This window comes from Acidobacteriota bacterium (genome assembly GCA_016715115.1).
Lineage (GTDB): Bacteria > Acidobacteriota > Blastocatellia > Pyrinomonadales > Pyrinomonadaceae > JAFDVJ01.
The window spans coordinates 1-461,373 of sequence record JADKBM010000011.1 but is presented as its reverse complement, the minus strand read 5'-3'; the positions used below and the strand labels follow the sequence as shown (position 1 = coordinate 461,373).

Sequence of the window (461,373 nt, the reverse complement as noted above, 5' to 3'; positions counted from 1 at the left end):
ATAGCTTTTTGCGAGGCAGATCGCGCGGTCATCGTCGAGAATCAGTTCCTCGAGCGTCGATTCACCGTCGCCGACGACGAACGGAAAGCGCTTCTCGGTGATCGCAAAGATCTCGCCGCGGTCGGTCGCCGGGAACCGATAATAGAAAACGCTGACTTCTTCGCCGGGCGCGAATTCCTGTATGACTTGATCGTCGGCAGTATCAGCAAGCAGTTCTTCAAGTTCGCCCTCGGTTCGGACGATGCGCACTCCGAATCCGCGTTCACCGGCGTCGGGTTTGAGGACGATCGGAAAGCCGAGCCGCGAAGCCGACATAAAAGCTTTGGCGTCCTGGAACTTCGCTTCCCCGCTCAAAAGGGCGTGCCGGAGCGAAAACGGCTCCGCGGCGGGCGAAGCGTTCACCATTCTCAGGATTCCGTCCTTCGATTCGCCGACGAATCCGCCGGCGGGGATCCCGGGGTTGGCGCAGGTGAAAACCGTCAGACTCCGGTACCGGACCGCGAGCGTCAGGATCTTTGCGACGACAGGGATGTAGAAGACGCGAATCGACCAAAATTCCCAAATGAACCTGCGTTTGATCTTCCCGAGCAGGATTCGGCGTCCTTTATGTGTCGCGGCTTGCTGAACGAGGTGAACGCCGAAGTACAGAACCAACGCGGCCGCGGCAAGGCTCAACAGCAGGTTCTGATTCAGAAGCGTGTTCGTGACGACCTGCGCGCCGAGCAAAAAACTCGCACCGACGAGGACCGGCGTCCAGATGATGACGGCTACCGAAAAAAAGAACGTGAACTTCCAGAACGAAGTCTTCAGCACGCCTGCCGCAAAATACAGCGGCAAACGTAGTCCGAAGATGAAGCGACTGACAAAAACCGCCGCCATACCCCGTTTCTCCAGCCAATGCGAGCTTCGCTCGACCGCCGATTCCGAGACGAAGAATCTCACCGGCCGAAACCGCAATGCGCGCCTGCCAAACAAACGTCCTGCCAGAAACAGCAGAATGTCGCCGACCAAAATTCCGAATGCCGCGCTCGTCACCGCGAGCGGGAAGCTGATCGCGCCCTGACTCGCCAGAACACCGGCAGAGATCGCGGCAAGGTCCTCACTGACGAGCGTCGCCGCGGCGATCAGAAAAAAGATCGCGAGCGGCGGCAGGCCGGCGACATCGGCGCCGAACATTTCGATCCGCTCGGCCGCAGAGGTATCAAGCGCCGCCGAAAGCACCGCGAAAATCAAGCCGCCGGCGACAAAAACAATGCGCCGGCGATCGAGTCGGTTTGAAAGCTTGAGTTGCATTCAGATTCAGGTTCGTTCACCGTCGTTCCCGGCGAGGATCGCGCCGATGAACGGGATTGCCGAACGGTGTATGAAAAGCGTCACCGCGCTCAGCAAGAACACGATGATCGCGAGGATGAAAAGAAATCCGCCGTCGTCCTTGACCACGATCCCGAGTTTCGTCAGATGACTGAAGATCGCGCCGCTGATCGTCCCAAGCGCGATCAGGGCCCCGAGCCAGACGGTTCCGGGGTAAATGATCAATATCGCCGCGATCAGTTCGACGACGCCCGAGCCGATCCGCCCGGCGGCCTCATTTTCACCCAAAAGCGTCGTGAAGATGTATTTCGATTCCTCGGCGCCTGTAAATTTGAAAAACAGGGTTTGAAGCAAGATAATCGCGACGACAATCCTGCAGATCCAACTGACAATGTTCATTGTATTTTTCCCGCGTTCGGTTTCCGATCGTTCCAAAATTCGATGGTTGAAGGCGCAACGCCGAAGTTCTCGGCAACCGTGATCCCGCGCGCCGCGAGCTTCAGCGCGATCAGAGCGTAATGATGGATCGTATGGCTCATCACGAAATCGAGTTCCCGCAAGCCGCTCGATTCGCACCAAAGGGACGAATTCGCTTCGCTCCGGACCTCGATTCTCTGATCGAACCGTTCGGCGCCGATCCGTTTGAGGCGCGACACAGCATCGAGCATCATCTTGCTTGCCGGCAGGCGTTCACGTGCGACCGTTTCGTCCCGGACGCGCGCACCGTAGTCGATGCGTCCCGTTTCGAGTCCGGCCAGCAACGCCGACACGAAATCGAAATTGTGCCGAAAATGGACGCCGACCGCCGAGACGCCACCGCCGTCCGTGTAATCATCGTCGTCGAGCGTCTCGATCAGCCGAATTCCCTGTTCGAGCGCGTCGATCAGGCCTTTGACCGGATCCGTCCCGGGCGATTTCGATTTTGCCGCAACCATTTGCATATTTGATTCAATCTCTTCGATCCGCGATTCTATTCCGACTTTTTCCAGAGTTCTCCGAGAATCGACCGAACCGCAGCGATATGGGGATACATCAGCGTGTCTGACTCGATGAACGGCACAGATTCCCTGATCCTTTCATAGACCGCCGCGGTTCCGGCGCCGAGTTTCCTGTCCCTGCCAAGCACTTCGCGCCTGAAATCGATGCCTTGCGCGGCGCAGAAAAATTCGAGCGACAAGATCTCTTCAAGATTCTCTGCGACGTCGCGAAGTTTCAGCGCGGATGTGACGCCCATCGAGACGTGATCCTCGACGTTCGCCGACGAAGGGATCGTGTCGGCGCTCGCCGGATGCGCGAGAACCTTGTTTTCGCTGGCGAGCGCCGCGGCGGTGTATTGAACCAGCATAAATCCCGAATTCAGTCCGCTGTTGCGCGTCAGGAACGGCGGCAGAACGTGCCCGTTCGAATCGGAATCGACGAGGCGCATTATCCGGCGCTCGCACATATTGCCGATCTCGGTCAGCGCGAGCGCGAGATAATCCATCGAGAGCGCAAGCGGCTCGCCGTGGAAGTTGCCGCCGGAGACGATCTCCGGTTCGCCCGCGTCGTCGAAAAAGATCAGAGGATTGTCGGTGACGGCGTTAAGTTCGTTGCTCATCACCCATTCGACATAGTCGATCGCGTCGCGGACCGCGCCGTAAACCTGCGGCATACATCGCAGCGTGTAGGCGTCCTGAATATTTTTCGGGTCTTTGGCGCGGACGAACTCGCTTCCGGCAAGAATCCGGCGCAAATTTTCCGCGCAACGGATCTGGCGCGGATGCGGCCGGAGGTTGTGAATTCGGGCATCGAACGCGGCGTCGGTCCCATTGAGCGCCTCGAGCGAAAGGCAACCGGCGACTTCTGCGAGATCGGCCAGCCGTTGGGCGCGATGCGTCTGAACGACGCCGACGGCGGTCATCACCGTCGTGCCGTTCGTCAACGCGAGTCCTTCCTTTGCCTTGAGCACGACCGGTTTGAGTTCGGCAGACTCGAGCGCCTCTCGTGCGGAAACAACATTTCCGCCGAACTCCGCTTCGCCCTCGCCGATCAGAACGGCTGCGAAATGCGCCAGCGGCGCGAGATCGCCCGAGGCGCCGAGCGATCCTTTCTCCGGAATCACAGGGTGGACACCCATATTTAGAAGGGCGAGCACGAGTTCGAGCGTTTCGAGCCTGATTCCCGAAAAACCGCGCGCCAGCGTGTTTGCGCGAATGAGCATTATCGCGCGCGTCGTCGGCGTATCGAACGCGTCACCGACTCCGACGGCGTGGCTGAGCACGATGTTGCGCTGAAGGGTTTCGACCTGATCGAGCGGAATGATCTTGTCCTTGAGGGCGCCGAAGCCCGTCGTGATCCCGTACGCGACCTCGCCGCGCGCGAGAAGTTTGTCGACCGCCGAGGACGCGCGGTCGACCTTCTCTTTCGCCGAATCCGCGAGTTCGATGCGCGGCGCCCCGGGAATGCCGTAGGCGACGGCGACGACCTGTTCGAATGTCAGGCTTTCGCCATCAAGAGTTATCGAAGTCATTGACTGAAAATTTATCATATGAAGGGTTTGCGGTCGACTTTGTCGTTTAAGTAGACTCGGTTTATGAACAAGCAGGGTTTAATGATCGTTTTCGCATTGTTTTTGATCGTCGCCCCTTCAGTCGCTCAGGAAACCCGGCCGGATGCGGTTCGCGACGTGACGATTCTTGTGCTCGCCGAAGGAAGGCCGGTCGCCGGCGCAAACGTGACCGTTCGCGGCACCGGCATTGCCGCGACAACCGATGCCGCGGGCCGCGCGACGCTCAAGGATCTCGCCGACGGGCCACAGGTCTTAGAGATCGTCGCCGAGAACTTCAAGATCTACGAACTCGCACTGAGTTTTCCGTTGAGCGACACGGCCGAGCGACGGGTCGAACTCGAGCCCAACGAAGTCGAGGTTATCGTCACAACCACGCGGACCGGCCGTGAGATCGAAAGCACGCCGACCCGTGTTGAAGCGATCGACGCGGAAGAGATCGACGAAAAGAGTTCGATGCGTTCGGCGAATGTTTCAATGATCCTCAACGAGAGCACCGGGATCAAGGTGCAGCAAACCTCCGCGACGACGTTTACGCAAAGCATTCGGATTCAGGGTCTCGATGGGCGCTACACACAGCTCCTGAAGGATGGATTTCCGGCTTTCGGAGGATTTTCCGGCAGTCTGAGCATCCTCGACATCGTTCCGCTCGACCTCAAGCAAGTTGAGATTATCAAGGGCGCCTCATCGACGTTCTACGGCGGCGGCGCGATCGCCGGCGTCGTCAATTTCGTGAGCAAAGAACCCACCGATGATCCGGTTACAAACCTCATTCTCAATCAGACCTCGGCGCTCGGAACCGATGTCTCGGCCTTTCACACGCGCCGCACCGCAAAACTTGGAATGACGCTTCTTGGATCGTTCAACTATCAGCGTGAATACGACGCGGACGGCGACGATTTCACGGAACTTCCGCGAACCAATTCGTTCTCGGTCAACCCACGGCTTTTCGTCTACGCCGACAATCGGACGCGTTTGACGATGGGCAACTCGACGACCATCCAGTCCCGCAAGGGCGGCGATCTCCGCGCGGTGCAGGGTCAAACGGCTGGAAGATATCTTGAAAGCCACCGTTCGCTGCGGAACATCACGACCTTTCAGTTCGACCGGGAGCTCTCGAACGGCGGGCGCGTCGTCGCGAAACAAAGTCTGGCGATCTTCGACCGCGAGATCGACACGCCCGCCAGCCGATTTGCCGGGCGCCAGCTGAATTCGTTCACCGAGGTGTCCTATGCCCGGCCGTTCGGCGGACATCTTCTCGCCTTCGGCTTCAACGCCGTCTATGATGATTTTCGCGAAGACCGGCCGGAGTCCTTCAAACGCAACGAAACGCGTACGACTTTCGGTGGATTCGTCCAGGATACGTTCGACGTGACGGATCGTTTTTCGATCGAGGCCGGATTCAGGCTCGATGCCGTCCGCGATTACGGAGTATTCGCGCTGCCGCGCGTTTCGCTCCTCTATCACCTCTCCGATCAATTCGCGGTCCGTGCGACAGTCGGTTTCGGCTACAAAACGCCGAGCGTATTCACCGAGGACGCTGAAACGCGACTGTTTATAAATGTCTTGCCGGTCGGAAACGGCCTTAAGGCGGAATCGAGCAGGGGCGGAACGTTCGATCTGAATTATCGCGATTCGATCGGCGAGAAATTCACGTTCTCGCTCAATCAGATGTTCTTCTACACCGAGATCGAGGATCCGCTCGTGCTGTCGCCGGCCGCGAACGGTGTGTTTCGTTTTTCGAACTCGGCCGGGCGGGTCACGACGTCGGGCTTTGAAACGAATCTTCGCGCTTCGTACGGAATCGCAAAATTGTTCGCCGGTTACACTTACACAAACGCGAAGGCGGACTATCTTGCCGGCGACCGCGTTTTGCCGCTGACGCCGAAAAACAAGCTCAACTCCGCGCTGCTGTTTGAAAAGGAAGAAGATTTCAAGGCCGGTCTTGAGGCCTATTTCACCGGCCGTCAGACGTTGGGCGACCGTTCGCGAACGCCGTCGTATTGGGTCGTCGGGATCTTCGGCGAAAAATCGTTCGGGAAATTCAGCTTGTTTGTAAACGCCGAGAACATCACCGACACCCGCCAGAGCCGCTTCGGCCAGGTGGTTTTTCCGCCGTTTGAGAATCCGACATTCGCCGAGATCTACACGCATACCGAAGGAAGAATCTTCAACGGCGGGATAAAATTACGATTCTGAGGTGCCGCGAAACGAAGGGTCCGAAACAACGATTCTCAACGCACGCGTTTTCCGCGTTTGTATACGCTCGCGATCAGATTTCCGCCGAATTCGTATGCGACCTCGCGATAGTCCTTTGTTTCGAAGATCAGGAGATCGGCCCATTTCCCGGGTTCGAGCGAGCCGGTCCTATCGCCCAATCCGACGGCAAATGCGGCGTTGACCGTCGCCGCCGTGAACGCCTCGGCCGGCAGGATCTTTTGATATCGGCAGCCGATCGCCATCGCGTTCGCCAAACTCGGGCACGGCGCGCTGCCGGGGTTGTAATCGGTCGAAAGCGCGATCGCGCAACCGCCGTCGATGAGTTTGCGCGCCGGCGCGAATTCGTGCGAGCCGAAGTTGAAATTCACCGTCGGCGTGACGACGCCGATCGTCCCGGATGCCGCAAGAAGAGCGATCTCAGGGTCCGAGATCGCATCGAGATGGTCGATCGAGGTCGCGCCGAGTTCGATGCACAAACGGCTGCCGCCGAGATTGGTAAACTCGTCGACGTGCGCCTTGATGCCGAAATGGCTCGCCTTGGCGGTTTCGAGGATACGTTTTGTCTGTTCCCGGTCAAACGCGTTTCGCTCACAGAAAACATCGACGAAAAAAGGTTTGGCAAGTTTTTCGATCGATCCGCCGGCGTATTGGTCGCGCCATTCGACCAGTTTCGGGATCATCTCAAGGCAGATCAGCGACGTGTAACGTTCTCCGATCTCGGCATCGGACAGGTCCGGATCGCCGATCCTGAAATCCGCCTTCGGTATCGCGTGCGCGGCGAGAAATGTCGGAACAAGGTAGATCGCGTGCGTCGAATCAAGTTCCGCCCAGACTTCCATCATCTTGAACTCGGTTTCGGTATCGAGCCCGTAGCCGGTCTTGATCTCGCAGGTCGTCACGCCGAGCGCGAGCATCTTATCGAGTCGTCGCCGCGTCGCGTCGACCAGATCCGGTTTCTCTGCCGCGCGGGTCTGTCTGACAGTCGAAAGAATGCCGCCGCCGGCCTCGAGGATCTCGAGATAATCGGCGCCTTTGATCTTCAGCTCAAACTCGTTCAGGCGGTCGCCGGCGAAAATGATGTGCGTGTGGCATTCGACAAAGCCCGGCGAAACGACATTGCCGCCGGCGTCGATTTCGTTTTCCGTCTCAAATCGCGAAAGGATATCAGCTGACCGTCCGACCGCGACGATCAGCCCGTTCTCCACCGCCACGGCGCCGTCGGCGATCACCCCGGCGTCACCCATCGCGCCGCCCTTGAGGGGTTTTCCGTTCGAGGCGCAGGTCACAAGCTGCGCATTGCGAATGATGCGATCCACTATCATTATCGAAAAATTCTATTCTTTCCAATCAATTCCGACAAGCCACGCCACCGAACTAGGAAGCTTCCAAGCTTGTGTAGTATGATTCCTTCACAACGCACAAAACTTGGCAGTCGAAGCGTTTCTCCCGAACGAACTGATGAACCAGAATTCACTTCAGATAACTGAACTTCTGATGAGTTGGAGCAATGGCGAAGAAATGGCGCTGGAGCAGTTGATGCCGGTGGTCTATGACGAACTTCGACGTATTGCCCGGCGGTTGATGCGCGGCCAAAATTCGGAACACACCTATCAAACGACCGACCTGATCCACGAGGCATATCTCAAACTCGTCGACAACAACGAAAAACAGTGGCAGAACCGTGCGCATTTCTTCGGCGTCGCGTCGCGCGCGATGCGGCACATACTTGTCGATTACGCGCGCGCCAAGCAAAGCCAGAAACGCGGCGGCAAAGCCCGCGCCGTGACGCTTGACGAAACCGCCGTCATCTCGAACGACGTATCGGGCGAGATCGTCGCGCTCAACGCGGCGCTCGAGAATCTCGGCAAGCTTGACGGACGCAAGGTCCAGGTCGTTGAGATGAAGTTCTTCGGCGGACTGACGACCGAAGAGATTGCCGAAGTCCTGAAGATGTCGCCCGAAACGGTCAAGCGCGACTGGCGTTTTGCCCGCACTTGGCTGCGGCGCGAACTCGCGGGCTAACCTTGGTTCAAAATTTCCTTCAAACTATTTCGATTAATGTTCTATAATGTCGGAAATCGATACGAATTCCGGAACTTAACTTGGTCAGTTGGAAGCGTTTAACGCCCCGAATGGACGTCGAGAGACTGCAAAACATCGAAGAGATCTTTCACGCCGCGGCCGATCTCGAGCCCGACGAGCGCGAAGCGTTTCTGGACGCACGCTGCGGCGGCGACGCGGATTTGCGGCGGGAAGTCGTTTCCCTGCTTGCCGCCGATTCAGGTGTGGACAGCCTCATCGACAGTTCGCCCAAGTCCCTTGTCCGCGACGCTTTTTCGGCGCAGGCCGCCGAGTCGGACGACGCGGAAAGCGTTATCGGCTCCGAGATCGACCAATACCGGATAGTTTCGCTGATCGGAGAAGGCGGAATGGGCAAGGTCTATCTTGCCCGCGACGGGCAACTTGAGCGCAATGTCGCGGTGAAGTTTCTTTCCGAGCGATTCGCGAGCGACCGTCTGCGTCGCGAACGTTTCTTTCGCGAGGCAAAATCGGCTTCGGCGCTCAATCATCCGAACATTCTGACGGTCCACGAGATCGGGGAGTTTCGGAACACATTCTTCATCGTCACCGAATTCGTCCGCGGAGAGACGTTGAAGGACCGTCTGAAAAGCGAAACTCCTCCAATCGGAACCGCGATCGACATCGCGACCCAGATCGCATCGGCTCTAGCCGCCGCGCACGAGGCGGGAATCGTCCATCGCGACATCAAGCCCGACAACGTGATGATTCGCGAGGATCGGCTCGTCAAGGTACTCGATTTCGGAATCGCGAAACTCGACCCGGCAATCGCCGGAGCGACCGACAGCGAGGCCGAGACGCGCGTTGAGGCGGCGACGACTCCGGGAATGATCATCGGCACGCCGCAGTATATGTCGCCGGAACAGGCGCGGGGACAGAGAGTCGACGCCCGAAGCGACATTTTCAGTTTTGGGGTCGTGCTCTTTGAGATGCTCACCGGCAAGGCGCCGTTCAAAGGAACGACGAACATCGACACCATCGGTTCGATCCTCAAAGACGAGCCCGAAGCAATTTCGACTCTTGTGCCCGAAGTGTCGCGGGATCTTGAGCGGATCGTCGAGAAAGCCTTGCGCAAGGACCGTGACCAACGCTACCAACATATCAAGGATGTAATGATCGACCTCGGCGACGTGCGCAAGACGCTCGAGACCGAAGGTTCCGTGCGTCCGGGAACGCTCGTCGAAGTTCCCCGCGTGACGAGCGACGAATTGCGCGCGCCGGCGTCCCGCAAGCTGATGTTCGCCCTGCTTGCGGCGATCGTGATCGCCTCTGTCGCATTCGGCGTCTACTGGTTCCGCCCGCGAAATTCGGTTGCCGTCTCGGATCTGAGAACGGTCGAGGTCGCGAACTGGTCGAGCACGCCGGGCGAGATCTACAGCGTCGGATCTTTGTCTCCGGACGCGAAGACGCTTGCCTTCTCGTCGAGCCGCAACGGTTCGATGAACATCTGGGTCAAACAGACCGCGACCGGAGAAGCTGTTCAGATCACAAAGGACGATGCCAATAACAAAAGCCCGGTCTGGTCGCCGAACGGCGAGGAACTGGCGTTCTTTGCGACCAAAGACGGTCAGCCGGCGATCTGGCGGATTCCGAAACTTGGCGGGTCGCCGAAGCAGATCGCGGAATTGACTGACCGCGCGACGCAAATTCGCCTCTGGTCGGATTCCGAAGTGATCTACTTCGAAGCGTCGGGCGAACTTTTTTCGGCACGGGCCGATTCCGGAGTGATCGAAAAGCTGACTGATTTTGCCTCGCGCGGAATCAAACCGCGTTCGGTTCACATCGCGCGCGACGGGAAAACCATCGCCTACACGACAAGCGAAGATAAAAAGAGCGTCATCTGGTCGACCAACGTGAGCGGTCGTTCGCCGACCAGGATCTTCGAGTCCGAAAACCAGATCAAAAACCTCGCGTGGCACGCCGACAGCGATCGCTTGTTCTTCAGTTCGACGGTGGACGGGACGTTTCAGATCTTTGTGACCGATACTTCCGGTGCCAAGCCGACGCAATTGACCAACGCCGAAAACGATTGTCTCGTGCTCGACGCCTCCGGCGATGGGACGAAGGTCCTCTTCGGAACGGCGAAGGAAGAATCCGACGTTTGGAGCGTCAGCCTCAACGACAAGAAAGAATCCGGAATCGCGAACAACATCGATTCAGAGCTCTGGCCGGATGTTTCGCCGGACGGAAGGTCGGTTGCCTACCAGTCGATCAAGAACCTCAGCCAGGGCAACAAGATCTTTGACGGGAGCCTCTTCGTCCGCGCGATCGATGGACCGCAGGCCGAAACCCGGATCGTCGAGAAGGGCTTTTTGCCCAAGTTCTCACCCGACGGAAAACTGATCGCCTTCCTCGTGCTTGACGGAGACAAGATCAGTCTCGAGACGATCAAGGCGTCGGGCGGCGAGCGAAAACGGATCGCGACCGGCGTGACGACCATCAGCTATTCGGTTTTGCCCTACAACCGCGTTCAGGCTTCCGATTTCAGCTGGTCTCCCGACGGGCGTTGGCTCGCGTACATATCGGATGAAGGCGGTGGCAGTCTGCGGATCGCAAGCGCCGACGGTTCGCAGCAGAAGGTGATCGCGCCGGCGGGCGAAGGCATATTTCTCTTCTCGCCCATTTGGTCGTCGGACGGCAAACGTATCGCGTACACGTCGAGGACCAGCAATATGGAAGGCCGGCCGACCCTCGGTCTCTTGATCGCGAACGTCGAAGACGTATCGGCGGAACCTAAAGTGACTGACCCGATCTGGACCGGAAATTCGTTTATCAGGTTGGTGGGATGGACGGCCGGGGACAAGGAATTGATCATCGCCTCGGTCGCGCGCGGCGCGCTAAACGCTTCAGCGACAGGAGTTGCGCTTTCACAGATCGAATCGTCAACCGGAAATCTCACCGAGACCGTCAATCTGGAGGAGACATATTTGCACAATATCCATCTTTCGAACGACCGCAAAACGATCGCGTTCAGCGCTCACCGTGACGGCCGCGACAATATTTGGACAATGGCGGCGACCGGTGGCGAGGCGAAACAAGTGACCGGGAACAATGACTCGCGGCTCTATTTTTCGAGCCTCGCGTGGGCGCCCGACGGAACAAGAATCTACTTCGGAAGACAATCGCGATTCAGCCTGCTTTCGATGTTGACCAATTTCAAGTAAGAGGAGAACGAACAACAATGACAGGAATCATCCGATATTCAATAGTGCTTTGCATTTTGCTGATGGCCGGAAGCCTCGGCGTCGCCGCGCAGAAGATCGACTGTACGACCCAGTCCGACACCGACGTCGTGATGGCCGTTTACACGAAGATCAAAGCAAAGTACCCCGAAGCGACGATCAACATCAACGTCACGGCCAGCGCGGGCGCGGTCAAGCTCGATGGTTGGGTCGCGTCAAAGAAAACGCTCGACAAGATCGTCGCGCTCGTCAAGAAGATCAAATGCGTCAAATCCGTCGAAAACCTTCTGACGGTCGGCAAGACCGGCGGCTGCGGTCCGGGACAAAAGGAATGCGGCGGAACCTGCATCAGCGAAAAAGAACCCTGCAACATCTGTCTGATCGAATCCGGGGCACCGGGATGCCTGACCAGTTCACCGACAAAGAAGCAAGACTGACGGCCTGACCGTCAATTCCACGATGAAGTACTTGGCGAAATATATCCTGATCGGTCTGATCGGCGTCTCAGCATTCGGGCTCGCCGCCTTGGCGCAGACGCCCGAAAGTTCGCCGGCGCCGTTGAACACGTTCCAGGCCGATCAGGAGAAATTATGTACGATCCAGCCGATGACGGTCGAACGGACGTACGCGTTTCGCCCGTTGCCCCGCGCCGACCGAAATGCCGGTTGGTACGCGCGCAAATCGTGGATTCAGAAGATCTTCCCTTTTCTAAAAAAGACCGAGACCCGTTTCCAGCTTGACGACATCAGGTATATGGAAAAGAAGATCGGCAGACCGATCCCGATCGACGAGACAAAGCAGACAAAAAAGATCAATTCGCGGATCGAGCAGACGCTGATCGATGAACAAACAGTCGCCGAATCCGCGTGGAACGAGTGGCTGGCGAAAAATCCGAACGCGACCGCTGAAGAACGCGGACGTCAGGAGCAGACGATCCGTTTCAAAGGAATGGCGACCGTCAGGCGGAGCCGGTTCGATTGGCGCGAGAGCGGGCTCGAACTTGGCGATGTCGGGTTCCAGGGTTTCGACTGCAACACCTGCTGGGCCTTTGCGTCGGTTGACGCGCTGCTGATCAGCCGGCGGTTGGCTTTGATGAGGGGACAGGTCAAAGCGCTCGACGACGAGTTTCAGCCAAGCGCCCGTCAGCTCATAAGTTGTATGGTGCCGAAGGATCGGTACTGCCAGTCAAACTGGCACGGCGCGGCCTTCACTTTTATGATCGAGTCGGGACTTCCGCTCGGCGGTTCCGACCGCTACGATCCATCGCCCGCGGCACATCTTTGCGATGCCGAAAGGACGCTTCGTCCGTTGACCTGGGGGTATGTCAGCGACACGCCGCAAAAGGTTTCCGCTCCCGATGAGATCAAGAAGGCCGTTGTGATGTACGGATCGGTCGTGACGATGATGACGTTCGACCGATGTTTGTGGCTTTACGGCTCGGGCGTCTTCAACGAACAGCAGAATCGCGACGGCAGCCACATCCTGACGATCGTCGGCTGGGACGACACCAAAGGCAAAAACGGAGCCTGGCTCGTAAAGAACTCTTACGGCGAGGAGTGGGGCGAAGCCGGATTCGGTTGGTTCGAATACGGCGCGAACAACATCGGCCAGTTCAGTGCGGTCGTTGTCGCCGACCCGAACGAGAAGATAGAATCCGCCGAAAGTCTGAAGAAACCGGCTAAATGAGGCGAACAATGCAGTTTATCAAGAATCTTCGAATCCGAGCTCTGGCGGCGTTGCTGCTGTTCACATCGATGCCGACTCCGGCGCAGACCTCCATTGCCTCGCTCGATTTCGATCCGCAGCGCGATGGGCTGGGATTCAAGAACTACCGCAACGAGGGCGACCGTTGGAAGGACGATCTTCAGCCCGACGATCTGGTGCGGATGTTCGGACCGCGGACATCATGCGCCTCGTTGGACGGCGGACGCTGCAACTTGCTGAATCCGGCCGCCGATCAATGGAAACAGGAGATGCTCGACGCGATGGACACGGGCCACTGCGAGGGAATCGCCGCGGCCTGTCTGCGCCTCAGGGCCGGAATGCCGTTCAAAGGCAAGGCATCGCCGACCGCTTTTCAACCAAATGTTCAAAAAGTCTTCGGCCTTTCGCGCACGAACGATCTCGAGAATTACATCGCCTCGTTCTGGGTCACGCAGACGTTTGACGAAGTCAAAAAACTAACCGCGCAAACGGCCGCCGCCGGGCCGGTAAAGATCGCGCAGACGCTGTTTTCCGCGTTTCGCGACAAAACCGAAACCTACGTCCTGAGATTTGCCAAATTCGAGCCAAAAACAAACCGCATCACCGAACCGCACGCCGTTCTTCCGTTTGCGGTCGAGGAACGCTCCGACAGCTTCGTAATCACCGTTTACGACAACAATTTCCCGGGGCAGACGAGGTATGTGACCGTTTCGAAGGCTGCCCCGCAGCGCTGGCAATACAATTCGAAGCCCGATCCGAAAGGAAAGGCGGATTATGTCGGTGACCTTTCGACCCGCACGCTTGAGATCACGGCGACGTCTTGGCGCGAGGGCAGATGTTTCGCCTCAAAATGGCGCAAGGGCGTCGAGCGCGCCGGTTGCGGTTTCGCGGGGAATTTCGGCCGCGGAGCTTCGTTCGTCAATGCTTCGTTCCAGCAAACGGCCGAGACGGCTGAGTTTTTCCTGACCGACGAAGGCGATATGCTCGTCACCGACCCGAACGGCGACAGCCTCGGATACGACCCGAACGAAGATTACTTTTACCGGGATATCGACGGCGCGCTTGTAAGTTCGATGATCGGCGGATTCTTTGAGGATGTTCCGCATTACACCGTTCCGTTCATCGAAAGCGACACATATGTTTACAGCGTTCTCTTTTCCGGCAAGCATCTCGACCAAGAGAGCGATCTCGATTTCGTTTACGCCGCGCCCTATTTCACGGTCGGCCTCTCCGGCATAAGGCTCGATCCGGGCGAAACGCTCGAGGCCAACATCTCTACGAACGGCGAACAGATCACATTCATCTCGAGCGCCGACGGCGAAACGCCCGAGGTCTTCTATGCTTTCGACTCTGAAGATGATGACAAAGCCAGTTACTTCGCATATGTCGGCGGCGTCCAGATCAGCCGCGGGAAAAGTCTTACCCTCGATTTCGATTTCGATAACGGCAAGCTGCTTTTCAGCGACGACGACGGCAACGAAGACTCATACGACATCACGCTCATCCGCGTCAATTCCGACGGCACGGTTCAGGAATATAAAAACGACAATTTGAACATCGGTACGGCCGACAAATATGAAATGGATTTCGGCGACTGGGACGGCGAAGGCGATATGTGTTTTAAGGATGATGACGATGCCGACGGTTTCGCCGACGAAGAATGCGAAGAAGAACCCAGCGACGGAAACGGCGGAAACTAAAAAGGCGCGCGTTCGTGAATGAACGCGCGCCTGTTCTTTGTCCTTAGTTTGCGACCGGATTAACAATGGTGTCCTGATCGACGTTCAGCACCTGCGGATTGAACTCATAGCCCTTTCCGACGACTGTCAAGACATAACCGCCGCCGACCGGCACGCCCGAAAACTCATAGTTGCCAAAAGCGTTCGAGATTGCTCTGCGCCTCTGCCCGTTGGCGTCGGTCAACGTAACGGAAATTCTCGGGATTGGTGCGCCGTTCGAATCAGATACACGGCCGCGCACGGAGACCGACGCAGCGGTCGGTGCGAGACTTCCGCCTGACCAGTCAGAAAACGTCGTCACGCCGGTGACACTCAGCGTATTGGCCGTCGTGTCAAGCGTGAACGGGGTCACCGCCGAAGCCGTGCCGCCGGTAATTCGGTAAAGCTGGTAGCCCGATTCGACTCCGACGACGTCCGACTGCAGATAGTTGAAGACGAGATCGACGGTTACGTCACCCGATTCGGTCAGTGTCCAGTAGCGAGCCAACGAGTTCGACGACGCCAACTGCGGGTGCGCGCCCTGTGTCGTCGAGATCGTCAGGCTCGACGGATTCGCACCAAGCGCGGTGACCGTCGCGTTGACCGGCGAATAGCCGTTGGCCGAGCCGACCGAATAGGCGAATGAACCCGTGGCACAATACTCTTTGCGAAGATTGCCGCGAACATAGCCCGTCGCCGACGCGTTCGAGATCGAACCACCGCATCCGATCGTGATCGTGGCTGAGCCGGAATCCAGAATTCCGCCCGCCAGGTTCAATGTACCGTTGACGAGCAAGTTGCTGCTCAAGGTCCGATTTCCGGAAACCGCCAAAGTGCCGCCCGAATTGACGACGATCGTCGCCGCCGAAGGATCGACGTTAAGCGTTACAGTTTGGTTCTTCGCGACGACGGCATCATCGCTCGCCGTCGGCACCGAACCGCACCCCCAGGTCGCCGCCGCGTTCCAGTTGCCGCTCGTGACGACCGACGAACATGGCGGAATTACCTTCGCCCACCAAACCGCCCAGCGACCGGTGTTGTCGGCCGAGCAGTCGCCGCCGACGGCGGCCTCAGCGTACTCCTGAAGCGTCCAGAAAGTCATATCGTCGGTCGGATCGACCACCGTGTTGCTATAGTCGCCCCATCGATTCGTTCCTCCGCCGAACGTTTTGCGGTAGCACGCGATGCCGTTCTTGTAGCGAACAGGATCACGCGTCGTGGCGGTAGTGTCGGTGATCCCGCGATAAGAATACGCGGCGCTCGCAAACGTGGTCGATGAGAATGCCGAGTATCCCACCAACGCCTGGCCGGCAGCGTTGACGGCGATGCTCGGAAAGGCATAAAAATTGGAGCCGGACGCATCGTCGATTCGTCCCATTTGCTGAACCGTCCCGTCGGTCGGTTTGAACTGCCACCATTGCGCCGAAGTTCGGCTTGGGCTTGTCAGGAAGATGGTGTGCGCCGCCCAGACCGAACCGTTTCGATAAACGGCTCGCTGCAAACGAGAATCGTTGTTCGTGATCGTCACCGCTCCACCGTTTTGCGGCGCGCTGACGGCGGTCGTGCTCCAACCGGTCGAGGTTGGGAAAAGTCCCGTCGCGGTCAGTGTCGGCGAGGCGGCGGTTCCCGTGATCTCGTAGATTCGAAGACTTCCGCCTGCCGAATTCCAACGTTGAATTACATAAAGCGAATTGATCGAATTGTCGAATGTCTCGACAGGTTGATGCACGTTGCCGAGTGATGTGCCGAGATCGGCCTTGGAAACCGTTGGTGTCGGCGCCGCCGCGTAGAGGGTGCTCTTGTCGAAGATGTAACAATTGGCGCCGCTGAACGCATTTCCGGCGACGGTAAAATCGTTTATCGATACGGCGATCCAATTTTTGTTGAACCCGACCATCGGATAATCGGCCCACTCAACATTGGCGCCGTCGTGATCGTATCCCCAGAAATTCCAGGTTCCCGTCGGATCGTTGGTTTGCGAAACCGCGATCAGAATCTTTGACGTCGCGACCGCCGCATCGTCGACGGCGACGCAGATCCAGCGATCCTGGTACGGATCAAACAACACTCGCGGGTCGAACGTTCCGCCGCCTCCGCCGACGCTCGCGAAGAAACTGTTGAGGGTCACGGTGCTGACGGTCGCGCCGGTTTTGGACTGAATCCGTACCTGCGTGTTGAGCGCCGTCATTATGTGATTCGGCCCGACGGCCCCGTTCGTATCCGGCGGGATCGACGTGTTGGTATCGCCGATTCCCTGAAAATCAAGATTCGGACTCGGCGAAGCAACCTGGGGAACCAAAGGGTTTTCGGCAGTGATCTTCGAATGATCGAAAAACATCCTCGGATTTCGTTCGAAAAGCGATTCCGGCACCGGAGGCATTTCTTCAGCAGGCGGATTGCGCGGGCGCTTCCCCTTGCTCTTAAGGATGTACTCCATATCGGGCTTCGGCGCGAGCGCGTCTCTGCGGAGCATTTCGTCCAAGGTATCGACGGCAACGACATCCGGAAAGACCCTTTTGGAAGGAAGTTTCTGTTCGGCGAAGATCCCCGGTTCGCTTTGCTTTTCGTTCTGGGCAACAACAGCCGTTCCGGGCAGATACAAAAACCCGATGACCGCGCAAACGAGTGCGAGTCCCAACGCGTAAATACCGTGCTTCATCAATAACTCCTCTTTCTGTTCGACGATTGGTCGCCGGATCGACGACGGTGGCAAAAAAACGGGGGGACGAATGATGCTTGAATCAACGTCGATTTCAAGCCCAACAGATTTCAAACCTGTTTATGGAGTTTCGCAAAATTCAAAACCGATTGCAAGTGTTTTTCTGCCTGACGCGTTGGCCTTGACCCGAACGAATCTCTTCTGTGGAGAATGAACGCAATGCTGATCGCGTCGACATTCTACTTCTACCTTTCGCTCATCGTTCTGAGCACAGGATCTCGGACTTAAGAAACTTACTCCCGACCGATCCCCAGCGAGTCCGCGACCCGATTGATGTAGTTGAACCACGAGGCGATCAGAGTGATCTGGAGGATCGCGGTGTCGTCGAACCCGGCGGCGCGGAGGCTGTCGTGGTACTTCGGATGGATCTTTGTCGCGTCCTTCGTCAATTGCACGACGTAGTCGCACATCACCCGTTCGGCATCCGTGATCGGTGCCGTTTTGTAGTCGGCGCGAAGCGCGTCGACCATTCCGTCATCAAGTGTTACGCGACGCAGAAACTCTGCGTGAGACTCCAGTCAGTAATGGCAGTCGTTGGTGACTGAAACCATCGTCGCGATCATTTCGTGCTGGCGGCGTTCGAGCGGAAGTTCGGGCGACATCAGCGCCGCGAACGTCATAAATGCGTGATAAAGCGCATCCGGGATGAGCGTGTGCGAGTCGATGATCGATTCGTCGATCAGGCTCGCCTTCGGCGCCGGCGCCGCGTATTCCTGCGGATAACTCATCCGCGTTTTCATCAGAACCTCGCGCAACCGTTCGTCCGCGTTTTCGAAGCCGATCGTTTTTATCCAAGCCATAATAATTTCGGATTTGTGATTGGGGATTTCGGATTTTGTTTCCGGCCATCACTCGGTTCCGATTCAGCTATTCTATTCACTCTTAGCGGAAAACGGAAGGTCGTACCAACGAATGAATGCCTTGACCTTATCTAGTCGTCTCCGGTAATCCGCAATCAGAAATCACAAATCCGAATTCCTTAACATTCGGTACACCGGTATCCCGAGCAGGACGACCGCGGTTCCGATGATCGTCTGGAGCGGATTTTTCATTGCGATCATCAGCAGTACGACCGATGTGATCAACAGGAAAAAGACCGGCGTGACCGGGTAGAAAAGCGTCTTGTAACCGTCGAATTCCCTTTTGCGGATCCGAAACAGTCCGGCGACCGAAAGCGCGATGAACAGCACAACGATAAAAAAGAAATAACCGATGATCTCGTTGAAGGTTCCGCTCAGGATCAGGAGCGAAGCGAGCGCGATCTGGATCAGTGTCGCGCGGTGCGGCGTCTGAAACCGCGGATGAAGTTCGCCGAACGATTTGAAGAACAATCCGTCCTGAGCCATCGCATAATAGACGCGCGGCGAGACCATCAAATAGGCGAAAAGCGTCCCGAGAACTGAAACAATGACGACCGCGGCGAAAACCGCGCCTCCGACCGGGCCGAACATCGCCACGCCCGCCTGGGCCGCGAACGTCTCGTCGCTCGTGACGCTTCCGAGCGGAACGAGGTAGTAGAAGACCGCGCTCGTCAGAATGTAAAGAACCGTGATCACGACGACGCCGATCGTCAGCGCGCGCGGCACGTTCTTTTCGGGATCTTCGATCTCACCCGACAGACGCGTTACTTCCCACCAACCTGCAAAAGCGAAAAAGGCGCCGACGATGCCGCCGGCGAAGGCTCCGAAGGTGTCTTTTGGAACCTCAAAGAACGGCCGGAAATTGTTCCAGTCGCCAAACCCGCCGAGGAAACCGAAAAAGATAATGAAGAGCAGCGTTCCGATCTTCAGCACCGTCAGCGCTTTAAGAAAATTGGCGCCGATGCCCGCGCCGACGATGTTGATCAGTCCGACGATGACGACGACCGAAACGGCGAGCAACTTTTGGCCGAGAGGCGACAACTCGACCAAAAAACCAGCGTACGCCGCGAGCCCGACTCCGAAAACGGCCGTCAATCCCGGATCGAGCACGAGCAGAACCATCCAACCGTAAAGAAAAGCCGTACCCTTGCCGTATGCCTCGCGAAGATAGACGTAACTGCCTCCGGCCTCCGGGTAGCGCGAAGCCAATTCGCCGTAGCAAAGCGCGCCGCTGAGCGTCATCAAACCGATGAAGATCCAGATCGCAAATAGCCAAAATGGCGACCCGACCGACTTTGCCATTCCCGCCGGTGTCAGGAAAATGCCGACCGCGATAACTTGTCCGACGATCAGCGCGACGGCAGTTGTAAGTCCGAGATTTCGCTTTAGTTGCATTGGTTTGGTCACTGGAGCGCAAGCCGACTGGAGCGCAAGCGTCCCCGCACTGGAGCGCAAGCGTCCCCGCACTGGAGCGCAAGCGTCCCCGCTTGCAATGAGCGCGGAGCGCGAACGGCGCCGGGGAAAAGTGCGCGCTGAATCCCCAAGGCTTTACGGCGTTTCACGCCGTTGCAAGCGGGGACGCTTGCGCTCCAGTGCGGGGACGCTTGCGCTCCAGCGGGGACGCTTCAGCCCTAGAACGTGAATCGCGCCGCGAACTGGAAGGCGCGCGGGCCGCCGGAACCGAACACGCCGCCGGCGGTCGTCACCGGCTGACCGAATCCGGCCGTTCCGAGGACGTTGCCGAACCCCGAGTAATTCGTGTTCGAAACGCCGAGAATGTTCGTCGTGTTGAAGACGTTGAAGACCTCGACGATCGGCTCAAGCCGGAATCGCTCCTTAAACTTGAAGACCTTCGAGAAGCGCAGGTCGAGCGAACTGAAATTATCGTTGAATCGCGCGTTTGCCGGAGCAAGCGGAAGGCGATTCGCGACCGCTTGTCCGGCGTTGTACGCCGTCAGAAAAGCGTTCAACTCAGACGCGTTCCCGAACAGACGCCCGCCGGCGTTGCGCTGAATCGCAGGAACGCGGTTGGCGCCGCCCGGCACGAGAATGTCCATCGGAACGCCCGACGCCAGCGTCAGGATCGGCGACAAACGAAAGCCGTACGGCATCTCGATTGTTCCCGCGAGCGTAAAACGGTGCCGTTGATCGTTCGGCGTCGGTCCGAAATCGAGCTGCAAATTGTTCGGATCGAGCGGTCCGTTCGAAAACGGGATCTGATCGTCGTTCGAGTAATTGAAAGCTTTCGAGAGCGTGTACGCGGCGCGGAAACCGAAACGGTCCGCGAAGCGTTTTTCGAAACTGAGCAGAAGGCCGTCGTAAAAGAACTTGACGCTCGATTCGAGGTTGACAACGCGGTCCGGGCCACCGACCACAGGGTTGTTGACCGTACCGATGGTGCGTCCAATGATGAAATTCGTCCCGAAATTGCGAAGATAGTCCGCACGAAGTACGAAGTTTCGGTAGAACTCCCACTGAATCCCCAGATTCGACTGTTGGATCATCGGATTCTCAAGATCGTTGTCGATGATATTGATACCCGAGGCGCCCGCGCCCGGCAAAACAAAACCGATGTACGGATTCTGGATGGTCGGAGCGAACGGCAAAAAACGGCCGTTTTGGTCGAGAAAGATCGGCACGCCGTTCGGATCCGTCAAAGCGTTTCCGGCGCGAACCTGAACCGGCAGCGCGCGTCCGTCGAGCCCGCGTTCGAGCGTGATCAGTTCGAGCGTGACGCGGTCGTAATAGATCCCGTAACCGCCGTGAATGCTCAACTTGTCGTCGAGCAACGCGAGATTGAAACCGACCCGCGGGGCAAAATTATCCGTGTCGACGCTGCGGTTTCCGCGATAGAACGACGCGACGAGCGGATTGATCCCTCCGTACCCGGAATTGTTCTTGACGTTCGTGTCGACCTCGTAACGCAATCCGAGGTTGAGCGTCAGATTCGGGAGGACGCGCCAATCGTCCTGCACGAAAAAGGCGAAATAGTTGTTGTCGATATCCTGGAGATTCAGATCCTGATTCGGCAATCCGCTGCGAAGCGTGACTGCGAACAGCAGATCGCCGTCATCGATCCGGCCGTCGTTGTTGCGGTCGAAGTTGGCGAAGTCCTGAACGAACTCGATCCGGCCCTGCCGGAAAACACCGAGATTCAGGGTTCCGTCGATTCTTTGGTATTCACCGCCGAACTTGAGCGTATGCTCGCCGAGCACCGCCGTCATCGCGTTCGTGAACTGCAGGCGATTTTGTTTCGTCGCCTGCGGCACGCGAAAACTCGCACCGTCCAGAATGCTCGGGAAGGTGAACTGGATGCCGTCGACGGTTGGCGCCGTGTCGTTGTCAAAGTTATTGACGCTGAAGCTGAAATTATTAACGAACTTGGGCGAAATGACGCTCGTCCAGTTCGTCATAAACGAATGGAAACGGTTCTTCAGGATCTGCCGGTACGACGCCGAACCGATCGGGCGGTCGAGTTTGCTGGCGTCGGTGGCGTCGATGTCCTCAAACGAATAACGAAAATTCACGTTGTTCTTCGCGTTCGCCTGATAATCCAAACGGCTGTTCAGAAGAAGATTCTTGAGCGGCGCGGTCGCGAACCCGCGCGTGATCGTGCGCGTCGCGACATTGCGGATTCCGACCAGCGTCGCGCCGTCCTGATCGCGGTATTCGGCGGCTCCGAACGCCCAGAGTCTGTCCTTGATGATCGGCCCGCCGAGCGTGAACGAATACTGCTGGCGGTCGAAAGGGGGCGTCGGTTGTGACCGGTCAAAGGTCGCGGGCAGTTCCTGCAAACGCCGGTCGCGTTCATAGAAAGACAGCGACCCGCGCAGACGGTTCGTACCGCTTTTGGTGACGATGTTGATGATCGACGACGCCGAACGGCCGAACTCGGCGGAAAAGCGGTTCGTCGCGACCTGGAATTCCTGGACAGCGTCCTGCGAAATATTGATCAGCGCACCGCCGACGAGGTCGTCGTTGTTGTCGGTTCCGTCGACCATCACGTTGCCGCCGCGGCCGAGCTGGCCGGCGGACGAGATGACGACGGTGTTCGTTTTCGTCGGATCAAAATTGGGCGCGATCGAGTTTCCAGGGGTAAGCAGCGCCAGTTCGAGAAAATTGCGGCCATTGAGCGGCAGATTTTCGATCTCGCGGGCACCGATCACTTCGTCGACCTTTGAAGTCTGAGTTTCGACTAGCGGAGCGGCGTTCGTGTCGTCGATCGTGATCGTCGTGTCGAGCGTGATCACCTCGAGTCGTTGGTTTCTGGTTTCGGTCTGTCCGACCGCGAGAACTACATTGACTATCTTGACGGGCGTGAATCCAGTCGCCGAAAACCGAATCTCATACTCGCCTGCGGGAAGGCTCGAAACGACGAAAATGCCCTCGGCGTTGCTGGCTACAGTTCGCACAAGGTTCGTCGACGTATTTCTGACTGTTACCGATGCATTCGGAATCGACGCGCCATTCGGATCGCTGACGACGCCGGTAAGCGTTGCGCTTGGCTGTTGAGCAACGACGTGGGCGCAAAAAGCCAGGCCGGAAAGAAAAAGAAGTGCGACAAAAAAGGGGGATTTCATAAACAAACAATCTCCAAATAAACTTTACGAAAGTGTAAAGTTTAGAGCCGACGATTGTCTAGTTAGGATCCGATTTTTTCGAGCCCGTCGGAGAAATCGATGTGGCGGAGCACAGGCACGGACGACAGCGCAACGCGACGCGCCAGCCCGCAAACGCTACGTCCGAGCGGACGCAGTCACCCTCGCATTTGACGACTGGAGCGCAAGCGTCCCCGCTTGCGCTCCGGTCGCTTTCGCGTTCCAAACAAGCGATTTTGGTGTCCGGCTAATGCCCGGTCGCCGATTTCACTGCGTCCGTAACCGCGTGGTGCGGATCGGGCAAAAAGAAGAACAGGATCCCGAGAATGGTGTAAACCGCGAGGAGTTGGAGTCCTTCGACCCAGTTGCTTTCGCCGTCCGACGAAATCTGCTGCGCGATCAGGACCGAGGCAATGACCGCGACGACTTCGGGAATCGTGAACTCGAGATTCATCGGCTTGCCGAAAAGATAAGACGCGAAAATCAAAATGGGCGCGACGAATAGCGCGATCTGCAAACTCGATCCGAGCGCGATACCCAAACTGAGATCCATTTTGTTGCGCATCGCCATCAGAATCGCCGACGAATGCTCGGCCGCGTTGCCGATGATCGCGACGACGATCACGCCGACGAACACTTCGGTAAATCCAAGCGCACCGCGCGCCGCCTCGACAGCGCCGACGAGGAACTCCGAAATCAAGGCGACGAATCCGGTCGCCACCAGCAAAACCGTGATCGCTTTCCCTTTTGACCAGTGATCGCCGGACGCTTCTTCTTCCTCACCGACCTCCTGCGCCGAACCCTGCATCGCCTCTCCGACAAAATAGCTTTTATGAGTGACGAGCGAAAAATAAAGCGTTCCCAAATAAGTAAGAAACAAGACGATCGCGATCGCCAGACTCAGGTTCTGCTCTTTCTCCGGCGTCCAGCCGCCGTTCGCAACGGGGACCTGCGCCGCAACCTGATGGAAAATAGTCGGCACGAGCAGCGCGATGGCCGCCAGCGTCAGCGCCGTCGCGGTGGTACTCGCGGCGGTGCGGTCGAACTTCTGAATCTTGTACTTCGCTCCGCCCGCAACAACCGATAGTCCGAGTACAAGCAGCATATTGCCGATGATCGAACCCGTGATCGATGCCTTGACGACGCCTTCGAGTCCTTTTGACAGCGCGAAAAGAGCGATGATCAGTTCGGCCGCGTTTCCGAATGTCGCGTTCAAGAGCCCGCCGATCCCTTGCCCCATATGTTCGGCAAGATGCTCGGTCGCTTTTCCCATCCACCCGGCGAGCGGAATGATCGCGAGGCACGAAACGATAAAAAGCGCCGTCGGATTCTCGAACGACGGGACAAAACGCAGAGCGACCGCGACCGGAATGAAGATCAACAACCAATCGAGCGACGGTCTGAGCCAAGATGAAGTTTGGGTTTGTGTCATTGGAGTTTAGTGGTGCGGTGCGAGCGTCTCGACCGCGGTTTGAACCTCTGGCAAGAAATAAAAAAAGAATTCCGAGCACGGCATCGACCGACAGTAATTGGACTCCCTCGAGCCAGTTGTTTTCGCCGGCGAGACCCTTTGTCCGGCACAAATATCAAAACACCGATCAAGCGACGGCTTGAGCCAGGATGAAACGGGTCTTGTCATACTTTGCTTTCGATTAGTTTGAACCGACGAGTAGTTTAACCGAATTCCGTGTCCGCGCAAAAAACCGAAACCGATGCAGGATTCCCGCACGGATCGGGAGGGACAACGCAACCCGCTTGCTCCGGCTGTTTGACCAGCACTGTTGCCCTTGGTTACTCTTGGTTCAGCACTTTTTTTTCAAACACTATGAGATCAATCAACTTTCTTGCGACTGCGGCGATTTTGTCGTTTTCATTCTTCGGCTCACTTTCTTGTTCATCGCCGGCGGCTAACAACCAGGCCAATTCGCCAGCAAACTCCGCCGCGCCGGCCGCGAACAACAAGGCGACTGACAATTCTTCAAGTACGACCGCGAAATCCAATGTAACCGAGTCCAAACCGGCGGCCGCCGACAAGTCGGCCTGTCTGACCGCAAAGATGGACGGCAAGAAACTGATCGCGTCGCAGACCTTCGTCTTTGACAACGAACCGTTCAAGGGTTCGTGTTTCGTGACATTTGCGAACAGGGAGGATATGGTCGATGAAAAAGACGTCCCGCGCGGATCGACATTTCACATTTTCAAAGACGGCAAGAAGGTCTTCGACTTTCCGGACGCGTTCGCCGGAACACAGGCCTGTTGGGTCGAAGCGGTCGGCTTCGAGGACCTCAACGACGACAAGAAAACCGATGTGATCATCGCCGGCAGTTGCCTCTCGGCGAGGGATTCGTATCCGCAAAACGCGGTTTACAGCAACGAGGGCAACGGCTTCACCACCCGCGACGAATCAAACGAACTTCTCAACGAGTTCAAGACCGTCAAGGCGATCGGCGACTTCGTGAAAAAGAACGCGGGCAAATTCTTCTAGGCGGGTTCCGCAACCCGAAATCGCTGCCGTTCAAAACAGGCCTTTCAGCGCTTTCGCGATCGTGACGTAACCCCCGAATTCCTGAGGGCGAGCCGGATATCGGGACCGGAAAACGATCAGCCGGGGGCCGGCGGCATATGCCGACAGCACGGAGTTCTGCTCGAAAAACCTTGCAAATTCGGGCTTGATGATCGCCCTGATCGCGGCCTCATCGTCGCCGTACAGGTAGAACGCGTTCGAGAACGTCGGAAACTCGGGAAAGTCGATATCATTCCGTCCGGCAAACTGAAGCGCCTTTTCCAGAATCCCTTCCGGTCTTACATAGAATCTGGGAAGGTTCAGGCCGGTCGATTCAATGACGCACATCGTTTGGCGTGACGTTTGCGAACCGCCGTTCGGTCCGGTGTTGACATACGCGAGGTCGAAGACTCCGATCCGTTCGCCGCCGCGGGATCCTGTCATCAGATTCTCGATCCGGCTCGGCGAGCCTTCGAAGATCTCAAAATCCGCAAGAAACGGGAGCGATGAAAGTTCCGAAGCCTCCGTAAATTCGAAACCAAGGCGGTCGGCAACCGCTCGAAGTTCGACGCTCCGCTTCTTATGGTTCTCCTTTCGTTTCAATCCGACGCGGACCAACAGAAAAACCAGTCCCGCAAAGACAAGCAGAAGAAACAGCGCGCCGAGCGCGAAGATCGCAAGAAGAACATAGCTTGTGTCGATCTGGCCGTTGTTCATCGCGGTCTAGCCGATCGGTTCGCCTGCGGGAGTCGCGAGCGCGGGAGTGCGTTGGCGCGGGGCGTCCGGTCGGGTCAGAAAACGCTCGATGTTCTGCTCGATCAATCGCCGCTGCGCGTCCGGTTTGAGTTTCAGCTCAACCTTCAGGGGATTCGTTGATCTGATGAAGTGCCTCATTCGCCACCGCCCGGACGGCAAGTGAGGCGTCCGGGTTAGCGGCCAGATCCATCAGTCGGTCGATCAAAACCGCCTGCTCGGTCGCCAAGATCGCGGCCGTGTAATTGGTCTTTGGTTTCGGCGATTTCCAGACTCTGGAAACCAAAACATCGACCGTTTCCCTGAAATGCGGATACTTGGCATCTTCGGCGTTGAACTCGATCATCCGAGCGGCACGCGTCGGTTCGAGCAGCGCCGAGATCGCCAGGTCGGCGGCGATCGCGGCCGCCCCGAGCGAATCAAAGACCGGCCCCGTGCGCTTTTCAAAATACTCGCCGGTGCCGTTTTCGAAACCGTCAGCTCGCGGCGGAAGAAGTTTGCGGACGTTTTCGGGAATCGCGAGTTCTTCCGGTTTCAACGTGTCGAGGACGGCATTCATCGCCTCGCGCTGGCGTTCGGGCGCGACGATCTCGCGGAAACGCGCCGGCACGACGCCGTTCTCGCCCTTGACCGCGTAGGTAAAGTACATTCCGCCGACCGATTTGACTGCCGAGACCAGTTGATAACGATGATGAAGATAGAGCGGGATCAACTTCGCTTCGAGTTCGGAGATGGGCGTCCCAGCCGGTACGCTTCGGAGCCCGAAGTCGTTCAAACCGATTCGCCGAACCTCCATTTCGTGGCGAAGCATCGCGACGACATCGTTGCCGTTGTCCCAGATGCTCGCCAAAGGATGCGCCGTTCCAATCCCGCGGCCGTCGTCGTCGGCGATGTAGAGCATTCCGTCCTTTTCGCCCTGCGCGATGATCTTCGCGAGTTCGGCGCTTTCATTTGCTCCGTTAGCGAACTGCGAATACGCATACCTGACGGCGAACTTATCGAAAGTGCCGATGCCGACCGCGTAGGCATTCGAAAGATCGATCTTGCCGTTCCTGAGCTCGACGAGCGGCGCCGGATAATCCATCACCGATCCGCGATCATATGAACTTGCCGCGAAGTTATGGCTGAATCCGAGCGTGTGGCCGACCTCGTGTGCGGAAAGCTGGCGGATACGCGCGAGCGACATTTTTGCAGAGACCTCTTCGTTGTCGCTCAGGTACGACAGATCCGGCGAATCGCCGAACGCGCAAAACCCGTCGGTCGAGGCATATGCCGGAATCATTCCGGTCGCGAGCAGAAAATCCTGCCTGATGCGCAGCGACCCGAGCGAAACGTTGCCTTTGATGATCTCGCCCGTGCGCGGATCCGCAACGGTCGCACCGTACGACCAACCGCGCGTCGAACGATGCACCCAATTGATCATGTTGTAGCGAATGTCCATCGGATCGGCGTCTTTCGGCAGGATCCTGACCTCAAACGCGTTCCGGAATCCGGCCGCCTCGAACGCCTGTGCCCACCACGAAGCGCCTTCGACGAGCGCCGAACGGATCGGCTCCGGCGCGCCGTTGTCGACGTAGTAAACGATCGGCTCGACCACTTCGCTTACCGCCGCGTTCGGGTCTTTTTTCTCCAGACGGTGCCGGGAGATCCAGCGTTTTTCGAGCGCGACGGTGATCGGCGAGGCGTAATCGTAAAACGTGATGCCGAACGATCCGGTGCGCGGATCGAACTTGCGCGGCGTGTAATTGTTGTCGGGCAATTCGACGAACGAATGATGTTCGCGCAAAGTCACGGAATTCGCGGTCGGCGTCACGGACGCGACGAGCCGTCCCGGTTCCTCGCCGGCGAACGTGAGCGTCGTTTCGACCTCGGTATTCTTCGGAAAGCCTTTGGTCCGTTCAAGATAGAAGGCGCTCCGCGATTCGTCGACACGATAGCTTCCCTGCCGCGACTGCCTCAAGCGATCGGCAACGCCGTGCGCATCGCGCAACAAAAACGCAGTCGCGTCGACGAGCACGCGACCGTCCTTCTCGGCCTCGACCTTGAACCCGAAAATGATCGATCTCGCGAACGAATCGGCGACCGCCTTGCGTTCGGCGTCGTCAACGCTCAGCGCCCGATAGCGGTAATTCGGCTGGACGAGCATGATCTTCTGCCCGACGCGTTCGAAATAAACGACGAACGTCCGTCCCATCTGCCCGCGATCGAGCCCGATCGGATTCGACCCCAATCCCGCCGGCAACGAGACTTGATAGAGAAACTCCTGATTGAACCGCGAGATCTCGAGAAACATCTTCCCGCCCTTCGCGTCCCAGTAGAGCGGCATAAAGCCGTCGATCCTCTGGAGCTTTTCGATCTTCTTGTCGAACGATTCTTCGGGTTTTTCCTGTGCGAAGGCGGGGAATACGGTAATCAGCGAGATCAGGATGATGGCGGCGATTCTAGACATATTTTGGGTTCCTCGTTTGTGGGATAAAGGTAAGCCGAAATCGGATTTTGGGCAAGTTCACTTGCACCGGATCGGCAAAGATCACAAATGGGCGCGACGTTGGCTTTTGCGGAAGTCGCTTTTCTTTCGCCCATTGGTTGTTGTAACGCAACCGGGAAACCTAAGAATCGATGTACCCGTCCTCCAGATTCAGGCGTTCCTCACGCGAACGGCCGTCGGCAATGTCGAACCATCTTTGATACTTATGCTTGGCGAGCCCCCAGGCGAATCTTTTTCCTGATCAGTTTCCGATCGACAAGCCCTTGACGGCTCAGCAGAAAGATCGCGTCTTCCTGATCCTTGAATCGTCCGGCGATAAACTTGAGGATAACAAGCCATTCGGGCGTGAGGACCGGAACACCGTCGATCTCGGTGGCGTCCGCGAGCGCCGCCCCAAACAGGTTCTTGAATTCATCTTTCCGTAAGATCCAATCGACCGCGACATCGTTCTTTCTGGTCTTGATCAAATATCGCTCGCCGCCCTGACGAAGATGACCGACGCTCTCGAGCGGCAACAGTTCGCTTGCTATGACGTCGATATCTTTTGTGTTCCGGTCCGAGCCGTACAACGCCATCGCGAGACCGCCGACAACGGCCCAATTGATATTTCTCCGGCCGGCCTCGGCCGCGACAGTTTGAATTGCCTCCGTCGCGGATTCATTATCGAGAAGTTCGAGATTGATCGTCATAATTTATTCCGCTTTCTTAAAATCCGCATCCATCAGAATCCACATATTGGGATCGAGTATCACATTTTCCGGTTCGGCTTTGACATTTATTGAAAACACGTTCGATTTTGCGTTCGCCTGAACCGTCTCGATCTGCGGCTTGTTTTGGCCGGGGTAAAAGACCGCGATCTCGACCGGGATCCTAAAGAAGCTGCCGTCGGTCTGCACTTGATCGAGATTGACGGTGATCTGCTTTTTGCTCACGTCATACCGCCAATTTCCTTTGTATTTGAGCGTTCCGGGCTTGAAGAGCCACTGATCGAAAAAGCCCGCAAGGTCCTTGCCCGAGGCTTCTCCCATCTCCCGCCGAAAGTCATCGACGGTCGCGTTCGAATCGCGATACTTTCGGTAATAGCTTCTGATTCCCTTCCAGAAGTTATCGGTTCCGACGACGCCGCGCAGCATATGCAGCGTCCAGCTTCCTTTCTGATAGATCTGGCTCGTCGTAACGTCTTCCATATTCTTCAGATTATCGTGAATGATCCGGTAATCGGGACGTTTATTGTAAAACGCGTCGACCGAGTTCTTGCTTGATTTGAGGCCTTCGACAAAGGCGTCGCGGCCGTATTGATGCTCGATGAAAAGCAATGTGAAATAGGTCGCGAAGCCCTCGCTGAGCCAAACTTCGTCCCAGTCTTTTTCCGTTACGGCGTTGCCGAACCATTGATGGGCGATCTCGTGGATGATGACGTTGCGCCAACGCACGTTGCGGTCGCCGACGACCGAATTCTCACTGTAGAGGATCGCCGATGCGGCTTCCATTCCGCCGCTGACGCTGTTCGACTGGATGTTTGCGAGCTTTTCATATGAGAAAGAACCGATTGAATCGCTGTAAAACGCGAGCGCCTTTTTCGTGACGTCGCCGTAATCATAGAATCCTGCATCGCGGTCCTGTCGATAGACCCAGCTTTGGATCGATTTTCCATCAAATTCGTCGACATACTGCACCGCGAATCGCGCGACGCCGAGCACGTAAAGCCAAGAAGAGATCGGCACGGATTGCTTCCAGTGCGTGAGGCGCTTATTGCCCGGAAGATCGGTCTCTTCGATCTTGAGGCCGTTCGAGACGACCTGATAATGGCTCGGCGCGGTGACGATGAATTCGCACATTGCCTTGTCAGACGGATGATCGACGGTCGGCAGCCAGTTGCGGCCCTTGTCCGGCCAGTTGTCGCTGAAAAACGTACGGTCGCCGTACTTGTTGTTCGCGATCTTCAACCCTGTCGCCGGAATCCCTTTATAAAAGATCGTGAAATTGATTCGCTGCCCCGCCTTCGCAGGCGCGGCCAGACGGATCGACAGGACGTTTTCGGCGTGCGTGAATTCGACCGGATTTCCGTCGGAAGCGACCTTGCTGACGGCCATTCCCTTTCCGCCGGACGAATTGGTCAGGTCAAGTCGGAGTCCGGACAGTCCGTCGGCCAGAAACCGGACATCGACCGTCGCCTCGCCGACGATCTCGTCCGTCGTGTCCGACAACTCCAATTTGAAGATGTAATTGATGACGTCGATCTTCGAGTTCTTCGGGTAGGTATCGGCAAATGCAAGAGCCGGCAGAGCGGCGGCCAGCAACAAAACGGCAAGCAAGGTTGTCTTCAGTTTTTTCATGTCGTCAGGATCCGATTCATTGAAATGAGGCAGTTGGCCCAATTTGCAATTTTCAATTAATTTTCAAATCTTAGACTTCAGTTAACGCCTCAGTCGATTTCACTCCCTTGAGGGCAACGGCACCGCCGGACGAAATTGGATCAGCCCCTTTTCCGCCATCGTCCGTTCGATCTCTTCGACAGTTGACGGAACGAAGGCGCACAGATTCTCGGCGCCGGTTTCGGTAACGACGACGACGTCCTCCATTCGAATATAGAGTTTCTCTTCGTGGATCCAGATCATCGGATCGATCGTGAAAACCATTCCCGGCTCGAGTTTTACGCCTCGGACCAATCCGACGTCGTGGACGGCCATCCCGACCGGATGCTGAAAATGACCGCGAAATTTCAGTCCCTCTCTGACCGCTTTCAAATGAGCGGCGTTTTCAAACGTTTTCCCGACCAAGTATTGCTCCATTTCCTTCGCGGCCGAATCAAGCACGAAATCCGAAGTCACTCCCGGTCGAATAGCCTTAAACAGCGCATCGCGGTAAGCCAATATAAAATCCGATAGTTTGCGCTGTCCTTCAGTATACTTGCCGTTGACCGGCCACATTCGCGTGACGTCGCTGGTGTAATAACGATAATCTGGAGCGTAATCCATCAGAACCATATCGCCGTCTTTCAGCTTGTCGGTTTTGCGGAAATAATGGCCGAAATAAGCGTTGGTCCCGCCGCCGATGATCGATGCGTACCCGTCGCCTTGCGCCCCGTGCAAATAAAATACGTATTTTGCCGCGGCGTCGAGCTGAAATTCGTAAACGCCCGGTTCGGTGGAACGCATCGCTTCAATGATCGCCAAACCGGCGATCTGCGTCGCCTTTCGGATCACCTCGACCTCTTGCTGAGACTTGATGTTCCGAAGCGAGTCGAGAATCGGCGAAAGATCGCGAACTTCGAATTGGGGAGCGCGCAAATTCAACAGTACCCTGAAACGCGCCTCTCGCGAAGGCTGTCCGTCCCACGGATTGGATGAGACGCGAGCTTGTTCGTTCAGCAACTCATCACGGCTGTCGGTCCCGGTTTCCGCCGGGCTCAAGGGCGTGTAGAGAAGCGGCGGCGGCGGACGAAGCAATCCCTTCCCGACCATATCGGCCGCCAAGAACTCGACTCCGCGCACCTGGTCAATGCCGGTCAACCCGTTGATCAGTTCTTCGTCTTCGGCCGAAAACATCTTGCCCTCGTTGCGTTCGCGGGCCGCGTCCCGATGCGGAAGATAAAGCGTCGTTTTCCGGTTGCGCCCGTCGAGCAGAAGATAAGCGTGGGGAGTTTCGATGCCCGTCAGGTAATAGAACTCGTTCGACTGGCGAAAGACGTTGAAATCGGCCGTGCCGCGAGCGCCCTGAATGATCGCGATCGCATTTTTGCCGATCTTCTCAAAGATGCGCGTCCGCCGCGCGGCAAATTCTTCTTTGGTGAAATCCGGCTGATAGTAATGCTTTTCCTGGCCAAGGCCAAAAATCGGAACAAGCGTGAGCAATAAAACCAGACAAAGCGCCGCTGACATTTGTTTCATATCTGACTCCCTGAACGGGAAGAACCAACGATCATTCGAGGATTACGGCCGATCCGAATCGAAATCCAAGAACCGGACAAAATGTTTACAAATCGATTCCGGGCATAAAGTCATTGCCTTCAGTTGAACCGAGCCAATCTCGTTTTCGATGGCATCCAAAATCAGCCGTTCGATCTTACACTCGAACCCTCGTGCGATCTTGCCTGTCGCCGAAGACGGCGGGCAATGAAGCTTGAACGGCCAGGCTGTGTTCTTTCACCCGTTTCGCCCCGGATATTGCCGTCATCGCGTTTTGATCATCGATCGTCAGTCCCGTTCTCGTTCAACAAAGAATATGGGACAGATGCCGATGCGTCAATTCCGAGCCCTCAAACGTCCGTCGATCTGCTTCGCCGTTCGAGAAGCGTCCGCAATGCGTATTCGCGCGGATTCGCGGAAAATCGCGGACAAACTTTCCACGGCGTAATATTGCAGCGTGAGCGGAAGATGTTCGGATTCGGGCCGACAGGTTGCAATCGACGGCTTGCCTGACGTCATCCAAGCTTGTAAACTACCTAAATGCGGAGTGGTCACCTGCTCCGAAGGTAAACAAATATGACATTGGACTTCAGCGAACGCGAACGCGAATTATTGGAAGAGGTTTTGGGACGTGAATGCAATTCGTTGGTTGACGAAGTGCACCACACGGATTCGTTTGACTATCGCCAAGGACTCAAAGAGAAGCTCGAAATACTCAAACATCTGAGAACCAAGGTTGAGGCGTTGGCTTCCGACAACTAGACCGAACGGTCTGAATCCACACATCTAAAGCATCGCCCGCGGGAAGTCGAACTTCCCGCGGTTCGGTGTGTCGTCTGCGTTTTTGCCCGGACCGGACAATGGCGGACCTGATTGATGATCCGCGAAAATTCGCGGGCAAAACCAGCTGATCTATGGTATGAACGCGCTGGGAACGGGACGATCGGTCGAGATTCCGAAGCCGACGGCAAGTTGTCCGGCGGTCGAGCGGTTACTGTACCAGGTTGCCGTCGACGGCCGGAAAACCGTCGGGTCAAACTTGCCGTCGCCGTCGAAATCGCCCGGCGCCGGAATATCTCCGTTCAAGCCAAACGGGAATGAGAAAAATGATTCGTCCTCGCTTCTGAGAATGTACCAAAATCCGTCTGCCGCCCGCCAGAAAGCAATGTCGGCGCGGCCGTCGCCGGTAAAATCACCCGGAACGGGTTTATCATTCGCGTTTCCGAACTGAAACGCGCGGTTCGCTCCGTCCGAACTGCGGAGATACCACCATTCGCCGACTGACGGCCGGAAGATGGCAAGGTCAGCTTTTCCGTCGCCGTCATAATCCGCGACGACAGGCTTGTCCCCAGCTGCACCGAATTGAAGAATCAGCGTGCCGTCGGTTGATTGTTGAATGTACCAGGTCTGATTCGACGGTCGAAACACGGCCGGGTCGGCGCGCCCGTCGCCATCGAAATCCGCGGGAACGGGGATGTCGCCCGTCGCCCCGAACGGAAAGCTGAAGAATGAAGAATTTTCCGAACGCAGGATAAACCATTCGCCGTTTGACGGTCGGAAGAAGGCAATGTCGGTCTTGCCGTCGCCCGTGAAATCGGCGGGAACGATCTTATCGGAGCTCTGACCAAATTGAAAAGCGCGATTCGCGCCGTCGAAGCTGCGCAGATACCACCATTCGCCGTTTGAAGGGCGAAAAATGGAAACTTCAGTGCGTCCGTCGCCGTCGAAATCGGCCGTCAGATTATTGAGCCTCGAAGTCGTCGTCGTAACCTCGAGTGTAAAAGTCGAGAGAAATCCCGTGTCTCCCAATTCATCGTCAACGACGTAGAGATTCCAGATGCCGTTCGGGTCGGTGCCGTTGAAGACATCCAGATTCGCCGCGCCATAGTTGTTTGAGCCCGGCCCGGGTGTTGGAAAAACGTCGATCGCGCCGGGTTCGATATTGGCGGGCCCGTCGCCGTTGAAAGGCTTGTAAATTCCGCTCGGCGCGCTGGTCGTCGGAAAATTCGCGGCGGCGGATTGGTCAAAGATATAGGTCCTTCCGGTTACACCCGGATTACCGCCGCCCGCATCGGACATCAGAATCGTCCGTTGACCGTTTGGACCGACGAGCAAAATATCCAAATCGCCGGGGAAAGTGTGCGTAAAATTTGTCAATGTCACGCGAACCTTCGTCACCGTGCCGCTCAGGCTGTTGATGTCGGCGATGGACGGATAATTGGACGGTACGCCGGGCGGATTTGTGTTGGCGGTGCGGTCGGCAGGAAAGATGCCGTTGAAATTGGTAAAGCTCTGTCGCGGATCGCCTAACAATCGGGACAGGAAGATGTTCGGCCCCTGCGGCCCTGAAATTATGATTTTGCCGTCCGGCTGAACTGCGATTGCTCTTGCCCAGGTGTTTGTGTAGTTGGACGCGGGAAACTTAAATATCCCGTCGCCGTGAAAAGAAGTATCCAATGAACCGTTGGGATTAAAGCGGATCAGCGCGGAAGTATTAAAGTCTCGCCTTTCAGCAACGATTATCTTACCGTCGGGCTGGAGTGCGGCGGCAGTGGTTTCCTCAAACGGGGCATCATTCGTCGTCGCTATTCCGTCAACATCAAAACTGGTATCGAGCGCGCCCGTCGGGTCGTACCGAACGACTGCGACATCGAAATTTTGACCGGGGCTTCGGGTATAGCCAGTGGCGATGATCTTCCCGTTCGGCTGGATCAGCACTTTATTGAGGAAGTCTTCTTGCCGGACCGAAGTTGTCAGCTTACCGTCTGTGTCAAATGTCGTATCGAGGGATCCGGTTGCGGTGATACGAAGCAAGGCGAAATCAATACCGGTTCCAAATGTGTATCCGCCGGCGACGATCTTACCATCGGTTTGAAGCGCAATGGAGCCAAGACTATCCCCGGCATTAAACGAAGTCTGGATAACGCCGGTGCCGGTCGGACCAAAAGATGCGTCCGGCGTTCCGTTCGCGTTAAAGCGGACAACCAGAAAATCCTGATCCAAATCATTAGTTCCCGTATTGCCTCCCACGACTATTTTACCGTCCGGCTGAATGGCAATATCAAAAAGATCTTGATTGTTAGGTAACACCAAAATGGCGATTCCGTCGCCGTCGAAGGTCGTGTCGAGCGAGCCGTTGCTATTGAAACGGGCCAATGCAAGATTCGTGTCTCCTGTCAACGAAAAACCGGCAACGACAATTTTGCCGTCCGTTTGAATTGCAAGCGCGTTTGCTTGTCTGAGGCTCGGAACTTGCGCGAGGCCGTCGCCGTCGAAGGTGTTGTCGGGCGCACCGTTGACGTTGAAACGCGCAACCTCGAAACCGTTCATCCCGACAACAACCGCCTTGCCGTCGGGCTGAATCTCGATGTCGCCGTTGCCGCCGGTTCCGCTGACCGTCGAATAAAAAACCTTGCCGCCGCTGCCGAAAGTCTGGTCAAGCTGGCTCGCCGCCGCTTCCGCTTTTGCGGGGGTGAATATCAAAATCCCCGTCGCCAAACTGAGCATAATCGCCAAACTGACGGCCCGTTTCAAAACACGGGAGCTTCGGTTGTCACTCATTTTATTCGTTTTCATAGTTTTTCTCTTCTTCGTTCAGAGTTACCGCTTTTGGCGTTTGAAAAACAAATCCGAGAATCATTAAACATCGCGTAGCGATTATCTGAGTTTCGCTGTGTTTTTAAGGCGCGGGAAATAGCGGAACTAGTTGCGCGTCACGTCAGCGACGACTGAACATTGCATAACAAGATCAGTTGTCGCTGACGCGACAAGGTTGCTTGATTATCGCGTTCCGCGCCTTAAAAGACACGGTTAAATTCAATCTGTCGCTGACGCGGCCAAAACAAATTCTTTTTTCTCGGATCTATATTTCAAACAACATCAGTCTTCGAACATCGCTTCAAGTTCAAAGAGATTGTCTTTCAACACGAAACGGCTTGCGCCCGCGGCCAATGCTTCGGCGCGAATTTCCGCATCGTCAAACGCCGTAACCATACAGACATTGGCAGCCGGAAATGCGGCGATGATCTTGCGGATTGCCTTGATGCCGTTCATTTCAGGCATTTCCCAATCCATCAAAACCCAATCAGGCAGGTGTTCTTGCTAAAGCGCAAACGCTTCAAAACCGTCGGCGAATTCGTAGACCTCCCTGACCGAAGCCGGAAGATAATCGCGCACGACCTGACGGACTCTTTCGTTATCATCAACAATCAAAAAATTTTATCAACGCATTATCAAGTTAGACCGTAAACGCGGCGACGGGAATTAGAGTCTCTGCGTATTTTGTATAAGTAGAAGTGCGTATTTTTGAGCGCAAGCAGCGAGTTTCGCCCGCGAATCTCCGCCAATCGGCGCGAATGGAAATCCGGTCCGGATCGCGGCGAGACTGGCCAAAGTCTTGAAAATCGGATGAACGTGCGGGTTCGGAGAGAATACTATCCCGGATCACCAATATGGGAGCTCTGAAAAACTGACATGATGGAAACAAATGGCGTTTCCTCCAGAACACAGAATGGCGGGATGGAGCGGATTTGTTTCACTCAATGGAGACAAAAGAGGATTTCAAGCAACGCTCAGTACCAAATATCCTTCTGTATCCGGTCTATCTGTGGTCATCCGTGTTAGAAACGGCTCGAAACCGCAGTTAAGTAGGTTTTTCAAAACTCCCCAACAGAAAACATCTCCCGCGAAAAACGCAAAATACGCGAAACAAATTTCACGATCGAGAGGTTTCGCTGAAGTTTCGCGTCTTTTCGCGGTCAAAAACTCCCATCGCGTAACTTGGGATTGTTCGCGCCGATTCGCGGAAGTTCGCGGGCAGACTTTCCAAGGACTGTAACAAGCGGATTTTAGAAAGAGGCTCTGCGCCGCGCTCAGAGGAATTCGGAACCGCACGCCGTCGATCTTGCCAAACCGTCAAACGTCGAAAGCCACAGATAACCGTCACGTGATTGCGCCAAGCCCGTGACAGTGTTTTGCGGCAGAGCGTTGGCCGTGGTCCAAACCTCGAAGCCGTATTCCTGCGCGGTCGCATTCAGAATGGACGAGAAGACGATACTCGCGGACAAATTATGAATGACCGTTTTCCGGAGTATGCCGTGACGCACACGATTCTCACGGATGATGATAGTCATATACCGGATCTGCGGTTTTTGCGGCTGGGCGACGATCACTGGCGGGCGCAGAGTGAATCGTCGATGCTGAATTTGTTTTTTCAGTCAATTCAGGAATCGATATAGCCTTCTTAAACGTTTGCTGCTTTACCGTCGGCAAGGTTATACCAACGCTCCAAACCTGATTTGAAAGCCGCCCAAGTTTCAACGCTTCCAACATCAATGATCATTTCTTTTATCTTTCGGCGATCAACCAAACCTTTTTTGCTCAAGAGGAAAACTCCGTCCTCCTGATCCTTAAAGCGTCCGACGATGTACTTTAGAATCACCAACCATTCGGGCGTAAGTATCGGAGTCTGCTGAATCGTTACAGCATCTTTCAATGCTTGTTGATAAAATCGCTTGGCCTCGTCGTTTCGCGTAATCCAATCAACGGCAACGACCTTTTTTTCAGTTTTCACGCTATAACGTTCACCGCCCTGAACTAAAATCCCTTCACTCTGCAATGGCAGTTTATTGGATGCAATAATATCGACGTCTTTCGTCAACCTGTCGCTTCCATAGAGAATTACAGCCAGACCGCCAGCCAATGCCCAATCAATTTTGTTGTCATCTGCCAGTTTGCCTAATGTTTCAATGGTTTGCATCGCAGATTCATCATCAAGCAGATCAAAATTCAGTTTTGTCATATTTTTGTTTCATCATCGGCACCTTGACGCCATTCTGCCTCGCAAACTCGATCGCTTCCTCATACCCCGCATCAACGTGCCTGACGACGCCCATTCCGGGATCCGTCGTCAAAACCCGTTCGATTCGTTTGGCGGCTTCGGGCGTGCCGTCGGCGACGATTACCTGGCCGGCGTGGAGAGAATAACCGATGCCGACTCCGCCGCCGTGGTGGAGCGAGACCCACGTCGCGCCGCCGGCGACGTTGATCATCGCGTTCAGATAGACCCAGTCGGCGATCGCGTCCGAACCGTCCTTCATTGCTTCGGTCTCGCGGTTAGGCGAGGCGACCGAGCCGCAGTCGAGATGGTCCCGGCCGATGACGATCGGCGCTTTCAGTTCGCCGCTCGCGACCATTTCGTTGAGTTTCAGCCCCGCCTTCGCGCGATCCCCATAGCCGAGCCAGCAGATCCGCGCGGGAAGCCCCTGGAATTCGACCTCCGATTGGGCCATCGTCAGCCAGCGCGCGAGATGGTCGTTTTCCGGGAAGAGATTCATAATCGCCTCGTCGGTCTTGTAAATGTCTTCTTTTTCTCCACTTAGCGCGACCCAACGGAACGGGCCCTTGCCCTCGCAGAAAAGCGGACGGATGTAGGCCGGGACGAAACCGGGATAATCGAAGGCGTTCGCGACGCCGTTGTCGAGCGCCCGCTGGCGAAGATTATTGCCGTAATCGAAAACGACCGCCCCGCGCCGCTGATATTCGAGCATCGCTTCGACGTGGCGCGCCATCGAGTCCATCGCGCGTTTCTCATATTCCGGTTGGTTCGATTTTCTGAGTTCCGCCGCCTGATCGATTGAAAGTCCCTGCGGAATGTATCCGTAAAGAACGTCGTGCGCCGAGGTTTGGTCGGTGACGGCGTCGGGCAGAATTCCTTTCTCGAGAATCTGCCAGTGAACGTCTGCCGCGTTTCCGAGAAGTGCGATCGATTTTGCCTCGCCATTTGCGGTAAATTCCCCGACCCATTGCAATGCTTCCTCGAGGCTTTTCGTCGCGAGATCGACCTGTTTCAATTGCAGACGCCGCTCGATCCGCCACGGATCGACCTCGACCAGCAAACCGACGCCGCCGTTGAAAGTGATCGCCTGCGCCTGCGCACCGCCCATTTCGCCGAGGCCCGCGGTCAAAATGAATTTCCCTTTCAGATCGCCCCAGCCGTTTTGCCGCGCGAGCGATCCGAACGTCTCGTAAGTTCCCTGCAAAATCCCCTGCGTGCCGATGTAGATCCACGAACCGGCCGTCATTTGGCCGTACATCATCAGCCCGTCCCGTTCGTATTTGTCGAACTGCTCTTGCGTCGCCCAGTGCGGGACGATGTTCGAATTCGCGATCAAGACGCGCGGTGCGTCCGTGTGCGAGCGGAAAACGGCAACCGGCTTGCCCGATTGGACGAGCAGCGTTTCGTCTTCATCAAGATTGCGCAACGATTCGAGGATCGCGTCGAAGCTCTCCCAATTTCGCGCCGCCCGCCCGCGTCCGCCGTAAACTATCAGGTTGTCGGGATCGAACGCGACGTCCGGGTCGAGATTGTTCTGGATCATTCGGTAGGCGGCTTCGATCAGCCAGTTCTTGCAATGCAGTTCGGTGCCCGTCGGCGCTTTGATGACTCGTTTCATAATCGTGTTGATGCGAGTTTATCAACCTTCGCGGGACGATTCAAAATTCGGGGTGCGGAACCCCGCACGAAGTAACGGGTTAGGCGAGATGGTCCGATTCTGCGCGACCGTCTCCAAGCGACCGATATCGAAGCGCCCCGACCGCTCTGCGGCCGTACCCCCTTACTTCGTGCGGGGTTCTGCATTGACTATTTGTCGTCCTTGTCCGGTTTTCCCCGATCGTCGTCATCGTCGTCGCGGCTTCGCGAGTTATTTGAAGAGTTCGACGGTTTCTTTTGGTCGTCGGCATCGACCTTCTTGACGTTGGTCGCCGAATTAGTGTTCGCGGCCGGCGTAGTCTGAACGGAAGGCGCGACACTCGCTGTCGGTGTCGGTGTCTTCTGTTCCGTCTCGGTCTTCTTGGTCTCGGTTCCGCCGCATGCCCCGAGCAAAACGGCCAACGCAATGATAAGCACTGTATTTTTCATTAATTTCTCCTTTGGTTTAGTCATCATCATCGGACTTTTTCGAAGTCCGAACTTCCGTCGGCGCGTTCTGCGAGGCGACCATCGCCTTTACGCCAAATTCGTGAACGAGCCGTCCGCCCTCGTGCGCGGCGTTCATCAGAACCACCGCACCGCCCGCGTAAAACACCAGAAACGCAAGTGTTACCGGCAAAGTTATCTTGCGTGCGAAGTCCTTTTTGAGGATCATCGGCACGAAGACGATCGCTCCGAAGATCACGGTCAGAGCCAGAAAGATGTTTCGCGTCGTCTCGGCGAGTTCCTCGTGGTTTTCAAGCACCGATTCGACGTTCGCGACGCGTTCCGCGAGTTCGCCGGCAGCGCTGCCGGTCGCAACGGCGACGACCGCGGCGATTGTACCAAGCAGCATCAGCACAAAGGCCGAGATCATAAAAGCGCGATTTTGACCGTAGAAAACGAGTCCGAATACGATCAGCAGAGGCGCGATCAGCAACAGCGCGATTGGAAAATGGACGATGATCGGATGCATGGCATCCCAGGCTGGAATTGGCGGTAACATAATTTTCTCCTCTTTTAGTAGGCGTTGGGCGCCGGGAATTCACCCTCGAAATCCGGCGCCCAACGCGATTCCCCCGATGTTTGGGCGGAGGAATTCTAGCTGACGCTCTCGAATTTGTCCTTTTCGGTAAAATCGACCGGACATTTCGGAAGTGCCGCGTCAGGCGTCGTGAAGCCGCAAACGGGACATACATAGAATGTCTGTTTGTCGCCCTTCCATTTTTCAAGGTTTGCCAGCGCGTCCGCGTAAAGCTTTGCGTGTTCGCCCTCCGCGATCTTTGCGAAGTTGAAGCTTCGCAGCGCATCGCGATTGCCGATTCGGCGGGCCTCGATCATAAAGTCGGTGTACATCGTGTCGCGCTCATATGTCTCGCCGTCGATCGAAGCTTTCAGGTTCTCCTGGGTCGACTTGATCTCGGGAAGCTTGATGTCGTTCTTTGGCGTTCCGCCCATTTTCGTTATCACGTCCGCGTGATTCTTCATATGGATCGCCTCGGCGCGAGACGCGGCGCGAAACAGACTGGCGACCTTGCCGTAGCCTTCGGCGTCGGCCTTTTTCGCATATTCGAGATACTTCGCGCTGGCGTTGCTTTCGCCGTTGTAGGCTTCAAGCAAATTCGCCAGCGTCTTGCCTTCCTGGTTCGGAACCGGAGACGTGTATGCGCCCGTGTTCGTCGTTGTCGGCGCGTTGCCGCAACCTGTCTGGATTGAGACCGCCAAAACGGCGATCGCGCAGACTGATAGAACTTTGATAAATCTCATAACGGTAATTCTCCTCGTACGATTCCCTTTTCGGGTTGACGCCGATTACCGTTACAACTTTCGTTCCATCAACTAAGTTATTGTTTTACGGGGACTTTTCGGGGTTTCTTGCGGCACGCCGGCAACGGCTGTCAAAATTTTTGAACATTGACTGAAGACGTGTTCAAAAATTTCGACAAAACTAGAGCCGGTGTTTCTTTATCTTGTATGCGAGATCACTGCGCGAGATCCCGAGCCTTCGCGCGGCTTCCGCCTGGACGCCTTTGGCCGATTCGAGCGCGTTCACGATCAGCGCGCGCTCAAACGCTTCGACCGATCTCGGAAGATCGACCGCGCCATTTTCGGGTGCGGGTTCGCCGGCAGCCTGCAGATAGAAGTCGGCAGCCGAGATCTCGGCCCCAGTTGCGAGTATGTTTGCCCGTTCGATGAGGTTTCTGAGTTCGCGAACATTGCCCGGGAAATCGTAGCGACACAGTTTATCTAGCGCGGCCCTGCTGATCTCGCGCTCCGGGACCTTGAGTTCGCGCGAAGTCGTCCCCAGAAGATACCGGACCAGTGTGGGGATATCCTCGCGCCGGTCGCGGAGCGGCGGAACGACGAGCGGAACTACAGCGAGGCGATAATACAGATCCTCGCGAAACTCCCCGCGCTTGACGCGTTCCAGAAGGTCCCGATGAGTCGCGACGATGATCCGAACATCAACGGATCGCGGCGTCGTCGCGCCGACGCGGGTCAATTGGCCTTCGGTCAGGACACGCAGCAGTTTTGCCTGCAAATTCAAAGACATCTCGCCGGCTTCGTCGAGAAAGAGCGTCCCGCGATGGGCGGCTTCGAACAATCCCTGTTTTGTGCGGTCGGCGCCGGTGAATGATCCCTTTTCGTGCCCGAAAAGCTCGGATTCGAGAAGCTGTTCCGCAACCGCCGCGCAGTTTACGGCCAAGAAATTCTCGTCCTTTCGCAGACTCCCGCGATGGATCGCCCGCGCGACGAGCTCTTTGCCCGTTCCGGTCTCGCCGGTGATCAAAACCGTCGCGTTGGTCGGCGCGACGCGCGCAATGCGTTCCTTTAGTTCACGAATGACATCGCTGTCACCGAGAATCTCGTCGGCAAAAGCGAAGCGGCGCGCCTCTTCGCGCAGGATCTCGTTGTCGCGGAAGAGTTTCACCCGTTCCGTGGCGCGTCGCACGACAGCCTTTACGACCTCGGCGACGAATGGCTTGGAGACAAAATCGAACGCGCCGGACTGCATCGCTTCGACCGCGAGTTCGATCGTGCCGAAGGCCGTCAGCATCACGACGGGAAGTGAAGGATCGGCCTCGCGACACGCTGCGAGAACCCCAAAACCGTCGCCGTCTACGAGTTTCTTGTCGGTGATGACGAGATCGAACGAGCCTTCTCCGAGACGCGCGAGCGCGGTCGTCAACCCTTCGGCATCGACCACCTCGTGGCCTTCTTCCTGAAGGATCAGCGACAAGATTCGCCGCATGCTTGCTTCGTCGTCAACAATCAGAATCTTTGCCATTTTTCTCAATTCCGGGATTCAAGCGGATCTCAAAGCGGACGCATCCGGTTTCGTTATGAGCGAGCATTGCGTCGCCGCCGTGCGCGCGGGCAATGCTCTTGACGATCGAAAGACCAAGTCCGGTACCTTTCGGTTTCGTCGTGTAGAACGGCTCGAAAATACTATCAGCTGTCTTCGGATCGATCGCGGGCCCCGTGTTCTCAACGTAAAAGGTCGCGGTTGGCGCGAACCCAACGATCACTTTTCCGCCGGACGGCGTGGCGTCGGCGGCGTTTAGCACCAGATTCAGAAGCGCCTGCCTGATCTGCGAAGCATCGCACCTCAGCACACACGGAGACGAATTCTCGATCAACAGTTCGATGCCGTGTTCGGCAAGCCGCGCGCGAGCCAAACCCCCGATATACTCGACGGTCTCCTGCGAATCGCAATCCGCGGTCTCCGGCGGCTTCGTCCTTGCAAAGGCGAGAAAGTCGCCGGTCAACACCTCGAGCCGTTTTGATTCCTGTGTCGCGATCTCGAACATCTCTGCCCGGAGCGGCGAGTCGGCGGGCTGTTTGAGCGCCAGATCGAGACTGCTCGCGATCATCGCCACCGGATTACGGATCTCGTGTGCGATCGCACCCGAAAGCTGGCCGATCGCCGAGAGTTTTTCTTCGGACACGAGTTTCGCCTGCGTCCGTTCAAGCGTCAACAGACTATCGCCGAGCTTCGCCTGTTCGCCGCGGAGAGTCCCGACCAACAGCCAGACGACGATCCCGACGACGTAGAAGATCAATCCGACCGTCGCGGCTTCGAAAAACTCCCCAAAGTCGATCGGCGGTTTCCGTTGAAAGTAGATCCAAACCTCGAGAATCGTCAGGATCACCGCAACGGAAACAACCCCGAGCGTCTTCGGCAGACTGAAATTGTACGCCGCCTGAATGATTGGAATGATCATCAAGACCGAATAATGGCTGTCCGCTGTGCCGCCGAAACTCGAAGCCGTGAACGCGAAAACGATGTTCAGCCAGATCGAAAACACAGTGTATCTACCGAGCTTTGCCGTCGGCGAAGCGTCATCGATTCGTTGTACCCAAGCGAGTTCCAGGATCAAAACGACGAAGCGCGCCGCAAGTGTCGCCAGCAGCAGTTTTGAGGGCGTGCCGATCTCGAAAAGAAAGACAATGTGGACTACGAACAGCGCGGCGAGGACCGCGACATTGATCACGATCAGAACGGTTTGCTGATTTTTATACGATTCGATGTCCAATGCCTTGATCAACGCTTTTCCGGAACCCGGTGAATTGAATATAATTCTCGCAAGTTCCGTGCCCTGAAATCTATGAGAACAATCACAATCTTAGCAGTCATTTTGCTTTTTTCCGCGCTTTCTGCGGCTCAAACGTCGGAAACGGTCATTGGGCCGAATATCACCGGCAAGATCGAGCGCTACAAGAACTTTCCGTCCGACAAGGTCGCTCCGCGCAACGTCGATGTCTGGCTGCCGCCGGGCTTCTCGCCGAAAAAGAAGTACGCTGTCCTTTATATGCACGACGGCCAGATGCTTTTTGACGAATCGACAACGTGGAACAAGCAGGAATGGCATGCGGACGAAGTGCTCGCGAAGCTGATCGCCGAAAAGAAGGTCCGGGAGACGATCATCGTCGGCGTCTGGAACACCCCGAAACGGCGCGAGGAGTATATGCCGCAGAAGGCGTTCGAGATGGCGTCGGCCGATCAAAAGGAAGAAGCGGCGACGTTCGGGATCACCGGCGTGGTTTCCGACAATTATCTGAAATTCCTTGTTGACGAATTGAAACCGTTCATCGACAGGAACTTTCCGACGAAACGCGACCGCGGCAACACGTTCGTGATGGGCTCGAGTATGGGCGGGCTGATATCGCTTTATGCGATTAGCGAATATCCGAACATATTCGGCGGCGCCGGTTGTCTTTCGACTCACTTCCCGGCCGGAAACGGAGTGATGATCGACTATATCCGGTCGAATCTCCCGTCGCCGAAGAATCATCGGATCTATTTCGATTACGGAACGGCGACTCTTGACTCGTCGTACGAACCGTTCCAGCTTAGGGCCGACGACTTGATGCGTGCAAAGGGGTTTACCGCGGAATCGTGGATCACGAAGAAGTTCGAGGGCGACGATCACAGCGAAAAAAGCTGGGCGAAACGGTTGGACGTTCCGCTCGAATTCCTGCTCGGAAAGCGAAAGTAAAGCACCGGAGCGCAAGCGTCCCGCACTGGAGCGCAAGCGTCTCCGGACTGGAGCGCAAGCGTCCCCGCTTGCAACGGCGTGAAACGCCGTAAAGCCTAGGGATTTAGCGCGCTCATTTCTCCGGCGCCGTTCGCGCTCCGCGCTCATTGCAAGCGGGGACGCTTGCGCTCCAGTCAACTTCTTTACGTATTCGGCCATTCGGTGTAAAGTGATGTGAGAAAAGCATTTAGTTACCGAATTCCGAGATTGGGGGAAGGGCCGATGCAGGAGACCGAACAACGACTCGCCGAGCTTCGAAAACGGGTCGAGGATCTCGCCAAGTATCAGGATTATTTCGCGCGTGAGATGGTCGAGATCCGGCGGTTGATGGCATCCCTCGAGACGCGCTCCGCAACACCGGCCGAGCCAACCGCGGCGACCGCCGCCGATCAGCGTTCGGTCTATTTTCCGCCGCCGACGCGCCCGCGCCCCGTTTCCCCGATCGATGAATCGGCTCCGCCGCTATTCCAAACCGTTCCGGATCCCGAAACACGATCCGATTCCTCGAATCTCGAAAAATTCATCGGCGAGAATCTGATCGCGATGGTCGGCGCCGTGATCACCGTCATCGGCGTCGCTATCGGCGCGAAATACGCGATCGACAAGGGCTGGATCACTCCGGTGATGCGCATCGTCTTCGGTTATCTGATCGGCATCGGGCTTTTGATCCCGGCATTTCGTCTTCGCGAGAAGATGTCGAGGTTCAGTGCTGTCACACTCAGCGGATCGATGGCGATCTTCTATTTCGTGACCTACGCCGCCTATTCGTTTTACGATCTCATCCCGCAACCCTTCGCGTTCGCTTTAATGGTTCTGTTTACGGCGTTTACGGTCTTTGCAGCGATCCGTTACGAACGCGTGGTCATAGCCCATATCGGAATGGTCGGAGCCTACGCGGTTCCGTTTCTGTTGAGTCAGAACGAAGGCCGCATCGCGTTTCTGTTCACATATATTTGCGTCATCAACGCCGGGATCCTCGCGGTATCGATCAAGCGTTACTGGCGTTCGATCTTTTACTCTTCTTTTGTGATCACGTGGATGATCTTTTTCGCTTGGTTCAACGGTGGCTACAGTCCGCAAAACGATCTTGGCCTTTCGCTCGGGTTCTCGGCGGCATTCTTCGCCATTTTTTATGCGACCTTCCTCGCCTGGAAACTTATTGCGCACGAGCCATTCGGCCCGGAGAACGTCGCGCTCGTTCTGGCAAATTCATTTATCTTTTTCGGCGTGGGTTATTCGACCCTGTCGGACCAAGAGCAGTACCGGAACTATCTCGGACTCTTTACCCTGGCGAACGCAGCGATCCATTTCGCGGTCGCGGTCTTTATCTTCCGTTTCGCGGCAACCGCGCCGTCGGTCATCACTCTCATCATCGGTCTCGTCATCACCTTTTTGACGATCGCCGTTCCGGTCCAGCTCAAGGGACACTGGATCACGCTCGTATGGATCGCGGAAGCGATCGTGCTTTTTTCGATCGGGCGAATCAAACGGATTTCGCTTTACGAATGGTTCTCGTATCCCCTGATGCTTATCGGCACGCTCGCCCTGTTCGTCGATTGGGCGGAAGCGAGTAGTTTTTTCGGACTCAATGCGGTCGAACCGATCTATCCGATGTTGAACGTCGGTTTCCTGACGAGTTTGTTTTACGTCGCCGGCGGCGCGCTGATCTTGTGGCTCGACGGAAAGCATCGCGAAGGCTCGGTGCTGCCCGTATCGCTGGTCGCCGTATTTCGTTTCGCCGGCGCTGCCGCGGCGACGTTCGCGCTGTACAACGCTCTCAGGATGGAGATCGGAAATTTCTGGGGCCTTCGCCAAGCGGCGACGATGCTCGACGCGGCTCCGACCGGACCCTATTCCCGCGGCGGGAACATCTCGGATCCGTCGATTCCCTACTGGAACGCTATCACGCAGATCGACTACTCGTTGCTATTCGTCGCCGTCGCCCTCGTCGTCAACGGGAAGTACTTTCGGAGCCGGGCGACGGCCTTTGCCGGCGTGGTCTGTTCCGGACTTTTCTTCCTGGTGTTCGTGACCGCCGGTTTTGCCGTCCTGACGGAGCTGCGCGAACTTTATCTGAGGCCCGCGGAAGCGGCGTTTGCAGGCGATGCAGGCAGCATCGCCGTGCGCTACGTGTCATACGCGATCGTCGGATTATTGCTGTTCGCGCTCGCTGCTTTGGCGCGCGACGAGGAACTCTCGACGCTTCCGGGCGCGGTTCGCAAAATCGGCTTCGACGCGCTTCTGCACCTCGTCGCGCTTGCTTGTCTGAGCAGCGAGATTCTGAACCTGACGGACATCTTCGGAATTCCGGAAAGCGAGAAACTCGGACTCAGCATTCTCTGGGGAATTTATGCGCTGTTCTTGATTCTGATTGGAATCGGACGTTCGAAGAAACATCTTCGAATCGGCGCCCTCGCGCTGTTCGCGATCACGCTTGCAAAATTGTTCTTCTACGATCTGGCCGATCTCGGGACGATCTCGAAAACGATCGTCTTCGTTTCGCTCGGCATTTTGCTTTTGATCGTCGCCTATCTCTACAATAGGTTCCGCGACGTTATTTTCAAGTCCGATGAATCGTAAACTACTCATATTGCTGATGCTGCTCGGCGCCGTCGGAGGCTTCGCCCAGATCGACAACTTCGCGCTCAGGCGCGAGATCAACGGCGCGCGGATCGGTTGGGCGCGGATCGTCCTGCCGGATCAGATATACGCCAAGATCTCAGGATTGATGACCGACGTCCGAATCGTCGGCATCCGCCCAAACGGCGAACGATTCGAAGTTCCATACGTATTGCGACAGGTCGCCGAATCAAAAGAAAAGACGGTCGAGTTCAAGGTTGTAAATCAGGTCGCGGGCAAGGGCGGCCGTTTCGTGACATTCGAAGTTCCGACCGCCGAACCCTTAAATTTGATCGATCTGACATTCTCGAAGGAGAACTTCGATTGGAGGGTCAGATTGGAAGGCAGCAGCGACCAGAAAGAGTGGATGAAGATCCTCGACGACTATCGGATCGTTGGCTTCAAAAACACTTTCACGAGCTATTCGTTTACTACTCTTCGATTTCCGGACGCGAAGTTCAAGTATTTTCGGCTGTTCATCCCGACGAATGAAGATCCCGGTTTCGTTCGGGCGTCGCTGATCGAACGCGTATCCGACAAAACGGTGGTTCGGAGCTATCCCGTCAAGTCGTTCAAGGTCTCGGAAGACAAGCCTTTCAGACTCTCTGTGATCGACCTCGAACTTGCCGACCGCGTGCCTTTGAACTCGCTCAGGGTGCGTGTCAAGGACAAGATCGACTTCTACCGGCCGATATCGATCGAATATGTCGCCGGCACGAACGCGAACAACGAACCGGTCTACAAGCGCGGCGCGGCCGACGTTTTCTCTTCGTTCGACAATGAGGGTTTTCGGTTCCCCGTTTTTGCCGCCGATAAACTTCGCATTACGGTCAGCAATCAAGACAGTCCGCCGCTCAGTTTCGAAGCCTTCGAGATCTCCGGAACGCCATACGAACTCGTTGCGCAATTCCCGGAAGACGCCCGGTATTTTCTCGTCTATTCAAAGCCTGAGACCCCGAAACCCGAATACGACATCGCGAAGTTCGCCGACAAGATCCCGGCGACGGTTACCGAGTTGAAACTCGGCGACGAAGAAACGAGCGGCGACTCGGCGCCGGCTTCAAAGCCCTGGATGTCGAGTCCGCTCTGGCTTTGGCCCGTGATGATCGCCGCGATCGTGTTGATGGGATTTTTCGCCTTTCGAATGTTGCGGCGTTGAGCAGTGAGCGGTGAGCAGTGGTTCAGTTTTGGGGGCGCAGTGTCGAAACAAACTCGCCGATCTTCTCGACCGCATCCTCGCCGGAATCCGCCGCAATTTCGGCAACGATCGCCGACCCGACGACGGCAGCGTCCGCGTATCTCCACGTTTCTTCAACCTGTTTCGCGGTCGAGATCCCGAATCCGACGGCGATCGGAAGATCGGTGAATTTTCGCAATCGCCCGACGAGAACCTCGGCGTCAACGCTGAGCGCGTCGCGTGTTCCGGTAACGCCGGCGCGCGAGACGGCGTAAATGAAGCCGCTCGCGGCTGCGCAGATCTTCCTCAGCCGCTCGTCGCTCGAAGTTGGCGCCGCGAGCATTATCAACGAAAGGCCGCGAACGTCGAGGATCGACTTGAATTCGGCGGCCTCTTCGGGCACGAGATCGGTGATCAAAACGCCATCGACGCCCGACTTCAACGCCTCGTCCGCGAAACGTTCTAGTCCGAACTGCAGAATCGGATTGAAATAACTGAAAAGGATCAACGGCGTTTCAAGTCCTTCCGCGCGCGCTTCTGCAACTATATTGAGAATTGCTTCGATCGAGATCGGATTCTTGAGCGCTCGCTCCGACGCCGCCTGAATCGTCGGACCATCTGCGACCGGATCCGAAAAAGGAACGCCGAGTTCGATGACATTCGCCCCGCGTTTTCCGATTTCAACGATCAAACGCTTCGATGTTTCAAGATCCGGATCGCCGGCGACAATGAACGGAATAAAACCGCCGCGTCCCGCAGCCTTCAGATTTTCGAACTCCGATTTGATTCGATTTTGCATACTTTTTCGAGCTGTGAGCTGCGAGCTTTGGGCTTCGAGTTTCGTTCCTCGAAGCTCGCGGACCGAAACCAAGCTGTATGCTCGAGTTTCGTTGCTCAAAGCCCGAAGCTCAAAGCTCGCGGCTCGAATCCAAACTCAGCCGATCATTTCCCGCACCTGACTGACATCCTTGTCACCCCGACCCGATAGATTAACGATCAGGTTTCGTGCCGGTGACATCTGCGGCGCAATTTTGATGACGTGCGCGATCGCGTGCGAGCTTTCGAGCGCGGGAATGATGCCTTCGGTCCGCGAAAGCGTCTGAAATGCCGCGAGCGCCTCGTTGTCGGACGCCGAGACGTATTCGACACGGCCGAGATCGTGCAGAAACGCGTGTTCCGGGCCGATCGAAGCGTAATCGAGGCCGGCCGAAACCGAATGCGTCAGCGCGATCTGACCGTTCGGATCCTGCAGCAAATAGCTTTTCGTTCCCTGCAGAACACCCACCCGGCCGCCGTCCATAAAGCGTGCCGCGTGGTCGCCGAGGCCCGATCCGCGCCCGCCGGCTTCGACGCCGATCATTTTCACGGATTCGTCGTTAAGAAACGGATGAAAAAGGCCGATCGAGTTCGATCCGCCGCCGACGCAGGCGATCAGAAGATCCGGCAAACTTCCCGTCTGTTCAAGGATCTGCTCGCGCGCTTCGCGACCGATCACGGATTGAAAATCCCGCACCATCAGTGGATACGGATGGGGTCCGAGCGCCGAGCCGAGCAAGTAATAGGTCGTCTCGACATTCGTCACCCAATCGCGCAACGCCTCGTTGATCGCGTCCTTGAGCGTCCTCGAACCGGAATCGACGCCGCGAACTTCGGCGCCGAGGAGTTGCATCCGAAAGACGTTCAACTCCTGCCGGCGCATATCTTCCGTGCCCATATAAACGACGCAATCGAGCCCGAAGAGCGCGCAAACGGTGGCCGTCGCAACACCGTGCTGGCCGGCGCCCGTCTCGGCGATGACGCGCTTCTTGCCCATCCGGCGAGCCAGCAAAACCTGGCCGATGGCGTTGTTTATCTTGTGCGATCCGGTGTGTCCGAGATCCTCACGCTTGAGAAACACCTGCGCGCCGCCGAGAATTTCCGAAAGCCTTCGGGCGTGGAAAAGCGGCGTCGGACGGCCCGAAAAATCTTTCAGCAAATGCAAGAATTCTGCTTGGAATCCGGCATCGTCACGAACCGAGAAATATGCGTCGGTCAATTCCTCAAGCGGCGACATCAGTGTTTCGGGGACAAAACGCCCGCCGAATTCGCCCCAATAACCACGCTCATTTGGCTCAAAATCCATGGCTTGATTCTTTCAGATTGGCTTCGGTCTTGTCCAACATCTCAAAGATTTCCCGTGATCTGCGATTAGGCGGAACATTCGCCCGGTAAAAAGCGGCCGTCGCGCGAAGAAAAGGCAAGGCTTCCGAAAAGCGATTCTGATGATACAAACCTTCGCCGAGGCTGCTTTGGTATTTAGCGCCATCCGCACCCGGAATCGTTTCATACATCGAAAGCGCCTTCTGCAACACCGCGCGTCCTTCCACCTCGCGGCCGGCCCGGAGAAGGTCATTCGCAAGGTCCGCGTACAGAATGCCCATTCCGGGATCATTGGCCGCGATTGATCGAAGAGCGATGGCGATCTGCTTCCTTGTAACTTCACTCCTCGCCGCGAAATCCTGCTTGTCTTCAAGAATCGTCTTCAGAATCAGAATCGTCTTACCGACCGATGCCGTAGATCCCGCATTCTGAGGGATCGAATCGATCCGGCCTTTGAGAATACCGATCGCGACGGACAGATTTCCTTTCGCGGCTTCGAAACGAACGCGATACTCAGTAATTGCATCTCGCAGATTCTCGTCCGGAAGTTCGGCTATCAACGACTCGCCGCGCTTAAAGAACTCTTCGGCCGGCCCCGTGTCACGTGTTTCGGCGAGTACGACCGCGAGATTGAAATACTGGCGAATCGTGTTGTAGTGTTTTTCACCGTCGTGGCGGCGAAACAACTCCAATGCCTGCCGGAAAAATGCGATCGCCGCCGCCGGATCCCTGTAATCGTCACTTAGCACTTCACCGTGATTCTCCAGCAGGTAAGGCAGATTTCGATTGTCCGGGTCCACTTCGCGAAACATTGCGATCGCCTCTTCGCTGAGCTTGAAGGACGTTGTAACCCGACCCAACCGTTGATTTGCAGCCGATAAATAATAGAGATCTTTCGCAACTTCGGCGTGGCGTTCCCCGAAATACCGCCGTCGGACCGTCAGCGCACGTTCGGCGTGAAACAGCCCTTTCTCATTTAGGTTGCGTGACAGATAGATCTCCGCGTATTTATGATGAAGCTCGGCCTGCACGTCCGGATCGTCCGGAAACTCGGTCTCTATCTTCTCCGCGAGTTCGTCCAAAACCTCGCTGAGCTTCGCCTCACCGCCCGTACTTCGTCCTTCGGCATACCACGCCGGATTGGCAAAGTTGAGGATCTTCTCCATAAACGCCGTGATTTTTTTTGATTTTGCCGATTCCCTTTCGGCCAGCGCACGGGTTTCGTTGGCGATTCTTGTCTGGTACAGCGAAACCGCCAAACCGCCAACGAGTGCGGCAAACACCAGAAAGCCGGCAGTTACGGCAACGCGGTTTCGACGGACGAACTTCGCCGTTCGATAAGAAAGCGTGTTCGGTCGCGCCGAAACCGGGCGACCGTCGAGACAATTCTCGATATCCCGCGCAAAATCCTCGACCGACGCATAACGCCGTTCCGGTTCTTTGCGCAACGCCAACAGAATCACGTTGTCGATGTCGCCCTTCAGCAACTGACTGCGGCGCGCGGATGCCGACGGGATCGACGAAGGCGTCCGCGGCTCCGAATTAACGACCGTTCCGATCACTTCATCGAGGCTCCTATTGTCGGTCGCAAAGGGCCGCGAATCCGTCAGCATTTCGTAGAGCACAACGCCGAGACTGTAAATATCCGATGCGGTCGTGATCGATCTGCCAAGCAATTGTTCGGGCGATGCGTAAGCCGGCGTTAGCGCACGGAAGATCGTTTTCGTCCGATCCGTTTCCGCGCCCGCATCGGTCAGCCGTGCGAGGCCGAAATCGAGCAGTTTCGGTTCGCCGTCGCCGCTGACGAGAATGTTCGACGGTTTAATGTCGCGGTGGACGATCAGATTTCGATGGGCATATGCGACCGCTCGGCAGACTTTCAGAAACAGCTTGAGCCGTTCGCGGACCGAAAGTTCATTTTGCCGGCAAAAATCGGTGATCGAAACGCCGTCGATAAATTCCATCGCGAGAAACGGCTGGCCGTCTTCGGTCAGGCCGCCGTCGATCAGAGTCGCGATGTTGGGATGCTGAAGTTTGGCGAGAATCTGCCGTTCGGCGAGAAAACGCCTGATCGATTCGCCGTCGGCGATGGTCTGGCGGCTGAGTTTGACGGCGACGTTCTTCTCGAACTCGCCGTCGTCGCGCGCGGCAAGATAAACTGCGCCCATCCCGCCTTGACCGATTTCACGAATGATCCGGTAATTACCGACGACTTTTTCAAGGCTGTTTCCATGCGGAAGAACGCCCTCGATCCGCGCCGCCGGTTTTTCGATAAAATCTTCGCTTTTTTCAAATGCCGCAAGCAGCGATTCGATTTCGCGGCGAAGCTCGGGCGCATCGCCGCAGAGTTCGTCCAAAAAACCCGCGCGTTCACCCGGCGAGAGTTCGAGCGCTTCCGAGAATAGTTCCTTGATGTTTTCGTGCGAATGCTTATCCGTCATTTTCGAGGCGGCGAAACAGCCAGGCTTTCGCAAAATTCCAGTCGCGCGAAACGGTCATCGTCGAGACACTGAGCGCGTGCGCCGTTTCCTCAATGGTCAAACCGGCGAAAAAACGAAGTTCGACGATTCTCGATTGGCGTTGGTCGAGCTTTTCCAACTCCTTCAGCGCGTCGTCGAGATCGACAAGATCTATTTCGCGGTTTTTCGAGAAGCTGATCGCTTCTTCGAGCGCGAGTTTTTGCAAGCGTCCGCCGTGTATGTCGGCCTTTTTGCGCCGCGCGTGGTCGACCAGAATATGTCGCATGACCTGCGCCGCGACGGCGAAGAAATGGGCGCGGTTCTGCCAGCTGACGTTCTCCCAATCGACGAGCCGGATATATGCCTCGTGAACGAGCGCCGTCGCCTGCAAAGTATGGTCGGAGCGTTCCTTTTTGAGGTAACTGTTCGCCAGTTTCCGCAGTTCGTCATAAACCAACGGAAGAAGAATCTCGGGCGCGGAAACATCGCCGTCGTTGATCTTATCGAGCAGTAAGGTCACGTCCTGTGGCATTTTCTTCAAAATCTAAACGGTTGATTTAGCTGAGATTATACATAGTTTCGAGGCGCTTGAAAATTTTTCTGACAAGAAATGATGCAATCCGCCGTGCGATTTCGCCTTGCACTATGAAAGACATTATACCTGCGGCAAAAAAGCGGACGGCCGATGCGGTTTGTCGGCGTGAATCGGTCAAATACGAAAATGTCTTTCACGGTTTTCATTTTCAAAAGGAAGAGGTGCTTATGCGATCGTTTCGATTGGTTTTTTTGGTCTTGACGGCGGCGGCTTTTGGTTTGGCTCAGATTTTCGGTTCATTTTCGGTGGCCGGACAGGAAGGCGATTCGGAGAATAGGCCCTCCGAAAAGGCTCCGACGATAAAGTCGGCACCGAACGGTTTCCCGCTCGTCAGTCTGAGAGACGGCTTTGAACTCAACGCATCGCCCGGCGACCGCAAAACGGCCGATGCCACAAAGTCCACAAGCGCTGATTTCGATTCGGACGGTGTCGCCGACCTCGTCATTGCCGACCAGAGCGGCGGGATGCGTTTCCTTAAAGGCAACTCTCGATTCCTAACCAATTCGCAAGTTGATCCTTTTTCCGAAACTGACTTGATGGCGACTGTCGGCGTAATTCCCGAGTTTTTCGAGCACGGCGATTTCAACGCTGATGGCCAGCGGGACATTCTAGCCGCGCGACGGGGCGATAGATCGATCGTCCTGCACGCCGGACTCGGGAACGGACAATTTGCGCCGCCGTTGAGGATCGAACTCGACGGCCCGCTTACAGCTCTCGCTGTTGGAGAGATCGGCCGCGTCGACGGTCAAACCGACGTCGCCGTTGCAATAACGGGCAAAGACGGCGCACAGCTGCGTGTTTTCGAACATCCTGCCGGGGCATTCAAGCACAAGCCTGAAATCATCGCGCTTCCGTCTGCGGCGCAATACATCGCGACCGGATTTCTCGGCGCTGACGGTTATTCCGACATCGCCGTCGCGTGCGGAAGCAAGATCGTGCTCGTCCAGGGCCGCGGCCAGGTCACGCCGTGGGACATTCTCCGGCCAAAGGAAATTCAGCGTCCGAAAGCCGTCGTTTTGACGAAAACGTTATCGGGAAACATCAACGGACTCGCTATCGGTCAATTCACAAACGACAGCAGATTGTCGCTCTCGGTTCTCACAAGCGACGGAACCGTCCAGACATTCGCTCCGGCGCGCGCCGAAAAGTCGACGAATTTCGCCAACGCCGCGTTGCCAAATGTTGCACGAAAACCGGTCGCATTCGTCCCGACCGACGTTGACGCCGCGAGCTTTTCGGGAATTCAGGATATGCCGCAGACGGCAAACACGGACGAAACGCCTGCAATTGACGGGATCGATCCGAACCTGAGCGGCGCCGAGCAGCGTGCCGCGCGAGAAGCGATAATGAAGCTCGATGCCGCGGAGTTTGCCAAACTTACGCCGGAGGAACAATCGGCAATGATCGCAAACGCGAAACAAGAAGCTTTCGTAAACAACGAAAAATCGCGCGAGAACTTCCTCAAAACGGTCGCCGCCGTTCCGGTCGATTTCGCCGCCTGGGAAGCGAAATCGATCATTCGCGACGCGCGGCTCGCAACGGGCAGCGTCGCCGGCCTGACCAAGGCCCGAATCGGCTTTAGCGGAAAAGACGACCTGGTGCTGATCGACGCCGCATCGAATAGCCTGAACGTGATCGCGGAAACGACGGACGGGAACGGCCTGACGACGACCCAGGTTTTCTCTTTCGAATCTGAGTCGACACCCGTCGCGGTCCTGCCTGTGCGCCTCAACCTCGACGCCAAAAGCGATCTCGTCGTCCTTCGAAAAGGTTCATCTCAGCCGACGCTTCTGCTCTCTGCCGCGACGCTCAATTTAACCGTCAACACGAACCTTGACGGCCCTTCGAGCTGCGAAGACGCGGGGCCGTGCACGCTTCGCGGGGCGATCATCAAGGCAAACGGCAGCCCCGGGACGCAAATCGGATTCGACATTGCGTCTAATCCGACGATCGCCGCGACGAGCGAACTACCGGTTGTTCGCGGCAATGGGACAATTATCAACGGGCTCGCGGTAAATCTACCGGGCGTCGAAATCGACGGCACAAACGCCGGTGCCGCTGACGGCATCAAGATCCGCACGAGCGACGCCATCGTCGCCGGACTTGCGATCAACTCGTTTAAGGGGATCGATGACGGGAACGGCAGTCTTGTCGGCGGCAACGCTCTGACGATCGAATCGACTCAGCTTTCTCCGAACAACGGGAACAACTGGGTTTTCGCGAACTATCTCGGCACGGACCTTAACGGTTCGACCGACAAGGGCAACAATGCCGGACTCAATATCTTTGACTCGCACGACAACCAGATCGGCTTCACCGATCCGACGTATCGTCAGCTAATCTCGGGCAACGGCGACGCCGTCGCGAACGAGCCGGGGATCGGCATCACGACAACCGACAGCGTTCGCGGAAATTTTTGGGGCAACATCATCGGCCTCAACATCACGGGCGCCGTCGCAATGCCGAATTCGGCCGGCGTTTTTCTGACGGGTTCGCAAAATGCGATCGGCGGCGACAATTTCGGCGAAGGCAATACGATTTCCGGCAATACGAAGGCGATTCTCAATGGTTTCGGTACTTGTTCTGGCGAGGGACTTGTTGTTTTTCCGCTGACTACGCTCGACGAAAACGGAAATCCGACCGGCGATTTATTGACATTCGAAAACAGAATTCAGGGAACGCGGATCGGTACCGATGTAAATGGCACGATCGCGGTCGGAAACTGCCGCGAGGGCATTCTCGCGTCGCCGGTCACCGCGACGGCTATCGGTTCGATCACCGAACGCGGCCGGAACACGGTTTCGGGCAATGGCTGGGGCGGCATAAGCTGCCTCGGAGACGTCGACTCTTCGGTCTCGTCCGATTTCGGATTCTGCTCGATCGCGGGCAACAATGTCGGCACCGACGTCACGGGAACGGTTGGCATTCCCAATACTCTGGTCAGCGGTGTCGGAGGCCTGGGCCTCGTTACATTGAACGGCATCAACGTTATTCACAACCGGAATTTCGGGACGGTCGGGTTCCCGCTTGGCTTCACAATGGGCGAAAGCTGTACCGGATTCTGCAATCTCGTCAATGGGGTGATTTACAGGAGCGGCAGATTCGGCGAAGTCGGAATCTTCAGCAACTATACCGGTGTCAACAAGACCGGGACGGCAAGCTTAACGAATTTTCCGACGAACTACGCGGAACTGTCCGGCGTGAGGGCGTCGCGCGGGAATACGATCGTCGGCGACTGGGCGATCGCAGAATCGACTCCGGTTTCCTTCGGCAACCTGATCTCCGGAGGCTACTGCGGCGGCCTTATCCTCGGGTCGTCGGTCCGCAACAACGCGTTCGGAAGAGTTCGTGCAAAAGCCAATTTGATCGGCACCGACGCGACCGGAACCTTTGCGATTCCGAACAACGTCGCAGGCTCCGAAAACTGCGGCGAGGGCGGCGTTAGCCTCAGCAACTTCTTCGGCGATCTGGAACTCGGCGGAACGCTGGACCAGGAGAAAAACGTCGTCGCCGGAAATTTCGGCAACGGACTCACGGTAACCAACGAGGCCGGTGAACTTCGGATCATCAACACTTTCATCGGCGTCAACAAATTCGAGCAGCCGCTCGGCAATTCGCTCAACGGGGTTCAGGTATTCGGCGGCGGTCAAACGACAATCGGCGGAGCCGGCGGCAACGAGCGAAACATAATAAGCAACAACACGAAAGCCGGTATCGCGGCGATTGCAGGTAACGATTTCACGGTCAGAAGTCTGGAAATAATCGGAAATTCGATCTTCGCCAACGGCGAACTCGGCATCGATCTGATGCGCGTGGACACTCCGATTCCCTACCCGAACGACGGCGTCAACACAAACGATTGCTACGACGGCGACGACGGCGCCAATTCCTTGCAAAACTATCCGACACTGATCGCGCCGATCTTTACCGCCGCCAATGTGACGGTCCAGGGCGTTTTGCGCAGCACTCCGCGTGGGACATTCAGGGTCGATTTTTACTCCAATAACCAAACGGACTCGAGCAATTACGGCGAGGGCGAGATTTTTCTCGGCTCCGAGACTGTAACGACCGACGGCAACGGTTTCGTATCGTTGTTCTTCATCTCCGACGGACCTGTCCCGTCAAGTCATTTGATTACCGCGACCGCCACGAACAGCGACGGCGAAACGTCCGAGTTCTCCTGCGCCGCCGGTGTTTGCACGGCTGCCGCGAACCTTGAGGAGCTGATCGATTCTCTTGGCGTAGTCTGCGCCGTACCGCTCGTTGTAACGACCACCAGCGACCTCCCGGACGGCAACGCAAACGACGATCTGTGCGACATTGACACATCGAATACCAATCCGAACGAGTGCTCGCTGCGCGCCGCAATCGAATTCGCCATCACGCGGGAGACGTCGGTGGTTCTCATTGAGTTTGACATACCCGGCGAGGGAGTTAAGGTAATCCGTCCCGCGTCCGCACTTCCGACAGTAACGAAAAAACTCCGCCTTGACGGGCAAAGCCAACCCGGATACGCCGGCGGCCCGCTGATCGAGATTCGCGGCGACCTTGTCGATGGGAATGCAAACGGACTGACGTTTAGCGGCGCGGGCAGCGGATCGGTCGTGGACGCCCTCGCGATCAACAGTTTTCTCGGGGCAGGCATCGAGTTCAACGGCGATAACGGCTTGGTTAAGAACAGTTTCATCGGACTTTATGCCGACGGTCTTACGTTCGACCCGGCCCGAAGGCAGGCGATCGGTATCAGCTTGAGGAACTCAAAAATCGTCACAATCGGCGACGAGGACGAACCGAATGTCATTTCCGGCAATCAGGAGGGAATCAGGATTTCTGGCGGCTCCAGCAATCGGGCTGTAAGCAACTTTATCGGCGTCGACAAAGACATTGACAAGATTTTTGTCGGGGAAGACTTTCAGTACGGAAACTTTACCGGCATCCGGATCATCGGGTCGAATTCCAACATCATCGGAAGAAGGCTCGTACCCAACTATGTTTCATCCAATCGCGACACGGGAATTGAGATAGCCGGGAATTCCAATGCGGTCGAGGGCGTCAATCTTGGCATCGACGAAACAAGCCTGCGGCTTCCGAACGGCCAGTTCGGCATCGACGTGATTTCCGGCAATACGAATGTAATCGGGGGAACGCGCGAAGGAGCTGGAAACGTTATCTCAGCGCATGATGTGACGGGCGACTCGACGGGGATCCAGATTCGCAACACCGCCGGCATCGGGACCCTAATCGTCGGCAATCAGATAGGTCTTAACCGAAGCGGAAACTCAGCGCGGCCGAACAATTTTGGAATTCGAAACTACGCGCGGGGAACGCTGATCGGAAATGTCGCTGCGGTCAATAATATCGTCTCGAAGATCGCCGGCATTCTGCTCTCCGGCGAGAACTCGTCTATTAGCGGCACTGAGCTGCGGTACAACCTCATCGGTACCAACACAACCCGGGAACCCTTTGACCTCGGCGAAGCGACGCCGACCGGAATTGACCTCCGCGGCAACGGCACCGGTGTCACGATCGTCAACAACCTCGTCGCCTACAACAGGTACGGTATCTATCTCAAAGGCAACGGATTCACCATCGGTGAGGATACCGGAAGACGCGAATTCCCCGCGATCTCGAAAAACGATATCTTCGGCCAGCGCGAAAGTGGTATCTGGGTTGATGCGACGTCTTCCGGCAACACGATTGCAAACAACCTGATCGGAACGCTCGACAACCTTAGGGAACGGTATCGAAACAGATACGGAATTCGTCTTCAGGGAAGCAATAACAACGTTGTCCAGAACATTATTTCGGGGAACACCGATGTAGGTATCTTCATCGAAAAGGGCGAGGCGGATCCCGTCGAACAGAATAATCGGATCGAAAACAACCGCATCGGAACCGACGAAGCCGGAACGGGCGGGGCTCCAAATAATATCGGCGTCTTTTTGGCCAACGGCGCTCGTGCAAACGAGGTCTTCAAGAATCTGATCTCGGGCAACGACACCGGCATCAGGCTATCCCTGACTGAACCGGGATTGCAGGCCGTCTCCGGCAATTTCATTTATTCAAACAAAATCGGTACCAACAAAGACGCCACCGCCGGAATCGGAAACCGAATCGGTATTGTTATCGCCGACGGCTCGGTAGGCAACACGATCGGCGGCAGCCCAGGGATTCAGGTCGGTTTCGGCAGCGGCAACGTAATCTCCGGCAACACCGAAATCGGCGTTAAAATCGCGAAGCTTTCTAATCTGGATATTCCGGCGCCGACGCAGAACGTCCTCGTGCGCAACCGGATCGGTGTCGGTCCGCGCCCGGATGCGTCGGCAACTTCGCAGCAAATTCTTCTGATCCCGAATGGAATCGGAATTCACGTTGGTAACGGTGCGAACAACAATACCATCGGCGGCGCTCTGGGAAACTTCACATCATCAAATCACGACGGCAATATCGTCTCCGCGAATCTCAACTTGGGAATCGCCGTTTGCCCGATTTTAACGGGCGTCGTCTGCCCGCCGGCTCCCGGCGCGACGGTTCCTATCCGCAACAAGATCACCGGCAATCTCGTCGGACTCTCGGATTGGGGGGAAATTCTTGATCGGATTCTTCTCGCACCGAACCGGACCGGCGGCATCCTCGTTCAGGACAGTTCCGAAAACTTCGTCGGGCAGCAAGATTCCGGCGGTGAGCGTTTCGGGAACGTCGTCGTCGCGAATAATGGCAACGGCATCGGCATCGAGGGCACGATACCCGTTCCGACCCAGAGCACGACGCGGCGGAACCAGGTCGTTCGAAATTTCGTCGGCGTAACGCCAACGGGACAAAGCCTCGGCAACACCGGAAACGGGATCTATGTTTTCAATACGATTTCCACACGGATCATTTCAAATGATCTGCTGAATAACGTCAACTCCGGGATCTTTTTCAGGAATAACTTCACGGCGAGTTTCGCCGGAAACTCAACCGCACCGGGAGGAAACCAGAACGACCCCGCGATCATTGTCGGCAACAATATCGGCGTTATGCGCGACGATAGCGGGGCGCTCGTTGTGGGAGGAAATCAACAAAACGGAATCCGGCTTGAAGATATCTCCGACGTTTCCGTTGGCCTTGCAGACGTCAACGAACCGCGGAACGTGATCGCTGCAAACGGCGGAGACGGGATCGTCGTGAAGGGAGCGGGTTCAAACAACATTGCGATCAAGAACAATTCGGTCGGCACCGACGCGGACGGCACGCCCGGCATCGGCAACGGTTCCAACGGCATTTTCGTAACCGACGGTGCCGGGACAATTTTGATCGGCGGCCCTGAAGAAAACTCTGGAAACGTGATCACGGCAAGCGTCGGCGCGGGGGTCCGAATCGATGAAACAGCAGGGACAGGCATTCTTGTCGATCCGAATGTAATCAGTGGAAACGGCGGACTCGGCATCGATTTGAACCTTCTGGGATTGTCTCTGAACGATGCTGGCGACTCGGACGGCGGTGCGAACAAGGGACAAAACTACCCGGAAATTTCGGGTTTGTCGATTAATGGGAGCGGCGATCTGGTGATCCAGTACGAGGTTGATTCTTCGCCGGCGAATTCGAATTATGGGGCGAACGGTCTTTATGTCGAGTTCTTCATCGCCGACGGCAGCGGCGAGGGCGCTGAGTTTATCGGTTCGGATCGATACACGACTGCCGATCACAATGGTTCGTTGGCCGGCACAAAGACCGTGAATCTCGGCAACGCGCTACTGCTCGGTTTCGAGACCGGCGACCACGTCACATCGACCGCGACCGACGCGGACAACAACACGTCCGAATTCACTCCGGTGCTCGCACCGACCGCAGCCGGCGTCGAAGTCTCGGGCAAGGTTATGACGAATGACGGGCGCCCGATATCGAGCTCGCTCATAACTTTGACGGATGACCGGGGAAACACGGTTTCGACACGGTCCAATCAATTCGGCCGCTACGGATTTGACGATGTCGAGGTGGGCCGCACGTATGTTCTGGCGATTACCAGCAGAAGATTCGTGTTTGAAAACCCGTCGCGGATAATTCAGGTTGACGACAACCTGACCGACGCGGATTTCACGGGGATACCTCAGTAGTCCGACCTGGAATCATACAGGCCGCGGGAGTTCCAGCTTACCGCGGCCCGTATCGCTATCGATTTGCTGATGCGGCCGCGCGGGTTTGCCCGCGAATCTCCGCCAATCGGCGCGAATTAGATTCTGTCCGAACCCGCACGAACAAACCGCCTCTAAGAGGTCCGTCCGGTGGCCCAATTTCAAAAGACCGGCATTTTTCGGCGCGCTTCGGACTGGATTTCTATTCGCATTGGCGAAGGTTCGAGGGCAAAGCTCGCTACTGTGCGTTTTGGGTTCAATCAAGGGGTTCCCGCTCCCTTTTTTATGACTGAAACAAATCTGAGTAGTTTCTCTCTGTCTTTCCTTCCCTTTTCGGATTCCAGCAAACTGCAGGAATCGACGGCAAACGGTTGAACTTTGCGGATCGCGGAGTCGACGTTTTCGCCGCTCAACCCACCGGCAAGATAGAGCGCCGGAACAAGCCGCTTTACTCTGCGAGCAATTTCCCAATCAAAAATCGCGCCGGTTCCGCCGTGCTCGTGCGGATTGTATGCGTCGAGCAGAATCGCGTCGACGTCATATTTCAAAACAACTTCGGGCCGAAAATCGGGCGAAACGCGAAACGCTTTGATCACTTCAAGTCCGGTCCGCACTTTGACTTCCGCCGCGAACCCGGGCGATTCGCCGCCGTGCAACTGGATCGCGTCGAGTTTCGCGATCCGGGCCGTTTCGAGGATCGACTCAATTGGCTCATCGACAAAAACGCCCACCTTTACAACAACGGTTTTCAACCGATCGACGATCGCGCCGACCGCTTCCGGTGTAACAAATCGCGGGCTCTTCGGATAGAAATTGAATCCGAGCGCATCGGCGCCGCACCGCACCGAGAGTTCCGCATCCTCGAAATTCGTGATCCCGCAAATCTTAACGAGCGTCATTGAGTTCCGCCTTTTCGTCCTTTAGCCGCGTCGCCAAATACCACACGATGAATAAGTTAACGACAAGCGCCGCGACCCGCAAGAACGTGAACTTCTCGATTATCTCGTAGATCTCGACCGGGATCAGCAAGGACGTCGCGATCACCGTCAGCATTTCCGCCCAGCGTTTTTCAAGCCACAATCCGACGCCTTCCGTGATCTGGAGCGCCGAGTACAGAAAGGAACCGACACTGAACGCGATCAGGTTGTTGCGGTTGATCCCGGCGATCTTTTCGATCAATCCGTGAACGATCTTGTTTTCGGGATCGATCCGGTGCCGCGCAATGAAATCCGCGAACCACTCGCCGACATCGCGATTGAGCAGCGTCAGTAACTTGATCGCCACGACAAACAGTAAAATTCCCTTCAGAAGCTTGACGCCGGCAAGCAAATGAATCGTCCAGTGCCGCTCTTTCGGGGTCTGATTCCGGTATCGGATATGCGGTTTGTTCATCGCCAGGATTTTAGCATTTCGCGGGCGTCAGCGCCGCGCATAAGCGTTTCGCCGATCAGAAATCCGGAGAATCCGAGCCCACGAAGTTCCTCGATCTCGGCGCGCGTCGAAAGCCCGCTTTCGGTGACCATCAGCGATCCGTCGGGCGCGTATCTTATGAGTTCACGAGAAACATCGAGCGACACTTCAAAACTCCTGAGATCGCGATTGTTGATGCCAATCAGCCGCGGATTGATCTTTTTGACGCGTTCGAGTTCCTCGCGCGTATGAACCTCCACGAGCGCGTCGAGCCCGAGGTCCGCATCCGCCAATCGATAAAGCCCCGCGAGCGTCGCGTCGTCGAGCATCGCCGCGATCAGCAGGATCGCGTCCGCACCGGCGGCGGCGGCTTCGTAGATCTGAAACTCGTCATAGACGAAATCCTTGCGTAGAAGCGGGAGCGCGACCGCGGTGCGAGCGGCGCGCAGATCCTCGAGACTGCCTTGAAAAAGATCTTCTTCGGTCAAAACCGAGATCGCCGCCGCGCCGCCTTCATCGTACATTCGCGAGGTTTCCGCGACATCGATTTCGGCATTGATCACGCCTTTCGAGGGCGAAGCGCGTTTGATCTCGGCGATGACATTGATCGAATCGCGCGAGAGCGCTTCGGATAGCCGGTGACGTGGCCGTGTCCCGCGCGCCGATCCTACAAGGGACCGCAAATTCTCGAGATCGCAGTTCGCCTTCGCCGCCTCGACGCGGACGCGTTTCAATTCCAGAATCTGTTCAAGAAATTGCATCCTATCCGCTATCACCAGTCAGTTTCATCTACTCCGAAACTTCCCACAATCGGGCAGCTCAAGCGTTAGTCCTGACCTTTAGCTCCTCCAATTTCCGGATCGCCCGCCCGCTCGAGATGCTCTCACGCGCGAGCGCGGCCGCCTCGTCAAAGCCCGCCGCTTCACCGCCGACAAACAGTGCGGCGGCGGCGTTCAAAAGGACGAGGGACATCGCCGGGCCGGTTTCGGTTCCGTCCAGGACACTTCTGACAATTTCCGCGTTTCGTTCCGCGTCCCCGCCCCGGAGCCCGGCCATCTCTTTGTCCGAAACGCTCTCGATACCGAAATCTTCGGGACTGACCTCGAAAACATCGACACCGCGAGGCGTCACCTCGGCGATGCGCGTCGTTCCGTTAAGGGTGAGTTCGTCCAAACCGTCGAGCCCGTGAACGACCCACGCCTTTTGCGTCCCGAGAGTGTTCAGCGTCTCGGCGACTTTGGCGACAAGATTCTCGTGCCAGACACCCAACACCTGAAACGGCGCGCCCGCCGGATTAGTCAGCGGCCCGAGAAGATTGAAGGTCGTATGCACGCCCAACTCACGGCGGACCGCGGCGACCCGCGCCGTCGAAGCGTGATAGAGCGGCGCGAACATAAAGCACATTCCGATCTCGTTCAAGCACGCTTCCGAGACTTCGCGGCCTGCCGAGACATTTACGCCGAGAGCCGCAAGCACATCCGCGCTTCCCGACTTCGACGTTGCCGCGCGGCTGCCGTGTTTCGCGACCGGCAAGCCCGCGCCGGCAATAACGAACGCGGCGGCGGTCGACACGTTGAACGTCTTGACGCGGCTCGATCCCGTTCCGGCGGTATCGATGAACCGTTCGTGGACCGGATCGATCCGCGCCGCGTGTTCGCGCATCGCCAGTGCCATCCCGGCAAGTTCTTCGGACGTGTCGCCCTTGATCGCGAGCGCCACCAGGGCCGCGGCGATCTGCGAATTGTTGGACGATTCCGAAAGCAATGCATTGAGCAGTCCGCGCGCTTCGTCACGAGCGAGGTCGATTCCCCCCATCAATTTGAGAAGAATCGACTTCAAAGCGTCTGGAGGAGCCTCGTCGGTGCGCGCGGGCAATTTCAACAAAAATGAAGAGTCGCTGTGCATAAATACAAAAAACCCGCGACCAGATCGTTTTCGGGCCACGGATTCCTAATTTCTCGAGCAAAAAGAAGTTAGCGGGAAACCGTCGGCAAACGCCATCCGCGCGACCATCTAAGTTCGGCAATAATGCGGCTTCCGACGATGTTCATAATCCTCGACTTCATCTCTCTGTGCTATCATACTTATATTCAAACGAACCGGAAATTGCAAACTATGCAAGAGATCTTCGAAGTCACAAACCGTCCGTCGGACGCACTTTTCTTCCGGAATCACGACCGTCAGGACGTGCGTCTCGGCGAGTTGGTTTCATCGGAGATCGACCACTATGGGAATTCGGATGTCGTCATTGTCGGATGTCCCGACGATGGCGGCATCGTCCGCGCCGGCGGACCGGCCGGGGCATCTTCCGCGCCGGACGCGATCCGGGAACATTTTTACAGGCTCTCGAACTTCGGTATTCATCGGAAGATCTTCGATCTCGGGAACATCGTGACCGACGGCGATCCTGAGCGAACCCACGAGCGTCTGCGAATCGTTTCCGATGCCGTCCTGCGCGACGGGAAACGACTCATTGTGCTCGGCGGGGGCGGCGACATCGCTTATCCGAACGGCGTCGCAATGTCCGAGATCTTCGGCCGTGACAGATGGCTCGCGATCAACGTCGATGCGCGTCTGGATATTGCCGAGAAATCCGAGATCACGAGCGAGACGCCTTTTCGCAAACTGCTCGAAGCCGACCTAATCCTTCCGTCTTACCTTTACGAGATCGCCTTTCAGACGCAGGACGTTTCACCGGTCCACTACCGTCATTTGGTCGAGATCGGATCGAAACTAATAAGCCTCGAGATGCTTCGATCGCGAAACGCCGCGGATACGGAACTTCGCGAGACGATCCGGCAGGAGTTCATCCATCACAGCCGGACGATGAACGTTTTTTTCTGTTTTGACCTTCAGGCCGTCCGCGCTTCGGAGGCGCCGGGAGTTACGAGGCCGAGTCCGTTCGGGCTTCGTGCCGGAGAGTTTTTGAAACTCGTCGAATTCGCCGCCGACCTCGTCAACACAAAACTGATCGCGTTCGCCGAGGTCAATCCCGGATCCGACCAAAACGGTCAAACCGCAAAGCTCGTCGCGATCGCGATGCACCGCATCTGCAGCGCAAAACTCTGAATTCGGATTTGCGATTTGCGATTTGCGATTGCAGAATTCCAGAGATTCCAGATTCCAGATATTCCAGATTCCGGAGATTCCAGATTCCGGAGATTCCAGATTCCGGAGATTCCAGATTCCAGAGATTCCAGAGATTCCAGATTCCAGATTCCAGATTCCAGACCTGGAACTTGGAATCTGGAATTTGTGGAATCGCAAATGCCAAATCCCAAATCCCAAATCGCAAATCGCAAATCGCAAATCGCAAATCCCAAATCCGTTCATTCTCCGCGCATCGCGTTGACCGGATCGAGGTTCGCAGCGCGGGCGGCGGGATAAATTCCGGCGACGAGACCGATCGCGACCGACGTTATGAATCCGGAGAGGACCGCCCAAAGCGGCACGACCGTCGGGAAACTGACCAGCAAGCGAATCAAAAAGGCGAAAGCGAGCCCGATGAAGATTCCGGCCAGCCCGCCGATTCCGGTGAGCGTCATCGCCTCGATCAAAAATTGCAGCAAAATGTCATTTTTCCGAGCGCCGAGCGCGCGCCTGATGCCGATCTCCGCCGAACGTTCGGTTACCGAAACGAGCATTATGTTCATCACGCCGAGTCCGCCGACGAGCAGGCTCGCGAGGGCGATCGGAACGACGATCAGCGCGAGCCCGGCGATGGCCTGATTGACGATCGTAAAAACCTGTTCCGCGCGGTTGACGCCGAAATTGTTCGGCGCGCCTGCCGCGACTCCGCGGCGCTGGCGAAGAAGCGCGGAAACTTCGTCGGTCGTTTCGTCCGTTTTGCCCTGAGCGGCGCGCACGACGATCGCCGTGCCCTCGATCTCGGGGTAGTTCTTGAGCGCAGTGTCAAATGGGATGTAAACCGTTCGCAGGTCTATCTCGTCACTCCCGATGACTCCCTGCCCGGCGGGGTCGGCGAGCACGCCGACAACGCGAAACAGTTTTCCATCGATCTTTATCTCTTTTTCGAGCGGATCCTCTTCCTCGAATATCTGGCGCGCGATGCCATTCCCGATGACCGCGACCGGCGCCCTGGCGCGGCGTTCGGATTCGACGAAGAACCTGCCGCTTTCAAGCGGCACAGAAACGATCTCGGGGAAATTTTCCCACACGCCGAGAATCAGCGGATTGTAACCGTCCCGGCTCTTGTAGTTGATCTTCGGCGGATTCGCGGTCGGCCCGTAGCTGCCGCGAATCTTTTGCGGCGAGACGCCGAGCGGCGTCGGAAGCCCGGAAACCGCGAGCGCGTCCTCATAAGTCAAATCCTTGCGCTGGCGCTCCTCGGCGGTCGGGCGATCGAAGGACGGCCCGATCCGTTCTTCTTTGGTGAACCAGATCGTGTTCGGCGCGGAGTTCTCGGTGACCTCGGCGACGCGCTGTGAAAGTCCTGTGAGAATCGCGCCGACCATCGAAACAACCGCCGTCCCGATGATAACGCCGGTAAGCGTCAGCGCCGCCCGCAACTTATGCGATCGCAACGAGCCGAAAACGGTCCCGATCGTATCCCTGAAAAGTTGGCGGTTGATGTTCATACCCACATTTCATTGCCGCGGATATCGCCGGAGTCCGGTCCGCCGTCACGGCACGCAAAAAAACCGTCATTCGCTGCGCAAAGCCTCGATCGGATCGAGCCGCGACGCCCGCCGCGCCGGGAGAACGCCAAAGACGATTCCGATCAAACACGACAAAAGGATCGCCGCACCGACCGCCCGCAGCGGCAGCGCGATCGGAAAACCCGTCAGGATCGCTGCCGTTTTGACCACCACGTAAGCCAACGCAAGTCCGATCAATCCGCCGATCAGCGTCAGGAGCGTCGCCTCGAACAGAAACTGGGTCAAGATATCGCGCCGCCGCGCTCCGATGGCGATTCTGATCCCGATCTCGCGCGTTCTTTCAGTTACCGAGGCGAGCATCATATTCATCACGACTACGCCGCCGACGACGAGCGCGATCATCGTCAGCGGATACGTGATCGTCGCGACCAGACCCGTCAGCGTCTCGGTAAACGCCTGGACGCTCTTTGCCGTCGTCAGACTGAAATCGTCGGCAACACCGGATTCGAGCTTTCGCATAATTCGAAGTGCGACGCGAACCGTGTCCTCCGTTTCGGTGACTGACATCCCGGTCTCCGGTTTCGCGCGCGCAAGCAGAGAAAGCGAACGCGAGCGACCGCCGAATATCTTGGCGAACGTGCCGAGCGGAATCAGCGCAAAACCGTCCTGCGACGCGCCGAACAACGATCCGCGGGGTTCGGCGACACCGACGACCGTGTATGGAAGTTGCCCGATCCGGATCTCACTGCCAAGCGGATCGGTCGTCGGAAAAAGTTCGTCGACAAGGTCGGTGCCGATTATCACGACATTCGATCGGTAGAAATCGTCGGTCGGAGTAAACTCACGGCCACGCGCGACCTTGATCGTCGTCAGCGCGGTAATATTTGAGGTCACGCCTTGAACAACAACCCCCTCCAACGTCCTCTCACCTCGCCGGACCGGGAGTCCGGCATCGGCCTGCGCCCCGACTTCGATCGTTTCCGAAAGCCGGTCTCGAAGCCTCTGAAGTTCGTCGTTGTAGATGTCGGGACGCCGCGACAGAGCGGTGACGAACTCCTGGCCGTCGCCGGAAAAGTCCTGAAAAGCCGCCTTATCGACGCGAACGACGTCCGGTGCGAAGTTCGCCGTTTGCGAAACGATAAAATTGCTTGCCCCATCGAGAAGCGCTGAAACGAGCGCGACGACCGCGACGCCGATGACGATCCCGATGATCGTCAAGAACGAACGCAACCGATGCGCGCGGACCGAATCCCAGGCAACCTTGAGAAACTCCGCCCAACGTTCAAAAATGCTGCGAATCTTCGCTGACAAACCCTTCTCTCGCCCCCTGACCACAAGCCGACTGCTCTTTTCAATGATAGTTGCCGTTGCCCCGAAAGAGAAACGCGAGACGCTCTTCTTCCGGACCATCTACCGCGAATTTATGCCCATCGCCGGAGCTCGGTGGCCGGCTTCTGGCGGGCTCAGCGCATTCCGACCGTTCGCGCTGCGAGTAGCCGGATCTTTCAATTCGTTAAGTAAATCGCACGGAATCAGGCGCGTAACTTGACACTTGGCGACCTTTTTTGGCATTCTATCAATTCGCTTTTTGCAGCGAATTTTAGTCAGTTAGCTCAGTGGTAGAGCACTACCTTGACACGGTAGGGGTCAGCAGTTCAAATCTGCTACTGACTACCATTTTTATTTTTCGGTAAGATGCTTTCAAAGAACTTTGCCATTTTCGGACGAACTACTACGACGCGTTTCTAATGACGCGTAATTGGCATTTGAATTAACGAATGCCCGGCAAAGTCGCTCTTATCGGATCAAATCTTTTTTCGTAGTAGGAAAATTGTTAATCGTTAGTAGTTATACGATTTCGTGATTCGGACCCGGCTTTGTCAGGTTTTTGGGCGGTGGACGTTGAAATCAGTTAACAATTAGCTATCAACCATTAACAAAGCGATGCACATAAAATTCGGTGAAATAGTCAAGGAATTTTCCGAACCGGTTTCCGTTTTGGACGCGATCAAGGCGTTCGACCGCGACGTTTTGAAAACGACGATCGCGGCCAAGGTCAACGGCGAAGAAGTCGATCTGTCGAGACAACTGGTTCCGGCGGAAGAACTGCTCGCGCTCGAACCGATCGTGACCGGCTCACGCGACGGACTCGAAGTGCTTCGACATTCGACCGCGCATTTGCTTGCTGCGGCAGTCCTTGAACTTTTCCCGGGAACGAAACTCGGCATCGGCCCCGCGCTGATGGACGACGCGCGCTACGGGTTTTATTACGATGTCATCGCGCCACGCCCGCTGACCGAAGCGGATCTCGCCGTGATCGAGAAGAAGATGAAGGAGATGGCGAAACGAAACCTCGTTTACCGCCGCGACGAGATCTCGAAATCGGAGATCCTGAACATCTTCGGAGAGCGCGAAGAACCGCTCAAATGCGAGTTGATCGCCGACAAGGTTTCCGACAGCGCGAGCGTTTACTACATAGACGGTTCTCCATTTATTGATTTTTGTCTCGGACCGCACGTCGGCCATACCGGCAAACTCAAGGCTTTCAAGCTTTTGGCGCTTTCCGGCGCCTATTGGAAGGGCGATTCGGAGCGCGAACAGATGCAACGCATTTACGGCACCGCGTTCGCTTCGCAGGACGAACTCGACGCCTGGCTGAAGCAGCGCGAAGAGGCCGAAAAGCGCGATCACCGCAAACTCGGAAAGGAACTCGATCTTTTTTCGATCCAGGACGAGTACGGTCAGGGATTCATTTTCTGGCACCCGAAGGGCGGCGCGATACGCACCGATATGGAGAACTATCTCCGCGAAGAACTGCAGAAACGTGGTTACGGAATGGTTTTCACGCCGCATATCGCGAAGCGGCAGTTGTGGCAGACCTCGGGGCACGAAGAAAACTACGCCGACGGCCTGTTCGAACCGGTCGGGATGCCGCCGAAGTTCGGTGAAGACATCGAGTTTCGTTTGAAACCGATGAACTGCCCGTTCCATATCGGCATCTACAAGTCGCATCCGCGCTCGTATCGCGAACTTCCCTTGCGCTACGCCGAACTCGGAACCGTTTACCGGGCCGAACTCTCGGGGACGCTGCACGGGCTGATGCGCGTCCGCGGATTCACGCAGGACGACGCGCATATTTTCTGCCGCCCGGATCAGGTGACCGACGAGGTCGGGGCGTGCGTCGATTTCGCATACGACGTCTTCAAGACTTTCGGATTCGAGAACTTCAAGGTCGAGCTTTCGGTCCGCGGCGGGGCGGATAACAAAGGATATCTCGGTTCGGACGCCGACTGGGAACGCGCCGAGATGGCCCTCGTCGCGGCGCTCAAGAAACGCGAGATCGGCTACGAACGTATCGAGGGCGAGGCCGCGTTTTATGGCCCGAAGATCGACATCAAGGTCGAAGATTCGATCGGTCGTTTGTGGCAACTCTCGACCGTGCAGTTCGACTTCAATCTGCCGGAACGGTTTCAGCTTGAGTTCATAGGCGACGACAACAAGCCGCATCGGCCGGTAATGGTCCATCGCGCGCTGTTCGGCTCGGTCGAGCGCTTTTTCGGAGTTTTGATCGAGCATTACGCGGGAGCTTTCCCGTTCTGGCTCGCGCCGGTTCAGGTCACCGTGCTTCCGATCACTGACCGCATCAACGAATATGCGGAAAAGATCGGCAAAGACCTCAAAGACGCCGGATTTCGCGTCGAAGTAAACTTGAAAAGCGACAAGATCGGTGCAAAAATTCGTGACGCGCAACTGCAGAAGGTTCCGTTTATGCTTGTCTTGGGCGACAAAGAACTCGAAGACAACAAAATTGCGGTACGCGAAAAGGTTAAGGGCGACATCGGACAGATGACGCTCGAGGAATTCAAGGAGTTGGCGATGAGACTCAAGTTGTCTCGAGCGCTGACAAACGACTGATGAAGATTTCGGATCTGTGATTTGGGAATTCGGATTTGTGTTAATCAATCCGCAATCGCAAATCGCAAATCCAAAATCGAGAGGGGGTAATTTTATCGCAATACACAGAGGCCGCGGACGTTTTGACAACAGACGCCAGCCGATCCATCGCACGAATGAACGAATCCGCGTTCCCGCGGTTCGGGTGATCGGCCCTGAGGGCGAGCAGATTGGAGTGATGGATACGCGCGATGCCGTGCAGCGCGCCCGCGAGGCCGGGCTCGATTTGGTCGAGATCGCCTCGAACGCGCAGCCGCCCGTCTGCCGGATCATTGACTACGGAAAGTTTCTTTACGAACAGAAGAAGAAACAGCACGAAGCCAAGAAGAAGCAGACGACGGTTCAGGTCAAGGAGATCAAGTTCCGGCCGGCGACCGACGATCACGACTACGGTTATCGAATGGAACGTGCCCGCGGCTGGCTGACTGAAGGCGATAAGGTGCGCGCGACGATCGCGTTTCGCGGTCGCGAAATGACGCACCGAGAGCTCGGGGCGGCGATCCTCGGAAAGCTCAGACAGGATCTTGCGGACATCGCTGACATCGAGGTGGCCCCGAAAATGGAAGGCTATCAGATGTTTACGATCTTTGTCCCCAAAAAGAAATAATTCGGATTTGGGATTTCTGATTTCGGATTTGTCCAGAGGACAAAATCGCAAATCGCAAATCGCAAATCACAAATGGAGTAAATTATGCCAAAACTTAAAACACACAAGGGCGCTGCCAAGCGATTCCGTTCGACGGCGAGCGGCAAGTTCAAACGTGGACACAGCCACGCGCGACATATTTTGACGAAGAAGACGAGCAAGCGTAAACGCAATCTCGACATCGACGCGCTAGTTTCGGAAGGCGATCAGAAACGCGTCGAAAAGATGTTGCCGTACGGAAGAGACTAGGCGATTTGGGATTTCGGATTTGGGATTTTGGATTGCCCGAATTCAATAAGATTCGTCTTTATTCAATAGGTTTAATGATACTAGGAGGATAATCCGATGCCTCGTGCAAAACGTGGAAATAAGCGCACCGAGAAGCGCAAAAAGATATTAGCTTTAGCCAAGGGCTATCGCGGAACCAAATCGAAACTTTATCGCTCGGCCAAAGAATCGGTCGAACGCGCGCTGAATTTCGCCTACACCGGCCGCAAACTGAAGAAACGCGATTTTCGCAAACTTTGGATCGTCCGCATCAACGCGGCTTGCCGTTTGAACGAAATGAAGTATTCGCAGTTTATGCATGGCTTGAAGCTTGCCGGAGTCGAACTCGACCGCAAAGTACTCGCGGATCTCGCGGTGAAACAGCCGGAATCGTTCGCCGCGCTCGCCGGCCAGGCGCGTGACGCCATCAGCAAACAGCCGGCCGCTGTTGCATAGTTCGGGAACGGATCGCGGAAGTTCTTGCGATCCCTCCAATCGAAAATGGCAAGGAAGAATTCGATAGATTTTTTCTTTTTCCGTTTGCGTTTTGCTTCGGCGAAACGGCGACGCGGAATAGCCTTGAGTAAAACTTGATGTCTGAAGAAAAGAAACAAGTTGAGAGGATCCGCGAAGCGTTCGAGCAAGAATTCGGACGCTTTGTTGATTTGCGGAACAAGATCAGCGATGCCGGGCTTGCGGCGGCCGAAGGCCTGCAGCGGGAGATCGGCGAGTTCAAGACGCGCCATACCGGCAAGAAAAGCGAGATCGCGAACGCCAAGAAGCTGATCGGCCGCGTCGCGCCCGAAGATCGCGGCGCTTTCGGCCAGCTCGTGCAATCGGTCGAAAAGCGCATCGTTTCGGCGATCGACGAAGCCGAAGCCGCGCTCACCGAATACGTCGCCAAGGCAAAGACCGAGCGCGAACGAGTCGACGTCACGCTTCCCGGCAGACGTCCGCGCGTCGGGCATCTCCACTTGATCACCATTTTGCGGCAGCAGATCGAGGATATCTTCGTCGCGATGGGTTACACGATCGAGGACGACCGCGAGATCGAGACCGACTATTACAATTTCGACGCGCTCAACATTCCCGAAGGGCATCCGACGCGCGAGTCGCAGGACACGTTTTATACGACGAGCGGCTTCGCGCTCCGTTCGCAGACCTCGACCGTGCAGATCCGCGCGATGGAACGCCGCGGCGTGCCGATCAGAATCATCGCGCCTGGCCGCGTCTTCCGCCGCGACACGCCGGACCCGACGCACGTCCCGATGTTCCATCAGATCGAAGGCCTGTGCGTCGACAAAGGAATCACGATGGCGCATCTCAAAGGCACCGTCGCCGAATGGCTGCGTCGTCTGTTTGGTGAGGGCACGAAGGTCCGGATGCGTCCGAGTTACTTCCCTTTCACCGAACCGAGCGCGGAATTCGATTTTTCATGTTTCAAATGCGCGGGCACGGGCCAATCCGAAGGCGCGCGCTGCCGGCCTTGCAAGGGCTCGGGCTGGATCGAACTCGGCGGCTGCGGAATGGTCCATCCGAACGTTCTCAAGAATTGCGGCGTCGATCCGCAGGTGTATTCGGGCTTCGCGTTCGGCTTCGGCCTCGAACGTATGTGCGCCCTGATGTACGCGCTCGACGACATTCGTTTGATGTTCGAAAATGATGTTCGATTTTTGGAGCAGTTCAGATAATTGTTCAGGGCTTGGCTCCTGCTCTGCCGTTTCGTGTCGTCTTTAATGTAAGGGCTGCGCCCGAGATGTACTTGCTATGCTTATCAGCTACAATTGGCTAAAAGACCTTATTGACATCGACCTGTCGCCGCGCGAGGTGGCAGACAGACTGACGTCCGTTGGCAATGCCGTCGAAGGCATCGAGGAACATGGCGATGATTTCGTGTTCGACATCGATCTCACCTCGAACCGCGGTGATTGCCTTTCCCACTGGGGCATCGCGAGAGAACTCAGCGTAAATTCGGATTTGGGATTTGGGATTTCGGATTTTGACGAAGTTCCGAATTCCGAAATCCCAAATCCGAATTTGGTCAGCATCGTCGACGCTGATCTTTGTTACCGCTTCACCGGCCGCATTATCCGAAACGTCAAGATCGGGCCGTCGCCGGAATGGCTCGTAAAACGGCTCGAAGCGGTCGGCGAGCGCTCGATCAACAACGTCGCCGACATCACCAACTTCGTGATGCACGAACTCGGCAATCCGATGCATTCGTTCGATCTTGCAAAGCTCAGAGAGAATCGCATCGTCGTCCGCCGCGCGCGCGCCGGCGAAACCATCAAGACCCTCGACGAGGTCGAACGCAAACTCGATGAGTCGATGCTGATGATCTGCGACGCCGAAAAGCCGGTCGCGGTCGGCGGCGTGATGGGCGGATTCGACTCCGGCATCACCGAAGGAACCAACGAAGTCCTGCTTGAGGTCGCCTATTTCAACCGCGATTCGATCCGGCAGACATCGCGCAAGTTAAAGCTCTCGACCGAAGCGAGCCATCGGTTCGAACGCGGCGTCGATATCGAAAATCTGAAACGCGCTTCGGACCGCGCGACACAGTTGATCTGCGAACTCGCCGGAGGAATCGCCGGCGAGTTCGTCGACGTCTTTCCGACAAAACCGGAACCGAAGACTATCGAATCAAACGACATCGAAACGGCCGTCAAACGTCTCACCGGACTTGATGTTTCTGAAGATCAGATCATCAAGATCCTCGATTCGCTCGGCTTTCAATCGCAAATCGCAAATCGCAAATCGCAAATCTTCCACGTTCCTTCCTGGCGGCACGACGTCAGCATCGAGGAAGACCTGGTCGAAGAGGTCGCGCGAATCGTCGGATACGACAAGATCGGCGAGGAACTCGCCCCGGCATTCGGCGCCGGCGAGTATCAACCGAACGAGATGCGCAAGTTTCATTTGCGCCAGACGCTCGCGAATCTAAGCTTCGACGAGGCGATCTCGTACAGCTTCATTGACACGAAGTACGACGGTCGCTTCCAGTTGATCGACCGACTGGTCGACGAGAATCTTGACGAGAAGTTCATTACCCTGCGGGATTCGATCATCGAGGGCGCGACGCGAATGCGTGCGACGTTGATTCCCGGATTGCTCGAGGCAGTGCGTACGAACCTTAATCAACAACAGCGCAATCTGGCTCTGTTCGAACTTGGAAAGGTGTTCGCCGCATCGTCGGAAGAAAACGGATTGCCGGTCGAGCGCGAACTTTTCGCGCTCGCGATCAGCGGCGGCAAAGTACTGGAAAACAAGGCGTTGCCGGTAAGCGAGGTCGATTTTTACGACGCCAAAGGCGCGCTCGAAAGTGCGTTGGATGCCATCGGCGCGCCGGCATTGGAGTATTCGGCCGCGGATGTTTCGCATCTTCGGAGCGGACAATCCGCCACTGTTTGGCTCAACAGAAAGCAAGTCGGGACGATCGGACGCCTCTCGGACGAGGCCGCTGGTCTTTTCAAGTTTCGGCAACCCGTTTACGTCGCCGAGATCGATCTCGACGCGGTACTTGCCGCCGAAACGGATACGGTTTTGTACAGGCCGCTCTCGGTTTATCCGTCGATCCAGCGCGATGTGTCTTTTCTCGTTAAGCGCGGTCTGACCTTTGCGTCCGTCCGGGACGCGATCGAGCGCGAGCGGTTTGAATTGCTCAGAAAAGTGAGTTTTTCCGACGTATTCGAGGGCAAAGGAGTGGCCGGCGACGAACGCTCGCTGACGGTCCGGCTCGAATATCGAAGCGACGAGCGCACATTGCTCGAGGAAGAGGTCGAAAAGGTCCACGGCGCGATCCTCGAATCGATCGAACGCGAACTCGGAATCAAACCTAGGCAGTGAGCGGTGAGCGGTGAGCGGTAAGCGGTGAGCGGTAAGCGGTGAGCGGTAAGCGGTGAGCGGTAAGCGGTGAGCGGTCAGCGGTGAGCGGTAAGCGGTGAGCGGTAAGCGGTGAGCGGTCAGCAGTGGCCACTGACCACTGACCACTGACCACCGGCCACCGGCCACTGCTCACGGCTCACTGCTTACCGCTCACCGCTCACCGCTCACTGCTCACCGTGTCCCGCGATGTCCCTTGTTTTTTTGTGATGAAACCTTTTTTTTTTTTCCGTTTACGCGTTGGGGGGGCTCCGTTCCGGGGGGCGGCGCCGGGGGGGGGGGCCCCCGGGGGGCCGCCCCGGGGGGGCGGGGGGGGGGGGGGGGGGGGCCGTGGGGGGGGGGCGCCGGTTTGCGCCCCTTTTTTTAAAACCCCCGGCCCCCCCGGCCCCGGGGAACCCCGCCCCCCGCCCCCCCGGGCGGGGGGGGGGGGGGGGGGGGTCCGCGCGTTGGGGGGGGGGGGGGGTTGTGCCCCCCCGCCCCCCCCTTGGGCTTTCCCCGCGGGGGTAGGGCCTCCGCCGCCGGCGGGGGGGGGCGGTTTTTTTTTTTCGGGTCCCGCTGGCGGGCGGGCGCTCGGGCCCCCCCGGCCCCCCCCCCCCGGTGTTTTGCGCCCTGGGGCGGGCCCGGGCGTTCCCCAATTCCCCCCCGGGCCGCCCCCCCCCCCCCCCCGCCGGGGGACGGGCCCCCCCCCCCCCCGCCCCCCCCCCCCGCCCGCCCGCCGGCCGGCCCCCCCCGGGGCGGGGGCGCCCGGGGGCCGGGGCCCCCCCCCCCCCCCCCGGGCGGGCGGGGGGGGGGGGGGGGGGGCGGGGGGCGGGGCCGTGGCCCCCGGCCGGGGGGGGGGGTGAGCCGCCCGGCCCGGCCCCGGTTGCCCCCCCCCCCCCGGCCGGGACACGCCACACCACCCGCCGCCCCCCCCCGCCCCGCCGGCCCCCCGGGCCGGCCCCCCCCCCCCCCCCCGGCCCCCCGCGGCGCGCCGGCCCGGCCCCCCCCGCCCCCCCCCGCCGCACGGCCCCGCCCCTCTCCCCCCCCACGTGCCGCGCGGCGGCATTTGCGGTGCTCCGGTCGCCTCTCGGCGATCACCGGCAGCTGCTCCTGCTCTTCCAACATCTGGACGTTCGCTGGTGAAACGCCTGCCTTGCCCCCCCCCTGCTTCTGCCCGACAGCCTGCTCCAGCTCTTTCACCTTTCCTTCAACGCCTTGACTTTCTCGTGTCGCTCAGCTCTCCGCACAGCCGCTCCTGTTTCTCATACGTGAATACTGACGCATCCATGCATATAGCAACCGGGAAACCTGATATCGCGGCTCACCTCACTGACCGACGTGACGCAACGCTCGATCTCACCCACTTTCTTCGCCTGAACCTTCACTGGTGACTCAAAACCGCCGTCCACCTTTTCAGGCACCGCTCACTGCTCACTGCTCACCGCTCACCGCTCACTGCTTACCGCTCACTGCTCACCGCTCACTGACTTGAAGTTTTCGCAAAAACTGAACATAATCAAAACGCATTACAACTCAACCCAACTTTGGAGAATTCAATGAACGGTCTTGCAGGAATGGAAAAGTTCTCGCATCTCGAAGACAAAATCTATCTCACGATCGAGAACGTCAAAAAGATGCGTGACGAAAAGGATCGGCTCGAAAATGAGCTTCGCTCGCTACGCCACGAGGTGAGCAGCCTCTTGTCGGAGAAAAACCGGCTCGAGGTCAAGATCGAGGACCTGCTTTCGGAACGCGACGCGATCCAACTCAAGGTCGAGGCAATGCTCGATGCGATCACGATCATCGAACCCGACGTCGCCGAGGCGCTCGGAAGGTAAGCCCGATGATTGGAACAACGAGAGGACGAACCGAAGTGACCGAACAATCAATCCGAGTTGAAATCTACAATCAGACGTACAACATTCGTTCGGACGGCGACAACGAGTACATTATGCGTCTCGCGGAGTACGTCGACGGCAAAATGCGCGAGATATCGTCGGGCACGCTGACCGTTGATTCACTCAAGGTCGCAATTCTCGCCGCGCTTCACATTGCCGACGAGTTTCACCAGCTGAAGAATATCCAGGAACAGACCGACGCCCAGATAGCCTCGCGCAGCGCCGAAATGACCGAGATGCTCGATCACGTTTTCAAGCAAAAAGACGTCACGCCGCAGGAACTTGAGACGGAGCAGTAGGGGAAGGCAAAGGGCAAAAGTAAAAAGGCAAAAGTAAAAAGGCAAAAGTAAAAAGGCAAAAGGCAAAAGTAAAAAGGGCAAAAGACAAGGGGCAAAAGGCAAAGGTGGAAAAGGAAGGACTGTACCTTTTTACTTTTGCCCTTTTTACTTTTGCCCTTTTTACTTTTGCCTTTTTACTTTTGCCTTTTTACTTTTGCCTTTTACTTTGCCTTTCACTTTTGCCTTTTACTTTTGCCCTTTTACTTTTGCCTTTTACTTTTGCCTTTTTACTTTTGCCTTTTTACTTTTGCCTTTTTACTTTTTCCTTTTTACTTTGCCTTTTTACTTTTGCCTTTTTACTTTTGCCTTTTTACTTTTGCCTTTTTACTTTTGCCTTTTTACTTTTGCCTTTTTACTTTTGCCTTTTTACTTTTGCCTTTTTACTTTTGCCTTTTTACTTTTTCCTTTTTACTTTTGCCTTTTTACTTTTGCCTTTTTACTTTTGCCTTTTTACTTTTGCCTTTTTACTTTTGCCTTTTGCCTTCCCCGGCGTGATATAATCACCTCCAGCAGAAGAACTCCACTGCGGGGTTCGTCACCGAACGACATAATAATTGAGCCAACACTAATTGATCGGGAGGCCAATGCCGCGTTCAGTGCAGTCTTTCAAAGCAAAAGGTCTGCCGGAGAACGGGGCTCGGATGCGGCGAAGAAATTCGACGCAGAAGGCCGCCCACCTGTCTATACAGGTTCAATTTTTCCGTTTGAACGGCCATCGCGGTCCTCTTCTGCTAACTATTCAGTCTCTCGTCTCAGGTTTCAATGCATCGGTCGCAACACTCCGGCAGATGTATGAACGCTTGGGACTTTTCAGTTTATGAATGTGCTTATGATCGGCGATGTCGTCGCGCGCCCGGGAAGGCGGATCGTCCTCGACAACCTCGCCGAGATCCGCAAAACATACAGGATCGACATCGCAACGATGAACGCCGAGAACGTTGCGGGCGGTTTTTCGATCACCCCGCCGATCGCCGACGAACTGTTCGCCGCCGGCATCGATTTGATGACTTCGGGCAATCATATCTTCGACAAACCTGAGGTAATTCCGTATATCGAGAAAAATCCGAAACTCCTCCGTCCCGCGAATTACCCACCTGCAACACCCGGAAAAGGGCTTTTCGTCGGCGAGATAAATGGCTTTCGGATTGCGGCGCTCAATCTTATGGGGCGCGTTTTTATGCCGACCGTCGACGATCCGTTCCGCGCCGCGAACGACTGCGTCCGGGCGATTCCGGATGACGTCAAGATCCGGCTCGTCGATATGCATTGCGAGGCGACGAGCGAGAAATACGCGATGGGCTGGTTTCTTAACGGGCGTGTTTCGGCGGTCGTCGGTACGCATACCCACGTCCAGACGGCCGACGAGCGGATTCTCGATAAGGGCACGGCATACATCACCGATCTCGGAATGACGGGAAGCTACTCGGGCGTGATCGGAATGGAAAAATCCCACGTTATCGAACGCTTCACCAAATTCCCCGCTCCGCGTGCCGAACACTCAAAAGGCGACGTTTGGCTCTGCGCCGTCATCATCGAGATCGACGAAACAAGCGGAAAAGCAACGAAGATCGAACGGATTAGAATTTCGGACTGAGGGATTTCTGAATTCGAATTTCGCGATTTGGGATTTGGGATTTCCTATTTCGGATCGGCCGTTATCAAAGTCAATCAATCCGAAATCAGAAATCCCAAGTCCCAAAATGCGTTAGCTTTGCATCGATGCGAGGAACTCGGCGTTCGTCTTGGTCTTTCCGAGACGTTCGAGGACGACTTCCATCTGCTCGACCGGCGAGAGCGGGTTGAGTACGCGGCGCATAACCCAAACGCGGGCGAGGTCTTCCTTGCTGATGAGCAGTTCTTCCTTGCGTGTTCCCGAACGCTGCAGATCGATCGACGGGAAAAGGCGCTTGTCCGAAAGCCGGCGATCGAGATGGATCTCGGAGTTGCCGGTTCCCTTGAACTCTTCGAAGATGACGTCGTCCATACGCGAGCCGGTATCGATCAGCGCGGTCGCGATGATCGTCAGGCTGCCGCCTTCCTCGATGTTGCGCGCGGCGCCGAAAAAGCGCTTCGGGCGCTGCAACGCGTTCGAATCGATACCGCCCGACAGGATCTTGCCCGACGGCGGAACGACGGCGTTGTGGGCGCGTGCGAGACGCGTGATGGAGTCAAGCAGAATGACGACATCGCGCTTGTGCTCGACCAGCCTTTTCGCCTTCTCGATCACCATATCGGCGACCTGCACGTGACGCGTCGGCGGTTCGTCGAACGTTGAACTGATGACTTCGCCCTTGACCGAACGCTGCATATCCGTCACTTCCTCCGGACGTTCGTCGATCAGCAGAACGATGAGCGTTACTTCCGGATGATTTTCGGTGATCGAATTCGCGATCGTTTGGAGCAGAACGGTCTTACCGGTGCGCGGCGGCGCGACAATCAGCGCGCGCTGACCTTTCCCGATCGGTGTCACGAGATCGATGACGCGCGCCGAAATGTTGTCGATCGTCGTCTCCATCTTCAACTGATCGTCCGGATAAAGCGGCGTCAGATTGTCGAAGAAGACCTTCTCGCGCGACTGTTCCGGCGCTTCAAAATTGATCGCCTCGACCTTGATCAGCGCAAAGTAACGCTCGCCTTCTTTCGGCGGGCGGATCTGTCCTGAAACCGTATCGCCGGTCCGGAGATCGAATTTGCGGATCTGCGACGGACTGACGTAAATGTCGTCCGGTCCGGGAAGATAGTTGTACTCCGGTGCGCGCAGGAACCCGAAACCGTCGGGCAGAGTTTCGAGCACGCCTTCGGAAAAGATGAAGCCGCTCTTTTCGGTCTGCGCCGCAAGAACCTTGAATATCAATTCCTGCTTGCGCATACCCGAAGCGCCTTCGACGCCCATTTCCTTGGCTATGTGCGTCAGTTCCGAGATCGACATGTCTTTGAGGTCGGTCAGATCGAGGTTCACACCCGACGGAAGCGGATTCTCCTTTCGCCGCACGGGTTCGGGCGCCGGTTGTTCTTCCGGCATCATCTCTTGTGGTTCTTCAGGTGCAGCCGTCGTTTCTTCGACGCGACTCTTCTTTGTCACCTTCGGTTTTGCTATTTTGGTTGCCATTTTGTGTCCGTTGTCTGGGTAGTTAGTTTGCAGTAACGCAGAGATTTGGGATTCCGCACAGAATCTCTAAATCCTACTTAGTTGAAAAGCTAAACTCGTGGAGAAAATTGTCCGGAAAGTTCAGAAATTGTGCGTTAAGCTCTCGAGCTTTCTCAAAACCCTTGAGTTTTTTCTGGAATGCATAATTATTACAGAGTCCAAGAGGAAAAATCAACCCATTTCTTTACTTTTCGCGAAAGATTTTTCAATATGCGACCAAACCACGTCGCGGCCCTTTCCGGTCGTCGCCGAATATGGCACGACGGTCGAGTCCGGCATCGCTTGCTCGATGTCCCGAATGTTCTTGATCAAATGGTTGCTCGAGAGCTTGTCGGATTTCGTCGCGACCACGATCGAGTTCTTGCCGTGAAATCTAAGCCATTCGCAGAGATTGAGATCAAGTTCCGTCGGCTTATGGCGAGAATCTACTAATTGTATGAATAGCATAAGCTCGCGGCGGTTGACAAGATATTCTTCCGCCATCTTGCCCCAGTCCTTGCGCATCATCTTTGAGACCTTCGCATAGCCGTAACCGGGAAGGTCCGCAAAATAAAAGGAATTGTTGATCAGAAAGAAGTTTATCGACTGCGTCCGGCCCGGAGTGTTGGACGTCCGTGCGAGGCCCTTGCGTTGGATGAGCGAATTGATCAGGCTCGATTTCCCGACATTCGATCGCCCGAGAAACGCGATCTCCGGAAGTCCGTCTGGGACCCAGTGAGCGCGCTCGAAGGCGCTCTTGATAAACTCCGCCGATGTTATTTTCACTGTTCAATTGTTTTCGCGAACGCGGCCGATGTCAATCCAAGAGAACGCAATTCGTTGACGGCAAACGATTTCTTGGGTCGATGAGGAACTCGTGATTTCGCTTCGAGCAACTGCAACGGGTTCTCAAGAGCCGACCGCCGACGGTCGATAACAATGATTGTTACGATCGCCAACGAATGTTATTATCAAAGTTCGTAAGGAGGATTTTCAATGAACGTCTCTTTAACACCGGAACTAGAGCAAATTGTTAATTTCAAAGTCAAAAGCGGGTTGTACAATTCAGCCAGCGAGGTTGTCCGTGAGGGACTGCGACTCCTTCAACAGCGCGACGAACTCCGCGAACTGAAACTCGAGGCGCTGCGGACCGAGATTCAAAAAGGCGTCGATGACCTTGAGGCCGGAAGATTCTCAGATGGCCGTTTGGCGATGCACGAAAAGCGCGACCTCTTGCTGAAATTGAAGGAGAACAGTGGCTAATTACATCATCACGTCGAGCGCGGAGCGGGACATTGATGAGATTTTGCGCTTCATCGCCGTTGATGATCTCGACGCGGCAATCGCATTTTTTGATCGGCTCATCGACCGTTTTGAAATGCTGGCGGAAAACCCGAGGGCCGGTCGCGATCGTACGGAACTAAAGCAAGATTTGCGAAGCTTTCCCGAAGGCAATTATCCGGTGTTTTACAGAGAATGGGCCGGGATTGTCGCGATCGTCAGAGTATTGCACGGCGCACGGGACCTGGACGAGCTTTTCGGCTGATCGAAGCGGCTGCCTTATTCAAATTGGACGATCCAAAACTGAAGATTCAATCGGGCCCGCGACTTCGGCGCCTGATGTGCGGCGATGCTCGGCGTCGCCGTCCGCTTCCCAAACAACCAAGCGGCTCCGCCGCCTCCGACGTTCACGCGTTACTCCCGAACGGTCCAGAATGCGGAAACGCGCACGGAGTAAGCGTGCCGAGGCTGTCTGAAAAGTCCCCTCGGGTTCGGCGATTTTCGGTCTCGGGAGTGTTGTTTGAATTTCGTCGAGTTGCATACGTGGGTTATAATACTAAGTATGATACACGAGAAAAGGAAGAAGGTGGTCTTCAAGCATTACGATCAGAACCAACCGATGTTGTTGCCGCCGAGCCTGGATGATCTGGTGCCCCGAACCATCCGGTGCGCGTTGTGAACGAAGTGATCGAGCGGATCGACATCGGCGTGCTTGAGCTTGGGTACAAAGGCGGCGGAGCGTCGAGCTACCATCCGCGGCTGCTTTTGAAGGTGCTGGTTTACGCGTATCTTCGGAATATCTATTCGTCCCGGAAGATCGAGCAGGCGTTGCAGGAAAACGTGCATTTCATGTGGCTCGCCGGCAACGCGAGGCCGGACCACAACACGCTGGCGGACTTTCGGTCGAAGCGGCTGAAAGATCATCTTGAGAAGATCTTTTCGCAGGTCGTGCTGCTGCTTGTCAAAGAGGGGCGGTATCGTTGCGGGAAGTGATACTGACGGGACGAAGATCGAGGCGAACGCGAACCGGTACACGTTCGTCTGGGCAAAGACGGTGGAGCGGAACAAGCAGCGGATAAGGGAACAGTTGCGTGACGTGTGGAAGTACGTCGAGCGGGCGAGCGCGGAGGAAGAGCAGGCGCCGAACGAGCCGGATTTTGAGGCGGTGGACCCGAAGCGGTGACGCGCGCGAGAGCGATCGACGAGGAGTTGCTGAAAGCCGAGCCCGATGCGAAGACACACGTCGGAAATTGAGGCGGAGTTGCCGGGCCGGGCGGCGAAGGTCGAGGCGCAGGAGCGATGCTGGACGGGCGACGAAGCAGTTCGAAGACCGATCATGACGCGACGTTCTGAGGATGAAGGAAGACCATCTGGAACGGGCAGTTGAGACCGGCGTACAAGCCAGCTGGCGACCGAGGGCATTTTCTGACCGGGTACACGCTGACACAATCGCGGGGACACGACCGCGCGCCGAGCATGTCGGCAAGATGATCGAAACGTACGGAACGGAACCCGAAAGCGGACCGATGCGGGTTACGGCAGTGAAGAGAACTACGCCTATCTGGAGAAACGGGCGATCAAGGCATTTGTGAAGTTTCCGGGTTCGATTCCGGAGCCCAAGGGAAGTTCGCGGCAGACAACTTCAATACGACGCGGACCGATACTTACCGGTGTCCGCGGGGCACGTGATGGAGTTCTCGGAGGATCCGTGAAGACGACGCAGAACGGCCGGAAGCAAAACGTCAAAATCTACCGGACCGAGGCCTGCGGCGGATGTCCGATGCGGGCCAATGTTCGAAGGGCGAGGGGGACGGTCGATCGAGCGCAACGAAGAAGTTCTGAGGCACCGGCGCAAGGCGCGCGAGATGCTCGAAAGCGAGAAAGGCGTCGAACGGAGGAAACAACGGTACGAGGTCGAGGCGGTGATCGGAAACATAAAGGAAAACAAGAAATTCAGAAGGTTCTTACTGAGGGGTTGGCAAAAGTACAGATTGAGATCGGATTGATCGCGATCGCACACAACCTGCAAAGGCTGGCAACCGTCTGAAAAGCGGAAATGCGCTCGGCGACCGGCCAACTGATGACGGCCAAGCGGACTCTCCCAAAACAGACAACAGAAAAACGGCAATCCCGGAGACTTTCTGAGTGACTTTCCAGACAGCCTCATCCGTCATCATACGTTACCGTCGTCATCCCGAGCGCGTCGAATGACCACGCCTCGACCGCTCCGCGGCCGTGCACGCTCACTCCGTGCGCGTTTCCGCAATGATTCAGGGATCCGCGCAGGGTCCAGTCGATCGTCACGTCCCGGCGCGATCAGGTTGAGTTTTCGTTACTCAAAACTCCTTGTTCCAAGCCGGCAGCTGACCGTATCGCTCAAAATGTTCCTGCATCAAAAGGCCTTCGACGTAGCCGGGCAAATGATGGTTGCGTCCGTCGATCGTGACGAACCAGTAAATGTCCAACCCGTCGATATTCTCCTCGGTCATCTTCCGATCAAAGAACTTCTGTCGCGGAATACCGTCCTGCTTATCGTTGATTTCGTCGCGGAGCGTTATAAGGCGGACCTTGCCGTTTCGCGAGACGGCGCGGGATTTGCCGATATAGACCAAGTCGATTCGCCCCTTCGCCAGCCGCACGACATAGAAGACCCCGGGCAGTGCAGGAATCTCGTGACTCAATCGCTTGAGATTTCCGCCTTCAATGAAAAAGAAGTGTCCGTTATTTTTGTAAATTTTCGTTTCGTCAAACATCGCCACCTGAATCCGGAAAGCCGCGAACTCAGTTCACAAAGCTCCCGGCTGAATTACGAGCGGGGCGTGCCGACGATTTTGAAGCGGTCAGCGGTTTGCCCCGACTGAACTGCCTATTCAACGATCGCCGTCGGGACGGCGATCGCGGGCTTTTCGGACCAAACCTGAGGCGCTTCGATCGCGGTTTCCGGGTCCGCCTTCGGCTCAAGCGCGAACTTCAAAACCTCGTCGATCATATCGACCGCGTGGATCGTCAGGTCCTCGCGCACTTCTTCCGGAATGTCTGCGAGGTCCTTTTCATTGTCCTTCGGCAAGATGATTGTCTTGAGTCCGAAGCGGTGCGCGGCAAGGAGTTTTTCCTTGACGCCGCCGATCGGCAGGACCTTTCCGCGCAGCGTGATCTCGCCCGTCATCGCCAGATCGTGGCGTGCGCGCTGACCGGTCAGGATCGAAACGATCGCCGTCGCCAGCGTGATTCCCGCACTCGGACCGTCTTTCGGGATCGCGCCCTCGGGCACGTGTACGTGCAGGTCCTTTTCGTTGAATTCGTCATTGCTGATGCCGAGCGATTCGGCGCGCGTTTTGACGCAGGTCAGCGCCGCCCGCGCCGATTCCTGCATCACCTCGCCCAGTTTCCCGGTCAGCGTGACATTTCCCTTTCCTTTGACAAGCGTCGCCTCAACCTGCAGAACGTCGCCGCCGACCTCAGTCCAGGCGAGTCCGTTCACGAGTCCGACTTCGCTCTTGCGCGCGATGTCCTGTTTGCGGAAGCGGATCGTCCCGAGAAGTTCCCGAACCTTTTCCGCATCAATGACGGCGCGAAAGTCTTCTTTGGCGGTCGAAACGACATACTGTTTCGCGATCTTTCGCAAACAGGAAGAAACTTCGCGTTCGAGATTGCGGACTCCCGCCTCGCGTGTGTAGTGGCGGATCACCTCAAGGATCCCGTCATCCGAGAACCTGACCGCTTCGCCGTCGAGACCGTTCCCGTCGGCCTGCTTCGGGATCAAATGGCGTTTCGCGATCTCGCATTTTTCGCGTTCGGTGTAGCCCGAAAGATGGAGTATCTCGAGGCGGTCCTGGAGCGCCGGCGGAATTGTATGGAGAACGTTCGCGGTGGCGATGAAAAAGACCTGCGACAGGTCGTAGTCGACGTCGAGATAATGGTCGCGGAACGTATTGTTCTGCTCCGGATCGAGAACTTCGAGAAGAGCCGCCGACGGATCGCCGCGGAAATCGCGGCCGAGTTTGTCGACTTCGTCCAACAAAATAACCGGATTTACCGTACCGGCGCGCTTCATCAGCTGGACGATCTGTCCCGGAAGCGCTCCGATGTATGTTCGCCGATGGCCGCGGATCTCGGCCTCGTCGTGGACGCCGCCGAGCGCAAGACGAACGAACTTTCGCCCGGTCGCGCGCGCGATCGACTTGCCCAGGGACGTTTTGCCGACGCCCGGCGCACCGACGAAACACAGGATCGTGCCCTTCGGATTTTTGACGAGTTGCCGGACGGCGAGATACTCGAGGATTCGCTCCTTGATCTTCTCGAGCCCGTAATGATCTTCATTCAGAACCCGTTCGGCTTCTCCGAGATCTTCGATCTCTTCGGTCCGCTCTTTCCACGGCACGTTCAGCAGCCAGTCGATATAGGTACGTGATACGGTCGATTCGGCGGACATCGGCGACATCGCTTCGAGGCGCCCGAATTCGACCATCGCCTTGTCGCGGGCCTCGTCGGACATTCCGGCCTCTTCGATCTTTTTCTTGAGTTCTTCGAGTTCGACCTTCTCATCCTTGCGCCCGAGTTCCTTGTGGATCGCCTTGATCTGCTCGTTCAGATAATACTCGCGCTGATGCTTGTCCATCTGCTTCTTGGTGCGAGCGTGGATGTTGCGGTCGAGTTGTTTCTTTTCGATTTCGGCTTCGAGAATGTCGATAAGTTTCTGCAATCGCTCCTGAACCGACGAGGTTTCTAGCAATTTCTGCTTTTCATCGACGGAGATCCGCAGATGCGAGGACATCGCGTCCGAGATCTGCGCCGCCGAGATTCCACGCAGCGAAGCGTGCAACGCGTCCGAATATGCATCCGGCGAGACGCGAAGCAGTTGTTCGACAAGATTATGGATCTTTTGCAAAAGCCCGTCGGTGCGGTAACCGGATTCGTCGACCGAATCGACCTTGCGGACGTAGGCGTAGAACATTCCGTTCGCATCCTGTTCGACGCGGACGGCGACGCCGCGGTCGCGTCCTTCGACGACGACCTTGATCTGTCCGTTATCCTGTTTCTGCGCCTGCAAAATGCGGCCGAGCGTGCCGATGGTATAAACCTGGTCGGCGTTCGGTTCGTCGACCGACGCGTCGTGCTGGGTCGCGAGAAAGATGTTGCGCTCGCCGAGCATAGCCTTCTCAAGCGCCATCACGGAACTCGATCGGCCGATCTTGAAAGCAACCTTGGTGTACGGAAAAATGACGACGTCGCGGATCGGAACCATCGGAAACCGAACGATATCCTTCGGCATTTGGTCTGAAAACTCTTGCATAATTTTTCTATCGAACTGGGACTGATTTGCTTTCGATAAAGTTCTATTAACCGTTGATTTCTGATTTTAAATGATTGAACGGCGGAAATCCAAGCGATTTTCAATTTTCAGCCAGAAAGCCTGCTGAGAGGAAGACAGGCCGACGTCGCGGAAATCGCCGTCGGCGATCGCCGATAGAGGTCAAAGGGCAATGATCAGACCGATGCTGTTGGCGTTGTTTTTGCGGTTACAAATCAATCGGTAAGGTTCCAACTGCGAATCCACGCGAAACTGCGCGAAGGAATTCCGAAATCAAAGGCCCGCGACATACTGCCCCGGGCCAATCCAAAATCAAAAATCTAAAATCCCAAATCGAACTATGCCGCTTCGTCGAGTTCGGCGATGACTTCGAAGACCGGAGCCTTTCGTTCGATCATCTCTTTCGTGATCAAAAGTTCCTTGACTTTTTTCTGCGACGGCAGGACGTACATCGACTCAAGGAGTATCTCCTCGAGAATCATCATCAGTCCGCGCGCGCCGACCTTGCGTTTGATCGCTTTGCGGGCGATCGTCTTGAGCGCGTCATCGGTGAACTTGAGCCGGATGTTGTCAAACTCGAATTTGCGCTGATACTGCTTGATGAGCGCGTTCTTCGGTTCGGTCAGGATCTGCAGGAGCGCTTTTTCATCGAGTTCCTGAAGCGTCCCGAGCACCGGGAGCCGTCCGACGAATTCAGGAATCAGCCCGTAATGGATCAGATCCTCGGGTTCGAGTTTCTCGATCGCCTCGTTCTGGCGCTGCTTGCTGGTCTTGACGTCCGCCGAAAATCCGAGAGACTTGTTGCGAAAACGTTTTTCGACGACCTTTTCAAGTCCGATGAACGCGCCGCCGCAGACAAAAAGGATGTTCGTCGTATCGACCGGCGTGAATTCCTGTTGCGGATGTTTCCGCCCGCCCTGCGTCGGAACGTTCGCGACCGTCCCCCTCGAGGATCTTGAGCAGCGCCTGCTGGACGCCTTCGCCCGAGACATCGCGCGTGATCGACGGATTGTCGTCCTTGCGGCAGATCTTGTCGATCTCGTCGATGTAGATGATTCCGTTCTGTGCGCGTTCGACGTCGCCGCCGGCGGACTGGAGGAGACGGAGCAGTATCGTCTCGACGTCCTCGCCGACATAGCCGGCTTCCGTCAAACTCGTGGCATCGACGATGCAGAACGGGACGCTCAGCACGCGGGCGAGCGTCTGCGCCAGAAGGGTCTTGCCCGTCCCGGTCGGCCCGATCAGGAGAATGTTCGATTTCTGAAGCTCGACATCGGTTCTCCGTTTGGCGAGTTCGATGCGTTTGTAATGCTGATAGACGGCGACCGAGAGACGCTTCTTGGTCTCATCCTGCCCGATCACGTATTCGTCGAGGAATGATTTCAGTTCCTGAGGTTTCGGAAGCGCCGTTCGAAGTCCCGCGGTTTCAGCCTGCTCGTCATCGTTGATGATCTCGTTGCAGATGTCGATGCATTCGTTGCAGATGTAAACGCTCGGACCGGCGATCAATTTCTTGACCTCGTTCTGAGATTTGCCGCAGAAGGAGCAGCGCAGGATTTCTTCAGGTCGACGTATCATTTGATTTGCGATTTTCGATTTTCGATTTTCGATTTGCGATTGCGCCGGTTCTTTTTCGATTTGCGATCACGCCGGGGCGTTTTCGATTTGCGGCTGTGCAGAGAGACCAATCGCAAATCGCAAATCCCAAATCGCAAATCCTACTTCTCTCTATGTTCGATCACTTCGTCGATGAGCCCGTATTCCTTCGCCTGCATCGGCGACAGGATCCGGTCTCGCTCAACGTCCTTTTCGACTTGATCGAACGGTTGTCCGGAATGATCCGAAAGGATTCTCGATGTCATTTCGCGCATCCGGAGGATCTCTTCGGCCATAATTCTGACGTCCGTCGCCTGTCCGGACGCGCCGCCCGACGGCTGATGGATCAGGATTCGCGAGTGCGGAAGGGCGAAACGCTTGCCTTTGGCTCCGGCCGTCAGAAGCAGAGCACCCATCGACGCACACTGTCCGACGCAGATCGTCGTGACGTCGTTCTTGATGAACTGCATCGTGTCGTAGATCGCCATTCCGGCCGTGATCGAACCGCCCGGCGAATTGATATAGAGGTTGATGTCGCGTTCGGGATCTTCCGCTTCAAGAAACAGGAGTTGGGCGACGATCAGATTCGCAACCATATCGTCGATCGGCGTACCGATGAAAATGATGCTGTCTTTAAGGAGGCGCGAATAAATGTCGAAGGCACGCTCGCCACGCGAAGTTTGCTCGACAACCATTGGAACTAACATATCTTTTTCTTTTGTCCTTATCTATGAATTTCGGGCAGTTTGTTCAAGAGTTGCTTTAAGCCAATGAAGATAAGTTATTGAAATAACAGGCTGATGCCGTCAAAAGCATTCTACAACTTATCTTCAAAAATGCAAAACCGGATACAGATCCCGCCCGCCCCTGACTTTCAAAGAGATCCTACTTCTCTTTCTTTGCCGCTTTTTTCTTTGGCTTTTCGCCTTCCGAAGCAGCTTTTTTCGTCTTCTTCGCTTCGACTTCCGGCTCCGGTTCGACAACCGGTTGATTCGGATCCCGCCACTCGCCGTCGGTGATCTTCGCGTTTTCGAACACGGCTTCGACCGCCTTTCGGGTGCGCAGTGTGTTCGAAATACTCGACTCGACGCCTTCCTGTTTGCGGATCTCATCGGCCGTTACGCCGTAATACTCGGCCATCTTGCCGATCTCGTCGCTGACCTCATCATCGGAAACGACGATGTTCTCAAGTTCGGCGATCTTCTCAAGCAGCATCGCCCCGCGGACGTCAAACTCCGCTTGCTGACGCATCTGCTGATACGCCATTTTGATGAAATCTTCCTCGACGTTCTTGAGATCGAAACCGCGGCTCTGCATATCGCGGGCGAAATTGTCGAGCAGATTGCGCGCCTGGCTTTCAATGAGCGCGTTCGGAATCGGGAAACCGTGTTTTTGGATGAGCGCGTTGATCAAATCGTTGCGCACGCGTATGTCGGCTTCTGATTTCGCCACCGCTTCCAGGTCCTTGGCCAATTTCTTGCGCAGATCCGCAAGCGATTTGTAGCCTTCGTCGAGGCTCTTCGCCCAGTCGTTATCAACTTCGGGCAGCTCGATCGTCCCGACGGATTTGATCGTCGCAGCGTACGATACTGTCTTTCCGGAAAGGCTCGGAGCCGAAAACCCTTCGGGATACGTGACCGTAAACTCCTTCTCGTCGTCCGCTTCGACGCCCTGGAGATTGTCGGTAAACGACTTCTCGATCGAATCGTCGCCGAGTTTGATCTCGAGATCGGACAAAACTATCGGTTCCTGTTCCTCGCCGCCGACAAAGGTCCCGGTCAGATCGACGATCACCGTGTCGCCGTCTTTCGATTTCCGTCCCTCGACAGGGATCAGGCTGGCGAAATCCTGTCGGCGCGCCTCGATCAGTTTATCGATCTCGTCATCGGCGGTCGGCTTGACACGGCGAACCGCTTCCGCGCCCTTGTATTCGGGAGTCGGGATCACAGGCATCACTTCGAAATGAATATGAAGCGAGAGCGCTTCCGTTCCGTTGACCTTCATCGTCTCCCAATTCTCGAAATGAAGGTCGGGTTCGGTCAAAGGCATCTGGCCGTGTTCCTGGATCGCCTCGGTGACGCGATTCGGGAGCAGTTCGCGAATGACCTCGTTCTTGATGTCTTCTTTGTACCGGAGACGCACGACGTCAAGCGGCGCAAAGCCCTTTCGGAAACCCGGGACGTTCGCGATCTTCGTGTATTTCTGGCTGACCTTGTTGTAAACGTCGCGGACCGCTTCAGCGTCGATTTCGATCTTGATCTCGCGCTCGATCTCGGATACTTCGATAAGTTCTGTTTTCATCTGGTTGATTTGAATAATCTTGTGTAAATGTCTGCGTTCAAAAAGTCGTGATGATTTCGATTCAATCTGGTGCCGAGAGCGAGACTCGAACTCGCACGCCTTTCGGCACAGGCTCCTAAGACCTGCGTGGCTACCAATTACACCATCTCGGCAATAATGCGGAAACCGTCTTTTCCAGACGACTTCCGCAAACTTGAATTTAGCGTTTTTGAAAGGGAAAGTCTAGCGGTCCATTTTCGCGTCTCGCGCTTTAGGCCCCGGCTCGGGAACAAGGGGGAATACTACTTCGGAAGATACTTCTGACGGTATTCTTCGAGCGCGCGGTCCGAGCCTTCGAATTCCGCGATCGTGATCGGCGACTTTTCTTCGAGCGAACGGCCGGATGAACTGTTCCCGAACAGAAGCTTGTATCCGCCGTAACCGACGAGTCCGATGACGCCGGCGTAGACCAACAGCCAGAACAGTCCGAAGATGATCCCGACCAACCAGTAACCGACGACCAAGACGGCCAAAATTCCGATCACCAGCAGGATAAGTTTGATAATGTCCATTTCGCCCTCCTTCGCAAACTCGATCTCAAGCCATTGTCGCAAATCATTCCTGAAATCGCTATAATTCTTCCTGATTTTGGAAACGTTTTTTTCGAGGATAAAGTTTTGACTTTTATTTCAGCTGACCTGAAGACGATAGCGGACGGACTCGGCGCGAAACTCACGGGCGACGGAAGCCTCGTCGTTTCGAACGTCACCCACGATTCGCGACAGGCGAACAACGGAGCGCTGTTTGCGGCCATTCGCGGTCTGACGATGGACGGCCACCGGTTTGTCGAGGATGTGATGCGGCGCGGAGCCGTCGGGATCATCTCCGAACTCGAATGCCCGGAAGGCTTCAGCGGTGCCTGGCTTCAGGTCCCGGATGCTAGAGAGTCTCTCGCGAAAGCGGCATCGATCATCTACGGAGATCCGTCGCACGATCTGAAACTCGTCGGGATCACCGGGACGAACGGCAAGACGACAACGACCTATCTGTGTTTTGCGCTCGCCGAGGCGGCCGGCGACAAGGCGGCAATGCTGACCACGGTCGAATATCGGATCGGCGACAAGAGCGAACCGGCCGTTCGCACCACTCCCGAAGCGTCCGATACGAACAAATTCCTTCGGGAAGCGCTCGACGACGATTGCGGGATCGCGGTGATGGAAACGTCATCGCAGGCGATCGATCTTCACCGCTGCGACTGGCTGCGGTTCGAGGTCGCGATCTTCACGAACCTGACGCGCGACCACCTCGACTACCATCTGACGATGGAGAACTATTTCGACGCCAAGCGAAAACTGTTTGACGGCCGATTGGGTGAACGGCCGAAGGCGTCGATCATCAACATCGACGATGAATGGGGCCGCAAACTCGCCGAAGGGCTTCGCGCGGAAGGCGCGAGCGTGACAACGTTCTCGCAGCTTTCCGAGGCCGATCTGTCGGCGACTGAAATTGACGTCTCGCTGCTCAAGGGCACGTCGTTCCTGCTTCGCTCGCCGGGCGGTGAGCGCCGGATAACTTCCCCGTTGGTAGGACGCCCCCACGTTTACAATATGCTTTCGGCAACCGGCGCGGCGCTTGCGCTCGGCTACGATCTCGACGCCGTCGCGCGCGGACTCGAAACCTGCGTCGGCGCGCCCGGGCGCTTCGAACGCGTACCGCACGACGGAGATTTTGCGATCGTCGTCGACTACGCACACTCCGACGACGCGCTCCTCAACACGCTGAAGACTGCCCGTGACCTGACAAAGGGCCGGATCATAACGGTCTTCGGCTGCGGCGGGGACCGCGACAAAACAAAGCGCGGGCCGATGGGCGAAGTCGCCGGTCAGAACAGCGATCTGGTGATCATCACATCGGACAATCCGCGTACCGAGGATCCGCTCAAAATCATCGAACAGATCGAAACGGGAACAAAAACGACCTCGACGCCATATCTGGTCGTTCCGGACCGCCGCGACGCCATCTTTCAGGCGATTTCCAAGGCAAAACCGGAGGATGTGGTGCTGATCTGCGGAAAGGGACACGAAACGTATCAGATCGTCGGGAACGAAAAGTATCATTTCGACGACCGTGAGGTCGCCGTCGAAGCGCTCGCCAAACTGGCCGAGATCAGAGATGACAGGTAGAAAAGGGGAAAAGGCAAAGGGCAAAGGGCAAAGGGGAAAAGGCAAAGGGCAAAGGGCAAAGGGGAAAAGGCAAAAGGGGAAATGAAAAAAGGCAAAACGATCCATGATCTGCGGTTTGCCTTTAGCCTTTTGCCTTTTGCCTTTTGCCTTTAGCCTTTAGCCTTTAGCCTTTAGCCTTTTGCCTTTTGCCTTTAGCCTTTAGCCTTTAGCCTTTAGCCTTTAGCCTTTAGCCTTTTGCCTTTTGCCTTTTGCCTTTTGCCTTTTGCCTTTAGCCTTTTGCCTTTTGCCTTTTGCCTTTAGCCTTTAGCCTTTTGCCTTTAGCCTTTTGCCTTTAGCCTTTTGCCTTTTGCCTTTAGCCTTTTGCCTTTGCCTTTTGCCTTTTGCCTTTAGCCTTTTGCCTTTTGCCTTTTGCCTTTAGCCTTTTGCCTTTTGCCTTTTGCCTTTTGCCTTTTGCCTTTTGCCTTTTGCCTTTTGCCTTTTGCCTTTTGCCTTTTGCCTTTAGCCTTTTGCCTTTTGCCTTTTGCCTTTTGCCTTTTTCAGGACCTGAGCGTCGCCAGGTAATTCTCCAGAAAATTCTTCTGGGCCGGTCCGAGGTCTATGAAGCGGACGGCAAAGCCGATTTCGTAAAAATGATTGACGACCTCGCCCGCGAACTGGACCTTCATCCCGTCGCTGACCGGCAAAAAGACTCGCACACGATCGCCGTTTTCGACCTCGCCCGAACATAGGACGAAACATCCCTCAAGCGAAAGATCGCTCAACGTTCCGTTCTTGCGGCCGGCGGCAACTTCCCACTCGACCTCGATGTTCACCGAATATCTCGGGAACTTTCTCCTGTCATCACCCGCGCGTCTGTCGATCATTCCGTCTTACCGTCCGTATTCCCGGTTTTTCCGGCCGTCAAATAATAATAAACGGGCAATCCGGCCAAAATCAGAAAAATTCCGATAAATGACTGCGTCGGACTCGTCATCAGCGTGTTGATCAGCAACCATCCGGCGACGAGCAGGAACAGGACCGGAACGACCGGATATCCCCACGCCTTATAGGGACGCTCCATATCCGGGTACTTTTGGCGGAAAACGAAGACCGACGCGGTCGCCAAAGCGTAAAAGATCCAGGAACCGAAAATAACGTAGTCGGTCAATGCATCGAACGATCCGGAAAGCGCCAGCAAACAGGCCCAGAGGCCCTGCGCGACCAGCGCAAGGACCGGCACGCGCGTCGCCGAGAGTCGTCCGAGCGACTTGAACATCACGCCGTCCTGCGCCATCGCGTATGGAACCCGGGAACCGGCGAGGATCGACGTATGAAGGGTTCCGAGCGAAGAAAGCATCAGTCCCGTCGTCATCAAGACCAGCGCGCCGGCGCCGAAGAACTTGACGGCGACCTCGCGTGCGACCGACGAATCCTTTGAAACGCTCGCGATCTCGGTCGGAGTCAAAACATAAAAATATGCGAAGTTTATGAATACATAGAGAAAAATGATCAGAATCGTTCCGCCGATCAAAGCCAACGGGATGTTTCGCTTCGGGTTATCGACCTCGCCGGCAACGAGCGAGAGGTTGTTCCAACCGTCATACCCCCACAGCGCGCCGAGCATCGCCGCGCCGAATCCGGCAAGAAACGCCTTCACGACGGTCATCGTTTCCAAGAATCCCAAGCCTGCCCGAAACGTGTTGCCGTCGATGCCGTATCGCGCGGACTCCGCAACCGCCTCGCAAGCGCCGCCGTCGTTGACCATCGAGTAGTTGCCCCAATTCCCGTCGGCCAGAAAAAAGGCGCCGAATCCGACGAGCAGTATCAGCCCGATCTTCACGAATGTGAGCACCGTCGCGATCTGCCCGCCGATCGCCACCGACGCGCAGTTGATCGTTGTCACGATGACGATCATCATCACCGCTATGATCTGCAGTGATGTCAACTCGTATACGTAGCCGAGAATATCGGTCTTGAACAATGTCTGCTTGAGCCCGCCGCCGAGAAAGTCGTTGAGAAAAACCGCGAATGCCACGGCGACCGCCGCCTGCGAACCTGTTTTGGCGATGAAGATCTGCATCCAGCCGAACAGGAAACTCGATACCTTCCCGTACGCGTCACGCAAAAAGACGTATTCGCCGCCCGCTTCAGGCTTCATCGCCGAAAGCTCGGCGTAAGTCAGAGCGCCGGCGAGTGACAAGATTCCGGCCGCGATCCACGCAAGCAGCACCCACTCAGGCGAGCCGACGTTGCACGTCATTACGCGCGCTTTCAGGAACACGCCAGTGCCGATGACGTTGCCGACGATCATTGAGATTGCGGCCATCAGTCCGAGCCCCCGAACCAATGACATTGTGTCTTTTTGCATACCGATCCTTTGAGTTAAACGCTGTTAAAAAATGATTGTCATTTTCCAACGCAGCAAATATAATTTTCTGAGCGAGTAGCGGCTGTCAGGTCCGCTCAATGAGCCTCCCGACCCACTCTCACCTACAAAACGTATGGAATACACAGTCGTCTTGCTTGACGGAAAGGAACAACGCGATCTCTCGTTGGAACAGGTCAAGCAACTGTTCTTCGGCAGACAGATCAATCAGAATTCCCTCGTCCGGTCGAGAACCGATCCGAACTGGCGTATGCTGAAGCGCGAATTCGACCTGTCCCAGTGGCTTCCGGAGGCGGTCCGGAAGGCAACCTATGTCGCATCTGCGCCGCAACCCGCCAATCCACAACCGTCGGCGGGACAAGATTTCGAGGCGGCTTCTGCCAATACCGTGAACTCGCTTGTAAATGAACCGGCGCCGAACGGTCACAGACAAAATAATCAAAGCCAAACCTTTTATCAAGCTGAGAGTCTTCCGGCCGCCGGCAAACTCCAAAATATTCAGTCGAGCTATGCTCCGACGAGCGTCCGCTATCTTCCGGGCCAAACCGAAGGCGATCCCGCGATTCGTCCCGGTTTACGGCCGGCTGCCGTTTTTCTCATCATCAACGCTTTCTTATATGTTGCCGTCGTGATCATCAACGGACTCGCCACGAAAGGCGATTCGGCGGAAAGCACCGGACGAATGGTCGGGCAAACGATAATTCCGGTCGCGATCGATCTGCTGCTCGCGTCAAAGCTCTGGATGAACAAGGATCCCGAATCAACACGAAAATGGGTGCTCGCCCGATGCTACGTAGGGTTCGCGATCGGTTTGGCACTCCCGTTCGTCTCCAAGGATACGGTGGGCATTGTCATCGGCATCGTTTTCGCGATCCTCGGTTTGTTCTATCTTCTGGCGATGGCGCTCGTCCTTCACGGTCGTTCGAATCCCTCCGCCGGAAGAATCTACGCCGGTATCGGTTCGTTCAGCGTTTTCGCCCTCCTCGCTTTCGGCGTCCTCGGCGTCGCCGGACTCGGATTGGCGCTTCCGTCGCTCGCCAAACTCGATCTGGCAAATTCGCAGATCGAAAAATACAAGCTCGAAGGCAGAGATTTCAAGGACAAGACCACCGGTGCGTCCGTCTCACTTCCCGATGGCTGGGTGATGATCGCGCCGTCAAACCCGATCGTCTCGACGCCGATGGCGCGAATGATCGCGATGGACGACCGCGGCGAGCGGTTGGCAATGCTCGAGGTCGTGCCGGTTCCGGCGCAGCTCGATATGAAGCGTCAGACGCCGTCGGCGATCCTCGACAAGCTCTGCGACGGCGTCGTGGCCTCAATGCAGGAGCAGACCGACAAGGGATCGATCTTCGGCAAGCCCACGGTCACGGAGGTCTCGCGCGTCGGGACGTTTGTCGGCAAACATCCCGGCAAACTCCTGATCGTGGAAAAGACCGAAATGGGTCAGCGCGTCAAAGGCCACGTGACAATCACGTACGATGAATTGACGTTCTACGTTCTCCATTCGTGGTGTCCGACCGCCGAATATTCAAACTCGCAGAACGACTTTCAGGTCTTCGAGCGATCGTTTTACATCCCCGACGAGATCAATTCGGTCTTCACGCAGACAGCCGAAAACGACCGCCGCAAGTAACTCGCTGTGGTATATTCTGCAAAGCAGCAAGAGTGAACCAGCGGAAGTTAAACATCAAATCGGCGAACGACCTCGTCGGACGTCTTTTGCGTCTCGCGGCGAGTGAGGAGCTCTGTCTGCTCGACAGCGCCGGCGCAAAGTATGCCGGCTCGCGATTCCTGATCTGCGGACTCCGCGCCGCCGAACGGATTGAAATCTGTTCGCCGAACGCTTCTGATACTGTTCGTTTGGTTGACGAAAAGATCTCGTCGCATCCCTTCTCGATCTTCACCTTCTCCTACGACTTCGGCCTCAAATTGCAAAACATCGAATCGCGCCACCGCAACGTCGCCGAGCCGGACGTTTTTCTCGCGCTTTTCGATTGTTTGTTGATCCACGATTATGACTGCTCCGAAACCCGTCTGATCGGCGATTCAAGCCGTTTTGACGAGATCGAAGAACTGCTTTCCTCAAACGACCCGCTCGCCGAATCGCCGATTTTCGCCGATGACGTCAAAATGGACGTTTCGCGCGCGGATTATCTCGCCGATATCGCGTCGATCCACGAACTGATCCGCTCGGGAAGCACGTATCAAACGAATCTGACCCATCCGGTCCGCGCCGATCTGCCCGCGGGACTGACACCGGCAGACATCTTTTCCCGTTTGCGGCGCACCAATCCGGCGCCGTTCTCGGCGTACATTCAACGGACCGAATCGACCGTCGTTTCGACCTCGCCGGAACGCTTCTTCTCGATCGACGGGTCGATCATCGAGGCTTCTCCGATCAAAGGGACACGACCGCGCGGTACCGACGCCGCCGAAGACAAACGCCTGCGGGTCGAACTCGAGGCATCGGAAAAGGACCGTGCCGAAAACGTGATGATCGTCGATCTGCTCCGCAACGATCTCGGACGGGTCTGTGAGTTCGGGTCGGTCGCGGTTCTGGAACTTTGCGCGATCGAAGAGCATCCGACGATTTTTCATCTCGTTTCAACGATCCGCGGCTCCCTTCGCCAGGATCTGGAATTCTCGGATATCTTGAGGGCGCTTTTCCCCTGCGGATCGATCACCGGCGCGCCGAAGATCAGTACGATGAATATTATCGATTCGATCGAACGTTCGTCCCGCGGCCTCTCGATGGGTGCCATCGGCTATTACGCCCGTGACGGATTCGGCGGCGATCTCGGCACGGCAACGCGCGCCGATCTGTCGGTCGCCATCCGCACGATGGTCGTCCGCGCGCGTGAAGCCGTTTTCAATGTCGGCGGCGGGATCGTCATCGACAGCGAGGGCGACGACGAGTATCGCGAATCGCTCGCCAAAGCCCGGGCGCTGATTGGAGCGCTGTGCGGCGACATCCGACGCTTGTTTCCAGATTACGCATTGAACGGTACTCGCCCGCCGGATTCGTGAAAAAGCGCGATCGCTCATTTCGATCGGCCTATTCACAAATTTCGGAGTGCCGCGCGAAGTAACTTCCGTGATTCAGGTTCCACGGAATCGTTCTACCGGCGCGAGCGCGCGTCGGATCGATTCGGTTCGTGGAAATCGAAGCGACCGCTCCTTCCGCCCCACAAGTCGTTTGATCACTTTGAGATTTCAGATATTTGAGATGTGTTCATCTGTATCAGAAACGGCGCCCGGACCGCCGTTAACTAGGTATTTAGCGGCTCTCGATCATAGTTCAATGCGTAATTTGGGCTCAAGAAATACCGTTCCCGGATCGGCCGTCGAGTGCGCGAATCGAGAATCCGCGCACTCCAAAGCCGGCTCTTCGCGCGAAGTCAGCCAAGATCGCAAAGAACGGGATTTCTAAATCTGCCTCTATGACGTAATTCGGGTTTCCTCCGGGAACAAATCGCAGCCGTCGGCGTCTAAGTCCGCGAAAGGTCGGATCGAATGGCTGAGCTCCTGAAAAACCTGCCTTAAGTTTGGCCTTTGATCCCGGCCTTTCAAAATTACCGGCCCCGGAGGAGATCAATGAAACCAAACATCAACGTTACGCCGCTGATCGACGTCCTGCTCGTGCTGCTCATCATTTTTATGGTCATTTCGCCGGCAAAACCGACGCACTTCGAAACGAACGTCCCGTCGCCGCCAAAAACCGACGCCGGAATGAACCAGAATCCGAATACCCTGATCGTAACGGTTCAGGCGAACGGATCTTTCCGTTTGAACCTCGATAGCGAGGCCGGGGCAGTCGACGACCCGCGCCTGTTGAGTGAGAAACTCGCAGACGTCTTCCGATTTCGAGAGCAAAACGGCATCTTTCGCGAGAACACGAACGAAATCGAGAAGACGGTTTTCATAAGCGCGCCGACTTCGCTCGATTACGGCACGGTTGTTCGCGCCGTCGACGCGGTCAAGGGCGCCGGCGCGGATCCTGTCGGCCTCAAGATCGACAAACCGAATTGAACCTCGCTTTGTTTTACGGCGCTGCGGCTGTGATATAATCGGCGTAGTCGCGCGTGCCGACCGATCCCTCTCCGACACAGAATGAACTATTACGAGGTTCTCAAAGTATCGCCAAAAGCGTCGAATGCCGAGGTCAAGTCGGCGTACCGCAAACTTGCGCGCAAACTTCATCCGGACAAGACCGACGGCGACGAGCAGAAGGCGGTTGAATTCGCGCGGGTCGCGAAGGCTTACGAGGTTCTAGGCAATCCGAAGCAGCGGGCCGAGTATGACCGTTTCAGGCTCGACGAACAGTATCGGTCGGGCAAAGACGACTCGGTCTTCGGTCCCGACAACCCGCACGTCCGGCGCTGGCGCCAGATGGTTTACGAGCGGCGCTACAACGAGATCATCGACCGGATGATCGCCGATGAACGTCGGGAATCGGTCGCGCTTCAGAAGATCGTTTTTCCGATGGTCGCATTGTTTGTTTCGACATTCGCGGCGGCGGTCTTCCGGCCAAGTTTCTTTTCGGATTCGACGATGATCGGAAAGATCATTCTCGTTTCCCTTTCTGCCGCGGGTTTGATACATCTTTTCGGGCGGCTTCGCGAGGCGTTTCAAAAATACACTTACACGGAGAATATTCACGACACGATCCTCGAGGAGAATGCTCCCGAAACCCGGCCTTACTCACGCTTGACGGCGGTCGCGTTTGTGGTCTCGGGATTTTTGCTGAGCCTTGCCGCGGGTTGGCTGACGGGCAACTACTTCTCGTTCATCATCCATTCGTCGATGCCGACGCTCTATTCGGCGGAACTCAAGCCCGAGATCTTCTTTTACCCGCCGATCGTCGTGCTGTTCGTCGATCTGATGCATTTGATCGTCTCGAAATACGAGTAATCCGGCGTGATCGCCGGACAGCAAGCGGCGCACCGGCTGCGAATGCGCTTGACAATCGCCGACCCGGACGCTAGAATCTGGAGTTTCTCTTAAAGGAGAAAGATTTCACTTTTTTGAATAAATTATGCCTAATCATAAGTCAGCTGAGAAACGCGTAAGACAGACCGCGAAAAGAAATTTAGTCAACCGCAACAACAAGAGCCGTCTTCGTACGCAGATCAAGAAGCTCCGCACCGCGCTTGCGGCGGGCGACCAGACACAGAGCAACGAGCTTTTGGTGCCGACCATCTCGGCGATCGACAAGGCCGTGAACAAGGGTATTCTGCATCGCAACACAGCTGCGCGTTACAAGTCGCGGCTGACGGTTCACGTCAACAAGCTGGCGCAGTAAGACTGCTCGATCGTTTCTCCTTTGAAAAACGGAGGCAACCGGTAACACGGTGTGCCTCCGATTTTTTGTGTCTGAAAGTGGGCCCGCGAATTTCCGCGAATCCGCGCGAAGAAGATTCTGTCCGAACCCGCACGAACAAACCGCTCTTCAAAACTTCGGCCCGTCCGGCGGCCCAATTTTATGATACCGGCTTCTATTGCCGCGCTTTGGACCAGTTTCTATTCGTGTGGATTCGCGAAGATTCGCGGGCAAAATCCGCTAGTGCGCGATTTGGGATAAGCCCCAAATTACGCTTTTGGATCTTCATCGTGGATTCTTGACGATCTCGCGGATCACTCGGACATTGCGCTCTTTGCGTTCTCCGCGCGGGAAAATTCCTGATCGGCGAAAGGCAAGCCGGACGTTCACGAAAGTCCGCCAAGATCGTAAAGAACGGGAATTCTCTTAATTCGAGTCTATTGCGTGACCTCGGATAATGCTCCCGACTTCATCCGGGAGCCCAACCAAGACCGTCATTCTGCACTATCCAACCTGCACTATCTCTCTCCATCGATGAGTTCCGCCACCAGGATCTCGATCTGAAGCCGGGCCCCATTGTTCCCGCCGCCGCCGCGCGACGTTTTGATGGCAAGGTCGGTCTCCGCAATGCGTTTCAGCGCACGCGTCAACGTTCGCTCATCCGCGCGGCGCGCAAAAGTCAGGAAGTCCTCCTGCTTGCGATAGGGCAAATCCAGGTTTCGCGCCACGTCGCGCCGTTCCTCGCCGTTGAGCATCATCGCCTTCGCCTTGAACAGCTTGTGAAAGTTGCTTGCGATCAGACCGAGCAGCATCAGCGGTTCGGCGCCGTCATCAAGGATCTTCCTGAGCGTTTCAAATGTCCGCGCCTTGTCGCGGGCGAACATATGATCCGTCAGATCGAAATTCGAAATGATCCGCGAGCTCGGAACGAGCGAATCGACCAGATCGAAGGTGATCAATTTTCCGGGCAGCGCGGCTGTCGAGATCTTCTTGATCTCGGTCTCGAGGCGGCGCAGATCGTTGCCGACCAGACCGACAAAGTAGTTCAGCGCGCGGGCATCGATGTCGAAGCCGAGGTTGGTGATCTCGCGTCGCGCCCAATTCGCGAGATCGGCCTCTTCAAGCCGTTTGAATTCGACTGCGACCGAATTCTCGAGAAGTAGTTTCGACATCCGGCGGCGTTTGTCGAGTTCGTCGGCGATCAATATCAGGACGGAGGTCTCCGCCGGGCGGCCGAGGTATGCGGCGAGTACACCCTCGCTTTCTTCCTTGAGCGTATCGCGGGTTCCGGACGCGAAAATCCGAACGTCCTCAATCCGGATCACGCGCCGTGGCGACATCATCGGCAATTGCTCGGCCGCGGCGAGGGCTTTCGCGATATTCTCCGAATTGTTGAGCGAGAACTCCGTTTCGTTGAACTCACGAAGTCCGCTTTCGGCAAGCGCCCGGTCGGCGATAAAGGTCGCCGCTTTGTTCCGCAGATAAGGTTCCGCGCCAAAGAGAACGTAAACCGGGGCGATCTCGTTGTTCTTAAGCTGCGTCCAAAGTTGTTCGCGGGTCAAAACCGGCATTTGAATCTATTTCTTCTCGTCTCTGACACCCATTCCGTTAACGATCGTCGAAACGACCGATTCCGCAAATGCCCTCGACATACGTTCAACGGCCGGGTCTTCTTCGTTGAAGAATGTTCGCGGATCTTCGCTGAACTCAAACGAGTCACGGAAAATGAAATTCTGATTGTCGTAGAGAATCCGGTTCGAGCGCAGATCGCGGATCGTCACCGCCGAGGTGATCGTCACTTCGTACACACGTGCCCGGCCCTCGCGGTCGAGCAGCACGCCCGAGAAGTTGAAATCGCGGATGTTTCCCTCGACGACTGCATCGGCCCCATCGCGCGTCCCCTGAACCTTCAACCCCCGGCCGCGGCGGATGATCTCGCGCGAGACCGCTTCCGTAAAGCGGGTTTCGACACGATAACGCAGTCCCTTGGCTTCGAACTGAAAAGCCGGAACGGCGATGATCTTGATGTCTTTCGGCAATCCGGTATTCGTGACAGGCTTGTAGCATTCGGTGAAACCGGAGGCAAACGCCAAGACTGCAGAAGCCAGAAGGATCTTCACTAATTTCATAACTGCTCTTTGATCGCTTCGACGACCCGCACCGCGTGCGCGGTTTCGGCGACGTCGTGAACACGCACGATCCGCGCACCGTTCCATACCGCAAGCGCTGCTCCCGAAAGGCTCCCGGCAAGACGTTCGCCGACGGGAACGCCGCCGAGGATCGTTCCGAGAAAAGACTTCCTCGACAGGCCGACGAGGACCGCAAGGTCATTGAATTCCCGGACAAGTTTATCAAGTTTGGCGATAATTTCTAAGTTCTGTTCGACGCTTTTGCCGAATCCGATGCCGATGTCGAGCGCGATCCGATCACGTTCGACCCCGTAACGGCCGGCGATCGTCAGACTCGCGCGCCACCCGTCCGCGACGTCCGCAACGATGTCCGGCACAGGCGTTTGCGAATGCATCGTTTCGAAGTTCCCGCGGAGATGCATCAGGATCAATCCAGACCCCGAATTCGCTGCGATTTCGCCGATCCGTTCGTCAAACCTCAGTCCGGAAACGTCGTTGATGATCTCCGCTCCGGCATCGACCGCGGCGCGCGCGACCTCGTTTTTCGAAGTATCGATCGAAACGGCGACGTCGAAGCGTTTGGCGATTCCCTCAATTACAGGGACGACGCGCCGGATCTCCTCGTGAAACGCGACGCGCGTGCTGTTCGGTCGCGTCGATTCCCCGCCGATGTCGATGATATCCGCGCCCTCGGCGATCAACTCTTCGGCGCGACGCAACGCGGCATCGAGATCGCCGAACGATCCGCCGTCAAAAAAGCTGTCGGGCGTGACGTTAAGGATTCCCATTACCAGCGTCCGGTCGAAACGGAATTCACGTCGCGATGTTTTCCAGATCATAGCTTTCAGTCAACCCAAAAAAGAAAAGGGACGAAAAACTTTCATCCCTCATCCCTCACCGTTCGTCCGTCGGTTACGCCGTCGCCGGATTGTTCGGCGCGATCGGCGGAATCAGCGAATCCTTGAGACTCTTCTTCGGCTTATCGTCAGATTGTGCCGGTCCGCTGTCGCCGCCCGTCGACACCGAACTGTCCCCGCCATCGAGCGGAAGACCGGCCACAACGCGGCGAATCTGAACGCTGTCGAGCGTTTCGAGTTCGAGCAGCGCCGCGCTGAGTCGAACCATTGCCTCGGAATTGTTCTCCAGAACCCGCCGCGCGACTTCGTACTGGTCGGCGATGATCTTCTTGACCTCTTTGTCGATCTTGATCGCTGTGTCTTCGGAATAATCCCGATGCTGCGAGATCTCGCGTCCGAGAAAGATCTGCTCTTCCTTCTTACCGAAAGTTAGCGGTCCGAGTTCGGACATACCGTATTCGCAGACCATCGATCGCGCCAACTCGGTGGCACGCTCAATGTCGTTGGATGCTCCCGTCGTCACCTGGTCGGCGCCGAAATAGATCTCTTCGGCAAGCCGTCCACCCATCAAGATCGCGATCTGGCTGAGGATGTATTCCTTCGTATAGCTGTGACGATCGGCTTCCGGAAGCTGCTGCGTGACGCCGAGCGCCATACCACGCGGAATGATCGAGACCTTGTGCACGGGATCGGCCGACGGCACCTTCAGCCCGACAAGAGTGTGTCCGGCCTCGTGATAGGCCGTAAGCTTTTTCTCGTGGTCTGAAAGAACCATACTGCGGCGTTCCGCGCCCATCATCACTTTGTCCTTGGCGATCTCGAAATCCGTCATCGTCACAACCTTCTTGTTGTAACGCGCCGCATTCAAAGCCGCTTCGTTGACGATGTTCGCCAGATCCGCGCCGGTGAATCCCGGCGTTCCGCGCGCGATGACCGTGATATCGACATTCTCGTCAAGCGGAATCTTGCGCGTGTGGACCTTCAGGATGCCCTCTCGGCCGCGAACGTCCGGACGACCGACGACCACGCGACGGTCGAAACGGCCGGGTCGAAGAAGCGCCGGATCGAGCACGTCCGGGCGGTTCGTGGAGGCCATCAGGATAACGCCGTCGTTTGACTCGAATCCATCCATTTCGACAAGAAGCTGATTCAACGTCTGTTCGCGCTCATCGTGACCGCCGCCAAGTCCGGCGCCGCGATGGCGTCCGACCGCATCGATCTCGTCGATGAAGATGATGCACGGAGCGTTCTTCTTGCCCTGGTCAAAGAGGTCGCGGACGCGCGAGGCGCCGACGCCGACGAACATTTCGACAAAATCGGAACCGGAGATCGAAAAGAACGGGACGTTCGCTTCACCGGCGACGGCCTTCGCCAAAAGAGTCTTGCCCGTTCCGGGCGCCCCGACCATCAAGACACCCTTCGGAATTCGTCCGCCGAGTTTTTGAAATTTCTGCGGATCCTTCAGGAATTCGATTATCTCCTGAAGTTCCTCTTTCGCTTCCTCGACCCCGGCGACGTCTTTGAACGTGACGCGTTTCTGCTGATTATTCAGCAACTTCGCGCGCGACTTCCCAAAACTCAGAGCCTTGTTTCCCCCGGCCTGCATTTGCCTGAGGGTAAAGGCCAGGAAACCGATGAGGAGCAGAAACGGGAGCGCGTTTATCAGGAGGATCCAACCGTAACCGCTAGATGATTGTTCGAGCGTGGTCTTGATCGTTCCCTGCTGGGCCTCGTTGATCTTGTCGATCGCGCCCAATAGATTCGTCCGCGTGGCGTCGCTCGCGTCGAGTTTGGTGATGAACTTTTCGCGATCCTTGTTCGTCAGTTCAAGCGAATCCTGCTTGATCAGAACCTCGGCGATGTCTTTATTGCGAATCCGATTCAACGCTTCGTCGTAGCTCAATTCCAACGGATTCTTGCCTTGTTTGGACTGAAGCGCCCAAACCAGAACCATCGCGCCGGCGAGGATCATCAACCACAACAAGACTTGTTTTGCTTTAGAACTCAATTTATAGCCTCCAAAATCACATTTATCCCACTTTCAAAAACAACGTTGTTTCGATGAGCATTCACGCCCGACCGTTGTGTCGAAAGCGCGGGCAAATGATTACAACTTAGATTCTAGTTTGCGGAAATTCATTTTTCAACCTTTGTTTCGAGATAAGCTTCCGCGCGGACTGGTGTTGAAAGAGTCCGAATGGCTTCGAATTCCCGATTTGCAATCTATCGGCCATCGCCCTCAGGCCCTCGAAACGATCGTCTGAACACAAGTTTCCCGCCGCCTTTTACGACGGAATCGCCGTTCGGCAACTCAGCGGTCTTGCCGCTTTTTGAACCCGAGATTAAACGTTCGATCGCGTCGATGTGTTTCAAACCGATGCCGCGAAGATTTCCGCGCTCGCGATTTACCCACTGCCGCAGGTATTCGAGGAGTTGCGCCCGGGGAAGACCTTTGAGATCAGCGATCAACGGTTCATCCACGTTCAAAGGCGCCGGCTCCGCCGTGTTGCGAAGCAGTTCGGAATTGCGGGCGAGCGTTTCGACGATCCTCGGATTGAAGGTCTCAAGCAACGGAATCAACTCCTTCCGCACCCGTACCCGGCTGAACGCGAGATCGTCGTTCATCGCATCGTTGACGAATTCTTCGCCGGTTTCTCCGCAAAAAGCCTCGGTGTCGCGCCGCATCGCCCAAGTCAATAGTGGGCGAATGAGACGGACGCCACGGTCGGAATTCTCGTCGATCCGGAACTCGTCGATCACCGGCCTCATCGCCGAAAGTCCGGCGGTCCCGCTGCCGCGAATCAGATTAAGAAGAAATGTTTCGGCTTGATCGTTCAGAGTGTGCGCGGTGCAGACCGCGAATGCCCCGAGCGATTCGGCGATCTCAGCAAGGAATCGATAACGGGCGCGGCGCGCGTTCTGTTCGAGGTTTCCGGACTTTGCGACCTCGAATCGTCCGACGGCCCGCGACACGACGAATCTCAACCCGAGTTTCGTCGACAGCGCCTCAACGAACCGTGCGTCGGACGGGCCTTGATCGCCGCGCAAACCGTGTTCGAAATGCGCGACGACGATCTCGTTCGCGATCTTCGTTCGATTCGTGAGGTCGCTCAACGCAAGCAAGAGACTGACCGAGTCCGCGCCCCCGGAAACACCGACGACGATCCTCTCGTCCGCGAACGGCAAACCCAGTTTCCGCCATTCGGTGAGGAGTTTTCTTGGGAATGAATCCATTGAAGTCGAAAGTCGCCTACTGCCTGCCGATCTCTTCCCGCGCCGCCGCGAGCGCCTCGGCGACGCGTTCCGGGGAAGTTCCGCCGATCTGGTTTTTCGTTTCGAGAGTGCTTTCAAGACTCAGAGCTTCGAAGACGTCACCGTCGATCGCGTCGGTAACGTCGCGCAGTTCTCCGAGACTCAGTTCCTGAAGTTCCTTTCCCTTTCCGATCGCATCGAGCACGATCCGGCCGACCGTGTCGTGCGCGATCCTGAACGGCACGCCTTTCCGGACAAGGTAGTCGGCAAGTTCGGTCGCGTTGAGGCATCCGCGGTTCGCCGCGACCGCCGAACGTTCGCCGTTGATCCCGATATTGCGAAGGACGATCGCCGTTACCCGCAGGGTTCCCGAGACCGTATCGACGGTATCGAAGACGGCTTCCTTATCTTCCTGCATATCTTTGTTGTAAGCCAGTGGCAAGCCCTTCATCATCGTCAGGAGCGCCGAATGATGTCCGAAGACGCGCGCTGCCTTTCCGCGGATCAATTCCAGCGCGTCGGGATTCTTCTTTTGCGGCATCAGGCTCGAACCGGTCGAGATCGCGTCGCCGAGTTCGATAAACCCGAATTCGGTCGTCGAGTAAACGATCAGATCCTCGGCGAGGCGCGAAAGATGCATCATTAGAATCGAAGAAGCACCGGCGAATTCGATCGCGAAATCGCGGTCGCTGACCGCGTCGAGGCTATTCGCCGTGATCCCGTCGAAACCGAGTTCGCGCGCGACGGTTTCACGGTCGATCTCATAACTGGTGCCGGCAAGCGCCGCCGACCCGAGCGGCATCACGTTGATGCGGCGCCAGACCTCATCGATTCGTTCACGATCGCGCGCGATCATCTCGTAATAGGCGAGACACCAATGCGCCCAAAGAACGGGCTGGGCGCGCTGCAAATGCGTGTAGCCGGGAAGAACGGAGTTCGCGTTCGCCTCGGCCAGCTCGACAAGTGCGCGTTGAACCCCAAGCGCGAGTTCGGAGATTTCGGTCACTTTCTCGCGAAGCCAGAGCCTGAAAGCGGTCGCGACCTGATCGTTGCGGCTCCGGCCGGTATGAAGCTTGCGACCGGTGTCGCCGATGAGTTGGACCAGTTTCGATTCGATGAACGAGTGAACGTCCTCAGCGGGATCGTCGAAATAGTTCTTGTCGAAATCGGCGCGCTTGAGCATTGTCCCGAGTCCGGTCTTGATCTTCTCCGCTTCGAGCCGGGTCAGAACGCCGGCGTGGAAAAGGCCATTGCAATGTGCCGCCGACGCCCGCACATCGGCTTCGAACAGTCGTCGGTCGAACCGAAACGAGTTGTTGTAGTCGGCAAAAACGGCGTCGGCGCTTTCGGTGAAGCGCCCGCCCCAAAGTTTATCTGATCCGGACATACGACTATCGTAATTCGTTCTCTCAAAATCGTAAATTCGCAATTGAAGTTTTCAAACCATTTTGCTACTTTATGCACCTATGAGTATTTTATGCGCGATAAGTGCATAAACCGACCTTTTTATGCAGAAAGAACAGCGGCAATCGGCGATCCTGGATTTGATCAACAAAGAACGTGTCGAACGCCAGGACGAGCTTGCCGAGCTGCTTGAAAGAAAAGGCTTTTCAGTGACTCAGTCGAGTGTTTCTCGCGATCTGGTCGAACTCGGCGTCGTTAAAGTTGGCGGGTTCTACGCGCTGCCGTTGAAGCCGAAGAACGAGACGATCTTCGGACTGAAGAGTCTGGCAACCGCCGGCGAGAATCTGGTGGTCGCGAAATGCGAATCGGGCCTGGCTTCGGCCTGTGCCGTCCGGATCGATTCGGAGAACTTCGAAGAGGTGGTCGGAACGATCGCCGGCGACGACACGATCTTTATCGCGGTCCGTGACTCGAACGGACAAAAAGCGGTTTTGAAAAAGATCTGGGAGATCTTTGGGATCGGGACATAGGTTTTTTGGCACCCTGGCGTTTCTTTTTCGAGCTTTGAGCCTTGGGCTGCGAACTTCGAGTGCCGGATTGACTTCGAAACCTGCGGCTCGAAGCTCGAAGCTCGAAGCTCGAAGCTCGAAGCTCGAAGCTCGAAGCTCGAAGCTCGAAGCTCGAAGCTCGAAGCTCGAAGCTCGAAAAGAAATGGAAACCGTCACACTCGTAGAGTCAAGTTCAAAAGAATTTATGCAAAACAAAATCAACAAAATAGTCCTCGCCTATTCCGGCGGGCTCGACACTTCGGCGATGCTTCTCTGGCTAAAGGAAACCTATGATTGCGAGGTCGTCTGCTACACGGCCGACATCGGACAGGGCGAGGAACTCGACGGTTTGGAAGAAAAGGCGCTCAAAACCGGGGCCTCGAAGCTTTACACCGAGGACCTGCGCGAGGAATTCGTCAAGGATTTCGTCTGGACGGCGGTCAAGGCAAATGCGCTGTACGAAGGGGTCTATCTTCTCGGCACGTCCCTGGCGCGGCCGGTGATCGCGAAGAGACAGATCGAGATCGCGCAGCTCGAAGGCGCCGACGCGGTCGCGCATGGAGCGACGGGCAAAGGCAACGACCAAGTGCGTTTCGAATTGACTTACTATGCGCTGCAGCCCGATATCAAGGTCGTCGCGCCTTGGCGCCACTGGGATTTCAAGGGCCGCGCCGATCTCATCGCATACTGCGCGAAACACGACATCAACGTCACTGCGACAGCCGAAAAACCGTATTCGATGGACCGCAATCTGATGCACGTTTCATACGAGGGCGGTATTCTTGAAGATCCTTGGACCGCCCCGCCCGAAGACATTTTCCTGCTCACGAAATCGCCGGAAAACGCTTCCGACAAGGCCGAAGAAATCGTGTTGACGTTTGAAAAGGGTGAGCCGGTGGCGATCGACGGCGAGCGGTACGGCGCAGTCGATATGCTTTCAAAACTCAACTTCATCGGCGGCGAGCACGGAATCGGCCGCGTCGATCTTGTCGAGAATCGCTTTGTCGGTATGAAATCGCGCGGCGTTTACGAAACTCCGGGCGTGACGATCCTGCAGACGGCGCACCGTGCGCTTGAATCGATCACGATGGATCGCGAAGTTATGCGCTTGCGCGACTCGCTCGGCGTCAAGTTCGCCGAATCGGTTTATTACGGATTCTGGTTCGCGCCGGAGTTCGAGATCCTCAAATCGATGATCGAACAGACGCAGGAAACGGTTTCCGGCGACGTTCGTCTGAAACTTTACAAAGGCAATGTTACGGTCAACGGGCGCAAATCGCCGTTCTCGCTTTACAAGGAAAGGATCGTGACGTTCGAAGACGATGCCGGCGCCTACAATCAATACGACGCCGAGGGCTTCATCAAGCTTCAAGCCCTGCGCCTACGGCTCCGGAAGATGGACTGAGATAGTGCAGAGTGCAAGTCAGTGCATAGTGCATAGTGCATAGTGCACAGTAGTGCATCTGCACTCTGCACTCAGCACTCTGCACTCTGCACTATGCACTGACTTGCACTCTGCACTCAGCACTCTGCACTCTGCACTCTGCACTTTGCACTCTGCACTTTGCACTCTGCACTCTGCACTTTGCACTATTTACTTATGATTGAAACAGACAAACTCGGCTCGGCGACTTCGCCGCTTGATCTATCGAAATTCGTCGCCGTTGTCGATCGGAATCCGGCACCGAAGGCGGGCGACGTGGTTGTCGTGCGCGCGCTGAGCGAATCCGTGACATACGGAAACCTGGAACTCCCGACCGGTCGACTTGCGAAGATCTATCGCAACGACGTCATCGTCGGCGTGCTCGGGCGCCGACGCGCGTTGAAGGGCTTTTTCGGCGACGTCCCGGAATCGGCGAAGGCCGGCGACCGTCTCCATCTCCTCAATATGGGGGGCGTCATCGGTATTTGCAGCGGCCATCATTCGTCATTGTCCGACGCGATCGAGGTCGAGGTCATCGGGTTTGTTTGCGATGGCGGCGCTGGTTCGACGAATCCGCCCCCGACCGCTTCGCGTATTCTGAACATTGCCGACAACGCACTCGTTCCGGCGGCCCGACTAAATACAGTTGCTCCGGTAGTGATCGTCGCCGGAACCTGTATGAATTCCGGCAAAACGGTCGCCGCGACCGAGATCATCAAACAGGCGCATCACGCCGGAATGCGCGTCGCCGGCGCGAAAATGTCGGGCGTCGCGTGTCTGCGCGATACGCTCAATATGCTCGACTGCGGCGCCGAGGCGACGGCGAGCTTTCTTGATTGCGGACTTCCGTCAACGGTCGGAGTCGAAGATCTGGCGCCGGTTGCAAAGGCGATTCTCAACAAGCTCAATCAATGCGAACCGGATCTGATCGTCGTCGAACTCGGCGACGGAATCGTCGGCGGATATTCGGTCGATTCGATCCTGATCGATGCCGAGATCAAGGCGGCGACCGCGGCTTTCGTCTTCTGCGCGTCCGATTACGTCGGCGTCATCGGCGGAGTCGAGGTCTTGAAACGCTTCGGAGTCCAAATCGACGTCGTCGCGGGTTCGGTGACCGATTCACCGGCCGGCCAGGCATTTGTCGAAAACAGCTTCGGCCTGCAAGCCGGAAATGCCAGACGCGATGGCGGGAGACTCTTTGGGCTGATCCGATCGCTTATCGTCACGAACTGTCATTCGAACGTCCGCCTTGCGGCATAATCAGGGATCCGGAAAGACTCTGGATCCGGAAAGACTCTTGCCCAAAAGACGGTCAGGATGATATAAACAACTCGTGGTCGAATCATTCAAAACCTTGCCCGGATCGATGCTCACGGCACTCGTTATCGCGCCGAAAGAGCCCTGTCGAAACTAAATATCAATCAATCAGCTTCTGTATCAGAACTTTCGGGGTGAAACTCCGAACGTTTGTCGTTTAAGGGCTTTTCGACTAGGATTCAATTTTTATGCTTCGATTTCATAACACGCTAACCAACCAACTCGAGGAATTCCGGCCGCTCGTCGATAATGACGTGAAGCTTTACATCTGCGGCCCGACGGTCTGGAACTTCGCCCATATCGGCAATTTCCGGACGTTCACTTTCGGCGACGTCCTGGCGCGCTACCTGCGTTTCAAAGGCTACAACCTGACGCACGTAATGAACCTTACGGATGTCGATGACCGGATCATCAACGAGTCAAACAAGGCGAATAAGTCGATCGACGAATTCGTTCAGCCGTATATTGCCGCGTTCTGGGAAGATATGGCCGCGATCGGAAACAATCGGCCCGACATCGCGCCGCGCGCGACCGAGCACATCAAGGAGATGGTCGAGATCATTTCGACACTGCTTGCCAACGGCAAAGCCTACGAGTCCGACGGCTCGATCTATTTTAGGATCTCGGCGTTCCCCGAATACGGCAAGCTCTCGAAGATCAACTTTTCAGGTAATGAGACGGGCGGGTCGGGACGCGTCGACACCGACAAGTACGAAAAAGAGGACGCGCGCGATTTTGCTCTCTGGAAACTCGTTGACAAAAGCGACCCGGCCGGTTGGGACGCGCCCTTCGGGTATGGACGCCCGGGTTGGCACATCGAATGCTCGGCGATGTCAATGAAATATCTCGGCGAGACGTTCGATATTCACGCCGGAGGTGTCGATCTACAGTTTCCGCATCACGAGAACGAGATCGCTCAATCGGAAGGCGCGACGGGCAAACTCTTCGCGAAATACTGGCTGCACGGCGAGTTCCTTAAGATCGACAACGAGAAAATGGCGAAATCGCTCGGCAATGATTTTACGCTGCGGGAGATCTTTTCCCGCGGTTTTTCGCCGCTCGCGATCCGTTATTTGCTGATCTCAGTGCCTTACGGGAAACAGTTGAACTTCACCTTCGAAGGGCTCAAGGGCGCCGAAACGACGACCGAGCGGTTGCGCCAGTTCCGCCGATTGGTCGGCGAGGCCAAGACCGAACCGGGATCCGAAGACAAGGTCTCGAAAGCCGTCGAGAAGGCTTTGAAGGACTTCGAAGAAGCGATGGATGACGATCTGAACACTTCGGTCGCGCTTGCGGCGATCCATAATCTTGTTCGTGAGGTCAATTCCGCGCTCGCGAAGGAAACTCTGCGGGCGGACGACCAGAAGGCCGTGCTGAGCGCCGTCGAGAAATTCGACTCGGTGCTCGGGATCTTCGGCAAGGCTGAGTCGGAAATGCTCGACGACGAGATAGAAGCGATGATCGAGGAACGCCAGGAAGCAAGACGGAGCCGCAACTTCGCACGTTCGGACGAGATTCGTGACCTGCTTCTGGAAAAAGGTATCATCCTCGAAGACACGAAAGACGGGGTCCGTTGGAAGCGTAAGTAAGCAATCGCTCGCGACCGAGGGTTTGATCGCCGATTCACCTTCCCGGCTGATTGACCTCGACCAGAAACGCCTTGATTCCCTGCGCCTCAAACACCTTAGGTTCGCCGATCGAATAGCCGGCCGACCTGAGGTTTCGCAAGGGAGCGTGCTTCTCGTTCCAGGCCGAATCGCGAAACGCGACATAGAATCGTTCGCCGGTGATTCCCTGCTCGTCCGTCACCCCGATCGCCGAAAACCCGCGCGGAATGAAATACGCCTTGTCCTCGACCAGGCCTTCGACTCCGTTGACTTTGAATATTTCGACCGCGGGTGAGTTTCGCAGTGCGAACCAAAGGTCGTACGCGACGACATCCTCGAATGCGTAGATCTTCGCCGGCCGTGACATATCGACCTCGCGCGCGAGGTTCTCCCAACCGCACCAGATAAAGGATTGCGGCGGTCTAAGAGCATACGACAGGAGGGCGAACCCGATCGCCGTCGAGAGCAACGTGATGGCGCTGAGCCTAAACACCCGCGAACCGATCTCCGTCAGCGCGATCGAACCGGCGACCGCCAGGGGCGCAAAGACGAAGATCAGATGACGCGTTCCCCAAATCGAATACGGAAATAGCCAACTCGCGATAAACGCCGCCAGGATCGGAAAAACGGCGATGATCAGCAGCAAAACGACATTTGACCGCTGGCGTTCGTCGCGCGTTTTCCAATCAGCGAAATACACGATCCCGGAAGCAAAAACGATCAGCAGAATCGGCAAGGAAAACACGTACATCGAGGCCGGGTCGATACTGCTCGCCTGCGAATAGAAAGGATCCACAAGGTCGAACCCGAAGTTGAAGGCGTCGACCGCGCCGGGCGCGTTGATCCAGCCGATGTTTTGCGCAAGCCCGGTCGAATTGGCCGCTGCAACGTAAACCGCGATCAACCACGGCGCGAATGCCGCCGAAACGATGCCGGTCATTATCAGCGTCTGCCGGATCTTGATCCGCTGCTGAACGACGATCACGAGGATCTCGGCCAGAATCAAAAGCCCACCAAAATAATGCGTGTAAACGAGCAAGACGTTGACGATCGTCAGAAGCCAGATGTTTTTACCGAGATAAAGAAAGCGCACGAAGAGCCAGACCGAGAAAAGCGCGAGCATAAGAACAACGCTGTACATCCGGACTTCCTGCGCGTATTTGATGAGCCCGCCGTTAACCGCCAGAAACAGGAGCGCGAGCAGCGTTTGCGACGAACGGAGCTTTAGATCGCGGGCGAGAAAACAGAACGGGACCAGCGAGGCGATCGAGAATAGAAAAGGAAACAGCCGGACCCAACGGAGCGATTCCCCGCCGACCGACGTCCAGAGTTTCAGCAGAACGTAGAAGAGCGGCGGATGGATCAGATCCTGCGCAACAAAACCGAGGATGCCGGACCAAGGCATCGAAGCCGCGTGAACGCTGAAGATCTCGTCAAACCAGAGGCAGGAATCTTCGAGCCGCCAAAACCGTAAAACGACATACGCGGCGAGGAGAAAGATGATTCCAGCCGTCCCGATTTTTCCGCGGTCGTTCATTTACTAGAGCGAAATCCCGTTCATCAGTTTGCCTTCGACGCTTGTATAACAAAGATTCACTTCCCTGAATGTGTTCGTCTCGAGGCAATAAGACAGGCAGCTATCGAATGGTTTTGAATACACGTGGATGCTGATCGCGCGCTCGCCGAAGTCCGCGAGATTCAAAATCTGATGGATCGGCTCCTCAAGTTCGACCTTGGCGGCGAGACACTCGGAAAGGTCGAAGCGGTCGGTTTCCCTCAGCTTGCAGTGGCCGCGCTTTTCGTCGATCTCGTCGATCGCGAAATTCTGCCCGCGCAACTTTCCGCTTACGACCGACATCCAGCATTTCTGGTCGGCGTGATTATGAACGCGCGAAACCTGGCCTTTTTCCCAGCAAAGCGCCATAACTTCGAATCGCGCGTCTTTGTAGATCAGGTTGCGCGTGTAGAACTTATCGCTCCAGAAGAGATAACGCGCCAGCGAGCCGAGATCGACAGGGTTGGCGCCAAGAAACTCGTATATCCCGTCACACGTAAAATCCTCGTCGCGCACACCGCGCAGTCCATCGACCAATTGTGCAATCGTGATCATCTAGAATAGCCCCCGATAATAGACTCTTTTCCGTTCCGTCGTCAGGCATTTCGCATCCGTCAGCGGATCGCCCGTCTCACGACAGCACGGCGCCGTCTTGCTGCAGCTCAAACCTTCTTTCGCAAATCGCGCGAGCGTGTCCTGACCAAGCGCCGACGGATGAAAACAATCGCAACAGGAGATCTGATCGGCATTGAATCTGTAAAACCAGGGCGCGTCCGAGTAAACGAAATGCGTTCCGACCGCCTTCGTCGCTCCTCCGACCATCTCGCCGCCGATCATCACGACCGGCGAAGTGCCGCCGTCGGGAATCGCGGAATAATCGGCTGTGACCCGTTTTAGTATTTCCCGATAGCCCTTCATCGTGTTGTATGCGTCCAAGACCTGGGCATCGGAACATCCGCGCGTCAACGAACCGCAGATATTGGCGCTTCCCCAAAGGAACGTGCAGTTGCCGATCAGCTGGCAGTTCGACTTGTTTCCGAAATTGCACAACTGTGAAACGCGCACCGGCGACGCGATGCCGATCCTCGTGTTCGCGACGGTGATCAGCACGTCCAACCCTTTTCGGAATTCGCGCTCGAACGAATCGTTCCGCGTCCGGCAATAATTGTTCGGGTCCTGATCGGCAGTCGGACAACTCGCGTTGGTTTTAGTCAGAGTCGTGCTGCAACCATCGTTGTGGCCGAGGAAGACGGCCGCGAGCCGCGGTATCGGCTGGGCGTTCAGATAGGTTCGTATCCCGTTTGACTGGTTGACGAAATCGGACAACATCCGCGCGCCGGACGCGGCACGGTTCGGATTGGCGGCAAGAATGTTCGTCCCGAATTCGCATTCGAGGCGTTCGACGAAACTGAACACATTCTCGCTTCCGCGGCCGCAGAGACCCGTGCCGTGCGTGTCCGAGGTCATCCAGTTGTACTGCTCCTGGTCGCCGTTGGAGCAAGGAAACTGGCTCGCTGCGTTGAAACCTTTTGAAATGCTGTCACCGGCGACGTCGATCGCCTGAATGTTCAATTGCGCGAAGGCCGATACCGAGGCAAGAAGGACCAATGCGATGTGGCGAATGAATAAGAAGAGATTTTTTTTCATCAGCGGCGAATTGAGTTCGAATCCACGAGGGTACGGACCGCTGCGTGCGTCACCGTTCTCCGATTCGAATAGTTTTTCCAATTTGGTTTCAGGTCCGAAGCGTCAAGAGATTTATAAACTCGTTTGTACCAACCGTCAAGCCTCCGAATCGAGAGAGTTTCTTCAACACCCGCGCGTTTTGCACATTTCGCCCCGCGTCCATTATACTTGTCGATTGTCGAATTATTTGAGATCGAGTTTTTGTTGATTCGACGATCATTCGGAGGGAAAGATTTTGCCAAAAACAGCAATTCGCCCGAAGGCGGAAACAAAAGCCGACGGAATTTCAAAGAACGGTTCAAAGGTTAACGCATCGGTGGACACGGTATCCGATGTCGTCGATGTCGAGCAGGCTCAGGCCGAGTATGTGAAACGTAAGAAATCACAGCTTGCGGCGATCCAAAAGCTCGACAAAGAACTGTTGCGCGAGATGCTCTATCAGATGGTCCTCGGCCGCATCTTCGAACAGAAATGCGCCGAAGTTTACCGTTTGGGCAAGATCGGCGGCTTTTGCCATCTTTACATCGGTCAGGAAGCGATCGGAGTCGGCACGATGATGGCGCTCAAGGAAGGCGACTACGTAATCACCTCTTATCGCGATCACGTCCAGGCGATGATCGCCGGCATCACGCCCGACGCGGTGATGGCGGAATTGTACGGTCGGGCGACCGGCAACGTCGGCGGCAAAGGCGGTTCGATGCATATGTTCTCGAAGGAAAAAGGATTCTTCGGCGGACACGGGATCGTCGGCGGGCAGATCGGGGTAGCGACCGGAATGGCATACGCGCAGAAATACAAAGGCACGGACAACGCGACGCTCTGCTTTTTCGGCGAGGCGGCGGTCAATCAGGGTATTTTCCACGAATCGCTCAACATGGCCCAGCTCTGGAAGATACCGTGCGTCTACATCTGTGAAAACAACCGTTACGGAATGGGAACATCGCAGGCGCGCGCGATGAGCATCGCGAACATTGCGAAGAAGGCGGAAGGATTCGGAATGGCCGGAGAATTCGTCGACGGGATGGACGTGATGGCGGTCCGCGACGCGACACTGCGTGCACTCGAGCGCGCCCGAAAGGACGGTTCGCCGACGCTGCTCGAGATCCGCGCCTATCGCTATATGGGCCACTCGATGTCCGACCCCGGCAAGTATCGCACTACGGAAGAGATCAAGAAATATCAGCAGCGCGATCCGATCGTCCTTTTCCAGGATTCATTGAAAGAAGCGAAGATCTTTAGCGACAAGGACTTCGAAGCGATCACCGAAAAGGCGAAAGCAGTCGTCGAAGCAGCGGTCAAATTCGCCGACGAAAGCCCGTTTCCGGACGAAAGCGAATTGATGACGGATGTCTTTGCGTCGTGAGCGGTGAGCGGTGAGCGGTGAGCAGTGAGCGGTGAGCCGTGAGCGGTGGGCGGTGGGAAGTAATTGCAACGTGGATCATTGTTTGAGTTAGCGCGCCTATGATCGAGCAAAAAGGAAAAAGGGGAAGAGGAGACGGAGACTCACACAGATGGAAAAACCTCATACGAAGTTGATTGCATGGCGAAAATGCATGGATTTGGTCGAACTCGTTTATGACATCACCAAGTCGTTTCCGCGAGAAGAGATTTATGGATTGAGTTTGCAGATGAGACGAGCTGCCGTATCGGCTCCGTCGAATATTGCCGAGTGCGCTGCGGATCGATCGACTGAGCAATTTAGGAATTTCTTGAGCGTATCCTTGGGATCGTTGAACGAACTTAGCACCCAGCTTGAGATTGCATTACGCGTCGGACACGTTGATGAACACAAATTTTCAGCTGTCGCTAAACTGCTTGATGAATGTATGGCCGTGACCTACGGTCTGAAGCGGAGTCTAGCACGTCCGAAATCAAACGGGCGTTCGGCACCGGCAGCTTGACGATTTTCAGAACGCTTTGATTGTCGGCGATTTAGCCGGTCGGCTCACCGAATCAAGCGATCTGCGCTCTTTGGTTTGAATAGGCGGCGATTGTGGGACGGAGCGCTTTTCGGCTTACCGCTCACCGCTCACCGCTCACTGAACTTATGTCACAAATGACCATCCGCGACGCGTTGAATGCGGCGCTTCGCGAAGAATTAGCGAGGGACGAGAACGTCTTCATCATGGGTGAAGAGGTTGCCGAATACGACGGCGCGTACAAGGTTACGCGCGGCCTGTGGAAAGAATTCGGCGACAAGCGCGTCGTTGACACGCCGATCACCGAACTCGGGTTCGCGGCGCTCGGCGTCGGCGCGGCGATGGCCGGACTGCGGCCGGTGATCGAGTTTATGACGTTCAACTTCTCGATCCTCGCCTCCGACCAGATAATCAATCACGCGGCGAAGATGTTCTATATGTCGGGCGGCCAGTTCAACGTCCCGATCGTCTTCCGCGGCCCGAACGGCTCCGCCTACCAGGTTTCGTCGCAGCATTCGCAGGCACTCGAAGCGTTTTACGCAAATTTCCCCGGTTTGAAGGTCGTGATGCCGTCAACTCCGGCCGACGCGAAAGGCTTGCTCAAGTCGGCGATCCGCGACAACAATCCGGTCGTGTTTCTCGAACAGGAAACGATGTACGGAATGAAGGGCGAAGTCCCCGACGATCCGGATTTCACGGTCCCGCTCGGCGTCGCAGACGTCAAGCGCGAAGGCTCGGACTGTACGATCGTCGCGCGATCGTTCACGGTTCCGCTGGCAATCAAGGCGGCTGAGATAATGCAAGCGGATTACGATGTTTCGGTCGAGGTCGTCGATCCGCGGACGATCAAACCGCTCGACATCGACACCATCGTCGCTTCGGTGAAGAAGACGAACCGGCTCGTGGTTGCCGAAGAATCGCACGCGTTCGCGTCGGTCGGCGCCGAGATCTCGCATCAGGTGATGGAAAACGCGTTCGATTATTTGGACGCTCCGATCAAGCGCATTTCGACTGTCGAAGCGCCGATGCCCTATGCACGCAACCTCGAAGTCGCGGCGCTTCCGAGCGTCGAGAAGATCGTCGCGGCAATTAAGGAAGTTTGCTACATCTGATTTCGGATTTTAGATTTTGGATTTTAGATTTAGATTGGATTTAGGGTTGACGCCCGACCCAATGCTGACGGGGAACCTTTGATCGCCGGTCCGGAATATCTGGAATCCGGAATATCCGGAATCCGGAAGATCTGGAATCCGGAATATCTGGAATCTGGAATCCGGAATATCTGGAATCCGGAATATCTGGAATCCGGAATATCTGGAATCTGGAATATCTGGAATCTGGAATCCGGAATATCTGGAATCCGGAATATCTGGAATATCTGGAATCTGGAATATCTGGAATCTGGAATATCTGGAATCTGGAATATCTGGAATCTGGAATCTGGAATATCCGGAATCCGGAATATCTGGAATCTGGAATATCTGGAATCCTGAATCCTGAATCTGAAATCTCTGGAATCTGGAATCTTGATTCCCTTTCTGAATTCCCGAATGTTGAATATTATATGGCCAACAAAATTTTGATGCCCAAGCTTTCTCCGACGATGGAGGAAGGACAGATCTCGAGATGGATCAAAGCCGAGGGCGATGCCATCGAGCCGAATGAGACGATCGCCGAGGTCGACACCGACAAGGCGACAATGGAAATGACGTCGCTCGAAGGCGGAACGTTGCTGAAAATCCTCGTTCCTGCGGGCAACAACGCCAAACTCGGACAGACGATCGGCGTCATCGGAAATCCCGGTGAAGACATCTCGGCACTGCTGGCGGAAGTCTCCACGAACGGCTCAGCCGCCGCGGCGCCGGCACCCGCTCCAAAGGCGGAAATTCCCGCCGTGATGCCCGAGGCCATTACGCCTGCCGAAGATCCAAAATCCAAAATCCAAAATCCAAAATCAGACGGCTCGCGTCTCCTCGTGTCTCCGATCGCCGCGCGGATGGCGACCGAAAACGGCATCGATCTGCGCTCGATCAATGGCTCCGGCCCGCAAGGGCGCATCATCAAGCGCGATATCGAAGCCGCAATCACCGGCGGATCAAAGGCGCATCCGCAAACAGCGATCAGCGTCCCCAAATCGATCGCCGGTTTCCGCGACGAGAATACATCGAAGATGCGGCAGGTCATCGCGCAGCGGCTTGGCGAATCGATCGGGCCGATCCCGACGTTTTATCTGACGGTCGAGATCGAGATGGACAATGCGCTCGAACTGCGCAAACAGGTTAACGCGACGTTGACGGAAGACGAAAAGATCTCGGTCAATGACATCATCGTCAAGGTCGCGGCGGCGAGCCTGATGAAACATCCGTTCGTCAACGCCTCGTATCGCGACACGTCGATACGTTTCTATGACCAGGCCGACATCGGCGTCGCCGTCGCGGTCGACGAGGGACTGATCACGCCGGTCGTCCGCGGCGCGAACCACAAAGGACTTGCCGAGATCGCCCGCGAGGTCAGGGAACTTGCCGGACGTGCCCGCGAACGAAAGCTTCTCCCTGAAGAATACACGGGAGCGACCTTCTCGATCTCGAATCTTGGAATGTTTGGAATCAAAGAGTTTACGGCGATCATCAATCCGCCCGAAGCGGCGATTCTTGCGGTCGGCGGCGCGAGCCCGACCCCGGTCGTCCGCAACGGAGAGGTAGTCGTCCGGAACATTATGAACGTCACGATGAGCTGCGACCACCGCGTCATCGACGGCGCGACAGGCGCAAAATTTCTCCAGACGTTCAAGCAGTTGCTCGAGAACCCGGTGCTGATGCTCGTATGAAGTAGTGGAGAGTGGTGCAGAGTGAGTGCAGAGTGGATAGTGCATAGTGCATAGTGCACAGTGCACAGTGCAGTGCATAGTGCACAGTGCATAGTGCATAAACTTCTTAACCCTATCCACTCTGCACTGTCCACTCTGAACTGTGCACTCTGCACCGTGCACTCTGCACCGTGCACTCTGCACCGTGCACTCTGCACTGTGCACTCTGCACTGTGCACTATTCAATCTGCACAGTGCACTGTGCACTATTCAATCTGCACTCTGCACTCTGCACTGTGCACTATTCAATCTGCACTCTGCACTCTGCACTGTGCACTGTGCACTCTGCACTATCCACTACTCTCTCTCCAGTTCTCTTCTGATCTCCTCTTCCATCTTCGCCGATTCCAGCGCGAGCGGAAGGTCGGACGTTCGTACCGAGAGTTTCTTGAGCGCCAGTTCGGTTTCCGAGAAATTAGTCCCGTGGCGGGCGGCGGTTTCGATCTGATGCATACGCTTCTCGGCCTCGATCTTCATCTGTTCCGCCTCGCCTTGAATCCCCGAGAGCTTAGCGTAGTCCCGAGCGAGTTCGTCTTGAAACGTCTTCGTATTCTCGGCCTTCGAGTATTTCAGTTTGTTCTGCTGTCGTTTGTTAAGTTGGAGTTCCTTCTTCGCCGAATTGATGATCCGCGTCGCCGTCAAACGCGCGGCGAGCGAATCGCGAAACGCGTCGGCCATCAGTAGATTCTTCGCTTCAAGCTGCTTGAGAGACTGGCGTTCCGTCCCGGTCAGTTCGTGCATAAACCATTCGACTTCTTCGGCGCGGATGCCGTCGACCGCGAGACGCTCGCGAACCTTTGCGTGCCAGCGTGAGCGGTAGAACATAAGTCCGCCCGAAGCCGCGAGGCCGACCAGAAACCCGCCGATAAGCGATACCAACGTAAGGAACAGCCACACGGCGGCGGCCGGAGTCGCCGACGAAACGAGGAACAAAAAGAAGAAGATCGCCGTCGGTATCAGCGGCAGCGCGACCGGCAGACTCCAGGCGCCGAGTTTCAGAAACTTGTCCTTTCGAAGGTCCGCACGCGTGATCTCGTAAACCGGCTCTAATTCATTCATCTCTCTTGATTTACCTTAGTTGGAAACTTAATTCAACTGACGCGCATCGTAAAATTTAGCTTTTGGGTAGATTTCGTATTATTATTGCTTACGAACTTTGGCATCGATTTTTTTGAGCAAGAATCTATGAATTTCATTCGATTTGCCGGCGCGGCCGCGATTGCCGTATTTCTATCGGTTTCGCTGGTCGCCCAGCCGGAAAAGAAAAAGGACAAGAAAGACGAACGGGTGCGAACGGTGACGATCCCGATCTCGATCTTTACCGATCAGGAGCTTAAGGACAATCAAGCCGAAGAGTTTATTCAAGCGGGCGAGATCCAGGTCTGGGAGAGCAACGACGAACAGACCGTCCTTTCAATCCGCAGCGTCACGAATACGCCGCTCAATCTCGCCGTCCTGATCCAGGATAATCTTACCTCGACCATCAATCTTCAGCTTGAAGATATCAAGAAGTTCATCCGCAAGCTTCCGCCGGATTCGCGCGTCTTTGTTGGTTATCTCCGCTCAGGGACGACGCAGGTCCGGCAAAAGTTCACGACGGATCTGGAAAAAGCGGCGAAATCGATAAGGATCGTATCGGGCAGCGCAGCACTTGCGCCAAACAGTCCGTACGAGGGAGTCGAGGAGGTTTTGAACCGGTTCGATGCCCTTCCGACCGGTCGGCGAGCGATCATTCTCGTTTCGGACGGCTACGACTCGTTTGACAATTTATCGCCGGCGCAAAGCCTCGATCTTGAAAAGGCGATCCTGAAAGCGCAACGCCGAAGCGTCGCGGTCTATTCGATCTATTCTGAAGGAACGGCGACGCAAAGCGGCGGTCAGACGCGCATTTTGAATTCCCAGGGTTCGCTCCAAAGACTTTCCGTCGAAACGGGCGGGCGGGCATTCTTCCAGGGCACGATCTCACCGATCAGCTTCGAACCGTTTTTCAAGGACCTGAACATAATGCTCAACCGCCAGTTCGCGTTGACATATCTTTCGACTCACCCGAAAAAAGGCTATTACAAGATCTCGGTCACGAGCACGAATCCCAAGGTCAGGATCGAACATCCGAAAGGATACTACTACCGTGGGAAGCCGTGAGCGGTGAGCCGTTGGCAGTGAGCGGTGAGCAGGGAGCAGCGGCGCTACCCGCTGGCGAATTTGTGATTGCAGACCGGACAGACGCTGACGTCCTCGCGAATCAGAAGGCCGACCCAAAACAGCGGGAAAAACGCGATCATCAGAACGCCGAAAACGATCCAGCCGCCGGTCGAGATCCGTCGCTCGCGGCGCGGCATCAACTGGCTGTGGCATTGCGGGCAATGATAACCGCCGACAACGGCACGCTGCTGGTAAGGCTGCAAATGCAGGTCCGGCTGCGTGCTCATATTGCCGCCCGCAAACTGCGCGACGGGGCGTTGGCCGAGCATTTTCGTGGGGTCAGTCGTAAACTCGTCCGTTTTCCAGGAGTACGGTCGGGGCGGCGATTCCTCGTAATTCTGTGGTTGCGGAAAAGCCTGCGGACTCGGCGGCGGAACAGCAAAATGAAGTCCGCAAAAGCGACAGAAGTTGCTCACGCTATCGTTGACCTGACCGCATTTCGGGCATTGGATCATCTGAATCTTCCCTCAAACCAAAAAACTGAATACTCCCGAATAGGACTACGCGTTCACCCGAAAAAAGTTCTGCTTCAGAACCGGACCTTCTCTCCGGTTCGGATCGCTTCGTAAACCGACTCAACCAGTTCGACCGACTTGAATCCGTCGAGCGCCGTCACCGGCGGCGGGGTTCCGCCGAGAATGGAATCGATAAACGCCCGGTCTTCCTGAAGATAGCCCCATTTCTCGAATTTCTCGAGCATATGACACGAGTAGCTTGCGATATCCTGCGTCCGATGATCGAAGCCGCGCGAATCGAACAGACGTTCCATTTCCTCCGTCAGAATCGTCCGGTAATGGCAAAATACCTCGATGCGTTCGAACGGGAAATGCCAACTCGCGTCGGAACTCGACGCGAACGTGCAATGAAACCCGTTCTTGAACTTGAAAATGATCGAGAACTCGTCCAACTCGGGATACTCGTGCTGTGATCCGTAGGCGACCAATTCCTCGATCTCACCGAACTGAAAGCGCATCATATCGAAAAGATGGATTGTCGTTTCATACAAAAACCCGCCGGTAACATCGGTGTCCCCGGTCCAGACGGGATTCTTGAGTTCGCCGCGGTTCATCTTGATATGCGCAGAGTGCGGAACGTCGCCGCCGACCAATTCACTGAGCCGAACGTAAACGGGCGCGAAGCGGCGATTATGTCCGACCTGAAAGACTCGGTCGGAAGACTGCGCCGTCTCGAGAAGTTTCCGCGCCTCGTCGATCCCGATCGCAAAGGGCTTTTCACAAAACACGTGCTTCCCTTGAGCAACCGCGTGTGAGGCGATCTCCGGATGAGTCTTGTTTGGCGCGCAAACGAGCACTGCATCGCAGTTTTCCATCAATTCGTCCCGTGATGAACAAACCCTGCCGCCGATCGCGCGTGCCGTCCGTTCGGCCCGTTCAGGCACAATGTCATACAACGCCGAAACAACGGCCCGGCTATCCTGCGAGTAGATCTGGCCGTGAAGATTTCCGACGTATCCGGTTCCGACGATTCCAATTCTTACTTTGTCCATAATAATGTTTTCCGCAGTTTGTCCCGGCGGGTCACCAACTCCGTCATTGTTCAAAAGCTTCCGCCGGCGGCCAAGTTCTCGAGACCGAGAACGTCGATCGTCGCCCGGCGCGCGCGGCGCGCGACCTCGAACGGATCCTGATCCCAGTACTCGGGCCGGAAGATCTCGATCGAAACCATCCGGTCATAACCGATCTTGTCAAAACGCGCCTTGATCTCTTTGATCGGAAGAATCCCTTCTCCCGGATATAGGCGTTCGGCGTCGGTCAGGACATCCTTCGGAAGATCCTCGGCGTCGTTGATATGAAAAATGAAGAGTTTTTCCGGCCGGAGCGTGTCGATCGCCTCAAACGACGAGTTTCCGGCGTAAAAATGAAACGTGTCGAGCACGTTGCCGATGCTTTTGCGGTCGATCTTCTCGACGATCTCGTTGCAGAGATCAAGCGTTTGAACCGAGCAATCCGTCTGTCCGAGAAACTCGAAGGCCAGCGAGACGCCGTGCGGCTCCGAAATGTCGGCCAGTTCGTTCAGGACACGCACCGATTCGTCGATGATCTCTTCTTTCGTCGCGTTTTCGGGGAGTTTCCCCGGAACGACGACGATGTACGGACAGCCGAGTTTTCCGGCAATCGCCGAAAGCTCTTCGCATTCCGCCTTGATCTTCGCGTAGTCGACTTCGTTACGAAACGTGATGTGCTCTATCGAGTTGATCGACCACGGCTCGAGATTGTGCTCGGCGAGCAAGCGCCCGAGATCTTCGACCGTCTTCGTTTTCAAGAACACGCGAAGCTTCGCGGCCCAGATCTCGATCAGTTCAAATCCGGCGTCGGCGGCGGCCCGTATGTCGGTTTGGAGGTCGGCCTTCATCGTCGTCGCGCCATTAAGTGCTATTTTCATCGGATGCTCCAAAAGTTGAATTTCCCGTAGTTTAACACGAAGAAAAGGCACAAAAAAATGCGGCGGACAACGGCGAATGATCCGGCAGGGAGCGCCGCGGTGACTGTATCCCGAAAAAAAAACAAAATTTCTTCAAAAAGCGTGAAAGATTTCGAACGGAGAACTCAATACATATTAAGAGGCCTCAATCGTCAAAAGTCGGTACGTTTAGCGAAGTCAACGTTCACGAGAGGGGAAAAAAACTCAGGTCCTGCCAAAAAATAGAGAAGACGGTTGCTCAATTCGCCGTCTTCTTTCCTTCTTCTGACGCCGCGAATGCCTTGACCTTGTCGCCGACACGGAACGCCAGATCGAACTTTTTTCCGCCGAATCGTGCGACAACGAGATTGGACTGCTCTTCAAAGTAGTCGAAGAAGATCGTGTTCTGCAGCCTCAACTCGAGCGGATCCCCTTCGAACGGAGCCTCGACAAAGACGAAGAGAACATCGTTCTCAAACTCCTTTCCGACCCACTTCAACTGGAGATTGCTCTCGTCCGATTTTCGGAAGACGAAATTCTCGGCGATGTATTTCGCCAACTCGGTATCGACCTCCGGCGTTTTTGCGGGATCGACCTGTTTCTTGAGACGCCGCTCGAGCATCGGCGTCAGATCGTGAACGAAAAGCCGGATGCTGACCTCGAGGTTCTTTTCGGCGGCGTTATAGTCGATCCGAGTCAGGCTCGTATGGTATTTATGAGCGAACGCATGGAGCGCTGCCGCAACCATAAATGTCAGTATTAACAGTGACTTGCGCATCAGTTTGATTTTGAACCGCTGAACGTCGTCGATCCTTGCGGCGCCGTAAGACTGCCGCTAACGCCGGATCCCGTGACGTTTCCGACAAACGTCAATTCGATCGGCGTCGATGTTTTGATCGTCAGCACGCCGTTTTCGAATTTCCCGCTTGAGATCGGAATCGAGCCCTGTGCCGATTCGACCGTCCCCGATACCTCGGTGCCGTTCTGCGTCAGATTCAGCGTAAACGGAATTATCTGCCCGCCGGCGTCTATCCCGACCGACCAGCGCCCGGCGACAGACATCGTCACGGCTGACGAAACCGCCGGCCGCGGCTGCGTTGCAACCGGCTGCAGATTAGATCGTTGCCCGGCCTTGAACGTCTGGAAGCGAGTCGGGATAAATCTCCGCGGAAAGAAATTATTGTTCAGATCGGCGTCGGCGGTCTCGAGGTTCGGGTCGAGCACGATCGCCTTGGCCTCCTTTTTGGTGATAATGAGTTTTGAGACGTTGAAGTTGTTGTAACGCCAGATCTCTGCGGGGATCCTTATTTCCTCGGCGGTCCCGTCGACGTATTCGACCTTGAAGATCAGCGGCATCACGAGTCCGCCGACGTTCTTGAGATCGGCGACGTAGAAGTAATAGTCGCCGTTCAACAAAGACTTTTCCTTGTCGTCTAGATTTGCGACGAAGGACTCGTAATCCTTGCGGTCCTTGTCGGTCACCTTGAACTGGTCAAAATCGTTGTAGAAATCGCGCAGAGACGGGTATTGGTCGAGGCGTTTCGGCAATTCTTCGTTGCGTTTCTCGGTTAGCGTTTTCGGCTGGCTGTTCGCCTGCTTTCGCTGGATCTCTTTTTCGACGTCGGGATTTCGCGTATTCATCTGATAAAGCCGAACGTTCTCGATCGAAATGTCGACGTGATCGGTCGAATAGAACCAGCCGCGCCAGAACCAGTCGAGATCGGTACCGCTGGCGTCCTCCATCGTCCGGAAAAAGTCCGCCGGTTCGGGCCGCTTGAACTGCCAACGGCGCGCGTATTCCTTGAACGCGAAGTCGAAGAGTTCGCGACCGAGGATCGTTTCGCGCAGGATGTTCAGCGCGGTCGCGGGTTTCGCGTAAGCATTGTTGCCGAACTGCAGGAGCGAGTCGCTTTGGACCATTATCGGCACCTGATTATCGCTCGTCATATAATCGGTGATGAATTGCGGTTCGCCGCGCCGCGAAGGGTAATTCTTCTCCCATTCCTGTTCGGCGAGAAACTGCGTGAAGGTGTTCAGGCCTTCATCCATCCAGGTCCAATCGCGTTCGTCCGAATTGATGACCATCGGAAAATAGTTGTGCCCGACTTCGTGTATAACTACCGAGATCAGCCCGTATTTGGTCTGCGCCGAGTAAGTCCCGTCGGGCAGCGGACGCGGTCCGTTGAAACAGATCATCGGATATTCCATTCCGCCGACCGGGCCGTTGACCGAGATCGCGATCGGATACGGATATTTGAACGTGTAGCGTGAATAAACGTTGAGCGTATGGATGATGGCGTGGGTCGAATACTTCTCCCAGAGCGGATTCCCCTCGTTCGGATAATAGGACATCGCCGTCACTTTGTTGCCTTCGACATTGTGGCCCTGCGCGTCCCAGACGAATTTGCGCGACGATGCAAACGCGAAATCACGAACGTTGTCGGCTTTGAAGACCCAGGTCTTTCTTGCCCGTCGGCTTGCTCGATTCGTTCGATTTCGCCTCTTCGTTGGTGACGATCTTGATCGGTTCCTTGGCCGTTTCGGCTTGTTTCAAACGCGCCGCCCATTCCGGTTTGAGCGTCTGCGCACCGTTCTGAAGGACGCCCGTCGCGGCGACGACGTGATCATTCGGCGCGGTGACACGAACGAGATAATCGCCGAATTCGAGCGTGAATTCGCCGGCGCCGAGATATTGATGATGCTGCCAACCCTGATAATCGGTGTAAGCCGCCATCCGCGGGAACCATTGCGCGATCTCGTAAATGTAATTGCCGTCGCGCGGAAAATACTCGAAACCGGTGCGGCCGCCAAAGATGCGCTGGTTGTTGATGTTGTAATTCCAGGCGACGTTGAAAACGAACGTCCCGCCGGAAACGAGCGGAACCGGCAGATCGATGCGCATCATCGTCCGGTTGAGCGTGTGTTTGAGCGCTTTCCCGGTCGAATCGGAGACCTCCGTGATGTTGACGCGTCCGTCGTACTCGCGAGCGGCAAGCTGTTCAACAACGCTCAGAGGCAATCCGCCGCCCTCGAAATTCGGCGCGTTTTGTGTCTTTTGAGTGTCGGAGTCCTTGGCAAAGAGATTCTGATCGATCTGCAACCAGATATAGTTTAGCGTGTCGGGCGAGACGTTCTTGTAAGTCACCGTCTCACGTCCGGTGATGCGCTGTTTGGCGTCGTCAAGTTCGACGTCGATCACATAATCCGCACGGTTCTGCCAGTATCTGTGACCCGGAGCGCCGGACGCCGTGCGATATTCGTTGGGCGTGGGCAAATCCTCGTCGAGTTGCTTGAACTTGTCGGACGGTTTCGATTTCGATTGACCGAAGGCGAATGCGGATATCAATAAGATTGAAAGAACTGCGTTAAAACGTCTAAAACTCACGGTAGGATCTCCTGGATGATTTTGGATCGGAATCTGATTGAACGATTTTCGACCTAAACCCTCTGATTTGCAAGCCGATCGCAATTGTTTCAACGGCCGTCGAAAGAACGGCAACCAACGGCGTTTACGCGGCGTCAAAAATCGGTTAAGCTTGAGTTTTGCCGCTTCCCGCAATTTCGAAGTATGAAAAAGACAATTATTCCGATAGCATTCGTTATTTTCTTTCAGATTGCCGTGTTCGCGCAGTCGGACGCGTCGCTCAGGCTCGTCACAGAGAAAGACGCAGCGAGCCGCGACGCTCAGGGCAAACTGATCTCGCTGGCCGCCGAGGAGCATCTCTACCGCGGCGATGTTTATATGGCGAACCGGCTTTTCCCGCAGGCGCGGGAACATTTTCAGAAGTTTATGGAGAATTTCCCGACCGACCCGGGAATGTCTCGCGCGATCTTCGGAATGGCGCGTTCGCTGATGTGGGAAAGAAAATATCAGGAAGCGATCAACTGGTTCGACAAGTTGTCGCCCGATTACCTCGGAACCAAGGAAGGACGCGAGGGAACCGCTTTCAAGGGCGCCTGTTACGTTCGCCTGAGCAAGCCGAACGAGGCGGTCAAGGTTTACGAGCAATACACGATAATGTTCCCGACCGGTGAGAAGATCGATTCGGCCCATCTCAATATCATCGATGCGCTCCGCGAGGCGGGACGTTACGCCGAGGCCAACGTTTGGGTCGAAAAAACGCGGGTGCGATTCTCAGGGATGCCCGTCGAAACGAACGCGCTCCACGCGCGCCTGAGAATGGAACTTTTCCGGCAGAACTGGAACGAAGTCGTCAAGGCCGCGGACGACCTGCTGTTGCTCAACCGATTCAGCGGCTCGATGGTCGGACTCGACGAGACGCGCTTCCTTCGCGCGTACGGACTTGAAAAGGCCGGCCGCCGCGCCGAAGCCGTAACGGCGTACCGGACGATTCCCGACAGCATTTCATCATATTACGGCGGACTTTCGACCGAGCGCCTGGCGAAACTCGATCCGGGCAGCCAGGTAAAGAAGACGGTCAGCGTCTCGGCAAAGAATTTCACGGACTTTCCGGTTCTCTATCGCACGGAACTTCTGCGAAATGCGAAGCTCCGAAATGTCGATCCGCGTTTCGTCCTCGCGATAATGAAACAGGAAAGCAGCTTCCGTCCCGGCGCAAAGTCGCCGGCTGCGGCGCGCGGACTGCTCCAGCTCGTTTTCGATACGGCCATCAAATACAGCAAATTGACGGGCTATCCGGCCCTCAAACCGGACGATCTTTACGATCCGGCAACGAACATCGCGATCGGAAGCTACTATATCGGCGAACTGAAGAATGAATTCGGCGGGATGTACGAAGCCATCGCCGCGAGCTACAACGGTGGTGAGGACAACGCGCTTCGCTGGCTGGGACGCACAAAGCCCAAAGAGGCCGCGATCTTCGCTTCCGAGGTCGGATTCGCCGAAACGAAGAACTACGTTTTCAAGGTAATGAGCAACTACCGAGTGTATCGGGAACTCTACAAGGAAGATTTGACCAGGCGGCAGTAGACGGTAGACGGTAGACGGTAGACCGGAAGACGGTAGACGTAGACGGTAGACGTAGACGGTAGACGGTAGACGGCTGTGAGTCGTGAGCAATGAGCAGTCAGCGGTCAGCAGGAAGTGGTGAGCCGTGAGCTGTTGGCTGAGGTCGGACGTCACGACTGCCGACTACCGTCTACCGTCTACCGTCTCCCGTCTACCGTCTCCCGTCTACCGTCTCCCGTCTCCCGTCTCCCGTCTACCGTCTACCGCCGGGCTCTGCCCGCTGATGTGCGGAAATGCGGATAACGCTTCAGCTTCCAAAATGAACTGAATTAATCGGGATCTAATTTGAGGCACTTTGTTCGACGCTACCGGCGACAGACTCTAACTTTCCACGATCCAATTGACAGAATCGGATCGCGGTATTACTTTTCAGACTGGACCGTTCGGGGCCTGTTGAACCACCCAAGCGTCAATGCTGCCGGTCGTAGCAAGTTTCGAACGGGCCACTTTCAAGACTTCTTACCGCTTAGATTTGGATCAAAAAAGGAGTAACTTCCCCCACCGCCGCTGACGCCTGACATCTGACGTCTGCTATCTGACGTCTGCCTTGTTGCTTCAAAGTCGCGTTTGCCCCATAATCGTAGTCGTTCGCGAAACGCGGATTCATGTAAACGAATTAGTGATAGGTGCGCTTCCAGAATAAGTGTGCCTGAAATCACGGAATCGTTTTTTCTTATTTTGGAGGAATTTCAATGAGAACATTACCTGAATCCTGTGACATTCAAGAACCTGAAGTTGAATACTGGCCGACCGAATATGATTGGATCGGCTTTCGCATTACGGTCGGCGACCAAACGTTTAAGGATCGCTTCTGGTCCTTTTACGATCCGTTGCCGGACTTGCGTCGATGGCTTGAAGCGGCGGCGATTGGCGTCAATCGTTGCTCTTTCTGGTTCGACGACGAGGGCACGGAATTTGAATTCGAGTTAGAGCATTATGATCGCAGCAAGAGTCTGTTCCGCGTCTCGCATTATTACAGGGAGCCAGACGAGGCGCCGCTGATTTGCGCATTCGTAGATCGCCGAACGTTGGTCGAAGCGTTCTACCGACCATTCTTTGCCCTCGACGGCGACCCGCAGATCAAGGCGAACTGGGAGGTGCGGCATTTGTCGGACGAGGTTTGTACGGAATTGGGGATGACGTTTGACGAAACCGTTGAGTACGCGATCGGGCTTTCATCGACGCAATTGTGCTATCTCCTGTACAAAACCGATTCGTTTGATACTGAAGAGCGCCCGGACGATTACGAACTGGTCGGCGAACTAGTTGAACCCAGGAACCCCATTATTCCGAAGGATTATGATTCCTGGCCACCCGAAACACGACGTCCGTTCATTGTCGAAAGGCTGAACGCCAAGTTCGAGAATTACGGCACGAATATCCGTGACTTTCGATCACCGATCGTCGAGGCCTTCCTCGGCGACTAAGTACCGCTCGTCTCCGAGTCGAAATCGGCTGATCATGACGCGGCGAATATCGCCCAAAGCGCCGTTCGCCGCTTCGCTTTTCAAACTTGCCGGCACACCAAACGGCGCGATTAGCCGGCCGTGTCCGCGTTGTCACTCTCCAAACGCGGAACCCCGGTTGCAACTTGATGTAATTGCGTAATTGGCCCAACCTCGGCTAGAGCTTCAACATCGGATACTCCGCAACCGTCAGTTCGTGGAGATATTCCTCTGCCGCAGTTCCCTTTGGTTCGGGATTGGGATAAAAGGCCGCAATACCGATGTTCGCCGCAAGTTCCTCAAACGAGTCGAGCAAACGCGAAAGTTCTTCGCGCAGAAATGTAATCCACAGATCGTTGATCCACTCAGACTCATCGCTTTTGTCCTGCTTTGGATCGAACAAACTCGATTCCATACAAAACCGAAAGCGGAACCGCGCCGCCAAAGCATCATGAAACCGCTGAAGCGTCCGGTGATCGAATAGCGCCAAATCGAACCGCCGGCCAAGCTCGGTCCGCGTTTGGACAATCCGTTCAGCCGACACAAATCGAAATCGCGCCGCGTTCAAAATGATCCACAACGCATTGTGATACGACCCATGTTGGATCGCCGCCACACGCATCGAATCGTCCTGAAATTTCGGGCCAACCAACATAATATAACGTCAAAACAACAAGTTCAGACTCTGATCGTGTCGTAATCCAAATCCGAAATCCAAAATACTATCAATGCCGCGCCACAACGTAAAACTGTTCTTTGAAATTATTGTAAATAAGAACTTACCGCCATTTCTAGAGTTAAACGATTTGCAAATTGGTAACTCCAAACAGTTTGCGTGGATTCCTTACTACTCAGGGCAAAATCGATAGTGAAACAAGGCAATTTTACGTTTTCGTCAGGTCATGGCGTTTGTCGTCGATAAAACGAGCTGTCCGTTAGATTGAACTCGACCGGCACGACGGAACCCGTCGTCAGGCACTTCAGCTGTTGGAAGCAGTTTCTGTGCATGGCGTTCGGACAAATGACACACCGCGAGAGTTTGAGCGACACGGTGGTATGTCTGAACCACAACGATGCCAAACTCTATCATTTGGGCATCGGGAGAAGTGTCACAAAGACCACGTTGTCCCGAGCCAATGAGACGCGGGACTGGCGCGTATTCCTTCGGGATAATAGCATCTTGCTAACGCGCCAACCTGGAATCCACCGTCCGCAAGAGCGGCGAGAAATGTATCTTCTACCCTCTGATTAACGTAGGCAGATTTGCCTGTATAGAAAAGTTTTGTGGGGCACTCAAGCGCGAGCTTAAACTTCGATTTAGTGAAATATCGCGGCATAAGAAAATTTTATCTAACGGATTGGATTGATGTTTGTGGGATCCATCCAGTCGTTATGATGAATCGCCGTCGAGGTCGCCGGGTGATCAGTCATTCAATGTCCGGGATGAACGGGGCGATTCGGTTATGTTGAGCCTGGCCGCTTTGCGTTGCGGACCTGGGAGATCGTGTTCGGTTATGACTGACACCGGAGTTATAGCACGATTATTTTTTTTGATGCAAGAAAAAAGTGCAGACAAAAGTGCATTCAAGTGCAGAGTGCATGGTGCAAAGCGGAAATCAGTGCATAGTGCAAAGTGCAGAGTGCGAAGTTCCGGTTGAGGAGTTCACAGTTTAGAAGTCAGAGTTCAGAGTTTGGAGTGATGGGTTTTGAGTTTGGAGTGATGGGTTTTGAGTTTGGAGTGATGGGTTTTGAGTTTGGAGTGATGGGTTTTGAGTATGGAGTTTTGCGAACAAAGTTCGGTTTGAACTTGAGTTTGTTTGATGGTGACTCGATTAGGTTGGGTTACGTGTCAACTTGATTGGGTCGAAAGCAATCTTGATTCGGGATGAATCGAACTAAGTTTTCCCTCGATCAAACAAAGAACGGCGTTGTTCGATCTTATAATCTTCCGAATCGGGATAAGATTTTCATCAGATCAGGTAACGACGCGATCAAACAAAGATCAGGTTCGAATCAACAAAGATTGATCTTTGTCGATTCAAGATTCAAAGGGATGCAAGATTCAAGAGGTCCGTTTTGATTCAAGATTCAAACTGAGATCTGATTCAAGAGGCCTTCTAAATTCAAGATTCAAACTGAGATCTGATTCAAGATTCAAGATATTCAAGATTCAAGCGGTTCAAGAATCAAGAGGTAAGTTCCCGAAGCCAGGCCGAGGATCGTCTCGGATAACGGATCACAGTTCCTGTCGCGCGAGTTCGGCGGTTTTCTGAGGGAAAGCGGGCTCGGTCACGTGCGGACGTCGGTCAATACCGCAGGTGAACGGAAAGATCGAAAGACGGCATCGATCACTGTCCGAAGAATGTCTCAGGCAAACGGCGCTGATCGATCTTGACGACGTCCGCGTACAGTTCGTCGCGCATGTCAGGCGATACAACGAGACGCGTCCGCATTCGGCGCTCGTCCACCTGACCCCGCCGACTTTCTTTTAGGCCGGGTCGAGGATAAACTCAAGGTCTGCGAAGAACGGCTCAACCAAGCCCGTTCCGCCAGGATCAAGTCAAGAAATCAGGCGTCTGGTTTCACCTTAACGGCAAATTGAAAATTCCGGTTTCCGCTGAACCAAAACCTGTCTGCGTTCGCTTCCGGACCCGGCCTGACGCGTTTCTTGGTGTTCTCAGGAACAAAACCGGACATTAACAACCATATTGAAGGAGATTTCCGATGATTTTCGATTCAAAGGCGTTCTTGTACTCAAACACCCTAACGCATGAGGGAAAATTGATCGTTTTCGGCATTGAAGACGGCGGCGATGGGCAGGCGAATATCTGGTACACGGTCAAACAGGACGGTTTCGAGAAAAGCTATCTCGACGCGAACCCGAGTCAGATCAGCGGTTGGGAAGAATGGAAACTCCTCGGCTTTCCGAATGAGGACGACGACACTTCGGTCACTGCAAAGGAAGAGAAGGATCGCAAAGCCCAGAGCGATCCGAACAGATTTCTTATCGGCTCCTCATATCAGAGTTCCAGCCGAACCGAAATCGCTCCGATTCAGGTGGTTTCAGGACTCGGTCACCTTTACGTTTTCCGACAGTCCAGAGACAATACGCTGCTCGCGGATCGCTTCGTACTCGATGGAATGGCCAATAGGCTGACGCGGAAATTTGAAGTGCGGTACAGAAGGAGCAAAAAGCGGTTCAAGTCGGCCGGAAACGAGATCGGCTCCGAGACCGGCCTTTTGCAGAAGATCGACTCGCTCGATTTCAAGGATATCGAAGGCAAACCGTTTTATGAGCCGACGACCGAGCTTTCAGTAATCTGTAACCTGACCGCGGGCGAGTTTTCGGTCGTGCTTTTGCCGACCAGCCAGCAAGATAAGTATCGCTGGCACATATTTGCTTACAACAACGAAACAAAACTCGTTGAGATTACAAGCATTCAAGCTTCCGACGAAGGGCTGTTCGACATTCAGGACCAGGCCGTTCAGGATCCGACGATGCGGTCGGTACCCGGAATCATCAGACACAAGCTTGATTTCAAGGACGCCGCCTTCTCAAGAGGGTTGACGGCGACGAGGTACGAGGTTCAGCGGGCGACCCAGACCGATACCGGTACGCAGCTGATCCGCGATTCGATCCGCGTCATGGCGGCCTTTGTCACGACCGCCGGCAATACCGTCGCCGTGAGCTTTTCTGTCGCCACCGACGGAACCTTGTCGCAGATCGCGGAGACCCCTTCCGAGACCGAACAACTCCGCGTTACCCCAAAGGCGGTTCTGCCGCCGTTCAACGATCTGGACGATATCGTGGCGCGTGTCGACGAACCTCTGCCGAAGGGCGCGATTCAGGCGATCAGACAGGGCGACGACGAAAAAGAATTGCTTACCATCGGGACCGCGGACGCCCCGGGCGTAAAGCCGGCGGATTCCGTTAAACTTTCCTCGATCGCCGATTTCAACAAGGTGTTTCAAACGGTGATGACGATCGATGAGAATACGTTTGAAGTCTCGCCGCCGTCTGCCGCAATCGGCAATTGGGAACTTGTTCCCGAGGATCCGAAGACGCTTTATGAGGGAATGATAACCGGCTATCGGACGGTTGACGGGCGTTTGCGGATAACGGCGGTCAATCATGGCCTCGAGACCGGAGACAGGGTCCGGATTACGGGTACGAGGGACTATTCGGGCGTGTATTCCGTCAAATCGGTCGGCAACCGCGAGATAACATTCGAAAGCACTTCATGGGAGACCGGATCCGCGATCAACGTCGGAAAGATCCGGGACAACCGACGGCACTCATTGGTGTTCGACGGCGTTGACGATTATGTCCAGCTCCCGGCCATGACATTCGATTTCGCGAAAGGGGTTACGCTCGAAGCCTGGGTTCGCTATTACAGCTTGCGCAATTGGTCGCGTATTCTCGACTTCGGAAACGGACAAGGCAATCTCAACATCGTTCTCGCGAACACCGACGTGTCGGGCGAGCTCAGATTCTTCATCGACAATGAGGAATCAGTGGCCTACGTCAGTGTTTCGGCTCCCGATGCACTGCCGCTCGATAGCTGGATTCACGTTGCGGCAACGGTCGAGCCGTCGGGAAAGGCGACGCTCTACACGGACGGAGTCGAATTGGCATCGGGCATGCTGGAAGGAACTCCCGAGCCGGTCAGCCGAACCCAAAATTACATCGGAAAAAGCAATTGGGAAGGGGACGAATTTTTCGAAGGACAAATCGCCGACGTTCGGATCTGGAGTCGGGCACTGAGCGGCGATGAGATCCGGAACAACATGTACCGTCCGCTGACCGGTCAGGAGAAGGATCTTCGCGGTTTTTGGCGTCTGAACGGAATCGCGGATGCGCAAACTCCGGACTTCTCGGGATTCGGGAACGACGGCGTTGTTTTCGGAGGTGCATACATCAGCGGCAGCCGCATCGGCCGCGACGTTTCGGTACCGTTCGGTTCCGGCGCCACCCCGAAATCACAACCGGCGACGCGCTTTGATAACGACAACCTGATCGCCGTCACCTCGGGCGCCGTCTATACCGAGGAATTCGAGTTTCGCGTGTGGGGCACGAGGGGCGATCCGGTCGAACCGCCGGTGAACCCGTTTGAAATCATCTGGCGCGGCAAACAGACACGCGCTTCGCTTGAATGGAGCGAAATCAAGTCGCTCGATTCGACGGCGATCGAGAACATCGGCGGGAATTGGTACAAGGCAAGCGCCCGCTTCCGGGTTCCGGACGGGATCAGATTCGTCCGCCAGTTCGGAATCGCAAAAGTGACTGGCAAATGGTCTGAGATCGAGATCAGAAAGCACGCGATCGTGATGATTTCGGATACTGTCACAATGGTCACTTATTCCGATTCCGCGAATCTTGAGACATTGACCGATCCGTCCAACGAAAATCGCGATACGTGTCGGCTGATCGCCCGATATGAATTGCGGCAGGCGCGTCTCGAGATTCAACGCCGGTCATTGGCGGCCGCCGCCGCCGACAGCAGCCCTGCCGCTTTGCAACGCAAGATTGACGAAAAGACAAAGTTCCTCGAAGTTCTCCAACTTGAAATCGACCGCTGGTCCGAACGCCTGGGATGGGCACGTCAGAACCTCGAGGACATCAAGAAAAAAGTCACCGTGTTCTGGAGGGAAAATTACACCGCCGAATCATTGGTGCTCGACGTTGGATCGTATCGTGATCTCGGCGCCTACTACAATGAGGTTCGCGGCAGAGATTGGGGAAAAGAAATCTGTTCCGTGAAGGTTCCCGACGGTCTCTGTTTGACTCTTTATGAAAACATGGACTTCGATGGTGAGAGTCTTCCGTTGACTTCCGATACCCCGCGGCTTCGTCCGTATCGTCTGTCCCGACGAGATACAAGCTGGCACGATGAAGCGTTGTCTCTAGCGGTGCATGTCAGAAATGGCTCATCCGATGCCGAGGAAGTAGAGCGTGACATCAACCTGCGTCAGGTCGCGTTGGAGGTTCGTGAGAGGGCGAAGCAGGACGCACGGGAGGCGATTGAGCAATTAAAGGTAGCGCTGGATGACCCGGGCAATCCGTCGCGGCGACTGGAACAGGTCAACGATGATCTCGGAAAGATACAGATCCCGGCGCTCTCGGAATTTCCGGGGACGCAGGCGCAGTCGATGCCGACTATCAAAAGATTCAAGGGACTCGGAACACAGGCCGCGGTGCTTGATTTCGTGAAGCCGACAGGCAGACTGCATGCTCTCGAAACCTGCGAAGGCAACGTACAGCTGGCATATTTCGATGAAAACGGCCGGATGCGCCAGACCAATTTTGACGCAACCGTGGATTCGGCCAACGCCTTTTCCGAGCAGTGGATCGTGGATCCGATCGTCCGCTCGTGCCTCGATTTTTCGGGTGGACAGTCTTTGACTCTCGATGAATCGGTTGAGCTCGGAGACGAATGGACGGCCGAAGCCTGGTTTTTCTATCCTTTGCCCGACAACGGCGGCCAGTGGAGGCTGTTTTCGGCCAAGAGTAAAGACGATCCGGTGATCGTAGTGAAATCCGGCGATGAAGAAAGGCTCGGCTTGAAGGTCGACGGCAGATTCTTCGACAGCGCCTTCGATATGAAGGAGCTTTCAATCGGTTGGCATCATTTGGCGGCGGTTGCCAACGAGGACGGGACTACATTTTACATCGACGGGCAAAACGTCGGCACGGCAGTTGCCAAATCAAGCGAAGAGATTTACGGCATTGGCAGCAATCTCGACGGGCCCGGACAATCGTTCGGAAAGGTGGCCGAAGTGCGAATCTGGGAAAACGCGCTGAGCTCCGAAGAGATTCTCGCGAACAGCGTGACGACGCTTACCGGCAACGAAGCGGGTCTCGTCGCCTATCTTCCGATGACCGATGGCTTGGGCCAATCAGTAACGGATAAAAGCGGAAACCGTCATGACGGAACCGTCGTCGGAATCCCCGCTTGGGTGGCTTGCACGGCTCCGATCGGGCATTTCGGGCACCAGGTAGTTCGGTTTGACATGGCTTCCGACAGCATCAACCTTCCACACTTTGGAGCCGGTGCTTTCAATCAGAATCAGATCACTTATGAAGCGTGGGTTCGCTACGACGATCAGCATAGCCGGATTCGAGTCGTTACTTTTGAGAATTCAACCACGTCCGATCGCATCGCCCTGATCGTTGACGGGAATACCGACAATTTGACGATTGAGGTCGCCAACGCCGAATCGCAAAAGCAGATTTCGGCCGACAACGCGCTGAAATGCGGCGAATGGCAGCATCTTGCCGTGACCCTCGACCCGTCAGGGAACGCAGAACTATTCGTCAACGGAATCATGGTGAAATCCGGAATAGTCCACGCACCGCCCGACGTCGATTTTGATTCGAACTTCATTGGGAAGGGATTCGCGGAATCAGGCGAGACGTGCAGTGTTTTGATCGCCGAGATTCGCATTTGGAACATTATCAGAACCGTGGATGAGATTCGCAACGGTATGTCGCGGCGCTTGTCGGATGATGTCGACGGACTGGTTAGTTATTGGCCGCTTGACCAGCATTCGCTCAAGAAGTCATCCGCGTCCGGGGATCCGATAACGGTTAAGGACAAAGTTGAAACGTGGGACGACGGAACGTTGGCCGGCGAATCGTTCCTGATGATCAGCAACACGCTTCCGATAAGCGGTAACACGCTCGCATGTGCGGAATACGCGACAATCGGCGTAGATCTTCGGACTCAAAAAGACATCGGTCATGCGGCGCGGTTTTCTCTCGACGTCTCCGGGCCGTATCGATCTGATTTCCGGAAAACGTGTCGAATCGCTGGAGTTGGTCTGGATCGGGAACGGACAATTCGAACCGACTTTGCTGGGCTATATCGAAGGCCCGCCGCCGGTGCCGAGCGAGAATCTGACGATCGAAGAGAATTACAATGGCGCGGCGTCGGTCGAATTGTCGCTGTCTGAGGACATGGAATACACCTGGCAGCGCTCCGACGACCTTGGATTCGGTGTCAAGCTTGATGCGTTTCTGGGCGTCGACACCGAGGTTGAAGCCGTCACTACCGCGCTTGGAGTCGGAACGGCGGAAAAACTGTTGGAAATACGGGGCGGATACGCCGGAAACTTAGAAACCGGCTACCAGTTTCAGAATGAGAGCACCATAACTGCCGGGTCCGGAAGAAAGATGGCGGATCGGCTTGAACTTTGCGGCACCCGCGAGACTGAAGCGAAATTTCCGCAACTCGGCAAGCGCTTTATTCCGAAAAACGTCGGTTATGCGCTCGTCGTTTCGTCTCCCGCCGACGTTTTCGTATCGCGTCTCGCGCGAACCAAGAAGATGATCAGTTACCTCGTCTTACCGATCGAGGGAATTCCTATCGACGTCAACACCGTGACCTTCATGATCAATCCGGCATACACGATGAGCGGCAGTCTCGACGGCATGACGGGAAGCGTCGCCACCAGTCAGCGATTTTTCCGGCACGTCCCCGAAATGCGGGCGCAGGTCGGCTCGCTTTATCCCGCAAGCTATTTCAGATTGCAGGAAGCATATGATCTGAAGAGTCAGATCGAAAAGCAGGACAAACAGCGCGAATCATATTTCGCCCAGTTCAATTCGGGCCTGCTCGACGCGCCGTCCCTAAATCGTGAGATCGAGAAAGGGCCGGCGCCGGTTACCGCCGAACTTGATCGCGATGGTGACAAGAAAGTGGAGGCGGCCGACGGTGCGACGGTGGCCGCCTCCGCACAGCCATTGAATGAAACGCAGGACAAGGCCAAAGCGGACCTCGGATCGCAAAAAACAAAGGCGGTCGAAAAGCAGAACGAGATCAAGGACAAGATCAAGGATATTCAGGTGCAGGCGCACGCTTCGGCCGCGTTTTCGAGTTGGCAGCGAAAAATGGAGAATATTCAGATCCGCGCGGGAAAGCGGAACATCGTCAACAATTACGTCTGGGACGCCGACGGCGGGTTGCGATCGGAGGCACAAACTTTTGCGAGTACGGCCGAGCATACGATCGGCGGGTCTTTCAGCATGAACGCGGCACTCGGCCATCAGAGTTCGCTCAATGTAATATCGGCCGCCGTCGATCTTTCGCTCCAGGGCACCGTCTCGCTTGCGCTGACAATGAGCAAGACTCAGAAAATCAGTCGCGGCGTGGAACTGAACATCGACATGAGCGAGATCGAATCGCGCGGAGTCACGAACTACAATGATTCACCGATTCAGCCCGGCGAAAAGGTCGATCGTTTCCGATTTATGAGTTATTACCTTGAAGGGAGCACGAAGAATTTCGATGATTTCTTCGAATATGTCGTCGACCCGGAATGGCTGGCGAGCAACGATGAAGAAGCGCGTGCGTTGCGCCAGGCGCAGAAGTTCGCCAACAAGGCCTGGCGCGTGCTTCACCGCGTGACGTACGTCGAGCGTCCTGCGCTGGCCGATTTTGGCCGTGACGTGCGGTCGGTGACGGCATCGCAGGGCGGCGCGCTCGAGACCGATTTGAGTAGCCTTCGTGACAAGATCCGGCAGTTGCAAAAGGAAAATACGGAAATCAAAGACTTGCTGAACCAGATTCTTCAGAAGGTTTCGAGGCAGTGAATCGAACTGTCCGCGCAGCGGCGCAGAGCTGAAAAAAGTGACGCGGCGCGAATCGGGGTGTCACAATCCGAATTCATTTCAACATGCGTTTTAATCGTCACGGATCGTCACATCGCGTATTTCACACGCTCTGGAATCGGTTTACGTTGAAACACCAGGCTTGGCTTCGCCGGCGCCTGGTGCTATCGATACGGCGCGTGCTTCGCGCGCTTCGGTGGCGTGTGCGAATACGCGTTCACGCCTGAAGGCGTAACTCTGACGGGTACGTGTTCACGCCTGAAGGCGTAACTCTGACGAAATCCCAAATCCCAAATCCCCAATCCGAAATCGGATCATTCTTCCCACGTATCGACGCCTTCGCGTTCGACGTGATAGCCGACCTTTTGCAGATGCCTGACGACGTCGTTTCCGTGGCCGTCGTCGCGGACCTCGAGGAGCGCTTCGATCCCGACATAGCCGAGCGGCGCGAGCCACATCGCGCGTCGGTGATAGACCTCGATCACGTTGGCGCGCGTTTCGGCGATGCATTTCGTCAGCGTCGCGAGCATTCCCGGTCGGTCCGCGACGAGCACTTTGAGCATTATGTAACGGCCCTGGCGCACCAGAACCTGCTCGAGAACGCGCGTCAGCAAGTTCGCGTCAATGTTGCCGCCGCACAACACGGTGCAGACAACGTCGTCCGGCTTGACCTTGATCTTTCCGGCGAGCAATGCCGCTACTCCGGCAGCACCGGCCCCCTCGACGACCAGCCGGTTGTTCGTCACCGAATGATGGATCGCGCGCGCGATCTCTTCTTCCGAAACTTCAACGACCTCGTCGACATACTCCTTGATGATCGGCAACGTCAGCTCGCCCGGACGCTTGACCGCGATGCCGTCGGCGATCGTCGGCAAGGCCTTGAATTCAATGGGTTTTCCCGCCTTGAGCGATTGATTGACCGAGCCGCAGTGCGCGGCCTGCACGCCGACGACGCGCACGTTCGGCAACAGATTCTTGACCGCGATCGCGATTCCGGAAATGATCCCGCCACCGCCGATCGGGACAACGACGAGCGTCGCTTGCGGAAGGTCCTCGACGATCTCCCAGCCAATAGTTCCCTGTCCGGCGATGATGCTGTAGTCCTCGAACGCGTGCACATATGTCGAGCCTTGTTCCTTTTGTAGTTCCTTTGAGTAGGCGACCGCCTCGTCAAAACTTCCGCCCTTCAGGATCACTTCCGCGCCCTGCGCTTTGGTCGCCGTGACCTTTGTGAGCGGTGCCGCTTCCGGCAACACGATCGTCGCCTTGATTCCCTGCAGGCGCGCCGCCATCGCCACGCCCTGCGCGTGGTTCCCCGCCGAAGCGGCGATCACGCCGCGCTCCTTTTCTTCCGCCGAAAGGCGCGAGATCTTGTTGTACGCGCCGCGCATCTTGAACGAACCGCTGCGCTGCAGGCATTCGGCCTTGAGAAACGCTTTCGCGCCGATCTCGATCGAAAGCTTTTCATCCGAGAGGATCGGTGTCGGGATGATAATGCCATTCAGTATCTTTCGGGCTTCCTGGATGTCGGTAAGTTTCACGCTCATAAGTTCCGAAGATTATACGCCGAAAAAGGGTTTTCGATGAAGAGCGTTGAATTCAAAAAAGAAGTCCGGTGACAGAACGTCGGTAAACGTCTGATGTTTTGACTCGTTGCGGAAGATCTGCGGCATCGGGGAAGGGATTCGTTCTTCGGGCGATGACTTCCATTCTTTTGGGCTGCCGCGGCCGATCGAGATTTCGCCGAAAACAAATGCAATTCGTTTCGAATCTGCGATATATTTAATACATAACTTTAGAAAAGGGAGGAAATTATGGAAATCGGTATCGGCCTTGGGTTTATTTTCCTGGCATTCATCGGACTCGCACTGCTCGTCGTCGCGGCGAAGACGATCAAGATCGTTCCGCAATCGAGCGTTTTGCTCATTGAGCGCCTCGGCAAGTTTCATCGGCTTGCGACCAGCGGACTGAACATCATCGTTCCGTTTTTTGAGTCGCCGCGCGCGGTTTACTGGACCAACGTTCGGCCCGGATTGACGTCGATCGATCTTCGCGAACAGTACATCGACCTTCCTCCGCAACCGGTCATCACGCGCGACAACGTGACGATCAACGTCGACTCGGTCGTCTACTGGCAGATCACGGATCCGATCAAGGGCGTCTACGAGGTCACCGACCTTATCGGAGGTCTCGTCCAGCTGACGATCACCGGAATGCGTTCCGTGATGGGCGAGATGGACCTCGACCACACGCTCTCGTCGCGCGATCAGATCAACAACAAACTTCGTTTGATCCTCGACGAAGCGACCGACAAATGGGGCGTCAAAGTCACGCGCTCGATGTCAAGAACATCAACCCGCCGGAAGACGTGAGGATCACGATGGAAAAACAGATGACCGCCGAACGCAACCGTCGCGCGCTCATTCTGACGGCCGAGGGCGACAGGCAGGCGGCGATCACGCGTGCCGAAGGCGAAAAGCAGGCGGCGATCACGCGCTCGGAAGGTTTGAAGGAATCGGCGATCCTCGAAGCCGAGGGCGCGGCGCAGGCGCGGCTTCGAAACGCGACGGCGGAAGCACAATCCATCGCGCAGATAGCGCAAACGATCGGAAGCGCCGCGGAAACGGCGCAATACCTGATCACCGCGCGTTACATTGAATCGCTGCGCGATATGTCGCGGTCGCAGAATTCGAAGGTCATCTTTATGCCGGTCGAAACTTCGAGTATGCTCTCGAGCATCGGCGCCTTCAAGGAAGTTTTCGCCGAAACCGGCGAGAAGAAGGAACAGCTTCCGAGTCCGCCGAAGTCGCCGCGCGAATTGAACCGGTAGGAGTATTGAATATGTCGAACAAAGGGTTCTTAGGGTTGGCCGTCGTATTGATCGGCGGCATATGCGCGGTTTTTGCCTTCGGCTTGAGGACGGTTCCGACCGTTCCTCCGGTCGAAACGTCGGTCCACGACTTCACGATGAAGAATATCGACGGCCGTGAGGTCAAGCTGGATGAGTACAAAGACAAGGTCGTGTTGATCGTCAACACCGCGAGCAAATGCGGATTGACGCCTCAGTACGAAGGGCTGCAAAACCTTTACGACAAATACAAGGACAAGGGCTTTTTCGTTCTCGGTTTTCCTGCCAACAATTTTATGGGCCAGGAACCCGGAACGGAACAGGAGATCAAGGAATTCTGCACTCTGAAGTATAAGGTGACGTTTCCGATGTTCTCCAAGATCTCGGTCAAGGGCGACGACCAGCACGCGCTTTACCGGTATTTGACCGGTCAGAAGGACTTCGGTGGCGACATCACTTGGAACTTCGAGAAATTCCTGGTCGACGGCAACGGGCGCGTCATTGCCCGCTTCAGCCCGTCGACCAAACCGGACGACCCGGCCCTCGTCGCGGCTGTTGAAAAAGCCCTGAAATAGAAACTGTCAGGCGGTTCTGAAACCGAATCGCTCGACGATCTTGTAAGTTGAACCGTTCGAATCGACGAGACTCTCGTAAACCGTTACACCGGAAACACCGAACTCGTCCGATTCGAACTTTTTTTCAATATGCCGCGACGCCAACGCGGACGCCGTTCGAGGATCACGTACCCGACCGATCGTCAGGTGCGACGTGAAACGCCGCGTTTCCCTTCGAAACCCTAGTTTTTCGCACTCCGTTTCGAATCGCCCGTGCAGTCGGGCGAGCGTTGAAACGTCACCGTTTACTCGAGCCAGAGAATTCTTGGATTTCTCGCATCGGGAAACGCGCCGGTTCCGCAGATCGACAGTTTGAACGGCGGGAATTCCGCAGCGATCTTTTGCGCGGCGTCACAGACCGAATCCAATTGCCGCTTGGCGGTGTCGCCGAGGAATTTCAGCGTCAAATGCAGCTTTTCCGGCCGTTCCCAACCGACCCGCAAGCCCGGAAACTCCGAACGCAGTTCGCGCGCGTAGACGGCCGCTGCCGAGCGCGCGTCGTCAGAGATATCGATCGCCAGAAATATGCGTTTCATACGAACGTTTCAAATTTACCATTAACAATTTGCGATTAACGATTAGGAAAGCGTTTCTGCTAAAATCTTCTCCGAAATGAGTCTCATCAAAGTTCTTCTGTCCATATTGATCGTTGCAGTCATCGCCGTCGGCGGAATTTCTTGGTGGCTTTACAGTTCGCTCAATCAGCCGGTGCAGCATTCGAGATCGAACGAGTTCATCAATATCCCGAAGGGCTCGACGCCGAACGAGATCGTCAACAAACTCGCCGCCGAGGGCGTCATCGCAAGTCCGACGGCGACGAAGATCTATTTGCGAGCCTTCGGCGACGCTTCGAAGCTCAAGGCCGGAGATTATCAGTTCACCTCGCCGATCACCCCGCTGCAGGTGCTCAAGGAACTTGAAAAGGGCGAGGAGCGAACGATCAAGCTGACGATTCCCGAGGGCTGGACGCGTTTTGATATTGCCAAACGCGTCGCGGAAAAGTTCCCGGTCGACCCGCCAATGGACGAAAAATCGGTGCTCCTCTTGATGGACGACGTCTCGCTGATCAAGGACATCGATCCGACCGCGAAGAATCTCGAAGGCTATATGTATCCGAGCACCTACAGCTTTCCGATCGGGACGGAGCCGAAAGACGTCATCAAGAAGATGGTCGATCAGTTCCGCAAGACCTGGAAACCGGAATGGAACGACCGAGCGAAGGCTCTCGGACGTACGCCGCATGAGGTCGTTACGATCGCATCGCTGATCGAGACCGAGTCGAAATTCGACGCCGAGCGCCAGATCGTCGCCTCCGTGATCTACAATCGCCTGGGCAAAGGAATGGCGCTCGGAATCGATCAAACGGCGGTTTACATTGCGAAAATGGAAAATCGCTGGGACGGCACGATCCACAAGAGCGATCTTGAGTCGAACTCGCCGTACAATACGCGGAAGTTTTCTGGAATCCCGCCCGGTCCGATCTCGAGCGTCAGCGAATCGGCGCTCGAAGCGGCGCTCAACCCGAAGCAGACGGACTATATTTTTTATGTCCTCAACGTCGAGAAAAACGATGGCTCGCATCATTTTTATGCCTCGGCCGCAGAATTCGAGCGCGGCAAAGCGGCGTATCAGATCTGGCTCGAAGAACAGCGAAAGAAGAAACGCGCGCAGCGGTGAGCAGTGAGCGGGACTCGGTGCATAGTGCTAAGTGCACAGTTCATAGTGGACCACGGACTTGAAACATCTTGAACTCTCGACTTTGCACTACGCACTTTCGCCGTTATGCACTATCCTAACTACTGATGATCAAACTTCTCGCACTCGATCTCGACGGAACCTTGCTTGACTCGCGCGGGGCGATCCCGATTGCCAACAAACGGGCAATCCGGCGCGCCGAGGAGAAAGGCGTGCTCGTGACGATCGCTACCGGAAGACGCTTTCGCGATGCACGTCCGGTGGCGCTCGAGATCGGCTTCAACGCCCCGATCGTGACGCACAACGGCGCGATGCTCAAATTCGCCGAATCGCTCGAAACCGTCGATGTTTCGCTGATCGCGACCGAAACCGTTCGCGAGATTCTTCGCGTCGGACGCGATTTCGGCGGCGATGCATTGATTTCGGCCGATCCGAATGGGAAAGGCACGATGCTCTACGACGTCATTTCGGCCGAGAACATCCCGCTCCAGAAGTACGTCGCCTGGTCGCGGCTGCTGCACGGCGACGAAGCCGAGGAGGCGATCCATCACGTCGAACGCCTCGAGGACGCGCTCGACGCGGCCGAGGTCATCCACGTATCCTTTTCCGGACACTGCAGCGCGATGTTCGATCTCGAGCGTGTGCTCGAGGACGAACTCGGCGAGACGGTCAATATTTTGGCGACCATTTATCCGCATCTCGACTTCACGCTGCTCGACATCCTTCCGCCGAATGCGTCGAAAGCCACCGGCGTTCACAAGTTGGCGATGGCGCACGGATTCTCGCACGAAGAGGTGATGGTCTGCGGCGACAATTTCAACGATCTGGAAATGCTCGAATACGCCGGAACGTCGGTCGTGATGGGCAACGCGTCACCCGAGTTGAAGGATCGCGAAGAGTTTTTCGTGACCGCGAACAATGACGAAAACGGCGTCGCCGCGGCAATTGAGCGGTTCATTCTGAGGGAAACCGGAAGCCCCTGACTCACAGCTTGAAGCCCGCAGCCCGAGGCTGGAATCTATCCGTCAACGGAACGAAGTTCCGCCGTTTCAAATCGAACAATTTGTTACTATAATCAAACCTTAATCATTTTGACTTCATAAATTACAGGAGACTATCAATGGCGAACAGAACGGCAGTTATCGAAACGAACAAGGGAACGATCAAATTCGAACTTCTTGAAGAGGACGCGCCGAAGACGACCGAGAATTTTCGGCTCTTGGCGGAAAAGAACTATTATGACGGGGGTCATTTTCACCGCGTTATCAAGAATTTTATGATTCAGGGCGGCGACCCGCTCGGCGAGGGTTACGGCGGTGAATCTGCCTGGGGCGGAAAGTTTGACGACGAGATCAACAAATCATCGTCGCTTTACGGCGGCTCGTACGAACGCGGCACGGTCGCGATGGCCAATTCCGGACCGAACACCAACGGATCGCAGTTTTTCATTATGCACATCGATTATCCGTTGCCCCCGAGCTACACGAAATTCGGCAAGGTCATCGAAGGCCAGGACGTCGTCAACGCGATCGCCGAGGTCGAAACCGGCTACGGAGACAAACCGGTCGAGCCGGTCGTGATGGAACGCGTTTACATCGAAGGCTAAAACGTTTGGATTTTGGATTTTGGATTTTGGATTCTGGGTTTCGAAAAGTGAAATTTCGAATTTGGAATATGGAATTTGGAATAGCCAAAATCCAAAATCCAAAATCGAATGCGGTGTGTTGTTCAGCGCGTTTCGCGCGCGAGGGTCACGGTTGACGGCGAGGTAACGGGAGAGATCGGTCGCGGTCTCCTCGTCCTGCTTGGCGTTTCGCGCGACGATTCCGAGGCTGAAGCGCTGTTTCTCGTCGACAAGACGCTGAATCTGCGGATATTTGAGGACGACGAGGACCGGATGAACCTCTCCCTGCTCGAAGTTGGGGGCGAACTTCTCGTCGTTTCGCAGTTCACGCTTTACGGCGACGCGCGCAAGGGACGCCGGCCATCGTTCATCGCCGCCGCGGCCCCGGACGATGCCAACCGGCTCTATGAGTTCTTCGTCGCTGAGGCAAGAAAACAGGTCATAAAAGTGGAGACCGGCCGCTTTCAGGCAATGATGGATGTCGAACTGGTCAACGACGGCCCGGTTACGATCCTGCTTGACAGCGACCGTCAATTTTAGGAAGAATTTGAAATTTATGTTTAAGAAATCATTGGTCTTAACCGTCATTTGCGCGATCGCCCTGACAGCGGCGTGCGCTGACAAATCGACAAACACGGCGACGAACAAGAAGCCGTCAAACACGAATACGGCTTCCCCGGATTATAAGAAGGGCGTCACCCCCGTTGCCGACAACGAGATCGCGGTCTTCGAAATGGAGGAACCTGCCTACGGCACGATCAAGATGGAGCTTTACTCGAATGTTGCGCCGCTGATGGTCGCGCGGTTCAAGGAACTCATCAAGGAAGGCTATTACAACGGCATCGCCTTCCACCGCGTCAACGCGAGCGTCATTCAGGCGGGAAACGCCGATACCAAGGTCGGTGCGAAACCGCAGCCCGGAAAGGAAGGCGATTCGGGCAAGCCGAACGTCACGGCGGAGTTTTCCGACATCCCGTACGACACGGGCATTCTTGGCGCGGCGCGCCTCGGAAACGACGTCAATTCGGCGAATTCCCAATTTTTCATCACGCTCAAACGCGAACCCGCGTTCGACAAGAATTACACGATCTTCGGCAAGGTCATCGACGGTATGAACAATGTCCGGACCATCGCGGGCGTCCCGAAAAACGGTGAGAAGCCGACCGACGCAGTCAGGATCAAGTCGGCGACGATCCAAGCGAAGTGATTGAAAAAGGGCAAAAGGAAAAAGGGCAAAAGGAAAAAGGCAAAAGGCAAAAGGAAAAGGAGTTGGACCCTCTCGTGTTTGCCTTTTGCCTTTTGCCTTTTGCCTTTTGCCTTTTGCCTTTTTCCTTTTCCCTTTCCCCTTTCCCCTTTTGCCTTTTCCCCTTTCCCCTTTTGCCTTTTCCCCTTTCCCCTTTTGCCTTCTGCCTTTTTCCCCTTTTCCCCTTTCCCGGCTTTTGGTATCATCAAATTCTCGTGCTCGCGTAGCTCAGTGGATAGAGCGTTCGCCTCCGGAGCGAAAGGTCGCAGGTTCGATCCCCGCCGCGAGTATTTTCCATTTTGACCAAGCTTTCGCAAAAGCGGCGAATTCCAACGAATTCCGTTCTTTTCGCGAACAGCCGGCTTCCGAAAGCTGCGTTTGTTGCCTGGTGCGCGGGCAAACCTGTCGAGTAATTAGGATCAATGCCTTCCGTTTCCGATGATCGAGATAACCAGCCGAGACAATCCGAAACTCAAGCATATCCGAGACATCCGCGACGGCCGCGAAACTGACTTTGTTTTTATCGAAGGATTGAGGCTCGCGCGCGAGGCGATGCGTTCGCCGATAGAGATCGCTTTTGCGGTTTTCGCGAAGGGTTTTGAAAATTCCTTTGAGTTCGACGAGATCCAAGAATCGATCGTCGTTCCCGACAGGATCTTCGATTCGCTCGCCGATACCAAAAATTCACAAGGGATTGTTTTAATCGCAAAGCGGCCGAGCACTTCAAAAGATAATTTCACCGAACGGTTCTCGGGCAGCACCGCGGTTTTCCTGCACCGCGTAAACAACCCATCGAATCTAGGCGCGATTCTCCGAACCTGCGAAGCCGCCGGGACGACCGACGTCGTCATCTCGTGCAATTCCGCCAACGCTTTCTCGCCGAAGGCGCTGCGTGCTTCAATGGGCGCGGCACTGCGTTTGAATATTTGGACCGATGCGGAATTTGAAGATGCGGTCGGTTGGTCGAGGAGCGTTGGACTGACGACAACCGCGGCGGATGTCTCAGGCAAGCTGGCTTTTCGCGAGGTCGACTGGAGGATTCCGCGACTCATCGTCTTCGGTTCCGAAGCGCACGGCCTTGGCCCCGCCGAACTCGCGGCAATGGATGAACTTATTGTGATTCCAATGGAAAACGATGTCGAGAGCCTGAATCTGGCTGTTTCGGCCGGAATCATCTTGTTTGAAAAAACAAGAAGCGAGAACTGATCCGTTCGGTCGCAAGACCTCGCTTCTCAACTCCCGTTTTTCACAATTCCAAGAACTCAGCTCTCGGTTTCAAGGTTGCAAATTCCAAAATTCCTAAGTCGGAATTCCAATTTCGGAATTCCAATTTCGGAATTCCGAATACCAGTTCTCACTTCCCAGTTCTCACTTCCCAGTTCTCACTTCCCAGTTCTCACTTCCCAGTTCTCACTTCCCAGTTCTAATTCCCCCGCCGCTTACGGTTCGCGCGAACTGTTTGCGGCCGAGTTGGAGGCCGGAGCCACATCCATCACCTTCAGTTCCTTTTCAAACGCTGCCTGAATGTCCTTGTTTTGCGCGATTATCAAGCCTTGCGTGATGTCGGCGGCGAGCGCCGCTTTGTTTTCGGCGCTCGAAACGTCCTTCAAACGATTTCGCGCCTCGATGAAGGCCTTTTTCGCTTCCTCGTAGTTCTTGTTGTAGAGATGCGCTTTTCCGAGAACGAAGAAGTCGGAGGCATCCTTCGGCGGCGCGGTCGCATATTGCTTGATGACCTCCGCCGGTTTGGTGACCGCGTCCTGTCGCAACGTGTCGACCGAACTTTGCGCGATGTTGTTCGTTTTCGGAGTCAGCGCAGGTACGTCCGGAACCGGAGCGAAGTAAGTCAGGTATGCAAAATAACCGCCGGCACCGATGGCCGCGCCGACTATCAGCCACAAGAGCGCTCCAAGAAGCTTGCCGAAAAATCCGCCGCCGCTCTTTGCCTCCTCATCCGCATACATCGAAAACGGAGAGTCGACTTCGACCGACATCGCCGGCTCCGGTTCGGACACCGGGGATTCGGCCTGAAACGACAGCATCTCGGGCGTCGGGTCAGTTTCAATTGGCACCGTCTGCTCGAATTCCACGAACTCCTCGGTCTCGCTATGAATAAGATACTGTTCGTCGGTGTCTTCGAACGTCGATTCGGCGACGGCCGGCATTTCGAGGCTTGCCGTCGGCGGCAATTCCGATTCCGCCGGCGTTTCGATTTCCTGGCGGACCGCGGCGACAGTCTCTTCTTCAAAATCCGCTAACGGAGCCGTTGCCCGGGCATCATCCGAAATGGCCGGCACGGCCGCTTCGGCAACGCGAACGATCACCGCGGTCAGATTGTCTTCCGCGCCGCGGTCAAAACAGATGGCCTTGATTCGATCACAAATCAACGCCGGATTCGGACTCGAAAGCAGCAGTTCGCGGATCTCAAAATCAGTGATGTGGCGCGTCACGCCATCCGAACAGATCAGAAACACCGTCCCCGATTCGAACATGATCGTCTTGAGATCGACCTCCACCGTTCCTTCGGCGCCGAGGGCGCGAGAAATTACATTCCGGCTCGGATGGTTCGCGGCCTGCGCGGCGGTCATTCGCCCGGCTCTGACCTCTTCCTCGACAACCGAATGATCCTGCGTTTCGCGGTAGAGACTGCCGCGGTTGTCGAGACGGTAGAGCCTCGAATCGCCGACGTGTCCGATGGTCGCGACGTTGCCGCTGATATGCAGCGCTACGATAGTCGTCGCCATCATCGAAAGCTGCGCAAGATCGCCCGACATCTGAAAGATCGCAGCGTTTGCGCGTTCGATGGCGACCCGCATCACTTCTTCGGCGTCCGCGCCGGGATTAATGTTCACAAACGCCTCGCCGAGGATCTCCATCGCCATTTGCGAGGCGACCTCGCCGGCTTGGGCGCCGCCGACGCCGTCCGCGACGGCATACAATCCGACTTCCGGAATCTCAAGGAACGAGTCTTCATTCTGCGGCCGCTTTTCACTGAGGCCGCGGTCGGTAACCGACGCCGAGCTGATCTGATAATTGGATTCCATTGTAATTTCTCCGCGAAAGACTTTTGCTTCCGAACTAAGTCCGAACGGCCGTTGCCTCGTTTCGGTCGACCGCGTTCCGATGCGAAAACGCGAGCAGCATTCCGAGCATCACGAAGCTCGTGATCAAACTGAAGCCGCCGTAGCTGACAAATGGCAAGGTGATTCCGGTCATCGGCAGCGCGCGGGTGATTCCGCCCATATTGACCAGCGCCTGAAAACCGATAAACGCCGTCAATCCGACAGCGCAAAGCTTGCTGAACATATCGCGCGAATCGAGTGCCGTTCTCACACCGGCGCTGACAAGTACAATCAGCGCAAAGATTACCAGTAAACCGCCGAAAAGTCCAAGTTCTTCCGAGAGCGCGGCATAGACATAATCCGAGTCCGAAACGGGAATCAGTTCGACGAATCCGAGGCCGAGGCCGCGGCCCGTTGTTCCGCCCGAAGCCAGACCGAACGTCGCCTGTGCGGGCTGAAATGCGAGCGCGTCAAACCAGGCGTCGACGTTGATCGAGCGAAGCATATTCTCATCTTCGGCGAGCACCTGCGGAAGCGCCGGATTCTTTTTGATCAGGTCTTCGTAATAGTCGTCGTAGTCTTCTTTCCACCAGGACGTCTCCGGCGACGGCGGATTGAAACCGTCGAGCCACAAATGGAAACGCTGCTGAATGCGATTCGGAAGGATCGCTTTGACGGGCTTGGCGAGCGTCGGCAAAAACGGGATGTTTTCCTGGGTCTTTTCGGGCAAGGCGCCGACGACCAATATGCTGACAAACAGGAGGACGCTGCCGACAAGAACGAACCGCTGCGAAAAGCGTCGGACGGCAATCAGGAAAAGCGTCGCGTAAACGCCGCTGAAAACCATCATTTGCCCAAAGTCCTTGAGCACGAAGAACGGCACGAACGGCATCATCGCCATCACGACGAGCGGAACAACGTCCTTCGCCCGCGGAATCCCCCAATACGTCCGTGCGAGGTTTTTGTAAAGAACAGCCAGGATCGCGGCGAAACCGATCAAAAACGGTATCTTCGAAGGCTCCCAGGGCGTCATATTGCCGATCGACTTGCCGGCCCTCGAAGTGATCGCCGCCAGCATCAGCGGCACGAGCGTCAGGAGCACAAGAAGGAATCCGTTGTTTTGAAGAAGACCAAGAAATCGCTCGTCTCGGAAAAGAAGAATCGCCCCGATGCAGCAGAGTATCGAAAAGATCGGTATCAGAGTCTTTCCGGAAGTTGCCGTCGCGATCAGCGAATCGCCCGCCGGACGCGGCGTCTCTTCGGAAAGATCGACCGGCGCCGGCGGCGTTTGCGGAAGTCCCATCATCTTCTTCTTTTCCGGGGTGTAGTTCTCCTGAATATAGTGAAGCTGGGCCGTTTTGATCTTCGCGTCACGCTCGGCGATCATCGCCCGCAATTTGGCCCGGGTCAGTTCGCGCGCTTTTTCCTTGTCCGTAAGGCTTGAGTTCTGGATGCGATCACGTTCCTCGCGCGGTACATCGACCGCATATTCGCCGTCATTGAAGAGCCTGTATTGGATCGTGAGTCCGATCGAGAACAGGAGTATGGCCGACGTGTAGAGTGTCCAGTTTCCCTTGAACTTCAGAACCACCGAAACAAAGATCGGAAGAACCGCAAGAAACGAGAGCAAAGCCAGATTTCGAAAGGCGCTGTAGGACGACGTCTCGTAGCCGCGGATCAGCGCGCCGTAGTGGATCGAATAGTGAGAGATCGCCGTCAGGATGACGATCAACAGCAAGATAAGTACGTGTGTCGATGCGCGGCTTTTCATTTCTTGCCCTTCTTTTGCGTCACGGTCTTCGGTTTGTACTTCTCACCAAGAAGACCGAGTTCCCTTGCTTTCAGAATGATATCCGCGGCGATCGGCGCGGCGGTCGTCCCGCCGTATGCCGAGCCGCCGATGTCTTCGACGACGACCGCGATCGCGACCTGCGGATTCTCAAGCGGTGCGATGGACAGAAACCAACCGTCCCAACGCGTGTAGGTTTCCGGGACTTCGACCTCGACCCACTCGCCCTGGTCGTTCTTGCGTTTAACCTTACGCATCTTCTTCGTGCCGTCCTTGTTGTAAACGATCACGCCGTCCTTATCCGCCGTTCCGGTTTTCCCGCCGCTGACTATCCCCGTCCCCGCGAGTTTCGAACGAACTACGCCGCCCGTTCCGCCGGCCTCTTCGGTCACCGTCGACATTATTTCGCGTATCTGTTCCGCTTGTTCCGCCGTCAGGACCTGAGTGAACATCTGCGGCTGGATGTCGGCCTCGATCTTCGGCTTCATCAGTTTGCCCTGAAGATTCGCGGCCGCCGATGCGATCAACGCCATCTGGAACGGAGTCATCTGTCCGGCGAGTCCCTGTCCCATTCCCTCGACGCCAAAGTCGTAGAGCGTAAGCTTTTCACCGGTCACGATCGTTGACTTGGCCGGCGCCAGCGAGTTGGCGATGCGCTTGCTGCTGGTGTTCCAAATATCGGAGAAAAATCCCTGGGCCAACGCTTCTTTCGGTGTCTCGACCGGCTCGATCCCGAGCGCTTTGGCGGTTTGCCCCATCTGATCGCGGCCGAGAAAGTTCGCCATCTGCGAAAAATACTGGTTGCTCGAAACCTTGAATGCCTCGCGGATCTCGATATCGCCGCAGGCGTGGCAACTTCCGCCGGCGTCGCAGATGGGTTTAGATCCGCGGAACGGCGTGTAGCAATCGGGAGCCGGCAATCCCGGAAGGATCGTATCCTCTTTTCCCGCACGAAATGCGGAAATCATCGTGAATGTCTTGAACGTCGATCCCGGAATATAAAACTCACGCGTCGCGCGGTTGAGCAGCGGTTGGTCTCTTTTGTCGGCCTCGAGTTTCAGAAATCCATCGAGCGATTCGGCTTCGTTCAAACTGTACGACGGATTCGAGTACATCGCGAGGACGTCGCCGGTCTGCGGATTGAGGACAACGATGCCGCCGCGCTTGCCCTCGAGCCGTTTCGCGGCGTAAGCCTGAAGTTCGCGGTGAATCGTGATCCGGACATCGCGATTCTCGGGTTCGGGTTTCTTGTACTTCGTCAGAATCTCCCAGCTCTCGGGGAGCGGCTCGGCATCGCGGCGGAAAAGAGTGCGTTCAAGTCCGGGCGTCCCGCGCTCGGTCCCGAGAATATGGGCCATTTCCCTTTCAAGCGGATAGCTGCGATCTATCTTTTTATCCGAATCGACCTTGTAGTACGCAAGCGCGTTGTCGAGGTTGCCCGTCCGGTCGAGCATCCAACCGCGAAGCGCGGACGCGTTCGTTCGACGCATCCGTAGATCCTTGTAGCTCAAGGCCTGAAACTGTTCGTTGTAGGCATCGGCGTAATTTGTCCAGTAAATATGAAACCCGAAGACCGACAGTGCCAACAGGATGAAGACGATCTGCCAAACTCGAAGGCTGCGATTCGCGAGGGTCGTCGTCAAACGGCGTTTGACGTCCTTGTCGAGGTTCAGTTCGAACGGAAGCTTCGGAATCCGAAAATTGCCCCAAAACGACAGGATCAGGAACAAGATGAGGACCGAGACGCCGATCAGGTAGACGATGCTGAGTCCGGCCGGCGTACGCTCCAAAACCTGGCCGCCGAACAATTTCTCCGGCCGGAGCTTGTCGAGTTGAAGAAGGATCAAATACAGCGTCATTTTTTAGTCCTTTTGATCGAAATCCAAGATTATCCGGTCGACGGTCGGCTCAGCCGGCTCGGCCTCAGACACGGGACGCGGCGGCTCGGACGCGGGGCGCGGAGGCTCTGGCGCGGTTCGCGGCGGCTCGGACGCGGGACGCGGAGGCTCTGGCGCGGTTCGCGGCGGCTCAGGCGCGGTTCGCGGCGGCTCAGGCACCGGGCGCGGTATCTCAGGCGCGGTTCGCGGCGGGTCGGGCACCAGGCGCGGCGGCTCGGGCGCGGGCCGCGGTATTTCAGGCGTTGGACGCAGCGGCTCAAGTACAGCCTGCGTTGCCCCGGGCTCCGGCCGAGGCGGTTCGATCTTCTTGAGAATCTCGATGCGCGTCGGCGTTTCAGAGACCGCTGTGACCGGTCCGTTTTCGGTGAATGAAATTTCGAACTCCTCGGTCGGCGCGTCCATCATCATTTCACGCTCGGGATTCGGCAAATGCTCGAGCCGCACCGGAATCGTTCCGAACTTGAGATTTCCCTCTTCACCGACAGGTATCGCTTTTCCGTAAGCAATACGATTGCCCCCGACGAATGTTCCGTTCGTCGACCCGGTGTCGGCGACCGCCAAATGACCTTCGCTGTTGACGACGAGCGACGCATGGATCTTCGAAACGCTCGCATCGTCGATCACCAGATCATTCTCGCCGCCGCGCCCGACGCTCAGGCGCTGGTTGCCCCTGAATTCAAGTTCGACCGACTTGGTTTTGCCGGCGGCCGAGAAATGGGCGATGAATCTCTCGGTCAAAGGTGCGGGTACCGGCGTTTCGGGCAACTCCGGAATGTAGTCGCCGACGCGGACCTGCGGAACCGTGACGTTGACCGCGACTTCGCTCTCGTCCTCGGTGAACTTGTCGAAACTGACCAGAAGTTTGATGCCTTCGGTGAAATAATCGGGTTTGATCTGGAGGTTTATCGGCGCGTAGGTGTGATATCGAAAATCATTGATGTGATCGATCACCGCGACCTTTAACTCATTCTCGAGTATCCGGAGCGTTTCGTCCGAATCGGTCGAGAATTTGTCCCACTGCATCTTGAGTTTGATGTTATGCGGGACGAACTTCCCGTTCCGGACCTCGTGATCCAGGAGTTTCTTGAGTTTTTCGATCAACTCCGACGTCGCCAGACTGCTCGACGGTCTATAGCTCCGACCGGTGAGCCTGTCAAACGCGTCGCCGACCTTCGTCAAGACGCCTCGAAGCAGCCAATCCGTCGATAATTTATCGCTCTTGTTTTTTGTTCGATCCGCCATTTCTTACCAAAGAAGCGAACGCAAATCTGTTTATGCCGTCATTTTAGCCGAAATAGTTGCGAAATCGAAGTTTAACGGCCCGTGAACAGGATTTTTTTCGCCTTCTGGAACTTTTTTCTGGAAATGTTGAACATTGTTTGTTTTCTTTTAATAAGTCAAGCTGAACTCTTTTGAGTCACGCATCGGTCAGAATGACCGCCTCCAACAAAGACCTCAGCTTTCGGAACAGGGTTTCGTGCATTTTTTGGATTGGTTTTGAGGTGTAGTTTATGTCGCGCGGTTTTTCACTGGTTGAACTGATGATCGTGATGGTCACGATCCTGATTCTGTCGGGTTTCTCGGTGTTCTATTTGTCGGGGCACCAACGCCTTTTCCGCCCCGATGAACAATCGCTGCGGATCGTTGACGCGTTGCAGGAAGCCCGCCAACGGTCGTTGACGCAACGAGAGACGATGCGCGTCGAAATCGATGTGACCGACGGATTGGTCCGGTTGATCGACGAAAACTCCCCGACAACCGCCGACGATGACATCGTTATCCGCTCGACCGAACTGTTTTCCGCCTCCGACGTTCGACTCGGCCTTCGCCCGTCCGATATCTCAACCAACCCCGAAGAGTCCTTGCCTGTTCCCGCCGCCGACTTCCGCCCTAGCCTTCATCCCGGAAGCTTGACGCATTATGTCTGCACATTGCGGTTTCTGCGCAACGGATCCGTCAGCAATCAAGGCTCGGACGCGATCGGCACAAATTCGACGGCGACCGGCTCGACGATCTTCATCTGGTCCCCCAAAAAGGACGCCCCGAACGAATCCGATATCGCGCGTGCCATTACGATTGTCGGGGCGACCGGTTCAGTTCGATATTGGGAATACGACCGCGCACTGGCATCGACAAACAAATGGAAAGACACACGGCGTTCGGGTGCCTACGGCGGCGGACAAACCGGCAATTGATGACGCGACACATACTTATCAAGCGAGAGAAAAATGATTTCAAAAGAAAGTGAAGGCGGTTTTTCATACGTCGACGTAATGATCGCACTCGTCATTCTGTTTATCGGATTGCTGGCGTCTACGTCAGCTCTGACCGCGAATCTGATCCGGTCATTCGAGAGCGAGAAACAGGTAATCGCCAAACAAATGGCCCTCTCAACGATCGAGTCGATCTTCTCGGCCCGCGACATCGCGCGCGACGGCTCGATCGCAGGCTGGGACGCCGTCGGCAACGTCGGGACCAATCCGGTGAACACCGTTCCCCAGGGAGTTTTCGTCAACGGCTTCACTCCGATACGCGAGGATATGGGATGGGACGGATTGGCCGGAACCGCCGACGACTCGTGCCCCGAAGAACAAGTCTGTCAGGTGCCGGGACGTCCGTCGAACAACAGCCAGGTGATAGTCGGATTCCAGCGCCGCGTGGTTATCACCGATCTGCAGGATGCGGAACGCCCGTCTCCGCCGCACGCCATCGCCCGGCGCCGGATCGACGTCACGGTCCGCTATCAGATAAATCAACTGCAGCGCGAACAGACGGTTTCGACGATCATCACGAACTACGCGGAGTAAAGAAATATGAACCGAACGAATCAAAAAGGATTTTCGATCGTCGAAATGATCGTGTCGATGGTGATCTTTATGATCGTCATCGGAACCGTTTACGGGCTTTTGCAAGTCGGTTTGATCGATCGCAACCGGGCGAGCAGACGGTCGGACATTCTCAAAAACGCGCGGGCCGCGATGCACATTATCGGCCGTGACGCGCTCAACGCCGGCTTAAGCTACAACCGCAATGGCGCAATGGTGCCGGACAACTTTGTTGCGACGAAGCTCGGGCTGACGCCCGACGCGGACGCCGAACGCGATATTTTGCCGGCGGTGATCGGCGGAAACGACCTTTTTTTCAACTTACTGAGCACCGACCCGACGGTTCGAACCGACCTGATCTCATTTTCTTATCGCGACACGGCATTCAACGCGACAAATGTCATCTCGCTGACCAACGCCGCAGCCGCGCCCGGTGCTCCCTCGACCGTTCGACTTCAGACCCAGGCGAGCCACGCGACAAATACCTCCCAGCACGATCTGTATCTTGTCGAATCGGACAGTTCGCAAGTCGCGGTGATGGCGACGAGCCGCCCGTCGACGAGCCAGATCGACGTCGCTCCGAATGACGCGCTCGGCATCAATCAGCCGCTCGACGGTGTCGGAACGAACGTCAGCCTTCTTCAAAAATGCACGGCGATCATCACTGAAAACTGCACGACGTACGTCGCTTCCGTAAAAAGGTTCATTTGGGTCGCTTACAAGGTGAGGGCGGACGGCACTTTGGTTCGAATGGTGTTCGGCAACAATACGGGTGCCGCAGCATCGGCCCAAATTCAGGAACTGCCGGTCGCGTACAGTATCGAGAACTTTCAGATTCGCTACGTTCTCGAAGACGGCACGGTCCACGACAACCCGTCGGTCGGCCCCGACGGACTCGCCGGAACCGCCGACGACGATCCGGCGGCGTTCAACGCCGTGCGCCAGATCAACGTCAGCATCAGAGTCCAGGGAACGGAAAATGACGAGCAAACGGGTCGCCCGGACACGGTGACACTTTCGGCTGTCTTCAGCACCAGAAATCTCGAGTATGACGCCGGATAATATGAACGACGCAAGTTGTTCAATCGTTTTTGAATGAGGGAGTTAGCGGTATGAAAAAGTTTTTCTCGAAATCGAATGAAAAGGGTTCGGCAATGGTCATCGCGCTTTTGGTGCTGACGCTGCTTTCGGCATTCGTCGCGCTCGCCGTGACGCGGACGACGAACGAAACGATCGCGACGTCGAACGATGCCGCGGAGTCGAAGACCTTCGCCGCCGCCCAGGGAAGTCTTGAAGTGATGACGCGAAACTTCGACAAGATCTTCGATCAAAAACTCTCACCGGCACCCAGCGATCTCCAGCACGTGATGGACCTGCTGCCGCCGGGTTTCGACGAATCATACAACTTTAACCAGGACATCCGGCAAACAAAAGCTACCGAGACGGTCGTGATGAGCGGCGAACTGCTTCAAGGCCTTAACGCGCTTCGCGACGAATGGCAGATCCAGTCGACGGCGACGGAAAGATCGTCCGGAGTGCAGGTTGCGCTGCAAAGGAAGTTCTTCAATAACCGCGTGCCGATCTTCCAGTTCGGGATCTTCTACGACGATGATCTCGAATTCCATCCGGGACCGCGCTTCGACTTTGGCGGCCGCGTGCACGCGAACGGCAATCTCTTTCTGATGGCACAGACCGGGCTCTATTTCTCATCGCGCGTCTCGGCAGTCGGCCACGTTTTGACCGATGTCGGCCGCAACGGCCGTCCGTGGACGCAATGGGACGAGAATGTCTGGATAAAGAACGGCTCCGGGACGTACGTCAAGCTGACGCATACGATGGGAAGCGCCCTTAAGAACCCGGCGTCCGGCAACGCGTTGTTTACGAATCCTGATATGCCGGTCGTCTATCGAAACGGCGGCTGGCCGACAAGCAAAAACCTGTTCCAGGGGAATCTGCTTTCGGAGCAGCGCCGCCTCGACCTGCCGCTCAAAATCGCGAGCACGATCAACGGCAACGCGCTCGACTACATCGAGCTGATCAAGCGCGGCCGGGCCGTCGGCGACCTGTTCAACGACGGCATCGGAATCGCGCCCGTCACGACTGCCTCCGCCGACACCATCATTACCGGAAAAGAGCGTTACTACAACAAGCCGGGACTTCGCGTTTCGCTCGCCGACAGCAAGGCAAAACTGCCCGGATGCGCTTCGGGCAGCGGCACGGCGCCGATCTCGACCGCGTGCGGCGTGCGGCTCGACGGCGCGGCCACCGGTGACGGCACGGATGCCCCGTTCGGCCAGGCCCGAGGATATCTGCCGAAGGCGATGGCCGACGGTTATCAAGCAACACAACTCAACGGCGACCGGATCTACGTTTCGGGCAAGCAAACCTGGATCAAGATCGAAATGGTCGGGTTCAACCCGGTCGACAACACGATTCAGAGCCGAGACGTCACCGAAGACATCCTTAGTCTCGGCCTGACCGAACCCGCGCCGGTGATAACCGTCAGCGGAAACACGAAATTCGCGATCGCCAGCTACGGAAACAAGGACAGCCGGTCGATCGTCAAAATGCAGCGCTGGTTGATGCCGGGCGTCGCACTCAATTCGACCGACACGAACTATGCAACCTCGTACACGTGGAACGGCACGACCTACAATCTCGTGCTCGCCGACGAATGCACCAATTCGTCATATACGACCTGCAACGGCATCGACAATGGCACGACCGGGAATTTCAGCGGCGACTATCGAAAATACGCGGCGACGGTCGACGATCCGACCAAGTTCCGACGCGTCGTCCCCTTTCCGATCGAGATGTTCGACACCCGTGAAGGTCTGTACAACGACGACATCAACACCGGTACCGTTTACGGCGCGAATGTGCCGAAGGCCGGCGTGATGAGCGTGATCGACATCGACGTCACTAATCTCAAGAACTTCCTCGACGGCAGCTACAACTTATCGATGCCCGCAGCCGGAACGCTGTTCAGCGCGGCCAACGGACGAGCTCTTCGGCACACCGACGTTCCCGAAGCAAACGGTTGGGTCCTTTACGTTTCCGACCGCCGCGGCGACGCGGACTTTGACGGCGAGTACGATATGGAGGATATCTTCGGCAACAACGACGGAATTCTGCAGCCCGGCGAAGACGTGAACAACAATAATTCGCTGGATGCGGATTACTTCAACGAAGCGGTTCGCTTCACCGGAAGCGGAACGTCGGAATCGCCGGCGTCGGCCGCCGTCCTCGACCACGCCTTTTACCGTCGCGCCGTTCGCCTGATAAACGGCCAAAGGCTGCCCGGAACCTATGATGCGGCCAATCCGCTCAACACAAAAGGATTCACGGTGGCTTCGGAAAACGCGGTCTACGTTCAGGGAAACTACAACGCCACCGGCATAAGTTCGGTCGGTTCGCCGACGCCTTCGACCAATTACAATCCGCAAAACACCACGGCGCATATTCCGGCGTCGGTCGTTTCGGATGCGGTGATCATACTGTCGAACGGTTGGACCGATTCACGGAGTTTTCGATATCCTTTCGCTCTTTCGCAACGAACCGCTACCGAAACGACGGTGCGCTTCGCGATGCTTGCCGGAGACGCCAGAAGCAGTTTTGAAAACTCCCCGAATCAAGGCGGCAGCGATCCGCGCCTGACCGGAGGAGTCCATAACTTCAAGCGGTTTCTCGAGAATTGGTCGAACGTTCGGCTAAACTACTCCGGCTCACTGATCAACCTCTTCAATTCGCGCAACAACAACGGTGCGTTCAAGTGCTGCTCGAAGGTTTACAATCCGCCGACGCGAAATTGGGTCTTTGACACGACATTCCTCGATCCCGCGCGCCTGCCGCCCGGAACGCCGGCGTTCCAGAACATCCAATTGACCGGATTTCAGCGGATCAACTGAAGCGGACTTAGTGCATAGTGCATAGTGCATAGTGCATAGTGCATAGTGCACAACGGTTGGGCGCAAGGCAGGGTTCAAATTTCTGTCGAACTCTGCACTCTCCACTCTGCACTCTGCAATCTGCACTCTGCACTCTGCACTCTGCACTCTGCACTCTGTTACCTGCTCGGCAACAGCTTGACGTATGCGAATTCGGCCGTTATCTCTTCACCGGTATTTACGCCGATAAGGCCGACAACGACCGTTTCGGGATAGGAGTTCGAGACCTGTCCGACCTCGATCCAATCCGATTTTCCCGCGGGACGCCAGAACGCCGTGATGAGTTTGCCCCGGCGTTTCAATTTCAGATCAACTTCAGCGGCGTTGGTCGAGGAATTGGCCGGCTTCGCGACTTCGTCGAAACTCTCGTCTTCGGCGCGGGCGAATTTGATCCCGTCCCCGCCTCCGCCGATGCCGCCAAGCCCGCGTTCGAGCCGTATGAAGTTATTGTCGTTTCTGAAAATCAAAAGCCCGGCGCCTTGATAGTCGGATTTCGGCGCGAACTTGAGCCTCGTTTCGATCTCGAAATCGCCGGTCACGTTCCTGATCAGTCGCGGCGAAAGCCGGTTATCGCCGTAAAGATCCTTTCCGCCCGGAATCCTGAGTTTCAGGACCCCGTTCGAGGTGTCCCAACCTGACGGATTCGATGTTTCGGGATCGAGTTTGTCCCAACCGGCCGGAATTCCATTCTTAAAGTCAAACTCGACGACATTGTCAACTTTTTCGCCTGTCCGCGCGCCGTTAACCGGCGGCGCAACGTTGGCAACGGTGTTTGTATTGCTTTTTGCCGGAACGGCGTTCGCCGTTTCGCGATTTGAGGTGTTGGATTCTTTGATGGCCGAACATCCGGCCAGAAGCGCAGCGCAAAGCGCAATTACTGTGTGGACCTTCATAATGCCTCCGTTACGGGCCGAAGCGCGCCTCGACCCGATTTCCCTTCCGTTGACCGAGATTCCACGTCAGCGCCGGATAACTCTCGTGGACGGCCCCGAATTCTTCGGCGCCGAGAAGCATTTCGGCTTCCGCGATCGTCATTACCGTGCCCTCGATCTCCATAAAACGCCCGAACGGCAGCTCGTCGAGAACGACCTCGACCGACCGAAATTTCCAGGTCTTGCGGCGTTTCTCATAGACAACGCGAACCTCGAAACCGAGCGCCTCGACGATCCGCGCGAGTTCCGCGGCATCGTCGACTGCCGTTTCATGTTCCGTCTGGTGCTTGATCGCCAGATCGTTATCAATTCGCTCCTTGAAGGTCAAGAACGTCTTCTCGGCCGTGCGCCGGATCCGGAGAATCGCGCGCCGCTCGTCGAGCGCACCGCCGCCGTAGATCGAGTTCTCTTCGAAATCTTCGCCGACATACTCGGCTCCAAATTCAGCCAACGCTTCCTGAACAGCCGAAAACTGTTCGTCGGTCAGCCTGTATTTCTTTTCAATTTCGACTCCCATCTCCAATTTACCTCATTCTGATCCAACGCCAAACTTCGGGGATCGTCGCCCGTTTGCCGTACATCAGCATCCCTACCCGATAGACCCGAGAGGCGAGCCAGATCATCGCGCAAATCGCCAACACGTTGACGCCGATCGACAGCGCGATGTGCCAGAACGGCGGCATCTCCTGAAGCACACGAACCGGCATCGTCATCGGCGCGACGAACGGCGCGACCGACGCCCAGAACGACATCGACGAATTCGGGTCGCGAATCACCGCGAAACTGAAATAGAAACCCGTCAGCATCAGCATTACCGGCAGAAACGCAAACTGTCCGCCTTCCTGGACTGTCGTGACCATCGATCCGATGAGCGCGAAAATCGACGCGTAAAGAAGAAATCCGATGACGAAAAAGATCAGGAAGTAAACGATCGCCAGCGGCGTTATCGCCGGAAGCGGCAGATCGAGCCCGGAAGCGATCAGCATCGGAGCCAACAAGGCCAATACGACCGCCGCCGAAATGACCCAGATGCCGAACTGAGTCAAACCCGCGAGCGCGACGCCGACGAGTTTGCCCATCAGAAGCTGAAACGGTCGCGCCGACGAGAAGAGGATCTCGGCGATCCGCGTTTCCTTTTCTTCGACAACCGCCGACATAATCATCTGACCGTAGATCGCGAGGTTGAGATAGATCATAAAAGCGATCGCAAATCCGGCCAGAAAACCGCCGCCGTCGTCCTTTTCGGTTCCGCTCTGGTCGATCTTCTTTACGTCCCACTTGACCTTGCGGCTCAAGCTTTCAAGCTGCTGTTCGCTGATGTTCGCGTCGGCCAAACGCTGTGAACGTACGGCCGTGTCGAGCGCGTCCTTGAGCGTTTCGTTGATGATGATGTCGCCGGACCTTCGCGAGAAAAACTCGAAGTTCGCGTTTTGATCGCCGTAGTTATCGGGGATTATTAGATAGGCGTCGAGTTCACCCTTTTTGACGCTGATCGAGAGTTCCGTACGGATCTGCTCATCGGGTTTTCCGGCGGCGTCGAAGTTCACGAACGCGAAGCTGTCCTGAAACTTCGCCATATCGTTCTTGAGCTTTTCCTGCTGATTGGTCTTGATCTCTTTGAACGCTTCCTTGGCGGCCTTCTCGGCCCTCGCGCGCATTCTTTCACTCGAGAGATTCTCACGCAGACGGGGCGCGATCGTTCCGGTTCGGTCGACGACCGCGATCCGCGTCGGTTCGCCCTTGATCGAAAAAATGATCGCCGGCACGACCGCAAAGCCCGCGGCGATCACCGGAAAAAGCAATGTTCCGAGAAGGAACGTCCATTTGAGGACGATCTTCCGATATTCGTGCCTGACGACGGCGAAAAACTTCTTCATAAATTAAGCAATCTGAAAACTGAGAATTGAGAACTTAGAACTCGAATCTAAGCCCTCGACTTTGCGGTCTTGATCGAAGCTACGAGCATTCGCTGAAGACCGTCACAGCCCATCAAGAGTGACTCGACGACTTCAGTTTCAGCCAGTTCAACATCTTTCAAAAGTCGTAACCAGTAGTTTGTTTCAAACGCTTCCTTGTTTGCGATCGAAAGTTTGTGAATGAAATCGGCCCGCGATTCACCTTGATACGATTCCTCGATATTCGCCCCGATTGAGGTTCCGGAACGCATTATCTGCCTCGACAGAATGAATACCTTCTTCTCTCTTTGGAGCATCAATCCGAGTCGAACCGTGCGCAATGCAAATTTGTAAGATTTTTCTTTGAGTATGTTTGTTTTCATTTCTTCTCTCCCCTTTTTTGTGTTTGTTTCTTCCTTTGAGTATTCGGTCATTTTCCCCAGAGATATAAATTTCTAAACTCTCACTTCTGGAACTGGGAAGTGGGAAGTGAGAACTGAGAATTCGGGAACTGCATCTCTCACTTCCCAGTTCCCACTTCTCACCACTTCGCACTTCCCAGTTCTCACTTCCCAGTTCCCACTTCTCACTTCCCACTTCTCACTTCCCACTTCTCAGTTCCCACTTCTCACTTCCCAGTTCTCACTTCCCAGTTCTCACTTCCCAGTTCCCACTCCTCACTTCTCAGTTCTCACTTCCCAGTTCTCACTTCCCAGTTCTCACTTCCCAGTTCTCACTTCTCAGTTCTCACTTCTCACTTTCTCAATAAAGATGTCGTTCAAACTCGGCTCGATTTTTTCGAACTTGGTCACCCGCGAGCCGTTCGCGACGAGCCGTTTGAGGAGCATTTGTTCATCGACGCCGTCCGCGAGGACGACCACGGTCTCATCCGCGTGGGCGATCGCCTTCGAAACGAGCGATGTGTCCGCCAATATCGCTTCAGCCGAATCAGCGCGAAGCGAGATGAGGTTCGAACCGAAACTTTCCTTAACTTCGCGCAATGTTCCCGACAGAACCATTCGCGCCTTGTTGATCAAAATAATGTCGTCGCAGAGGCGTTCGGCGGTTTCCATCAGATGCGTCGAAAAGATGATCGTCTTGTGCTGTGCTTTAAGTTCCGAGACGACCTCGATCAGAAACTCGACATTGACCGGGTCCAGCCCCGAAAACGGCTCGTCAAGGATCAGCAATTCCGGATCGTGCAATACGGTCGCGATGAACTGGATCTTCTGCGACATCCCTTTTGAAAGATCGGTGGTCTTTTTGTTCTTCCATTCGGAAAGGCGCATTCGGTCGAGCCAGTAATCGATACGCCGGTCGGCTTCCTTGCGCGAAACGCCCTTGAGCGCCGCGAAGTAACGAAGCTGTTCGACGACCTTGATCTTTTTGTAAAGTCCGCGCTCCTCCGGGAGATAACCCATCCGGTCTTGAAGTTTCTCGTCGATATCCCGGCCGAAAAGCCGGATCGACCCTTCGTCCGGCGCGGTGATCCCGACGATCATCCGGATGGTCGTCGTTTTGCCGGCGCCATTCGGTCCGAGAAAGCCGAAAACACGGCCCGAGCGAACCTCGAAACTGAGATCTTCGACGGCCGTAAATTCGCCGAAACGCTTTGTCACACGATCAACTCGAAGCGTAACCGTTTGTTCTTTCATATTTTGCAAGTAAAGATTATCATTGCCTTCTACGCAGCGGGAAACCTGAGGGTTCAAGTTTAGTAAGAGTTAGGCAAAGGCCGACCAAAGACAATGCTCGAAATAATCGTTTATCGCGACGGTGCCGAATCCGTTGAAGAAGGTTTTACGGCCGAAGACCTCCCGGAATTGCTCGACGACGAAGACATTCTGGTTTGGGCTGATTTCAACGCTCAAACGGATGACGAGATCCAACTTGCGGAACAGATTCTGCTGAATGTCTTCAAGTTTCATTACCTGACGGTCGAAGACTGCCGCGAGACGCGCAATCAACCCAAGGTCGAAGCCTACAAGAGTTATCTTTACTTCATCCTTCACGGCGTCAAGACCGAGACAAATTCGACCAATTTCGTCACCAAGGAACTCGACGGCTATCTCGGACGGAACTTCGTCGTCACTTATCATCACGAACGATTTCGGAGCATCGACAAGGTCAAACAGAAGATCAGATCGAATTCATACCCTTGCCAGCGGGGCGCGGCCTATTTGCTCCATCAGATCTTCGACCAGCTCGTCGACCTCTATATGCCCGTCGTCGATGATTTTGACAACACCATCAACGCTCTCGAAGAACGTGTTTTCCTGATGAAGAAGTCGAACAACGTCGTACTCGAAGACGTTATGGACCTTCGCCGCGCCGTCGCCCGCCTGAAGCGAATTTCTGCGCGGCAACTCGACGTTCTTTACCGCGTTTCTCACGGCGAGTTCCCGCAGATTCCGGAACAGATCCTTCCGTTTTACCGCGATGTTCACGACCATCTGCAGCGCATTTCCGATCTTTCGGAGAACTATCGTGATCTGGTCTCGGGGTTGTTCGACATCCATTTCAGTGTCATCGCCAACAAGACCAATGACGTGATGAAGGTGATGACCCTGATCTCGACGATCATGTTGCCGCTGTCTCTGATCGCCGGCATTTACGGAATGAATTTCGACAATATGCCGGAGACGAAAACGACATACGGCTATTTCATCACACTTGCCGTGATGGCCGTTGTCGGACTCGCGTTTGTCGCGTATTTCTGGAGAAAAGGATGGATTTTTGAGAAAAAGTATCGCGACGAAGAGACCTAAGCGCTTTCGATCAAACGTCTGACCTGCGCGTCGCCGAGTCCGTAGATCGCCTCGCGTTTTGAGAATTCGCGAAAGACAGCGTCGAAGTCATCGCCGATTTCCGAAATGATCTGCTTCACGGATTCGAGTGGACGCGTTTCAACATCGCGGGCGGCGAGACAGACTTCCGACAGCTTCCGAAAAGCCGCGGATCGTTTTCCGCCGAGATTCTCGAACAACCGTCGGTCGCGGGATCGAAATGCTTCCCATAGTTCCCGGCCGAGTTCGAGGTCTTCCCTGCCAAGCCGCACTCGATTTGCGAAGCTTAGATTCAACTGATCCGCCGATTCGTGCCCAAAATCGATCCCTTCCGGAAAAACGCGATAAACGGCGGCAGCGCTATCGGCCAGAAGTTCGAGGCAAAACCACATATTTGCCTGACAAAACAAATCGTCGCCGAACCACAGGCACACCTCGTCTTTGTCGCTTAGTTTCACGAGCGCTTCGGCTTTGTTCGCGAGGTTCAGTCGGTAGTCATCGGCTTCGGCGTCGTACGATTCTTTTAGAAAGGCCGCCCGCGCGTTCCAGAAATCGTCGCGTTCGCGAGCGTCGATCGGCCCTTCGATCAAGCATTCACGAAAAACAAGCGGCTCGCCGTTCAGACCGGCGGCCGCGAACGGCTCGAGCAGACAATCACCATTAAGCACGTGAACGATCATAGGCCAATCGCATACAAGAGACTAAGACATAATCCGGCGTAGACACCGGCTAGGATGTCGTCGGCGCAAACGCCGATGCCGGCGGGAAGGTTCTGCAGCGAGTCGATCGGATACGGCTTCCAAATATCGAACAGCCGAAACAGCAAGAATCCTGCAAGGATCAGTTTCCAGGAGTACGTAAAAGGGATGAAAAGAAACGTCAGCAATTGTCCGATGACCTCATCAACGACAGCCTGCGACGGATCCTTATGTCTGAAAATCAGCGTCGACCGATTTGCAGCCCAGACGCCGACGAGACAAAAGGTCAGGAACGCCAGAAGATTTCCGAAGTGAACCCAAGCCGTGATCTCGGTTTCCGTCCAGCCCTTCGGAACATAAAGCGCGATCGTAGCGGATTCGAGCCATACAAAAAAGACATAGATCGTGACGCCGACCATCGAACCCCAGGTTCCCGGGGCGAGCGGCAGATAACCGACGCCAAAGGTCGTCAGCGCGAGTGCCGCGTAGTCTTTCGGAGACTTTCCGTCTTTTCGGTCCGCTGCAAGAGTGGCCGGATCCGGGACTGCGGCCGTTTGGTTAGGTTCATTCATTTCGGGCATCGGTTGAAGGTGCAATCATAAGAATCTGGCCTTCTGCTGTCAACTTGAACAATAATCGAGGGACGAATCCGTCCGCCTGTCAAGGCTTTGCGGATCGCGGCACACGCGCTTTCCGGAATTCCCGGTCCGCGCACGGGTTGGCTCCGGAAACTGTATACTTACGGTAACCACGTTTTCCGGAGTTGTTTCAAATGCCTGCAATCAATATCTCGATCGATCATTCAATGCGACTCATCCGACTGACGGCAAGCGGCGTTTTCTATCGAGAGGACGGCGAAACGATGATATCAGACGCTCGGCGGCTTGCGGCCGAGCACGATTATGACCTCTTCTACGACGTTCGGGACGCGATCTCGAAGGTTGCCTTCAAGGGACTGGTTCCAGCTTCCGAAAAGACTATCCTTCGTGAAGGATAATGCAACGAAAAACCCGCCTGTCGCACTGTTGATCTCGGCATTCAAGGACGAAAGCACCGGCTATGTTTTCTACGAGTTCGTAGCCCAAAACGCGGGCCTCAACGTCCGTTCGTTCGCCAATGAGCGGGAAGCCTTCGTTTGGTTAACTTCGGATCGTGATGCGTCCAACGAAGCCTTGTCTTGACCGGACTTATTTGAGTTTCGCAAGCAAGCCTGCGTAATCCAAGATCGCCGCTTCGATCACCCGATATGAGTCTTCGCGTCCGTAACTGAAGGCAATCTCGCACTTGTTCTTCTCGTCGGGCAGGCTCTTGTAAGTCAGAAAATAATGCTCGAAGCGTTCGAGAATTCCCTTCGGCAGTTCCGAGATCTCCTGATATTGCTCGAAGACCTTGTCGCCTTTGAGAACCGCGATGATCTTGTCGTCCGCCTCACCGCCGTCGATCAGGCAAAAGCCGCCGATCGGACGCGCCTTAAGGATAATGTCGCCACGCGGAATGTGATGTTCCGAAAGCACGAGTATGTCGAGCGGGTCGCCATCGCCTCCGCTGATCTCAATATCGGTCTTGGCTCGCGCGAGATTCGCGATCCGCTCGCTGCAATAGCTCTGCGGAATGAAACCGTAGTTCGCCGGAACGACGTTCGAATACTGTTGCGGCCGATCGATCTTGAGGTAACCCGTTTCCTTGTCGACCTCATATTTCACAGTGTCGCGCGGCACGATCTCGATAAATACGGTGACTTCGTCCGGAACATTGTCGCCGATCGGAATTCCATGCCACGGATGGGCTTTGTTGATCCTGAACATATCTATATTATTGATTTTCAAGGACAAAAATGTCTAACGCCATAATTATCGAGCATCTTCAAGATACAACGGTCGTTCGTTTCAACCGTCCGGCGGAACGCAATCCGTTGTCGATCGCGGTCCTTGAGTCGCTTCACGGCATCGTCGAGAAATGCCTCGCTACGGAATCGAAACGCGTCGTCTTTACCGGCGTCGGCGAAATCTTCGCATCCGGCGCGAACCTGCGCGAGATCGCCTTGGTGACGGCCGGGACGGCGCGCGAATTCGCATTGCGCGGTCAAACGCTGATGGACAAGATCGCCCTATGTGAGTCGGTCGCGGCCGTCAATGGACTCTGTTTCGGCGGTGCGTTCGACCTCGCGCTTGCCTGCCGAGCGCGTTTCGCATCCCCGGCCGCGGCCTTCTCGCACCCGGGCGGAAATCTCGGAATTATGACCGGCTGGGGCGGAACGCAACGCCTGCCGAGGCTCGTTGGCGAAGCGACGGCGCTGGAGATCTTTTTGACCGGCAAACGCGTCGGCCCGGACGAAGCGCTCACGATCGGTCTGATCGACGCGATCGTCGAGGATCCGCTCGCGTTTGCATTGAAACCGCCGCGCGTCTAAACTTCTCGCTAATTTCTCTGACCCCTGAATATGACAATCAAAAGCGAGCTCAAATGGATCCTTCTGATCGTGTTGGTCTGTTTTTCCGTATTCGCCAACTCCATTGGCGGAGAATTCGTCTACGACGATGACCGGCAGGTCGCGCGAAACCCCTTGATTCAGGACATTTCGCTCGCCGGCACGGCGCTGACGTCGGACGTTTGGGCCTTCAAGGGCGACGGCAACTATACCGCCAGCAACTATTGGCGCCCGACTTTCACCGCTTGGCAAATTTTGAATTTCCAGATTTTCGGGCTCAATCCCGCCGGCTGGCACCTGACCGGCATTCTTCTTCATATAGCCGTCTGTTTGTTGGCGTTTTTGCTCCTCAGACGATGGGAAATGTCTCAGTTGACATCGTTCGCGATCGTACTGATCTTTGCTGTCCACCCGGTTCACGTCGAATCCGTGGCCTGGATCTCGGGTTCGACCGACTTGCTTTTTGCCGTGTTCTTTCTGGCGTCGGTCTGGTTCGCGGAGAATCGCAGAAAAGGCGGCGGGATCGCCGATATCGGCCTTTCGTTAGCGTTCTTCGGACTCGCGCTCGGGGCAAAAGAAATTGCATTGCTCTGCGTTCCGGTCTATTACTTCATTTTTCTTCGAGACGATTCTGACCTTTCCGGCGACTTCCGCGGGCCGTACTTTTCGAAGAAGGCGCTGATGGGATCGCTCTTGTTCGCTGCCGTCGCGTTGGTATTCTTTGCCGGACGATGGGCCGTGCTCGGGCGGATAACGCAGCCGGTCGAAAACGCGGTTCAGTTTGGAGACGCCCTTCGGAGCGTGCCGTCGGTTTTCATTTTCTATCTCAAGCAGATCGTGTTTCCGATCACGCTATCGGTCAACTATCCGCTTCGCCCCGTCACTGATCTCGGAATTTCAGGTTTTATCGTTCCGGCCATTGCCTCGCTCGTAGCGTTGGCCGGACTGTTCTACCTCGCGCGGCGTTCTTTCTTGGCGGCGCTCGGCCTGTTGCTTTTTCTTCTGCCGTTGCTTCCCGTTTTCAATTTCACAGCGTTCCCGGCCGATCAGATGGTTCACGACCGTTACCTCTATTTGCCGCTTTTCGGTATTCTGATCGTCGTTTTTGCGACGATCGAACGGCTCGTCAATCCGCGATTTCTGCTTGCCGCTGTGGTCGCGATCTCGGTTGCGCTTGGCGTTCAGACTTTTCTGTACAATCGCGTCTGGGCTAACGACCTCGCTTTGTGGGAACACAGCGTCTCAGTCGATCCGAATTCGGCCAGCGGTCAGGCCCAGTACGGCGTGGCGCTTTCGGAAAACGGGCGGAATCAGGAGGCGATCAATGCTTTCAACGCGGCGCTCGACATCGAGCCTTCGCCTTACGCGTATCTAGGACGCGCCCAGACTCTGATCAAGAACGGGCAGTTCGAAGAGGCGGTCTGGGACCTTCAGACACTGACGGAAATGAAGAGCGACAAGGTAAATGCCTACACGCTTTACCAGTCATACGAAGCGCTTGGGGTCGCACTGCAGCGCAAGAACGATCTCGTCCGAGCCGAACGGGTTCTGCGTGAGGCGCGAAAGCGTCTGCCGATCTATCAGGCAGCGCTGACCGAGAAGATCGCCGTCGTCTTGTACCTGAAGAACGACAAGAGATCGGCGTTGACCGAACTTGAGAGCGCGCGCAACCAGGCCCGCTCGGAGCTGTTGCCGACCTCGAAGTCGGTCTTTTTCCGGCTCGGATTGCTTTACACGGAAAACGGCGACAGCGCCAGTGCGAGAGCTGCATTTCAGGAGTTTCTGAAGATCACCGGATCGATCACCGACCGCGAGATCCTCGCCCAACGGAAACAGGCCGCGGAAATCTTGAGAACTGGGAACTGAGAACGGAGAATGGAGAACGGAGAATGGAGAATGGAGAACTGGGAACGGAGAACTGAGAACTTATTAGCGCACAAATAGACATGTCGCAGTTCGCAGTTCTCAGTTCTCACTTCTCAGTTCTCCGTTAGCAGTTCTCCATTCTCCGTTCTCCGTTCTAAGTTCCCGGTTCTAGGGTTTCCGCTCAAGGAACTTTGCGATCCCGGTCTTGCAGTCAGCGGTCAAACGGGCGATCGCGTTGACCTCGGCACCGGTCTCGAGCGCCGCGTCAAACGTCATTCCGTCCATCTGGTAAAGCAGTTTCTTGGTCAGCATCACCGCTGAACGCGACGTTCTTGCGTAAGACGAAACAAACGCGGCGACCTCTTCTTCGAAAACTTCTTCATCAAAAACGTGATTGATGAGCCCGACGCGCTCGGCTTCGTCCGCCGAGAATTCGAAGCCTCGCGTGATCATTTCGAAGGCACGTTTTTCTGAAATGTTGCGCCGCAGGATCGCCATTACCATCGCCGGCACGAATCCGATGCGGACTTCCGGATAACCGAAACGTGCCGATCGCGATGCGAGCACGACGTCGCACGCCGTCGCGAGTCCGCATCCGCCCGCAAGCGCGCGTCCCGTGACGGCCGCGATCACCGGTATCCGCACCCGCCGGATGAGCGAGATCAGCCGCATCAACTGTTCGGCGTCGGCAAGGTTTTCGAGAATGTCGCTTTCGCCGATCTTCTGCAGTGCCGAAAGATCCGCACCCGAGCAAAAGTCATTCCCCTCGCCGCGCAGAACGATCGCCGAAAGCGCGGTGTTCGCGTTCAGTTCCTCAAATGCCGCGGTCAACGCCGCGATCAAAGCATCATTCAGCGCATTCCGCTTTTCGGGCCGATTCAAAACTATCGTGGCAATCGTGCCATCGATCCGCGTAATCATCTCAGTCATTGCTCATTCCCCTCAATCCCTTACATCGACGCGCATCACCAGTTGGATCACGCGCGATACCGAATTCCCGATCGTCTCGTCGGTCTTGCATTGTGCGCATCGGAATCCGCCGTTTGCAGCGTTTCGATTCACCCTAATCTACCAGAGTTTTCGCCGTGCTTCGAGTATGCGACCGGACTCAAACGCCTTTGGCGAGATCGTCGAGATTGGCAGAATACCAATCAACACGGATTTGCGACCGTCCCCGGAGCACACACCAAGTTGCCGAGTGCCGCAATCGACGAAATTCGCCCGTCATTTTGAGCAATCCGTTGCGTAGGGCTTGGAATCCGGGGCAGAACTTGCGTATCATTCTTTCGGCCGCAGCCGGCGATCGTTCTTTTCGCAACCGCTGGCATTTGGCCGCGAATTGCGCCCGCGATCTTCCGGCCGGACTTCGAGGCGACTCGCTCGAACGGACAGACCGCTTTCCTTGGTCGGCGCATCACCGGCGCACGCAACACCGGGTCGGACAATTCAGAAACAAACGACAAAAAATGAAAACGATTCGAACGCTGATTCCCTTCTTGCTTGTTCTTTTGGCCGCGCTCGGTTGCGGCGAATCCAAGCCGTCCGTCTGGCAAAAGGCAAAACCGGTCACCGAGAAGCTCGATCATCCGTCGGCGCTGATCGCCGACGCCGAAAATCTCTATTTTGTGACGGGCGGAACGGTCGCGAGCAAAAATGAAGGGACCAACAACTTGATGAAGATGCCCGTCGGCGGTGGCGCTCCCGAGCTCCTTTTCAAAGGCGGCGACCTGATCCCGGATTCACTGGCGCTTGGGATCGATGAAACCCACGTCTATTTTTCCGCCGGCGGGCTGAGAAAGATCCCCAAGAAAGGCGGCGAACCAATGCTTTTGACGAATGCGTTTTCGGCTTCGGACATCGTGGTCGATCAGACGTCGGTCTTCTGGCTGCCGTTCGTCGGCGAGGGAATGCCCGCGGCGCCGGTCTACCGAGTCGACAAAACCGGGGGCGAACCGGTGAAGCTGACCGGTCCGCGCGCCGGAGCGAACGGTCTATGTTCGGATTCGACACATCTCTACTGGTCGGAATCTTCGGGTATTCAACGCGTTTCCAAAGTCGGCGGACCGGTCGAGACGGTCCATCAAACAGCCTCCGATCGGATGATCGGAGAACTGCAGATGGACTCTTCGAACTTCTATTTTTTGGAAGGAACCTCGTCAAAGTCCCTTTTCAAACTGCCGCTCAAAGGCGGCGCACCGGTCGAACTCGCCAAGAACGTCACGCGTTTCTGGCAGGCGGACGACCGGATCGTTTTTCAGCGCGCGATCACGACGTTTGGCGACGGCCTTTTCTTCGTCTCAAAATCGGGCGGAGGCGAGACCGAACTCGACCGTGACGGCTATCTCGCGAGTCTCGCGACATCCGGAAAACGCGTCTTTCTTTCCGATATCAGTCAAATCTATCTGATCGGGCAATAACTATTTGGCAACCTTTGCGGCACGATCGACCTGTTCCGCAAATCGCTCGATCGTCGCCGAAACAAGTTGGATCTGGCGGCCCGCTTCAATCCAATCGCGCTGCTCGATCGACTCGCGGACGGCCGGCAGGGTCTTCACGCCGTAGCCGGTGTAAAATCCGGGCGCGTAGATCTGATGACGAAACCACTCGCGACGCGGCAGACCGTTCGGACTCGTCAGCGCTCGCTCGGTCTTCATCAGTATCGAGTTCAGTTCCCTCGCAGTTGCGGGCGAGAACTGCCTGCCATTGATAGTTTCCTGAAAGTTCTTCGCACTTTCACGCAATCGCGCGAGTGCTTTTTGCAACGGCGAAAAATCCAATGACGGCACGGGACCGTTTGGCTTCGGAGCGACGAATGTCTTTTTCGGATCCTGAACGGCAACGAGCATACCGCTTTCGAGCAGTTGGTTCAGAGCCGCCGTTTCTTCACGCATCGAATCGTTCAGGCGCACCACTTCGTTGACATAAGTTCCGACCGTGTCCCCGAAATTCGTAAACTCGAACGGCAGGACCTCGGCGTTCGCCAAGCGCAGGACCGAACGCCCGCAGACCTTCGCGAGCGCGACGCCGTAGTCGAAGCCCGGATCGCCGAAGCGTGCGTAATGATCGAACGAATCGTAGATCGAATGATACGATCCGCCGCCGCTCTCTCCGCCGAACCCGATATCGAGGCTGGCGATCCCGAGATGCTGCAAGAACGGCGTGTAATCCGAACCGGAACCGAGGGCTCCGATCCGCAGGTCGGAGCGGTTCAAGATCTCGTTTCTGACCGTTGGCGTGGCGTTGACGATCTGATTCGCGCGCGTTCGCTCCCAGACACTGAGTTTCGTCTGCGGGTCCGGGACCGAACGCGCGACCTCGTTGGCGAACTTTTCGAGCGTGTGCGATCCGCCCATCCCGAGGAATCCGCGCCCGTTCGAATCCGTATTGATATAGACCGCCGCCTTGTTCGAGAGTTCCTCGGCGTGCATTTCGACCCATTCGGTCGAGCCCAGAAGTCCGGGCTCCTCGGCGTCCCAGGCGGCGAAGACGATCGTCCGTTTCGGTTTCCAGCCGGATTTCGCGAGTTCGCCGATGGCACGCGCCTCTTCGAGCATCGCGACGACGCCGCTGATCGGATCGCTCGCGCCGTTGACCCACGCGTCGTGGTGATTCCCGCGGATTATCCATTCGTCGGGAAACTCCGCGCCGGGGAGCCTGGCGACGACATCGTAGGCGGGTTTAACATCCCAGTTGAATTCGAGCTTGAGACGTATCCGTGTATTGTCGCCCCCGCCGAAGTGATACGTTATGGGGAGCGCGCCGCGCCACGAATCGGGGACGACCGGACCTTCGAGCGCGCGCAGCAACGGAAGAGCGTCTCCGTAAGAAATCGGCATCACCGGGATCTTCGTGATCGTCGGCGCGTCCTTTCGGTCGAGCCGCTTCGCGTCCTTCGTCGCCGGAAATCCGGGCGTCAGCACGTCTCCGGGGAAAACGGGCATATCGGCAACCGATCCCCGCTGCGCACCGTTTTCATTGCGCCAGGCGCCTTTCGGGTAAACGTCGCCCTGGTAAAAGCCGTCGTCACGCGGATCGGAGTAGATCAGGCAACCAATGGCACCGCGCTCGGCCGCAACCTTCGGCTTGATCCCGCGCCAGCTTCCGCCGTAACGCGCGATGACGATCTTGCCCCTGACGTCGATCCCGCGACGCTCGAGTTCGTCGTAATCACGCGGAATCCCGTAGTTAACGTAAACGAGGGGCGCGGTAACGTCGCCGTCGATCGAGAACGCGTTGTAGCTTGGGAGCTGCTCGTCCTTTTGTCCCGATGTCGCGTCGCCGGCGACCAACGGTTCCTCGAGTTTCGCGGTGAATTTCTCCGGCAGCGTCATCTCCAGCAGACGCGTTTTCGGTGTCGGGAAAAGCACGTCAAACCGTTCGATCTTCGCATCATACCCCCAAGACTGAAACAGTTTGAGCATAAACTCCGCATTCTCTTTCCCCTTTGGCGAGCCGACGTGATGCGGCCGCGCGCTCAGGAACTTCATCCATTCGCGAAGATTTTCTCGTTTCAGCGATTGGTCGAATTTTTTCTCGAGTTCGGATTGTTTCGAAGAAGAACCGGGTGAAAAGCCCATTAAGCTCTTGAACGGCATCGTCTGGGCGACGACTGAAATTGAAAGTAAGAGAATCGCTGCGGTCCGGAAAACTATGACAAACATTAGGTGCTCCGATCTTTAGTTGGATTAGAATGGCAATTCATTGTAGGGGCAAACCCGTTCGGAGCGAAGACGAGACGATCAAATCGTAGGCCCGCGGTCCGACGATCTTATTCGTTTACTGAATCTCGTATTCGACGTTAAAGAGCCGGCCGGCTTCTTCGGGGCTGATCTTGAACCCGAGTATCTCCGCCGCTCTGGTCATCGTGCGGTCGTACCGGTCGGCAAGTTCCCGTCCCGTTGGGAGAACCGTTTCGTCTGGAAGAACTCCGGTCTTTTCCAGGCTTTTTCCGTCTTTCATTATGAGATCCGCGATGGTGATGCTCGCCCCGTAAAACGCGACGACGTCGATCCCGGTTTGATGTCCGAAGTAACGCGACTCCATCACCGCGCCCGCCGAACGGTCCCCGACTACGATCCCGCGCTTTTCGAGCTGAACCACGCGCGCGAAGATCTCGGACGCAGATGCCGATTGACTGTCTATCAAGACGACGACCTTGCCTGTGAAGGCGTCCTTTCCGCGAGAACGCGATCTCAGCTCCTTCGTCTCTTTTCGACGCTTCTCGTCAGCGATCTTAAGATCTTCGGGGAAGAAGTTCCCGATCAGTCGCGCGAGCATATCGACGCGTCCGCCCGAATTGCCGCGCAGATCAATGATCAGATTCTGCGACTTCCTGACGCGGTCCATTATGTCATCGACCTTTGCCGGTTCGAGCGAAAAACGACCGAGCTTCCAAATGAAGAGATCGGGGATCTTATCGTAAAAGAATTGCTTCACGGCGCGTTCGTATGCGTCGTCTTGTTCACGAAGGATTTGGTTGATATCCCCGCCAGTCAGATCCATTATCTGCCGGCCAGGAGTGATCTTGGCATTGATCTCGTATTTTAACTGCTTCCCGTCGGGCTTGACGACCTCAAGCCGAAGCACGGGCCGCGGACGCAGCGTGCGGTAAAAATACTGCATTTTCCAAAGATTCTCGCGCGTCGGACCGTATCCCTCCAAGGCGTAGATCTCATCACCGACCGAGAGCCCCTGTTTCGCGGCATCGCTCTTTTCGCGAACCTTGTAAACAAAGCACCGATCGCCGTACATCCGATAGTCGAAGCCGTAATCGGTCTTGTTGACCTTGCCCGGCGGAATGAACGTTAGGTGCGAATCCTCGAAGTCGACGAGGAATTGCGCAATTATCGCACTCATCTGGCCGATGCTCGCGGCCTGCTCGATCTTCTCGGCGGTCACTTTGTATTTGGCGTCGAGATCGATACCCCGAAAAGTCGGATCGTAATAGTTCTTCCGGACGTCTTCGGTGATCAATTTGAGCATATTCTTGTGACGATCACGTTCGTAGCCCAGGTTTTGGGCATTGCCAATGGAAGTAAGAAGAACGAAGAGCAAGAGAAAAGGAAACAACTTCATTTCAGGCCTCCTTGGTGACTGAGAATCGAGGATATTTTAACTCTTTTTTTGCAGGACAGGAAGCAAACCGCTCACTCGACGCCGAGGTGCTTGGCTTCCGCGTCCGTCAGTTCGACGTTCAAACGCAACAGCGCGGTCGAAAACGTTTTGCCCTGCGCGTCGGTCATCAGGCTCAATGTTCCTCCGCCGCCGAGACTCTCGTGCAGGAGGAAATTGAGCGCACCGAGATTCGGAAGTTCGAACCGTTCGACGGCGCCTTTGACCATCGGACCAAAATGCTCCTTGACGCGCTCGGCCGTGACCTCGCGAACGAGAACCGGATAGATCTCGTCGCTCAACGCGATGACGCCGACGTTTGCCGTATCGCCCTTGTCGCCGGACCGGGCGTGAGCGAGTTTTGTAAGTTCAATTTTCATTGCACCCTCTTCGGAATTCTGAATCTTCTGACGAATTTGAGGAGCCAGACGCTCATCGTCACGACAAACACGGTGAAGATCGTCAGAAAGACCCAAACCTGCAGGTTTTCGCGATTGATATTGGCACGAAACACGAGTTGATTGACGACGATAAAGAACGTCACGGTCGCAACGCCAAGCACTTCAAAAAAAGATCGAATCGACGAGAACGTTTCGGCTCGACGTTCGTCGGCGAGCCAGTATTCCCGGTTCGGGATGCTCAGAAACCGGACCGGGACCTTTTCGATGATGAGCGGGATCAGGAGCGCTTCGCTGACCAGCAGCAAAAGAAGCGCGATCTCGAACGTCATAAACACACGCTTCGGCATCAGCCCGTTGGGCTGGCCGACGGCGTCAAAATGCGTTGCGACCGTTTCGCCCAGATTCGGATAGTAAAAGATCATCTGCGCGAAGAACACGCCGATCAGGCCAAAGAGTATCAGTTTCGTTATCGAGATTCGCATCAAAGAGACTTAAACCATTGAAAAGAAAAGTATTGGAACGCCGCGACGACGAGCGAATGACGAATCCGGCCGTTTCGGATCAGATTCGGAATTTCCATAATATGCGCCAGGCTAGTCACTACCGACTCGTGCTCGTCGAATTTTACGTCTTCGGTTTTGACCGCGTCAACCGCGAGGAAGTGGTGAATGACATTGCTCTGCAGCGCCGGATTCGGACAAGACGTTCCGAGATAGATCCAATTGTCGGACGAAAATCCGGTCTCCTCAAGCAATTCGCGTCGCGCGGCCGTCTCGGGGTCTTCGACCCCGTCGATCATTCCGCCCGGAATCTCCAACGTCACCTGTTCGACTCCATGGCGAAACTGTTCTATTAAAACGACTTGCTGATCCGGAGTGAGGGCAACGACGTTGACCCAATCGGGATTTTCGATTACGAAGAACGTTCCGCTTTTCTCGCCGCAGACCGAGCGGTCCTCACGAACCTTGAAAACGCGGCAGTCGGCGATCTCGCGGGATTCGATTCTTTTCCATTCATCCGGCGTTTCTTTCATAGCAATTATTTTGATTCGTCTCGGAATTATGCTCCAATGATAACGTCTCACGTTTCCGACGAAAAGCGGCGCGAGTTCCGACCTGTAACTTATGAAAAACCTTTCCCTTATCGTCGTGATCTTGCTAACCGCCGTCGGCGCGAGCGGTCAGAAACCGGTTCCGTCGCTCGAGTCGGTTCTGGCGAACACCCGCGAACAGATCAAGGTCTATCGCGAGACATTTATAAACCTCGTCGCCGACGAGTTGAAAACGATCGAATCGGCGAATGCAAGCGGCAAGGTAAAGAAGAGTTCGCGAGTCAAGTCGGAACTGCTGATCTATAAATCCGACCGGGCGAATTCGGAATCCGCCGAGTTGCGGGTCGTTTCCGAAGTCAACGGGAAAACGGTTCCCGACGCGCGAAAACGGAGCGACAAACTGCTCGTCGAGCTTTCCAAAACATCGACACCGCTCAAGGAACTCGAAAAACTCGAACGCGAGAGTACACGCTTCGACCGTTCGTTGCTGATCTTTGGGATCACGCTCAATCAGGCTGCCGTGCTGAGCCCGGAGGTGAGTTCCGCATTTAGCTTTCAACTCGGTGAAGTTGAGCTCGTCGACGGACACAACACCGTAGCAATCAAATACTTACAGATCGCAGAGCACCCGCTTATCACCTTTGATCCGAAAACGGGATCGAACGCTTTGATGACCTACGAACTCGCGCTGCCGTACGGAATCGACGCATCGACCCTGAGGCTCGGCGGAACTCTCTGGATCGATCTCGAGACCTTTCAGATCCGTCGCGAAACGCGCGATGTCACCGGCCCGCCCGAACTGTCAATACCGCTTTTGACGATGCGCTATGAGTATTCGGCGAGCGACTTTGGAATCCTGCTGCCGAAACTGATCTTCGCCGGATTTAATGAACTCAAGCAAAAAAAAGGACAGTTCGCGATCGCAAATCGCGTCACCGCAACTTTTGCGTATTCGAATTTCAGAAAAACGAACGTCGAGGTCAAGATCTCCGACAGTGACGATCCGGCGAATCCGGCGAATTTCTGAGAAACCCCGCGACTTGAATCGTCCAATTCCCGCCGCCTCAAGAAAAGCAGCTCACGCCTCAATAACAGTTACGTTTGTCTCGATCAGGCTCTTCGGAATAAGCGCCGGAAAATATGCCATTATCTCTTCGACCTTCGGACGTCCGCCGGCGAAGCCGGTGACGGCCGGCGGGCCGGTGAGAATCAACGGCGCGAGTTCCTTTGTGAATCGTTCGACATCGGCCTTGCTTTGCCCGCGAACCCCGAATCGGAGCTGCACCTCGGGCACGTTGGCCGGCGGATCGCCCGCGAGATGTCCGTGCGTCGCGCTCACTCCGACGAATTCCGTCAGAATCACATCGAACTTCAAACCGAGCTTTTCGAGCCTCGCACGCAGGATCTTGTCCGCCGCCTGCGCTTTTTCATAAGCTTCGGGGTATGCGTAAACGAGGGTTCCGACTGCCTTCCAACCCGCCGAATAGGCGATCGAGACCTTGTAGAAATCGGTTTTCGGATGCCCTTTGATGCCGAACACCCGAACACGGTCCGTGCCGTCGTCGGCGAGATTGATGGTCGTAAAATCGGCGACGACGTCCGGCGTGATATAGCTGTGCGGGTCGCCCATTTCGTAAAGAAGCTGCTCTTTTATCGATTGAATACTGACTCGTCCGCCGGTTCCTTCGTGCTTCGTGACGACAAAAGACCCGTCGGGTGACGCTTCAACTATCGGAAAACCGACATTGGCGAGATCGGGGATGTTCTTCCAATCATACTGGCAGTTCCCGCCGGACGACTGCGCGCCGCATTCGATGATGTGGCCGGCGATCGTTCCGGCCGCGATGCGGTCCCAATCGTCGAACGTCCAGCCGAATTCGTGCATCAGCGGAGCGAGCGTCAGTCCGGTGTCCGTGAGGCGTCCCCCGACGATGATCTGCGCTCCTTTACCGAGAGCTTCGACGAGCGGCGCAGCGCCGAGGTAAACGTTCGCGCTCTGAACGCGGTCGCGGATCGCCGAGAGCGGTTCACCGGTCTCCATATTCGTGATCTCGATCCCGCGATCTGCAAATTCATCCAAACGGCCGAGAATATCGTCGCCGGTGATGACGCCGATCTTCACCTTGCCCGCAAGTCCGAGTTCAGCGGCAACGGCCTTGATCGCTTCGGCGCAGCCGAGGACGTTTACGCCGCCGGCGTTCGAGAGGACCTTGATATCGCGTTCGACGCAATCGGGCAAAATCTCGCGCATCAACGTCACAAAGTCGCGCGCATAACCGGCGTTCGGGTCGCGCTGACGCTGTTTCTGGACGATGCTCATCGTCACTTCGGCCAGATAGTCGAGCATCAAATAGTCGATCTCGCCACCGCGCACCTGATCGACCGGCGCGGTCAGGAGATCGCCCCAAAATCCCTGTCCGCCGGCGACGCGTACTTTTTGTTTCATAAAGCTGTTGTCGAAACTATGTAACTTGATTCTTGAACTTCGTCTAATTCTGACTTTTTACGTTCTCGTTGATGAACCTGACGATGTCTTCGGTCGAAGTACCTGGAAGAAAAACCTCTGAGACGCCTTTTTGCTTCAATACTTGAATGTCTTCCTGCGGAACGATACCGCCGACGAGCACGAGCGTGTCGTCCATCCCGTTCTCGCGCAACAGATCGACGATGCGCGGACAAAGCGTGTTGTGTGCGCCCGACAGGATCGAGATCCCGACCGCGTCAACGTCTTCCTGAAGCGCGGCCGAGGCGATCATCTCCGGCGTCTGACGCAAGCCCGTGTAGATCACTTCCATTCCGGCATCACGCAGTGCCCGTGCGATGATCTTTGCACCTCGGTCATGTCCGTCCAGTCCGGGTTTGGCGACCAGTACTCGAATTCTTCTATCACTCATAAGTCACAGTATATTAACGAATAAACCGTCCGAGCAAGCCACCGCGCCTGATGAACGGTTTAAGTTCGGACCAGGAGAAAACGTACCGGCCATCCGGTTGGAGATTTAGCGCTATGCGCGGGAAGCCATATTCGTAGACAAACGTCACGCCGTTATCGTCAATCAGGAACCAATCAAGGTTTGCGGTCTTGAAATTCGCGATCTTGAAGAACTCGCTTGCGCTCTCCGCAAAGTCCGGTTCTTCCCTCTTAATGGCCTCAAGCGAGGCCTTCATTTCTTCCTCTTGCCTTTGGCGGCATATCGCGGCGAGCCGATCCAGGTTAACGAATGCCGTGGCGGGTGTCACCCGATTTCCGGTCTTGAGATCGACGACGACGTTCTTTCCGAAACTGGACGAATAGGCGCCTGTGCCCATCAGCGTCAGGTAAACGCTTAGGATTCCGCGCTTGTTGTAGTCGACGTCGAATGTTGCTTCTTCGAGCCACTGAAAGTCGGCGAGTTCGTCCTTCACGCGGAGTTTCATCACGCTCGCGTAGCTGATCGTCTTTTCTATCTTCGCCGCGAGCGGCCGGGAAACGCCGCTGATCTTCGGATACGTCACGGTAAATTCTTTCTTGAAATCCATCATCGGCTTCGGCCGCGTGAAAATCACTTTCTTCGGAGTGATCCTGACGGATTGCCCTAAAACCGTCGGGGCGAGCGAGAGTCCGACGAGAACGATAAAACAAACCCATTTCATAAACTCAAGAATCCATCGCCGGAGCGCCGTAGATGCAGCGCAGTTTGGCGCCAAGTGTCGGCTTTGATCTCATCGCTTCCAGCATCTCGGCCCAACCGTGGACATTTATCCAAAGCATATTGTAACTGTGGATCGGTTTGATGATCCCGTAGCGAACTGTTTCGTCTTCCTCAATGAACGATCCGAAAATCCGGTCCCAGAAGATGAAGATCCCGCCGTAATTCTTATCGAGATACCGTTCATTCACACCGTGGTGCACCCGATGGTGCGACGGCGTGTTGAAAACAAACTCCGCCCATCGCGGCAGTTTGTAGATCGTTTTCGTATGGATCCAAAACTGGTAGATGAGGTTGAGTCCGTGCATAAAAATGAACGACCAGAGCGGAAAGCCGGCGAGCGCCAGCGGCAGATAAAAGAGCCAGTGAGCAATGCCGGAAAACCAGCTCTGACGCACGGCGACGCTCAGATTATATTGATTCGACGAATGATGAACGACGTGGAAGTTCCAGAAGAAACGGACCTCGTGGCTGATCCGGTGAAACCAATAGTAAAGAAAATCGTCGGCAAAGAGCAGAATCACCCACGCCCACCACGCGTTCATAGGCATTTGATACGGCGCGTAATTCTCGTAAATCCCGTTGTAAAAAAACGCCTGGATATAGCCGAACAGAAAGCCGAAAAACGCGCTCCCGAAGCCGAGCCCGATATTCGTCCAAACGTCCTTGCGGTCATAGGTTTTCTCGTAACGAACGCTGAGCAGCGTCTCGACGGCGATCAGAAGCGCGAACAGCGGAATTGCGATATCGGTAGGTTTCGGCATAGCTCCCGAACAATTCAGCCGATCCGTTTCGCAAGCGAGATGATCATCTTGCGAAGTTCGACGATCTGTTCGTAGGCATAATTATAATCCGCTTCACGAAACATTTCGAGGTCGCGCGCGAGCAAAGCGTGATATTCGAGCACGGCCGAAAAACCGATCGCCGAATCGAGGCAGCGTGCGAATTCCGGATCCGTCCGCTTGGCAGAGCCTGACGCGATCACGGACGGAATCTCGGTGGCCAGCCGCCGAAGATTGGAACGAAGGCCGAAGCGCTCTTCCGGCGGAAAATGCGCCGTCAACCGATAAATAATCAATACGAGTTCGTGGGCTTTCCGCCACACATTGAGGTTTCTGAAGTCCTGCATTTTGTGAGCTCCTGTGTGAGTTTTTTGAGGGAAGCAGTATGCCAGAATCGTGGAGGATTTTTCAAGTATTGATTCGAGCTGCGAGCTCTGAGCTGTGAGCTTTGAGTTTGAGCTTTGAGCTCAAAGCTCGCAGCTCGCAGCCAAAGCTCGCAGCTCGAATCAATTCCCGACATCGAGCCGGACGAATGCGACCGCCGGCCGGCCCGTCGTGGTCTTGACGCGATAGATCGTTTGCGGCGAAGGCTCGTCACGGGTCAGTTGCCGGCTGGTTTCGCCGCACGGTTTCTGGACGGACGCTTTTTCGCGAATGAGCATCCGCGACTTTGCCCCGCAGGACGAATCGGCTTCGGCCTTGGTGTAGAGTTTGTCGGTATCGTCGGTCCGGCTGAAGATCGAAACTTCCGCGTCGAACTCAAGTTCGCTCAATTCGTCGATACTGGTTATCCGTCCCTTGTTGTCGGTCCGAAACGTGATCGGCTCCGGCGAGACGATAACCGTCAACAACTCGCCGCGGTAGTTGGCGGCCTGCGGATTGATGTTGAAATACGGGAGTTCGTCTTTCTGATCGGGAATGTCGACGAGCATTCCCGGCGAAACGCGGTTCGGCTCGGTCCCAGCCGGAAATATCAGGTACGGATCGCCAAAGGTTCCGTCGCTCAAGATCTCGCTGTCGACAACGTAGAGATAACCGACAGATGACGGCTCGATCGCCAGACGGACACGGTCGCCTTTGCGAAACTGTGAGTCTGCGCCGACCCGTTCCGCCGACCATTGTTCGACGCGAGCGCCGATTTGAACCGGAAGCGTGAAACCGGCATCGGTTCTGATCCGCGGGCGCAGCTTCCAAACGGTCACTCCGATATCCGCGAAGACCGAATTTCCGACCGTTTTTCGTGGATTTCGAACCGCCGACGATTTCCGCCGAACGGCAGCTGCACGTTTTGTCAGTTTGTACTCGACGCGCTTTCGTGGAGCCGCCTTTTTCGCCGCGGGCCGTTGCTGATTGAAGTCGTCGGACGTGATCGAACGCGTCTGTTCCCCATCCTGCGCGAATACGGACAATGCCGAAATGAAAATCAGCGCCAAGTACGTCAGTATTGGTTTCTTTCTCATAAGTTTGTCGAACGTAACTATTTGATCACGGCGATCTCAAGTTCTTCACCGATTCCCGAAATGAGACTCGGGTTCTGCTTGCCGCCGGTTTCCTGATTGACCCTCGAGCGAACGAACTGAAACAGTTCGCCGGTCGTCACAACGCGGTCGGAATTGCTATCCGCAAGCCCCTTCAATCCCTGTAGCAAAACCCACGTAAAAACACCGTGACCGCCTCCCCAGCGCGATCCTTCGCGTGAGGTTTCGCTGACGTCCGACGAACTTAAGATCGCACGGCCCCGCGAAGCGAAAAGCCGTCCGGCGGCCTGGCTAACGTCGTTGCGGATCTCGACCGGTCGTTCGAGAATGCGTTCCCCGGTTCCATCGTCGAGTCCGCGGTTGCCCTTTGTGACGGTCTTGAACGGCACTACTTTCTTGCCGCTGACCCCGCCGCTGTGACACGTGTCGAGCAGAAAGATCGCCCGCGTCGAACTGATCTTTCTGTCGACGATCGCCTTCAGTTCGGTCATCGGAAATCCCGTCCTTTTGAGATCGCCGACCTTGGAGTCGTGGACAAGATAGTAAAGTTCCGTCGGATTGAACGGGTCGGGAGTACCGTGTCCGGCGAAAAAGAACAGGACGAGGTCGTTCTCGGTGGCCCTTGTCAAAAACCGGTTGAGCGAATCGCGAACTGCGCTAAGCGTCGCGTCGGCGTTGACCATATAAAGAACGTCCTCGACCGCGAATCCGCCCGAAGTGATCAGCCAATTCTTCAATTCGGCCGCGTCTTTATCCGCAAAATTCAGATTTCCGAGTCCGACATCATTGTATTGGTACTTTGAAACACCGATGACCACGGCGAACTTTCTACCGGAAAACCCGAGCTTGCCGTTTTTGGACCCGTTCGAACTGACCGCCCGTTTCGGGTCGGTGACCGCCAGGAACGATGCGAAATAGCGCTTCCCGTCGTTCCCGGACGCCTCGATCTCGAAACGGTTCTCCAGTGGCGCAAGGCGGAAACCGGCGAGTTTGTTAAGGTCGCACTTCATGATCTTGCCGAGCGAACTCGAACTTTGAGCGCAGACGCGGTTCGCGGAATTGTTGTTGATCCGGACCTTGATCGTACTCCACTCGATACCGTCGGCCGCCGGGTTCAGGATCCAGAATTTGACGACATTGACCTTCGCGTTCGCGATGTAGACCTTCGCGTCCGACATCTGACCGGTTTCCGCCTCGGGCAGTTCAAGTCTGAACGGCGACCTGTCCGTTTCCTGCGAGTACGCGGGAAGAACGGACAGGCAACCCGCAAAAACGGCGATGATGAATGTACAGATTTTCATAAATTACGGCTTCTTAACAGGCTTTTTTGGTCCTTTGACCGGCGTCGGGGTCGGCGTCGGAACGGTCGAAGTGACGACCACGTTGTTCTGCGTTGGAGACGTGTCCGCAACCGAACTGGTCGACGTCGGCCTCGTGCCGACGATCGGTTTCGGCGCCTCGGTCGTGTTAGCGGTCGGCGTCGCGCGATAATCCATCACTCCGAGATCCTGCATAAAATCGTAAATGAAATCCATATTCGAAGGAAGCGCGCCCGCATTTTCTCGCTGATACACGGCGACGTATGTCTTCAGATCGTCGAAGATCAAAGGCGCTTCGATCGGATTGCGATCCGCGAGGCGGAGCATTGCCCGGAAAAGAAACGGTTCGGCGATCGTCTGGCGCTTGTCCAACGCGATCGAATTCGTAAGGCTCTCAAGTGCCTTTGAAATCTCCGAGGAGTTTCTCGCCGTTTGTTTCAGAGCCTTGCCGTAATAATAGTAAGCAAGCGGATCGTTGCTTCGGATACCGATCGAATCGCTCAGATTCGCGCGCGCCATTTCGAACAGGTCGAACTGAAGCGCGCGGATGCCGTTATCGCGCTTTACCAGCGCCATCGTCGATTGGAACTCGGCCGACGAGGCAAGCATTTCTCCGTCTTCCAGCTTCTTTTTGATCTCCGGTGCGAGTTGTTCGTTGAGAATTCTGGCGATTCCACGCATCGTGCTCGCGTTCTGATTTCGATCGGTGATCTTCGCGTCGATCGAAGCTCCGGACGTAGTTCCGGCTCGCGAGTACTGCTGGTAGGTACTTCCGAACATTTCGAGCCGGCCTTTGATGCGATCCGGATCGGCGATGAATCCGGTTTGCGATCTGGGATCGGAGGCGATCATCCTCATCCGCTCGTACAATTTTTGAATCTCGCGCACGTCGTAGTTGCGCCGCAGCATACTCTTCATCGCCTCGACATCCGCATCGTCTTCCTGAAAATCTTCCCAACTGAACGCGTCGTTGAATCCGTACATCTTCAGAAGACTCGCGCTGATGATCTGCTGATTCGCGCCGCCGAGCGCCCCGACGACACGGACGATCGTGACCCACGCCTTCTTCTCAATGTAGGGCACCGTCCCGACGTCAACCAAGGAATCTTCGAACCAATCGTCGCCTTCGACGTGCGCGATCTCGTGGGCGAGGATGTAGGCGAGCTGCGCCTCATTGTCGATGAGAGCGAGATATCCGGTCGATATGTAAACGGTACCGGTCGAAAGCGCCCGCGCCTCGGGGACCGGATTCTGAATGATCTTGAACGAATAGAGCCGCTTGGTATCGGGCGGGATCAGCGACTGGCCGACGCGGTTGACGAAATCCTGAGCGAGCGGATTGTCGTAAAGCGTATTGTCGAAAACGAGCTTCTCGTTTTCTTTGCTAACAAGCTTAACGTTCGAGGCACGCATATTCACGTCGTACGCAGTGAGCGTGTGTGTGCGCCTGATCGTCCGGTACTTGTCGTCGACAACGTCCTTGAAATCCGGATCAGTGTCGTATTTTTCCTTCGAATACGTCAGAATCTTCTGATAACGCTTTTCACGCTTTTCCTGTTTTTTCAGCGCTTCCTGCTCGGCCTTTGAGAGCTTCTCCTGTTTCTTCTGCTCGTCTTTCTTCTTATCTTCCTGACCGAAGACGATGTTGGCCGAACAGATCGAGAGGATCAACGGCAAGACAAGGAATGCAAAAAACAACGTCTGGCGGGACGCTTTGGGCAGACTGATCATAAGGACCTCCGTTTGCTCCGCGGGGGGAGCGGTTGCGACCCGGGCGGGCCGATTTGGACAATTGGGACGTACAAACGGAACTCTTTGTTCCGGGATTACGCGCCCTTTTGCGAATTCCAACAACAAATCGGGAAACTATCCCGCGAAAAATTCAGAATGAATCTATTTGGCGCTAACATAGCATACTTTCAACGCGATGGCGCAATTCTGGCGATCGGTCAGCCGACATACGGCATTCGCCACTGCGCGACGATCACACTCGGGTCTTTTTTGAAACTGTGTCGAAGTTTTTGAATGCCTTCACCCTTAAACGCATCATCGCCGCACTCGTCGGCGCGCACGAGGCGTTCTTTTTCGCGGAGTTCCACGCTTTCCCGTTTGCAGGATCGGCGAGTTTGTACCGGTTCTGGCACGGGCACGATTAAGGCAAAAGTCCCGTTGCTTTTCCCCCAAACATTTGGAGTTCAACGATGTTCGAGCGCAATGCGGTGCAGGACGATGTCGCCCGAACCGTTGACGACCGTCAGTTGCTTTTCGGCGTCCTTTGCGCCGTTCGCCTTTTGCGCGTCGTTTTTCTCGATGAACGATTTCAGCTTGGCGACGAGAGATGCATCGGAAACGCGGCCGGCATTCGAGAAACCCGAACGACGCGCGGTTTCGAGGTCCGCGTCCTCTTTCGCGGTCCAGATGATCCAGACGATCTCCGTTCCGGCCGTTCCGCTGAAAGTGTTCCAACCGGATTCCGAGTTTTTGCCCGAATTGACCGCCGCCGAGCCGTCATTCGCTTTAGGCGTCGGGTAAAGGACGTTGTAGATCGTCCGGCCGTCGGCATCCCGGTCTTCGGCGTAGGCATAAAGAAATCCACCGGCACCGCTTTCGATGTTGAGCCTGAACTTGTAACCGTTTTCGAAGATCTCCTGGCCCGATGATCGGAACGGCTCGCCGAACGGCTTGTTGTCCCTCATTTTCTGAACATTGAGAAAATACTTCAGTTCGCGCGCCGTCACAGAATCCGCGGTCACGTTCTTGTCGGCTCCGGCGGGATTCTTCTCTTTTCCGTTGCTGGCTGGTCCCGAATTGTTCGCAACCGCGTCGGTCTTCGACTGGCCGGAGTACTTCCAAGCGACGAACCCTCCCGAAACCGCCAGTGCGAGAATCAGGAGCAGCGCCGCAATGGGCCAGACGGCTCGATTTCTTGTTTTTGACCCACCCGACGTTCCCAACGTCTTGTAGTGGTCGTCCGCGATGATACCGACCGGGCGCTCGGGCGAATCGACTGTCTCGACCTCGGCGCTCGCGAGCGACGCCAGGCTCGTCTCCGCCAGCACCGGCGTGCTGACGGCGGCGGTCGCTTTAAGCTCGTGTGCGGTCGCTGCGGGACTGTTGTCAACGGTGATTCCGCGCAATGCCCGCGCCAGATCGCGGCCGAACTGCCGGACATTCTGCGGCCGCTTCGCCGGATCGAAGTCGAGCGCGGACAAAAGAAGCTGTTCGGCCGCCGCATTCAGACCCGAACGCAGCGTACGGGGCGAGGTTTTGACACCCTGTTGCTGCAGCTGATACATCTCGACGATCGATTCCGGCCGGAACGGCAGTTCGCCGGTAAGCATCTCGTAGAAAACGATTGCCGCCGAGTAAATGTCGCCCGCCGGCGTTTGATCCATCTTTCCGAGCAGTTGTTCGGGCGCGATGTAGAGGATCGTCCCGATGCCGCGCGGAATCTCGGTCGCCGGCGCGAGGACCGAATCCTCGACGCGGGCGATGCCGAAATCGATCAAACGGACGCGGTCCGGGCCGTCATCCTGCGGCGTCAGCATAATGTTCTCGGGCTTGATATCGCGGTGGAGTATCTTCTGCGAATGCGCCGCGGCGAGGGCGTCCGTGATCGATTCGATGAGGTGCGCCGCCTCGCCGAATTCGAACTTTCCGGTCTCCTTGATCTTCCGTCGCAGCGACCGGCCCGGGATGAACTCCATCACCATAAACGGATTGCCGTCGGCGAGCGTGCCCGAATCGAGAATGCGGACGATATTCGGATGATCGAGGCGGATCAGCGCTTCTTTTTCGTGCTGGAACTTGCGGACGATATCCTCGTTTGCGAGCGCCGTTTTCCGCAGGATCTTGACGACGACGTCCTTGCCGAGGAGTTTCAAATCCTTCGCAAGGTAAACCAGCCCGAACCCGCCGGCGTCCGCGCCGCCGTCGGTAAGATCCTTCTGAATAAAGAACCGTCCGTCAAGATGCGTCCCGACGAGACTTGCAGAGCGAGCAAAATCGACATTGGCCGGTTTCGGCGGCGCCGCGGGATCCTCCCTGGAAGCCCCGATTTCCCATTCTTCCTTTTTGTCCACCATACTCAAACCCGAAGACTCCAAATTCGACTCATTTTCTGACAGCGACGATCCGGAAACCGTTCAGGTGATACCGTCTTGAGACCTCTTCCTTCCCCCGGTTGGGTGAACGCGACTTTCCGTCAAAGCTTCCCCACGAGCCGCCTCTCTGAACGCGATATTTCGGATCGCCGACGGTCAGATTCGGCGAACCGTCGCTCGGCAGACCCGCGTATCCATTTTCGCTGTATAGGTCCGCGCACCATTCCCAGACGTTTCCACTCATATCATAAAGCCCCCAGGCGTTCGCCAGCTTTTTGCCGACCGGATGGGGCGACGCCTTCGAATTGCCGATCGTCCACGCGATCTCGCCGGCGTCTCCGTAATAATCGCCGAGCGTCCCGGCTCGCGCCGCGTATTCCCACTGAGCTTCCGACGGGAGCGAATATGTGAACTCGGTGTCCGATGCATTCAACTTCGCAACGAACGCGACCGCGTCGTCCCAATTGACGGTTTCCACCGGGCAATCGTCGCCGCACCTGACGAACGAGCTCGGATTGCTGCCGATCAACGCTCGCCATTGGCCTTGCGTGATCTCGAATCTGCCCATCCAAAATCCCTTGGCAAATGTCACCTTTCGAACCGGCCTCTCATCCGAATCGCCTTTAGGGGAACCCATCATAAAGTCGCCCGGCGGGATCCAAACGAGTTCGATCCCCGAGGCGTTCTTGCGAATCGTTCCGGGCGCGACCGTCTCCTGTTTAGTAACCGGTGTTTCTTTCGTCGACACGGACGCCGCCGCTTCAATCTGGCGGAGCTTGATCCTGGCCGCAGCCGAATTTGCGCCATTTGGGAACTCGCCGAGATAGGCTTCGACCAAGGCTTTGTCGTTCGATCTTTTAGCAGATTCCCAAACCAGTCCGTCGAGTCTGATGCGTGCCGTCGCGGAGTTCGTTCCGTTCGGAAACTCCTTGAGGAACAGCCGCAGATCGCCCGGATCTTTGCTCTCCTTGACGAGGTCCCACGCTTCGGCTTCCTGCGCTGCAGCGCTCGCCGGCGCAACCGTCGGGATGTTCGCGACGGATGTCGGCGCGGCGCTTCGCTGAAAGTAAAAATCGCCCTTGATCGACGATGAATCCCACGGCACCTGTTTGTTGGAGGTTACCGTCATCACTTCTTCGCGCGTCGATTTGAAGACCTCTTCGAGTTTGAGATTCGGTTTTCGAAGGTTTTTCAGCAGCGCGCCCGTAAAGACTCCGTTTCGCGTTCCCTTGCCGTCCGAGGCGGTCGTGCCCGGCGCGGCGGCGTAGGCGATGTATGTTCCGGTCGGCGCGGTGACGTTGGCGAGGCCGCCCGAATCTGCGCTGCGGCTCCAGCCGCGCGAGAACGGATTGTTGCGGCAGGCGTCGAGGATGACGATGTTGAAGCCATTGCCGGCGGCATCCATCTGCCGCAGGATCGAATTGACGTCGATTGCGTAATCTTCGGTTTCGACCTCGCGCGAGATGTCGGCGTCGACCGGGATCAGAAAGTTCTTGCCGCGGACCTCGACGCCGTGACCGGCATAAAAGACGAGCCCGATTCCCTTTTTCGCTTCTAGCTTTTCGCCGAACTCGCGGATCAAACGCCGCATTTGAACGAGATTCGCGTCCGTTCCGGTGATGACCTCAAACCCGAGCCCTCTTAATGTCTCGGCCATATCGGTTGCGTCGTTGACCGGATTCTCGAGCGTCGAGACATTCTGATATTTGCCGTTCCCGATAACAAGCGCCGTCCGCGCTTCATTGCCGGCCAGACTTTCCCGCGTCAACTGCCGCCCGTCCTGCGCGTCGGATGCGACCGAAAGGAACTGCAGCAGCAATGCAAAGGCCGCGACCGATGCGGCCATTCTGAAAGCAAATTGTCTGATTCTACCCATTGACTCTGCCATGACTTGATGTTTTCCCGCTATCATCGCAGATTTCCCGCGGAACTCCAATAAAGAACTTCACCGAGAACGGTTGCACTTGATTTCTACACTTTTCATCAATGGCCCGGCGATCTTGGAATCAACGCAGCCGTTCGCTCTTGTCTGAAGCTTCGATCAGTTTCGCCATACGTTCGTTTCGGGTCTTGGCCTGTTTCGCCGACATAACCCAGTACATCAGCGTGCGTCGGTAACCATTGGGCTGACGCTCGAAGAATTCCCAGGCGGACGGATTTGCCCGGAAGAGCGCTTCAAGATCGGCGTCGAAGGCGGTCGGTTTGTTTTCGTAAGCGTAGATTGCGGACTTGTCCTCGGTGCGGCGTTCGAACGCCGCGATTCCGGCTGGTTTCATCAGGCCTTTGTCGGCCAATTCCGCGATCTTTGCGATGTTGACTGCGCTCCAATTGCTTTTCGGTTTTCGCGGCGTGAATCGAATGCAGTAACTCTCGCGGTCGATCGTCCGGCGGATGCCGTCGATCCATCCGAAACAGAGCGCCTGATCGACCGATTCCGGCCACGTCATCGACGGTTTGCCGGACCCGACCTTGTAATAGCCGACAAGCAGTTCAGACGCGGTTTCGTGATTCTTTTCGAGCCAAGCGCGAAACAGGAGTTGATCGCTGAAGAAAGTTGGTTTCATCCAAGTGCCGTCAGATTAGGATCGTAAGCCGCCCGCTCGATCTGGCCGATGACCTTGTCGACATTGACTTCGTTGTGAACAAAATATGCCCACGACATCAGAACTTCCGGATCGGTGTAACTGGCGATCCGGACCTTGCCGCCGTCTACGATCACAGTGATGACATACGAATCCTGCGATCTGCAGATAAGCAGGCGCTTCGTTCGTTTCTTTACCCGCCAACCTTCGTGGTCGATGACACGACCGAGTACCTTGAAGATCGCGGCCTTTGAAAGCGATGTGTCGATCGTCGCGAACCTTAACTGGCGCCGGAGGTAATACGAAAGACCGGCCGCCGCAAAAACGGGGAGAGGGAAAAACAAAGAGCCGATCGGCGGAAAAACGGAGTCGATCAACTTCCACCCTAAAACACTCAGCAGGAGCGCGCTGAACCAGACTTTGAGATAGTGCCGCGTGCCGTCCCACCAACCGAGACGCAACTTGCCCGTCGCGATCGCCAGTTTCACCTCATCAAGTTTCATTTACCGAAACAATGCCCAACCAATCCAAAATCTGGGATATTTGGGATTTGGAAGCTGGAATTCGGGATTTGGGAACTTTGAAAACCTACTTAGCCGCGGTCCCGGCGCCGTTTCTGACACAGATGGACACAGAAGACTGGATGCACGAGGCTACTTCGAATTCAGCGTTTCGTGAGATCACTCACTATCTCTTTCGATTGAAACAAATCCGCTCCATCCCGCCGATCTGTGTTCAGCAGAAAACGCGATTTGCTTCCTTCATATCGGTTTTTCAACGCTCCCAAATCCAAAATCCAAAATCTAAAATCCAAAATCAAAATGCCGGTTCCTCGTAGATCCCGTAAACGTCTCGCAACGCGGTGCAGATCTCCTCGACGGTGCAATAAGCCTTGACCGCTTCGATCGTCGCCGGCATCAGGTTCTCGTCGGCGAGCGACGCTTTTTTGAGCTTTTCAAGGCAGTTGGCGACTTCGCCCGCATCCCGCTTTTGCCTGGTCGCCTCAAGCCGCGCCATCTGATGGTCGCGGACGTTTTCGTCGATCTGAAGAATGTCGGTCTTGTGGATCTCGCTCGCCATCGCGTATTTGTTGACGCCGACGATGATCTGTTCGCGGCGTTCGAGCGACTTCTGATACTGATACGCCGATTCCTGGATCTCGCGCTGCGGAAATCCGATCTCGACCGCTTCGACCATTCCGCCGAAACCGTCGATCTTTTCAAAATAATCGAAACAGCCGTCGATCATCTTTTGCGTCAGCGACTCGACATAATACGAACCGCCGAGCGGGTCGACCGTGTTCGCGACGCCCGTTTCCTCGGCGATGATCTGCTGCGTCCGGAGCGCGATCAGCGCCGCCTGATCGGTCGGAAGCGCGAGCGCCTCGTCGTAGGAATCCGTATGAAGCGATTGGGTTCCGCCCAAAACACCCGCAAGCGCCTGGATCGCGACGCGCGCGATGTTGTTGAGCGGCTGCTGTACGGTCAGCGAAACGCCGGCCGTCTGCGTGTGAAACCTCATCTGCATCGTCCGCGGATTCTTGGCTCCGAACCGTTCCTTCATCGTTTGGGCCCAGATCACGCGGGCCGCGCGGTATTTCGCGATCTCTTCGAAAAAGTCGTTATGCGCGTTGAAGAAAAACGAAAGGCGCGGCACGAATTCGTCGAGATCGAGTCCGCGGTCGAGGCCGTACTGAACATACTCGACGCCGTCGCGCAAAGTGAACGCAAGTTCCTGGAGTGCCGTCGCTCCCGCCTCGCGGATATGATAGCCGCTGACCGAGATCGGATTGTATTTCGGCAGATGCTTCGTCGAAAACTCGAACGTGTCGATGACGAGTTTCATCGCCGGACGGATCGGGTAGACCCATTCCTTTTGCGCGATGTACTCCTTCAGAATGTCATTTTGGAGCGTGCCGGATATCTTTTTGAAGTCCGCGCCCTGCTTTTCGGCGAGCGCCGCGTAGAAGGCGAGAAATATCCAGGCCGGCGCGTTGATCGTCTGCGAAACGGTCACATCCTCGAGATTGATCCCGTCAAACAGGACTTCGAAGTCCGCAAACGACGTCACCGCGACGCCGCATTTTCCGACTTCGCCCTCGGAGAGCGGCGAATCGCAATCAAGCCCCATCAAGGCCGGAAGATCGTACGCGACCGACAATCCGGTTTGGCCCTGCGCCAGCAGATACTTGAAACGCCGGTTCGTTTCCTCCGGCGATGAAAAGCCCGCAAATTGGCGCATCGTCCAGAGTTTGCCGCGATAACCGGTCGGGTGGATTCCGCGTTTGTAAGGATATTCGCCCGGAAAACCGATGTCGCCCGCGGCGTCCGCGCTCGTGTAGAGGCGATCGACCGGTTCGAGCGATACGCCCTCGAAACTCGCTTTTCTTTCCGGAGTCTTGTCCAAAACACGCTGCAGCGTCTCCTGTTCCCAACGTTCGACTTCCGCGTCCTTTTCCGACAATGCTTCTTTAACCTCTGACATAACTTTCAAGCGCCGCACATATCCTTGATTGCTGATGAATAAACAAAAATTATCTTATTTCATCGGCGACCGATTCACAAAACGATGGTGAAAGTGACTGAACGCATATTACGCATTGAACAATAATCGCCCGTCGAATTCGCGAAGAAAGCGCGATCACTTTATTCAGCCTCAAAGGAAATCGTTTTATCGGCGCGAGTGCGCGCGGATAAAAGTCGACAGTGGCGGGCACACGCACGCCGATAGCACCACGAAGCGGAGCGGAACCGGCCCCGGCCAAATCACGCAATGCCAACCCACCCCCCGCCCCCCCCCCCCCCCCCCCCCCCTTTTCCCCCCCCCCCCTAGTTAAAACCGCGGCGGCGTGTGTTTGCGTTCTCGGCGCCAACTTGCGTAAGATTGTCGAATGAATTCTGTCCCTCGTTTGCCGGTTGTTCTGGTTTTTCTTTTCCTGAGCTTCGTTTCGGGCTGCGTGTCCGGACAGAAGACCGGGAATTCGAACAACCGCTCCGCAAACACCAATTCAAACAGCGACTCGTCGAACGCGAAAGACAACATCGAGGATCTCGAAGCGATAATCCGACTCCCGTTTCATCCGGAAGAGGCGCTTTACCGGGAGGAACCGGCCGCCGGCCCCGAAAAGCCCCGAAAACTGACCGTCGTCCTGAAATTCTCGGCCGAAGAAGCGAACAAGATCGTTGAAACATCCGCCAAAGGAAACGCCGGTCAGCCATTCGAGATCGAAACCGAAAGCTGGTTCTCTCCGGAACTTGTCGCGATGAGTCAGGAAAGCGGAAACGAGACCATCAAAGGAACGACATATCCCGCGACCGAGTTTACCCAGGCTCCATACAATGACGGGAAAGTGTCGCGCATCGAGGGAACGAACTTTTTCATCGTCGAACTGAACGCCCGCTAGAGTTCTTCATACTTCTTCATCTTGCGGTACAGCGTCGAGAGATCGATCCCGAGAATGCTCGCCGCCTGATTCTTGTCATCATCGACGGACTTCAACACTTCAACAATATAACGACGCTCCATTTCGTCGAGCGTCGGACGGATCCCTTCGGGATCGCGCATATCGAACGCGTGCTGCGAATCCGCGATGACTTTCGGCGGCAGACTGCCGGCATCGATCTCGTCGCCCGACAGGATGAACGCCCGCTCGACGGCGTTCTCCAATTCGCGGATGTTGCCGGGCCAGGAATATCCGACCAGCGCCCGCAGCGCTTCCTGATCGATCGGCTTGTCGGCGGCGTTTTGATTCCGCGCGGTCTTGGCGGCAAAATGCTTCGCCAGCAAAGGAATATCCTCGCGGCGCTCGCGGAGCGGCGGCAGGTTGATCTCGATCACGTTTAGCCGGTAGAAAAGATCTTCGCGAAAGCGGTTTTCCGCGACTTCCTTTTCAAGGTTCTTGTTCGTCGCGGCGATGATCCGGGCGTCGAACTTGACCGCGGCGGTCGCGCCGACCGGCAGCACTTCCTGCTCCTGGATCGCGCGCAAAAGTTTAACCTGGAGCCCGACCGGCATTTCGCCGATCTCGTCGAGAAAAAGCGTTCCGCCGTCGGCCGCGCGGAACAGCCCTTTCTTTTCGCCGACGGCGCCGGTGAACGCGCCCTTCGTATGGCCGAACAGTTCGCTTTCGAGCAAACTCTCAGGCAGCGCGCCGCAGTTGACGGCGAGAAACGCCTTGGCGGCGCGGCCGCTGTGAAAATGGAGCGCCCGCGCGATCAGCTCTTTTCCCGTTCCGGACTCGCCCTGGATCAGAATTCCGGCGGTCGTGTTCGCGACCTTTTCGACGAGACCGAAGACCTTTTGCAGGGCGTCGCTGGTTCCGATGATCTCGGAAAAGCCGTACTTCGCGTCCAACTCCCGCCGGAGCGCGCGGTTCTCACGCGCCAAAGCCTTCGTCCGCAGGGCGTTGCGCACGGTTTTGAGGAGATCTTCGTTGACGAACGGTTTGGTGACGTAATCATAAACTCCGCGCCGGAGCGCGGCGATCGCCGAATCGACCGACGAATAAGCCGTCATCACGATCACGAACGCGTCCTCGTCGACCGCCTTGATGCGCGAAAGAAGTTCGAGTCCGTCCATTCCTGGCATCTTGATGTCGGTCAGCGTAACGTCGATCTCGGTCGCACCGAAGATCTCGAGCCCGCTTTCGGCGCTCGCCGCCGTGAAGACGGTGTAGCCTTCGCCCTCAAGCAGTTGGCGCAGTATCGACCGCATCAGTTCCTCGTCTTCGACCACCAGAATATTGGGCTTGCTCATAACGTTTCCCGCTATTCTACTTTACCGTCCGCGCGTTTGTCGCGTACCGTCCGGTTCGCGCGTTTCAAGTCTTTGAACAACCCTCAACCTTCGTGTTAGCATCAAGCTTATTTTCTGAAGTTCCAAATGCGTCTTCATAACCCTTTTACAAGTTGTTTTTTGGTCGCGATCCTGTGCGCGGCGACGTTTGCGCAGCAGACGAATCCGGTCGAAAGGCAGGTTGCGAATCCGGTGACCGACACGCCGAATGTCAATCCCGTCGGGCAGCAGCCCGAAGTCAAGGTTTCGAGCCGGTCGCAGAAATCGGACTCAAAACCCGAAGGCGGCGACGACGAGGTGGTCGTCTATTCGGACAGGCAGTCGGTCGTCGGCGAAGAGGGAAAACGCGTCATCACACATTCCGGAAACGTCGATGTCCGGTACGGGATCTACCGCGTGCAGGCCGACAATATCGTCATCTACGAGGCCGAGAACCGTCTGGTCGCCGAAGGCAGCGTCGTTTTCGATCAGGGCGACGACCAGCGCATCACGGGCGCGAGGGCCGACTGGAACTACAAGACGAAACTCGGAAAGTTCGTCGATTCGACCGGCTTTACCAACCAGACCAACGACGGCACGACGATCTATTTTACGGCCGATATGGTCGAACGCGTCGGACTCAATGAGGTGATCGTCAAGAACGGTGTGTTCACGGCGTGCGAGGAAGCGGTCCCGAAATGGAGTTTTACGGCCGAGGAAGCGCGAATCAAGACAAACGAGGTCGTCAAGCTCAAAAATGCAAAGTTCAAGGTCAAGGACGTGACGATTCTACCGATGCCGTACGTTTCGATACCGATCCGCAAATCCGACCGGAAATCGGGATTTCTGACGCCGACCATCGGTTTCTCGCCAAACAAGGGCGTCCGCCTTTCGACGGCATATTTCAAAACGCTCGGAAAATCGGCCGACGTCACCTTTCGCGGCGACGTTTACAGCTCGCGCGGGATCGGTTACGGGCTCGACTTTCGGTCGCGGGCAAACTCGCGTTCGTATTTCAACTTCGGGTTTTACGCGGTTAAGGACCGCATCTTCGGCGCGAAGGCGAGCGCCGAGAATCCCGATCAGGGCGGGTCGATCGTTTACGCCGAAGGCGTTCAGTATTTTCCCAACGGTTTCACCGCCGCCGCCGACGTCCGCCTGACATCGAATCTCGCCTTTCGGCAGGTCTTCTCCGACGGCGTCCAACAGATCATCTCGCCGATCGAGGTTTCGCAGGGATTCATCAACAAAAGCTGGAACAATTACACGCTGAACCTGCTCGCGCGTTCACAGGTCATCTCGATACCGAACGTCCGCATCAAGACGCGCAATTTGCCGAGCATCAATTTCGACAAGCGGCCGAGCCGACTCTCGTTTTTGAAGAATGTCTACTTTTCGTTCAAGGCCAGTCTTGAAGGCGTTTCGCGGCGCGAGGAAGCCGACAACATCCAACTCTATCGGAGTATGGTCGGACGCGACCCGCTGGTGTCGCCGGCGATCGGTCAACGGTTCGACATCCATCCGATGATCGAAATGCCGCTCAACACGAAATACGCGACCTTCACGATTCGCGCCGGAACGCGCGTCACCTACTACTCCAACTCGTTCAACGATATGCGGCAGCTGGTCGGCCGCGATGTCATACGCAAATACGGAGAATTCGAAGTCGACATTCGTCCGGTCGCGCTCGCGCGAAATTTCTACGGAAAAAAGAACGAGTTTCTTTTCCGGCACGTCATCGAACCGTTCGCGACGTATCGGTTTGTCAAAGGCGTCAACAACTTCAACCGGATCATTCGGTTTGACTACGCCGACACCGCGACCGACACGAACGAGATCGAGTTCGGCGTCACCAACCGATTCTACACACGCCGCTTTACGGAAGCCGTGACCGAAGAGGCGCGGCGCCGTTTGAGCGAGGATCCGGGCGCAAGCAAGAATCCGATGAGCATTCAGCCGTATGAGATCTTCACCCTGACGGTCCGCGGCAAATACTTTTTCGACAAGACATTCGGCGGGGCGCTGATCCCCGGACAGCGAAACCAGATCGAACCGATCACGAGCCTTAGCTTTTACACTTTCGGAGGCGTCCCGCGGCGGTTTTCGCCGATCAACATCGACGCGACCTATCGCCCGCAGAAAACGATCTTCTGGAGCACGCGGATGGACGTCGGCGTTCAGGGAGACGGTCTGCGGGCGGTATCGACGACGATCGGCTACGACACCAAGCTCGTCAAACTGTTCCAGACCTTCTACTACACCCGCGGCGTGACGCTGACCCCGACGCTCGCGCAATATGCGAATGCGGACGGAAAAGAAGCCGGAACACTGCGCGGTTCGCAGTGGAGTCCGTCGCTGTTTTTGGGAAACCGCGACAAGGGACTCTACGGCGGATCTTCCCTGTTCTTCGATTTCCAGAACCGCCGCGCCGTCAAAGGATCGCCGCTCATCAGTTCGCTCTTCACGCTCGGCTACGCCTATGACTGCTGCTCGATCGCCGCGCAATTCTACACCTTCAACGTCGGCGTCAGAAAAGAAAACCGATTCGTCTTCAGCTTCAAGCTAAATGGAATCGGTGCTTTCGGAACCGAACAGTTCGGCCAGGGATTGCGTTGATACGCAGCCAGACGTTCGTTTTCGCGTTTTTTAACGTCTTTTCGCGGTCAACTTCAAAATGCTGGATTTGAGACCGCCGTCTCCCGCCCATCCCAAGGCGGCACTTGAGTCCTTAGGATTTAGCCCGAATATCTCACCAAGAGACTGGAAAAGGGGCGTCACCCCCGGAATGCTCACTATCAAAGAACACATAGACGCTAAATCAGAGGTTCCTTATCGGAACTTTCACACCATTCTCCCCCACAAATTCACTCGCCTCATCATAATCCTTGTAAACGTGCCTGACTACGCCCTTTCGCATTTCACAACTCACCGCATAGACTTACGTCGAATCGCCAACGCCAACAACGCCGCTTGCTGCGAATATCTTTTCCAAGATTATCCAAAGTTCGCCCAGCCAATTTATCGGTTCAGTATCTGACGTTCTGAAAGGTTTATTAATTGAAAATAGCTTAAGAGAGAGTTTAATAACTTCGCCGTGATTTATATACCTTTGCAATCTAAAATCAATCCTATCTTTGGTGAAGGGATTGGAAATCCCGGAATATTTTCGTAACCTAGATTTTAACAAACATATGGCATCAGGTATTTTTGCAGTTTTAGATGATATTGCTATGTTGATGGACGATGTTGCTTTAGCCAGCAAAATCGCCACGAAAAAAACAGCGGGAATATTGGGTGATGATCTCGCGGTCAATGCGGAAAAAGCGACGGGTTTTGTTTCTTCGCGTGAACTGCCTGTTTTGTGGGCAATCACTAAAGGCTCATTCATTAACAAACTCATCATTGTTCCGTTAGCATTTATCTTAAACGTGATCTTTCCGCCGGCGATCATTATCGCGTTGCTGGTAGGAGGAATTTATTTGGCGTATGAAGGCGTTGAAAAAATCCTTCATTGGATATTTCATCGCAACGATCATTCTCATCCCGTCTCAGAACCACATCCCGAAGACAGCGAGGCGGAAGAAAAGTCAAAGATTAAATCAGCGATCTCAACCGATTTTATTTTGTCGGTTGAAATAGTAATCATCGCGTTGGGAACTGTTTTGGACAAGCCGCTGACAACTCAAATACTTACTGTTTCTATCGTCGCTTTGATTGCGACGGTCGGCGTCTACGGACTGGTCGCCATGATTGTCAGAATGGATGATATCGGCTATAAAATCATCGGTTCGCCCGAAAACAAAGGATTTTCCGCCAAATTTGGACAATTTTTGGTCAATTTGTTGCCTAAGATTATCCGTCTGTTAAGCGTCGTCGGCACAATTGCTCTGATTCTTGTCGCCGGAGGAATTTTTGCTCATAACATAGACTTTCTCCATCATCTTCTGCCGCAGGTTCCTTCGATTATTAAAGAAGCCCTCTTTGGAATTATCGCCGGTCTGATTGCGGTCGGTGCGGTAACGATAATCAAAAAAGTTATTTCATCATTTCGTAAAACCGAAAGCTGACTTCTCTAATTGTTAATTGTAAATGGTTAATTGTTAATGATGAATTGCGATTTTGGAGCATTAACAATTAATAATTAACCATTAACAATTATCCTCAACGCATAAACTTCCGCCGAATCGCCAACGCCAACAACGTCGCTTGCAACGGTGCGAATATCTCTTTCAAGATTATCCAAAGTTCGCCCCAAACTGTCAGCGGTTTGCGTATAATACTCCGCAGAATTGAAAGAAATAAGAAAATCCAACTTCACCTGTGGTGATTTCCATTAAGAACATCAATTATGAGCGTTTCAACCAACTTCAATGCTTTCTGTGATGACCTAAGAATTAGCAGTAATAAACGATCAACAATATCTACTCGTTATCTAGCGATATGTAAAAGGCTAAACAAGGATTATTGGGATATGGATACGACTTCAGGCGGACGTTACGTTGGTTCATATGGTCGAAATACAGCCAACGGATGGGTCAGCGATATTGACATGTTATTTGAAATGCCTTGGTCCATCTACAACAAATACAACGAGTATCTCGGCAATGGTCAATCTGCCCTTTTGCAATCAATAAAAAATTCGATAGCTAAAACTTATTCCACCACTTCATTAAGAGGTGACGGTCAAATTATTCAGGTTGCTTTTTCGGACAAATCACAATTTGAAGTTTTACCAGCTTTTAAGAATACAGATGGTTCTTATACGTTTGCGGATTCAAATAGCGGTGGTTCTTGGAAAAAGACAAATCCAGTTCCTGAAATTGAGGCTGTTTCAAGTGGTGATAACTTAACAAATAATAATTTACGTCGTCTATGCCGAATGGCAAGGGCTTGGAAATTCTTCTGTAGCGTTCCAATAAATGGATTATTGATTGATACTTTAGCCTATCGGTTTTTGACGAATTGGAGTAATAAAGATCAGTCTTATCTCTATTACGATTGGATGAGTAGGGATTTTTTTGCGTATCTAAAGAATCAAGAAACATCTAAATCAATTTGGTATGCAATTGGAAGCAGTCAAGTTATTTATAATCCCGACAATTTTAGATATAAGGCAACAATTGCATTTAATAAATCATTGGAAGCAATTAAACTTGATAGTGAAAGTAAAGAATGGTCTTGCAAACAAAAGTGGAGAGAAATTTATGGACACAGATTCCCAGATTAAAGTCATTGAAGCACAAATTAGGGAGTGTTTCGGTCGAGTGGTTTATTCGCATAAGACGCATGAAAAATGTGCGGATATTATTTCAAGAAGGCACAATTCAATTAAGATATCTCAGATTGTGCTTTCTGCATTAACAACAACAGGAGTTCTTATCGCGGTTTTTGGGGAAAATCACATAATTGGGATTATAACAGCATTATTATCCGCGACCCTGTTTGGAATTAACGCATTTGTGAAAGGATATGACTTGGGTGAAATTGCTCAAAAACATTCCGATTCTGCATCGGATTTGTGGGGTATCAGGGAAAATTATTTATCTTTATTAACTGACCTGAACGCTAATGTATTGACACTTGATGAAGTTATTCAAAAAAGAGATGTTTTGCAAGAAAGTCTCGCTGGAGTGTATAAAGGCAGCCCTAGAACTATAAGTAAAGCATATAAAGAAGCATCAAAAGCTTTACAAGTGAATGAAGAATTAACTTTCTCAGACAAAGAAATTGATATGTTCTTACCAGTAAACTTACGAAAAGTTAAAGAAAACAATCGACTTAATTGAATCATTTAATCGTAATGAACAGATCATTATTAATTACTTTTTCATCGGAATCTTAACACCATTCTCACTCGCAGAATCAATCGCCTCATCATAACCCGCGTCAACGTGCCTGACTACGCCCATTCCGGGGTCGGTGGTTAAAACCCGTTCAATTCTCCGAGCCGCTTCGGGCGTTCCGTCGGCGACGATTACTTGTCCGGCGTGGAGCGAATAGCAGATGCCGACTCCGCCGCCGTGGTGGAGCGAGAACCGTTGATCATCGCGTTGAGATAAACCCAATCCGCGATTGCGTCCGAGCCGTCTTTCATCGCTTCGGTTTCGCGGTTGGGCGAAGCGTCCGAACCGCAATCGAGATGGTCTCTGCCAATCACAATCGGTGCTTTGAGCGTTCCGTTTCCGACTAATTCGTTCAACTTCAAACCTGCTTTCGCACGGTCGCCGTAGCCGAGCCAGCAAATCCGTGCGGGCATACCTTGGAACTCAACCTGCTCTTGTGCCATCGTCAGCAATTTGCACAAATGGTCGTTGTCGGGAAATAAGGCCATCATCGCCTGGTCGGTTTTGTAGATGTCTTTCTTGTCGCCCGAAAGTGCTACCCAACGAAACGGACCTTTGCGTTCGCAAAAAAGCGGACGAATATACGCCGGCACAAAACCCGGATAATCGAACGCATTTTCCACGCCGTTGATATTCGAGCATTGCTTCAACGTGCCGTGCCATCGAATCCATCGCACGTTTTTCGTATTCGGTTTGATTAGGGAACTTCTGATTTATTAGGGAATCTGTCCTCTTGAAGTCATCAAGGATCAGGACCATCAAGACTCCAAAATTCTTATCAACGATTTATCCGCAGTCGATTTCGATTCGCCGCTCTCGAGCGCGATCCGCACATTCTTGAGCCTTTCCTCGATGACTTCCCGTTCCATCATCGCGGTTTCTTTCGCGAACTGCGCGGCGTCGGCGCGTTGGGTTTGCCGCGCGATCTCCGCACTTAGCGCCCGTTCGGTGTTACGTTGCGGGATCCGCGCGAAAATGAAACCGATCAGGATAAAGATCACGGGCTCGATCCGCATCAGCATCGTGCTGTCTTTCAGCGGATCAAGTTTTCCAGCGAACGCGGCGGCGTAAAGCGCGATAAAGACTATCGCCAGGATCACGGCCAAGCCGTCGCGCAAATTGTCTGCCAGGTTACGGCTGTCATTCTTTTCATTCTTAGGCCGCTCGGTCATTCTCAACTCCTCGAACGCGATCTGTGGCGTAAAAGCTTTCATTTGTAACTGTTTAGATCAAAATACTTCTTGCGCGAACCGCGAAATCGGGCTATAACTGTTCAACAAGTCAATCAAACATTGTCCGTTGTCTTTACGAACACCGTTTCGTCTCGATAACTAACGCCGCAACGGCAGTTTTTTTGACTTCGCTTGAACGAAATGCACTCTTCCACCGAAATCACACAGTTGCTGATCGATTGGGGCAATGGCGACGCCGGCGCGTTCGAACTCCTGTTGCCGATGGTCGAAAAGGAACTCCATCGCATCGCGCGAATGAACCTACGCCGTGTCAATCCCGGAAACACGATCGAAACCGCGGCGCTGATCAACGAAACGTATCTACATCTGATCGAACATAAAAAGGTGGACTGGCAGAACCGGGCACATTTTTTCAGCATCGCGGCGATCGTGATGCGCCAGTTTCTGCTCAACTATCTGCGCAATCGAAACCGTCAGAAACGAGGCGGCGGGGCGATCCGCGTCACGCTTGGCGACGCGATGGTCATTTCCGACGAAAAATCGGACGAGATACTCGCGCTTGAGGAAGCGCTCACGGAACTCGAGCAATTCGATCCGCGCAAGGCAAAGGTTGTCGAACTGCGCTACTACGGCGGGTTGACGGTTCCGGAGACCGCGGCGGTGCTCAAGATCTCGGAAATGACCGTGCACCGCGACTGGAATATGGCACGCGCCTGGCTCGCGAACCGGATTCGATGAAGGAAAACTGGAACGAAATTGAGTCTGTCTTTCACGCGGCGCTCGAAATACCGGCGGCGCGAAGGCGCGAATTCCTCGAATCTAAATGTTCCGGGAATCAGCGCCTTTTGTCGGATGTCGAGTCCCTGATCGACAGTTTCGAATCGGATTCGGCGTTCCTCAACGAACCGGTTTTCGATGCCGGCCTGAAAACCCTTGAACGCAAACTCGATAATGATCTCGCCGGCAAGACGATCGGCGCGTACGTGATCGAGGAGCGGATCGGCGTTGGCGGAATGGGAGAAGTCTACCGCGCCGTCGATACACGGCTCGACCGAACGGTCGCGCTCAAGTTCCTTTCGGAAGACCTCGAAAACGACCGCACCGCCCGACGTCGGCTCGAAAAGGAAGCCCGCGCGGCGGCCGCGCTCGACCATCCCAACATCTGCGCGGTATACGGGCTCGAACATATCGGCCAACACCAGTTCATCGTGATGCAGCACATCAAAGGCGTCACCCTCGGTGAGTATTTGAAAGAACGAAAGTTGGGGATCGACGAGTTCCGATCGCTGGCGAAACAGATCATCGGCGCGGTCGCCTTCGCCCACTCCCACGGCGTTATCCATCGCGATCTCAAGCCGGGAAACATAATGGTCACTGCGGACGGTTCGATCAAGGTCCTTGATTTCGGCCTCGCAAAGGTCGTCAACCCGCTTGCCGAACCGGCCGGCGACGACGACAGCCGCTTCTCGACCAACGGCCTGATCATCGGCACCGTGTCCTATATGTCGCCCGAGCAACTCCGCGGCGAAAAACTCGACTTTCGCAGCGACATCTTCAGCCTCGGCATCATCCTCTGCGAGATGCTGACCGGCAAGAACCCGTTTTCAAGGCCCACGCAAGCCGAGACGATCGCGGCGATCATAAACGGAATCCCTCAGATTCCAACTGACCAAACCGCAAGCCATCAGCGCATAAGAAATCTGTTGCACCGTTGCATTTCTCCGAATCGCGATGTCCGACCGGAATCAGGCCTGGAAGTTCAGATCGGTATCGAGTCCGAATCGATTCGCACTACCTGGTGGCGTTTTGGCCTCATCGTGCCGATCCTCATATTGATCGTTGCGTTACTCGGTATCGGGTATTACCTTTCTCCGGTCCGAGCGGCGAAGCCAGTTGTCGCGGTTCTGCCATTCCGACCGGAAGACGGATTGCAGGAAAGCCGGACTCGGGCCGAAAGCGTTTCCCAATCGATTATTGACCGGCTTGCAAGAGTCAACAGCATCTCACTCAAGAGCGGCTTTCTTACAAGTCGATATTCCGAAGTCGATCTCGATTTGGCCAAGATCGCGAGCGAACTTTCGGCTGACGCGATTGTAATCGGTTCGCTTTCAAACGACGGTTCGGTAATTGCGACAAAAATCTACCGCTCCATTGATGGCAGCTATATTGACGAGAGTCAGTATGCCTTGAACGACGACTCAATACTTGGAATCCCGGAGGATATCTCGATGCGGATTCTCGGTCGTATCATCAGAACGATCCCTGCTGAGGATCGCCGGGCGGTTGCAAGGCCTGAAACGACCAGTTCCGAGGCAAAGCGATTCTATGATATCGCACGGATTCAATTGAGGGATCGGGACCGATTGGACGACGCAATTGAGAACTTCGTGAAGGCCAAGGATTTGGATCTCAACTACGCGAAAGCTTGGGCGGGCCTCGCGGAAGCTTACCTCGGCAAAAGCGTGCCGGGCGCTCCGCGGGCAAGATCTCCGCATTTTCTGATTCGCGATGCAAAATCCTGCGCGGCGCAAGCTCTTGAGCTTGATCCGTTCCTTCCCGACGCCCAGTATTCGCTCGGGTTAATTGCGTTGAAATACGAATGGACTTGGGAAGAAGCTGAACGGAGCTTTCGACGGGCGCTCGAACTTGATTCCGATTTCATTCGTGCAAGGAGTGGGTTGATCAACGTGCTCGTCTTCCAGTCAAGATTCGATGAGGCTCTCGAACAGGCAAACGAGATTCGACGGCGCGACCCGGTGTCCTTTGTTTCGGAAGTTGAGCTCGCGCAGATTTATTACCGGATGGGCGATTTCGGGAAAATGGCGGATATTCTCACAGAGTTAGAAGCAAAGAACCCAGACAATCAAAGGGTAGCGTATCTTCGTACCTTCCATCTTCTGGCGACCCAAAGGTATGAAGAAGCGCTGGCCATAATTGGCCCGATCTACGAGAACGGTAAAGATTTGCAGAAGATCTACGCTGGCGCTCCTTATGGCTATGCCCTCGGCAAACTCGGCCGGAACGACAAAGCACGCGCGGTAATTTCAGATCTCGGTCGAGTCTCCGCCCTCGAAAAGGTCTATGTTCCGTCACAAGAGTCAGCACTGATCTATCTTGGAATGGGTGACTACAAGAATACGATCCGGCAACTCAAGCGGTCGTGCGACGAGAAATTCCCATCGCTGCCCGGTTGGGTGACCGATCCCATTGTCGCCGAGATCCGGGCAACTTCACCGTTCGCCGAAATTGCCAGGTGTACGCGGCTATAACCCAAGGCTCAATAAACGTTCAAGCGCGTCGCTGGCGGTGACGCAGCGACTCTCGAGCAGATCCATCGTTAGTTTGACGAGCGCTTTGGGAACCCTCTTCCGCCGTTTTTGGATTGCAACAGGGAGCTGCGCGTCATAGACCCGTCCAGTGAGAAGAAAGTACATCGTCGCGCCGAGTGAAAAGAGGTCATTGCCGGCCCCGCCGACAGGGGTAGGCCCGTCGGAAAAACCCTTTGTTCGCCAACGGTAGGGGTCAGGTTCACCGATTCGATAAGCCCCCTCAAAATCTATTGGCCGCAAAGCACCCGCCGGTGAACGAACCAAATTCGCCGGTTTGCAGTCACCCCAAACCCAACCTGAATTGTGGAGCGACCGAAGCAGTTCACATACCTCGATGGAATGCGAAACGATCGAGCCAATCGACATCCTGCGACGACGTGAAAGAAGCGATGATTCGAGATTCATCCCACGAACATGCTCCAACACAAGGTAGAAGCTTCCGTTGACTTCAAACGAATCATAGATTGCCGGAACGCCGGCGATTTTCCCGCCGATTTCGGACAACACGCGGAGTTCTGTTTTGACGCGGAAGAGGCCGTCCTGACCATCCCAACCGATCTCGCCGTTTTTTCGACCTTGTTTTACAACGCAGGTTCGCGGTCTCGAGTCCGTCAAATCAACCGCAAGATAAACGCCACCCTTTCCGCGCTGCGAAATTGCAGCGAAAGCTCGGTACCGCTCTCCAAGCGGCGTGTCTGCAAACGATCCGTTGCAAACGGATCGAATCACCGGAAATGGATCTTTGACCCAAGCGGGCGCTATGGTCAATCGATCGTCCGGAACAAGATTCCCGTCAGAATCTCGAATCGCGGGCATTTTTTGTCCGTTGTTCGACAAAACCTCCAGCATTGCGAATGCTCCATATCGCATATGAACGTTGCTGCCGGCACAATACTGCCGGTCAAAAGGAACCGAAATCGATGTGGAATTCAGCGTCAGTTCATGCAGTTCGTGGGCAACGTCGACAGCATCGGAATCATTGCGTGGGTAAACGGTCAGGAATTTGCCAACTTGACTATATCCCGCACCAAGCCCGGAATTGATCAACGCGAGTTCCCTCAGCGATTTCGGCACTTTGAACTGGAGATCTTTCGAACTCAAGAAGTCGACGACGGATTTGAAGACCTCGCACGCTTCAAGAATCGTCGCGGAAACGTGTATTTTCCAACCCTGATCGGGATCTTCCGGATACGCAAGCCGATTCAACCGCCAAATCGAACCAGTCGGAGCAATCGGACAAAACCGTCCGATTAGCTCCGACCATTCTGATTCGGACTTGTGTTCGAGCGAACGTCCGTTGGCTTGCAAAGATACTTCAGGCATTAACCCAGAATTCGTTCGATTTCGTCGTTCATTGTCCTTCGCGTGCCGCCGTCGCGCGCCGAGGGAATCGTACAAACGCCGCCACCTATAACATACCCAACGGCCACTTCGGCCCATTCTTCGGCGCAAAAAACAGGATCTACGAACATCAATTTGTCGAGATCCGCCTGATTCTCAACATACTCGTTTGCAACTGTTTTCCACTCGTCCGATCCCAGTCCGCCGCGGAGGGCCTTGGCACAAAGCTTGCCGAACGCCTCGGCCTGCGTCGGGCTGGCCATCAGTTCGGTACGTTTCTCTTCTACCTTCTTAATAATCGACATGATTTTCTCCTTATTTTGATTGATCGCTTTCCGGATACAAATCATCAAACGGCAATTTGATCTCCGGATAGAGATACTTTTGAAATTCTTCGTTGGCAGATTGAACCAACCTCAGGACATCGCCGAAACCAAACCGGGCAGCCGCTACTCCGGAACCGAACACCAGCCGATCATCATCGGACTCTCCGAAAGGTGTCGCCAAGATCGAGAACGGTGAAAGGCAAAGCAGCCCGATGATCGTTTCGCAAACGATTACACTGCACAGCGGGCCGAGCCTCGCGTAACCTTCAGTCTCATCAACCGGTCGATTCTCCGCTTCTGCCAGCAAATAAAACCATAAGGGTGTGTTTGTGCTGAACACATCATTGAGAGTGGAAAACGAGGATGGATCGATATCAATTCGATCACTTGTGAACACCGATTGAATTGCTGCTGGACTCAGGATTTTGACTTCGGAATAATAACCTCTCGCCTCTTCGGCCAAATCCTGTCCGGACGCAAGCCGCTTTTCGAATCCCCTAAAAAGATCAAGCGCTGCAAGCGAGAAGTTGCGAGGGTCAGTGAACTTATGTCCCGGAACCAAGGGTGAAAGCCCGTTTGCCAATCGCGTATCGATCCGATTCGCCAGATTGCGGCTTTTTTTGTTTTCGTCGTAAAAGAACAATCTCCAATCGACAGCCCATTCTATCGCGAGTCTTTGCGCTGACGTGCCGCCAAATCGCGCCTTGCCGGTCTGCCCCTGAATCCTGCCGATCGGCGCGTTCTGAATTCGATTCAATTGGTAAGAATTCCGGATCATGGAATGACCAAACCGAAAAGCTGCCGATGTAAACTCATACGGCACAAAGGCCGATTCGAGGTCTTTCGGCTTGAAAATGCAGTTGCCGCTTTTCTTGATTTGTTCCAGTATTCGAAGGTCGACCAACGCACGAAGAAAATCGTGTAGTATCAAGTGCTGATAGCACCTGATTGCAACGACTCGTGAACGTGCAAACAAATCGTCACGTGATTTGCAGTGTGAACTCAATTTGACGACGACGGCATTGTGGAGTTTGAGAAACAAGAGATGCATCTGCGCAAGTAAAAGATTTCCATCGCTTCTGGAGTCGGCGATCACCGCCGTCGGATCGCCGGGATTCCGGAACAAATCAAACGGTAATTCCCGTTTGTCGGTCGTCGATTCCCTTGTTCGCCCGACCTTAAGAAACGGATGACAGCTTGTCGAAACAAGATTCGACATTTTATCCGAAATCTCGCCTGCTTCGTTCAAGGGGTTTGGACCATATATCGTCTCCAGATCGAATGTCGGCGAATGCTGATTGGTCGACCGAACCTTGGTCAGGTCAAAAGGAAGGTCGGATTGGACCTCGCGGTCGCTCCGCGAATCGAATGAAATGTCGTGATCAATGAATTGGCCGAAGTATGTATAACCAGCTGGCAGACCGGGCTTTAGATCAGGCACGGAATCGGTTGGCACTTCGACCGTCAAGTTCTTCTCGGTGACACTTTTTTCATAAACCACCGGTATCGGAAAATTCTTCCCGCCCACCATAAATCTCGCGAGACGGTTAAGATCTTCGGCATTGCTCTTTTGTGGATCCTGCGAACCGAACATGTAATCGTAATCAGCCGACATGATTCAAATCTACTCCTCCACCAAATCGAACGCGATGTCGCATTCGATCAGGCTGTTTGCTCTTGTGAATGTCTGAAAACCCGGTTTCAGACCGTAATTGCGGCTGGCGCGGCCGGAGTAGGCGATCGAGAGCAACAGGTCGTCGTGGTTGTTCTTCAGTATCGCCGGGATCGCGCTGACGACGGCGTTGGCGACTTCGCCGACGAGCGGCGCGGTCAGGGCGGTGCCGGCGGCGATCAGGCTGTCGACCCCGTTCTTGATTGACTTGTCGCCAAGCAATCCCTCGATCAGTTTCCCGGCGCTCCGATGGCCGGCGTCGCTCTCGACGACGAAAATGTCGAGTCCGAGCAGCCCCTTCGGATCGAGTTCCGGATAAAGGATGATCCCGTCGCCGATCATCGATACCGGATTGCCGGGCCGGATCTTTTCATAGACATTCGAGATCGCCATCACGTAATACTTGAGCAGTGACATATCGGCGTTCGGCGGAACCAGACGGTCGATCGGCTGGTTGTTCGCCGAAACGGTCCGGTCGAAATCTTCGTCGACGCCGCGCAGATCCGTCGCGATCGAGATCACATAAAGTTCCTTGTTGCCGCCTTTGAGGCTTTCAAGCCGCGGCATCGAAGCAAAAATTCGCATATCTTTACACTCCTATTAATGACATTTGCGGCCGATTCCTTTCATCGCACGCGAAAAAAAACTCAATGATTCGAATTGTAGTACTCGACCGGCGCCAGATCGTCGGTCAGTATCGGTGTTCCCGGTTCGACATCAACCGTCCGCCGGTTCGCCATTAAACGTGCGATCTCGGGATCGGCGCTCTCGTTCAACGGCCCGGTCGAAGCCCGGGCAACGATGATCAGATTCTGCACCGTCCCGTCACCGCGTTCCGGCCGGACCTTGAACACCTCGACGTCCGGAAACACCTCGCGATAGGTCGCGAGTTCGGCCCGGAAAAACCTGCTCCCGTCGCCGGTCAAGGCGCCGCCGATATTGAAGATCACGACACCGTCGGGTTTCAAAACACGTCGCACCTCGACCGCCGCCTCGCGCGTCGTAAGATGAAACGGAATGCTGAACAGCGCCGAGAACGCGTCGAGAAAAACCGCATCGTATGCGCCGTCGGGAGCGCGGTTGAGAAACATACGGCCGTCCTCGTGAATGATCTTGAGCCGCGGATCGTCGCGCAAATTGAAGTGTTTCCGGGCAAGCGCCGTCATTTTCGGGTCGATCTCAACGGTGTCGATCCGTTTTCCCGGATAGATTCTCAGGAAGTCTTTCGGATAAGAATAACCGGCGCCGCCGATCATCAGCACCTCTTCGAAATCCGGCTTGAAATGCCGTACGAGGTGATAGTACTTGAGATACTCGGTCGCCAGTTCGTCGCCGTCCAGGAACATCTTTGACTGGAGCGTGGCCGGATCGATTGCCATCGCCCGGATCTGCCGACCGGTTGCCTCGTCCGTCGCGCGGAAGATCTGGACGCGGTTGTATTGCGTGTCGGCGTCGACAAGCTCGTACTTGGAAAACAGATACAGGCTGAAAGCTTCGCCCGTTAGAATACCGCAAAGGAAAACCGTCAAGCTGATGACTTTGAGTTTGGAAACCGCGAAAGGCGACAGCATCAACGCGACTCCGAAAAGCGAAGCGGCGATCAGGTAAAGCGTGCGCGTGCTGCCGACGAATGGGATCAAGACAAAACCCGCCGCGAATGTTCCGAAGATGCTGCCGACGGTCGAGAGCGCGTAGAGCCTGCCGACGGTCGAGCCGGTTTCGTCGAGCGACAGGGTTCGGAGTTTGACGGCGAAAGGCGTCACGAATCCGAGCAAAACGCTCGCCGGCGCGAACAGGAACAAGGCCGCGAGCAGCGATTTGATTTCGAGGATCAGCGGCGCCTTCACGATGAACGCCAGCGCGAGGTCTTTAACGAGAATCGTCAAAGAAACGAGTCCGGCCGCCAGAAACAGAACAGATGCGAGTATTCTCAATTCGGGCCGGCGGTCGGCGAGTTTCCCGCCGTACCAGTAGCCGAGGCTCAACGCTCCGAGAATGACGCCGATCAGGCTTGTCCAAACATAGGTCGACGTCCCGATGTGCGGTGCCAGGATCCGCGAACCGTTGATCTCGTAGATCATCACCAACGCGCCGCAAACGAAGACGGTCAGTTCAAGAACGAATTGGGAGATTCTTGATCGGAAATCCATTTTGTCAGCTATGAACAACCAGAATTTACACGATTTTCGGAAAAGATGAAAGACTTTTTATTCGCGACGGTCAGCGCCTACGACCCGGTCGCAACCGCACGGAACGGGAATCTTCTGGAGACGACGCAGGAACGCCTGTTCAAATACGATTCGCTCTCGCGCCCCGGGCTATGTTGTTTCGTCGCTGACGGCGACAAGAAACGAGGTCGGCAGTTATGTTCCGAACCGATCATCAGGCGTTCGGCGAAACGATCGGGATCTTCGCATTCGTCGCAATGCTCGCGAGGGGTCTTCGAATCTTGAATCCTAAGTTGCGATGTTAGCCGGACGTGAGCCCACGGGGAGCCGGCAACATATCACTGAGCCGCAGAGCGGCGACAGAACTTTCCAGCAGTAGAGCAATTTTCGGGTAATTTGTTCAGATTCGTTAACGCGGCAGCCAATCGCAGGCAATTGGCTTCGGGGAATCATTCAAACACTTCGCGATCGATTTTGGCGCCGCTGCCGCGGCTCGGCAATCCATTGCGATCATCACCGTGGGCTTACGCCGCACGGCTAGCATCTGCCGTCGCTGCCGCGACTCGTTCCGGGTCGGAATGACGGAGAATCGGAGTCCAAGCATGGCGATGATCCACGTCACATCCCTGAACGAACAATCGCTTCACAACCGCCTCCGGAACGACTTATAATGATGCCGGACAGGTCGTCGCGGACGGCAAGTTCCGCAATCTCGGGTTCGGCTACGATGCCAACGGACGGACTGTCCGGGTGTCCGAGGCAAACAAGCCCGACGCGGTTTCGGTTTACGACGCGCTCGGGAACAGGGTCGCCGAGAAGGTCAATGATGTTTGGCAATTCGTGATCTATGACGCGTTCGGGAAACTCGTCGCAGAATACGGCGGTACGGTTCCCGGGGACGAAGGCGGCGTCAAGTTTTATCTGCAGGACTGGCAAGGATCGGTCCGGGCGAGTGTCAATGCGGCCGGTTTCGTCAAATCGAGAACCGATCATCAGGCGTTCGGCGAGGAGATCGGATCTGGAATTGGATTGAGAACGACGGCCCAGGGCTTCGGCGCCCCGGCCTCGAACCGGCAAGGCTACGGTTTGACCGAGAAGGATTCGACGGGGCTCAACCATACGTGGTTCCGCAAAAACGAAAACCGCGCCGGACGCTGGACATCGCCAGATCCATACAACGGCTCGGCCTCGGTCGGCAATCCGCAAAGCTGGAACCGGTACTCGTATGTCGAAAGCCAGCCGACGAACTTTGTTGATCCGAGCGGGCTGCTGAGAATCCAGCAATGTACCCGATACTGGTGGTTCGGCGCCGATGGAAATTACCACGAGCGAATTGGGAATTGCCAGACGATTTACGATGATAGCGGCGATTCCGCTGGACCGGCGGAGGTTCCTCCGCCTCCGGGCGAGACTGTCGAAGAGGCAGTGACGCGGTGCGCGAAAAAACTGGGAGTGACAATTGATGCTTTCAGTGCTTCGTCAAAGGGAACGAATGGCTACGCTAGAATTTCAGGAAGCGGAACAATTCGCGGAGTCGGAGTTGGGCTTGCCAACTATTCAATCACCAACGACGTCAACTCGTTCAGTGGGCCGGAACTCGAAGAATTAGGACGCACATCGGCCGATATGGGAATCACGTTTGAAGAAGGCGATTTGGTAGCGACGCTTCGAAGCGGAAGAAAGGTAAATCAAAGGGTGGGGCCATCAACCAACTACACTGGAAATCAACTTGCGAACAAACGTGCGATATTGACAACCCAGATACATGAACTGGGGAATTCCATCTATCTTCTTTTGGGCGAGAGACTTTATAATCCTGAGTTGGCCGACACTGACGCGGGGGCCGCGTTTGAAGACTGCGTCTTTGGGGGGGGGCGAAAATAATGGCAAGCTTCATCGATAGTATCCGTTGCGTTTTGCTGTGTTTCGTGGCCTTTGCATTTTCATGCACGGGCGGTTACCGGTCCGGGCTGAAGCAGAATGCCGATCGACCGATCGTCTCGCCGACTCCGGTAGTCATCGCGAGCCCAACAATCCCGCCCTTGGATGATCAGGATGCGGCTGATGTCTTTCCAGCGCCTCCGGGCTCGTTGCCAGATATCTGGAAGGGGACCAAGTTGTCGACTGACAACCTCATCAAGATCGCCTTCGCAAACGATGAGCGGGGCTGGGTCATCAACAAGTCCGGAAAACTGCTTCGGACCGATGACGGCGGTGTCACTTGGAGGACTCTGTCGCTTCCGGTCCGTGGCTTTCCTGCGGGTATTTCATTCACCAATCCCAATATCGGGCTGATTGCCCTTAACATTAAGTCCAAACCAGGCGCCGGTGACGAATCGGCGATCCTCAGAACCGAGGACGGCGGAGAATCTTGGGCGACAACATACTCGGGCGACGTCGGGTTCTCCGGTTTGCGGTCGTTCGATGGATCAACCTGGGCGTTCGGTCTTCACGTGATTCAACAAAAGAACAGTGTTTTCTCAGAGATTGTGCTTTTGAAAACGACTGATACTGGCGCAACATGGGCGAACAGGGCTGCCGGTGCGAATCGGCTGAATGACGAAAGCAGCGGTGACAGTGCATCGGATTTGCTGGTATTCAACGATCGACTTGTGTTGAAAACTACACGGAACCGGTTTCTCGAAACCAACGACGACGGTAAGACCTGGGTTGCGATCGACTCGATAAAGACAGGACACCTCGGGCCGAGATTCCTGAATTCGGGCGACGGGCGAATCTCCTTGGCCGCGGGAACCCCATACGGTCGGGCCACGTACTTTATGTTTCGTGAGGCGCCTGGCAAATGGTCCTGGATCGCGCGCTCCGGGTTCAATGCTTTGGATGCTCTATTTGTTTCCCCAAACGAGATTCTTGCTTGTGGTACGGTCCGTTTGCGGATCAAGGGGATTGAGTATGCGTATGATGACAAAGTGGCCGCTGCGGTCCTCTATTCACCTGACTCCGGACGCACGTGGAAGGTTGTTTTCCAGGAACCGAGAATAGTGGAGTTTCAGACAATCGGCGTAACAACCAACGGTCGGGTATTCGTCGCGGGCGCAAACCAGATCATTTCGTCGACGTTAGAAGAGATACGAAGCTCGGTTGCGGGCAGTTAAAATTGGGTTAAGCACGGGCGGTTGGTCGGCAGTTAGAATTGAGTCGGTTAGTCCGCGTTTTGATTCGCGCGACACCGTTGTGTCCCGCCAGCGGATACGTCAGTTCATCAAGCATTCGGTGACAAGACAGGATACGAGGTCTATTTATCGCCGAAACCCAAGGGCTTCGGTGCCCCGGCAATACGGCAGGGATACGGCCTGACCGAGAACGACCCAGCGACCGATCTCAACCACACGTGGTTCCGCAAAAACGAAAACCGCGCCGGACGCTGGACATCGCCCGACCCGTACAACGGCTCGGCCTCGGTCAGCAACCCGCAAAGCTGGAACCGTTATTCGTACGTTGAGAATCAGCCGACGAATTTCGTCGACCCGAGCGGGTTGAATGCGATTGGCGGTTTTTATGTCTGTTACGACATTGTGACCACTGGGGGGTACCCCAACCAACCCGGACATGTATACACTACTACCGAGACAGTCTGCTTCGTCTTCGGTGGCGGAAATCCGGGAGTTGGAACGATCGATACTGGCGGAGGGATCGGCGGAGGAATCGGCGGCGCGGCAGGACCCAAAGATGACCGTGATGAGTGTTACAAGAAAGTGGAAGCGGATTATTCCAAACCACCTAGCGCTTCGTCGGAAGAAATCCATCGATTTACGGCTCAGATGAATGCGGTCGAAGCCACGCACAAACTCGCTTTGGACGGAGCAACCATCAAAGCGAGCAATACATTGTATTATGCCGTGCTCGCCGCGGCCGGTGGATTTATGGCTGGCGCCCTTTTTACAAAAAACGTTTGGGGGGCGGCCGTCGGTGCGGTCGTTGCTGGTGGATTCACTCTTGCTACCCAAGCAACGGATATTCAATTGTCGCGCGATCAGGCGTGGAAAGCCTATAAAATCGCAACTGGCCTTGCTAGGACGCTTAATCCGAACGCGGCAAAGCGTGAACGATTCTTTGACCAAAAAAGAGCAGCGCTTCGCAAGTGCGACAGCCTGTATCCGCCTAACCGGTTCTGGAAAATCACCTCTCCGCTCAACGCGTGATGTACATTCCGCCCGTAAGGCAATCAAAAGCCTATGTTGCAGATCGTCCACTGAACGCGTTCGAAAAGGCAATGCATGAGATTCTGAGGCAGGCTGCGTGTTGACCCGAGGTTTTATGAAATTCAAGATTGATTTAGTTCTCGACGGTTTATTGGCGGCAACTATCATTTTCCTGGCGGTGTTAATTTGGTTGGTCATGTTCGACTTTTGGGGAACGGATGAGCACTGGGTCAATCGGTTGATCGACAACCTTTCAGGCGTCGTTGCACTTACTTTGGCTCTTGGGTTCCTTTGTAGCTCTTTTCTTCGATGGATCAAGCGAACTTGACGCAATCCAAACTGCGACGTTGGTCACTCTGAATATGAAATTGGGAAACTTGTCGCCGAATACGGCGGAACTCCCCAGCAGGACGAAGGCGGCGTCAAGTTCTATCTGCAGGACTGGCAAGGCTCGGTCCGCGCGGGAGTCAATGCCGGCGGTTTCGTCAAATCGAGAACGGACCATCAAGCGTTCGGCGAGGACATCGCATCCGGTGTCGGCCTGAGAACGACGGCCCAGGGCTTCGGCGCGCCGCAAGCGAACCGGCAAGGCTACGGCCTGACCGAAAAGGACTCGACGGGGCTCAATCACACCTGGTTCCGCAAAAACGAAAACCGCGCCGGAAGATGGACATCGCCCGACCCGTACAACGGCTCGGCCTCGGTCGGCAATCCGCAAAGCTGGAACCGGTATTCATATGTCGAGAATCAGCCGACGAACTTTGTTGATCCGAGTGGGTTAGTTGAACAGGTTCCACGCGGGTGTGTGCCGGTCTACCGCTGGAGCGATGGACAACAAAACTGGGTTGTTGATTACTATTTGTGTGCCAGCGTTTCATATACCATAACGCCGCGTGGCCCGAATACAGGACCATCAATTGTTGAAGGTGGTGGAGAAAGCCCGAATGGCGTTGACGATTTTCATTGCTGGACGCTCCAAGATGTGCTCAATTTCTTAAGAAATACGCTCAAGGAGATTTGGGAGAAGACGAAGAACAGCGGCAAAGAAAACGGCGGGATTCTTACTGTTCAGACCAACGGGCAACTTGAGCTGACCGATCAGCGCGAGGGTACGGCAGACGGTATGCCAAATACGCTAGGCTATTTGAGGGACCGTCGTAAACAGTATTCGACATTTGGGATAATAGCGACAATTCATACACATCCCAGCGGGACCGGCTCACCAAGTGGGGTTCCGGGCAGCGCACTCTCAGGTGATTATGGAGTAATGAACAACAGCGACGGTCCGCCATTTGGAATTCTCAAATTTGGCCCGAAAGATACGGACGTGTTGATCTACAACAAAAACGGACCGGTGAAGGGGAATTACAGCAAAATCAGTGCTGGTTGTTGGAGCAATCCTGAGAAGGAGCGATTCGGCTGATTGATCGATTCGTTATTTGTGAAGGAGTCATATGCTTTTGAAAGACCAAGCGGTTCGCTTGTTATACATTTTGTCCAACGCTGGTGCCTCGTTATTTGTCCTTTCTTGCATTGCGTGCGCACCAACCGAGACGGCGAATATCGAAACGAAAGAAAGACCTGGCCCGAAAACCGTTCAGATGTCTGAAAAGGTCGAAGGACATAAGGAGTTAATGCGAGATTTGGACGAGACGTTGGGACGATCTGGCATCAAACCCTTGCGCTCCCATTCACTCCCGGAAGGCGAGCTCGAGGTCCGAATTTGGAAGGGCTGGGGAATGCGTGGGACAAAAGGAATCGTTATCGTCAAGAGCCCGGTTGGATGGAAGGCATCGCTGATAACCATTCCGATTTCGCCCAAGAATTCAAGACCTTCCGTGGTGGTTTTACCCTCGCCGGCTTCAGGTTTTGACGCGCTATGGAGTAAATTGATCGAGCGGCAAATACTCATCCTTCCGGACGATTCTGAAGTCGGTGTTGTAGAGCCATTCGAAGATTCAGAATTGGTTATTGTTGACATTCTCAACGGCGACCAACAACGAACGTACAGCTACAATGCACCGTGCTACTCCGACGTAGCCGAGGGGCGAAACGTTAAGCAAATTATTGAGATACTAAGTCGCGAATTCAACGAGGAGTGGTTCGCGTGCAAATAGCCCAACCGATTTATGATTTTGGCACTCCGCGATCGTTGAATACTAACAATTCAGGAAAGTCTGTGCGATGACATTGAAAATTTGACCCGTCAAGCGTTTAACATTGAAAAGACGGATCGCAATGATAGATTCTCGTCCGATTGTAGATTTGAGTTCAAGCTTGTCGACAATATCGATCTATATGTTTCCATAGAGCGATATTCCAGTTCTAAAGTAAGCCGAACGAGAATCAAGAAGGATGCGGACGATCTGCTGTATTTGGGGACAAGACCTGAATTCACCCGTGTTCAGTTGAAAACCGAACGGGCTTGGGACAAAGTCCTTGCATACCGATCGAAATTTCCGGATCATTTTGTCCTGTTGAGAAAGTGAGAATATGTGATTACCCTGATCTCCACGCGCTTCGACGTCTTGGTTAATCTAGAGAAGGAACTCAGAGGCATCGGTTTTGGGAAGGAAATCAAATAACCGAACGTAACGGCGTGAAGGAAGCTGGATTCGGCCAACCTCTCTGCCGCGATTCGCTTTGGACAGCGTGCCACGAAACGGTGTGAGGGCCCCGCTTACGGACGATGGAGAGAGAAATGGAAACCGGTGACAGTAAAATCAAACCGCAATCAACAACGAGCGGAGCTAGTTTTGGAGAGAAATTGCTTCGGATGTGCTCAGTTGGGGCACTTGTTGGCTCAATAGTGCAGTTCGCTGCGCTGATTTTGATGCAAACGACAGATCCTTGGTCGTATTTTGGACGAGGCTCAGTCCTTTTGTTTTTATCCCTGCTTTTTTGGGGCGCGTCGAAAGCGAGGTGACATCAGATCAAAAGCAAGAGACTCGTTCGACAAGATCGCATTGCGGATACGGGTCGCGAAAATGTTGGGATGTTGATCGACGGGCTCGATCAGCAGGACGCGGGCGGGGTCAAGTTCAATCTGCAGGACTGGAAGGGATCGGTCCGCGCCCTGAAAGTCGCCGACGAAGACTTGGGAAGTACGTTGACTAAAGGAGGCGGACCTTGAGTCGAGCTCTGTGATTCGACATATTTGGAATTCAATACTCTCTAACAACGTTATGAAATTAGGCCCTATTCTCGAAGCGATTGGACACGTGAACGATCGGTACCTAATATCGGAGGACAAACTACCAGAATGGTTGAAGGGCAAGCCGTTGAGAATTTTTGTCGCGTCGTTTTCCATAATCGCGTTCACTATTCTGACATTTGACGAATTCACGATCGGCCTCCGAAGTCTTTTGATGTTGTTGCTCAGGTTGCTTTTGGTGGTGCAGGGCATCTCCCTCTTGGTGATGGGGCTGGGAATCATACTGCGACGAGATCCGCCGGCTGACTAAATCGTTTTGGATGCTGGATTTTGAGTGCGCGCATATGAATCAGCGACTGCAAAGATCTGGATCGAGAACGACCCGGCGACCGATCTCAACCACACCTGGTTCCGCAAAAACGAAAACCGCGCCGGACGCTGGACATCGCCCGACCCATACAACGGCTCGGCCTCGGTCGGCAACCCGCAAAGCTGGAACCGATAATCGTATGTCGAAAGCCAGCCGACGAATTACGTCGACCCGAGTGGATTAGAAGATATCCCAGATGAACCCGGGCCACCAATTAGAGTTGAGACCCATACCTGGGGATATACGATCTCATCGTGGTGGTGGATTTTCTTTGGAGTTTCTCCAGTTCGCAATGGCGGCCATATCGGTGAAGGAGGGGGCGGTGGTGGAGAGAACCAACCCAAGAAATGCGGTGTTGCGCCATTGAGCACTATAAAAGATCCTGAAGCGAATGCGATGGATACAGACATAAGTAAGAGAGTCAACATTTCCGGACTAACGACGGAAACAAGAAACGCAATGAGATGTTTGCAAGAAAAGGTCGTTCCTGAACTGAGATTCACGCCTCCCGGCGACCCGCGTACGCAAGGGACCAATACTGCAAGAGCATTCAAGGTTGAGTCGGCGTACCGACCGCAGCCTTATCAGGATCACCTGTATGAGATCTATTCGAAACGAAAACAACTCATAAACCGGAAGCGTTACGGGAAAGAGTGCGATTCCCTGCGCCAGACTCTCGACGCACAAAAGAGAAATCATAGCCTTGGTGGAATAGTCGCCCAAACGAACAGCCATCATTCGAGCGGAACCGGGTTTGACATGAGCATTCAAGGAGCGTCGCAGGGTCAGATCTCAGCGTGGGCAAAAGACTGCGGATTGGGAAGATTGATTGGGATCAGGGGCGAGGAAACTCACTTTTTCTTGAAATAGTGGTACCGGTCCAATGGAGGCTAAGAATGCGAGTTGCGATTTGTTTTGGATTACTAGTTTGGCTTGTCAGCTGTTCGAACACGACCTTAGTGTCGACAGAGAACTTTGCCCCCGCCATTTCACCGACGCCGACGCCAACGGAGCGGGTGTCCGAGCCGCCATTAACAATTGTCGGCGTCTACACAAATGTTCAACAAAATCGAGAACATCAGTGGGGGTACACCATTGAGATCTGGAGGCAGGGCGACAAATACTTCGGACTTATGTTCGGAGATGGTACGCCACGGGCGATCGGCGACGGCCCGGTTGCTCGTCTGGAGAACGCAGAATTCAATCCGAAGACGGAGAGTTTGCGCTTTACGACCGTCATTAGAAGGGGGTTGTGTCCGGAAGTCAGATTCGAAGGAAAGCTCTCGAATTCGAAGCTCGAAGGCACCTTTTCACCAATCGAAGAAGAATGCCCGAAGTATACGGCAGCGAGCGAGCGGATCTTGCTTCGGAAGTCCCGCCAATTAACTTCTGAAGCGGAGGAATTTGGGAAGTTCCGGAACTTTGCCGAATGGAATGCATTTGCCGACGGGTTACTGAGGTGATGTGCGGCCTACGCCGATAATCTGCATTTTGTGCAGTCCTGAGTAATAAAGAAAGCACTTGAGGCGGTCCCCGGTGGTGGAGGTGGAGGATTTCCAGATGCCTGATGTAGAGAATCGAGATTCGTTGGCGAACAAAATATCCGCTTTGCTTGAGCGGATTGATCGGGTTTTTCCAAAATCGGAGCCGATAGAACCGACGAACCATCCAAGTGACGAATGCATCGCAATCCGCAATGATTTTGCCGGCGTTGCCTGGTGGTCGGCGGATCCGGACCTGATTGATGCTTACTTCGCGAGTATGTCCCTGTTTACTCCGGTCGGATTTCATTACTATCTACCGGCATACCTGGTGTACTCGCTGAATCATTTTGAGCCGTTTGAAGGAGCGGTTGAGTTTTCGATTTACGCCTTGTCCCTGGAATTGGATGATCCGCAGATAAAGGACGGGCGACGGAAAGGAAGAAACTGTTCACCGAAGAGCAGCGGCAGGTGATAGTGAAGTTCCTGGAACTGGTCCGGGATCATCCGGAAATGGAGATTTACCAAGCAGACGTGGTTAGCGGGATCGAGTTTTGGAAGCGATGAAATTCGCCGACTACGGTTTCGGTTTACGACGCGCTCGGGAACAGGGTGGCCGAGAAGGCCAATGATGTTTGGCAATTCGTGACGCTTTCGGGAAACTCGTCGCCGAATACGGCGGGACCGTCCCGCAAGACGAGGGCGGCGCCAAGTGCCGGAAGATGGACATCGCCGGATCCCTACAACGGCTCGTCATCGGTCGGCAACCCGCAAAGCTGGAACCGGTATTCTTATGTAGAAAGCCATCCAACGGACTTCGTTGATCCTACTGGGTTAAAGATGGCCTACGTATGTAGTTGGTGGCACTATGTTTACAACGGAGGACCGAATGATGGAGAGCACTATGAGCCTGGGGGCTATTGGCTCGTTTGTAAGTGGGAGAAAGTGGTTGGCACAGTTACAATCAACGCTGGCGACAGCTATATTGATTACGGGAATTCGCTCCAGAATTCCCTTCCAAATCCAATAACGCTTAACCGGCGGCCACTGGTAAAGACCCCGCGGGAGAATTTCGTCGACGAGTGCCTCAAAAAGCGTGTCGATGCGAGAGTCAAAAATCTTGACACAAATCGACAGAACAATATGGAAATCGATCTAATGTGGAGTATGAATACATACAATATTACAGGCCATATTCGGGACTTTACGCCTGAAAAGTACCAGAGGAACAAAAACGCCGCGGCGGTCAGCGCGTTTCTGGGGATGACCAACCCACTGGCGCTTGGACCAATCGGATCGGGGAATATGCTGTTGCTACGGGCATTAAGGGAAGGAACAACCGGCCGTTCGGACTATTTGCAGAGTAGAGCCGAAGCCGAAACAGTCACTGACGAGGATAAAAAGATATGCGAGACCGAAGCCACCCAATTTGGTTATTGAGAATCTTGATTCTTACATTGCTTACGCTTGCTGTTGGAGCTTGCGCCGCAGGGCCTGACTCGTTCGATATCGAACGAATCCGCCAGCATCGCGAAAATGCTGACCGGGCCATTCTTGCCGGAGATTACGCGACAGCCGAGCAAGAAACAAGAAACGCTCTGGCGATCGCGACCGAAACCGGTTATGAAGATGGCATGATCCCAGAGCATCTTAGTCTCGGAGAGATCTATTTGGTGACGAAACGCTTCGATCTCGCTGAAAAGGAGTATCTGGAAGCGATTGAGATCTGTCGTAACAATAGCAGATGCTCTTGGATGGACAATGCATACGGTCATCTGTTGTTCCTGTACGCCTACGCGATGCGGCATCCTGAAAAAGCCGTGGCAGCGTCCAAAGAACTCAAACTATACATTGGCCGACCGGGTAATGATATCAAAACGGTGAACGAGCAGTTGCGCGACTGTGCAGGGCTTCTGAGATCAGCTGGATTACCGGAAGCGGCCGCTGAAGTTGATGACCTGATTGACTCCGGTTCAGGTCGCTAAAGGAACTAACCCGGAATCTGTTTGCGGTGATGTACTGAACCTTCGGCCGTCGATACTGGTGGCGAGGACTTTACGCTGGATTTCACGATTTTTCAGGCTGAGAAAGATCGAAAGGTTGCTCGCGAAGCAGGCCGGAACGCTGCCCCGCGCGAGCGAGCACAGAAAAAGAAGTTTCTCGAATGTTTCGAAGATGAAGCGAAAGGTGTCAAAGGTCGAAGCCGGAGAAGAAGTTAGCGGCACAGGTTTAGGACATCACGCGAGGATCGACATCTGAAGGAATTTGCCGTCCCCAAAACAATTAGTGCGTAAGCAATTCTAGAATGCTCATCGGAGTCGAAATCCGATGAGCATTTTGCATAAAGACCACAAAAGCGAAGAATCCGAGATCAGGTTCAAGTTCCTGTCGGACTCGGTACTGAAGGCGTTCGAGAAGGACATCGCGATTTTGGATTTTGGATTTTGGATTTTGGATTTTGGATTGGCCGTGATCAAAACGTTCGCAGGAAGCGACATGTGTTCGATCACTTATCGGGACGTCACGCGTGAACGCGTAACTCCTACGGGTTGAGCAAATCCAAAATCCCAAATCCGCAATCCCAAAGGAAACCTATCCGTCGCTTCGCGTCATCAAAAATACCGTGAACCAGGACGGCGAGCTATCGATGGTGCAGAGCAAAAAGAACCCGGACTTCGGGTACTTTGCCTATGCCTTCGGATTCAGCTACGACACGAACGGCGCGATCAGCAAGTTGCGTCTCGGGAACGGCCGCTGGGAAACCTATTCCTACAACAACCGCCAACAGGTCGAGAAGATCGGGCTCGGCACGACCGATTCGACCGAGAACATTGACATTCTGAAACTTGAATTCGGATACGGCAAATGGGAAAGCGGAACGCTCAACACGGACAAGAACAATGGCTCGATGGCGCAGCAGAAGATCACGGTCCCGACGGTCGGGGGCACGTCGGGCTTTACCGCCGACCAGCAGTATTTCTACGACGGACTGAACCGGCTTGAATCGGCAAAAGAGACGATCTCGAGCACGGAAACCTGGAAGCAGACTTTCACATTCGATCGGTACGGCAACAGACGGATCGACGCCGCGAACACCACGGCCCCGGCAAATTGCACTTCGGCCATCTGCAATCCGACATTCTCGACCGCGACGAACCGCATCTCGTCGAGCGGGTATACATACGATGCCGACGGAAATCTGACGCAGAACGCCGCCGGCGAAAGGTTCGGCTACGATCAGGAAAACCGACAGAAAGAGTTTTACGTCAACGGCAACAACGGAACGACGCCCGACGCGACTTATTCTTACGACGGCGAGGGCCGCCGCGTGAAGAAGATCTCATCGACCGAGACGACCGTTTTCGTCTATGATGGAGCATCAAGGCTTCTCGCCGAGTATTCGACGGCGCTGGCCGAGACGCAGCAGGTAAGCTATTTGACAACCGATCACTTGGGAAGCCCGCGCCTGATCACGAACGAGAACGGCGCGGTCACGAAGCGGCAGGACTTCGCTGCGTTCGGCGACGAGACGCTCACCGCCCAGCGGGCGGGCGGCCTCGGGTACACGAGCACGGACGAACTGCGGCAGGATTACACCGGCTATCAGAAAGACAACGAATCGGGCCTCGAATACGCGCAGGCAAGATACTACAACACCGCCCACGGCCGGTTCACGTCGGTCGATCCCCTGACCGCCAGCGCGACGATCCGCGACCCGCAGTCGTTCAACCGCTATTCCTACGTTCTCAATTCCCCGCACAAATTCACCGACCCGCTCGGCCTGCTTCCGCTGACATCAGCCGGGGCATGCGGAAGCTGGTGCGCAAACAGTTATTCGGGACCGGGGGGAGGAGGCGCGATTGACAGCATCGTTTGGGGCGGTTTTTCATTGTTCTGTGGATGGTGCGTAAACGTTGACAGTTGGGCTTTGCGGATCCCAGGGACAGTGCTTGCTTGGGGATCTTCCGCAACGGCGACTACGAATTTGCTTCTTAGCGATCCGAAGATTCGTTTGAGCAAAATAGAGGTTTTTGTCAATGGCAATCCCCATACCGGTGACGCACCGGATTCTACTGTCAATATCGCTGACTACGAAACGGAAGAGAAGAGAACTATAGAGATTCCTTCGTTTAGAGGCAACAAGACCATTCTCATCCGCGCAACTTTTTGTAGTCGACGGCGATGGAGAGATGCTCGCGGAGTCCAATGTTTCTGGCGTCGAAGTCCGGAATCTGTCGAGAGTCGAGTCGCTAGGCGTAACCACCCCGGAAGGCCCGGGCGCTCCGTCTGGCCGAAGATGGGACTTGGTGGATACAGTCCTTTTAGGTAAGGATTCGAAAGGGAATTTAAGAAATCAGGTGTTTGATATCGGCGGGGATGGAAAGTCCGCGACTCTGACGTTCGCGGTTGAACTGCTTGCGCCGGATTTCAAGAAGAACAACCCCTTTGTGATAACCGTCTACGGCCAGAGCAATCGGATTTTCGGGCCAAATGGGGCACTTAATGTGCCAAGGAACCTCAAGGAGACTGTGACATTATTGTTCACGGTCAAACAGAATGCAATTCCTGGCGTTCGGCAGCCTAAACCTGAGAAGAAGTTTAATTTCTGAGAATTGCGGAGAAGAATATGAGAGTACTTTTTGGAATGTGTCTGGTAATCGCATCGTTTGCATTCGTGAGTTCTGGTCAGTCAGATGTTGCATTTGAAGCACCGGAAGAATGTTATTCGCTGTTATTGATCTCGAACCCTTCAAGTCCGGCCCAACTAACGAATGGAAAGTCGCTGGTTCCTCAGGATGGCGGAATATCATCCATTTACACGTTAAACAACGTTTCTGAGCACGGTTTAGTCCAAGTAGTTGTTATGGACTTTGAATGGTTCGGGGACAACGAAACAACTTCTCCGATCACGGTCAGACCAGGCGCAGAGATCTATCCGGGTGAAGCGATCCCGAGCGACGATTTGACGGCAGTCAAAATCCGACCCTTCAGCGACATGCCTGACGGCGACTCCAAGACCAACTTGTGCCGTTTTCCAAATTTCAAAGTATTTATGGTAACAAAGGTGGTTTTCGCTGACGGTGAGATTTGGAGCGATGAGACCAATTATGAAAAGCTACGCATCTGGCGTGACACACCAACAAGAAGGCATTCGCCTGCGAGTATCATCGACATCAAATCGAAGGTTGCGGCAAAGATGACGGAATTGATGGACCAAAAGAAATGAATGTAATGGCAATTGAGGAAGGGTTGCCTAATTTCGAATCGGGCGCTCAGGTATTTCTTGTTGCAGATGCGCAGATTCTCGAACAGGGCAATTTAGATCGAGCTCGTTTGAGAATGATGACAAAGCGACGGTATCCCGCGGAATCCCGAACATCGTTACGGAGAAAGAGGTTACCGAACGCACTATTTCAAGTGACGGGCGCCGTATGACAGTCTATGTGCAACTTTCTATGGGCCGGGACGGAATCGGTCAAGGAACGATCGGAACGCTGACGCTTAGAGCACAGGCTTCCTACGTGGATCAATACGATTCTCGAACGAACAAAGTGTTGACGCCAAAGAAGGCGGTTCAGGATGTTCGAATAACGCTGAAAAACATTGATCCGGCTAAGACTTTTAGGAAGAATTGAAAAACATCACGGGAGAATACAATGAATATGAAGAACGTCAGCAGATTCGTTTTGCCACTTTTTCTGTTAACTTTGTGGGTAAATTCGGTAGTTGGTCAGACGCCGTCACAAGACGATTCGCTTTACAGATTGCCAAAGCCGTATTGCACGAGCCTCGCTGTAATCCAGAATCGATCACCGCTGCAGTTTGAGGCTGTCGATGTGCTTCTTGAACCTTCGGGACGCTGGCCGTTTCTTGATTGGAAGTTACGAAATAATTCAGCTAAAACAGTGCGACGGTTCGTGGTTGTCTTCAAGATCCGAACCAATGTTGACCGATGGAAAGAAGTTGGCCGAGGCCCGGCTGAATACGACATCGGGGTTGGCGAAAAAATCGACATAATACCGCCAAACGCTATTTATAGTGAGGCGAGATACAAGCCGGCGACGACTATGCCTCAAGGCGTGCGTGAGTTGCTCGCAGTCGACAAGGAATCCGACACTAAGTTCATTGTCGTATTTGCAATGATTAGGAAAGTTGTTTTCAGTGATGGATCAGTTTATGAGGAAGACGATGATGTTTTTCGGAATTTCTGGTAGATCCCGCCGTCCTCAAAACAATTAGTGCGGAAGCAATTTTAGAATGCTCATCGGAGTCGAATCCCGATGAGCATTTTGCATAAAGAGCACAAAAGCGAAGAATCCGAGATCAAATTCAAGTTCCTTTCGGACTCGGTACTGAAGGCCTTCGAGAAGGACATTGCGATTTTGGATTTTGGATTTTGGATTTTGGATTTTGGATTGGCCGTGATCAAAACGTTCGCAGGAAGCGACATGTGTTCGATCACTTATCGGGACGTCACGCGTGAACGCGTAACTCCTACGGGTTGAGCAAATCCAAAATCCACAATCCGCAATCCCAAATGTGTGGGCTTGCCGAAAAACGCGCATCCCGCGCGGTCCCTGAATCCAACACAGAAGAGGAAGAAGTTATGTCGAAAGAAAACGCCGGCGCCCAAGGGAGTCCGTTGTCGGTCGCGTTCCCGTTGACCGTCGCCGCGATGGAAAAAGGACGCGGGATCCGCGAAGGGCTGGCGAAGGGCGAACCGGTCGTCGTCAAGGGAATGTTCAACGACATCCTTGCCAAGGAACCGACGCTCCGGGGACTCTACGACATCTTCACGCAATCATCAGATCTCGAGGTAAAACGGGCCGATATGAGGCTTGCTCGTATTCAGGCACGTCTCGAGCGCAAGTGTCAGCGCCGGGCGAAGGAACTCCGGAGTCACGATCGCGTCGAGCAGTCCGCGCGATGCCGCGTGTTTGGCGTCGAGTTCGGTCTCGTAAGTTTCGCGGACCTTTTCCATTTCAACTCGCATCGCATCGTCCGGTTCCGCTCCCGACTTCTTGAGCTTCTCAAGCTGAGTCCCGAAGATCGCCTGAACCGCCGAATCGCCTTCCATCACGCCCATCCGGCCGGACGGGAGCGAAAAGATGAAGTCCGGATCGAAACCTTGGCCGGCCATCGCGTAATATCCGGCGCCGGACGCGTGGTTGATCGTCAGTACGAGCTTCGGAACTGAGGCGCAGGCCATCGCCTCGACAAAATGTGCGCCGGCGCGGATAATGCCCGAATGTTCGGCTTCGGCGCCGACCATAAAACCGGAAACATCCTGAACGAAGAGCAAAGGCGTCGAATGCCGATTGCAGTTCTCGATGAAATACGCGGTCTTTTCGGCCGATTCCGTATAGACGATGCCGCCGAACTTGGGCGGTTTTCCGGCCGCGCCGCGGACCATTCCGCGCGAATTCGCGATGACGCCGACGAGAATCCCGTTGATCCGCCCGGTGCCGCAGATCATCTCCTTCGCATAGTCGGCCTGAAACTCGTCGAGTTCCCCGCCATCAAGGATCGTGCCTAGACATTCGCGCATATCGTATGGCGCCCGATGATCTTCGGGAAGAATCTCGAAGAGCCTTTCAGGGGCGTTTTTGGCCGGGCGTGGTTCGGCTATCGAAACGCGCGACCGTTCCTTCGCCGGAAGTTCGGAAACGAGTTGGCGGATCTTTTCGATGCACTCGGCTTCGGTCTTGGTCCGAAAATGCGCGACACCCGAGATCGAATTGTGGGTCATCGCGCCGCCGAGGGTTTCGTTGTCGATCGTCTGGCCGGTCGCGCCCTTGACGAGATTGGCGCCGCCGAGCCCCATAAACGAAGTGCCTTCGACCATCAAAATGACATCCGAGAGCGCCGGCAAATATGCGCCGCCGGCGACGCACATCCCCATCACGGCCGAGATCTGGGGAACTTTCAGGTATCGGCGCATCAGCGAATTATAGAAAAATATACGCGCCGCGCCGTATTGTCCCGGGAAAACGCCGCCTTGGTACGGAAGATTGACTCCCGCCGAGTCGACGAGATAGATGATCGGAACGCGGTTTCGCATCGCGATCTCTTGCGCGCGAAGGATCTTTTTGATCGTTTCGGGGTACCACGCTCCGGCCTTGATCGTCGCGTCGTTGGCGACGACGACCGCTTCCCTGCCCTTGATCTTTCCGATCGAGGTCACGACCGCCGCCGCCGGCGCCTGGCCTTTGTACTGATCGTACGCGACAAGTAACCCGATCTCCTGCTGATACGCGCCCTGATCGAAAAGCAGATCGATGCGCTCGCGGGCCGTGAGCTTTCCCTGCGCGTGGATTTTGGCGATCTTCTCCGGTCCGCCGCCGAGTTTTAGCTTGCGCTCGAGAGCTGCGAATTCTTCGGACAAATGCTGGAGTCTGTGTTTTCCGGTTTGAATTTTCATTGTCAGAATGGTTAGCGGATCGAAACGTTACTCGAACTCGAATCGCTTATCGCAGCATCGCCGACGCTGACGACGCGTAGCCGGGCGCGCCTCGTGACCTGCCCGCGGACGGCGACAGTCTCGCTGCCGTCGTTGGGCGTGACGGGGACCAAAACCTGCCAGGACGAACTTTCATCGCGAGAAAGCTCGATCCTGACGTCTCCGGAAATACCGTCGGAATCCCACGTCAGGAGCCGCGAAATGCCCCGCGGGAGCGTCTCACCGCCGGTGAAGTTCAAAAGACGAATGTTTTTGCCGCTGTAGCGATAGTTGGCGATCGCGTCGGCGGTCAGGTTGATCGAACGCGCATTGTCGCGCGCATTTTCGATTCCGGTCGCGAAGCCGTTGAAAAATACCGCCGGATTGGAAAAATAAGGACGTCGCGTACAGCCGCTGGTGCACGGATCGACATACGACATCACCGTCCGATACGAACCGTTCACCCAATGGCCGAATCCGAATGGGTAGGTCGCTCCCGATCCGTTCTCGGGGTTGTGCGCGCTTCCCATATTATGCCCCAGTTCGTGCGCAAAACTCAGGTTGCCGACCGCGCAACTCCGCGCCGTCACGGTAAATCCATTGTTCGGATTTCCGGACGCCTGATTGCTTCCCATCAGATAGCCGACGCCGCAGGCGCCCTGAATTTCGCCGATCATCGCCACGAGATCCGCCTTGTGCGTGTCGCGCAGCGCCTGGATCCCCGCGTTGTTTCGCAAATTGCTGAGATCCGTGCTCCCGCTTGTCGTCTCGGTGTAGAGATACTCTTCAGAATGGACCATCCGGAGCCTGAGGTTGATCTTGCTGTTGAGATAGGAAGTGTTCGCGGCATCGACGGCCTGCTGCGCGAGCGTTCGCGCCTGTGCGTCGCCTCCGAGAAAATTCTTCGTGGCGGTCGTGTAAACAACCAAAACGTCGATCCGGTCACCGGAATCAACCGTCGCGAGATTCGGAGTCAGTCCGTCAGGTCGTGCAATCCCTCCGTCGAGCGCACCGCCGCATTCGGGAAACCGATCCTGCCGCAAATCAACGAGCAAATGCTTCGTGCCGCGCGGTATGATCTCGTAAACCCGGTCGCGCGTAAAGATAAGTCCCGAGACAAAACCGTTTCGAACCGTCAGAACCGCATCGCCGCCCGATCCGTCGTCGAGCGTTCCGCGCCAGGTGAAGTCGCCGACGCCGCGGAGATCGGTTCCGCGCCGCCGGGCGACGTATCGGCTTCCGTCGAAAAGCGTGAACTCGATCGTCTCGGCACCTTCAAAAGAGAGATGCCGAAAACCTATCTCGCTTTCTCTTATCGACGCGATCGACGAAGGATCCGAACTTGCCGCCGGTGTTGCTTTGAGAAAAAACAGATCGTCGCCCGCAAGCGCCGTTGTCGACAAAACCAGAAATCCGAGTGAAACGACAAAAAACCTCATCTTCGCTCCTCGATAATAAACGTCGGTACCATCCCGCCGCCGCTTGAGACGTTTGCGAGTTCGGACGTCGAGAGTCTCGTAAACGCCGATCCGACCTTGCCGAAGAAGAGCAACGGATCGAGATCGACCAACTGTTCGATCATCGCAAACTCCTCGCCGAAGAGCATCGGGAACAACTCCTTTGACGTCTCGACGCGTTCCTGTACAAGGTAATCACCATTGGCCAACGCGCTATCGATCGCCTCGTCCCATTCCTTCTCGTCCGAAACCCAACCGATGTAAATGCCGTGTCCGCCGTAGTCGTCGTTCGGCTTGAGCACGAGTTTCGACTTGTTCGCGCGCACGAATTCGATCAGATCGATCTCGCCGCCGGCATAGATCGTCGTCTCGTCCCGAAATCGCCGTGTCCACGGCACGTGCGCGTGAATCGCCGCAAGTTCTTCAGCCGAAAAGAGATGCGCGTAACGCTCGTTGGTCAGGACGGCAAAGACCGCCTTCTTATGGATGATCTTGCACTGAAAATTGTTGACCATACAGACCGCGCCGGCACGATACGCGTCGAGCAGCGCCGGAAATTCGCCCATGATCGGCAAATACTCGTTGACCAGCAAACGCTTGTAAACGATATCGATCTTGACGCCGTCGACATAAAGGTATTTTCCGTCAAACTCCAGTTCGTCGGGCGAGCAGATCAGAGCGCTGCACCCGTGCTGTTCGAAGTAATCGCGAAACAGTTCGAACTCCTTCTGCGTCGGAAGCCCTTTGAGATCGACGATCGCGATCACCGGCGATTGCTCCGATTTGTGTCCGAGAAACTCCTCGTGCGCGCGGAGCAGAACATCGAGCAATTTCGAGCTCCCCTCGAGCCGTTCAACTTCAAAGCGCTCGGTGAATTTCTTCATCACGGAAAGGTTCAGGAAGATCTCGGACGCCGAATCCGAGTATGCGATCCCGGCCGGGCTTTCGCCGTTCAGTTCGACAAAGGAATAGGCGTTTCCCGTCAAAAATGAATCGAGCCGCGCCGTCGGTGAAACAAGTTTGTACTTCGGATCGATGGCGACGAGCTCCTTTTCGATCGCCGTGACGCCCAGTTCATCAAGCAGCGATTCATCGAGTACCGCGGCATCCTTGACCTTCTGAAGCGCCGACCAAACGGTTTCGCAGATCGATTTCACGCGTCCCCAGTCGTCCTTCGTGACGAAATGCGGTCGCAAATACGGCGCCAGACGCCGGCCGCCGAATATGAGCCGCGCGTTTTCGAGGCCTTCGTCAAGTTCGCGGCGCGAAGCCGCGGCAAGTTCCGGATCTTCCAGGAGTTGATGATAGTAGGCAACTGCGTCTTTCAGCATAAAGTTCACTCAGCAGATTCTTTCTGTGCAAAAGCGCGGGACAGAAACAATTAATTGAAGATTGAAAATTGAAAATTGATTGTCACTTCGCCATTCTCACGATCGTCTCAAATTCAACTCTCGTCAACGGCATCACCGAGAGCCTCGACTGTTTGATCAAGGCGATGTTCTCGAGTTTCTTTTCGGTCTTGATCGCCGCGAGCCCTACCGGTTTCGCGAACTTCTCAAGCGGTGTCAATTCGACGCAGATCCAGTTGGCATCGGTCGGGTCCGGATATTCCTCGCGTGTTACGGTCGTGATCCCGACGACCGCTTTCTCTGAAATGGAATGGTAAAACAGGACCTTGTCGCCGCATTTCATCGCCCGCAAGTTGTTGCGCGCCTGATAGTTGCGGACGCCCGTCCAGTCGGTCTTGCCGTCTTTGACGAGATCGTCGAACGAATAAGCCTCGGGCTCCTGTTTGACAAGCCAGTGATTCATTTTTGATTTTCGATTTTCGATTTTCGATCTTCAAAGTCTGCTCCAATGTCGGAAAACTCCTAAAAACCGGACTTTCTCATTCGACCGACCGGGGTCCAATCGCAAATCGAAAATCGAAAATCGCAAATGTCCCTATTTTTTCTGCGCCGCAACTGCCTTTTTATTCAGCCATTTCGCCCAACGCTCGATATACGGCCGAAGAGGCTTGAAGAGCTTCGCGCGAAATGAATTCGCGTTCTGCTTCTCACCCCATTCGCGGAGGTTCTTTTCGGCATACTGACGGATCTGCGGTTCGAGATTCTGTTTCTTGACCGAATGCCGCAGCGTCAGATAGTAGTGTTGACCGATGAGCGAAAAGATCAGCCCGGCGAGATTGCTCTTGAACGACTGTTTCGCCATCCATTTCTTGGCAAAACCCTCGGTCGGTTGGAGCAGCGCGCCCATTGAAGCCTCGAGATACGCGTTCTGCGTTCCCATTTTCGGATGATAGAGTCCGGGCAGGTCGCCCTTGACCGGAACGTCCATCTTCGCAAGACGCGGATCGTTGATGAAATCAACGAGTTTGATCTTTTCAAGTCCGCGCTGATGCTCCATCGGGAGATAGTCGAGAATCTTGTAGATCTGTTCGTTGGTGCCTTTCGGCAAGTCAAAACTTGCCTGATTTTCGATTTTGAGTTTATTCGCCTTCGCGGGCTTCTGCCCGGCGGTTTCAAGTGCCATAACTTTCCTTAAATTGTAAATGTTAAAGACCGATTAGTAAATTGCGCCACACTGTTGTTGCGGTCGCGCGACATCGTTGCTTTCGCATCGCCAACGACCCGTGGATTTTGCGCCGTTCGGAGCCGATCCGAATGTGGCACATGAGTTGATTACGAAAGAACCGAAATGAATCAAACGACGTTTCGAGATAGAGTTTCAGTTTCGGGAATCGGGCTGCATACGGGCGTCGAGGTCAACCTGGCGCTTGGTCCGGCGCCCGAGAACACGGGTTACGTTTTCGTCCGGACCGATCTCGACAATTTTGAGATCCCGGCCTCGGTCGAATACATCTCGCACTGCAGCTATGCGACGACGCTTGTCCGCAACGGCGTTCTGCTTTCGACCTGCGAGCATTTGTTGTCCGCGCTTCGCGGCACGGGCATCGACAACTGCTTCATTTATCTCGACAACATCGAGATCCCGATCCTTGACGGATCAAGCGAAGGTTTCATCGAACTTCTCGAGCGCGCCGGAACCGTCGAACAGGACGCGCGCCGGCATTTTTTCCGTGTGCTCGAACGGGTCGAGTTTGCCAACGAAGACCGGCGGATGTCGATCGAACCGTCGGACAAGTTCGAGATCGACTGCGTCATCGACTTCAATCATCCGTTCATCAATCGCCAGACGCTTCATTTTGAGCTGAACAACGGCTCGTTCGGTCGCGAGATCGCCTCGGCGCGGACATTCGGATTTACCAACGAGATCGAAATGATGCGCCGCGCGAACCTGGCGCTGGGCGGATCCCTCGACAACGCGATCGTGCTGACGCCCGACGGAATGCTCAACGAATCGCCGCTGAGATTTTCCGACGAGTTCGTGCGTCACAAGATCCTCGACATAATCGGAGACGTCGCTTTGCTGGGAATGCCGGTTCTCGGGAAGATAACTGCAGAAAAGTCCGGCCACGCCGTTCATGCGTCATTGATGAGCAAGCTTCTGAAAACGGAATCGGCGTGGGAAATTGTGGTCCGCGATTGATGACCCAGAACGATTTGGGACTTGGGATTTGCGATTTGCGATTTGCGATTTCAAGGATTCCAGAGATTCCAGATTCGGGAGCTTTGAAAAACCGACATGAAGGAAACTGATCGCGTTTCCTCCAGAACACAGATTCGCGGGATGGAGCGGATTTGTTTCAATCAAGAGAGATGGAAAGGATCTCGGGAAACGCTGAGGCTGAAGCATTCTCTTGCATCCGATCTATCTGTGTCCATCTGTGTCAGAAACGGCGCCGAATCCGCCGTAGAGTAGGTTTTTCAAAGCTTCGGATTTGGGATTTGCGATATTTGCGATTTGCGATTTGCGATTTGCGATTCCAAGGATTCCAGAGATTCCAGATTCGGGAGCTTTGAAAAACCGACATGAAGGAAACTGATCGCGTTTCCTCCAGAACACAGATTCGCGGGATGGAGCGGATTTGTTTCAATCAACAGAGATAGAAAGGATCTCGGGAAACGCTGAGGCTGAAGCATCCACTTGCATCCGAACTATCTGTGTCCATCTGTGTCAGAAACCGTGCCGAGAGTAGGTTTTCATAGCTCCCGATTTTAGATTTTGGATTTTGGGTTTTGGGTTTTTGGAGCTTTGGGATTTTCGAATCGTGCGTTGAATCTGGAATCCATGGAATTTTGAAATCGCAAATACTGCAAATCCCAAATCCCCAATCGCAAATCGCAAATCGCAAATCGCAAATCCAAATCCGAAATCCCAAATCGCCCCGTCTTTGTTATAATCTGATTCATGTCTGAAGCGGCAAGCGGCCGAAATATTGATCGAAAGATAGTTGAGATCAGCCGATTTGAAGGTCGCGAGACGTTCGAGTCCGCCGCCGACACGCTCGCCGTCGAGGAACCGCTCGAGATTCGGATCGGTTGCGGTAAGGAACATCGGGCCGTCTCGATCACGATGCGGACGCCGGGTGCCGACACCGAACTCGCCGTCGGATTCCTTTTTACCGAGGGCATCGTTCGCAACCGTGCAAGTGTCGTCGCTGTCAGGTATTGCGGCAAATTCCCCAACAACCGGAATACGATCAAGGTCGAACTCGGATCGTTCGAAGGACTTGATCTAAAAAAGCTTGAGCGCAACTTCTACACGACTTCAAGTTGCGGTGTCTGTGGAAAAGCGTCGCTTGAGGCCTTGGCCACCGCCGGAATCGCGCGGATCGCGGACAATGGATTCAAGGTTCCGGCAGAAATGATCAATGCTCTTCCGTCCCGCCTCCGGATCGCGCAACACGTCTTCGGCGAAACCGGCGGATTGCACGCCGCCGCGCTATTTGATAAAGGCGGGAAACTGATCGATCTCAAAGAAGACGTTGGACGGCACAATGCGGTCGACAAACTGATCGGCGCGGCGTTTCTCGTCGAAAAGCTCCCGCTCGTTGAAAACGTTCTTTTCCTGAGCGGACGCGCTTCGTTCGAATTGATCCAAAAGGCCGCCGCCGCGGGAGTCCCTCTGGTTTGCGCCGTCGGCGCTCCGTCGAGCCTCGCGGTCGAAGCTGCGACCGAATTCGGGATCACGCTTGCCGGATTCGTGCGCGACGGACGGTTTAACGTTTATTCAAATCCCCAACGCTTGGAAATCTGATGAAGAAATCAAACAAGCAAAGCATCGCGCGGCTCAAGGTCGGCGAGGCGAAAAAGACAGCAGCGGGAATTTCGGCGGTCGTCAACGCGACGCGTGTCGTCCTCAGGCAAACCGGCCTGATCCGCGGGTCGAAGCTGCTTCGGGCGCTCAACCAGAAGGGCGGCATCGACTGCAACTCCTGCGCGTGGGCCGATCCCGAAGGCGAACGGACGCACGCGGAATTCTGCGAGAACGGCGCGAAGGCGATCGCCGACGAGGCAACGACGAAACGCGTCACACCCGAGTTTTTTGCAAAATACTCGGTGGAAGATCTCGCCGGAATGCCGGACCAGTGGCTCAACGCGCAGGGACGAATTACCGAACCGATGATTCTCGACGCCGGCGCGTCGCATTACAAACCGATCTCCTGGGAAGAGGCGCTGGCGGTCGTTTCCGACGAATTGAACGCGTTGGGCAAACCTGACGAGGCGGTCTTCTACACGTCAGGACGCACGTCGAACGAGGCGGCGTTTCTTTATCAACTGTTCGTTCGATGCTTCGGGACCAACAATCTTCCTGATTGCTCGAATATGTGCCACGAATCGACGTCGGTCGCGCTCGCCGAATCGATCGGACTCGGAAAGGCGACGGTTCGCCTTGAAGACCTCGAGAATACCGACCTGATCCTGATCATCGGCCAGAATCCGGGCACGAACGCGCCGCGAATGATGAGTTCGCTGCAGAAGGCGAAACAGAACGGCGCGCGGATCATCGCCGTCAATCCGCTCAGGGAAGCCGGATTTATGAGTTTCCTGAATCCGAATCCTGAACAGTACGCCGACGTCCGGCAGTTCCCGATGACGATGCTCAAGGGGCGCGCGACGGCGCTTGCCGACGTTCATTTGCCGATCCGCATCGGCGGCGATCTTGCTTTTTTGAAAGGCGTCATCAAGATCATTCTCGAACGCGAGAAACGAAGTCCGGCGCCGCTCCTCGATTACGATTTCATCAACTCCAAGACCGAGGGTTTCCAGGATTTCGTCGCCGGGATCGAGAGCGTCGATTGGGAAACGATCGTCGCGCAATCGGGTCTTTCGATCGCGCAGATCGAGGCGACGGCCGAGGCTTTCCTCGACGCCGAACGGGTCGTGACCTGCTGGGCAATGGGAGTGACGCAGCACAAACAGGCGGTCGCCGCGGTCCAGGAGATCGCGAACCTTCATTTTCTTCGCGGACAGATCGGCCGTCAGGGTGCCGGCCTGTGTCCGGTGCGCGGGCATTCCAACGTTCAGGGCGACCGTTCGATGGGAATTTGGGAATCGATGAACCCGACATTTCGCAAAAACCTGGAGAAGGAGTTTCACTTCAAGGCGCCGAAGCGCGACGGTTTCGACACCGTCGAAGCCATCCGTGCGATGCATTCCGGCGCGGCGAAGGTCTTCTTCGCGCTCGGCGGCAATTTCCTATCGGCGTCGCCCGACACCGACTTTACCGCGGACGCGCTTCGAAACTGCAATTTGAACGTGCAGGTGATCACCAAGCTGAATCGCACGGCGCTCGTTACCGGCAAGCGTTCGCTGATCCTGCCCTGTCTCGGGCGCACCGAGATCGATATGACCGGCGGCAAGGAGCAGTTCGTCTCGACCGAGAGCACGATGCTCAACGTTCAGATGTCGAAAGGGATCCTCGAACCCGCGTCGGCGCATCTGCGGAGCGAGGTCTGGATCGTCGCCAAACTCGCGCAGGCGGTGTTGAAGAATCGAATGACTTTCGACTGGGAACGGTTCGTCAGCGATTACGATCTGATCCGCGATTCGATTTCGCGCGTCGTTCCGGGCTGCGAGAACTACAATCAGCGAATTCGCGTCGACGGCGGCTTTTATATGCCGAATCCGCCGCGTGAACGCGTCTTTCCGACGGCATCGGGGCTGGCGCGATTTTCTTCCAGCCATTTGGAAGAGATCAAACTCGCCGACGGTGAGTTGTTGATGACGACGATTCGCGCGCACGACCAGTTCAACACGACCGTCTATGAAGAAAACGACCGTTATCGGGGAATTCGCGGGTCGCGTCGCGTGATCTTTATGAACTCTTCGGACATCGCCGCGCGCGGTTTGAAAGCCGGCGACGTCGTCGACCTGACGAGTTTTTTTGACGGCGTCGAACGCCGCGCTGAAACGTTCGTCATTGTCCCGTACGATATCCCGAAAGATTGCTGCGCGACGTATTTTCCGGAGGCGAATCCGTTGGTTCCGATCGGCAGCGTCGCCGACCGGAGCAATTGCCCGACGTCAAAATCGGTGAAGATCAGGGTTGTTCGCCACGAATAACGCGAATTTCACAAATTACTTTTCGCATTCTTGATGCGTTTTGGAGAGCCGAAAAGGTTTACGGCCGGTGATCCGGAAAAAAAATACCGGGCCGTAACGCTGGGAATAAAGATCTTAATGTACGAAGGATTCATATTAGCGGGCGGGCGCTCAAGACGAATGGGGGCGGATAAGGCGTTTCTCAAGATCGAAGGGGAGACGTTCATCGATCGCGCCCGGGCGACGCTCGCAAGCGTTTGCGGCGAGGTTTCCGTCGTGTTGAATCAAGACCAGCAGTTCGATCTTGACATCCCGATCGTTCGCGATGAATTTGCCGGCCGCGGAGCATTGGGCGGGCTGCACGCGGCGCTCAAGAACTGCAAGTCGAAGATCGCGCTCGTTCTCGCGGTCGATCTCCCTCTCGTCACGCCCGATTCGGTTCGGATCCTCGCCGATCTGGCGACGTCGCTGCCGAAATACCTTGCAGTTGTTCCGCGCCAAGCGGACGGCCGTCCGCAACCGCTGTTCGCCGCATACCGCGCGAGGTTTTGCGCCCCGACGCTGGAGGGTTTGATCAATGACAATCCGACCGCGTCGGTACGCGATTTTCTTGATCTGATCATTCCCAAATACATCGACCAAACGAAGTTGTCTGAAAACGAGAATCTCCTTGCGAACGTCAATTGCCCGGCCGATCTGGACCTGATCCGCAGATAGACCACGCCCGACCCGGACTAAACAATCCGAAATCCCAGTTCGCGAGCTTTGAAAAACCGGCTTGAGGAAAATTCGGGCAGTTTAGCCAAGGATGAAAAAGGATCGGCGGGATAGAATCCTAAGTCTTGTCGACCGTGCCGGCGCCGAATTGGTCTCAAATCATCGTTTTCATCCCGACCCACCCGTGTTCTGTCAGGACCGGCCTGTATTTTCAATCAAGCAGGTTCTTCAAGGTTCCCAATTCACAAATCCGAAATCCCAAATCCGAAATCCCAATTCCCAAATCCCAAATCAGATGTTCCAATCGGGCGTATGAAAAGTCCCGTCGCGGTCGGTGCGTTGATATGTGTGCGCGCCGAATAGATCACGCTGGGCCTGGATAAGGTTCGCCGGCAGGCGTTCGGTCGCGAAGGCGTTGAGATAATTCAAACTTGCGGCAAACGCCATCGACGCGACGTCGCACGAAACGGCGTTGATGACCGTCGCCTTCAAATACTCGTGGTTCGCGCGAACGGTCTCCCGGAAAGCTTCGGAAAGCAGCAGATTCGAAAGCGTGGGCTGAGCGGCGAAGGCTTTCCGAATATCTTCGAGCAGCGCCGCTCGGATGATGCAGCCGCCGCGCCAGATCTTGGCGATCTCGACCATATCGAGTTCAAAATCCTTTTCGTCGGATGCTGCCTGGAGCAGTGCCATTCCCTGAGCATATGTAACGACGAACGCGAGATGCAGGCCGCGGCGGAGAAACTCGACTGCATCGTCACGCATTTCGCCGTCGATGGTCCGCGGCTTGATGACACCCAACGACGCGCTCGCCGCGATGCGTTCGGACCAGCGGGACGAGAGCTGGCGCATCGAAACGGCCGAATCGATGGTCGGGATCGGAACGCCGAGGTCCGAGGCGGCCTGCGAAGTCCATTTGCCGGTGCCCTTCTGCCCGGCCGTGTCGAGGATCATATCGACGAGGTCCGCGCCCGTTTCCGGATCTTTCTTCCGGAGGACGGCTTCCGTGATCTCGATCAGAAAGCCGTTCAAATCGGCGCGGTTCCATTCGCCGAAACGGTCGGCGATCTCTTCGTTCGTCATCGCAAAACCGCGTTTCATCAGATCGTACGCTTCGGCGATGAGCTGCATCAGTCCGTACTCGATGCCGTTATGAACCATCTTGACGAAATGCCCCGCCGAACCGTTGCCGACGAACGCCGCGCAGGGTTCGCTGCCGACCCGCGCCGCCGCCGAATCCAAAACCGGACGAACCAACTCGTAAACTCCCGAGATCCCGCCGGCCATAATGCTCGCGCCGTGACGCGCGCCCTCTTCGCCGCCCGAAACGCCAACGCCGAGAAATCCGACGCCAAGAGCCGTCAGACGCGCCTCGCGCCGTTCGGTATCCGGAAAATGCGAATTTCCGCCGTCGATGACGATGTCGCCGACTTCGAGTCTTTCCACGAGATCGTCGATGACGCGATCAACGGCATTCGCCGGAACGAGGATCATCACCCGGCGCGGTCGTTCGAGTTTTGACAGGAAATCGTCGAGCGATTCGGCCGCGCGGAGATCGCAGCCGACGCCCTCGTCAAGCAACAGCTTTCGCTTCTCCGGATCGAGATCGAACCCGATTCCCGAAATTCCCTTTTCCCCGACGTTGAGCAGGAAATTCCTTCCCATCGTCCCCAGACCGATCATTCCGAACTGCGCGTATCTCATATTCTCAAACAGATTATCATTTGAGTTTCGCAAAATGAACCGGAAAATCGTGTTCCGTGGCGCCGTTGCCGGACTTGAAGGCGGACCATTAAAGAGGCGCGGAAGATCGACGGGCATCGCGCGAGGATTGCGTTCGGCCCGCCGATCCATCCGGGAATTGAACTTGCTCGATTTCGAAGTTAGAATTCAGTGCAATGAAATCACTCAAAGACGCCATTCGTCCGACTTTCTCGTTCGCACCACAAAAACTGCGCGATGAGCTCGGGCTCGATCTGACGATCGTTGCCGAAACGTTTCAACATACGGGGAGTTTCAAGTTCCGTGCGGCTTACAATCTGGCGCTCAACGTGCCTAACGGACGGATCCTAACGGCTTCGTCCGGAAACTTCGGACAGGCGCTTGCTTACGCGTGCCGTTTGCTTGGGAAAGAAGGCGTGATCGTGATGCCGGCGACGTCCGCGCGGGTCAAGATCGACGCGGTCCGGGCCTACGGCGCGGTCGTCGACCTGGTCGACACGGCGAAGATCGGTCGCAACGAACGCGTCGCGCAACTGGCATCGGAAATGCCGGATGCATATGTCGCGTCGGCGTATGACGACGATTTCGTGATCGACGGAAATTCGAGCCTCGGCGACGAGCTTGCGCCGCAGGACTTCGACGTCATCGTCTCGCCGGTCGGCGGCGGCGGATTGATCTCGGGAATTTCAAAAGGACTTTGCCGGAACGGCGCGCGCGCAAAACTGATCGGCGCCGAACCTTTGCTTGCCAACGATGCGGCGCGATCGCTGAAAGCCGGCAAGATCATCGTCAACGAGAAGGAACCGACGGCGACGCTTGCCGACGGTGCGCGGACGATCTCGCTCGGAACGCGCAACTGGGAGATCATCAGGAACGGTGTGTCGGAAATCCTTGAAGTTTCGGAGGAAAAACTGATTGCCGCGGTCAGACTCTACTTCAACCTCGCGAACCTGAAGTCGGAACCGACCGGTGCGTTGAGTCTGGGCGCGGTGCTTGAGAATCCTGAGATGTTTCGGGACAAGAAAGTCGGCGTTATCGTCAGCGGCGGAAACGTCGATCCGGCGATCTACCGTCAGATACTTGCCGATTGAGCAGGCTCGTCGTCGCGGGTGACGTGTGCGAGCGCCCGCTTCGCCACAAAACTGATGAACACGACCGACGCCACCGTCGCAAAGATCCCGAAAACGATCAGCCACGCTTCCTGCGGATCGGTAAAACTCAACTCGGAGAGTCCTGAACCGACAAAAACGACGGCCGACGAACGCGGCAGCATTCCGAAAAAAGTGCCGAGTACGAATGAACGCACCGGAACGCGCGCCGATGCCATCATGAAATTCGTCAGAGCGAAAGGCATCGCGGGCGAAAGCCGGAGCAAAAAGATGATCAACGCCGTGCGCCGCGTGTTGTTTTTGACGAGCGAATTGTAAACGGCTTCAGCCTTGGGATGGTTCGCGAAGATCTCCGGCAGTTTGTTGCCGATCAACCGCGAGTGAATGAGAAATGAAACGGTCGCCGCACAGACGATGCCGGTCGCAAGAATCAGGATCCCGAACTCAAAGCCGAACGACCAGCCGCTGAGTATACCAAGGACGTTGGTCGGCAAGAGCGCCAAACCGCAAAAGGTAACGACACCTAAAAGAAATAACCCGGATCCGACTTCCCAATTCTCGCGAAGCCAGAACCCGAGCGGATATGCGATCGTCAGAAGCACCGCACTGCCGATCATCGGCAGAAACGCCGTGACGGCCGCGATCGGCGTCATTTTTCCGGATTCCTTAACGAAACCGATCGAACGGTTGACTATTTTTTTGATTCCCATGTTCGTAAACCCGGATCTGCTCCGCGATCCAAGTTAATAGTTCTAACAGATTTACCCGCCGTCACTCAAGCGCAAACCGCTCAAACCGCTTACTTTCGTCGGTACACCCCGGAAAAAGAGACGTTTGCGCCGCCGCAGTTTAGATTATCCGATACGACCATAAATCTGCCGACCGCATTGAACGTCGCACGGCAATCGTATTCGCCCTTGTCGGCCCAACCGTAATTCAGTTTGCCGTTGGCATACTTCGCCGTGCCGTCGAGTTCGCCGATATGGATGTTATCGCCCAACCCGCGCCAGAATGCCGTGCCCTTAACGCCATAGACGTCCTTCGTCTTCGATGCCGCGATCTCGATGGTGCTGTCGTAATAGGTCCATTTTCCGATCCAGGCGCTTGGCCCACGTTCGCCGGGCAGCGCAACATAGTCAAGATTCGACAAGGCGATCCAACCGACCGTTTCCGACCCCTTTGCCGGTTGATACCAGACGCAGGCCCATTTTCCGAACTCCCGTGAAACGATAACCTCGTTCTTGGCAATGAGATAGCTTTTTGTGCGACAGTTCTTTCCGTTCGGACAATCGTCGTCGTCACCATAGAAATAAACTCGCGCGCCGCGTTTTGCCTTAACCTTCGCCAGTGAATAACTCTCGCTTTCACGCGGGAAAAAACCGTTGCGGCACATATTTTCGGGATTGCCGTCGAGTTGGCCGAAACCGGCAACTGCGGTCACGGCCAGCACGATCGCAAGATATGCAATTCTTTTCATTTCTTTATCACGCCGGCGCCGATCAGTGAATTTAGCAGGATCACGATCGCGCCGAGAATCCAAACCGGTAAGAAGACGAAATAGCCGCCCGCGTCCCTACCGAAAACCCATTTGCCCTGAGCCCTGCAAGCGAACCGGAAACCGAAATCAACAAGTACGAGCGCCGCCCCGACCGCGATCATCGTTTTCACGTCGCTGAGTTTGAAGACAAAGCCCCCGACCAGAGCGACGGCTCCACCGACGACGACGAACATCGCCAAACCCAGCCAGTTTCCGCGAACCGGAATCAATCCCATTGATCACATCTTCTCCTTCGTGGTCTAATTCAAACCGAACACCTTGAAACTCTTTGCAAACAAGGCGTCAAGTTTCGAATACGGGACAACGACCTCCTGCGGCCCCGCAGCGTACGAGGCAACCTGATACGCGTCGAAATTTACGAGAATCCCGTTTTTCGAAATGTTCCAGCTCGCGTAGTTTTCGTCTGTCGGCCCCGCACCGGTCGTGATCCATTCGTCTTCGTTCCCTTCATTCAGTTGGTCCTGCAATTTCTTAACGCAGAAGCCCGACAGAACTTGCAGAAAATTCGAGTTCGGCTTGAAAAGATCGGCGAATTTCAACTCGCGCCCGGTTCGAAAATCGAAATTCAACGTAAAACTCGCGCTGTTCCCATGGGCGCCGCCGGTATAGGTATAATTCCCGAACCGGATGCTGATCACGTCGTCAGCGGCATAGATGACATCATAGGAAATATCCGAAGTGTTCGGAATTCCCTGCTGTTTCGTCCATTTTAGGTCTTCGGCGGTCATCGCGAGCATTTCCTTGCGAAACTCATCGGTCAGCGACATCGCGTGTTTGCGGGCAAGACGATTGAACTCCGCTGCGACGGCAGCCGGAACTCCCGACAGTTCCGGATATTCGGCGGAAATACTGAACATTTTCGGCCGGTTGGTCTCGAAAAACGTCCGTGGAACGAGCCGCGCGCCTCCGCTGCTGAAATAGATCAGTTGCTCGGACAGATAAAAATCAAGCGTCTTGTTTCCAGCCCGATTCTTCCACTCGCCCTGAAGAATTCCGGCTCCGATCGTTTCGGAATCTTTCCAGGTGCCGGTGAACGTGCCCGTCTTCGCTCCCGCGACGGTTGTCTCCGTCAGCGTGAACGCGCCGTTCGCCCCGATCTTGCCGTTAACATTCAGCGGTTTCCCGATCCGTGTATAGGAATAGGTTCCCTTCAGCGTGTCGCCAGTCCTGGTAAGCGTCATCGCAACCCGGCTCTCGCCGAGTCTGCCGTAGAACGTTCGATTTTCGGACTGTGCAAAGGCATTCACGCCGACCAGTAACAAAACAAATATAAAAGTGATTTTTCGGTTCATGTTCCCTCAATTCTAAGACTCTTTTTTCCTAAGGATTTGCCGGCGAAGATAATCGAGCGCGGCCTGCGACGAACGCCACTGGATCAGATATTGGTCGCCCGGGAGTTTCAGATTCAAAGAGCGCACGTTTCCTTCCTCGGCGTATCCGACAAACACCGTTCCGACCGGTTTCTCAGCGGTGCCGCCGGCCGGACCGGCGATTCCGGTCACGCTCACCGCGTAGGTCGTTCCGGCGCGTTCACGCATTCCCGCGGCCATCGCCTCGGCGACTTCTTTCGATACGGCGCCGAATTCATCAATCAGCTCGGCCGAAACCCCCAAATTTCGTGTTTTCGCTTGGTTCGCGTAAGCCACGATGCCCTCGATGAAATAGTCGGACGAACCCGGGATCTCCGTCAGGCGTTGTCCGACGAGACCGCCCGTGCAGCTTTCGGCGACTGAAATCGTTTCCCCTCGGAGCCGAAGCAACCTTCCGACGACCTCTTCCATTTCCTCGCCGTCCGTCGAGAAGACCGCAACGCCGAGGACATCAACGATCTTCGCCGCGATTTCCGCATTGATCCGGTCGCACTCGGCCGCGTCCTTAGCCGAAGCCGACAAATGAACCTCGACCTCGCTTTTGTTGAAAAGAACACTGGTTTGAACCCCTGGATAAGCCGAATAGATGGGCGCGATCTGCTCGTCAAGCGCGGATTCACCGATCCCGGATACCTTGAGCACGCGTTTGCGGAAAACCACGCCGCCCGCCGTTTCTCTGAGTTTCGGAAGGACAAACTCGGTAAACATCGGCTGGTTTTCACGCGGCGGACCGGGAAGAACGACGAGCCGCGCAACGTCGGTTTCGGCCATCATTCCGACGGCCGATCCGTGATGATTCGGCAAAACGTCGGCACCGTCGATGACCCACGCCTGCCGTTTGTTGATCTCCGGCATTTCGCGCCCCCAGCGCCGGAAACGCTCGCGAAGATCATCTTCAAGTTCTTGATGATAAACGAGTTTACGCCCGACCGCGGCGGCAGACACCTGTCGCGTCACGTCGTCTTCCGTCGGGCCGAGTCCGCCGGTGACGACGACGAGATCCGACCGTTTGACGGCGTCGCGGATCGTCTCCTCAAGCCGCGCCGGATCGTCGCCGACGACCGTCTTCAGCTTGATCTCGACACCGATCTCGTTCAGCCTTTCGGTCAGCCAGAGACTGTTCGTGTCGATCTTGGTCGGCGTCAGCAATTCGGACCCAACCGCAATGATCTCGGCAGTTTGCATTGGTATATTTTAGCTCTAACCGGGTACACGGCGGAAATTGGCTACGATTTCGAATCGTAAATGTCGCGCAAAACCTCGGAAATGGTCTGCCTGTTCTTTGGTTGAGGATCGCCTGAAGCTTCCTTCCGGCGCGGCTTGCGCCCGTTCTTGGGTGCTTCGTGCTCGCGGTTGTCAAACTCCTCCCGGAGTGTCGGCGTGGAATCGTCAATGAAAGAACCTGTTTCGGCGTTCGAACCGAGGTGTTTTGGCGAAGATCCCGCCGCGGATGCTACGATCGATTCCCGGTCGAGCGCTTCCCGGCTCGATTCGAGCAACGCCTTTCCGCGGTTGCGGCGGGCGCGTTCGAGGGCGCGGACCGCGGTCGACATAAGCGGCGCTTCGGCGGGTTCGCGCTCGATCTTGCGCAGCGTCCGGACATAGTTCTGCAGCTCCGGCGACGGGTAGATGTAACGCGACTCGTCGGATCTATCATCCTCGACAATGTAAGTCAGTGCCTTGATCGCCGACTGATGATCGCCGGCCTTGTGATAGAGCGCGCCGAGCGCGAAACTAACCAAAGGCGGGGCACCGCTCATATTTCTCAGTATGCTCTCGCCGCGGGCGATCGCGTCCTGAATCTCGAAACCGTACCAACGGCGTTCATCATCGCGCAGGATCTCGTTCGCGATGAGATAAAATTCGAAGATCTCGCGGGTTCCGGACGTTGAAGGCGCGGCCAGCGTTCTCCAAATGAAATAAGCCAGAACGCCGAAAAAAAAGATCACAAAGACGGGCAGGCCGGTAAAGATCAGCATTCCCGCGATAACGGAAAAGGCCAGGACGTACTGGGTGTTCTCCTTGATCAACTGAGTCGATCGCTTTTGTAGTTTATTGGTTTCGCTCATTCCAAACGAAGGGACGAAAAGGGACGGGGCGAACGTCGCAAAGCCCGAATCGGCTTCCATAAAAGCCAGATACCGTCGATGGCGACCTCAAAAACACGGCAACGCAAAGTCCGGAAACAAGCGCCAGCGCATACAACCGCGTTCCGGCAAACGAGAACCGATTCTCACATTGCCGACGCACCCGAAACCCAAATTCCCTTTACTCGAAAACCTACTGAGCACCCTGTTTTCCCGGCGCTCGCTTCGGCTTCGGCTTCTTGATTTCCGGTCCGGCGTTGCCAGACTCAGTCGTTTCCGCGGCCGGTTGCTTTGCCTTCTTTTCGTCGGCTTCCATCTTGAAGCCGTACTGGGCCAAAAAGTCGACAAGTTTGCCGCCGAAGGTGTACGGCGCGTTGAGAACGTAGGAAACTGTTTCGCCAAAGGCAATCGCTTCGAGCTCCATCAGCCGTTCGATCTTCTTTTCAAGCGGCAGCGCCGCAAACTCTTTCTTGTACTCTTCCGCGCGCTGTTCCTCGGGTGCTTTTTCGTCTTTTTTCTTTTCCTGGGTCATAATCGAAATTTCTCCTTGTTTGATGATCGTCGCCTGACACGACAAGCGTTCACCTGACTTACGCCTGGCGGCGGTCAGTTGTTCCGTCTCAGCCGGGTTCAATTCCGACAGATGTCCGCCGCCGCTGACGATTCGGACCGCGCAGGTGTCGCATTTTCCGGCGCGACCGCATTCCGATTCAATGAAAATCCCAAGCCGTCCCGCGGCATCGAAAAGAGTGCTTCCGACGACCGCAATGCCGTTTCGTTTCTCGCGAACAAATTTCAGTTCTGCTTCCATTTTGTTTTACTGCTTATGATTGATTTCCGATCCCGGACCGAACTTTCACGCGCGGCTGGGCCCCGGTCTGAGTCAGGAACGGCTCGACGGACAAACTCTGGCATTCGCTGCAAACGCCCCACATCCGCAACGAATGATTGGTCAGCCGAAATCCAAACTCGGCCGCTGTCTTGTCCTGAAGTTCCTCGATCTCCGGCGAGAAGAACTCGATCACCTCTCCGCACTCGGTACAGATCAGATGATCGTGATGCTCGTGGTTGTAGTGGTGTTCATAGTAGGTCTTGCCGTCACCGAACCTGACCTCGCGCGCGAGCCCTGCCTCGGCGAGAAGTTTCAACGTTCTGTAAACCGTTGTCTGGCCGACGCTTGGATCTTCCTTCTGGACGAGCCAGTACAGATCCTCCATCGTCAGATGATCGTCGGTACGGAGAAATATGTCGAGAATCAAATCGCGCTGCGAGGTCCGCCGCAATCCGGATTTCCGGATATGCGCCTCAAAGATCTCCCGTTCGGAGTGGAACTCGTTTTCGGCCGGTGTCGTCATCGTCTCTTTCGCTTTCGATTCTAGCATTTGAGATCTGATTTCGCTAACAAAATCATCTCGCGAAGCTTGTCCGCTCTTGCTCCGCCGATTCCGTTTTTGGCCGCGAGATCAAGCGAGCGAACGGCGAGGTCGAGATAGATCTCTTTTGCGATCTCGGATGTCCTACCATCGAACGCGGCGAGATGCCGTTCGACAGTATCGACATCCGCGCGCGCAAACGGCCCGGTCAGCGCGGTCTGCGGTTTCTGCTTCGAGAGATTCTCGACGGTGCTCCTGATAAGCGGCATCAAGACTTCTTTCGCGTGCTCTTCCGGCAGTCCGCACGCGGCCAGCATTTCGAGCGCAACGTCAACAAGCGCAACAAGATGGCCGCACGCGACGACGGCCGAGGCGTGATAAAGCGATTTCGAATCCGTCGGGACAGAAAACGAAATCCCGCCAAGCGCGGCAACGATCTCATTGCCCGCGGCAACCGCCTTTCCGTCGCCTTCAAGGCAAAAATAAGCACCGGAAAATGATTGTGCGCCCGTTTTCGGATCGCTGATCGAAACCAGCGGGTGCAACGAACCGATCGAGCATCCGAGATCTCTTAGTTCGGAGAGAATCTCAGACGAAAGCGCGCCGCTGGTATGGAATACAATTGGCTTTGAGTTATTCAAGCGCTCAGCGACGAGACCCGCCGCCGCCGCGATCTCAGCGTCGCGAGTGGCGATGAAAACGATATCGGAGCCGATCGCGAAGTTGTCTGACCAATCCACGAGATTGGACGATCCGACGTCGCGCGCGAAGTCTCGGTCGCGGGCCACTACCGCATCGACTCTGTGTCCGGCACGCGCCAACGCGAGGGCGAACGCCCCTCCGACGCGGCCCGCGCCAATGATTGTGATCGATCTCGGTTCCATATCTTTCTTTTAGTTCCTTTTTCAAACCAACGCAACCGCCCGGCCGATTTTTTTTCGACGCGTAAACTGTTTTCGGAGTTTGATTTGCAAGCGATTACCTAATCAAGTGCCGAAAGTGCGGTTGACAAGGTTTTTCGACTCGTGATAGTTTTTTGGACACTCATTGAAAGAAAGTGCGATCGCCCGGCTCGGGATCGCAACAGGCTCATTAACGACGCTGATCCAAGTCACGTCTTTTACTCAAAACCAAACGGATACATCACGGTCCGTGAAACACCTTAGCGAGGCTCTATGTTCAACAACTCAATTGCGTTTATTTTGTTTTCCGAGATCTTCACGAAATCAACACCCAATTCAATTTCCGAAATTGTCGGAAGTTCAACCAATCGTCGTTAAACCCGCGTACCGAAACGCGAATTTCTGACACACCCGGACGCAATCCGTGTGTAAACCGTCACCGAAGGCCCTCGCGCCGCGGTTCCGCGACGCGTCGACTTCACCAAAAAGGGGAATTATGCTCAAACCAAAAAAACTCAGACGACTAAACCATCATTCGCCCGGCCGACGCCACTTCGGCCGGAAGTTCATCCGGCAAAACTGGCTCCTCCTGATGATATTCGGATTTGTCTCGCTTGGAGTACTTGGAAGCGGACTCAGCTTTCTTGAACAGGAGGCAAAAGAGCGGGTCGAAAACCGGGCGCGCCTGCGAACCGAACCCGAGAACTCCTTGCTCGACCTCGTCAATCCCTTCTTGCCGCCGCCGACTCCGACTCCGCAAATTGCGAAGGAGTACGTTTATGCCGGTTCGCGCTTGCTTCTGGTCGCCGATGCGAACGCCTACGCGGCGCCTCCCGTTGACCTTGCCGTTTGGCGTCCGTCCACCGGGACCTGGTGGGTAATGGGCGGTGCCGAGGGATCGCAGCAAGTCGCGCAAACCTGGGGAACAAACGGCGATATGCCGGTCCAAGGCGATTTTGACGGCGACGGGAAGACCGACTTCAGCATCTTCCGCCCATCCAGCAATCAGTGGTGGATACTGCGTTCGAGCGATGCGACCTATTTCGCGATCACCTTCGGCGCTGCCGGCGATAAGGCCGCGCCAGCCGATTTCGACGGCGACGGACGAACCGATCCGGCCGTGTTCCGGCCGGCCTCCGGCGTCTGGTACACCCTCGGCAGTTCAAACAACGCCACGGTTCAAACGCAATTCGGAGTTTCGTCCGACATCCCGGATCCAAAGGACTTCGACGGTGACGGACGCGCCGACCTCGCGGTATGGAGGCCGAATAGTGCCAGTTTCTACAGCCTAAACAGTTCTAATGGCCAGACGTCAACGGTCAATTTCGGCAACGCCGGCGGCAAGCCGGTCAGCGGCGATTACGACGGCGACGGGCGCGCCGACCACGCCGTCCGCAACGGATCCGTCTGGGTCGTCAGAAACAGTTCGACAGGACAATTTCAGAATACGAGTTGGCAACAGGCCGCGGACATCGAAGTTCCGAACGACTATGACGGCGATGGCCGAACGGATATCGCGGTCTGGCGAAACACGGACGGCAACTGGTACATCCGCAGAAGCTCCGACGGCCAACTCCGTCGCGAGGCCTGGGGCGCGGCGGGCGACATTCCGGTACCCGCTTACTTTCGAAGGTAGCCCGACAAAGCGATGGGAGCTTTGTTTCCAAAAAATATCATCCTTACCCGCGACTGAACGCGGACAAAGACAACGGAGATTTTGAATGCTATGAAAAAACAAATCGTTCAGACCCTGCTTCTGCTGCTTACGCTCACCTTGCAGGCGCTTGCGCAACAGCATACCGAAAACAAGTCGGACCTCACACTACGAGGTTCGGCACGTGTGAACCCTTCGACGCTCGGGATGGAATTCGAGATTCCACTCGGGTCATATCCTGGACGCGGAATCGATGTCCCGGTCTCCGTCAGCTATTCCTCAAAGATCTGGCGGCTTGACTATAACGCTTCGCAGCCCGCCGTGAACAACCCGGACACCTGCATCGCGATCAACCGGGCTCGATTCGCCGAAAACAGCGCTTCCGGCTGGACCACAAGTATGGCGGTCCCGTACATCGAATACGTCGGCCTCGACAACATTTACAACTCGAACGGAAATCCCGCCGGAAGCGACGATCCGGGATGTACCCCGAACACGCCTCCGCAATACACGGAAAATGCTTGGGTCCGTCGCATCTCTCTGCATCTTCCGAGCGGCGAGTCCCACGAACTGCGTTTGAACGATTCGGTTCTGACATACCCGCCGTTCAGCAACTGCAACGACAACGATCCGCAAACCCCGTGCGACCCGAACGATCCGACACTTCCGGCCAATTGGAACGGATGGTACTTTGCGGTTGACGGCTCGAACATTCGCTATTTCGAGGACCGGACGAACAACGTCTATTTCGTTCATATGCCCGACGGCTCGCGATACGAATTCAACACGGCGCTCGGCGGCTCCGATTCCGCCACAATTCGAAAGGCGAACAAGCTCGTCGAACGGAACGGGAACTTCAGCACGTTTCACGAACCTTCAGCAGCCTATCCGAACGGACATTGGACGGACACCATCGGCCGCCAGATTCCGGTTCCTTTCAAACCGAAGGCGCCCGCCGAACCGACCGTCCAAACGTTAGCACTTCCCGGAATCGGCGGATCGAGCGTTACTTACAGGTTTCACTGGAAGCGGCTCAAGGGCAACTCACCGGAAGAGAGCGCGATCACTGATTTCAATGCGCAACTGAAATTCATCGGCGACAAATACCTCCAAAACAACACTTGGAGGACGCGCGCTGCGGGACAGTCGCTGTTCAATTCGGAATTCGAGGCCTGGGTGGTTAACGACGATCAGGAATTCAATCCGGTCGTACTCGCCGCGGTCGAATTGCCTACCGGCGGATTCTACCGCTTCGGTTACAACATTTTCGGCGAGATCGAACTCGTCCGTTTGCCGACCGGCGGGGAGGAGAGATTCACAATGAATACGGTCGGATCGATCACAGATCTTACCGGACCGAATGCCGAGGTCAATCGCGGCGTCACGAACCGCCGGGTCTTTGAATCGCCGACAGCGCAAAATCCTTACCAATGGGAATTCTCGGCCCAGGCGGTCAACAATGCCGTCTTCAAAGTCACGGTGAAGAATCCGGACGGCACGCGCGCCGAACGAATGCTATATCGCGGCTTTGCCCCTGTATCTTCGGGCGGGCTGTTCGGTTTCGAGAACGCGCTTGCCGGAATGGCTTTTGACGAGCGGCTTGTCGACGCCTCAAATCGGATCTTCTCGAAAAAACTGACGACCTGGGCAAAAACGGCATTGCCGATCGCGAACGCCGGGGGCATCGGAGCCAGCGCGGACTGGCATCCGCGTGTGAAGGCGATCGAAACGGTGACATATGATCCCTCCGGCAACGGCGTCTCCGCCACGACAAGCTACGGCTTTGAAAACGAGTCCGAGTTGAACCAACCGTCGGTCCCGGTGCTCACCAAATCCGTGAGTGATTTCGGCTTTGTGAACGCCGGAAGCGGACTGTCGGGAACGCCGATTCGCACGGTCAAGTACACCTATCTGATCAACGACCCATCGGTCCCTCAAACCACGCGCGACATTTATCGCAGTGCCAACCTCGTTGGACTGGTTAGCGCGACCGAACTGAGCGATGGCTCCGGCAACATTGTCTCGAGATCGGAAACGCGTTTTGATGAACCGGGATTCTCATCCCAGACCGGTCGCGGGAACGCAACGACGTCTTTGGTTTGGAACAGCACTTCGGGCCATTTCTCGAACCCTGCGTCATACATCGCGACGCGAGCGAGGTTTGACGCCGACGGAAATCGTGTCGAGTCGATCGATGCCCGCGGAAACTCGACCGTGACGGAATATGACCCGACATACAGAATGTATCCGATACGGGTAACGTCACCGATTCCCGACCCATCCGGCGCGAAGGGCTCAAACACGGCATTCGTCTCCGAATCCACATTCGATCCGGCGACCGGACTGCAACTCAGCGGCAAGGATATGAACGGCCTCGAACTCCGGCTCGAATACGACCCCGCCACTTTGCGGTTGCTATCTTCCAAGACGTTCTTTCAAAACGCTCAGGTCGGCGGAGTTTCTGAAACGGTCTACAACGACCAGGCCGGGAACAACTGGATCAAATCGCGTTCCCAGATCGACTCAAACATTTGGTCGGAACGAATATCCTATTTTGACGGACTCGGCCGGGAGTTCCGAACCGAAGAAATGAACTCCGGCGGCAACATCTTCGTCGACAAGGAATTCGATTCCGACGGTCGTTTGAGCAGAGTCTCCAATCCGTATCGAAACGGCGAGGTGATCACCTGGACAACTAACGAATACGACGAGGCGAGCCGGATCAAGAAAGTGATCCTGGCGGACGGTTCGACGGTCGCGACGGACTGGGGCGTGTTGATGGGCGACTTTACGGCCTCTACGAAGACCATCACCGACCAGTCCGGCAAAAAGCGAAAAGGAATGTATGACTCGCTCGGGCGACTGATTCGGGTGATCGAAGACCCGGACGGACTGCAACTTGTGACGAACTATCTCTTCGATGCCGCCGGGAACATCCGAAAAACGGTTCAGGGCGAACAAACACGGTTCTTTGCATTTGACTCGATCGGACGGCTCATTTATTCGAAGCACGCCGAACAGGATTCGAATCCGTCGCATTCGTACACAGATGCCGTAACCGGCAACACGAATTGGTCAACCCGGTACGAGTACGATCCTTCCGGCAATATCGTGAAAACTACCGATCCGCGCGGGATTTCGGTCTCCGCGACATACGACGCGCTGAGCCGAATGACCAAGCGCGACTATTCGGACGCCACCCCGGACATCGATCTCTATTTCGACGGGACGGGCCTGCCGGTCGTCCCAAGCAACGCAAAAGGCAAGGCGACCCGCGTTTCAACCTCGCTATCTGACTCGCGAATCACGAGTTTCGACCCGTTCGGCAATCCCTTGAGTTCGCTGCAAACAACCGAGGGTAGAACGTATGAATCGGCCTATTTGTACAACCTCTCCGGGCAACTCGTCTCGGAAACCTATCCATCAGGCCGGATCTTGAGAAACTCTCTCAATGCGAACGGTCAGATCGAATCGCTGACCTCGCAGACGGCAAACCTGGCGCCGCAGGTCCTGTTTAGCCGGGTTTCGTACAATTCGGGCGGGTCTGTAGAGAAAATGAGGTTGGGCAACGGCCGCTGGGAATCAACCGAATACAACACGCGCCAGCAGATTACGAGAGTCGGACTCGGTTTCTCGACCGCCGACCGGAGTCTCCTGGACATCGGGTTTGGCTACGGCTCGTCGTCGGAAAACAACGGATCGGTTCGGAGCCAAACCATCAAGCACCGGGGACTGGCGGAGATCCGTCAGAGTTATCAATACGATTCCCTCAATCGCCTGACCGACGCGGCCGAATCGTTCGGCAGCAACCAACAATCGTGGCGGCAGTCGTTTGATTACGATCCTTACGGCAACCGGAGATACCAAACAGGAACGACGACTTTGAGTCCGACGGTCGCAACAAAAGTCTCAAATCCGCTGATCCAGAGTCACGACAATCGTCTCAAAAGAGATCAGGACGGAGACAACCTCGTCGACTTCGGTTACGATCCGGCGGGAAACCTCGTCCTCGACGCCGAAAACAAACGCTTCGTGTTCGATGCTGAAAACCGGCTTAAAGAGTTCTTTAAGTCCGATAATCTGAGCTCGTCACCGGACGCGATCTATGGCTACGACGGCGACGGGAAACGTGTATTGAAGATGACCGCTGCGGAAAAGACCGTTTTTGTTTACAATGCGTTCGGCAAACTCGTGGCCGAATACTCGACCGTCGTGCCCTCACAGCCGAAAACGAGCTATTTGACCGCTGATCATCTCGGCAGTCCGCGCGTCGTGACTGACGGTGGCGGGTTTGTTGTTTCGAGACATGATTACCTCGCCTTCGGCCACGAGATCTCGGACACGGTCGGAAACGTCGGCGGGCGAAGAATCGTCGACGGATACGGTCGATCGGACGAAATCCGGAACAGATACACAGGCTACGAACGCGATTCCGAATCCGGGCTCGACTTTGCGCAGGCCCGTTACTACGACGCCGGCCGCGGGCGATTTACTTCCGTCGATCCGCTGACCTCGTCGGCGAGTTTGAAAGATCCGCAGACGTTCAATCGTTACTCATACGCGCTGAATTCACCGTACAAGTTCGTCGATCCGCTTGGATTGATCTCAAGTTCCACCGGAGCCAACGGCGGTAACTCGGATAACGGCCCGCGCAAGCCACGTCGCTTGAAGCCGAAGACCCGGCAAGTTCCGAAGGGGCTTGAGCCGAATCCCAATGTTGTCGTTCCCAAAAACGTTCAGCAAGAAGCGAAGACCTCAGTCCTTCCCGCCAAGACGAATCCGGGCGGTAAAGAAGTACAGGCGATGCTTCCAAGTTCGATGGTCGATCTGCAAACCGATCTCGCGAATTTCACATACACACAAGTTGGAGCAGCGACCAGCCAGTCGGTCGCAAATTCCCGTTTCGGATCGATTCAGCCGGAACAGGTCAAGGTCACCGAGACTCTTAGCGAGTCGAGCGAAAAAACCGAATCATCCGAAACCGCAGTGACGGCCGAAGTATCGCAGGAGCCAAATCTATCCGTCACCTCGGGTTCGGGCTCGGCCGACAGCCAAAGCAAGACGGGAACATCCGAGCTCGAGGTCAGCGGTCGCTCGACCGATATGAGCGGGGTGCTGAATAACGTTTCGAATCAAACCAATCTGGCGATCACCAATTATCTTAACGCCAACAGCGATGCAAACGGGATGATGAGATTCACGTTGGTCGACCAAAACAATGTCCGAAGCCGCGGGGTCGTCCATCGCGATCAGGTCGGGAGCTATCTTCGCGATTTCGTGACGCGGATTCGGGCACAGGCATATCACGATTTCGGAGGCCGATAGGAGAACAATTATGAAAACACGACTGACTTTTTGTTACGTTTCCTTTCTTTTCGTCGCTGCCGTCCTGATTCAGGGCCGCGGCACAAACAGCTGGCTTTCACCTCCTTTCGAAGATTCGCCGACCGCAGTTTCGACCCGGTTCTTCGACCGATCGATCGGCAAGAAAGCGCGAGATTCGCTGACCGGTCCCAGCCCCGAATCATTCCGTGAATGCGTAATGCTGACGGTCGAAGACTGCCGGAAACAGAGGGAGACCGCGGCCGTTCGAAGGTCGAAACCCGCGTCAACGGAAGAACTTGTCTTTGATCTTAAGTCACCCCGGGAACAAAGTGTTTCGGTTGGCTTTTACATTGAGAGCCTTGAAAAAGGAAAGGTCAAGCTCGTACGGGTCGTTTCCGAAAACACCGCCGGGGCAGAAGCACGGGTCCGGGTTGACATCGATTTTGGGGGAGAGCACCTGACAAAAGACGTTCTTCTTTTCAAAGAGTCCGACTGGCGAGTATTTGAAATCGTTTCGGTCGGCGATCACGTCAACTACGCAACCACGGCGCTTCCGCACTCGTGAACCGTTGCTCTCCGTCACGAAAGATGCGGCGCCGATCCCGCGCAAGTCGGCGACCAGGCAGTGTCTAACTTGAGCAAGACCCAGGTCAATGATACTGCGCCTTTTAGCCATTGGGTCGAAGGTTCGAGTCCTTCTCGGATCACCATTATTACTGAGTAAGACGGGCATTGAAACCCGTCTTTTTTGCTTTAGGTACTATCTTAGGTACCAACTGACATTTTTTGAGGGAAATTATGGCACTTTCACCTGAGGACAGAGAACAATTTAGATTATTGGTAGCAGAAGGAATTAAGACAGCAATTCCGGAAATACTTCGAGCATTTAAGCCGGATTAATGTCTATCCAGTTGCCAGATAATGTCATCAATGTGATCGAAAGAATGCCGGCAAAAAGAGCCAGACTCATTCAGGCTGACATTATCGCAAAGGATCATCCGGAGCGGACTGACGCTCTTCGAAAGATAGACCCGGAATGGTAATCCGTCAGCCAAATTCTTCTGCAAAACTTTTGTCTTTCTTTCACCCAATTCGTTCGGCATAAAATCCGTGGCGGAACCCCGACGTGTTTCAACAAATCAGCCTCGACCTTTGCGGAATCAACGGTAAAACTGCGCGACATCGGCGATCGTTTTAGCTTTCTTCTCATCGAGCGGATCGTCATCGTCCGAAAGTCATTCCAAGGTTTCAAATAGCATATTTCGGAAATTCTCAGACTTTATAGTGCCCGTCCAAAATGCCGCCGGGAAGCCAGACCGAGTAATGAGTGTCGCTCATGAAATAATGGACCGTGCCCAAAGGCGTGTTTCAACAAATCAGCCTTGACCTTTGCGGGAATCAACGGTAAAACTGCGCGACATCGGCGATCGTTTTAGCTTTCTTCTCATCGAGCGGATCGTCATCGTCCGAAAGTCATTCCAAGGTTTCAAATAGCATATTTCGGAAATTCTCAGACTTTATAGTGCCCGTCCAAAATGCCGCCGGGAAGCCAGACCGAGTAATGAGTGTCGCTCATGAAATGATGGATCGTGCCCAAAGGCATGAAACCCCTTCCGGCCCCGGTGCTCGCGAACACCTTGCCGCCGCCCAGTTTCAGGAACACCGACCCCATCGCATCCAAAAAGTCCCAGCCGCCGCCCGGATCGTCCGCGATCGAGCAACCGCTAAAATAGATACGGGCGCCGACGTAAGGAAATATCCTTTCCCATCCGCGGTTCGTGAACCAATTATGGATGATCGACGCGTTGATGTAGTCGTCGCCGAAAAAGATCATGCTTTTGTTGCCGTGCGTCTCGAAAAGGCAGCGCCCGTAGGTTTTGCCCTGCCTTACCAAGTGGTCCATCGCCGCCGTGAATTCGGGAAGACTTCCGACGCCGAGCGTTTCTCTCGAATCGATCGCCCTGCCGAGCACGGTGCGATTCGCGGTCGTAAAATGAAATTGCCCCTCGCTGTCGTCGAAAATATGCAGAAGCGGTGTCGGAATAAGACTCACAATAAACCTCCAAAAGTATTGATTTTTCGTTGAGTATTTTGCCCTCTACCTAAAAGCGCGACTTTTTCGGAAATGACGGGTCGAAAATCTTTCTGACCCCAAAAAAAAATCGCCTCTAAAATCTTCAATTTAGGGCAGGGGGTTTTATAGACAAAATCATTCTAATTTCAGCGGTTCATACTAATCTCGCGGGGCAGGATCGGGGCGCGGCGGGCAACGGCTGTGTCGAATCAACAGGTCGAGGCCGCGGTCAAGGCGCTGATGAAGAAGCAGGACGATCCCATTTGGGATTTGGGATTTGGGATTTGGGATTAATGCTGTCCTAAACGTTTGCCGGCTTTTGGGATCACTGGCGTCCAGTTATACGTCGCATTAGAGTCAACAGTTTTGGGCAACTTTATTCGTCATTTCCGTGTTCGAGCTCGGTAAGTAGTTGAAACGAAGGGGGTTTGTCCAGCGCGGAGATCGGCAGAATCTATAGAATTTCGCACCGAAACCGGTAACTGCACTCGTGACGGCAACGCGTTTGATTCGGGACGCAATCGTATGTGGCGATATGGCGTTGGGATTTTCGATTTTGGATTTCGCATCAGCCCTTATTGTCAAGGTTTTGTTCAATAAAACAACCAGCATTCATAACACCAAGACTTTTTCCCCTATTTTGGTTATCGTCTCGAGATCATTTTTTGTAATTTTCTGCCACAAACTTGTTAAAAAGCTCATTCAGATTCGCTGGTTCGTAGATCGCAGATCCATCGGCATTAGGGATCTTAGATCTGACGGCATTTGCTTTACTTTGTTCGTAGGCGATGGCTTCATCTAAGTACGCAGTCATAAATCTTTTCCCGATCGGAGTAGCAACAAATTTGTCGTATTCCGCCTTTTCAGCTTCCGTATATTTCAATTTTCCGCCATTACGGGTGATGAGTTCCGCCCTCCGTATCTGCTCAAGATATTGCAATGCCTGTTGTCCCTCCCATGCATAAAAAAAGTTGGACAATTCTTTAAGTTCGGTCAGTGTAAATGCTGCCGAATAGCTTTTTTCCAAGCCCTCCCGAATCCAATCCCAGGTCGGGAAATTCTTTATCTTCGAATCAGTGGTGATCTTGTCCGTGATCTTGATCAATTTGTCATAATTGGCTCGAACAAAGGCTTTTTGGGCGGCATTTAATTTTTTATTCACTTTCAGAGCGGCATCAAACCCTTCGATTCTGTTTTTTCTATCCTCTGCCTTAGCCGCTTCAGTCTCTTTAGTTCCCGGAAGTGTTTCCAATAAATAATCAATTCCCACATAAGGATGTTTAGGAAATGTCAGAATAATCACTTGTTCTACAAGTAGGGGTTTGGTGGAAGGGTCTGTCGTTTCTGCTTCAGAATCCGCCTGTTTGTTCGGTGTGTCCTGTGCCATCGCAACAAGACTGAAAACTGAAAACATCAGCGATAGAATCAATCCTAACTTGGTCCAATTATTTATTTTATAAATCATCATAATTTTCCTTATTTCGCTGAAGAGCCAGCCTTCAATCACATAAACGGGAAAATTAAAGAAAACGGGCCATTAAAAAGCAGGTAATTGATTAGGTCGATGAAAAGCCGTTGAAAACGGCGATATGTTTGTAGCCCACAATGCAATTGCAACCCGGTGGGCTTCGTGGTTTCGAGCAAGGCCGTCGTACATCGAAACGTCGATCGTCCGCGTCCGCTGCAACCGTCCCTCACATCGCCGAAGGTGACGATCATAACCCGCTGCAAGCTTGACATCGAATGTGTCGGAAAGGTTGTTTGATCGATCCGACGACAAATTCCCGATTTCGCGATTGCCTCCGAACGATTCGTAAAGAGCAACTACGCGGTTAACAAATCGACTTTCGATCTCGGAATGTCCCCTTAATCGAAGCACTCAAGGTATTTAACGCCGGCTCCGGTGTTGAAGATGACGACCTTTTCGCCTTCCGCAACTGAGCCGTCGTCGATCAGCCGGCGCAAGGCCGGGAGGCACGCCGCCCCCTCGGGCGCGCAGAACAATCCCTCGGCCGCGCCGATCTCGCCGACGGCCGCGATCAGATCCAAATCGGGCACCGCGACCGCCGTGCCACCCGAAGCGTGCAACGCATCGATGATAAGAAAATCTCCGATCGCCTTCGGAACGCGCAGTCCCGAAGCCGAAGTGTGTGCGTTCGGAAACTCATCCGCGAACCGCTCCCCGGCGTGAAAGGCCCGAACGATCGGAGCGCATCCCGCCGCCTGAACCGAGATCATTCGCGGCCGCTTCGGGCCGATCCAGCCCATTTCCTCCATTTCATCGAACGCTTTCCACATTCCGATCAAACCGGTGCCGCCACCCGTCGGATAGAGAATCACATCGGGCAACGTCCAACCGAACTGTTCGGCCAATTCATAGCCCATCGTTTTTTTCCCTTCGACGCGGTACGGTTCTTTGAGGGTCGAAACGTCGAACCAACCTTCCGATTCTTTGCGTTCCGCGACTATCTTTCCGCAGTCGGTGATCAATCCGTCGACCAAGGTAACAAACGCACCGGTCTGCTCGCACTCGACGATGTTCGCCCGCGGAGTGTCGCGCGGCATAAACAGGTGAGCCTCCATCCCCGCGCGCGCGGCGTAAGCGGCGAGCGCGCCGGCTGCGTTACCGGCCGATGGCGCCGCGGTTTTGCGAACTCCGAGCTCTTTTGCCATCGAAACCGCCGCAGTCATTCCGCGCGCCTTGAAGCTCTGCGTCGGATTGGTCGATTCGTCCTTGATGAATAACTCGACCGGAAGCGTGAGCGATGCCGCCAAACGGTCGGCCCTGAGAAGCGGCGTCATCCCTTCGCCGAGCGAAACGATGTTTTCGGGATTTTCGACCGGCAGCACCTCGCGATAACGCCATAAATTCGATTCGCGCGACACCAGCGATTGTCTCGTCAGCGTTTTCGCGGCCCGTTCCAGATCGTACCGAACAAGCAACGGCTTTCCGCATCCGGTGCAGAGATTGTGAAGTTTGCCGGCCGCGTAGCTGAGCCCGCAATTGGCGCATTCAAGGTGTGTCACGTTCATACAGGCAGATTAATTGAAAGGCCCGCAAAACTCAATTTTGCGGGCCACGTCGATCCAAAATCCTACGATGATCTTACTTCTTGATGAGTTCCCGAAACAGATTCACCGCGGCATTGATGCCGAGCGAGATCGTTCCGCTCCTGAGTCCGTCCTTGTAGTCGAACCGCTTCGGAAACCAAGTTTCCGAGGCGACGATGTTTGAAACATACGCTCCGGCGATTCTCGGCACACCGACGACGCGCTTCCCTTTCGAATTTCGCGCGGTTACGGTCGAGAGCAACGCGTTTGCAACCTTCGATCCAAGATCGCGTTTCTTGCTCCGGTAGAAAGAGCTGTCCAATTTCAGCGCTTCGTCGAGCCCGAATTGGGTCGTCTGGCGGATGACGTTCTTCCCGAAATCCGAGGCAAAGCGGCGACCGAACCCTTCTCCCGATTTTTCCCATTCTTCGGGCGAATTTCGGAATGTACCAACTGCCGAAGTCGCCGCGACGCGGGCAAGCGTCAGCGGTCCGAACATACTCTTCAAATAGTTCTTGCGCCGTGTTTCCCCATCCGGTCGTTTGTAGTCGCTCGCGACCGGCGATTGGGTGTCCGGATTCTTGGGCTCAGGCGTTGTCTGACCGAACGCCGAGACTGTCAATGTAAATACCAGCGCGGTGATAAGCAAAAATGATCTCATTAACCCTCCTTGATTCTAAATACTAAGTTGCCGCGCACTCGCGCGGCGTTTCAGCAATGATAACTTCTTGAAGCTGATTTTCAGAACCCTCCGCTCACTTTCTGAGCATCGGCTTCAAAGCCTTGTATACATTTTCGGTCATAATCTTCGAACCTTCGGCATTCGGATGGATTCCGTCGGCTTGGTTGAGATCCTTGTTGAGCGCGACGCCGTCGAGCAAAAACGGCAGAAACTGCGTCTTGTACTCGGTCGCAAGATCCGGAAACGCCATTTGAAAATCGCGCTGGTAATCGGCGCCGACGTTGGGCGGCGCGAACATTCCGCAGAGCAGAACGCGGATCTTTTTCGCTTGAGCCCGTTCGATGATCGTGGCGAGGTTCTTTTTCATACTCGCCACGGGCATCCGCCGCAACAGGTCGTTGCCTCCAAGCTCGAGCATCAGGATATCGACATTCTCCATCTCGAGCACCCAGTCGATCCGTTCCAGACCACCGAGTGACGTGTCGCCCGAAACGCCGGCATTGATCACCTCGTAATTAAAGCCGTCGGCCGCAAGTTTTTCCTGCAGCAGATATGGAAAAGACTCCTTTTCCAAAAGGCCGAACCCCGCCGTCAGGCTGTCGCCGAAGGCGATGATCTTTGGCCGGTCCGAACGGATCTCGGGCGTCACGAGCGGCTTCGACAGATTCTCGTTTGTCCGCTGGGGAGCGCTGCCCGCGCCGCAACCGAAAACAAACAAGGAAACCGCGACGAGAAGCACTGGGAAAACTGACCGATGAACTGTATTCATAATTCGAATAACTTTTTACGCGCGACGTCGTTTAATAGATTCAGAAAATATTTGAACTTGTTCGAGCGCATTTCGCAAGTTATGTTTATTGTTAGTTATACAAGTCGGTTTTAAGGTAACGGCAAACTGCCTGCAACCAGAAGGCCGTCAGGCGATTTATGATCAAACTTTCCAACATTTCAAAGGTCGTGCGATCGGGCACAGAGGATCTGACGATTCTCGACGACGTCACGATCGACATTCCCGACGGCGAATTCGTCGCCGTCACCGGCGCGTCGGGCAGCGGCAAGTCGACGCTTCTAGGACTGATCGCTGGACTCGACGCGCCGAGTTCGGGCGAGATCCTGATCGACGGCGACAGCGTCACGACGATGACCGAAGACCAGCTCGCGACGTTGCGGAGCGAGAAGATCGGCTTCATCTTTCAGTCATTCCACCTGATACCGAGCCTGACGGCCTTCGAGAACGTGCTCATCCCGATGGAGATCCTCGGACTTTCCGACGCGAAAGCGCGCGCCGAGAAATTGCTCGTCGATGTCGATCTGACGAACCGCGGCCATCATTATCCGACCGAACTCTCGGGCGGCGAACAGCAGCGGATCGCCATCGCGCGGGCGTTCGCCAATCAGCCGACGATCCTTCTCGCCGACGAGCCGACCGGCAACCTCGACTCGCGAAACGGCGAACATATCTTCGATCTGATGACCGAACTGCATCGGCAAAACAACGTTACGCTCGTGCTTGTGACGCACGATCAGGCGCTGGCCGACAAAGCGCAAAGGCAGATCCGGCTCAAGGACGGACGGGTTTTGAGCGACGAACGAAAAGACTGAAATCCCGACGGAACATCGAATGAACTTCATACTCAACCTGACATTTCGCGAGATCCGCTCGTCCTGGCGGCGACTCCTGTTCTTCTTTCTATGCATCGCGATCGGCGTCGGTTCGGTCGTCGCGCTGCGCTCTTTGATCCAGAATTTGAATCAGGCGGTCGGCGGCGACACACGCGCGCTTTTAACGGCCGACTTCGAGGTCAGTTCAACGAACGACTTTTCGCCGACGGACATTCAGAAGATCGAGGAAGTCGTAGGAAATTCAGCGATCATTGAGGCCCGGAACGAAGCGATCACCAGCGCGGCGATGGCCCGCCCGTCGGATCAGGCGGTTGAAACTCTTTCTTTTGTTGAACTAAAGGGAATCGAATCGCCGTTCCCGCTGGTCGGGCGATTCACGACTTCGGACGGCAAGGATTTCGACTTCAAGCTTCTCGAGAATAACGGGACGGTCGTTTCGCCGTTGTTGCTCGACGATCTGAAGGTCAAGGTCGGCGACAAGATCCGAATCGGCGACGGGACATTCGAGATCCGCGCAACGTTCGACGAAGAACCGGGCGGCGCCGGCGGATTTCGGCTCGGACCGCGGGTGTTTATCGAGAAAAAGGCATTCGATTCGGCGGGGATAACGACCGGGAGCGGACGGATTCGGAGGCGAATTCTTTATCGAACCTCGGACAATCCGACCGAACTTGTTCGCAAACTTCGGGAGAACATAAAAGGGACGACGCTCACCGTACAGTCATATCGCGAAACTCAGGAGAACCTCGGCGAGCAGTTCGCGCGCACCGAAAACTACCTGTCGCTGACCGGTCTGCTGATCCTCGTGCTCGGCGGCGTCGGCGTCTGGAACGTGGCGCGTGTATTTGTCGAACAAAAACGGCGCGCAGTCGCGGTCCTGAAGTGTCTCGGCGCGAGCGGAACGAAGATCATCACCGTTTATATGATGCAGATCCTGACGCTCGGATTCCTCGGCAGTTTGTTCGGGGTTTTTCTGGCGCAGTGCTTCCTTTGGTTCGCGCGCTACCGATTTGCGGATGCGCTCCCGGCGTCGCTCAGTTATTCGGTCGGTATTTCGGCATCCTGGCAAGGCGTCCTGCTCGGCGTTCTGATATCGCTGCTTTTTTCAGCGTTGCCTTTGCTTCAGGTTCGAAACATCAAGCCGCGGCTTCTTTTGCACGATGCGTCGGGCGAGAAGATGCGCCGTCTCGATTGGACGAAGACCCTGATCGGGGCGTTCTCGCTGGCCGGACTTCTCGGCCTTGCCGTTTGGCAGGCGGGATCGGTCAAGGTCGGTGTTTTTTTCCTGGTCGGACTCACGGTCACCTCGTTGTTCCTTTATCTCGCGGCGTTTCTGCTGACGATCACCCTGCGACGGTTCCGAAATCTCGGTTCATTCGCCGTCCGGCAGGCGATCAATTCGCTTTACCGGCCCGGCAATCAGACGCGGATCATTCTCCTCGCCGTCGGACTCGGCGCGTTCGTCGTGCTCGCCGTACAGTCGCTTCAGATGAACCTGGTTCGCGAATTCGATTTCACGCGAAATCAGACACTGCCTTCGCTCTTTATCATCGATATCCAGAAGAGCCAGATCGAGGAACTCGCCCGGATGCTCGAAGCGAAGACCGGCGAACCGGCGCAGACGCTGCCGACCGTGCGGGCGCGGATCGCTTATGTGAACGGTCAACCGATCGACTATCAGAATCGCGAAACGCGTCAGCAGCAAGGACAGATCGGGCGCGAATTTGCGGTCACGTATCGCGAGAATCTGGACAAGAACGAGACGATCGTCGCCGGCGAATGGTGGAACGCGGCGCGCGGGCTTCCGCAGGTTTCGGTCGAAGAAGATATGGCAGGCCGGCTTAATTTGACGGTCGGCGATTCGATGACCTTCGATATTTCAGGACGCAAGGTCACGGTCCAGGTCGCCAGTATCCGTAAACTCGACCTGCGGAACACGCGGACGGCTTTCATCTTCGTCTTCGCCCCCGGAGTTCTTGAAAAGGCGCCGCAAACGTTCGCCGCGAACGTTATCCGCAAACTTCCCGAGACCGACCGGCAACGATTGCAGCGTGCGCTCGTCGACCGTTTCCCGAACGTCCAGATATTCGATGTCGCCGATATCGTCGCCGCGTTTCAAAAACTCGTCAACAACATCGTACTCGCGATCTCGTTCGTGGGGAGTTTCGTGATCCTTAGCGGAATTCTGATCCTCATCGGCTCCATCGGGCTGACGAAATCGCAAAGGATCTACGAGAACGCGATCCTTAAAACGCTCGGCGCGCGGCGTTTGACGCTGTCGACCATCCTGCTCGCCGAATACGGACTTCTCGGATTGCTCGCCGGACTGATCGGCGCGACCTTTGCGACCGCGCTTTCGTTCGCCGTCTCGAAGTACATCTTTAACATCGAGTGGCAGTTCGACATCACGCTGAGCCTTGCCGGGGTCGCGATCACGGCTGTCCTCGTGACCATCGTCGGCGCGCTCGCAAGTTTCGACGTCTTGTTCCGCAAGCCGCTCACAACGCTTCGTTCGCAATGATTCCGGGTATCAAAATGCCGGTGAACCATCTTCGGACGAACGATTGCTAACATTGTTGCATAAATTGTTGACAGACAAATCTTCTATATGTCGGTTGGATTTGCGGCTGGTACTGACAGCCCTCGTATCCCGACGGAGTTTTGACACAGCCTCTTCAGCTAGTGGAAAAAAGATGTAAATGCTGCGGCTTTGGCTGTCCTCTAGCTGAAGATGGTGGCAATTGACAGACACTTCTTCTATATGCCGGTTACTTGGATTTGCGGCTCGAAATTCATCGCAGGCAAAGCACTGCCGAGCTGGTACTGACAGATCCACGGTGCAGCCAACTCGCCGGTGCAGTTTTGACACAGCTTCGAAAGTTAATGGCACCAACGGAGCCAAAAGCCGGATGTGAGTTTGTCGGCGACAGATGGGCCGAAAATGCCGAAAGTCGAGCGTTTCAGTCCGCTTTGGAAAGCAGATCAACTCAGTGCCAGCAAACCAATACAAAAAACCGGCGAACTTACGAATCGCCGGTCCTTTTTTCTCAATTCCGGTGACTATTTTTTATATTCGAACGGATGGTCCGCGAGGACGACGCGCATATTGACCTGGCCGAAAAGGGTTTCGAGATAGGCTCCGAAGCGATGCAAAAGCGGAACTAGATCTTTCTTGTTCGTCGTCGCCAGGACTTCCTCGATAAATCGTTCGACCGTTTCGCGGTCTTTGTAGAACAAAAGCGAGAGGCTGTTCGCCAGAAACGCGCTCAACTGCGTGTGCAGCTTTTTCGTCGGATATTCGCCGCTGAGCTGTTCCGCCTCCTTTACCGAATTTAGAAGCGCCCACATATCTTGACGCAGTTGCAATGACTTGACCAGTTTCTCCCTGAGATTCGGGAAGAGTTTGTCGGTACCGATCGCCGGATCGAGCATCTGGGCGAAGTTCATCAGCGTCAATTGAAAGCTGTCGTTGAGCAGCGCCCAGGCGGTTTCGATCTTCGCGTAGATCATCGGCACGGAGCGCATCTCGGCAAGACCGGCGAGTTCGTGGTTGTAGACCTTTCGAAGTTCGATGGATGCGGTGTAAACGGCGCCGTCGAGTTGCCCGAAAAGCTCGTCTTCTTGATTCGGATAACGGAGCAGACGATTGTTGATGTAACCTGTCAGTTCCTGGATCTGTTCGTAGATCCGCGAAAAGATCAATAGCGACGACTTCAGCGGCATATCCGAGCGCAGCATATCCTCGATCACGCTGAGCCATTTGAGAACCTTCGCAAATCGAGGCAGAACAAGCCGCAGATCGGCTTCAACCGCAAACGGAAGCCGGCGTGTTTCGAGGAGATTTTGGAGTACCCCCGGCAAAAAAGCCTCCCCGGTCTTCTCCGCACTCGAAATGAGTTTTGCGACGATGGGAACCGAGTCCAATTTCTCGGTCAGCGTATTGCACCACGCTGTCCATTCTCCAAACTTCAGCGGTGCCGCGCGCATCATCCCGTCGTTGAGCAGCGAAGCGTCCTTGAGCGCCATTGAAAGCTTGTAGATCTCGTCAGACGAGATCGCGTTGTTTTCCTTGAGGCCGTTGAAATCCTCAATCAGGTCGACCTCGTCGACATTCGCGCCGGAATTGTTCTCCTCGCGAAGGAGTTTGCTCAGTTGAAACGTCAGCCGCGAGCAAAGCAGAAGCGTCGAGCGCGTCAGGCGAAACTCGCGCGTCCAATCGCGCGACGACGCTTTCGAACGATTTTCCTCGATGAATGCGTGATTGCGGATATTGAGAAAGCTCTCGAGCCCGGAAAGCCAGAGCCCGAGATCGAAGATCAGTTTGTCCCTGTCCGGCACATTCGCGACAGGCGACAACGCCTCGCGACGCGCGTCCGAGTTCGTCGGATTTGCCGATTCTTGTACTGTATTTTGGGCAATCACTGCGTCCAAAACGGGGGTTCCTCTCTGAAGATGCCGGATTCGGTAAGGTGCGGAAGGGTCAACCGCTACTTAATTTATACCCTATTCGCGCTAACTTAGGCAATACTTTTCTTGTTCCGAAACGGTGAATCTGCGGAACTCTCCATTCCCCGCCCTCAGGGTTTACTGGACCTTTCGCGAATCGAACTCGGAAATTCCCTCGCCGGCAAAAGACATTCGAAGCGCCCGCGCGATATGATAACCGTTGATGACCAGACGAAAGCTCGTTGCGGCGACGCGCAACCGCGGTAAGATCCGTGAATTACGGGATTTGCTCGGCGATCTCCCATTTGAACTTTGCGGACTCGATGACTTTCCGCCCGTCGATGACGTTGAGGAAACCGGGGATACTTTCGTCGCCAACGCCGAATTGAAAGCGGCGGCCTATGCCCGGCACTTCGGCGAATTGACGCTCTCAGATGACTCCGGACTGGCTGTCGACGCGCTCGGCGGGGCGCCAGGCGTTCTCAGCGCGCGTTACGCCGGCGAGAGCGCATCAGACGCGGAGAGGATATCGAAACTCCTTTCCGAACTGGCAAACGCATCGCACCGCGGTGCGAGATTCGTCTGCGCGATTGCCGTCGCCGACCCGGAAGGCGGGATCCTGCATCGGGTCGAGGGCTTTTGCGAGGGTTCGATCGCCTTTGAACCCCGCGGGGATCGCGGATTCGGGTACGATCCGGTCTTCATTCCGGAAGGATTCGACCGCACTTTCGGGGAACTCGATGACGCGGTCAAGTCCCGAGTCAGTCATCGCGCGGTCGCGACTGCGCAGATTATCCGGTTTTTGAAGGAGTTTTCCCGAACGCGAACTTGACCAGCGCATTATTGCCCTGTAAAATTCGGCACTTGGTGATGTTTCTTAGGTGAAATCGGTTTTATGCCGGGGCGTAGCACAGCCTGGTAGTGCGCTCGGTTTGGGACCGAGAGGTCGGATGTTCGAATCATCTCGCCCCGACCAGTATTTTATTGGAATCCAGTTCCAGTCTTGCCCCTTTCAGCATTTGCAATCGTGCAGATAAAGATGTTCAATTGACGTAGTTTTATTTACAAACTTTGGAGGTTAAATTTACAACATGGCAAAAATGACACAAACGGAAATCGTTAACAGTATCGCAGAAAGCACGGGCCTCAAGAAGGCCGAAGTGAAAGGACTTTTCGACGCATTGGCGGGACTCGCTGCCGGCGAAGTGAAGAAGAACGGTGAGTTCACCCTTCCGGGCTTCGGAAAACTCGTCAAAGCGACGCGTGCCGCACGTGAAGGCCGCAATCCGGCGACCGGTGCGACGATCAAGATCCCGGCGAAAACGACTGTTAAGTTCCGTGTCGGAAAATCAATGAAAGACGCGATCGGTTAAGTTTCCGAGTCTTTTATCGAATTGAGTGACCGGCCGCTTCTCACGAGCGGCCGGTTTTTCGTTGGCTGAGATGTCTCTTCGCGGTGTTCTTCAAGGTCGAATTCCGATCCGATCCCGGTCCGCATTCGTCGCAAAAAAAAATGGTGACAAGCGGTTACTTTTTTGTTAACATTTGGTACATAAGTTGAAAACGTTCCGAAGAATTAAGAATTTTAGCAACTGGCAGCTTTTTTCGTTCAACTAAGATTTTCGGCAAAACGCTTTTTTTGAAGCGGGCTTCAGCTTATTTGTTGTGATGCACAACAAACTGTAAAAAATAGAATTCCGAAAAAGGAAGGAGAAGAACAAATAGTGGCAGCAGCAAAACAAATGACCTTGCAGGACAGGATCTTGCAGATCGATCACATTCAGGCACGTCGTTTCGCAAAACTGGGTGGACCGGCATTGGAAATTGCGTCCGAAGGAATCATCCGGCACCTCCGCGCCTGCGCGCGTATGGACGTGAATCCGGACGCTTCCGCGGTTCGTGAAATAATTGATGACGCGCTCAATGGCAGACGTGTTTTCGCCGAGACGTCAAACGATTTACTGGCAGCCTAAGTTTTACTAAATAGCTTTAATTTCTAAATATCTGAGCCGTCCGAATTTTGGACGGCTTTTTCGATTTTGGATTTCGGATTTTGGATTTTGGATTGATGCCGGATAAGGCTTCAGAGCCTCGGTCGCGAATTATTGACGGCCGCGCGGACCAACATCGGCCTCTTTGCGGACTCCGCGCGGACAATGCCTGTTCGGCGAAGTACGGGACCCAAACGCCGAGGTTTCTTTTCGTAATCTGACGATTTTGACGGCTTCGCAAGCCAACGTTTAAGACAGCATTGATCTTGAATCTGGAATTTAGGCGTCGTGCGGCGGCGGTCGCCCGCACGCTGACGCAGGCGGTACTGACTCGCCGATCGCCGTGGGGCGCGTGCCGCGGCTCCACGGCACGAACGTCCGAAACATCCCATTTCTCCGACTCGGCGCCGATTGCCCGGATATTCGCATCCTCAGGTTGATCCGCGTCATCCGCGGCAAGGCAAATGTTTTTTTTTCGCGGGTCGTCAGTTTTTCAAAGAACCCGAATCTGAAATCCTCAATCCCTGGATTCGGGAGCTCTGAAATACCGGCTTGAAGGAAATCGGCGGGATGAGATCATATATTTTTTCGACCGTGATGGCGCCGAATTGGTCTCAAATCATCGTTTTCATCCCGACCCATCCGTGTTCTGCCAAGAACGGCCTGTCGTTTCGATCAAGCAGGTTTTTCAAAGTTCTGGAATCCTGAATTCCGGAATTATGGAATCTGAAATCCCCGGCCCGTACTCCGTTCACCGCAGTTTCAGGCGATAGAGCAGATAATCCCCGAGGATCTCGCCGTTGTCACGTTCATAAAATCGGTCCAGATTCGTCAGATCGACGTCGCGGGTGTTCTGGACAACGGCGTATGACAGAATCGTCTCCGGCGATTTGCGCGGGTCGAATTGCGCGATGTAATCGCCATAGCGCCGTGCCTCTTCGTCAACCTCGCCGTAAGTGAGCGGTTTATAAGCCGAGTTGAGCCGGTCGGTGTGACGCCCCCATCCAAAAAGCGCGATCGACGAAACGAAGTCGCCGCGCTTTATGCCCTCGGCCAGATCTTCAGGCGCGTAATTTCTGAAATAGAGATACTGGTAATAGCGTTCTTTGTTCTCCTGCCAGGTAACGCCCGCAAAAACGTGCTGGTGCCGCGCCCAAAGGACCGATTGCGGCGCGATCGTAGGAAGATCGTCGCCCACGGCAATGTCGAGGTGGAGAATGACCGACTTGTACCGGTCCGGGTCCTTCCCTGCAAGTTCGGTCAACCTGCGTCCGACCGGCATCGCCGCATCCCGTGCAAGATTCACGTCGTCCAAAACACGTACGGTGTAATGGCATTCGACGAATCCCCAGGCGGCGGCCAGAATCAACAACACTGCGGACGCAGCTTTCGCCCCTGCCTTTCGAAAAAGGTCGGTTCGCGCGATCATGATCCCGATGGTCACGACAAGCGCGAGCATTGCGACGTAATTTCCGATGAACACCTGATAATGGATCGGCTGCAGTTCCCTGCCCGTTATCACCTGCTGATTGAACACGATAAACGGGACGAGCGCGAACGAGATCGCGAAGATGGTTTCGCGCGCCCGAAGCTCGATGACTTTGAAGAAAACACCGAGGCCGATCAAAATCAGAACAAAACCGGCGATGTATTCGGGAACGCGCGCTAGATCCGGTGCGCGCGAGTTGATGAGAAGCTGGACCTCGTCCATCGTATGCGAACGTTTCGACAGCAGATACGCGTACGGCGCGAGAAAGAAGAGACAACCGGCCGCGAGTCCGAAAAAGGTCTTGACATCGACTCTCCGGGACTCCGAACGCAGCACGAGCCAGGTGATGCCGAGGCCCGCAAGCCACGCGGCCGCAGTGGTCCAGGTATAGAAGTACGAAAAGACCGTGTAGCCGAAACATAACGCCGCCAACGCGCCGAAGATCGGTCGCCTACGCCGGTCGTCGGTCCCGAGCGTGAGCCAAACGAGCCCGATCATCGCAAAAAAGGCGGCGAACGGGACAGCTGGAATGTATCGCCGAAATGCCGGAAAGTAAGGATATGAAAAGCCCGTGTCGAGGATCTCGCCGATCGCGCCCTCGCCGGCCGCGAGCGCGCCGCCCGCGAGAACGACAAGTGTCGCCGCGCCGGCGAACCAAGAGTCTCCCGTGATCCGGCCGATAACCCAGAAACACGCAAGCGCGGCGAAGAAACCCGCCAGCGCGCCGGCCAGCGTCATCGCCCAGGGCGCTCCGATGCCAAGGATCCTCGCCGGGATCGCGACCGTGTACGGTGCGGCAAACTGAATCGAGAACAATGATTCGGGTTGCGGGTGATCCGGCGCGTCGTCACGTCCGGTATAGGGATCGTTCTTTCGCGGTCGCCCGTCAATCAATGCCTTGACGTACGAAGCGTACGCGACCTCGTCGATGTCGTTGTATGCGTAGTGCCCTTGCCAGTCGCCGCCACGCACGTACCACATTTTCATCTGCGGATACATCGTGAAGAGGACCATAAAGATCCCCGCGATGATTCCGAATCGCCAACTCAGTTTCATATCAAAAAAGGAAGTCCCAGATTAGCACACCGCGCCGCGCGCGCGCGAGGGTTGGCAGAGTTTTGAAAGTCGGGCCGCGTTTCCGCTAAACTAAGAGACATATGACTCTAAAAGAAAAACTGGTCGCCGATATGACGGCGGCGATGAAAGCGAGAGACGCGAACCGGCTTTCGACGATCCGAATGGCGAAAGCGGCCATTATGAACGAAGAGAACAAACGCGGCGTCGGCACCGTTCTCACGGACGACGACGTGCTGAAGATCCTGACGACGCTCGTCAAACAACGGCGCGACTCGATCGAACAATTCACTGCCAACGGACGCATCGAGCTTGCCGAAAAGGAAAAGGCGGAACTCGCCGTGCTTGAGGAATATCTGCCACAGGCGGCATCGCCCGCCGAAGTCGAGGCGGCCGTCGCCGAAGCCGTCGCCGCAACGGGAGCTTCGTCGATGAAGGATATGGGAACGGTAATGAAAGCCGCTCTGGCTCTGCTCGCCGGGAAGAATGCAGAAGGCAAGCTGGTCAGCGAGACCGTGAAGTCAAAACTCTCATCGCTCTGACGCGGGTCGATCAAACGCTTCGCTTTTGCAGGCGAAGGCCACGATATGACCGTCCGGGTCAGCAAAATACGACACCTTGTCGCCCCAGTCTCGGTCGAGTATCGGGCTGATCTCTGTCGCACCGGCCGCGGTCGCACGAAGCGACGCGGCTTCAATATCGCCGGTTTCAAGATAGAGTTCGCAACGCGGGATGCCGTTTGCGGAATTCGGATGCGGGAGGCGTCCGGAGAGTATCTTGGTAATGCCTGTTTCGGGCATCAATCCGAGTTTGACGCCGGTGCCGAGTTCAAATTCGGTCATCCCCGGAACGTCGAGGAGCGGTTCGGCCAGCAGAAGCGCCGCGTAAAAATCCCGGCTTCGATTCTGATCCGAAACGAAAAGAATTATCTCGACATTTGGCATTATCCGCGCTCCCGGCGACAAGCCTGCGGCTATTACTGAGGCGTTTCGGAACGCTTCTCGGTTCCGACGAAGGTCACGATCGGTTCAACACGGTCCTGCTGCTCCAGCGACCGGTCGACCGCCTCGACCATCGCTTCGACGATCTCGCTTTCGCGCAAGTCCCATTCGCCCTCGACGCGACAACCGGCCGCGTTATTGTGGCCGCCGCCGCCGAACCGCTCGGCCACGCGGGCGACGTTTATCTTGCCTTTGGACCGAAGACTGACGCGAAAACGGCCGCCTTCGACCTCGCGCATATAAACCGACGCAAGTACGTCCTTGGCGGCCAGCGGAATGTTGACGAAACCGTTATTGTCGCCGTCCGACATCTGCGCCGATTCACGCATTCCAAGCGTTTGCCGCATATACGCCACGCGACCGCTTTCGTCGCGCTTGACCGTCGAGAGCACCTGACTCATCAGTTCGATCCGCGACCAGGGATATGAATTGTAAACCGCTTCCGAGATGAGCGCCGGTTTGACGCCGACCTTGACGAGTTCCGATGCGACCTTCAGGGTGCGGTCCGTGGTATTTGAAAAGTGAAAACTGCCCGTATCGGTGACGAGCGCCAGATACAGGCATTCGGCGATCTCGCGCGTGATCCGGCCGCCTACTGCCTTGCAGAGATTGTAGATCATCTCGCCGACCGCCGAAGCCGTCGTATCGATCCAATTGATGTTTCCGAAATGTTCGCAAGTTGCGTGATGATCTATGTTCACGACCAACTGACTCTCGAGATTGACGATGTTCGGACGGGTGATATCGGAACATTCGATGACGAAAACGGCATCGTATTTGCCATTTACTTCTGACACCTTGACGATATCGCCGGCGCCGGGCAACACGAGATACGAGGCGGGAATCCCGTCGCTGACGATGACTTCGGCGTCTTTGCCGAGCGAACGAAGCAGCCAACATAGACCCAACGACGAGCCGATGCCGTCGCCATCCGGTCGGACGTGCGTCGTGATCCCGAAAACGTGTTTATTTTCAATTAACTCAACTACTTGACTTAACACTATTAACTACGAAAACCCAAAAGACAACGAACAGTCGACAAAAGCCGAGACACGCTGATGTTTCGCTTCTCAACGATCGTTCATCATCCCTTGGGTTCTCCTTGATCCTTAGAATTGGAATTCGGAACCACCTCTTCGAGGAGTTGGCTGATGCGCGCGGCATTCTCCTCGACGGTGTCCCGGGCAAAATTAAGATGCGGGGCGTGTCGCAGGTTGAGATTCAACGCAACCTGTTGCTTTACAAATGACGCCGCATGCTGAAGCGCCTTTAACGCTTCCCTGATCTCCCCTTCGGTCCCCTGAACCAAAACGTAAACCTTGGCATCGCGCAAGTTATCAGATACCCGCACGTCGGTGACAGTGACGCTTGCAACGCGCGGATCATCGAGTTCGTATCCGACGATCTCGATGATCTCCTCGCGCAATACTTCGGCTAATCTCTCCGGTCGACGCATAACTTCAGAAGGATGAAGGCCTTCTGATTCTCCTTCATCCGTCGTCCCTGATCCTTCCTAAAGCTCCGTGGCGGCGATCTTCTCGATCACGAATGCCTCGATCTCGTCGCTGACCTTGATGTCGTTGAAATTGACGAGACTGATGCCGCACTCAAATCCCTGCCGCACCTCGCTCGTGTCCTCCTTGAACCGCTTGAGCGACGAAATGTCTCCTTCCCAGATGACAACGCCGTCGCGAACGAGACGTGCTCGCGCCTGACGTTTCATAATTCCGTCGATGACGCGGCAACCGGCGATCGTTCCGACCTTCGAAACCCTGAAGATTTCCTGAACCTGCGCCTTGCCGAGAATGACTTCCTTCTCGATCGCGTCGAGCATTCCGATCATTGCCGCCTTGATCTCTTCTTCGACCTTGTAAATGATCGAGTGGAGGCGAATATCGACATCTTCCTGTTTCGCAACCTCGGCGGCGCGGGTTTCCGGACGAACGTTGAAACCAATGATAACAACCGCCGTTTGCGTGTTGTCCGCCTGTGTTGCCGAGGCGAGCAAGACGTCGGATTCGGCGATCGCACCGACACCCGCGCGGATAACGCGGACTTTGACCTTTTCGGTCGAAAGTTTTTCGAGCGTCGAACGGAGCACCTCGACCGATCCCTGAACGTCGGCCTTAAGGATAACGAGAAGTTCCTTGACATCTGCCTGACCAAGCGATTCGATACCGCGCTTCGTGGTCTTGACCATCGCTGCCTGCCGCGCCTTCTCCTGACGCTTCTGGGCGATGTCCTGCGCCTTGTCGATATCGGAAACTACCTGGAACGTGTCGCCCGCCTGCGGTACGCCCTGCAGACCCAGAACCTCGACCGGCGTTGCCGGGGCAGCCTGTTGCGTTCCTTCGCCGCGGTCAGAGAACATCGCCCTGACCTTTCCATAGTATTGGCCGACGATAAACGGATCGCCGACATGAAGCGTTCCCTGCTGAACGAGCACAGTCGCGACCGACCCGCGTCCCTTGTCGAGCTTTGCTTCAAGGACAACCCCCGACGCCCGGCGGGTTTCGCTCGCCTTGAGGTTCATAATGTCCGCCTGGAGCAAAACGGTCTCGAGCAGCATATCGAGATTCTCGCGCTTCTTCGCCGAGACCGGCACCATTTCGACATCGCCGCCCCAATCGATCGGCTGCAGTCCGAGACCCGCAAGTCCTTGCTTGACCTTATCCGGATTCGCGCCGGGTTTGTCTATCTTGTTGATCGCGACGATTATCGGAACTCCGGCAGCCTTCGAATGTTCGACGGCTTCGATCGTCTGCGGCATTACGCCGTCGTCGGCCGCGACCACGAGAATGACCACGTCCGTCGCCTTCGCGCCGCGGGCGCGCATCATCGTGAACGCTTCGTGACCCGGCGTGTCAAGGAACACGACGCGTCGTTTTTCATCCGGTTTGTCGGGATTCGTGACAAACACCGAATAGGCGCCGATATGTTGCGTGATTCCGCCGGCTTCGCCTTCAGCTACGTTTTCGTGACGGATCGCGTCGAGAAGCGATGTCTTGCCGTGATCAACGTGTCCCATCACGGTAACGACGGGTGCGCGCGGAATTTCGACATCGTCGCCATCGCCGGCGATGATCTCTTCGAACTCCTCCTCGATGACCATCTCCTCGAACGGGACGAAACTGATCTGATGGCCGAGTTTCTCACCGAGTTCGATGGCGAGCTTTTCGCTGATCGTCTGATTAAGGGTCGCGAAAACCCCGCGTTTGACAAGCAGCTGCACCACGTCGCGCGGCGTCACGCCGACGGCCTCCGAAAATTCGCGGACCGTCGCTCCTTCCGTGAGTCGCACCTGTTTTTGGGTCTCGGCACTCGTCTTGCCTGCCTGCTCCATAATGCGCTCTTCGATCGATTTCGGTCGCTGCGCACCCGAATCGCGATCGCCGAACCTGTCGTCCCGATCGGCGAACCGCTTGTCGCCCTTTTTGCCGCTCGACCGTCCGAATTTCTTGTGACGGTCGTGGGTCGGCGTGTAAACCGTTATCGGAGTCGCCGTTTCTCCCGGAGTTCCGCGAAGTTCGCCCTTGCGGCCCTTGCGGTCACGCGCCGTCTTCGCGGCGTCGGCGATCGATTCCGGGCTGAGTTTCCCGGTTTTTGTCGGCGCGACGGAAATCTGCAGATCCCCGATCTTGATTCCCTTGTCAACCGCGTCCTTCTTGAGTTTGAGCTGTTTGACCTGCGTTCCGCCCGGGACCGCCGCCGGCTCGACTTCTTCGGTCTGGGGCGCGGCCTCGACGACGGTTGCTGCCGGCACTTCGACAACTTCCGGAACCTCAGCGACAACCTGTTCGACCGTTTCGACCGTTTCGACCTTTTCGACCTTTTCGGCCGGGGCGACCGGTTCCGGCTCAATTTCGGCCGGTTTGGCCTTGACGATCTTTCGCGTCAAAACCTTGATATTCGACGCTTCCGGACGGGCCGGTTCTTCGACCTTCGGCTCCGCGGCCTTGCGGACCTCGACGACCTCGACAGGAACCGCCACCGGCTCAACGTGCACTTCGGGCTCCGGCGACTCTTCATGCTCCGTTTCCGCGTCGTGACGCTTTTTGATCACCTTGATCGCTCGTTTAGGCGCCGCATCGATCTTTGGGATGTATTTGTTTCGGATCTTTTCCGCAAGCTCCTTCGGAACCGAGTTCGAAGGCACGTCGATATCGGCGCCTTCACGTCGGAGATCCTCGATGATGCGCTTCGTATCTTGCTTTACTTCTCTGGCGAGGTCATAGACCCGAATCTTATTGCCAACAACGGACATAATTTCCTTTTACCCAATCTGCGGACTCCCCGAACTTCCCCGAAGCCGCATCTTCAACCCACAACAGCGCCGCCACTCCCGGCGGTCAACTAAACGTGTTCATCGCCTTTAGTCGCGTCGCTCTCAGCAGCCGCTTCATCCACAACCGGCGTTTCGGCCATCGGTTCCGCGGTCGCTTCATCCTCAGCCGTCGGTTCCGCAATGGCTTCATCCTCGGCCGTCGATTCCGCAATGGCTTCACCCTCAGCGGCCGGTTCCCCGGATCCCTCGACAGCTTCGTCCGTAACCGGCTCTTCGGCCTGCTGATTCTTCGCCTCGACGATCGCCGCCGCAGCCGCGAGAATGCTTTCGGCTTCGTCCAAGCTGATATCAAGGAAGTCGACGAGGTCGTCGACCGTCGCCGCCGCGAGCGCTTCGACATCGGTGATTCCCTTTTCCTTCAGATCTTCGGCTTGCGCGTTCGATACGCCCTCAAGCGCCGTGATCGGAACCGCTTCGCCCGAAGCCATCATCTTGCCCATTTGTTTCGCGATCTCTTTCTTGATGACGTCTTCCGAGATGATATTGATATCCCAGCCGACAAGCCGCGTCGCCAAACGGACGTTCTGGCCCTTTTTGCCGATCGCGAGCGAAAGCTGATCTTCGGTGACGATCACGTCCATTATTCGCCGATTGATATCGATGATGCGCACCTGGCTGACTTTCGCCGGCGACAGAGCGTTCGCGGCGAAGACCGAAGGCTCCTCCGACCACTCGATGATGTCGATCTTCTCGCCGCGGAGTTCCTTGATGATGGACTGAACGCGCGAGCCCTTCATACCGACGCACGCGCCGACCGGATCGACGTCCTTTTCGTTCGACGTAACTGCGATCTTCGCGCGGTCGCCCGGCTCACGGACAGCCGACTTGATGACGACCGTATCGTCATAGATCTCCGGAACTTCCATTTCGAACAAACGTTTGAGGAGTTCGGCCGACGTACGCGAAACAATGATCTGCTGCCCCTTGTTCTCTTTCGTGATCTCGACAATCACGACCCGGATCCGTTCCCCTTGATTCCAGTTCTCGTTCCGGACCTGCTCCTTTTTAGGCAAACTCGCTTCGAGGTTGTTGCCGAGGTCAATGATCATATCGCCGCGCTCGAACCGCTTGACGGTGCCGTTGATCAATTCGCCCTTGCGATCGATGTACTCTTCGTAAACTTTTTCACGGACCGCTTCGCGTACCTTCTGAACGAGGATCTGTTTCGCGGTCTGAGCGGCGATGCGGCCCAGTTCATCGCGCGACAGCGGAATGAGCAGCATATCGCCGATCTCAATCTCGTCGTCGCCGGTCATTTCGATGGCCTCGTCAAGCGACAATTCGAGCGGATCCTGGGATTTCTCAACGACGGTCTTTGTAACCGAGATCTCGACGTCGCCGTCGTCGTTGTTCCATTCGACTTGAATATTGTCGCCGTTCCGGTCGAGATTCTTGAACTGCTTGCGCGCCGCCGCCTTGACGGCCTCTTTCATCGCTTCGATGATCAGTTCGCGGTCGAGGCCGTGCTCGCTGCAGAGGATGTCGATATTCTGTCCGATAGTTGATGTCATAAACTTCGTTTGCTAATGGATAATGGTTGATCGTTAATTGCTTCGGGATTCTGAAACTTCGTTCGACCTTCGAGATCCGAACCGTTAACGATCTGAGATCAACAATTACTGTCTCTTCAATTCCTCATCCAAGTCTATTTCGAGATTCGCCTTGCTGACGGATTCATACTGAAAACTTATGGAGCCGCGCGTTTTGTCTTCGAAATAGACCGTCCCGTCTTCGACCCGCGCGATGCGTCCGCGAAAGTTCTTCTGACCGCCGATCGGCGTTTTCGTCTTAACTTTCGCCAAGCTTCCGGCATATTTTTCAAAATCCGCAAGGCAGTAAAGCTCGCGTTCGAGCCCCGGGGACGAAACTTCGAGCAAATAAGCCGTCGGGATCAGGTCTTGTTCGTCGAGCAATTCGCCGAATTCGCGACTGAATGTCGCGCAGTCTTCGTGCGACACTCCACCGGATTTGTCGATAAAGACCCGAACCGTCAAAGCCTTTCCGGCGCCGAGTTTCTCGGCGTGGACAAGTTCGAGACCATTCTTCTCCGCAACAGTCAATGCGGCTTCGCGGAGCTTTGCTTCAATCGAAAACTGGCCCATAAAGACTTTCGCGCAAAATAAAAAGTGGGCGCGAAACCCACTTGACACGCTCCCACGCATCGCAGGAAACGACAATCATACACAATTTGTTAGTTGGATGGCAAGCGTTGACTTCGATCCGAACTAAACGCTTTCCCTTAACTTGCGGATACCGGAGGCGATCGACTCGGCGGATTTTTCAGCTTTTGCGATCCCTTCACTCGTAACCTCGTCGGACATCGCTTCGAGAATGCCTATCAACTCGCGCGCCTCCGAGATAACGCGCGTCGTCTCACGCTTGGCGGCCTGACCCGAATCAGCACCCGCGCCCGTCGATTTCTTGGCCTCGGTGATACCCCAATGCGTGATGCGTACAACGTCCGGTCGCGGCGTTTCGGCGATCCAGCTCTGGCGGCTCAAATGTTGAAAAATATCCGGATAACTCGAAAGAAATCCTTCTTTCTTAACCAACTCCTTGATGTCGACCTTTTCCGACTCGCGTCCACCGGTCGCTTCAAGGAGTTTCGCCAATACTTTGTGGTAAACGTCCATAATCGTTGTATTTGTCAGGGCTTATCGAGAAACTACGGCTTGATTTTATGTTTTATTCGCGAAATTGTAAACAATCGCGTGAAATCAAGAAATGCCAAACGCTAGTCTCGCCGCGCCAAGCAGACCGGCGTCGTCGCCCAGAGTCGCGCGAACGATCTTGGCGCGCATCGCCGGTTCGCGAAACGCGCGGTCCGAGATCTGATCGCGGACGTGTTCGATGAAAAGATCCCAACCGGCACTCGCTCCGCCACCGATGACGATCACTTCGGGATTCAGAACGTTGATAAGGTCTGCAAGCGCGATGCCGAGATAAAAGCCCATTTGACGGAAAACCTCGAGCGCCAGTTCGTCTCCGACCTTTCCTGCTTCATAAATGTCGAGCGAACTCAAGCCGGACTTGTTCTGCAAGACCGACTTCGGATATTGGTTTTCGAGATCGCGCGTGAGACGCACGACCGCCGTGGCCGACGAATACTGTTCGACGCATCCGCGCGCGCCGCACCCGCAAGGCGCTCCGAACGGTTCGACGCAGATATGGCCGATCTCTCCGCCGGTCCCGTCAGGCCCACGGAGCGGCACGCCGTTGATAATGATTCCGCCACCGACGCCGGTCCCAAGCGTCACCATAATCGAATTCTCGTAACCCATCGATGCGCCGAGCCACGATTCCCCTAGCGCGGCGGAGGTCGCGTCGTTCTCGATCAATGTTCGGATGTTCAGTTCGCTTTCCACCGCCGCGACCATCCGAAAGCCATCGAGGCTCGGCAGGTTCGGCGCCTTCATCATCACGCCCTTTGCAACGTTGACGGTCGCCGGCACCGCGGCGGCAAGCGCGACGATCTCGACTGAATCGCCGATCGCGCTCCGGCATTCGTTGGCCGAATCGACCATCGTTCGAACGATTGCGTCGGCCCGGTCAGATTTCGGTGTGTCGCGCTTCGTGCGGAAGAGTATCCGTCCGTCCTGCTCGACAGCCGCCATTCTCAAATTTGTTCCGCCTAAATCGCAGGCCAATGCGACCTTTTTCATTTTTTCGGTTTTGTAATGGATTTCAAGACTTGAGAAGCGAAACCAGAAGAATCTGCAATTCTTGACGCGAATGATTCTAACTTAATTCATTAAAGCAACAAAGGCGTCGGCGAGCCGATCTCGCCAAGCGGTCCAATTATGACCCGTTTGCCCCTCGACGTAGGTTACCTTAAAGCCCTTGCCGCGAAGCAAGACATTCACCCGCCGCGAGTCTTCGGAGCCCTCGAGGATGCCGTCGTCGAGATAAAACGTGAATTTGTTCGCCGACGGGTCCAGTTTCCCCAAGGCCGTGACAACTCGTTCGTCGTCGACCCAAAACGAACTCGACTGTCCTCCGGTCCGGGAAAATGTTCCGGGATACTTCAGACCGATCCAGAAGCTGGTGACCCCGCCCAACGACGCACCCAAAACTGCTCTTGCGTCGCGAGTTCTGATCGTGTTGTATTTGGCGTCGATCACGGAGACGACATCTTCGGCGACGAATTTCGCATATTCGTCGCTTGCCCAGTATTCTTTCGTCCGGTCCTTCGGATCGAGAAACACGATAATGAAGGGCTTGACCTTGCCCGCTTTTACGAGGTTGCGCTGGATCGCGATCGCTTCGCCGCGTTTCGCGTAATCACTGCCGTCATTGAGATAGAGAACCGGCAAAGCCCGGTCGTTGAGGCCGTCCGGGACATAGACCGAAACTTCGCGATCACCTATTCGTTCGCTCACGATCGCGGCTTTTGTCATACCCTGCCAATTCGCCCATTCGGTTGGCTTGTATCCGGACATTGCGAAAATCGAATTTTCACTTCCGACCCCGTTGTCGATCTTTTGCGGATTCAGTTCGTCGATCCCAGATTTGCCGTCGACGCTCAATTTGTATTCGGCGCGGGTCCCGGGAGCGAACTCCATCCGGACGGCAAACAGATCTTTGTCGATCGGCTGCAATTGGGTTCGCGGACTCCACCCGGAAAAATCTCCGGCGATCGAGACGCGCTTCGCTTGGCCGCGATAAAAGAAGATCACCTTTCCATCTTCGATCAACGGGGACGATGTGGCGACTTTGATTTTGTTGATCAGGTCAGCGGAAAACTCCTGCGGCTTTATTTTGTCGGCGGATATGACCTTGACGCGTTCGAAGGCCGTCGCGCCGTTCGGCAATTTGATGCCGACAACGACGATTTCCGGCGTGTCGGGCGCCAGAACGTTGACCGTGAATTTTTGATCATCGCCGGCTTCGATCAAGTACGACTTCCCCTTCAGAAGGTAACCGACTTTCGTTCCTTTCGGAGCGTTTCGGGAAAAGGTGAATGTCTCCCCCGCCTTGACCGGCAGAATGAAATCCTCATCGGTTCCGCCGAATTCACTGGCTTGTCCAGGTATGCCATCCTTTGCATATCGATCGTAAACCACCTTCGGAGTATCGAGATTCCTACCCTCCTTCAGATTCACCGCCAGGCGAATGAACTGCGCCATCGACCAAGCGAGCGGCGTCGCGGATCCGGTGCCTTCGCCAAACTTGAGTTCGGGCACAAACTGCTTGTCGATCTTCGCCGGGGTTTTGGCCTTATCCCAGATCTGCTCGGGGATCATCAGGCCGTCATTGGCGAACGCGAGCATTGCGTCGAGCCGTGTTTTCGGATCTGCCGATCGGGATCTCGGATTCAATGCGGAAACGGCGAGTTCATACTGGCCGCGCTCGCCGCTGAGAAGCGTCCAGAGCCGGCCTTTTCCGGTGTATTTTCCGTCCCAATTCCAGCGACGGCCGTCGTCCATTTCGCCATAACCGTCGTTATTGTAGCGGTAGAATCCGTCGCCATTCGGCGTTTTGACGCGGATCACATCGTCGATCACTTTCAACGACTTCGCGATCAGAGGGTCGTCGGGCGACTTGATGCCGAGCCGCACGAGTTCGAGGAATCCGGCGTCGACGATCTCCCGTTCGTCGAAGAATCCGGCGCCGTTGTTGAGTTCGAGCTGGTTGCCCGAATCGGGTTTGCCTTGCGTGATCCGTAGATAGTAATTGCCGTCGCCGTATTTTCCGTTCGTCGTCGCCGTCCACATCTCGACCTTCCTCGCCCAATCGTCGGCCGTCGCGAGATAGATCGTCGCCGATGCTTCGTCGCCGTTCTTGCGCGCTATCTCGGCGGCGCAGACGAGTCCGGCGATCTCGGCCGCGATCGTCGAAGGCGAATAGCCCGACTCCTCTTCCCAACGTTCCTGCGGCGTTGCCGGCCCGTTCCTGACGATGAAATCGGCCGCCTTCTTGACGTGATTTTCGTACGTCGATTTGTCGTTTAGTCCCAGTTCGTGAGCGAGGATCAACGGATAAGCGACCTCGTCCAACTGCAGCGATTCCCAAAACGGGCGTCCGTCGAGATAAGAATTCTGCGGAAAACTGCCGTCGGCTTTCTGCTGGACCTTGAAAAGGAAATTGACCGCACGGACCGCGGCATCACGGTCGCCGAGCGCCATAAAGGCGGTCGCCACCTGGTAAAGATCCCGCGACCAGATCAGATGATAGCCGCCGATATTGTTCTCGTTGGCGTTCGCTCCGCCGCCCCACGGAACCGTCAGCGACGCGATGTTCGCCCCGCGGACCGTCTTGTCCTCGTGCGCCTTGAGCATCATCGCCGCCATATTGAATTGCGGCTGATATCTCGGCTCTACCTTTTTGATGGTCGCGACATAGTCCGACCAGCCCCGTTCATACTCGGCCAAACAACCGTCGAAGCCCTTTTTCATTGATCCGGAGGCCGCGACCGACGCTTTCAGAACATCGTCACCAAACGAGAGTATCGTCGTGAAGCGTTCGGGCTTCATAATTCGGCCCATCTGAACGACGTTGCCGCTCGTCGCTTCACTGTAGGAATCAACGATCCTGCCGTTTTTTCGAAGCTGGTCGAGCCCGTCGCTCTTCCCTTTGTATCCGCTGATCCATTCCTCGACGTCGCTCGTAAAATACAAGGCCGCCGCAATGCCGTCGTCCTCGACGCCGAATCCCGAACTCACCGTTCCCGAACCGGAACGTCTCGTGGTCTTGACGCCGCCATTTGTGGCGCTGGTCCGTTCGGCTTCGATATCGACCTTGAGCTGCATCAGCGGCCCATATCCCTTGTCTTTCATCCCCGAGTTTTTGATCGACGGATCGAATTGAAAATAGAGCCGCAGCCCCTTGATCCTGGTCTCGAATCTGACATCGATCAGAACCGAGTTGTTCACGGGATCCGTCGTGTACGTCTTGGTGATCTTCCAATTCCCCGATTTTGACGTGTTTACCTGTTGAAAACTGAGTGAATCGACCCGCAGAACTTTGACCTGATGAACCGCATCATCCTGCTCGGTTTCGACCTTCTTCGTTTTCGGATCGACGACGACGAACTGCAGCAAATGAATGTTCGCGACCGTCACGTCCGGATAATAGACCTCGGTCATCACGCCTTGGGCGAGCGTGAACCAGACTTTCGATTCGAGGCTTGCCGATGTCCCGACGCCCTGCTTTCCGGCGGTCGCCCACTGGGCGTCGTCACCGGGACCGCCCGGCGCCGGCGTCTGTCCGAACGCAATGCAGGCAAAAGCCAAAAGGAGCAGCAACAAGACCGTTGGCCTGGGGTTCTTGCGGAAAATCATAATTTGGATCATAAGCACGCTCTCGATATGTAAGTAACGAACTGCAGTTTTGCGTTTTGATTCTCACTCGGCAGCGATCAGTTGCGACCGCAAACATTCGGAACAGTTGTTGGCTTATAGATGATAACTGAAAGTTCGCCTCGCCTTCGAGACAATTCCCTGTCGAAACGATCAACTAACCGCTGTCAACTATTCCGAAAGGACGCCTATTTTTTGACGAACTTTCCGTCCTTCCAGTCCAAGACGTAGAGTTTTTCGCCGCGCTCACTGAACTCAGGCTCGGGAAAGTTCTTTTTGAATACCTCGACGGACGTCCCGACGCGCGGCGGAACGTAGATGTTTTTCGTGCTGAATCCGGGAACTACCTTCGCGCCGATGTCCGACCATTTTCCAACAGAATACTCGAGAAACCAACTTTCCTCGGACATTTCGGCCTCCGTTTTGACGAGCACGGTGTAGTTTCCGTCCGGACGCCTGAAGATCGCCATTTCGAGACAACTCTGCCCGCCGTCGCAACCGCTCTTCCAGTAGCCGTTTTTCGCGTCTTCGATCTCGAGATAGTTTTTCACATAGTCGGCGCGGGCCTTGTCGCAGTTTTTGTCCTTCGATGGTTCGCAGCCCTCGAGCGTGAAATACTTCGCCGGCAAAAGATTGAAGAATTCGCGGACGGTGCGCGGACCCGACGCGTTCACGGGAGGCGTCGGCGACTCCGTCGGCGGCAGATTCGTATTCGGGTTCGCCGACGCTGCGGACTGACCCGTTGGGGTCGGCGACACAGCATTTGAATTCTGATTCTGGCGCGTTTGCCCTCCGCAAGAGAAGACCAGTGATGCCACGCCGAGCAACAACAATCGTTTCATTCCAAACCTCCTTATTCCAGATATTCCAGATTCCGGATTCCGGATTCCAGATTCCAGATTCCAGATTCCAGATTCCAGATTCCAGATTCCAGATTCCAGATTCCAGATTCCAGATTCCAGATTCCAGATTCCAGATTCCAGATTCCAGATTCCAGATTCCAGATTCCAGATTTTAAGTACGCAAATCCGAAATCCCAAATCCCAAATCCCAAATCCCAAATCCCAAATCCCCAATCGCTAGTCTTTTCGGCCGATCATATCGAGTCCGACGGCGGCGACCAGAATTCCGCCTTTGATGAGTTCCTGCATAAAATCACGGACGTTGAGCAGCGACATACCGTTGTCCAAACTCGCCATGATCAATGCCCCGAGGCAGGCGCCGAAAACGGTTCCGCGGCCGCCCATTAGACTTGCGCCGCCGATCACGCAGGCAGCGATCGCGTCGAGTTCCTTCAGAACACCGGCGTCAGGAGTCGCGCTGCCGAGGCGCGCCGTAAAGATCACCGCGGCCACGCCGGTGAGCGCGCCGAGAACAGCGTAAACCTTGAGAATGTTGACCTTATTGTTGATCCCGGAAAGCCTCGCCGCATCGGCATTGCCCCCGATCGCATAGAGGTAGCGGCCGAACGTGGTCGAATTCGTAATGAACACGCCGATCAAAGCGACCGCCAGTAGAATCATAACCGGAATCGGCACGCCGGCATGAGAGTTCATAACGAGTATAAAAACCAGAATCGAACTTGTCGGGACAAGGAGCCCGATAAGATTGTCAGGCGTTATCTCACTGGCTGTTTTCAAATAATAGCTTTGAACGAGCCCATAAACTCCGACCAGACCGACATAAAGCGCGCCGAACAGTGAAATGTATGATCCGTAATGAAACGTCGCGGCCGGGCTCTTGTACGAGATCATAAAACTAATCACCTGAAACCCGCCGACGATGCCCGCAAGCGCCCAAACGCCCGCTGCAAACGAACTGAGATTCTTACGAATCAACGCAAGGGCACCGACCACGACCGCAAGCCCCAAACAAACGGGAAATAGAAAAAGCACTGAGTTTCCGCCGACCGTTACGCCGGAAACGACCTCGATCCCTGACGAAATGCGGTAACCGCTAAAACTGACGATATCGACAGTTCCCCCACCGACGCCGACCCACGGCAAAAAGTAGCCGGTCGCCCCGAGAATTCCGGCTATCAAAGCCACTGACGAAAGCGGAATTCCGTACCCGGCGGCTTGTGTTGAAAGTCCGTACGCGGTTTCCTGTTTGATCTGCCTGACCGCCAGGATAAGCAGACAAACAATCGCGACCAGCGCAACGACCCATCCAACGTGCGGCGCAATATAACTCTGACCGATACTCTTGAAGATCGGATCGGCGATCGGAATCGTTTCGCTTTGCGTTATCCCTTTGACCGCGCCGCGCCACGCCAGCAATCCGCCGAGCGTCACGATGAACGCGGGGATCTTGCCGTATGCCGTCAGAACCCCGTGAAAGACGCCGACCGCGACGCAGACAACGATCGCCGCCGCAATCGCCGCCGCGAGCCCGTAACCGGTCAGGACGATCGCCGCGATGCCGCCCGCAAGAGCGAGTACCGAACCGACGGACAGGTCGATATTCCCCGAGATTATGACCATCAACATTCCGACCGCAAGGATTCCCGTCACCGAAGTCTGCGTCATCAAATTCGACAGATTGAGCGGCGACAAAAAGATTCCGGTCGTCTGCCAGTTGAAGAACAGCCATATCAGGATGAGCGCGCCCAGCATCGTGTACGCGCGAAGTGCCGATGTTTCGATTTTGAAACCACTTTTTTCAACTTTTTCGTTCATGTTCTCCTTTGGAACGGCACCGCAATCTAACTTCAGGGGACCGGTTTTTTTGCTTTATTCTAGATTTCGTGTGTCAGTGATGACCGGTCGCCGCCGCCATTACCTTTTCAGGCGTCGCTTCGGCCTTGGTGAATTCTCCCGTCAACTTTCCCTCGTGAAGCACCAGGACCCGGTCGGCGAGACCGAGAACTTCCGGAAGTTCCGATGAAACGAGGACGATCGCAAGACCTTCTTGTGCAAGGCGATTGATCTCGGCGTATATCTCCTGTTTCGCGCCGACATCGATCCCGCGCGTCGGTTCATCGAGGAAAAGCACTTTGGGATTCGTCAGAAGCCATTTTCCGAGCACCACCTTTTGCTGGTTGCCGCCCGAAAGCGTTCCGGCAACGGTCAGCGGCGAATTGGCTTTGACCCGCAACGATTCCATCGCGCCGTTCGCGGCCTTCGTCTCACGCGAGCGGTGCGTCATAAACGCGCCCGAGATGCGCTTTAGCCCGGCAAGCGTCATATTGTCGACGATAGTCTGTTCAAGCAAGAGTCCGTAGCGTTTGCGGTCCTCGGTCACAAATCCGATGCCGTTCGCGATCGCGTCGGCGGGAGTCCTGATCGACGCCGGTCGGCCTTCAACCATCAATTCGCCCGACGAACGCCCGTTCCAGGCACCGAATACGGACATCAGAAGTTCGCTGCGACCCGCGCCCATCAGCCCTGCAATTCCGACAACTTCCCCTTTTCGCACCGAAAACGAAACATCGTCGACCAACTTCTTCGAAGGCAGATCGATGTCGTAAGCGGTAAGGTTGCGCACCTCGAGCGCGGTTTCACCGAACTCGTGACTTGAGATCGGGAAGATGTCGCCGACGTCCCGACCAACCATCAAAGAAATCACCTTGTCCTTGGTCAGTTCGGCGGCGTTGCTTGTCCCGACCGTCCGTCCGTCGCGCAGAACCGTGATGCGGTCGGCCATTTCGAAAACCTCATCGAGCTTGTGCGAAATGTAGATCATTCCGACACCGCGCGCTTTCAGGTCGCGAAGGATCGTGAACAACGTTTCGACTTCCGATTCTGTCAGCGCCGCCGTCGGTTCGTCGAGAACGAGGATCTTCGCATCTTTCGAGAGCGCCTTGGCGATTTCGACGAGCTGTTGCTGGCCGATCCCGAGGTTTCCGACCGGCGTGCGCGGGTCGATATCAAGATGCAGGTCTTGCAAGAGCTTTGCGGCTCTTTGATAGAGTTCGGACCAGTTGATGATACCGAAACGCGCGGGTTCCTGGCCAAGAAAAATGTTCTCTCCGACCGTCAATTCCTTGACCAGGGAGAGTTCCTGAAAAATGATCGCGATCCCCGCATTCTCGGCTTCGCGGATCGTCGCGAAACGCCGTGCGGATCCTTCGACGACGATGTCGCCGCCGTACGTGCCGAACGGATAAACGCCCGAAAGAACCTTCATCAACGTCGACTTTCCGGCGCCGTTTTCGCCGACGAGCGCGTGGAACTCGCCGGCCGAAAGATCGAACGTAACGCCGTCAAGCGCCTTGACGCCCGGAAACTCCTTTGTTATCTGCCGCATTTCGAGTAAGAACATAGTTTTGTTTTCGCGTGAACTTTGAACTAACTTTGATTTTTGATCTTTGAACTTTGATCTTTGGTCTTTGATCACCGCACAAATTTAATGTCTAAAATTGAAAGCCCGGGGCTCCAATCTCGAATCTCAGAAGATCAAAGACCAAAGATCAAAGTTCAAAGATCAAAGTTTGTCATCTGACCAAAACAACTTCCTTCGTGCTGTCGCTGATCTCGATCCGCAAACGCTTCGTACCGGCGTCGAATTTGGATTCGATCTTGTTTCCATCCGCGCGTACCTCACGCGGTTCGGAACCGATACCGACCGCTTCGACGTATCGTATCTTTTGGCCCCGAAAACCGCCGATCCGTTCGATCGCCAAGCTTCCCTGCCGATGCGTGATCCGCACGTCGCGCCACTCCGATTTTCGATATCCGTAACCGTCACCCGCATCCTGAAACAGCGTCGCGTTCTCCGTCGTACCCGGCTTAATTCCGGCGGCCACGATCAAAGTGATTTCGGCCGACGGCATCTCGCCCGTGTACTGAACCACCGCCTGTATCGGAATTACGGCGCCGACGCGAAGAAACAACGGCAGCCGATCAAGCGGCGCCTGGATGCTATGGGATTTTCCGCCCTCCAAACGAGCGCCGGTCCACCAGTCGATCCAATCACTTCCCTTCGGAAGATAGACGCCGCGATTGCGCGCGCCGTCGCGGATCACAGGCGCGACCAGGACATCCCGCCCGACCAGATACTCGTCATTGATCAGATACGTCGCATTGTCTTCGGGAAACTCATACCATAGCGGGCGCATCACCGGAGCGCCCGTTCTTTCGTGGTCGCGGAAAAGCGTGTAAATGTAAGGCAGGAACCGATATCTCAGTTCTACCGTTGCACGGTTGATCTTTGTGAATTCGTCACCATATTCCCAGGGTTCCTTGTTTCCGGCCGACGGCACCGAATGCGATCTCAGGAACGGCGTCAGCGCCGCGGCCTGCAGCCAGCGCGCGTAGAGTTCACCGGACGGCATATCGTTGAAGCCGCCGACATCGGCGCCGACGAACGGAACGCCCGATACGCTGAGATTCGCAAGCATCGGGATCGACAACGCCAGGTGATCCCAACCAGCATAGTTGTCGCCCGTCCAAACGGCCGAATAACGCTGCACGCCCGCGAAACCGGCCCGGGTCAAGATGAACGGCCGTTTGTCGGGAGCGAGTTTTCCGACACCTTCGAAACTGGCGCGCGCCATCTGCATCCCAAAGACATTGTGATATCGGCGATGTGTGTCGAGCAGACCGTCGCCCGCGTGCGGAGTGTCGTAAGGGAACGTCTTCTGCGGATGGTGATAGATCTCGGGCCGTTCGTCCTTTTCGGTGATAAAGACGCCGGGCTCGTTCATATCGTTCCAGAACCCCGCGATCCCTTCCTCGACATTCTTGCGGTATTGTTCACCCCACCAAGCCCTCGCTTTCGGGTCCGTAAAATCCGGGAACGCGGAGTTTCCCGGCCAAACGCGCTGGTTAAGCTCGGAGCCGTCGGGGTTCTTCACGAAGACACCGGCCCTTTTTCCGTCGGCGTATGTCGAGTATTTTTCGTCCGTCTTGATTCCGGGATCGATGATGAGCACCGTCTGAAATCCGTCGGCACGGAGATCCGAGACGAGTTTCTTCGGATCCGGAAACTTCTCTGTGTCCCACGTGAAGACCCGAAAGCCTTCCATATAGTCGATATCGAGATAGATGACGTCGGCCGGGATCTTGTTCTTCCGGAATCCGTCAGCGATCTCGCGGACGCGCTTTTCCGGTTGGTATGACCAACGCGATTGCTGATTGCCGAGCGCCCAGAGCGGCGGCAACGGCGTCTTGCCCGTGAGATTCGCGTAGTCCTCAAGGACCTTTCTCGGACTTCTCGACTTACCGCCGGTAAAGACGAAATAGTCGAGTTCGCCCCCGTTCGCGCCGAACGAATAACGATCCGGCGATGTCTTGCCCATATCGAAAAATGACCGGAAAGTGTTGTTGAAAAAGACCCCGTAGGCCTTTCCCTGATATAGCGCGTAAAAGAAGGGGATCGATTGATAGATCGGATCAAGTCCGGGCGGATACGAGAAAGTGTCGGTGTTCCAGTTGACGATGTACTCGCCGTTGCGCGACATCCCGGCGAACGCCTTTTCGCCGAAGCCATAATACGTTTCGACCTCCGCGCGTCGGAGTTTTGTCGTGTTGAACTCGCCCGTCGCCGGATCGAAAACGGTCGACCGCCGCGGATCGTCGCCGACAACCAACTCGCCGTTCTCGTCGAAGACGCGTATCAGAAGTCCCGACCGCGCGATCGAGACCTTCGCGCCGAACGCGTTCGCGACAACGATCTCGCGCGGGGTCTGCGAGACCTTGACGATCGGGGTTTTTCGTTCCTGCGAGTAATCGAACGCGTAAGAGAACTCCCGCTCGAACTTTCCCGAAGGCGCAATCCGGATCCGGACAACGTCGATATCAAAGAACTCAACGGAAACCCGCGCCCGGCTTGAAGTCTCGACGACGACGCCATTTGTTTTGACCTGCGCGACGCGCGTCACGTTTCCAACTGCCTGCCACGAGGCTTTTGTCTGGACACACTGCAAAAGTACCAAACAAAAAAAGCAGGCAAGTCCCGCCAAGAATTTTGTCGATGCATGTTTCATCCCTAAACCTCAAAAACCTCTCTCAGGGTTGGTCGCGCGGCTAGATCTCTCTCGCCCCAACGACCAACCCGGAAGCCGAATTCAACGATTACTTCTTCGCCGGTCGCTTGTCGGCCGGGACATTCGCGTAGACATCATCAAAACTGGCGAAACCATCCTTGATGACCGTCTCGATAAGGTTGTTGATGTCGACGACGGTGACCTCAAGAAGGATCGCCGGCACCTCTTTCTTGATGCTGTCGTTCATAAACGGTTTCGCTTCAGCGAGTGCTTCCTTCTTGGCGAGTTTGATCGCCGCCTCGACCGCCGCGTTCGCGAGCGGGATGATCGGTTTGTAGACCGTCATCGATTGCTTGCCTTCGGCGATTCGCTGCAGCGCCGCTTTTTCCGCGTCCTGACCGGTCACGATGATCTTTCCGGCAAGGCCCTTCTTTTCAAGCGCCGCGATCACGCCGCCGGCCATTCCGTCGTTCGAGACAACGAAGGCGTCGATCTTATCGCTGTTTTGGGTCAGGGCGTTCTCAGCGAATTTCAGCGCCTCTTCGGATTTCCAGTCGGTAATGAACTGATCGGCAACGATCTTGATCTCGCCTTTGTCGATCGCGGGTTGGAGCACTGCGAGTTGCTCCCGTTTCATAATCACGGCGTTGTTGTCCGTCGAACCGCCATAAACCATTACGTAGTTGCCCTTCGGAGCCTTGGCGAACGCGTATTCGGCGATCTTCTTGCCGATTACCGGGACCTGATGCGAAATGTACAGATCAAGCTTGTCCGAGTTGATCAGCCGGTCGTAGCTGATGACGGGGACGTTTTTCGCCTTTGCCATATCGACCATTTGCGCGGCCTGCGTCGCCTCATGCGGCGCAATAACGAGGACGTCAATGCCCTTCGTCAGCAATTGCTCGACGTCGCTGAGTTGTTTTTCCGCCTTGTTGTCGGCGAAGGTCAGTTCACAATCGATCTGGAGTTTCTCGCAGTGCGCCTTGAACGCATCGCGGTCGCGTTGCCAACGCTCTTCCTTGACGGTCGCCATCGCAAAACCGATCTTGATCTTTTTGCCGCCCGCCGGATTGCTTCCACCGCCGTTTCCGCCGGCTTGCGGCGGCCCCTGAACGCAACCTGTCAACGAGACCGCCGCTGAAATCACGATCAGAATAAACAGACTCTGAAGTCTTCGCATAATGAATAGCTCCTTTTTAACAGATAATTAAGTTGAACCTAAGATAAACGGAAAAGGCCCGTTTGGCAACGATTTGAAACAAACGATCCACCTATCGTGTTTCGTAAACGGGATCGCCGATCGTGCTTGTTCTATTTGCGTCGGAAGATCCGGACGCCGAATCCGTTCAAAGCAATCGCCGGCAAGCCGATGACGCGCTTTTCCGGGGCCGGCGTCAATTCTTCGAAGACCCCCGAAGCCTCGACCGAACCGAAAAAAGGCGAACTCGTCATATTGATCGCGACGAGGACCTCTTCGCTGCCGAATTTGCGTGAAAAGGTCAGCACACGATTTTCATCCGAATTGCGGAGCCACGTCAATTCGCCGCGCCGGATCGCCGCGGAGTTCTTTCGAAGTTCGATCATTGACCCGTAAAACTTCGGGAATTCCGGCCGGCGAACCGCCGCGTCCCAAAAGACCGGCATTTTCTCGAAGAGCGCGGGAAATCCTGATTCCGTCGTGTCGCCGACCTCCATTCCGTTATAGAACATCGGCACGCCGTCGAGTGTAAACGCAAGAGCCTGCGCGGCGATCGCGCCTTTCTCTCCAAATCGGGCAATCGCACGCTTTTCGTCGTGATTGTCCGAAAATCTCATTCGCAACGCGCCCTTCGGAAATTTTGCGCGCTGTTCTTCCCAAGTCTTTCGAATCGCCCAAGCGGGCGCTCCGTTCTGCAGAACCTGCGTCAGTACCGAATGGTTCTCCCAGGAATAGTCGAGATCGAACGCTTTCACAAGCAGATCAGGTGATTCCCATTCGGCGAGCCAGATCGTGTCCGATTTGATCTTATCGACCTCCGATCGCGCCGTCTCCCAGAAATCCGTCGGCACGAATCCGGCGACGTCGCATCGGAAGCCGTCGAGATCGAAGTCACAAACCCACGATTTGAGCATCTCGATCATATATTTGCGCAGTTCGGGATTCCCGTAATTGAGATCCGCAACGTCGGCCCAATCAGGAATCGGCGGAATCACCTCGCCCTTGTCGTTGGTTGTATGAAAGCCTTTCATTTTCATCATCACCGAGTCCCAACTCGTGTGATTCGCAACGATGTCGATGATGACCTTCATTCCTCGTTTGTGTGACTCGGCGATGAGGTTCTTGAGATCGGCAGCCGTTCCGTAATCCGGATTGACCGCATAGTAATCTCGCACCGCGTAGGGCGACCCGATGGTTCCCTTCTTCTTCTCCTGCCCGATCGGATGGACCGGCATCAGCCACAAAACCGTGACGCCGAGTTTTTGCAGCCGGTCGAGATCTTTCGTGATCGAATTGAAATCGCCTTTCTGCGAGTAATTCCGCGGAAATATCTCATAGATCACCGCGTCTTTGACCCAATCCGGCGAAGGTCGTGCGTTTTCTTTTGAAAAGTCCCTCTGCGCGTCCACCGAAGTCAACGTCACGACCGTCAAAAGCGCGGCAATAGCGATTCTCGAAATGATCTGCATCATATTGATTTCCAACTCCGTCCTTTTTCGTCAACAATTCCAAACGATTTTTGAAACCGCGATCAGCGGTCTCAATGTCCCGCAGGTGCTCCTTCCGTTCCCTGAATCTTGGCCGCGCCGACATCCCTGACGATGAAGACCGAAACTGCCGCGACGAGCATTGAAAATCCGCCCAGCATCACGGCGTTGAGCGCATCGCCGCCAAGCACTGTCTTGTAGATCTGCGGCGTCAGAAGATTCTGCGTGACTTGCGGAATGACGATGAACAGATTGAAAACGCCCATATAAACTCCCATCCGCTCCGGTTTGATGGCGCCCGCGAGGATCACGTAAGGCATCGATAGGATCGAAGCCCAGGCGATTCCGACGCCGGCCATTCCGAGCCACAAGAAATACGGGCCGGTGGCGAAATAGGTCGAGATCAGCCCAAGTCCCCCGCAGATCAAACAAAAGATATGCACGCCCTTGCGCCCGATCTTCTCGGCGAGCGGCGGGATCGCGAACGCGATCAGAAAACAAACGAAATTATAAACGGCGAAACACACTCCGCCCCATTCGGTACCCTGCCGGAACAGGTCCGATTTGTCGTCAACCGCGCCGAAAACGTGCCTGGCGACCGCGATCCCGTAGTATTGCCACATAAACGGCAGCGCGAACCACGTAAAGAACTGGACAACGGCGAGTTGCTTCATCGTCGTCGGCATATCGGAAATCGCTTCCACGATCTCTTTGACGATCGTTCCGACGATGTTGCCCTCGTTCCGCTTACGGTCGAACTCCTCCATATTCTCCGGCGGATACTCGCCGGTCGAGAAAACCGTCCAAAGAACTGCGATCAGAAATGCCGCAGCCCCGACGATAAAGGCGATCAGGGTCGAATACGGAATTCCGCTCTTCATCACGCCGACCACGCCGAGAAACGTCAGTATGTACGGAAGCGCATTGGCGAGCGTCGAACCGATCCCGATAAAAAACGACTGCATCACGAATCCGAGTGTGCGTTGTTCTTCCGGCAGTTTGTCGCCGACGAACGCCCGAAAGGGTTCCATCGTGATGTTTATCGAAGCGTCCATGATCCACAAAAGGCCGGCTGCCATCCAAACCGCGGAAGAATTCGGCATCAGGATCAGACAGATGCTGGCGAGAACCGCTCCGACGAGAAAGTACGGACGGCGGCGTCCGAGTCGGTTCCAGGTGCGGTCCGACATCGCGCCGACTATCGGCTGGACAAGAAGTCCCGTAAGCGGCCCGGCGAGCCAAAGATAGCCGATACTTCCTTCATCGGCGCCGAGATATTTGTAGATCGGCGACATATTCGCCATCTGCAAGCCCCAACCGAATTGAATGCCGAGAAATCCGAAACTCATGTTCCAGATCTGCCAAAAAGAAAGACGCGGTTTGTTTTCCATACATTAATATTCCTCGATTCGGATCTTCGGCAAAGGGAAAAGCGACGCCCTTGGCTCAAATTGGATTCGCAAGTCGGAACTTGCAGACTATTGCTGTCGGTTCTTGAAATACATCGCGATCCAACTTCCGGCGACGACGACGGCGATCAGGACGCCGCCGATGATCACCGCGTTGCTAAGGACCGCGCCGGCACCGCTTCTCGACGAAAGGCCGAGAAAAACCAGAAACGCCGCGATGACGATCGCGATAAATGATAATGCTTTCATATTTTAACTTCGTCAGAACTGCAAATTGTCGATCGCGAACTATGTCAGTAGTGCCGTCGGCTCGTTCAGGCCGGCCCGGATCACGAGACGTTTGATCTGATTTGACGCCCTACTGCCCTCCCGCCGCGAGTCGAATGCAATTCCGCGCCTCATTCGTTCAGGGTCGGCCTCCCGGCCGACCGCGAGACGCTCGAATCCGTATGTCGGGCTACTGCCCGACCGCGTCTATCTCAATCGGAACCGTTCCCGGCTCGTGCGGCTGATACGCATTGTAACTCGACCATTTCCAGTCTCGCGGATGCTCGCACAATCCAGCGCGGACCGGATTCATATGAATATAGTCAAGTTTCTGTCGCAAGAACTTCGGACTCCATATTTCAATTATCGTCGGATTCTTTTGCCAAACCGCGTACCGGTACCTGCGCTTTTGCGGCACCTTCAACTTCAATCGAAGCAGCGAATCCCAGAACTCCTTTTCTTTCAACCAATCGATAATCTTACGAGCGCTCAATCCACGCAAGCGGAGCATGAATTTCTCCGGATCGTTGTCTTCGAGTTTAACAAGAATATGAAAATGATCAGGCATCAAAACGTATCCGATGAGTTTGAACGGAAATTTCTCCTTAACTTCCTTTAACTGACTGATGAAGATCTCGCATGCGGTTTTGCTTCTGAAGACCGGCACGCGATCGTGAGTGACAGCGGTGATGTAGTAGTACATATTGTCTCCTTTTTTTGAGTGTTGACGGGCGGCAGCCCGATTTTAAGTGTGTGCAACGGGCGGTAGCCCGAATTTCTTGAGGAACGAATCTTCGATCGGCCGGGAGGCCGATCCTGAACGCATTTTTAGCGAACTTGAGTCGAAGCTTGGATCGAAAGGCCGATTCTGAACTCATTTTATGCGAAATTGAGTCGAATCTTCGATCGGCCGGAAGGCCGATCCGGAACAAGCAGAAACTTAACGAATTTTCAAAGAACAAAGCACGCGCCTATTGCTCGACGGTGAACACGCCGCCGGAGCGGGCGGGCATCGTGAATCTCAACCTGCCGTCGACTATCCTGATGTCGTCGATCTTATCCAGCCGATCGACAAGAATCGTGTTCAACCCGAACGGTTTGATCATCGAAACGTCGAACGAAACCTCAGCCGGCTTCGAATCGTTGTTGAAGACCACCAAAACCGCTTGTTTTTCCGTTAGGCGGGCATACGCCATCTGCTGCTCCTCATCCAGCAAATCGAGCGATTTGCCGCGACGCAAAGGTTCGAGTTCCTGACGCAGTTTGCCGAGTCGCGCGAGGTGGTTCCAAACGTCGTTCTGAGACTTCGTCCGCCCTGTCGCGTCAAAGGCATTGATTCCGTCGCCCGCGAAGCCGCCGGGAAAATCGCGCCGGTTGTCGGGGTCGCCGCCGCCGGGCATCGCGATCTCGTCGCCGTAGTAAAGCAACGGCGTGCCGCGTGTCGTCATAATGAAGGTCTGCGCCATTTTCAGCCCATCGGTCGTCGCCCCGCGCTCGTGCATAAAGCGTTCCATATCGTGGACGCCGAGGAATGTCGTCAGGACGTTTGGATTCGGATAAAGCCAATCGCGCGAAAGCATTTGCGAAACGCCCCTGATGGATTCGCCACGCGCGAAGGCGCCCCGGATCTGGTAAAAGAGCGCGAAATCATATAACGAGTCGATCTGCGGATCGATCCCGTCGTGCCCTTTCCGGCCCGTCTGGAAATACGCGACGAGCGCCGGATCGCCGTCGAAAAGCTCGCCCAGAATGTTTACTTTCGGATACTCACGCTTGACCGCCGAGCCCCATTTTGCCCAAAACGAACGCGGCACGTGCGGCAGCGTGTCCATTCGAATGGCGTCGAACCCGCCCGTCTCAAGCCACCATAAACTGTTCTGAATCAGATACTTCTCTACTTCCGGATCGCCTTGGTTGAAATCCGGCAGGATATCAATGAACCAGCCGTCGATGTTGCGTTTTTGCGTCTGCAAGGTCGCCCGCGGATTCATCGCCGTCCATTTCTGCCAGTTGTTCGAAAGATGATTCTCGAGCGTTCCGTTCCACCAGGTCGGTGTCGGCGGATCGGCCGCCCAGCGATGATACGGTCCGGTGTGATTTGCAACTTGGTCCTGGATCACCTTGAATCCCATCGCCTGCGCCTTGGCGATGAATTCCTTGAGTTTCGCCATATCGCCGAGATGTTCGTCGACGGCGTACATATCGACGGCTCCGTAGCCGTGATAGCCGGTCGTAAACGGCATTCCCTCGTACATTTCCTTGAAGTCGGGCTTGTCGTTGTTGTCGTAAACGGGAGTAGTCCAGATCGCCGTTACCCCGAGTGATTTCAGATACGGCAATTTGTCGATCAGGCCCTCAAGATCACCGCCGTGATAATGCCGGCCGTAGCGCCGATCAAACAACCCCTTCGATTTCTCGGGATCGTTGTTCGACATATCGCCGTCGGCAAATCGATCCGGAATGACGAAATAGATCACGTCGTCCGGCGTGTAGCCGCGGTGCGTGATCGCGCTTCGTTTCTTGGCAGTGATCTCAAAGTCAAAGGCGGACGATTTTCCCGCCTTCGTCACGGAGAACTTGTATTTCCCCGTTTTCGCCGCCGGCCGGATCGCGATGTCGGCGAACAAGTAGTGACCGTTCGCCGAGGCCTTCAAGTTCGAGACCCGCAAGACGCTTCCCCGCGGCGCAGTGACCGTCGCGCCGTTCAAATCGGTGCCGGTCAGCAAAACGCGAACCGGATTGACCGTCGAACCCGCCCACCAACTCGGCGGCTCGACCTTTTCAACCGATTGCCCAAATGCGATGAGCGGCAAAAGAAACAATAGACCCGAAATGCATCCCAAAGTTTTTGTCATATTCGTCATTTAGTCATAAGTTGCAACGACTGATAATTACTCGCCCCGGCTGTCAGCTGACAACTCGAAGCTCATAGCTCATAGCTCATAGCTCATAGCTCGAATAATCCTTCATCCGTAGGATTTCTCTCCGCTACTTGCGCCCGTAAATCTCAGTCAATTCGCCCAATCGTTCGGCGATCTCGTCAGACAGATCGCCGTCACGGCACTGCCAAAACCAATTCCCGGACTCCGACGCCGGCAGATTCATCCGCGCCTCGGTACCCAAACCCAAAAGATCCTGCGCCGGCACGATCGCCGTGTTCGCGACGCTCGCGAGCACGGCGCGGATAAGATCCCAGTGAATCTCGGATCCGTCCGAATTCAAGTATTTCAGACAAAAATCGTGCTCGCGGCTGATCTCGTCTTCGTCGCGCGTCGAACCGGCGCCGGCCTGCGAATTGAACCAGCCGACGGTCGTGTCATTGTCGTGCGTGCCGGTGTAAACGACGCAGTTGTTGATGTAGTTGTGCGGCAGATCGAGATTCGCCGTGTCGCCTCCGAAGGCGAACTGCAAGATCCGCATACCCGGAAAACCGAAACCATCCCGTAATTCCTCGACGTCCGGCGTAATGACGCCGAGATCTTCGGCGAGGATCGGCAGTCTTCCCAGCTCGCGTCGCAGCGTCATAAACAGGTCTTTCCCGGGCACATTGACCCAGCGGCCATTTTCGGCAGTCTTGTCGCCGCCCGGCACTTCCCAACTCGCGGCGAATCCGCGGAAATGATCGATCCGCAGAATATCGACCATCTTGAGCGTGAATTTCACGCGCGAAACCCACCATTTGAAACCGTCGGCCTGCATCGCATCCCAGTTGTAGATCGGATTTCCCCAAAGCTGGCCGGTCTTCGAAAAGTAATCGGGCGGAACGCCCGCGACGGTCTTCGGCGAACCGTCGCGGTTCAGCTTGAACTCCTGCGGATTGCACCAAACGTCCGCCGAATCGAGGGAAATGAAGATCGGGACATCGCCGATGATCCGGATCCCTTTGCCGTTGGCGTAATTCTTGAGCCGCGACCATTGCTTGAAAAACAGGAATTGATAGAACTTCTGCGCCTGTATTTCATCGAGGAGTTCCTCTCGCGCGGCGAGAATCGCGGTCTCGTCGCGAAGTTTGAGCGGTTCGTCCCACTGCTGCCACGAATGTTGGTCCTGCGTCTTTTTGATGGCGCGGAACAGCGCGTAATCGTCGAGCCATTCGGCGACGACCTGCGTGAACGATTCGAACGAACCGCGAAGATTGACGCTCGTCGTCAACCGAAATCGCCGATACGCCTTTTCGAGCAGCGCGTTCTTCCATTCGATGACGCTGCCGAAATCAACGCGTCCTTCCGGAAAATCCGGCCGATCATCGATCTCTTCCTGCGTCAGCAATTCTTCGTCGACGAGCGTTTCGGGCGAGATCAGGTTCGTATTCCCGGCAAACGCCGAGAAACACTGATAGGGCGAGTCGCCAAAACCGGTCGGCCCGAGCGGCAAAACCTGCCAGTATGTTTGTTTTGCGGCGACGAGAAAATCGACAAATTCGTACGCCGTGCGGCCGAGATCGCCGATGCCGTACGGCGACGGCAAACTCGTCGGATGAAGCAGAATTCCTGCGGCTCTTGGAAAGGGCATGTTTTCGTTAGTAAGCAGTCTGAGTTAATGTTCACCAAAGCCGGCAAATGCTTTCCGGCCGATTTCACGATGATTTCAATGTCCGTAAGCTATCGCCGACTTTGGCGCCAGCACCATCTTCAACTTTCCGCCTTCGATCGTTACCGTTTCTCGATCCGAAATGAGCGGCTTCGGACGGACGGATCCGAACGGCAACTCGATCACCTTTGTTTTGTCGCTGTTGTTGAATGCCACGATCACCGCGGAAATCTCTATGACGTTCACAACCGAGCGATCGAACACGTAGGAGTCGGAATCATAAAAAAGATCCGTCGTCTTGCCAAATGAAAACGCGATGCTCTTCCTTCGCAAATCGATCCATTTCCGCGTCCATTCGAACATCTCGCGTTCATCGGCTGCGCGGCCCGATTCAGCGAACTTGTCGACCGTATCCCCGGGAAATCCCCCCGGAAAATCGCGCCGGTTATCGGGATCGTGACCGCCCTCCATCAGAATCTCCTCACCGGCGTACAATTGCGGTATGCCACGCGTCGCGAGAACGAAAGCCGTATGGAGTTTCGCGCCTTCCTTCGTCGCGCCCTGCAGACTCATAAACCGATCGGTATCGTGGTTGTTCGTCATCACCGTCAGATCGTTGACGTTCGGGTAAAGCGCGTCATATTTCAAAACGTCCCGCAACGCGCGCATCGGCTTTTTTCCGGTGAAAACTTCCTGCGACGTCCGCCAGAGTTTGAAATCGAAAACCGACGGCAGGTTTGTGTCGATTCCGTCCCATCCGGGCTTCCCGCCCTGAAAGAAAGCGGTGTGCGCGGAATCCTCTTCAAACACCTCGCCGACCATCCAGAATTTCGGGTACTGTTTCTTGATCGAGAGCGACCAATCGCGGATGAAATCACGCGGCATATACTGGATTGTATCCTGACGAATACCGTCGATGCCGGTTACACCGATCCACCATAATGCATTTTGAATGAGATATTTGCGAACTTCCGGATCATTTTGGTTGAGATCCGGCAAAGTGAAATCAAACCATCCGCTCAGCGTGTTGGCCCGTTCGTTTCGCGAAGCGTTCGGCGACAGCAGCGACGAGTTGTTGAAACGGTTCTGTTCGAACGGCGGCGTCCAGGTCGAAGTGGGCGGGTTCTTTGTCCACGGATGCCGGAATCCGAAGTGATTCGCTACCTGATCCTGAATAACCTTGATGCCGTTGGCTTTTGCCGCCGCGATCATCGTTCGAAGATCGTCCATAGTCCCGAAATGGTCTTCAACGCCGTAGTAATCGACCGCGCCGTAGCCGTGATAGCTCGCCATCGGACACCAGGGCTTGTCGCAGGTCGTGATCTCGTTCGAATTGTCGTACCACGGCGTGAGCCAGATCGCGGTCACGCCAAGGTCCTTGAGATACGGGATCTTCTCTTTTATTCCCTTGAAATCACCGCCATGCCACATCCGTGGGTTCGTCCGGTCGACGTTCTTGTTGTTCGCCGGATCGCCGTCTGCGAAGCGGTCGGTCATGATCAGGTAGATGACGTCCTTGCCGCCGATCCCCTTGAAGTTCAAGTCCGGATTGAGCGGCGGAAGGATTTCGAAAGGCACGGCCGATTTACCTTTTGGCGTCACGACTTCAAATTCGTACTTCCCGATCTTCGCCGTTTTCGGAATCGTGACGTCAAAAAAGAGATAATCGCCGCGATCGTTGACGCGAAGGTTCGACGCTTTGAGCATCGGATTCCTGGAAACGATGCGCGCGCCGGCGAAATTCTCGCCGCGCACCATTAGCCTGACCGGATTTATCGAATGGCCGGCCCACCACGACGGCGGTTCAACCTTCGTCACCGTCTGCGCCAACGCCATTGCGGCAAACAGGCAAAATGCCAGCGGCAGAAGACAGATGAATCGGATGGTTTCGTTGAAATTATCTCGTCTGAAAATCATCATTCCAAGCCTGTGACCATTCTCAAAACTCGACGTTGCCGTCGATCATCGCCTTCGTGACATCAAAGATCGTGCTCCTCGGAACCTGAAAATTCGGCAGTCCCTTGGTTTCAAATATCAGCGTCACGGTCTTGCTTTCGCCGGTCAGAAGTTTCGCGCCATTTTCGTCCAACCGCGGAAAGAACAGCGTCGCTTCGCCGTCGTTCGACATCGCCGCCTGAAAATGCACGAGTTTCCGCTTTTCGCCTTTGTCGTTAACCAAATAGACAGTGTCCTTCAGTTGTTCGAACTTAAGATTGACGAGGCCGAAAACCGCGCTTTTCAGCTGCCGGTCAGCGACCGGAGGCGAGATCGTGACGACGTAATTTTCCTGGCACGCAGGACATTCGAGCGTGCCCTTCATCTTCTCGTCGAATTCGATCTTCTTTGCCGGCTCGAACTTGTCGTAACCGCTTTCGATCTGCTTAAGACGAACCAGCGCCTGCCGGATCAGGATCGACGAACGAAGCCTGACCGTAACGTACGCCGCGTCGCGGATCTGCGCGTTTCCGGTGTCGCCGGCGACCTGCGACCAGGGCGAATCCGAGATCAGCCGGACGATCTCTTCCTTGGTCCAGCGTTTGTAGGATTTTTGCATCCAAAAATCCTGCGCCGACGCGACCTGCGAAAAAAACAGAAGGACAATGCCGAAAAATAAAAACCGTTTCATTTTCACCTCTCAGAACTCGATATGGTCGCCGACGATCATCGGCGGGATCTCGACCTTGAAATTCGTAACCGCATTGACATCATTGTTGGTCACGTTGAAGATCAAATACTTGCTGTCCATCGTGAACAGCGGAGCGCCTTTCGCGTCAAGCCTGGGGAAGAAGAAAACAGCCTCGTCGCCGGCTCTTTTCGGAGCGACGAAATTCACCAGTTCGCGCTTCTCACCCTTGTCGTTGACGAGATAAATGTATCGTTTCAAATCGTCTATCCTTGCATTTGAAAATGCCGAGTAAACCGCGTCAAAGTTCTTGTTCTCGCTCGAACTGCTGGTCAGCGTGAGCACGTAGTTATTGACGCAGGCCGGACAGTCGTAAAGCCCGATCTGACGTTTGTTGAAAAGCTCAAGCTCCTCTTTGGTCATCTTTTCGACGTCGGTTTCGAGCTGATTCTTACGGACCATTGCCAATCTGATCGCGAGCGACGACCGCATCCGAAGCGTAAAGACGAAACTGACGGTCGGCTGGATCGCGCCTTGATTGACGGTGTTCACGGTTCCGCGCGTCGTGCCGCCGCCGGAGTTGCCCGTGGCGAGCGTCGCCGGCGTGAAAGAACCTGCCGCGACGACCTGCGTCGGCTCGTATTGCAGCCTGACCTCCTGGCTCTTGGCAAACTCCGAGTTGTTGAGTATCTTCTCAACGTCTGACTTGTCCCATTGATCCCAGGCCTTCAGTTTCCAGTCAGTTTGCCCGTAAAGATTTCCAACGGACAAAACGGCAACGATCGTCAACAGCAAAATTCGGCGAATTGACATAGTTCCTCCTATTGCGGCGCGGATAGCTTTTGCGTTCGCAACTTCTCATCAAAGATCCGTTCCTGTTGCGCCTGTTTTTCAAGCGCGTCGAGCCGTTTGAACTCGGCGAGCGCGACGTTCGCCTTGTCGGTCTGCTTGAGGCGCGAATAAGCCAGAAACAACTGGTAGAAGGCCTGCGGATTGACGCGGTTGATCGTCACCAGTTTTTCAAGCCGCACGACGGCTTCGGCGTAATTCTTCTGCTTGATGGCGAGCCGCGCAAAGTCGTAGAGTGACGAGGCGTCGGCCGGATCGAGCGTGATCGCTTTTTTGAGCGCCGTTTCGGCGTCGTCAAACCGACCCTGTTCGAGAGCGACGTATCCAAGCGCCGCGAGCGCTTCGACACTCTCGGCGTTTTTGCCGACGAACTTTTCCAACAATTGCCGCGCGATGTCGAAATTCCCCGCCGAACTGTGAACGAAGCCGCGCAAATAGTCGATCTTTGGAAAGTTAGGATCGAGTTTGGCGACTAGATCGTAATCGGCTGCGGCACCGATCCACTCGCCCTTTCTGAAGTTAGCGTTGGCGCGTCCGACGACCGACGTTATGTCATTCGGATTGAGTTTCATCGCCTCCGTGTAGTTCTTGATCGCCCCTTCCCAAAAACCCGTTCTCAGAAACTCGCGTCCAAGCAAGGAATAGTAATAGGCGTTTTCGGATCGAGATCTATGCAGTGGCGAAATTCTTCGGCAGCGTTTGAATGATCGTTTCGTTCGCTGGCGATAACGCCGAGCCGGAAGTGAACTTCGACCGCCTCGGGCTTAAGGTCGGCGGCCTGCGCGAGCAACTCGACAGCTTCGTCCTGCCGCTTGAGATTGTCGAGGACAAGTCCGAGATTGTAGAGGATCTCGAACGTGTTCGGCTGAATTTCGTTCGCGCGTCTAAAGATACGCAAAGCCCGTTCATACTGTTGTCCCTGAGCGAGCACGACGCCGAGTGAGAAAAGTCCGCGAAGTTCGGTCGAAAACCGAGTTTCGAGCGAATCGGCGAGCGCATTCGCTTCGTCGGTGCGATTCGCGCGGTACGCGACGTTGAGAAACGCCATTGAAAGCTGAAGATCCGCCGGGTTGGCCTTCAACAGCAATGCGAAGTATTCGGCCGATTTGTCGAATTTCGATGTTTCGGCATAGATCGCGGCAGCGTTGTAGCGTGCCTGCAAATGAGTCGGTTCGATTTTCAGAACGGCCTCGAACTGCGCGAGAGCCTCCGCCAATTTGCCTTGATTGGCGAGCAAACGCCCGAGATTGTTCTTCGGACTGATGAACGTGGGCGCGAGTTTGATCGCGGTCGAGAACGCCGTCAGAGCATCAGCCGATTTTCCCTGTTCGTCGAGAACGATCCCGAGGACATTGAATGCTACCGCCGAACGCGGCGAGAGTTTCACCGCGTTTCGGGCTTCGGCTTCGGCGCCGGCGAAATCCCGTTGTTCGAGCAGACGGATCGCATTGTCGATCGCCTGTTTTGTCGCCGGCGGCGTGTCGTCGACCTGCGCCGGCGGTTTCCTCACGGGCGCGGTCCGCTGCGCCGAAGCGACGCCGGAAAGAACCGTGGCACAAACGGAAAAGAAGATCAAAACAGAGATAAGGCTAGCGATCCTCACTGGTTTTCCCTTCCCTCCCGAAATTCCTTATTCAGTTTTTCAACCAATTCGAATTCGCGTCTCGCTTCATCGTTTCGCCCCAGCCGCCGGAGCGCGATCGCCCACTGGTAGCGCGCGTCGGTGCGTTTCGGCTGAAGTTCGACTGCCCGTTTGAGCGACTCTTCTGCTTGCGGAAACATTTCCTTTAGGATGAAAGCGCGGCCGATCGTCAGATTCGCCTCGAAGCTGTTCGGTTCCGTCTTGAGCGCATTCGAGAGCGCGGCGACGGCTTCGTCGAGCTTGCCCTGTTTGACGTAGAGGGCGCCAAGCCCGACCTGACCGAAGAACGACGCCGGCTCAAGCTTGACGATCTCCTGATACTCGGCAAGAGCCTTTTCGCTTTCGCCTAGCGATTCGAAAACGGTTCCCAGAAAGAATCTCGCTTCGGTGTTTGCCGGGTTGATCTTCGCCGCGGTTTCAAGGTGTTTGAAGGCTGAATTGAAACGACCTTCGGTGTACTCAAGCCGCCCGAGATAGAAATTCGCGTCGAAACTGTTCGGCTTGAGAGCGATCGCCTGGGTCAGGGATTCAATGGCTTCCTGAATCCCGTCCGGTTTTGAAGACAGAATGATGCCGAGAAGTGTCCGGGCGTCGGCAAAACCCGCATTCAAACGCAATGCGCGGCGAACCTCCGATTCGGCGTCGCTCGTCCGTTTGAGATTATAAAGTGCGAGAGCTCCGAGATACGCAGCTTCGGCGGAATTCGATTGACGCTTCGCAAGTTCGGCGAAGGTCGCCGCCGCGTCTTCCCAGCGACCGAGTTTGAGATACAAGAGCCCGAGATCCTGCCACGCGCCGTACAGTTCGGGATCCTTATCGAGCGCCGACCGAAACCTCTCGACCGCCGTCTTCATATCGCCGCGATCAGCGCTCAGAAGCGCGTCGACGTAAATCACCCGAGGTTCGGATGGCTTTGCGTCTTGAAGCAGCGCGAGCTGATTGCCGGCCGAGGCCAAATCGCCGATCTCGCGATAGGCCGCGATCAGTTCGAAACGAACTTCATAGAGCCTTGGGTCGAGTTCGAGGGCGCGCTTGAACTTCTGGATCGCTTCCGGCAGTACCTGGCGATCGCCCGTGCGAAGCAGAAATCGTCCGAGCTGATAATTTGCGGTGTAGTTCTTTTCGTCGAGCCGAAGCGCCTCGCGTTCGGCGGCAATCGCATCTTCGCCGCGGCCAACCTTCCAGAGCACGTATCCCAGATTGGCACGATACTCCGCGTTTTTCGGATCGAGTTCAACGGCGCGCTTGAGATCATCAAGCGCGCCAGAGAAATTTTGAAGCCGCATTCTCGCGACCGCCCGGTCGTTTACCGTTTCCGCAGATGCCGGGTTCTGCTTCAACTTTTCGGTAGCTTCGGCTTCGGTCTTCAGCGCACGGGATTCGGGAGAGCGAAAACGATCGACGTGGGTTCGTCTGACGGCAACGGGCGTCGCTTCCGGCGTCTGCGCGACGGCGCCGAAAACCGCCGTGAGCAACGCTGACAGGACATAGACGAACTTCCTCATTTGAATACTTTGCACCGAACCCCGCAATCGATATAAACAAAAAGGCTTCAGGTAAATTGCACCCAAAGCCTTTCTTTCAATGAGCGAAACCTCTCTTTAGAAAAGAAGCTTCAAACGGTATTGGATCACACGACCCGAGTAAGCGTTGTACTTGATCTCACCGAAGTCTCCATTCGGGCTCGAAGCGTTACCGATGTTGTTGTTCGGAACCGTGAAATTGGTCCGATTGAACACATTGTAAAACTCGATTCCAAGCTGGAGTCTGAATTTCTCGGTCAATTGGGTATTCTTGAACATCGACATATCGGCGAACCACTGTGACGGGCCGCGGAACGTGTTGCGTCCGAGATTACCAAATCGGATCGTGTTTCCGGCGCCGTTCACCAAGGTCGTAATGCCCGTGGTGGTGCTGAACGCTGCCGGATTCAGGTACTTGCCGTTCGGAACGTTCTTGAACGGATCACCGATCAGCGACGGACGGCCGAGACCGTTGTTGTCGCTGACAACGCTGAACGGAAGGCCGGTACGTCCCGTGACGATCCAGTTCATCTGCCATCCGCCGAAGATCGCGTTCACCGCGCCGCCCTGATTCAGATAGGTCTTGCCCTTTCCGAACGGGAGATCGATGAGAACGCTGCCGTTGATCAGCTGACGCGTATCGAGCGAAGAGTTGCCCCAATCGGCGTTCAGATCGAACGGATTGAGAGGTCCTTGACGGCTCGTGCGCTGGTCTCCAAGACCGTTGAAAACACCGGTCGAGTTGTCCTTCGTATTGCTGTACGTGTAGTTGATCTGTCCCTGGAAGTTGTTCGAGAGACGCTTCTGAACCTGAACCTGAATACCGTCATACTGCGATCTCGCGCCGTTGGTATAAAGGATCGCTTCGCCGAGCGTTTGGCCGGCGGCGTTTCGCGCCGCGCCCGTTCCGCCTGAACCAATATTCGATGAATAAAGGAGATTGTTCGCACGATTGCCGACGTAGGCAACGCTGAGCGAATAATCCTTCATAAACTGATATTGGAATTCAGCCTGGAACTGGTTGACCATTCCGTTGCGCTGATCGAGGTCGAGCGCATAGACCGAAAGTCCGGACGGAATGTTGTTCGGGTCCGCTGCGGTCGGTACCGGCGGCGGTCCGAGCGTGATTCCGTAAGCGGGACCGGCAATGCGGCCCGATCCCCAATCGATCTGATCAAAAAGGGTCTTGCTCGAGTTCGGAGCGTTTCTGACTCCCGGCGGATAATCGGTTCCGTCGAGCGTGTACATCAGTCCGTAGCCGCCGCGGATCACCATCGTCTTTTCATCGTTCAAGGCGAGAGCAAAACCGACACGCGGTCCGAAGTTGTTCAAATCGGTCTTGACGATTCCGTCGCCGCCGCCGCTGGCGGTCAGGATCTTGCGCTGCGAAACGTCATAAAGACTGTAGCGTCCGTCCTTTTCCGACCACGGCGTGAACACGTCATAGCGAAGTCCGAGGTTGAAGTTCAAACGATCGTTGACTTTCCAGTCGTCCTGAATGAAGAAGCCCCATTCCTGCGAACGCAGATTGAACGGGCCGCCGTTGATCGAGCCCTTTCCGGCCTGAAGAGCCGGCAGGCCAAGAAGAATGTTGGCCGTCGCGTTTCCGGTGCCGCCGTACGGAATTCCGTCCGGACGCACGAAGCAGTCCGTAGTCGTTCCGGAGCCCGCCGGACAGGCCGCGTTCGGGCCGGTCGCCGGACCGTTGTCGCCATACTGGAACTGCCCTTTGAGCGCGCCCGAGCGTCCGCCGTCGATCGTGTTCAGGAAGCGCATGCGAAGTTCGCCGCCGCCCTTGATCGTGTGATTGCCCTTGATGAAGGTCAACGTATCGGCAAAGTACGGGTTTTTGCTCTTGACCTGGAAGAGTCCACCGTCGCCGGTGAATTCCTGGAAACCGGTGCCGAAAGCGCCCATCAACAGGCCGCCCGAAGCTTCGAGCGAACCGTCGTTGGCGTTCGGAATTCCGATGTCGCGCGAGAACGTGGGGCTCACGCCGCACGCGCCGCCGACTCCGCAGTTGAAGATCGAAATCTGGATCTCCGACATACCGAAGCGGAATTCGTTAAGAAGATTCGGTTTGAACGTGTGAATATCGCTGACCGTGATCAAACGCGTATTGCCGCGCTCTTCACCCGCGCCGAAACCGGCCGTCGGGATGTTGCCCGGAAGAATGTTTGCGCGGAGAGTGGTCAGACGCTGATCGTTGAAACTGCCGGTGATCGAATTCTTATCGTTGAAGCGATGGTCAATTCTGATGCGGTAGTTGTTGATCTCTTCGGTGTTCGAGCGCTGCGTGAAATAGTTCGCGCCGTTGCAGTTGCAGAATTTGCCGGGGCTGAAAACGTTCAGATTCGGCAGCGGAAACGCCTGAAGATACTTTTGACCGACGGTGCTGATACGCGCCGAAGGAATCTGGTTGTTGATGAACGCGAGACCGGTGCGCGGATCGCGGATCGTCGGATACTGCGAAAAATCGCCGTTGCGAGCGCCTGCGGTCGGAACCGCGGTATCGGTCGGGAACGGAAGATTGTTGCGCTGTCCGAGATAGTCGAAAAAGAAGAAGGTGCGATCCTTGATGATCGGTCCGCCGAAGGTGCCACCGAATTCGTGAATCTGCTGCGTCGCCTTTTGAAGCGCGTCAACCGCCAAAGGATTCGGATTGTTCGTCGCCAGGATCTCGGCCAGCTTGGTCTTCAAAACAGGGCTGTACGAGTTGAGCGCCGAATTCTGGCCGTAGTAGTAAAGCGACCCGCTGAAAGCGTTGCCGCCCGACTTGGTCGTCACCGTCACGATCGCGCCCGAACCGCGGCCGATCTCGGCCTGCGGAACGCTCGTCGAGACCTTGAACTCGGCGATCGAGTCGGGATTCGTGAAAACGCCGATCGTGCCGAACTGGGGTTCGTTGTTGTCGACGCCGTCGAGCGAAAAGTTGTTGTTTGTGGCACGCTGACCGTTGGCGGAAATGTTCGCGCCGCCCGAACGGCTGAAGCGTGACGATTCGGTGCTTCCGTTCTCGTTGCTTCCGCCCGGGCCGCCGTTGCCGGCTCGCGTGTCGCCGTTGTTGAACGAACGCGCTTCCGGACCACCGCCGACACCGACGTTGCTCGACCGGACCACGCCCGGCGTCAAAGTCGCCAACTGCGTGAAGTTACGTCCCGAAATCGGAAGTTCCGTAATTTCACGTCCCGAAATAACGCTGCCGCGCTCACTCGTTTCCGTTTGAACCAATGGAGCTTCCGACGTAACAATGACTTCATTCGTGATCTCTCCGACTTGAAGCTGAACGTCGACTCTGGTTTCAGTACTGGTTTGCAAAGTGATGCTGTCGCGTTTTACGGTTGAAAAGCCTTGTTTCGAAACCGTAACGCTGTAGCTGCCGATCTCAAGGAGAGGAACCTCGTAGTATCCTTCCGTGCCGGTCGTGACTTCGCGGGCGACGCCGGTCGCGGTGTTCTTCACCGTAACCTTCGCACCGCCAACGACCGCGCCCTGAGAGTCGGTAACCGTACCGGAAATCGTCGCCTTATTGGTCTGCGCCATTGCCAAAACGGCAACAGACAGGACCACGAGCAAAGACCCGGCCAGCGTTCTTAATAATTTTGCGATGTTTGCAGAATCAGTCATATTTGGTAAGACCTCGTTTGGGCTCGACTTTCGTTTCGCCCGCTCCTCTCTTTTTTTTTGGATTTCGCGTAATTAACTAAGAACCAAACTTCGTTCTTTCCAGGCCAATATGGCCAAATCCAACCTGAAACTATAAAACGACACTATGTGATTCCCGAGAATCGCACGCTCTTCCTCCGTAATTTCGGTTGGTGGTTTATCTGACTTCCGGCCAATGGCGGTTCACTCACGTTACCGCACGCTTCCCGAATGGCCTATTTCCCCTCTCTTCCCTCAAAGAACTCGAAGGAATTCCCAAGCTGCTTTTCCAATGTTCCACACTGAAAATTTCAGTTTGTTGAGAGAGCAAACAAAGTTGTAACCTAAACTTAAATTTGTGTCAAGAATAATTCTACAATTATGACAAATTTATCGAATTTAACTTGCCGATGCGAACTTTCGGGCAAGCACCAAGCTCAGCGCGCCAATCAGCGTCGGCAGATCGCCGAGGGTCGACGCCGAGATCGTTGTTTTCGGTAAACCGCGGCGAACGCTGCGGTCCGCGATATCATTGAGTTCAGATTCGATCAAATGCCAAGCCTTGGTAACTTTGCCCGCGACCACGATCGCCTGCGGACTAAGCCCGACGATGAGGTTCGAAATGCCGATTCCGAGAAATCCGGCCGTTTCTCGAAACGCCCTAACCGCGTGCGCGTCATCGTTCCCGGCTAATCTGACAATACCGTCAAAATCAAGATCAACCGACTCGCCGTTTCCGTTGTAGCTCAAATAGCGACCGAGGACAGCCCGCTCCGAAGCGTGCGCCTCCCAACAATCCCGGCTCCCGCAGGAGCACGGAACCGGAGCATTCTTGCCGACGATCATATGCCCGAATTCGCCGGCCGCGCCCTTTTCACCGCGGTAGATCTGCCCGTCGAAGATAATTCCCGTCCCGACGCCATCGGCGACCAGGATCGTGATGAAATTCGATGTTCGGCGGATCTTCTCTTCGCCGAACCACAATTCGGCCAAGGCAATCGCGTTGGCATCGTTTTCAACTGTCACCGAGAGGCCGGTTTCGTGTGTGATCGCATCGGCGATATTCCAGTCGCTCCAACCGAAAAACGGGATGTAAACAACGTTTCCCGAAGTTTGATCGGCAATTCCGGGGACGCTGATGCCGACCTCAAGTTCGGCGTTCTTGTATTTTAGCGCGAACGCGGCGACTCGCTCGATGATGGCGCGCGTCATCTGCTCCATATCGGGCAATGACGGAAACTGTTCCATTTCAAGCACGTTGCCGGCAAGGTCGGCGATCGCGACGGTCGTGATCCGCGGCGCCACATCGACCCCGATCGCGACCGGAGTTTGCGTTAAAAGCCTGAGCAATGTGGGTTTGCGGCCGCCCGTCGAATCACCGGTCCCGATCTCCTCGATCAATCCGGCCTTCTGCAGATCCTCAACGATCGCAGAGATGGTCGAACGCTGGAGCGCGGTTTCGCGCGCGATCTCGGCCCTCGAGATCGGCGCCCGATCACGGACGTAATTCAGGACAATCTGCTTGTTGATGTCGCGGATCGTGTTTGGCCGGGCGATCTGCGTTTTGGCCTGTTGAAGGTAGATTCTTTTCATCTTTTCGCGGCGCTTGCTTGAACACAACCAGCGCAAACGATGTTCATTGATATACCTTTTCGCCGGATTTTTCAATTCGGCCCGACATCAATGACATAACGATAGAACTAATTACCGTTCATTTTTGTTTCACGGTGAGGCGTGTGTTGAGCTTCGGAACTTCAACCTTCTCGACCTGCCCGTTGGGCCAGAAGATCTCCAGCAAATCGATCTTTTCGGCAATCCCGAGCCCGCAATGGACGAGTTGTTCGTTCTGCGACGCGTAGCCGGCGCCGCTTACAACGTCAAAACGCTGGCGGACTTTCCCGACCGTCGCGAAGACCGTTGCGCCGATCCCGTCGCGGGGCGTCTTTTTCGCCGGGTCTCCGACAAGTTTGACCGCAAGCCAATTGTTTTGCTGCGGACTCACGTTCCGGAGCAGCAACGGCGTCCCGTCCATACTGCTGACGACGACATCCATCTTGCCGTCAACGTCGAAGTCGGCGACCGCCATCCCGCGTCCGCAAACCGACTCCGCAAGTCCGCTTTTCGGCGCCGCGGCGACGCGTTCGAATCGAATCTGACGAGATTTCGCGTCGGGCATCTTGTTTTGAAACAGTAGAACCTGTTGCGCCCAGCTTGTGCCCCACTGGAACTTGTCGACGACCGGATAAACGTGACCGTTTGCAACGATCACGTCCTTCCATCCGTCGTTGTCATAATCGATGAACGACGTTCCCCAACCGAGAAACGGAATCGTCGTTTCGCCGAGTCCGGCCTGAAACGTGATGTCGGTGAAATTCGTTTCGCCATCATTACGATAGAGCGTGTTCGAATCATCGGAAAAATTGGTGATGTGGAAATCCACGCGGCCGTCGTTGTCATAGTCGCCGACGCCGAGCCCCATTCCGGCTTGTTCACGACCGTTTTCGTTGAGCGCGATGCCGGACGGGTAACCCGTTTCTTCGAACGTGCCGTCTCCGTTATTGATGTAAAGCTGCTTTGCGGTAGAGTCGTTGACGACCAGCAGATCGAGATCACGGTCGTCGTCGACATCGACGAAGGCAGACGAAAAGCCGTAGTAGTTTCCGTCGTCCTTGACGCCCACCTTGTCGCCGACCTCTTCAAATGTGCCGTCCGCCTTCTGCCGGAATAGCTTGTCCTTCGCGCCTTTCAAGCCGCGCGGCCCGCACATCACCGGCTGGCCGCGAAACTGGCAGAAATTGCGCCCGCCGCTGCCTTCCTTGCCGACATCGAGCGGCGACGGCGGCATTTTTTTCAAATCGAAATCGATGTACGCGGGAATGAAAATATCGAGCCTTCCATCCTGATCGTAATCCCCGAAACTCGCGCCGGTATGCCAACCCTTGACCGCCAGTCCGACCTTTTCGGCGACATCGGTAAAGGTTCCGTCACCGTTGTTCTGATAGAGCCGTGAAGTGCCGTAGTTGCCGACGAAAAGATCAGCGAAGCCGTCATTGTTGAAATCGCCGGCGGCGACGCCCATCCCCCAGCGCTCGTTGGCGACGCCCGCCCGCGCGGTGACATCTTCAAACTTCCAGTCGCCCAGATTGCGGTATAACGCGGACTTGGGCGCGGCTTCCTTGCCGAGTTCAGCGTTGATCGTCGAACCGTTAAGAAGAAAGATATCGGGCTTGCCGTCGTTGTCAAAGTCCAGGACCGCGACCGTGCACGCGGTCGCTTCGAGGATATACTCCTTGTCCTTCCCTCCGGAAACGCATCGAAAATCCTTGAGCGGCGTGCCGGCCGTGACGTTCTCGAAAACACGCGCGGCCTTGTCATCGACGATACCGGTCGTCCGGCGCGACGTATAGACTTTCGCCTCGCCCGTCGACACGCCGCCTTGCGGGTCGTCCTGCGCAAACACGGCGGTCACAAAAAGCAACGCGAGGCAGATTACAAAAAGGACTGTCTTCATGATCATTTTTCCTTCACAAGATGATACTTGTCGATTTCCGGTGCTTCCAGAAGTTGGATCTTCCCGCTCGGCCAACGTATCTCAACGGACTTCACGCTTGTCCCGGAACCAATTCCGAAATGAATCCGGTGATCGTGGGCCGAAAGATAGCTGCCCGAGTTCGAAGCATCGACGATCTGGCGCCGACCACCGCTTTCGCTGAGAGTCACCCGGGCGCCGTCGCCATTCGGCGCGCTCTTGTCACCCCGCAGATCGAAACCGATCCAGTGATTTTTCGTGCCGTTGTTGCGGAGCACCAGCGGTTGTCCGTCGGTCTGCGTCAGAACGATATCGATGTCGCCGTCATTATCGAGATCGCCGACTGCCAGGCCGCGCGCCGAAAAATCTCTTTGAAAGGCTTCGCCGGCGGCGAATGATACGTTCTGAAAGCCTTTTTCGGTGTTTCTCATCAGGAGCGGCGTTTGTTTGTACTTGATGAACGTCGTCGTTTTCTCGATCGTGTCGAGGACGTGGCTCTGCGCGACGAATAAGTCGCGCCGTCCGTCGTTGTCGGCATCCATCCATTTGATTCCCCAACCCGCGCCAAGGATCGAGATCTGCGCCACGCCGCTGGTTTGCGTGACGTAATCAAAGGCCATTTCGCCGACGTTGCGGTAGAGCGGATAGGTCTCGTTCGAAAGCGCGGTGATGATCACATCCTGCCGCCCGTCAAGGTCGTAGTCGGCGATATCGATGCCCATTCCCGCGAATCTGCGGCCTCGTTCGTCGTAGGCCACGCCGGCCGGCAATGCGACATTCTCAAAAGTTCCGTCGCCGTTGTTACGAAACAGCTGTTGTTCGTAGTTGTCATTCGCGACAAAAACATCGGTCAGGCCATCGTCGTCAAAATCTCCGAACGCGACGCCCAGCGCTTTGCCCTTCGAATCGGCGACCTTCGATCGTTCGCTGACGTTCTCAAATGTGCCGTCGGGTTTTTGCCGAAGCAGAACGTTGGTCGATGGGCGGAAGTTATCCGGATGACAATACGCCCGGTAGCCGGGACGCATATCCCCGCAGAAGATCTTGCCGAGTTCGAAATTCCATTGGACGTAACGCGCGATGAAAAGATCGAGCCGGCCGTCGCGGTCGAAGTCGAAGAATCCCGCCGAGGTCGGCCAACCGTCGATCGCGATCCCGGCCTTTTGGGTCGTATCCTCGAAAGTCCCGTTTCCTTTGTTGCGATAGAGCGTCGCCCCGCCAAAGCGCGTGACGAACAGATCCTGAAAGCCGTCACGATCGTAGTCGCCGACCGCGGCGCCGAACGAATATCCTTCGCCCCTCAGTCCGCTGCGTTCGGTGACATCTTCGAATGTGCCGTCTGATAGTTGCCGGTAGAGACGGTTCCAATACTTCGGATCGATTTTTTCGGGATTCTTGCCGGACGGCATTTTTTCCTCGATCAAGGCTCCGTTTGTCAGAAACACATCGAGCAGGCCGTTATTGTCGAAGTCGATCAACGCGACGCCGGCACTCATTGTTTCGGGGAGATACTTGAGAGTTGTGGGCGAGGCGACGTGGCGAAAATCGATCTTCGTTGCGGCGGTGATGTCGCTGAAGGTCACCGGCGAAGGGAATTGCGGTGCGGCGGTCGCAGGGCGCTTGACTTCGGACAGATCGTACGATTTCCCCGTGGTTTCGGGAGTCGGTGTCGCCGTTTGGGCAAAAAGTATCGATCCGCAGAAAAGCGGAAACAACAAAAACAATAAACAAAGGTGGCGTTTCGTATTCAATTCAGGCAAACAAAAAAGAGCAAAACCGCTGCTCTTGGTAGTTTTGGTCGTTGTTCCGGCCGAGATCTCAGACTAAAGCGAGCGAACGAACGCGGCGATTTCCTTGATCTCTTCGGCAGTCAGTTTGTCGCTGAACGAAGGCATACGACGCCCGCCGTTGGTTACTTTGAAAACGATCCGTTCGTCGGAATCCTTCCATTTTTGCTTCCGCTCCGGGTCGGTCAGATCCGGACCCTCTCCGCCCTTCGCGTCGACTCCGTGACACCTCGCGCAGTTGTTCCTGAACAATTCCGCCCCGGTCTCTGAAAGTCCGGCCGAAGCATCAGGCGCGGTCAGATCCGCCGCCAGAATCAGCGATCCAACAAAGAGCAAAAGTCCGGCCGATATGGTCTTCATAAATTAAAGCTTGCGAATGTATCCGACGAGCGATGCAATCTGTTTTTTCGTCAGTTTCTTTCCAAAGCCCGGCATCGAGCGGCCGCCTTTCGAAATGATCGCCGTCAAGCGACTGCTGCTTTTGCGGCGCAACCGGCCGCCGGCAATGTTCGGCACGTCGTACAACCGACCGCTTTCCGTGTCGGCCCCACCGTCGGCACCGTGGCAACGCGCGCAATTGCTGACGAATAAACTGCGTGACGCCGCCGAGGAAGCCGCCGTCGCTTCGACGTTTGCCGGCGATGCAAACCAAACCGAAATGACAAGAACAATAATGACCGCACAACTGGCGATCTTGATCGCGATACGCATAGGTTAAAAACTCTTCCGTGCAAAAATCACTTCAACATTGCCAGATAATCCAACTTTTGCCAAGCGATCTGAAACGGCTGCAACTCGTGCGAGTGGAACGGCAATGACTCGTTTCCTATGTGCCAGTTTGTCTGCAAAAAGTTGCTTGCTAATGATGTGACCTGCTGATCTTCTTTCAAATCCTGAAATATCCTGGCTTCGTGCCTGGCCTCGTCCCGCATTCCGAGCTTCTGAAAAATGATCATCATATTATAATGAGCGCCGACATCCTCCGGATCGATCGCAAGGATCCGCTCATAGTACCCGCGCGCCACGCCCAACTGATCTTTGCGCAATTCGGGCGCCACCGTATCTGCCTTGATCTTCGCAAGTTCGCCGAGTTGCTGGAGGGTCAGGCGGTCTCGCGGAAACTTCTCGAGAACGCTGATAAATCTCGCTTCGGCATCTTCGAGCCGGCTCTGAACGCGATCGATGCGGCCGGCCTGAAAGACGGCGCGAAGATTGTTGGCGTCGAGCGCGATCGCCTTATCGATAAGTTTTTCCGCCTCTTTCCATCCGCCCATTTCCATCAGCGCCAACGCCTTGTTGGTAAACGCAAAAGCCTGATAATCCTTGAAATTCGAATCGATGACCTCGTCAAACGCGTCGGCGGCCTGCGGGAATTGCCGTTGATCGAGCAGCGAGATCCCATAGTTGTTCCAGCGCCGCCAGTCGGGCATCGATTTCGGATCCGGAGTTTGTGCCTTGTTTTCTTCGCCAATCTGGATCACGCGTTCCGATTTTGCCATCATCACGATCGGATAATCGACCGATCGACCAAGAACGTAGTCGCTGAATACTCTCGTAAACCTTCGGTACTGAAGCTTTGCGGTCAGCTTGATCGCTCCCGTGATGCCCGTCGGCACGGTGAATTTGTAGCGGGCCAGATCCGAACGCCCCGACGGAATGGCCAGATTATGGGCCACGACCTTTGTCCGCCAGATATGGTGAAGATCATTGAGGGAACCGTCGGGAAACACGAGATACGTTTTATATGCGTGCGATTTTTCATCGAGTTCGCCGGTCGGTTTCAAAAATCCGGACTTATACAAGATGTTGTCGCCAAGGTCCGTCACCGTGAATTCAACGTAAGCCTCGTAGAAGTCCCGAAGTTCGGGCGGAAAACTATGGCCGATGTTCTTGTTGGTAACGACGACATCGGCGGTTAATGTATCGCCGGCGCCGATCTTGAAGTTACGGCGATCGACCGGCGCTATCAGTCGGTCGCGGCTCTTTCCTTCCGCCCGATGGTGAAGCGCGAAGATATCGACACCCATCTTGTCATCCTGAAGGAAATTGACGACCTCCTCAAGCTGTTCCTTGTAGCCATAGAACGTCGGGATGGCGGTATTCGCCGAGGCAAAGCGGTGCGACGAGATCGTTCCGTCCTTTGCCGAGACGTCGAAGTTCTTGGTCGGGACGTCCTTCATATGGCACGTGTTGCACGTCTCTTTGTTGCGGACGTAAAACGGGTGCGGCGATTCCTTTGAGAACGAAGACATTTGCAGTTCGTCGGCGACGGCGAACGCCCTAAGGAATTTGTAGTCGTTAAGCTCTTTCGGAACCTGCGACTTGTGGCAGGCGCCGCAAAATTCCGGTTTCTTGAGAAGATCGCGCATCATCGCCCGGCGGTGATCGCCAACATTATTGAGGATCTCCTGGTCCGGCGCATCGAGTATCTTCGTCCCGTCCGCCCGCTGCAGCATCGCCGGCTGTCCCATCACATAGCCGCCGATTCCCTTTCCGTCGACCGACTCGATCGTATGGCAAACGATGCACGAAACGCCTTCCTCGTCGAACGGTCGTTTCTTGAACTGCGGTTTGTCAGTCAGCGCGCCCGAAAAAAGGGCCGCGGGATTGTGACAGGACTCGCAATGCCGGGTAAAAGCAATGTTGCGCTGCTTGATAAGGTCGGTAACGTTTTTCTGATAGAAGGGTTCACGGAATGAGTTTCGGTGCGCCGATTGAGACCACTGCGGATGAACGTCCGTGTGACACGCGGCACATCGCGAAGAGGAGATGAAGTTCTCGCCGCGGATAAACTGGCCATTGAACGTATTCGCGTTCCCGGGGCTGAACGGCTTGTCGGCGCCGAAGCGAAAATCGTAGGTCTCGGAGATCCAGCGCTGATAGTCTTCGGCACCGAGTTCCTGACTGCTCGCCAGGCGGTCCGCAAACAAGAACACGCAGGCCGCGCCGATGCCGGTAACCAATGCCACCTTGACCCACTTAGTAGTGCTTCGAAACAATCTAAACTCCTTGATCATTACCCTGAATCCCCCATTCTTGAACAATTTATTACTATTTTGAATCTCGGCCCGTGGTTTGGCTGGTCTTACGAAACTAATCTAGCTCAATCCGAAACGCCTTTCAAGTATCACGCAAACAAGCTGAATTACGCGCCCGTGCCGGGCTTTTGGACGGGTCGAATGAAACCGATCCGGCAGAGAGCCAAAAATCTCCGGATTTTTCGCATTTTTCATTTCCAATGTGCACTTTTCTGTGTTATAAACTAATGCAAATTAAGCTTTTTGGGCCGTCCGGCGTCGACTGGATTTGCCTTAGAGTTTTGCGTTTCTGTCCAATATTTATTGACACAGGAAACGATTTCGTGTTAAAACCCTAAAGGTTTGAATGATTTGAAATTATTGACTTAACGGTATACAGAGGAGAAATATGAACAGCAAAACACTGATTCGCAAAGCACTTTCCATGTGCTTGATTGTTGCGGTTTGCGCAACTTATTCAATGGTCGCCTTGGCCGGAACCGGAAAGATCACCGGTGAACTTATGGTTTCCGGCAAATCGTCGAGCGTTTCCGTCAACGGACAGGATGCGCAGAGCGGTCGCACTGTGTTTTCGGCGAGCACGATCACAACCCCGGGATCCGCGACAGCTGTGGTCAGCGTCGGAACGCTTGGTAAGATCGAACTTGCACCGAACACCACGGTTACGCTTTCGTTCGACGAAAAAGGGATCACCGGAGATCTTGCCAGCGGCACGATTACGGTATTGGGCGCCAAGGAATCGGTGAACATCAAGACTCCGGAAGGCACCAAGAGCGTCCCGGCCGGAAAATCAGTTTCAACCGGAAAGTCAAAAGATGACGATGACGACGATGATGACGATGGCGGAGCGGCGTGGTGGCTGTGGGCAGCTATCTTTGGCGGTGCCGTCGCGGGAGTCGTGATCGCAGCAACTTCGGACAACAATCGCGTGGCGTTGGGCGGCGGTGGAACCGTTGTCAGCCCGAGTCGCTAAGAAGCGGCATTGCAAGCCTCCCGAATAGGGCAGGCCTTATCTTTGAAGAAGATTGAATTAGGAGGATTTTTTTAGATGCTCAGCAAGAATTTGGTTATCAAGTCTGTGACCCTGCTAACCGCCGTCGCGTTTTGGTGTGTGAGTTCGATGGTGGTTTTGGCCGCGCCGAAAGATTTCAACGGAGAGATCACCGTCAGCGGCGATGTCAGCGTGAACGGGCAGAAGGTGGTTTCGGGATCGACCGTCGTTTCCGGAAGCATCATTACAACGGGTGACGGCGGGTCGGCCACTGTCAGCCTCGGCAAAACGGGACGAATCGAACTCTCGTCCAAATCAAGTTTGACGCTTCGGTTCAGCGAGTCCGGCATCACCGGAATCCTGAACGAAGGCAAAGTTCGTGTTGCGAATTCGGCGGGCATCGCCGCGTCGATCACAACGCGAAACGCAGCAGTGATTGCGGATTCGGGTCAGGCCAATAATTTTGAAGTTGAAGTCGAGTGCTCGCACACGCACGTCGACACGTTCAGTGGTTTGGTCACTCTTCGCGGCGGATCGAATGATCGGCAGGTTGCGGCAGGAACCGACGCAGTGGAAGGAAATCTTTCGCAGCAGGGTTGCCAGCCGTGTGTTCGTCCGGGACCGGGCGTGCCGACCGCTTCGATCGGCGCTCTTCCGTTGATTGCGATTCTTTTGGCGGCAGCCGGCGGCGTCGGAACGGCCATCATTCTTGGTGGCGGAAGCGACACGACGACAGGCGGCGGAACGACCGTTGTCAGTACAGTTCGCTAAAACCGATCGTACAGTAATTTCAAAGGTAAACGATGCGGGTCAAGTTGCAACCAACATGACCCGCATCGCTTTGTTCCGGTTTGTGAATAATTTAACAATATAGATCAACAGTATCATTAATAGTAATATGCATATCGCAGTAATTGGAACGGGTTATGTGGGTTTGGTCACCGGCGCTTGCTTCGCGGAGTTCGGCGTTGAAGTGACTTGCGTCGATGTTGACGAAAAGAAAATCGAAGGGCTCAAGAACAATATTATGCCGATCTACGAGCCGGGGCTCGATACGATCGTCGAAAAGAACTTCAAGGCCGGGCGGCTTCACTTCACGACGGATATCAAGATGGCCGTCGAACAGGCGCTGGTCGTGTTTCTCGCGGTCGGGACACCGCCGAAATCGGACGGCTCGCCCGATATGAGCTACTACCAACAAGCAGCCAAGGATATCGCCGAGTCAATGAATGGTTACAAGGTTCTGGTCACGAAATCGACCGTTCCCGTCGGAACCGGCAAATGGCTCCGTGATTTTGTCAGCGAGAATCAAAAAACGAAAACGAATTTCGGAGTCGCGTCGAATCCTGAGTTTCTTCGTGAAGGCGCCGCGATCGACGATTTTATGCGGCCCGACCGCGTGGTCGTCGGCAGCAACGAACCGGATGCGATCGCCATTATGAAGGACCTCTATCGTCCGCTCTATCTGATCGAAACGCCGATCGTCATCACTTCGCTCGAGGCCGCCGAACTGATCAAGTATGCTGCAAACGCGTTTTTGGCGACAAAGATCACGTTCATCAACGAGATCGCCAATCTCTGCGACGCGATCGGTTGCGATGTCCACGATGTCGCCCGCGGTATGGGAATGGACAACCGCATCGGCCGCAAGTTCCTGCATCCCGGCCCGGGCTACGGCGGTTCGTGTTTCCCGAAGGACACGCGCGCTTTCACCAAGGTCGGCGACAAATTCAATGTTGAGACGACGGTCGTCGATGCCGTTATCGCCGCCAATGACCATCAGCGTGAGCTGATGGTGCCGAAGATCGAAAAGCTCGTCGGCGACCTTAGCGGCAAGCGCATCGGAGTTCTCGGTCTGTCGTTCAAACCCGAGACCGACGATATGCGCGAATCGCCGGCAACGGACATCATCCGCGAAATGCAGAAACGCGGTGCGACCGTTCGCGCGTTCGACCCGGTCGCGATGGAGGAGGCGAAACATTCGCTTCCCGATATCGAATACGCGACAGATGAATATGATGCGATCCGCGATGCCGATGCGCTCGTCATCGTGACCGAATGGAATCAGTTCCGCGCGCTCGATATGGAACGTGTCAAAGGACTTTTGAAAGCCCCGAAGGTCGCCGACCTCCGCAATATCTATGAACCGGAAGATATGCGCCAACTTGGTTTCGAATATGTTGGCGTCGGGCGCTAACTTCGGCCGGAATCGATTTGAATGAGGGATTTTTCGATCCCTTTTTTTTTTGACGCGGAAAATCTGTGTTAATCTGACTATTCTTAAAGTTAGCTATTATGGCACTTACAACGAAATGTCTGGTCACCGGCGGCGCCGGATTCATCGGTTCGAATCTTGCGGACGGCTTGCTCGCCCAAGGCGCGAAGGTCGTCATCATCGACAATCTGGTCACAGGTTTTCGCGAGAACGTTGAGGAGATCAACGGCGACGTCGATTTCATCGAGGGCGACATCAACGACGACGCAACGCTCAAACGCGCGCTCGACGGCGTCGAGGTGGTCTTTCACGAGGCCGCGCTCCCAAGCGTTCCGCGGTCGGTCGAGAATCCGGTGGAAACCCACGACGCCTGCGTCAACGGGACTTTCAACGTTCTCTGCCGGGCGCGCGAGGCAGGCGTTCGCCGCCTTGTTTACGCCGCTTCGAGTTCGGCATACGGCAATCAGCCGACGCTCCCGAAAGTCGAGACTATGCGCCCGGAACCCCTTTCGCCGTATGCCGGGGCGAAGCTGATGGGCGAGTATTATTGCCAGATCTTCAACCGCGTTTACGGACTCGAAACGATCTCGCTGCGTTACTTTAACGTTTTCGGTCCGCGCCAGAACCCGTCATCGATGTATTCGGGCGTAATTTCGCGTTTTGTCGACGCGCTGATGGGCGGCAAAACGCCGGTCATCTACGGCGACGGCGAGACGTCGCGCGATTTCACCTATGTCGCCAACGTCGTTGACGCCAACATCAGGGCCGCGCAGACCGCCAACGGACTCGGTGAGGTGATGAACTGCGCCAACGGCGACCGGATCACTCTCAATGAACTCCTCGAAGTCTTGAAAAAGATCACGGGAAACCCGGATGTGATGGCCGACTATCAGCCGGAAAGAGCCGGCGACGTCAAACATTCGCAGGCTGACAACAACCGGATCGTCGAATGCCTGGGCTACAAGAAACTTGTCGGGCTCGAGGATGGTCTGATCAACACGATCGACTGGTGGAAGAACAGCCGGTTTGCAATCTAAAACAGGAGAAATTCAATTTGGAACCCCGCGCGTTTTGGGGGGCGATCGCGCGAGCGAGCGACGCGCCGACACAGAAACCGGCACGAAATCGGAGGCCCCGATCGCAAAGCCGATCGTTCTGAATCCGTCTGAGCGAATCGGAGTCATTCGGACCGACGAAACGACGCGACGCGCGTCATTGAGCGAACCCAAACGTCCGCTCTCTCCACCGTTTTTGCTTCGCGCCGGGTTCCACAGTGCCGAACGTCACCTCTTCATCTGGGCGGCATCACATTTAACGCCGCGGGTCACAAAAGCAGACTCAAGCTCGGGAACGGCAACTTCCAACCAACGGCATTTGGATTCCACAAAGACCCGCTCCCAAATCCGGAATCGAGCGTCCGTAGTCCTCATCGGTTTCCGGCGGCTCGTCAGTCCCAAATTCACTCCAGGACAACAAAATCGCAGTCCTGGATACTGTCGCTTACCTCCAGAACGAATGACTGCTGCTTGAATCTAAACTTCCGGTGCGAGGCGGTGACGACGAATGTCTGGCCCGCCTCGACGCCGTCGAATCGATAGTAGCCGAGATGATTGGTGACGGCATACCGCGTCACGCCGTTAGTTCCGGTAAGGAGAATCCGCACGTTCGCGATCCCCGCGCCGGTTGTTCCCCGAACTGTTCCGGCGACCATGACATGCGCGGCGGTCGGCCCGAATGGCGGGAAGAACTCCGAAGTATTGCCCTGCGCGTCGGTCGCCGTGGCCGTGACGACGTCGCCCGGAGAGAAGCCCAATGCTGCCGCGTTTCCAAGATTGATGGATTTCGCTCCGGCGAGCGAACCGTTGTGGTCCGACGTTGTATATTGATCGGATCCGAGAAACAACTGCCCTTGACCCCGCCCGTCGGCCTTGAAGAATTCGACATAGAGGCCGGCCGTGCCGTAATCTGAATTCCCGGGAAGCGAGTCGACCGAGTAGGTCACAACGAGGTCGCCGTTGCCGTCTATCGAAAAGCTCGAGATCTGCGGATAGTTTTGCAAATTGTTCGGCCCATCGTCGGCGTCGTCCGGATCGTTGTCGGTCGGCCCCTCCAAGCCGAGATCGATCCCGAGCCCTGAGTTGTTGAAAATGGAGTTCGGGTCAACGTTGTTGTACAACCCCGCGGTCGTGTCGATCCAGACCCCCGGACCTCCGTTATTGGCGATCCTGTTTCCGGAGTTTGGAATCGTCCCTCCGATAACATTGCGCGTTGCGCCCAAAGTGATCAGAACACCCCCCGTTCCGTTTCCAAACTGCGTGTCCGCAATAAGCTGCGTCGGCGTGACACGGCGGACCCGGACATTCCGGATCACCGTACCAATCAGATTGTTCCGGACCTTCACTAGCTGGGTTACGCTTTCGAGAACCATTCCATAGCCGTTCATCGCCCCGATAAGGTTTGACTTCGCATCGTCGGTGTCGCCGACCTGATTGTCGGCGGAATCCGAAATGACGATGCCGTTCAATGCGTTTCCAAGGGCGCTAAAGTTCTCGCCTTGCGGAACGATGCCGATCTTGTTCGCGAATATCCGATTGGTTCCGCCGCCCTCGATCTTGAGACCATTGCCCTCGTTTCCTGCGATTACGTTGCCGGCGTTCGCGTCCCCGATGACGTTGTCCGACGAGCCCACGATCTCGATCCCGTTTCCGGCGTTGCCGAGTCCCGGAGTCCCGTTCGCGTCGGTGCCGATGAACGTGTTGCTGATAACGTTGAACGACGAGCCCGGGCACGGAATGGCGTCTGTGCGGACGCCCAAGTTGCGGACTATGCGCAACCCGGCCTCGCGGTTCGCGGCAACAATGTTGGCCAAATTCTGGTATGCCATCGTCACTCCGATCACGGCAAACGACACGCAGTCAAGCTGTATCCCGGCCTTCAGGTTCGGCACTGGCAAGGCGTGCCCATCCGGCCCGATGAAGACCCCGACGGAATTTCCCGCGATACTGACGCTGATCGGCGCCGGGTCTGTCGGTCGCCGCTGCAGAAATACCGGTTCGACGTTCTCGATATTGATCCCGTGGCCGCCGTTGCCGCCGACGGAGTTGCCCCGGATCGTCGTATTGACCGCGCCTTCGAGGACGTGTATCCCGTCGCCGCCGTTCGGCAATGCGACCGGAGAGTCTCCGTAAAAGCCAATGTAGTTGTTTTGGATAACGTTCCCGGTCGTATCGGCGCCGATTACGTAGACCCCGTCGACACTGCTCCCGCCAATGATGTTGGCGCGGTCAGCGGAGTCTCCGCCGATGACGTTGTCCCGCGCGTGAGCGAGTTGGACGGCGGTCGTGTTTCCGAGCGCCTCGTTGAGCGTCTTCTTCAGTCCGATCCGGTTGCCCTGCACCTTGTTTCCGCTAGGGAGCGAATCTGACGCGGGACTCGGCAGAACGGCGCCGATGAAAACACCGAAGCCACTGTTCGGCTGCTCGCTGCCGTTACCGGAGATGACGTTGCCGTAGCCGTAGATCGAACTTCCGCCAATCAGGTTGTCGCGCGCGTTCTCGACCAACCCAACGCCGCCGACAATGTTCGGGATCTTCGCCGTCCCGTCCGAGTTCGTCCCGATCAGGTTCTTTTGGACCTTGTTTCCCGTCGTGTAAGTTCCGGCCGAGGGCCGCATCGTCGGGAATGCGTGAAGACCGGGCGGCGGGAGTTCGAGCGTGTCGCCGATGTAGACGCCGAAGGTCAGGTTTCCCGAGATCAGATTCGAGGTGACGCTGTTTTCGTTCGCGCGCGAGATGACGACGCCGAATCTGTTTCCGACGGCCGTGCTTCCCGCCTGATCCGTGCCGATCCGGTTTCCGCTGACAGTGTTTCGCGTCGGCCCGTCGCCGATGAGAATCCCGACGAAATCCGTTTGGCCGGAGACCGTGTTGTCGCGAATCGCCGTATTCTGCGTGTCGTTGATGAGAACGATGCCCGAGCGGTTCCCGAACGGCTGGCCGTTCCCGTTGAGTCCCACCAGGTTGCCGGTGATCGTGACGCCCGAAACCGTGGCCGTGGCGTCGCCCACCGCGATCCCGTCGCTCGTATTGCCCGCGATGACGTTCGGCGCCGAAACGCTTCCGATCGTACAGTCCTTTGACGCGATGATGCCGAAGTTGTTGGGGATCGCGTTCTGCTGGTTCGCGTCGAGACCGATGATGTTTCCGAGGATCGCGTTGCCGCCGCCCGCGTCGCTGCCAATCAAGATTCCGACCGGTCGGACCGCGGGACCTCCCGTCAGGTTCTGACCCGAGATCACGTTCCCGCCGCCGCCCGGACCACCGATCTGGCTGTTTTGCGCGCCTGAAAAGATCGTCACGCCGAAGCTCGCGTTCGGGACGGCAGCGGTGCCGGCAGCATTCGTTCCGATGTAGTTGCCCGTTACCCGTGAGTCGCTCGAGGCTGAGCCGATGGCGATGCCCGCGTTGTTGCCGGATATCACATTCCTCGATCCGGCGCTCCCGTTCAACCCGCCGATCTCATTGTTGTTTCCGTTCCCGACCGCGATCCCGATCGTGTTTCCGAGTACGGCGGAGCCCTCTGACTGCAGCTGGTTGCCGTCCTTGTCCGTTCCGATGAAGTTTCCGACCACTGAATTCGCGTTGGCGGAAAGTAGCGCGACGCCGCTGACATTGCCCGAAATAACGTTCCCGTGTCCTGATACACCGTCGCCGACCTTGTTGTTGGCCGAGTTTCCGATCATAACGCCGGTGTTTTGCCGCCGGGCAGGGCTGATCGTCAGTCCGTCGGGTTTAAGCCCGATGAACGAACGCGTTATTGTGTTGCCGCCGCTCATCAGGGAGACGCCCGCTTGGTCAAACCGGTGAACGGTGACGGCGGCGAGCCTCGACCCACCGCTCCCAGTCGAAAATGCCAGACCCACCGCGCCGACCGTACTGACGCCGTCGATCTCGATCAGCGGCGTCCCCGAATAACCCGGCTGCGTTTCGCCGCGGACCGAGACCGGTTTATTTATCAGTGGCAGCGGGCTTGCGGGCGCGATCGTGTGGATTCCGCCGCCGGGAATGTTGAACTCGATATAGTCATAGCCTTCACGCGCGTTCGCCTCCTGTATTGCCGCCCGGAGCGTGCACTGAAGGCCGCTGTTGCCGGTGTCGACATCGCAGAAACCGTCGGCCGTGTTCGCATCGGGTTCGTCGCTGACGACGTTCACAATTATCGGCTCGGAACAGGTAACGGACGGCGAAGCCTTGAATTCCTCGAACGTTAGTCCGAGCGTGCAGGATCCGCCCGCGAAGCAGGAGAACTCCGAAGTATTTCCGAGGCTGTCCGTCGCCGTGGCCGTGATCGCCGCGCCGTTCGGGACCGCGGCGGTCGAGTTGAACGTGAACGACGCCAAACCGTTGCCGTCCGTCGTGACGGTCGCCGAGCCGATGGGAGTTTCGCCCTCGCCGTATCCGCTCGGGTCAGCCGTCTGGCTCGAGTAGAAATCGATCCGGTAGGGGCTGTCCGGGATGCTGCTGAGCGTTCCGTCGACGGTGACCGTGCCGTCGCCGTTGAACGTCGGAGTGAACAGCACCGGGAAGTTCTGGAGCCCGTTCGACCCTGTGTCTTCGTCCTGACAGTCGTTGACGTTGACTCCGTCGCCGTTCTGGCTCATACCGCTCCGCTGAATGTCGATGCCAAGCCCGCCGTTGTCGGCGATCCGGTTGCCCTGGATATCGGCGTTCGGAAGAATGCTGAAGACCGGCTGGATGAGGATGCCGGCGCCTCCGTTGCTCCGAATCACGTTTGCGTCGTCGGGTGACGCCGAGCCGATGCTCGCCCTGCCAATCGTCACATTTATCCCGTTCTGCACGTTGCCGAGCGGCGCGCCCGCCTTGTTCACGCCGATGAAGTTGTTTGTGACCTTGACCGTTCCGCCGATGTTCCGGATCTCGATCCCGTGGCCCTTGTTCGACGCGATGATGTTTCGTCCTAGCGCCGACGAACCGTCGCCGATATTCGTGACTCCAAACCCGATGAAGGCTCCGAGCGAGATCCCGAACGGGTTGTCGGCGAGTTCAAAATTCGGCAACGCGTTCATCCCGGTCGCGTCCGTGCCGATCAGGTTCCCGATGATATCGCAGTTGCCGTTGCTGAGATAATATCCGCCGCAGAAGACCGCTCCGTAAGCGTTTCCCGAGACGAGGTTGCCCCAGGACATCGGCTGACCATTGGAGTCCGAGCCGACGAGTCCGATGTAGCTCGTCGGAACGTCGTACGCCGCCGCGTTGGCGATAAGGCTTCCGTAGTTCGCAAGCGGTTCGGACCCGTTCTTCTTCGTCCCGACGTAGTTGTTTATGACGAGGACCGTGCCGAGTCCCAGACGCCCGACGGAGAACGTATTTGATCCCGCCGGATTGTAGTTCCCCGAAATGAGATTGCAGAACCCGCTGCACTCGCCGCCGGGCGTCGTTCCTCCCGGCGCCCCGATGTTCGAGAAGGTCTGGTTGTTGACCAACGTAACGATCGCGGTCAGCGGACTGAGTCCGCCGCGGACATTCCGTTGGTCGTTCGGGATGGCGACGGTCCCGGTGACGTCGGTGCCGATATTGTTGCCGACGATCGCGCAAAATCCGTCCTCTGTGAAATCGAGCCTGTACGGGCTGCCGCACCAGATGGCATCGTATCCGTTTCCGGAGATGATGTTACGGCCGTTCGGCGTTATCGCCCCGATCACGGTCGTCGATTCGGGGACGGTCTCGACCGCCCGGTAACAGTTGCCGATCGGCGCGGTGCCGTCGCGGTTTGTGCCCATACGGTTGCCCTTCAGAGAGTTGAAAGCCGTGACCTGTTCGCCCGTGGCCAGATCGAAGAGCGGCACGATCCTGACCCCGAGCCCTTCGCAGCCGGGATAATCGGGATTTCCCGGCAAACGGTCGCGGCCATTGCCGGAGATCGTGTTGCCGTCGCCGGCCCCGTCGCCACCGATCTGGTTGTTGGCGCCCGACAGAAAGACGCCGTGAGTGTTCGCAAGCCGGGTGTTCCCGGCGGCGTTCGTTCCGATCAGGTTCCCGCTGACGATGTTGTCGTTGCCGGCTGTGATGTCGAGGCCGATGCCGAATTCGTCCGAGGTACCGTTCCCGGACATCACGTTGCCCGTAATCGTGTTGGAGTCGGAGTCGTAGACAAGGACCCCGGTTCCGCTCCCCTTGTTCAAGTTGCCCGTCAGATCGGTCCCGAGGTAATTGCCGGTGATTAAGTTGAAACCGTTGTTTGGCGACAGAAGGGTGCTTTCGGCGGTAATCGCGTTCGAACCGGTGACGCTGCCCGTGTCGGGGTCCGTGAAACCGTGAAAATCGCTGATGACAAAATCTCTGACCGTGCAGTTGCTAGCCCGGATCTTGATCCCGTCGGCAATTCCGGCGAGCCCGCCGGTGATCTCAACGAGGCGGGCTCCCGTGTTCGGATCCGTGTCCGCTACGAGATAGGTTCCGTTCGCTCGAACTACCGGGAGTTCGGAAGAAAGCACGATGGTGTGTGCGCCCGTTCCGGGGATCAAGACGGCGACCTCCGTGCCGGGGTTGAGGTTGGCGATCTCGATCGCGCGCCGCAACGTGCACGGGCCGACCCCGTCGCAGACACCGCCCGAATCGGCATCGGTGTCGACGATCAGGACCAAGGTCGGCGTTGTCCTTACGATCGTCGGCGAATCCGCGCCATCGCGCAGGACGACGAGATCGTCGAGGGCGTCGCCATTGAGGCGCATCGGCAGGACGGCCTGCGGCGCCGTGTCCGAATCGAGCGAGACGACCTCAGCACCGTGCCGGCCGTCTTCGCCGATCGGCTGCGTGATTATCTTGACACGGCCCGATGCCGCATCGAGCATCAGGAGGTCGTCCCGGCCGCTCACCGAAACGCGGGCCGCCGAAAGTCCTTTCGCAACCGCCGAAAAGCCGGAACCGACGCCGGCGACCAGCGTGTCAATTTCCCAACTGCCGAGATTCGAAGGCTTTGCGGAAATCGTTCTGAGAAACCCTTTCCTGGCGCGGTCGGAACCCAGCCCGCCGGCCTGAGTGCTCATGGATTTCAGGCGGTCCCGTTCCGTGCTGTCGAGCGCCGCGAAATCCTTGGCGAGTGTTTCAATCCGTTTGTTCTGCGCTTCCAGTTTTTCCTGCGGCGAGAGCCGCGCATCGAGCATTAGGGATCCGTTCGCTTCAGCGGCCTGCGGGTCCGGGACCGGTTCGGGGAGCAAACCGAGGAACTTTCCGTCGGTTTGCGTCGGCACGAACCACGGGGCGACCGTTTTGCCCCGGACACTATCCGGGAGCATCTGTCGGAATTCCTTAGGCGTCGACGGCTTCAGCAGGTAGATCGTTCCGTCGTCGGTCAGCACGGCGAGGGATCTCCCGCGCGCGCCGCTGAAATCGCCGATCGCAAGTCCGGCGACGCCGCCGGGCATCGCGCGCCGTTCGATCAGTGCCGGCGGCCGTTTGACACCGAGTTTCGGCGCCAGGTCCCAGGGGTACGCCTGACCGCGTTCGCTGATGATCGTCAGAGTGTTTCCGCCGCCGATCGCAATATCGGAGTAATGATCGCCGTTGAGGTCGCCGACCGCAATGTCGGCCGCGGGTGAGGCGAGCGGCAGCACTTCCGGTTTGAACTTAAACGCGCCTTCAGGGTGCTCGAAGACAAGCAGCCGAGCGCCAGCCTTTCCGTTCACGGCGACGGCAATGTCCGTTTGCCCGTCCGATTGCCCGATCTCGCCCACGGCCAGCGCAGTGATCCGGCCGGCGACCGGCACCGTCTGCGGCGACGCGAGGCTACCGTTACCATAACCCGCAAGAAGGATCAGATGGCTTTCGCCCTTCGCGGCAGCCAGAAGGTCCGCGTGCCCATCGGCATTGAAGTCTCCGCTTTCGAAGAAATCCGGCGTAACGCCGGCATCCGAAATGGCGATGACGGAGAGAAACGGCTCGGGCGCCGCGAGCCCGCGGGCCTCGTCCGTCAGGGAGTTCTTTGCCGCGGGGTTGCCGCGCAGTATCCGAACGCCGCCGTCGGAACCGGCGATCGCGAGGTCCGCCGTGCCGTCGGAATCGAAGTCCCCGGCGGCCAAACGCCTTCCGGGTGCGCTTCCCGGCGCATGGCCTCCCAGATCGACGCCGTCCTTAAGGCTGATGTTCGGGAATCCACGCTTTTCGGCACGGATCGTCGGCGTGCCGGGGTCATTTCTGACCGTCGCCGGCGACTCCGCAGGATCGAGGCCGGCAAGATCCGCCGCAACAGGCAATAGCAACGCCAGACCGAAGAAAACGACGGTGAACGCGATCATCGTGCTGTTCCATCCGCGGAATCTCTCAAGAGTTCTCATTGCGTCACGCACTCCTTGTTCTTTTCTCTGTTATACAAGGCGGAATTCACCGGCTAATAGGCTAGTTTTTTGTTTTTGCGGCTTGTATACTGTAGTTGCGTCGGATACCTGATTGGTTATGCATGATGTCACGCTTCTTCTGCGGGAAATGACCGACGGCAACGACCGCGCGCCGGAGGTACTGTTGCCGCTTGTATACGACGAGCTCAAGAGGCTTGCGAGCGGCTATATGCGGAACGAGCGCGAGGGGCATACCCTTCAGACGACGGCGCTTGTTCACGAGGCATACGTCAGGCTGGCGGATTGGAAGAATGCTGGCTGGCAGAACCGCGCCCATTTTTTCGCTGTCGCGGCGCAGATGATGAGAAAGATCCTCGTGGATTACGCGCGCCGCCACCGGTCCGCGAAACGCGGCTCCGGGGCGCCGCGGATCGCTCTCGACGAGGCCATCACCTTTGCCGCCGAACGAGACCTGGACCTGTTCGCCCTGGATGAGGCGCTTACACAACTCGCGGATCTGGACGAGAGGCAGTGCCGTATCATTGAACTGCGGTTCTTCGGCGGCCTCACTATCGATGAAACCGCCGAAGTGATGAAACTCTCGCCGGCGACCGTCAAGAACGAATGGACGATGGCCCGGACGTGGCTTTATTCGCGTCTGAAGGACAGTGCGTGATGACGTCTCCGGACACGTGGAACAAGATCAAGCGTATCTTTCACGAAGCAAGCGAGCTCGAGCCCGAGTTGCGTCTCGGACACATCAGGTCTGAATGTGGCGACGATCCGGAAGCGCGCGCTGAGCTTGAGTGCCTCATCGAATCGATCGAGCCCGCGCGGGGATTCATCGAGGAGCCGATCTTCTCGGGGAGCGCACCGTTGGTCGGGAAATCGATCGGGCGTTACCGGATCGTTCGCGAGATCGGCCGCGGTGGAATGGGTGTCGTCCTTTTGGCGGAGCGGGAAGGCGACGAATTTCGGCAACTGGTCGCGATCAAGGTCCTGAAACGCGTGATCGATTCCGACCAACTCGTCCGCCGCTTCAACCGCGAACGCCAGATCCTGGCGCTTCTCAACCACCCGAACATCGCGCGCCTGATTGACGGAGGCGCAACCGACGACGGCCTTCCGTACTTCGTGATGGAGTACGTCGAAGGGTTGCCGTTGATGAAGTACTGTACACTGAACGGCCTGTCCGCGAATGAACGGATCCGCCTTTTCAGGGACATCTGTTCTGCCGTCAGCTATGCTCACGGACTGCTGATCGTCCATCGGGACCTCAAGCCATCGAACATAATCGTCACTCCCGAGGGCAACCCGAAACTGCTCGACTTCGGGATCGCCAAGACGCTCGGTGAAGGACCCGGCGCGACCGCGTTGACCGGAACTCTGAACCGGGTCCTGACGCCCGAGTACGCGAGTCCGGAACAAGTTCGCGGAGACGAGATCACGACAGCAGGCGACGTCTATAGCCTCGGGGTCGTGCTTTACGAACTTCTGACAGGTGGCCTTCCGTATCAGTTCACGACCCGCTCGCCGCAGGAAGTATTCCGGTTGGTCTGCGAAGCGGAACCCGTCTTTCCCGCAAAGATCGACGGTTCGAGGCTTGACTCGGATCTCAGGAACATCATCCTCTTCGCGCTCAGGAAGGAACCGTGGCGACGTTATGCGTCGGTCGAAAAACTGTCGGATGATCTTCGGCGTTACAGGGAGCATCTGCCGGTGGCCGCGCGCGCCGACACGATCGGTTACCGGGCACGCAAGTTCGTGCAGCGCAACAAGCTCGCGGCAGGCGCTGGCATTTTGGTTTTCCTGAGCCTCGTCGGGGGCACCGCAGCAATCGCTTGGGAGGCCGAGGTTGCCCGCGAACATGCGCGAGTTGCGAACGAGGAGCGCAACAAGTCCCTAACGGCGCAGGTCCGCGCGGAGAAGATCAACAAGTTCATGCAGAGCATCTTCGCCTACGCCAATCCCGATTGGTTCGGCCGTGCAAACGGGCGAAAGGACGTCAGCGTGCTTGAGGCGATGCGCGACATCGAAAAACACATACCCGCCGATTTTGCCGACGACCCGGAGTTGCAGGCAGACGTCTACCAGCAGATCGGCGACGTTTACCGAACGCAGAAGCTCAGCTCTGACGCCGAACGCAACCTCCGGGAAGCGCTCCGGATACGCACCGCGATCTTCGGCGAAGACAACGCGAAAGTGGCTGAGAGCATGTACATCCTGAGCGGGGTTTACAACGAACAGGGCAACGCCGAGGAGTCGTACCGTCTGCTTGCGGACGCGCTTGCGATCCAGCGGCGGCATCCGAACGAAACGAACAACTTCCCGTTCATGCTGACCGATTATGGCAGTTTCCGGGTTGGGCAGTACGGTGATTTTGAGACAGCTGCCGATGCCCACCGGCAGGCGCTCGAACTCTTCCGGACAAGGTTCGGGCCGGCCCACCCGTTGGTTTATAGTCTCCACGGACTGCTCGGCCGTGACTACCTGATCGGCGGCGACCTCCAGCAGGCCGAGAAAGAAGCGAGCGAGTCTGTTTCCGGCGGAGGCGCGATCGGGTCCGATATCCTGATCGATATCGCGCTACGGCGCGGCGATCTTCAGGCGGCCGAGCGTGAGTTGGGGCGTTACTCAGAAATGCTCAAACAAAACCCGCCCGACATCGCCTATCTGCCGTCGCTTTCCCTCGTCCTGGCAAAACTGGCATTCGCGCGTGGTAACTTTGTGGAGGCCGCCGCGCTCGTGGCGCGCGAGCGTGACCCGCGTCCGGGATCAGAGGCCCTCAACTTCACAGCGGACAATATCAGGGCAAGATCGGAACTGGCGCTGGGGCGCGCGGAACGCGCGGAGTCGATCATCCGCTCCGCTCTCGCTTCGCTCGGGGCGCTCAGAAACAACGATCTGATTCGCCACGAGCTGAACGCCACGCTCGGGGAGTGTCTGACCGCCGGTCGAAAGACCCGCGAAGGGACGGCGTTGCTGTTCGAAAGCCACGGGTGGTTCGAGTCGCGCTTCGGTCCCGACGATGCCCGTACTGTCGAGCTCGCGCGGCGGCTCAGCGCGGTCCGGCGAAGGTGACGCGGAGCTAACCCCGGATCCGGGATGCAGCCGTGCAAATTCGCGCAGGCACTCCGGCGTCGGGCGGTCGAGGCGACCGCGATCCCCTCGTTCAAGTTCCGGAACGAGGTCGCCAACGTTGGGATCGTGGCAAAGCTCGGCGAGTGGTGCCGTTCGTTCTATGCCGAGGACAAAAGGCGCGTCGCGTATCTGACGCGCGAATAAACAAAGCTCAGGCCCAAGTCTAATCCTCGAACTGCTTTCGCAAACTTTCCGTGTAGGGCGCGCGGGCGACGCCTTTTTCGGTGATGATCGCTGTCACCAGATCGTTCGGCGTGACGTCGAAAGCGTAATTGCTGACGGAAATTCCATCGGGCGCGAGCTGGATGTCCTTGACGTGCGTCACTTCGCGGATATCGCGCTCTTCGATCGGGATCTCGTCACCCGTCGGACAATTCATATCGACGGTCGACAGCGGCGCGGCAACATAGAACGGAATTCCGTGACGATGCGCGAGGACGGCGACCATATAAGTTCCGATCTTGTTCGCGACATCGCCGTTGGCGGCGATCCGGTCCGAACCGACGACGACCGCCTGGACCTTGCCTTTCTTCATCATATGGCCGCTCATATTGTCGGTAATGAGCGTCACCGGGATGTCGTCCTGATCGAGTTCCCACGCCGTCAAACGGGCGCCCTGAAGGTACGGCCGCGTCTCGTCGGCGATCACAGACACCGTCTTGCCCTGTTTGATCGCGCCGCGGATGACGCCAAGCGCCGTGCCCCAGACTCCGCCGGTCGCCAGCGCCCCGGCGTTGCAATGCGTCAAAACGGTCGAATCATTCTCGATCAGTTCCCCGCCGAATTGTGCGATCATCCTTTGCGCTTCGATGTCTTCCTCGTGGATTGCCTTCGAATCGTCGAGCAGGATCTGCTTGATCTCGCCGACCGACTTGCCGGCTGACTTCGCCTGCTGAAAGGTGCGCTTCATACGATCGATGGCCCAAAACAGATTGACCGCCGTCGGACGAGTTTTGCCGAGCACGTCGCAAACATAATCGAGTTCGTCCTCGAGATCCGCAACGTCCATCCCGACGAACTGCTTCGCCCCGAGTGCAATGCCGTAGGCCGCCGAAACGCCGATCGCCGGCGCGCCGCGCACGACCATATCGCGTATGCCATCGGCAACGTCGTTGTAGGTTTTAAGAACAAGCCATTTTTCCTCGGTCGGAAGCAATCGCTGGTCAAGCATCACGACGCCTTCGTCACTCCATTTCACAGGTATGATCATTTGTTTTCTCTCATTTTGTCGGCTTTGGCCGTCTTTCCATTGAAATTACGAAACTAAAATCTTACGTAAATTTCAACTGACAAACAAGAAACGTGAAACCTTTTTCCGCCGAACACGCGTTATCAATTGAGACCCGCGGAGGAATTTCGATGGCACTTGAAACAACGCTCGACAAACTGCACGAACGGATCACCGCCGTAAAACATCTTCAGGCTCTTACCGCCGTGACACGCATCCTACTGTTCGCGGGTTTCACGCCGCCGAGCATCACGAAGATCCTGAACCAGCCGTTCACGGTGCTTCCCGATTCGCATCCGGTCGGACATTATTTTAACGCGCTCTATCAAACCGGCTTTTACTATCAGTTCATCGGCTGGGCACAGCTGACCGCCGCGATCTTGCTTCTCTTCCCGCGGACCGCTCATCTCGGAGCGCTGATGTTCCTTCCGATAATCGCCAATATCGCGGTCCTGACGATTTCGGTCGGATTTAAGGGAACGTGGCTCATCACGCTTCTGATGACGCTCGCCGCGACGTACCTTGTCGCCTGGGATTACGACCGTCTGAAACCGATTCTGTTCGGCACGCGTTCTTACCCCGCGAAGCCGTTCCGATTCGGAAACCTTGCTTTTCCGGTGTTCTTCGGACTCGGCGGGATACCAGTTGGACTCATCTGGTGGTTGATGAAACTCGGAAATTTTACGAATTACCTCAAGGTCACGGCGATTCTGATCGTAATCGGCGCATTGTTCGGTGCACTTGTTGCGATTCACCATCGCTATATGCGGGTCGGAGCGCTTGCCGAACGGAATTGAAATCGTAAAATAAGCGAATGATCGAAACATTTGCCGCCGGCAGCGTGATTGTCGAGATCGGCGACATTACCGAGTCGAAAACGGACGCGATCGTGAATGCCGCGAATTCGACGCTGCTCGGCGGCGGCGGCGTCGACGGCGCGATCCACGCCAAAGGCGGGCCCGAAATTCTCGCGGAATGTCGCGAGATCAGGAGAACCCGTTTTCCCGATGGCCTGCCGACCGGATCGGCCGTGATCACAAACGCCGGCAAATTGCCGTCGGGCTATGTAATCCATACGGTCGGTCCGGTTTACGGCGTCGATCGCGCGAATCAAGCGGCGCAGCTTGCGAGTTGCTATCGCAATTCGCTCGAGATCGCGCGCGAATTCCGTCTGAATTCGATTGCCTTTCCTTCGATATCGGCCGGGGCGTTCGGTTATCCGTCATCCGAGGCCGCACAGATCTCATCTGCGGCGATCCGTTCATTTCTTGAGGAATTCCCTTCGATAGTCTCGATCCGACTCGTCTTCTTCTCTGTCCGCGATTCCGAAACCTTTCTTCGCAATCACGCTTTTTGATCTTCGTCGAAACCTTCTTCCGCGAATCATTTGAATCTATCGGCTCGTTGGTTTATAGTTTTTCGTGCTTTCCTTAATGAATCAATAGATAATTCGGCATTTACTATGAAGGAGATGGAATCCGAGCGATTTGGAATTATGCAGTCAGCAGTTAGTTTGAAGCCCGAACAAAGTTTTCGGGACGATTTTGAGTTTAAGCGCGAATTGCCGGAGACGTTGCGGCATCTCGACACGCTGAGCCGGAATTTCTTTTGGTCGTGGAACCGCGAGGGCGTCGAACTCTTTCGCGAGATCGAACCGTCGTTGTGGGAAAAGTGCGAACAGAATCCGCGCGTTTTTCTGAAACGGATCGGGCAATTCCGACTCTGGCAGAAATCGCTCGATGCCGATTACGTTGCGCGTCTGGAACGTTTCACGGATTCGATGCACGACTATCTTGCCGAGCCTGCGAAGAATGAAGGGCGGTTCTCTACCGAAAACCCGGTCGCCTATTTTTGCGCCGAATACGGCGTCCATAATTCCCTGCCGAATTACTCGGGCGGCCTCGGCATTCTTGCCGGCGATCACCTCAAGTCGGCGAGCGATCTCAACGTTCCGCTGGTTGCGATCGGCCTGCTCTACCGCTACGGCTATTTCCGGCAAAAGATCGCGCACGATGGCTGGCAGGAAGAACGCTATCTTGACGTTTTTGATTCCGAGCTCGCTTTGACGCCGGTGCTTGACGAGAACGGCGGGCGTTTGACGGTGACGGTGTTTATCCGCGGTCGCGAGGTCTTGGCCCAGGCGTGGCTTGCGAGCGTCGGACGGATCAAACTGTATCTCCTCGATACGAACGTCGCGCAGAACGCGGAGATCGACCGTTATATCACCGGCCATTTGTACGGCGGCGACTCAGAAACGCGAATCGTCCAGGAAAAGATCCTCGGGCTCGGCGGGGTCAGGCTGCTCCGCAAACTCGGCATTGAACCATCGGTCTACCATTTGAACGAAGGTCATTCGGCGTTTTTGACGCTTGAACTGGCGCGGGAATTTCTCGCCGCCGACCAGGAACTGACCTTTCAGGATGCGGTTGCCGCGGTCCGCGAGAAGTGCGTTTTTACGACCCACACGCCGGTCGAAGCCGGCAACGACGTTTTTTCCCCCGACAAACTTCGCGGTTGTTTCAGCAGCGGCTTCGTTTCGTCTCTGAGGATAACGGAAGAGGAATTTCTCGCTCTCGGACGCACCGAGCCGGACGACGAGACCGAATGGTTCGGGATGACGCCGCTCGCGCTCCGGATGACGCGTTCGGCGAACGGTGTCAGCGAAAAGCACGGCGAGGTGTCGCGCAGGCTCTGGCTCAAGATGTTTCCCGAGGGTACCGATTCGGACGACGTTCCGATCCGCCACATCACAAACGGTGTACACGCGCCGACCTGGATCGCGCCGTCGCTCAAGGCGCTGTACGAACGGCATATCGGCCCGAACTGGCCGTCACTTCTGACGGATCAAACAGCGTGGCGCGCCTGCATCGAAAGCATTCCCGATGCCGAGCTTTGGCATAGCCACAAGCAACTCAAGCAACTCCTGATCTCGTTCATCAGACAGCGCACGCTCGCCAAGGACACCGGACTTCTCGACACGATCAACGAACGCGAAGACACGCGAAAACTCTTCGATGCGAACGTCCTGACGATCGGCTTCGCGCGCCGCGTCGCCGCCTACAAGCGCTGGAATCTGGTGATGACGGATCTCGAACGTCTCCTGCGTCTGGTCGACGACCCGCAACGTCCGGTGCAGTTTGTTTTCGCCGGCAAGGCGCATCCCCAGGATCTAACCGGCAAACAGCTTCTCCAGAATCTGATGAGCATAAATCACGATTCGAACTGGCAGAAACGCGCGGTGTTCATCGAGGATTACGATCAGGAGGTCGCACGGTATCTCGTACAGGGCGTCGATGTCTGGATGAACGTTCCGCGCCGGCCGCTTGAGGCGAGCGGAACGAGCGGGCAAAAATCCGCGATGAACGGCGGCTTGAATTTTTCGATCCTCGACGGCTGGTGGATAGAAGGCTACAACGAGGTCAACGGTTTTTCGATCGGCGAATTGAACGTCGGCGACGACCAGGAGCTGATCGATTTCGAAGACGCCGAATCGCTCTATCGCGTACTCGAAAATCAGATTGTTCCGGCCTATTATTCGCGCGACGAGAACGGCCTTCCGACCGAATGGCTGCGTCGTATGAAAGATGCGCTCGCGACTTTGACGACGCAGTTCTCGAGCGACCGGATGGTCCGCGATTACGTCGAAAAAATCTACTGTTAATTCGAAATCAATTATCGGATAATGGTTACGGACTAAAACCGTAGCCATTTTTTTATGAATCAAAGCGAATTCCAGGTTGGCGTGATCCGCCCGATCGAATGTGTGAAGGAGGCCTTCGAGCTCATCAAGGCCGATTACTGGCTTCTTTTCGCGGTCACGCTGGTCGGCGCGCTGATCGGCGGGATGACGATGTACATCCTGCTCGGCGCGATGATGTGCGGGATGTTCTATTGCTATCTCGAACGGATCGACGGACGACCGGTGGTCTTCGACGGACTCTGGAAGGGGTTTCAGTGGTGGCTTCCGGGCTTGATCGTCGGCTTGGCGATGATCGTACCGATGATAATCGTTTATGTGGTTCTTTATCTTCCGATCATCGCGGCGGTCGTGATGGGCTCGAAATTGAGCGAAGGCGAATTGATCGGCCTTGTGGCCGGCGCTTTCGGCGTCGATCTCGTCCTGATCGTCGCGATGGTCTGCTTTCACACGCTTCTGATGTTCAGCTTTCCGCTGATCGTCGATCGCAATCTCGGAGCGTTTGCGGCGATGTCGCTCAGCGCCCGGGCGGTTTGGAACAATCTCGGCGGCGTCGCCGGGCTTTACGGCGTCGGCTTCGTTTTGAGTCTTGCCGGAATGCTGGCCTTCTGCGTCGGAATCTATTTCGTTATCCCGATCATCATCGCCGGCAATGTGTTAGCCTATCGGAAGGTCTTTCCGGCCCCGGGATCAACGAACGTCCCGCCCGCGCCTAATGTATTTCAGGACGCGGGAACTTTCAGGTGATTTATGACTGCTACTCTCAATGAAATCGACTCGAACGAGAAACTTGTCGAATTGTTCGAAAGGTCCGAGAATTCACCGGTCTTGCTCTTCAAACACAGCACGACCTGCCCGATCAGTTCGCACGTCCTGAGCGATGTCCGCGAACTCTCCGCTGAAATCAACGTTATCGTCGTTCAGCACGCGCGCGGGGTTTCGAACGAGGTCGAGACGCGTCTCGGAGTGCGGCACGAATCTCCGCAGGCGATCGTCGTCTCGCACGGCCGCGCCGTCTACCAGGCGTCGCATTATGACGTCTCGAGCGACGAGATCGCCGCAATTCTGGCGTCGGAGGCTGTAAATTGATGAGAGAACCGACGCAGATAGTTGAAGAGAACGATCGCGAGATCTCGATCACCTGGAACGACGGCGTCGTCACACGGCACATTGCGCCGGCACTTCGGCGTGCCTGTCCGTGCGCGTCCTGCGTCAACGAGTGGACCGGCGAAAAGATGCTCAGCGATGCGTCGATTCCGGACGACCTGACTATCACTTCGACGTCGATCGTCGGCCGTTACGCGCTGAATTTCCATTTCGCCGACGGGCACGACACGGGAATTTTCAGTTTTCAGTATCTTCGAAAAATTTCGGAAGACGCCTGACTTTCAGAAGTCTGGTGAAACGAGGGGTCTATGTTGAACGAAAAAGATATCTTCGATGAACGGCAGGAGACGAAATCCGCCAACTACAGTTGCCCGCATTGCCGCGAACGAAACGATTACGACGTGCGCTGGGTCAAACGCACGAAAAAGCGCCAGGCGCCGCGCAATTTGAACCAACAGGACCTTGCAAGGTTCAACAGCTCGCGCGACTATATGGTTCGCGTCGATGATATGCTGGCGTGCAAAAATATGCGCTGCCGCCGCCGGTTTGACATTCCATCATCGCAAACCGTGGTTTTTATCTAGCGGTCCGCCGTTGCAACCGTCCGCGCGATCAAGAAACTGCGGAGTTTCTCGATCGCAGACCAACCGTTGCCGTCGAACCAATCGCCCGGGTCGGGCGAGGACTGTGGACCAAACCAAGTCAATTTCGGATTCCTGATTTGTGATTGCGGATTTCATCTGCGCTTCACGCATCATCAAGTGTTTGGTTTCCGAGTGCAACGAATCGGTTGCTTCCCGGCACTTCGGGCTTCGATGCTTCGCATCAACCGCAAATCCAAAATCCAAAATCCAAAATGCCAAAATCCCCAATCCCCAATCCAAAAACGGTGTTGAGGCTGTCTGAAAAGTCGATAAATTCGCTGAAAGCGAATCAGATAATAGCCTGGGGTGAGCGAAGCGTGACCCCAGGATTTTAGTCAGATGAGAGGCCGACCCTGAAGGGGTCGAAGGTAAGTCGTTGATTGTTCGACCCTTGCAACATCATAATGTCGCGGTGTTCAACAAACGGCCGTACTCGTTTCTTTCGCTTTGCCGCACACTACTTTTTCTTGTCTCGACATCAGCTTTAGTCTTCCATCCGTAATCTGGAGCGTCGATCTTCTTCGCTTTCGAATACGCACGGGCGAGGTCACGATCGTCAAACGCAAACGCTCCGGCTTGATGCATTGCTTCGTTGAGGGCGTCTTCAGCCCTAAGAAGTTTTCCGTACCGCCAGCAATTCCGATTGGGACCGAGCCCATTCGTTTCGACGCCCATCCATCCAGGATTTGAGACGGTTGCTTTGACCGCAACCTTAACTGCAGAACGGGCGCGCACGAGAGCAACCCGAAGCATATGAATAACGCAAAGAACAAGAAGTAATGGTTCACCGGAGTTTCCTGCTTTCGATTATTGAGCCTTCATCCCGGCTCCTGCTTCGACCTATGTTTCCATCAGGATTGTCGCTCATCTTGGTCGACCGGCGTCAGTAGTCCAGGCCTAATTGACCAGCAGGCCCCGAATCGCCTGCGACTTACAGGCATATTCATAGACGCTCTTGCCGTTCTTGTCCCGAACGTTTCGGATAGCTCCGTTCACGATCAACACTCTAGTGATTTCGGGGTCGCAGCTTTCAGCGGATGTCATCAACGGGGTGACACCGGCTCGGTTTGCGAGATTTGGGTTAGCCCCACTCTCCAACAGCAACTTGACGCCTTCATAATTACCAGCAGCGACCGCGTTCATCAATGGTAAATTCCCATCGCGGCCATTCCAATTGGGGTTTGCGCACGCCGCGATCAAGATCCTCGCGATGTCGTTTTGGTAGAGCCAAACGGCCCAACTCAATGGCGTATTCCCATCCTTGTCAATGACATTGACGCTCTGTCCGTTTGTGACTAACCATTTGACAGCATCAATGTACCCCGTTTTCGTCGCGTCGAAAAGAGAATCATCACCCGCAACGAAGGCACGATTATCTCTGATAATCTCAATCGCAATTGGACCGGATTGCTTCGTCGGGCTGAAATAGAATGCCTCACGAGTCAAGGTTCGACTGTAGAACGCCGAAAAATAACCGTTCGACGGGGGCATTGCTGTTCGGTAGAAGTCCTCCTCTGCCTTCGCCGCTTTCTCCGTAACCGTGTAGCCGAAGTTCACCTCGGAACCGCGATCATGCCAAATCAACATCTCCTTGTCGCTAAAGACCCGAATCAAAAGCGCACCGTTTGCATACTTTTCACCCAGTTCTCGGAATACCTTCCGCAGGTTCGGACGATTGAAGTGCGTTTCGGAGAGGAACACATACAGAATCAGACTGTTTTCACTTCGGCCGTCTTTTTTCGTTTTTTCAATTGAGTAGGGGACCGCCACGGACGGTATCCGGGTTTGCGTTTGACCGAATCCGGTGTGAATAAAGACCAACGCAAGCATTATCAGGAGGAGCCTATCGGTCCAGCGGATTTCGCGGCGCATATGAATTGTCGTCATTTCGTTTCTTCTCCTTCGGCCAGTGTGTTCGCACAATCGTTGTCGATCCAGTCGCGCATGGCTCGATCGGCAATGGCGTCTGATCCGTCTCTTCTTCGATTGAAAGCAGTCCAACCTTCGTCGGAATATCGATAGAATCCGTCCATCGGCTGTGGCGGAATCGGCGGAAAAGGAGGGTGTTTTAAGCTAAGTTTTTCAACGACATCGCGGTGTCCGCCAAAGAGAATATGCAGAACTTCGTGAAACACGAATTTTCCACGCTCGGTTGAGGAGACGTTCTTCCCCCACTCAATGAAATCCATAAATATCCGAATACGCCCGCCCAGCGAATCATCGTCGTTTCTCATTCCCCGACCTATGGCACCGTAGCCATCCGTCGATGTTTCGTCGACGATTTGAAGGGTCGAAAGCAGAATAGCTAGCGAGTCATCGCTATCGGCAGGATCTACAATATTGAAATAATCCCTCACAGCAGAGTCCAAGAATAGTCCGCAGTTCTCGTTAGCTAAGAGAAAATCCGCTAAGTCATCAACCAAACGACTTGATAAGTCATCGTCCCGGTTTTCTATTGCAGACTCAACCCACCCCGTATCCTCCATATCAATAATCGGCAATTCATCGATTTTGATATCGACGAACTCGGGACGGAGTTTTGGCTTCCTCATTTCATCGTTACGTTTGGAAGTCGAATAACTGAATCTTGCGAGCAGGCGGCTCGATACTGATTGCGCCGGCGGAGCGTAGCTTGGGGGAGTCGCCGGCGGCGTCGGATCGGGGCCGGGGACGTTGCTCGGCGAGGTTTCATTGTTCGGATTCCAAAAGCCATATATTGCGTCGAGCGAACGCGACAAGTCTTTCAGGATCTGCATCTGACAATGGAACGGAAGCGCGTCAAACGCCCCCCAATCCTTGTCATCGTCGCTAACGGCGCACTGCCACTGCGGGAAATCCGCGTTTCGCATCGCATTTTCGTAACTCGGATCCGGAACCGGATCGGGATCGGCGTTGTAGATCTTCTGACCGAGCGGCTCCGTTTCCTCGACCGATGTCAGCCAGTCATTATCGATCTTGCGCCATGTCGCCGTCGATCCCGTCACTGGATCGGAAGTCAGCCAATGAGGACCGGTCGCGCCTTCTTTGGCGATCAGCGCCCCGCCGGCGAAGATCTTCGTTTCCCACTTCGTTTCGTCCGGCTTGACCGTCGCCGAGGCGATCTCGGAATTCGGATTTGTGATTGCGGATTTTGCCGACGCATCGAATCGCATCAATTGTTTGGTTTCCGAGTCCAACGAATCGGTTGCTTTTGCGCACTTTGCTCGTTAAACCCCGCCTGCGATCCAAAATCCAGCCAAAATGAAAAGAAGGGCGAATCTGATACTCCTTCAACTTGATAATGAGCTTTTGCTCTCATTGCCCCTGCTTAGGACGCTGCTCGCATTTCGCCTCAGGCGGCAAATCCGGAGCAGACAATTCGATTGACATGACTACCTCTTCCCCGGACGCCAGAAATGCCGTTTCGAACATAATCTCTTCATTTTTGGACAAATAAAGAAACCGCCCTTTTACCGCCGGAGAGTCTTCTCGTTTATAGTCACGAGTTTCGGCGGCATACTCGGAGAAAGGCGCGTGTTTCTTTGGAAAGTACACCAATCGCTCGAGTCTTCCAATCGGAATCATGAGTTCGGATTGACCGCGTTTGATCGTGTACGAACAGGCGCTGTACCAAACGTGAACCTCACCAACGTTGTCATCAAACTGGTCGTAAAAGGGAAACCGGGCGCTCGGCGTCCCCAAACTCGTTTCGACAACTTCGCGTGTTGATACCAGAGGCTTGAGATTTCTCCAGTTCAGGACCTGGGCCCGCGTGGTGAAAGAACAACAAGCGAGTAGGACAGCAAAGTAAATTGAGCAGATTTTCATAAGTCACCTCTTCACATTCTGAGTATTGCAATCTCTCTCGAAATTGGAATGAAACCACATCGACCAATTCAAGACATCTTGTTGTGTTTTCCATCCGTAATTCGGACGGTCGATATTTTTAACTTTGGCGTACGCAATTGCCAGGTCGCGGTCGTTATAAGTTAACGCCCCGGCTTGATGTATCGACTCCCCGATCGCGTCCAGAGCGCGCAACAGTTCCTGATCCCGCTTGTATCGTGCCCGAGCGCCTTTCGTAACGTCTTTGAATGGCAGATCGAGATTTCTGACGCCCAATTCTATTACCGCAGTACGGCTGAATATATCTCCCATCGTTTGAGCTCCGCGATCACTGAATTGTCTTTCAAATACCCCATCGCTTTGAAGCGCAACCGCCCAAAAGACGTCGACAAGATTTGTGCTGACAATCGGGTTGTCCTCGCGCTCCGCCGCATTCAAAACATCGCTGATTAGATTCCGGCATTTCTCAGACGAGTCGAGGATCAACTTCATGTCGCTCGCAATTTTCGCCAGTTCAGCGGTCGTTAGCCGACGTGGAGTCTCGGGCCCTAACGGCCCGGTCCGTCGTGAAAGGCCTCCCATCAAATTCGACGCGCCCCAGGATGAGTCTAGCTGAAAGTAGTGCGTGGCTGTCCCGACACAAAAGTCGTTGCCCGGCGCACGGCATTCCTATGTCCGCCACTTCGCCGACATCGGTTCTGCTCATGTTTGGGAGATGTCCGAACTGTTTCGAAAAGAATGCGCCGGACCAGGACCAACTAAAGACAACTCAAAATGCTCCGGAAATTTCATCAGCGTTGTCCTTCGGACTGCGGTTCGCAGTCAAGGTAGTCCAACTCAGTCCGCGGATAAAAGCCAACTTCCGTGATCTTGCCATTGACTGCGTAGTAGAATGCACCGGCGGTTTCATCATCAAAGTAGAGTGCGCCAGTTTGGTCCCTTACTTGTTCGCCCCTGAGTCTCGAAAGATCGATCCCTAACTTCTTCGGAGAAACCGGTTTGTTGAGAGAAAAGCTGATCTCAATCACCGTGTCTTTCGGGACTCTCCAGCCAAGTAATTTGGTTTTTCCGTTCTCAGTTTTTGCAACGCACTCTCCGCTCGCGTATATGGCTGAAAGACTGCCGTCTACCAATCCCCAGGTATCGATCAGGGCGTTTCCAGCAGGTTTCGCAGGGCCGAAAAGCGCGACAACATCCTGTCTCTTAGATTCGAGCAGTCTGATCTGCTTCATCTTCTCGAGCCATTCCGGCGAAGCTGCCGATGTCACGCCAACTGACAGATAGGCGAGTAACCCCAGCAACAAGATTTTGAGTCGAATGTCTTTTTTCATATGAAACTACCAATTGACCGAATACGGATCAATTTTACATTTTGTATTGATTATGGATCTGAAATACCGTGACCGAGCATCGTCCATAGATTCACCTCGCTCGCGGTCCTTTTTCTTCGGCAACGGATTCAACGTCGCCTCATCAGTAGTTAGCGCATTGTAGGCGGCCTTGGCGTACGAGTTGTGGCCCGAAATCCCCTCACGATGGATCGATTCGTGAATAATCGTGATTAGGTAGGTTAAAATACGCTGATTTTTGCCGGGATCGTCGGTCGCCAACGACTGTGCATCCAAACCTATAGGGTATGGACTCTTTTGCCCCTCGGTATACTTGTGGACGCCGTTGAGCCGCTCGCCGGCAACCGTTAGATTAGGGACAACGACAAATCCGCCGTCGTTAACTCGGTCATCGAACACTTCCTCAACGGACTTGTTGATCTCTAGATATTTGAATACGGAATCGAGGAATTTCCGGCACATACCATCATTTTCTCCCAAGAGTGCGACCAGCTTCTTTCGAAGGTCGGCGTTTGCCGGTAAGGGTTCATATTGTCCGGTTTGGCTGGTCTGGCCCGGCGCGGCCCACCCGGTCTCAAGTGGTGCGCCGCCGGGTTCGCCTTTTGCGCCGACGCGGTTGGTGTGCGTTTCGACTCGTATCGGATCTTCATCGTCGCCGGTGTGTTCTCCAGTCTCTTTGGTCGATTTCCGGGTTGAGCCGAGCGTGAAATTCATCAGTCGGCTGAATGCCATCTGATGGCCTGCCTCGTGACCGGCTGAACCGGTTGGAGTTGCCGGGCCGGCTGATCCCGTTGTATGTCCGGTTACTTTGTTGGGATTCGTCTCGGGTTCCTCGATCACGTAATCACCGCCCGTTAGATTTTGGATTTCGGATTTGAGATTTTGGATTGCTTCGAGCATACCAATTCGAAATACTGAATCGCAGTTTTGGGAAATCAAAATACTGCATCGCCCTCATCCGAAATCCGAATTCCAATATCGGATGGCGTTGCCGAACGAGTTGTCATAACTCGGATCGGGAAGCGGATCGGGATCGGCGTTGTAGATCTTCTGACCGAGCGGCTCCGTTTCCTCGACCGCGTTCGACGCTTTCGATCTTCTGCCAGGATGAATCTGAGACAAATATGGTCCGCAAACTATTCAATTTTCACGCGACTATCTTTGAATTCTGAAACTACCCGGTACGCGCTGACCGATACCAGAAACAAGTAAAACAAGCCGCAAGCGAGATCCCAATAGACAGCATTTCGCATAAGAGCGGTGATCGTTTGATCATCGGAAAAATACAGCGCTTTCTGCAAATATATTGATCGAATCGGAACGAGCGCCAGGATCAAGGCAAAGAACGAAAGCAAGCGAAGCCAAGGCATCCCTTTTCCGAGCCCCAATACGACTGCGAGCAAAACACAGGCACAAATCTGGTTGTACGAATATGCGATCAGATCGTAGCCGCTTTCACCGCCGAACCCAAACCCAGCATATTCCGTAACACCGAACGTATAGCCTCGGAAACTGCCTGCCAGGAAGGCGAGCACAATGCAAAGGCCGATAGCCGTGATTTGAAAAAGAGATCGTACGGACATAAATTTACCTATTCACGGAACAGCTCTCGATAATGTCGTTATAGTACGGATAAGACGATAGATCGTGCGCGGCAAACGGATTTGGAATCCCAGTGTTAACAGGCGGAAGAAAAAGCCGTATCGCAGTATCGGTTCTTACGCCGACTTCGTGAATCGCTTCATGCGCTATCACTTCGGCGGTCGGGAACGAACCTTGATCGAAGAAAGCGTTCGGTTTGAAGAATGTCAGAACCGGTCCGGGAAGCTCAAAGATCGTGATTGCTTGACCGTTAAGTTTTTCTTCGCCAATGATCGTTTTCCGTTGCCCTTCCGTTAGCCCAAATTTCGGATTGTTTGACTCTGACCGAAGCATATCGTAGTTTGCCCAAATCAACTGTCCAAGCGGTTCCGTCTCTTCCGCCGCCTTTTGCCCGACGCCGTTCGATCCCGCCCATCGTACCGTTGTGCCGGTGACCGGATCGGCCGTCGTCCAGCGCGAACCCGAATTTGCATTTGCCGTTCCGATCAACGTTCCTCCCGCGAATACCTTCGTGCCGCCGGTGTAGCCGCCGATGGTCACAAGATTTGACCCGAGAACCGATGACCAAACCTGAAAGACCTTTGGCGTTGCTTCAAGCACTCCCGACGGCGGATCGTCTTTCGGGCTCGTACCGTCAGCTCAAGAGTATTTCTCATTCGTTCACCATCGATCGCTGAATTGCTGTGAGCCTCGATATTGTTCATCCATCGCTCAGGAATTTCAAGTAAATCCGTCTGATCCAGTCAGCGAGCGGCGGCTCGACGGGAGATCGTTTCGAAGTGATCGAATTTCCGCTTGTTGACAATTCTATCGAAGATGTTCCGTCGAATGAAGCAGAATAGGATCCGGCATGAAGCACGAGGTTCCACTCTTTTTGCTTCATCTGTCTCACTGACGCCGATTCAATTGTGCCAGACTTCTGGACATGCTTGAAAAACTGCCGGCTTATTTCTTCGACTTCATTTTCACTAACCCGGATTGATCGTCTTTCATATCTGAGCTTTATGAGTATTTCGTCGAGCCCTGCCTTACGATTTTCCTCCTGTATTCTCTCGATCGTTCGCTTTTGCGCCGAGCCGATTACGCGGGAAGTGTGGGTTTCAAACACGAATAGGATCTTCTTCGTCGCGGGCGTGTTCGCCGGTGTCTTTGGTCGGCTTTCAGCTTGCGCCGATCGTGAAGTTCATCAAACGGCTGTACGCCATCTGATAGCTAGTCGCTGAACTGGCGGGACCCGATTGAAGTTGCCGGGCCGCGGATCACGTGAGATGGGGGGAAACAACAAGATGCGACAAGTTAAAGGTGATTTCGTCGGCGAATTAGACCAAGTCTTTCGAATCTTCTTGGTTACCGGGTATAGCGGCCGGGCAACCGGAGGCGACCATCTTGGATCAAGGACGAAGGTTTCTATCTCGATCTCATCCCGGAATCCGCCCACAACGACCTCAACGGGCTGAGTTTTGATCGATCTCAGAGCCCATGCAACGTATTTCTCAAGCTCCCGCGTTACCTCGCTGCATTTTGCCGTGCGTCGTTTCCCGCAATAAACGAAAACATAGCCTCTTTTTGACGGGGTAGCGCGGAGCGCGGCGACGGTCATTGGTATCTCAATGGTAAAGTCCGCGTTTCCGGGTATCGTGATTTTCTCGGTCTTCGGATATCGATCCGAAACCGGATTGTAGGTGGGAAAACCCTTGCAACGGGGCGTAGGCTCGCTGAGTGGCGGTACTTTGATGATTGAGACGACGTACTCAGCGCTTGAATCAAGTTCATATGTCAGTCCGCTCACCTCATCAAAGAAGAACTGCTGCGCGATATCGTTTGTGTAAGGGAAGTACCTTCCAGTTCGAATGTCATCCGGCGGTTTCACGAAATTCGAGTCGTATTCCAGCCGAACGCTGGAGACGACATCCGGTTCAACGTTCCAGCCTTCCTCGCAGCGTTTTGTGATGAAAGAGACGGTGAATCGACCGCTTTCCGTTGGAATTTTGACTGACCACTTGTTTGATCCGGAAACAGGAAAACGACGCTCGATCTCGAGCCGCTTCGTTTTGAGCAATTTGACTTGAAGCGGCTCAAACTGTGCGTGAACAGTGCCGGTAACGCCAACGAATAATAGGATTACAATCAGAATCGTTGTGATTTTCATATTTCCTCGAGAAGACGATCAAAGCCCACAGTGTTTCCTGAGAAAACTCCCAAAGACCGGTGCTTCTTGCTCATCTGTTCTTGGCGTGCCCGTTAACGTACTATCCGCAGCCAAAGCGGCTAGATCCATTTCAGAGTGGTTTATTGTCTTGTTAGTGCCCGCAGCATGTATCAATTCCTCGATCAGCCTCCGAGTGAGTTGCATTCTTGCGGCCTGGCGATTCTTTCTAATTTGCGTCTTTGACAATGGTCCTGAATAGCCTCTGACGCCTGCCTCGGCTTCAAAAACATAAACATACATTTGCATTCCGTCGCCAAATTGTTTAATCCGACCATCAGGACGTCGGCCAGGGTCACCGAATGTGGCTCCGCCTCCGCCTGCGATGGCCCCCGAGACTTTCCCGTCCCAGATCCTCTGATACTGCGCATTTATTTCGGATATTGTCGAATCAAAAAACAGTCCGCCACCTCCAGATTGAGTGGAAATATTCTCGAAAAGATCAAATATGTCACTGGCTCGTACAGGGTTACTGTATCCGACCGGCTTTGAGTCAATCTTCCTTAAGAGTTCGTTTATCTTCTCTTTACAGGTGCCCTTGACAACCTCCTCTAATGCCGAAAGCGCATCGGACGTACTGGAAAACTTGACAGTGACCGTGTCATCGCCAGGCTCAACCCATCCCGTTTCGAGTGGTGCGCGGGAAGTATGGGTCTCAACACGGATGGGATCTTCATCGTCGCCGGCCTGTTCGCCGGTGTCTTTGGCTGGCTTGCGGGTTGCGCCGAGGGTGTAGTTCATTATGCGATTGAACGCCCTCATGTGGCCTGTCTCGTGACCGGCTGACCCGGTTGGAGTTGCCGGGCCGGCTGATCCCGTCGAATGTCCGGATACTTTGTTGGGGTTCGTCTCGGGTTCCTCGATCACGTAATGGCCGCCTTCGAACGATCTCCGTTTGATCTCGGCAAACTGGCAATGCCACGGCATCGCGTAGAAGTTACCGTAGAACTTCGACGGCATCTGGCATTGCCACTGCGGGTAATCAGCATTACCGACCGAGTTGTCATAACTCGGATCGGGAAGCGGATCGGGATCGGCGTTGTAGATCTTCTGACCGAGCGGCTCCGTTTCCTCGACCGAGGTCAGCCAGTCATTGTCGATCTTGCGCCATGTCGCCGTCGTTCCGGTGACCGGATCGGAAGTCATCCAATGCGGGCCGGTCGCGCCTTCCTTGGCGATCACCGCGCCGCCGGCGAAGATCTTCGTCTCCCACTTCGTTTCGTCCGGCTTGACCGTCGTCAGATTGCTGCCGAGAACCGTCGACCATACCTGATACATCTTCGGCGCGGCCGTCAGCGGTGAATTGGGCGGCGAGTCGTTTACGTGATAGGTCTGAAAGCCTTCCCTTCTCGATCACCGGCCGGCCGTCGCCGTCGAAGACGTATTCGCTCAAATGTTCCTGGATCATGTTCAGCACATTTCCGAATTTCCCCTTCCTCTTGACGAACATCCGTGTCCGTCGTCCCGATGCGTCGTAGTTCGTGTCAACATACGTGTGCGGGTCCGACTGAACGTCGCCCTGCCGGATGATGTTCCCGGCGGCATCATAGTTTCCAACAAACGGCGTGATCCGCCCGTTGACGTAGGTTTCGGCAAATCCCGAATCATTCTCCCAATGATTGGTTTGTCTGTCGTTCATCATCGAGAACCCGTCATACCCGATCGACTCTTCATAAACGCGCTTGTTCTGGTTGTTCGTCCCAACGCCCATTCCGAACTGCGCAAAGGTCAGCCGTCCGGCGAAATCGTACTTCATCGTCCGGTCCCATTTTTCATCGAGCAGGTCGTTTTTCGCCGTCACCCGCGAGTCGTTGCCGTGCGTGAAATCGACCTTCATCACGAATCCGTTCGGTTTTGTGACTTCGTTGTGGTTCACCCGCAACCGGTTGTAATAGCCGAGTTTGATCTCCGGAGTCTCGGTCGGAAGCAGGTAGTCGATCTGCTTGATCCCGCCGAAGGCACGATATTGGATGTTGCCGGCGTAGTTTCCGGTTCTATTTTCGGTTGCCGTTGACCGAATCGCTCGCCCAAATCACTAGCAATCTGTTTGCCAGTAAGTGCGCAGCTATTGCGGAGTCATTCAATCCGAAAGATCATTGGTTCGGTAACAACCGGGTCGGTCAGAACATGCCCGATCGCCGCAAGGGCCCGTGTCTCTTTTTCGCTTTCTTTACCAAATCGCCAAGTTTCGACCTGACGCATAAGAACGTGGATTCCGGGAGTTAAACGACTCTTCAAGAATGGGATTCGGAACAGTAGTTCCTCGGAGTACGTCTGTTTACCAGAGATCGTCGCGAAATCGTCAATCGAAAAAGTCGGTTCCGCTCTCGTGTTATCCGTCAAGACAGACACGCTGCTGTTTAGTTCAAACTCCTTCTTGCGGGCTTCCGCCTCAGATTTTGAAATCCAGAAATGTGAAGCTGAAACCCATCCTTTGTAGATAAAATGGGGATCGTCCCATCATTGGAAAATGTCAACTTTAGCTTAAACTCAAGGGTCGAAACCTCTTCATCTCCGCTCTCAATCGACTTCTTATCCAGTGATTCGGTGCGAATCTCTACATTCTCCGCGGCATTCCGCGCCGGAAAGGGGCTCTGGCTCCAGACCGAATTGGCTAATACCGGGATTGCAATCAAGCAAAGAAATACATTACGGCAATTTTCATGCTTCCTCACTTGAACCGAATCGGCGATGCCAATGATCCCGCCTGCAATCCTTTCGTAAAATGACAACCCATTACACTCTAGAATGGTGACAACTCGACGGCCAGTTGAGGCGTTTCCTTATCTCTAGCGATTACGAACTTCGGCGTTTTGCCGAGGATTTTCGGATATAGCGCGTTTCTTGAATAGACGTATTTCTGAAACTCAAAACTCCACTCTCCCTCGGGAAGCATTATTCGCATCTCAGAGGACTCAACATCCGCGTTGGGTTCAATCGTCGGGGCGAAGCTCTCCTGGTAAACCAAGCGTCCCTTCTTGTCCAGTAGCCGGACCCACAGTTTCTCCCAATCGGAAGCTGTCAGATTCCTTCGGCGAAGGGCAAGCTTAACGTGCACATCTCCGAACCAATATTGAACGGGTACGTCGCCGACGTCAAACGTCTCCGATTTGCCGATATCGAACCGTTTACCGACGTAATACTGATCCATCTTAAAGACACTCATAAACGGCGGATAGATCAAGAAAGCGTCCGTGTGTGTTCTCGGCTTCGAAACGCTCGTGTAAAGGAAGAGGCTTTCCTGAATAGGGCCCGCAAACGTAATTCGAAATCTCCCGTTCTCTCCGCTCTCGCCCGAGGCTAACGGGAAGCCACCAAAGCGTCCGATGTTGACGTCTGCTCCGCATACTGGTTCACCATTCGTTCCGACAACTCGACCAGTCAATGTTGTGATATTCAACGAATAAGCAATTGTGCTTAAGAACGAGATTGCCAGAATCAGATGAATACGTCGGAGATATGAAATAGCCAACTTCCTCATTGGTCTAGTGTTCAAATTAGCTTTCAGCATTCCTAGTCCGATTTGCGATTGCATCAATTTCCTTCTTACAATCTCCATTTCCCTCTCCTGTATCCTTAATTTTATTGGTATTCGAGCTGCTTTTACTGGAATCTCCGCCATCGTCTTCAATCAACGTGTTCCCGGATAAGGCTTGTAAATCATATGGGCGAGTTCATGTAAGATCTGCAGAATTCGAGACTCAAAGGTGTTCGCGTCATATCCGCCGATTTTCGCACGAGATTGCCCGTTGAAGAATGGTCCTCTTTGCTCTATTCGAACCCTTCCGAACACTCGAAATCCAGTATTTACTCCATACCCCTTCTGTCTTCGGCCGTTTGAATCGTAGTAGGTGGTTTCGAATCGCCGGTATCATCCATTCGGATGCCGGCGTAGTCGTTATCCGCAAATGAAGTCACGTTTGCACCGATAAGTTGCCTTTTCAAACGATAGAATGCGAACAACGCGGGACCGCCAAAGAACCTCGAACACTGACTGTCACCCCACAAAATCTCTTCCACCGCATCGAGTGCTTGGTTGGCTCGCTGGAGCTGATCACCGTCATCGATTGGCGGAGATCCATCACTCGCATCCTTGAAATCCTCCGGAATTGTTGAATCGCCGCAGCGGATGTTGACTCGGTTGTTTTCGAGGTCAACGTCGCCGTCGCAGTTGTCCGGATTCTGGGTCGGTACGGTCGTCGCGCCGTCGGCGGCCTGGTCGATCGGTTTTGCCGTCGAATGCGTCGCCTGATGCGTGACGGTGCCGGGCATGTCCCGGGCGGAATCGGGCGGCGGGTCATTGACGTGAATGAACGACGGATCGCCGTCCTTCTTGTTCGGGTCCCAGATCGATTTGATGCTCGTTCCGTTGAGCGAGCTTTCAATCTCCTCGCGGATTCTGCATTCCATCGGCCGGACGTCGTCCGGCAGATCGCACTGCCATTGGGGAAACGCCGAATTCCGCGCGGCGAAGTCGTAACCCGGATCATTTTCAGTGTCGGGATCGGTGTTGGCAATCACCTGTCCGAGCGGTTCGGTCTCTTCGGCCGCCTTTTCCCAAACGCCGTTCGATCCCGCCCATCTGACGGTTGTCCCAATCACCGGATCGGCGGTCGCCCAGCGCGAACCCGCATTTGCATTCGCTGTTCCGATCAACGTTCCTCCCGCAAATACCTTCGTGCCACCCGTGTAACCGCCGAACGTCACAAGATTTGACCCGAGAACCGATGACCAAATCTGAAAGACCTTCGGCGTTGCAACGAGCCCTCCCGACGGCGGATCGTTCCGCGGATAGGTCCGCTGGTTGTCCTTTTCGACAACCGGTCGGCCGTCGCCATCAAAATCGTATGCCGTGACATGCTCCTGAACCATGTTGAGGTATCCGTTAAACCGCCCGACTGAATACGCCCGTTGACGTAGCTATCGCCGAATCCTCCGGTTTGGCCCCAGTTTGTTACCTCTCTTTCCGCCATCATCGAAAAACCGTCGTACTCGATCGCCTGTTCGTAAACGCGCACGTTTCCGTTGTTGTTGCTTTGCCCCATACCGAACTGATTATGCGTCAGACGTCCGGCGAAATCATACTTCATCGAACGGTCCCATTTGTCATCGAGCAGATCGTTCTTCGCGAGCACGCGCGAGTCACTGCCGTGCGTGAAATCGGCCTTCGCTTCGAAACCGCCCGATCTGGCGATCTCCCAATAGTCGGCCCGCAGACGGTTGTCATATTCGAGCTTGATCGTCGGCGCCGCGTCCGGAATCGCATACGTCATCTGCTTGATCTGCCGGATGAATTCCTTCTCAGTATCATATTTACGTTTTCAAATGCGCTTTGAACCGAGCAACTCTAATCAGCAGATAGAATTCAAGGCAAATCAAGGCGATGCAATTCATAAATAAACCGAAATCCGCTTTGGATACTGCTCGAATTGCAATCGAGTTCGAGATGAGCGCGCCCGGTATCGGATCAGAAACGAAAACCAATATCCGGCACTGCATCAAAGTCAGTGCCAAGATTACGATCCGAAAGAGTTGTGCGGTTAACGAAGAACGAGCGCGAGTCAGAAGAAGGTAAGCCGAAAGCAACACGGCGATTATTAAATAGGTCGCCGCTCGGTACTCTCCCGCGATCGGATGTACCGACGTACTCAGACCAGGCACCGCATCGTGAAGATTATTCAAAACAGAAACGGCTCTCACACCTTCAAACACACCGCAATAAAAAGCGGCTGTCAATAAGCCGGCGAATGCCGAAAACAGAGTGTAATGTTTGAATTTCATTTTTACCGACTATGCCGCATTCTTGTAGGGCTTCGCAGCGGGTTTTCTCGATTTGATTCTCGCACATTTGGCAATTATCTGATCGTAAAAATCTCCCAGAAAATGAAGGTCGCTTGGCCGGTATCCAGTTACAAACATATCCTCCCATGATCGGGAAAAATAGCCGATTTGACGTCCTGATTTCCCACCGCTATGCACCAAGGAGTGGATTTGTCAGGAACACACGATCATGGCGATCAAAATCGAAAAGGTGATGATGGAACGTACTTCACCGAAATCTTTTCAAATCGGTAATTCGAATCTATTTTTCGTTCGTGTCTGGAAAACCGAGGAATTTCGCCTGATCAAGGTCGACTTCGGTCGTTGCTGATTCGGTCTCCGAAATTTTTCCGTCTTTCAGCCTGTACCGCTTTCGAATGAAGGAAGTCGGGTGATTTCTGGCACGGGCTGTCCCGTATTCTTCGGTGATCAGGCCGTCGTCTGTGAACTCGATTTTCCTAAGACCGCCAAAAGCGGCGTCGCCGAACTCTCTGGTCCAGATCAAGCGAGGGCGCCGACCGGAAAGATCGTAAAGAAGTATTGCGCTTGTAAAACCCTGGAAGTACCGAACGCCAAGTGTTACAAGCGCCTCGTCTTTTCCATCTCCGGTAAGATCTTTTGTCGAGACATTGACGAGCTCGAATCCGAGGATTTGCTCGGTCAACCCAAAGTCACCTTGATCCAGCAACATCTTCCCGTTTTTCAATGTGATCTTCTTCAGTTCCGGAGCGATTTCCGGAATCGACTTAAAACAAATCGGGAAGCTGAAATTCCGAAAATCGGGAGCCTTTACATTCGGGGTCCGTTTCAGTTTTGGTGTCGGAGTAATCGCCGGTAAGCGCGAGATCCCAATTTCAACCCCTTCCGCCGTGTGATTTGAGGTGTCGCAAGAACTGAGAAAGATCAAGATGATTACCAACCACTTTGCAATAGAGTTCATATCGGTGCGTCCTCACAGGTTCATTCTGCTTGTGGTTTGGAACTGCGACGTCCTGACCAGACGTCCGGCCGCATCGACCGTGTAGCTCGCCTCGTCGTCGATGGTGACGTTCCCCTCGGCGTCGTAACTCCAGTACGGACTGCGGTTCGTGTTGTCTTACGAATAGTTCGAGGTGTGCCCGACAAAAGTAAGATCGGCATGAACGCAAATAACCTTGCAACTTCATCGGGTTTCCGTAATCCAACCTTCAATCTGACCATTTTGCAGGACAACTTCAAATTGCGCCGAATTTCCCAGTTTCGCCTTCAGGATTTCTCCCTTTGAGTCAAGAAAATAAAGCCCTTTTATGTCATTGTCGATCTCACGAATTTCGCGTCTTCCGTTGAGATAATCGTTGGCCACCGCGGCGTCATCGAAGATCGCTATCCTCACGAGCTCTCTTTTCTTGTTCATCGCTTTGAGATGCTTTACCAAAGCAATCAATCGCGATTTCGTAATGAGTTCTTTTTCGACAACCAGATAAGCAAAGCATCTTCTCTTCTTAAGGCATTCTCTGCCTAGGAGAACGTCATATTCCGGGGCCGTGTCAGCTTGTTCCGATCCGTTGACGTTCGGACTCAGACGATTCGATTGAGTTTGCGCCAATACTCTATCCGAAAAACCGCTCGAACAGCTCGAATTGAAAATCAAACAAAACAATACGACCGTTAGACTTGCAATCAAAAAAGGAGTCCTCATTTGCATCCTTCTGCCTCCAGTTTATCACCAATTATTTTGCTCCCACGGGGATTCGTTACCGCGAAGATCTTTGAACCTTTAGGGATGGCCTCTAACTTCTCGGCCAGTGTTTGGTCCAACAGAAGTATTGACGGATTCGATGGCTCAATGAAGTTCTTGTGAAGGTTTTCATGCAAGATTACTGACAACCTCAGGCCGGTATGGTTGTAGTAAATATTTCCGGTGGTTTGGCCGGTCACTGCGTCGGGTAATTGCAGACCATTTGCCAAGTAAACGTCGGCCATTTCCTTCATTGTTGAGAAAAAGCCAGCTGGATCAGGATTTATTGAATTCATAAAATCATATGGCGTTTGATTTGTTAAACTCTCAATCAACTTCTTCACACCATCTTCGCCAAATTTCGACTCCAAAAACTCCAAACACTTCGATTTGGGTACATTACCTCCCTTAACGTGCGATAGCAGATCCCAAACAAGCCTATCTCGTTCTGATTCCCATTCCCTAAGACTATCGCCTTTGAGTGGAGTAGGCGCCTGTTGCGGTGGAATCAAGACAGTGCCCGGTTCTACCCACTTAGTATCAAACGGAGCACCGCCCGGCTCGCCTTGGTTCAGTTTCGGTACTCGGGTTTCGACGCGGGCAATCGGATCTTCATCGTCGCCGGTGTGTTCGCCAGTCTCTTTGGTCGATTTCCGGGTTGCGCCGAGCGTGAAATTCATCAGGCGGCTGAATGCCATCTGATGGCCTGCCTCGTGACCGGCGGACCCGGTTGGAGTTGCCGGGCCGGCTGATCCCGTTGTATGTCCGGATACTTTGTTGGGATTCGTCTCGGGTTCCTCGATCACGTAATGACCGCCTTCGAACGATCTCCGTTTGATCTCGGCAAACTGGCAATGCCACGGCATCGCGTAGAAGTTACCGTAGAACTTCGACGGCATCTGGCATTGCCACTGTGGGTAATCAGCATTACCGACCGAGTTGTCATAACTCGGATCGGGAAGCGGATCGGGATCGGCGTTGTAGATCTTCTGACCGAGCGGCTCCGTTTCCTCGACCGATGTCAGCCAGTCATTATCGATCTTGCGCCATGTCGCCGTCGATCCCGTCACTGGATCGGAAGTCAGCCAATGAGGACCGGTCGCGCCTTCTTTGGCGATCAGCGCCCCGCCGGCGAAGATCTTCGTTTCCCACTTCGATCCGTCCGGCTTGACCGACGTCAGGCTGCTGCCGAGCACCGTCGACCATACCTGATACATCTTTGCCGCTGCGGTCAACGGCGACGACGGCGGGTTGTCGTTGACATGATAGGTCTGAAAGCCTTCCTTCTCGATAACCGGCCGGCCGTCGCCGTCGAAGACATACTCGCTCAGATGTTCCTGGATCATGTTGAGCACGTTTCCGAATTTCCCCTTTCTTTTGTCGAACATCCGAGTCCGTCGTCCCGATGCGTCGTAGTTCGTGTCAACGAAGGTATGCGGGTCCGACTGAACATCGCCCTGCCGGATGATGTTCCCGGCGGCATCATAGTTTCCAACAAACGGCGTGATCCGCCCGTTGACGTAGGTTTCGGCAAATCCCGAATCATTCTCCCAATGATTGGTTTGTCTGTCGTTCATCATCGAGAACCCGTCATACCCGATCGACTCTTCATAAACGCGCTTGTTCTGGTTGTTCGTCCCAACGCCCATTCCGAACTGCGCAAAGGTCAGCCGTCCGGCGAAATCGTACTTCATCGTCCGATCCCATTTGTCATCGAGCAGGTCGTTCTTCGCCGTCACCCGCGAGTCGTTGCCGTGCGTGAAGTCGGCCTTCATCACGAATCCGTTCGGTTTTGTGACTTCGTTGTGGTTCACCCGTAACCGGTTGTCATAGCCGAGTTTGATCTCCGGAGTCTCGGTCGGAAGCAGGTAATCCATCTGCTTGATCTGGCCGAACGCACGATATTGGAAAGGATGAATACCAACCGGCGAAAGCGAAATTTACGATACCTGCTGTCTCAAAACGCCGGAGAGAATCGCCTTCCTGAAATATCCGATATGTCCAAGACACCTTTTTCCGGGCCATAGATTTCGTCCCCGAATTCGAAACGAGCCGTCATCTTTTTCTACTTTTGGATCCGAGAGCCAATTATTATCGTTAGCGCGGATTCCGAGTTTCATTTGGAAATTCACGGTTACTTGTTGTGCATTACGTTAATAATGGACCCATCATTCTTGTCAATCCAAACAGTCGGACATCCTCCAATCAAACCTGGGGATTCAACTTTGAGACTAAACGCCACTTTCCAAGCGCTTTCATCGATGACCTCGACATCACAACCGCGAAAGTCATAATCGTAAATAAGGTAACCGCGTGCGACATAAACCGCAGTTTCTTTTGAAATCCGGGCCGTCTCGGTCTTTGATTCGATAATGTTTCTGTTGGGTTCACGATACGCTGATAGCGAACAGCCCAAGAGTTGCATTGAAATGAAGGCGACGAATACGGTTCTTAAATGACTCATGTTTTTTAACATTGCTTACCTGCAATTCCTCGTATCCAATGAGTTCCCTGGAAATCCGTCAACCGGTGGCTCGGCCAATTCGGGGTTGAATCCAGCTCGCTCGGGTCCGACGCCGCGACGCCAAATGGCGCTTCCGCCCAATTCATCGTCCTTCGCCTCATAAACTACCAGGTTCGGAACCCCTGTTGATGTGGCTACCTTGGTGTCACGAAACGACGGTCCCGTATTTTCGAAAGGGGCTAAGAATCCGTTTACGTTCGTTAACATCGCGTCAATCTGTGTTACCTCCGAAAACGGATGAGTATGAAACAAGGCGATCAACCGTGCACCGGTGACGGGGGGCGGGTTGCGGAGATCGACTTGATTTGACATTCTTCTACTTCTGTCCGCAGTTCTAAGAATCAGCTGTCCGTTTCGTCTTTGATAAATCCATCCTCCGGCTTCCAAGGGGTAATTCGTTCGATGCATCGTGGACAACCCGGAAAGGGATAATGCCTCTGCCGTCTTCGTATCTCGACAACACCGGCAACACGCATCAACGCATGGACAAAAGTAGTGCCAAACGGCCCGTCATCTCGATCAAACGCGCTCTGCTTGAACACCACCGTTAGTGAATTTGATTACTCCGTCCTTTAGCGACGCCAGCTGCGCCCTCGACGGCGCGACGATCCGAGACCGTCGTGCTGTTTTCATCTGGTGCTCAACAAATCTTGTCCGCATCGAAGATGATCAAACTCTGAACCAGGATAAAGTAAAATCGATTCTACCGTTCCGTCAATACGGACGCCAAATGAAATTCCTCGAATGTCGGATTCATAAACGAAGTTTTCAGGGGCGTCCGAAACCTCCTTCTTCGAAAACAGACGTAGTTTGAGGTCAAAATAGGACGGTTTCCGTCTTTGTTTCGGTGAATAGAAAAGCCGTGTAACCACGCCTTCGGCGACTCGCCATCCTGAATCATTCGGGAGCTTGCACGACCCACGCGAATACTCGACGAAGAGCTCTTCGAATTCGGTTTGGTATTCCGTCCAAAAGCGGTTTTCAGATGGTTTCGACTTGCCCAAAACGCCGATCACGTCGCTTTCGGTTGATGTTAGCAGCGATATTCGCTTGGCTCCTTGCCACAGGTCCAGTTGCTGACACGGCGCTGAAGTTACGAAGCCTCCAACCAAACAACATAACAAGAACGACGTAAGACGGCTATTTTTGTTCATTGGTCCACTCCTTACCACAAACCAATCCAATTAGCTTGCTGAAATAGAAACTGTAGGTTTCATCCATATCATATCCTTTATCAGGAGTTGTCGGAACTCGGTTCCACACGCTTCCTCGAAGGTTGACGGGCGACGCCCGGGCTCCCGGGATTTCCAATTTATCTGAATCAAACCGTACACGGAACGACGCGAAACGCGCGACGTTTTCCAGCAGTTCCCGATCCGGTAGATTTCGCGTCCTTTCGCGTCGTCTAGCGGTTGAGCTGCGCGATCAACGGTCGACGCCGATGATAAAGGCACGCCTTTGGCCGAAGGGCTCGCAAGAGAGGTCTTCGCCGCACGATCGGCAATCGGTTCACCGGACGAAAGCGATCACCGGCGGGACGGATCTTTATTCGCGGAACTTCGCGTGGGGAACGTCGCTCGTCGGACTTGCGGGCCGCGCCGGTCTCGACGCCGGTTTCGGGATTTCGTACAATTCGCTCGTCTGACGGTTATGAAGGCTGCCTGCCACTCGGCGCAACTTATGCCGGCTACGGACACTGGTCGTGGAATTCTTGGGACGGACCGGCGCAGCCAAATCGCTCACAGACCACGCAATCGGCAACGGTTCGTGAAGCACCAACTCTAAAGCACCGAAAGATCGGCAAGCAAGAAGCTAAGGCGGGGCGGAGGCTCGCACAATCGGGCATTTGGGATAACGAAACCCTGTACGAACCGCTACCTTCGAGAATTGACCTTAGAGAAATGATTGTTCGTCGGTTAGATGAGGACGGAGGCCGTTGTCGCAAATTCTTGGATTCAGTTAGGGCTAATCTGGGCATCAAACAGACTGTTGAAGATATATATGACGGGATTTTCGCGGTGGGAATTATCGCACTCGGTCCGGACCTGCTGCCGGCGAGCGTTGGCGGGCGAACCCCGTACAATAGTAACAAGTACGGAAATTTTCCCATCGGAGTTCGCCCGGAGTCGGGCAAATCCAGCGAATACGAGCGATGGACAACGCGGGAGCGATATTTGGGGGTTGTCCTGCACGAAATGCTCCATCGCGCCGGGGTTGGAAGTCATCGGGCCTTCGCTCAGGCGCGGCTTAAAAGCCTAGATTTGCAACAAAATGCTGACAAACGCGTGCAAACAGTCACGCGTGTTCCACACGCTTTGTACGTCGGTGCGCGTCGACACCATGTTCCGCTTCGCTCCACATGGTGCTATCGTACGTGCGTGTGCTTTCGCACACTGAATCGATTTCTCGCTCGAGCGTTCACGACCGGCACCATGTTCCGCTTCGCTCCACATGTTGCTATCGTACGTGCGTGTGCTTTCGCACACTGAAGTGCAGGGAACGCCGGCTGTTGATTGTTCCGTTTGAAGCAAAAACGGAACCGGTTCGACGGCGGCGATGATCCCGCCGACCCGCACACGGTCGAGTCGAATTTAGTTTCGTCCTCGGCGGATTGAGGTCGGTCGACGGCCGATTAGGTTCGGTCGTCCGCAAACTGAGTTCGGTCCTTGGCGGATTAAGTTGGGTTGTCTCCGAGCTGAGTTCGGTCCTTGGTGGATTAAGTTGGGTCGTCTCCGAACGGAGTTCGGTCGTCGGCGGATCAAGTTGGGTCGTCTCCGGACGGAGTTCGGTCGTCGGCAGATCAAGTTGGGTCGTCTCCGGACGGAGTTCGGTCGTCGGCGGATCAAGTTGGGTCGTCTCCGAGCTGAGTTCGGTCGGCGGCGGATCAAGTTCGGTCGTCGGCGGATTAAGTTTGGTTCGATGCGAACTTAGTCCGGCCGGAGGCGAATCAAGGCGGGTGAAAGCCCGGTTTTTGTGCGCCGCGAGAAATCGTGCGGATCGGAAAAAAATCGTCAATTTAAGCAAAGTCAAGTCAAACGGTCCTAGCGGCGTGCGCGTAACACAAGTTTGGATATCGATATTGGTGCGGGATTGGAAGCCGCTTCGGCACATAAATACACCACAATAGAACGCGGCCGTCAGTAAGCCAACAGTCGCCAAAACCCTGGTGTAATATGCACACTACCTTGTCACATCACTAGTACAACTCGCTCGAACGGTTGTAGAATCATTCCGCCAAGTCTCACGAATAATCTCTCTTTCTGTTCTCGCATCTTCGCGCTTACAGGCGCGAACATCTGACCCACTTGATATGTGGAAGCTCACGCTTTCGAGCAATCCGCGCGAATTCACGAAATAGGTAATCCCCGGGTTCTTGTTCGAGTAAAACGTCGCTTTTGGACCGTCGAATGGGTGAGATGCCTCAAGACCAGTAAGATTGATTCCCAGGTGCTTTGGTTTCCTTGGTTTCTTGAGCTCGAATTCAATGGTAACAACGACGAATTCCGGGACGTCGAATTGAGCTTTCGGGTTTTGCGAACAAAGTCCCCGCGAATAAAATACAGATAACGTACCCCGCTGAAGGATGTATTCGTTGAAATGAGGGTCAGCGCTCCACGAAGGTTGTCCGAAACGCCGGACAACATCATCACGTGTTGATTTGAATGGGACGATCGTCTTGATCTCACGGAGCCAAACTGGCTCTTTCGCCCAAGCGGCGGCACCAATTGTCATCAGAAGCACAAATAACATCATTCTCATGGGTTTGAACCTCCCTCTCCAACGTCGACCCCAGGGCATTTCTCAAGTAGATATTTCATGAAATAGTCGTTATTTAATCGACCTCCGAAACCTTTTCCAATTGGCTGTTCGACTGATCGTATCCCCAGGAAACGGTCTTCGACGGCAATCCGAGAATCCGTCTCGAAACATATGCCGTACTGAGATTGTAGGCGGTCGTCGACTTCTTCTGCAAGAAATTCGTCGACCCGTCTTTGACGCGGACCTCGCTTACCAGTCCGTATTCGGCGACCGTCGTGTTGGGGATCAGGCGATAGTCGATCTTGGTGATCTTTTCGGTTTGAAGTGTCAAAGACTTTCTTTCGTCGTTGTGACTTCGCTGCCATAATCGATCGTTTTTGATTCAGATCCGATTGAGCCCGTGGCTGAGGACGATACCGACCGCGCATCTTCTCGGGATAAATAGATCGGATTTTTTGATTCTGAATTAAGCGTCGGGACGGTGGATTTACTTCTGCCAACACACCTTCGTTTGTGCTATTCTCTAACTAGAAATCCAATCCGAAATGCCATGGTGCAAGCGGTGATTTCAGCCTCAGAGTTCCTTCGGCATTTTGGAAGAGCATCAAGAGGTATCACTATGATTTCGGGTAAAAACCTTGAGTTTTACGAACGCGAAGAACCTCCCGGCGAAGAGATCAAAGAATTTATGGACGACGAGATCGCCCACGTGCCGCAGGCGCCGCACGGCCTGACCGATCGCCTTATGAATCATCATTCATCGAGTCCGGCAGATTCGGGTGGTGATATCGATGCTTCGTGGGAAGAAGTCAACACGAGCGGTGCGGAATCCGTTTTCGGGCATAATCCGACACCCGATCAGAGCGATGTCGAAGAGAATGCGCACGCCGTCGGGATCGACTTTGCCGACAACGAGCCGCTCGAGTTTGTTGAGAAAATCGCCAAGCGCGACCGAAATCGCTACGAACTCGATGAGAGTTCTAAGGGCGGACGGGACACGATATAGCTTCTGAGAAGAAAAGAAGAAGAAACCGCACGAAATGGTTCGGGCCATTCGTGCGGTTTGCGTTTTTGGAACCAAAAGAGACTAATCGGTATAGATCTTGACGACCGGTTTCCCGTCCGGCCCGATATAGGCGCGGTACATTCCCTCCGAATTGAACGAAACTCCCATATTGCCGTATTTGTCGAGGACGATCACGCCGCCGTCGCCGCCGAGCGCCTTGACCTTGTTCATCACGATGTCCGCCGCCTGCTGAACCGGGAGAGCGCGGTATTCCATCAGCGACGAGATGTCCCGCGCGACACCGACGCGTATGAAATACTCGCCCCAGCCGGTCGCCGATACTCCGCACGTCGCATTGTTTGCATACGTCCCCGCGCCGATGATCGGCGCGTCGCCGACACGTCCGTATTTCTTGTTTGTCATCCCGCCCGTCGATGTGCCGGCGGCGATGTTGCCGTCCTTGTCAAGCGCGACCGCTCCGACCGTTCCAAACTTGTTCTCGGGGAGTTTTTGCGTTTCGGTCATCGAAGCATAGAGTTCGTCTTTTGAAATACCCCTCGAATTCCGGCTCGAAGGCTTATCGACCTTTTCGCTTTTCCCATTTTCAATGGTCTCCTTCTTCGACTTTTCCTGCTCTTCCTTGATGATCCGCTGCAGCGAATCCCAACGGGGCTGCGTCCAGAAGTATTTCGGATCGACAAGCTCGATTCCCTTTTCTTTCGCAAACTTCTCGGCGCCGTCTCCGACCATCATCACGTGTTCGCTTTTTTCCATCACGGCGCGGGCGAGCGTGATCGGATTCTTGACCGTATGAAGGCCGGCAACCGCACCGGCGTTGAGCGTCTTTCCGTCCATAATCGACGCGTCGAGTTCGTTGCGCCCGTCGGCGGTGAAGACCGCGCCCTTGCCGGCGTTGAAGAGCGGCGAATCTTCGAGGATCCTGATCGCGATCTCGACCGCGTCGAGCCCGGATTTGCCGTCCTGCAGCGCCTTGTATCCGGCGAGCACCGCTTCTTCCAGTTTCTTCGTGTATTCGGCTTCTTTATCGGGCGTCAAAGTGCCCTTCTTGATGACGCCGGCACCGCCGTGAATAATGAACCCGAGCCGCGGATTCTGCGGCGACTGAAGCTGCGTGATCCCGGCGTATCCGCCCTTTTGCGCGAGCGCGACGATCGGCATCGCATAAACGAACACCATCAGCAAAAACGAAACCAATTTCTTCATAATCTTACCCCTACGATTCCTGTCAGATTACCACAACCAACGCCCTCAATTCACGAACCGCGGCGAAGATCGAACCAAACGCGCGGGATGGTCAAGAGCTTCTGCGCGGCGCTCGTGTGCGCCCGTCGCCGAAAGACGTCGTGATCTTGCTTTTCGATCTCGTCGAGAATGCGCGAATAGATCGTCGACGCCAGACCGACCGTCAGACGCGAGTCTCTTTCAAGAAACCGAATTCCCGCATCGCCTTTGCGATAGTATTCTCTCGCCCGGGCGATCTGAAATTTCATCATTTCGACGAAGTTCGATTCGACACGGTTATCGAACAGCTGTTCCTCGGAAACTCCGAACCGGCGCAGATCTTCTTGCGGCAGATAAATTCGGTTCCGCGCGGCGTCTTCTTTTACGTCGCGCAGGATGTTTGTCAGCTGCATCGCGATGCCGAGCGCCTCGGCGTGATCGAGCGCCCTCGGATCGCTGTATCCAAGTATCTCGGACGACATCAGACCGACGGTCGACGCGACGCGATAGCAATAAACGTAAAGTTCATCGAAGGTTTCGTAGCGATTGATCTTGGTGTCCTGGACAATGCCCTTTATCAGCTCGAGCGGCAGGTTCTCGGCAAACCGGTGCTTTCCAAGCAAATCCTGCCAGGCGATAAACACCAGATCCTGTTCGGTCGGTTCGTTCTCGGTTTTGACGTCGCCCCGGAAAACGTCGCGCAGACGCTCTTCCCATATCCCGACAACCTCGCGCGGCGTGCGTTCTGCGGATTCGTCCGCCTCGTCGACCGCATCGTCGACGTGCCGGCAGAAGGCATAGATCGGATAGACCGCGCGGCGCTTTTCGGGCGGCAGAAATTTGGCCGCGAAATAAAAACTGCGGGCGTGATATTTGGTCACGCTCTCGCAGTATTCGTAAGCCCTTGAGAGAACGTTTGAATTTGAAGACGAAAGCATCAAGGTCGCGAATTTTGGAAATTGAACTCAATGAGCGCGTGTAACCCGCTGACGAATCTGCAAGCACAATAGTTGCGAGTGTTGCACACGCTCCGGAAATCGGCGCGATCAGCCACCACGTTCCGCTCCGCTTCACGTGGTGCTATCGCAAGCTCGCGTGCTCCGCACGCTTGAAGAAGTCAATTGAGTTTACCTCGACCATGGTGAACCGCACGGTCTATTTCCGATCCTCCAACTTCAACCAATCGATGTTCGCCGGAATCGGCTGCGACGTTATCGTAAACTCGCCATCGTCATTCAACGGAAAAACTCCGTATCGTTCCCAGCGATTTGCGGTGTTGCGGAGCAACTCGGGATCTTTTCCGTCTCCTGCCCAGCCACGATATCTGAATTTCAGATGCGTCGATTTCCAAACTGTTTCGAGACTTGATTTGGAAAGTGTCACGTCCTTGAGTCCTTTGAGATAAGCATCCCGCTTATTCTCCGGAACTGCACATATCCTGAATTCTTCGGCGAACCGAAACGACTCGCCGGGTTCGACCACCTTGAAATAATCCCCGCGCGGTTCCTTTTCTTGCAAGTAAGGCAGTCGGCAGTAGAACGGGCTTTCGACGGGGTGAACGACCTCCGTATTCACATCTCCTGCACCGCCGACCGCCATAAAGCGGATCTCGGCGAAACAACCAAGACGTCGCGGCACGAGTAGCGGTTCGTCGCCGTTGTTTGCCAGTTCCATTTCGAGCAACGCGACGAATCCCGGCCATACGCCGTCGGAGCGGAGGTCGAGCGATTGGATCTCTGTCGTCTTCCAAGCGTAAAGGGATCCTTTCAGCACAAGTCCACGGTTGTGATCACCTTGTTGCGCAAGCACCGCAGACGCGAAGCCGAGGACAACAAGGATAAGCAATGACTTAATCAATCTGAACATCTCAAGCCCTCCTTTCCGCCAGATAATCCGCAAACTGCACGAGACAACTCCGCGCTTCGCTCGACGGGAAGTTTTCGATCAGAATCCGCCTGGCGTCGTCAACTATCTTCCTCAGCCGCATCTCGCCGGCGGCTTTGCCCTCGGTGCCGGCGAAGGTCTTTTGATCGGCGCTGAAGATCGCTTCGTCCTCATCCAGATCGATAAGGTCGTCGCTCAATTGATACGCATCGCCGAGAAGTTCCGCAAACCGCGACAATTTTACGAGATCGAGCGGGTTTGCCCCGGCAAGGATCGCGCCGACGCGGATCGAAAGGCGCATCAAGGCCGATGTTTTCAGATTCCTGATCGATTCCGAAACGGCGCTCGTCTCGCCGCCCGCGCCGGTCGCCAACGCGAGGTCGACCGATTGGCCGCCGACCATTCCCGACGCGCCGATGCACTCGACGAGTTCGGCGTGGGCGAGCATCGCGCGTTCCGGCAAGTTCGCGTGATTGACGAAAACCAGCCCGTACGAAGCGTTCAAAAAGCCGATCGCGACGAGCACCGCCAACCCCTCGCCAAATTTATGATGCAGCGAATCCTTTCCGCGCCGCTTCGGCGCGTTGTCCATACACGGCAGATCGTCGAAGATCAGTGAACTTGTGTGTATGAATTCGCCGGCGACGGCGGCCGGCAGGACCGATTCCGCATTTCCGCCGACGAGTTCGGCGCCGAGCAGCGTCAAAACGGGCCGCAAGCGCTTCCCGCCCGAGAACAAGGCATATTCGACGGCCTCGTTGAAAGGCGTTTCGATCTGCACCGGCGCGAGCGGCAAATGTTCGCGCAGCGATTTTTCGATCGCCGGCCGATAACGCTCAACGTAGCTCCCGAGCGCGGCAAATTTTTCAGATTGTTTTTCCATCAACGAATTTGGGAATTGTGAATTCTGATTTCGGAATTCGCCCCTCCAAGGTCTCTTAGTCAGGTATTTTTCTTCGAACGCTCAAATTCCCCACGCCCATTTGCCGCCATTTCGTCCGGGATCGTCACGCGGAACGGATGTTTGGCGACGAATGTCGGAACTTCCTTTACTCTTGCACCCAGTTTTCCGAGCACCTCCGCGATCGATTCGTCCGAGATCTCTTCGACGCCGAACTTTTCAAACGCGCGCCTGAACGCGCCGCGAAGCCTGTCGAGCGCAAGTTCGCGTTCGGCAAGAACCTTTTTGCGAGACTGAAAATCGCCGAGCGCATAGAGCACGACCCGTTCGATCTCGGTCAGTTCAGCTTTAGGTTCAAACAAACTCGGCTGCATACTTTCCAACGTGCAGAAATTCCCTTTCGAACCTCGCCGCCGGATCGCATCGGTATGTCCAAAGAGACGCGAACGACCTGTCGGAGCGACTCGAAGTAACCCAAAGTACATTGGAATATTAACACAGCTTAATGCTATTTTAGTGTAGAATTTCCTTACGTTTATGGGCGAATCAAAGTCGAAAATCCGAATCGGGCTTGGCGTGTGCGGCGGCATTGCCGCGTATAAGGCCGTCGAGGTTCTGCGCCTGCTGCAAAAGGCGGGCTGCGAGGTGAGCGTCGCGATGACGCGCCACGCGACGGAATTCGTCACGCCGCTCACGTTCCGCGCTCTCACGGGAGGGTACGTCCTCGTTGACGACTACGACGAATCGAATCCCGACCCGATCGCGCACGTCAATTTCTCGCAGAATATCGACCTGCTGCTGATCGTTCCGGCGACCGCAAATGTGCTTGCGAAACTCGCCAACGGCATCGCCGACGATTTTTTGACTTCGACGTATCTCGCATCGAACGCGCCGGTCCTTGTCGCGCCGGCGATGAACGTCACGATGTGGGAGCAACCGGCAACACGGCGAAACGTCGCGCAACTTAAGAAGGACGGCGTCAGGTTCGTCGAGCCGATCGCAGGCGAACTCGCCTGCAAAACAGTCGGAACCGGAAAACTGGAAGATGTCGAGAACATCGCCCGCCAGGCACTCGACCTCTTGAACATCGAGCCCGCAAAACCCGATGCCGCGAAATCCGCTGCCCAAAATCCCAAATCCAAAATCCCAAATTCCAAATCGAAAGATCTTGGAAACGAACATATTCTGCTCACCGTCGGCGGCACTCGAGAGGCGATCGATCCGGTCCGGTTCATTTCAAATCATTCGTCTGGGAAAATGGGGTTCGCGCTCGCCGAGGCGGCGCGCGACCGCGGTGCCTGGGTGACGTGCGTTTGCGGCTCGGTCTCGGTCGATCCGCCTGAGGGCGTCGAGGTCATCCGGGCGGAGTCTGCCGAACAGATGCTCAATGAAGTTTTGAAATATCTGTCGGGCGCGACGGTTTTTGTCGGCGCCGCCGCGGTCGCCGATTACCGGCCGAAACGGGTCGCCGAATCAAAGATCAAAAAAACCGACGCCGATGAACTGGTGCTCGAACTGGAACGCACGCCCGACATTCTCTCGACCGTCGCCGAGATCCGGAATTCGCGGCTTCTCGTCGTCGGATTCGCCGCCGAAACGAACAATGTCGAGGGCTATGCCCGTTCGAAAATGGAGCGGAAGCGGCTCGATATGATCGTCGCCAACGACGTCAGCGACAAAGGGCTCGGATTCGGCTCGGAAGAGAACGCCGCGATACTGCTGACGCCTTCGGGCTCGACGACGCTTCCGCGGCAGTCGAAACGCGAAATGGCGGACAAGATCCTCGACGCGATCGCCGATCTGAGGGCCTCCAAATGAATCAGGAACTTTCGGAACTTGCGCTCGACGTCCGCGAACACGTGCAGTATCTTCAGGAACTTGGCGTCGCGAATCTCGCCGTCGAACTCGCCGAAGTCCCGGCGTTTGAGGAACCCGTCGGACTCGCCCGGGCGGCTAACGATGTTCCGCGCGATCGGCTCGAGAAATTCATCCCCGAACCGGAAACACTAAAGAGCGTGCTTCCTCGGCTTCCTGAAAGAAAGGAGGTCCGCGTGTCCGCGCCGCGTCTCGGACTGCTCGAATCGACCAAACTCTCGCGCGTCGTCCCGGCCGAACCGCGCGCCGCCGCGCCGCCGACGATCAGCCGGCCAACAATTGAAATGCCGAAATCCACAGAGTCAAAAGCCGCCGAACCGTTTGGCGACGCAACGGCCGCGCTTCCCTCGACAGGCGAAACCATCGAGGCGATCCGTGCCGATATCGGCGACTGCAAGCGCTGCGCGCTCTGCGCCGGGCGAACGAATATCGCGCACAGCACCGGCAGTTTTTCAGCCGAACTGATGTTCGTCGGCGAAGCGCCCGGCGCGGACGAAGACGCCCAGGGCGCGCCGTTCGTAGGACGCGCGGGACAATTGCTGACGAAGATCATCGAGGCGATCGGCATCAAGCGCGAAGAAGTTTTCATCGGCAACATCAACCGTTGCCGTCCGCCGGGAAACCGGGCGCCTTTGCCCGATGAGACCGCGGCGTGCAAACCGTTTCTGCTCCGCGAGATCGCCGTCGTCAGGCCAAAAGTGATCGTCGTTCTCGGCAATACGGCGATGAAGAACCTGCTCGACTCGCGCGAGGGGATAACGAAGATCCGCGGGATCTTTCAGGACTACTACGGCGTCAAGGTGATGCCGACATTTCATCCGGCGTATCTCTTGCGCGATCCGAGCAAGAAACGCGAAGTTTGGGACGATATGAAGAAGGTCCGCGATTATCTGAATGAGCATCGGTGAGGTTTGCGGCAATTATTCGAGACTGCTTCACAAAACGCGTCACCTTTCAATGTCGGCGGCGTTCCTGATCTCTCTTGCGGCTTCGATCGATATCGTTCGCTTCATTCACCTTATGACAATGGAAGCGTCCGTTGAATGGCTTCGCGCGAACCGGGCCGCCATCTTCGTAATGGTCGGGTTCCATCTCGCGATCGCCACAATCTTCGCCGCGCGGTTCGTGGTATTTGCAAAGGGGGCATCGTGGATCATCAAGCAACTTTGGTGGGCCGCAGGATGTTTTTCGATCCTCGCCTACAAGCTCGCGACGGCGAAAATGCTCTGGGGATCTTTTTTCGGGCACCGACCGACGCCGGCACTGGACGCAATGTACTACGAGACGTTTCTCGGCGCATCGACGGGATTGTTCGTTTTGCTGACGGGATATCTGGTTTTGAGTCCGATCAAGGAACTTCTTTGGCTCGTGCTGTTGGTCCGGCGCACGAAGACAACTGACCGCGAAAACGCCGCGGAATAAGCGACAAGATCTTCGGATCAGTTCAGATCCGTTCGGTCTTCGTCCGGCGCCAGATCGTGACCGCAAGAATCAGCGCGGCGGCGGCGAAAAAGAAAACGCCGAATCCGGCGGCGGACTGAAAGCGAGTTGGATTGAGAAATCCCCAAACGAACGACGCGAGCGCGGCCAAGAAAAGGACGACGGCGGTTAATCCGATAGTTCGCATAAAGCCTCCAAAGTAAGTTTCGCTGGGAGTCTTCTGCCCTTTGTTCGTGCTTGGTTAAAGTATAACGCCGATGTCAACCAATTTGGCCTGAAATTTCGATGAAACCTGAAAAACTTTCGACCAAAAACATATACAAGGGCCGAATCTTCGATGTCCTTGTGGAACGGATTCGCGAGAATGGCCTCGAATACGACCGCGAGATCGTCAGACACGCCGGCTCGGTCGTCATCGTCCCCGTTTTCGCCGATCTTACGGTGGCGCTCGTGCGCCAGTACCGGCACGCCGCCGGCGAATATCTTCTTGAGATCCCGGCCGGAACGATCGAGCGCGGCGAAGACCCTGAAACGGGCGCGCGGCGCGAACTCGAAGAAGAGATCGGCGTGACCGCAACGAACCTCGAAAAACTTACCGAGTTTTTCGTTTCGCCCGGCTTTTTGACCGAGTTGATGCACGTCTTCCTCGCGACGGGACTCGTCGAAACCGAGCAACGGCTGGAGGCCGACGAATTTATCAGCGTTGCCCGTTATTCGTTCGACGAGATCTTCGAGATGATCCACGACCACCGAATTCGGGACGCCAAAACCATTTGCGGAGTACTCTTGGCGGCGGCGCGATTCGGGCGGACATTCAGCTTTTGATCCTGTGAATCCTCAGTCTCAAGGATCTGAGCGTGTTTTCCCTCGCTTCGGCTTGACCTCGACGGCGCCATTCGTTATCCTATCAGTTCGCTTTTTGGCGAAAATTCCTAACATAGTTGGTATTTATGAGTACTTATTTTCCGAGCGGAAAGGGTTTAGCAGAAAACCGTAAATGGTTTGTGGTCGATGCCAAGGGCAAGACCGTCGGACGTCTGGCGACCGAGGTCGCGCGGATCCTGTCCGGCAAAAACAATCCTGACTGGACGCCGTTCCTTGATATGGGAGACCACGTCGTTGTCATCAACGCGCGTCACGCGATCTTCAAGGGTTCGAAGAACGACCAGAAGGTTTATCGCCATCACACGCTCTATCCGGGCGGACTGCGCGAAAAATCGGTCAAGGATATGTTCGCCACGAAACCCGAACGGATCATCGAACTGGCCGTCAAAGGCATGCTTCCGAAAACCAAACTCGGAAAGGCGATGGCCAAGAAACTAAAGGTTTACGCGGACGGCGAGCATCGTCATTCGGCTCAGAAACCTGAATCAATCGTTATTGAAACGAAGTAGTGGCGATGGCGGGAAATCGGTTCCCGATCCCGACCGCCGAACGCACCGATCACATTTATGGCAGACATTCAGTATTACGGCACTGGCCGCAGAAAAACTTCAACAGCACGCGTTTATCTCCGTCCGGGCAATGGCGACATCATCGTCAATCGCCGCGGATTTGACGAGTATTTCCCGAACGAAGCGCTTCGAATGATCATTCGGCAACCGCTTCGTTTGACCGAGACCGCCGGCAAGTTCGACATTCTTGTTAATGTCGCGGGCGGCGGGACGGCCGGACAGGCCGGTGCGGTCCGTCACGGAATCACACGTGCGCTGATGGAATACAACATCGACTTTCGGGGCATGTTGAAGAAAGCGGGTCTCGTGACCCGCGACCCGCGTCAGAAAGAACGCAAAAAATACGGACAGAAAGGAGCCCGCAAGCGGTTCCAGTTCTCGAAACGTTAATTCGATTTTGGATCTTGGATCTAGGGTCTTGGATTGTTCGATTTCAATCCAGGATCCGGGATCGCAATTCCCAAATCGAAAACCATCGACGCGATTTAGTTGGTTGAACACGGTCGCGCCGAGTACAAAAACCAATAAACCAAGGAGATTAGAAAGTTTTGGCTACTGTAACGATGAAAGAACTCCTCGAAGCCGGAGTTCACTTTGGTCACCAGGTCCGCCGTTGGAACCCGAAGATGAAGGAATACATTTTCGGTGAGCGGAACGGAATTTACATTATCGATCTTCAGAAGACTCAAAAGCTCTTCCGCGACGCGCTCGGGTTTGTTACCGAAGCTGTTTCGGCACGGCCCAATATGAAGATCCTCTTTGTCGGCACGAAGCGCCAGGCGCAGGAAGCCATCAAGGAAGAAGCGGAACGCTGCGGGCAGTTCTACATCAACAATCGCTGGCTTGGCGGTTTGATGACGAACTTCCAGACGGTTCAGCATTCGATCCAGAAAATCAAGAACATCGAAGCGATGCGTGAGGACGGCCGTTACGATATGCTCACCAAGAAGGAGCGTCTCGGACTCGATCGGCAGCACGAAAGCCTGATGAAGAATCTCGCCGGCATCAAGGATATGCGCGGACTTCCCGATATGCTTTTCATTATCGACGTCCGCAAAGAAGAGATCGCCGTCGCCGAGGCCAATCGTTTGGGAATCCCGGTCGTCGCGGTCGTTGATACGAACTGCTCGCCGGAAGGGATCGACCGCGTCATCCCGGGCAATGACGATGCGCTTCGCGCGATTCGCCTCTTCGCTTCGCGTATCGCCGACGCCATCCTCGAAGGCCAGAACTTCGGAACCGAAGGCGGCGTCAGTGCGGGAGAAGAATCCGTCGAGACCGAAGCAATTGCAGCACCTGTGGCCGCAGTTTCCGAACCGGTCGCAGCGGTTGAGCCGGTTGTCGCGGAGATTGCCGAACCTGCCGCCGTCGAAACGGTCGTCGCCGAGGTTGCCGAACCGGCAGCAGCGGTTGAACCGGTTGTCGCGGAAGTTGTCGAACCTGCAGCGGAAGCGTCGGTTGAAGCAGCAACCGACGAAGCGGAATCGAACGAAGCAGCAGCAAGCTAAACTTTTTTTCAAGATAGCGTAGCGATTTCCGTTGGTTTAGGCCGAAACGGGCTACGCTTTTTTTTCAAATTAATTTTAGATAACCTTTTGGAGTGAATTATGGCAGAAATTACAGCGAGTGGAGTTAAGTCCCTTCGCGAAAAGACCGGTGCGGGAATGATCGATTGCAAGAACGCCTTGGTCGAAGCGAACGGTGATGAGAATGCAGCGATCGAGATCCTTCGCAAGAAAGGAATGGCGACCGCGAGCAAGAAAGAAGGCCGCGTGACGGCTGAAGGCGCAGTCGGATCGTACATCCATATGGGTGGCAAGGTCGGAGTCCTCGTCGAGATCAACTGCGAAAGCGATTTCGTCTCTCGCGGCGAGGAGTTTCAGCAGTTGGTGAAAGATGTAGCGATGCATATCGCCGCCTCCGATCCGCGTTACCTGAAGCGTGACGAAGTTCCCGCATCAGAACTCGACAAAGAGCGCGAGATCCTGATGGAACAGCTCAAGAACGATCCGAAAAATGCGAGCAAGCCTGAAGAAGTGCTGGCCAAGATCATCGACGGACGTTTGAACAAATACTTCGAGGACAACGTTCTGCTCGATCAGGCGTTCGTTAAGGATCCGTCGAAAACGATCGGCGATCTCGTCACGGAAAAGATTGCATCGATCAAGGAAAACATCTCGATCCGTCGATACGCACGCTTCAAGATGGGTGAGGGCATCGAAAAGAAACAAGACGATTTCGCCGCCGAAGTCGCCTCGATGGTGGGATAGTTCGATTTTGGATTTTGGATTTGGGATCAAGTCCCGAATCCAAAATCCGAAATCCAAAAATCTAAAATCGTAATGAAGCCTGTTTTCAAACGACTGCTGCTCAAACTTTCAGGCGAAGCCCTGATGGGGGAGCAAGCGTACGGCATCGACCTCAACGTCGCCGAGGCCGTGGCGCGCGAGATCAAGGAAGTTCAGGCGATGGGCGTCGAGATCGCGATCGTCGTCGGCGGCGGGAACATCTTCCGCGGCGTCTCGAAATCGGCCGGAAATATGGATCGCGCCGCCGCGGACTATATCGGGATGCTCGCGACCGTGATGAATGCGGTGGTTTTGCAGGACGCGCTCGAGCAACTCGGCGTTTACACGCGCGCGATGTCGGCGATCGACATCCCGCAGTTGGCCGAACCGTTCATCCGGCGCCGTGCGGAGCGGCATCTTGAGAAAGGACGCGTCGTGATCTTTGCGGCGGGCACCGGCAATCCGTATTTTACGACCGATTCCGCCGCCGCTCTCCGTGCGCTCGAGATCCGGGCCGAGGTCATTCTCAAGGCGACGAAGGTCGATGGAGTTTACACGGCCGATCCGATGATCGTCAAGGACGCCGTCAAATACGATCAAATCACGTACCAGGAAGTTCTTGAGAAGCATTTGAAGGTTATGGATGCTTCGGCGATCTCACTTTGTATGGACAATAATTTGCCGATAATGGTCTTCAATATGAAATCCAGCGGCAACATCATCAAGGCCGTGTGCGGCGATCTGTCTATCGGAACGCTCGTGACCACCGGTGAAGACGGGCAGGCAGCCTGAGATTGGAGATGAATATATGAGTGTTGATACAATTCTGAACGAAACAAAACCGAAGATGGAACTGGTCATTGAAGACCTCAAGCGGAAGCTTGCCAATGTCCGGACCGGCCGTGCGACGGTCGGATTGCTCGACAGCGTCGTCGTCGATTATTACGGCTCGCCGACACCGCTCAGCCAGATGGCGTCGATCGCCGTCCCCGAACCGCAGATGCTCACCATCACGCCGTGGGATATGTCGCAGCTCGGCCCGGTCGAAAAGGCGATCATCGCCGCGAATCTCGGCCTCAACCCGTCAAACGACGGCAAGATGATCCGTCTTCCGATTCCGGCGCTGAACGAAGAACGCCGCAAACAGCTTGCGAAGCAGGTTCACGAATTCGCTGAAGAACACAAGGTCGCAGTGCGCAACATCCGCCATCATTCGAACGACGGCTTGAAGAAAATGCTCAAGGACAAGGCGATCTCGGAAGACGACGAGCGCTTCGGACTGGACGAGGTCCAGAAAATGACGAACGCCTTCACCGGTAAGATCGACGAACTGGCGAAGACGAAAGAGCAGGAGATAATGCACGTCTGACGCCTATTGGAATGGGTTGGAATGGGAAAAGCCGGTCGGGTTCGCTCGACCGGCTTTTCTGATTTTGGATTCTCGATTTCTGATTTCGGATTGCCGGGGTTCGACCATCCGTCGGGCGCGGCTTAGGATCGTCCCGTGCATAAATTGCCACGGCGGATCGTCCCTTGCATAAATTGCCTGTCGCTTCAATCAAGCAGGTTTTTCAAAGTTCCCGAATCTGGATTCCAGAATTCCAGGGGTTCCAGACTGGGAATCCCGCATCGCGTTGCAATCGCGTCGAGACGGTACCATCTGCGGTAGCGGATGGTTGGTTGCGGCACTCCCGGACCGAAGTATTGATACCAACCGATCTTCAACCATCCGCAACCGCAGATGGCACCGACTCGTCCCGGCCCCGAATACGAAGAACCCGTTGGTTCTTCAAAGCTCCCGAATCTGGAATATCCGGAAATTGGAATATCTGGAATTTCAGGAATCTGGAATTTCTGGTCTGGAATCTGCGATCAACACTCCGCGTCGGTTCCCTTTCAATTCACTTCGTCGCTTTCACTCGGTTCCTATTTGTCCAACGAGAAAACGTCATCAAGGACCTCGTTGTTGACCAGGATGTCCTTTGCTTTGAAGTTCGAATAAATGGTCGCGAAACCAAGGTCGAAGCGCTGGGAATACTTTTCAGGAAGCTTGACACCGTCAACATCGCGAAGCTTGTCGATATCGACGGAGGTTGTCACCGTCCGATCGTTGAAGGTGTAGCTCGACATATAGCTTTTAACCTCAAAGGTTTTTTCGTCGACGAGGAAATCGGTGTAATAGCCTTCCGGCGACGTGATCCGAAATCCGTTTTTCTTCTTGGCGTCGGCCAGAGCCGTGACGACGTATTCCTTTTGGTCAAGTTTTTGAAGCAAGGGCAGTCCCAAACGATTTATCGGCGGAAGCGTGAAGTTCGGGACCGAAGAAACCGTCTGTTCGCCGTCGTAAATCTGCTTGAACGGCTGAAACGGGTTCGTCAGTTCGAAGCGATACTTGTCGCCGGAGTAGATCGTAACGAACGTCGCGGGAAAGGTCTGCGAGGGCGACCCGGAAACATCGGCCGATCCCCTGACGATCAACGTTTTCATATTCTTGAGCTTGTCGCCGCCGTGCGCGGCAAGCGCCTTGCGCGCAAGTTCGACCGCTTCCGCAAGTCTCGGGTCGGCAGCGGCAACGGTCTCCGTTGCCTTTTCGGGCGCCTTCTCCGGCGTCTTCTCCGTTTTCTGGGCTGACACCGACATCGATAGCATCAGCAACAACACGAGCAATCTAATATCTTTCATTATCGCAGTACCCCTTGTTGAAAATTCCGTTCTCAATACGCAATCAAAGGGGCGAAGGTTTACCTTTCGCCCCTCGGATCAAGTTTGCCGTTTCGGATTACCAATTGAAACGCGCCTGAAGTTCGACTCGCCGGCCACCACCGCCGCCGCCGCCGAAGGGGCCGAAGCCGCCGGCTGTCGACGTTGACTCACCAAAACGTGAAGACGCCAGATTACCTACCGGTGTCGATAGGTTGACGGTGTTGAACAAATTCGAGATCTGAACCCCGAACGTCAGATTGTAGGGATTGCTTCCGCCGGCGCCGCCGCCGAACATTCCGCCCATTCCGCCGCCGAATCCGCCACCGCCGCCTCGGTTACCGCCACCGCCGCCGCCGCCGGTCGGTCGATCACCGCCGCCCTGCGGCTGCGGCTGCGGAGTTGAAGACGTACTCGCTCGTTCTCCGCCAAATCCGAACGACTTGCTGAGGTTCAGATTGACATTGAAGAACGCCGGTCCGCGACCGTAATTGCGCGGAACGACCGCGTTCGGATCCTTGCCCGCCGTATTGCAGTATGAAGCCGTGATCCGTCGCTCCGAACATCTTATCGCGAGCTGCGCGAACGTCGGGCGCTCGAGGTTGACCAAGTCGCCATTCGGATCCACACCGCTCGTGATATTGAACGGACGCCCCGAAGAGGCGATGATGAACGGACTCATACGAATGTCCCACGGAAGCGTAATCTGACCGCCGAGGAAAAAGTTGTGGCGAACGTCGAGTGCCGAATTCCCATACTCGCCTGTCAGATCATAAGCGTAAGCCGGCGAACTTCCCGCGCCGTCGGTGTCGCTCTTGGCAAATCCGAGCCGGTAATTGCCGAACAGCGAGATTTTCTGGTTGACCTGAGTCCTGAAATTCAGAATCATCTGCTGCTGGTTCAGGACGCCGCTTGACTCATATTGATTGATGGTGCCAAGCGCCGGATTCGGGCGAAGCGAGCCGTCGCAATTGGTTGACGTCGCGCAAATCGGAGCATTGATGTTGCGCGATCTGAGCAGATGAATGTTCCTCGAAACGATGAAGAACGCCGTGAGCGTCGTTCTGAACGGCAATTGCCTTTCGACGCCGAACGCGCCCTGAACCGTGTACGGAGCCTTGAGATCGCTCGCCACCGTCCGCTGTGTCGTCGAAAACGGAACGATTGAAGCGATCTGCGCCACTGTCGGAACATTGGTTACGCCGGTGAGCGTGAAAGTCGGCTGACCGAGCAACGCGATCGCCGCCGCGCGACGAATCGGGTCCGGCTCATTGACCGAAACCACGTAATTGAGCTGACGCGTTCCATCGAAACGAATCGACTGGAGCGTCAGATTTTCGCTGAAACGATCGAAAAACACTCCGACACCGCCGCGAAAGACGGTCTTCGGCTGTTTCGCTCCGCCAGCGCCGGGCGACCAGGCATAGCTGAAACGCGGCGCGAAATTCATCTTGTCGCTGATATTGTTCTGATTCTCGTAACGAAGTCCGAAACTGAGCGTCAGATCCTGACGGACCCGCCAGTCGTCGGAAAAGAACGCGCCGACGTCGACCTGCGAAACATCCGCCAACGGATTTCCCGAGGTGATATTGAACAGCGTCGGATTGTAGCGCGGATCCGCGGAGCCGAGCACCTTCGCCCGGTATTGTTCGATGGCCGAAACGACGCCATCGGCATTCGTATCGAAAGGATCATTGGGCGAAAAGAATCCAAGGAATGTGAATGTACCGCCGAAACCCGATTCCGAGCGGTCCTTGATCGAGACTCCCCTGACCCGGACACCGAATTTAATCCCGTGTTCCGATTTCGATCCGGCCGAGGTCGTGGTGTAGTTCTGGAGTTCCCAGTTCTTCTGCTGATTGGTATTAAGACCGATCTGCGCGCCGCCGCCGGTGAACGCCTGCGAGACGCTGATCGTCGGGATCGTATTGTCGCCCGTTTGATTCCGCTTCTCCCATTCGTACGAGAAACGCGTTTCATTCACAGTTTTCGGATTGATCACCGCCGTTTCAGTCAAACGGATCTCGTGCTCAGTATTCGTTGTTCCAAATGCCCGTGTCGGAAGCGAGAGATCACCGATCCCCTGATTGTCGCTTTTTACACGAGTGAAGCTGTATCGGCCGACGAGCGTGTTCTTGTCATTGATCGCGTAATCAAATCGCGGACCGATCGAAAAACGTTTGGTCGGGATCGAGAATTCCTGCTGAAACGGCACGATGTTCAAGGTCGAATCGAGCACGGTGGCATTGAGCAGTGAACCGTTGACGATGTCGCGGTTGCTGATGTCAAAGAAGAACGAAGACTTTCCTTTGACGATCGGCCCCGAAACGTTGCCGCCGTAAAACTTGGTCTGTGAATCGGCGCGATTCGCCGCGAACGGATTTCGCGAATTGAAGATCTCGTCGTTGAAGTTGAGAAACGCCTGTCCGCGCCAACGGTCCGAACCCGGCTTCGTCAGGATCTCGATCCGGCCGAAACCCAACCGATCGTATTCAGCCGAAAACGGGTTCTGGTTGATGCGGATCTCGCGGATCGAATCCTTCGGAGGAAGTCGCCCGCCGGTGAATCCGTCGACGTAAATTTGTCCGCCGTTCGGTCCCGAAGACGGACCGGCGAGCGCCTGCAGCGCCGCCTCGAGTTCTTCTTCATTGTCCGGAAGTCCTTCGAGGTCCTTGCCTTTCAAAACCGTCGCGTCCTTGTTGTTGTTCGGATCGTTGTCGACCTGCTGGTCGCTGTTGATCTCGACGTTCTCATTCACCGACTGCACGGTCAGCGCGACCGTCAATTCGTTCTTCGCGCCCGCCGTCACATCGACTTCGGACTGTTCGTAAATCGCGAATTTCGGCGCGATGACCCGAACGGTGTACTTGCCGGGGGCAAGCCCGCCGACCAGGAATTCGCCCTGCTTGTTGGTGATGACCGACTTTTCTTTTCCCGCCGAATTGACGACGACGACATTGGCGCCGACGACAACCGCGCCGAGACTGTCAAAAACCTGACCGCCGACCGAGCCGTTCTGTTGGGCCCGGACCGACGAAACGGTCATCACGGTCATAATGGCTATGAATGCTAAAAATTTGAATCTGCTCATATAAAATCCCCTTGTTAATCAAGAAATACGGGGCGTTGAAAAACGAATGTGCGCCCCGATTCGAATAAAAACACTATTGTGCGCCAAAGCCGTCGAGTCCCGGAATCGTGAATCCCGAACCTGCTCCGCCGCGCTGGCCGCCACCGCCCATCGACGCCTGCGCCTGCGCGGCCTTGATGAAAGGTTCCACACCCGAGAACAACTTGATCGCGCGAATCTTGTGCGAATCGACCGGTTTAGTGCTCAGCACGCCGATAACTTCGCCCACCTTCAAGTCAGCGAGTTTGATCAGGGTAAATCTCGTGTCGTCAACTCCGGCACGCATCCCGCCGCCTTGACCGCCGCCACCGCCGGGAAACTGACCCGGAGTTCGCGGCTGCTGATTTGCCTGCCCGTTAGGCTGAGTTGTCGTTTGCGGATTCGGAGTCGTCTGCGGTGTCGTCTGTCCACCCGTCGTCGGAGGACGGAAACCGCCCTGGCTGGCCGCCTGCATCATTTGAAACTGCGCCAGGCGCTGCGCCATCTCCGCCGGAAACTGCTTCAGGATAGACGTCTCCAAGATCGTGACCGTTACATCTTTTTTCGTCACGACGTCGCTGATCGTCACCTGCCCCTTGGCCGCGTCGATCGATTTGATCGTTCCGCTCGTCGTCTTGAAACTGCCCGAGACGACCATTTCGGCCGCCACTTCGGATCCGTCGGCGTTCTTGTCGCCGAGAACACGGATCTCGTCGCCCTTTTCGATCTCGCTGATCTTGCTTTTGACGGCTTTCGCGAACTCGATCGAGTCCGGCGAATAGCGCATATATTCGGTCTTCGCGCCGGACTTGACCAACACGTTTCGAGCCGGCGTCATCATCCCGCCGCGCACCGAAATCGTGATCGCGTTTGTCAGCGGATCGATCGAAACGACGTTCCCGAATGTCCCGCGCGTCCGCCAGTCTTCCTGCTCCTTCGAGATGCGCTGCGTGATGCTCGCCTTGGTCATCAAATACACAGCCTTTGCCGGGATCGTCTTCTTGTCGGCGGAAACCAAGCCCGTGACCAGAAGTTTGTCGCCGACACCGATCTCCGAAAGCGTCGAATCAACCGCCGCCTTGAGCGTCGGATTGTCAGCCGAGATCTTTTTGAAGGCGGTCTTGTCGTTGAGCACGACCTCGATCGGCCCGTCGAGCGTCGCAAGTGATATCTTCCCGTCCCCGATCGCCGTGACTTCCCCGCCCGCGAAGTTGACCTTGATCCCGACATCCGCGCTCGCTTGCCCTAAAGCGGAAAGCGAGAGCGCCAAAACAATTAAGAATGATGTGAATGCAATCGATTTGTTAAACATTTAAATATGTCCCTTTCCTTGATCCGATGAAATATGAACCACTGATACGCAGCTCGCGGCAACAAAGTTACGCGACTTCAAGGATACAGACGTGTATTTTTGGAAAAAGGTTTTACCCAATCTGTAAAGAATTGTAAATTTAGCCTGGATTGCGAGGTGAGAGTCGATCGACGGACTTCCCGGCCTGACCATTGCCCTCCAATACCTTCAAAACGCGAACTCTTCGCATTTCGGGTAGTTTTTGCGTCTTTCGCGGGAAGTTCCTTAATGATTTGGGTTTATCCGGGTTCGAACGGCCCCGCCCGCCAAACTACCGCGCTTGTCCGAAACCACATCTAAAGTAAGAAAGACAGGAAACTTCTCGTGATCCTTCGTGCGCTTCGTGGTCTAGGTTCATCTCCTGTTTTCCGCATTGGGACACCCAACAATGTTCCGGCATTTCAGCGGAAAGAAAATTCTCCCGAATTGAATGCATTCCGATGTTGTCTTAGCATCGCTTCGCGGTCGGTATTTTGTTAAGTTCACTAAAAACGTGATCGCGTGTCGCCACTTGTATTCTGACCGCTAAGCGACGCGAAATGACGCGAAGTCTCTAACGCGTAAACCGGGTTTATGTTTCAGCGGATTAAGACTGCGGAAAACAGGAATCAGGAAACTCTTCGTGATCCTTCGCGCCCTTCGTGGTTCAAGTTGATCTGTGGGAATCAGACGATCAGGAATTCTGCCAGGAGTTGCCGGAGCGGGCGGTCAGGACGAGTCCGATGCTCGCCGAAAACAGAACGATCAGTGCGACCGTCCAAATGTAAGGAATCGAAAGGATCGCGGTCCAGGCCACGACTCCGACCAGAATCGCCATCGTCTCAGAATGGCTCGATACAGGGATCAACTGCTTCTGCAGGAATTTGCCGAGGCTGACCTGAAGCGCCACGCGACCGAAAACATACGCCGAAAAAAGAAGAAACAGCATCATCAACCCGAGAATCCCGCCGAGATATCCGGGCAGAAAACCGACGCTGACGACGATGCCGACACTTGAAAGAATGAGACCGGCGATCCCGAGGCCGATGATCTTGGCGCTCGACAACTGAAACCGCGCCACGGCACGACCGATCCCGCCGGGCGAAATGGTCGTCACGGCGAACGTAATGACGAACCAGAACAGAACCGAGAGGATTCGCTGGGCGACAAAACTCCACGACAGGCTCGGCGACAAGATTGCCGTCGGGTTTTGCGCGAAGTTCCGGAATTCTTCCTCAAAAACGCCGATGACGACGGTTTCGCGTTCGGCATTGCGCAGCGGCTGCTTGCCTTCGGCGGTGAATGTTCCGCCAAGCACGATGACGTCGCCGCCGATCCTCGCGCCTTCCTTTTGAGTCACCGATCCGCCGATGGTCGCGACGTCAGCATCGACAATGCCTTCGACGATGACGTTCCCGCCGAATGCGAAGACCCCTTTTGCGTGTTGTTTGACGATGACGTTCTTGCCGAATGCGAGGATCTCGATGTCGGGCGCATCCTCGACGATCAGAGTTTCCTGTCCGTCGGCTGTCGAAACCTGCGTGGCCTGCGCAAAAAGGCCAACGTGAAGAAGTAATGTAAGGACGACACCGAACGCCATCCGTCGCAATTGAAAGGGCGAATCGTCAAGTCTTTCAATTGTCGCGCTGATCTGGCTCACGTTTCTTTTTTTGCTTGAACTAAGATCGAGTTTGTCTGAGAATTTTTGCGACGAAGAAAACCGAGAAAACCCCGGCGACGACCAGCAATCCGACCGGAACCGCTGATTTGAAAACCACCTGCGGGAACATCGAGCGAACAATGACCGACACGGCCACAGCGAGGTCCATAAGCAAGTGACCGAAAAACGCCGCGACCGCGAGCGTCCTATCGGCAACCGAACCGACAAATCCAAAACTGGAGACCGAATCCGCGCCGAGACCGAAAAGAACGAGGCCACCGAGCAGCAAACAGACGAACAAGGCGCGCCCGCGTTCGATCGGACAACGGAGACCTTCGACCCGACATTCGGCGTTCGTCGCCACTACTTTCGCAAAATTTTCCGGAAGTTCGATCTCCGGCCGCTCGTCAAGAACTCCGTCGAGCGCGAACAAAAGCCGCTTCTGCTCGTTTAGTTCGGCCCGGCAGTTCGGGCATTCCGCAAAATGAAGTTCAAGGTCAAACTCGTCGCCGGCGCCAAGTTCGCCGTCGAGGTAGGCCGCGATCTGTTTCCGCGGACACGACCGATCAGATTTTGCGGGTTCCAATTCCATTAGACTACTTCAAGAACTTGATCGTGAGCGGGTACTCCCAAAGCTCTCCGTTGTTGGCCTTGACCGCGCCGACGATCGGAAAGATCACGCTCAGAAGCGCGAGCGCCAGGAGCAAGAAAAAGCCGACGATGACAAACACCAAAATACCGCTGACGAAGAAGTAGATCAGCGACGAGATCATCCAGTTGACGACCATCTTGCCGTGTCTGTCGAGCCCCGGCATTTCGTCTTTCTTAACCTGCCAGAGCACGATCGGAAGAACCAATCCGGCCGGCGGCAAGACTATGTTCGCCAACTGCGACAGGTGAAGGAACATCCCCATCTGACGTTCTTCCGGAGTCGTCAGCATCATCGGCGGCCGGTTTTGCATTTCGTAGTTCATAGATTAACTCCTCAGATCCTTGTAAAACCGCGCTCGATAAATATCTCGCGCATCATCTCGCGGGCCCGGAAAAGACGGTTCTTGACGGTTCCGAGCGGCAGGTTGGTGATCTCCGCGATCTCGTCGTAGCTCAAATCCTGCGAATGACGCAATAGAATAAGTTCACGATACGCGGCCGGAAGACATTTGACGACCGCGGCGATCTCGGTTCGCCATTCACTCCGTTCGCGTTCCTGTTCCGGCGTCGGATTCGGACACTCGAGCTGCAGCTGGAATGATCCGTCACCGTTCTCGGCCTCAAGACTCTGTTGATTCGGCGACTTGCGGCGAATATGATCGATCGCGGCATTGTGCGCGATGCGGTAGAGCCAGGTCGAGAACTTGTATTCGGAGCTGTACTTGCTGAGCGAGTTGTAAACCTTTATGAATACTTCCTGCGTCACGTCGAGCGAAGAATCGTAGTCGTTGAGCATTCGAAACACGTAATTCGTGATCGGCCGCTGGTAACGACGCACGAGCTCTTCGAAACCGGCCTCGCGACCGCGCATCGCGCTCGCGATGAGTTCGATGTCTGTCAAGGCAGCCGCGGATTTCTGTAGTGCTAATGCTTTCGTAGTCATGACGCCAAATTTGTACGGCTATTATTTCAAAAAAGTTTCAGTTCGGAAAGCGAAATCATCCGGTGCCGCCGGAATGATGCCAAACAAAAAACCTCGGGACTCGGATGTCCGGAGGTTTCTCCGCTGAAAATGCGATAGCGCCAATTTTCAGACGCCGAGCGTCGCAATGCCGGCCGGTGCCGCGAGTTCATCGAAACCCATACTTCCGACCGGAAGGTTGAGACCGACATCCTCTGGCCGCAGAACGTTGAGTTCACGGCCGAGAGCCTCGGCAGATATTGCCCGGACACGCTTGCCGTCGATTCCCTTTCCGACGACGAGAACGCGATCGAGACTGTCGCCCGTCGCCGCCGCGAGGCGGTCGTTGTAAAACATCAAAAGCCGAAAGATCTCGTCATCGGTCTCTTCGGCGGTGCACGTCACGTTGCGAACCACGACCGGTTCGCTTCCGCGCAGCAGAAGCGCCGTGAATCCGTCGCTTTGCGAACTGATGAGCAATGAATCGCGCGCGGCGTTCTTTTCGTTGAGCCAATTCGCCTCGCTCAACGCGCGCGGCAGGATCAGTCCCGCCTGCCAACCGCAGGATTCGAACATCGACTCGTATTCGTCGATCACGGACAGGGTCACCGCCGTCGCGAAATAGCGTGTCTTTCCGTCGCGGTCCGGCGAGATCTTCTTGAGCGAAAGGCGCAGTTCCGATGCCGGAGCGCCGAAACTGTTCTCGGCCTTCCAGTCGATTATCTCGTTCAATTCCTTCTTTGAAGCGGGTTCGGTCTCAAGCGACAAGATCGATGTTCGCGCGGTATTTCCCGGAAGTGAAACGGACCAACGTTTATGCCCGGCAAGTCCGGCCCGGACGCAAACGTCTTCAATGATCGAGATCAACTCGCCGACGTCCGTGATGTTGCGCTCAAGAAAGCTCGGATTCAAAAGACCCGCGGGAAGTTCGACGGACGCCGCCTGGCGAATCCCGAACTGACCCCGACCCTCGGATTGAACGGCGACCGCGGTGACGAAATCGCTTTCGAGGCCGAACGCGCATTTTGGATAATTTGGCTGGAACATTTTCTTTGACCGAATCCGACTTCCCCGAAGCCTCAAACCTTCATTGATTCCGTAGGCCTCGAATCAATACGCTTCGTACTTCTTCCCATCAGAATCCTCGCCCTCCGCGAGACTCTTGACATCGACGAGGCCTTGCGAATTCTCTGTCGAATTCGGGTCTTCGCCCATCACTTCATTCCATTCCGCGCGTTCCAGGATCGGATCGACCGGAAGTTCCCGAAGGTATTTACCCTCGACAAGCTCGTTCAGAGACTGCGGCAGTTTTCCCTTGTCGGCCGAATACTGGTCTATCTGCCGCCGAATCTGCCAGAGATTCTCCTTGAGAACGGTTTCCCGTGCGTGCTGAACGCTGCGCTGATACGCGGGCAGTGCGACCGAGAGAAGGATGATCAGAATGAAGATCGCCATCATCAGTTCCAAAAGCGAAAAACCGCGTTCGGACCGGGATTTGGGGTCTCCGGCTTCGAATCTTGGCCGCAGGGCACCGCTCCCCGGTCGCCTCAACTTCAAAAATGCCCGCAAACCCTTACCAATCACTGTATTTCTCTCCGTTTAGCGCTTCTTCGTCGGATGACGTCCGCACGTCGAACAGATTTATCTCATCCCAACTCGACGCATCTTTGGTCTGGTATGAGGACCGCAAGACCCAATCATCCTTGCCCGTCATCGGATCGATCGGCATTTCCCTCAGATAGACTTTTGTAACTTCCTTATTGTCGTTTATCTCCGTCGCATTCTTTTCATCGAAAACGCTTCCCTGCCGGGTTTGCAATCCACGGGCTTTGACCTTGACCCCGTCGACGAGCGTCTTCAGGTCCGGCGGATAACGATCCAGATTGTCCGTCGTGAAGATCTTGCAGTCGTCGATCACGACGCGGCTTCGCGGATCCGCAGGGATATTCACGCCGGCCTGCGTCGGGTTGGAAGTCGTGACCGCGCCTTGCGGGCAGGCTCCGATGGTGTCGCGCTTGAATTCGTCGATCGCGCTCCGGATCTGCCGGAGTGTTTCGCGCAAGCGCATCTCCTTCTGCCGCTTCACCGCGTTCTGCGCGATCGGGATCGTCGCCAGGACGACGACCGACATCACGGTCAGCGTGATGACGAGTTCGAGCAGTGTGAAACCGCTTTGAGAGACGCGATCCCGAATTGTGGATTTTGCGACCCGCATAAAGCTAGAATTTCACGCTAATCGTTTGCCCGTCATTCGTGAGCATCGTCATTATCTCCGAATCGAACGAGATCTCGTGTCTGCCGTCGGCGAGCGCCTCGACCTCGATAAACGCGATTATCCCGGACGAATTTTCCGCCGTATCCTTTGGCGACGACAACGAAACATACATCTTCCCGTTTTGATTCAGGAAAGGCAAAGCGGCTTTGCCCGCGAGTTCCGCACCGAAAACATCGCCGAAGCCGACGGCCCGCACGGCGAGTTTCTTGTCGTCGAACTTGAGTCCGAGAACCGCCGAACGAAACGGGGCGGCGGTGCGCACCAGAATCGCCAGGCGCGTCCTCTCTCCGGCCTTCAGTTCAGGCAACGCCGGCAAAAACTGGAGATTCGCCGTCAAAGCGTTCGTCTCCGGAGTTTTCAGCGAGAGTTGATTGAGCGGCAACGCGATCGGTTTCGGAACGAGCGAATCAGGATCCGATGTGTCGGACGTCGCATTGATCGGAAGCGTCTTGACGTTTGTCGCATCGATCGGCTTGATCGTCGCGACGGTCGGATCGGTCTTCGTTTCATCCGTTTTCTCGACCGAAGCGTTCGTCGTTTCATCCGACCTGACGTACGTCGGCATCGGCTCGATCTTCTGATCCGGCAGCTGAACCTTCGCGGTGTTGCCCAAACGACGCGCCGCGGCCAACTGCTCGTTGATCTCGTCCTGGATGAGCATCGCTTCGAGCGATCCGCTCGTCGGCGTCGCGACGCTTCCGGTCGGCCGCTCTATTATGTCTTCGGGCAGGATCGTCGGCGCCCGAATGACTCGCGGCGTGATCGCAATGACGATGTCGACCTGACGGTTATCCTTGGTCGGAGCAGTGAACAGACGTCCGAGGATCGGAATCAGTCCGAGCAGCGGCAACCCCGAACGGCCGTTGGCTTCGACGCCCTGCGCAACGCTCGCGAGCAGCAGCGTTTTGTTGTTCTGAACGCGCGCGGTGCCCTTGATCGTCCGTTCGGTGAAGATCGGGGTCAGGGTGTTCGCACCGGCGACGTCCTTCGATTCGATCTCCATCGCCACCTGCACGTCTTGATTCGGGAAAACGATCGGTTTGAATTTCAGCGTCAGTCCGACTTGCTCGTAGTTGATCACGTCGCCGACGAAGTTGTTGTTGTTTGTGTTTCCGGTTGTTCCGACGGGCGCGAAAGACGCCGTTCTGACAGGCACGCGCTGACCGATGCGGGCCGACGAGTCCTGGTTGTTGAAGGCGTGGATCTGCGTCGACGCGATCAGCTTCGTATTCGATTTTGTCTGAAGCGCGGTGATGTTGCTGATCGGAAGTCCGAGCGCGATGCTTGCCACGTCAGCCGCCTTGAACGGAAACTGCGACGTGATATTCTGCGTTGTTCCTTTCCACAGGAACGGCAGATTGACGCCGCCGAGATTTCTCAGCGTGCCGTTGTCGCCGGCGGATCCCAACTGGTTGCCAAACTGAAGCAGATCGTTCTTGTTTACCTCGTAGATCGAAACATCCATCACGACCTCAGCCCGGTCCTTGTCAAGCGATTTGATCAATTGCTCCATCAACTCGATGTTCTCGGCCGTGTCGCGAAGCGTGATCGAGTTCGTCTCGTCATCGGTCAAAACGATGGTCGGCGTTCTGCCCTGTTGAACCGGAATCGCTTGCTGAACCACCTTCGCGACGTCCTTCGGGCTCGCATTGGCAAGATAGAAGGTCCGCAAAACCAACTGCTGGAAAAAGTTGCGGCGCTGTTGGTTGGCAACGAGGATCGTCCGCGGTCCGACCTTCTGGAAGAAAAGATTCTGCTGCAAGAATATGTAGTCAAGCGCCTTCGCGGCCGTCACTTCCTTGAGATCGATCGTGATATTCGTCTTCTGCCGGAACGAATCGATGTCGAACAGAACGTTAAGATCGAGCCGGCGGGCGAGTTCCTTGACGACTTCCTGCAAATCGCGGTTCGGAAAGTAGAAATCCGTCAAAACCTCGAGTTTCTGAGGCACCTGAAAATTCGGCGGAAGATTCTGCGGCGAGAAATTGGTCGGAACGAGTTTCACGCCGTCCTTCGATTCTTCCTTTCCGCCGTTGGCCTGGTCCTTGTACAAACGGGCCATACGCTCCATTTCGGCCTTGGCAAGCTCGTTCGTCGGATCATATCCGTAAGCGCGCCGGTACATTTCGTAACCGCCTTTGTAGTCCTTTTCGTTGGCCAGCGCGTTGCCCTTCTTCATATACTGCTGCGACGCCATAAACAGCGCGCGCTGATAATGAAGACGATACTCCGGATTTCGCGGGTCTTCGTTGACGGCCAGCGCGAATTTCTCGACGGCCTTGTCCCAGTCCTCGGCGACCGAGGCGCGCATTCCCTCTTTGAAGAACTTCTTGCCTTCGCCGAACGCGAGAACCGCCGTCGGCGACAACAGAGAGAAAAACAAAACGAGGCACATTGCGAAACGAAGATTTGCGAATTTTTTCATAGCAACTTTTCTTTCGGAGATAATTTCGAACTTTTCAAGGCGAATCGTTCAGCAGACTACACGCGAACCGGGCGGCAAAGTTTCAAAACTTCGCGATTCGCGCCGAAGCGGCAAAAAACACTCTATTTTCAAACGATTAGCCCAAAATTGCAACGTTCGCGGTTCCGCTCTTTCCCGATTTCGTTTCCTGCGTCCGGAAATCCGGCGAGACGGATCAGCAATCGCTTACTTGGCTTCTTCAACGAACGTCACGCGATTGATCTCGTGAAGCGTCGTCTGGCCGTTGAAAACTTTCTTGAGCGCTGCCGCGCGAAGACTCGAAAGGCCTTCCTTCTGAGCCTGACGACGGATTTCCGACCCCGGCCGACGCGCCAGGATCAGGTCGCGGATCGAATCCGACATATCCAGAAGTTCGTGGATCGCCGTCCGGCCGCGATATCCGGTGTGATTGCACGCGTCGCATCCGACGCTCATCAGGAACGTCTTCTCGTTCTTGATCTCGGAAACGAGTCCCGAAAGCGCGAGTTCCTCGTCTGTCGGGACGTACGCCCGCTTGCAAACCGGGCAGAGCTTGCGCACGAGCCGCTGCGCGAGAACGCAGTTGAGCGCGGCGACGAAGTTGTAAAGGTCGACGTTCATATTCAGAAAACGACCGATGACGTCGATCACGTTATTGGCGTGAACCGTCGTAAACACGAGGTGGCCGGTGAGCGCCGAATTGATCGCGATCTGCGCCGTCTCTTCGTCGCGGATCTCACCGACCATCACTTTGTCGGGATCGTGGCGCAGGATCGAACGCAAACCGCGCGCGAACGTCAATCCCTTTTTCTCGTTGACCGGGATCTGCATTATCCCTTGCAGTTGATACTCGACCGGATCTTCGATCGTAATGATCTTGTCCTCGATGTTCCGGATCTCGTTGAGCGCCCCGTAAAGCGTGGTCGTCTTGCCCGAACCGGTCGGTCCGGTGACGAGAACCATTCCGTAGGGCTCTTTGATGTAAAGCCGAAAGCGGCGCAGATCGTCCTCGTCGAAACCGACGACCTCAAGACTCAGATTCTTGAATTCTTCCGAGATCTGCTCCTTGTCGAGAATACGTATGACGCAGTTTTCGCCGTAAACCGCCGGCAATATCGAAACGCGGAAATCGACCGTCCGGCCTTTGTAACGCACCCGAAAACGTCCGTCCTGCGGGATCCGGCGTTCGGCGATGTCGAGTTCGGACATCACCTTGATGCGCGAAATCAGCGTCTGGTGATAGGCGATATCGATCGGATCGACCTTCTGATAAAGCGCGCCGTCGATCCGGAACTTGACCGAAACGTCACGGTCGCCGGCCTCGATGTGAATGTCGGACGCCCGCGACTCCATCGCGTTGTAGACGATCGTGTCGACGAGTTTGATGATCGGCGACATATCCGAATCGCTCGCGAGACGGTCGAGATCGAGGACTTCCTCGCCCTGATCGGTCTCCTTGACGAGCGAGATCTTGAACGTCGAAGCCGCTTCCTGCAAAACGCGCTGCGTCGCATCGCCCTTTTTGAGAACGACGTCGATCGCGCCCTGCGTGGCGACATACGGGACGATGCGCACGTTGAGCGCGTTCTCCAGTTCGTCGAGCCGTTCGAGATTCGACGGGTCGGCCATCGCGGCGTGCAGGTTCCGTCCCTCGCGCTTGAGCGGAACGAAATGATTCTTGAGCATCATATCGACCGGAATATGCGCCAGTTCCTCATAGTCGATCGGCGAAGTCTTGTCGGGCGGCAAAAGATCGATGTACGGCAGCCGATAGCGACGCGCCAATGCCTTGGCCTCGATCACCTCGGGCGGTTCGTTCTCAAGGAAATCTGACAGTTCGATCCTCGGCGACGAGGTGTTCGTTTGAATTGTGTCGTTCGTTTGGTTCATTTTGATTCGTTTGGACGCCTACTTTCCACGGCCGCTGAACGGTCCGGAAGAGATCGTTTGAATGATCGGCATATAGATCGCGAGCAAGATCACGATGACGATCACCGCCATCAGCACAAGGATCACCGGTTCAAGCAGCGTCATCAACTGTTCCATCCGCACCTCGGCTTCAGCATCGTAGAAGTTGGCGACCTCGTCGAGCATCTCGCGCAAACTTCCCGAGCCTTCGCCGATCCCGACCATATCGAGCGCGAGTTCCGGCATCCAGCCGGCCTGCGTCAGTGCTTCCGTAAATCCGCGGCCCTCACGGATGAGCGGAAGAACGCCCTGGCTGCGGCGGCGAAGTTCGAGATTGCCGACCGCCTGCGAGGCGATGTCCCACGCGTCGGGAACCGTGATTCCGCCCGACAGCAACGTCGAAAGCGACCGCGCGAGCTGGGCTACGGTCATTTGCCGGATCAAGTTCCCGGCCAACGGCAGCCTCAGCAAAAACTTGTCGAGAACCAATCTTCCGTTCGGCGTTCGAAGCCAGAGATAAAGCGCGATTCCGATGACGATCCCCAGCGGCAAGAGCCACCAGATGTTCGTCGCGAGCGTCGAAGAAACCGCGAGAACGACGACCGTGACCGTCGGCAACCCGGCCTTGGTGTTCAGATTCTTGAAAAGATCCGACATCCGCGGAATGATGTAGAGCGTCAGGAACGCCACCATAAACGTCGCGGCGGTCAGCAAAAAAGCGGGATAAGCCAACGCGCCCCGCAGTTTGCGGCTGACTCCGACGCTGCGTTTCAGATAATCGACGTACCTTGAGAGCACATCGTCGAGCGCCCCCGACTTTTCGCCCGAAAGCAGCGACGCGGTGTAGATTCTCGGAAAAACTCCCTGTGATTCAAATGCCTCGGAAAGCGAGACGCCGCTTTTGATCTTCTCTTCGACGTCGGCGAGAATTTTCTGAAGCGCCGACGAAGCCGAACGCCTTTTCAGCAGTCCGATCGACTGAAGCACGGGAATTCCGGCGCGGAGAAGCGCCGACAGTTGCTGGTTGAAGAGCAAAAAATCGCCCTGTTTGACGCGGTTCTTGGAACCCCGTCCGCCGCTGAAAACGGCCGACAGACCTTTTTCGGCGCTTTCGACCTTGAACACGCGAAACCCTTCGCTCTCAAGCTGGTCCTTGGCCTCGGACGCGCCGCCGGCCTCGACGACCCGCGTCATTACCTCGCCCGACGGCGTCCCCAATCGACAGATAAATTCAGCCATAGCATTTGGGATCTGAGATTTCGGATCGCGGATTTGCCGGGTTCGTGGCCGCCATTGAACGACCGCGTCGCCGTTGAGATTAAATCCGAATTCACTGGTCCAAAATCCGAAACCGAATTATATCACGCATTTCCGCGGAGAAGGTTGCGCCGGAACTTGAGAAAAAAACCAGCCGAACGGAACAACTTCTGCAGGCATCCTTACATCCAAAAAACATCTTGCGGAAATACCAGTCGTTGCTTAGAATAGAAAAATCTTGAAACCGGAGAATGTATGGTTGTAATTGAATCTCGACGTGTCAGCCGATCCCGAATCGCGCTCATTGCTTTTTTGAGTTTCTTTGTGATCGCGTCCTGCGTTTCGAACTTCAATGCTCAAACTCCGGAGCCAACCCAGACTCCGCAGCTCCAGAGCGTTGAAGATAAAGGCACGGTCAAGGTCCGCGTCGATCTGGTGACGCTGACGCTGACGGTCACCGACATCTATGGGCGATACGTTTCAGGTCTCGGCAAGAACGCTTTTTCCGTCTTCGACAACAACGTCGAGCAAGAGATCACCTATTTCAGCGATACCGACGCCCCTGTTTCACTCGGCATTCTGTTCGACGTTTCCGACTCGATGACGGGAACGAAGATCGGAAAGGCGCGCAACGCGCTTGAACGATTCATCAATACCAGCCATCCGAACGACGAGTATTTCTTGATCGCCTTCAACAATCGCGCTCAGCTTCTGCTCGATCGTACGCGTGACGGCGAAGCGGTATTGAAAAAATTGACACTCGTCAATCCGCGAAACAATACGGCGCTTTACGACGCTTGTTATCTCGGAATCGAGAAGGTGACCCGCGGCACACATCAGAAAAAGGCGATGCTCATCATCAGCGACGGCCAGGACAATTCTTCGCGCTACAACTTCGGCGAAGTCCGGCGGCTGATGAAGGAATCCGATGTCGTGGTCTATGCGGTCGGAATTATGGACGGGCGCGACTCGGGGAGTTCGGAGGGAATGATGGGCAAAGCGTTCCTCGACGAATTGACGAGCGTCACCGGAGGCAAAGCTTTTTATCCCGAAACGGATGTTGAGATGGACGAGATCTTCGAGCGCATCGCGCTTGAACTTCGGCACCAGTACTCGATCGGGTACACGCCGAACGATTTCCAAACCGATGGGAAATGGCATAAAGTGAAAGTTAAGGTCAAACCCCCGCGCGGTTTGCCGCGTCTAACGGTTCGCGGTCGTGAAGGCTATTTCGCAACGCCCGTCACGGATTTCAAATAGTTGGGCTTAATTGATGATGAAACGAAAACTCTTTCTGCTTTTATTGCCGGTGATCGGATTGGGTCTGATTCCGGCATTTTTCAACTTCGACCGGATTTCGGCGCAGACGACCACGGTCACGCCGACTCCAACCCCGTTGAAGAGCCCGACACCGACGCCGACGCCGGTTGAAGACGACGAGACGATCCGAATCGAAACGGAACTCGTCAATCTCAGCGTCCGCGTCATCGACCGTAACAACCGGCCGATCAACAATCTGCGAAAAGAGGATTTCAAGGTTTTCGAGGACAATGTCCCGCAAGAGATCGACGCATTTTCAAAAGCGGAGGTCCCGACGAACTACGCGCTCGTGATCGATAATTCCGGTTCGCTCAGAATGCAGCTCGACAAGGTAATCGAAGCGAGCAAGATCATCGTCAACACCAACAAATCCGACGACGAGACAAGCGTCATCCGTTTCGTCGATTCCGAGAAAGTCGAGATCGCTCAGGAATTTACATCAAGCAAGAACGATCTGATGGATGCTCTTGACAACCTCTACATCGAGGGTGGCCAAACGGCGATCATCGATGCCGTCTACCTCGGCGCGCAGCGTGTCGATGAATACGAGAAGTCGAAAAATCCGAACGAAAAGAAGAGGCGCGCGTTGATCCTCGTCAGCGACGGCGAGGACCGCGACAGTTTCTACAACGAACAGCAGTTGTTCGATCTGCTTCGCGAGTCGGATGTTCAGATATACGCGATCGGATTCGTCAACGATCTGAGCAAAGAAGGCGGCTTCATCAGCAAGAGTCCGCAAGCGAAGGCAAAGGCGTTTATGGAGCGGCTGGCCAAGGAAACCGGCGGCAAGGTCTATTTCCCGAACTCTCTGACGGAACTCAACGGCATCGCCGCCGACATTGCAAGCGAACTCCGGACGCAATATCTGATCAGCTATTCTCCGACGAACACGGATAAGGACGGAACGTTCCGGACCATCAGGGTCAGCGTCACCGACGGGCCGAACAAGGAAAAGCGTATCGCTCAAACGAGATCCGGCCGCAAAGCGATCACCGACGGCAATGCTCCGACCTTGCAGAAGAAGCCTTGACCGACCGGCATCGGGATTGGCGCCTAAACCTCGTTGGAATTGGAATCGCGGATTCCTGCCGGCCTTGCCGACTAACACTCGGCTCTTTCGGTCTCCGCGCGGGTAAGAGCCCTATCGATAAAGGGCCGCTCGCTGCATCGTTGGTCTCCTGACTTTTGGCAATTGAGCTTTCGTACGCAAGGACCGAACAGATCCAAAATCGCAAATCCAAAATCGCTTAGCGCCATCGAGTCGATTCGTTTGATCACCTCGCCGTACTGATTGAAAATTCCCGGGGCGTGTTGCAGTCAGGGGGCAAATTCAAGATCAAGTCGGTACACGCCGCCAATCCGAGTTAGCAATTTCGGGCCAGCCCGTTTCTGCCGCAGGCCGTCTTCTGCGGTTTGAACAGGAACAGGCTAAGCGCTTCCTATTTGAGATCGGCTTTGATCCAATCAGGAATTGCCCACGGCGGAACCGGGCCTATCCAGCCCTTGTTCACGTGCATTGCCTTAAACGACCCATTACCCTCTTCGTCAACATAGAAGACCAATAAATCCAATGGAGCGGTCTTGATTTTCCCATTATCCGCAACTGCCGGAAATTGCCTCACTAATCGACCAAACTGCCGTTCGCCTGATCGATATGTGGTCACCGATTGCACCGACCACGTGCCTGTGTTAACGAATAGCGTCCCGTCGGACGAGCTTGCAAACGTACTGAACGCAAACAACGGTGAGTCTTCGTAAACCGTTTGAGTTAGTGTGATCCGAAGCTCGCCCACATCGACGATCTTGGATTGGGAGCCAACGGCAGTTCCCAAAGGCGGCAAATCCCACCCGTTGGCGTTAATGATCTTCTGAATTCTAACCAAACTCTTTTCTGGTTTGACAACCGAGTTCATCTCCTGCGCGGTCGTCGTAATGACGCTAAGCGCTCCAATCACAAAAGACCAAGTCCACAAGGCCGCCACCGAACGCCAAATCCTCATACTATCCTCCATCTATTTATCACTTTGAGTGGCCACCGAATTCCGCGTCTATCGGAACGCTTAGTAGAGCACTTCAAACAGCGAACCAGAATCGTGAATACAGATCTTCTTCAAGGTCGACCGAGGTGTAACGGCCGTTCTCGGCTGTCAAACAACCTAATGTCGTTCAGAACGAACGCACCTGGGGCTGCGACTCTGAATAAACACTTTTCTCTCGTTAGCTTCTATTTCTGCAACGCTCGTACCCAATCCGGTATTGCCCAGGAAGGAACGGGTTCGTTCGAGCCCTTGTTGGTAATCCGGGTCTCGAACAAACCGTCACCGTCGTTGTCGAGATAGTACACAAGAACAAGCGATGCTTCGGTAACGATCTTTCCATTCTTCATGCCTGCCGGTGAAAAAAGCACTCGCCGCCCGAATTCCCGGTCGCCGGCGCGGAACGTCACCATCGACCGCGCCGATAAAGTTGTCTTGTTGACAAAAAGCGTACCGTCGGACGAAATTCGGAACCCGGTGAAGTCAAACAAAGGCGAGTCGTCGTAAATGAACTCATTCAGAGTCACCTGCAAACCGCTCACAGCGAGTGATAGGCTTTGCGTCCGAAAAACGGTGCCGACCGGAGGAACTTCAAACCCCTTTGAGTCAACGACCGTCTGAACATACGTTTTGTCGGTCTTGGCAGGCGTTTGTGCGTATGAGCTGTCAGCCACTGCTCCTAATATCAGTATCAACATCCCCAGAAAAACCATTAATGATCTCCAAATCGTCATCATCTTTCTCCTCCGGTTTATTTGACTCCAACAACTCTGCCACCGAAATCCAGCAGCATATCTTGAGTGTTTCGTAACCGTAATTTCTCAATCTCACCGAGCTTGCGGCTTGCCGATGAGATGACCGCGTTTGTATTACCGCCGGCAACGAGTTGTTTGACAGCGGCCGACGCCCGATTCCACGTGAATCATAAAACAACGCCAAGCCCGAGCAATCCAAAATCCAAAATCGCAAATCCAAAATCGGAAGGCCTCTTCGCCGAATGCCATCCAGTCGCTGCGTTTGATCACCTCGCCGTTCTGGTTCGTCACCACGCGCGGGCTGCCCAGATGATCTGTTGTCAAATAACTAACCTGCGCCGCCGGGGCCGGATCATTGCCCGTCAGGGCCGTGTATTCCGCCACAAGCGTTCCGCTTCCATCATAAACGAACACGGTCGTCTCGGTCGAGGAAACTGTCCGGAACCTTCGGGAAGACGGGATGTCCAGAATTCACATCAAGATAACCTGAAATCGAATCCAAAATCGGAAATCCAAAATCCAAAATCGCGGGGGTTGTTCGCCGGTCCGAAGAGCTTTGTCTGATGGTTTTCGGCGTCGTAGACGAACCGGCGGTTCAAGTCCGGCAAAACGTTATATTCTTCTCGGCCGTTGAACCGTTATTCTTGCTCGTTTTGAGTGTGTCGCTTACCGAGACGCCGTAAACTAATTCGAATTTGAGAAGGTTTAGGCCATTTCAAAATACCAAATTAGGAGCCTGTTGCCTTCTTTCCATTTAATCCATCCGAATCTCGGCTTTTGCTGTGCGTCATTTCCGTCATGCCAGCGAATTCTCAACCAGTTTCCGACTATCCGGTCGGGATGGTAATTGGTGTCCGCGGTCACGTCGTGATCTACGATTTCTCCGTTGGGTTTGGTACGTATGGGATTTTGTCGAGCGTCGAAATTAACCGCAAAACACTCCAAAACATATTGTCCCCACGTTTTGAATTCGAATGCCGGGTCATTCCTTTTTACGAATTTTTCCAAGCGAGTTTCTTCATTCACCAGCACGCGGAAATATTGCCCGCTTACACCGATGCACTTGAGAACAACTTTCTCTTCGGTATCATTTACAAAGGGTGCAAAGCCCTCCTTTTCAATGCTGAATTCCCGAGGGCTTTCGGTATAGAATGTGAATTCAAACCAGACGCTCCCGTCCTTGTTGTAGATGCGGGCAAAATTGCCTTTTTCATAAAGCCGGTCGGTCGCCGCCACGAGTCCTTGCGAATCCATGACCTCAAAGTCATATTGTTTGGCCGGCTCAGGCTCGCTCATTTTTGGGACGGGCGTCGGACCAGCCTGACTCTCGACAGGTCGGACCGAATGTGTCTGCCCCGCGTTCTGGCTCACGGTGGTATTTGTGGCGCATGCCTGAACCGTAAGCAGTATCCCCGCTAAAATCGCAGTTTTCATTTTCGCCTCCGCTTTCATTCCACTCTTCTGAGATTCGGCGCGTTGACATCAAAACCAAGATGACCGTGATTGTTATGCCCCGAGGCCGTAGCGACGCCTATCAATTTGTTTGTTGTCCCTTGGAAATTCTCAGTGAATCCAAACGATTTCGCGACATCGTACACAGCTTGGTTGTTGACCGTGCTGAATTTAGAACTATTCATCTTGCCCTGAAAACTATTTCCATTCTTGTCGATATATCTGAAGTCAATATCGACGCCGCTCCGGGATTTGTGTCCATGTCCCTTGTGATCCTCACCACGACGTGACCAAGGATCCGTGCCATTTTCCGCTGACATGTCGCCGAACGAAATAGTGATTCCGTATTTATCCTTCAACACAGCCGCAAGACCGAATAATGCCGCCGCTACTTCTGGCCGGACGAAGTGGTCGCCCGTACCGTGGTCAACCCCGTTGTTTTTACCGCCTTTGTCAACCGGACTATATCTGTCAAAAAAGTCCATTCTTGCGGGAAACTCAACGAGAAAGCTGTTGTTCGCAGTCAAACTTGTAAGGTAAACAAATTCTCCGGGAGTTTGGTTACTTTCCAAATAGTATTCATTCGATAGACCGTCAAATGCCTGGATCTTGATGGTTCCGTCTCGTGCAATGTAGTATTGGTGGTTTTGTATTTGGAATGGCGGCGGCGGCACGGGTTCAATGGTGTCATTGGTCGTGCTGTTCTCGGTCGGACCGGAATCGGCGGGGCCCGCGGAATCTTCATCCGCGAATCCTCAGGGCCCGTCGTGCGAGTCGCAGGTGCTGCACCACGCTCCGCCGTTTGCGCCGGTCGTGCGTGAAATCAATCCGAGCGGATCGGTGAACTTGTACGGCGAATTGAGGACGTAACTGTAACGGTTGAACGTCTGCGGGTTCCTGACATTCGCCGAGGCGGTCAGCGGGTCGACCGAGGTGTAGCGGCCGTGTTTCGGGTTGTAGTATCTCGCCTGCGCGAAATCGAGGCCCGATTCGTCGTCCTTTTCATAGCCGGTATAGCCTTTCCGCGTCTCGGGAATCTCGTCGTAACCGAGGCCCGTGGTCCGTTTGTTGAATTCGACCTCTTCGCCGAACGCCATCCAGTCGGTTCGTTTGATCACCTCGCCGTTCTGGTTTGTCACCACGCGCGGGCTTCCAAGATGATCCTGTGTCAAATAACTTACCTGCGGCGCCGGGGCCGGATCGTTGCCGACCAAGGCCGTGTATTCCGCCACAAGCGTTCCGCTTCCATCATAGACGAAAACGGTCGTCTCGGTCGATGATTTTCGCCGCTCCGACCAGCCGCAGAGCGGCGGCAAATTTTAGATACTGTCTTGAATATCAAGCTCAAAACGCCGGATTTGGCGTAAAAGGGGTTCGGTGTTTGAGAACCCCGTAAGCGATGTGCAGCAGCTTTCTGATGGCCGCGCACACGATCTGCATCTTCCTCTTCCCGCGTTTGGAAAGACGGGATGCAAATTCGGTGATTATCGGGTTATGGGTCATGGCGACGATCGCCGGAAAGTACATGCCCTTTCTTATCCTGACGGCGCCGACTCTCGAGAGCCTGGTCTTTATCTGCTTGCCGGAATCCTGCTTTGCCGGCGTCACTCCGGCATAGGCGGCCACTGATCTGGCCGAGTCGTAGCGGTCGAACTCGACTTCGCTGAGAAGCATCATCGAGGTCTTTTTTCCAACCCCCGGGATCGAACGCAGAAGCTCGTCCTGCTGCTTCAGGTCCGGATCGCTGTCGATGAGGTCCTCGGCTTCCTTGCGCAGCGCGGCGATCTCCTTTTCGAGAACGCGGATCATTCGCTTGACGCTCGTCTTCGCCTGCTTCGGCGCCGTATCAAGCCGGTTGGTCTCCATCAGACGCATCTCCTCGAGCGCGTCTATCCGCCGGCTCAGGGCCTGCAAATGGATTACTTGGGGTGAGGGAGGTTTCCAAGGCTCCGGCCTCTCGCTCCGGCAAAACTCCGCGATCATACCCGCGTCCACTTTGTCGGTCTTGTTCCGCAACAGCTTGGCATCCCTGAAGCTATGGGTCCGGAACGGGTTGACGACCGAGACGCAATAGCCGGCCTCGTACAGGAAATTGGCGATCCCGTCCGAGTAACTGCCGGTCGCCTCAAGGCAGGCGTGAACCTCTCCGGCCCGGAAGCGATCGCAGCCATCCCTGCAACAGCTTCATTCCTTTCGGAGTGTTTGCGAACTCCTTTGAGACGCTCTTCTCGCCCACCAGCAAAACAACGTCGAACTTCGACTTCGAAACATCAATACCTAAATAATTCTGCGACATACTGCCTCCTCAAAACGGAGCGGTCAAGCTTTCGAGGCACTCTGCTCCGGCTTTGTTCTTTCATCCAGTCGACTTCGTGATCCGATGTTGACGAACCACTCGTTTTTTTACCTCCGGTGGCGACAGTGAGGGAGACGGGCTACGCGCTCCGTCCTGTCGTCCGCCGAGCGGATTGGTTCGGGCAGCTGCGCTGCCCGATGATCAAAATTCGATCAAAAGGCACCACCTCAAAACACCGTTCCGCCGACCATCCTTGCATATACAGACTCGCGGTCATAGGATACTGTCCGGTCTAGGCTGAACGCCAAAATAACGGGAAAGAGGTCTGATCTAAATTCCAGATTCGAGATCTGAGCCGTGGGGAAGACTTCTCTTTCCCCCGCAATCATCAAGCGTCCAAGATAATTGCGAAACAGTTGATAATCAAGATACAAGCCGTGGGCGTGAGGCCACGGATGACGCGAAAAAGACTCCCGAGCCGCAAAGCGGCGGCAAATTTTAGATACTGTCTTGAATATCAAGCTCAAAACGCCGGATTTGGCGTAAAAGGGGTTCGGTGTTTGAGAACCCCGTAAGCGATGTGCAGCAGCTTTCTGATGGCCGCGCACACGATCTGCATCTTCCTCTTCCCGCGTTTGGAAAGACGGGATGCAAATTCGGTGATTATCGGGTTATGGGTCATGGCGACGATCGCCGGAAAGTACATGCCCTTTCTTATCCTGACGGCGCCGACTCTCGAGAGCCTGGTCTTTATCTGCTTGCCGGAATCCTGCTTTGCCGGCGTCACTCCGGCATAGGCGGCCACTGATCTGGCCGAGTCGTAGCGGTCGAACTCGACTTCGCTGAGAAGCATCATCGAGGTCTTTTTTCCAACCCCCGGGATCGAACGCAGAAGCTCGTCCTGCTGCTTCAGGTCCGGATCGCTGTCGATGAGGTCCTCGGCTTCCTTGCGCAGCGCGGCGATCTCCTTTTCGAGAACGCGGATCATTCGCTTGACGCTCGTCTTCGCCTGCTTCGGCGCCGTATCAAGCCGGTTGGTCTCCATCAGACGCATCTCCTCGAGCGCGTCTATCCGCCGGCTCAGGGCCTGCAAATGGATTACCTGGGGTGAGGGAGGTTTCCAAGGCTCCGGCCTCTCGCTCCGGCAAAACTCCGCGATCATACCCGCGTCCACTTTGTCGGTCTTGTTCCGCAACAGCTTGGCATCCCTGAAGCTATGGGTCCGGAACGGGTTGACGACCGAGACGCAATAGCCGGCCTCGTACAGGAAATTGGCGATCCCGTCCGAGTAACTGCCGGTCGCCTCAAGGCAGGCGTGAACCTCTCCGGCCCGAAGCGATCGCAGCCATCCCTGCAACAGCTTCATTCCTTTCGGAGTGTTTGCGAACTCCTTTGAGACGCTCTTCTCGCCCACCAGCAAAACAACGTCGAACTTCGACTTCGAAACATCAATACCTAAATAATTCTGCGACATACTGCCTCCTCAAAACGGAGCGGTCAAGCTTTCGAGGCACTCTGCTCCGGCTTTGTTCTTTCATCCAGTCGACTTCGTGATCCGATGTTGACGAACCACTCGTTTTTTTACCTCCGGTGGCGACAGTGAGGAGACGGGCTACGCGCTCCGTCTTGTCGTCCGCCGAGCGGATTGGTTCGGGCAGCTGCGCTGCCCGGATCAAATTCGATCAAAAGGCACCACCTCAAAACACCGTTCCGCCGACCATCCTTGCATATACAGACTCGCGGTCATAGGATACTGTCCGGTCTAGGCTGAACGCCAAAATAACGGGAAAGAGGTCTGATCTAAATTCCAGATTCGAGATCTGAGCCGTGGGGAAGACTTCTCTTTCCCCCGCAATCATCAAGCGTCCAAGATAATTGCGAAACAGTTGATAATCAAGATACAAGCCGTGGGCGTGAGGCCACGGATGACGCGAAAAGGAATCCCGAGCCGCAGAGCGGCGGCATCGACCATCTTGGAACTCGGATCTGGAATTTCGTTGCGAGTTCAGTATTCTCGGTCGGAATCGACCGTGGGTATCTTATACCCGTTGTAAAGACTTCCGACAAGAATTTCGCGACCGTCCTTCCAGCGCACCCAACCGCATTCATGGCTACAGACGTTACCGTTCGGGTTCGTTCCGAAACTGACATACGCCCATTCGCCGCTGACAGACATCACCCACGCTTTCGACGTTGAGAGTCCCAGTTGCCGGTTTTTGTCTTCGATCTTCTCGTCGATCTTTCCTTCTGCCGATATCCGCGGACGGCAACGGTTGAAATCGACAACGATGTAATTTGAATAGTAGATCCAGAATCCCCAGGTTGCTTTCGACCACATCTTCACGTCCTTCGGCACGTATTTGGTAAGCCTCGTTGATTCATTGACCTCTACCTCGAGCCAATGCTCGGACTCAGATTTGACCCTCAGTAAAACTTCCAAGGGAAAATTTGAATCGCAGCACAGCGGACGAAAATCACCACCCAACTTAGGCAGGTAGTAATCGGCTTCGCTCGGCTGCAAACTGAACGTTTGCCACTCGGCACCGTTTGCATTAAAGATCTTCATTCTGTGTCGAAGCGCGTACTCGGTGCCCACCTCAGGACAGTTGGGCTCATTGTATCCCCGATATTCGAACTTGCTGCAACGCGTCCGGCGCCATGAAACCGCCACCCCGTCGGCCTCTTTGAACGATTCAGACTCGGGCGTCGGCAAATCGTTCCGTGACTGCCCCAAGGTCGGCATAATGACTGCAAATATGGATAGACACAAAAAAATCATAATACTTGTTCGGTTCATACGTTCATGTTCCCTCCTTTCCTCTACTCGCTTCAGTTCTTTCGCTTATTAAGTACATGCTTGATTCTCCTTCAATCAGTTACTCTTAGGAACAATAGTCGCTCGGTCGATCTTGCCAGGGAGTTTCTCAAAGGGTCGGTTTACACTCGCCGCCGGTTGTTTAACATCAAACGTCTTATTAACCCGGACATCAACATTAAGTATACTGAAATCATAAGTTACCTCCCTGCTTTGGACCGAGGCTCCGTCCGGAACGGGGTCCGCCCGAATAGTTGCGCCCCCAAAGAATTTGTCGGCCTGCTTGTGTGCTCTCTCGTACACTGCGTCACTCATCGACTTACCATTAAGTTCACCTTCATCAACCAATGTGGATGCGCTTATTGTACCTTCAATGATTTCGTGAGCAATTACCTCACCTGAGATCGACTTGTCACCGGTTTTGTTGAAAACCTCAAGATCACTAAGGTCTACTGAGTTTGCCCCAGGCCCATCATACCTGCCAAATGTGATCGAATCCGAGGTAGCAAAAACATTTAACGTTGATCTGACACTACCGGGGCCACTGTCTGTGATCGTGTCATATAGTTTTTTCTCACGGTCGCTCAGCGTAGCTCGATCAACACTACCGACAATCGCAAGCCGCCCGTCCTTGACAACTACTTTGAACTGCGCGCTTTTCCGGTTGTTCAGATTCGTGCTCGTACCAGACTCACATGCCGCTTGTTGACTTGAAACCTCGGCTTTTGTCTTACCGTTCGTTTTGCAACTCACTAAGACGTCTAGTCCTGTAGGATCCGAGAACGACAGCGGGTTGTTGCGAACGTATGAAAAGAGGTTGAAACTCTGTGGAAAGCTTCGGCGACCCATTTCGAGAAAGATTTGATCCGCCGACGTAAATCTCCCCAATTCCTTCCTGTACATCCGCGCCTAGGCGTAGTCGAGGTTGGTTTCTTCGTCGTTGAGATAGCCGGTGAAGCCCTGTCGGACGTCGTCGGTGACGTATTTGTCGGTCGTCGATCTTCCGCCGAGGCCGATGACCTCTTCGCCGTAGGGCATGTAGTCGGTCCGTGAAACCACCGCGCCGTTTTCGTTGGTGTTGATCCGGGGCGTGCCGAGATGATCGTTCGTCAGATACTGCACCTGCGGCGTCTGGCTGAGATTCGTCGAGTATTCCGCGACGAGCTTTCCGGCCGCGTCGAAGATGAAGACCACCGTTTCGGTCGCCGTCACCTTCTTCACCCTCCGGCCGTCGCCGTCGAAATAATAGAGCCCGATAGTCTGGTTCGACGCGTTTTTCACTTCTTTCAGAGCATCGCTGCAACCTTCGCGGACTGAGATTCGGGACATTTCTCATATCCGCCATGAAGGAGCAGGTCGAAAAGAACTTCCGAAAAGAGCCATTTGCCGTTTTGCCAATATGCTCGTATGTATGCCTTTTGCCATATCGGCCTGGCATCCACTTTCCACTTACCACATCCATCGATCAACCATATTTCATAATTCGGCGTCCCGTATTCATTTTTGATCGCGTGAGGAATAAACTCACGAAACCCGTTTTCAAAAACTGGTCTTCCCTCTAGCGATTCTAGACGCGCTACATACTCCGCCGGTTTTTCCCCTTGCAGGAACTCCGGCGAGAGCATTGTGGCCAAGCTCGCCCACTTCCGTGCTTTTTGAAATGAAACTACGCGCTTGATCGAACGAATGAACAAAGAACGCCGTTGGGGTTCAATCGCCGTAGCTAGTGATCTATGGCTCTGCCCCAAACAACCGGAGCTCAAAATGAGCAACAGCCCGCTGACCAAAACCATACATCGAAAGCGACTCTTGTAATTTTTCATTTCTATCTGCTTCCTTCGAGTTTCCATCGTACAAACTTCTGTCGGCGCGACGGATCGGTAAACGAAATTTGGAACGTGCCCTTCGGTCCTTTGGTTGCCCCCGTCTTCCTTCGTAGGTCGCCAGAAATCAACTCCAAGCGTTCATCGCTTAAACGTGAATTAGGATCAGAACTGTTAGTAATCTCTTTTCCGTTAACGTCGATTTTGTTTGTTGGGTTGTTGCCGCAATATACAAATAAATTCCAACTTTGAGGCACGGATGCGTGGGAATCATTCAGAACGTCGTCCGCGCTGGTGAAACGACCATGCCCAAATTGAAAATAACGCGCCTGAGCAAAGTCCAATTCCGTTTCACTGTCGCGCTCGTAGCCGGTGAATTGCTTGCGGATCGTGTCTCCGACATATTCTGCGTGCGATCGCTCGGTGATATGTTCTCCGTACGGGCGGTAGTCATGTCTTGAAATTACGGTGCCGTTTTCGTTCGTGTTTATCCGCGGGCTGCCGAGGTGGTCGTTGGTCAGATACGCCACTTGCGGGGTTTGGTTCAAATTCGTCGAATATTCTGCCACCAAGCGTGAAGATGCGTCGTAGACGAAGACGGTTGTTTCCCACTGTCCGTTGATCCAGGCGATCTTTTTGACCCTGCGTCCGTCGCCGTCATAGAAATATTCGCCGATCGTGCCTGTGACCGTGCCGGATGCGTTTGTAGACTCGACCTTTGTCTGTTTGTTCTCGGCATCGTACGTGAATTTCCGCAATTGGGCGTCGCGCGTGGTATTGCCCGATAAATCAAGCGCGTAATCGTTGACGCTGTCACCGTCCTGATCGAGATTGATTCGGTTCGTGTTCGCAATCGACGGATTGGACACCTTGCGATCCGCGGCGCAGAAGACCGAGTTGTTCAAGCAGTTTTTCGGGATCATCGTTGTGAAACCGTTAGTTAGCCGAATTTCCCGTACAACTGGCTTTCGCCCTAAGCCGTTCTGGGAGGATCACTGGGCTGTCTTTGAGAATCACCTCCGCCAAATCAACGTAATCGATAACGAACTTTCTTCCGTATCGGCCCATATGGCCAAAATTTCCTGACCCACTGATCGTCCCAACTGCGGTGATTTTTACGGTGCGCCCGCGGTCGTTCGTCCATTTTAGCTTTTTTCGAACACGCCGGGGGGTCAGAGATTCGTACGATCCTCCTTTCTCGACATAAACTGACTTTTTGCATTCCAAACAATAAAGTTCATTCCACTCGAATCCATAACGATATACCACAGTGATGCGAACCTGTAGACCTATGTAGTTCTCCGGATTTTGCAACAGTTCGCAGAATGGGACGGTCTTGACCTCCGGCACTGCTTTTTGTCCGAAAGCTAAAACTCCCGCGACGAACACCAATCCAAAAACGCGGACAAACGACGAGTATTTCCAGTTTTTGCACATTCCGTGGTTACACCTCACTTATAGAAATCACTGAATTTCCGGCCCGGCGAGTCCTTTGTCACGGGAGTGAAGTTCGAACTATAATGGGCGGCGATGAAACTGTCTATAGCGTTTGAACGCTTCACTTCGCGGTCTTGTTCGCTCCATCCCTTACGCCACGTAAGAGGCATCACATCCGTGTTGTATGCGTCGAGACCGAGCGATTGGGCCATATTGATCCCGCCACGTACGCACGGCGTTCGGTCTCATATTCAGTCAGATTCGATTTGGTCGATTTCCCGTCACCAAGCCACTCCTGGAAATCCGCGGTGTGCGAACCTTCGTGTGCAATCACGATAGCAGCGTCTGAAACGGTACTGGTAACGGAATCGTACTTGAAGTCGACGTTGATGTCTGAACCTGCAGGCGTTGTAGAGGAATCAACGTCACTCCTCGGTTTCCCGTCATCTCGATTAAGAACCAATTTGTATCCAACCTTCACATTGTCGGTTTTGCCGTCGTTTAGCGAACCGTAAGCACCCGCGGCCCGCTTTGTCGCTTCATTTCCTTTTTCTCGGGCCAATTTCAAAGCTGCCTCGAATGACCGCCTGAAATTCAATTGTCTGCTTGCCTTTCGTCGCTCGTTCTTGGTCTTGCCGTTCTTAGCAGCCTCCTCAAGATCATTATCGGAAACAGAACCGCCCGCAGATTCCGCCCATTCGTATAGTCCTAGCGGATCAACGAAGAGCAACGGGTTATTCAACGCATACTTGTATCTATTCCAAGTTTGTGGCAACGAAATACTAGCTGACGTGAGTAAAGGATCCACTCCCGTAAACCTGCCCAATTCCTTCTTGTACATCCGCGCCTGGGCGTAGTCGAGACCGGTTTCTTCGTCGTTCAGGTATCCGGTGAAGCCCTGGCGGACGTCGTCGGCGACGTATTTGTCGGTCGTCGATCTGCCGCCGAGACCGATGATCTCTTCGCCGTAGGGCATATAGTCGGTCCTTGAGACGACCGCGCCGTTTTCGTTGGTGTTGATGCGGGGCGTTCCGAGATGATCGTTCGTCAGATACTGCACCTGCGGCGTCTGGCTGAGGTTTGTCGAGTATTCCGCGACGAGTTTTCCGGCTGCGTCGAAGATGAAGATCACCGTTTCGGTATTCGTCACCTTCCTCACCCTTCGGCCGTCGCCGTCGAAGTAGTATAGCCCGATCGTCTGGTTCGAAGCGTTTTTCACTTCTTTCTGCTTGTTCTCAGCGTCGTAATAAAAACTCCGCCCCTCGGCGTCGGTCAAAACATTCCCCGCGGCGTCGTATGTGTAACCCTGGCCGCTCGTGAAACGATTATTCGAGGTGCTGATCGTCGGATTCGAAACCGCCGTGTTCGAGAACGACGCCGGAAAACTCGTATTCGCCTGATCGAAACGGCGATTTCCGTAACGGTCAAACGAATAGGTTTGCTTCCACGCCGGCGTTCCGCCTGCGGTCTCTTCGGCACTCAGCAATCTGTTCAACGAGTCATACACATAGCTTTGATTGAGAACGAGCGGATTCTGGTTGCTTCGATGGACGGTGATCGTTTGCGACTGAATGTTCCCGTTGTTCTTCGCAGTGTTCAGCGTGCCGCTTTCAACTATTCCGTATGTATAGTCGAGTTTGAGCAGATCGGTCGTGTTCTGGATCTTGCCGAGCGCAGTTTGGGTCGGCTGAAGGCGTGAGTTGAAGGCGGTCTTCTCCCATGTCCCGTTGCCGAGCTGCATCGAACTGACCGCGCCGGCGGCGGTGTAGGTGAAATGGTTCGCGTAATTCCAAAACGCGTTATTTGTGTTCTTCTGGCTTTTGACAGTCTGCAATTCACCCTCGCTGTCGAGCACGGTCTTGACAACCCTTGTCGACGGATATTTCTCTTCAACCATCGCACCCGAAAGGTTGTAGGTGTACTCCATTTGATAATACTCCGATCCGTCGGTCTTTTGTCTGCTTTTTTTCACCCTGCCGGCAGCGTCGAACTCGGTGTACTCGTTGACCGAGAACGGCGACGAGCCCGGACCGGTCGTGACCTTTGTCAGCTTGCCCTTGGCGTGGCTCAGATTGTCGTAAGTATAGTAAACGGGAAGCGTCGCGTTGTCGTCGTAGGATCTTTCGGTCACGCGGTTGAGCGCGTCGTAGGCGTACGCGGTCGTGATGTTTCGGGCGTCCTTCTTGCTTGTCAAATTTCCGTTCGGATCGTAAGTGTACTGAATCGTTCCCGATTCGGGGTTCTCGGCCGAAAGCAGGCGCGAGAGACTGCTGTAGGTGAAGGAGCGGATCTGGTTGGTGGTCGCGCCGAGCGGCTGATCGACCTGCGTGAGATTGTTCAACGGATCGTAATTGTAGGCGGAACGGTAACCGTGGGCAATCGCCGTTCCGGGGAACGTGACCGACACGGTTGATGAATCGGAAGCCGGGACGATCTCCCAGACCTCTTTGAGCTGCCCGAGCGCGTCCGTCCGGCTGATCCGCTGCTTTCCGGCCTGATCCGTGACCAACGTCCGGTCGGCGTCAAGGTCGGTGCGGACGACGCCGGTCGATGTGGAATTGCTTCCCCACGGCGCGGGAAGACCTGCTCCCGAAAAGGTCTCGACCTCGGAGCGGATCCTAGCGGATAGCTGACAGTTGACATTGCGCGATTGAAGACAGATCGGATTTCCAATCCGATCCATCCCGCCAATCTGTGTTCATCCGTGAAAGAAAGATGATCTGTTACCCTCAACCGGGTTCTTCAAAAGCTCCCGTATCGGGACCTGCAAGCGGGGTTTAACACAAAACGGGTCCAAGCCATTCGCTTGGACCCGCATCATTTTGTTGACCGACACGTCCGCGTGGATCACTCCGGGACCGAACCGGAAATCTTTTTTCGCGTCGTTTCACCGGTATCGATCACCGGGATTCCGTCCGCGACTTCGTCGTGCGGGCGCGGAATGACGTGGACGGCCGTCACCGTTCCGATTCTTCTCGCGGCGGCGGCGCCGGCGTCGACGGCGGCTTTTACGGCTCCGACCTCTCCGCGAACGATGGCCGTCACGAGCCCCGCGTCGATGCGTTCATAGCCGACAAGCGTGACGTTGGCCGCCTTGACCATCGCGTCAGCCGCTTCGATCATCGCCACCAAACCAAAACACTCAACCATTCCTAAAGCCTGCACGTTGTTTTACCTCACAGAAGTTCGATGCGCCGGGCATCAATCACTTGAACTTGAGCCGGAATCCGAGCTTGAACCGCCCGAATCATAACTTGAACCGGAATCATAACTTGAACCGGAATCGTAACTTGAACCGGAATCCGAACTCGATCCCGATTCATAACCTGAACCCGAACCAGGCTCGGCCGGCCCCGCCGCTTCGACGGTCGCGCTCGCCGCGGCTTGCGCGATCTCCGCAGTCTCCGCGGAACTGCCGGGAACAAAGTCGGAATGGACGGATCCGCGGGAATCGGAATCGAAACGATCTTCATAATAAACCGGAACGTCCGAATCGTCCTCGTCGTCGGCGCCGTTTCCCGACGAATGTCCCGAGTTCCCTGAAATTCGCTTACCGGAACGACGCCGGCGGCGAAAAACGAACCATACCGCGAGCGCCAAAAACACAACGCCGCCGAAGATCGCCAAAAAGAATACCAAGATCGCAATTTCCATATTGCGTTTCGCCTATTTCAAATACGCGGCGGCAAAAAATATCAAAATCACCATTAACGACATTAAAAGCGCCGCGAGAATGAACCTCGCGTCCGGGGTCGATTCAGGTTTTTCCCAAACAACCTCGACGGTTTTGCGTTCGATCGATTTCCCTTTCCGCCGCATACTCGCGGCGGATTTCAATCTAGCCTCCTCGTAAATCCCCGGTTTCGGAATCGGCGCGTCGAGTTTGGGCGAATCACTACGCGGTTCCTCGACCAACGGCAAAACGACCTCCGTTTTCGGCGCCTCCAGCTTGTTCGTCTGCCGATCGTTCTTGACCGCGATGTCATCCTTGAACCAGGCGTCACTAACGGCCGTCTTTGCCGGACTGGCGCCCGCCTGCTTTGATTCAGGCGCGATCGCGCCGCCGCAATTATAGCAGTAGAGCGAGCCCTCGCGGACATCCACCCCGCACGAGTCGCAAACCGGTTTTTTGAGATTCTTCTTAGCCATCTTCAAAAAAGTCTTGGGGCAGCCTTACTTGATCACCGCAAAAACATCCTTTTCTTCACCGAGGTCGCGCGCGGCCGGCGTGACGATGGATTTCGGCGTGATGTAGATCTTCCGGCCCTTGTCTACTGCGGTCCGAACATCGCTTTCGCTCACGAAATCAACGGCGACGGGCGTCGTTGCCGGCTCGCCCTGATGCGGCCGCAATTCGTGAATGATCGTCTTAACCGGTCCGTCAACCTTCTCGGGCGCGATTTCGGGCACAACTGTTTCCGGCGCTGTTTCAGCGATCTTCCGTGAAAGAAACTTGTCGACCAATGCCGCTATTTCGGCGCGCTTCGAAGAACCGTCAACCGCCACGTTCGCAGAGTTTGGTTGCTTGACCTTCGGGCGCGGGGCGGAAACCGGCTTGGTCTCGAAAGCGACCCGCTTGACGTCCATCAAATGCAGCGGAGAAACATTGTCGCTCGTGACGTTGCCTCCCCACGATCCGCACCCGAGAGTCATTGAGGGCGCGAGATCGGTCGAAAATCCGATCGCTCCGTGGGTCGTCGGCGAATTGATGATGATGCGCGACGCCGGCATCTGCGCTCCGTACCGAACGGCGGCCTCGCGCGAATCGGTGTGCATCCCGGCGGTGTGTCCCATTCCGCCGAACTGCAGGATCTCCTCGCAACGGTTGGCGCCGGCTTCGATGCCGTCAACAACGAAAAAAGCAAGCGTCGGCGAGAGTTTCTCGACCGACCAAGGGAAATCGCGTCCGACGCCGCCGCAATCCGCGATCAGGCAGCGCGTTCCCGGTGGTATTGCGACTCCGGCAAGATTCGCGATGAATTCAGCCGACCTGCCGACGATCTTCGGATTCAGCGTTCGCTGCGGTGTCAACAGGATCTGCGCCACCTTGTCGGCGTCCGACGGATTCAGAAAATGCCCGCCCTGAAGTCTGAACTGCTCCCGGACCTCGGATTCGACCGGCGCGTCGCACACAACCGATTGTTCGGAAGCGCAGATCGTGCCGTTGTCGAAACACGTCCCGGTCAAAATGTCCGAAACCGCTTTCGCGACGTTCGCGGAGCGTTCGACAAAAACGGGCACATTGCCCGGCCCGACGCCGAACGCCGGCTTTCCTGACGAATACGCGGCGCGCACAAGTCCGATTCCGCCGGTCGCAAGGATAACGGCCGTCCGCTTGTGCTTCATCAAAGTTTCCGTCCCCTCAAGCGCCGACGTCGTCAAACACTGGATCGCGTCCGGCGGAAGGCCCTCGCGAACACCCGCTTCCCTCATTACCCTAACCGTCTCGGCGATGCTGCGCGCGGCAGACGGATGCGGAGAAAGCACGATCGTATTGCGCGATTTGATGGAGATGATGATCTTGAAGATCGCCGTGGAGGTCGGATTGGTCGAAGGAATTATCGCCGCGACGACGCCCCGCGGACTGGCGATCTCAACGATGCTGCCGGTGTCGGAAACAACGCCGACGGTCTTGAGGGTCTTGAAATGGTTCCAGACGTCCTCGGCGGCAAAGCGGTTCTTTTCGCGTTTGTCGTCCGCCTTTCCAAATCCGGTCTCGTCGTGGGCCATTTGTCCGAGCCGCGCGGATTCGGACAGCGCGACCGAGGACATCGCCTCACAGATCCGGTCGATCTTGGCCTGATCGAATTTCGCAACTTGCCCAAACGAAAGATACGCGGCATCAACCGCGTCCCGGGCTTCCTGTTGTGAAACGAGATCCTTGTGTTCCGACATTCAAAATGCGATACGGCCGGCGGTCGCGCTCCAACGAAAAACACGCGCTCACCGGCCGACTGAGGCTAAAATTATTTTCCCGTTTTGCCGCCCGCGTCGCCGGAACCGATCTGGCGTCCGCCGCCCTTGAGGGCTTTCTCGTCCGGCGAATAGCCGACGGCTCCGCCCTTCGGCAAGCACTTCTCGACCTCACCGTGCGGACGCGGAATGACGTGGACCGAGATCAGCTCTCCGACACGGCGCGCGGCAGCTGCGCCCGCATCGGTCGCGGCCTTGACCGCGCCGACGTCTCCGCGGACGAAGATCGTGACATAACCGGCGCCGATATACTCCTTGCCGATAAGCTGCACGTTCGCCGCTTTGACCATCGCGTCGGCCGCCTCGACGGCTCCCACAAATCCTTTGGTTTCAACCATTCCGAGCGCTTCAAGACTCATTATTGACTCCTCTCCAAGATAAAGATTTCACAATTCTAATACAAGACTTTGGTAAAGCCTAAACGTACCACGCCCGATCTTTCGAAAGCAAGCCGCAACTTCGACAAAAAGTGTTGAAACGATTGACATTCGCGGATTAACAAAGATATATTTCAACATTAAGTTTCGCCCCTTTTTTGCTGAAATTTCAGTTTTCTTCGGGTGCCGTTCAAAGGCGCGAAAACGATCATATAATGTCACAGACTCTCGGTGAAAAACTTAGGCAGGCGCGCGAAGAGCGCGGTATTTCGGTCAGCGAGGTCGCGGAGCAAACAAGGATCTCGGGTCACTACCTCACGTGCATCGAAAACGACGATTACCGAACGCTGCCCGGCGGAATTTTCAATAAAGGATTCGTCAAGTCGTTCGCCAAATGCGTGGGCGTCGACGAACAGGAAGCGCTTCAGGACTATGCGACTCTGGTCGTCCAGAACGATGCCGGCATTTCGGACGAATCGAGGAATTACAAACCCGAGGTTTTGACCGACGATCGCACCGCTTCGTCGCTGATTCCGACGGTCATCATTGCCGTGATCATTCTCGGACTGATGAGTTGGGGATTGCTGAAACTCGTCGATTACATCCAGAACCAACCGGGAGCGGCGCCGGTGGCGAATTCGAACGCTAATCAGACGGCAAACGTTGCGTCGGCAAACACGCAGCCGACGCCGGCCGTCTCAACAAACGAGATCAAGGTCGAGTTCAAAGCGGTCAGTGAAAAGGTTTCGGTCGAAGCGACTGTTGACGGAAAGAAACTAAGCAAGGAAGTGTCTCCCGACGCTCCTGAGACGTATGTCGGACAGGAATCCGTCAGGCTCAGATACTACCGCGGATTTGCCGACAAAGTTCAGCTTGTGATCAATGGCAAACAGGTGGCGCCGCCGCCGGCTCCGGCCAAAGGAAACGGGGTTGAATTCGAGGTCAACAAGTCGAATCTCTTGCAGATCGTCCAAAGCGGACAGATCACGGCCCCGGATGCGGTTGCCCCGAACGCGAACAAGGCGAACATCAACGCCGCGAGATAGTTTGAAAATGCTGTTTGACGACATTTGTTTGTGAATCATTTCATCGTCCGCGAATCCGCGCCCGCAAGCTTGCGGGCTTTTTATTATTCAGAGAGTCCCGCGATCCGGGACGGCCGCCGGTAAAACCCGTCGGCGACATTTGTATATGATCATCGAAGAAATAAAGGAAGGATTAACATTCGACGACGTCCTGCTCGTCCCGGCCTATTCCGACGTTCTGCCGAGCGAAACCGATACCCGGACGCTCTTCTCGCGCGGCATCGATCTCCACATACCGCTATGCTCGTCGGCGATGGACACGGTCACGGAAGCCAACCTCGCGATCGCGCTGGCACAACAGGGCGGAATCGGCGTCATTCACAAAAACTACTCGGTTCGCGAGCAGGCGGAGGAAGTCGACAAGGTCAAGCGTTCAGAGAGCGGGATGATCGTCGATCCCGTGACGATCCGCGATACGGCGCTTGTCTCGGAAGCGCTCGACATAATGGAACGATTCAAGATCAGCGGAGTTCCGGTCGTGGATCTCAACGGCTTTCTTGTCGGCATCATCACCAACCGCGACCTGCGTTTCGAAACGCGTTTCGATATCCCGGTCTCCGAAGTAATGACGCCGCAGCCGCTCGTTACCGTTCCGGTCGGGACGACGCTCGACGGGGCGAAGGTCAAACTGCAGAAACACCGGATCGAAAAACTGCTTGTGGTCGATGATGACGGCCATCTCAAAGGACTGATCACCGTCAAGGACATTCAAAAGGCCATCCGCTATCCGCACGCTGCCAAGGACGACCTCGGACGTCTTCGCGTCGCCGCCGCGATCGGCGCGACGGGAGATTTCCTCGAACGCGCCTCGGCCTTGGTCGAATCCCGCGCCGACGCGATCGTTATCGACACCGCGCACGGTCATTCATCGCGTGTGATCGAGGCGGTCAGGCAAGTCAAGGCCAGATTCGGAGACATTCAGGTCGTCGCCGGGAACGTTGCCACGGCGGACGCGACGCGGGCGCTGATCGATGCCGGGGTCGACGCCGTCAAGGTCGGGATCGGTCCGGGCAGTATCTGCACGACGCGGGTCGTGACCGGCGCCGGTGTTCCGCAGGTTACGGCGATCGTCGAATGCGTTTCCGCAGCCAAAGGAACGGGAGTTCCGGTGATCGCCGACGGCGGGATCAAATTCTCCGGCGATGTCGCTAAAGCGATCGCCGCCGGGGCGGATTCGGTGATGGTCGGCTCACTTTTCGCAGGAACGGAAGAAGCGCCGGGCGAGGTTATCCTGTTCCAGGGACGCAACTTCAAGACTTACCGCGGGATGGGGTCGATCGGGGCGATGAAAAAGGGTTCGAGCGACCGATATGCGCAGGAGGGAACGGTTTCGGATTCGAAATACGTCCCCGAGGGAATCGAAGGACGCGTCGCATACAAGGGAACGCTTTCCGATATGGTGACGCAGCTCGTCGGCGGGCTCAAGAGCGGGATGGGTTACACCGGATGCCGGAACATCGCCGAAATGCAGAGCAAGGCGAAGTTCATCCGCATCACGTCGGCGGGCCTCCGCGAATCGCATGTCCACGATGTCATCATCACCAAAGAAGCGCCGAACTACAGGATGGAAAGCTGACGGATTTCGGATTTGGGATTTGGGATTTCGGATTTGGGATTTTGGAATTGGGATTTTGGATTTGGGATTTGGGATTTGGGATTTGGGATTTGGGATTTGGGAATAAAGATTCTCCGTTCAAGATTCGGGAGATTTGAAAAACGCGCGAAGTGTTGCACCAACGAACCCGGCAAGTGACGCTGATCTATTTGCCGTTCTTGCGGCTTGCCGCCCGGATGTGCGGAAAGGCTCGGCCTTTCCTTTCAACGCTACCGCAATCCTGCGGCTTTGCCGCAATTCGCCAATTGGCGGCGCAGCCGCGTGGACAAGTAGCCCGTCCCGGAAAGGCACAGCCTTTCCGCACATCCGGGCGGCAAAGCCGCATTGAGTGCCGTAAAATCGGGGAATTTGTGCGAGGATTTGGGATTTCGGATCTGAATCCTGAAATCCTGATGTCTGGAATTCTGAAATCCCTGAAACCTGAGATCCGGAAACCCCTCGATCAAAGCCTTGCTGAAAGATCGTCCCATTCTTCGTAGAGTTTCTGGATCGCGGTTTCGAGAGTTGCGTAACGGGCAGTCGAAGCAGCGAGGCGCGCGTGATCGGAGGCGATCTCCGGGAGAGACATTTCAAGTCCGAGTTTGGCGAGTTCATCTTCGCGTTTCGGGATCTCGCGCTCGATCTCGCAGATACGGCTCTCGATGCGCTGCAGTTGGTTCTTTGACAACCCGAGCGGGTTCGACGGTTTTTCCGGTACGGGCTCGGCATCGTCCCGGCGCGCGTCAAGATTTGACGGAGAACCCGCTTCGCGCGCGGTTTCGGACGCGGTCGGCGACGTGCGTTCGCGTGAACGCACGTCGCGACGCGACTCTTTCCAGTCGTGATAATCGCTGTAGTTGCCGTTGTAAACCTCGATCGATCCGTCGGGTTCGAATGCCAGCACCTGCGTTGAGATCTTGTCGAGAAAGAATCGGTCGTGACTCACCGCGATGATAGTTCCCTCGAACTCGTCGAGCGCCGCTTCGAGCGCCTCTCGCGAAGGTATGTCGAGATGGTTCGTCGGTTCGTCAAGTACGAGCACGTTGAAATTCGAATAGATCAGTTTCGCGAGAGCAAGCCGCCCCTTCTCGCCGCCCGAGAGATCACCGACCCGTTTGAAAACATCGTCCCCCGAAAAAAGGAACCGCGCCAGAAATCCCCGCAGCTCCCCGTTTTCCGCGTTAGGCGCGACGCGGCGGAGTTCCTGAATGATCTCATTGCGCGGCTCGAGATCGTCGAGGTTCTGCGAATAATACCCGATGCTCGTCTTCACCCCCCACAGCATCTTCCCGGAAATCTCGCGGATCGTACCGAGGATAGTCTTGAGAAAGGTCGTCTTTCCGGTTCCGTTCCCACCGATGATTCCGAGACATTCGCCGCGGGTGAGCGTCAGCGTGATGTCTTTTGCGAGGATCTTTTCGCCGTAGCCGATCGCCAGATCTTCGATCGCGAGCACGTTCTGTCCGGCGCGTTCGACCTTTCTTAAATTGAAATTCCCGCTTGGTTTGTCGGATGACACGGCCTCGATCCGATCCATCCGCCGCAGCAATGTCCTTCGCGACTTCGCTTGCTTGGTCTTCTGGCCCTCAAGGTTTCGTCGGATAAACTCCTCGGTCTTGGCGATCATCGCTTGTTGATTCTCGAACTCACGCCGCTGCTGTTCACGGCGAAGCTCGCGTTCGACGAGAAACTCCGAATAATTTCCTTTGTAACTGACGGCGCGGCCGAGTTCGAGCTCGATGATACGGTTGCACGTCCGGTCGAGGAAGTAACGGTCGTGGCTGATCAGGACGAACGTCCGATCGTACGACTTGAGAAAATCCTCGAGCCATTCGACCGCTTCGACGTCGAGGTGATTCGTCGGTTCGTCGAGAAGCAGAATGTCGGTGTTCGCCAGCAGCAAGCGAGCCAAGCCAAGCCGGTTCTTCTGCCCGCCGGAGAGATTCGCGGTTTTCAGGTCCCACGTCTCGCGCGGAAATCCGAGTCCGAGAAGAATCGCTTCCGCGCGCGCCGTGTAGGTGAATCCGTCTTCTATCTCGAATTCGTGCTGAAGTTCAGAATACCGCGTGAGAATCTCATCGGTCGCGTCGGTCGCCATTTCGACCTCGAGCCGGCGCATTTCGGCTTCGATGTCGTGGATCTTCTGAAACGCTGAAAGTGCGGATGTGTGAACGGTGTCCGAATCGTGAAAATCGACGTGCTGCGCGAGAAGTCCGACGGTCAGGCCGTTGATCTTGATGACTTCCCCGCTATCGGCCGCTTCTTCACCCGTAACGAGCTTGAAGACCGTCGTTTTCCCGGCACCGTTTCTTCCGACGAGTCCGATCTTCTCGTTCTTGTTTACCTGAAACGAAACGCCGCGCAGAATCTCGCGGGCGCTGTAACCTTTGTAAACGTCGGACAAACGGAAGAGCATAAAAGAAAATTCGAAACTAAAAGTAAGAAGTGAGAACTGAGAAGTGAGAATAATCACCCACCGTTCAGTTCCCACTTGGCTTTCTTAATCCCCGGCGCTGATTCGCGACGGCGGAATCGAGGTTCACGGGCTGAGCGAACGCGATTCGTTCTCAGCTCTCACTTTTCACCTTTCTACTTATTCGTGTTCGACTTGGCGGTGTTGGCCGCGGGCTTGACGTTCGCTTTCGTATTCGAGGCATTGACGTTCGAAACGTTCGAATTCGTATTCGTGTTCGTGTTTGCCGGCGCCGGAGTTTCCGATGAAGCCGGACGCGCGCCGCTCAGATCGTTCGGATTCGCGACCACTTTCTGGGCCAGATTGTTGACGATCTTCGCTTCGTTCATCGCGATCGCCTGATAAGACGCGGCGAGCAGTTGCTTGCGCGAATTGATCAGGTAATTCGTGATCTCGGTGCGGACGTCCGGACTATCGAGCGTCCGGTCCTCGTCCTTTTCCTGCTTGCGCTGCAGTTTTACGATCAGGATCTTGCCTTCAAACGGAATCGCTGAAGGGATCACCTGGCCGTTCTGCATCTTGTTCATCACGTAATCCGCGACGTTCGCGCCGAACGCTTGCTTCATTTCTTCTTCGGTGAAATAGCGCCAATCGCCGCCGCTCAGACGGGTGTTCGACTCTTCACTGCTTTCCCTGGCGACGGTTGCGAAATCCGCCCCGGACAGCACGCGCTGACCGACTTCCTTGGCCTTCTGATTCGCTTCGACTTCGTTCTTCGTTGTGTCGCCCTGGCCAACGTCTGCCGGGTCGATGACGATTGCCGCCAGCTGTGCGCCGCGTTTGTTCTTGAAGCTCTCCTTGTTGCCGTTGAAGAACGCTTCGATCTCGCTGTCCTTCGGCGCATCGATCTTCCCGGTCACTTTTTCGACAAGCTTGTCGGTCGCGATCTTTTTCTTGACGGCTTCCCGAGCGGTCGCTTCGGTCTGGCCGTTGTCCTTGAGCATCTTGTCCCATTGCTCGGCCGACATTCCGCTCTGCGTTTTGGCCTTGTTGTATTCGCCGGTGATTTCATCTTCGGTCGGCACGGTTCCTTCTTTCTCAGCTTTCTGGAACATAACTTCCTGCTGGATCAGTTCCTGCAGGATCTGAAGACGGGCGCCCGCAAGTTCGAGCGGGGAAAGCTTCCCTTCCTGTCCCTGAGCTTGCTGTTTAAGAAGCCGTTCGACTTCCTCGAGCTTGATGACCTTGCCGTTGACGGTCGCCGCGGCTTCGTTAGGATCGATTCCGCCAGTCGTGCCGGCGTTGTTGTTGCCGGGGCCGCCCGGACATCCGGTCAGAGCGAGCACTGCCAAAACGGCAACACTCAGAATAGTAAAATTAGCTTTTCGCACTGTGGCTTTTACTCCTTCAAAATAAACTGTTTGTATCATTGCTTGACTAAACCTTAAGACATTTGTTATAAAATTTGTTTTTGAGTTTTCACAAATAACTCAACTTTCTGTACCCCGGTATAATACTTTTGGAGGCTTTTAATTTTTATGGCAAAACGATGCGATGTCTGCGGAAAAGGTCCGCAATTCGGAAACAACGTTTCACACGCTAACAACAAAACCCGTCGCCGATTTAATCCGAATCTGCAATCGATCCGCGTTCAGTTGCCCACCGGTGGCAACGGTCGCAAGAAAGTTTGCACCCGCTGCATTAAGTCCGGCAAAATTGTCAAAGCTGCGTAAATCTTTGAGATTCAATCTCTTAGTTTGGTTGCCAGGCGCTCTCAGAGTGTCTGGCATTTCCTTTTCGGCCCCCGGGAATCGACCGCATTAGGCCGTCGCGACGCACTCGATCTCGACCCGCGCATCACGCGGCAGACGCGCGGCCTGAACGGTCGCACGCGCCGGTTTGTTGTCGCTGAAATACTTCCCGTAAACTTCGTTCATCGCGCCGAAATCGCCCATATCCGCCAGAAACACCGTCGTTTTCACAACATCGTTCAAGCTCGAACCGGCCGCCTCGAGCACTGCCGAGAGATTCTTCAGAACCTGGTCTGTCTGTTCGGCAACGTCACTCGAAACGAATTCGCCGGTTGCAGGATCGATCGGGATCTGGCCCGAGCAAAAAACGAATCCGCCGGTCTTGACGGCCTGTGAATATGGTCCGATGGCGCCCGGCGCGTTCTCAGTTGAAACAATCTCTTTCACTTAAATCACCTACTTTTTCTTCGTCTGAAACAAAAGGCAAATAATAGCAGATTAGGTTCGAAACTCCAAACAGTTAGGGACTTTGAATGAATGCCGGGACGAGGCCGGAGTGGAAGCGCCGACGGATCAAGCGGTCGGGAGGCGGTCAGAAGTTCACGCGCTCGACGTTTAATACTCCGGGAACGCGTTCGATCGAACTGACGACCTTGTCGAGGTGCTTCTTATCGAACACTTCGACCGTGACCTCGACCAGTCCGATGTCGTCTTTCGAAACGTTGGCCCGCGCATCACGGATTCCGGTCTTGATGTCGGCGATAGCGTTCGTGATCCCGGCCAGCATTCCGGTACGGTTTTCGGTCGTTGCGAGCAATCTCACAGACTGGATCTCGTCCTTTTCGCTCTTCGCCCAATCGACCTCTACGACGCGATCCCGATTGACCATTAAAGACTTTACGTTCTTGCAGTTGCGGTTGTGAACGACGATTCCCTTGCCGAGTGAGATGTATCCGACGATCGGTTCGCCGCGGAGCGGATTGCAGCAACGAGCGCGCGTCGTCAAAAGGTTGTCGACGCCCTTGACGATGATCGCGTCCTCGCCGAGCCCGATAAATTTCTTGACCGCTTTGAAGCCGGTTTGCAGCGTTCCCTCTTTTTTCTTTTCAGGGTCGAGTTCAGCGAACCGTTCCGCGCCGAGATGCTTCATCAGGACGTTGCGCGGGAGTGTTTTCCCATAACCGACGGACGCGAGAAGATCCTCACCGCGGCTGAGGCCGTAATCATTTGCGATCCGCTTCAGTTCGTCCTCATTGTTGAGCAATTTCTTGGCTGCAACCCGGAATCTGTCCGACTCCTTCTCAATAAGCCGTCGGCCGAGTTCGATCGATTCGGCGCGTTGCTGTTCCGAGATCCAGTGGCGGATTCTGTTTCGCGCCTTGGACGTGACGACGTGATTGAGCCAGTCGCGCGACGGTTTCGAATTCGTCGTCGTCATTATCTCGACGACATCGCCATTCTGAAGTTCATAACGCAGCGGCACGATTCGCCCGTTGGCCTTGGCGCCGGTGCACTTGTCGCCAACCTCTGAATGGATGGCATACGCAAAATCGATCGGCGTCGAACCGCGCGGAAGCTGGATCACCTTGCCCATCGGCGTAAACGCATAGACGTCCTTCGGATAGAGGTCGAGTTTCAACGACTCGATGAAATCCTCCGAGTCCTCATTCTCTTCCGTCGTCTCAACAAGCGGAAGCAGAAGTTTCTCGACCGTTTTTCGAAGTTCGTCGAGGGTCTCGTCCTCATCGTGTTTTCCGAGTTTGCTTTCTTTGTATTTCCAGTGCGCGGCAACGCCTTCCTCCGCGACCTGATGCATCTCCTCGGTCCGGATCTGCACCTCGAACGGTTGCCCGCCGTCGCCGATGACCGACGTGTGGAGCGACTGGTACATATTGTCGCGCGGAATCGCGATCCAGTCCTTGAAACGCTCAGGAACGGGCGTCCAGATGTCGTGTATGACGCTCAGCGCGAGATAACAGTTTTTCTTGTCGTTGGCCGTGATGACCCGAACCGCGATCAGGTCGTAAACCTGTTCGATGGTCAGCTTTCGGCTGCGTAGTTTCTTCCAAAGCGAATACAATCGTTTGACGCGGGTTTGAATCTCGACGAACGGCACCTCGTTCTCTGTGAGTTTCCTCTCGATCGTTTCCTTGATCCGCGCGAGCGCGGTCTCGAGTTCGGAGCGTCGGGCCTCGACCTCGCCCGCCAGTTTCTTGTATTCCTGCGGATGGATGTTCTGAAACGAGAGGTCTTCCAGTTCGCTTCGGACCTTACCCATTCCGAGGCGATGCGCGATCGGCGCGTATATGTCGATCGTTTCCTGCGAAATACGGGCGCGTTTCTCGGGTTTGAGAAACTGCATCGTTCGCATATTGTGAAGTCTGTCGGCGAGTTTGATAAGCACGACGCGGACGTCCGTGATCATCGCCAGAACCATTTTACGAACGTTCTCAGCCTGCTGCTTTTCCTTCGAGAGATTGCTGATGTTCGCGATCTTCGTCAAACCGTCGACCAACCGGGTGATCTCGTCGCCGAAGTATTTTCTGATCGTATCGAGGTCGACGAGCGTGTCCTCGACAACGTCGTGAAGCAACCCGGTCGAAACGCTGACCTCGTCGAGCCGCATTTCGGCTAGTATGTCGGCAACCTCGAGAGGATGGATGAGATACGGTTCGCCAGAGGCGCGCTTCTGCCCGCGGTGGTGCATCGCAGAAAAGAAGTACGATCGCCGGATCAGATCGATATCGGCGTTCGGCCGGTTCGCCTCGACCTTTTCGATGATGTCCTCGATGCGAATCATATCGTCCGAGCCCTGACGCCCTTTCGGGGTCAAAAGAAAGGGCGCACCCAATTAAAATTTCTAATCGAGTTACGCCCTGAGATTAAAGAACAAACGGTAAAACTATTTTCTGGTGTTCGCGGCGTCTTCTTCCGCTTTCTTCTTAGCCGCTTCTTCTTCTTCCCGCTTCTTCTTCTCGCCAGCCAACTTCGTGAAGCGTTCCTTCGCCTTGTCGGCTTCGGCCTTGAGTTTATCCTTGTCTGCCGTGTTGCCGTCCATTTCCGCGATTCTCATCTTCTGGATAAGGAGATTGGCTTTGTACGACCAAACCGAATCGGTTTCAATTCCGGCCTGTTTCTCCAGTTCAAGAGCCTTATCGATAAACTCCATGCCCTTATTCGTGCACTGACCCAATTTATCGTAATCTTCCTGCTTCTCAGGCTTGCTGAACTGAAACACGTCCTTTCCGTCCTTCTTGACAGTTTTCTTGACGGGGTCGACGTCCGAAATATCGTTCGCGCACGAGTACTGTTTCGCCGCCAACGACGTGTAAGCCTCAGCTCGGTTCTCAGGCTTCACGCCTTGGTTTTCCGCCCTTGCCGTGATCCATTTCAGAGCCTCGTCGCTGCGCTGAAGACTCTCAAGCAAATTGGCCACAGCCTTGAACGCCGACTGCTCATTGATATCGCTGGCAAGCGTCTTCTTATACTGTTCGATCGCCTCTTCGCCCTTCGCCGTTTGCTTGCGATCGGAGATGTACTCGGAGTGAAGCGTACGCGCGAGGAACAACTGCGCCGTTCGCCCTTCCAGAGTCTTACCGTCCGGATCGATCGCGACGGCTTTGCGGAATTTCTCCTCGGCCATAGCGAATTTACGTTCCTTGTACGCGGTCGCACCATCGACAAGGTTTTTCCGGGCGATGATACGATTATAGTAAGAGCAATTCGCTCCGACCAAAACTGTAAAACTAATGATTACAAGTATCCCTAAACGAGACAATCTCATTTTCTGACTCCATTTGTTCTCAGTACGGCGGCGATTCGTCAATCGAATCACCGCCGCACCGAGTTCTAATTCTCTAGATCGTCGATCTGAAGACCGATGGGATCCGCATTTGCAAGTTTCGCCGCGTCGATCGCTTTGACAACGTCACCGTATTTCACGGTTTTCGGCGCCTTGACGAAAACGGTCTTCTCGACCTCGTTGCTGCCTTCCCGCAAAACACCGTTCTGCTCACGAAACTTAAAGCGCTCGGCCAGATTTGCCGTCAGCGGAGATGTATCGGAAACATCGCCCACATCGTCCGTGTTAACCCGCAATTTGCCGTCCTTCGCCACAAAAATGATGAGCGTGTTCGGATTTTGCTTGAGCATGACGTTCTTGTCCTGCTCTTTCGGTTCAGCCGGAACTTTGGCTTCAAATCGGCTCGGCTTCGACGGCGTAATGACCATAAAGATGATCAAAAGCACCAGCAGCACGTCGATCAACGGTGTTACGTTAATATTGGGTGCTACCCCTTTCCCACCACCTGACATTCCCATAACTATCTACTCCCGAAGTTGTTCTTCCTCAAAACTACTGGGCCGTTTGCTTCTTCTTTTTGTCCGCAACGAGTCCAATCTTGTCGATATCCTGTCTGCGAATCTGATCGATTGCTTTCACAACCGTACCGTACTCGACCTCGATACTGCTTTTGATATAGACAATCCGCTTTTCGGGAGTTTTATCCTTCATCAGGGTTTTGATCTTCTCGCCGAGTTCCTCAAGCGGGTAAAGACTCTTGCCGATGTAGAAGTTGTTGTTGTCCGGGATCGCCACGATCACCGAAGTGTCTTTCGCGATATCCGGGTCTTCGGTCGGAGCATTCATTTCACGCGGAAGGTTGACCGAAACACCTTGCTGGAGCAATGGCGTGACGATCATAAAGATGATCAGTAGCACGAGCATCACGTCCACCATCGGCGTCACGTTGATATCCGAGTTATACTCATCGGCACCACCGACTTGCATTGACATAACTAATTTCTCCCTTGAACGCTTACGACTAGTTCAACTGCTTCGAGCGCTGTTTGATGAAGTAGTCAACCAGTTCCGAAGCCGAGTTTTCCATCTCAACGCCGAAGCTCGTCACCTTGTTGACGAAGTAGTTGAACAGCCACACCGCCGGAATAGCCACCGCGATACCGAAAGCCGTCGCGACCAACGCTTCAGCGATCGCGCCGCCGACCGCGCCGATGCCCGCCGTTTCATTCGTTCTCAAAGCCTGGAACGCGCCGATGATACCGACGACCGTACCGAACAGACCGACGAACGGAGCCGTCGAACCGACCGTCGCCAAACCCGCGAGACCACGCTTGAGTTCAGCCGTCTTGACCGCGATCGCGCGTTCGAGAGCACGCTTCGAAGCTTCCATTTCATCGGCCGAAATGTTCGAGTTGCCCTGATGAGCCTGGAACTCTTTCAATCCCGACGAGACGACCATAGCCAGGTGCGAATCCTTATGTTTGTCGCTGATGTTGATCGCTTCATCGATGTTGCTGTTCTTCAAAGCCTGAGCAACTTTCGGAGCGTACTGACGCGACTGCTGCTTTGCCTTGTTGTAGGTCAACCAGCGTTCGATGCCGACCGCGATCATGTAAACCGCCTGCGCGAGAAGTGTAAAGATAACGACCCAACCCGGAATCGTCAAACTCTTCGCGATGTCATAAATGCCGAACGAAACGCCGCCGCCTTCGCTGAACAATAAGCCCAAAAGGCTAACTAAAAAAGTCATTTGTTTTCCTCCAAAGAAATCGAAAAATTTATTATTGCAATGTGAGCCGCGAGTCGGCCGTTCAGACCGCTCGCAGCCCTGAGATACTTGCCCTTACGGCTGGAAATTGTAAACGATCACGCCCGTTACCTTCACCGGCTGTCCCGAGAGAAGCGTCGGAGAAAACTTCGATGAGCGGGCGGCAGACGCCGCAGCGGCCCGAAGAAGCGGATGACCGGAGACGGCGGATGCCGAAATCACGTTTCCGTTCTCGTCGATCGTCACCTGAACGTTGACCGCACCGCTTGCGCGAACGGCACGGGCAGCGGCCGGATACGGCGGCTTGACAAGGTTCGTCGCCTTACCGTTGACGACGCCGCCGGAAATGATCCTCGGAACCGGTTTCGGGGTCGGAGTGGAAGTCTTGACGGCAACCTTCTCGAAATCCTCGTCATCCTTGGATTTCGTCGGAGCGACGGACTGTTCAATCCCGCCACCGCCTTCATTGCTCTGACGGGTCGCGTTCGTCGGAATGCTGTTTTCAGCACCCTTCTTGACGCGCGATAGGTCAAACTTCGAAGCATCGACGACGTCCCTGGCTCCCTTGTCAACCTCTTTCAAGTTAACTTCCTGGTCGAGCCTGGCGTATGTTTCCTTTAGGACAATGTCGTCCGAGTTGGTCTTTGTGGTTTTTTCCTGCTTGACTTCCGGCTCGGGCGGCGGCGGCGCCTCTTCCGGGAGCGCGACCGGGGCGACGAGGCTCGAAATATCAAGATCGCCCGACCCCATTCCGTAATCCTTGGCAAACAGACTGTAGGTCCATCCGCTCAAGAGCGCGATCACAAAAATGATGAATGTAGCCAGCAAAAACTCGCTGCGCCGGGTGTTCTCCGCTGAATTATTCTTTGATTCAACTAATTGGTCTAACATCTTTTTATCCTTCCTTTTTCCGGTGCCAAACTTGCGTCAAAGGTTACGAATCTTATGATTGCAAATATAGGTGTTCGAACTTCAAGCTATCATCGCAAGACGACACTCGTCGGACAAAAACTCTGATTTCTTCGGTCTTCTTTTTAGCCTTTTCACAAATCGCGGGGTGGTATAGAAATCATGCCGGCCTCAAACGCAAAGCCACTGATAACTCCCTTGTCGCTTTCCTGAAAAGGACCTCGAAGAAGCGCAGTTACAACTTATTTAATTGACCAGCAACGTTAGGAAGTCTAAGGTTTTGCAAACCGAAAGTCAAGATTAATTTGGCCGATTACGCCGTATTTTCAAATATTATTCGACGCTTTTCCGAACAGAATCAAGAAAAACGCGTGAATCACAACAAAAGCTTTTCGTTATGATTCACGCTTGTTCCATAATCTAACGTGTTACCGGTCTCCGAGAAACAGGACGCCGGGATGCCGACGCCAGACGTTCGGCTTTCGGCACGTCAACTTCCTTGATCTGCGCCGCCCCGAGTTTTCCTTGCCACCAGATGGCGATCGGACTTGCGATCGCGATCGTCGAGTAAGTTCCGGTGATCGATCCGACGAACAACGCCAACGAGAAGCCTCTCAGAACTTCGCCGCCAAAGATGACCAAGGCGAGCACCGAAAGGAAAACGAGGCCGTTCGTGACGATCGTGCGCGACATCGTTTGATTGATCGAATCGTTCGTCAGTTTGTAGAGCGATTCACCTCGATGCAGTGTCAAATTCTCGCGGATACGGTCGAAAATAACGATCGAGTCGTTGACCGAAAATCCGACCAATGTAAGAAGCGCGGCCAGCACGGTCAGACTCACTTCCCATTGAAACACGGAGAAGAACGCGAGCGTGATCAAAACATCGTGGAAAACGGCGATAACGGCTCCCGCCGCGTACGTCCAGTCGTAACGAAACGCGATGTAGAACAGAATGCCGATCAACCCCAGAAGCGTCGCGATGACGGCTTGGTTTCGCAGCTGCGCGCCGGCAACGGGACCGACCGAATCGGTTCCGACGATCTTGTAGGCCGCGGCCGGGTCGTCCTCGAGCTTTGTCGCGCCCTCGGCTTCCTTTCCGAAGGAGTCGAGCGCCTTCTTAACGATGCATCGTCCGGCTTCGTCGGTGTCAGGGCATTCCTCGCGTTTTCCGATGTTCGGGACCTTGATGAGCATTTCATCGCCCTTATCCGTAGAATCCTGAATGATCGATTCGCCGATCGACATATTCTGCAGCGAACTGCGAATCGCATCCGCCTCCGGCTTCTGCCGGAATTTTGCCGTCACTACGGTTCCGCCGCGAAAATCGACGCCAAGGTTGAACGAATCGGTCCCGCCTTCCGTAAACTGACGTCCGATCGCGGAAAACAGTCCGGTCAGCAATACGATGATAGAAAGCGAGATCAGGAACTTTCGCTTCCCCATCCAGTCAACACTAATACTTTTGAAAATTTCAAACATTGTCTTTTCTTAAACTTCCTAGATGCTCAGAGTCTTTGCATCGGGCTTGCGTTCGAGCAGCCACATAAAGATCGTTCGCGACACGAAAACGGCCGAGAACAGGTTGATCAACAGACCCAAAACGAGCGTCACGGCGAAACCGCGGATCGGCCCGGAGCCATAGAGGTACAAGATCACCGACGCGATGATCGTCGTAACGTGCGTATCGATGATCGTGATGAACGCCTTGTCGAATCCGACCGAGACCGAAGTCGCGACCGAATGTCCGTCGCGCAGTTCCTCGCGCATACGCTCGAAGATCAAAACGTTCGAGTCGACCGCCATACCGATGCCGAGAATAAGTCCTGCGATTCCCGGCAGCGTGAGCGTCGAATCCATCACGATCAAACCGGCGAGCGTCAGCAACAGGTTCAGCATCAGAGCGATGACCGCGTTGATCCCCGAACCGCGGTAGTAGATCAACATAAAGATGACGACGAAGACCAAACCGCCTGCCGAGGCGCGAACGCCCGCGCGAATCGAATCGGCGCCGAGACTCGGTCCGACCGTCCGCTCTTCCTGATACTCGATCTGCGCCGGAAGGGCTCCCGATTTAAGCGTCAGCGCGAGGTCCTCCGCCGAACTCTTCGTAAAGCGTCCGGTGATCTGCCCGGTATCGAAGATCTGGCCTTGGATCACAGGCGCCGACTTAACTTCGTTGTTGAGTACGATCGCCAAATACTTGCCGATATTCTTTCCCGTCCAATCGCCGAACTTCTGGGCGCCGGCCGGCTTCAAATTGAATTGGATCTGAAAATCTCCGTCGTTGCCTGATTGCGAATACGCCGATGCGTCGCGAAGTTCGTTGCCCTCGATGATCGCCGGATACTCGACGACGATGAACTGCGTGGCCTTTGGCTTTGCCTGGGTCGGCGTCGGCGCGTCGTCCCGCTCGACGTACGGATAGATCTTGCGGTTGACCGGAACGGTGCCGCCAAGCGAAGCCTTCGCCGCTTCTTCGGTCGGGTACGTTTGGAACGAGTCTCCCGCAACCTTCATCAGCGTCAGATTCGATTCGGCGCCGATCAATTTCTTGATGCGTTCCGGATCGTCGACACCGGGCATCTGCAACAGGATTTGCCCCGAGGACTGCGCGCCGTGGCGCTGCAGTGTCGGCTCCTTGACGCCGAACGCGTTGATGCGGCTTTCAATGATCTTCAGCGCTTGCTCAACGGCCTGCTCCTTGAAGACTTCCTGAACCCGTGTCGGCAGCGACCACGAAACGGACGTGCCGCTGCTGCTCGACGTCCACTGGCTGAAATCGACCTTTTTCTTGGCTTCGTCGATGACCGCCGCGGCCTGCGTCGAATCCGAAAGGTTCAATGTCACCTGATAATTGCCGTTCTCGGCAACGACCGCGTTGCCGGTAACCGGAAGTTTCGCATCGGTCGCCGCGTTGAGCGCGGCCTGCGCATTGTTCTCGGTGAGCTTTTTCAGGTAGTCATCCGATTTGACGCGCATCACGAGGTGCGACCCGCCCTTGAGGTCAAGGCCCAAATTGATGTTCTCGGACAGGTTCTGCTTGACGCCGTTCCAGGTGAAATCGTTCCCGACAGGAGTACGACGAGGCCCAAAGACGAGGTATACGCCGATCAGCATGATCGCGATGATGATGACCGTGCGAACGGCCAAACTTTTGTTTTTCATAAAATCGATAATTGTTGACTGGAAATTGATCGAACGCCCGGCGCCCAACCAACTATTAACCATTCGCAGTTAACAACCTATTTAACTTCTTCGGCTTTCTTTCCGATGACGGCCTGTTTGCCGACTTCGAGAAACGACTTTTCGGCGCTTTGAATAATGAAACTCGTCTCCTTTATTTCCTTTATCTTGCCGATGATCCCGCCGTTGGTAACGACCTCATCGTTGATCTTGAGCGTCGTGATCATCTCCTGGAGTTTCTGCTGCTGCTTCTGCTGCGGCCGGATGACCATAAAGTAGAAGATGCCGAAAATGATGACGATCATCGGCAGCAACGAGATCAAACTGCTGCCGCCGCCCTCACCTTGTAATAGCAAAATTAATGTGTTCATTGTCTTAGCGGAAAAGAAAAACGCAATTATGACAAAGTAAATTCATTTTATCAAAGCACTCCGCGGGCTTTTGCGCAACCGTCGTATGATAAGTTCCGAAAAACCGCGGACCGAGTTCGACGCCGTCAGGATCCGTTGGCGGCCTTTGCCAAAAAATCTTTCCGAAACGCCTCGAATCGGCCTTCAGAGATCGCCGACCGAATGCGTCGCATCAGGTTCAGATAGAACGCCAGATTATGATGCGAGATCAAAGTCGCGGCAAGCATTTCTCCCGCTTGATAGAGATGACGCAGATAGGCGCGCGAGTAACGGCGACAGACCGAGCACGGACAGTCCTCGTCGAGCGGACCCTGGTCAAGGGCGAATTTGGCGTTTCGGATGTTCAATTTCCCTTTCGACGTGAACACGCCGCCGGTGCGGCCGTTGCGCGTCGGCATCACGCAGTCGAACATATCGACGCCGTGGCGGACCGCTTCGATCAGGTCCTCGGGAGTCCCCACGCCCATCAGGTAACGCGGCGCGTCTTCCGGCATTTGCGGCGCGAGGAATTCAAGCACTTCATACATCACGCTTTTTTCCTCGCCGACGCTGAGCCCGCCGATCGCATAGCCGTCAAAACCGATCTCGCGCGTCAGTTCAAGGCTCTGCCGCCGCAGATCGAGATGTCCGGCCCCCTGAACGATGCCGAAAAGCGCTTGATGGCCCGAAAGCGGCGGGCCGATATCCGAGTCCAAAAATCCGGAATCGGCCTTTCCTTGCAGCTCGCCGAACCTCGCTTTCGACCGTTCCGCCCAGCGTGCGGTCATCTCGAGCGATTCCCGTGTCCGGTCCTTTCCGGCGTCGCCCGGCGGGCATTCGTCGAAGACCATCACGATCTCGGAACCGAGTGCCGCCTGGACCTCCATTGAGACCTCGGGAGAAAGAAACCTCCGACTGCCGTCGATGTGCGAACGGAACTCCACGCCCTCCTCGGTCAGTTTTCGCAGATCGGTCAGGGAGAAGACCTGAAATCCGCCGGAGTCCGTGAGAAACGAACGGTTCCAGGTCGAAAACTTATGAAGCCCGCCGAGTTCGCGGATCGCGTCAGGTCCGGGACGCAAAAACAGGTGATAAGTGTTGCCGAGGATGATTCTCGCGTCGAGTTCGTTTTCCAGCCACTCGAAGCGAACACCCTTGACGGTTCCTTGAGTTCCGACGGGCATAAAGACCGGCGTTTCGATCGTCGAACGCCGGGTCTGAAGAATTCCGGTCCGGGCATTGCCGTCCCGTGCTGTCACCTTCCAATCGATCGGACGCATATCAATCGTTCGACGGCGGCGGAACGTGCCCGACCAAAGACCAGATATTCGACGCGCCGACGGCGATCTGCGAAACGATCTTGCCGTCCTCGTTGACCATTACCGCCGACGGAGTTCCGGGCATTCCGATCGCTTCCGCCGTCTTGCCGGCTTCTTCGATCAATATCGGAGAACTGAGCTTGAGTTCCGAATGGTCTTCCGGCTTTCCCTGCGAAAGAACAACGAGGTTTGGATGATCCTTACCCTTTTCCTGATCCCAGGCGATGAGATCCTTCATCATCTCGCGGCAGTAACCGCAACCCATACTCCAGTACATCAGGAGGGTCGACTTGCCTTTGAGGTCGGCGGAACTGATGTCGTTGTCGTTCAGGTCCTTGAGCGCAAACTCGGGGACATCGGAACCGATCAGCGAGTCGCCCGCATCCGCGAGCGCGAAGAGCCTCGCCGGTTCTTCGGCCTTGATCTTGCCGATGAGTTCACGGATCGCGGCGTCGCCGACCGCCGGCTGCGAGGCGACCACGCCGCGATAGTTGATGAAGATCGCGCCCGGCGTCCACTCGGCGCGGAACAACTCGGCAACCTCGCGGTCGTTTTGGAGCAGAATCTGCTTGAACGATTTTCCGCCAAACTTCTCGGTGTTGAGCGACGCTTCGCCGGTGCTGAAGATCACGAAATCGACCGTTTCGCGCAGTTCCTTTTGCCACTCTTCGATCTCGGGAAGCAATGCCGTGCAAGGCGTACACGTCGGACTCACGAAAAAGAAGAGCATCGGACGCCCGCGCGCCGTGAGTTCTCGCGATGTAACCGTCCGGCCGACGAGGTCCTTCAATTCAAACCGCGGGAGGACCGCGCCGATCGGCAACCCGTCTACCGGCGCGTTGATATCCTCGCGCTTGACCTCCTTTCCGCCCTCGTGCGAAAGCACCTCGAGAAGTTCAATACGCCGCATTATCTGCGTCTGCTGCTCCGAGATCTTCTTCAAATAAAAAACCGCCAATCCGAGCAGCGCCGCGAACGCGATTCCGAAAATCAGTTGAATAGCCATTTCTATTGTTAATTCCGTAACACCTAAACCTTGATTGTAATAACCTTGCGCGACCAGCGAGAACGCGAGAGCGGCGAAAACGACATTCCGGATAAGGCTCTTCCAACTCACCGGCTCGCTGTGGATCGCTCCGAAACAATGACAGTCGGGCGCGTTTCCTTTGGCGATCTGCCAGATCATTCCGCCGATGAACACCGCCAGCAGGACGAACGTGCCGATCGCGCCGAACCACGCCGTGAACAACGGCAGCAAAAGAATCGCAAACCCGATTTCAATGATTGGCAGCGCGTACGCGACGCCTTCCGCGAGATCTTCCGGAACCCCGAATTCTTTGACCGCCGTTTTCGAGCCTTCAAGATCGAGCAATTTCCCGACCGCCGCCACCGAGAGCACGGAAAACAGGAAAATTCTGATCAGAAGCAGGATCTCGTCCATAAGAAAATCGAAGCGCGCGGCATTCGCCGGCGATTAACCGTTAGCAAATAACTATTCACAATTAGCGATCAAGATTCAACTCTCCTTTCGCTCTTTGTGGCGTTCCTTCAAACGGATCGGCGTCGCGAAAAACTCGAACTCCTCGCGCAAACGATTCTCGATATAACGCAAATACGAGAAATGAAGCCCCTCCTTGCTCCCGCCCGACGTGAACAGGACGAAGAGCGGCGGGCGCATTCCGCCCTGTGTCAAAAACTGCACTTTGAGCCGCGAAAATCCGCCCTTGACCGGCGCCGGCGCGGTTCCGCCTTTCGGCTGCGAGATCGAACTCTCGAAAAAGCGATTGAGCTTCGATGTCGTTATCCGCAAATTTCGCGCTTCGTTCGCCTTCGCGACAAGCGGCAGGATCTTTGTCACGCGCTGGCCGGTGAGCGCCGAGATCGTGACCATCGGCGCCCAGTCGAGAAACTTCATATGACGGCGCAATTCCCGCTCGAACTCGTAGATCGTGTTCGTTTCCTTCTCCTCGATCGCGTCCCATTTGTTGACGACGAGAATCACGGAGCATCCGGAATCGACCGCGTAACCGGCGATGTTCGCGTCAAGATTCGCAACACCCTCGATGGCGTCGATGACCATTATCGCGACATCGGCGCGTTCGAGCGATTTGCGCGCCATGATCACCGACAGTTTCTCGGCCATCTCGGTCGTTTTGCCCTTGCGCCTGATGCCGGCCGTGTCGATCAGCAGAAACTTCTGCCCGTCGACCGTCAGATGCGTGTCGATCGAATCGCGGGTCGTACCCGCGATCGGCGAAACGATAACCCGTTCCTCGCCAAGGATCTTGTTGAGCAGCGACGACTTCCCGACGTTCGGGCGACCGATGATCGCAAGTTTGATCTCGTCCGACGGCTCTTCTTCGACTTCCTCTTCGAATTCGAGCACTTCATATACTTCGTCGAGCAGATCGCCGACCGAACTGCCGTGCTCGGCCGAGATCGGCGTCAGATTGAATCCAAAGCGATAAAACTCGGCGGCTTCCTCCTCGACTTTCCGGGTCTCGGATTTGTTGGCGGCAACGAAGATCGGTTTCCCGATGTTCCGCAGATAGACCGAGATCTCCTCGTCGAGCGGCGTCACGCCGACGCGCGCATCGACCACCCATATAACGGCCTGCGCCTCGGCGATCGCGTGTCCGGCCTGTTTGAAGATATTCGCCGGAATGATCGCTTCGTCGTCCGGGACGATGCCGCCCGTGTCGACGAGGCGAAAGGTCCTCGATTTCCAATCTACCTCGCCGTAGATGCGGTCGCGCGTGATCCCGGGCTCGTCGCCGACGATCGACGTGCGTGCTCCCGTCAGGCGATTGAACAATGTGGACTTTCCGACATTCGGACGGCCGATGATGGCAACTAGTGGCAAATTCATAACTTCGGCCTAGATTCTAACAAATCTCCCGGCACAATGCCGAAAGCGCCGCAGCAATTGAGCTAATCGGCCGACCGGATCCAAAAATCGGATTTCCGTCATCAGCTTGACTCGGATTCAAAGTCGAGGAAATTTCGGCGACCCTTTGAATTGATTTTTGAGAAACCCGCGGCAACTATGTTAGCTTTGAAATCTTGATGTGTATTTTGGGAAGAACTATCAAAACATTTTTGCTGACCGCAGCGGTTTCGATGGCGCTCGCGTCTTTGGCCGTCGCGCAAGCCCCGGTCTCAGTTTCGGCAAGTGTGTCGCCGACATCGATCGCGCCGGGCGGGAAGGGCACCGCGAAACTGACGGCGAATATCGCCGCGCCGTGGTATATGTATTCGATCTCGCAAGGCGCGGGCGGACCGATCCCGACCAAGATCTCGTTTGGCGAGGGCGTGTTTGCGATGAACGGCGTGAGCGGCCCGAAACCGAAGGTCAAATTCGACGAGAATTTCAAGATGAATACGGAATCGTATTCGGGTTCCGCGACCTTCACGATTCCTTTCACGGTCGCCGCCGACGCGCCCGAGGGCGAGCAGACGCTAACCGTCAACATTCGTTATCAAGCCTGCAACGATTCGGTGTGCCTGCCGCCGAAGACCCTGAAAGCGACGGCGCTGGTGTTGATCGGCGCCGGCAAGACATCACCGAGTCCTTCCCCGTCCGAAAGTCCGACACCGACCCCGACTCCGACTCCGACGCCGGCCAACGTCAACGTCAACACGGCGGCCAACCTCAATTCGAACACCGCCAATGCGGCGTCAAACGCGGCGGCGCTTGTTGAATCGAACACCAACTCCGAAGCTCCGCGTTCGCAGGTCTCGCAACCGAACCGGACGGCCGGCGGCGATCTCGAGAACGGCGGATTTTGGGGATTCATCTGGCTCGCGATGACATTCGGCGCTCTCTCGCTGCTGACGCCGTGCGTCTTTCCGATGATCCCGATCACGGTTTCTTACTTTACGAAGAACGCCGCCGAGAGCCATCTCGGTTCGATCCGGGACGCGTTGATCTATGCGGCCGGGATCATTCTGACCTTCACCGCGCTCGGAATCGCGCTGGCGCTTCTGTTCGGCGCTGCGGGAATCAACCAATTTGCGGCGAACCCCTGGATAAATATGCTCATTATGGGCATTTTTCTGGCGTTCGCGTTCAGCCTGCTGGGCGCTTACAACATCGGTATACCGCCATCGATCCTGAATCGGCTCGACAAACTGACGCGTTCGAAAGAAGGAAGCAGGACGCTCGGACTGCTGTTGATGGGGCTCACGTTCTCGTTAACTTCGTTCACCTGCACCGCGCCGCTCGTCGGCACCATCCTCGTCGCCGCGGCCAATGGAAAACTGTTTTATCCGGTCGTCGGAATGCTCGCGTTTTCGTCCGTTTTCGCGCTCCCGTTCTTCATTCTCGCAGTCGCGCCGCGGCTTCTGCACTCGCTTCCGAGTTCGGGCGGGTGGATGAACGCGCTCAAGGTAGTGATGGGATTCCTCGAGATCGGCGCGGCGCTCAAGTTCCTGTCTAACGCCGATCTCGTCTGGGGCTGGGGGATTTTCACGCGCGAGGTCGTGATCGCCGGTTGGATCGGACTTTCGGTGCTGATCGTTTTCTATCTTCTCGGGATCTTCAAACTCGTCCACGATTACGGCGAAGTCAAAGTCGGATTGATCCGCGTCCTGAACGCGTTTCTTTTCGCCACGCTCGCGTTCTACCTTCTAACCGGCCTTTTCGGTGCAAAGCTCGGCGAGATCGAATCGTTCCTGCCGCCGGCGAAGGAGAGTATGACCTCGTCCACGGGAGAGAAGAACGGCGAACTCGGCTGGGTCGTCAACGACTACGCGACCGCCCTGAAACAGGCGAAGGAACAGCAAAAACCCGTTTTCATCGACTTCACGGGTTACACCTGCACGAACTGCCGTTGGATGGAAGTAAATATGTTCCCGAAGCCGCTGGTCCGCGCCGAACTCGGGAAATTCATCCGTGTGCGCCTCTACACCGACGGCGAGGGCGAACCGTACGAAGGATTTCAAAAAATGCAGGAGTCGCGTTTCGGAACCGTCGCGATGCCGCTCTACGCGATCGTCACGCCGAACGACGAGATCATCGCGAGATTTGAAGGTTTGACACGAAATGAAGAGGAATTCGCGAACTTCCTCAAGTCAGGGCTCGGAAAGTGAGTCCGGACCGCTAGCATCCGCCCGCGCGACCTAATCTTTCAAGAACTCGTACATCACGTAAACATTCAGCGCCCCGGCGGCGATCTCGTGCCGGATCCCGACGGCCCGCATTTTGAGGCTTCCCGAATTCTGGATGGGAATCGTGAATGAAACTCTTTCCATCTGCAAAATGTTGATCGGATTGATCTTCCGGTCGATCGACGACTGAACCATCCGCGCCAGCAGTCCGCCGCCGATTCCGCCCGCGCCGCTCAAATTCACCTGATTGACACGGGCTCGTCCGACGAGCGACTGCTTGGCTTTGTCGAACTCAAGTTCGACGCTCGTTTCGGCGACCCCGGCGAAGTCGATGCAACCGATCAGCGGCGGGTTGTAGTTGCCCGTAAAGGCGATCGGTGCGAGGATCTGCCCGTCGCGGAATTTGACCGCCGTCGCGACGCCGTCGATCTCGCGCTGAAGTTTGATCGATTCGCTGCACGCCGCCGAACTCGCCGACGGACCGAAAAGACTCGACACCAGACTCTCGGACGAGTCCGAGTCCGTGGTATTCAAGGAGAGCGGAAACTCCGGCGGACTCGAATTCTTGAACACGGCCTCAAGCAACGCGTCAAAGAATTTTTCGTCGAGCCGGAGGGCGACCTCGGCCGTTTGCGCGTTCGCGGCGCCCGCAAAAGCAATCAGCGCGAGTAAGATCGTTGGCAGCAGTCTTCTTATCATTGGAATCCTCGATACAGAATTTATCGCTAAATAGATAGAAACGACAACCCGGAAGTTGTCCGCGATTTCGGATAGTCCACGATCAGCGATGCGAAATCGAGTTTTTTGTGTAAAATACGGCAATGAAGAGAATCGCGTTCGCTGTCTTGATCACCGGAATTTGTCTTTTCGCCGTCAATGCCCAAAGACCGGTTAGGGTTCCGATGGTCACGACCGATCTTCAGAAACTCGTCGAGACCGAAAAGGAATTCGCCCGGGTCGCCGCCGAGAAAGGCACGAAAACGGCGTTTCTGACGTATCTCGCCGACGACGGGATCATCTTCAACCCGACCGAGGTCAACGGCAAACTCTCCTGGAAGAACCGCCAGGAATCTCCGGCGCTGCTCGCCTGGAATCCGGTCTGGGCGGACGTTTCATCGAATGGGAAACTGGGTTACACGACCGGCGGCTGGGAGTATCGTCCGAAAGGAAAGACCGACAAGGCGACCGCCTACGGCGAATACGTCACGATCTGGCAAAAACAGTCCGACGGCCAGTTCCGCGCGATGCTCGACATCGGCATCGGCCATCCGGCGAAGAGTCTTTCGAGCGCCGCCTGGAGATCGCCGTTCGACGCCGGCCGCGGTACTCCGAACGGCAATGGCGTCGGCGACGAGATCTTCACGGACATTTTCTCGAACACGAGTATGGCGAACGGTTACTTCAACTACCTCGCCGAGGACGCGATCGTTCTTCGCGAAGGACATCTTCCGTTCACTGGCAAAAAGCCCGCATTCCTCGGACTCGAAAAGCTGGAAAAGGAATTCCCCGATTCAAGTTTTCTGAAATTCAGCGCGAACACTTCGAAGATTTTCGGGAATATGATGTATGCCTGGGGAGTCTATTCGTTGACCCACAAGGACAAGTCCGTCAGCCGCTGGAACTTCGTGCAGATCTGGAAGCATCGCGCCGGAAAATGGCAGATCGTGCTGGATATTTTCAACAAGATCGAGAAATCATCGTAGCTCCCCTCAAATCCAGTCGTCTCCGTTTTCTAAATTCGGTTCTCAGTTCTCAGTTCTCCGTTCTCAGTTCTTAGCCCGAAAACCTGCCGGTACGCCGCTGCTTCGGCGGCGTAGATGATCGGCGCGACAAAGATCAATCCGATGACGAAAGCCAGTAACCCGCCAATGAACAATGCCGTCTGAATGATCATCAGCAAGACCACTCCGCCGATGTTTCCGACAAACGCCCTGGCGCTGAGAAGGATCGCCTCCGACGTTCCGAGGTCGCGGTCGGCGACGAGCGTCATCGCAAAAAACAGAAAGGCCTTGATGACCATCGATCCGAACCACGCCGCGGCGTACATCGCCACGAGCGGCGCGCCGATCTGCGCGAAGATCGCCTGGATCTTCTCCGGCGTCATTTCCTGTCCCGCGTTCGCGGTCAACTCCTCCGGAAGCATCCCGTTGGCGACGACGATCGAGGCGACGACAACGAACGGGATCGTCTGGATCAAAACAAAGATCACGACCGGCACAAACCGGCTGAAGCCTTCGAACATCATCGAGATGGTCGGTTTCCCGCTCCGGAAAGAGGCAAAAACAGCCATAAAAAGCCCGCATACGAGACACGCTCCGACGGCGCTGCTGAGCACGGATCCGACGAACGGAACAAGGCTTGCCAACAAACCGGCCAAAAACTGGATGACGATCATTCCGACAAACAACGGATAAAACGGCTTGATCGCGGCAAACCCTTCGCGCACGCATCCGACCGCGTTCAGTGATCCTGAACGATATTCGAGTTCCGATTTCATTAACAAAACCTTGCCACAAATCACGATCCAAAACAATCGGGTTTCGATGCGACTTGCGAAAAAACGAAAACATTCGCAAACTCTTAAGCTGTGAGTTCAAGATTCGAACAAGTCGTCCGCCTGCTAAAGCTTGAAGCGGCCGCGATCGAGCAGTCGGCGGAAAATCTCGATGCGGCGGCGGTCGAACGCGCGATCGATTCGATCATCGCGTGCGGCGGCAAAGTCATCGTCACCGGCGTCGGAAAATCGGGCGTCATCGCGCAGAAGATCGCGCAAACGATGACCTCGACCGGGACCGTCGCCGTTTTCGTCCATCCGTCGGACGCGCTTCACGGCAGCCTCGGCGTGATCGCGCCGGGCGACGTCGTCATCGCGCTTTCGAACTCGGGCGAAACGGACGAAATATTGACGATCCTGCCGGCGATCAAACATCGCGGCGTCGTTTTGATCGCGATCGTCGGAAGCGTTGCGTCAACGCTCGCCCGCCAATCAGACATCGTCCTCGACGCCTCGGTCGGCGAGGAAGCCTGCCCGCTCAATCTCGCGCCGACCGCGTCGACGACCGTCGCGCTCGCGATCGGCGACGCGCTGGCGATGACTTTGATGGAAGCTAAGGGATTGACCGAAAAGGACTTCGCCGAGAATCATCCGGCCGGACGTTTGGGCAAACGCCTGACGCTGACGGTCGCAAGTCTGATGCACGATAGCCCGAACGTCGCGCCGTCGGCAGGCTGGCTTGTCGTCGTCAAAGCGATCTCGAAATTCGCGCTCGGCGCCGTCAACGTCGTCGATGACTCCGGAGGCTTGCTCGGGATCGTCACCGACGGCGATCTCCGCCGGACCATCGAACGCACCGCCCCGACTGATTTCTCAACGCTTACCGCCGCGCAGATGATGACCGCCGACCCGATCACCGCTTCTCCGGAAATGCTCGCCTACGACGCGCTGCAACTAATGGAAAACCGACCGTCGCAGATCTCCGTCCTGCCGGTGATTGAAAATACAAAATGCGTCGGACTGCTGAGATTGCACGACGTCGTTCGAAGCGGACTCTGAGGATTTGCGATTTGCGATTTGCGATTTGCGATTTGCTCGGATTTCAAATTTGCCCTTTGCCCTTTGCCCTTTGCCCTTTGCCCTTTGCCCTTTGCCCTTTGCCCTTTGCCCTTTGCCTTTTGCCCTTTGCCCTTTGCCCTTTTGCCCTTTGCCCTTTGCCCTTTTGCCCTTTTGCCCTTTGCCCTTTGCCCTTTGCCCTTTGCCTTTTGCCCTTTGAACTTTGCCCTTTGCCTTTTGCCCTTTGCCTTCTGCCCTTGCCTTCTGCCCTTTTGAATTTCAAAATCTGATCATCTGGCTTGTTCCCCGGAATACCGCGCCCTTTCATTTTCCAGTTCTGCCGCCAGATTCTTGTCGGCGTCGCGGATTGCGTTCTCGTCGCGCAGGCGGTTGACGATCTCGATCGCCTTCGCGACCGATTCAAGCGCGCGTGAGCGTTCATTCTTTTCAAATAGCGCCTGCGCCGACAGTCTGTACGACATCGAAAGATCGTAACGGTAAGTCGTCGATTTCGGGTCGGATTCGACGATCGGCGACAGAATCTCGATCGTTTTCTGAAGTCCGGCAAGCGCCCGGTCGAATTGCCGTAGACCGATCAGCGCGCGGGCGCGTTCGGTTTCGTAGATCGCCAGATTTCGCCGATATTCGGCATTTCCCGATTCTTTCGCGGAAAGTTTGGTCATTACCGCCATCGCGGCGTCACAATTTTCGATTACTTCCGGAAATCGGCCGGCCAGCCGCATCGCGCGGGCGGTGTTGAAATATGAAATTGCGAGATCATAGGCGACGACCCCGTTTTCGGGTTCCTTCGCCAATGCGGCTTTCGGGAAATCGATCGTCGGCGAACAGGTCGAAACCGCGTTCGGGCCGTCCTGTTTGTCGATGTAGAGTTCGCAGAAGATCGAATTTGTCAGCCAAACACTGCGCTGAACGCGGAAATCGTTCGGAAATTCCCGGGCGAGTTCGCGGCTTACTTCAACCGCCTGCGTCAGCCCGCGGATTCCGCCTTCGTAATCGCCGAGCGAACCCTTCGATTTGCTCATAATTCCGGAGCAAACGCGTCATCGTCTTTTTGAAATCAGCGTTTTCGGGCTGCGCGCGACGCAGGCTTTCGACGATCGCGAGCGCCTCTTCAAACAATCCCACGGCCCGTTCGGTTTGCGAATTGAACACCGGAATCGCCCCGTAATCGATCAGCAGCACGGCCAAACGGTTCTTCGCTTCGGCCGAAGCCGGTTGGGCCGCAACGAGTTCGCGGCGCAATTTCAGCCCTTTTTCGAACATTTCCTCGGCTTTGGCTGTTTCGGTGTTGTTCCAAAGCGTTCGCGCCGTCGTGTAGTAATTGTTTGCGAGCCTCTCCAACGCGCCCAGATCCGCCGGATCGGCCGTACTGATCGCCTCGCGCAGCATTCGCGCTTTGCGGTAACTCTCGAGCCCGGCTTCGATATTCCCCAAACTCGAATTGTTCAAGGCTCCCTGGACATCGCCGATCTTCTCGTACGCGGTCGCCAATTCGCCCTGCAATTGAAGATCGTCCGAGGCCTCGGCCGATAAACCGTCGAGATATGCAAGCGCGTTGCCGACGATCTTTTCGCGCGCCTTCAACGCGCCTTCGAGGTTCTCGATCTCCGGGTAAACATCGAAAATGTATGAATTCGCGAGTTTGCGGACATCGTTGAACCGTTTTGCGGCGCGTGCGCTTTCGATCCGTGCGACCCGCGCTTGCCAAAGGGTCGCCGAAATTCCGGCGATGATCGAAACTGCGATCGCGGCGGCGGCGATGACCGCGGCCAAATTTCGCCTGACGAACTTTCCGGCCCGATAGGTGAGAGTGTTCGGACGCGCCATGATCGGTCGTCCTTCCTGATGACGCCGAATGTCATCCGCGAACGCTTCGGCCGACGAATAACGGCGTTCAGGCTCTTTTTGCAGCGCCTTGAGGACGATATTGTCGAGATCGCCCGAAACCGATCTCGGGTTGACGGCAAGGTATGCCGACGAGGTGCTCGTTTTCGCGGGCTTCGTCTGGCGGTCTGGAAACGCGACCGTCTCGTCTTCCGTTCGGGAAGGGTTGAAACCCGATTCGGAGATCACCGCCGACGGCCGACGCGGTTCCGACTCGACGACGGCGCGATATATCTCCTTGAGACTTCTTTCGTTTGATTCGAACGGGCGATGACCGCTCAACAATTCGAACAGAATCACGCCGAGACTGTAGATGTCGGTCGCGGTCGTGACGCTTCGGCTCTGAAGTTGCTCGGGCGACGCATAGCTCGGAGTCATCGCGCCGAGACGCGTGACGGTTGCGGTTTTCGCCCCCGGGAAATCTTCTGAAATGAACTTCGAGATCCCGAAATCGAGCAATTTCGGCTCGCCCGAGGCATTGATCAAAATATTCGATGGTTTCAGGTCGCGGTGCACAACGAGATTGCGATGCGCGAAGGCCACTCCGGCGCAGATCTTGCGGAACAAATTGAGACGCTCTTGCAGGCCGAGTCCGTGGACTCTGCAATACTGATCGATCGGCAGACCTTCGATGTACTCCATCGCAAGGAACGGGATGCGGTCATCCGTCGTTCCGGCATCGAGCAGCCGCGCGATGTTCGGATGCTCCAACGCCGCCAGAATCGTCCGTTCCTGTTCGAATCGTCGCCGGAAGGCTGCCGTATTCATCTCGCGACGCAGCAATTTCAGCGCAACGCGCTGTTCGAATTTGCCGTCCGCGCGTTCAGCCAGATACACCGCGCCCATACCGCCCTCGCCGATCTCGGAGACGATCCGGTAAGCGCCGATGGTCTCGCCGGCCAGAGAAGTCGAATCGTCATCGGCAAAAAAGCCGCTCGACAAGTCCACCGCCGATATCCCGAATTCGTCGCGGGACGAATCCTCAAACGCCAGCAGCGATTCGACCTCGGCCCGAATCTCAGCATCGAAACGCTCGAGAAATTCCAGACGTTCCGATGGCTCGAGTTCCAAAGCGTCATTCACGACCTGCTTAATCTTGTTCCATTTTTCGGGATCCATATTCGAAGCTTGCTCCTCAATTGGGAAAGCGAAAGAACTGCTTCAAGACTGCCATCTTTTCGGGGAGGCTCTGACCCCGGATCAATCACGTCTCAATTCTCTCAAAAGCCAGAGCTGGGCCGAACGCCATTCGCGCGCAACCGTTCGTTCAGAAATGCCGAGCGATTCGCTGATTTCGCCATTGTTCAACCCGCCGAAGAACCTCATTTCGACGACCTGCGCCTGTTGCGGGTCGAATTTCGCCAGTCGGTCGAGCGTTTCGTTGAGAGCAAGGATGGTGTCGGCTCTTTCTTCGACCGGAACGTCGAGACTGTCAATTGAAAAATGGACGGTTCCGAGACCGCGCTTCTCGGTCGCGTGATATCGCGCGTGATCGACCAGAATTCGCCGCATCAGCCGTGCGGCGATCGCGAAAAAATGCCGGCGATTCTGCCAATCGATACCCGAAGTCTCCGCGAGCCGCATAAAAGCTTCGTGCACCAGCGCCGTCGGCTGAAGCGTATGATCGGAGCGCTCGCGCGACATACAGATTCGCGCTTGCCGCTTGAGTTCGTCATAAACGAACGGCATCAAACGCTCGGCCGCCGCGGCGTTGCCGTCGTTCCAATCCTGCAGAATCCGCGTGATTTCTTGGGGGGCATTCTCTTGCATTCTTAGTCAATGATGTTTGGCTTCGAATTTTAAGGCAATTTCGGTTGAAAAAGAAAGCGATTTTTCGCGATGCCCGTCAAACGCGATGGGATTTCGAAAAAAATTGGCAGAGTTCGGTCTGGTCTTTCGCTTTTGTCAGTAGAAGGCGAAATTCAAACTAATTTTTCTTGAGGAGAGTTTATGAGACCAATCAGAAGACTATGCCCGGCGATCTTCAGTCTATTTTTATGCGGCGGGTTCTTCGCGCTTGCGGTCAGCGGCCAGAACGTCCCGAATGGCGGACCGTCCGCCGGACTTTTCGAAATGGCGATCCGCAACCGCGCCGTATCGGCAGCGAAATACGACGACTCGCCGGCCGTCCGGTTGCGGCAGAAGATCAGCGAATTGAAGGCAAAGACCGGTTCGGGCGGATCGGTCGCGGTAATCGTCCGGCTGAAGATCGAGAATTACAGACTCGACGCGTTGCTCGATGAGCGTGCGCAAGCGATCCAGCGACAGGCGATCCGCGAGAAACAGTCGTCGCTGCTCGCCAGTCTCAGTGCCGGCGCCGACGACGTAAAACGGTTTGAGTTTCTGCCTTTGCTCGCGATGCAGGTGACATCGGACGCCCTCAACGCGTTGGGCGAATCGAACGAGATCGACGACATTCAAGAATCGGAGTGGCAAAGGCCGTTGTTGCTCGAAAGCATACCGCTCATCGGCGGCAGTCCGTTCGGCGGTGCGAACGGCGGGACATTCGGCGGATTCTCCGGACTTGGGCGAACCGTCGCGGTTCTCGATACCGGCGTCGACAAGACCCATCCTTTCTTCAATAACCGAGTCGTCTCCGAGGCGTGTTACTCAACCAACAGTGCCACGAACACGAGCTACTGTCCGGGCGGTGCGAATTCATCGACGGCAAGCGGCTCGGGCCTGAACTGCAACGTCAGTGTCATCGACGACTGTTTCCACGGAACACATGTCGCCGGAATCGCGGCGGGCGGAAACCCGGCGGTTTCGGGCAATGGGGTTGCCCGAAACGCGAACATCATCGCGATTCAGGTTTTCTCGCGCTCCACCGATTGCGGCGGCGGCGCGTCACCGTGCAACCGCTCGTCGACGGGCGACACGATTCTCGGTCTCGAGCGGGTTTACGCGCTCCGGACGACCTTCAACATCGACGCCGTAAACCTGAGCCTCGGCGGCGGCCAGTATTTCAGCAACTGCGACACCGAGCAATCGCTTTACAAGGAGGCGATCGACAACCTGCGCGCGGCCGGAATCGCGACCGTCGCCGCGTCCGGCAACAGCGGCTATACCAATTCGCTCAGTTCACCGGCCTGCGTTTCTTCGGCGATCAGCGTCGGTTCGACGCACGACGGCAGCGCCGGATTTCCAGATGTCGTCTCGGATTTCTCAAACAGCGCGTTGTTCTTGAATCTGCTCGCGCCCGGCGAGTTGATCCTTTCCGCGTATCCCGGCGGCTTGTATCAAAACACTCAGGGAACCTCGCAGGCCGCGCCGCATGTCGCCGGAGCGTGGGCCGTGATCCGTCAGAAATTCCCGACCGATACCGTGACGCAGGTTCTGAACCGCATCAAATACAGCGGCCCGGTGATTCTTGACCCCGAAAACGGAATCGGCAAACCGCGACTCAAGCTTGATACAGCGCTCAACACATCGAACGCCGAACCGTGCGATTCGAGCGTCGCCATCAACTTCGGCCAGACGATCAACAGTTCGATCGCCGCGGGCGATTGCCTTTTGATATCGGGATCGCGGGCTGATCGTTTCAGTTTCACCGCCACGCAGGGACAACAGATCGCGATCACGCAGACTTCGACCGCTTTCGATTCATTTCTGCTTCTCTACAACTCGGCCGGCGCGAACATCGCTTTTGACAACAACGGCGGCGGCGGCGTGAACTCGCGAATTCCGGCGACCAGCGGATTCTTTACGATACCCGCGACCGGAACCTATTACATCTATGCATCTTCCCTGACTCTCGGCACCGGCGCGTATTCGGTCAGTCTGATCAACGGCGGCGGATGCAGTTTCACGATCAATTCAAGCAGCCAGAATTTTCCGGCGGCCGGCGGGAACGGTTCGTTCAACGTAACGACCGCGTCCGGATGCGGCTGGACAGCGCAGAGCAATTCGGGATGGCTGACGACAAGTTCAACCGGAAGCGGAAACGGCGCGGTCAATTACGTTGTCGCGCCCAATGCGTCGCCGTCGCAACGCATCGGAACGATCACGGCCGGCGGGCAAACGCACACGGTCACCCAAGCAGGCGCCGCGGCCGCGACCGCGCGCGCGCCGTTCGATTTCGACGGCGACAACAAATCCGATCTTTCGATATTTCGGCCTTCGGTCGGCGAGTGGTGGTATCTGAAATCATCGAACGGCGGAAACGCGGCGGCACAATTCGGGGCGTCGACGGACCGCATCACGCCCGGCGATTTTACGGGTGACCAGAAGAGCGATTTTGCTTTCTTCCGGCCGTCCACGGGACAGTGGTACATAATGCGCAGCGAGAATTTCACGTTTTATGCATTTCCGTTCGGCGCCTCAACCGACATTGTCGCACCGGCCGACTATGACGGCGACGGAACGACCGACGCGGCGGTCTTTCGACCGTCGAACGGCACCTGGTACATTCAAAAATCCGGCGGCGGAACCGATATCATTGGTTTCGGGGCGTCCGGCGACAAACCCGCGTTCGCCGATTATGACGGTGACGGGAAAGCCGATCTTGCGATTTTCAGGCCATCAAACGGTCAATGGTGGATTCGCCGCAGTTCGAATGCGACGGTCTTTGCGGTAACGTTCGGACTTTCGACCGACCGATCAGTGCCGGGTGACTTTACCGGCGACGGAAAGGCCGACATCGCAATTTTCCGGCCATCGAACGGCATTTGGTATGTTCTGCGGAGCGAGGATTTCAGTTTCTATTCATTCCCGTTCGGTGCGAACGGCGATGTCCCGGTCGTCGGAGATTACGATGGCGATGGCCGCCGGGACGCCGCTGTCTTCAGACCCGGAAACGGCACTTGGTACATCAACCGTTCGACCGCCGGAACATTGATCCAGGCATTCGGAATCGGAACCGACCAACCGGCTCCAAGTGCGTTTTTACCCTAAAGAAACAAAAGGCAGTGCATAACGCAGAGTGCAGAGTGCAGAGTGCAGAGTGCAGAGTGCAGAGTTCATAGTATCTGAACTCTGCACTCACTATGCACTATGCACTATGCACTTTTTTTGCACTATGCACTATCCTCTATTCCACTTTCACGAAATCCGTGCCCGTGCGGCCGAAGGTCTCGGGATGATACATCTCCTCGGCCTTGGCCGGCGGGACGACGAATTCGCCCGGTGTCGTTGCTCTGGCGACGTATGAGTAGTTGTAAACGCCTTCCCAAAGCAGCGATGCAAACGCTTCGGCGCGTTCGTCGCGGAAGTTCTGGTGTTCGAACCAGTATTGCCTCCAGTAATACCAGCCGCGGCCGTAGCTCCTTGACCCGTATTCGACGACCGCAGTGTTCTGATTGTCGCCCGGGATCGATTCCGTCGTCGCCAGCCCCGGATTCAGGATCTCAAGCCCCGCCGGCAGATTGTCGACCAGCGCGACGTGGTATCGCCGCGCCTGAGCGACCATCGTCAGTTTCACACGGACGCGCGCCCCGGCCTTGAAAGTCCAGGTTCCGTCCGGATTCTGCTTGACGTCTTCCGGATCGTCGACCGCCTCGTATTTGCGGAGCACAGTGAACCCGTAATCCGCCGGAGCGAGTTTCAGACTCTTCGGCGCGTACTTCATTCCGATTCGATAGTAGAGCCGTCCCGCGCCCTGTTTGTCGAGGATCAGGTTCGACGTTCCGCCCTGCTCGACGAGGTACGACATCGGCACGTTAAGCTGATTCGAATCGATCGAACGTCCCTTGAAGACCTGTTCGCCGGCGTATGCGTTGCCGAGCCAGACTTTGGCGACGAAATCGGGCGTCACCTTTTCATAGGCGTTGAAATACTTGTCGAGCGCGAGAAGAATAAACACATTCTCCTGCGTATTCGACCACGCGCCTTTCGTTCGATGATCGAGCAGTCCGCGGACGAGTTTCGGGATCAGATCCTCGACGCTCAGACCGCCGCCCTGACGGGCCTTGATCAGCGCTTCGAGCAGCACGCCGTCGGCGCGCCGGTTCGAATACATAATCAGCCAGGCACCGTCGCCGTAATCGGTGACGAAATTCGCCGTCGCCGCGGTTTCGGTGGTTCGGTTTACGAGGAACCGCTTGATCGCCTCGACCTCGACGGTCGAACCCTTGTCGTTCGCGAGAACCGACAGGATCCAGCCCAAAGCTTCGAACGGCATCTTCTCGATCGTCGCTTCCTTGAGCAGCGCCTTCGCCTTCGCGACGTCCTTGTCGCCGATCATATCGCGGACATAGAGCGCGTAGGCCGAAATCGTCCAGCGGACCTGCGGCGAGCGTCTGTGCCACTCATCGAAATGCTTTTCGATGTCCTTGAGATACGGCTTGGTCTTTTCAAGCATCCCTTCGGGGACCTTGTAGCCCTTCGCCTTTGCCAACCCGAGCGCGTGCGCGACGTGGACCGTCAGGAACGGATATTCGTACCGCTCTTTGCGCTGCGACCAGAGCCCGAAACTGCCGTCGCCGCGTTGACGTCCCTTGAGAATCTCGACATCCTTCGCGAAACTCGCGTCGAGCGCGTCTTTCGTCGGGAAGTCCTTGGTCTTGAAAGCCGACAGCACGTCTCGCAGTGCGGCGATCGAGATCATCCGTGACGAGATCTGTTCGGAGCATTCGAACTGATATCGATACAGGTAGATGAACGCGTCGGTAAGTTCCTGCAGCTGGGTCGAACTCGTCGTCACTTCGAGGCCGCCGAACTGCGGCCAGACCTCGCCGGGCGTCTGGACCGGCTGGAAGATCGCGCCGTTCTGATCGGTCGTGCCGTAAGTCGCGAACGCCTCGGTCGTTGCCGGCGTCCAGACCGGCAGATTGATCTCGGCCGCGTCGGACCATTTGCCGGACGTGACCGCGATCTGGAAACGTGCCGTTCCGGCCGATTGCGTCGAGACCGGGAACCTCACTTCCGCGCGGTCATTGGCTTTTACAAGCACCCTTCGGCCCGCAGTCGTGCCGGCCGATCCGGGCTCCGTCAGCGTTGCATTCGTCGCCCGAATGGCGACGTCGACCGACATATCCTTGTCGGTCTGATTCTGGACGACGACCGGAAGCTCGACCTTGTCGCCGAAGTTCATAAACCTCGGGGCCGACGGCCTGACCATCAGCGGCTGACGCGCCGTCAGGTTCGATTCGCCCTTGCCGAAGCGTTTGCCGGTATCGACCGAAACCGCCGTGATGCGGTACCGCGTCAGATTGTCCGGGAGTTTGACGTTGACCGTCGCCTTGCCGTTCGAATCCGTCTTGACGCGCGGAGCGAACACCGCCAGCGCGTCAAAGTTCGTCCGCAGATTGATCAGGGGTGTCGGGACTCGCCTCTTCGTCGCGCTCGGCGACCATTTTGTCGGCGACCATCTCCTCGGAGCGGACCGCCGAAGGTCTCGGCGCCGACTTCTTCGCATCGTTCATATCGCTCTTGCGCGCCATGATTGCGGTGTTTGAAACGGCCCCGGCGGCCATCGTTGCCTGAATCTGCGGTTCCTGCTTTCTGACGTCGAGCGGATTTCCGAGCAAAATGTCCTTGCGCGAATGATAATCGGTGACGCCGTTGCCGCGCTGGCCGTAGAACGCGCCGAGCGGATCGGCGATCGAATACCCTGAAAGAGCGAGCACGCTTTCATCGACGACGACGACCGCTACCTCTGAATTGGCGACCGGTTCGCCGCGGAAATCCGTCACCGCGACGTTGACCTTCGTCTCGCCGCCCGGTTCGATCGTCGCCGATTCCGGTTCGGCCGAAACGTTGAGCTTGCGCGATTCGGTCGATATCTGGAGATTTATCTGTCCGCTCGCGAATGCCGGGCGTTTGGCGAGCTTTCGTCGATCTCGCCCTTCTCGTTCGGCCGCGGCGGCGCCGACCAGATCGACCTGGGCATAAATGTTCGGCAGATACTTCTCTTCGAGCGGAGCGCGCAGAGTGATCGAAGAATCCTTGACCGAAAACCGCTCGGTCTTGATGAGGCCGCCGCGGCGGAGTGTCAATACGCCTTCCGCTTGCGCGAACGGGGAGATGACGAAAAGTTCCGCCGTTTCTCCGGCTTTGTAGTCCTTCTTGTTCGGGATCAGCTGCGCTTCTTCCTGTTCGACGTTGCGTTTCGGCGGGGTCTTTCCGCCCGGAACCCAGATCGTGAACTCGCTTTCGTTGAAGCGTTCCTTGTCGTCCATCACGCGCGCCGAGATCCTGTACTGGCCGCCGGCCTTCGCGACAAACTCGCATTTCTGACCCTTGTCGCCGAGCGATTTGACGTTGCAGACCTGCTCATCGACCGTCTTTTCGATCCAGCTTCCCTTCTCGAACGCCCGATCCTTCAATACGGCTTTTATCTCGACATCGCGGTTGGCGACGGTTTGCCGTCGAGATCGGTGACGATCGACTCGACCGCCATTTTCTCGCCCTTCTGGACGAAGTTTCGCGCCGACTTGATGCCGACATACAGATCCGCCGGATGAACCAGCAGACTCGTCGAACTCGCCCACGTCTGTCGGTTGACATCCTGAACCGAGACCGGAAGCCGAAACCGTGTAAGGCCGCGGCGGATTCACCGATTCAAAGTCCACTTTCAAAGATGTTTTCCGGCTGCGTCGGTCACTCCCTTGAACGTCTGCGTCACCGATTGGCCGCCTCCCGGCCTGGAAACCGCCGTCGTAATCCCCAAACGTGCGCCACCAAGGAACCCGTTCCAAAGGTGCTAATCCTCGCGGTTCGGCGGCGTGTAACTCGTCGGCGTCGCGGTCACGGTCCAGTTCGTTTCGGCGTTCCCGAGCCCTCCGCCGGCGTAGTATTTCGCTTCGACGCCAAACATCGCATTGCCCTTGACGAAGTGCGGCGCCTCGGATTCGACGCGCGCCTTGACCTCGAATTCCGGGCCGGCGAAATTCCTGAACCTGAAACTGATGGTAATGGGTGTAAGCGCCGCCTTCGGTCTTGAGTTCGACGGTCGCCATCCCGAGATTCATATTGTCGGTAAGCTTGAACTTGAAGTCGAACGCGCCGAAAGCGTTGAGTTCGGCGGCGCCCTCGTGATCTCGTTGCCGCGCGCGTCGCGCATCACGCAGGTCACGCTCTTGCCGGCGCGGTCGCCGGAGCGCGCCGATGTCGCCCAGTTTTCCGCCGTCATAATGGCGAATGTAGCCCTTGACCGAGACCTCCTCTTTCGGGCGGTACATCTTGCGGTCGTCAAAAACGAACCACGTCAGCGTGTCGCTGTAGCCCTTTTGTACCAGCTCCCGGTTTCATTCCAGTAGTAGTCGGAGGTTCTCGGGCAGGAACGCGATGTCGTGGCCTTTCTTCGCAATCAGCACGTTCTGGGTCTTGTCGGACTGCGTTTCGGGCAGCGGCAGTCTCAGAATGCCGTTGTCGCCGGTCTGCGGACCGACAGCCGGCAGGATCGTTTCCGTTTCCTGCACGTCGCCGTTCTCATCGACCGATTCGACCTCCGTTTTCGGTTCGCTGCTTCCCCAACTCCAGAGCCATTTCCACCAGCTCTTGCTGTTCGCGGGCTCTTCGTTCACGGAAGACCCGTCGGCGTTTTGCCGTTCGGATAGATCGACAGCTCGACGCCGTTCAGCGGCTTGCCGGTTTTGAGATCGGTCGCGAATCCGACCAACTCTTCGTTATCGACGAACGCGTCGAGCCCGATCTGCGTCGCCTGCGTCAGGCGGTGATCTTCGTCCGGTCGTATTTGTCGCGCCGGACCGTCGGCTCGACCTCGATGATCGCGCTGCCGAAACCGCCGCTCAGAGCTTCGGATAGATCGATCCTCGTTTCGACCATTTCGTCGGGCTTCGCCTCGATCGCCTGGGTCTTGTTGATGACGAGCCTTCCCGGGATCTTCGGGCGCTTCTGCTCGTCGTAATACTGGAAAACGCATATACAGGCGGTACGCTTCCCAATCCTGGACCGTAACGGCGTAAACCTTGACCTTGACCGACGGCAAATTTGTCGAATAGATCGAATATGTCGGCTTCGCGGTCGGGTCGAGGATGACGAACGTTCCGCCCTGCAGTACAGATTCGGTTCGGCGGAACCGACGACCATCGTCGCCGTTCGGGCGCGACGAGCGGTTGTCCGTAAATGTCTTTGATCGAAGTGTCGACCGTGACTTTGTAGCTCGTTCGGCCCTTTTTGTAGCCTTGGAAATAGATGTAGTTCCCTGCCGGGTAGATATTCAGCCCTTCGACCGGCGGATCGATCTTGATCGATTCCTTACGAAACGATGTTCCGTCGATCGCGT

394 protein-coding genes, 4 tRNA genes, 1 other RNA gene and 4 pseudogenes (1 of these 403 only partly in view) are annotated in these 461,373 nt (G+C 55.4%); 154 read left to right on the top strand and 249 right to left on the bottom strand.

What is annotated here, in order from left to right:
• The 4 genes in view from IPN69_10745 to hutH are tightly spaced (at most 35 nt apart) and all read right to left on the bottom strand, a layout consistent with a single transcriptional unit that may run on beyond the window.
• Positions 1–1,293, bottom strand: the 5' portion of a protein-coding gene (locus IPN69_10745; protein MBK8811192.1) for a VTT domain-containing protein. The gene continues 429 nt to the left of window position 1, outside the view; 1,293 of the gene's 1,722 nt are visible here — the first part of the coding sequence; the start codon lies at positions 1,291–1,293; its stop codon lies beyond the left edge, outside the window.
• A gap of 6 nt (positions 1,294–1,299) precedes the next feature.
• Positions 1,300–1,710: a DoxX family protein gene (locus IPN69_10740; GenBank protein MBK8811191.1), complete on the bottom strand. Its 411-nt coding sequence runs from the start codon at positions 1,708–1,710 to the stop codon at positions 1,300–1,302.
• Positions 1,707–2,246 carry a hypothetical protein gene (locus IPN69_10735; protein MBK8811190.1) on the bottom strand — a complete coding sequence of 180 codons (540 nt, stop codon included), beginning with the start codon at positions 2,244–2,246 and terminating at the stop codon, positions 1,707–1,709. Before IPN69_10735 ends, IPN69_10740 begins: the two co-directional genes overlap by 4 nt.
• 35 nt (positions 2,247–2,281) lie before the next feature.
• Positions 2,282–3,820: a histidine ammonia-lyase gene (gene hutH / locus IPN69_10730; GenBank protein MBK8811189.1), complete on the bottom strand. Its 1,539-nt coding sequence runs from the start codon at positions 3,818–3,820 to the stop codon at positions 2,282–2,284.
• A 63-nt stretch (positions 3,821–3,883) separates the two neighbouring features.
• Here hutH and IPN69_10725 point away from each other — a divergent pair, with 63 nt between their 5' ends.
• A complete protein-coding gene (locus IPN69_10725) occupies positions 3,884–6,055 on the top strand; it encodes a TonB-dependent receptor (protein MBK8811188.1) in 2,172 nt (723 codons plus the stop codon).
• 35 nt (positions 6,056–6,090) lie between these two features.
• Here IPN69_10725 and IPN69_10720 read toward each other — a convergent pair whose 3' ends face one another.
• Entirely contained in the window at positions 6,091–7,398 is a 1,308-nt protein-coding gene (locus tag IPN69_10720) for an imidazolonepropionase (protein ID MBK8811187.1), read from the bottom strand.
• A gap of 136 nt (positions 7,399–7,534) precedes the next feature.
• Here IPN69_10720 and IPN69_10715 point away from each other — a divergent pair, with 136 nt between their 5' ends.
• The 5 genes from IPN69_10715 (at position 7,535) to IPN69_10695 (ending at position 14,741) form a co-directional block, all read left to right on the top strand.
• Positions 7,535–8,098 (top strand): sigma-70 family RNA polymerase sigma factor, encoded by a 564-nt coding sequence (locus IPN69_10715; protein MBK8811186.1) that lies wholly within the window; start codon positions 7,535–7,537, stop codon positions 8,096–8,098.
• Between the two features lie 110 nt (positions 8,099–8,208).
• Positions 8,209–11,319 (top strand): serine/threonine-protein kinase, encoded by a 3,111-nt coding sequence (locus tag IPN69_10710; protein MBK8811185.1) that lies wholly within the window; start codon positions 8,209–8,211, stop codon positions 11,317–11,319.
• A 17-nt stretch (positions 11,320–11,336) separates the two neighbouring features.
• A complete protein-coding gene (locus IPN69_10705) occupies positions 11,337–11,774 on the top strand; it encodes a BON domain-containing protein (protein MBK8811184.1) in 438 nt (145 codons plus the stop codon).
• A 22-nt stretch (positions 11,775–11,796) separates the two neighbouring features.
• The gene (locus tag IPN69_10700) at positions 11,797–13,023 is read left to right on the top strand and encodes a hypothetical protein (GenBank protein MBK8811183.1); all 1,227 of its coding nucleotides are present in this window, start codon (positions 11,797–11,799) and stop codon (positions 13,021–13,023) included.
• Positions 13,024–13,031: 8 nt separating this feature from the next.
• Positions 13,032–14,741 (top strand): hypothetical protein, encoded by a 1,710-nt coding sequence (locus IPN69_10695; GenBank protein MBK8811182.1) that lies wholly within the window; start codon positions 13,032–13,034, stop codon positions 14,739–14,741.
• A 43-nt stretch (positions 14,742–14,784) separates the two neighbouring features.
• Here IPN69_10695 and IPN69_10690 read toward each other — a convergent pair whose 3' ends face one another.
• The 6 genes from IPN69_10690 to cax all read right to left on the bottom strand — a co-directional run bounded on the left by IPN69_10690 (position 14,785) and on the right by cax (position 24,368).
• Positions 14,785–17,418, bottom strand: a complete 2,634-nt coding sequence (locus IPN69_10690) for a carboxypeptidase regulatory-like domain-containing protein (protein MBK8811181.1) — start codon at positions 17,416–17,418, stop codon at positions 14,785–14,787.
• 293 nt (positions 17,419–17,711) lie between these two features.
• Complete coding sequence (locus IPN69_10685; GenBank protein MBK8811180.1) at positions 17,712–17,948, bottom strand: peroxidase; 237 nt, start codon at positions 17,946–17,948, stop codon at positions 17,712–17,714.
• 48 nt (positions 17,949–17,996) lie between these two features.
• The gene (locus IPN69_10680) at positions 17,997–18,278 is read right to left on the bottom strand and encodes a hypothetical protein (GenBank protein ID MBK8811179.1); all 282 of its coding nucleotides are present in this window, start codon (positions 18,276–18,278) and stop codon (positions 17,997–17,999) included.
• A gap of 162 nt (positions 18,279–18,440) precedes the next feature.
• Positions 18,441–19,733, bottom strand: a complete 1,293-nt coding sequence (locus tag IPN69_10675; GenBank protein ID MBK8811178.1) for an amino acid permease — start codon at positions 19,731–19,733, stop codon at positions 18,441–18,443.
• A gap of 236 nt (positions 19,734–19,969) precedes the next feature.
• Positions 19,970–22,918, bottom strand: coding sequence for a TonB-dependent receptor (locus IPN69_10670; GenBank protein ID MBK8811177.1), 2,949 nt, complete (start codon positions 22,916–22,918; stop codon positions 19,970–19,972).
• A 265-nt stretch (positions 22,919–23,183) separates the two neighbouring features.
• Positions 23,184–24,368, bottom strand: a complete 1,185-nt coding sequence (cax, locus tag IPN69_10665; GenBank protein ID MBK8811176.1) for a calcium/proton exchanger — start codon at positions 24,366–24,368, stop codon at positions 23,184–23,186.
• Between the two features lie 393 nt (positions 24,369–24,761).
• Here cax and IPN69_10660 point away from each other — a divergent pair, with 393 nt between their 5' ends.
• Positions 24,762–25,421: a hypothetical protein gene (locus IPN69_10660; GenBank protein MBK8811175.1), complete on the top strand. Its 660-nt coding sequence runs from the start codon at positions 24,762–24,764 to the stop codon at positions 25,419–25,421.
• A gap of 30 nt (positions 25,422–25,451) precedes the next feature.
• Here the strand turns inward: IPN69_10660 and IPN69_10655 are convergent, their stop codons facing one another.
• From IPN69_10655 to IPN69_10630, 6 genes are all read right to left on the bottom strand, one after another.
• Positions 25,452–26,156 (bottom strand): hypothetical protein, encoded by a 705-nt coding sequence (locus tag IPN69_10655; GenBank protein ID MBK8811174.1) that lies wholly within the window; start codon positions 26,154–26,156, stop codon positions 25,452–25,454.
• A 6-nt stretch (positions 26,157–26,162) separates the two neighbouring features.
• Positions 26,163–26,333, bottom strand: coding sequence for a hypothetical protein (locus tag IPN69_10650; protein MBK8811173.1), 171 nt, complete (start codon positions 26,331–26,333; stop codon positions 26,163–26,165).
• Entirely contained in the window at positions 26,293–28,641 is a 2,349-nt protein-coding gene (locus IPN69_10645; GenBank protein ID MBK8811172.1) for a zinc-dependent metalloprotease, read from the bottom strand. The genes IPN69_10650 and IPN69_10645 overlap by 41 nt, the downstream gene beginning before the upstream one ends.
• A 242-nt stretch (positions 28,642–28,883) precedes the next feature.
• Positions 28,884–29,369 (bottom strand): hypothetical protein, encoded by a 486-nt coding sequence (locus tag IPN69_10640; protein MBK8811171.1) that lies wholly within the window; start codon positions 29,367–29,369, stop codon positions 28,884–28,886.
• A gap of 3 nt (positions 29,370–29,372) precedes the next feature.
• The gene (locus IPN69_10635) at positions 29,373–31,016 is read right to left on the bottom strand and encodes a M1 family metallopeptidase (protein MBK8811170.1); all 1,644 of its coding nucleotides are present in this window, start codon (positions 31,014–31,016) and stop codon (positions 29,373–29,375) included.
• Positions 31,017–31,115: 99 nt separating this feature from the next.
• Positions 31,116–32,570 carry an aminopeptidase P N-terminal domain-containing protein gene (locus IPN69_10630; protein MBK8811169.1) on the bottom strand — a complete coding sequence of 485 codons (1,455 nt, stop codon included), beginning with the start codon at positions 32,568–32,570 and terminating at the stop codon, positions 31,116–31,118.
• Between the two features lie 594 nt (positions 32,571–33,164).
• Between IPN69_10630 and IPN69_10625 the strand changes: the two genes are divergently transcribed.
• A complete protein-coding gene (locus IPN69_10625; GenBank protein ID MBK8811168.1) occupies positions 33,165–33,350 on the top strand; it encodes a hypothetical protein in 186 nt (61 codons plus the stop codon).
• A 150-nt stretch (positions 33,351–33,500) separates the two neighbouring features.
• On the opposite strand, the gene IPN69_10620 is transcribed toward IPN69_10625, so the two are convergent.
• The 10 genes from IPN69_10620 to IPN69_10575 form a co-directional block, all read right to left on the bottom strand.
• A complete protein-coding gene (locus IPN69_10620) occupies positions 33,501–36,164 on the bottom strand; it encodes a VCBS repeat-containing protein (GenBank protein ID MBK8811167.1) in 2,664 nt (887 codons plus the stop codon).
• Between the two features lie 303 nt (positions 36,165–36,467).
• On the bottom strand, positions 36,468–36,650 hold the full coding sequence (locus IPN69_10615; GenBank protein MBK8811166.1) for a response regulator: 183 nt from the start codon (positions 36,648–36,650) through the stop codon (positions 36,468–36,470).
• A gap of 809 nt (positions 36,651–37,459) precedes the next feature.
• Positions 37,460–37,720 carry a hypothetical protein gene (locus IPN69_10610; GenBank protein MBK8811165.1) on the bottom strand — a complete coding sequence of 87 codons (261 nt, stop codon included), beginning with the start codon at positions 37,718–37,720 and terminating at the stop codon, positions 37,460–37,462.
• A gap of 110 nt (positions 37,721–37,830) precedes the next feature.
• The gene (locus IPN69_10605) at positions 37,831–38,388 is read right to left on the bottom strand and encodes a hypothetical protein (protein ID MBK8811164.1); all 558 of its coding nucleotides are present in this window, start codon (positions 38,386–38,388) and stop codon (positions 37,831–37,833) included.
• Positions 38,369–40,042, bottom strand: a complete 1,674-nt coding sequence (hutU, locus tag IPN69_10600) for a urocanate hydratase (protein MBK8811163.1) — start codon at positions 40,040–40,042, stop codon at positions 38,369–38,371. The genes IPN69_10605 and hutU overlap by 20 nt, the downstream gene beginning before the upstream one ends.
• A gap of 188 nt (positions 40,043–40,230) precedes the next feature.
• A complete protein-coding gene (locus IPN69_10595; protein ID MBK8811162.1) occupies positions 40,231–40,509 on the bottom strand; it encodes a hypothetical protein in 279 nt (92 codons plus the stop codon).
• 16 nt (positions 40,510–40,525) lie between these two features.
• Positions 40,526–41,065, bottom strand: coding sequence for a hypothetical protein (locus tag IPN69_10590; protein ID MBK8811161.1), 540 nt, complete (start codon positions 41,063–41,065; stop codon positions 40,526–40,528).
• A 95-nt stretch (positions 41,066–41,160) separates the two neighbouring features.
• Entirely contained in the window at positions 41,161–41,826 is a 666-nt protein-coding gene (locus IPN69_10585) for a rubrerythrin family protein (GenBank protein ID MBK8811160.1), read from the bottom strand.
• Between the two features lie 181 nt (positions 41,827–42,007).
• The gene (locus IPN69_10580) at positions 42,008–43,348 is read right to left on the bottom strand and encodes a sigma-54-dependent Fis family transcriptional regulator (GenBank protein ID MBK8811159.1); all 1,341 of its coding nucleotides are present in this window, start codon (positions 43,346–43,348) and stop codon (positions 42,008–42,010) included.
• Entirely contained in the window at positions 43,326–44,609 is a 1,284-nt protein-coding gene (locus tag IPN69_10575) for a HAMP domain-containing histidine kinase (protein ID MBK8811158.1), read from the bottom strand. The genes IPN69_10580 and IPN69_10575 overlap by 23 nt, the downstream gene beginning before the upstream one ends.
• A 60-nt stretch (positions 44,610–44,669) precedes the next feature.
• Here IPN69_10575 and IPN69_10570 point away from each other — a divergent pair, with 60 nt between their 5' ends.
• The 3 genes from IPN69_10570 to IPN69_10560 all read left to right on the top strand — a co-directional run bounded on the left by IPN69_10570 (position 44,670) and on the right by IPN69_10560 (position 49,377).
• Positions 44,670–45,560, top strand: a complete 891-nt coding sequence (locus IPN69_10570; protein ID MBK8811157.1) for an alpha/beta hydrolase — start codon at positions 44,670–44,672, stop codon at positions 45,558–45,560.
• A gap of 261 nt (positions 45,561–45,821) precedes the next feature.
• A complete protein-coding gene (locus tag IPN69_10565; protein ID MBK8811156.1) occupies positions 45,822–48,179 on the top strand; it encodes a DUF2339 domain-containing protein in 2,358 nt (785 codons plus the stop codon).
• Positions 48,169–49,377 carry a DUF3999 family protein gene (locus IPN69_10560; GenBank protein MBK8811155.1) on the top strand — a complete coding sequence of 403 codons (1,209 nt, stop codon included), beginning with the start codon at positions 48,169–48,171 and terminating at the stop codon, positions 49,375–49,377. The genes IPN69_10565 and IPN69_10560 overlap by 11 nt, the downstream gene beginning before the upstream one ends.
• 22 nt (positions 49,378–49,399) lie before the next feature.
• Here the strand turns inward: IPN69_10560 and IPN69_10555 are convergent, their stop codons facing one another.
• The 4 genes from IPN69_10555 to IPN69_10540 form a co-directional block, all read right to left on the bottom strand.
• Positions 49,400–50,194, bottom strand: a complete 795-nt coding sequence (locus tag IPN69_10555; protein MBK8811154.1) for a tryptophan synthase subunit alpha — start codon at positions 50,192–50,194, stop codon at positions 49,400–49,402.
• A 135-nt stretch (positions 50,195–50,329) separates the two neighbouring features.
• A complete protein-coding gene (gene trpB / locus IPN69_10550) occupies positions 50,330–51,517 on the bottom strand; it encodes a tryptophan synthase subunit beta (protein ID MBK8811153.1) in 1,188 nt (395 codons plus the stop codon).
• Positions 51,507–53,975, bottom strand: coding sequence for a serine/threonine protein kinase (locus IPN69_10545; GenBank protein ID MBK8811152.1), 2,469 nt, complete (start codon positions 53,973–53,975; stop codon positions 51,507–51,509). The genes trpB and IPN69_10545 overlap by 11 nt, the downstream gene beginning before the upstream one ends.
• On the bottom strand, positions 53,965–54,525 hold the full coding sequence (locus tag IPN69_10540; GenBank protein ID MBK8811151.1) for a sigma-70 family RNA polymerase sigma factor: 561 nt from the start codon (positions 54,523–54,525) through the stop codon (positions 53,965–53,967). The genes IPN69_10545 and IPN69_10540 overlap by 11 nt, the downstream gene beginning before the upstream one ends.
• A gap of 113 nt (positions 54,526–54,638) precedes the next feature.
• Here IPN69_10540 and IPN69_10535 point away from each other — a divergent pair, with 113 nt between their 5' ends.
• Positions 54,639–62,684: a right-handed parallel beta-helix repeat-containing protein gene (locus IPN69_10535; protein MBK8811150.1), complete on the top strand. Its 8,046-nt coding sequence runs from the start codon at positions 54,639–54,641 to the stop codon at positions 62,682–62,684.
• Between the two features lie 278 nt (positions 62,685–62,962).
• Here IPN69_10535 and IPN69_10530 read toward each other — a convergent pair whose 3' ends face one another.
• The 4 genes from IPN69_10530 to trpD are packed head-to-tail and all read right to left on the bottom strand — an operon-like array spanning position 62,963 to position 65,927.
• The gene (locus IPN69_10530) at positions 62,963–63,601 is read right to left on the bottom strand and encodes a phosphoribosylanthranilate isomerase (protein ID MBK8811149.1); all 639 of its coding nucleotides are present in this window, start codon (positions 63,599–63,601) and stop codon (positions 62,963–62,965) included.
• Entirely contained in the window at positions 63,588–64,094 is a 507-nt protein-coding gene (locus IPN69_10525) for a DUF2127 domain-containing protein (protein ID MBK8811148.1), read from the bottom strand. The genes IPN69_10530 and IPN69_10525 overlap by 14 nt, the downstream gene beginning before the upstream one ends.
• Complete coding sequence (trpC, locus tag IPN69_10520) at positions 64,091–64,873, bottom strand: indole-3-glycerol phosphate synthase TrpC (protein MBK8811147.1); 783 nt, start codon at positions 64,871–64,873, stop codon at positions 64,091–64,093. Before trpC ends, IPN69_10525 begins: the two co-directional genes overlap by 4 nt.
• Before the next feature lie 58 nt (positions 64,874–64,931).
• The gene (gene trpD / locus IPN69_10515; protein MBK8811146.1) at positions 64,932–65,927 is read right to left on the bottom strand and encodes an anthranilate phosphoribosyltransferase; all 996 of its coding nucleotides are present in this window, start codon (positions 65,925–65,927) and stop codon (positions 64,932–64,934) included.
• A 300-nt stretch (positions 65,928–66,227) separates the two neighbouring features.
• Between trpD and IPN69_10510 the strand changes: the two genes are divergently transcribed.
• Together IPN69_10510 and IPN69_10505 are read left to right on the top strand one after the other, a co-directional pair.
• Entirely contained in the window at positions 66,228–67,181 is a 954-nt protein-coding gene (locus IPN69_10510) for an arginase family protein (GenBank protein MBK8811145.1), read from the top strand.
• 22 nt (positions 67,182–67,203) lie between these two features.
• Positions 67,204–67,464 carry a hypothetical protein gene (locus tag IPN69_10505; protein ID MBK8811144.1) on the top strand — a complete coding sequence of 87 codons (261 nt, stop codon included), beginning with the start codon at positions 67,204–67,206 and terminating at the stop codon, positions 67,462–67,464.
• Here IPN69_10505 and IPN69_10500 read toward each other — a convergent pair.
• Both IPN69_10500 and IPN69_10495 read right to left on the bottom strand, forming a co-directional pair.
• Complete coding sequence (locus tag IPN69_10500; GenBank protein ID MBK8811143.1) at positions 67,442–68,710, bottom strand: ABC transporter permease; 1,269 nt, start codon at positions 68,708–68,710, stop codon at positions 67,442–67,444. The genes IPN69_10505 and IPN69_10500 overlap by 23 nt on opposite strands.
• 66 nt (positions 68,711–68,776) lie before the next feature.
• Positions 68,777–70,042 carry an ABC transporter permease gene (locus IPN69_10495; GenBank protein MBK8811142.1) on the bottom strand — a complete coding sequence of 422 codons (1,266 nt, stop codon included), beginning with the start codon at positions 70,040–70,042 and terminating at the stop codon, positions 68,777–68,779.
• Between the two features lie 291 nt (positions 70,043–70,333).
• On the opposite strand from IPN69_10495, the gene IPN69_10490 reads away from it, so the two are divergent.
• The 12 genes from IPN69_10490 (at position 70,334) to IPN69_10435 (ending at position 81,289) form a co-directional block, all read left to right on the top strand.
• Positions 70,334–70,408 (top strand) — tRNA-Val (locus IPN69_10490).
• Between the two features lie 267 nt (positions 70,409–70,675).
• On the top strand, positions 70,676–72,646 hold the full coding sequence (gene thrS / locus IPN69_10485; protein MBK8811141.1) for a threonine--tRNA ligase: 1,971 nt from the start codon (positions 70,676–70,678) through the stop codon (positions 72,644–72,646).
• A 142-nt stretch (positions 72,647–72,788) separates the two neighbouring features.
• On the top strand, positions 72,789–73,292 hold the full coding sequence (locus IPN69_10480) for a translation initiation factor IF-3 (protein MBK8811140.1): 504 nt from the start codon (positions 72,789–72,791) through the stop codon (positions 73,290–73,292).
• Positions 73,293–73,376: 84 nt separating this feature from the next.
• The gene (rpmI, locus tag IPN69_10475; GenBank protein MBK8811139.1) at positions 73,377–73,580 is read left to right on the top strand and encodes a 50S ribosomal protein L35; all 204 of its coding nucleotides are present in this window, start codon (positions 73,377–73,379) and stop codon (positions 73,578–73,580) included.
• Between the two features lie 96 nt (positions 73,581–73,676).
• Positions 73,677–74,054 carry a 50S ribosomal protein L20 gene (gene rplT, locus IPN69_10470; GenBank protein MBK8811138.1) on the top strand — a complete coding sequence of 126 codons (378 nt, stop codon included), beginning with the start codon at positions 73,677–73,679 and terminating at the stop codon, positions 74,052–74,054.
• A 137-nt stretch (positions 74,055–74,191) separates the two neighbouring features.
• Entirely contained in the window at positions 74,192–75,289 is a 1,098-nt protein-coding gene (gene pheS, locus IPN69_10465) for a phenylalanine--tRNA ligase subunit alpha (GenBank protein MBK8811137.1), read from the top strand.
• Positions 75,290–75,365: 76 nt separating this feature from the next.
• Entirely contained in the window at positions 75,366–77,444 is a 2,079-nt protein-coding gene (locus tag IPN69_10460) for a phenylalanine--tRNA ligase subunit beta (GenBank protein ID MBK8811136.1), read from the top strand.
• Positions 77,445–79,015: 1,571 nt separating this feature from the next.
• On the top strand, positions 79,016–79,297 hold the full coding sequence (locus IPN69_10455; protein ID MBK8811135.1) for a hypothetical protein: 282 nt from the start codon (positions 79,016–79,018) through the stop codon (positions 79,295–79,297).
• A gap of 5 nt (positions 79,298–79,302) precedes the next feature.
• Complete coding sequence (locus IPN69_10450) at positions 79,303–79,656, top strand: cell division protein ZapA (GenBank protein ID MBK8811134.1); 354 nt, start codon at positions 79,303–79,305, stop codon at positions 79,654–79,656.
• Positions 79,657–79,760: 104 nt separating this feature from the next.
• Entirely contained in the window at positions 79,761–80,195 is a 435-nt protein-coding gene (locus IPN69_10445; protein ID MBK8811133.1) for a hypothetical protein, read from the top strand.
• A gap of 17 nt (positions 80,196–80,212) precedes the next feature.
• Positions 80,213–80,423: non-coding RNA, 6S RNA (ssrS, locus tag IPN69_10440), on the top strand.
• Between the two features lie 89 nt (positions 80,424–80,512).
• Complete coding sequence (locus tag IPN69_10435) at positions 80,513–81,289, top strand: TIGR00282 family metallophosphoesterase (protein ID MBK8811132.1); 777 nt, start codon at positions 80,513–80,515, stop codon at positions 81,287–81,289.
• Positions 81,290–81,400: 111 nt separating this feature from the next.
• Here the strand turns inward: IPN69_10435 and rho are convergent, their stop codons facing one another.
• Together rho and IPN69_10425 are read right to left on the bottom strand one after the other, a co-directional pair.
• A complete protein-coding gene (gene rho, locus IPN69_10430) occupies positions 81,401–82,804 on the bottom strand; it encodes a transcription termination factor Rho (protein MBK8811131.1) in 1,404 nt (467 codons plus the stop codon).
• A 210-nt stretch (positions 82,805–83,014) separates the two neighbouring features.
• Positions 83,015–83,608: a YihA family ribosome biogenesis GTP-binding protein gene (locus tag IPN69_10425; GenBank protein ID MBK8811130.1), complete on the bottom strand. Its 594-nt coding sequence runs from the start codon at positions 83,606–83,608 to the stop codon at positions 83,015–83,017.
• Positions 83,609–83,818: 210 nt separating this feature from the next.
• Here IPN69_10425 and IPN69_10420 point away from each other — a divergent pair, with 210 nt between their 5' ends.
• The 5 genes from IPN69_10420 to IPN69_10400 all read left to right on the top strand — a co-directional run bounded on the left by IPN69_10420 (position 83,819) and on the right by IPN69_10400 (position 86,150).
• On the top strand, positions 83,819–84,085 hold the full coding sequence (locus tag IPN69_10420) for a type II toxin-antitoxin system ParD family antitoxin (protein ID MBK8811129.1): 267 nt from the start codon (positions 83,819–83,821) through the stop codon (positions 84,083–84,085).
• Between the two features lie 4 nt (positions 84,086–84,089).
• The gene (locus IPN69_10415; protein MBK8811128.1) at positions 84,090–84,368 is read left to right on the top strand and encodes a type II toxin-antitoxin system RelE/ParE family toxin; all 279 of its coding nucleotides are present in this window, start codon (positions 84,090–84,092) and stop codon (positions 84,366–84,368) included.
• Positions 84,369–84,778: 410 nt separating this feature from the next.
• On the top strand, positions 84,779–85,096 hold the full coding sequence (locus tag IPN69_10410) for a transposase (protein MBK8811127.1): 318 nt from the start codon (positions 84,779–84,781) through the stop codon (positions 85,094–85,096).
• A complete protein-coding gene (locus IPN69_10405) occupies positions 85,062–85,286 on the top strand; it encodes a hypothetical protein (GenBank protein ID MBK8811126.1) in 225 nt (74 codons plus the stop codon). Before IPN69_10410 ends, IPN69_10405 begins: the two co-directional genes overlap by 35 nt.
• 525 nt (positions 85,287–85,811) lie before the next feature.
• On the top strand, positions 85,812–86,150 hold the full coding sequence (locus tag IPN69_10400; protein ID MBK8811125.1) for a transposase: 339 nt from the start codon (positions 85,812–85,814) through the stop codon (positions 86,148–86,150).
• Positions 86,151–86,266: 116 nt separating this feature from the next.
• Here IPN69_10400 and IPN69_10395 read toward each other — a convergent pair whose 3' ends face one another.
• The 8 genes and pseudogenes from IPN69_10395 to IPN69_10360 form a co-directional block, all read right to left on the bottom strand.
• Positions 86,267–86,407: a hypothetical protein gene (locus IPN69_10395; GenBank protein ID MBK8811124.1), complete on the bottom strand. Its 141-nt coding sequence runs from the start codon at positions 86,405–86,407 to the stop codon at positions 86,267–86,269.
• A 32-nt stretch (positions 86,408–86,439) separates the two neighbouring features.
• Positions 86,440–86,784: a hypothetical protein gene (locus IPN69_10390; GenBank protein ID MBK8811123.1), complete on the bottom strand. Its 345-nt coding sequence runs from the start codon at positions 86,782–86,784 to the stop codon at positions 86,440–86,442.
• Between the two features lie 185 nt (positions 86,785–86,969).
• The gene (lon, locus tag IPN69_10385) at positions 86,970–89,396 is read right to left on the bottom strand and encodes an endopeptidase La (GenBank protein ID MBK8811122.1); all 2,427 of its coding nucleotides are present in this window, start codon (positions 89,394–89,396) and stop codon (positions 86,970–86,972) included.
• A 356-nt stretch (positions 89,397–89,752) separates the two neighbouring features.
• Positions 89,753–90,992, bottom strand: a pseudogene (gene clpX / locus IPN69_10380) (ATP-dependent Clp protease ATP-binding subunit ClpX).
• Between the two features lie 140 nt (positions 90,993–91,132).
• Positions 91,133–91,717, bottom strand: coding sequence for an ATP-dependent Clp endopeptidase proteolytic subunit ClpP (gene clpP / locus IPN69_10375; GenBank protein ID MBK8811121.1), 585 nt, complete (start codon positions 91,715–91,717; stop codon positions 91,133–91,135).
• Positions 91,718–91,895: 178 nt separating this feature from the next.
• Complete coding sequence (tig, locus tag IPN69_10370; GenBank protein ID MBK8811120.1) at positions 91,896–93,311, bottom strand: trigger factor; 1,416 nt, start codon at positions 93,309–93,311, stop codon at positions 91,896–91,898.
• Between the two features lie 67 nt (positions 93,312–93,378).
• A tRNA-Leu gene (locus tag IPN69_10365) sits at positions 93,379–93,463 on the bottom strand.
• Between the two features lie 129 nt (positions 93,464–93,592).
• Complete coding sequence (locus tag IPN69_10360) at positions 93,593–93,862, bottom strand: hypothetical protein (protein ID MBK8811119.1); 270 nt, start codon at positions 93,860–93,862, stop codon at positions 93,593–93,595.
• 105 nt (positions 93,863–93,967) lie between these two features.
• On the opposite strand from IPN69_10360, the gene IPN69_10355 reads away from it, so the two are divergent.
• Positions 93,968–95,473 carry a UDP-N-acetylmuramoyl-L-alanyl-D-glutamate--2,6-diaminopimelate ligase gene (locus IPN69_10355; protein ID MBK8811118.1) on the top strand — a complete coding sequence of 502 codons (1,506 nt, stop codon included), beginning with the start codon at positions 93,968–93,970 and terminating at the stop codon, positions 95,471–95,473.
• A 536-nt stretch (positions 95,474–96,009) separates the two neighbouring features.
• On the opposite strand, the gene IPN69_10350 is transcribed toward IPN69_10355, so the two are convergent.
• Both IPN69_10350 and IPN69_10345 read right to left on the bottom strand, forming a co-directional pair.
• Positions 96,010–96,336 carry a PilZ domain-containing protein gene (locus IPN69_10350; protein MBK8811117.1) on the bottom strand — a complete coding sequence of 109 codons (327 nt, stop codon included), beginning with the start codon at positions 96,334–96,336 and terminating at the stop codon, positions 96,010–96,012.
• Positions 96,333–97,820: an amino acid permease gene (locus IPN69_10345; GenBank protein ID MBK8811116.1), complete on the bottom strand. Its 1,488-nt coding sequence runs from the start codon at positions 97,818–97,820 to the stop codon at positions 96,333–96,335. The genes IPN69_10350 and IPN69_10345 overlap by 4 nt, the downstream gene beginning before the upstream one ends.
• Before the next feature lie 133 nt (positions 97,821–97,953).
• Between IPN69_10345 and IPN69_10340 the strand changes: the two genes are divergently transcribed.
• The 5 genes from IPN69_10340 to rpsT all read left to right on the top strand — a co-directional run bounded on the left by IPN69_10340 (position 97,954) and on the right by rpsT (position 103,143).
• Positions 97,954–99,474 (top strand): hypothetical protein, encoded by a 1,521-nt coding sequence (locus IPN69_10340; protein ID MBK8811115.1) that lies wholly within the window; start codon positions 97,954–97,956, stop codon positions 99,472–99,474.
• A 32-nt stretch (positions 99,475–99,506) separates the two neighbouring features.
• Positions 99,507–100,868: an aminodeoxychorismate synthase component I gene (gene pabB / locus IPN69_10335; GenBank protein ID MBK8811114.1), complete on the top strand. Its 1,362-nt coding sequence runs from the start codon at positions 99,507–99,509 to the stop codon at positions 100,866–100,868.
• Between the two features lie 567 nt (positions 100,869–101,435).
• The gene (locus IPN69_10330) at positions 101,436–101,870 is read left to right on the top strand and encodes a biopolymer transporter ExbD (protein ID MBK8811113.1); all 435 of its coding nucleotides are present in this window, start codon (positions 101,436–101,438) and stop codon (positions 101,868–101,870) included.
• An 81-nt stretch (positions 101,871–101,951) separates the two neighbouring features.
• The gene (locus IPN69_10325; GenBank protein ID MBK8811112.1) at positions 101,952–102,752 is read left to right on the top strand and encodes a J domain-containing protein; all 801 of its coding nucleotides are present in this window, start codon (positions 101,952–101,954) and stop codon (positions 102,750–102,752) included.
• 124 nt (positions 102,753–102,876) lie between these two features.
• On the top strand, positions 102,877–103,143 hold the full coding sequence (gene rpsT, locus IPN69_10320; protein MBK8811111.1) for a 30S ribosomal protein S20: 267 nt from the start codon (positions 102,877–102,879) through the stop codon (positions 103,141–103,143).
• Positions 103,144–103,679: 536 nt separating this feature from the next.
• On the opposite strand, the gene holA is transcribed toward rpsT, so the two are convergent.
• From holA to argH, 6 genes are all read right to left on the bottom strand, one after another.
• Positions 103,680–104,732, bottom strand: a complete 1,053-nt coding sequence (holA, locus tag IPN69_10315) for a DNA polymerase III subunit delta (protein ID MBK8811110.1) — start codon at positions 104,730–104,732, stop codon at positions 103,680–103,682.
• Between the two features lie 6 nt (positions 104,733–104,738).
• Positions 104,739–105,290: a hypothetical protein gene (locus tag IPN69_10310; protein MBK8811109.1), complete on the bottom strand. Its 552-nt coding sequence runs from the start codon at positions 105,288–105,290 to the stop codon at positions 104,739–104,741.
• A complete protein-coding gene (gene folP, locus IPN69_10305; GenBank protein MBK8811108.1) occupies positions 105,287–106,129 on the bottom strand; it encodes a dihydropteroate synthase in 843 nt (280 codons plus the stop codon). Before folP ends, IPN69_10310 begins: the two co-directional genes overlap by 4 nt.
• A 73-nt stretch (positions 106,130–106,202) precedes the next feature.
• Positions 106,203–108,155, bottom strand: a complete 1,953-nt coding sequence (gene ftsH / locus IPN69_10300) for an ATP-dependent zinc metalloprotease FtsH (GenBank protein MBK8811107.1) — start codon at positions 108,153–108,155, stop codon at positions 106,203–106,205.
• Positions 108,156–108,370: 215 nt separating this feature from the next.
• Positions 108,371–109,381, bottom strand: a complete 1,011-nt coding sequence (gene tilS, locus IPN69_10295) for a tRNA lysidine(34) synthetase TilS (GenBank protein ID MBK8811106.1) — start codon at positions 109,379–109,381, stop codon at positions 108,371–108,373.
• Positions 109,382–109,397: 16 nt separating this feature from the next.
• A complete protein-coding gene (gene argH, locus IPN69_10290; GenBank protein MBK8811105.1) occupies positions 109,398–110,786 on the bottom strand; it encodes an argininosuccinate lyase in 1,389 nt (462 codons plus the stop codon).
• 121 nt (positions 110,787–110,907) lie between these two features.
• Between argH and IPN69_10285 the strand changes: the two genes are divergently transcribed.
• The 4 genes from IPN69_10285 to IPN69_10270 all read left to right on the top strand — a co-directional run bounded on the left by IPN69_10285 (position 110,908) and on the right by IPN69_10270 (position 115,680).
• A complete protein-coding gene (locus IPN69_10285; protein MBK8811104.1) occupies positions 110,908–111,333 on the top strand; it encodes an arginine repressor in 426 nt (141 codons plus the stop codon).
• A gap of 223 nt (positions 111,334–111,556) precedes the next feature.
• A complete protein-coding gene (locus IPN69_10280; protein MBK8811103.1) occupies positions 111,557–112,756 on the top strand; it encodes an argininosuccinate synthase in 1,200 nt (399 codons plus the stop codon).
• A gap of 195 nt (positions 112,757–112,951) precedes the next feature.
• Complete coding sequence (locus tag IPN69_10275) at positions 112,952–114,034, top strand: hypothetical protein (GenBank protein MBK8811102.1); 1,083 nt, start codon at positions 112,952–112,954, stop codon at positions 114,032–114,034.
• Between the two features lie 245 nt (positions 114,035–114,279).
• The gene (locus IPN69_10270; protein ID MBK8811101.1) at positions 114,280–115,680 is read left to right on the top strand and encodes a cysteine--tRNA ligase; all 1,401 of its coding nucleotides are present in this window, start codon (positions 114,280–114,282) and stop codon (positions 115,678–115,680) included.
• A gap of 34 nt (positions 115,681–115,714) precedes the next feature.
• Here the strand turns inward: IPN69_10270 and IPN69_10265 are convergent, their stop codons facing one another.
• From IPN69_10265 to IPN69_10255, 3 genes are read right to left on the bottom strand one after another with little or no spacing between them, the layout of a single operon-like run.
• On the bottom strand, positions 115,715–117,235 hold the full coding sequence (locus IPN69_10265; GenBank protein MBK8811100.1) for a glycosyltransferase family 39 protein: 1,521 nt from the start codon (positions 117,233–117,235) through the stop codon (positions 115,715–115,717).
• 3 nt (positions 117,236–117,238) lie between these two features.
• A complete protein-coding gene (locus IPN69_10260; GenBank protein MBK8811099.1) occupies positions 117,239–117,808 on the bottom strand; it encodes a cysteine dioxygenase family protein in 570 nt (189 codons plus the stop codon).
• Positions 117,809–118,900 carry a hypothetical protein gene (locus tag IPN69_10255; protein ID MBK8811098.1) on the bottom strand — a complete coding sequence of 364 codons (1,092 nt, stop codon included), beginning with the start codon at positions 118,898–118,900 and terminating at the stop codon, positions 117,809–117,811.
• A 469-nt stretch (positions 118,901–119,369) separates the two neighbouring features.
• Between IPN69_10255 and pdhA the strand changes: the two genes are divergently transcribed.
• The 5 genes from pdhA (at position 119,370) to IPN69_10230 (ending at position 123,685) form a co-directional block, all read left to right on the top strand.
• Entirely contained in the window at positions 119,370–120,302 is a 933-nt protein-coding gene (gene pdhA, locus IPN69_10250; protein ID MBK8811097.1) for a pyruvate dehydrogenase (acetyl-transferring) E1 component subunit alpha, read from the top strand.
• A gap of 148 nt (positions 120,303–120,450) precedes the next feature.
• Positions 120,451–120,840, top strand: coding sequence for a four helix bundle protein (locus IPN69_10245; protein ID MBK8811096.1), 390 nt, complete (start codon positions 120,451–120,453; stop codon positions 120,838–120,840).
• 146 nt (positions 120,841–120,986) lie between these two features.
• Complete coding sequence (locus IPN69_10240; GenBank protein ID MBK8811095.1) at positions 120,987–121,970, top strand: pyruvate dehydrogenase complex E1 component subunit beta; 984 nt, start codon at positions 120,987–120,989, stop codon at positions 121,968–121,970.
• 78 nt (positions 121,971–122,048) lie between these two features.
• Positions 122,049–122,351 carry a hypothetical protein gene (locus tag IPN69_10235; GenBank protein MBK8811094.1) on the top strand — a complete coding sequence of 101 codons (303 nt, stop codon included), beginning with the start codon at positions 122,049–122,051 and terminating at the stop codon, positions 122,349–122,351.
• 71 nt (positions 122,352–122,422) lie between these two features.
• Positions 122,423–123,685 carry a pyruvate dehydrogenase complex dihydrolipoamide acetyltransferase gene (locus IPN69_10230; protein ID MBK8811093.1) on the top strand — a complete coding sequence of 421 codons (1,263 nt, stop codon included), beginning with the start codon at positions 122,423–122,425 and terminating at the stop codon, positions 123,683–123,685.
• A gap of 336 nt (positions 123,686–124,021) precedes the next feature.
• On the opposite strand, the gene IPN69_10225 is transcribed toward IPN69_10230, so the two are convergent.
• A complete protein-coding gene (locus IPN69_10225) occupies positions 124,022–124,783 on the bottom strand; it encodes a hypothetical protein (GenBank protein MBK8811092.1) in 762 nt (253 codons plus the stop codon).
• A gap of 126 nt (positions 124,784–124,909) precedes the next feature.
• Between IPN69_10225 and IPN69_10220 the strand changes: the two genes are divergently transcribed.
• The gene (locus IPN69_10220; GenBank protein ID MBK8811091.1) at positions 124,910–125,866 is read left to right on the top strand and encodes a hypothetical protein; all 957 of its coding nucleotides are present in this window, start codon (positions 124,910–124,912) and stop codon (positions 125,864–125,866) included.
• 44 nt (positions 125,867–125,910) lie between these two features.
• On the opposite strand, the gene IPN69_10215 is transcribed toward IPN69_10220, so the two are convergent.
• The 5 genes and pseudogenes from IPN69_10215 to IPN69_10195 form a co-directional block, all read right to left on the bottom strand.
• A complete protein-coding gene (locus IPN69_10215) occupies positions 125,911–126,381 on the bottom strand; it encodes a hypothetical protein (GenBank protein ID MBK8811090.1) in 471 nt (156 codons plus the stop codon).
• 74 nt (positions 126,382–126,455) lie between these two features.
• Positions 126,456–127,433, bottom strand: a complete 978-nt coding sequence (locus tag IPN69_10210; GenBank protein MBK8811089.1) for a Gfo/Idh/MocA family oxidoreductase — start codon at positions 127,431–127,433, stop codon at positions 126,456–126,458.
• A gap of 50 nt (positions 127,434–127,483) precedes the next feature.
• Positions 127,484–128,329 (bottom strand): sugar phosphate isomerase/epimerase, encoded by an 846-nt coding sequence (locus tag IPN69_10205; GenBank protein ID MBK8811088.1) that lies wholly within the window; start codon positions 128,327–128,329, stop codon positions 127,484–127,486.
• Between the two features lie 277 nt (positions 128,330–128,606).
• On the bottom strand, positions 128,607–129,125 hold the full coding sequence (locus IPN69_10200) for a hypothetical protein (GenBank protein ID MBK8811087.1): 519 nt from the start codon (positions 129,123–129,125) through the stop codon (positions 128,607–128,609).
• Positions 129,125–132,068, bottom strand: a pseudogene (locus IPN69_10195) (M1 family metallopeptidase). The gene IPN69_10200 and the pseudogene IPN69_10195 overlap by 1 nt, the downstream one beginning before the upstream one ends.
• Positions 132,069–132,089: 21 nt before the next feature.
• On the opposite strand from IPN69_10195, the gene IPN69_10190 reads away from it, so the two are divergent.
• Together IPN69_10190 and IPN69_10185 are read left to right on the top strand one after the other, a co-directional pair.
• Complete coding sequence (locus IPN69_10190) at positions 132,090–133,298, top strand: transglycosylase SLT domain-containing protein (GenBank protein ID MBK8811086.1); 1,209 nt, start codon at positions 132,090–132,092, stop codon at positions 133,296–133,298.
• A 731-nt stretch (positions 133,299–134,029) separates the two neighbouring features.
• Positions 134,030–134,764 (top strand): hypothetical protein, encoded by a 735-nt coding sequence (locus IPN69_10185; GenBank protein MBK8811085.1) that lies wholly within the window; start codon positions 134,030–134,032, stop codon positions 134,762–134,764.
• Positions 134,765–134,960: 196 nt separating this feature from the next.
• Here the strand turns inward: IPN69_10185 and IPN69_10180 are convergent, their stop codons facing one another.
• On the bottom strand, positions 134,961–135,185 hold the full coding sequence (locus IPN69_10180; protein MBK8811084.1) for a hypothetical protein: 225 nt from the start codon (positions 135,183–135,185) through the stop codon (positions 134,961–134,963).
• Positions 135,186–135,722: 537 nt separating this feature from the next.
• Here IPN69_10180 and IPN69_10175 point away from each other — a divergent pair.
• The 4 genes from IPN69_10175 (at position 135,723) to IPN69_10160 (ending at position 144,374) form a co-directional block, all read left to right on the top strand.
• A complete protein-coding gene (locus IPN69_10175; protein ID MBK8811083.1) occupies positions 135,723–136,034 on the top strand; it encodes a DUF4372 domain-containing protein in 312 nt (103 codons plus the stop codon).
• Positions 136,035–137,100: 1,066 nt separating this feature from the next.
• Complete coding sequence (locus IPN69_10170; protein MBK8811082.1) at positions 137,101–137,274, top strand: transposase; 174 nt, start codon at positions 137,101–137,103, stop codon at positions 137,272–137,274.
• A 232-nt stretch (positions 137,275–137,506) separates the two neighbouring features.
• On the top strand, positions 137,507–142,735 hold the full coding sequence (locus IPN69_10165) for a LamG domain-containing protein (GenBank protein MBK8811081.1): 5,229 nt from the start codon (positions 137,507–137,509) through the stop codon (positions 142,733–142,735).
• Positions 142,635–144,374, top strand: a complete 1,740-nt coding sequence (locus IPN69_10160; GenBank protein MBK8811080.1) for a hypothetical protein — start codon at positions 142,635–142,637, stop codon at positions 144,372–144,374. Before IPN69_10165 ends, IPN69_10160 begins: the two co-directional genes overlap by 101 nt.
• A gap of 332 nt (positions 144,375–144,706) precedes the next feature.
• On the opposite strand, the gene IPN69_10155 is transcribed toward IPN69_10160, so the two are convergent.
• Positions 144,707–145,939 carry a threonine ammonia-lyase gene (locus IPN69_10155; protein ID MBK8811079.1) on the bottom strand — a complete coding sequence of 411 codons (1,233 nt, stop codon included), beginning with the start codon at positions 145,937–145,939 and terminating at the stop codon, positions 144,707–144,709.
• Positions 145,940–146,206: 267 nt separating this feature from the next.
• On the opposite strand from IPN69_10155, the gene IPN69_10150 reads away from it, so the two are divergent.
• From IPN69_10150 to IPN69_10140, 3 genes are read left to right on the top strand one after another with little or no spacing between them, the layout of a single operon-like run.
• Positions 146,207–146,764: a hypothetical protein gene (locus IPN69_10150; protein ID MBK8811078.1), complete on the top strand. Its 558-nt coding sequence runs from the start codon at positions 146,207–146,209 to the stop codon at positions 146,762–146,764.
• Positions 146,707–147,222: an SPFH/Band 7/PHB domain protein gene (locus IPN69_10145; protein ID MBK8811077.1), complete on the top strand. Its 516-nt coding sequence runs from the start codon at positions 146,707–146,709 to the stop codon at positions 147,220–147,222. Before IPN69_10150 ends, IPN69_10145 begins: the two co-directional genes overlap by 58 nt.
• A gap of 11 nt (positions 147,223–147,233) precedes the next feature.
• On the top strand, positions 147,234–147,815 hold the full coding sequence (locus tag IPN69_10140; protein ID MBK8811076.1) for a glutathione peroxidase: 582 nt from the start codon (positions 147,234–147,236) through the stop codon (positions 147,813–147,815).
• 6 nt (positions 147,816–147,821) lie between these two features.
• On the opposite strand, the gene IPN69_10135 is transcribed toward IPN69_10140, so the two are convergent.
• Both IPN69_10135 and thpR read right to left on the bottom strand, forming a co-directional pair.
• Positions 147,822–148,181, bottom strand: a complete 360-nt coding sequence (locus IPN69_10135) for a hypothetical protein (protein ID MBK8811075.1) — start codon at positions 148,179–148,181, stop codon at positions 147,822–147,824.
• A complete protein-coding gene (gene thpR, locus IPN69_10130; protein ID MBK8811074.1) occupies positions 148,100–148,390 on the bottom strand; it encodes an RNA 2',3'-cyclic phosphodiesterase in 291 nt (96 codons plus the stop codon). Before thpR ends, IPN69_10135 begins: the two co-directional genes overlap by 82 nt.
• A gap of 76 nt (positions 148,391–148,466) precedes the next feature.
• Between thpR and mltG the strand changes: the two genes are divergently transcribed.
• The 8 genes from mltG to IPN69_10090 all read left to right on the top strand — a co-directional run bounded on the left by mltG (position 148,467) and on the right by IPN69_10090 (position 153,622).
• On the top strand, positions 148,467–149,531 hold the full coding sequence (mltG, locus tag IPN69_10125; GenBank protein ID MBK8811073.1) for an endolytic transglycosylase MltG: 1,065 nt from the start codon (positions 148,467–148,469) through the stop codon (positions 149,529–149,531).
• Positions 149,532–149,656: 125 nt separating this feature from the next.
• Positions 149,657–150,532 (top strand): HAD family phosphatase, encoded by an 876-nt coding sequence (locus IPN69_10120; GenBank protein MBK8811072.1) that lies wholly within the window; start codon positions 149,657–149,659, stop codon positions 150,530–150,532.
• A 137-nt stretch (positions 150,533–150,669) separates the two neighbouring features.
• Positions 150,670–151,155, top strand: a complete 486-nt coding sequence (locus IPN69_10115) for a peptidylprolyl isomerase (GenBank protein ID MBK8811071.1) — start codon at positions 150,670–150,672, stop codon at positions 151,153–151,155.
• A 108-nt stretch (positions 151,156–151,263) separates the two neighbouring features.
• Positions 151,264–151,713, top strand: a complete 450-nt coding sequence (locus IPN69_10110) for a D-tyrosyl-tRNA(Tyr) deacylase (protein MBK8811070.1) — start codon at positions 151,264–151,266, stop codon at positions 151,711–151,713.
• A 16-nt stretch (positions 151,714–151,729) separates the two neighbouring features.
• Entirely contained in the window at positions 151,730–152,380 is a 651-nt protein-coding gene (locus tag IPN69_10105) for a peptidylprolyl isomerase (protein MBK8811069.1), read from the top strand.
• Positions 152,377–152,643: a hypothetical protein gene (locus IPN69_10100; GenBank protein ID MBK8811068.1), complete on the top strand. Its 267-nt coding sequence runs from the start codon at positions 152,377–152,379 to the stop codon at positions 152,641–152,643. Before IPN69_10105 ends, IPN69_10100 begins: the two co-directional genes overlap by 4 nt.
• Positions 152,634–152,706: transfer RNA gene (locus IPN69_10095), tRNA-Arg, on the top strand. The genes IPN69_10100 and IPN69_10095 overlap by 10 nt, the downstream gene beginning before the upstream one ends.
• A 148-nt stretch (positions 152,707–152,854) precedes the next feature.
• The gene (locus tag IPN69_10090) at positions 152,855–153,622 is read left to right on the top strand and encodes an RNA methyltransferase (protein ID MBK8811067.1); all 768 of its coding nucleotides are present in this window, start codon (positions 152,855–152,857) and stop codon (positions 153,620–153,622) included.
• Positions 153,623–153,855: 233 nt separating this feature from the next.
• Here IPN69_10090 and IPN69_10085 read toward each other — a convergent pair whose 3' ends face one another.
• Genes IPN69_10085 through IPN69_10070 form a run of 4 tightly spaced genes read right to left on the bottom strand, consistent with a single transcriptional unit; the run spans position 153,856 to position 160,407 of the window.
• Positions 153,856–155,460, bottom strand: a complete 1,605-nt coding sequence (locus tag IPN69_10085; protein ID MBK8811066.1) for a protein phosphatase 2C domain-containing protein — start codon at positions 155,458–155,460, stop codon at positions 153,856–153,858.
• A 34-nt stretch (positions 155,461–155,494) separates the two neighbouring features.
• Positions 155,495–157,249 (bottom strand): FtsW/RodA/SpoVE family cell cycle protein, encoded by a 1,755-nt coding sequence (locus IPN69_10080; protein ID MBK8811065.1) that lies wholly within the window; start codon positions 157,247–157,249, stop codon positions 155,495–155,497.
• Positions 157,246–159,126 (bottom strand): hypothetical protein, encoded by a 1,881-nt coding sequence (locus tag IPN69_10075; protein MBK8811064.1) that lies wholly within the window; start codon positions 159,124–159,126, stop codon positions 157,246–157,248. Before IPN69_10075 ends, IPN69_10080 begins: the two co-directional genes overlap by 4 nt.
• A 3-nt stretch (positions 159,127–159,129) precedes the next feature.
• Positions 159,130–160,407, bottom strand: a complete 1,278-nt coding sequence (locus tag IPN69_10070) for an FHA domain-containing protein (protein MBK8811063.1) — start codon at positions 160,405–160,407, stop codon at positions 159,130–159,132.
• A gap of 269 nt (positions 160,408–160,676) precedes the next feature.
• Between IPN69_10070 and IPN69_10065 the strand changes: the two genes are divergently transcribed.
• The 4 genes from IPN69_10065 to IPN69_10050 are packed head-to-tail and all read left to right on the top strand — an operon-like array spanning position 160,677 to position 165,898.
• Positions 160,677–161,360 (top strand): prepilin-type N-terminal cleavage/methylation domain-containing protein, encoded by a 684-nt coding sequence (locus tag IPN69_10065; protein MBK8811062.1) that lies wholly within the window; start codon positions 160,677–160,679, stop codon positions 161,358–161,360.
• A gap of 33 nt (positions 161,361–161,393) precedes the next feature.
• On the top strand, positions 161,394–161,972 hold the full coding sequence (locus IPN69_10060; protein ID MBK8811061.1) for a hypothetical protein: 579 nt from the start codon (positions 161,394–161,396) through the stop codon (positions 161,970–161,972).
• 6 nt (positions 161,973–161,978) lie between these two features.
• Positions 161,979–163,052, top strand: a complete 1,074-nt coding sequence (locus tag IPN69_10055) for a prepilin-type N-terminal cleavage/methylation domain-containing protein (protein MBK8811060.1) — start codon at positions 161,979–161,981, stop codon at positions 163,050–163,052.
• Positions 163,053–163,102: 50 nt separating this feature from the next.
• Positions 163,103–165,898, top strand: coding sequence for a pilus assembly PilX N-terminal domain-containing protein (locus IPN69_10050; protein ID MBK8811059.1), 2,796 nt, complete (start codon positions 163,103–163,105; stop codon positions 165,896–165,898).
• Between the two features lie 158 nt (positions 165,899–166,056).
• Here IPN69_10050 and IPN69_10045 read toward each other — a convergent pair whose 3' ends face one another.
• The 5 genes from IPN69_10045 to IPN69_10025 all read right to left on the bottom strand — a co-directional run bounded on the left by IPN69_10045 (position 166,057) and on the right by IPN69_10025 (position 170,419).
• Complete coding sequence (locus IPN69_10045; protein ID MBK8811058.1) at positions 166,057–166,830, bottom strand: DUF1349 domain-containing protein; 774 nt, start codon at positions 166,828–166,830, stop codon at positions 166,057–166,059.
• A 10-nt stretch (positions 166,831–166,840) separates the two neighbouring features.
• The gene (cyaB, locus tag IPN69_10040; protein ID MBK8811057.1) at positions 166,841–167,386 is read right to left on the bottom strand and encodes a class IV adenylate cyclase; all 546 of its coding nucleotides are present in this window, start codon (positions 167,384–167,386) and stop codon (positions 166,841–166,843) included.
• A 7-nt stretch (positions 167,387–167,393) separates the two neighbouring features.
• Positions 167,394–168,746 (bottom strand): ABC transporter permease, encoded by a 1,353-nt coding sequence (locus IPN69_10035; protein ID MBK8811056.1) that lies wholly within the window; start codon positions 168,744–168,746, stop codon positions 167,394–167,396.
• Positions 168,747–168,793: 47 nt separating this feature from the next.
• Positions 168,794–169,147: a four helix bundle protein gene (locus IPN69_10030; GenBank protein ID MBK8811055.1), complete on the bottom strand. Its 354-nt coding sequence runs from the start codon at positions 169,145–169,147 to the stop codon at positions 168,794–168,796.
• A 357-nt stretch (positions 169,148–169,504) separates the two neighbouring features.
• Positions 169,505–170,419 carry an ATP-binding cassette domain-containing protein gene (locus tag IPN69_10025; GenBank protein MBK8811054.1) on the bottom strand — a complete coding sequence of 305 codons (915 nt, stop codon included), beginning with the start codon at positions 170,417–170,419 and terminating at the stop codon, positions 169,505–169,507.
• Between the two features lie 93 nt (positions 170,420–170,512).
• On the opposite strand from IPN69_10025, the gene corA reads away from it, so the two are divergent.
• Positions 170,513–171,532, top strand: coding sequence for a magnesium/cobalt transporter CorA (corA, locus tag IPN69_10020; protein MBK8811053.1), 1,020 nt, complete (start codon positions 170,513–170,515; stop codon positions 171,530–171,532).
• Here the strand turns inward: corA and IPN69_10015 are convergent.
• Positions 171,529–172,230 (bottom strand): DUF1835 domain-containing protein, encoded by a 702-nt coding sequence (locus IPN69_10015; protein MBK8811052.1) that lies wholly within the window; start codon positions 172,228–172,230, stop codon positions 171,529–171,531. The genes corA and IPN69_10015 overlap by 4 nt on opposite strands.
• Positions 172,227–172,820, bottom strand: coding sequence for a phosphatidylglycerophosphatase A (locus tag IPN69_10010; protein MBK8811051.1), 594 nt, complete (start codon positions 172,818–172,820; stop codon positions 172,227–172,229). Before IPN69_10010 ends, IPN69_10015 begins: the two co-directional genes overlap by 4 nt.
• 200 nt (positions 172,821–173,020) lie before the next feature.
• Between IPN69_10010 and IPN69_10005 the strand changes: the two genes are divergently transcribed.
• Positions 173,021–173,245, top strand: coding sequence for a hypothetical protein (locus IPN69_10005; GenBank protein MBK8811050.1), 225 nt, complete (start codon positions 173,021–173,023; stop codon positions 173,243–173,245).
• Positions 173,246–173,435: 190 nt separating this feature from the next.
• Here IPN69_10005 and IPN69_10000 read toward each other — a convergent pair whose 3' ends face one another.
• Positions 173,436–174,053: an inorganic pyrophosphatase gene (locus tag IPN69_10000; protein MBK8811049.1), complete on the bottom strand. Its 618-nt coding sequence runs from the start codon at positions 174,051–174,053 to the stop codon at positions 173,436–173,438.
• 29 nt (positions 174,054–174,082) lie between these two features.
• Between IPN69_10000 and IPN69_09995 the strand changes: the two genes are divergently transcribed.
• On the top strand, positions 174,083–174,658 hold the full coding sequence (locus IPN69_09995) for an enoyl-CoA hydratase/isomerase family protein (GenBank protein MBK8811048.1): 576 nt from the start codon (positions 174,083–174,085) through the stop codon (positions 174,656–174,658).
• Positions 174,659–174,688: 30 nt separating this feature from the next.
• The gene (locus IPN69_09990) at positions 174,689–176,542 is read left to right on the top strand and encodes a tetratricopeptide repeat protein (protein ID MBK8811047.1); all 1,854 of its coding nucleotides are present in this window, start codon (positions 174,689–174,691) and stop codon (positions 176,540–176,542) included.
• A gap of 168 nt (positions 176,543–176,710) precedes the next feature.
• On the opposite strand, the gene IPN69_09985 is transcribed toward IPN69_09990, so the two are convergent.
• Positions 176,711–177,472: an enoyl-CoA hydratase/isomerase family protein gene (locus IPN69_09985; protein MBK8811046.1), complete on the bottom strand. Its 762-nt coding sequence runs from the start codon at positions 177,470–177,472 to the stop codon at positions 176,711–176,713.
• A gap of 536 nt (positions 177,473–178,008) precedes the next feature.
• Between IPN69_09985 and IPN69_09980 the strand changes: the two genes are divergently transcribed.
• The gene (locus IPN69_09980; protein MBK8811045.1) at positions 178,009–178,959 is read left to right on the top strand and encodes a hypothetical protein; all 951 of its coding nucleotides are present in this window, start codon (positions 178,009–178,011) and stop codon (positions 178,957–178,959) included.
• On the opposite strand, the gene IPN69_09975 is transcribed toward IPN69_09980, so the two are convergent.
• The 5 genes from IPN69_09975 to IPN69_09955 all read right to left on the bottom strand — a co-directional run bounded on the left by IPN69_09975 (position 178,960) and on the right by IPN69_09955 (position 184,087).
• Positions 178,960–181,203, bottom strand: coding sequence for a M28 family metallopeptidase (locus IPN69_09975; protein ID MBK8811044.1), 2,244 nt, complete (start codon positions 181,201–181,203; stop codon positions 178,960–178,962). It lies immediately after the preceding gene.
• A 115-nt stretch (positions 181,204–181,318) separates the two neighbouring features.
• Positions 181,319–182,524, bottom strand: coding sequence for a hypothetical protein (locus IPN69_09970; protein ID MBK8811043.1), 1,206 nt, complete (start codon positions 182,522–182,524; stop codon positions 181,319–181,321).
• Between the two features lie 164 nt (positions 182,525–182,688).
• Complete coding sequence (locus IPN69_09965; GenBank protein ID MBK8811042.1) at positions 182,689–183,033, bottom strand: hypothetical protein; 345 nt, start codon at positions 183,031–183,033, stop codon at positions 182,689–182,691.
• Positions 183,030–183,536: a DUF1648 domain-containing protein gene (locus tag IPN69_09960; GenBank protein MBK8811041.1), complete on the bottom strand. Its 507-nt coding sequence runs from the start codon at positions 183,534–183,536 to the stop codon at positions 183,030–183,032. Before IPN69_09960 ends, IPN69_09965 begins: the two co-directional genes overlap by 4 nt.
• On the bottom strand, positions 183,536–184,087 hold the full coding sequence (locus IPN69_09955) for an NUDIX hydrolase (GenBank protein ID MBK8811040.1): 552 nt from the start codon (positions 184,085–184,087) through the stop codon (positions 183,536–183,538). Before IPN69_09955 ends, IPN69_09960 begins: the two co-directional genes overlap by 1 nt.
• Before the next feature lie 91 nt (positions 184,088–184,178).
• Here IPN69_09955 and IPN69_09950 point away from each other — a divergent pair, with 91 nt between their 5' ends.
• Positions 184,179–185,132, top strand: a complete 954-nt coding sequence (locus tag IPN69_09950; GenBank protein ID MBK8811039.1) for a hypothetical protein — start codon at positions 184,179–184,181, stop codon at positions 185,130–185,132.
• 51 nt (positions 185,133–185,183) lie between these two features.
• Here IPN69_09950 and IPN69_09945 read toward each other — a convergent pair whose 3' ends face one another.
• The 8 genes from IPN69_09945 to IPN69_09910 form a co-directional block, all read right to left on the bottom strand.
• Positions 185,184–186,551, bottom strand: a complete 1,368-nt coding sequence (locus IPN69_09945; protein MBK8811038.1) for a DUF1446 domain-containing protein — start codon at positions 186,549–186,551, stop codon at positions 185,184–185,186.
• 43 nt (positions 186,552–186,594) lie between these two features.
• Positions 186,595–186,999, bottom strand: coding sequence for a cobalamin B12-binding domain-containing protein (locus tag IPN69_09940; protein MBK8811037.1), 405 nt, complete (start codon positions 186,997–186,999; stop codon positions 186,595–186,597).
• A 13-nt stretch (positions 187,000–187,012) separates the two neighbouring features.
• Positions 187,013–187,738 carry a hypothetical protein gene (locus tag IPN69_09935; GenBank protein MBK8811036.1) on the bottom strand — a complete coding sequence of 242 codons (726 nt, stop codon included), beginning with the start codon at positions 187,736–187,738 and terminating at the stop codon, positions 187,013–187,015.
• Positions 187,739–187,742: 4 nt separating this feature from the next.
• Positions 187,743–188,558, bottom strand: a complete 816-nt coding sequence (locus tag IPN69_09930) for a sterol desaturase family protein (protein MBK8811035.1) — start codon at positions 188,556–188,558, stop codon at positions 187,743–187,745.
• A 14-nt stretch (positions 188,559–188,572) separates the two neighbouring features.
• A complete protein-coding gene (locus IPN69_09925; protein MBK8811034.1) occupies positions 188,573–188,923 on the bottom strand; it encodes a four helix bundle protein in 351 nt (116 codons plus the stop codon).
• A 159-nt stretch (positions 188,924–189,082) separates the two neighbouring features.
• Positions 189,083–190,036, bottom strand: a complete 954-nt coding sequence (locus IPN69_09920) for a hypothetical protein (protein MBK8811033.1) — start codon at positions 190,034–190,036, stop codon at positions 189,083–189,085.
• Between the two features lie 17 nt (positions 190,037–190,053).
• Positions 190,054–191,355 carry a caspase family protein gene (locus tag IPN69_09915; protein MBK8811032.1) on the bottom strand — a complete coding sequence of 434 codons (1,302 nt, stop codon included), beginning with the start codon at positions 191,353–191,355 and terminating at the stop codon, positions 190,054–190,056.
• 3 nt (positions 191,356–191,358) lie between these two features.
• A complete protein-coding gene (locus IPN69_09910) occupies positions 191,359–193,104 on the bottom strand; it encodes a M48 family metalloprotease (protein MBK8811031.1) in 1,746 nt (581 codons plus the stop codon).
• A 278-nt stretch (positions 193,105–193,382) separates the two neighbouring features.
• Between IPN69_09910 and IPN69_09905 the strand changes: the two genes are divergently transcribed.
• Positions 193,383–193,529, top strand: coding sequence for a hypothetical protein (locus tag IPN69_09905; GenBank protein MBK8811030.1), 147 nt, complete (start codon positions 193,383–193,385; stop codon positions 193,527–193,529).
• A gap of 39 nt (positions 193,530–193,568) precedes the next feature.
• On the opposite strand, the gene IPN69_09900 is transcribed toward IPN69_09905, so the two are convergent.
• From IPN69_09900 to IPN69_09880, 5 genes are all read right to left on the bottom strand, one after another.
• Entirely contained in the window at positions 193,569–195,458 is a 1,890-nt protein-coding gene (locus IPN69_09900) for a serine/threonine protein kinase (GenBank protein ID MBK8811029.1), read from the bottom strand.
• Between the two features lie 28 nt (positions 195,459–195,486).
• Positions 195,487–197,352 carry an SUMF1/EgtB/PvdO family nonheme iron enzyme gene (locus IPN69_09895; protein MBK8811028.1) on the bottom strand — a complete coding sequence of 622 codons (1,866 nt, stop codon included), beginning with the start codon at positions 197,350–197,352 and terminating at the stop codon, positions 195,487–195,489.
• A gap of 130 nt (positions 197,353–197,482) precedes the next feature.
• Positions 197,483–198,040 carry a YdeI/OmpD-associated family protein gene (locus IPN69_09890; GenBank protein MBK8811027.1) on the bottom strand — a complete coding sequence of 186 codons (558 nt, stop codon included), beginning with the start codon at positions 198,038–198,040 and terminating at the stop codon, positions 197,483–197,485.
• Positions 198,037–198,561 carry a hypothetical protein gene (locus tag IPN69_09885; protein ID MBK8811026.1) on the bottom strand — a complete coding sequence of 175 codons (525 nt, stop codon included), beginning with the start codon at positions 198,559–198,561 and terminating at the stop codon, positions 198,037–198,039. Before IPN69_09885 ends, IPN69_09890 begins: the two co-directional genes overlap by 4 nt.
• Before the next feature lie 313 nt (positions 198,562–198,874).
• On the bottom strand, positions 198,875–200,542 hold the full coding sequence (locus tag IPN69_09880; protein ID MBK8811025.1) for a methylmalonyl-CoA mutase family protein: 1,668 nt from the start codon (positions 200,540–200,542) through the stop codon (positions 198,875–198,877).
• A 406-nt stretch (positions 200,543–200,948) separates the two neighbouring features.
• On the opposite strand from IPN69_09880, the gene IPN69_09875 reads away from it, so the two are divergent.
• A complete protein-coding gene (locus tag IPN69_09875; protein MBK8811024.1) occupies positions 200,949–201,461 on the top strand; it encodes a hypothetical protein in 513 nt (170 codons plus the stop codon).
• On the opposite strand, the gene IPN69_09870 is transcribed toward IPN69_09875, so the two are convergent.
• Positions 201,458–202,813 carry a sigma-54-dependent Fis family transcriptional regulator gene (locus IPN69_09870; GenBank protein MBK8811023.1) on the bottom strand — a complete coding sequence of 452 codons (1,356 nt, stop codon included), beginning with the start codon at positions 202,811–202,813 and terminating at the stop codon, positions 201,458–201,460. The genes IPN69_09875 and IPN69_09870 overlap by 4 nt on opposite strands.
• A gap of 126 nt (positions 202,814–202,939) precedes the next feature.
• Here IPN69_09870 and IPN69_09865 point away from each other — a divergent pair, with 126 nt between their 5' ends.
• Both IPN69_09865 and IPN69_09860 read left to right on the top strand, forming a co-directional pair.
• Positions 202,940–205,447, top strand: coding sequence for an LPS-assembly protein LptD (locus IPN69_09865; protein ID MBK8811022.1), 2,508 nt, complete (start codon positions 202,940–202,942; stop codon positions 205,445–205,447).
• Positions 205,448–206,022: 575 nt separating this feature from the next.
• Positions 206,023–206,898: a DUF808 domain-containing protein gene (locus tag IPN69_09860; protein ID MBK8811021.1), complete on the top strand. Its 876-nt coding sequence runs from the start codon at positions 206,023–206,025 to the stop codon at positions 206,896–206,898.
• Between the two features lie 74 nt (positions 206,899–206,972).
• On the opposite strand, the gene IPN69_09855 is transcribed toward IPN69_09860, so the two are convergent.
• Positions 206,973–207,143 carry a hypothetical protein gene (locus tag IPN69_09855; GenBank protein ID MBK8811020.1) on the bottom strand — a complete coding sequence of 57 codons (171 nt, stop codon included), beginning with the start codon at positions 207,141–207,143 and terminating at the stop codon, positions 206,973–206,975.
• Between the two features lie 36 nt (positions 207,144–207,179).
• Here IPN69_09855 and IPN69_09850 point away from each other — a divergent pair, with 36 nt between their 5' ends.
• Positions 207,180–208,058 carry a nucleotidyltransferase gene (locus tag IPN69_09850; GenBank protein MBK8811019.1) on the top strand — a complete coding sequence of 293 codons (879 nt, stop codon included), beginning with the start codon at positions 207,180–207,182 and terminating at the stop codon, positions 208,056–208,058.
• Positions 208,036–208,617 (top strand): SLATT domain-containing protein, encoded by a 582-nt coding sequence (locus tag IPN69_09845; protein ID MBK8811018.1) that lies wholly within the window; start codon positions 208,036–208,038, stop codon positions 208,615–208,617. The genes IPN69_09850 and IPN69_09845 overlap by 23 nt, the downstream gene beginning before the upstream one ends.
• 33 nt (positions 208,618–208,650) lie before the next feature.
• Here IPN69_09845 and IPN69_09840 read toward each other — a convergent pair.
• Positions 208,651–209,387: pseudogene (locus tag IPN69_09840) on the bottom strand (hypothetical protein).
• Between the two features lie 45 nt (positions 209,388–209,432).
• Complete coding sequence (locus IPN69_09835; protein MBK8811017.1) at positions 209,433–209,888, bottom strand: hypothetical protein; 456 nt, start codon at positions 209,886–209,888, stop codon at positions 209,433–209,435.
• Between the two features lie 159 nt (positions 209,889–210,047).
• On the opposite strand from IPN69_09835, the gene IPN69_09830 reads away from it, so the two are divergent.
• Together IPN69_09830 and IPN69_09825 are read left to right on the top strand one after the other, a co-directional pair.
• Complete coding sequence (locus tag IPN69_09830) at positions 210,048–210,605, top strand: sigma-70 family RNA polymerase sigma factor (protein MBK8811016.1); 558 nt, start codon at positions 210,048–210,050, stop codon at positions 210,603–210,605.
• The gene (locus IPN69_09825) at positions 210,602–213,136 is read left to right on the top strand and encodes a protein kinase (GenBank protein MBK8811015.1); all 2,535 of its coding nucleotides are present in this window, start codon (positions 210,602–210,604) and stop codon (positions 213,134–213,136) included. Before IPN69_09830 ends, IPN69_09825 begins: the two co-directional genes overlap by 4 nt.
• Here the strand turns inward: IPN69_09825 and IPN69_09820 are convergent.
• The 5 genes from IPN69_09820 to IPN69_09800 all read right to left on the bottom strand — a co-directional run bounded on the left by IPN69_09820 (position 213,131) and on the right by IPN69_09800 (position 218,685).
• On the bottom strand, positions 213,131–214,519 hold the full coding sequence (locus IPN69_09820; protein ID MBK8811014.1) for a hypothetical protein: 1,389 nt from the start codon (positions 214,517–214,519) through the stop codon (positions 213,131–213,133). The two genes, IPN69_09825 and IPN69_09820, sit on opposite strands and share 6 nt — an antisense overlap.
• Positions 214,519–214,842 (bottom strand): hypothetical protein, encoded by a 324-nt coding sequence (locus IPN69_09815; protein MBK8811013.1) that lies wholly within the window; start codon positions 214,840–214,842, stop codon positions 214,519–214,521. Before IPN69_09815 ends, IPN69_09820 begins: the two co-directional genes overlap by 1 nt.
• A 10-nt stretch (positions 214,843–214,852) precedes the next feature.
• Positions 214,853–216,478, bottom strand: a complete 1,626-nt coding sequence (locus IPN69_09810; protein ID MBK8811012.1) for a hypothetical protein — start codon at positions 216,476–216,478, stop codon at positions 214,853–214,855.
• Between the two features lie 9 nt (positions 216,479–216,487).
• Positions 216,488–217,120, bottom strand: a complete 633-nt coding sequence (locus IPN69_09805) for a hypothetical protein (GenBank protein ID MBK8811011.1) — start codon at positions 217,118–217,120, stop codon at positions 216,488–216,490.
• A 62-nt stretch (positions 217,121–217,182) separates the two neighbouring features.
• A complete protein-coding gene (locus IPN69_09800; protein MBK8811010.1) occupies positions 217,183–218,685 on the bottom strand; it encodes a fused MFS/spermidine synthase in 1,503 nt (500 codons plus the stop codon).
• A 45-nt stretch (positions 218,686–218,730) separates the two neighbouring features.
• On the opposite strand from IPN69_09800, the gene IPN69_09795 reads away from it, so the two are divergent.
• The 20 genes from IPN69_09795 to IPN69_09700 all read left to right on the top strand — a co-directional run bounded on the left by IPN69_09795 (position 218,731) and on the right by IPN69_09700 (position 234,086).
• A complete protein-coding gene (locus tag IPN69_09795; protein ID MBK8811009.1) occupies positions 218,731–218,988 on the top strand; it encodes a hypothetical protein in 258 nt (85 codons plus the stop codon).
• 465 nt (positions 218,989–219,453) lie between these two features.
• Positions 219,454–220,587 carry a hypothetical protein gene (locus tag IPN69_09790; GenBank protein MBK8811008.1) on the top strand — a complete coding sequence of 378 codons (1,134 nt, stop codon included), beginning with the start codon at positions 219,454–219,456 and terminating at the stop codon, positions 220,585–220,587.
• 233 nt (positions 220,588–220,820) lie between these two features.
• Complete coding sequence (locus IPN69_09785; GenBank protein MBK8811007.1) at positions 220,821–221,819, top strand: hypothetical protein; 999 nt, start codon at positions 220,821–220,823, stop codon at positions 221,817–221,819.
• 180 nt (positions 221,820–221,999) lie between these two features.
• Complete coding sequence (locus IPN69_09780; protein MBK8811006.1) at positions 222,000–222,866, top strand: hypothetical protein; 867 nt, start codon at positions 222,000–222,002, stop codon at positions 222,864–222,866.
• A 115-nt stretch (positions 222,867–222,981) separates the two neighbouring features.
• A complete protein-coding gene (locus IPN69_09775) occupies positions 222,982–223,194 on the top strand; it encodes a hypothetical protein (GenBank protein ID MBK8811005.1) in 213 nt (70 codons plus the stop codon).
• Positions 223,195–223,233: 39 nt separating this feature from the next.
• On the top strand, positions 223,234–224,289 hold the full coding sequence (locus IPN69_09770) for a hypothetical protein (GenBank protein ID MBK8811004.1): 1,056 nt from the start codon (positions 223,234–223,236) through the stop codon (positions 224,287–224,289).
• A gap of 37 nt (positions 224,290–224,326) precedes the next feature.
• Positions 224,327–224,983: a hypothetical protein gene (locus IPN69_09765; protein ID MBK8811003.1), complete on the top strand. Its 657-nt coding sequence runs from the start codon at positions 224,327–224,329 to the stop codon at positions 224,981–224,983.
• A gap of 878 nt (positions 224,984–225,861) precedes the next feature.
• Positions 225,862–225,999 (top strand): hypothetical protein, encoded by a 138-nt coding sequence (locus IPN69_09760; GenBank protein ID MBK8811002.1) that lies wholly within the window; start codon positions 225,862–225,864, stop codon positions 225,997–225,999.
• A gap of 355 nt (positions 226,000–226,354) precedes the next feature.
• Positions 226,355–226,525 (top strand): hypothetical protein, encoded by a 171-nt coding sequence (locus IPN69_09755; protein ID MBK8811001.1) that lies wholly within the window; start codon positions 226,355–226,357, stop codon positions 226,523–226,525.
• A gap of 324 nt (positions 226,526–226,849) precedes the next feature.
• Positions 226,850–227,260: a hypothetical protein gene (locus tag IPN69_09750; protein MBK8811000.1), complete on the top strand. Its 411-nt coding sequence runs from the start codon at positions 226,850–226,852 to the stop codon at positions 227,258–227,260.
• Between the two features lie 26 nt (positions 227,261–227,286).
• On the top strand, positions 227,287–227,853 hold the full coding sequence (locus IPN69_09745) for a hypothetical protein (GenBank protein ID MBK8810999.1): 567 nt from the start codon (positions 227,287–227,289) through the stop codon (positions 227,851–227,853).
• Positions 227,854–227,950: 97 nt separating this feature from the next.
• Entirely contained in the window at positions 227,951–228,346 is a 396-nt protein-coding gene (locus IPN69_09740; GenBank protein ID MBK8810998.1) for a hypothetical protein, read from the top strand.
• Positions 228,347–228,483: 137 nt separating this feature from the next.
• On the top strand, positions 228,484–229,311 hold the full coding sequence (locus IPN69_09735; protein ID MBK8810997.1) for a hypothetical protein: 828 nt from the start codon (positions 228,484–228,486) through the stop codon (positions 229,309–229,311).
• Positions 229,278–229,856 carry a hypothetical protein gene (locus IPN69_09730; GenBank protein ID MBK8810996.1) on the top strand — a complete coding sequence of 193 codons (579 nt, stop codon included), beginning with the start codon at positions 229,278–229,280 and terminating at the stop codon, positions 229,854–229,856. The genes IPN69_09735 and IPN69_09730 overlap by 34 nt, the downstream gene beginning before the upstream one ends.
• 343 nt (positions 229,857–230,199) lie before the next feature.
• Positions 230,200–230,424 carry a hypothetical protein gene (locus tag IPN69_09725; protein ID MBK8810995.1) on the top strand — a complete coding sequence of 75 codons (225 nt, stop codon included), beginning with the start codon at positions 230,200–230,202 and terminating at the stop codon, positions 230,422–230,424.
• A gap of 94 nt (positions 230,425–230,518) precedes the next feature.
• A complete protein-coding gene (locus IPN69_09720; GenBank protein ID MBK8810994.1) occupies positions 230,519–232,201 on the top strand; it encodes an RHS repeat-associated core domain-containing protein in 1,683 nt (560 codons plus the stop codon).
• Positions 232,202–232,229: 28 nt separating this feature from the next.
• The gene (locus IPN69_09715; protein ID MBK8810993.1) at positions 232,230–232,481 is read left to right on the top strand and encodes a hypothetical protein; all 252 of its coding nucleotides are present in this window, start codon (positions 232,230–232,232) and stop codon (positions 232,479–232,481) included.
• Positions 232,482–232,498: 17 nt separating this feature from the next.
• A complete protein-coding gene (locus IPN69_09710; GenBank protein MBK8810992.1) occupies positions 232,499–233,098 on the top strand; it encodes a hypothetical protein in 600 nt (199 codons plus the stop codon).
• Positions 233,099–233,503: 405 nt separating this feature from the next.
• A complete protein-coding gene (locus IPN69_09705) occupies positions 233,504–233,698 on the top strand; it encodes a hypothetical protein (protein ID MBK8810991.1) in 195 nt (64 codons plus the stop codon).
• Positions 233,699–233,708: 10 nt separating this feature from the next.
• Positions 233,709–234,086, top strand: a complete 378-nt coding sequence (locus tag IPN69_09700) for a hypothetical protein (GenBank protein ID MBK8810990.1) — start codon at positions 233,709–233,711, stop codon at positions 234,084–234,086.
• Between the two features lie 590 nt (positions 234,087–234,676).
• On the opposite strand, the gene IPN69_09695 is transcribed toward IPN69_09700, so the two are convergent.
• From IPN69_09695 to IPN69_09675, 5 genes are all read right to left on the bottom strand, one after another.
• Positions 234,677–236,293, bottom strand: coding sequence for an acyl-CoA carboxylase subunit beta (locus tag IPN69_09695; GenBank protein MBK8810989.1), 1,617 nt, complete (start codon positions 236,291–236,293; stop codon positions 234,677–234,679).
• Positions 236,294–236,304: 11 nt separating this feature from the next.
• Entirely contained in the window at positions 236,305–237,750 is a 1,446-nt protein-coding gene (locus IPN69_09690) for a hypothetical protein (GenBank protein MBK8810988.1), read from the bottom strand.
• The gene (locus IPN69_09685) at positions 237,747–239,099 is read right to left on the bottom strand and encodes a hypothetical protein (GenBank protein ID MBK8810987.1); all 1,353 of its coding nucleotides are present in this window, start codon (positions 239,097–239,099) and stop codon (positions 237,747–237,749) included. The genes IPN69_09690 and IPN69_09685 overlap by 4 nt, the downstream gene beginning before the upstream one ends.
• An 82-nt stretch (positions 239,100–239,181) precedes the next feature.
• Complete coding sequence (locus tag IPN69_09680; protein ID MBK8810986.1) at positions 239,182–239,580, bottom strand: EVE domain-containing protein; 399 nt, start codon at positions 239,578–239,580, stop codon at positions 239,182–239,184.
• 132 nt (positions 239,581–239,712) lie between these two features.
• Positions 239,713–240,300, bottom strand: a complete 588-nt coding sequence (locus tag IPN69_09675) for a hypothetical protein (GenBank protein MBK8810985.1) — start codon at positions 240,298–240,300, stop codon at positions 239,713–239,715.
• Positions 240,301–240,465: 165 nt separating this feature from the next.
• Between IPN69_09675 and IPN69_09670 the strand changes: the two genes are divergently transcribed.
• The 4 genes from IPN69_09670 (at position 240,466) to IPN69_09655 (ending at position 245,933) form a co-directional block, all read left to right on the top strand.
• Positions 240,466–241,317, top strand: a complete 852-nt coding sequence (locus IPN69_09670) for a UDP-3-O-acyl-N-acetylglucosamine deacetylase (protein MBK8810984.1) — start codon at positions 240,466–240,468, stop codon at positions 241,315–241,317.
• Between the two features lie 762 nt (positions 241,318–242,079).
• On the top strand, positions 242,080–242,928 hold the full coding sequence (gene fdhD / locus IPN69_09665) for a formate dehydrogenase accessory sulfurtransferase FdhD (protein MBK8810983.1): 849 nt from the start codon (positions 242,080–242,082) through the stop codon (positions 242,926–242,928).
• The gene (locus IPN69_09660; protein MBK8810982.1) at positions 242,928–245,237 is read left to right on the top strand and encodes an FdhF/YdeP family oxidoreductase; all 2,310 of its coding nucleotides are present in this window, start codon (positions 242,928–242,930) and stop codon (positions 245,235–245,237) included. The genes fdhD and IPN69_09660 overlap by 1 nt, the downstream gene beginning before the upstream one ends.
• Before the next feature lie 159 nt (positions 245,238–245,396).
• Complete coding sequence (locus tag IPN69_09655; protein MBK8810981.1) at positions 245,397–245,933, top strand: molybdenum cofactor guanylyltransferase; 537 nt, start codon at positions 245,397–245,399, stop codon at positions 245,931–245,933.
• Positions 245,934–246,224: 291 nt separating this feature from the next.
• On the opposite strand, the gene gndA is transcribed toward IPN69_09655, so the two are convergent.
• Positions 246,225–247,637, bottom strand: coding sequence for an NADP-dependent phosphogluconate dehydrogenase (gndA, locus tag IPN69_09650; GenBank protein MBK8810980.1), 1,413 nt, complete (start codon positions 247,635–247,637; stop codon positions 246,225–246,227).
• Between the two features lie 194 nt (positions 247,638–247,831).
• Between gndA and IPN69_09645 the strand changes: the two genes are divergently transcribed.
• Positions 247,832–248,746, top strand: coding sequence for a pyridoxal-phosphate dependent enzyme (locus IPN69_09645; protein MBK8810979.1), 915 nt, complete (start codon positions 247,832–247,834; stop codon positions 248,744–248,746).
• Here the strand turns inward: IPN69_09645 and IPN69_09640 are convergent.
• From IPN69_09640 to IPN69_09600, 9 genes are all read right to left on the bottom strand, one after another.
• Positions 248,728–249,474: a VTT domain-containing protein gene (locus IPN69_09640; GenBank protein ID MBK8810978.1), complete on the bottom strand. Its 747-nt coding sequence runs from the start codon at positions 249,472–249,474 to the stop codon at positions 248,728–248,730. The genes IPN69_09645 and IPN69_09640 overlap by 19 nt on opposite strands.
• An 89-nt stretch (positions 249,475–249,563) precedes the next feature.
• Positions 249,564–250,241 carry a hypothetical protein gene (locus tag IPN69_09635; GenBank protein MBK8810977.1) on the bottom strand — a complete coding sequence of 226 codons (678 nt, stop codon included), beginning with the start codon at positions 250,239–250,241 and terminating at the stop codon, positions 249,564–249,566.
• Complete coding sequence (locus tag IPN69_09630) at positions 250,238–250,537, bottom strand: hypothetical protein (protein ID MBK8810976.1); 300 nt, start codon at positions 250,535–250,537, stop codon at positions 250,238–250,240. Before IPN69_09630 ends, IPN69_09635 begins: the two co-directional genes overlap by 4 nt.
• A gap of 24 nt (positions 250,538–250,561) precedes the next feature.
• Positions 250,562–251,614 (bottom strand): DUF3298 and DUF4163 domain-containing protein, encoded by a 1,053-nt coding sequence (locus tag IPN69_09625; protein MBK8810975.1) that lies wholly within the window; start codon positions 251,612–251,614, stop codon positions 250,562–250,564.
• A gap of 12 nt (positions 251,615–251,626) precedes the next feature.
• A complete protein-coding gene (locus IPN69_09620; GenBank protein MBK8810974.1) occupies positions 251,627–252,877 on the bottom strand; it encodes a competence/damage-inducible protein A in 1,251 nt (416 codons plus the stop codon).
• A gap of 41 nt (positions 252,878–252,918) precedes the next feature.
• Positions 252,919–253,821 (bottom strand): hypothetical protein, encoded by a 903-nt coding sequence (locus IPN69_09615; protein MBK8810973.1) that lies wholly within the window; start codon positions 253,819–253,821, stop codon positions 252,919–252,921.
• Positions 253,822–253,972: 151 nt separating this feature from the next.
• Entirely contained in the window at positions 253,973–254,590 is a 618-nt protein-coding gene (locus tag IPN69_09610) for a (2Fe-2S)-binding protein (GenBank protein ID MBK8810972.1), read from the bottom strand.
• A 13-nt stretch (positions 254,591–254,603) separates the two neighbouring features.
• Positions 254,604–255,134 (bottom strand): transcriptional repressor, encoded by a 531-nt coding sequence (locus IPN69_09605; protein MBK8810971.1) that lies wholly within the window; start codon positions 255,132–255,134, stop codon positions 254,604–254,606.
• Between the two features lie 20 nt (positions 255,135–255,154).
• The gene (locus IPN69_09600; protein ID MBK8810970.1) at positions 255,155–256,036 is read right to left on the bottom strand and encodes a DUF2520 domain-containing protein; all 882 of its coding nucleotides are present in this window, start codon (positions 256,034–256,036) and stop codon (positions 255,155–255,157) included.
• A gap of 610 nt (positions 256,037–256,646) precedes the next feature.
• Here IPN69_09600 and IPN69_09595 point away from each other — a divergent pair.
• From IPN69_09595 to IPN69_09585, 3 genes are all read left to right on the top strand, one after another.
• Positions 256,647–257,690: a VCBS repeat-containing protein gene (locus tag IPN69_09595; protein ID MBK8810969.1), complete on the top strand. Its 1,044-nt coding sequence runs from the start codon at positions 256,647–256,649 to the stop codon at positions 257,688–257,690.
• Between the two features lie 90 nt (positions 257,691–257,780).
• Positions 257,781–263,033 carry an RHS repeat protein gene (locus tag IPN69_09590; protein MBK8810968.1) on the top strand — a complete coding sequence of 1,751 codons (5,253 nt, stop codon included), beginning with the start codon at positions 257,781–257,783 and terminating at the stop codon, positions 263,031–263,033.
• 10 nt (positions 263,034–263,043) lie between these two features.
• Positions 263,044–263,598, top strand: coding sequence for a hypothetical protein (locus IPN69_09585; protein MBK8810967.1), 555 nt, complete (start codon positions 263,044–263,046; stop codon positions 263,596–263,598).
• 945 nt (positions 263,599–264,543) lie between these two features.
• Here the strand turns inward: IPN69_09585 and IPN69_09580 are convergent.
• From IPN69_09580 to IPN69_09560, 5 genes are all read right to left on the bottom strand, one after another.
• Positions 264,544–265,086: a hypothetical protein gene (locus tag IPN69_09580; protein MBK8810966.1), complete on the bottom strand. Its 543-nt coding sequence runs from the start codon at positions 265,084–265,086 to the stop codon at positions 264,544–264,546.
• Between the two features lie 679 nt (positions 265,087–265,765).
• A complete protein-coding gene (locus IPN69_09575; GenBank protein MBK8810965.1) occupies positions 265,766–266,575 on the bottom strand; it encodes a hypothetical protein in 810 nt (269 codons plus the stop codon).
• A 398-nt stretch (positions 266,576–266,973) separates the two neighbouring features.
• Positions 266,974–268,140: a threonine synthase gene (locus IPN69_09570; GenBank protein ID MBK8810964.1), complete on the bottom strand. Its 1,167-nt coding sequence runs from the start codon at positions 268,138–268,140 to the stop codon at positions 266,974–266,976.
• Between the two features lie 73 nt (positions 268,141–268,213).
• Positions 268,214–268,819: a hypothetical protein gene (locus IPN69_09565; protein ID MBK8810963.1), complete on the bottom strand. Its 606-nt coding sequence runs from the start codon at positions 268,817–268,819 to the stop codon at positions 268,214–268,216.
• 94 nt (positions 268,820–268,913) lie between these two features.
• Positions 268,914–269,609 (bottom strand): arylesterase, encoded by a 696-nt coding sequence (locus tag IPN69_09560; protein ID MBK8810962.1) that lies wholly within the window; start codon positions 269,607–269,609, stop codon positions 268,914–268,916.
• 158 nt (positions 269,610–269,767) lie between these two features.
• Between IPN69_09560 and IPN69_09555 the strand changes: the two genes are divergently transcribed.
• Positions 269,768–270,442, top strand: a complete 675-nt coding sequence (locus IPN69_09555; protein MBK8810961.1) for an ABC transporter ATP-binding protein — start codon at positions 269,768–269,770, stop codon at positions 270,440–270,442.
• Between the two features lie 19 nt (positions 270,443–270,461).
• Positions 270,462–272,984, top strand: a complete 2,523-nt coding sequence (locus IPN69_09550) for an ABC transporter permease (protein MBK8810960.1) — start codon at positions 270,462–270,464, stop codon at positions 272,982–272,984.
• A gap of 539 nt (positions 272,985–273,523) precedes the next feature.
• Here the strand turns inward: IPN69_09550 and IPN69_09545 are convergent.
• Entirely contained in the window at positions 273,524–274,894 is a 1,371-nt protein-coding gene (locus IPN69_09545; protein ID MBK8810959.1) for a hypothetical protein, read from the bottom strand.
• A gap of 238 nt (positions 274,895–275,132) precedes the next feature.
• On the opposite strand from IPN69_09545, the gene rdgB reads away from it, so the two are divergent.
• The 4 genes from rdgB (at position 275,133) to IPN69_09525 (ending at position 276,882) form a co-directional block, all read left to right on the top strand.
• On the top strand, positions 275,133–275,741 hold the full coding sequence (rdgB, locus tag IPN69_09540) for an RdgB/HAM1 family non-canonical purine NTP pyrophosphatase (protein ID MBK8810958.1): 609 nt from the start codon (positions 275,133–275,135) through the stop codon (positions 275,739–275,741).
• Positions 275,742–275,808: 67 nt separating this feature from the next.
• Positions 275,809–275,885: transfer RNA gene (locus tag IPN69_09535), tRNA-Pro, on the top strand.
• A gap of 115 nt (positions 275,886–276,000) precedes the next feature.
• Positions 276,001–276,282, top strand: coding sequence for an HU family DNA-binding protein (locus tag IPN69_09530; protein MBK8810957.1), 282 nt, complete (start codon positions 276,001–276,003; stop codon positions 276,280–276,282).
• A 351-nt stretch (positions 276,283–276,633) separates the two neighbouring features.
• Positions 276,634–276,882 carry a hypothetical protein gene (locus IPN69_09525; GenBank protein MBK8810956.1) on the top strand — a complete coding sequence of 83 codons (249 nt, stop codon included), beginning with the start codon at positions 276,634–276,636 and terminating at the stop codon, positions 276,880–276,882.
• Between the two features lie 769 nt (positions 276,883–277,651).
• Here IPN69_09525 and IPN69_09520 read toward each other — a convergent pair.
• Positions 277,652–279,445 (bottom strand): hypothetical protein, encoded by a 1,794-nt coding sequence (locus IPN69_09520; GenBank protein MBK8810955.1) that lies wholly within the window; start codon positions 279,443–279,445, stop codon positions 277,652–277,654.
• 101 nt (positions 279,446–279,546) lie between these two features.
• On the opposite strand from IPN69_09520, the gene IPN69_09515 reads away from it, so the two are divergent.
• On the top strand, positions 279,547–280,005 hold the full coding sequence (locus tag IPN69_09515; GenBank protein ID MBK8810954.1) for a GatB/YqeY domain-containing protein: 459 nt from the start codon (positions 279,547–279,549) through the stop codon (positions 280,003–280,005).
• Here the strand turns inward: IPN69_09515 and IPN69_09510 are convergent.
• The 10 genes from IPN69_09510 to IPN69_09465 form a co-directional block, all read right to left on the bottom strand.
• On the bottom strand, positions 279,994–280,407 hold the full coding sequence (locus IPN69_09510) for a lactoylglutathione lyase (GenBank protein MBK8810953.1): 414 nt from the start codon (positions 280,405–280,407) through the stop codon (positions 279,994–279,996). The genes IPN69_09515 and IPN69_09510 overlap by 12 nt on opposite strands.
• Before the next feature lie 32 nt (positions 280,408–280,439).
• Positions 280,440–281,465: a bifunctional oligoribonuclease/PAP phosphatase NrnA gene (locus tag IPN69_09505; GenBank protein ID MBK8810952.1), complete on the bottom strand. Its 1,026-nt coding sequence runs from the start codon at positions 281,463–281,465 to the stop codon at positions 280,440–280,442.
• An 83-nt stretch (positions 281,466–281,548) separates the two neighbouring features.
• Positions 281,549–281,920 carry a 30S ribosome-binding factor RbfA gene (rbfA, locus tag IPN69_09500; GenBank protein MBK8810951.1) on the bottom strand — a complete coding sequence of 124 codons (372 nt, stop codon included), beginning with the start codon at positions 281,918–281,920 and terminating at the stop codon, positions 281,549–281,551.
• 57 nt (positions 281,921–281,977) lie between these two features.
• On the bottom strand, positions 281,978–284,728 hold the full coding sequence (infB, locus tag IPN69_09495; protein ID MBK8810950.1) for a translation initiation factor IF-2: 2,751 nt from the start codon (positions 284,726–284,728) through the stop codon (positions 281,978–281,980).
• An 89-nt stretch (positions 284,729–284,817) separates the two neighbouring features.
• Positions 284,818–286,320 (bottom strand): transcription termination factor NusA, encoded by a 1,503-nt coding sequence (gene nusA, locus IPN69_09490; protein ID MBK8810949.1) that lies wholly within the window; start codon positions 286,318–286,320, stop codon positions 284,818–284,820.
• Between the two features lie 105 nt (positions 286,321–286,425).
• Positions 286,426–286,911 (bottom strand): ribosome maturation factor RimP, encoded by a 486-nt coding sequence (locus IPN69_09485; protein ID MBK8810948.1) that lies wholly within the window; start codon positions 286,909–286,911, stop codon positions 286,426–286,428.
• 123 nt (positions 286,912–287,034) lie between these two features.
• Positions 287,035–287,442 (bottom strand): hypothetical protein, encoded by a 408-nt coding sequence (locus IPN69_09480; protein MBK8810947.1) that lies wholly within the window; start codon positions 287,440–287,442, stop codon positions 287,035–287,037.
• A gap of 84 nt (positions 287,443–287,526) precedes the next feature.
• Positions 287,527–288,471 carry an ROK family protein gene (locus IPN69_09475; GenBank protein MBK8810946.1) on the bottom strand — a complete coding sequence of 315 codons (945 nt, stop codon included), beginning with the start codon at positions 288,469–288,471 and terminating at the stop codon, positions 287,527–287,529.
• Positions 288,472–288,552: 81 nt separating this feature from the next.
• Entirely contained in the window at positions 288,553–292,101 is a 3,549-nt protein-coding gene (locus IPN69_09470) for a hypothetical protein (GenBank protein MBK8810945.1), read from the bottom strand.
• A gap of 194 nt (positions 292,102–292,295) precedes the next feature.
• Positions 292,296–292,949 carry a hypothetical protein gene (locus IPN69_09465; GenBank protein ID MBK8810944.1) on the bottom strand — a complete coding sequence of 218 codons (654 nt, stop codon included), beginning with the start codon at positions 292,947–292,949 and terminating at the stop codon, positions 292,296–292,298.
• Here IPN69_09465 and IPN69_09460 point away from each other — a divergent pair.
• Positions 292,919–293,125 (top strand): hypothetical protein, encoded by a 207-nt coding sequence (locus IPN69_09460; GenBank protein ID MBK8810943.1) that lies wholly within the window; start codon positions 292,919–292,921, stop codon positions 293,123–293,125. The two genes, IPN69_09465 and IPN69_09460, sit on opposite strands and share 31 nt — an antisense overlap.
• A 61-nt stretch (positions 293,126–293,186) precedes the next feature.
• On the opposite strand, the gene IPN69_09455 is transcribed toward IPN69_09460, so the two are convergent.
• From IPN69_09455 to IPN69_09345, 23 genes are all read right to left on the bottom strand, one after another.
• Positions 293,187–294,785: a hypothetical protein gene (locus tag IPN69_09455; GenBank protein ID MBK8810942.1), complete on the bottom strand. Its 1,599-nt coding sequence runs from the start codon at positions 294,783–294,785 to the stop codon at positions 293,187–293,189.
• A gap of 73 nt (positions 294,786–294,858) precedes the next feature.
• Positions 294,859–296,370 carry a xylose ABC transporter ATP-binding protein gene (locus IPN69_09450; protein MBK8810941.1) on the bottom strand — a complete coding sequence of 504 codons (1,512 nt, stop codon included), beginning with the start codon at positions 296,368–296,370 and terminating at the stop codon, positions 294,859–294,861.
• A gap of 172 nt (positions 296,371–296,542) precedes the next feature.
• A complete protein-coding gene (locus tag IPN69_09445; protein MBK8810940.1) occupies positions 296,543–298,975 on the bottom strand; it encodes a DUF4968 domain-containing protein in 2,433 nt (810 codons plus the stop codon).
• Positions 298,976–299,123: 148 nt separating this feature from the next.
• Entirely contained in the window at positions 299,124–300,188 is a 1,065-nt protein-coding gene (locus tag IPN69_09440; protein MBK8810939.1) for a substrate-binding domain-containing protein, read from the bottom strand.
• Between the two features lie 158 nt (positions 300,189–300,346).
• Positions 300,347–301,705, bottom strand: coding sequence for an alpha-amylase (locus IPN69_09435; protein MBK8810938.1), 1,359 nt, complete (start codon positions 301,703–301,705; stop codon positions 300,347–300,349).
• A 68-nt stretch (positions 301,706–301,773) separates the two neighbouring features.
• Positions 301,774–303,069, bottom strand: coding sequence for an MFS transporter (locus IPN69_09430; GenBank protein ID MBK8810937.1), 1,296 nt, complete (start codon positions 303,067–303,069; stop codon positions 301,774–301,776).
• Between the two features lie 129 nt (positions 303,070–303,198).
• The gene (locus IPN69_09425; protein MBK8810936.1) at positions 303,199–303,378 is read right to left on the bottom strand and encodes a hypothetical protein; all 180 of its coding nucleotides are present in this window, start codon (positions 303,376–303,378) and stop codon (positions 303,199–303,201) included.
• A gap of 208 nt (positions 303,379–303,586) precedes the next feature.
• Complete coding sequence (locus tag IPN69_09420; protein MBK8810935.1) at positions 303,587–304,099, bottom strand: transposase; 513 nt, start codon at positions 304,097–304,099, stop codon at positions 303,587–303,589.
• A 268-nt stretch (positions 304,100–304,367) separates the two neighbouring features.
• Positions 304,368–306,251: a cyclomaltodextrinase N-terminal domain-containing protein gene (locus tag IPN69_09415; GenBank protein ID MBK8810934.1), complete on the bottom strand. Its 1,884-nt coding sequence runs from the start codon at positions 306,249–306,251 to the stop codon at positions 304,368–304,370.
• 133 nt (positions 306,252–306,384) lie between these two features.
• A complete protein-coding gene (malQ, locus tag IPN69_09410; protein ID MBK8810933.1) occupies positions 306,385–307,908 on the bottom strand; it encodes a 4-alpha-glucanotransferase in 1,524 nt (507 codons plus the stop codon).
• Between the two features lie 75 nt (positions 307,909–307,983).
• Positions 307,984–309,843, bottom strand: coding sequence for a cyclomaltodextrinase N-terminal domain-containing protein (locus IPN69_09405; protein ID MBK8810932.1), 1,860 nt, complete (start codon positions 309,841–309,843; stop codon positions 307,984–307,986).
• A gap of 22 nt (positions 309,844–309,865) precedes the next feature.
• Positions 309,866–310,552 (bottom strand): hypothetical protein, encoded by a 687-nt coding sequence (locus IPN69_09400; protein ID MBK8810931.1) that lies wholly within the window; start codon positions 310,550–310,552, stop codon positions 309,866–309,868.
• 9 nt (positions 310,553–310,561) lie between these two features.
• Entirely contained in the window at positions 310,562–311,362 is an 801-nt protein-coding gene (locus tag IPN69_09395; GenBank protein ID MBK8810930.1) for a hypothetical protein, read from the bottom strand.
• Between the two features lie 8 nt (positions 311,363–311,370).
• A complete protein-coding gene (locus IPN69_09390) occupies positions 311,371–312,036 on the bottom strand; it encodes a tetratricopeptide repeat protein (protein ID MBK8810929.1) in 666 nt (221 codons plus the stop codon).
• Entirely contained in the window at positions 312,015–313,001 is a 987-nt protein-coding gene (locus IPN69_09385) for a tetratricopeptide repeat protein (protein ID MBK8810928.1), read from the bottom strand. Before IPN69_09385 ends, IPN69_09390 begins: the two co-directional genes overlap by 22 nt.
• The gene (locus IPN69_09380; GenBank protein ID MBK8810927.1) at positions 312,998–314,545 is read right to left on the bottom strand and encodes a tetratricopeptide repeat protein; all 1,548 of its coding nucleotides are present in this window, start codon (positions 314,543–314,545) and stop codon (positions 312,998–313,000) included. The genes IPN69_09385 and IPN69_09380 overlap by 4 nt, the downstream gene beginning before the upstream one ends.
• Positions 314,546–314,641: 96 nt before the next feature.
• Positions 314,642–318,190 (bottom strand): TonB-dependent receptor, encoded by a 3,549-nt coding sequence (locus IPN69_09375; protein ID MBK8810926.1) that lies wholly within the window; start codon positions 318,188–318,190, stop codon positions 314,642–314,644.
• A 417-nt stretch (positions 318,191–318,607) separates the two neighbouring features.
• The gene (locus IPN69_09370) at positions 318,608–319,801 is read right to left on the bottom strand and encodes an ROK family transcriptional regulator (protein ID MBK8810925.1); all 1,194 of its coding nucleotides are present in this window, start codon (positions 319,799–319,801) and stop codon (positions 318,608–318,610) included.
• 118 nt (positions 319,802–319,919) lie between these two features.
• Positions 319,920–321,719, bottom strand: coding sequence for a CRTAC1 family protein (locus IPN69_09365; GenBank protein ID MBK8810924.1), 1,800 nt, complete (start codon positions 321,717–321,719; stop codon positions 319,920–319,922).
• A gap of 2 nt (positions 321,720–321,721) precedes the next feature.
• Entirely contained in the window at positions 321,722–323,452 is a 1,731-nt protein-coding gene (locus tag IPN69_09360) for a CRTAC1 family protein (protein ID MBK8810923.1), read from the bottom strand.
• 108 nt (positions 323,453–323,560) lie between these two features.
• Positions 323,561–323,884, bottom strand: a complete 324-nt coding sequence (locus IPN69_09355) for a cytochrome c (protein MBK8810922.1) — start codon at positions 323,882–323,884, stop codon at positions 323,561–323,563.
• 3 nt (positions 323,885–323,887) lie between these two features.
• Positions 323,888–324,235, bottom strand: coding sequence for a cytochrome c (locus IPN69_09350; GenBank protein ID MBK8810921.1), 348 nt, complete (start codon positions 324,233–324,235; stop codon positions 323,888–323,890).
• 26 nt (positions 324,236–324,261) lie between these two features.
• A complete protein-coding gene (locus tag IPN69_09345) occupies positions 324,262–326,541 on the bottom strand; it encodes a hypothetical protein (protein ID MBK8810920.1) in 2,280 nt (759 codons plus the stop codon).
• 409 nt (positions 326,542–326,950) lie between these two features.
• Here IPN69_09345 and IPN69_09340 point away from each other — a divergent pair, with 409 nt between their 5' ends.
• From IPN69_09340 to IPN69_09325, 4 genes are all read left to right on the top strand, one after another.
• Positions 326,951–327,535, top strand: coding sequence for a hypothetical protein (locus IPN69_09340; protein ID MBK8810919.1), 585 nt, complete (start codon positions 326,951–326,953; stop codon positions 327,533–327,535).
• Positions 327,536–327,610: 75 nt separating this feature from the next.
• Positions 327,611–328,324, top strand: a complete 714-nt coding sequence (locus IPN69_09335; GenBank protein MBK8810918.1) for a FecR domain-containing protein — start codon at positions 327,611–327,613, stop codon at positions 328,322–328,324.
• 127 nt (positions 328,325–328,451) lie between these two features.
• The gene (locus IPN69_09330; GenBank protein ID MBK8810917.1) at positions 328,452–329,750 is read left to right on the top strand and encodes a UDP-glucose/GDP-mannose dehydrogenase family protein; all 1,299 of its coding nucleotides are present in this window, start codon (positions 328,452–328,454) and stop codon (positions 329,748–329,750) included.
• Between the two features lie 98 nt (positions 329,751–329,848).
• Complete coding sequence (locus IPN69_09325; GenBank protein MBK8810916.1) at positions 329,849–330,805, top strand: SDR family oxidoreductase; 957 nt, start codon at positions 329,849–329,851, stop codon at positions 330,803–330,805.
• Between the two features lie 422 nt (positions 330,806–331,227).
• Here IPN69_09325 and IPN69_09320 read toward each other — a convergent pair whose 3' ends face one another.
• Positions 331,228–339,120, bottom strand: coding sequence for a carboxypeptidase regulatory-like domain-containing protein (locus IPN69_09320; GenBank protein MBK8810915.1), 7,893 nt, complete (start codon positions 339,118–339,120; stop codon positions 331,228–331,230).
• A gap of 118 nt (positions 339,121–339,238) precedes the next feature.
• On the opposite strand from IPN69_09320, the gene IPN69_09315 reads away from it, so the two are divergent.
• The 3 genes from IPN69_09315 to IPN69_09305 are packed head-to-tail and all read left to right on the top strand — an operon-like array spanning position 339,239 to position 342,405.
• Positions 339,239–339,796 (top strand): sigma-70 family RNA polymerase sigma factor, encoded by a 558-nt coding sequence (locus IPN69_09315; protein MBK8810914.1) that lies wholly within the window; start codon positions 339,239–339,241, stop codon positions 339,794–339,796.
• Entirely contained in the window at positions 339,796–342,201 is a 2,406-nt protein-coding gene (locus tag IPN69_09310; protein MBK8810913.1) for a protein kinase, read from the top strand. The genes IPN69_09315 and IPN69_09310 overlap by 1 nt, the downstream gene beginning before the upstream one ends.
• Before the next feature lie 24 nt (positions 342,202–342,225).
• Positions 342,226–342,405 (top strand): hypothetical protein, encoded by a 180-nt coding sequence (locus IPN69_09305; GenBank protein ID MBK8810912.1) that lies wholly within the window; start codon positions 342,226–342,228, stop codon positions 342,403–342,405.
• A gap of 19 nt (positions 342,406–342,424) precedes the next feature.
• On the opposite strand, the gene mtnA is transcribed toward IPN69_09305, so the two are convergent.
• Entirely contained in the window at positions 342,425–343,468 is a 1,044-nt protein-coding gene (mtnA, locus tag IPN69_09300) for an S-methyl-5-thioribose-1-phosphate isomerase (GenBank protein MBK8810911.1), read from the bottom strand.
• A gap of 152 nt (positions 343,469–343,620) precedes the next feature.
• Between mtnA and IPN69_09295 the strand changes: the two genes are divergently transcribed.
• The 7 genes from IPN69_09295 (at position 343,621) to IPN69_09265 (ending at position 348,877) form a co-directional block, all read left to right on the top strand.
• Positions 343,621–344,286: a DoxX family protein gene (locus tag IPN69_09295; protein MBK8810910.1), complete on the top strand. Its 666-nt coding sequence runs from the start codon at positions 343,621–343,623 to the stop codon at positions 344,284–344,286.
• Positions 344,287–344,303: 17 nt separating this feature from the next.
• A complete protein-coding gene (locus tag IPN69_09290; GenBank protein MBK8810909.1) occupies positions 344,304–344,846 on the top strand; it encodes an O-acetyl-ADP-ribose deacetylase in 543 nt (180 codons plus the stop codon).
• 138 nt (positions 344,847–344,984) lie between these two features.
• Positions 344,985–347,150, top strand: coding sequence for an alpha-glucan family phosphorylase (gene glgP / locus IPN69_09285; GenBank protein ID MBK8810908.1), 2,166 nt, complete (start codon positions 344,985–344,987; stop codon positions 347,148–347,150).
• A 54-nt stretch (positions 347,151–347,204) separates the two neighbouring features.
• Positions 347,205–347,933, top strand: a complete 729-nt coding sequence (locus tag IPN69_09280; GenBank protein MBK8810907.1) for a hypothetical protein — start codon at positions 347,205–347,207, stop codon at positions 347,931–347,933.
• A gap of 3 nt (positions 347,934–347,936) precedes the next feature.
• Entirely contained in the window at positions 347,937–348,275 is a 339-nt protein-coding gene (gene ytxJ / locus IPN69_09275) for a bacillithiol system redox-active protein YtxJ (GenBank protein ID MBK8810906.1), read from the top strand.
• Positions 348,275–348,571: a DUF971 domain-containing protein gene (locus IPN69_09270; GenBank protein MBK8810905.1), complete on the top strand. Its 297-nt coding sequence runs from the start codon at positions 348,275–348,277 to the stop codon at positions 348,569–348,571. Before ytxJ ends, IPN69_09270 begins: the two co-directional genes overlap by 1 nt.
• A gap of 30 nt (positions 348,572–348,601) precedes the next feature.
• Positions 348,602–348,877 carry a hypothetical protein gene (locus IPN69_09265; protein ID MBK8810904.1) on the top strand — a complete coding sequence of 92 codons (276 nt, stop codon included), beginning with the start codon at positions 348,602–348,604 and terminating at the stop codon, positions 348,875–348,877.
• A 957-nt stretch (positions 348,878–349,834) separates the two neighbouring features.
• Here the strand turns inward: IPN69_09265 and IPN69_09260 are convergent.
• The 17 genes from IPN69_09260 to IPN69_09180 form a co-directional block, all read right to left on the bottom strand.
• Positions 349,835–350,824 carry an ankyrin repeat domain-containing protein gene (locus IPN69_09260; GenBank protein ID MBK8810903.1) on the bottom strand — a complete coding sequence of 330 codons (990 nt, stop codon included), beginning with the start codon at positions 350,822–350,824 and terminating at the stop codon, positions 349,835–349,837.
• The gene (locus IPN69_09255) at positions 350,821–351,921 is read right to left on the bottom strand and encodes a hypothetical protein (GenBank protein ID MBK8810902.1); all 1,101 of its coding nucleotides are present in this window, start codon (positions 351,919–351,921) and stop codon (positions 350,821–350,823) included. The genes IPN69_09260 and IPN69_09255 overlap by 4 nt, the downstream gene beginning before the upstream one ends.
• A gap of 310 nt (positions 351,922–352,231) precedes the next feature.
• The gene (locus IPN69_09250) at positions 352,232–352,744 is read right to left on the bottom strand and encodes a hypothetical protein (protein MBK8810901.1); all 513 of its coding nucleotides are present in this window, start codon (positions 352,742–352,744) and stop codon (positions 352,232–352,234) included.
• Between the two features lie 3 nt (positions 352,745–352,747).
• On the bottom strand, positions 352,748–353,254 hold the full coding sequence (locus IPN69_09245) for a hypothetical protein (GenBank protein ID MBK8810900.1): 507 nt from the start codon (positions 353,252–353,254) through the stop codon (positions 352,748–352,750).
• 299 nt (positions 353,255–353,553) lie between these two features.
• Complete coding sequence (locus tag IPN69_09240) at positions 353,554–354,093, bottom strand: hypothetical protein (GenBank protein ID MBK8810899.1); 540 nt, start codon at positions 354,091–354,093, stop codon at positions 353,554–353,556.
• A 6-nt stretch (positions 354,094–354,099) separates the two neighbouring features.
• Complete coding sequence (locus tag IPN69_09235; GenBank protein MBK8810898.1) at positions 354,100–354,825, bottom strand: hypothetical protein; 726 nt, start codon at positions 354,823–354,825, stop codon at positions 354,100–354,102.
• Between the two features lie 240 nt (positions 354,826–355,065).
• Positions 355,066–355,233 carry a hypothetical protein gene (locus IPN69_09230; GenBank protein MBK8810897.1) on the bottom strand — a complete coding sequence of 56 codons (168 nt, stop codon included), beginning with the start codon at positions 355,231–355,233 and terminating at the stop codon, positions 355,066–355,068.
• Positions 355,234–355,247: 14 nt separating this feature from the next.
• Positions 355,248–355,646 carry a hypothetical protein gene (locus IPN69_09225; GenBank protein ID MBK8810896.1) on the bottom strand — a complete coding sequence of 133 codons (399 nt, stop codon included), beginning with the start codon at positions 355,644–355,646 and terminating at the stop codon, positions 355,248–355,250.
• Between the two features lie 52 nt (positions 355,647–355,698).
• The gene (locus IPN69_09220; protein MBK8810895.1) at positions 355,699–356,313 is read right to left on the bottom strand and encodes a hypothetical protein; all 615 of its coding nucleotides are present in this window, start codon (positions 356,311–356,313) and stop codon (positions 355,699–355,701) included.
• Positions 356,314–357,880: 1,567 nt separating this feature from the next.
• A complete protein-coding gene (locus IPN69_09215) occupies positions 357,881–359,197 on the bottom strand; it encodes a hypothetical protein (GenBank protein MBK8810894.1) in 1,317 nt (438 codons plus the stop codon).
• A gap of 1,465 nt (positions 359,198–360,662) precedes the next feature.
• Positions 360,663–361,550, bottom strand: coding sequence for a carboxypeptidase regulatory-like domain-containing protein (locus tag IPN69_09210; protein ID MBK8810893.1), 888 nt, complete (start codon positions 361,548–361,550; stop codon positions 360,663–360,665).
• 176 nt (positions 361,551–361,726) lie between these two features.
• Positions 361,727–362,791, bottom strand: coding sequence for a hypothetical protein (locus IPN69_09205; GenBank protein MBK8810892.1), 1,065 nt, complete (start codon positions 362,789–362,791; stop codon positions 361,727–361,729).
• Positions 362,792–363,232: 441 nt separating this feature from the next.
• Positions 363,233–363,700, bottom strand: coding sequence for a hypothetical protein (locus IPN69_09200; protein ID MBK8810891.1), 468 nt, complete (start codon positions 363,698–363,700; stop codon positions 363,233–363,235).
• A 301-nt stretch (positions 363,701–364,001) separates the two neighbouring features.
• Entirely contained in the window at positions 364,002–364,430 is a 429-nt protein-coding gene (locus tag IPN69_09195) for a hypothetical protein (GenBank protein MBK8810890.1), read from the bottom strand.
• 471 nt (positions 364,431–364,901) lie between these two features.
• Positions 364,902–365,132: a hypothetical protein gene (locus IPN69_09190; protein ID MBK8810889.1), complete on the bottom strand. Its 231-nt coding sequence runs from the start codon at positions 365,130–365,132 to the stop codon at positions 364,902–364,904.
• 281 nt (positions 365,133–365,413) lie between these two features.
• Positions 365,414–367,333, bottom strand: coding sequence for a hypothetical protein (locus tag IPN69_09185; GenBank protein MBK8810888.1), 1,920 nt, complete (start codon positions 367,331–367,333; stop codon positions 365,414–365,416).
• 257 nt (positions 367,334–367,590) lie between these two features.
• Entirely contained in the window at positions 367,591–367,932 is a 342-nt protein-coding gene (locus tag IPN69_09180; protein ID MBK8810887.1) for a hypothetical protein, read from the bottom strand.
• Between the two features lie 1,489 nt (positions 367,933–369,421).
• Between IPN69_09180 and IPN69_09175 the strand changes: the two genes are divergently transcribed.
• Entirely contained in the window at positions 369,422–369,625 is a 204-nt protein-coding gene (locus IPN69_09175; protein ID MBK8810886.1) for a hypothetical protein, read from the top strand.
• A gap of 812 nt (positions 369,626–370,437) precedes the next feature.
• Here the strand turns inward: IPN69_09175 and IPN69_09170 are convergent.
• From IPN69_09170 to IPN69_09160, 3 genes are all read right to left on the bottom strand, one after another.
• Positions 370,438–370,995, bottom strand: a complete 558-nt coding sequence (locus tag IPN69_09170) for a hypothetical protein (GenBank protein ID MBK8810885.1) — start codon at positions 370,993–370,995, stop codon at positions 370,438–370,440.
• A gap of 165 nt (positions 370,996–371,160) precedes the next feature.
• Complete coding sequence (locus IPN69_09165; GenBank protein MBK8810884.1) at positions 371,161–371,733, bottom strand: hypothetical protein; 573 nt, start codon at positions 371,731–371,733, stop codon at positions 371,161–371,163.
• 79 nt (positions 371,734–371,812) lie between these two features.
• Entirely contained in the window at positions 371,813–372,070 is a 258-nt protein-coding gene (locus IPN69_09160) for a hypothetical protein (protein ID MBK8810883.1), read from the bottom strand.
• A gap of 288 nt (positions 372,071–372,358) precedes the next feature.
• On the opposite strand from IPN69_09160, the gene IPN69_09155 reads away from it, so the two are divergent.
• Positions 372,359–372,745, top strand: a complete 387-nt coding sequence (locus tag IPN69_09155; protein MBK8810882.1) for a hypothetical protein — start codon at positions 372,359–372,361, stop codon at positions 372,743–372,745.
• Positions 372,746–372,826: 81 nt separating this feature from the next.
• Here IPN69_09155 and IPN69_09150 read toward each other — a convergent pair whose 3' ends face one another.
• From IPN69_09150 to IPN69_09130, 5 genes are all read right to left on the bottom strand, one after another.
• Entirely contained in the window at positions 372,827–373,969 is a 1,143-nt protein-coding gene (locus tag IPN69_09150; protein ID MBK8810881.1) for an isoaspartyl peptidase/L-asparaginase, read from the bottom strand.
• A gap of 50 nt (positions 373,970–374,019) precedes the next feature.
• Positions 374,020–374,925: a squalene/phytoene synthase family protein gene (locus tag IPN69_09145; GenBank protein ID MBK8810880.1), complete on the bottom strand. Its 906-nt coding sequence runs from the start codon at positions 374,923–374,925 to the stop codon at positions 374,020–374,022.
• 217 nt (positions 374,926–375,142) lie between these two features.
• The gene (locus IPN69_09140; GenBank protein ID MBK8810879.1) at positions 375,143–375,853 is read right to left on the bottom strand and encodes a hypothetical protein; all 711 of its coding nucleotides are present in this window, start codon (positions 375,851–375,853) and stop codon (positions 375,143–375,145) included.
• Between the two features lies 1 nt (position 375,854).
• A complete protein-coding gene (locus IPN69_09135) occupies positions 375,855–376,754 on the bottom strand; it encodes a polyprenyl synthetase family protein (GenBank protein MBK8810878.1) in 900 nt (299 codons plus the stop codon).
• Between the two features lie 59 nt (positions 376,755–376,813).
• Positions 376,814–377,134, bottom strand: coding sequence for a hypothetical protein (locus tag IPN69_09130; GenBank protein ID MBK8810877.1), 321 nt, complete (start codon positions 377,132–377,134; stop codon positions 376,814–376,816).
• A gap of 175 nt (positions 377,135–377,309) precedes the next feature.
• Between IPN69_09130 and coaBC the strand changes: the two genes are divergently transcribed.
• The 3 genes from coaBC to IPN69_09115 all read left to right on the top strand — a co-directional run bounded on the left by coaBC (position 377,310) and on the right by IPN69_09115 (position 380,069).
• Positions 377,310–378,590: a bifunctional phosphopantothenoylcysteine decarboxylase/phosphopantothenate--cysteine ligase CoaBC gene (gene coaBC, locus IPN69_09125; protein ID MBK8810876.1), complete on the top strand. Its 1,281-nt coding sequence runs from the start codon at positions 377,310–377,312 to the stop codon at positions 378,588–378,590.
• Between the two features lie 419 nt (positions 378,591–379,009).
• Positions 379,010–379,555: a uracil-DNA glycosylase gene (locus IPN69_09120; GenBank protein ID MBK8810875.1), complete on the top strand. Its 546-nt coding sequence runs from the start codon at positions 379,010–379,012 to the stop codon at positions 379,553–379,555.
• Positions 379,542–380,069: a hypothetical protein gene (locus tag IPN69_09115; GenBank protein ID MBK8810874.1), complete on the top strand. Its 528-nt coding sequence runs from the start codon at positions 379,542–379,544 to the stop codon at positions 380,067–380,069. Before IPN69_09120 ends, IPN69_09115 begins: the two co-directional genes overlap by 14 nt.
• A gap of 22 nt (positions 380,070–380,091) precedes the next feature.
• Here IPN69_09115 and IPN69_09110 read toward each other — a convergent pair whose 3' ends face one another.
• Positions 380,092–380,274 (bottom strand): hypothetical protein, encoded by a 183-nt coding sequence (locus IPN69_09110; protein ID MBK8810873.1) that lies wholly within the window; start codon positions 380,272–380,274, stop codon positions 380,092–380,094.
• A 98-nt stretch (positions 380,275–380,372) separates the two neighbouring features.
• On the opposite strand from IPN69_09110, the gene IPN69_09105 reads away from it, so the two are divergent.
• The 7 genes from IPN69_09105 to frr all read left to right on the top strand — a co-directional run bounded on the left by IPN69_09105 (position 380,373) and on the right by frr (position 385,198).
• Positions 380,373–380,912 (top strand): NUDIX hydrolase, encoded by a 540-nt coding sequence (locus tag IPN69_09105; protein ID MBK8810872.1) that lies wholly within the window; start codon positions 380,373–380,375, stop codon positions 380,910–380,912.
• 125 nt (positions 380,913–381,037) lie between these two features.
• Positions 381,038–381,481, top strand: a complete 444-nt coding sequence (gene rplM, locus IPN69_09100; protein ID MBK8810871.1) for a 50S ribosomal protein L13 — start codon at positions 381,038–381,040, stop codon at positions 381,479–381,481.
• A 57-nt stretch (positions 381,482–381,538) separates the two neighbouring features.
• Entirely contained in the window at positions 381,539–381,931 is a 393-nt protein-coding gene (rpsI, locus tag IPN69_09095; protein MBK8810870.1) for a 30S ribosomal protein S9, read from the top strand.
• 158 nt (positions 381,932–382,089) lie between these two features.
• Positions 382,090–383,049 carry a 30S ribosomal protein S2 gene (rpsB, locus tag IPN69_09090; protein ID MBK8810869.1) on the top strand — a complete coding sequence of 320 codons (960 nt, stop codon included), beginning with the start codon at positions 382,090–382,092 and terminating at the stop codon, positions 383,047–383,049.
• Positions 383,050–383,148: 99 nt separating this feature from the next.
• Complete coding sequence (gene tsf / locus IPN69_09085; GenBank protein MBK8810868.1) at positions 383,149–383,811, top strand: translation elongation factor Ts; 663 nt, start codon at positions 383,149–383,151, stop codon at positions 383,809–383,811.
• A gap of 72 nt (positions 383,812–383,883) precedes the next feature.
• Positions 383,884–384,621: a UMP kinase gene (locus tag IPN69_09080; protein MBK8810867.1), complete on the top strand. Its 738-nt coding sequence runs from the start codon at positions 383,884–383,886 to the stop codon at positions 384,619–384,621.
• Positions 384,622–384,637: 16 nt separating this feature from the next.
• Positions 384,638–385,198: a ribosome recycling factor gene (gene frr / locus IPN69_09075; protein ID MBK8810866.1), complete on the top strand. Its 561-nt coding sequence runs from the start codon at positions 384,638–384,640 to the stop codon at positions 385,196–385,198.
• Between the two features lie 557 nt (positions 385,199–385,755).
• Here the strand turns inward: frr and IPN69_09070 are convergent.
• From IPN69_09070 to IPN69_09010, 13 genes are all read right to left on the bottom strand, one after another.
• Complete coding sequence (locus IPN69_09070) at positions 385,756–386,511, bottom strand: hypothetical protein (protein ID MBK8810865.1); 756 nt, start codon at positions 386,509–386,511, stop codon at positions 385,756–385,758.
• Between the two features lie 97 nt (positions 386,512–386,608).
• Positions 386,609–389,620, bottom strand: a complete 3,012-nt coding sequence (locus IPN69_09065) for a carboxypeptidase regulatory-like domain-containing protein (protein MBK8810864.1) — start codon at positions 389,618–389,620, stop codon at positions 386,609–386,611.
• 73 nt (positions 389,621–389,693) lie between these two features.
• The gene (locus IPN69_09060) at positions 389,694–390,950 is read right to left on the bottom strand and encodes a hypothetical protein (protein MBK8810863.1); all 1,257 of its coding nucleotides are present in this window, start codon (positions 390,948–390,950) and stop codon (positions 389,694–389,696) included.
• Between the two features lie 712 nt (positions 390,951–391,662).
• Entirely contained in the window at positions 391,663–392,628 is a 966-nt protein-coding gene (locus IPN69_09055; GenBank protein MBK8810862.1) for a hypothetical protein, read from the bottom strand.
• Positions 392,629–392,647: 19 nt separating this feature from the next.
• Positions 392,648–393,220: a zf-HC2 domain-containing protein gene (locus tag IPN69_09050; protein MBK8810861.1), complete on the bottom strand. Its 573-nt coding sequence runs from the start codon at positions 393,218–393,220 to the stop codon at positions 392,648–392,650.
• Positions 393,221–393,224: 4 nt separating this feature from the next.
• The gene (locus tag IPN69_09045; GenBank protein MBK8810860.1) at positions 393,225–393,572 is read right to left on the bottom strand and encodes a DUF4870 domain-containing protein; all 348 of its coding nucleotides are present in this window, start codon (positions 393,570–393,572) and stop codon (positions 393,225–393,227) included.
• A gap of 41 nt (positions 393,573–393,613) precedes the next feature.
• Positions 393,614–394,180 (bottom strand): sigma-70 family RNA polymerase sigma factor, encoded by a 567-nt coding sequence (locus IPN69_09040; protein ID MBK8810859.1) that lies wholly within the window; start codon positions 394,178–394,180, stop codon positions 393,614–393,616.
• A gap of 189 nt (positions 394,181–394,369) precedes the next feature.
• Complete coding sequence (locus IPN69_09035; protein ID MBK8810858.1) at positions 394,370–395,287, bottom strand: hypothetical protein; 918 nt, start codon at positions 395,285–395,287, stop codon at positions 394,370–394,372.
• Between the two features lie 63 nt (positions 395,288–395,350).
• Entirely contained in the window at positions 395,351–395,824 is a 474-nt protein-coding gene (locus tag IPN69_09030; GenBank protein MBK8810857.1) for a type II secretion system protein, read from the bottom strand.
• Positions 395,814–396,455, bottom strand: a complete 642-nt coding sequence (locus tag IPN69_09025) for a type II secretion system protein (GenBank protein MBK8810856.1) — start codon at positions 396,453–396,455, stop codon at positions 395,814–395,816. Before IPN69_09025 ends, IPN69_09030 begins: the two co-directional genes overlap by 11 nt.
• 4 nt (positions 396,456–396,459) lie before the next feature.
• On the bottom strand, positions 396,460–398,940 hold the full coding sequence (locus IPN69_09020) for a hypothetical protein (protein ID MBK8810855.1): 2,481 nt from the start codon (positions 398,938–398,940) through the stop codon (positions 396,460–396,462).
• 225 nt (positions 398,941–399,165) lie between these two features.
• Complete coding sequence (locus IPN69_09015) at positions 399,166–400,848, bottom strand: type II/IV secretion system protein (protein MBK8810854.1); 1,683 nt, start codon at positions 400,846–400,848, stop codon at positions 399,166–399,168.
• An 18-nt stretch (positions 400,849–400,866) separates the two neighbouring features.
• Positions 400,867–402,105 (bottom strand): type II secretion system F family protein, encoded by a 1,239-nt coding sequence (locus tag IPN69_09010; protein MBK8810853.1) that lies wholly within the window; start codon positions 402,103–402,105, stop codon positions 400,867–400,869.
• 273 nt (positions 402,106–402,378) lie between these two features.
• On the opposite strand from IPN69_09010, the gene IPN69_09005 reads away from it, so the two are divergent.
• Together IPN69_09005 and IPN69_09000 are read left to right on the top strand one after the other, a co-directional pair.
• Positions 402,379–403,383: a VWA domain-containing protein gene (locus tag IPN69_09005; protein MBK8810852.1), complete on the top strand. Its 1,005-nt coding sequence runs from the start codon at positions 402,379–402,381 to the stop codon at positions 403,381–403,383.
• Between the two features lie 16 nt (positions 403,384–403,399).
• The gene (locus tag IPN69_09000) at positions 403,400–404,473 is read left to right on the top strand and encodes a VWA domain-containing protein (GenBank protein ID MBK8810851.1); all 1,074 of its coding nucleotides are present in this window, start codon (positions 403,400–403,402) and stop codon (positions 404,471–404,473) included.
• A gap of 409 nt (positions 404,474–404,882) precedes the next feature.
• On the opposite strand, the gene IPN69_08995 is transcribed toward IPN69_09000, so the two are convergent.
• Both IPN69_08995 and IPN69_08990 read right to left on the bottom strand, forming a co-directional pair.
• The gene (locus tag IPN69_08995) at positions 404,883–405,443 is read right to left on the bottom strand and encodes a hypothetical protein (GenBank protein MBK8810850.1); all 561 of its coding nucleotides are present in this window, start codon (positions 405,441–405,443) and stop codon (positions 404,883–404,885) included.
• A gap of 224 nt (positions 405,444–405,667) precedes the next feature.
• Positions 405,668–406,153, bottom strand: a complete 486-nt coding sequence (locus tag IPN69_08990) for a hypothetical protein (protein ID MBK8810849.1) — start codon at positions 406,151–406,153, stop codon at positions 405,668–405,670.
• A 180-nt stretch (positions 406,154–406,333) separates the two neighbouring features.
• Between IPN69_08990 and IPN69_08985 the strand changes: the two genes are divergently transcribed.
• Positions 406,334–406,798: a hypothetical protein gene (locus IPN69_08985; GenBank protein ID MBK8810848.1), complete on the top strand. Its 465-nt coding sequence runs from the start codon at positions 406,334–406,336 to the stop codon at positions 406,796–406,798.
• A 141-nt stretch (positions 406,799–406,939) separates the two neighbouring features.
• Here the strand turns inward: IPN69_08985 and IPN69_08980 are convergent, their stop codons facing one another.
• The 17 genes and pseudogenes from IPN69_08980 to IPN69_08900 form a co-directional block, all read right to left on the bottom strand.
• A complete protein-coding gene (locus tag IPN69_08980) occupies positions 406,940–407,668 on the bottom strand; it encodes a hypothetical protein (protein ID MBK8810847.1) in 729 nt (242 codons plus the stop codon).
• Positions 407,669–407,682: 14 nt separating this feature from the next.
• Positions 407,683–408,258 carry a hypothetical protein gene (locus IPN69_08975; protein ID MBK8810846.1) on the bottom strand — a complete coding sequence of 192 codons (576 nt, stop codon included), beginning with the start codon at positions 408,256–408,258 and terminating at the stop codon, positions 407,683–407,685.
• 183 nt (positions 408,259–408,441) lie between these two features.
• Positions 408,442–409,002 (bottom strand): RHS repeat-associated core domain-containing protein, encoded by a 561-nt coding sequence (locus IPN69_08970; GenBank protein MBK8810845.1) that lies wholly within the window; start codon positions 409,000–409,002, stop codon positions 408,442–408,444.
• A gap of 28 nt (positions 409,003–409,030) precedes the next feature.
• A pseudogene (locus tag IPN69_08965) lies at positions 409,031–409,837 on the bottom strand (IS110 family transposase).
• The gene (locus IPN69_08960; GenBank protein MBK8810844.1) at positions 409,812–409,982 is read right to left on the bottom strand and encodes a hypothetical protein; all 171 of its coding nucleotides are present in this window, start codon (positions 409,980–409,982) and stop codon (positions 409,812–409,814) included. Before IPN69_08960 ends, IPN69_08965 begins: the two are co-directional and overlap by 26 nt.
• 523 nt (positions 409,983–410,505) lie before the next feature.
• A complete protein-coding gene (locus IPN69_08955; protein ID MBK8810843.1) occupies positions 410,506–411,456 on the bottom strand; it encodes an IS110 family transposase in 951 nt (316 codons plus the stop codon).
• A gap of 531 nt (positions 411,457–411,987) precedes the next feature.
• On the bottom strand, positions 411,988–412,548 hold the full coding sequence (locus IPN69_08950; protein ID MBK8810842.1) for a hypothetical protein: 561 nt from the start codon (positions 412,546–412,548) through the stop codon (positions 411,988–411,990).
• Positions 412,549–412,854: 306 nt separating this feature from the next.
• Positions 412,855–413,700: a hypothetical protein gene (locus IPN69_08945; GenBank protein MBK8810841.1), complete on the bottom strand. Its 846-nt coding sequence runs from the start codon at positions 413,698–413,700 to the stop codon at positions 412,855–412,857.
• A 6-nt stretch (positions 413,701–413,706) separates the two neighbouring features.
• A complete protein-coding gene (locus IPN69_08940; GenBank protein MBK8810840.1) occupies positions 413,707–414,126 on the bottom strand; it encodes a hypothetical protein in 420 nt (139 codons plus the stop codon).
• Complete coding sequence (locus IPN69_08935; protein ID MBK8810839.1) at positions 414,084–414,620, bottom strand: hypothetical protein; 537 nt, start codon at positions 414,618–414,620, stop codon at positions 414,084–414,086. Before IPN69_08935 ends, IPN69_08940 begins: the two co-directional genes overlap by 43 nt.
• A 2-nt stretch (positions 414,621–414,622) precedes the next feature.
• Positions 414,623–415,543, bottom strand: coding sequence for a hypothetical protein (locus IPN69_08930; protein MBK8810838.1), 921 nt, complete (start codon positions 415,541–415,543; stop codon positions 414,623–414,625).
• A gap of 683 nt (positions 415,544–416,226) precedes the next feature.
• Entirely contained in the window at positions 416,227–418,740 is a 2,514-nt protein-coding gene (locus tag IPN69_08925; protein ID MBK8810837.1) for a hypothetical protein, read from the bottom strand.
• 164 nt (positions 418,741–418,904) lie between these two features.
• Entirely contained in the window at positions 418,905–419,207 is a 303-nt protein-coding gene (locus IPN69_08920; GenBank protein ID MBK8810836.1) for a BMC domain-containing protein, read from the bottom strand.
• 51 nt (positions 419,208–419,258) lie between these two features.
• Positions 419,259–419,711, bottom strand: coding sequence for a hypothetical protein (locus IPN69_08915; protein ID MBK8810835.1), 453 nt, complete (start codon positions 419,709–419,711; stop codon positions 419,259–419,261).
• Between the two features lie 12 nt (positions 419,712–419,723).
• Positions 419,724–420,206 (bottom strand): hypothetical protein, encoded by a 483-nt coding sequence (locus IPN69_08910; protein ID MBK8810834.1) that lies wholly within the window; start codon positions 420,204–420,206, stop codon positions 419,724–419,726.
• A gap of 24 nt (positions 420,207–420,230) precedes the next feature.
• A complete protein-coding gene (locus tag IPN69_08905; protein ID MBK8810833.1) occupies positions 420,231–421,952 on the bottom strand; it encodes an aldehyde dehydrogenase family protein in 1,722 nt (573 codons plus the stop codon).
• 71 nt (positions 421,953–422,023) lie between these two features.
• Entirely contained in the window at positions 422,024–422,389 is a 366-nt protein-coding gene (locus IPN69_08900) for a BMC domain-containing protein (protein MBK8810832.1), read from the bottom strand.
• Positions 422,390–422,622: 233 nt separating this feature from the next.
• Here IPN69_08900 and IPN69_08895 point away from each other — a divergent pair, with 233 nt between their 5' ends.
• Positions 422,623–423,453 (top strand): helix-turn-helix domain-containing protein, encoded by an 831-nt coding sequence (locus IPN69_08895; protein MBK8810831.1) that lies wholly within the window; start codon positions 422,623–422,625, stop codon positions 423,451–423,453.
• A 145-nt stretch (positions 423,454–423,598) separates the two neighbouring features.
• On the top strand, positions 423,599–425,068 hold the full coding sequence (guaB, locus tag IPN69_08890) for an IMP dehydrogenase (GenBank protein MBK8810830.1): 1,470 nt from the start codon (positions 423,599–423,601) through the stop codon (positions 425,066–425,068).
• Between the two features lie 248 nt (positions 425,069–425,316).
• Here the strand turns inward: guaB and IPN69_08885 are convergent, their stop codons facing one another.
• The 3 genes from IPN69_08885 to IPN69_08875 form a co-directional block, all read right to left on the bottom strand.
• Positions 425,317–425,577 (bottom strand): hypothetical protein, encoded by a 261-nt coding sequence (locus IPN69_08885; GenBank protein MBK8810829.1) that lies wholly within the window; start codon positions 425,575–425,577, stop codon positions 425,317–425,319.
• Positions 425,550–427,502, bottom strand: a complete 1,953-nt coding sequence (locus IPN69_08880) for an ABC-F family ATP-binding cassette domain-containing protein (GenBank protein MBK8810828.1) — start codon at positions 427,500–427,502, stop codon at positions 425,550–425,552. The genes IPN69_08885 and IPN69_08880 overlap by 28 nt, the downstream gene beginning before the upstream one ends.
• Positions 427,503–427,675: 173 nt before the next feature.
• On the bottom strand, positions 427,676–428,890 hold the full coding sequence (locus IPN69_08875; protein ID MBK8810827.1) for a SurA N-terminal domain-containing protein: 1,215 nt from the start codon (positions 428,888–428,890) through the stop codon (positions 427,676–427,678).
• A 147-nt stretch (positions 428,891–429,037) separates the two neighbouring features.
• On the opposite strand from IPN69_08875, the gene IPN69_08870 reads away from it, so the two are divergent.
• Positions 429,038–429,232, top strand: coding sequence for a 50S ribosomal protein L28 (locus IPN69_08870; protein ID MBK8810826.1), 195 nt, complete (start codon positions 429,038–429,040; stop codon positions 429,230–429,232).
• A gap of 87 nt (positions 429,233–429,319) precedes the next feature.
• Here the strand turns inward: IPN69_08870 and IPN69_08865 are convergent, their stop codons facing one another.
• The 13 genes from IPN69_08865 to der all read right to left on the bottom strand — a co-directional run bounded on the left by IPN69_08865 (position 429,320) and on the right by der (position 443,492).
• Positions 429,320–429,697, bottom strand: a complete 378-nt coding sequence (locus tag IPN69_08865; GenBank protein ID MBK8810825.1) for a RidA family protein — start codon at positions 429,695–429,697, stop codon at positions 429,320–429,322.
• A gap of 145 nt (positions 429,698–429,842) precedes the next feature.
• Entirely contained in the window at positions 429,843–432,050 is a 2,208-nt protein-coding gene (locus tag IPN69_08860; protein MBK8810824.1) for a bifunctional (p)ppGpp synthetase/guanosine-3',5'-bis(diphosphate) 3'-pyrophosphohydrolase, read from the bottom strand.
• Between the two features lie 102 nt (positions 432,051–432,152).
• Positions 432,153–433,034, bottom strand: coding sequence for a hypothetical protein (locus IPN69_08855; GenBank protein ID MBK8810823.1), 882 nt, complete (start codon positions 433,032–433,034; stop codon positions 432,153–432,155).
• Between the two features lie 65 nt (positions 433,035–433,099).
• A complete protein-coding gene (locus IPN69_08850) occupies positions 433,100–433,516 on the bottom strand; it encodes a biopolymer transporter ExbD (protein ID MBK8810822.1) in 417 nt (138 codons plus the stop codon).
• 88 nt (positions 433,517–433,604) lie between these two features.
• Positions 433,605–434,039, bottom strand: a complete 435-nt coding sequence (locus IPN69_08845) for a biopolymer transporter ExbD (GenBank protein MBK8810821.1) — start codon at positions 434,037–434,039, stop codon at positions 433,605–433,607.
• Positions 434,040–434,073: 34 nt separating this feature from the next.
• On the bottom strand, positions 434,074–434,802 hold the full coding sequence (locus IPN69_08840) for a MotA/TolQ/ExbB proton channel family protein (GenBank protein MBK8810820.1): 729 nt from the start codon (positions 434,800–434,802) through the stop codon (positions 434,074–434,076).
• Between the two features lie 93 nt (positions 434,803–434,895).
• Positions 434,896–435,711: a TonB family protein gene (locus tag IPN69_08835; protein ID MBK8810819.1), complete on the bottom strand. Its 816-nt coding sequence runs from the start codon at positions 435,709–435,711 to the stop codon at positions 434,896–434,898.
• A 438-nt stretch (positions 435,712–436,149) separates the two neighbouring features.
• On the bottom strand, positions 436,150–437,211 hold the full coding sequence (gene secF, locus IPN69_08830) for a protein translocase subunit SecF (GenBank protein MBK8810818.1): 1,062 nt from the start codon (positions 437,209–437,211) through the stop codon (positions 436,150–436,152).
• An 18-nt stretch (positions 437,212–437,229) separates the two neighbouring features.
• Positions 437,230–438,897: a protein translocase subunit SecD gene (gene secD, locus IPN69_08825; protein MBK8810817.1), complete on the bottom strand. Its 1,668-nt coding sequence runs from the start codon at positions 438,895–438,897 to the stop codon at positions 437,230–437,232.
• A 77-nt stretch (positions 438,898–438,974) separates the two neighbouring features.
• Positions 438,975–439,286: a preprotein translocase subunit YajC gene (gene yajC, locus IPN69_08820; GenBank protein MBK8810816.1), complete on the bottom strand. Its 312-nt coding sequence runs from the start codon at positions 439,284–439,286 to the stop codon at positions 438,975–438,977.
• Between the two features lie 125 nt (positions 439,287–439,411).
• A complete protein-coding gene (tgt, locus tag IPN69_08815) occupies positions 439,412–440,584 on the bottom strand; it encodes a tRNA guanosine(34) transglycosylase Tgt (protein MBK8810815.1) in 1,173 nt (390 codons plus the stop codon).
• A gap of 1 nt (position 440,585) precedes the next feature.
• Positions 440,586–442,064, bottom strand: coding sequence for a redoxin domain-containing protein (locus tag IPN69_08810; GenBank protein MBK8810814.1), 1,479 nt, complete (start codon positions 442,062–442,064; stop codon positions 440,586–440,588).
• 75 nt (positions 442,065–442,139) lie between these two features.
• Positions 442,140–443,492 carry a ribosome biogenesis GTPase Der gene (der, locus tag IPN69_08805; protein ID MBK8810813.1) on the bottom strand — a complete coding sequence of 451 codons (1,353 nt, stop codon included), beginning with the start codon at positions 443,490–443,492 and terminating at the stop codon, positions 442,140–442,142.
• A gap of 230 nt (positions 443,493–443,722) precedes the next feature.
• On the opposite strand from der, the gene IPN69_08800 reads away from it, so the two are divergent.
• Entirely contained in the window at positions 443,723–445,714 is a 1,992-nt protein-coding gene (locus tag IPN69_08800) for a thioredoxin family protein (GenBank protein ID MBK8810812.1), read from the top strand.
• Between the two features lie 30 nt (positions 445,715–445,744).
• Here the strand turns inward: IPN69_08800 and IPN69_08795 are convergent, their stop codons facing one another.
• Positions 445,745–446,431 (bottom strand): hypothetical protein, encoded by a 687-nt coding sequence (locus IPN69_08795; GenBank protein ID MBK8810811.1) that lies wholly within the window; start codon positions 446,429–446,431, stop codon positions 445,745–445,747.
• Between the two features lie 122 nt (positions 446,432–446,553).
• On the opposite strand from IPN69_08795, the gene IPN69_08790 reads away from it, so the two are divergent.
• Positions 446,554–447,435: a nuclear transport factor 2 family protein gene (locus tag IPN69_08790; protein ID MBK8810810.1), complete on the top strand. Its 882-nt coding sequence runs from the start codon at positions 446,554–446,556 to the stop codon at positions 447,433–447,435.
• A 29-nt stretch (positions 447,436–447,464) separates the two neighbouring features.
• Here the strand turns inward: IPN69_08790 and IPN69_08785 are convergent, their stop codons facing one another.
• The gene (locus tag IPN69_08785; protein ID MBK8810809.1) at positions 447,465–448,229 is read right to left on the bottom strand and encodes a hypothetical protein; all 765 of its coding nucleotides are present in this window, start codon (positions 448,227–448,229) and stop codon (positions 447,465–447,467) included.
• A gap of 90 nt (positions 448,230–448,319) precedes the next feature.
• Between IPN69_08785 and IPN69_08780 the strand changes: the two genes are divergently transcribed.
• Positions 448,320–449,285, top strand: a complete 966-nt coding sequence (locus IPN69_08780) for a KpsF/GutQ family sugar-phosphate isomerase (GenBank protein ID MBK8810808.1) — start codon at positions 448,320–448,322, stop codon at positions 449,283–449,285.
• A gap of 43 nt (positions 449,286–449,328) precedes the next feature.
• On the opposite strand, the gene IPN69_08775 is transcribed toward IPN69_08780, so the two are convergent.
• From IPN69_08775 to IPN69_08760, 4 genes are all read right to left on the bottom strand, one after another.
• On the bottom strand, positions 449,329–449,610 hold the full coding sequence (locus IPN69_08775) for a hypothetical protein (protein ID MBK8810807.1): 282 nt from the start codon (positions 449,608–449,610) through the stop codon (positions 449,329–449,331).
• Positions 449,573–450,325 carry a hypothetical protein gene (locus IPN69_08770; GenBank protein MBK8810806.1) on the bottom strand — a complete coding sequence of 251 codons (753 nt, stop codon included), beginning with the start codon at positions 450,323–450,325 and terminating at the stop codon, positions 449,573–449,575. The genes IPN69_08775 and IPN69_08770 overlap by 38 nt, the downstream gene beginning before the upstream one ends.
• Entirely contained in the window at positions 450,258–452,306 is a 2,049-nt protein-coding gene (locus IPN69_08765) for a serine/threonine protein kinase (GenBank protein MBK8810805.1), read from the bottom strand. Before IPN69_08765 ends, IPN69_08770 begins: the two co-directional genes overlap by 68 nt.
• Positions 452,307–452,387: 81 nt before the next feature.
• Entirely contained in the window at positions 452,388–452,957 is a 570-nt protein-coding gene (locus IPN69_08760) for a sigma-70 family RNA polymerase sigma factor (GenBank protein MBK8810804.1), read from the bottom strand.
• Positions 452,958–453,137: 180 nt separating this feature from the next.
• Here IPN69_08760 and IPN69_08755 point away from each other — a divergent pair, with 180 nt between their 5' ends.
• Entirely contained in the window at positions 453,138–456,080 is a 2,943-nt protein-coding gene (locus tag IPN69_08755; GenBank protein MBK8810803.1) for a S8 family serine peptidase, read from the top strand.
• Between the two features lie 136 nt (positions 456,081–456,216).
• Here the strand turns inward: IPN69_08755 and IPN69_08750 are convergent, their stop codons facing one another.
• The 4 genes from IPN69_08750 to IPN69_08735 all read right to left on the bottom strand — a co-directional run bounded on the left by IPN69_08750 (position 456,217) and on the right by IPN69_08735 (position 461,177).
• Positions 456,217–458,244 carry a hypothetical protein gene (locus IPN69_08750; protein ID MBK8810802.1) on the bottom strand — a complete coding sequence of 676 codons (2,028 nt, stop codon included), beginning with the start codon at positions 458,242–458,244 and terminating at the stop codon, positions 456,217–456,219.
• A 169-nt stretch (positions 458,245–458,413) separates the two neighbouring features.
• Positions 458,414–460,306: a hypothetical protein gene (locus IPN69_08745; protein ID MBK8810801.1), complete on the bottom strand. Its 1,893-nt coding sequence runs from the start codon at positions 460,304–460,306 to the stop codon at positions 458,414–458,416.
• 66 nt (positions 460,307–460,372) lie between these two features.
• Positions 460,373–460,651 (bottom strand): hypothetical protein, encoded by a 279-nt coding sequence (locus IPN69_08740; GenBank protein MBK8810800.1) that lies wholly within the window; start codon positions 460,649–460,651, stop codon positions 460,373–460,375.
• Positions 460,652–460,793: 142 nt separating this feature from the next.
• The gene (locus IPN69_08735; protein MBK8810799.1) at positions 460,794–461,177 is read right to left on the bottom strand and encodes a hypothetical protein; all 384 of its coding nucleotides are present in this window, start codon (positions 461,175–461,177) and stop codon (positions 460,794–460,796) included.
• Positions 461,178–461,373: the final 196 nt, after the last annotated feature.

What these genes read in the sequence shown, in the direction of transcription:
- corA (MBK8811053.1), top strand. Translation starts at nt 170,513, where the DNA reads ATGCTCGAAATAATCGTTTATCGCGACGGTGCCGAATCCGTTGAAGAA.
- IPN69_09740 (MBK8810998.1), top strand. Translation starts at nt 227,951, where the DNA reads ATGCCTGATGTAGAGAATCGAGATTCGTTGGCGAACAAAATATCCGCT.
- IPN69_09900 (MBK8811029.1), bottom strand. Translation starts at nt 195,458, where the DNA reads ATGGTGGACAAAAAGGAAGAATGGGAAATCGGGGCTTCCAGGGAGGAT.
- IPN69_09105 (MBK8810872.1), top strand. Translation starts at nt 380,373, where the DNA reads ATGAAACCTGAAAAACTTTCGACCAAAAACATATACAAGGGCCGAATC.
- IPN69_09240 (MBK8810899.1), bottom strand. Translation starts at nt 354,093, where the DNA reads ATGAAAAAAGACATTCGACTCAAAATCTTGTTGCTGGGGTTACTCGCC.
- tilS (MBK8811106.1), bottom strand. Translation starts at nt 109,381, where the DNA reads ATGGATTCATTCCCAAGAAAACTCCTCACCGAATGGCGGAAACTGGGT.
- IPN69_08775 (MBK8810807.1), bottom strand. Translation starts at nt 449,610, where the DNA reads ATGAAAGGGCGCGGTATTCCGGGGAACAAGCCAGATGATCAGATTTTG.
- IPN69_10280 (MBK8811103.1), top strand. Translation starts at nt 111,557, where the DNA reads ATGCAAAACAAAATCAACAAAATAGTCCTCGCCTATTCCGGCGGGCTC.
- IPN69_09480 (MBK8810947.1), bottom strand. Translation starts at nt 287,442, where the DNA reads ATGGACGTTTACCACAAAGTATTGGCGAAACTCCTTGAAGCGACCGGT.
- IPN69_10565 (MBK8811156.1), top strand. Translation starts at nt 45,822, where the DNA reads ATGCAGGAGACCGAACAACGACTCGCCGAGCTTCGAAAACGGGTCGAG.
- IPN69_09065 (MBK8810864.1), bottom strand. Translation starts at nt 389,620, where the DNA reads ATGAGCAGATTCAAATTTTTAGCATTCATAGCCATTATGACCGTGATG.
- IPN69_09725 (MBK8810995.1), top strand. Translation starts at nt 230,200, where the DNA reads ATGAGCATTTTGCATAAAGACCACAAAAGCGAAGAATCCGAGATCAGG.
- IPN69_09750 (MBK8811000.1), top strand. Translation starts at nt 226,850, where the DNA reads ATGAGATGTTTGCAAGAAAAGGTCGTTCCTGAACTGAGATTCACGCCT.
- IPN69_09515 (MBK8810954.1), top strand. Translation starts at nt 279,547, where the DNA reads ATGACTCTAAAAGAAAAACTGGTCGCCGATATGACGGCGGCGATGAAA.
- IPN69_09325 (MBK8810916.1), top strand. Translation starts at nt 329,849, where the DNA reads ATGGCACTTACAACGAAATGTCTGGTCACCGGCGGCGCCGGATTCATC.
- IPN69_10270 (MBK8811101.1), top strand. Translation starts at nt 114,280, where the DNA reads ATGCTTCGATTTCATAACACGCTAACCAACCAACTCGAGGAATTCCGG.
- IPN69_09795 (MBK8811009.1), top strand. Translation starts at nt 218,731, where the DNA reads ATGAAAGACTTTTTATTCGCGACGGTCAGCGCCTACGACCCGGTCGCA.
- argH (MBK8811105.1), bottom strand. Translation starts at nt 110,786, where the DNA reads ATGTCCGGATCAGATAAACTTTGGGGCGGGCGCTTCACCGAAAGCGCC.
- IPN69_09115 (MBK8810874.1), top strand. Translation starts at nt 379,542, where the DNA reads ATGAGCATCGGTGAGGTTTGCGGCAATTATTCGAGACTGCTTCACAAA.
- IPN69_09565 (MBK8810963.1), bottom strand. Translation starts at nt 268,819, where the DNA reads ATGAGATCATTTTTGCTTATCACCGCGCTGGTATTTACATTGACAGTC.
- IPN69_10325 (MBK8811112.1), top strand. Translation starts at nt 101,952, where the DNA reads ATGAACTATTACGAGGTTCTCAAAGTATCGCCAAAAGCGTCGAATGCC.
- IPN69_08745 (MBK8810801.1), bottom strand. Translation starts at nt 460,306, where the DNA reads ATGTACCGCCCGAAAGAGGAGGTCTCGGTCAAGGGCTACATTCGCCAT.
- IPN69_09950 (MBK8811039.1), top strand. Translation starts at nt 184,179, where the DNA reads ATGAAAAACCTTTCCCTTATCGTCGTGATCTTGCTAACCGCCGTCGGC.
- IPN69_09635 (MBK8810977.1), bottom strand. Translation starts at nt 250,241, where the DNA reads ATGAAAAGAATTGCATATCTTGCGATCGTGCTGGCCGTGACCGCAGTT.
- IPN69_09135 (MBK8810878.1), bottom strand. Translation starts at nt 376,754, where the DNA reads ATGGAAAAACAATCTGAAAAATTTGCCGCGCTCGGGAGCTACGTTGAG.
- IPN69_10145 (MBK8811077.1), top strand. Translation starts at nt 146,707, where the DNA reads ATGGGGCGTCAAAGTCACGCGCTCGATGTCAAGAACATCAACCCGCCG.
- IPN69_09585 (MBK8810967.1), top strand. Translation starts at nt 263,044, where the DNA reads ATGAAAACACGACTGACTTTTTGTTACGTTTCCTTTCTTTTCGTCGCT.
- IPN69_08900 (MBK8810832.1), bottom strand. Translation starts at nt 422,389, where the DNA reads ATGAGTCTTGAAGCGCTCGGAATGGTTGAAACCAAAGGATTTGTGGGA.
- IPN69_09640 (MBK8810978.1), bottom strand. Translation starts at nt 249,474, where the DNA reads ATGGGAATCAAAAAAATAGTCAACCGTTCGATCGGTTTCGTTAAGGAA.
- IPN69_10685 (MBK8811180.1), bottom strand. Translation starts at nt 17,948, where the DNA reads ATGGTCGACGCGCTTCGCGCCGACTACAAAACGGCACCGATCACGGAT.
- IPN69_09015 (MBK8810854.1), bottom strand. Translation starts at nt 400,848, where the DNA reads ATGAACCAAACGAACGACACAATTCAAACGAACACCTCGTCGCCGAGG.
- secF (MBK8810818.1), bottom strand. Translation starts at nt 437,211, where the DNA reads ATGTTTGAAATTTTCAAAAGTATTAGTGTTGACTGGATGGGGAAGCGA.
- IPN69_10025 (MBK8811054.1), bottom strand. Translation starts at nt 170,419, where the DNA reads ATGAAAGAACAAACGGTTACGCTTCGAGTTGATCGTGTGACAAAGCGT.
- IPN69_09595 (MBK8810969.1), top strand. Translation starts at nt 256,647, where the DNA reads ATGATATTCGGATTTGTCTCGCTTGGAGTACTTGGAAGCGGACTCAGC.
- IPN69_08935 (MBK8810839.1), bottom strand. Translation starts at nt 414,620, where the DNA reads ATGAAAAATTACAAGAGTCGCTTTCGATGTATGGTTTTGGTCAGCGGG.
- IPN69_09805 (MBK8811011.1), bottom strand. Translation starts at nt 217,120, where the DNA reads ATGCGAATTTTTGCTTCGATGCCGCGGCTTGAAAGCCTCAAAGGCGGC.
- IPN69_08870 (MBK8810826.1), top strand. Translation starts at nt 429,038, where the DNA reads ATGGCAAAACGATGCGATGTCTGCGGAAAAGGTCCGCAATTCGGAAAC.
- IPN69_09880 (MBK8811025.1), bottom strand. Translation starts at nt 200,542, where the DNA reads ATGTCAGAGGTTAAAGAAGCATTGTCGGAAAAGGACGCGGAAGTCGAA.
- IPN69_08765 (MBK8810805.1), bottom strand. Translation starts at nt 452,306, where the DNA reads ATGGATCCCGAAAAATGGAACAAGATTAAGCAGGTCGTGAATGACGCT.
- IPN69_08950 (MBK8810842.1), bottom strand. Translation starts at nt 412,548, where the DNA reads ATGAAGATCTTTAATGCAAACGGTGCCGAGTGGCAAACGTTCAGTTTG.
- pheS (MBK8811137.1), top strand. Translation starts at nt 74,192, where the DNA reads ATGTCTGAAGAAAAGAAACAAGTTGAGAGGATCCGCGAAGCGTTCGAG.
- IPN69_09010 (MBK8810853.1), bottom strand. Translation starts at nt 402,105, where the DNA reads ATGGCTGAATTTATCTGTCGATTGGGGACGCCGTCGGGCGAGGTAATG.
- IPN69_10225 (MBK8811092.1), bottom strand. Translation starts at nt 124,783, where the DNA reads ATGAATGAATTAGAGCCGGTTTACGAGATCACGCGTGCGGACCTTCGA.
- IPN69_09970 (MBK8811043.1), bottom strand. Translation starts at nt 182,524, where the DNA reads ATGCTCAAATTGATCACCGAAGACGTCCGGAAGAACTATTACGATCCG.
- IPN69_10525 (MBK8811148.1), bottom strand. Translation starts at nt 64,094, where the DNA reads ATGAACAAACCGCATATCCGATACCGGAATCAGACCCCGAAAGAGCGG.
- IPN69_09655 (MBK8810981.1), top strand. Translation starts at nt 245,397, where the DNA reads ATGGGGGCGGATAAGGCGTTTCTCAAGATCGAAGGGGAGACGTTCATC.
- IPN69_09260 (MBK8810903.1), bottom strand. Translation starts at nt 350,824, where the DNA reads ATGACGACAATTCATATGCGCCGCGAAATCCGCTGGACCGATAGGCTC.
- IPN69_09005 (MBK8810852.1), top strand. Translation starts at nt 402,379, where the DNA reads ATGGTTGTAATTGAATCTCGACGTGTCAGCCGATCCCGAATCGCGCTC.
- IPN69_09800 (MBK8811010.1), bottom strand. Translation starts at nt 218,685, where the DNA reads ATGGATTTCCGATCAAGAATCTCCCAATTCGTTCTTGAACTGACCGTC.
- IPN69_09915 (MBK8811032.1), bottom strand. Translation starts at nt 191,355, where the DNA reads ATGAAAATCTGTACATTCATCATCGCCGTTTTTGCGGGTTGCCTGTCC.
- IPN69_09965 (MBK8811042.1), bottom strand. Translation starts at nt 183,033, where the DNA reads ATGAAAATTGAACTTACAAAACTCGCTCACGCCCGGTCCGGCGACAAG.
- IPN69_09060 (MBK8810863.1), bottom strand. Translation starts at nt 390,950, where the DNA reads ATGTTTAACAAATCGATTGCATTCACATCATTCTTAATTGTTTTGGCG.
- IPN69_09365 (MBK8810924.1), bottom strand. Translation starts at nt 321,719, where the DNA reads ATGAAGACAGTCCTTTTTGTAATCTGCCTCGCGTTGCTTTTTGTGACC.
- IPN69_10530 (MBK8811149.1), bottom strand. Translation starts at nt 63,601, where the DNA reads ATGACGCTCGTTAAGATTTGCGGGATCACGAATTTCGAGGATGCGGAA.
- IPN69_08770 (MBK8810806.1), bottom strand. Translation starts at nt 450,325, where the DNA reads ATGAGCAAATCGAAGGGTTCGCTCGGCGATTACGAAGGCGGAATCCGC.
- IPN69_09395 (MBK8810930.1), bottom strand. Translation starts at nt 311,362, where the DNA reads ATGTCAATTCGCCGAATTTTGCTGTTGACGATCGTTGCCGTTTTGTCC.
- IPN69_09995 (MBK8811048.1), top strand. Translation starts at nt 174,083, where the DNA reads ATGTCTAACGCCATAATTATCGAGCATCTTCAAGATACAACGGTCGTT.
- IPN69_09340 (MBK8810919.1), top strand. Translation starts at nt 326,951, where the DNA reads ATGAACAGCAAAACACTGATTCGCAAAGCACTTTCCATGTGCTTGATT.
- IPN69_10155 (MBK8811079.1), bottom strand. Translation starts at nt 145,939, where the DNA reads ATGAGCGTGAAACTTACCGACATCCAGGAAGCCCGAAAGATACTGAAT.
- IPN69_10535 (MBK8811150.1), top strand. Translation starts at nt 54,639, where the DNA reads ATGAAAGACATTATACCTGCGGCAAAAAAGCGGACGGCCGATGCGGTT.
- hutH (MBK8811189.1), bottom strand. Translation starts at nt 3,820, where the DNA reads ATGACTTCGATAACTCTTGATGGCGAAAGCCTGACATTCGAACAGGTC.
- IPN69_10435 (MBK8811132.1), top strand. Translation starts at nt 80,513, where the DNA reads ATGAATGTGCTTATGATCGGCGATGTCGTCGCGCGCCCGGGAAGGCGG.
- IPN69_09990 (MBK8811047.1), top strand. Translation starts at nt 174,689, where the DNA reads ATGACAATCAAAAGCGAGCTCAAATGGATCCTTCTGATCGTGTTGGTC.
- IPN69_10110 (MBK8811070.1), top strand. Translation starts at nt 151,264, where the DNA reads ATGCGGTGTGTTGTTCAGCGCGTTTCGCGCGCGAGGGTCACGGTTGAC.
- IPN69_09370 (MBK8810925.1), bottom strand. Translation starts at nt 319,801, where the DNA reads ATGAAAAGAATCTACCTTCAACAGGCCAAAACGCAGATCGCCCGGCCA.
- rplT (MBK8811138.1), top strand. Translation starts at nt 73,677, where the DNA reads ATGCCTCGTGCAAAACGTGGAAATAAGCGCACCGAGAAGCGCAAAAAG.
- IPN69_10605 (MBK8811164.1), bottom strand. Translation starts at nt 38,388, where the DNA reads ATGACAAAACTGAATTTTGATCTGCTTGATGATGAATCTGCGATGCAA.
- frr (MBK8810866.1), top strand. Translation starts at nt 384,638, where the DNA reads ATGAGTGTTGATACAATTCTGAACGAAACAAAACCGAAGATGGAACTG.
- IPN69_10330 (MBK8811113.1), top strand. Translation starts at nt 101,436, where the DNA reads ATGAAACCAAACATCAACGTTACGCCGCTGATCGACGTCCTGCTCGTG.
- IPN69_09070 (MBK8810865.1), bottom strand. Translation starts at nt 386,511, where the DNA reads ATGAAAGATATTAGATTGCTCGTGTTGTTGCTGATGCTATCGATGTCG.
- IPN69_10265 (MBK8811100.1), bottom strand. Translation starts at nt 117,235, where the DNA reads ATGAACGACCGCGGAAAAATCGGGACGGCTGGAATCATCTTTCTCCTC.
- IPN69_08960 (MBK8810844.1), bottom strand. Translation starts at nt 409,982, where the DNA reads ATGTCGCAGAATTATTTAGGTATTGATGTTTCGAAGTCGAAGTTCGAC.
- IPN69_09450 (MBK8810941.1), bottom strand. Translation starts at nt 296,370, where the DNA reads ATGTTCTTACTCGAAATGCGGCAGATAACAAAGGAGTTTCCGGGCGTC.
- IPN69_08810 (MBK8810814.1), bottom strand. Translation starts at nt 442,064, where the DNA reads ATGGACGAGATCCTGCTTCTGATCAGAATTTTCCTGTTTTCCGTGCTC.
- IPN69_10725 (MBK8811188.1), top strand. Translation starts at nt 3,884, where the DNA reads ATGAACAAGCAGGGTTTAATGATCGTTTTCGCATTGTTTTTGATCGTC.
- IPN69_08995 (MBK8810850.1), bottom strand. Translation starts at nt 405,443, where the DNA reads ATGAGGATTTGGCGTTCGGTGGCGGCCTTGTGGACTTGGTCTTTTGTG.
- IPN69_09000 (MBK8810851.1), top strand. Translation starts at nt 403,400, where the DNA reads ATGAAACGAAAACTCTTTCTGCTTTTATTGCCGGTGATCGGATTGGGT.
- IPN69_09835 (MBK8811017.1), bottom strand. Translation starts at nt 209,888, where the DNA reads ATGAAAGCTTTTACGCCACAGATCGCGTTCGAGGAGTTGAGAATGACC.
- IPN69_09560 (MBK8810962.1), bottom strand. Translation starts at nt 269,609, where the DNA reads ATGAATACAGTTCATCGGTCAGTTTTCCCAGTGCTTCTCGTCGCGGTT.
- IPN69_10010 (MBK8811051.1), bottom strand. Translation starts at nt 172,820, where the DNA reads ATGAATGAACCTAACCAAACGGCCGCAGTCCCGGATCCGGCCACTCTT.
- IPN69_08845 (MBK8810821.1), bottom strand. Translation starts at nt 434,039, where the DNA reads ATGCAAGTCGGTGGTGCCGATGAGTATAACTCGGATATCAACGTGACG.
- IPN69_09710 (MBK8810992.1), top strand. Translation starts at nt 232,499, where the DNA reads ATGAGAGTACTTTTTGGAATGTGTCTGGTAATCGCATCGTTTGCATTC.
- IPN69_09955 (MBK8811040.1), bottom strand. Translation starts at nt 184,087, where the DNA reads ATGAAAGAAACGCCGGATGAATGGAAAAGAATCGAATCCCGCGAGATC.
- IPN69_08790 (MBK8810810.1), top strand. Translation starts at nt 446,554, where the DNA reads ATGAAGAGAATCGCGTTCGCTGTCTTGATCACCGGAATTTGTCTTTTC.
- IPN69_09600 (MBK8810970.1), bottom strand. Translation starts at nt 256,036, where the DNA reads ATGGAACCGAGATCGATCACAATCATTGGCGCGGGCCGCGTCGGAGGG.
- IPN69_09290 (MBK8810909.1), top strand. Translation starts at nt 344,304, where the DNA reads ATGATCGAAACATTTGCCGCCGGCAGCGTGATTGTCGAGATCGGCGAC.
- IPN69_10215 (MBK8811090.1), bottom strand. Translation starts at nt 126,381, where the DNA reads ATGATCCAATGCCCGAAATGCGGTCAGGTCAACGATAGCGTGAGCAAC.
- IPN69_10085 (MBK8811066.1), bottom strand. Translation starts at nt 155,460, where the DNA reads ATGGAATCCAATTATCAGATCAGCTCGGCGTCGGTTACCGACCGCGGC.
- IPN69_08980 (MBK8810847.1), bottom strand. Translation starts at nt 407,668, where the DNA reads ATGAAAACTGCGATTTTAGCGGGGATACTGCTTACGGTTCAGGCATGC.
- IPN69_10260 (MBK8811099.1), bottom strand. Translation starts at nt 117,808, where the DNA reads ATGATCACGATTGCACAATTGGTCGATGGACTGCGCGGTGTGCGCGAC.
- IPN69_09860 (MBK8811021.1), top strand. Translation starts at nt 206,023, where the DNA reads ATGGCATCAGGTATTTTTGCAGTTTTAGATGATATTGCTATGTTGATG.
- IPN69_10545 (MBK8811152.1), bottom strand. Translation starts at nt 53,975, where the DNA reads ATGACGGATAAGCATTCGCACGAAAACATCAAGGAACTATTCTCGGAA.
- IPN69_10700 (MBK8811183.1), top strand. Translation starts at nt 11,797, where the DNA reads ATGAAGTACTTGGCGAAATATATCCTGATCGGTCTGATCGGCGTCTCA.
- IPN69_10740 (MBK8811191.1), bottom strand. Translation starts at nt 1,710, where the DNA reads ATGAACATTGTCAGTTGGATCTGCAGGATTGTCGTCGCGATTATCTTG.
- IPN69_09205 (MBK8810892.1), bottom strand. Translation starts at nt 362,791, where the DNA reads ATGGTTCAGGAGCATGTCACGGCATACGATTTTGATGGCGACGGCCGA.
- IPN69_09670 (MBK8810984.1), top strand. Translation starts at nt 240,466, where the DNA reads ATGAATCAAACGACGTTTCGAGATAGAGTTTCAGTTTCGGGAATCGGG.
- IPN69_08760 (MBK8810804.1), bottom strand. Translation starts at nt 452,957, where the DNA reads ATGCAAGAGAATGCCCCCCAAGAAATCACGCGGATTCTGCAGGATTGG.
- IPN69_09080 (MBK8810867.1), top strand. Translation starts at nt 383,884, where the DNA reads ATGAAGCCTGTTTTCAAACGACTGCTGCTCAAACTTTCAGGCGAAGCC.
- IPN69_09430 (MBK8810937.1), bottom strand. Translation starts at nt 303,069, where the DNA reads ATGAGTTTCGGATTTCTCGGCATTCAATTCGGTTGGGGCTTGCAGATG.
- IPN69_10720 (MBK8811187.1), bottom strand. Translation starts at nt 7,398, where the DNA reads ATGATAGTGGATCGCATCATTCGCAATGCGCAGCTTGTGACCTGCGCC.
- IPN69_10150 (MBK8811078.1), top strand. Translation starts at nt 146,207, where the DNA reads ATGGAAATCGGTATCGGCCTTGGGTTTATTTTCCTGGCATTCATCGGA.
- IPN69_09190 (MBK8810889.1), bottom strand. Translation starts at nt 365,132, where the DNA reads ATGAACAAGAAAAGAGAGCTCGTGAGGATAGCGATCTTCGATGACGCC.
- IPN69_09590 (MBK8810968.1), top strand. Translation starts at nt 257,781, where the DNA reads ATGAAAAAACAAATCGTTCAGACCCTGCTTCTGCTGCTTACGCTCACC.
- IPN69_09680 (MBK8810986.1), bottom strand. Translation starts at nt 239,580, where the DNA reads ATGAATCACTGGCTTGTCAAACAGGAGCCCGAGGCTTATTCGTTCGAC.
- IPN69_09695 (MBK8810989.1), bottom strand. Translation starts at nt 236,293, where the DNA reads ATGAAAATTCAAACCGGAAAACACAGACTCCAGCATTTGTCCGAAGAA.
- IPN69_10450 (MBK8811134.1), top strand. Translation starts at nt 79,303, where the DNA reads ATGATTGGAACAACGAGAGGACGAACCGAAGTGACCGAACAATCAATC.
- IPN69_09465 (MBK8810944.1), bottom strand. Translation starts at nt 292,949, where the DNA reads ATGAAACGATTGTTGTTGCTCGGCGTGGCATCACTGGTCTTCTCTTGC.
- IPN69_10140 (MBK8811076.1), top strand. Translation starts at nt 147,234, where the DNA reads ATGTCGAACAAAGGGTTCTTAGGGTTGGCCGTCGTATTGATCGGCGGC.
- nusA (MBK8810949.1), bottom strand. Translation starts at nt 286,320, where the DNA reads ATGACATCAACTATCGGACAGAATATCGACATCCTCTGCAGCGAGCAC.
- thpR (MBK8811074.1), bottom strand. Translation starts at nt 148,390, where the DNA reads ATGAAACGCATATTTCTGGCGATCGATATCTCTGACGACGCGCGCTCG.
- fdhD (MBK8810983.1), top strand. Translation starts at nt 242,080, where the DNA reads ATGTCTGAAGCGGCAAGCGGCCGAAATATTGATCGAAAGATAGTTGAG.
- IPN69_09605 (MBK8810971.1), bottom strand. Translation starts at nt 255,134, where the DNA reads ATGACGACACCGGCCGAAAACGAGTTCCACTCCGAACGGGAGATCTTT.
- IPN69_09375 (MBK8810926.1), bottom strand. Translation starts at nt 318,190, where the DNA reads ATGACTGATTCTGCAAACATCGCAAAATTATTAAGAACGCTGGCCGGG.
- IPN69_09830 (MBK8811016.1), top strand. Translation starts at nt 210,048, where the DNA reads ATGCACTCTTCCACCGAAATCACACAGTTGCTGATCGATTGGGGCAAT.
- IPN69_09825 (MBK8811015.1), top strand. Translation starts at nt 210,602, where the DNA reads ATGAAGGAAAACTGGAACGAAATTGAGTCTGTCTTTCACGCGGCGCTC.
- IPN69_10360 (MBK8811119.1), bottom strand. Translation starts at nt 93,862, where the DNA reads ATGGACATTATCAAACTTATCCTGCTGGTGATCGGAATTTTGGCCGTC.
- IPN69_09610 (MBK8810972.1), bottom strand. Translation starts at nt 254,590, where the DNA reads ATGGAAGCAGAACTGAAATTTGTTCGCGAGAAACGAAACGGCATTGCG.
- IPN69_08885 (MBK8810829.1), bottom strand. Translation starts at nt 425,577, where the DNA reads ATGGGACGATCTTTCAGCAAGGCTTTGATCGAGGGGTTTCCGGATCTC.
- IPN69_10615 (MBK8811166.1), bottom strand. Translation starts at nt 36,650, where the DNA reads ATGCCTGAAATGAACGGCATCAAGGCAATCCGCAAGATCATCGCCGCA.
- IPN69_10510 (MBK8811145.1), top strand. Translation starts at nt 66,228, where the DNA reads ATGCAAGAGATCTTCGAAGTCACAAACCGTCCGTCGGACGCACTTTTC.
- IPN69_10640 (MBK8811171.1), bottom strand. Translation starts at nt 29,369, where the DNA reads ATGACGATCAATCTCGAACTTCTCGATAATGAATCCGCGACGGAGGCA.
- IPN69_10345 (MBK8811116.1), bottom strand. Translation starts at nt 97,820, where the DNA reads ATGCAAAAAGACACAATGTCATTGGTTCGGGGGCTCGGACTGATGGCC.
- IPN69_09455 (MBK8810942.1), bottom strand. Translation starts at nt 294,785, where the DNA reads ATGAACGAAAAAGTTGAAAAAAGTGGTTTCAAAATCGAAACATCGGCA.
- IPN69_10595 (MBK8811162.1), bottom strand. Translation starts at nt 40,509, where the DNA reads ATGAAAAATACAGTGCTTATCATTGCGTTGGCCGTTTTGCTCGGGGCA.
- IPN69_08945 (MBK8810841.1), bottom strand. Translation starts at nt 413,700, where the DNA reads ATGTACAGGAAGGAATTGGGGAGATTTACGTCGGCGGATCAAATCTTT.
- rdgB (MBK8810958.1), top strand. Translation starts at nt 275,133, where the DNA reads ATGACCAGACGAAAGCTCGTTGCGGCGACGCGCAACCGCGGTAAGATC.
- IPN69_10585 (MBK8811160.1), bottom strand. Translation starts at nt 41,826, where the DNA reads ATGAGATTTATCAAAGTTCTATCAGTCTGCGCGATCGCCGTTTTGGCG.
- IPN69_09850 (MBK8811019.1), top strand. Translation starts at nt 207,180, where the DNA reads ATGAGCGTTTCAACCAACTTCAATGCTTTCTGTGATGACCTAAGAATT.
- IPN69_10065 (MBK8811062.1), top strand. Translation starts at nt 160,677, where the DNA reads ATGTCGCGCGGTTTTTCACTGGTTGAACTGATGATCGTGATGGTCACG.
- IPN69_08955 (MBK8810843.1), bottom strand. Translation starts at nt 411,456, where the DNA reads ATGTCGCAGAATTATTTAGGTATTGATGTTTCGAAGTCGAAGTTCGAC.
- IPN69_09415 (MBK8810934.1), bottom strand. Translation starts at nt 306,251, where the DNA reads ATGACAAAAACTTTGGGATGCATTTCGGGTCTATTGTTTCTTTTGCCG.
- IPN69_10240 (MBK8811095.1), top strand. Translation starts at nt 120,987, where the DNA reads ATGTCACAAATGACCATCCGCGACGCGTTGAATGCGGCGCTTCGCGAA.
- IPN69_08930 (MBK8810838.1), bottom strand. Translation starts at nt 415,543, where the DNA reads ATGATCCCGAAAAACTGCTTGAACAACTCGGTCTTCTGCGCCGCGGAT.
- IPN69_10000 (MBK8811049.1), bottom strand. Translation starts at nt 174,053, where the DNA reads ATGTTCAGGATCAACAAAGCCCATCCGTGGCATGGAATTCCGATCGGC.
- IPN69_09730 (MBK8810996.1), top strand. Translation starts at nt 229,278, where the DNA reads ATGCGAGACCGAAGCCACCCAATTTGGTTATTGAGAATCTTGATTCTT.
- IPN69_10210 (MBK8811089.1), bottom strand. Translation starts at nt 127,433, where the DNA reads ATGGACAAAGTAAGAATTGGAATCGTCGGAACCGGATACGTCGGAAAT.
- coaBC (MBK8810876.1), top strand. Translation starts at nt 377,310, where the DNA reads ATGGGCGAATCAAAGTCGAAAATCCGAATCGGGCTTGGCGTGTGCGGC.
- IPN69_10590 (MBK8811161.1), bottom strand. Translation starts at nt 41,065, where the DNA reads ATGTTACCGCCAATTCCAGCCTGGGATGCCATGCATCCGATCATCGTC.
- IPN69_09215 (MBK8810894.1), bottom strand. Translation starts at nt 359,197, where the DNA reads ATGTATCAGGTATGGTCGACGGTTCTCGGCAGCAATCTGACGACGGTC.
- trpC (MBK8811147.1), bottom strand. Translation starts at nt 64,873, where the DNA reads ATGCAATTTCTTGAACAGATTCTGGAATTGAAACGCGTCCGCGTCGAG.
- IPN69_08835 (MBK8810819.1), bottom strand. Translation starts at nt 435,711, where the DNA reads ATGTTAGACCAATTAGTTGAATCAAAGAATAATTCAGCGGAGAACACC.
- rpsT (MBK8811111.1), top strand. Translation starts at nt 102,877, where the DNA reads ATGCCTAATCATAAGTCAGCTGAGAAACGCGTAAGACAGACCGCGAAA.
- IPN69_09980 (MBK8811045.1), top strand. Translation starts at nt 178,009, where the DNA reads ATGAAAACGATTCGAACGCTGATTCCCTTCTTGCTTGTTCTTTTGGCC.
- IPN69_10220 (MBK8811091.1), top strand. Translation starts at nt 124,910, where the DNA reads ATGAATTTCATTCGATTTGCCGGCGCGGCCGCGATTGCCGTATTTCTA.
- guaB (MBK8810830.1), top strand. Translation starts at nt 423,599, where the DNA reads ATGATCATCGAAGAAATAAAGGAAGGATTAACATTCGACGACGTCCTG.
- IPN69_09645 (MBK8810979.1), top strand. Translation starts at nt 247,832, where the DNA reads ATGAAATCACTCAAAGACGCCATTCGTCCGACTTTCTCGTTCGCACCA.
- IPN69_09335 (MBK8810918.1), top strand. Translation starts at nt 327,611, where the DNA reads ATGCTCAGCAAGAATTTGGTTATCAAGTCTGTGACCCTGCTAACCGCC.
- IPN69_10115 (MBK8811071.1), top strand. Translation starts at nt 150,670, where the DNA reads ATGGCGAACAGAACGGCAGTTATCGAAACGAACAAGGGAACGATCAAA.
- IPN69_09870 (MBK8811023.1), bottom strand. Translation starts at nt 202,813, where the DNA reads ATGAGCAAGCCCAATATTCTGGTGGTCGAAGACGAGGAACTGATGCGG.
- IPN69_10660 (MBK8811175.1), top strand. Translation starts at nt 24,762, where the DNA reads ATGAGATCAATCAACTTTCTTGCGACTGCGGCGATTTTGTCGTTTTCA.
- IPN69_09660 (MBK8810982.1), top strand. Translation starts at nt 242,928, where the DNA reads ATGAAGAAATCAAACAAGCAAAGCATCGCGCGGCTCAAGGTCGGCGAG.
- IPN69_10690 (MBK8811181.1), bottom strand. Translation starts at nt 17,418, where the DNA reads ATGAAGCACGGTATTTACGCGTTGGGACTCGCACTCGTTTGCGCGGTC.
- IPN69_09975 (MBK8811044.1), bottom strand. Translation starts at nt 181,203, where the DNA reads ATGTTTGTCATAGTTTTCCGGACCGCAGCGATTCTCTTACTTTCAATT.
- IPN69_10285 (MBK8811104.1), top strand. Translation starts at nt 110,908, where the DNA reads ATGCAGAAAGAACAGCGGCAATCGGCGATCCTGGATTTGATCAACAAA.
- IPN69_10650 (MBK8811173.1), bottom strand. Translation starts at nt 26,333, where the DNA reads ATGAGGCACTTCATCAGATCAACGAATCCCCTGAAGGTTGAGCTGAAA.
- IPN69_09775 (MBK8811005.1), top strand. Translation starts at nt 222,982, where the DNA reads ATGAAATTCAAGATTGATTTAGTTCTCGACGGTTTATTGGCGGCAACT.
- lon (MBK8811122.1), bottom strand. Translation starts at nt 89,396, where the DNA reads ATGCAAGAGTTTTCAGACCAAATGCCGAAGGATATCGTTCGGTTTCCG.
- IPN69_10675 (MBK8811178.1), bottom strand. Translation starts at nt 19,733, where the DNA reads ATGCAACTAAAGCGAAATCTCGGACTTACAACTGCCGTCGCGCTGATC.
- der (MBK8810813.1), bottom strand. Translation starts at nt 443,492, where the DNA reads ATGAATTTGCCACTAGTTGCCATCATCGGCCGTCCGAATGTCGGAAAG.
- IPN69_10090 (MBK8811067.1), top strand. Translation starts at nt 152,855, where the DNA reads ATGATCGAGATAACCAGCCGAGACAATCCGAAACTCAAGCATATCCGA.
- IPN69_09875 (MBK8811024.1), top strand. Translation starts at nt 200,949, where the DNA reads ATGAATTCTGTCCCTCGTTTGCCGGTTGTTCTGGTTTTTCTTTTCCTG.
- IPN69_10680 (MBK8811179.1), bottom strand. Translation starts at nt 18,278, where the DNA reads ATGGCTTGGATAAAAACGATCGGCTTCGAAAACGCGGACGAACGGTTG.
- IPN69_09235 (MBK8810898.1), bottom strand. Translation starts at nt 354,825, where the DNA reads ATGAATTTCACGCTCGGCTCAACCCGGAAATCGACCAAAGAGACTGGA.
- IPN69_10310 (MBK8811109.1), bottom strand. Translation starts at nt 105,290, where the DNA reads ATGAAATTAGTGAAGATCCTTCTGGCTTCTGCAGTCTTGGCGTTTGCC.
- IPN69_10015 (MBK8811052.1), bottom strand. Translation starts at nt 172,230, where the DNA reads ATGATCGTTCACGTGCTTAATGGTGATTGTCTGCTCGAGCCGTTCGCG.
- IPN69_08840 (MBK8810820.1), bottom strand. Translation starts at nt 434,802, where the DNA reads ATGACTTTTTTAGTTAGCCTTTTGGGCTTATTGTTCAGCGAAGGCGGC.
- gndA (MBK8810980.1), bottom strand. Translation starts at nt 247,637, where the DNA reads ATGAGATACGCGCAGTTCGGAATGATCGGTCTGGGGACGATGGGAAGG.
- IPN69_09035 (MBK8810858.1), bottom strand. Translation starts at nt 395,287, where the DNA reads ATGTTCCAGCCAAATTATCCAAAATGCGCGTTCGGCCTCGAAAGCGAT.
- IPN69_10540 (MBK8811151.1), bottom strand. Translation starts at nt 54,525, where the DNA reads ATGCCACAGGACGTGACCTTACTGCTCGATAAGATCAACGACGGCGAT.
- IPN69_09315 (MBK8810914.1), top strand. Translation starts at nt 339,239, where the DNA reads ATGCATGATGTCACGCTTCTTCTGCGGGAAATGACCGACGGCAACGAC.
- IPN69_10580 (MBK8811159.1), bottom strand. Translation starts at nt 43,348, where the DNA reads ATGGCAAAGATTCTGATTGTTGACGACGAAGCAAGCATGCGGCGAATC.
- cyaB (MBK8811057.1), bottom strand. Translation starts at nt 167,386, where the DNA reads ATGGGAGTCGAAATTGAAAAGAAATACAGGCTGACCGACGAACAGTTT.
- IPN69_08880 (MBK8810828.1), bottom strand. Translation starts at nt 427,502, where the DNA reads ATGCTCTTCCGTTTGTCCGACGTTTACAAAGGTTACAGCGCCCGCGAG.
- IPN69_10060 (MBK8811061.1), top strand. Translation starts at nt 161,394, where the DNA reads ATGATTTCAAAAGAAAGTGAAGGCGGTTTTTCATACGTCGACGTAATG.
- IPN69_09925 (MBK8811034.1), bottom strand. Translation starts at nt 188,923, where the DNA reads ATGCAGGACTTCAGAAACCTCAATGTGTGGCGGAAAGCCCACGAACTC.
- trpD (MBK8811146.1), bottom strand. Translation starts at nt 65,927, where the DNA reads ATGGGGGGAATCGACCTCGCTCGTGACGAAGCGCGCGGACTGCTCAAT.
- IPN69_09620 (MBK8810974.1), bottom strand. Translation starts at nt 252,877, where the DNA reads ATGCAAACTGCCGAGATCATTGCGGTTGGGTCCGAATTGCTGACGCCG.
- IPN69_09555 (MBK8810961.1), top strand. Translation starts at nt 269,768, where the DNA reads ATGATCAAACTTTCCAACATTTCAAAGGTCGTGCGATCGGGCACAGAG.
- IPN69_09845 (MBK8811018.1), top strand. Translation starts at nt 208,036, where the DNA reads ATGGACACAGATTCCCAGATTAAAGTCATTGAAGCACAAATTAGGGAG.
- IPN69_08795 (MBK8810811.1), bottom strand. Translation starts at nt 446,431, where the DNA reads ATGATAAGAAGACTGCTGCCAACGATCTTACTCGCGCTGATTGCTTTT.
- IPN69_09295 (MBK8810910.1), top strand. Translation starts at nt 343,621, where the DNA reads ATGGCACTTGAAACAACGCTCGACAAACTGCACGAACGGATCACCGCC.
- IPN69_10655 (MBK8811174.1), bottom strand. Translation starts at nt 26,156, where the DNA reads ATGAACAACGGCCAGATCGACACAAGCTATGTTCTTCTTGCGATCTTC.
- infB (MBK8810950.1), bottom strand. Translation starts at nt 284,728, where the DNA reads ATGTCCGTTGTTGGCAATAAGATTCGGGTCTATGACCTCGCCAGAGAA.
- IPN69_10230 (MBK8811093.1), top strand. Translation starts at nt 122,423, where the DNA reads ATGGCCAACAAAATTTTGATGCCCAAGCTTTCTCCGACGATGGAGGAA.
- IPN69_09885 (MBK8811026.1), bottom strand. Translation starts at nt 198,561, where the DNA reads ATGAAACTTGATGAGGTGAAACTGGCGATCGCGACGGGCAAGTTGCGT.
- IPN69_08785 (MBK8810809.1), bottom strand. Translation starts at nt 448,229, where the DNA reads ATGAAATCGGAACTCGAATATCGTTCAGGATCACTGAACGCGGTCGGA.
- IPN69_08925 (MBK8810837.1), bottom strand. Translation starts at nt 418,740, where the DNA reads ATGGATCGGATTGGAAATCCGATCTGTCTTCAATCGCGCAATGTCAAC.
- IPN69_09470 (MBK8810945.1), bottom strand. Translation starts at nt 292,101, where the DNA reads ATGATCCAAATTATGATTTTCCGCAAGAACCCCAGGCCAACGGTCTTG.
- IPN69_09180 (MBK8810887.1), bottom strand. Translation starts at nt 367,932, where the DNA reads ATGTTAAAAAACATGAGTCATTTAAGAACCGTATTCGTCGCCTTCATT.
- IPN69_10455 (MBK8811135.1), top strand. Translation starts at nt 79,016, where the DNA reads ATGAACGGTCTTGCAGGAATGGAAAAGTTCTCGCATCTCGAAGACAAA.
- IPN69_09250 (MBK8810901.1), bottom strand. Translation starts at nt 352,744, where the DNA reads ATGAAAATCTGCTCAATTTACTTTGCTGTCCTACTCGCTTGTTGTTCT.
- IPN69_09330 (MBK8810917.1), top strand. Translation starts at nt 328,452, where the DNA reads ATGCATATCGCAGTAATTGGAACGGGTTATGTGGGTTTGGTCACCGGC.
- folP (MBK8811108.1), bottom strand. Translation starts at nt 106,129, where the DNA reads ATGATCTGGAAAACATCGCGACGTGAATTCCGTTTCGACCGGACGCTG.
- ytxJ (MBK8810906.1), top strand. Translation starts at nt 347,937, where the DNA reads ATGACTGCTACTCTCAATGAAATCGACTCGAACGAGAAACTTGTCGAA.
- IPN69_09810 (MBK8811012.1), bottom strand. Translation starts at nt 216,478, where the DNA reads ATGTCGGCTGATTACGATTACATGTTCGGTTCGCAGGATCCACAAAAG.
- IPN69_09200 (MBK8810891.1), bottom strand. Translation starts at nt 363,700, where the DNA reads ATGAAATTCAAACATTACACTCTGTTTTCGGCATTCGCCGGCTTATTG.
- hutU (MBK8811163.1), bottom strand. Translation starts at nt 40,042, where the DNA reads ATGAAACGAGTCATCAAAGCGCCGACGGGCACCGAACTGCATTGCAAG.
- IPN69_10350 (MBK8811117.1), bottom strand. Translation starts at nt 96,336, where the DNA reads ATGATCGACAGACGCGCGGGTGATGACAGGAGAAAGTTCCCGAGATAT.
- IPN69_09960 (MBK8811041.1), bottom strand. Translation starts at nt 183,536, where the DNA reads ATGCGAATCTCGATAACGAAACTGATACTCTTTGGCCTGATCGGCGTG.
- IPN69_10075 (MBK8811064.1), bottom strand. Translation starts at nt 159,126, where the DNA reads ATGACGCTGTATTTGATCCTTCTTCAACTCGACAAGCTCCGGCCGGAG.
- IPN69_10165 (MBK8811081.1), top strand. Translation starts at nt 137,507, where the DNA reads ATGATTTTCGATTCAAAGGCGTTCTTGTACTCAAACACCCTAACGCAT.
- IPN69_09910 (MBK8811031.1), bottom strand. Translation starts at nt 193,104, where the DNA reads ATGATCAGTCTGCCCAAAGCGTCCCGCCAGACGTTGTTTTTTGCATTC.
- IPN69_08920 (MBK8810836.1), bottom strand. Translation starts at nt 419,207, where the DNA reads ATGGTTGAGTGTTTTGGTTTGGTGGCGATGATCGAAGCGGCTGACGCG.
- IPN69_09820 (MBK8811014.1), bottom strand. Translation starts at nt 214,519, where the DNA reads ATGCCTGAAGTATCTTTGCAAGCCAACGGACGTTCGCTCGAACACAAG.
- IPN69_09265 (MBK8810904.1), top strand. Translation starts at nt 348,602, where the DNA reads ATGTTGAACGAAAAAGATATCTTCGATGAACGGCAGGAGACGAAATCC.
- IPN69_08895 (MBK8810831.1), top strand. Translation starts at nt 422,623, where the DNA reads ATGTCACAGACTCTCGGTGAAAAACTTAGGCAGGCGCGCGAAGAGCGC.
- IPN69_10255 (MBK8811098.1), bottom strand. Translation starts at nt 118,900, where the DNA reads ATGAAAAAAAATCTCTTCTTATTCATTCGCCACATCGCATTGGTCCTT.
- IPN69_09380 (MBK8810927.1), bottom strand. Translation starts at nt 314,545, where the DNA reads ATGAGGAAGTTCGTCTATGTCCTGTCAGCGTTGCTCACGGCGGTTTTC.
- IPN69_09985 (MBK8811046.1), bottom strand. Translation starts at nt 177,472, where the DNA reads ATGACTGAGATGATTACGCGGATCGATGGCACGATTGCCACGATAGTT.
- IPN69_10030 (MBK8811055.1), bottom strand. Translation starts at nt 169,147, where the DNA reads ATGAAAACAAACATACTCAAAGAAAAATCTTACAAATTTGCATTGCGC.
- IPN69_09280 (MBK8810907.1), top strand. Translation starts at nt 347,205, where the DNA reads ATGAATCAAAGCGAATTCCAGGTTGGCGTGATCCGCCCGATCGAATGT.
- IPN69_09425 (MBK8810936.1), bottom strand. Translation starts at nt 303,378, where the DNA reads ATGAAAGCATTATCATTTATCGCGATCGTCATCGCGGCGTTTCTGGTT.
- malQ (MBK8810933.1), bottom strand. Translation starts at nt 307,908, where the DNA reads ATGCCCTTTCCAAGAGCCGCAGGAATTCTGCTTCATCCGACGAGTTTG.
- tig (MBK8811120.1), bottom strand. Translation starts at nt 93,311, where the DNA reads ATGAAAACAGAACTTATCGAAGTATCCGAGATCGAGCGCGAGATCAAG.
- IPN69_10500 (MBK8811143.1), bottom strand. Translation starts at nt 68,710, where the DNA reads ATGAACATCAACCGCCAACTTTTCAGGGATACGATCGGGACCGTTTTC.
- IPN69_10120 (MBK8811072.1), top strand. Translation starts at nt 149,657, where the DNA reads ATGATCAAACTTCTCGCACTCGATCTCGACGGAACCTTGCTTGACTCG.
- IPN69_09185 (MBK8810888.1), bottom strand. Translation starts at nt 367,333, where the DNA reads ATGGATTACCTGCTTCCGACCGAGACTCCGGAGATCAAACTCGGCTAT.
- IPN69_09920 (MBK8811033.1), bottom strand. Translation starts at nt 190,036, where the DNA reads ATGAGAAAGAAACCAATACTGACGTACTTGGCGCTGATTTTCATTTCG.
- glgP (MBK8810908.1), top strand. Translation starts at nt 344,985, where the DNA reads ATGCAGTCAGCAGTTAGTTTGAAGCCCGAACAAAGTTTTCGGGACGAT.
- rbfA (MBK8810951.1), bottom strand. Translation starts at nt 281,920, where the DNA reads ATGCGTCGACCGGAGAGATTAGCCGAAGTATTGCGCGAGGAGATCATC.
- IPN69_08915 (MBK8810835.1), bottom strand. Translation starts at nt 419,711, where the DNA reads ATGGAAATTGCGATCTTGGTATTCTTTTTGGCGATCTTCGGCGGCGTT.
- IPN69_09140 (MBK8810879.1), bottom strand. Translation starts at nt 375,853, where the DNA reads ATGTTCAGATTGATTAAGTCATTGCTTATCCTTGTTGTCCTCGGCTTC.
- IPN69_09405 (MBK8810932.1), bottom strand. Translation starts at nt 309,843, where the DNA reads ATGATTTTCAGACGAGATAATTTCAACGAAACCATCCGATTCATCTGT.
- rho (MBK8811131.1), bottom strand. Translation starts at nt 82,804, where the DNA reads ATGGCAACCAAAATAGCAAAACCGAAGGTGACAAAGAAGAGTCGCGTC.
- IPN69_09305 (MBK8810912.1), top strand. Translation starts at nt 342,226, where the DNA reads ATGCAGCCGTGCAAATTCGCGCAGGCACTCCGGCGTCGGGCGGTCGAG.
- IPN69_09890 (MBK8811027.1), bottom strand. Translation starts at nt 198,040, where the DNA reads ATGAAACCAACTTTCTTCAGCGATCAACTCCTGTTTCGCGCTTGGCTC.
- IPN69_09270 (MBK8810905.1), top strand. Translation starts at nt 348,275, where the DNA reads ATGAGAGAACCGACGCAGATAGTTGAAGAGAACGATCGCGAGATCTCG.
- IPN69_10200 (MBK8811087.1), bottom strand. Translation starts at nt 129,125, where the DNA reads ATGCGCAAGTCACTGTTAATACTGACATTTATGGTTGCGGCAGCGCTC.
- IPN69_10080 (MBK8811065.1), bottom strand. Translation starts at nt 157,249, where the DNA reads ATGAAAAGCCGCGCATCGACACACGTACTTATCTTGCTGTTGATCGTC.
- IPN69_09815 (MBK8811013.1), bottom strand. Translation starts at nt 214,842, where the DNA reads ATGTCGATTATTAAGAAGGTAGAAGAGAAACGTACCGAACTGATGGCC.
- IPN69_09420 (MBK8810935.1), bottom strand. Translation starts at nt 304,099, where the DNA reads ATGTACTACTACATCACCGCTGTCACTCACGATCGCGTGCCGGTCTTC.
- IPN69_10625 (MBK8811168.1), top strand. Translation starts at nt 33,165, where the DNA reads ATGACATTGGACTTCAGCGAACGCGAACGCGAATTATTGGAAGAGGTT.
- IPN69_08905 (MBK8810833.1), bottom strand. Translation starts at nt 421,952, where the DNA reads ATGTCGGAACACAAGGATCTCGTTTCACAACAGGAAGCCCGGGACGCG.
- IPN69_09520 (MBK8810955.1), bottom strand. Translation starts at nt 279,445, where the DNA reads ATGAAACTGAGTTGGCGATTCGGAATCATCGCGGGGATCTTTATGGTC.
- IPN69_09245 (MBK8810900.1), bottom strand. Translation starts at nt 353,254, where the DNA reads ATGAAGTTGATCCTCGACTCGTCTGAGAAATGCCGGAATCTAATCAGC.
- IPN69_09745 (MBK8810999.1), top strand. Translation starts at nt 227,287, where the DNA reads ATGCGAGTTGCGATTTGTTTTGGATTACTAGTTTGGCTTGTCAGCTGT.
- IPN69_09110 (MBK8810873.1), bottom strand. Translation starts at nt 380,274, where the DNA reads ATGCGAACTATCGGATTAACCGCCGTCGTCCTTTTCTTGGCCGCGCTC.
- IPN69_08860 (MBK8810824.1), bottom strand. Translation starts at nt 432,050, where the DNA reads ATGATTCGCATCGAGGACATCATCGAAAAGGTCGAGGCGAACCGGCCG.
- rplM (MBK8810871.1), top strand. Translation starts at nt 381,038, where the DNA reads ATGAGTACTTATTTTCCGAGCGGAAAGGGTTTAGCAGAAAACCGTAAA.
- IPN69_09355 (MBK8810922.1), bottom strand. Translation starts at nt 323,884, where the DNA reads ATGAAGACCATATCGGCCGGACTTTTGCTCTTTGTTGGATCGCTGATT.
- IPN69_09685 (MBK8810987.1), bottom strand. Translation starts at nt 239,099, where the DNA reads ATGCTGAAAGACGCAGTTGCCTACTATCATCAACTCCTGGAAGATCCG.
- rpsI (MBK8810870.1), top strand. Translation starts at nt 381,539, where the DNA reads ATGGCAGACATTCAGTATTACGGCACTGGCCGCAGAAAAACTTCAACA.
- IPN69_10630 (MBK8811169.1), bottom strand. Translation starts at nt 32,570, where the DNA reads ATGAAACAAATGTCAGCGGCGCTTTGTCTGGTTTTATTGCTCACGCTT.
- IPN69_10670 (MBK8811177.1), bottom strand. Translation starts at nt 22,918, where the DNA reads ATGAAATCCCCCTTTTTTGTCGCACTTCTTTTTCTTTCCGGCCTGGCT.
- IPN69_09630 (MBK8810976.1), bottom strand. Translation starts at nt 250,537, where the DNA reads ATGGGATTGATTCCGGTTCGCGGAAACTGGCTGGGTTTGGCGATGTTC.
- tsf (MBK8810868.1), top strand. Translation starts at nt 383,149, where the DNA reads ATGGCAGAAATTACAGCGAGTGGAGTTAAGTCCCTTCGCGAAAAGACC.
- IPN69_10050 (MBK8811059.1), top strand. Translation starts at nt 163,103, where the DNA reads ATGAAAAAGTTTTTCTCGAAATCGAATGAAAAGGGTTCGGCAATGGTC.
- IPN69_10735 (MBK8811190.1), bottom strand. Translation starts at nt 2,246, where the DNA reads ATGGTTGCGGCAAAATCGAAATCGCCCGGGACGGATCCGGTCAAAGGC.
- IPN69_08855 (MBK8810823.1), bottom strand. Translation starts at nt 433,034, where the DNA reads ATGAGATTGTCTCGTTTAGGGATACTTGTAATCATTAGTTTTACAGTT.
- holA (MBK8811110.1), bottom strand. Translation starts at nt 104,732, where the DNA reads ATGCCGGTTTTGACCCGCGAACAACTTTGGACGCAGCTTAAGAACAAC.
- IPN69_09345 (MBK8810920.1), bottom strand. Translation starts at nt 326,541, where the DNA reads ATGATCAAGGAGTTTAGATTGTTTCGAAGCACTACTAAGTGGGTCAAG.
- IPN69_09720 (MBK8810994.1), top strand. Translation starts at nt 230,519, where the DNA reads ATGGTGCAGAGCAAAAAGAACCCGGACTTCGGGTACTTTGCCTATGCC.
- IPN69_09895 (MBK8811028.1), bottom strand. Translation starts at nt 197,352, where the DNA reads ATGGGTAGAATCAGACAATTTGCTTTCAGAATGGCCGCATCGGTCGCG.
- IPN69_09485 (MBK8810948.1), bottom strand. Translation starts at nt 286,911, where the DNA reads ATGGGCCAGTTTTCGATTGAAGCAAAGCTCCGCGAAGCCGCATTGACT.
- IPN69_09570 (MBK8810964.1), bottom strand. Translation starts at nt 268,140, where the DNA reads ATGAACGTGACACACCTTGAATGCGCCAATTGCGGGCTCAGCTACGCG.
- IPN69_10420 (MBK8811129.1), top strand. Translation starts at nt 83,819, where the DNA reads ATGAACGTCTCTTTAACACCGGAACTAGAGCAAATTGTTAATTTCAAA.
- IPN69_08735 (MBK8810799.1), bottom strand. Translation starts at nt 461,177, where the DNA reads ATGGTCGTCGGTTCCGCCGAACCGAATCTGTACTGCAGGGCGGAACGT.
- IPN69_10610 (MBK8811165.1), bottom strand. Translation starts at nt 37,720, where the DNA reads ATGACTATCATCATCCGTGAGAATCGTGTGCGTCACGGCATACTCCGG.
- IPN69_09865 (MBK8811022.1), top strand. Translation starts at nt 202,940, where the DNA reads ATGCGTCTTCATAACCCTTTTACAAGTTGTTTTTTGGTCGCGATCCTG.
- IPN69_10570 (MBK8811157.1), top strand. Translation starts at nt 44,670, where the DNA reads ATGAGAACAATCACAATCTTAGCAGTCATTTTGCTTTTTTCCGCGCTT.
- IPN69_09510 (MBK8810953.1), bottom strand. Translation starts at nt 280,407, where the DNA reads ATGCCAAATGTCGAGATAATTCTTTTCGTTTCGGATCAGAATCGAAGC.
- IPN69_09625 (MBK8810975.1), bottom strand. Translation starts at nt 251,614, where the DNA reads ATGAACCGAAAAATCACTTTTATATTTGTTTTGTTACTGGTCGGCGTG.
- IPN69_08985 (MBK8810848.1), top strand. Translation starts at nt 406,334, where the DNA reads ATGACCGCGTTTGTATTACCGCCGGCAACGAGTTGTTTGACAGCGGCC.
- IPN69_10340 (MBK8811115.1), top strand. Translation starts at nt 97,954, where the DNA reads ATGGAATACACAGTCGTCTTGCTTGACGGAAAGGAACAACGCGATCTC.
- IPN69_08910 (MBK8810834.1), bottom strand. Translation starts at nt 420,206, where the DNA reads ATGGCTAAGAAGAATCTCAAAAAACCGGTTTGCGACTCGTGCGGGGTG.
- IPN69_10185 (MBK8811085.1), top strand. Translation starts at nt 134,030, where the DNA reads ATGAGAACATTACCTGAATCCTGTGACATTCAAGAACCTGAAGTTGAA.
- IPN69_10205 (MBK8811088.1), bottom strand. Translation starts at nt 128,329, where the DNA reads ATGAAAATAGCACTTAATGGCGCGACGACGATGAAGGCCGACCTCCAA.
- IPN69_09145 (MBK8810880.1), bottom strand. Translation starts at nt 374,925, where the DNA reads ATGCTTTCGTCTTCAAATTCAAACGTTCTCTCAAGGGCTTACGAATAC.
- IPN69_09435 (MBK8810938.1), bottom strand. Translation starts at nt 301,705, where the DNA reads ATGATGCAGATCATTTCGAGAATCGCTATTGCCGCGCTTTTGACGGTC.
- IPN69_10460 (MBK8811136.1), top strand. Translation starts at nt 75,366, where the DNA reads ATGCTTATCAGCTACAATTGGCTAAAAGACCTTATTGACATCGACCTG.
- IPN69_10710 (MBK8811185.1), top strand. Translation starts at nt 8,209, where the DNA reads ATGGACGTCGAGAGACTGCAAAACATCGAAGAGATCTTTCACGCCGCG.
- IPN69_09675 (MBK8810985.1), bottom strand. Translation starts at nt 240,300, where the DNA reads ATGGCACTTGAAACCGCCGGGCAGAAGCCCGCGAAGGCGAATAAACTC.
- IPN69_09350 (MBK8810921.1), bottom strand. Translation starts at nt 324,235, where the DNA reads ATGCGTATCGCGATCAAGATCGCCAGTTGTGCGGTCATTATTGTTCTT.
- IPN69_10695 (MBK8811182.1), top strand. Translation starts at nt 13,032, where the DNA reads ATGCAGTTTATCAAGAATCTTCGAATCCGAGCTCTGGCGGCGTTGCTG.
- trpB (MBK8811153.1), bottom strand. Translation starts at nt 51,517, where the DNA reads ATGGATTTTGAGCCAAATGAGCGTGGTTATTGGGGCGAATTCGGCGGG.
- IPN69_09475 (MBK8810946.1), bottom strand. Translation starts at nt 288,471, where the DNA reads ATGAAAAAGGTCGCATTGGCCTGCGATTTAGGCGGAACAAATTTGAGA.
- IPN69_10275 (MBK8811102.1), top strand. Translation starts at nt 112,952, where the DNA reads ATGATTGAAACAGACAAACTCGGCTCGGCGACTTCGCCGCTTGATCTA.
- IPN69_09615 (MBK8810973.1), bottom strand. Translation starts at nt 253,821, where the DNA reads ATGGAAGCCGATTCGGGCTTTGCGACGTTCGCCCCGTCCCTTTTCGTC.
- IPN69_10560 (MBK8811155.1), top strand. Translation starts at nt 48,169, where the DNA reads ATGAATCGTAAACTACTCATATTGCTGATGCTGCTCGGCGCCGTCGGA.
- IPN69_10045 (MBK8811058.1), bottom strand. Translation starts at nt 166,830, where the DNA reads ATGAAGGTCCACACAGTAATTGCGCTTTGCGCTGCGCTTCTGGCCGGA.
- IPN69_09940 (MBK8811037.1), bottom strand. Translation starts at nt 186,999, where the DNA reads ATGAGTGATAGAAGAATTCGAGTACTGGTCGCCAAACCCGGACTGGAC.
- IPN69_09400 (MBK8810931.1), bottom strand. Translation starts at nt 310,552, where the DNA reads ATGAAACGGTTTTTATTTTTCGGCATTGTCCTTCTGTTTTTTTCGCAG.
- IPN69_10645 (MBK8811172.1), bottom strand. Translation starts at nt 28,641, where the DNA reads ATGTCTAGAATCGCCGCCATCATCCTGATCTCGCTGATTACCGTATTC.
- IPN69_09310 (MBK8810913.1), top strand. Translation starts at nt 339,796, where the DNA reads ATGACGTCTCCGGACACGTGGAACAAGATCAAGCGTATCTTTCACGAA.
- IPN69_09195 (MBK8810890.1), bottom strand. Translation starts at nt 364,430, where the DNA reads ATGTTGCTGGATCAAGGTGACTTTGGGTTGACCGAGCAAATCCTCGGA.
- tgt (MBK8810815.1), bottom strand. Translation starts at nt 440,584, where the DNA reads ATGCGTCCGATCGATTGGAAGGTGACAGCACGGGACGGCAATGCCCGG.
- IPN69_08750 (MBK8810802.1), bottom strand. Translation starts at nt 458,244, where the DNA reads ATGGTCAGGCCGTCGGCCCCGAGGTTTATGAACTTCGGCGACAAGGTC.
- mltG (MBK8811073.1), top strand. Translation starts at nt 148,467, where the DNA reads ATGAGTCTCATCAAAGTTCTTCTGTCCATATTGATCGTTGCAGTCATC.
- IPN69_09045 (MBK8810860.1), bottom strand. Translation starts at nt 393,572, where the DNA reads ATGATGCTGACGACTCCGGAAGAACGTCAGATGGGGATGTTCCTTCAC.
- IPN69_09020 (MBK8810855.1), bottom strand. Translation starts at nt 398,940, where the DNA reads ATGAAAAAATTCGCAAATCTTCGTTTCGCAATGTGCCTCGTTTTGTTT.
- IPN69_09320 (MBK8810915.1), bottom strand. Translation starts at nt 339,120, where the DNA reads ATGAGAACTCTTGAGAGATTCCGCGGATGGAACAGCACGATGATCGCG.
- IPN69_09165 (MBK8810884.1), bottom strand. Translation starts at nt 371,733, where the DNA reads ATGATGTTATTTGTGCTTCTGATGACAATTGGTGCCGCCGCTTGGGCG.
- IPN69_10620 (MBK8811167.1), bottom strand. Translation starts at nt 36,164, where the DNA reads ATGAAAACGAATAAAATGAGTGACAACCGAAGCTCCCGTGTTTTGAAA.
- secD (MBK8810817.1), bottom strand. Translation starts at nt 438,897, where the DNA reads ATGAAAAACAAAAGTTTGGCCGTTCGCACGGTCATCATCATCGCGATC.
- IPN69_10715 (MBK8811186.1), top strand. Translation starts at nt 7,535, where the DNA reads ATGAACCAGAATTCACTTCAGATAACTGAACTTCTGATGAGTTGGAGC.
- IPN69_10005 (MBK8811050.1), top strand. Translation starts at nt 173,021, where the DNA reads ATGCCTGCAATCAATATCTCGATCGATCATTCAATGCGACTCATCCGA.
- yajC (MBK8810816.1), bottom strand. Translation starts at nt 439,286, where the DNA reads ATGAACACATTAATTTTGCTATTACAAGGTGAGGGCGGCGGCAGCAGT.
- IPN69_10245 (MBK8811096.1), top strand. Translation starts at nt 120,451, where the DNA reads ATGGAAAAACCTCATACGAAGTTGATTGCATGGCGAAAATGCATGGAT.
- IPN69_09460 (MBK8810943.1), top strand. Translation starts at nt 292,919, where the DNA reads ATGCCACGCCGAGCAACAACAATCGTTTCATTCCAAACCTCCTTATTC.
- IPN69_09530 (MBK8810957.1), top strand. Translation starts at nt 276,001, where the DNA reads ATGGCAAAAATGACACAAACGGAAATCGTTAACAGTATCGCAGAAAGC.
- clpP (MBK8811121.1), bottom strand. Translation starts at nt 91,717, where the DNA reads ATGTTAGTTCCAATGGTTGTCGAGCAAACTTCGCGTGGCGAGCGTGCC.
- IPN69_08940 (MBK8810840.1), bottom strand. Translation starts at nt 414,126, where the DNA reads ATGTCCCGAATCTCAGTCCGCGAAGGTTGCAGCGATGCTCTGAAAGAA.
- cax (MBK8811176.1), bottom strand. Translation starts at nt 24,368, where the DNA reads ATGACACAAACCCAAACTTCATCTTGGCTCAGACCGTCGCTCGATTGG.
- IPN69_09150 (MBK8810881.1), bottom strand. Translation starts at nt 373,969, where the DNA reads ATGAAGAAATTGGTTTCGTTTTTGCTGATGGTGTTCGTTTATGCGATG.
- IPN69_09690 (MBK8810988.1), bottom strand. Translation starts at nt 237,750, where the DNA reads ATGAGGTTTTTTGTCGTTTCACTCGGATTTCTGGTTTTGTCGACAACG.
- IPN69_10035 (MBK8811056.1), bottom strand. Translation starts at nt 168,746, where the DNA reads ATGAAGAAGTTTTTCGCCGTCGTCAGGCACGAATATCGGAAGATCGTC.
- IPN69_09575 (MBK8810965.1), bottom strand. Translation starts at nt 266,575, where the DNA reads ATGATGATTTATAAAATAAATAATTGGACCAAGTTAGGATTGATTCTA.
- IPN69_09050 (MBK8810861.1), bottom strand. Translation starts at nt 393,220, where the DNA reads ATGGAATTGGAACCCGCAAAATCTGATCGGTCGTGTCCGCGGAAACAG.
- thrS (MBK8811141.1), top strand. Translation starts at nt 70,676, where the DNA reads ATGCACATAAAATTCGGTGAAATAGTCAAGGAATTTTCCGAACCGGTT.
- IPN69_09760 (MBK8811002.1), top strand. Translation starts at nt 225,862, where the DNA reads ATGTTGATCGACGGGCTCGATCAGCAGGACGCGGGCGGGGTCAAGTTC.
- IPN69_10705 (MBK8811184.1), top strand. Translation starts at nt 11,337, where the DNA reads ATGACAGGAATCATCCGATATTCAATAGTGCTTTGCATTTTGCTGATG.
- IPN69_08755 (MBK8810803.1), top strand. Translation starts at nt 453,138, where the DNA reads ATGAGACCAATCAGAAGACTATGCCCGGCGATCTTCAGTCTATTTTTA.
- IPN69_10555 (MBK8811154.1), bottom strand. Translation starts at nt 50,194, where the DNA reads ATGCAAAATCGAATCAAATCGGAGTTCGAAAATCTGAAGGCTGCGGGA.
- IPN69_10105 (MBK8811069.1), top strand. Translation starts at nt 151,730, where the DNA reads ATGTTTAAGAAATCATTGGTCTTAACCGTCATTTGCGCGATCGCCCTG.
- IPN69_09025 (MBK8810856.1), bottom strand. Translation starts at nt 396,455, where the DNA reads ATGCGGGTCGCAAAATCCACAATTCGGGATCGCGTCTCTCAAAGCGGT.
- rpmI (MBK8811139.1), top strand. Translation starts at nt 73,377, where the DNA reads ATGCCAAAACTTAAAACACACAAGGGCGCTGCCAAGCGATTCCGTTCG.
- IPN69_09945 (MBK8811038.1), bottom strand. Translation starts at nt 186,551, where the DNA reads ATGAAACAAAAAGTACGCGTCGCCGGCGGACAGGGATTTTGGGGCGAT.
- IPN69_09930 (MBK8811035.1), bottom strand. Translation starts at nt 188,558, where the DNA reads ATGCCGAAACCTACCGATATCGCAATTCCGCTGTTCGCGCTTCTGATC.
- IPN69_10190 (MBK8811086.1), top strand. Translation starts at nt 132,090, where the DNA reads ATGGCGAACCGGCTTTTCCCGCAGGCGCGGGAACATTTTCAGAAGTTT.
- IPN69_10055 (MBK8811060.1), top strand. Translation starts at nt 161,979, where the DNA reads ATGAACCGAACGAATCAAAAAGGATTTTCGATCGTCGAAATGATCGTG.
- pdhA (MBK8811097.1), top strand. Translation starts at nt 119,370, where the DNA reads ATGCTCTATCAGATGGTCCTCGGCCGCATCTTCGAACAGAAATGCGCC.
- IPN69_09175 (MBK8810886.1), top strand. Translation starts at nt 369,422, where the DNA reads ATGATAAAGGCACGCCTTTGGCCGAAGGGCTCGCAAGAGAGGTCTTCG.
- IPN69_09155 (MBK8810882.1), top strand. Translation starts at nt 372,359, where the DNA reads ATGATTTCGGGTAAAAACCTTGAGTTTTACGAACGCGAAGAACCTCCC.
- IPN69_10070 (MBK8811063.1), bottom strand. Translation starts at nt 160,407, where the DNA reads ATGGCGGATCGAACAAAAAACAAGAGCGATAAATTATCGACGGATTGG.
- IPN69_09550 (MBK8810960.1), top strand. Translation starts at nt 270,462, where the DNA reads ATGAACTTCATACTCAACCTGACATTTCGCGAGATCCGCTCGTCCTGG.
- IPN69_09935 (MBK8811036.1), bottom strand. Translation starts at nt 187,738, where the DNA reads ATGAAATGGGTTTGTTTTATCGTTCTCGTCGGACTCTCGCTCGCCCCG.
- IPN69_10635 (MBK8811170.1), bottom strand. Translation starts at nt 31,016, where the DNA reads ATGAAAAAACTGAAGACAACCTTGCTTGCCGTTTTGTTGCTGGCCGCC.